The 385,110-nt window shown below is 45.9% G+C and carries 371 protein-coding genes, 13 tRNA genes and 9 riboswitches (1 of these 393 only partly in view); of the genes, 273 read left to right on the forward strand and 111 right to left on the reverse strand.

What is annotated here, in order from left to right; all coding sequences use genetic code 11:
• The 3 genes from AC5W14_RS04320 to AC5W14_RS04330 all read left to right on the forward strand — a co-directional run.
• Nucleotides 1–215: the 3' end of a DUF5996 family protein gene (locus AC5W14_RS04320; protein ID WP_496193752.1), read on the forward strand. 685 nt of this gene lie to the left of the window's left edge; 215 of the gene's 900 nt are visible here — the last part of the coding sequence; the start codon falls outside the window, past its left edge; the stop codon is at nt 213–215.
• A gap of 151 nt (nt 216–366) precedes the next feature.
• A complete protein-coding gene (locus AC5W14_RS04325) occupies nt 367–666 on the forward strand; it encodes a PTS sugar transporter subunit IIB (protein ID WP_496193753.1) in 300 nt (99 codons plus the stop codon).
• Nucleotides 667–975 (forward strand): PTS sugar transporter subunit IIA, encoded by a 309-nt coding sequence (locus AC5W14_RS04330; RefSeq protein WP_496193754.1) that lies wholly within the window; start codon nt 667–669, stop codon nt 973–975.
• 83 nt (nt 976–1,058) lie between these two features.
• Here AC5W14_RS04330 and AC5W14_RS04335 read toward each other — a convergent pair whose 3' ends face one another.
• Nucleotides 1,059–1,448, reverse strand: coding sequence for a tautomerase family protein (locus tag AC5W14_RS04335; protein ID WP_496193755.1), 390 nt, complete (start codon nt 1,446–1,448; stop codon nt 1,059–1,061).
• A gap of 25 nt (nt 1,449–1,473) precedes the next feature.
• Nucleotides 1,474–2,235, reverse strand: coding sequence for a DeoR/GlpR family DNA-binding transcription regulator (locus AC5W14_RS04340; protein ID WP_496193756.1), 762 nt, complete (start codon nt 2,233–2,235; stop codon nt 1,474–1,476).
• Between the two features lie 204 nt (nt 2,236–2,439).
• Between AC5W14_RS04340 and AC5W14_RS04345 the strand changes: the two genes are divergently transcribed.
• The 9 genes from AC5W14_RS04345 to AC5W14_RS04385 are packed head-to-tail and all read left to right on the forward strand — an operon-like array spanning nt 2,440 to nt 13,048.
• Nucleotides 2,440–3,906, forward strand: coding sequence for a CoA-acylating methylmalonate-semialdehyde dehydrogenase (locus tag AC5W14_RS04345; RefSeq protein WP_496193757.1), 1,467 nt, complete (start codon nt 2,440–2,442; stop codon nt 3,904–3,906).
• Nucleotides 3,906–4,724 carry a 5-deoxy-glucuronate isomerase gene (iolB, locus tag AC5W14_RS04350; RefSeq protein WP_496193758.1) on the forward strand — a complete coding sequence of 273 codons (819 nt, stop codon included), beginning with the start codon at nt 3,906–3,908 and terminating at the stop codon, nt 4,722–4,724. The genes AC5W14_RS04345 and iolB overlap by 1 nt, the downstream gene beginning before the upstream one ends.
• Before the next feature lie 2 nt (nt 4,725–4,726).
• Nucleotides 4,727–5,677 (forward strand): 5-dehydro-2-deoxygluconokinase, encoded by a 951-nt coding sequence (iolC, locus tag AC5W14_RS04355; RefSeq protein WP_496193759.1) that lies wholly within the window; start codon nt 4,727–4,729, stop codon nt 5,675–5,677.
• A 15-nt stretch (nt 5,678–5,692) separates the two neighbouring features.
• A complete protein-coding gene (iolD, locus tag AC5W14_RS04360; protein ID WP_496193760.1) occupies nt 5,693–7,612 on the forward strand; it encodes a 3D-(3,5/4)-trihydroxycyclohexane-1,2-dione acylhydrolase (decyclizing) in 1,920 nt (639 codons plus the stop codon).
• A gap of 17 nt (nt 7,613–7,629) precedes the next feature.
• Entirely contained in the window at nt 7,630–8,643 is a 1,014-nt protein-coding gene (locus tag AC5W14_RS04365) for a Gfo/Idh/MocA family oxidoreductase (RefSeq protein WP_496193761.1), read from the forward strand.
• Between the two features lie 14 nt (nt 8,644–8,657).
• Nucleotides 8,658–9,545: a myo-inosose-2 dehydratase gene (gene iolE, locus AC5W14_RS04370; RefSeq protein WP_496193762.1), complete on the forward strand. Its 888-nt coding sequence runs from the start codon at nt 8,658–8,660 to the stop codon at nt 9,543–9,545.
• 15 nt (nt 9,546–9,560) lie between these two features.
• Complete coding sequence (locus AC5W14_RS04375) at nt 9,561–11,153, forward strand: solute:sodium symporter family transporter (RefSeq protein ID WP_496193763.1); 1,593 nt, start codon at nt 9,561–9,563, stop codon at nt 11,151–11,153.
• 18 nt (nt 11,154–11,171) lie between these two features.
• On the forward strand, nt 11,172–12,188 hold the full coding sequence (gene iolG / locus AC5W14_RS04380; protein ID WP_496193764.1) for an inositol 2-dehydrogenase: 1,017 nt from the start codon (nt 11,172–11,174) through the stop codon (nt 12,186–12,188).
• A gap of 2 nt (nt 12,189–12,190) precedes the next feature.
• Entirely contained in the window at nt 12,191–13,048 is an 858-nt protein-coding gene (locus AC5W14_RS04385) for a class II fructose-bisphosphate aldolase (protein ID WP_496193765.1), read from the forward strand.
• A 66-nt stretch (nt 13,049–13,114) separates the two neighbouring features.
• Here AC5W14_RS04385 and AC5W14_RS04390 read toward each other — a convergent pair whose 3' ends face one another.
• Entirely contained in the window at nt 13,115–13,504 is a 390-nt protein-coding gene (locus AC5W14_RS04390) for a tautomerase family protein (RefSeq protein ID WP_496193766.1), read from the reverse strand.
• A gap of 264 nt (nt 13,505–13,768) precedes the next feature.
• Between AC5W14_RS04390 and AC5W14_RS04395 the strand changes: the two genes are divergently transcribed.
• From AC5W14_RS04395 to AC5W14_RS04425, 7 genes are all read left to right on the forward strand, one after another.
• Nucleotides 13,769–15,115: an aminotransferase gene (locus AC5W14_RS04395; RefSeq protein WP_496193767.1), complete on the forward strand. Its 1,347-nt coding sequence runs from the start codon at nt 13,769–13,771 to the stop codon at nt 15,113–15,115.
• Between the two features lie 227 nt (nt 15,116–15,342).
• Nucleotides 15,343–16,233 carry a nitrilase-related carbon-nitrogen hydrolase gene (locus tag AC5W14_RS04400; protein WP_496193768.1) on the forward strand — a complete coding sequence of 297 codons (891 nt, stop codon included), beginning with the start codon at nt 15,343–15,345 and terminating at the stop codon, nt 16,231–16,233.
• Nucleotides 16,234–16,252: 19 nt separating this feature from the next.
• Nucleotides 16,253–17,629: an NAD(P)-dependent oxidoreductase gene (locus AC5W14_RS04405; RefSeq protein WP_496193769.1), complete on the forward strand. Its 1,377-nt coding sequence runs from the start codon at nt 16,253–16,255 to the stop codon at nt 17,627–17,629.
• A 27-nt stretch (nt 17,630–17,656) separates the two neighbouring features.
• Nucleotides 17,657–18,931, forward strand: a complete 1,275-nt coding sequence (preA, locus tag AC5W14_RS04410) for an NAD-dependent dihydropyrimidine dehydrogenase subunit PreA (RefSeq protein WP_496193770.1) — start codon at nt 17,657–17,659, stop codon at nt 18,929–18,931.
• Nucleotides 18,932–18,946: 15 nt separating this feature from the next.
• Nucleotides 18,947–20,365 (forward strand): dihydropyrimidinase, encoded by a 1,419-nt coding sequence (gene hydA, locus AC5W14_RS04415; protein ID WP_496193771.1) that lies wholly within the window; start codon nt 18,947–18,949, stop codon nt 20,363–20,365.
• A 45-nt stretch (nt 20,366–20,410) separates the two neighbouring features.
• Nucleotides 20,411–21,880: an NCS1 family transporter gene (locus tag AC5W14_RS04420; protein ID WP_496193772.1), complete on the forward strand. Its 1,470-nt coding sequence runs from the start codon at nt 20,411–20,413 to the stop codon at nt 21,878–21,880.
• 15 nt (nt 21,881–21,895) lie between these two features.
• Nucleotides 21,896–22,114, forward strand: coding sequence for a hypothetical protein (locus tag AC5W14_RS04425; protein ID WP_496193773.1), 219 nt, complete (start codon nt 21,896–21,898; stop codon nt 22,112–22,114).
• Nucleotides 22,115–22,164: 50 nt separating this feature from the next.
• On the opposite strand, the gene AC5W14_RS04430 is transcribed toward AC5W14_RS04425, so the two are convergent.
• Nucleotides 22,165–23,775, reverse strand: a complete 1,611-nt coding sequence (locus tag AC5W14_RS04430) for a PucR family transcriptional regulator (protein ID WP_496193774.1) — start codon at nt 23,773–23,775, stop codon at nt 22,165–22,167.
• Nucleotides 23,776–24,049: 274 nt separating this feature from the next.
• Here AC5W14_RS04430 and AC5W14_RS04435 point away from each other — a divergent pair, with 274 nt between their 5' ends.
• The gene (locus tag AC5W14_RS04435; protein WP_496059983.1) at nt 24,050–25,129 is read left to right on the forward strand and encodes an amidohydrolase family protein; all 1,080 of its coding nucleotides are present in this window, start codon (nt 24,050–24,052) and stop codon (nt 25,127–25,129) included.
• Entirely contained in the window at nt 25,129–25,512 is a 384-nt protein-coding gene (locus tag AC5W14_RS04440) for a Rieske (2Fe-2S) protein (protein WP_496193775.1), read from the forward strand. The genes AC5W14_RS04435 and AC5W14_RS04440 overlap by 1 nt, the downstream gene beginning before the upstream one ends.
• A 369-nt stretch (nt 25,513–25,881) precedes the next feature.
• Here AC5W14_RS04440 and AC5W14_RS04445 read toward each other — a convergent pair whose 3' ends face one another.
• A complete protein-coding gene (locus tag AC5W14_RS04445) occupies nt 25,882–27,570 on the reverse strand; it encodes a methyl-accepting chemotaxis protein (protein ID WP_496193776.1) in 1,689 nt (562 codons plus the stop codon).
• 588 nt (nt 27,571–28,158) lie between these two features.
• Here AC5W14_RS04445 and AC5W14_RS04450 point away from each other — a divergent pair.
• From AC5W14_RS04450 to AC5W14_RS04505, 12 genes are all read left to right on the forward strand, one after another.
• Complete coding sequence (locus tag AC5W14_RS04450) at nt 28,159–29,361, forward strand: CynX/NimT family MFS transporter (protein ID WP_496059973.1); 1,203 nt, start codon at nt 28,159–28,161, stop codon at nt 29,359–29,361.
• An 88-nt stretch (nt 29,362–29,449) separates the two neighbouring features.
• A complete protein-coding gene (locus AC5W14_RS04455; protein ID WP_496193777.1) occupies nt 29,450–30,487 on the forward strand; it encodes a LytTR family transcriptional regulator DNA-binding domain-containing protein in 1,038 nt (345 codons plus the stop codon).
• A gap of 134 nt (nt 30,488–30,621) precedes the next feature.
• Nucleotides 30,622–31,470 (forward strand): ABC transporter ATP-binding protein, encoded by an 849-nt coding sequence (locus tag AC5W14_RS04460; RefSeq protein ID WP_496059971.1) that lies wholly within the window; start codon nt 30,622–30,624, stop codon nt 31,468–31,470.
• A complete protein-coding gene (locus AC5W14_RS04465; RefSeq protein ID WP_496193778.1) occupies nt 31,467–32,177 on the forward strand; it encodes an ABC transporter permease in 711 nt (236 codons plus the stop codon). Before AC5W14_RS04460 ends, AC5W14_RS04465 begins: the two co-directional genes overlap by 4 nt.
• A gap of 159 nt (nt 32,178–32,336) precedes the next feature.
• Complete coding sequence (locus AC5W14_RS04470; RefSeq protein ID WP_496193779.1) at nt 32,337–33,227, forward strand: cation diffusion facilitator family transporter; 891 nt, start codon at nt 32,337–32,339, stop codon at nt 33,225–33,227.
• A gap of 147 nt (nt 33,228–33,374) precedes the next feature.
• Entirely contained in the window at nt 33,375–34,031 is a 657-nt protein-coding gene (locus tag AC5W14_RS04475) for a carboxymuconolactone decarboxylase family protein (RefSeq protein ID WP_496193780.1), read from the forward strand.
• A 401-nt stretch (nt 34,032–34,432) separates the two neighbouring features.
• Nucleotides 34,433–34,852, forward strand: coding sequence for an Asp23/Gls24 family envelope stress response protein (locus tag AC5W14_RS04480; RefSeq protein ID WP_496059967.1), 420 nt, complete (start codon nt 34,433–34,435; stop codon nt 34,850–34,852).
• A 23-nt stretch (nt 34,853–34,875) separates the two neighbouring features.
• Nucleotides 34,876–35,157 (forward strand): AbrB/MazE/SpoVT family DNA-binding domain-containing protein, encoded by a 282-nt coding sequence (locus AC5W14_RS04485; protein WP_496059966.1) that lies wholly within the window; start codon nt 34,876–34,878, stop codon nt 35,155–35,157.
• Between the two features lie 80 nt (nt 35,158–35,237).
• Nucleotides 35,238–35,645 (forward strand): ion channel, encoded by a 408-nt coding sequence (locus tag AC5W14_RS04490; RefSeq protein WP_496059965.1) that lies wholly within the window; start codon nt 35,238–35,240, stop codon nt 35,643–35,645.
• Nucleotides 35,646–35,714: 69 nt separating this feature from the next.
• Nucleotides 35,715–36,467, forward strand: a complete 753-nt coding sequence (locus tag AC5W14_RS04495) for a (S)-benzoin forming benzil reductase (protein ID WP_496193781.1) — start codon at nt 35,715–35,717, stop codon at nt 36,465–36,467.
• A 116-nt stretch (nt 36,468–36,583) separates the two neighbouring features.
• Nucleotides 36,584–37,111: a hypothetical protein gene (locus tag AC5W14_RS04500; RefSeq protein ID WP_496059963.1), complete on the forward strand. Its 528-nt coding sequence runs from the start codon at nt 36,584–36,586 to the stop codon at nt 37,109–37,111.
• 124 nt (nt 37,112–37,235) lie between these two features.
• Nucleotides 37,236–38,087 (forward strand): alpha/beta hydrolase, encoded by an 852-nt coding sequence (locus tag AC5W14_RS04505; RefSeq protein WP_496193782.1) that lies wholly within the window; start codon nt 37,236–37,238, stop codon nt 38,085–38,087.
• Nucleotides 38,088–38,130: 43 nt separating this feature from the next.
• On the opposite strand, the gene AC5W14_RS04510 is transcribed toward AC5W14_RS04505, so the two are convergent.
• Nucleotides 38,131–38,700, reverse strand: coding sequence for a hypothetical protein (locus AC5W14_RS04510; RefSeq protein WP_496193783.1), 570 nt, complete (start codon nt 38,698–38,700; stop codon nt 38,131–38,133).
• Between the two features lie 121 nt (nt 38,701–38,821).
• On the opposite strand from AC5W14_RS04510, the gene dsdA reads away from it, so the two are divergent.
• The 3 genes from dsdA to AC5W14_RS04525 all read left to right on the forward strand — a co-directional run bounded on the left by dsdA (nt 38,822) and on the right by AC5W14_RS04525 (nt 42,385).
• Nucleotides 38,822–40,129: a D-serine ammonia-lyase gene (gene dsdA, locus AC5W14_RS04515; protein ID WP_496193784.1), complete on the forward strand. Its 1,308-nt coding sequence runs from the start codon at nt 38,822–38,824 to the stop codon at nt 40,127–40,129.
• A complete protein-coding gene (locus AC5W14_RS04520; RefSeq protein WP_496193785.1) occupies nt 40,116–41,942 on the forward strand; it encodes a putative bifunctional diguanylate cyclase/phosphodiesterase in 1,827 nt (608 codons plus the stop codon). The genes dsdA and AC5W14_RS04520 overlap by 14 nt, the downstream gene beginning before the upstream one ends.
• A 98-nt stretch (nt 41,943–42,040) precedes the next feature.
• Nucleotides 42,041–42,385, forward strand: a complete 345-nt coding sequence (locus AC5W14_RS04525) for an AbrB/MazE/SpoVT family DNA-binding domain-containing protein (RefSeq protein ID WP_496193786.1) — start codon at nt 42,041–42,043, stop codon at nt 42,383–42,385.
• A gap of 133 nt (nt 42,386–42,518) precedes the next feature.
• On the opposite strand, the gene AC5W14_RS04530 is transcribed toward AC5W14_RS04525, so the two are convergent.
• Complete coding sequence (locus AC5W14_RS04530) at nt 42,519–44,501, reverse strand: methyl-accepting chemotaxis protein (RefSeq protein ID WP_496059957.1); 1,983 nt, start codon at nt 44,499–44,501, stop codon at nt 42,519–42,521.
• A gap of 208 nt (nt 44,502–44,709) precedes the next feature.
• On the opposite strand from AC5W14_RS04530, the gene AC5W14_RS04535 reads away from it, so the two are divergent.
• From AC5W14_RS04535 to AC5W14_RS04545, 3 genes are all read left to right on the forward strand, one after another.
• Nucleotides 44,710–45,294 (forward strand): GNAT family N-acetyltransferase, encoded by a 585-nt coding sequence (locus AC5W14_RS04535; protein ID WP_496059956.1) that lies wholly within the window; start codon nt 44,710–44,712, stop codon nt 45,292–45,294.
• Between the two features lie 68 nt (nt 45,295–45,362).
• On the forward strand, nt 45,363–46,280 hold the full coding sequence (locus AC5W14_RS04540) for a sulfotransferase domain-containing protein (RefSeq protein ID WP_496059955.1): 918 nt from the start codon (nt 45,363–45,365) through the stop codon (nt 46,278–46,280).
• A 110-nt stretch (nt 46,281–46,390) separates the two neighbouring features.
• On the forward strand, nt 46,391–47,242 hold the full coding sequence (locus AC5W14_RS04545; protein WP_496059954.1) for a GAF domain-containing protein: 852 nt from the start codon (nt 46,391–46,393) through the stop codon (nt 47,240–47,242).
• 63 nt (nt 47,243–47,305) lie between these two features.
• Here the strand turns inward: AC5W14_RS04545 and AC5W14_RS04550 are convergent, their stop codons facing one another.
• The 7 genes from AC5W14_RS04550 to uvsE all read right to left on the reverse strand — a co-directional run bounded on the left by AC5W14_RS04550 (nt 47,306) and on the right by uvsE (nt 55,127).
• The gene (locus tag AC5W14_RS04550) at nt 47,306–47,932 is read right to left on the reverse strand and encodes a Fic/DOC family protein (RefSeq protein ID WP_496193787.1); all 627 of its coding nucleotides are present in this window, start codon (nt 47,930–47,932) and stop codon (nt 47,306–47,308) included.
• Nucleotides 47,933–47,935: 3 nt separating this feature from the next.
• On the reverse strand, nt 47,936–48,100 hold the full coding sequence (locus AC5W14_RS04555; protein WP_170146882.1) for an antitoxin VbhA family protein: 165 nt from the start codon (nt 48,098–48,100) through the stop codon (nt 47,936–47,938).
• A 176-nt stretch (nt 48,101–48,276) separates the two neighbouring features.
• Nucleotides 48,277–49,065 (reverse strand): PhzF family phenazine biosynthesis protein, encoded by a 789-nt coding sequence (locus tag AC5W14_RS04560; RefSeq protein WP_496193788.1) that lies wholly within the window; start codon nt 49,063–49,065, stop codon nt 48,277–48,279.
• A gap of 25 nt (nt 49,066–49,090) precedes the next feature.
• Complete coding sequence (locus tag AC5W14_RS04565) at nt 49,091–50,485, reverse strand: YfcC family protein (protein ID WP_496193789.1); 1,395 nt, start codon at nt 50,483–50,485, stop codon at nt 49,091–49,093.
• Between the two features lie 117 nt (nt 50,486–50,602).
• Entirely contained in the window at nt 50,603–53,608 is a 3,006-nt protein-coding gene (locus AC5W14_RS04570; RefSeq protein ID WP_496193790.1) for an MMPL family transporter, read from the reverse strand.
• A gap of 25 nt (nt 53,609–53,633) precedes the next feature.
• A complete protein-coding gene (locus tag AC5W14_RS04575; protein WP_496193791.1) occupies nt 53,634–54,071 on the reverse strand; it encodes a MarR family winged helix-turn-helix transcriptional regulator in 438 nt (145 codons plus the stop codon).
• Between the two features lie 99 nt (nt 54,072–54,170).
• Nucleotides 54,171–55,127, reverse strand: a complete 957-nt coding sequence (gene uvsE, locus AC5W14_RS04580) for a UV DNA damage repair endonuclease UvsE (RefSeq protein ID WP_496059948.1) — start codon at nt 55,125–55,127, stop codon at nt 54,171–54,173.
• Nucleotides 55,128–55,282: 155 nt separating this feature from the next.
• On the opposite strand from uvsE, the gene AC5W14_RS04585 reads away from it, so the two are divergent.
• The 3 genes from AC5W14_RS04585 (at nt 55,283) to AC5W14_RS04595 (ending at nt 58,947) form a co-directional block, all read left to right on the forward strand.
• On the forward strand, nt 55,283–56,065 hold the full coding sequence (locus tag AC5W14_RS04585) for an SGNH/GDSL hydrolase family protein (protein ID WP_496059947.1): 783 nt from the start codon (nt 55,283–55,285) through the stop codon (nt 56,063–56,065).
• Nucleotides 56,066–56,123: 58 nt separating this feature from the next.
• The gene (locus AC5W14_RS04590; protein ID WP_496193792.1) at nt 56,124–56,882 is read left to right on the forward strand and encodes an IclR family transcriptional regulator; all 759 of its coding nucleotides are present in this window, start codon (nt 56,124–56,126) and stop codon (nt 56,880–56,882) included.
• Between the two features lie 286 nt (nt 56,883–57,168).
• Nucleotides 57,169–58,947 (forward strand): L-lactate permease, encoded by a 1,779-nt coding sequence (locus AC5W14_RS04595; protein WP_496193793.1) that lies wholly within the window; start codon nt 57,169–57,171, stop codon nt 58,945–58,947.
• A 52-nt stretch (nt 58,948–58,999) separates the two neighbouring features.
• Here AC5W14_RS04595 and AC5W14_RS04600 read toward each other — a convergent pair whose 3' ends face one another.
• Nucleotides 59,000–59,215, reverse strand: coding sequence for a hypothetical protein (locus AC5W14_RS04600; RefSeq protein WP_496059944.1), 216 nt, complete (start codon nt 59,213–59,215; stop codon nt 59,000–59,002).
• A gap of 156 nt (nt 59,216–59,371) precedes the next feature.
• Here AC5W14_RS04600 and AC5W14_RS04605 point away from each other — a divergent pair.
• Nucleotides 59,372–59,446, forward strand: a tRNA-Arg gene (locus AC5W14_RS04605).
• Between the two features lie 161 nt (nt 59,447–59,607).
• Here the strand turns inward: AC5W14_RS04605 and AC5W14_RS04610 are convergent.
• The 3 genes from AC5W14_RS04610 to AC5W14_RS04620 form a co-directional block, all read right to left on the reverse strand.
• A complete protein-coding gene (locus tag AC5W14_RS04610) occupies nt 59,608–59,769 on the reverse strand; it encodes a hypothetical protein (RefSeq protein WP_496059943.1) in 162 nt (53 codons plus the stop codon).
• Nucleotides 59,770–59,964: 195 nt separating this feature from the next.
• Complete coding sequence (locus AC5W14_RS04615) at nt 59,965–60,792, reverse strand: ABC transporter permease (protein ID WP_496193794.1); 828 nt, start codon at nt 60,790–60,792, stop codon at nt 59,965–59,967.
• A gap of 17 nt (nt 60,793–60,809) precedes the next feature.
• On the reverse strand, nt 60,810–61,751 hold the full coding sequence (locus AC5W14_RS04620; RefSeq protein ID WP_496193795.1) for an ATP-binding cassette domain-containing protein: 942 nt from the start codon (nt 61,749–61,751) through the stop codon (nt 60,810–60,812).
• A 120-nt stretch (nt 61,752–61,871) separates the two neighbouring features.
• Here AC5W14_RS04620 and AC5W14_RS04625 point away from each other — a divergent pair, with 120 nt between their 5' ends.
• The 5 genes from AC5W14_RS04625 (at nt 61,872) to AC5W14_RS04645 (ending at nt 66,914) form a co-directional block, all read left to right on the forward strand.
• A complete protein-coding gene (locus AC5W14_RS04625; protein WP_496059940.1) occupies nt 61,872–62,321 on the forward strand; it encodes a MarR family winged helix-turn-helix transcriptional regulator in 450 nt (149 codons plus the stop codon).
• Between the two features lies 1 nt (nt 62,322).
• A complete protein-coding gene (locus tag AC5W14_RS04630; RefSeq protein WP_496193796.1) occupies nt 62,323–64,362 on the forward strand; it encodes a molybdopterin-containing oxidoreductase family protein in 2,040 nt (679 codons plus the stop codon).
• Between the two features lie 72 nt (nt 64,363–64,434).
• The gene (locus AC5W14_RS04635) at nt 64,435–64,914 is read left to right on the forward strand and encodes a GNAT family N-acetyltransferase (protein ID WP_496193797.1); all 480 of its coding nucleotides are present in this window, start codon (nt 64,435–64,437) and stop codon (nt 64,912–64,914) included.
• A 130-nt stretch (nt 64,915–65,044) separates the two neighbouring features.
• Nucleotides 65,045–65,968 (forward strand): aldo/keto reductase, encoded by a 924-nt coding sequence (locus AC5W14_RS04640; protein ID WP_496193798.1) that lies wholly within the window; start codon nt 65,045–65,047, stop codon nt 65,966–65,968.
• Between the two features lie 124 nt (nt 65,969–66,092).
• Nucleotides 66,093–66,914 carry a carotenoid biosynthesis protein gene (locus AC5W14_RS04645; protein ID WP_496193799.1) on the forward strand — a complete coding sequence of 274 codons (822 nt, stop codon included), beginning with the start codon at nt 66,093–66,095 and terminating at the stop codon, nt 66,912–66,914.
• Between the two features lie 56 nt (nt 66,915–66,970).
• Here AC5W14_RS04645 and AC5W14_RS04650 read toward each other — a convergent pair whose 3' ends face one another.
• The gene (locus AC5W14_RS04650; RefSeq protein ID WP_496059935.1) at nt 66,971–67,165 is read right to left on the reverse strand and encodes a hypothetical protein; all 195 of its coding nucleotides are present in this window, start codon (nt 67,163–67,165) and stop codon (nt 66,971–66,973) included.
• A gap of 6 nt (nt 67,166–67,171) precedes the next feature.
• The gene (locus AC5W14_RS04655) at nt 67,172–67,402 is read right to left on the reverse strand and encodes a hypothetical protein (protein ID WP_496193800.1); all 231 of its coding nucleotides are present in this window, start codon (nt 67,400–67,402) and stop codon (nt 67,172–67,174) included.
• 93 nt (nt 67,403–67,495) lie between these two features.
• Here AC5W14_RS04655 and AC5W14_RS04660 point away from each other — a divergent pair, with 93 nt between their 5' ends.
• Together AC5W14_RS04660 and AC5W14_RS04665 are read left to right on the forward strand one after the other, a co-directional pair.
• Entirely contained in the window at nt 67,496–67,681 is a 186-nt protein-coding gene (locus tag AC5W14_RS04660; RefSeq protein ID WP_496059934.1) for a hypothetical protein, read from the forward strand.
• 18 nt (nt 67,682–67,699) lie between these two features.
• Nucleotides 67,700–70,459, forward strand: a complete 2,760-nt coding sequence (locus tag AC5W14_RS04665; RefSeq protein WP_496193801.1) for a glycosyl hydrolase family 18 protein — start codon at nt 67,700–67,702, stop codon at nt 70,457–70,459.
• Between the two features lie 45 nt (nt 70,460–70,504).
• Here the strand turns inward: AC5W14_RS04665 and AC5W14_RS04670 are convergent, their stop codons facing one another.
• Genes AC5W14_RS04670 through pgaC form a run of 3 tightly spaced genes read right to left on the reverse strand, consistent with a single transcriptional unit; the run spans nt 70,505 to nt 73,073 of the window.
• Nucleotides 70,505–71,377: a polysaccharide deacetylase family protein gene (locus tag AC5W14_RS04670; protein WP_496059932.1), complete on the reverse strand. Its 873-nt coding sequence runs from the start codon at nt 71,375–71,377 to the stop codon at nt 70,505–70,507.
• A 14-nt stretch (nt 71,378–71,391) separates the two neighbouring features.
• Nucleotides 71,392–71,856, reverse strand: a complete 465-nt coding sequence (pgaD, locus tag AC5W14_RS04675) for a poly-beta-1,6-N-acetyl-D-glucosamine biosynthesis protein PgaD (protein ID WP_496193802.1) — start codon at nt 71,854–71,856, stop codon at nt 71,392–71,394.
• A complete protein-coding gene (pgaC, locus tag AC5W14_RS04680) occupies nt 71,814–73,073 on the reverse strand; it encodes a poly-beta-1,6-N-acetyl-D-glucosamine synthase (RefSeq protein ID WP_496059930.1) in 1,260 nt (419 codons plus the stop codon). The genes pgaD and pgaC overlap by 43 nt, the downstream gene beginning before the upstream one ends.
• Nucleotides 73,074–73,360: 287 nt before the next feature.
• Here pgaC and AC5W14_RS04685 point away from each other — a divergent pair, with 287 nt between their 5' ends.
• The 3 genes from AC5W14_RS04685 to AC5W14_RS04695 all read left to right on the forward strand — a co-directional run bounded on the left by AC5W14_RS04685 (nt 73,361) and on the right by AC5W14_RS04695 (nt 75,394).
• Nucleotides 73,361–74,185 (forward strand): aldo/keto reductase, encoded by an 825-nt coding sequence (locus tag AC5W14_RS04685; RefSeq protein WP_496059929.1) that lies wholly within the window; start codon nt 73,361–73,363, stop codon nt 74,183–74,185.
• Nucleotides 74,186–74,286: 101 nt separating this feature from the next.
• Complete coding sequence (locus AC5W14_RS04690; RefSeq protein WP_496059928.1) at nt 74,287–74,700, forward strand: Rrf2 family transcriptional regulator; 414 nt, start codon at nt 74,287–74,289, stop codon at nt 74,698–74,700.
• A 61-nt stretch (nt 74,701–74,761) separates the two neighbouring features.
• Complete coding sequence (locus AC5W14_RS04695; RefSeq protein WP_496059927.1) at nt 74,762–75,394, forward strand: NAD(P)-dependent oxidoreductase; 633 nt, start codon at nt 74,762–74,764, stop codon at nt 75,392–75,394.
• A gap of 19 nt (nt 75,395–75,413) precedes the next feature.
• Here AC5W14_RS04695 and AC5W14_RS04700 read toward each other — a convergent pair whose 3' ends face one another.
• Nucleotides 75,414–76,289: an SDR family oxidoreductase gene (locus AC5W14_RS04700; RefSeq protein WP_496059926.1), complete on the reverse strand. Its 876-nt coding sequence runs from the start codon at nt 76,287–76,289 to the stop codon at nt 75,414–75,416.
• A 138-nt stretch (nt 76,290–76,427) separates the two neighbouring features.
• Nucleotides 76,428–77,897: a DUF7309 domain-containing protein gene (locus AC5W14_RS04705; RefSeq protein ID WP_496059925.1), complete on the reverse strand. Its 1,470-nt coding sequence runs from the start codon at nt 77,895–77,897 to the stop codon at nt 76,428–76,430.
• A 103-nt stretch (nt 77,898–78,000) separates the two neighbouring features.
• Here AC5W14_RS04705 and AC5W14_RS04710 point away from each other — a divergent pair, with 103 nt between their 5' ends.
• A complete protein-coding gene (locus AC5W14_RS04710) occupies nt 78,001–78,834 on the forward strand; it encodes an AAC(3) family N-acetyltransferase (protein WP_496059924.1) in 834 nt (277 codons plus the stop codon).
• Between the two features lies 1 nt (nt 78,835).
• Entirely contained in the window at nt 78,836–79,573 is a 738-nt protein-coding gene (locus AC5W14_RS04715; protein WP_496193803.1) for an alpha/beta fold hydrolase, read from the forward strand.
• Here AC5W14_RS04715 and AC5W14_RS04720 read toward each other — a convergent pair.
• On the reverse strand, nt 79,561–80,454 hold the full coding sequence (locus AC5W14_RS04720; RefSeq protein ID WP_496059922.1) for a LysR family transcriptional regulator: 894 nt from the start codon (nt 80,452–80,454) through the stop codon (nt 79,561–79,563). The genes AC5W14_RS04715 and AC5W14_RS04720 overlap by 13 nt on opposite strands.
• A gap of 186 nt (nt 80,455–80,640) precedes the next feature.
• Here AC5W14_RS04720 and AC5W14_RS04725 point away from each other — a divergent pair, with 186 nt between their 5' ends.
• The 6 genes from AC5W14_RS04725 to AC5W14_RS04750 all read left to right on the forward strand — a co-directional run bounded on the left by AC5W14_RS04725 (nt 80,641) and on the right by AC5W14_RS04750 (nt 88,604).
• Nucleotides 80,641–82,821 carry a malate synthase G gene (locus AC5W14_RS04725; RefSeq protein ID WP_496193804.1) on the forward strand — a complete coding sequence of 727 codons (2,181 nt, stop codon included), beginning with the start codon at nt 80,641–80,643 and terminating at the stop codon, nt 82,819–82,821.
• 136 nt (nt 82,822–82,957) lie between these two features.
• Nucleotides 82,958–83,677, forward strand: a complete 720-nt coding sequence (locus tag AC5W14_RS04730) for a FadR/GntR family transcriptional regulator (RefSeq protein ID WP_496193805.1) — start codon at nt 82,958–82,960, stop codon at nt 83,675–83,677.
• A 1-nt stretch (nt 83,678) separates the two neighbouring features.
• Nucleotides 83,679–84,974, forward strand: coding sequence for an FAD-binding oxidoreductase (locus AC5W14_RS04735; protein ID WP_496059919.1), 1,296 nt, complete (start codon nt 83,679–83,681; stop codon nt 84,972–84,974).
• 1 nt (nt 84,975) lies between these two features.
• Nucleotides 84,976–86,358, forward strand: a complete 1,383-nt coding sequence (locus AC5W14_RS04740; protein ID WP_496059918.1) for a (Fe-S)-binding protein — start codon at nt 84,976–84,978, stop codon at nt 86,356–86,358.
• 5 nt (nt 86,359–86,363) lie between these two features.
• Nucleotides 86,364–87,818, forward strand: coding sequence for an FAD-linked oxidase C-terminal domain-containing protein (locus AC5W14_RS04745; RefSeq protein WP_496059917.1), 1,455 nt, complete (start codon nt 86,364–86,366; stop codon nt 87,816–87,818).
• Between the two features lie 30 nt (nt 87,819–87,848).
• A complete protein-coding gene (locus tag AC5W14_RS04750) occupies nt 87,849–88,604 on the forward strand; it encodes a fumarylacetoacetate hydrolase family protein (protein ID WP_496193806.1) in 756 nt (251 codons plus the stop codon).
• Between the two features lie 37 nt (nt 88,605–88,641).
• On the opposite strand, the gene AC5W14_RS04755 is transcribed toward AC5W14_RS04750, so the two are convergent.
• The 6 genes from AC5W14_RS04755 to AC5W14_RS04780 form a co-directional block, all read right to left on the reverse strand.
• Complete coding sequence (locus AC5W14_RS04755) at nt 88,642–89,247, reverse strand: hypothetical protein (RefSeq protein WP_496059915.1); 606 nt, start codon at nt 89,245–89,247, stop codon at nt 88,642–88,644.
• Between the two features lie 63 nt (nt 89,248–89,310).
• Nucleotides 89,311–90,507, reverse strand: coding sequence for an NO-inducible flavohemoprotein (gene hmpA, locus AC5W14_RS04760; RefSeq protein WP_496193807.1), 1,197 nt, complete (start codon nt 90,505–90,507; stop codon nt 89,311–89,313).
• 145 nt (nt 90,508–90,652) lie between these two features.
• Nucleotides 90,653–92,386, reverse strand: coding sequence for an allophanate hydrolase (locus AC5W14_RS04765; RefSeq protein WP_496193808.1), 1,734 nt, complete (start codon nt 92,384–92,386; stop codon nt 90,653–90,655).
• The gene (gene uca / locus AC5W14_RS04770; RefSeq protein ID WP_496193809.1) at nt 92,386–96,003 is read right to left on the reverse strand and encodes an urea carboxylase; all 3,618 of its coding nucleotides are present in this window, start codon (nt 96,001–96,003) and stop codon (nt 92,386–92,388) included. Before uca ends, AC5W14_RS04765 begins: the two co-directional genes overlap by 1 nt.
• 29 nt (nt 96,004–96,032) lie before the next feature.
• A complete protein-coding gene (locus tag AC5W14_RS04775; RefSeq protein WP_496059911.1) occupies nt 96,033–96,686 on the reverse strand; it encodes an urea amidolyase associated protein UAAP2 in 654 nt (217 codons plus the stop codon).
• Between the two features lie 38 nt (nt 96,687–96,724).
• Nucleotides 96,725–97,471 (reverse strand): urea amidolyase associated protein UAAP1, encoded by a 747-nt coding sequence (locus AC5W14_RS04780; protein WP_496193940.1) that lies wholly within the window; start codon nt 97,469–97,471, stop codon nt 96,725–96,727.
• Nucleotides 97,472–97,550: 79 nt separating this feature from the next.
• A riboswitch (guanidine-I (ykkC/yxkD leader) is annotated at nt 97,551–97,676 on the reverse strand.
• Nucleotides 97,677–98,054: 378 nt separating this feature from the next.
• On the opposite strand from AC5W14_RS04780, the gene AC5W14_RS04785 reads away from it, so the two are divergent.
• Nucleotides 98,055–99,395, forward strand: coding sequence for an APC family permease (locus tag AC5W14_RS04785; protein WP_496193810.1), 1,341 nt, complete (start codon nt 98,055–98,057; stop codon nt 99,393–99,395).
• A 132-nt stretch (nt 99,396–99,527) separates the two neighbouring features.
• Entirely contained in the window at nt 99,528–100,514 is a 987-nt protein-coding gene (locus AC5W14_RS04790) for a DUF4003 family protein (RefSeq protein WP_496193811.1), read from the forward strand.
• A 61-nt stretch (nt 100,515–100,575) separates the two neighbouring features.
• On the opposite strand, the gene AC5W14_RS04795 is transcribed toward AC5W14_RS04790, so the two are convergent.
• Nucleotides 100,576–101,232, reverse strand: a complete 657-nt coding sequence (locus tag AC5W14_RS04795; RefSeq protein ID WP_496059907.1) for a histidine kinase — start codon at nt 101,230–101,232, stop codon at nt 100,576–100,578.
• A 255-nt stretch (nt 101,233–101,487) separates the two neighbouring features.
• On the opposite strand from AC5W14_RS04795, the gene AC5W14_RS04800 reads away from it, so the two are divergent.
• From AC5W14_RS04800 to AC5W14_RS04840, 9 genes are all read left to right on the forward strand, one after another.
• A complete protein-coding gene (locus tag AC5W14_RS04800) occupies nt 101,488–103,893 on the forward strand; it encodes a Na+/H+ antiporter subunit A (RefSeq protein WP_496059906.1) in 2,406 nt (801 codons plus the stop codon).
• Nucleotides 103,877–104,320, forward strand: a complete 444-nt coding sequence (locus AC5W14_RS04805; RefSeq protein ID WP_496193812.1) for a Na(+)/H(+) antiporter subunit B — start codon at nt 103,877–103,879, stop codon at nt 104,318–104,320. Before AC5W14_RS04800 ends, AC5W14_RS04805 begins: the two co-directional genes overlap by 17 nt.
• Nucleotides 104,320–104,658, forward strand: coding sequence for a Na(+)/H(+) antiporter subunit C (locus AC5W14_RS04810; RefSeq protein WP_496059904.1), 339 nt, complete (start codon nt 104,320–104,322; stop codon nt 104,656–104,658). Before AC5W14_RS04805 ends, AC5W14_RS04810 begins: the two co-directional genes overlap by 1 nt.
• On the forward strand, nt 104,651–106,138 hold the full coding sequence (locus AC5W14_RS04815; RefSeq protein WP_496193813.1) for a Na+/H+ antiporter subunit D: 1,488 nt from the start codon (nt 104,651–104,653) through the stop codon (nt 106,136–106,138). The genes AC5W14_RS04810 and AC5W14_RS04815 overlap by 8 nt, the downstream gene beginning before the upstream one ends.
• Nucleotides 106,139–106,159: 21 nt before the next feature.
• Entirely contained in the window at nt 106,160–106,642 is a 483-nt protein-coding gene (locus AC5W14_RS04820) for a Na+/H+ antiporter subunit E (protein WP_496059902.1), read from the forward strand.
• A complete protein-coding gene (locus AC5W14_RS04825; protein WP_496060095.1) occupies nt 106,642–106,926 on the forward strand; it encodes a Na(+)/H(+) antiporter subunit F1 in 285 nt (94 codons plus the stop codon). The genes AC5W14_RS04820 and AC5W14_RS04825 overlap by 1 nt, the downstream gene beginning before the upstream one ends.
• A complete protein-coding gene (locus AC5W14_RS04830; protein ID WP_496059901.1) occupies nt 106,904–107,272 on the forward strand; it encodes a Na+/H+ antiporter subunit G in 369 nt (122 codons plus the stop codon). Before AC5W14_RS04825 ends, AC5W14_RS04830 begins: the two co-directional genes overlap by 23 nt.
• A 73-nt stretch (nt 107,273–107,345) precedes the next feature.
• Complete coding sequence (locus AC5W14_RS04835) at nt 107,346–107,765, forward strand: VOC family protein (RefSeq protein WP_496059900.1); 420 nt, start codon at nt 107,346–107,348, stop codon at nt 107,763–107,765.
• A gap of 142 nt (nt 107,766–107,907) precedes the next feature.
• Nucleotides 107,908–109,245, forward strand: coding sequence for an SNIPE associated domain-containing protein (locus AC5W14_RS04840; protein WP_496193814.1), 1,338 nt, complete (start codon nt 107,908–107,910; stop codon nt 109,243–109,245).
• A gap of 38 nt (nt 109,246–109,283) precedes the next feature.
• Here AC5W14_RS04840 and AC5W14_RS04845 read toward each other — a convergent pair whose 3' ends face one another.
• A complete protein-coding gene (locus AC5W14_RS04845) occupies nt 109,284–109,568 on the reverse strand; it encodes a hypothetical protein (protein WP_496193815.1) in 285 nt (94 codons plus the stop codon).
• Nucleotides 109,569–109,859: 291 nt separating this feature from the next.
• Here AC5W14_RS04845 and AC5W14_RS04850 point away from each other — a divergent pair, with 291 nt between their 5' ends.
• The 17 genes from AC5W14_RS04850 (at nt 109,860) to AC5W14_RS04930 (ending at nt 127,656) form a co-directional block, all read left to right on the forward strand.
• Nucleotides 109,860–110,534, forward strand: a complete 675-nt coding sequence (locus AC5W14_RS04850) for a futalosine hydrolase (RefSeq protein WP_496059897.1) — start codon at nt 109,860–109,862, stop codon at nt 110,532–110,534.
• Nucleotides 110,531–111,361, forward strand: coding sequence for a 1,4-dihydroxy-6-naphtoate synthase (locus tag AC5W14_RS04855; protein WP_496193816.1), 831 nt, complete (start codon nt 110,531–110,533; stop codon nt 111,359–111,361). The genes AC5W14_RS04850 and AC5W14_RS04855 overlap by 4 nt, the downstream gene beginning before the upstream one ends.
• A 126-nt stretch (nt 111,362–111,487) precedes the next feature.
• Complete coding sequence (locus AC5W14_RS04860; RefSeq protein ID WP_496193817.1) at nt 111,488–112,195, forward strand: winged helix-turn-helix domain-containing protein; 708 nt, start codon at nt 111,488–111,490, stop codon at nt 112,193–112,195.
• Nucleotides 112,185–113,582 (forward strand): sensor histidine kinase, encoded by a 1,398-nt coding sequence (locus AC5W14_RS04865; RefSeq protein ID WP_496193818.1) that lies wholly within the window; start codon nt 112,185–112,187, stop codon nt 113,580–113,582. The genes AC5W14_RS04860 and AC5W14_RS04865 overlap by 11 nt, the downstream gene beginning before the upstream one ends.
• Before the next feature lie 407 nt (nt 113,583–113,989).
• Nucleotides 113,990–114,877 carry a peptidylprolyl isomerase gene (locus AC5W14_RS04870; RefSeq protein WP_496193819.1) on the forward strand — a complete coding sequence of 296 codons (888 nt, stop codon included), beginning with the start codon at nt 113,990–113,992 and terminating at the stop codon, nt 114,875–114,877.
• A 65-nt stretch (nt 114,878–114,942) separates the two neighbouring features.
• The gene (locus AC5W14_RS04875; protein ID WP_496193820.1) at nt 114,943–115,392 is read left to right on the forward strand and encodes a GTP pyrophosphokinase; all 450 of its coding nucleotides are present in this window, start codon (nt 114,943–114,945) and stop codon (nt 115,390–115,392) included.
• A 118-nt stretch (nt 115,393–115,510) separates the two neighbouring features.
• Nucleotides 115,511–116,725: a S1C family serine protease gene (locus AC5W14_RS04880; RefSeq protein WP_496193821.1), complete on the forward strand. Its 1,215-nt coding sequence runs from the start codon at nt 115,511–115,513 to the stop codon at nt 116,723–116,725.
• A gap of 145 nt (nt 116,726–116,870) precedes the next feature.
• Nucleotides 116,871–117,713: an STAS domain-containing protein gene (locus tag AC5W14_RS04885; protein WP_496193822.1), complete on the forward strand. Its 843-nt coding sequence runs from the start codon at nt 116,871–116,873 to the stop codon at nt 117,711–117,713.
• Nucleotides 117,714–118,021: 308 nt separating this feature from the next.
• Nucleotides 118,022–119,530, forward strand: a complete 1,509-nt coding sequence (locus AC5W14_RS04890) for a UDP-N-acetylmuramoyl-L-alanyl-D-glutamate--2,6-diaminopimelate ligase (RefSeq protein WP_496193823.1) — start codon at nt 118,022–118,024, stop codon at nt 119,528–119,530.
• A 16-nt stretch (nt 119,531–119,546) separates the two neighbouring features.
• Nucleotides 119,547–119,804 carry a DUF4190 domain-containing protein gene (locus AC5W14_RS04895; RefSeq protein ID WP_496059888.1) on the forward strand — a complete coding sequence of 86 codons (258 nt, stop codon included), beginning with the start codon at nt 119,547–119,549 and terminating at the stop codon, nt 119,802–119,804.
• Between the two features lie 75 nt (nt 119,805–119,879).
• Entirely contained in the window at nt 119,880–121,001 is a 1,122-nt protein-coding gene (locus AC5W14_RS04900; protein ID WP_496059887.1) for an NADH:flavin oxidoreductase, read from the forward strand.
• Between the two features lie 172 nt (nt 121,002–121,173).
• The gene (locus tag AC5W14_RS04905) at nt 121,174–122,229 is read left to right on the forward strand and encodes a hypothetical protein (RefSeq protein ID WP_496059886.1); all 1,056 of its coding nucleotides are present in this window, start codon (nt 121,174–121,176) and stop codon (nt 122,227–122,229) included.
• A gap of 128 nt (nt 122,230–122,357) precedes the next feature.
• Entirely contained in the window at nt 122,358–123,218 is an 861-nt protein-coding gene (locus tag AC5W14_RS04910) for an alpha/beta fold hydrolase (RefSeq protein ID WP_496059885.1), read from the forward strand.
• Between the two features lie 231 nt (nt 123,219–123,449).
• Complete coding sequence (locus AC5W14_RS04915) at nt 123,450–124,400, forward strand: glycosyltransferase family 2 protein (protein ID WP_496059884.1); 951 nt, start codon at nt 123,450–123,452, stop codon at nt 124,398–124,400.
• Nucleotides 124,397–124,771 (forward strand): GtrA family protein, encoded by a 375-nt coding sequence (locus AC5W14_RS04920; RefSeq protein ID WP_496059883.1) that lies wholly within the window; start codon nt 124,397–124,399, stop codon nt 124,769–124,771. The genes AC5W14_RS04915 and AC5W14_RS04920 overlap by 4 nt, the downstream gene beginning before the upstream one ends.
• Nucleotides 124,772–124,783: 12 nt before the next feature.
• A complete protein-coding gene (locus AC5W14_RS04925; RefSeq protein WP_496059882.1) occupies nt 124,784–127,411 on the forward strand; it encodes a YfhO family protein in 2,628 nt (875 codons plus the stop codon).
• A 71-nt stretch (nt 127,412–127,482) separates the two neighbouring features.
• Entirely contained in the window at nt 127,483–127,656 is a 174-nt protein-coding gene (locus AC5W14_RS04930; RefSeq protein ID WP_496059881.1) for a hypothetical protein, read from the forward strand.
• Between the two features lie 19 nt (nt 127,657–127,675).
• Here the strand turns inward: AC5W14_RS04930 and AC5W14_RS04935 are convergent, their stop codons facing one another.
• The gene (locus AC5W14_RS04935; protein ID WP_496059880.1) at nt 127,676–128,242 is read right to left on the reverse strand and encodes a M15 family metallopeptidase; all 567 of its coding nucleotides are present in this window, start codon (nt 128,240–128,242) and stop codon (nt 127,676–127,678) included.
• A 128-nt stretch (nt 128,243–128,370) separates the two neighbouring features.
• Here AC5W14_RS04935 and AC5W14_RS04940 point away from each other — a divergent pair, with 128 nt between their 5' ends.
• Together AC5W14_RS04940 and AC5W14_RS04945 are read left to right on the forward strand one after the other, a co-directional pair.
• On the forward strand, nt 128,371–129,180 hold the full coding sequence (locus AC5W14_RS04940; protein WP_496059879.1) for a histidinol-phosphatase: 810 nt from the start codon (nt 128,371–128,373) through the stop codon (nt 129,178–129,180).
• Nucleotides 129,181–129,289: 109 nt separating this feature from the next.
• The gene (locus tag AC5W14_RS04945; RefSeq protein WP_496059878.1) at nt 129,290–130,174 is read left to right on the forward strand and encodes an NAD(P)-dependent oxidoreductase; all 885 of its coding nucleotides are present in this window, start codon (nt 129,290–129,292) and stop codon (nt 130,172–130,174) included.
• 75 nt (nt 130,175–130,249) lie between these two features.
• Here AC5W14_RS04945 and AC5W14_RS04950 read toward each other — a convergent pair whose 3' ends face one another.
• Nucleotides 130,250–130,444 (reverse strand): hypothetical protein, encoded by a 195-nt coding sequence (locus tag AC5W14_RS04950; protein WP_496059877.1) that lies wholly within the window; start codon nt 130,442–130,444, stop codon nt 130,250–130,252.
• 69 nt (nt 130,445–130,513) lie between these two features.
• On the opposite strand from AC5W14_RS04950, the gene AC5W14_RS04955 reads away from it, so the two are divergent.
• Nucleotides 130,514–131,614: an SDR family oxidoreductase gene (locus AC5W14_RS04955; RefSeq protein WP_496059876.1), complete on the forward strand. Its 1,101-nt coding sequence runs from the start codon at nt 130,514–130,516 to the stop codon at nt 131,612–131,614.
• Here the strand turns inward: AC5W14_RS04955 and AC5W14_RS04960 are convergent.
• On the reverse strand, nt 131,611–132,192 hold the full coding sequence (locus AC5W14_RS04960) for an LOG family protein (RefSeq protein ID WP_496059875.1): 582 nt from the start codon (nt 132,190–132,192) through the stop codon (nt 131,611–131,613). The genes AC5W14_RS04955 and AC5W14_RS04960 overlap by 4 nt on opposite strands.
• Nucleotides 132,193–132,348: 156 nt before the next feature.
• Nucleotides 132,349–134,775: an EAL domain-containing protein gene (locus AC5W14_RS04965; RefSeq protein ID WP_496059874.1), complete on the reverse strand. Its 2,427-nt coding sequence runs from the start codon at nt 134,773–134,775 to the stop codon at nt 132,349–132,351.
• Between the two features lie 234 nt (nt 134,776–135,009).
• Here AC5W14_RS04965 and AC5W14_RS04970 point away from each other — a divergent pair, with 234 nt between their 5' ends.
• The 4 genes from AC5W14_RS04970 to AC5W14_RS04985 all read left to right on the forward strand — a co-directional run bounded on the left by AC5W14_RS04970 (nt 135,010) and on the right by AC5W14_RS04985 (nt 139,884).
• Nucleotides 135,010–135,702, forward strand: a complete 693-nt coding sequence (locus tag AC5W14_RS04970; protein ID WP_496059873.1) for a YqjF family protein — start codon at nt 135,010–135,012, stop codon at nt 135,700–135,702.
• A 223-nt stretch (nt 135,703–135,925) separates the two neighbouring features.
• Nucleotides 135,926–137,161: a Zn-dependent hydrolase gene (locus AC5W14_RS04975; protein ID WP_496059872.1), complete on the forward strand. Its 1,236-nt coding sequence runs from the start codon at nt 135,926–135,928 to the stop codon at nt 137,159–137,161.
• 14 nt (nt 137,162–137,175) lie between these two features.
• A complete protein-coding gene (locus tag AC5W14_RS04980; RefSeq protein ID WP_496193824.1) occupies nt 137,176–138,411 on the forward strand; it encodes a pyridoxal-phosphate-dependent aminotransferase family protein in 1,236 nt (411 codons plus the stop codon).
• A 21-nt stretch (nt 138,412–138,432) separates the two neighbouring features.
• On the forward strand, nt 138,433–139,884 hold the full coding sequence (locus AC5W14_RS04985) for a YfcC family protein (RefSeq protein ID WP_496059870.1): 1,452 nt from the start codon (nt 138,433–138,435) through the stop codon (nt 139,882–139,884).
• 53 nt (nt 139,885–139,937) lie between these two features.
• On the opposite strand, the gene AC5W14_RS04990 is transcribed toward AC5W14_RS04985, so the two are convergent.
• The gene (locus tag AC5W14_RS04990) at nt 139,938–140,744 is read right to left on the reverse strand and encodes an alpha/beta fold hydrolase (RefSeq protein ID WP_496059869.1); all 807 of its coding nucleotides are present in this window, start codon (nt 140,742–140,744) and stop codon (nt 139,938–139,940) included.
• Nucleotides 140,745–140,927: 183 nt separating this feature from the next.
• On the opposite strand from AC5W14_RS04990, the gene AC5W14_RS04995 reads away from it, so the two are divergent.
• On the forward strand, nt 140,928–141,863 hold the full coding sequence (locus AC5W14_RS04995; RefSeq protein WP_496059868.1) for a S8 family peptidase: 936 nt from the start codon (nt 140,928–140,930) through the stop codon (nt 141,861–141,863).
• A 54-nt stretch (nt 141,864–141,917) separates the two neighbouring features.
• On the opposite strand, the gene AC5W14_RS05000 is transcribed toward AC5W14_RS04995, so the two are convergent.
• Nucleotides 141,918–143,462, reverse strand: a complete 1,545-nt coding sequence (locus AC5W14_RS05000; protein ID WP_496059867.1) for an FAD-dependent oxidoreductase — start codon at nt 143,460–143,462, stop codon at nt 141,918–141,920.
• Nucleotides 143,463–143,636: 174 nt separating this feature from the next.
• Here AC5W14_RS05000 and AC5W14_RS05005 point away from each other — a divergent pair, with 174 nt between their 5' ends.
• Nucleotides 143,637–145,634: a penicillin-binding transpeptidase domain-containing protein gene (locus AC5W14_RS05005; RefSeq protein WP_496059866.1), complete on the forward strand. Its 1,998-nt coding sequence runs from the start codon at nt 143,637–143,639 to the stop codon at nt 145,632–145,634.
• Nucleotides 145,635–145,732: 98 nt separating this feature from the next.
• On the opposite strand, the gene AC5W14_RS05010 is transcribed toward AC5W14_RS05005, so the two are convergent.
• The 3 genes from AC5W14_RS05010 to AC5W14_RS05020 form a co-directional block, all read right to left on the reverse strand.
• On the reverse strand, nt 145,733–145,930 hold the full coding sequence (locus AC5W14_RS05010) for a YwbE family protein (RefSeq protein WP_496059865.1): 198 nt from the start codon (nt 145,928–145,930) through the stop codon (nt 145,733–145,735).
• A gap of 81 nt (nt 145,931–146,011) precedes the next feature.
• Nucleotides 146,012–147,199 carry an MFS transporter gene (locus AC5W14_RS05015; RefSeq protein WP_496059864.1) on the reverse strand — a complete coding sequence of 396 codons (1,188 nt, stop codon included), beginning with the start codon at nt 147,197–147,199 and terminating at the stop codon, nt 146,012–146,014.
• Between the two features lie 5 nt (nt 147,200–147,204).
• Entirely contained in the window at nt 147,205–147,573 is a 369-nt protein-coding gene (locus tag AC5W14_RS05020; RefSeq protein WP_496059863.1) for a MarR family winged helix-turn-helix transcriptional regulator, read from the reverse strand.
• 240 nt (nt 147,574–147,813) lie between these two features.
• Between AC5W14_RS05020 and AC5W14_RS05025 the strand changes: the two genes are divergently transcribed.
• The 3 genes from AC5W14_RS05025 (at nt 147,814) to AC5W14_RS05035 (ending at nt 150,802) form a co-directional block, all read left to right on the forward strand.
• Complete coding sequence (locus tag AC5W14_RS05025) at nt 147,814–148,740, forward strand: manganese-dependent inorganic pyrophosphatase (protein WP_496059862.1); 927 nt, start codon at nt 147,814–147,816, stop codon at nt 148,738–148,740.
• Between the two features lie 89 nt (nt 148,741–148,829).
• Nucleotides 148,830–149,498: an MOSC domain-containing protein gene (locus AC5W14_RS05030; protein ID WP_496193825.1), complete on the forward strand. Its 669-nt coding sequence runs from the start codon at nt 148,830–148,832 to the stop codon at nt 149,496–149,498.
• Entirely contained in the window at nt 149,495–150,802 is a 1,308-nt protein-coding gene (locus AC5W14_RS05035) for a hypothetical protein (protein ID WP_496193826.1), read from the forward strand. Before AC5W14_RS05030 ends, AC5W14_RS05035 begins: the two co-directional genes overlap by 4 nt.
• A 19-nt stretch (nt 150,803–150,821) precedes the next feature.
• On the opposite strand, the gene moaC is transcribed toward AC5W14_RS05035, so the two are convergent.
• From moaC to AC5W14_RS05050, 3 genes are read right to left on the reverse strand one after another with little or no spacing between them, the layout of a single operon-like run.
• On the reverse strand, nt 150,822–151,310 hold the full coding sequence (gene moaC, locus AC5W14_RS05040) for a cyclic pyranopterin monophosphate synthase MoaC (RefSeq protein ID WP_496059859.1): 489 nt from the start codon (nt 151,308–151,310) through the stop codon (nt 150,822–150,824).
• Entirely contained in the window at nt 151,303–151,923 is a 621-nt protein-coding gene (locus tag AC5W14_RS05045; RefSeq protein ID WP_496193827.1) for a molybdenum cofactor guanylyltransferase, read from the reverse strand. Before AC5W14_RS05045 ends, moaC begins: the two co-directional genes overlap by 8 nt.
• Nucleotides 151,920–152,411, reverse strand: a complete 492-nt coding sequence (locus AC5W14_RS05050) for a MogA/MoaB family molybdenum cofactor biosynthesis protein (RefSeq protein ID WP_496059857.1) — start codon at nt 152,409–152,411, stop codon at nt 151,920–151,922. The genes AC5W14_RS05045 and AC5W14_RS05050 overlap by 4 nt, the downstream gene beginning before the upstream one ends.
• A 354-nt stretch (nt 152,412–152,765) precedes the next feature.
• Here AC5W14_RS05050 and moaA point away from each other — a divergent pair, with 354 nt between their 5' ends.
• The 7 genes from moaA to AC5W14_RS05085 are packed head-to-tail and all read left to right on the forward strand — an operon-like array spanning nt 152,766 to nt 159,119.
• Nucleotides 152,766–153,785, forward strand: a complete 1,020-nt coding sequence (moaA, locus tag AC5W14_RS05055; protein WP_496059856.1) for a GTP 3',8-cyclase MoaA — start codon at nt 152,766–152,768, stop codon at nt 153,783–153,785.
• Nucleotides 153,786–153,791: 6 nt separating this feature from the next.
• A complete protein-coding gene (locus AC5W14_RS05060) occupies nt 153,792–154,811 on the forward strand; it encodes a ThiF family adenylyltransferase (protein WP_496193828.1) in 1,020 nt (339 codons plus the stop codon).
• A gap of 12 nt (nt 154,812–154,823) precedes the next feature.
• On the forward strand, nt 154,824–156,104 hold the full coding sequence (locus tag AC5W14_RS05065) for a molybdopterin molybdotransferase MoeA (protein ID WP_496193829.1): 1,281 nt from the start codon (nt 154,824–154,826) through the stop codon (nt 156,102–156,104).
• Nucleotides 156,068–156,586: a molybdopterin-guanine dinucleotide biosynthesis protein B gene (mobB, locus tag AC5W14_RS05070; protein WP_496193830.1), complete on the forward strand. Its 519-nt coding sequence runs from the start codon at nt 156,068–156,070 to the stop codon at nt 156,584–156,586. Before AC5W14_RS05065 ends, mobB begins: the two co-directional genes overlap by 37 nt.
• A complete protein-coding gene (locus tag AC5W14_RS05075) occupies nt 156,583–157,053 on the forward strand; it encodes a molybdenum cofactor biosynthesis protein MoaE (RefSeq protein ID WP_496193831.1) in 471 nt (156 codons plus the stop codon). Before mobB ends, AC5W14_RS05075 begins: the two co-directional genes overlap by 4 nt.
• Before the next feature lie 2 nt (nt 157,054–157,055).
• Nucleotides 157,056–157,289 (forward strand): molybdopterin converting factor subunit 1, encoded by a 234-nt coding sequence (gene moaD / locus AC5W14_RS05080; RefSeq protein ID WP_496059851.1) that lies wholly within the window; start codon nt 157,056–157,058, stop codon nt 157,287–157,289.
• Between the two features lie 36 nt (nt 157,290–157,325).
• Nucleotides 157,326–159,119 carry a S9 family peptidase gene (locus tag AC5W14_RS05085; protein ID WP_496193832.1) on the forward strand — a complete coding sequence of 598 codons (1,794 nt, stop codon included), beginning with the start codon at nt 157,326–157,328 and terminating at the stop codon, nt 159,117–159,119.
• A gap of 57 nt (nt 159,120–159,176) precedes the next feature.
• Here the strand turns inward: AC5W14_RS05085 and modA are convergent, their stop codons facing one another.
• The 3 genes from modA to fdhD form a co-directional block, all read right to left on the reverse strand.
• A complete protein-coding gene (gene modA, locus AC5W14_RS05090) occupies nt 159,177–159,938 on the reverse strand; it encodes a molybdate ABC transporter substrate-binding protein (RefSeq protein ID WP_496059849.1) in 762 nt (253 codons plus the stop codon).
• Nucleotides 159,939–160,051: 113 nt separating this feature from the next.
• The gene (locus tag AC5W14_RS05095) at nt 160,052–160,279 is read right to left on the reverse strand and encodes a hypothetical protein (RefSeq protein WP_496059848.1); all 228 of its coding nucleotides are present in this window, start codon (nt 160,277–160,279) and stop codon (nt 160,052–160,054) included.
• Nucleotides 160,280–160,295: 16 nt separating this feature from the next.
• The gene (fdhD, locus tag AC5W14_RS05100) at nt 160,296–161,099 is read right to left on the reverse strand and encodes a formate dehydrogenase accessory sulfurtransferase FdhD (protein WP_496059847.1); all 804 of its coding nucleotides are present in this window, start codon (nt 161,097–161,099) and stop codon (nt 160,296–160,298) included.
• A gap of 385 nt (nt 161,100–161,484) precedes the next feature.
• Between fdhD and AC5W14_RS05105 the strand changes: the two genes are divergently transcribed.
• The 3 genes from AC5W14_RS05105 (at nt 161,485) to AC5W14_RS05115 (ending at nt 165,678) form a co-directional block, all read left to right on the forward strand.
• Entirely contained in the window at nt 161,485–162,735 is a 1,251-nt protein-coding gene (locus tag AC5W14_RS05105) for an L-lactate MFS transporter (protein ID WP_496059846.1), read from the forward strand.
• A 60-nt stretch (nt 162,736–162,795) separates the two neighbouring features.
• Nucleotides 162,796–163,158 carry a Na-translocating system protein MpsC family protein gene (locus AC5W14_RS05110; RefSeq protein ID WP_496059845.1) on the forward strand — a complete coding sequence of 121 codons (363 nt, stop codon included), beginning with the start codon at nt 162,796–162,798 and terminating at the stop codon, nt 163,156–163,158.
• Between the two features lie 171 nt (nt 163,159–163,329).
• Complete coding sequence (locus tag AC5W14_RS05115) at nt 163,330–165,678, forward strand: FdhF/YdeP family oxidoreductase (RefSeq protein WP_496059844.1); 2,349 nt, start codon at nt 163,330–163,332, stop codon at nt 165,676–165,678.
• 64 nt (nt 165,679–165,742) lie between these two features.
• Here the strand turns inward: AC5W14_RS05115 and AC5W14_RS05120 are convergent, their stop codons facing one another.
• Nucleotides 165,743–166,666 (reverse strand): AEC family transporter, encoded by a 924-nt coding sequence (locus AC5W14_RS05120; protein WP_496193833.1) that lies wholly within the window; start codon nt 166,664–166,666, stop codon nt 165,743–165,745.
• Nucleotides 166,667–166,829: 163 nt separating this feature from the next.
• On the opposite strand from AC5W14_RS05120, the gene AC5W14_RS05125 reads away from it, so the two are divergent.
• From AC5W14_RS05125 to AC5W14_RS05135, 3 genes are all read left to right on the forward strand, one after another.
• The gene (locus AC5W14_RS05125) at nt 166,830–167,273 is read left to right on the forward strand and encodes a MarR family winged helix-turn-helix transcriptional regulator (RefSeq protein WP_496059842.1); all 444 of its coding nucleotides are present in this window, start codon (nt 166,830–166,832) and stop codon (nt 167,271–167,273) included.
• Between the two features lie 147 nt (nt 167,274–167,420).
• Nucleotides 167,421–168,038, forward strand: coding sequence for an NAD(P)H:quinone oxidoreductase (wrbA, locus tag AC5W14_RS05130; RefSeq protein WP_496060094.1), 618 nt, complete (start codon nt 167,421–167,423; stop codon nt 168,036–168,038).
• A gap of 162 nt (nt 168,039–168,200) precedes the next feature.
• Entirely contained in the window at nt 168,201–168,932 is a 732-nt protein-coding gene (locus AC5W14_RS05135; RefSeq protein WP_496193834.1) for a sulfite exporter TauE/SafE family protein, read from the forward strand.
• Nucleotides 168,933–168,978: 46 nt separating this feature from the next.
• On the opposite strand, the gene AC5W14_RS05140 is transcribed toward AC5W14_RS05135, so the two are convergent.
• Both AC5W14_RS05140 and AC5W14_RS05145 read right to left on the reverse strand, forming a co-directional pair.
• Nucleotides 168,979–169,341 (reverse strand): DoxX family protein, encoded by a 363-nt coding sequence (locus AC5W14_RS05140; protein ID WP_496059840.1) that lies wholly within the window; start codon nt 169,339–169,341, stop codon nt 168,979–168,981.
• Nucleotides 169,342–169,364: 23 nt separating this feature from the next.
• On the reverse strand, nt 169,365–170,030 hold the full coding sequence (locus AC5W14_RS05145) for a universal stress protein (RefSeq protein WP_496059839.1): 666 nt from the start codon (nt 170,028–170,030) through the stop codon (nt 169,365–169,367).
• Between the two features lie 167 nt (nt 170,031–170,197).
• Between AC5W14_RS05145 and AC5W14_RS05150 the strand changes: the two genes are divergently transcribed.
• The 13 genes from AC5W14_RS05150 to AC5W14_RS05210 all read left to right on the forward strand — a co-directional run bounded on the left by AC5W14_RS05150 (nt 170,198) and on the right by AC5W14_RS05210 (nt 186,257).
• The gene (locus AC5W14_RS05150) at nt 170,198–170,359 is read left to right on the forward strand and encodes a hypothetical protein (protein ID WP_170146875.1); all 162 of its coding nucleotides are present in this window, start codon (nt 170,198–170,200) and stop codon (nt 170,357–170,359) included.
• A gap of 492 nt (nt 170,360–170,851) precedes the next feature.
• A complete protein-coding gene (gene fdhA / locus AC5W14_RS05155) occupies nt 170,852–172,063 on the forward strand; it encodes a formaldehyde dehydrogenase, glutathione-independent (protein ID WP_496059838.1) in 1,212 nt (403 codons plus the stop codon).
• A gap of 206 nt (nt 172,064–172,269) precedes the next feature.
• A riboswitch (cobalamin riboswitch) is annotated at nt 172,270–172,465 on the forward strand.
• 170 nt (nt 172,466–172,635) lie between these two features.
• Nucleotides 172,636–174,912 (forward strand): 5-methyltetrahydropteroyltriglutamate--homocysteine S-methyltransferase, encoded by a 2,277-nt coding sequence (gene metE, locus AC5W14_RS05160; RefSeq protein ID WP_496193835.1) that lies wholly within the window; start codon nt 172,636–172,638, stop codon nt 174,910–174,912.
• A 12-nt stretch (nt 174,913–174,924) separates the two neighbouring features.
• Entirely contained in the window at nt 174,925–177,186 is a 2,262-nt protein-coding gene (locus AC5W14_RS05165; protein ID WP_496059836.1) for a ribonucleoside-diphosphate reductase subunit alpha, read from the forward strand.
• A gap of 27 nt (nt 177,187–177,213) precedes the next feature.
• On the forward strand, nt 177,214–178,251 hold the full coding sequence (locus AC5W14_RS05170; RefSeq protein WP_496193836.1) for a ribonucleotide-diphosphate reductase subunit beta: 1,038 nt from the start codon (nt 177,214–177,216) through the stop codon (nt 178,249–178,251).
• Between the two features lie 102 nt (nt 178,252–178,353).
• Nucleotides 178,354–179,325, forward strand: a complete 972-nt coding sequence (locus tag AC5W14_RS05175) for a Gfo/Idh/MocA family protein (protein ID WP_496193837.1) — start codon at nt 178,354–178,356, stop codon at nt 179,323–179,325.
• Between the two features lie 153 nt (nt 179,326–179,478).
• Nucleotides 179,479–180,252 (forward strand): hypothetical protein, encoded by a 774-nt coding sequence (locus AC5W14_RS05180; protein ID WP_496193838.1) that lies wholly within the window; start codon nt 179,479–179,481, stop codon nt 180,250–180,252.
• Between the two features lie 3 nt (nt 180,253–180,255).
• Nucleotides 180,256–180,630, forward strand: a complete 375-nt coding sequence (locus AC5W14_RS05185; protein WP_496193839.1) for a GntR family transcriptional regulator — start codon at nt 180,256–180,258, stop codon at nt 180,628–180,630.
• The gene (locus AC5W14_RS05190; RefSeq protein WP_496193840.1) at nt 180,623–181,336 is read left to right on the forward strand and encodes an ABC transporter ATP-binding protein; all 714 of its coding nucleotides are present in this window, start codon (nt 180,623–180,625) and stop codon (nt 181,334–181,336) included. The genes AC5W14_RS05185 and AC5W14_RS05190 overlap by 8 nt, the downstream gene beginning before the upstream one ends.
• Nucleotides 181,329–182,255: an ABC transporter ATP-binding protein gene (locus AC5W14_RS05195; RefSeq protein WP_496059833.1), complete on the forward strand. Its 927-nt coding sequence runs from the start codon at nt 181,329–181,331 to the stop codon at nt 182,253–182,255. Before AC5W14_RS05190 ends, AC5W14_RS05195 begins: the two co-directional genes overlap by 8 nt.
• On the forward strand, nt 182,248–183,186 hold the full coding sequence (locus tag AC5W14_RS05200) for an ABC transporter permease (protein ID WP_496193841.1): 939 nt from the start codon (nt 182,248–182,250) through the stop codon (nt 183,184–183,186). The genes AC5W14_RS05195 and AC5W14_RS05200 overlap by 8 nt, the downstream gene beginning before the upstream one ends.
• A gap of 94 nt (nt 183,187–183,280) precedes the next feature.
• Nucleotides 183,281–184,645 carry a magnesium transporter gene (gene mgtE, locus AC5W14_RS05205; protein WP_496193842.1) on the forward strand — a complete coding sequence of 455 codons (1,365 nt, stop codon included), beginning with the start codon at nt 183,281–183,283 and terminating at the stop codon, nt 184,643–184,645.
• A 142-nt stretch (nt 184,646–184,787) separates the two neighbouring features.
• Nucleotides 184,788–186,257, forward strand: a complete 1,470-nt coding sequence (locus tag AC5W14_RS05210; protein WP_496059830.1) for an MDR family MFS transporter — start codon at nt 184,788–184,790, stop codon at nt 186,255–186,257.
• Between the two features lie 299 nt (nt 186,258–186,556).
• Here AC5W14_RS05210 and AC5W14_RS05215 read toward each other — a convergent pair whose 3' ends face one another.
• On the reverse strand, nt 186,557–188,329 hold the full coding sequence (locus tag AC5W14_RS05215; protein ID WP_496193843.1) for an SLC13 family permease: 1,773 nt from the start codon (nt 188,327–188,329) through the stop codon (nt 186,557–186,559).
• Between the two features lie 167 nt (nt 188,330–188,496).
• Here AC5W14_RS05215 and AC5W14_RS05220 point away from each other — a divergent pair, with 167 nt between their 5' ends.
• A complete protein-coding gene (locus AC5W14_RS05220) occupies nt 188,497–189,063 on the forward strand; it encodes an NAD(P)/FAD-dependent oxidoreductase (RefSeq protein WP_496193941.1) in 567 nt (188 codons plus the stop codon).
• A 46-nt stretch (nt 189,064–189,109) separates the two neighbouring features.
• Here AC5W14_RS05220 and AC5W14_RS05225 read toward each other — a convergent pair whose 3' ends face one another.
• From AC5W14_RS05225 to AC5W14_RS05235, 3 genes are all read right to left on the reverse strand, one after another.
• The gene (locus AC5W14_RS05225) at nt 189,110–189,511 is read right to left on the reverse strand and encodes an Asp23/Gls24 family envelope stress response protein (protein WP_496059827.1); all 402 of its coding nucleotides are present in this window, start codon (nt 189,509–189,511) and stop codon (nt 189,110–189,112) included.
• A 35-nt stretch (nt 189,512–189,546) separates the two neighbouring features.
• A complete protein-coding gene (gene amaP / locus AC5W14_RS05230) occupies nt 189,547–190,116 on the reverse strand; it encodes an alkaline shock response membrane anchor protein AmaP (protein WP_496059826.1) in 570 nt (189 codons plus the stop codon).
• A 133-nt stretch (nt 190,117–190,249) separates the two neighbouring features.
• Nucleotides 190,250–191,674 carry an alanine/glycine:cation symporter family protein gene (locus AC5W14_RS05235; protein WP_496060093.1) on the reverse strand — a complete coding sequence of 475 codons (1,425 nt, stop codon included), beginning with the start codon at nt 191,672–191,674 and terminating at the stop codon, nt 190,250–190,252.
• Between the two features lie 880 nt (nt 191,675–192,554).
• On the opposite strand from AC5W14_RS05235, the gene AC5W14_RS05240 reads away from it, so the two are divergent.
• From AC5W14_RS05240 to AC5W14_RS05260, 5 genes are all read left to right on the forward strand, one after another.
• Complete coding sequence (locus AC5W14_RS05240; protein WP_496193844.1) at nt 192,555–195,359, forward strand: bifunctional diguanylate cyclase/phosphodiesterase; 2,805 nt, start codon at nt 192,555–192,557, stop codon at nt 195,357–195,359.
• On the forward strand, nt 195,356–196,978 hold the full coding sequence (locus tag AC5W14_RS05245; RefSeq protein WP_496059824.1) for a thiamine pyrophosphate-binding protein: 1,623 nt from the start codon (nt 195,356–195,358) through the stop codon (nt 196,976–196,978). The genes AC5W14_RS05240 and AC5W14_RS05245 overlap by 4 nt, the downstream gene beginning before the upstream one ends.
• A 113-nt stretch (nt 196,979–197,091) precedes the next feature.
• On the forward strand, nt 197,092–197,451 hold the full coding sequence (locus AC5W14_RS05250; protein ID WP_496059823.1) for a winged helix-turn-helix transcriptional regulator: 360 nt from the start codon (nt 197,092–197,094) through the stop codon (nt 197,449–197,451).
• Nucleotides 197,452–197,570: 119 nt separating this feature from the next.
• Nucleotides 197,571–198,407: an SDR family NAD(P)-dependent oxidoreductase gene (locus AC5W14_RS05255; RefSeq protein WP_496059822.1), complete on the forward strand. Its 837-nt coding sequence runs from the start codon at nt 197,571–197,573 to the stop codon at nt 198,405–198,407.
• Between the two features lie 84 nt (nt 198,408–198,491).
• The gene (locus AC5W14_RS05260) at nt 198,492–199,181 is read left to right on the forward strand and encodes a YqcI/YcgG family protein (RefSeq protein ID WP_496193942.1); all 690 of its coding nucleotides are present in this window, start codon (nt 198,492–198,494) and stop codon (nt 199,179–199,181) included.
• A 28-nt stretch (nt 199,182–199,209) separates the two neighbouring features.
• Here the strand turns inward: AC5W14_RS05260 and AC5W14_RS05265 are convergent, their stop codons facing one another.
• Entirely contained in the window at nt 199,210–199,854 is a 645-nt protein-coding gene (locus AC5W14_RS05265; RefSeq protein ID WP_496193845.1) for a uracil-DNA glycosylase, read from the reverse strand.
• 33 nt (nt 199,855–199,887) lie between these two features.
• The gene (locus AC5W14_RS05270) at nt 199,888–200,514 is read right to left on the reverse strand and encodes a uracil-DNA glycosylase (RefSeq protein ID WP_496193846.1); all 627 of its coding nucleotides are present in this window, start codon (nt 200,512–200,514) and stop codon (nt 199,888–199,890) included.
• Between the two features lie 98 nt (nt 200,515–200,612).
• Between AC5W14_RS05270 and AC5W14_RS05275 the strand changes: the two genes are divergently transcribed.
• Nucleotides 200,613–201,383, forward strand: coding sequence for a TSUP family transporter (locus AC5W14_RS05275; RefSeq protein WP_496193847.1), 771 nt, complete (start codon nt 200,613–200,615; stop codon nt 201,381–201,383).
• A 36-nt stretch (nt 201,384–201,419) separates the two neighbouring features.
• Here the strand turns inward: AC5W14_RS05275 and AC5W14_RS05280 are convergent, their stop codons facing one another.
• Entirely contained in the window at nt 201,420–202,586 is a 1,167-nt protein-coding gene (locus AC5W14_RS05280) for a M20 family metallopeptidase (RefSeq protein WP_496193848.1), read from the reverse strand.
• A 205-nt stretch (nt 202,587–202,791) separates the two neighbouring features.
• Between AC5W14_RS05280 and AC5W14_RS05285 the strand changes: the two genes are divergently transcribed.
• Nucleotides 202,792–205,062 (forward strand): UvrD-helicase domain-containing protein, encoded by a 2,271-nt coding sequence (locus tag AC5W14_RS05285; RefSeq protein ID WP_496193849.1) that lies wholly within the window; start codon nt 202,792–202,794, stop codon nt 205,060–205,062.
• A 161-nt stretch (nt 205,063–205,223) separates the two neighbouring features.
• Here the strand turns inward: AC5W14_RS05285 and AC5W14_RS05290 are convergent, their stop codons facing one another.
• Together AC5W14_RS05290 and corA are read right to left on the reverse strand one after the other, a co-directional pair.
• Nucleotides 205,224–206,936 carry a pyruvate oxidase gene (locus AC5W14_RS05290; RefSeq protein ID WP_496059816.1) on the reverse strand — a complete coding sequence of 571 codons (1,713 nt, stop codon included), beginning with the start codon at nt 206,934–206,936 and terminating at the stop codon, nt 205,224–205,226.
• An 87-nt stretch (nt 206,937–207,023) separates the two neighbouring features.
• A complete protein-coding gene (corA, locus tag AC5W14_RS05295; protein WP_496193850.1) occupies nt 207,024–207,983 on the reverse strand; it encodes a magnesium/cobalt transporter CorA in 960 nt (319 codons plus the stop codon).
• A 123-nt stretch (nt 207,984–208,106) separates the two neighbouring features.
• A riboswitch (TPP riboswitch) is annotated at nt 208,107–208,209 on the forward strand.
• Between the two features lie 84 nt (nt 208,210–208,293).
• Here corA and AC5W14_RS05300 point away from each other — a divergent pair.
• Both AC5W14_RS05300 and tenA read left to right on the forward strand, forming a co-directional pair.
• Entirely contained in the window at nt 208,294–209,574 is a 1,281-nt protein-coding gene (locus tag AC5W14_RS05300; protein WP_496059814.1) for an acetylornithine deacetylase, read from the forward strand.
• 2 nt (nt 209,575–209,576) lie between these two features.
• A complete protein-coding gene (gene tenA / locus AC5W14_RS05305) occupies nt 209,577–210,245 on the forward strand; it encodes a thiaminase II (protein WP_496059813.1) in 669 nt (222 codons plus the stop codon).
• Nucleotides 210,246–210,287: 42 nt separating this feature from the next.
• Here the strand turns inward: tenA and egtD are convergent, their stop codons facing one another.
• Nucleotides 210,288–211,256: an L-histidine N(alpha)-methyltransferase gene (egtD, locus tag AC5W14_RS05310; protein ID WP_496193851.1), complete on the reverse strand. Its 969-nt coding sequence runs from the start codon at nt 211,254–211,256 to the stop codon at nt 210,288–210,290.
• Nucleotides 211,257–212,504 (reverse strand): ergothioneine biosynthesis protein EgtB, encoded by a 1,248-nt coding sequence (gene egtB / locus AC5W14_RS05315; protein WP_496193943.1) that lies wholly within the window; start codon nt 212,502–212,504, stop codon nt 211,257–211,259.
• A 147-nt stretch (nt 212,505–212,651) separates the two neighbouring features.
• Between egtB and AC5W14_RS05320 the strand changes: the two genes are divergently transcribed.
• Together AC5W14_RS05320 and AC5W14_RS05325 are read left to right on the forward strand one after the other, a co-directional pair.
• A complete protein-coding gene (locus AC5W14_RS05320; RefSeq protein ID WP_496059811.1) occupies nt 212,652–213,560 on the forward strand; it encodes an alpha/beta hydrolase in 909 nt (302 codons plus the stop codon).
• A gap of 13 nt (nt 213,561–213,573) precedes the next feature.
• On the forward strand, nt 213,574–214,032 hold the full coding sequence (locus AC5W14_RS05325; protein ID WP_496059810.1) for a flavin reductase family protein: 459 nt from the start codon (nt 213,574–213,576) through the stop codon (nt 214,030–214,032).
• Nucleotides 214,033–214,106: 74 nt separating this feature from the next.
• Here the strand turns inward: AC5W14_RS05325 and AC5W14_RS05330 are convergent, their stop codons facing one another.
• The 4 genes from AC5W14_RS05330 to AC5W14_RS05345 form a co-directional block, all read right to left on the reverse strand.
• On the reverse strand, nt 214,107–214,976 hold the full coding sequence (locus tag AC5W14_RS05330) for a DMT family transporter (protein WP_496060090.1): 870 nt from the start codon (nt 214,974–214,976) through the stop codon (nt 214,107–214,109).
• Nucleotides 214,977–215,059: 83 nt separating this feature from the next.
• Entirely contained in the window at nt 215,060–216,550 is a 1,491-nt protein-coding gene (locus tag AC5W14_RS05335) for a potassium/proton antiporter (RefSeq protein ID WP_496193852.1), read from the reverse strand.
• A 79-nt stretch (nt 216,551–216,629) separates the two neighbouring features.
• Nucleotides 216,630–217,517 (reverse strand): amidase, encoded by an 888-nt coding sequence (locus tag AC5W14_RS05340; protein ID WP_496059808.1) that lies wholly within the window; start codon nt 217,515–217,517, stop codon nt 216,630–216,632.
• Nucleotides 217,518–217,758: 241 nt separating this feature from the next.
• Nucleotides 217,759–218,736 (reverse strand): zinc-binding dehydrogenase, encoded by a 978-nt coding sequence (locus AC5W14_RS05345; protein ID WP_496059807.1) that lies wholly within the window; start codon nt 218,734–218,736, stop codon nt 217,759–217,761.
• A 182-nt stretch (nt 218,737–218,918) separates the two neighbouring features.
• Between AC5W14_RS05345 and htpX the strand changes: the two genes are divergently transcribed.
• The 8 genes from htpX (at nt 218,919) to qoxD (ending at nt 226,969) form a co-directional block, all read left to right on the forward strand.
• Nucleotides 218,919–219,818: a protease HtpX gene (gene htpX / locus AC5W14_RS05350; protein ID WP_496059806.1), complete on the forward strand. Its 900-nt coding sequence runs from the start codon at nt 218,919–218,921 to the stop codon at nt 219,816–219,818.
• 128 nt (nt 219,819–219,946) lie between these two features.
• The gene (locus AC5W14_RS05355) at nt 219,947–220,492 is read left to right on the forward strand and encodes a copper resistance CopC family protein (protein WP_496059805.1); all 546 of its coding nucleotides are present in this window, start codon (nt 219,947–219,949) and stop codon (nt 220,490–220,492) included.
• A complete protein-coding gene (locus AC5W14_RS05360) occupies nt 220,493–221,620 on the forward strand; it encodes a copper resistance D family protein (RefSeq protein ID WP_496193853.1) in 1,128 nt (375 codons plus the stop codon).
• A 117-nt stretch (nt 221,621–221,737) separates the two neighbouring features.
• Complete coding sequence (rarD, locus tag AC5W14_RS05365; protein WP_496059803.1) at nt 221,738–222,661, forward strand: EamA family transporter RarD; 924 nt, start codon at nt 221,738–221,740, stop codon at nt 222,659–222,661.
• A 418-nt stretch (nt 222,662–223,079) separates the two neighbouring features.
• On the forward strand, nt 223,080–224,012 hold the full coding sequence (gene qoxA, locus AC5W14_RS05370) for a cytochrome aa3 quinol oxidase subunit II (RefSeq protein WP_496059802.1): 933 nt from the start codon (nt 223,080–223,082) through the stop codon (nt 224,010–224,012).
• Nucleotides 224,013–224,042: 30 nt separating this feature from the next.
• The gene (gene qoxB, locus AC5W14_RS05375) at nt 224,043–226,007 is read left to right on the forward strand and encodes a cytochrome aa3 quinol oxidase subunit I (RefSeq protein WP_496193854.1); all 1,965 of its coding nucleotides are present in this window, start codon (nt 224,043–224,045) and stop codon (nt 226,005–226,007) included.
• Nucleotides 226,007–226,615 (forward strand): cytochrome aa3 quinol oxidase subunit III, encoded by a 609-nt coding sequence (gene qoxC / locus AC5W14_RS05380; RefSeq protein WP_496059801.1) that lies wholly within the window; start codon nt 226,007–226,009, stop codon nt 226,613–226,615. Before qoxB ends, qoxC begins: the two co-directional genes overlap by 1 nt.
• On the forward strand, nt 226,616–226,969 hold the full coding sequence (gene qoxD / locus AC5W14_RS05385; RefSeq protein WP_496059800.1) for a cytochrome aa3 quinol oxidase subunit IV: 354 nt from the start codon (nt 226,616–226,618) through the stop codon (nt 226,967–226,969).
• A gap of 126 nt (nt 226,970–227,095) precedes the next feature.
• Here the strand turns inward: qoxD and AC5W14_RS05390 are convergent, their stop codons facing one another.
• Together AC5W14_RS05390 and AC5W14_RS05395 are read right to left on the reverse strand one after the other, a co-directional pair.
• Nucleotides 227,096–227,398, reverse strand: a complete 303-nt coding sequence (locus AC5W14_RS05390; RefSeq protein ID WP_496059799.1) for a spore morphogenesis/germination protein YwcE — start codon at nt 227,396–227,398, stop codon at nt 227,096–227,098.
• Nucleotides 227,399–227,561: 163 nt separating this feature from the next.
• Nucleotides 227,562–228,362, reverse strand: a complete 801-nt coding sequence (locus AC5W14_RS05395; protein ID WP_496193855.1) for an SDR family NAD(P)-dependent oxidoreductase — start codon at nt 228,360–228,362, stop codon at nt 227,562–227,564.
• 126 nt (nt 228,363–228,488) lie between these two features.
• On the opposite strand from AC5W14_RS05395, the gene AC5W14_RS05400 reads away from it, so the two are divergent.
• Nucleotides 228,489–229,112 (forward strand): flavodoxin family protein, encoded by a 624-nt coding sequence (locus AC5W14_RS05400; protein WP_496193856.1) that lies wholly within the window; start codon nt 228,489–228,491, stop codon nt 229,110–229,112.
• Between the two features lie 193 nt (nt 229,113–229,305).
• On the opposite strand, the gene AC5W14_RS05405 is transcribed toward AC5W14_RS05400, so the two are convergent.
• Nucleotides 229,306–230,739 carry an SLC13 family permease gene (locus AC5W14_RS05405; RefSeq protein ID WP_496059796.1) on the reverse strand — a complete coding sequence of 478 codons (1,434 nt, stop codon included), beginning with the start codon at nt 230,737–230,739 and terminating at the stop codon, nt 229,306–229,308.
• A gap of 144 nt (nt 230,740–230,883) precedes the next feature.
• On the opposite strand from AC5W14_RS05405, the gene AC5W14_RS05410 reads away from it, so the two are divergent.
• Nucleotides 230,884–231,504: a protein kinase domain-containing protein gene (locus tag AC5W14_RS05410; RefSeq protein WP_496059795.1), complete on the forward strand. Its 621-nt coding sequence runs from the start codon at nt 230,884–230,886 to the stop codon at nt 231,502–231,504.
• Nucleotides 231,505–231,546: 42 nt separating this feature from the next.
• Here AC5W14_RS05410 and rpsN read toward each other — a convergent pair whose 3' ends face one another.
• Nucleotides 231,547–231,816: a 30S ribosomal protein S14 gene (gene rpsN / locus AC5W14_RS05415; protein WP_496059794.1), complete on the reverse strand. Its 270-nt coding sequence runs from the start codon at nt 231,814–231,816 to the stop codon at nt 231,547–231,549.
• A gap of 148 nt (nt 231,817–231,964) precedes the next feature.
• On the opposite strand from rpsN, the gene AC5W14_RS05420 reads away from it, so the two are divergent.
• Together AC5W14_RS05420 and AC5W14_RS05425 are read left to right on the forward strand one after the other, a co-directional pair.
• Complete coding sequence (locus AC5W14_RS05420; protein ID WP_496193857.1) at nt 231,965–232,402, forward strand: cupin domain-containing protein; 438 nt, start codon at nt 231,965–231,967, stop codon at nt 232,400–232,402.
• 51 nt (nt 232,403–232,453) lie between these two features.
• The gene (locus AC5W14_RS05425) at nt 232,454–232,726 is read left to right on the forward strand and encodes a GNAT family N-acetyltransferase (RefSeq protein ID WP_496059792.1); all 273 of its coding nucleotides are present in this window, start codon (nt 232,454–232,456) and stop codon (nt 232,724–232,726) included.
• 63 nt (nt 232,727–232,789) lie between these two features.
• On the opposite strand, the gene AC5W14_RS05430 is transcribed toward AC5W14_RS05425, so the two are convergent.
• From AC5W14_RS05430 to AC5W14_RS05440, 3 genes are read right to left on the reverse strand one after another with little or no spacing between them, the layout of a single operon-like run.
• Entirely contained in the window at nt 232,790–233,395 is a 606-nt protein-coding gene (locus AC5W14_RS05430; protein ID WP_496059791.1) for an alpha/beta hydrolase, read from the reverse strand.
• Between the two features lie 47 nt (nt 233,396–233,442).
• On the reverse strand, nt 233,443–234,420 hold the full coding sequence (locus AC5W14_RS05435) for a ring-cleaving dioxygenase (protein ID WP_496193858.1): 978 nt from the start codon (nt 234,418–234,420) through the stop codon (nt 233,443–233,445).
• Nucleotides 234,417–234,881: a MarR family winged helix-turn-helix transcriptional regulator gene (locus tag AC5W14_RS05440; protein WP_496059789.1), complete on the reverse strand. Its 465-nt coding sequence runs from the start codon at nt 234,879–234,881 to the stop codon at nt 234,417–234,419. The genes AC5W14_RS05435 and AC5W14_RS05440 overlap by 4 nt, the downstream gene beginning before the upstream one ends.
• Nucleotides 234,882–235,019: 138 nt before the next feature.
• Between AC5W14_RS05440 and AC5W14_RS05445 the strand changes: the two genes are divergently transcribed.
• From AC5W14_RS05445 to nasC, 4 genes are all read left to right on the forward strand, one after another.
• Entirely contained in the window at nt 235,020–235,505 is a 486-nt protein-coding gene (locus AC5W14_RS05445) for a YusW family protein (protein ID WP_496193859.1), read from the forward strand.
• Between the two features lie 98 nt (nt 235,506–235,603).
• Nucleotides 235,604–236,506, forward strand: coding sequence for a DMT family transporter (locus AC5W14_RS05450; protein WP_496059787.1), 903 nt, complete (start codon nt 235,604–235,606; stop codon nt 236,504–236,506).
• A 110-nt stretch (nt 236,507–236,616) separates the two neighbouring features.
• The gene (locus AC5W14_RS05455; RefSeq protein WP_496193860.1) at nt 236,617–238,977 is read left to right on the forward strand and encodes an FAD-dependent oxidoreductase; all 2,361 of its coding nucleotides are present in this window, start codon (nt 236,617–236,619) and stop codon (nt 238,975–238,977) included.
• A complete protein-coding gene (nasC, locus tag AC5W14_RS05460; protein ID WP_496059785.1) occupies nt 238,965–241,109 on the forward strand; it encodes an assimilatory nitrate reductase catalytic subunit NasC in 2,145 nt (714 codons plus the stop codon). The genes AC5W14_RS05455 and nasC overlap by 13 nt, the downstream gene beginning before the upstream one ends.
• A gap of 84 nt (nt 241,110–241,193) precedes the next feature.
• Here the strand turns inward: nasC and AC5W14_RS05465 are convergent, their stop codons facing one another.
• From AC5W14_RS05465 to AC5W14_RS05475, 3 genes are all read right to left on the reverse strand, one after another.
• Nucleotides 241,194–242,345 carry an acyl-CoA dehydrogenase family protein gene (locus tag AC5W14_RS05465; RefSeq protein ID WP_496193861.1) on the reverse strand — a complete coding sequence of 384 codons (1,152 nt, stop codon included), beginning with the start codon at nt 242,343–242,345 and terminating at the stop codon, nt 241,194–241,196.
• Between the two features lie 140 nt (nt 242,346–242,485).
• Nucleotides 242,486–243,112, reverse strand: a complete 627-nt coding sequence (locus tag AC5W14_RS05470; protein ID WP_496060088.1) for a class I SAM-dependent methyltransferase — start codon at nt 243,110–243,112, stop codon at nt 242,486–242,488.
• A 131-nt stretch (nt 243,113–243,243) separates the two neighbouring features.
• On the reverse strand, nt 243,244–243,861 hold the full coding sequence (locus tag AC5W14_RS05475; RefSeq protein ID WP_496059783.1) for a PepSY domain-containing protein: 618 nt from the start codon (nt 243,859–243,861) through the stop codon (nt 243,244–243,246).
• A 102-nt stretch (nt 243,862–243,963) separates the two neighbouring features.
• On the opposite strand from AC5W14_RS05475, the gene AC5W14_RS05480 reads away from it, so the two are divergent.
• A complete protein-coding gene (locus tag AC5W14_RS05480; protein ID WP_496193862.1) occupies nt 243,964–244,440 on the forward strand; it encodes a GNAT family N-acetyltransferase in 477 nt (158 codons plus the stop codon).
• 86 nt (nt 244,441–244,526) lie between these two features.
• Here AC5W14_RS05480 and AC5W14_RS05485 read toward each other — a convergent pair whose 3' ends face one another.
• The 3 genes from AC5W14_RS05485 to AC5W14_RS05495 form a co-directional block, all read right to left on the reverse strand.
• Nucleotides 244,527–244,745, reverse strand: a complete 219-nt coding sequence (locus tag AC5W14_RS05485) for a hypothetical protein (protein ID WP_496193863.1) — start codon at nt 244,743–244,745, stop codon at nt 244,527–244,529.
• 623 nt (nt 244,746–245,368) lie between these two features.
• Nucleotides 245,369–245,566, reverse strand: coding sequence for a hypothetical protein (locus AC5W14_RS05490; protein ID WP_120192796.1), 198 nt, complete (start codon nt 245,564–245,566; stop codon nt 245,369–245,371).
• Nucleotides 245,567–245,673: 107 nt separating this feature from the next.
• Nucleotides 245,674–247,125, reverse strand: a complete 1,452-nt coding sequence (locus AC5W14_RS05495; RefSeq protein ID WP_496193864.1) for an aldehyde dehydrogenase family protein — start codon at nt 247,123–247,125, stop codon at nt 245,674–245,676.
• 195 nt (nt 247,126–247,320) lie between these two features.
• Here AC5W14_RS05495 and AC5W14_RS05500 point away from each other — a divergent pair, with 195 nt between their 5' ends.
• On the forward strand, nt 247,321–248,259 hold the full coding sequence (locus AC5W14_RS05500) for a DMT family transporter (protein ID WP_496193865.1): 939 nt from the start codon (nt 247,321–247,323) through the stop codon (nt 248,257–248,259).
• Between the two features lie 88 nt (nt 248,260–248,347).
• Entirely contained in the window at nt 248,348–248,986 is a 639-nt protein-coding gene (locus AC5W14_RS05505) for an SDR family oxidoreductase (RefSeq protein WP_496059778.1), read from the forward strand.
• Between the two features lie 110 nt (nt 248,987–249,096).
• On the opposite strand, the gene AC5W14_RS05510 is transcribed toward AC5W14_RS05505, so the two are convergent.
• Nucleotides 249,097–249,519: a pyridoxamine 5'-phosphate oxidase family protein gene (locus tag AC5W14_RS05510; protein ID WP_496059777.1), complete on the reverse strand. Its 423-nt coding sequence runs from the start codon at nt 249,517–249,519 to the stop codon at nt 249,097–249,099.
• A 206-nt stretch (nt 249,520–249,725) separates the two neighbouring features.
• Between AC5W14_RS05510 and AC5W14_RS05515 the strand changes: the two genes are divergently transcribed.
• The 3 genes from AC5W14_RS05515 (at nt 249,726) to AC5W14_RS05525 (ending at nt 254,616) form a co-directional block, all read left to right on the forward strand.
• Nucleotides 249,726–250,631 (forward strand): manganese catalase family protein, encoded by a 906-nt coding sequence (locus tag AC5W14_RS05515; RefSeq protein ID WP_120192791.1) that lies wholly within the window; start codon nt 249,726–249,728, stop codon nt 250,629–250,631.
• Nucleotides 250,632–250,753: 122 nt separating this feature from the next.
• Nucleotides 250,754–252,907, forward strand: a complete 2,154-nt coding sequence (locus AC5W14_RS05520; protein WP_496193866.1) for a hypothetical protein — start codon at nt 250,754–250,756, stop codon at nt 252,905–252,907.
• A 242-nt stretch (nt 252,908–253,149) separates the two neighbouring features.
• Complete coding sequence (locus AC5W14_RS05525) at nt 253,150–254,616, forward strand: catalase (RefSeq protein ID WP_496059775.1); 1,467 nt, start codon at nt 253,150–253,152, stop codon at nt 254,614–254,616.
• A gap of 96 nt (nt 254,617–254,712) precedes the next feature.
• Here AC5W14_RS05525 and AC5W14_RS05530 read toward each other — a convergent pair whose 3' ends face one another.
• The gene (locus AC5W14_RS05530; protein ID WP_496193867.1) at nt 254,713–256,671 is read right to left on the reverse strand and encodes a serine hydrolase domain-containing protein; all 1,959 of its coding nucleotides are present in this window, start codon (nt 256,669–256,671) and stop codon (nt 254,713–254,715) included.
• A gap of 430 nt (nt 256,672–257,101) precedes the next feature.
• Between AC5W14_RS05530 and AC5W14_RS05535 the strand changes: the two genes are divergently transcribed.
• From AC5W14_RS05535 to AC5W14_RS05545, 3 genes are all read left to right on the forward strand, one after another.
• Nucleotides 257,102–257,305 (forward strand): hypothetical protein, encoded by a 204-nt coding sequence (locus AC5W14_RS05535; RefSeq protein ID WP_496059773.1) that lies wholly within the window; start codon nt 257,102–257,104, stop codon nt 257,303–257,305.
• Between the two features lie 70 nt (nt 257,306–257,375).
• On the forward strand, nt 257,376–257,618 hold the full coding sequence (locus tag AC5W14_RS05540; protein WP_120192787.1) for a DUF2584 family protein: 243 nt from the start codon (nt 257,376–257,378) through the stop codon (nt 257,616–257,618).
• A gap of 18 nt (nt 257,619–257,636) precedes the next feature.
• A complete protein-coding gene (locus AC5W14_RS05545) occupies nt 257,637–258,011 on the forward strand; it encodes a PH domain-containing protein (protein ID WP_496059772.1) in 375 nt (124 codons plus the stop codon).
• Nucleotides 258,012–258,258: 247 nt separating this feature from the next.
• On the opposite strand, the gene AC5W14_RS05550 is transcribed toward AC5W14_RS05545, so the two are convergent.
• Nucleotides 258,259–259,065, reverse strand: a complete 807-nt coding sequence (locus tag AC5W14_RS05550) for a 2OG-Fe dioxygenase family protein (RefSeq protein WP_496193868.1) — start codon at nt 259,063–259,065, stop codon at nt 258,259–258,261.
• 250 nt (nt 259,066–259,315) lie between these two features.
• Between AC5W14_RS05550 and AC5W14_RS05555 the strand changes: the two genes are divergently transcribed.
• The 6 genes from AC5W14_RS05555 (at nt 259,316) to AC5W14_RS05580 (ending at nt 264,330) form a co-directional block, all read left to right on the forward strand.
• Nucleotides 259,316–260,425 (forward strand): NADH:flavin oxidoreductase, encoded by a 1,110-nt coding sequence (locus tag AC5W14_RS05555; protein WP_496059770.1) that lies wholly within the window; start codon nt 259,316–259,318, stop codon nt 260,423–260,425.
• 173 nt (nt 260,426–260,598) lie between these two features.
• Nucleotides 260,599–262,764 (forward strand): type IA DNA topoisomerase, encoded by a 2,166-nt coding sequence (locus AC5W14_RS05560; RefSeq protein WP_496193869.1) that lies wholly within the window; start codon nt 260,599–260,601, stop codon nt 262,762–262,764.
• A 55-nt stretch (nt 262,765–262,819) separates the two neighbouring features.
• A complete protein-coding gene (locus AC5W14_RS05565) occupies nt 262,820–263,053 on the forward strand; it encodes a hypothetical protein (protein ID WP_496059768.1) in 234 nt (77 codons plus the stop codon).
• Between the two features lie 30 nt (nt 263,054–263,083).
• A riboswitch (guanidine-I (ykkC/yxkD leader) is annotated at nt 263,084–263,186 on the forward strand.
• A 57-nt stretch (nt 263,187–263,243) separates the two neighbouring features.
• Nucleotides 263,244–263,579, forward strand: a complete 336-nt coding sequence (locus tag AC5W14_RS05570; protein ID WP_496059767.1) for a DMT family transporter — start codon at nt 263,244–263,246, stop codon at nt 263,577–263,579.
• On the forward strand, nt 263,579–263,896 hold the full coding sequence (locus AC5W14_RS05575) for a DMT family transporter (protein WP_496059766.1): 318 nt from the start codon (nt 263,579–263,581) through the stop codon (nt 263,894–263,896). The genes AC5W14_RS05570 and AC5W14_RS05575 overlap by 1 nt, the downstream gene beginning before the upstream one ends.
• A 107-nt stretch (nt 263,897–264,003) precedes the next feature.
• Nucleotides 264,004–264,330 carry a DUF1516 family protein gene (locus tag AC5W14_RS05580; RefSeq protein WP_496059765.1) on the forward strand — a complete coding sequence of 109 codons (327 nt, stop codon included), beginning with the start codon at nt 264,004–264,006 and terminating at the stop codon, nt 264,328–264,330.
• A gap of 361 nt (nt 264,331–264,691) precedes the next feature.
• Here the strand turns inward: AC5W14_RS05580 and AC5W14_RS05585 are convergent, their stop codons facing one another.
• Together AC5W14_RS05585 and thiW are read right to left on the reverse strand one after the other, a co-directional pair.
• Nucleotides 264,692–266,005, reverse strand: coding sequence for an NCS2 family permease (locus AC5W14_RS05585; protein ID WP_496193870.1), 1,314 nt, complete (start codon nt 266,003–266,005; stop codon nt 264,692–264,694).
• Nucleotides 266,006–266,093: 88 nt separating this feature from the next.
• Entirely contained in the window at nt 266,094–266,588 is a 495-nt protein-coding gene (gene thiW, locus AC5W14_RS05590) for an energy coupling factor transporter S component ThiW (RefSeq protein WP_496059763.1), read from the reverse strand.
• 147 nt (nt 266,589–266,735) lie between these two features.
• On the opposite strand from thiW, the gene AC5W14_RS05595 reads away from it, so the two are divergent.
• The 4 genes from AC5W14_RS05595 (at nt 266,736) to AC5W14_RS05610 (ending at nt 270,224) form a co-directional block, all read left to right on the forward strand.
• On the forward strand, nt 266,736–267,284 hold the full coding sequence (locus AC5W14_RS05595; RefSeq protein WP_496193871.1) for a tyrosine-type recombinase/integrase: 549 nt from the start codon (nt 266,736–266,738) through the stop codon (nt 267,282–267,284).
• Between the two features lie 15 nt (nt 267,285–267,299).
• On the forward strand, nt 267,300–268,784 hold the full coding sequence (locus AC5W14_RS05600) for a potassium/proton antiporter (RefSeq protein ID WP_496193872.1): 1,485 nt from the start codon (nt 267,300–267,302) through the stop codon (nt 268,782–268,784).
• Nucleotides 268,785–268,856: 72 nt separating this feature from the next.
• Nucleotides 268,857–269,756 (forward strand): AEC family transporter, encoded by a 900-nt coding sequence (locus AC5W14_RS05605; RefSeq protein ID WP_496193873.1) that lies wholly within the window; start codon nt 268,857–268,859, stop codon nt 269,754–269,756.
• Between the two features lie 69 nt (nt 269,757–269,825).
• Nucleotides 269,826–270,224: a FixH family protein gene (locus AC5W14_RS05610; protein ID WP_496193874.1), complete on the forward strand. Its 399-nt coding sequence runs from the start codon at nt 269,826–269,828 to the stop codon at nt 270,222–270,224.
• A gap of 68 nt (nt 270,225–270,292) precedes the next feature.
• On the opposite strand, the gene AC5W14_RS05615 is transcribed toward AC5W14_RS05610, so the two are convergent.
• Complete coding sequence (locus tag AC5W14_RS05615; RefSeq protein WP_496059758.1) at nt 270,293–270,505, reverse strand: 2-hydroxymuconate tautomerase family protein; 213 nt, start codon at nt 270,503–270,505, stop codon at nt 270,293–270,295.
• A gap of 133 nt (nt 270,506–270,638) precedes the next feature.
• A riboswitch (TPP riboswitch) is annotated at nt 270,639–270,746 on the forward strand.
• Between the two features lie 52 nt (nt 270,747–270,798).
• On the opposite strand from AC5W14_RS05615, the gene AC5W14_RS05620 reads away from it, so the two are divergent.
• The 9 genes from AC5W14_RS05620 to AC5W14_RS05660 all read left to right on the forward strand — a co-directional run bounded on the left by AC5W14_RS05620 (nt 270,799) and on the right by AC5W14_RS05660 (nt 278,049).
• Nucleotides 270,799–271,407 (forward strand): thiamine phosphate synthase, encoded by a 609-nt coding sequence (locus tag AC5W14_RS05620; RefSeq protein ID WP_496193875.1) that lies wholly within the window; start codon nt 270,799–270,801, stop codon nt 271,405–271,407.
• Nucleotides 271,404–272,546, forward strand: coding sequence for a glycine oxidase ThiO (thiO, locus tag AC5W14_RS05625; RefSeq protein ID WP_496059756.1), 1,143 nt, complete (start codon nt 271,404–271,406; stop codon nt 272,544–272,546). Before AC5W14_RS05620 ends, thiO begins: the two co-directional genes overlap by 4 nt.
• On the forward strand, nt 272,530–272,733 hold the full coding sequence (gene thiS / locus AC5W14_RS05630) for a sulfur carrier protein ThiS (RefSeq protein WP_496059755.1): 204 nt from the start codon (nt 272,530–272,532) through the stop codon (nt 272,731–272,733). Before thiO ends, thiS begins: the two co-directional genes overlap by 17 nt.
• 3 nt (nt 272,734–272,736) lie before the next feature.
• A complete protein-coding gene (locus AC5W14_RS05635; protein ID WP_496059754.1) occupies nt 272,737–273,504 on the forward strand; it encodes a thiazole synthase in 768 nt (255 codons plus the stop codon).
• Complete coding sequence (locus tag AC5W14_RS05640) at nt 273,501–274,517, forward strand: ThiF family adenylyltransferase (protein WP_496059753.1); 1,017 nt, start codon at nt 273,501–273,503, stop codon at nt 274,515–274,517. Before AC5W14_RS05635 ends, AC5W14_RS05640 begins: the two co-directional genes overlap by 4 nt.
• Nucleotides 274,518–274,575: 58 nt before the next feature.
• A complete protein-coding gene (locus tag AC5W14_RS05645) occupies nt 274,576–274,920 on the forward strand; it encodes a YflT domain-containing protein (RefSeq protein ID WP_496059752.1) in 345 nt (114 codons plus the stop codon).
• 318 nt (nt 274,921–275,238) lie between these two features.
• A complete protein-coding gene (locus AC5W14_RS05650; RefSeq protein ID WP_496059751.1) occupies nt 275,239–276,387 on the forward strand; it encodes an NAD-dependent epimerase/dehydratase family protein in 1,149 nt (382 codons plus the stop codon).
• 21 nt (nt 276,388–276,408) lie between these two features.
• Nucleotides 276,409–277,557: a glycosyltransferase family 4 protein gene (locus AC5W14_RS05655; protein WP_496193876.1), complete on the forward strand. Its 1,149-nt coding sequence runs from the start codon at nt 276,409–276,411 to the stop codon at nt 277,555–277,557.
• Nucleotides 277,558–277,596: 39 nt separating this feature from the next.
• Nucleotides 277,597–278,049 carry a GtrA family protein gene (locus AC5W14_RS05660; RefSeq protein WP_496193877.1) on the forward strand — a complete coding sequence of 151 codons (453 nt, stop codon included), beginning with the start codon at nt 277,597–277,599 and terminating at the stop codon, nt 278,047–278,049.
• A 55-nt stretch (nt 278,050–278,104) separates the two neighbouring features.
• On the opposite strand, the gene AC5W14_RS05665 is transcribed toward AC5W14_RS05660, so the two are convergent.
• Genes AC5W14_RS05665 through AC5W14_RS05675 form a run of 3 tightly spaced genes read right to left on the reverse strand, consistent with a single transcriptional unit; the run spans nt 278,105 to nt 281,087 of the window.
• Nucleotides 278,105–278,992, reverse strand: coding sequence for a metal ABC transporter permease (locus tag AC5W14_RS05665; protein WP_496059748.1), 888 nt, complete (start codon nt 278,990–278,992; stop codon nt 278,105–278,107).
• 20 nt (nt 278,993–279,012) lie between these two features.
• Nucleotides 279,013–280,326: a metal ABC transporter permease gene (locus AC5W14_RS05670; protein WP_496193878.1), complete on the reverse strand. Its 1,314-nt coding sequence runs from the start codon at nt 280,324–280,326 to the stop codon at nt 279,013–279,015.
• Between the two features lie 17 nt (nt 280,327–280,343).
• A complete protein-coding gene (locus tag AC5W14_RS05675) occupies nt 280,344–281,087 on the reverse strand; it encodes a metal ABC transporter ATP-binding protein (protein ID WP_496193879.1) in 744 nt (247 codons plus the stop codon).
• 200 nt (nt 281,088–281,287) lie between these two features.
• Here AC5W14_RS05675 and AC5W14_RS05680 point away from each other — a divergent pair, with 200 nt between their 5' ends.
• Both AC5W14_RS05680 and AC5W14_RS05685 read left to right on the forward strand, forming a co-directional pair.
• A complete protein-coding gene (locus tag AC5W14_RS05680) occupies nt 281,288–281,761 on the forward strand; it encodes a hypothetical protein (RefSeq protein ID WP_496193880.1) in 474 nt (157 codons plus the stop codon).
• A 132-nt stretch (nt 281,762–281,893) separates the two neighbouring features.
• The gene (locus tag AC5W14_RS05685) at nt 281,894–283,036 is read left to right on the forward strand and encodes a glycerate kinase (protein WP_496059744.1); all 1,143 of its coding nucleotides are present in this window, start codon (nt 281,894–281,896) and stop codon (nt 283,034–283,036) included.
• 73 nt (nt 283,037–283,109) lie between these two features.
• Here AC5W14_RS05685 and cls read toward each other — a convergent pair whose 3' ends face one another.
• A complete protein-coding gene (gene cls / locus AC5W14_RS05690; protein ID WP_496059743.1) occupies nt 283,110–284,573 on the reverse strand; it encodes a cardiolipin synthase in 1,464 nt (487 codons plus the stop codon).
• Between the two features lie 195 nt (nt 284,574–284,768).
• Here cls and coaW point away from each other — a divergent pair, with 195 nt between their 5' ends.
• The 10 genes from coaW to AC5W14_RS05740 all read left to right on the forward strand — a co-directional run bounded on the left by coaW (nt 284,769) and on the right by AC5W14_RS05740 (nt 297,040).
• On the forward strand, nt 284,769–285,614 hold the full coding sequence (coaW, locus tag AC5W14_RS05695; protein WP_496059742.1) for a type II pantothenate kinase: 846 nt from the start codon (nt 284,769–284,771) through the stop codon (nt 285,612–285,614).
• A gap of 24 nt (nt 285,615–285,638) precedes the next feature.
• Complete coding sequence (locus AC5W14_RS05700) at nt 285,639–286,091, forward strand: MarR family winged helix-turn-helix transcriptional regulator (protein WP_496059741.1); 453 nt, start codon at nt 285,639–285,641, stop codon at nt 286,089–286,091.
• A gap of 352 nt (nt 286,092–286,443) precedes the next feature.
• Nucleotides 286,444–289,581: an efflux RND transporter permease subunit gene (locus AC5W14_RS05705; RefSeq protein ID WP_496193881.1), complete on the forward strand. Its 3,138-nt coding sequence runs from the start codon at nt 286,444–286,446 to the stop codon at nt 289,579–289,581.
• 38 nt (nt 289,582–289,619) lie between these two features.
• A riboswitch (TPP riboswitch) is annotated at nt 289,620–289,719 on the forward strand.
• 99 nt (nt 289,720–289,818) lie between these two features.
• The gene (gene thiD / locus AC5W14_RS05710) at nt 289,819–290,631 is read left to right on the forward strand and encodes a bifunctional hydroxymethylpyrimidine kinase/phosphomethylpyrimidine kinase (RefSeq protein WP_496193882.1); all 813 of its coding nucleotides are present in this window, start codon (nt 289,819–289,821) and stop codon (nt 290,629–290,631) included.
• A 25-nt stretch (nt 290,632–290,656) separates the two neighbouring features.
• Nucleotides 290,657–291,490, forward strand: coding sequence for a hydroxyethylthiazole kinase (gene thiM / locus AC5W14_RS05715; protein WP_496060087.1), 834 nt, complete (start codon nt 290,657–290,659; stop codon nt 291,488–291,490).
• On the forward strand, nt 291,483–292,118 hold the full coding sequence (gene thiE / locus AC5W14_RS05720; RefSeq protein WP_496193883.1) for a thiamine phosphate synthase: 636 nt from the start codon (nt 291,483–291,485) through the stop codon (nt 292,116–292,118). Before thiM ends, thiE begins: the two co-directional genes overlap by 8 nt.
• A 165-nt stretch (nt 292,119–292,283) precedes the next feature.
• Nucleotides 292,284–293,420: a uroporphyrinogen-III C-methyltransferase gene (gene cobA / locus AC5W14_RS05725; RefSeq protein ID WP_496193884.1), complete on the forward strand. Its 1,137-nt coding sequence runs from the start codon at nt 292,284–292,286 to the stop codon at nt 293,418–293,420.
• Nucleotides 293,421–293,449: 29 nt separating this feature from the next.
• On the forward strand, nt 293,450–295,888 hold the full coding sequence (nirB, locus tag AC5W14_RS05730) for a nitrite reductase large subunit NirB (RefSeq protein WP_496059736.1): 2,439 nt from the start codon (nt 293,450–293,452) through the stop codon (nt 295,886–295,888).
• An 18-nt stretch (nt 295,889–295,906) separates the two neighbouring features.
• Entirely contained in the window at nt 295,907–296,230 is a 324-nt protein-coding gene (nirD, locus tag AC5W14_RS05735; RefSeq protein WP_496059735.1) for a nitrite reductase small subunit NirD, read from the forward strand.
• A 93-nt stretch (nt 296,231–296,323) separates the two neighbouring features.
• Nucleotides 296,324–297,040, forward strand: coding sequence for a DUF3270 family protein (locus AC5W14_RS05740; protein WP_496059734.1), 717 nt, complete (start codon nt 296,324–296,326; stop codon nt 297,038–297,040).
• A gap of 2 nt (nt 297,041–297,042) precedes the next feature.
• Here the strand turns inward: AC5W14_RS05740 and thiT are convergent, their stop codons facing one another.
• Nucleotides 297,043–297,597, reverse strand: a complete 555-nt coding sequence (gene thiT, locus AC5W14_RS05745) for an energy-coupled thiamine transporter ThiT (protein ID WP_496059733.1) — start codon at nt 297,595–297,597, stop codon at nt 297,043–297,045.
• A gap of 52 nt (nt 297,598–297,649) precedes the next feature.
• Nucleotides 297,650–297,749: riboswitch (TPP riboswitch) on the reverse strand.
• A gap of 116 nt (nt 297,750–297,865) precedes the next feature.
• Between thiT and AC5W14_RS05750 the strand changes: the two genes are divergently transcribed.
• The 10 genes from AC5W14_RS05750 (at nt 297,866) to AC5W14_RS05795 (ending at nt 308,814) form a co-directional block, all read left to right on the forward strand.
• Nucleotides 297,866–298,321, forward strand: a complete 456-nt coding sequence (locus AC5W14_RS05750; RefSeq protein WP_496059732.1) for a hypothetical protein — start codon at nt 297,866–297,868, stop codon at nt 298,319–298,321.
• 117 nt (nt 298,322–298,438) lie between these two features.
• Nucleotides 298,439–300,184 carry a carbon starvation CstA family protein gene (locus AC5W14_RS05755; protein ID WP_496193944.1) on the forward strand — a complete coding sequence of 582 codons (1,746 nt, stop codon included), beginning with the start codon at nt 298,439–298,441 and terminating at the stop codon, nt 300,182–300,184.
• 15 nt (nt 300,185–300,199) lie between these two features.
• Nucleotides 300,200–300,463 carry a cory-CC-star protein gene (locus AC5W14_RS05760; protein ID WP_496059730.1) on the forward strand — a complete coding sequence of 88 codons (264 nt, stop codon included), beginning with the start codon at nt 300,200–300,202 and terminating at the stop codon, nt 300,461–300,463.
• Nucleotides 300,464–300,494: 31 nt separating this feature from the next.
• The gene (locus AC5W14_RS05765; RefSeq protein ID WP_496193885.1) at nt 300,495–301,433 is read left to right on the forward strand and encodes an ArsA family ATPase; all 939 of its coding nucleotides are present in this window, start codon (nt 300,495–300,497) and stop codon (nt 301,431–301,433) included.
• 110 nt (nt 301,434–301,543) lie between these two features.
• The gene (locus AC5W14_RS05770) at nt 301,544–302,539 is read left to right on the forward strand and encodes an aldo/keto reductase (RefSeq protein WP_496193886.1); all 996 of its coding nucleotides are present in this window, start codon (nt 301,544–301,546) and stop codon (nt 302,537–302,539) included.
• Nucleotides 302,540–302,760: 221 nt separating this feature from the next.
• Nucleotides 302,761–304,545, forward strand: coding sequence for a PTS mannitol transporter subunit IIBC (locus AC5W14_RS05775; protein WP_496059727.1), 1,785 nt, complete (start codon nt 302,761–302,763; stop codon nt 304,543–304,545).
• A gap of 23 nt (nt 304,546–304,568) precedes the next feature.
• A complete protein-coding gene (locus AC5W14_RS05780) occupies nt 304,569–306,668 on the forward strand; it encodes a BglG family transcription antiterminator (RefSeq protein ID WP_496193887.1) in 2,100 nt (699 codons plus the stop codon).
• A gap of 17 nt (nt 306,669–306,685) precedes the next feature.
• Complete coding sequence (locus tag AC5W14_RS05785) at nt 306,686–307,123, forward strand: PTS mannitol transporter subunit IIA (RefSeq protein ID WP_496059725.1); 438 nt, start codon at nt 306,686–306,688, stop codon at nt 307,121–307,123.
• The gene (locus tag AC5W14_RS05790; RefSeq protein ID WP_496193888.1) at nt 307,124–308,260 is read left to right on the forward strand and encodes a mannitol-1-phosphate 5-dehydrogenase; all 1,137 of its coding nucleotides are present in this window, start codon (nt 307,124–307,126) and stop codon (nt 308,258–308,260) included. It abuts the gene before it with no gap.
• A gap of 77 nt (nt 308,261–308,337) precedes the next feature.
• A complete protein-coding gene (locus AC5W14_RS05795; RefSeq protein WP_496059723.1) occupies nt 308,338–308,814 on the forward strand; it encodes a hypothetical protein in 477 nt (158 codons plus the stop codon).
• A 32-nt stretch (nt 308,815–308,846) separates the two neighbouring features.
• On the opposite strand, the gene AC5W14_RS05800 is transcribed toward AC5W14_RS05795, so the two are convergent.
• Nucleotides 308,847–312,086 (reverse strand): SNF2 helicase associated domain-containing protein, encoded by a 3,240-nt coding sequence (locus AC5W14_RS05800; protein WP_496193889.1) that lies wholly within the window; start codon nt 312,084–312,086, stop codon nt 308,847–308,849.
• Nucleotides 312,087–312,277: 191 nt separating this feature from the next.
• Here AC5W14_RS05800 and AC5W14_RS05805 point away from each other — a divergent pair, with 191 nt between their 5' ends.
• On the forward strand, nt 312,278–312,907 hold the full coding sequence (locus AC5W14_RS05805; protein WP_496193890.1) for an HD domain-containing protein: 630 nt from the start codon (nt 312,278–312,280) through the stop codon (nt 312,905–312,907).
• Nucleotides 312,908–312,945: 38 nt separating this feature from the next.
• Here the strand turns inward: AC5W14_RS05805 and AC5W14_RS05810 are convergent, their stop codons facing one another.
• Nucleotides 312,946–313,575: an HAD family hydrolase gene (locus tag AC5W14_RS05810; protein ID WP_496193891.1), complete on the reverse strand. Its 630-nt coding sequence runs from the start codon at nt 313,573–313,575 to the stop codon at nt 312,946–312,948.
• Nucleotides 313,576–313,807: 232 nt separating this feature from the next.
• Here AC5W14_RS05810 and AC5W14_RS05815 point away from each other — a divergent pair, with 232 nt between their 5' ends.
• On the forward strand, nt 313,808–315,274 hold the full coding sequence (locus tag AC5W14_RS05815) for a SulP family inorganic anion transporter (protein ID WP_496059719.1): 1,467 nt from the start codon (nt 313,808–313,810) through the stop codon (nt 315,272–315,274).
• Nucleotides 315,275–315,397: 123 nt separating this feature from the next.
• A complete protein-coding gene (locus AC5W14_RS05820) occupies nt 315,398–315,817 on the forward strand; it encodes a universal stress protein (protein WP_496193892.1) in 420 nt (139 codons plus the stop codon).
• Between the two features lie 49 nt (nt 315,818–315,866).
• Here AC5W14_RS05820 and AC5W14_RS05825 read toward each other — a convergent pair whose 3' ends face one another.
• Nucleotides 315,867–317,435: a high affinity choline transporter 1 gene (locus AC5W14_RS05825; RefSeq protein WP_496060086.1), complete on the reverse strand. Its 1,569-nt coding sequence runs from the start codon at nt 317,433–317,435 to the stop codon at nt 315,867–315,869.
• 156 nt (nt 317,436–317,591) lie between these two features.
• Complete coding sequence (gene cudC, locus AC5W14_RS05830; RefSeq protein WP_496193893.1) at nt 317,592–318,155, reverse strand: choline uptake/conversion transcriptional regulator CudC; 564 nt, start codon at nt 318,153–318,155, stop codon at nt 317,592–317,594.
• Nucleotides 318,156–318,441: 286 nt separating this feature from the next.
• Here cudC and betB point away from each other — a divergent pair, with 286 nt between their 5' ends.
• Both betB and gbsB read left to right on the forward strand, forming a co-directional pair.
• Nucleotides 318,442–319,899, forward strand: coding sequence for a betaine-aldehyde dehydrogenase (gene betB, locus AC5W14_RS05835; RefSeq protein WP_496193945.1), 1,458 nt, complete (start codon nt 318,442–318,444; stop codon nt 319,897–319,899).
• 100 nt (nt 319,900–319,999) lie between these two features.
• Nucleotides 320,000–321,208, forward strand: a complete 1,209-nt coding sequence (gbsB, locus tag AC5W14_RS05840) for a choline dehydrogenase (protein WP_496059716.1) — start codon at nt 320,000–320,002, stop codon at nt 321,206–321,208.
• A gap of 63 nt (nt 321,209–321,271) precedes the next feature.
• On the opposite strand, the gene AC5W14_RS05845 is transcribed toward gbsB, so the two are convergent.
• From AC5W14_RS05845 to AC5W14_RS05885, 9 genes are all read right to left on the reverse strand, one after another.
• Nucleotides 321,272–322,828 (reverse strand): Na+/H+ antiporter NhaC family protein, encoded by a 1,557-nt coding sequence (locus AC5W14_RS05845; RefSeq protein WP_496193894.1) that lies wholly within the window; start codon nt 322,826–322,828, stop codon nt 321,272–321,274.
• Nucleotides 322,829–322,984: 156 nt separating this feature from the next.
• Nucleotides 322,985–323,158: riboswitch (Lysine riboswitch) on the reverse strand.
• Nucleotides 323,159–323,279: 121 nt separating this feature from the next.
• The gene (locus AC5W14_RS05850) at nt 323,280–324,167 is read right to left on the reverse strand and encodes a Cof-type HAD-IIB family hydrolase (protein ID WP_496193895.1); all 888 of its coding nucleotides are present in this window, start codon (nt 324,165–324,167) and stop codon (nt 323,280–323,282) included.
• Nucleotides 324,168–324,327: 160 nt separating this feature from the next.
• Entirely contained in the window at nt 324,328–325,020 is a 693-nt protein-coding gene (locus AC5W14_RS05855) for an Asp23/Gls24 family envelope stress response protein (RefSeq protein WP_496059713.1), read from the reverse strand.
• A 48-nt stretch (nt 325,021–325,068) separates the two neighbouring features.
• Nucleotides 325,069–325,335: a DUF2273 domain-containing protein gene (locus tag AC5W14_RS05860; RefSeq protein ID WP_496059712.1), complete on the reverse strand. Its 267-nt coding sequence runs from the start codon at nt 325,333–325,335 to the stop codon at nt 325,069–325,071.
• A 30-nt stretch (nt 325,336–325,365) separates the two neighbouring features.
• Nucleotides 325,366–325,947, reverse strand: a complete 582-nt coding sequence (gene amaP, locus AC5W14_RS05865) for an alkaline shock response membrane anchor protein AmaP (RefSeq protein ID WP_496059711.1) — start codon at nt 325,945–325,947, stop codon at nt 325,366–325,368.
• 53 nt (nt 325,948–326,000) lie between these two features.
• Nucleotides 326,001–326,453: an Asp23/Gls24 family envelope stress response protein gene (locus tag AC5W14_RS05870; protein WP_496059710.1), complete on the reverse strand. Its 453-nt coding sequence runs from the start codon at nt 326,451–326,453 to the stop codon at nt 326,001–326,003.
• A gap of 32 nt (nt 326,454–326,485) precedes the next feature.
• Nucleotides 326,486–327,052 carry an alkaline shock response membrane anchor protein AmaP gene (gene amaP / locus AC5W14_RS05875; RefSeq protein WP_496059709.1) on the reverse strand — a complete coding sequence of 189 codons (567 nt, stop codon included), beginning with the start codon at nt 327,050–327,052 and terminating at the stop codon, nt 326,486–326,488.
• A gap of 30 nt (nt 327,053–327,082) precedes the next feature.
• Nucleotides 327,083–327,649 (reverse strand): alkaline shock response membrane anchor protein AmaP, encoded by a 567-nt coding sequence (amaP, locus tag AC5W14_RS05880; RefSeq protein WP_496059708.1) that lies wholly within the window; start codon nt 327,647–327,649, stop codon nt 327,083–327,085.
• A gap of 21 nt (nt 327,650–327,670) precedes the next feature.
• On the reverse strand, nt 327,671–327,895 hold the full coding sequence (locus AC5W14_RS05885; RefSeq protein ID WP_496193896.1) for a DUF2273 domain-containing protein: 225 nt from the start codon (nt 327,893–327,895) through the stop codon (nt 327,671–327,673).
• Nucleotides 327,896–328,163: 268 nt separating this feature from the next.
• Between AC5W14_RS05885 and AC5W14_RS05890 the strand changes: the two genes are divergently transcribed.
• The 14 genes from AC5W14_RS05890 (at nt 328,164) to AC5W14_RS05955 (ending at nt 341,619) form a co-directional block, all read left to right on the forward strand.
• Nucleotides 328,164–328,592, forward strand: a complete 429-nt coding sequence (locus AC5W14_RS05890) for an Asp23/Gls24 family envelope stress response protein (protein ID WP_496193897.1) — start codon at nt 328,164–328,166, stop codon at nt 328,590–328,592.
• Between the two features lie 114 nt (nt 328,593–328,706).
• Nucleotides 328,707–328,808, forward strand: a riboswitch (purine riboswitch).
• Nucleotides 328,809–328,887: 79 nt separating this feature from the next.
• Complete coding sequence (locus AC5W14_RS05895; RefSeq protein WP_496059705.1) at nt 328,888–330,159, forward strand: NCS2 family permease; 1,272 nt, start codon at nt 328,888–328,890, stop codon at nt 330,157–330,159.
• Nucleotides 330,160–330,199: 40 nt separating this feature from the next.
• Nucleotides 330,200–331,378, forward strand: coding sequence for an ABC transporter permease (locus AC5W14_RS05900; RefSeq protein WP_496193898.1), 1,179 nt, complete (start codon nt 330,200–330,202; stop codon nt 331,376–331,378).
• A 143-nt stretch (nt 331,379–331,521) separates the two neighbouring features.
• On the forward strand, nt 331,522–332,088 hold the full coding sequence (locus AC5W14_RS05905; protein ID WP_496193899.1) for an RNA polymerase sigma factor: 567 nt from the start codon (nt 331,522–331,524) through the stop codon (nt 332,086–332,088).
• Nucleotides 332,081–332,857 carry an anti-sigma factor domain-containing protein gene (locus AC5W14_RS05910; RefSeq protein ID WP_496193900.1) on the forward strand — a complete coding sequence of 259 codons (777 nt, stop codon included), beginning with the start codon at nt 332,081–332,083 and terminating at the stop codon, nt 332,855–332,857. The genes AC5W14_RS05905 and AC5W14_RS05910 overlap by 8 nt, the downstream gene beginning before the upstream one ends.
• Nucleotides 332,858–333,006: 149 nt before the next feature.
• The gene (locus tag AC5W14_RS05915) at nt 333,007–334,245 is read left to right on the forward strand and encodes an ABC transporter substrate-binding protein (protein WP_496193901.1); all 1,239 of its coding nucleotides are present in this window, start codon (nt 333,007–333,009) and stop codon (nt 334,243–334,245) included.
• Nucleotides 334,226–335,092 carry an ABC transporter permease gene (locus tag AC5W14_RS05920; protein ID WP_496193902.1) on the forward strand — a complete coding sequence of 289 codons (867 nt, stop codon included), beginning with the start codon at nt 334,226–334,228 and terminating at the stop codon, nt 335,090–335,092. Before AC5W14_RS05915 ends, AC5W14_RS05920 begins: the two co-directional genes overlap by 20 nt.
• 1 nt (nt 335,093) lies before the next feature.
• Entirely contained in the window at nt 335,094–335,879 is a 786-nt protein-coding gene (locus tag AC5W14_RS05925) for an ABC transporter permease (RefSeq protein WP_496193903.1), read from the forward strand.
• Nucleotides 335,880–335,892: 13 nt separating this feature from the next.
• Complete coding sequence (locus AC5W14_RS05930) at nt 335,893–336,885, forward strand: ABC transporter ATP-binding protein (RefSeq protein WP_496193904.1); 993 nt, start codon at nt 335,893–335,895, stop codon at nt 336,883–336,885.
• Nucleotides 336,882–337,556 (forward strand): TVP38/TMEM64 family protein, encoded by a 675-nt coding sequence (locus tag AC5W14_RS05935; protein ID WP_496193905.1) that lies wholly within the window; start codon nt 336,882–336,884, stop codon nt 337,554–337,556. Before AC5W14_RS05930 ends, AC5W14_RS05935 begins: the two co-directional genes overlap by 4 nt.
• Entirely contained in the window at nt 337,556–338,149 is a 594-nt protein-coding gene (locus tag AC5W14_RS05940; RefSeq protein WP_496193906.1) for a CDP-alcohol phosphatidyltransferase family protein, read from the forward strand. Before AC5W14_RS05935 ends, AC5W14_RS05940 begins: the two co-directional genes overlap by 1 nt.
• Complete coding sequence (locus AC5W14_RS05945) at nt 338,146–339,573, forward strand: dihydrolipoyl dehydrogenase family protein (protein ID WP_496193907.1); 1,428 nt, start codon at nt 338,146–338,148, stop codon at nt 339,571–339,573. The genes AC5W14_RS05940 and AC5W14_RS05945 overlap by 4 nt, the downstream gene beginning before the upstream one ends.
• Nucleotides 339,574–339,592: 19 nt before the next feature.
• The gene (locus tag AC5W14_RS05950) at nt 339,593–340,681 is read left to right on the forward strand and encodes an NAD(P)/FAD-dependent oxidoreductase (RefSeq protein ID WP_496193908.1); all 1,089 of its coding nucleotides are present in this window, start codon (nt 339,593–339,595) and stop codon (nt 340,679–340,681) included.
• A gap of 89 nt (nt 340,682–340,770) precedes the next feature.
• Nucleotides 340,771–341,619: an SDR family oxidoreductase gene (locus AC5W14_RS05955; protein ID WP_496059693.1), complete on the forward strand. Its 849-nt coding sequence runs from the start codon at nt 340,771–340,773 to the stop codon at nt 341,617–341,619.
• A 42-nt stretch (nt 341,620–341,661) separates the two neighbouring features.
• Here AC5W14_RS05955 and AC5W14_RS05960 read toward each other — a convergent pair whose 3' ends face one another.
• The gene (locus tag AC5W14_RS05960) at nt 341,662–342,618 is read right to left on the reverse strand and encodes an alpha/beta fold hydrolase (protein WP_496193909.1); all 957 of its coding nucleotides are present in this window, start codon (nt 342,616–342,618) and stop codon (nt 341,662–341,664) included.
• 249 nt (nt 342,619–342,867) lie between these two features.
• Here AC5W14_RS05960 and AC5W14_RS05965 point away from each other — a divergent pair, with 249 nt between their 5' ends.
• The 4 genes from AC5W14_RS05965 to AC5W14_RS05980 all read left to right on the forward strand — a co-directional run bounded on the left by AC5W14_RS05965 (nt 342,868) and on the right by AC5W14_RS05980 (nt 347,894).
• On the forward strand, nt 342,868–343,245 hold the full coding sequence (locus tag AC5W14_RS05965; RefSeq protein WP_496059691.1) for a VOC family protein: 378 nt from the start codon (nt 342,868–342,870) through the stop codon (nt 343,243–343,245).
• Nucleotides 343,246–343,883: 638 nt separating this feature from the next.
• Nucleotides 343,884–344,936: an ABC transporter ATP-binding protein gene (locus AC5W14_RS05970; RefSeq protein WP_496193910.1), complete on the forward strand. Its 1,053-nt coding sequence runs from the start codon at nt 343,884–343,886 to the stop codon at nt 344,934–344,936.
• Nucleotides 344,937–345,108: 172 nt separating this feature from the next.
• A complete protein-coding gene (locus AC5W14_RS05975) occupies nt 345,109–346,185 on the forward strand; it encodes an extracellular solute-binding protein (RefSeq protein ID WP_496193911.1) in 1,077 nt (358 codons plus the stop codon).
• 29 nt (nt 346,186–346,214) lie between these two features.
• The gene (locus tag AC5W14_RS05980) at nt 346,215–347,894 is read left to right on the forward strand and encodes an ABC transporter permease (RefSeq protein WP_496059688.1); all 1,680 of its coding nucleotides are present in this window, start codon (nt 346,215–346,217) and stop codon (nt 347,892–347,894) included.
• Between the two features lie 291 nt (nt 347,895–348,185).
• Here the strand turns inward: AC5W14_RS05980 and AC5W14_RS05985 are convergent, their stop codons facing one another.
• Nucleotides 348,186–349,778: a peptide chain release factor 3 gene (locus AC5W14_RS05985; protein WP_496059687.1), complete on the reverse strand. Its 1,593-nt coding sequence runs from the start codon at nt 349,776–349,778 to the stop codon at nt 348,186–348,188.
• A gap of 285 nt (nt 349,779–350,063) precedes the next feature.
• Here AC5W14_RS05985 and AC5W14_RS05990 point away from each other — a divergent pair, with 285 nt between their 5' ends.
• Both AC5W14_RS05990 and AC5W14_RS05995 read left to right on the forward strand, forming a co-directional pair.
• Nucleotides 350,064–350,780 (forward strand): CAP domain-containing protein, encoded by a 717-nt coding sequence (locus AC5W14_RS05990; RefSeq protein WP_496059686.1) that lies wholly within the window; start codon nt 350,064–350,066, stop codon nt 350,778–350,780.
• Nucleotides 350,781–350,908: 128 nt separating this feature from the next.
• Entirely contained in the window at nt 350,909–351,520 is a 612-nt protein-coding gene (locus AC5W14_RS05995; RefSeq protein WP_496059685.1) for a nitroreductase family protein, read from the forward strand.
• A 54-nt stretch (nt 351,521–351,574) separates the two neighbouring features.
• Here the strand turns inward: AC5W14_RS05995 and trhA are convergent, their stop codons facing one another.
• On the reverse strand, nt 351,575–352,216 hold the full coding sequence (gene trhA, locus AC5W14_RS06000) for a PAQR family membrane homeostasis protein TrhA (protein ID WP_496193912.1): 642 nt from the start codon (nt 352,214–352,216) through the stop codon (nt 351,575–351,577).
• A gap of 113 nt (nt 352,217–352,329) precedes the next feature.
• Nucleotides 352,330–353,175: a GerMN domain-containing protein gene (locus tag AC5W14_RS06005; RefSeq protein WP_496193913.1), complete on the reverse strand. Its 846-nt coding sequence runs from the start codon at nt 353,173–353,175 to the stop codon at nt 352,330–352,332.
• A 181-nt stretch (nt 353,176–353,356) separates the two neighbouring features.
• Here AC5W14_RS06005 and AC5W14_RS06010 point away from each other — a divergent pair, with 181 nt between their 5' ends.
• The 3 genes from AC5W14_RS06010 to AC5W14_RS06020 all read left to right on the forward strand — a co-directional run bounded on the left by AC5W14_RS06010 (nt 353,357) and on the right by AC5W14_RS06020 (nt 355,910).
• Nucleotides 353,357–353,500 (forward strand): BH0509 family protein, encoded by a 144-nt coding sequence (locus AC5W14_RS06010; protein ID WP_252311167.1) that lies wholly within the window; start codon nt 353,357–353,359, stop codon nt 353,498–353,500.
• Nucleotides 353,501–353,973: 473 nt separating this feature from the next.
• Nucleotides 353,974–354,513: an RNA polymerase sigma factor SigX gene (locus AC5W14_RS06015; RefSeq protein ID WP_496059682.1), complete on the forward strand. Its 540-nt coding sequence runs from the start codon at nt 353,974–353,976 to the stop codon at nt 354,511–354,513.
• Nucleotides 354,510–355,910 carry an RsiX family anti-sigma factor gene (locus AC5W14_RS06020; protein ID WP_496193914.1) on the forward strand — a complete coding sequence of 467 codons (1,401 nt, stop codon included), beginning with the start codon at nt 354,510–354,512 and terminating at the stop codon, nt 355,908–355,910. Before AC5W14_RS06015 ends, AC5W14_RS06020 begins: the two co-directional genes overlap by 4 nt.
• 42 nt (nt 355,911–355,952) lie before the next feature.
• On the opposite strand, the gene AC5W14_RS06025 is transcribed toward AC5W14_RS06020, so the two are convergent.
• Nucleotides 355,953–356,747, reverse strand: coding sequence for a rhomboid family intramembrane serine protease (locus AC5W14_RS06025; protein ID WP_496193915.1), 795 nt, complete (start codon nt 356,745–356,747; stop codon nt 355,953–355,955).
• Nucleotides 356,748–356,872: 125 nt separating this feature from the next.
• On the opposite strand from AC5W14_RS06025, the gene acpS reads away from it, so the two are divergent.
• From acpS to AC5W14_RS06185, 32 genes are all read left to right on the forward strand, one after another.
• Nucleotides 356,873–357,235, forward strand: coding sequence for a holo-ACP synthase (gene acpS / locus AC5W14_RS06030; RefSeq protein WP_496193916.1), 363 nt, complete (start codon nt 356,873–356,875; stop codon nt 357,233–357,235).
• Nucleotides 357,236–357,247: 12 nt separating this feature from the next.
• The gene (locus AC5W14_RS06035; RefSeq protein WP_496193917.1) at nt 357,248–358,789 is read left to right on the forward strand and encodes an NAD(P)H-hydrate dehydratase; all 1,542 of its coding nucleotides are present in this window, start codon (nt 357,248–357,250) and stop codon (nt 358,787–358,789) included.
• Between the two features lie 2 nt (nt 358,790–358,791).
• Complete coding sequence (gene alr, locus AC5W14_RS06040) at nt 358,792–359,937, forward strand: alanine racemase (RefSeq protein WP_496193918.1); 1,146 nt, start codon at nt 358,792–358,794, stop codon at nt 359,935–359,937.
• 183 nt (nt 359,938–360,120) lie between these two features.
• A complete protein-coding gene (locus tag AC5W14_RS06045) occupies nt 360,121–360,402 on the forward strand; it encodes an antitoxin (protein ID WP_252311160.1) in 282 nt (93 codons plus the stop codon).
• Nucleotides 360,403–360,875: 473 nt separating this feature from the next.
• A complete protein-coding gene (locus tag AC5W14_RS06050; protein ID WP_496059676.1) occupies nt 360,876–361,697 on the forward strand; it encodes an STAS domain-containing protein in 822 nt (273 codons plus the stop codon).
• 55 nt (nt 361,698–361,752) lie between these two features.
• Complete coding sequence (locus AC5W14_RS06055; RefSeq protein ID WP_120192689.1) at nt 361,753–362,109, forward strand: STAS domain-containing protein; 357 nt, start codon at nt 361,753–361,755, stop codon at nt 362,107–362,109.
• 2 nt (nt 362,110–362,111) lie between these two features.
• Nucleotides 362,112–362,525, forward strand: a complete 414-nt coding sequence (locus tag AC5W14_RS06060; RefSeq protein WP_120192687.1) for an anti-sigma regulatory factor — start codon at nt 362,112–362,114, stop codon at nt 362,523–362,525.
• A gap of 15 nt (nt 362,526–362,540) precedes the next feature.
• Entirely contained in the window at nt 362,541–363,554 is a 1,014-nt protein-coding gene (locus AC5W14_RS06065) for a PP2C family protein-serine/threonine phosphatase (protein ID WP_496059675.1), read from the forward strand.
• A 109-nt stretch (nt 363,555–363,663) separates the two neighbouring features.
• Complete coding sequence (locus AC5W14_RS06070) at nt 363,664–363,996, forward strand: STAS domain-containing protein (RefSeq protein ID WP_496059674.1); 333 nt, start codon at nt 363,664–363,666, stop codon at nt 363,994–363,996.
• Nucleotides 363,996–364,496 (forward strand): anti-sigma B factor RsbW, encoded by a 501-nt coding sequence (gene rsbW / locus AC5W14_RS06075; protein ID WP_496059673.1) that lies wholly within the window; start codon nt 363,996–363,998, stop codon nt 364,494–364,496. Before AC5W14_RS06070 ends, rsbW begins: the two co-directional genes overlap by 1 nt.
• Entirely contained in the window at nt 364,441–365,253 is an 813-nt protein-coding gene (sigB, locus tag AC5W14_RS06080; RefSeq protein ID WP_496059672.1) for an RNA polymerase sigma factor SigB, read from the forward strand. Before rsbW ends, sigB begins: the two co-directional genes overlap by 56 nt.
• Nucleotides 365,253–365,861 (forward strand): PP2C family serine/threonine-protein phosphatase, encoded by a 609-nt coding sequence (locus AC5W14_RS06085; protein WP_496059671.1) that lies wholly within the window; start codon nt 365,253–365,255, stop codon nt 365,859–365,861. The genes sigB and AC5W14_RS06085 overlap by 1 nt, the downstream gene beginning before the upstream one ends.
• A gap of 134 nt (nt 365,862–365,995) precedes the next feature.
• A complete protein-coding gene (locus tag AC5W14_RS06090; protein WP_496059670.1) occupies nt 365,996–368,161 on the forward strand; it encodes a Tex family protein in 2,166 nt (721 codons plus the stop codon).
• A gap of 55 nt (nt 368,162–368,216) precedes the next feature.
• Nucleotides 368,217–368,663, forward strand: a complete 447-nt coding sequence (locus tag AC5W14_RS06095) for a SprT family protein (protein ID WP_496193919.1) — start codon at nt 368,217–368,219, stop codon at nt 368,661–368,663.
• Between the two features lie 172 nt (nt 368,664–368,835).
• Nucleotides 368,836–368,910: transfer RNA gene (locus AC5W14_RS06100), tRNA-Asn, on the forward strand.
• Nucleotides 368,911–368,912: 2 nt separating this feature from the next.
• Nucleotides 368,913–369,004, forward strand: a tRNA-Ser gene (locus AC5W14_RS06105).
• Nucleotides 369,005–369,010: 6 nt separating this feature from the next.
• Nucleotides 369,011–369,085 (forward strand) — tRNA-Glu (locus AC5W14_RS06110).
• Nucleotides 369,086–369,090: 5 nt separating this feature from the next.
• Nucleotides 369,091–369,166, forward strand: a tRNA-Val gene (locus AC5W14_RS06115).
• Between the two features lie 20 nt (nt 369,167–369,186).
• Nucleotides 369,187–369,263 (forward strand) — tRNA-Asp (locus AC5W14_RS06120).
• A 76-nt stretch (nt 369,264–369,339) separates the two neighbouring features.
• Nucleotides 369,340–369,414: transfer RNA gene (locus AC5W14_RS06125), tRNA-Gln, on the forward strand.
• Nucleotides 369,415–369,638: 224 nt separating this feature from the next.
• Nucleotides 369,639–370,601, forward strand: a complete 963-nt coding sequence (locus AC5W14_RS06130) for a tyrosine-type recombinase/integrase (RefSeq protein ID WP_496193920.1) — start codon at nt 369,639–369,641, stop codon at nt 370,599–370,601.
• A 144-nt stretch (nt 370,602–370,745) separates the two neighbouring features.
• Nucleotides 370,746–371,528 (forward strand): helix-turn-helix domain-containing protein, encoded by a 783-nt coding sequence (locus AC5W14_RS06135; protein ID WP_496193921.1) that lies wholly within the window; start codon nt 370,746–370,748, stop codon nt 371,526–371,528.
• A 623-nt stretch (nt 371,529–372,151) separates the two neighbouring features.
• Complete coding sequence (locus AC5W14_RS06140) at nt 372,152–372,319, forward strand: hypothetical protein (RefSeq protein WP_496193922.1); 168 nt, start codon at nt 372,152–372,154, stop codon at nt 372,317–372,319.
• A 2,233-nt stretch (nt 372,320–374,552) separates the two neighbouring features.
• Nucleotides 374,553–374,873 carry a helix-turn-helix domain-containing protein gene (locus AC5W14_RS06145; protein WP_496193923.1) on the forward strand — a complete coding sequence of 107 codons (321 nt, stop codon included), beginning with the start codon at nt 374,553–374,555 and terminating at the stop codon, nt 374,871–374,873.
• Between the two features lie 293 nt (nt 374,874–375,166).
• The gene (locus AC5W14_RS06150; RefSeq protein WP_496193924.1) at nt 375,167–375,307 is read left to right on the forward strand and encodes a hypothetical protein; all 141 of its coding nucleotides are present in this window, start codon (nt 375,167–375,169) and stop codon (nt 375,305–375,307) included.
• A 124-nt stretch (nt 375,308–375,431) separates the two neighbouring features.
• The gene (locus tag AC5W14_RS06155) at nt 375,432–375,605 is read left to right on the forward strand and encodes a hypothetical protein (protein WP_496193925.1); all 174 of its coding nucleotides are present in this window, start codon (nt 375,432–375,434) and stop codon (nt 375,603–375,605) included.
• 33 nt (nt 375,606–375,638) lie between these two features.
• A complete protein-coding gene (locus AC5W14_RS06160) occupies nt 375,639–376,376 on the forward strand; it encodes a hypothetical protein (protein ID WP_496193926.1) in 738 nt (245 codons plus the stop codon).
• A gap of 7 nt (nt 376,377–376,383) precedes the next feature.
• Nucleotides 376,384–376,644: a hypothetical protein gene (locus tag AC5W14_RS06165; RefSeq protein ID WP_496193927.1), complete on the forward strand. Its 261-nt coding sequence runs from the start codon at nt 376,384–376,386 to the stop codon at nt 376,642–376,644.
• A 16-nt stretch (nt 376,645–376,660) separates the two neighbouring features.
• Entirely contained in the window at nt 376,661–377,035 is a 375-nt protein-coding gene (locus AC5W14_RS06170; protein WP_496193928.1) for a hypothetical protein, read from the forward strand.
• Between the two features lie 29 nt (nt 377,036–377,064).
• Nucleotides 377,065–377,427 (forward strand): hypothetical protein, encoded by a 363-nt coding sequence (locus AC5W14_RS06175; RefSeq protein ID WP_496193929.1) that lies wholly within the window; start codon nt 377,065–377,067, stop codon nt 377,425–377,427.
• A gap of 86 nt (nt 377,428–377,513) precedes the next feature.
• Nucleotides 377,514–377,795 (forward strand): hypothetical protein, encoded by a 282-nt coding sequence (locus AC5W14_RS06180; RefSeq protein ID WP_496193930.1) that lies wholly within the window; start codon nt 377,514–377,516, stop codon nt 377,793–377,795.
• Between the two features lie 90 nt (nt 377,796–377,885).
• Nucleotides 377,886–381,587 (forward strand): phage tail tape measure protein, encoded by a 3,702-nt coding sequence (locus AC5W14_RS06185; RefSeq protein ID WP_496193931.1) that lies wholly within the window; start codon nt 377,886–377,888, stop codon nt 381,585–381,587.
• 165 nt (nt 381,588–381,752) lie between these two features.
• Here the strand turns inward: AC5W14_RS06185 and AC5W14_RS06190 are convergent, their stop codons facing one another.
• Nucleotides 381,753–381,965: a helix-turn-helix domain-containing protein gene (locus AC5W14_RS06190; protein ID WP_496193932.1), complete on the reverse strand. Its 213-nt coding sequence runs from the start codon at nt 381,963–381,965 to the stop codon at nt 381,753–381,755.
• Nucleotides 381,966–382,100: 135 nt separating this feature from the next.
• Here AC5W14_RS06190 and AC5W14_RS06195 point away from each other — a divergent pair, with 135 nt between their 5' ends.
• On the forward strand, nt 382,101–382,487 hold the full coding sequence (locus AC5W14_RS06195) for a hypothetical protein (RefSeq protein ID WP_496193933.1): 387 nt from the start codon (nt 382,101–382,103) through the stop codon (nt 382,485–382,487).
• 61 nt (nt 382,488–382,548) lie between these two features.
• Here the strand turns inward: AC5W14_RS06195 and AC5W14_RS06200 are convergent, their stop codons facing one another.
• Nucleotides 382,549–383,088, reverse strand: a complete 540-nt coding sequence (locus AC5W14_RS06200) for a hypothetical protein (protein ID WP_496193934.1) — start codon at nt 383,086–383,088, stop codon at nt 382,549–382,551.
• Between the two features lie 360 nt (nt 383,089–383,448).
• On the opposite strand from AC5W14_RS06200, the gene AC5W14_RS06205 reads away from it, so the two are divergent.
• The 7 genes from AC5W14_RS06205 (at nt 383,449) to AC5W14_RS06235 (ending at nt 384,915) form a co-directional block, all read left to right on the forward strand.
• Nucleotides 383,449–383,952 (forward strand): hypothetical protein, encoded by a 504-nt coding sequence (locus tag AC5W14_RS06205; RefSeq protein ID WP_496193935.1) that lies wholly within the window; start codon nt 383,449–383,451, stop codon nt 383,950–383,952.
• A gap of 237 nt (nt 383,953–384,189) precedes the next feature.
• A tRNA-Leu gene (locus AC5W14_RS06210) sits at nt 384,190–384,275 on the forward strand.
• A gap of 33 nt (nt 384,276–384,308) precedes the next feature.
• Nucleotides 384,309–384,396 (forward strand) — tRNA-Leu (locus AC5W14_RS06215).
• A 15-nt stretch (nt 384,397–384,411) separates the two neighbouring features.
• Nucleotides 384,412–384,488 (forward strand) — tRNA-Arg (locus AC5W14_RS06220).
• Between the two features lie 107 nt (nt 384,489–384,595).
• Nucleotides 384,596–384,672, forward strand: a tRNA-Pro gene (locus AC5W14_RS06225).
• Between the two features lie 5 nt (nt 384,673–384,677).
• Nucleotides 384,678–384,751: transfer RNA gene (locus tag AC5W14_RS06230), tRNA-Gly, on the forward strand.
• Nucleotides 384,752–384,838: 87 nt separating this feature from the next.
• Nucleotides 384,839–384,915 (forward strand) — tRNA-Ile (locus tag AC5W14_RS06235).
• The last annotated feature ends 195 nt before the right edge of the window (nt 384,916–385,110 follow it).

Below are 385,110 nucleotides of genomic sequence, written 5' to 3' on the forward strand. Positions count from 1 at the left end.
AAGAGCTTAAAGATGACTCGCTGGAACCAGAACAAGCTTATTACGATAAAGAACTGAGCGAATTCTTTCTGAAACTGGATACGGAAAAACCTGCCAGTGAGCCGATTCAGCGCTTTTTCCATACGACATTTGATATTTTAACAGAGGAACTCGGCTGGAAGGGCTGTGACTATTACAGAAAACCGTTGTTAATGAAAAAGCAGCCAACCATTTAACAGCACAACAAAAAGACGCCCTGAAAATTATCCAACAGCTTTCTCTCTACTGTTTGTAGCTATAAACATTCATAAAACTTGTGCTTTCATATGAAATATGATAAACAAGAATAATGATTAAAATGTGAATTAAAAATGGGGGTAATCATTGATGAAAAAAGTGCTAGTAGTATGTGAAGCTGGAATAACAACGAGTTTGCTTGTAAAAAAATTAAAAGAACAAGCAGAAGAAAGTAAAATAGAGGTAGATATTCATTCTAAGAGTACTTTGGAGGGTATTGATACTGCAAAAAAAGAGGCAATAGATGTTATTTTGCTAGGACCGCAGGTTCATCGTGAAGAAAATGCATATGGTGAAGTCAGTGAAGCAGTGATCAAAAGAATATCTGTAAAAGACTATAATACGATGAATGCTTATAGTGTATTTGATCAGATTAAAGAGGCTCTGTAGTTGGATATTGAAGTCTTTATGCCACTTATTACTGAAGCGGCACAGGCAAAGCAGGCGGCTTACGAAGGGCTTGCTTTTGCTAAAAAGCATGAGAAAGAATCTTATGAGAAGAAAATGGAGGAGGCTAAGCAGCATCTGCTGGCCGCTCATCGAAAACAGACAGACCTTCTTACAAAAAACGCACGTGAATCGGAGACAGCAATAACAATTTACCTTATTCACGCAATGGACCATGTAACAAATGCGGGCATGATTTTTGAACTAACGCAGGAGTTAGCTGAATTGAATATGAAAGTTAATCCTTCTTAAATTAAGTTAGGTAAGTAAGGCAGCACTAATGATTTAACTAAATGAAACAGGCCACGGGGATATATACCCATGGCCTGTTTTTTCTATAATTCCCCAGTAAGAAACTGCGCTCTTCCTTTTCCGAAGCTCCAATCGGAATCTTCATTGACTGAAACAGAAACCATCACGTCTGATGCAGAAATATTACACTTTTTTTGAATTGCCCCTGACAGATTTTTATAGAATGCAGTAATTTGATTTTCGGGCCGTTTTCTCGTGAACATATGCACTAGTATGAATTTATTTGTTCTTTCCATTCCAAGCCCAGTATCATGAGCAATCATTTCATAAGGTTTTAATTGTTGTACAAGTTGATAGCGGTCCTGCTCTGGTACTTTAAATGTATCTACCATCACTCGGTGAGCAGTATCCAATAAGAGGGTAATTTCGTCTTCATTTCGTCCTTCGTACATGTAAAATTTTAATAATGGCATATTTTTAACCCTCTCTTAATTGATATTAAACCATAACCAAATCAACTAGGTGTTCTTTTTTCAACAAATCGGCTTGCTTAATGGAAAGTTGGCTGTCAGTAACAATTGTATGCAATTGATTAAGATGAGCATAAGTGAATAATGAACTTTTACCAAATTTAGTGGAATCGATTAGTAAATAAATTTCATCTGCGCGACTGCAGACAATTCGTTTAATTCGATTTTCCAACAATGAAGAGTTAGATGCTCCATTAGCCATTGAAAAAGCAGTGGCAGACATAAAAGCTTTTGAAATATTATATTTGCTGATTGTTTCATCATCTGTTACGCCAATAAACGATTTTGTAGCACGGTCGTACGTTTCTCCAATAATTATAAGCTGGATATTTGGATACTTTACAGCCTTATTGATCACTTCCAAACTATTCGTAATTAGTGTGAATTCGATTGATGAAGGCAGTTTATCGAGAATAAAATGAGTTGTAGTCCCAGAATCAATATAAACAATATCATTTTCTTCAATACAAGTCGTGCAGTGATGACCTATTTTTCTTTTTTCAGTGAGGGAGCTGATTGTTCGTTCTTCATAGGCGGTTGTTGCTGATTTTGATTTATTATAGATCACTCCGCCGTATACTTTTCGAATAACACTGGCTTCCGTTAACTCATTGATATCTCTGCGGATCGTATTTAAAGAGACGTCAAATATATCCTTGAGTTCATCGAGAGAAGCTTCCTGTTTTTTTTCTAAGTATTCCTCAATTTGATGAATGCGTTTAGCTTTCACAATTCCCACCTCCTTATTTAATATAAATGGCTAAGTGTGATGATTATATTGTATCATAATATAGCGCATACAAAAAAGTAATATGATAAAGTTTATCAAGAAATAACCAAAATATAATTAACACTTGATTATTTTTTTAGGAAAAAGTAGAATAAACTCATAACTTAACAAATATTGTGAAAACGATTACGAGGAGGAACAATGATGGCTAAAAAAATGAAAAATTACATCAATGGATCGTGGGTAGAAAGTAAAAGCAGTGAAACAATAGAGGTGTATAACCCAGCTACAAAAGAAATAATTGCAGAGGTGCCCCTCTCTACTAAAGAGGATCTCAACCAAGCTGCTTCTGCTGCTCAAGCAGCATTTGAAGACTGGCAGGCTACAGCTGTTCCAAAGAGGGCTCGCATTATGTTTAAATTTCAACAATTACTTATGGATAACAAACAGGAGCTTGCAGAAATAATCACTATAGAAAATGGGAAAAGTTTAAATGAAGCGCTTGGAGAAGTGCAGCGCGGCATTGAAAATGTGGAATTTGCTGCAGGTGCACCAAGCTTAATGATGGGGGATTCTTTAGCTTCTATCGCCACAGATATTGAAGGGACCAACTATCGTTATCCAGTTGGTGTTGTAGGCGGAATCACACCATTTAACTTTCCTATGATGGTGCCTTGCTGGATGTTCCCGATGGCTATTGCAGTTGGAAACACTTTTGTAATGAAACCTTCTGAAAAGACTCCGCTGCTTATTGAAAAGCTTGTAGAGCTTCTAGAAGATTCCGGCCTTCCGAACGGCGTCTTCAATGTTGTAAATGGTGCACACGATGTTGTAAACGGTATCTTAGAAAACGAAAATATTAAAGCAGTTTCATTTGTAGGATCAAAGCCTGTTGGAGAATATGTATTTAAAAAAGGAACCGACAACTTAAAACGAGTGCAGGCATTGACTGGAGCTAAAAACCACACGATTGTATTAAACGATGCCAATCTGAATCTAACTGTAAAAGAAGTAATCAGTGCAGCGTTTGGTTCAGCAGGTGAACGGTGTATGGCTGCGGCAGTTATTGCTGTAGAAGAAGGAATATACGACCGTTTCATTGAGAAACTAAAGTTGGAAGCAGAATCTATTCAAATGGGTAACGGACTTGATGACGGAGTCTTTTTGGGACCCGTTATACGAGAAGAAAATAAACAAAAAACGATTGAATATATTGAAACTGGTGAAAAAGAAGGCGCTTCTCTTACATTAGACGGCCGGGAGAGAGCTTCCGATGAAGGCTATTTTGTTGGTCCGACTATTTTTGAAAACGTTACGACATCCATGACTATTTGGAAAGATGAAATATTCGCACCAGTGCTTTCTATTATGAAAGTGAAAGATCTGAAAGATGGGATTCGTAAAGCAAACCAATCTGAATTTGCCAATGGAGCATGTTTATTCACAGATAGTGCATCAAGTATCCGATATTTCCGGGAGCACATCGATGCAGGAATGCTTGGCATTAATCTTGGTGTCCCAGCACCAATGGCCATTTTCCCATTTTCTGGTTGGAAATCATCGTTTTTTGGCTCTCTTCATGCGAATGGAAAAGATGGAGTAGAATTCTACACTCGTAAAAAAGTAGTAACGCAACGCCACCCTAAACCTGAATTTAAGGAGGAGTCATAATGACCGATCTTCTTTATAAAAAGCGGGAAGTGAAGCTTTCAGAAGGAGTAACTTTACTGCAGGATTTAAATAAATCAGCTACAGGTCTTCAGTACGTAGAATTTAAAGTTATAGAAATTGAAGAAGGTGCTGATTTTGAAGAAAAGCTTCAAGATAAAGAACTTTGTGCCGTTATTTTAACTGGAAAAGTAGATATAAATGTAAACGAACATTTCTTCGGTGAACTCGGTACAAGAGATTCTGTATTTGAAAAAAAACCAACAGATAGTGTATATGTGCCTTCAAGTGCAAGTTTTGCAGTTAAAGCATTGAAAACTTCCCGAATAGCTCTTTGTTACTCTAATTCATCCAAAGTGCTGGAGCCAAAGGTAATTCGTGCAGAAGATAATGATGTTGAAATGCGGGGAAAGTACGCTAACCAGCGACTTGTGCATAATATTCTCCCGGATTACGTGGATATACCGGAAAATTTGCTCGTAGTCGAAGTTTATACAGATAGTGGAAATTTCTCCAGCTATCCGCCGCATAAGCATGACGAGGATAATCTTCCTACAGAATCTCTGCTTGAAGAAACATACTACCACGAAGTGAATCCGCAGCAGGGATTTGTATTTCAGCGTGTGTATACAGATGATAGGTCGCTTGATAAAACAATGGCAGTAGAGCATCAGGACTGTGTATCTGTGCCAAAAGGTTACCACCCAGTAGGGGTACCAGATGGGTATGATCTTTATTATTTAAACGTTATGGCAGGACCAGTAAGGAAATGGAAATTCCACAATGATAAAGATCATGAGTGGATTATAGAGAGGGACTGATTATGACTAAATTTGATTTGATTACATTTGGACGGGCAGCAGTGGATTTGAATGCAGTAGAATACAATCGCCCTATGGAAGAAACGATGACTTTTAAAAAATATGTAGGCGGCTCGCCGGCTAATGTTGCCATTGGTTCCTCCAAGCTGGGGTTAAAAGTAGGAATGATAACAAAAATTTCTGACGATCAGCACGGGAATTTTGTAGAAAACTACATGAAAAACGCTGGAGTAGACACTTCTATGTTCAGTAGAGACAAAGAAGGACGAAAAATAGGACTTACATTTACCGAAATTAAAAGCCCGGAAGAATGCAGTATTCTCATGTATAGAGAAGAAGTGGCTGATCTTTATTTGAGTCCTGAAGATGTAGATGAAAACTACCTTTCACAAACAGAAACATTACTAGTTTCCGGGACTTCTCTAAGCCAATCCCCTACCAGGGAAGCAGCGTTCAAAGCTGTTGATATTGCAAAGAAACATGGTATAGAAATAATGTTTGAATTAGATTATCGTCCTTATACATGGAAGTCAGCTGAAGAAACGTCAATTTATATGACTATGATGGCTAGACAGGCAGATATTGTTATAGGAACAAGAGACGAATTCAATATGATGGAAAATAAAGAAAGTAAATCTGATGAAGAATCGGTTAAAGCTTTATTTGATTATTCACCTCATCTTGTTGTAGTGAAGCATGGAGTAAAAGGTTCTCGTGCTTTTACGGAAGACGGAAAAGTGGTTGAAGGCACTATCTATAAAACTCAAGTACTAAAAACATTTGGGGCTGGAGATTCATTTGCATCAGGTTTCATCTATGCGTTGAAGAAAAATAAAGGTATTAAAGAAGCGCTGCAGCACGGTAGCGCAGCAGCTTCAATTGTAGTTTCTAAGCACAGTTCGTCGGAAGCGATGCCAACTGTCGAAGAGATTGAAAACTTAATGAATCAGTAAGGGAGGGTGTAATTCATGACAGAAACAGTAAGGTTGACTACTGCTCAAGCTCTTATCAAATTTTTAGAAAACCAATATGTGAAATTCGATGATGAAGAAATTCCGTTTGTAGAAGGGATCTTTAATATCTTCGGACATGGAAACGTACTTGGAATAGGTCAGGCACTTCAAGAAACGAGGGGACGTCTGAAAGTTTATCAAGGTAAAAGTGAGCAGGGAATGGCACACGCTGCAACAGCATTTGCTAAAGAGAAAAAACGCAGGCAAATTTATGCAGTCACGAGTTCAGTAGGACCAGGTTCAGCTAACTTAGTAACTGCCAGTGCTACAGCCCTTGCCAACAATATACCTGTTTTGTTCCTGCCAGGAGATACGTTTGCAACGCGCCAGCCAGATCCAGTACTTCAGCAGATTGAACAATATCACAGCTATAAGATCACTACAAACGATGCACTGCAGCCTGTTTCCCGCTATTGGGACAGAATTGAACGCCCTGAACAGTTGATGACAGCCCTTATTCGAGCATTTGAAGTACTGACCAATCCAGAGACGGCCGGTCCTGTAACACTTTCTATTTCTCAAGATGTGCAAGGAGAAGTATATGATTTTGAGGCCTCATTTTTTGAGAAGCGAGTCCATTATGTAGATAGAGCAGTGCCTTCACAGGAATCGTTAAATAGAGCTGTTGAAACAATAAAAAAAGCAAAAAAACCGCTCCTTGTTATAGGAGGAGGAGTAAAGTACTCAGATGCTGGACAGGCAGTTGCCGCTTTTGCTGAAAAACACGAAATAGCACTTGTAGAGACACAGGCAGGGAAATCTGCAGTCTCAGGTACTCATCCTTATAATCTCGGGGGACTGGGAGTCACAGGAACATTAGCTGCTAATAAAGCAGCTAAGCAGGCTGATGTAGTGATAGGTGTTGGAACACGTTACACCGATTTTACTTCATCCTCTAAAACAGCGTTTAATTACGCCGAAACGTCTTTCGTAAATATTAATGTCAGCCGAATGCAGACTTATAAAATGGATGCTTATTCACTAACTGGTGATGCTAGAGCAACAATTGAACTAGTTACAGAAAAATTGGGGAATTATCAAAGCGGTTATTCTTCATCTATAGATGCTTTGAAAAAAGAATGGATTCAAGAAAGAAATCGCCTTGGAGCAGTTGTAGTGGATTTCGATGATGATAATTACAAGCCTGAAATTCAAGATGGGTTTGAAAAGGCACGGTTGAAAGACTATGCTTCTGTGCTGGAAACTAATTATGCCCAGACTGCAGCATTGATAAAAGTGAACGATACAATTGGAAAAACAAGTCGTGTAATCACGTCAGCTGGTTCATTACCCGGAGACATGCAGAGATTATGGGAGGCGGAAGTGCCGGATACGTACCATGTAGAATATGGATACTCAGCGATGGGGTATGAAATTGCCGGAGCGTTAGGAGTGAAACTTGCTCAACCAGATCATGAAGTTTACAGCATGGTAGGGGATGGAAGCTTTTTGATGCTTCACACTGAACTGGTTACAGCAAGACAATATGATAAAAAAATCAATATTGTGCTTTTTGATAATTCAGGATATGGCTGCATCAATAATCTTCAGATGGGTCATGGAAGCTCTAGTTTTTGTACAGAGTTTACAAAAGAAGATAACAGTATCCTAACGGTAGATTATGCAAAAGTAGCAGAAGGATATGGACTTGATACGTTTACAGCTTCAAATCACAAAGAGCTGGAAAAATCCCTTAAACAGGCAGAACAAAGTACCAATTCTACACTTATTCACGTAAAGGTCTTACCCAAAACAATGACAGATGGTTATGAAAGTTTCTGGAATGTAGGAATTTCTGAGCGTTCTTCTAATGATCAAGTTCAAAAACGGGCCGAAGATATTGTAAAAACTCGTGCAGAGGCAAGGCAATATTAGGATAAAGAGGGATAAGTATGAAAACTATTCGTATCGGAGTTGCTGGTCTTGGAAGACTCGGATTGATTCATATTCATAATATCTATCATATGAAACACGTAGAGTTGACCGCTGTATCCAACCTGGATGCGGCGGTAAACAAAAAAATACAGCACAAATATAATATACCTTATGCTTACACAAATTATAACGATATGATTCTCAACAAAGATCTCGATGCCGTATGTATTGTTACTCCTTCCGGATTTCATACAGAACACATAAAAAAGGCCCTCGATCATAATTTGCATGTTTTCTGTGAAAAACCAATTGGGCTGGATGTAGAAGATATTAAAAACACGATAACCGAAATTGAGAAATCACCTAACGTTTTTCACTTAGGGTTTATGCGCAGGTATGATCCTGAATATATGTATGTTAAAGAAATGATTGAAAGCGGAGAGCTGGGAGATATTTCTTTTATTAGGTCTTATGGACTTGATCCCATATCTCAGTTAAATTCATTCGTTTCTTTTGCAAAAAAGAGTCCAAGCGGAGGGTTATTTTTGGATATGAGTGTACATGACATTGATATTATCCGTTGGTTTACCCAAAGCGAAATCAAGCGTGTGTGGGCATCAGGAAACAATAAAGCGGCTCCTGAATTAAACGAACTTGGAGAAGTTGAATTTGGAACAGCGATGATGGAACTAAGTAATAATACTACTGCGTTTATAGTCGCTGGAAGAACGGCAAATCATGGTTATCACGTTGAGACGGAGGTAATCGGAACAAAAGGAATGGTAAGAATTGCTGCCACCCCCGATAAAAACAAAGTAATGCTGTTTAACGAATATGGTGTTGTAAGACCTACATCACAACATTTTCCCGAGCGATTCAAAGAAGCATATATCAAAGAAATCGAAGAATTTATAAGTTGTATTCGTGAAGAAAGACAACCTGAAGTTTCTGCTTGGGATGGTTTGCGCAGTACAGAAGTTGCAATTGCCTGCCAGACCTCGTATGAAGAAAAGCGTCTTATTGAACTATAAAATAGAAAGGTGGTTTGATAGACATGCAAAATATTAAATTAGGTTATGCTCCTATCGCATGGACAAATGATGATATGCCCGAATTAGGAGCAGAAAACACATTTGAACAATGCATCAGCGAGATGGCTCTTGCAGGGTATGAAGGAACAGAGGTCGGAAACAAATACCCTAAAAATCCCGACGTACTTAAGCGGTATTTAGAACTAAGAGATCTTGAGGTAGTTAGTGCCTGGTTCAGCTCCTTTTTAACAACAGCTTCATATGAAGAAGTAGAAGAAGATTTTGTGAAACACCGGGATTTTCTTTATGCGCTGGGAGCTAAAGTGATTGTTGTGTCAGAACAGGGACATAGTATTCAAAAAGAGTCTGTACCACTCTTTACCAATAAACCTGTTTTTAACGATGAACAATGGAACCGCTTAACTACAGGACTTGAAAAACTTGGAAGTTCAGCTGGTGAAAAAGGTATGAAACTTGTTTATCATCATCATATGGGTACTGGGGTTCAAACTACAGAAGAAATTAATCGTCTTATGGAAGAGACGGATCCCGCTAAAGTAAGTCTTCTTTTCGATACGGGGCACTTAGTATTTTCAGGGGAAGATCCATTGTATATCTTAAAGAAATTTGCTCACAGAATTCACCACGTACATTTTAAAGACATTCGTAAAGATGTCGCAAAGAAAATAGCTGAAGAAGAAGATAGTTTTTTAACGGCCGTACGGAAAGGTGCGTTCACTGTTCCAGGTGATGGAATGATTGACTTTAAGCCGATTCTCACTTATTTAATTGAGAATAGCTATAGTGGATGGATTGTAGTAGAAGCCGAGCAGGATCCTTCTATTCACAATGCGTTTGAATATGCTAAAAAAGCTAGAAAGTATATTGATAGCATCAATTAAAAGGAGGTTATGAAAATGAACATGTTTGCAATCATAAGCTTTGCCGTAATTATTGTTACAATCTATTTCTATGCTTATTATCGGAGTCGCAAAGTTGATAAAAAGGATACCGAGGGCTATTTTCTCGGGGGGAGATCGTTAGTATGGACAACAATGGGTATGTCCATAGTAATGACTAATTTGTCGACAGAGCACTTAGTCGGTCAGAATGGCCAGAGTTATGCAGCGGGAATGGAGGTCATGGCTTGGGAAGTAACGGCAGCTATTGCAATTGTTCTATTCGCCTGGGTCTTTTTGCCTCGTTATCTAAAGTATGGTATTAACACGATATCGGATTTTATAGAAGTTCGATATGATACGGCAACAAAACGAATAGTCTCTATACTATTTATGTTTACATACACAGTCAGCTTTATGCCTGTCGTGTTGTATTCCGGGGCACTGATTTTTAATGACATTTTCAATATAGATACAATACTCGGAGTTAATTCTATGACTGCTGTAGTAATTATTGCAGGCATCATTGGATCAGTTGGTGTATTTTATTTATTTGCCGGTGGTTTGTCACTTATTGCTCATAGTGATTTCGTGTACGGTATAGGCTTTGCTATTGCAGGTCTTACTGTTGCTGTACTTGGTTTCATTGCACTAGGTAACAATAGTTTCATCAATGGAGTAGATGTTGTTTTAACTAATTCTTCAGAACGGCTAAATGCATGGGGAGATCTTGACTCTGCAATTGTTCCTTGGCCCGCGCTTTTCTTAGGAATGTTATTTAATAACTTATACTTCTGGTGCACAAACCAGATGATTGTCCAAAAATCTCTAGCTGCAAAGAGTCTAAAAGAAGCACAAAAGGGTACGATGTTCGTTGGAGTATTTAAGATCTTTGGTATCTTTTTCTTGGTGGTTCCGGGTATCATCGCTTATAACATGTTTGGTGGAGACATGCAGATGGATCTAGCTTACCCAGCCCTTGTAAGCGCTGTCCTTCCAGAATGGGCGTTAGGAATATTTGGTGCAATTGTATTCGGTGCTATCATGAGTTCTTTTGTTGGAGCTTTGAATGCCACTGTTACACTTTTCAGCTTAGATTTTTATAAGCCTATCATTAACAAACAAGCTACGAACAGACAAATTGCGAGAATGGGACGGATTCTCACAGTGGTAGTTGGTGTGATTGTTATTATTATAGCGCCACTTATTTCACTGTTCCCTCAAGGTTTATTTGCTGTAATTCAAGAGTTTAATGGACTTTACAATATGCCGCTTTTAGCCATTATTCTTGTCGGATTCTTTTCAAAGAAAACTTCTGCACTTGGAGCGAAAATAACTTTTATTTTCCATGTTGTTATATACAGTTTTTCAAGTCTTGTACTTACAGACATTCACTATTTGTATGTATGGAGCGTTCTGTTCATTTTAGATCTGCTTATTCTTTATACGTTCAGTAGATTAAAACCAGACCGTCACGATTTTGAATTTGAAAAATATCAAAGCAAGGTAGATCTTACACCTTGGAAATATTCTAAATTAGTTGGTACAGTGTTGCTGCTTCTTGTGGTTACAATGTATGTAATCTTTTCTCCATTAGTATTGGCTGGATAAAAATTAGGAGGATTTTATATGGACAAATTAACAGTAGGAATTGTCGGGGCAGGACGTATTGGGAAACTTCACATCGATAATTTAAAGAAAAATCCAAGAGTATGTCTAAAGCGGGTGGCAGATCCTTTTGCTGATAATCTGCAGGAGTGGTTTGAGACTAGTGGGGTAGAAGAAATGAGCCCGGACTATGAAGATATTTTTAAGGACAGTGAAATAGATGCGGTGTTTATTTGTTCGCCCACGAGCACTCATGCAGAATTAATTAAGCGGTCGGCTGCAGAAGGAAAACATATATTCTGTGAGAAGCCTATTAGCTTTGATGATCAAGAAACAGTAAAAGCATTTGAAGATATAAAGCAGGCAGGCGTTAAGTGTCAAATTGGTTTTAACCGGCGGTTTGATAAAAACTTTCTAGGATTAAAAGAACGGGTGATCAACGGAAACATTGGAGATCTTCATATTTTGAAGATCACCTCGCGTGATCCAAATCCACCTCATGCAGATTATATTGAATTATCAGGTGGTATGTTTATGGATATGACTATTCATGATTTCGACATGGCCCGTTATCTTGCAGGATCAGAAGTTGTTGAGGTGTTTGCATCAACAGCTAATCTAGTCGATCCTCTTATTGGGGAAAAGAACGACATTGATACTGCTATAATAACACTGAAGTTTGAAAACGGGGCGTTGGGTGTTATCGACAACAGTCGAGAAGCAGTATATGGATATGATCAGAGAATTGAAGTTTTTGGAAATAAAGGAGCTCTTGTAGCAGATAATGAAACATCTACCAATATCAAATATTATCATTCACAGACGGTGGAGTTAGATCTACCCTTGCCGTTTTTCCTTGAACGCTATAATGATTCTTTTACTTTGGAAACGGAATTATTTGTAGAAAGCATATTAGATGGTAAAGATACACCAGTCGTTTTCAGAGATGGATTGATGGCTCAACGAATAGCTCAGGCGGCTAAGGAGTCTTCTTTGCAAGGAAGACCTATAAAAGTTCAGACAGAAGAGCGGTGGTAAGAATGACTCGAATGCTTGAACATGCGATGAGAAATCAATTTGCCGTGCCTCAATTTAATATGAACGGTCTCTCTTGGCTGCGTGCGGTTTTAAAAACTGCTGAAGAAAACCATGCTCCTGTTATCATAGGTACCACAGATAAAATTGCAGATCAGCTCGGAGGTTTCCGATTGCTGGTTCAGAGTTTTCGAATTATGAAAGAAGAACTGAATATTAGTGTGCCGGCTATTTTGCACTTAGATCATGGTCAATCAGTAGCTCGTTGTCTAGAAGCGGTAGATGCTGGATATGATTCCGTAATGTATGATGGATCTAAATTTTCTATTGAAGAAAATATTATAAACACAAAAAAAGTTGTGGAATATGCTCATACAAGAAATGTGTCTGTGGAAGCGGAAGTAGGAAGTGTGGGAGGAACTGAGGATGGGGTTTATAGTGATATGCTCTATGCAGATCTGGAAGAATGCGCCCGTCTTGTGAAAGAATCAGGTGCGGATAGTCTAGCTCCTGCACTCGGCTCTGTACACGGGAAATACCGTGGAGAACCTAATCTTGGTTTTCGTGAAATGGAAGAATTAAGGAAGAGCATTCATGTTCCATTTGTTCTCCATGGAGCTTCCGGAATTTCTGATTCTGATCTTAAAAAAGCGATCGCACTCGGCCATTGTAAAATTAACTACAATACAGAGTTGAATATTGCATGGTCTGAAGCAGTTCGCAGCCTGCTTGTAAAAGATCAGCAGATTTTTGCACCGATGGAGATTTTACGCCCAGGTGAGAAGGCTATTGAGCAAGTAGTGGAAGTTATTTTGAAGCGAACAGGGGCAGCAGGTATGGCTGCAGTCGATATGAAAAGTTGAAGTTATACTGTATTGAAAAACGATCTAACAACAAAAAGACGCCTCCGCGGGCGTCTTTTTTTATTGTTACAGTTTTCCCGTTAGGAACTGGGCTTCTCCCATGCCAAAGCTCCAATCGGCATCGCCGTTTGAAACAATAGAAATCATTATATCTTCTTTGGAAATACCGCACTGTTCATGCAGTTCTTTGACGAGATGATGGTAAAGCGCTTTTTTCTGTTCTTCTGTGCGCTGCTTGCTCGTTACGCTGATCAACACGACATCTTTGCTGCGCGTAAACCCGAGTCCGGTGTCTTCAAGGATCATTTCCTCCGGTGCGTGCTGATGGACGATTTGATAACGGTCTTTTTCCGGAACTGCAAAAGCATCAACCATTCCACGGTGTGCGGCATCAAGCAGTGTTTTCAAGCTTTCTTTGCTTCTTCCTTCTAATACATCAAATCTCATAAGCGGCATAATAATTCCTCCAATCGTATAAAATATGTTTCCAATAGAAGCGTTCAGCTCTTTATTGTATAGATCCTCCTGCGTACTGACAAGTTATCATGTAAGCAAATGTATCAGGATATTCTAATGCTGCCTTTTCTTTATTATACATTTTACTTTCTGTTAAGTAGAGAAGGAATTTCCTGCACATAATGTGTCGTGAATATTCTGACAAATAGGTGCTATCATTAACACAAAATAAAGGAGGCGGAGATAATCGAACAAATAAGGCAGGTGCAGAAAGAAAAGCAGGAACTGCTGGAGAAAGACCGGCAGTATTTATGGCATCATATATCACCGCACAATGAAAACCCTGTTATTTTTGAAAAAGGGCAGGGGAGCTGGATTACAGATATCGATGGAAATGAGTATATTGATGCGATGTCCGGGCTCTGGTGTGTCAACGTTGGCCATGGCAGAGAAACGATAGCCGAAGCAGCCATGACGCAGATGAAAAAACTAGGGTATGTACCGCTCTCGAATTCCCATGCGCCGGCTGCCAATCTGGCTGCGGTATTAAACAGCTGGCTCATTGAAGATTACCGTTTCTTTTTTTCGAATTCCGGATCCGATGCAAACGAGGTAGCCTTTAAAATGGCGAGACAGTATCATCAGCAGAAAGGCACCTATGGCAAATACAAAATTCTTTCCCGGTACCGCGCATACCATGGCAATTCGATGGGGGCGATGGGAGCAACCGGACAGGCGTCGAGAAAGTTAAAGTATGAACCGGCAGGGGAAGGCTTCAAGCATGTACCGCCTCCTTACTGCTACCGCTGCCCGTTTGGAAAAGAGCCTGACAGCTGTTCGCTTGAATGCGCATCTGCTATTGAAAACATGATTGAATGGGAAGGCGAAGCGTCTGTCGCCGCGGTGATTGTCGAGCCCGTTATTACAGGAGGCGGAATGATTGTGCCGCCGGAAGGGTATCTGCCGGAGCTACGCGCTATCTGCGACAGGTATGATGTACTGCTCATTGTAGACGAAGTAATCTGTGGATTCGGGCGCTCGGGAGAGCCATTCGGCCACCGGAATTATGGGGTGGTGCCTGATATGGTAACGATGGCTAAAGGAATTACGAGCGCCTACGCCCCGCTTTCTGCCACGGCCGTTCGTAAAGAAATGTATGAAGTATTCAAACAAGGAGAGGCGATGAGCCATTTTCGACATGTGAATACATTCGGCGGTAATCCTGTCTCCTGTGCGGTCGCGCTGGAAAACTTGGCTATTATAGTAGAAGAAAAGCTGGTAGAGGCGGCGAGCGACATGGGAGCTTTTCTGGCAGAAGAGCTGAATGCGTTATGGGAATTTCCGATAGTTGGTGATATTCGAAGTTTTGGCCTGATGGCAGGCGTTGAACTGGTGGAAGACCGCGAATCTAAATCGCCTCTTCCACTTGATAAAATGAATCAGCTGCTGGCATTCTGCCGGCAGAAAGGCGTGATTGCCGGGAAAAATGGAGATACGGTTCCCGGATACCAAAATGTGCTTACTTTTGCTCCTCCCTTCATTATTACCAAAGACGAAATCCGGCAGATTCTCGAGGTAGTTAAAGAGGCGTTGACCGAGGTAACAGTATAGAAACCAATCACCTTCTCTTGAAAGAGGAGGTGTTTTTTTATTAATAAAATGAATTTTCAGAAATTTTAGGGAAAGAAATCTGACAGTAGAAAGGCTTGATACAGTAGATGATTTAACAAAATGTTAAATCGAAGGCGCAATTCTGCCACATCCTGTTAATGCTAATCAGCTTTTCAATCTTTAATATTAGCGTCAATCATCATTACATTTTACGAGGAGGAAGAAAAATGAGTGATCAAGTACGTGTCGGGCTGATTCAGGCTTCAAATGATGTAGATGGGGCAGAGCCGGTCGCCCTTCATAAAGAAAAAGCGATTGAAAAACATATTCGGATGATTGAAGAAGCAGCCGAAAAAGGTGTACAGATTGTTTGCCTGCAGGAAATATTTTATGGGCCGTATTTTTGTTCGGAACAAAATTCCAAATGGTATGAAGCAGCTGAAAAGGTGCCGGACGGACCGACAACCAGGCAGTTTCAAGAGCTGGCCAAAAAATACAGCATGGTCATTGTCCTCCCTATATACGAGGTGGAAGGCATTGCGACCTATTACAATACTGCGGCAGTTATTGATGCAGACGGATCTTATTTAGGAAAATACCGAAAAAATCATATTCCCCACGTCGGGGTCGGCGATAACGGCTATGGCTTCTGGGAAAAGTTTTACTTCAAACCGGGCAATATGGGCTATCCCGTGTTTGATACGGCCTATGCCAAAATCGGCGTGTACATCTGCTATGACCGCCACTTTCCGGAAGGGGCAAGGCTGCTTGGCCTGAATGGCGCAGAGATTGTGTTTAATCCTTCTGCTACGGTAGCCGGTTTGTCCGAATATCTATGGAAGCTGGAGCAGCCGGCCCACGCGGTCGCAAACGGCTATTTTCTGGCCGCCATTAACCGGGTGGGGACGGAAGGACCCTGGAACATGGGCGAATTTTACGGACAGTCCTACATTGTAGATCCGCGCGGCCGGTTTACGGCAATGGCAAGCCGGGACGAAGATGAAGTGCTTGTAGGAGACGTAGACAGAAAAATGATCCGCGAAGTCCGTGATACCTGGCAGTTTTATCGGGACCGCCGCCCGGAAACATACGACGAAATGATCCAGCAGATTCCATAATTTGAAGGAGGAAGATGTAATGGCTACGAACCAAACAGAATCATGGATTTCAGTGGAGGATATCAAAGCAAACTTTGCTGAAGCCCACCCGGCTTTAAAGCAGAAAGATGTGGTGGATGAAGCGAACCGCTGTTTATACTGTTATGATGCGCCCTGTATTACCGCCTGTCCCACCGATATAGACATCCCGGCATTTATTAAGAAAATTGCCTCCGGGAATATGAAGGGCTCGGCGGTAACCATCATGGATGCCAATCCGTCGGGCGCGAGCTGTGCCCGGGTATGTCCGACCGAAGAGCTCTGCGAAGGGGCCTGTGTACTTAATCATGCGTCTACTCCAATAATGATCGGCGACCTGCAGCGCTATGCCACCGACTGGGCCATAAAAAATGAACAGGTTCTTTTTAAAAAGGGAGAAGACACCAAGCAGCATATTGCGATTGTCGGCAGTGGACCAGCCGGACTCTCCGCGGCAAGGGAATTGGCACGCTTCGGGCACCGGGTAACCATTTACGAAGCGTCAGCTGAAGCAGGCGGTTTAAACACGTACGGCATTGTCTCGTTCCGGTTACCGAAAGAGATTCCCGCCTGGGAAGTCAAACAGGTGAAAGACCTGGGTGTTGAAATCAAAACAAATACTGTCGTTGGAAAAGATATAAGCGCGGCTGAACTTATTGAACAGCACCATGCTGTCATTATTGCCGCCGGTATGGGCAAGGTCCCAACGCTTGGTATTGATGGAGAAGAACTAAAAGGGGTCCGGGATGCCATTGAATTCGTAAAAATGACAAAGTCCGGCAAATGGGAGGAAAATCTCAGCGGAAAAAAAGTGGCCGTCATTGGAGCAGGAAACACAGCAGTTGATGCGGCGACCTGTTCGGTCCGGCTCGGCGCAGAGAACGTGAAAATGGTTTACCGCCGAACGGAAAAAGAGATGACTGCCTATGCGTTTGAGTATGAATTTGCCAAGCAGGACGGCATCGAGTTCAAATGGCTCTCAGCCCCGGCAAAAATAGAAGGCAACAGCAGCGGTGAAGTCACCGGCCTGCTCGTTAATAAAATGAAGCTGGAAGCCGCTGGAGAAGACGGACGCCAAAAAGTAAAAGCGATCGAAGGCGCTGTAGAAACGTTGGATGTAGATTTAGTAATAAAAGCCATCGGCCAGGAGCGGCTGAATCCGATCATTGAAGCGTTTGAAGTGACGCATTCCGACGGTGTGATTCAAATAGATGAGACGACGTACGCCACGTCGAAAAACGGCGTTTACGCGATCGGAGACATTATTTTTGGAAAAGGCCAGGGGGAAGCAATGGTTGTCTCGGCCGCCCAACAGGGAAAGAAAGCCGCCTGGGCGATTCATTCAGAGCTGACGGAAAACGCCGTCCATTCTGCCTAATACGAAACGACAAAGGAGAGATTTGATATGGCAAACCTCGAAACATCGCTTGCAGGCATCCGCTCTTCCAATCCATTCTGGCTTGCTTCGGCCCCGCCGACGAACAGCGGGTACCAGGTGCAGCGGGCATTTGAAGCCGGGTGGGGAGGGGCAGTCTGGAAAACCCTTGGCGATCCGATTCTCAATGTATCTTCCCGTTTTGCTGCCACCTCGTTTAACGGCCAGGCTGTAGCGGGATTCAACAATATTGAATTAATTACCGACCGGCCGCTGGAAGTAAACCTGCGGGAAATTGAAGAAACCAAAATCAAATACCCTAATCATGCGATCATCGCTTCTCTGATGGTGGAACCGAACCAGGAAAAGTGGCATGAGATTGTCAAAATGGTGGAAGCCGTTGGAGTCGACGGACTGGAGCTGAACTTCGGCTGTCCGCACGGTATGGCAGAGCGCGGGATGGGTGCTGCATCCGGACAGGTGCCTGAGCTAGTAAAACAGCAGACTGCCTGGGTAAAAGAAGTGGCGCAGACGCCGGTTATTGTGAAATTGACCCCAAATATCACGGATATAACCTTTACCGCCAAAGCAGCCGTAGAAGGCGGGGCGGACGCCGTCAGTATGATTAATACGATCAACAGCCTGGCCGGGGTGGACCTGGACAGCTGGAATACGGTCCCCCATGTCGCCGGTAAAGGCGCCCACGGCGGGTACTGCGGCCCTGCCGTAAAGCCGATTGCGCTGAATATGGTAGCTGAATGTGCAAGGCGGCCTGATATTAATGTGCCTATTTCCGGTATGGGAGGAGTATCCTCCTGGAAAGAAGCCGCGGAGTTCATGCTGATGGGTGCTTCCAACGTGCAGGTATGTACGGCGGCTATGCATCACGGCTTCCGCATTGTAGAGGATATGATCGACGGACTGAACAATTACCTGGATGAAAAGCAGATAGGCAGCACAGCCGAACTTGTCGGCCAAACGGTGCCGAAGTACTCTGACTGGGGCGAGCTGGACCTGAATTACCGGGTCGTGGCACAGATTGACACAGAAACCTGTATTAACTGCAATAAATGCCATATTGCCTGTGAAGATACGTCGCACCAGTGCATTGATATGTTGAAAGACGAGCAGGGAAATGATTTTCTCCGTGTACGAGAAGATGATTGTGTCGGCTGTAATCTCTGTTCTATCGTCTGCCCTGTAGATGGGGCAATTGAAATGGTGGAAGCACCGCGTAAAACCGGCGAAGAGCCGATGACATGGAATGAAAGGCAGTCACTGGTTTCCATGATGGGAGCTAAATAGAAGGGAGCGGGATGGATGAATACAACGATCATTAAAAACGGAACCATTGTAACGGCAAGTGAAGCCTATGAGGCGGATATTTTGATTAAAGGGGAAACCATTGCCCAGATCGGGCGTGATTTTCCGGAAGAAGGAGCCGATGTGATTGATGCGTCCGGCCGTTATGTGTTTCCGGGAGGAATTGATCCGCATACCCACCTGGAAATGCCGTTTGGCGGCACCGTCACAAGGGATGATTTCGAAACAGGGACGATTGCGGCCGCCCATGGCGGCACAACTACGGTTATTGATTTCTGCCTGACAGGTAAGGACAAGCCGCTGGAAGAGTCTATTCAAGAGTGGCACGCCAAATCCAAAGACAAGGCAGTCGTGGACTACAGCTTTCATTTAATGATCGGGGAAATGAACGAAACCGTTCTGAAACAGCTGCCGGGCATTATAGAAGAGCATGGCATTACTTCCTTTAAAGTATTTATGGCTTATAAAAATGTGTTTCAGGCAGATGATGAAACGCTGTTCGAAACGCTGCTGGCTGCGAAAGATCTAGGGGCTCTTGTCATGGTGCACGCAGAGAATGGCGATGTGATTCACTACTTAACAGAAAAGGCGTTGGCAGAAGGGAAAACCGAGCCAATCTATCATGCATTGACAAGGCCGCCGGAAATCGAAGGAGAAGCTACGGGAAGAGCTGCCCAGCTGACGGCGCTCGCCGATTCCCAGCTTTACGTTGTTCACGTGAGCTGTCAGGAGGCGGTGGAAAAAATAGCGGAGGCCAGAAGAAAGGGCGCCGCGGTGTTTGGCGAAACATGTCCGCAGTATCTGGCACTCGATCAGACGTACATGGAAAAACCGAACTTTGAAGGAGCCAAGTATGTCTGGTCACCGCCGCTCCGCGACAAGAAAAACCAGGAGCAGCTTTGGAAAGCAATACAGAGTGGAGATCTTCAGACGATCGGATCCGATCAGTGTTCTTTCGACTTTCACGGCCAAAAAGATCTAGGCATAGACGATTTTACGAAAATACCGAATGGAGGGCCGATGATCGAAGACAGGTTCAGCATTATTTATTCAGAAGGAGTGGCCAAAGGCCGGATTTCCCTGCAGAAATTTGTAGAAATCACTTCTGCGAGAGCCGCCCAGCTGTTCGGCCTGTCTCCTCAAAAAGGAGCGGTCGCTGTAGGAAGTGATGCAGATCTTGTGATTTTTAATCCGGGCGTAACGAGAACGATCAGCGTGGACACCCACCATATGGCGGTTGATTATAACGCTTTTGAAGGTATGGAAGTGCAGGGAGAAGTGGAAACAGTTCTCGTGCGCGGCAAAGCAGTTGTCAGAAATAAAGAAACCGTCGGAAAGCCGGGGAGCGGCCGGTACATGAAACGTAAGACTTTCCAAAGCCTGACCGCTCCAGCAAAAGCAGAAACCATTATTTAATCAACCAGAGAGAAGCTGGATAAAAATATGTAGGAGGATACATGAATGAGCCAAAAAGACCGTTATCTGAAATCGCCTGACCTGCTGCCGGTATCCCATGCCGGCAAAAAGATCAGTACCTTTGGTTTTGCTGTGATGTGGGTCGGAATGGCCGTGGTGCTTGCTGCTTTTGCAATCGGCGGCGATGGTGTCTTGTCGCTTCCTCTTGGCTGGGTGGTACTGGCTTCTCTGCTTGGCTCTCTTGCTATCGGCATATTTATTACGATTGTAGGAGATATTGGAATTGAACACGGGTTATCCTTCCCCGTTTATATGCGGGCGCCGTTTGGAACGGTCGGCACGCACATTCCTTCGTTAACACGTGGAATTACCGCTTCCATCTGGTTTGGTATTAATACCTTTTTTGGTGCTACCGCGATTAACGGCATATTAAATATTATGATGGGATTTGATAACTGGCTTCTCTGCTACGCCTTATTTGCAACCGCCCAGTTGATTAACACGGCGATAGGCATTAAAGCCGTCGAGCGATTTGCAGATCTGGCTGCGCCGATTATCATTATTATTTCGATCTGGATGTATTATGTGCTTACTTCTACCGCTTCAGCAGGCGGCACGGACGTGTGGAACAGCGTGGAAGCGCCGGTATCCGGAACAACAGCAGTCAATGCGTTTTTGATCGTTCTGTTTGCCAACATGGGCTTCTGGGCTACGCTGGCAGCGGATATTCCCTCGATCTCCAGGTTTATTAAAGCTCCTAAGTATGAAAGAAACTGGTGGAAACGAAACAAAGGAACGCTCGTTGGAAGCGTGATTTCCCTGCCGCTCGTTCAGACATTCATGGTATTAATCGGGGGTGTCTGCTATATTGCCCTTGGCAACTTCGATCCGGTGGTGGCCCTGCAGGAAACAGCTACAGGTGTAGCGCTGGCGGTACTGCTGTTGATGATCGTCTTTGCCCAGTGGTCGACTAATACGTCAGCGAACGTGATTCCGGCCGCAACAATTTTTTCCAATACCGGAGGCCCCAAGGTTCCCTTTTATGTAGGTGTGTTTCTCGCAGGCCTTGTCGGAACCATTGTTCAGCCCTGGCTCTTGTTTGAGATTCTCGTTCCCTTTCTCTTAGTAGTTGGCGGAATATTATCAGCTATTGTCGGCATACTGATTGTTGATTATTATATATTACGAAAAAGACGTGTGAACGTGCCTGATCTATACCGTCATGATGGGCAGTACCGCTATTTCAAAGGCATTAATGCAGCCGGGTTTATTTCCTGGATAATCGGCGGTGTCAGTGCTTACTTATTGATGGACTATTCCTTTTTAATCGGTTTTGCGGTTGGAGGGGGAAGTTACTATGTATTAGGTAAATTCTGGTGGTTTCCTAAGTACAAGCAGGCTGAAATAGAAGATCCAAGTGATGAAAAGTATTTGGGTATTACAGTCGGACGCGATTGGACGATAAAGGAAGGTGAAGCAGCCAAACGTGAAGTAGCGAGTACTGAATTTAAATAATGGAGGCGGACATCAATGCGGGAGCATGCAGAATTTTTACTGGAGAAAGAAAAAATCGATGCCCTGATAAAGAAAGGCTACACGATAACTGCGGTACAGGAAAATCTGGAAGGCGCGTTCGTGCAGTTTTCCAATGGGGAGCAACAGGCCCATCTGCATATAGAAAGCGCAGATGCGAGAAAATATTTTTCCTTTCTGTTAAAAAAGCAGAAAGAAGAAGCCGCTTCTACCTAAACGAACCCAGCCGACATCAATCGGCTGGGTTTTCTCTTCTACCTATACATTTACGTGGTACCCGTCTGATATTCATAGGCATGCAGCGCAAGCTCGACGGATAGGCGCTTTGGGGACGAAAACAGGTCTTCACCCATCAGCTCGCTGATTTTATCAAGTCGGTGGTATAGCGTCTGGCGGACCACATAAAGCTCCCGCGCTGCGTCCTGTTTGGAGCCGAAGCACTGCAGGTATACTTTTAACGTCTGGAGCAGCTGACCCTGCCTGTCTGTGTCAAAGCGGAGCAGCTCTCCCAAATGTTCCTCAATAAAGTCATCCAGGTCTCCTTCTTCCTCCATTTTAAGAACCGTACGGAAGAGATGCAGGTTTTCATAAAAAGGCAGAGGAAGGGAAGGAACACGGCTTTTTACTTTTTCTGTTTCCTTGGCAGTCAGGTAGCTTATCGGTACATCCCCTTCGGCTTTTACTGTTTTTCCGAATACCAGGTGTTCAAAGAAAGGGAATGCGCCTCTTTGGTCCTCTTTTAATAACGATTGATAGCCGGCATACAAACGTTCCCGAAAAACGGAAGCCTGAAGATTTCCCGGATAAAGCAGAATAAACACATACGCGTGCGGCATGGACGTAGCTAAAAGGGTGACGCCTTTTTCTTCAAATACAGACCGCGCCAGCATCGATTTTTGAATAAACAGTCCTTCTCTGTTTTTATGGGAAGGAAGGAGATGGCTTTTGGAAATCAGCGCGACAGCCATAGAGCGGAAGGCTCCTTTTTGCAGCTGCTGGAGTTCGCTGTGAACCTCCTCCTGATTGTTTTCGTTATTTATCCAGTCATGCATCCAGCGTTCTTCCTGCTGCCTGCGCCGCTCTTCCATGTAGGTGGTCCTCATTACTTCCTGGGCAATGGCAGTGGCACAGCGGTCAAACGCCAATTCATCGAATTCACTGAAAGCATGGCCTTCTTTATAAGCGATCAGGTCGGCAAAATAATGAGTCAGAACCATAATGGGGCGCGACGTATGGAGGTTTCCTCGGTGCCACGTTTTATGCTCCACCCATTCTTTCACCCGCTTTTCCTGTTCTGTTAAAGAAAGCGCCGGGTAGAAATAACTTTCTCCCTGAATAGGGAGGTAACAGACACTTATCTTTGTCCGGCGGTGAAACTCATACAAAATTTCTTCAATTCCTTTGCCATCGAGGAGAATTTGATTAAAAGAAGAAGAAAGGTCTTCGAGTTCTTTAACCATCTGGTAGTGCTGGTGGATAAATAAACTGTGGAGATCCTGGGTAATATCAATATAGCGGACTTTTTCATGAAACAGGATAAGCGGAAAATGATGTTGTTTGGCATATTCGATCATCGAAGCAGGAAGGGAATGCGTATAGGTGCCAAGTTCGATACAGAGTCCGGAAACATTGTTGTTAATAAGCTGCTTCAGAAATGACAGGGAGAGTTCTTCATTTTCATACCAGCCGACTCCGGTCGTCAGCACGAGTTCGTTTCCGTTTAACAATTCGTCCAGCCGGGTGACTTCAATGATATGGACCCAGGTAACTGTCCGGTTAAGGGAAGTCTCATCTCCTATAACTACAGCTTTTTGAAAGTATGGACGCTCGAGGATATGGCGGATGGTCGTATGAATTACAGGGGTATGGACCGGCACAAGCTCACCTCCATCAAAATGGACAATATGTAAAATAGATCTATTGCTTTCATTGTATAGAAGGTAATATGTTTTACATTAAGTTTGGCAGGTTCTTTTACATAAATTATGGAAAAAAGCAGCAGATATGATAAACAGTCGCTTACGCTCACTGAGGTCCACTGAACGTCACTCCTGCACCTCACCTGTTCTAAAGCATGTTAATGCAATTTGTTATGAAAGATAAATGAATGATACTCTTAGTATATAAACGTATACTAAGAGGAGGATTTATTTGAAAGAATTTGATGAGAAAACCTGTAAGCTGATTGACGCGGATATTCATGAAAAAGTAACCTATGCAGATTTGCTGCCTTACCTGGCACAGCCCTGGAAGCGCTATATTTCCGATGCGAACTGGGTGCAGGAAAAGCACATGCCCTACACCCAGCCGGCGGTGGCAGGGGTGAATCGTGCCGATGCGATGCTTCCGGACGGACGGGATGCAGGATCTGATCTTCCCTTTATGAGGGAGCAGCTTTTGGATGCCTGCGGCCATGATATCGGTATTTTAACAGGCGCATTGGATCCCTCTCCTTCTTCTATGCATGGCTGGTATGAAATGGCTGCTGCACTGGCCACAGCTTATAATGACTGGCAGATAGAGCACTGGCTTGAAAAAGATGACCGTCTGTACGGCTCCGTGCATATTGCAGCCCAGGATCCGAAGACGGCAGTGGAAGAAATTGAACGTATCGGCAGTCATCCCAAAATGCTGCAGGTGCTTCTGCCGATTGATGATATCGCCTGGGGAGACCCTATGTATCACCCAATCTATGAAGCGGCGGAAAAGCACGACCTGATGATTGGCATGCATCACAATGAGCCGCCCGTCCAATTTGGCAAATGGCCCCGATATTTCATCGAATGGCACACGCTTATTCCTACCTCTCACATGGTTCAGGTAACCAATATGATTTTAAACGGCGTGTTCGAGAAATACCCAAAGCTGAAAGTAATGATGATTGAAGGCGGGTTTACCTATGTGCCGTTTTTGATGAAAAAATTGGACCAGCAGTACAAAGATCTCCGTCATGAGGTGCCGTGGGTAACCAAAATGCCGAGCGAAACGATCAAAAATCATTTCTGCTTCACGACTCAGCCCCTGGAAGAAATGACAAAGCGGGAGTGGAACAATCTGGTCGAGCAGATGGGAACCGACGATATTATTGTGTTTTCCACCGACTACCCCCACTGGGATTACGATTCTCCTGATCATGCACTGCCTAAAGGACTGAGTGAGGAGGTCCGCCATAAAATAATGGTGGAAAATGCTCTTCGTTTTTATCCGAAGCTGAAGAGGAGGGAGACGTAATGGAAGAAAAGGTATGTACGATCCAGGACCTGAAATCGGAGGGAATGATCGAACGGACATTTTCCGGAAAATCGATTATTATCTGCCGATCGGGGGGAGGAATCTATGCATTCCTTAACCGTTGTCCTCATCAAGGAGCTCTTTTGTCGAAAGGGAAAATTGGAGGCTCTCCTGTGGAAACCAAAAACCTTGGTGAGTACTGTTTTCAGCGGGAAGGAGAAATTCTGCGCTGTCCTTGGCACGGAAGAGAATTTGATATTACAAACGGAGGAAATACGCTCACTCCCGACCGCAGCAAGCTGAAAGAATTTACGATTAAGCTTGAGGGAGAAGATGTAATCGTTTCTACAGAAAAAAAGAAAGCAAAAACAGCTCAGGCTTAGATCTGGAAAAGTTAGGAAAGCACTGGAGAAATCCGGTGCTCAGGCTTTCGGAAAATATAATAAATAAGTAAATTTATATAAAATGCTGAACAGGAGCGCCTTCCGTAGACTTAGCCATAAGCTAAGAGGGAGAGAACGGCATCTTTAGCTTCACCTATGGCTGTTCAGCAGGAGTAGCCCTTGCCTTTTCTTATATTTCCAACAGAGTTTTAAAAAATTCGAGACCATTTATAGATATACAAGGGAAATAGTTTCTCGACAATCTGAAAAAGCACCGGAATTTCTCCGGTGCTTTTTGCTATAGAGAAGTACTCCTTTTGATGCTTGAAACATGTTAGTGTAAAGCGGCTTATGCTTTTAAGATCTTCTTTATACTTTAAACTTTCCTGCAAGGGCTTGAAGATCATCAGCCAGTGTAGAGAGACTTCCAGCGGAGGATGAAATCTCTTCAACCGAAGCCAACTGCTCCTCTGAAGATGCTGCTACGTTATGAGAACTGCTTGCGGCCTCTTTCGAAATATTTGATAGCTCCAGGATAGAAGAGGAAACCTGTTCGGTTCCAACAGAAATCTGATGTGTGGTTGCCGATACTTCTTGAATTTGTCCAGTTACTTGCTGTACAGATTCCAGGATGGTTGCAAAGGCTTTTCCAGCTTGATTAACAACTTGAATGCCCAGCTCAACTTCAGCGGTGCCTTTGTTCATAAAAGTTACGGCGTGAGAAGTATTGGTTTGAATCTCCTGAATTAATGTAGTGATTTCCGAAGCAGAGTTCTTGGATTCTTCCGCCAGCTTTCGAACTTCATTAGCAACAACAGCGAATCCATTACCGTGCTCTCCTGCTCTTGCCGCTTCTATCGCAGCGTTTAAAGCTAATAAGTTTGTTTGATCAGCTATTCCCGTAATAACATCAAGAATCTGGCCAATTCGGCTGGATAGTTTTTCAAGTTCCGTAACCTTTGCTTCTGCATCGCTGACTGACTTTTGGATATTTGTCATTTGTTCTACCGATTTTGTAATTGATTCGTTTCCTTCCAATGCGTTTTGGGAAGTGAGAGCAGAAGATTCAGACACCATGGCCGTTGAGTCAGCTACGCGTTGAATGTCTAGAGCCATTTCCTGCATGGCCTCAGAGCTCTCTTCTGTGCCTTGTACCTGTTTTTCTGTTCCTGCCGCAATTTCCTGAATAGAAATGGTGACTTCATTGATAGCCTGTGAATTTTGTTCAGAACTTGCAAACAGCTGCTCTGATGCAGATGCAAGCTCAACTGTGTTTGTTTGTACTTTTTTAATAATACTTTGAATGTTATCAATCATGTTATTAAAAGATTGGGCCAGCGTTCCAAGCTCGTCCTTACTTTTAATATACAATCGGGCAGTAAGATCTCCTTCATTTTGTGAAAGTTCATCTAATTGATTGACAACTTTTTGCAAAGGAACTGTAATGTTACGTGATGTAAGTAAAGCAATAAATATACCAACGAGGATAGCTATTGTAACGGCAATAATCCCTATCATAGAACTGTTTTGAATAGCTGCTTTATCGGCCTCTGTAACTTCTGCAATAATACTGGATTGGAGCTCATAAAATTCATCCAAATTGCTGCTGAATATATCTCTAACTTCACTATAGCTTCCGGAATATACGTCAACGGATGCTGTAGGATTCGTGTCCGCTAGAGAAATAATTTCTGTCTCTAAATCAATAAGTTCCTGATTGTATTGATCTAACTCGTTAAAAATTTCAACGGCACGTTCGTTATTTATAAGTCCTTGCACTGTTTGAATATTTTCTTCAATCGAGGTGGCTGTCTCGTTATAAGTTTCCAGTGCTTCCTCATCATCAGGGTTTATCATAAGGCTTTTGACAGAGTCTGTTAAGAGCAGATCTTGATACTGAATTTCTTGTGAAAGCGATAATTTTTGAACTTCTATCTCTACTAAATTATCGTAAGAGTCTGCAACATTTTGAAGAGAGTAGAATAGAAAAGAGAAAGCAATAATAGCAATAAATAAAACAATTCCAAAACTCAGTAATAACTTTTTCTTGATGCTCATTCATCCATGCTCCTTTTTTATGTAATGACGATGATATTTTTATATCGGTAAATAAAGGAATTTATTAATATTTAAATCATGGATTATGGTTTTGATAAAAGATATTAGTGATATACAAGAATGTTGGAAATAGATAGCTGTTATTCCTTTTTCTCGTTTTTAGGTTTGTGACCTTGCGTTTGGAGGTGCTCCTCTTCCTTATTACAAGACGTATGATCTCTTGCTTCAAAGCACTTGAGGCAATCGCAGTATTGGTACCAGTAAGGAACCCTTCCAGCCAGGCATGGTGTGTATTCTATTCATCGATTGTTATAAAAATTTTATGGCGTTCTCGGGTAGATGACAATTTAAATAATATTTGCATGCTAAATAAGTTCTCTTATCGTACAATAAGCGTAGGAGTCTTACCCCGTTGCATGTGTTGATTTTATCATTCACTATGTTCGATAGCTGGGGGAGGTACTCTTTTTTTATGCTTGTAAATATTTGGTGAAATAAGACCAGGAATAATGAAATGTCTTTATAAGCGAGAATGTATATTTGTAATAAAATAGAGCTCAGTTTTATGAGAAAAAAGCGGGGAACCTCATGTCATTAGAAACGATGCAGGAAAAAGACCAGAATAAAAAATACCACATGCTTCTTATTATAGGAATTATCCTAATTGCTTTTAATCTCCGCGCAGCGATTACGTCGGTGGGACCGGTACTGGGCTTTATTCGGGAAGATCTCGGCGTAGACCACAGCTCGGTCGGTGTATTGACTACTATGGTGCTGCTTACGTTTGCAGGAGTGTCGGCGATTGCATACAGATTTGGAAACAGAGTGGGCCATCAGAGAGCCTTATTTTTAGGCCTGATTGTCCTGGTGGCCGGTATTCTTATCCGAACAGTTCCTAATTTATGGTTTTTGTATGCCGGAAGCGTGGCGGTGGGAGCAGGCATCGCCGTATGCAATGTGCTGCTGCCCGGCGTCATTAAATGGTCATTCCCAACAAAAATGGGGCTGATGACAAGTATTTATACGACGTGCATGGCTATATCGGCCGCTTTTGCTTCCGGACTGTCAGCCCCCATTGCTGAGCAGTCGGGAACAGGATGGCAGGGCGCGCTTCTTTTATGGACACTTCCGGCATTAGCCGGCATTATTTTATGGGCGTTTATTTTAAATGGAGAAAAGAAAAAAGCACCGCCCGTAAAGGAAGCCGGGCGAACGGCGCTTATTTGGAAATCGCCCCTTGCCTGGCAGGTAACATTATTTATGGGATTTCAATCCATCGGTTTTTACGTCATGATCACATGGCTTCCGGACATTCTGGTGGAAACCGGCGGCGTGGCATTAACAAGTGCCGGCTGGATGGTGGCAATGATGCAGGCGGCAAGCCTCCCTGCGTCTTTCGTGACACCGATTTTAGCAGAACGCTTTCGCCATCAAATTGGGATCATCATTGCGATAGGTCTTACCGCATTAACGGGGCTGACGCTGCTGCTTACGGCTTCATCTTTTCCTATGCTTATTGCAGCAGTTCTATGTATCGGCCTGGTACAGGGGGCAAGCATCAGTCTGGCGCTGGCATTGTTTGGCCTGCGTGCAAAAACGGCAGGTAAAGCGGCCGAGCTCTCAGGCATGGGTCAGTCGGTCGGATACTTATTGGCCGCATTTGGACCGCTGGTGGTAGGCGTACTGTACGACTGGACGGCTACGTGGAGTGCGGGCCTGATTTTCTTAATGGTTATCGCGGTCTGCCAAATGACAGCAGGAATTGGTGCCGGCCGGAATAAATACGTTTAAAAAAATGACCGGATAGAAATGTTTTTTACAAACGACTTTAATCAATCATGGTGAGGCTGCGGTTAAATAAAAAACAGGGGATGTTTTTATGGCGGTATTAAAAATTGAAGCTTTGGAAAAACAGAATGAAGACACGGTTATTTTTCCGGCGTTCGGACTGGAAGTTTCCCACGGTCAGGCAGTGGCTGTCCATTCGAGTACAAACATACGAAACATTCTCCTGCGCATGCTGAATGGAGATATGACGGGGTCGAGTGGAGACATTCATGTCCTGAATAAACCCATTTCCACGTTTGCGAAGCCGGATTATACATGTATGGGCGTTTCTTATCTGGACGACGGGCTGTATCCAAGGCTTACAGTAAAAGATGTCTTTACATTTTACCGGAGCCTTTACAACTCCAGCAGAAGCATCCCGGACGTTCTTCATATGCTGCAGCTCGAAACGAAGCATAAAGTCCGGATACAACACCTTTCCTATTCAGAACAGCGCCGTGTGCAGGCAGGGCGCCTGCTTTTTCAGAATCCTGCTCTGTTTGTATTTGAAGAAGCAGACCAAAATGTAGATATGGAAACAAAGCGTATTTTTATCAAGCTTATTCAGGAGTTAAAACAAATGGGAAAAAGTATCCTGCTGCTTACAAGCAATATGGAAAGTGCCATTACAATGGCTGATCATGTGTACAGGCTCGATGAAACAGGATTTCGTTCTATTGAAATGGAACAAGAAGATGTGCCGGAAGCTTTGGAAGACGAGGCTTCTATTGAAGAAATAAAGCCGGTGGTTCAGTTTGATAAGATTCCCACAAAAATTGATGACAAGATTATTTTATTTGACCCTACCGAGATAGATTTTGTGGAAACATCAGCCGGTCAGGTGCTCATTCATATAAAAGGAGAAGGATTTCCCGGCGTTTTCACACTAACCGAACTGGAAAGCAGGCTTCAGCCTTTCGGTTTTTTCCGCTGCCACCGCTCCTATATCGTGAACCTGCAGAAAGTAAGAGAAGTGATTACATGGACCCGAAACAGCTATACGCTTATTTTAGAGGATAACAATAAAACAGAAATCCCTCTGTCTAAAACAAAAATGGCGGAATTAAAAGCGATGATCGGCATGAAATAGTGCTTCATTCACCCCGCCATCTGCTCCATTCGCCTACCGGCTGACGCTGTTTATCGTAAATAAAAGGCGGGGCACCGGCGTTTCTTTTATTCTGAAATCAGCAGCAGAACAGCTGACATCCAGGAGGGATAATGATGGAGTACAGTATTGAAGTGAATAATGTGTCCAAAGTTTTCAGCAATTATGAAGCGCTGAAGAACCTTGATTTTAAGGTAGCCACCGGAGAGATCTTTGGTTTTCTAGGTCCGAGCGGAGCTGGAAAAACAACAACGATTAAAATGCTGACCAACCAGATCAGACCGACGGATGGAGAAGCATTAGTATTAGGCCGGTCCATGACCAAAAGCTGGAAAGATGATTTTCAGCAGCGGATGGGTGTGCTGACCGATAACAGTGCTTTGTATGAAAGACTGAGCGTTTATGAAAATCTAAAGCTGTACTGCGATCTGTATAATCTATCGTACCGCCGTATTGAAGAAGTACTTGAAATGGTGAATCTTGAAGAAACGGGAAATAAAGCGGTTGGAAAGCTTTCGAAAGGCATGACCCAGCGTGCGATGCTGGCCCGGGCCTTTCTACATGCCCCGGATCTTTTGTTTTTGGATGAACCCACCTCTGCTCTTGATCCCGCCAATGCAGCACACATCTACCGCAGCCTGCGGGAACTGAACAAAAAGGGAACGACGATCTTTTTAACGACGCACAATATGCACGAAGCGGAAATACTTTGTGATCGGGTGGCCTTTCTGGATCATGGAAAAATTCAGCTGTTGGATGCCCCGCAGAAACTGCGGCGCCGGTTTGCTGATAATACGATGACGGTAGAGTTAACGACCGGCAAAAAGATTACGATAGACAACATTCCGGAGAACGCCAAAGCCATGTACACCTACATGGCAGACGAGCGAATTGCTTCGATACACACAAACGAACCAACCTTGGGAGACATTTTTGTCAAACTGACTGGGAGGGAGCTAGTATGACACTGGCATTGAGACGTATGTATGCTATTTTTCAGAAAGATATGAAAGACGTATCGAAAAATATGTATATTTCCACTACCGCATTAACTCCTCTTATTCTGGCAGTTTTTTACGGACGAATGGATAATATCCCAATAGACATGTATTACTTCATTATTAACTTTACGTTTGCGATTGTAGCTGTTTTCGTTCAGGCTGCTATCATTGCAGAAGAAAAAGAAAAAAATACGCTCAGAGGACTAATGCTTTCCCCGGCTTCTGTGGGAGAAATACTCATAGGGAAAAGTCTGCTGACGATAGCTTTTACAGGAATTACGCTGGCGCTGAGCATCTTTCTGGTCGGTTATGAAATTCCTAATGTACCTGTGATTGTTACAGCTTTGTGTATTTCCGTTCTGTTTTATACAGCACTGGGAACACTGCTGGGTCTTCTGACAAAAACGGTAATGGAAGCCTCGGTGGCCTTGCTGCCGATCATGTTTGTCTTTGGATTTACCCCCTTAATTGATGCCATTATTAATCAGTATTCCGCTTTCTCCTTTTTGGAATATATGCCTAATATGCAGCTTGTTGAGCTGGCTGCCCGGATGGAAGCAGGAGGCGGATTCACGGAAGCGTGGCAGCCCCTTTTAATTATTACGGCTTGGTTTGCAGCAGCTCTTGCTGCCGCCTGGGTAGTTTATACAAAAAGAATGACAGATAACTAGAACACCACCGGTGCAGAGAAATACTGCATCGGTTTTTTGGCTGAATGAAACATTGTTAGCAGCTTGATACTAAGTAAGCAGGAAGACAAAACGTTGCTGTATCCCCACCATGACTCCGCTTGATAAAATAATAAAGAGCAGTCAAACGGAGGCGTAGTCATGAAGAATGAAGAAAAATATAAAAAAATAAAAATGGGTGAACGAGGCGCCATGCTCAGTATAGCAGCTTATCTTTTTTTAGCTTCTCTTAAGCTGTTTGTGGGCGATGCAGCAAACTCGGAAGCATTAACAGCGGACGGGTGGAACAACGTAACCGATATAGCAGCTTCGGCTGCCATTTTAGTGGGCTTAATGATCTCCCGAAAGCCGGCCGACAGCAATCATCCTTACGGCCACTGGAAATCAGAATCGATTGCTTCGCTTATCGCTTCTTTTATTATGATGGCAGTAGGAATCCAGGTGTTATCCGGTGCGGTAAGGTCTGTGCTGGCTGGAGAGCACGTGACACCGGAATGGACAGCAGCAGCTACCGGAATTTTTTGTGCTGCCTTTATGTACGGCATCTACCGGTTTAACCGCCGCCTCGGAGAAAGGATAGACAGCCAGGCCGTTAAGGCGGCAGCAAAAGATAATTTAACCGATGTGTGGGTCAGTGTCGGTGCGGTTATGGGGATTATAGGGGCCCGGTTCTATCTTCCGTGGCTGGATTCGGTGGCAGCGATTGCGGTGGGGTTATTAATCTGCAAAACAGCATGGGGAATATTTAGAGAAACGTCTCATTATCTGACGGACGGATTCAGCGAAGAAAAACTCACTTCCTATAAAGAAGCCGCCTTTCTTATCCAGGGAGTGTCGGAGGTGAGCGATATTCGGGCAAGAAAATACGGCAATAATACGGTTGTAGATATTGTGCTCAGCGTTCCATCGGATTTCAGCATTGAACGGGCCCATGATATTTCTACACAAGTGGAAGATATGCTGGTGCAGCAATTTGATGTTTATGACGTTCATGTCCACGTAGAGCCGGCCAGAAAGGTCAGGCCGAAATAAAGCCGGATCAAGCCGTAAATTTGTCTTTTTTGTATGGTAATAAGCTCTTTTTTTCTCGGGAACAGGCATGCCGCACCACCTCTGCGGTCTGGCACGGATTTTGCAAAAGAGAAGGGTGCAGTCAATAAGAAAAAAAGAGGTGGAATCATGGAAGAAGGAATCTTATACCAGAAACAGCATTTTACCCGTCTGCAGGAATTTGCCTCTCTAGCTCCGGAAGCATTCCGTACTTTTGTTGCTTTCGATCAGCAGGTGATGGAGAGCGGATCGATCGATCTTAAACTAAAGGAGCTGGCTGCAATCGCGGTCGCCCATACGACGGGCTGCCCGTATTGTATTGAACTGCACGTAGAAAACGCTAAAGCAGCAGGAGCCACGAAAGCAGAAATGGGAGAGGCAGTGCTTACAGCAGCGGCGTTGAAAGCCGGATCCGCCCTGGCTCATGGGGTCAACGCCCTAAATGCTTATGATGAAAAGGAAAACAATACGCTTTATAAACAATCATATTTTGACAGACTGTCTGAATTCTCCAAGCTGGTTCCGGAGGCGTTTCAAGCCTTTGCAGCGTTTGATGCAGAAGCAGTAAAAGAGGGAGCGCTTTCGGTTAAAGAAAAAGAGCTGATTGCGGTCGCAGTCGCCCATACGACCGGCTGTCCCTATTGCATAGAAGTGCATACAAAAGCAGCAAAAGCTGCCGAAGCGTCATTGGAAGAGACGGCGGAAATTATTATGGTGGCTTCAGCATTAAAAGCCGGCTCTGCGCTGGCTCACGGTGTAAATGCTCTAAATGCTTATGATGCATAATCAAAAAACAGGCTTCCCTTTAAAGGGGGAGCTTTTTTCACCCTTTAGAAGGTGGAATATTCTGAATTATTTCTTTTTATACAATTGAATATGTTATATACTAAGCGTAAGAAATAGAAAGAAAGAATATGTGTCCAATGAGTGGCTTTTGTGTCCTCTCATGCTTGTAAGTGAATGTAAATGAGAGCATACAGGAGAAAATGTAAGTTTGATCTAATTGAAAGAGGTGCCGGAGGGCAGTGATTTTTATAGGTTCTTATATACCCCAAAGGCGGATTGGTCTTTCGTGAGGGCATTTGTTACATTGAAACTCTAAGAAAGGAGGGGAAATACGGAATAACTTATCTTTTGTTTTACGTTTAAACAGTACTGGAAAATTTAATAGCAAAGGGTGGATCCTTATGGCTGAAGCAAATGCAAGTCAGCGTGACCTGCACATTGAAAACAGAGTTATAGAAAAAATAGCAGCTCTTACTTTGAATACTATTCCGGAAATTCTATCGATGGACGGTGGAGCGGGTAGTAATTTAACAGAGCGTCTTGGCCGAAAAGACCTAACAAAAGGCCTTACAGCAGAAGTAGGCAGAAAGCAGGCTGCAATTGATGTAAGTGTTGTGATTAAATATGGATCCAGTGTTCCAAAAGCATATGATGAAGCGAAACAAAAGATAAAAGAAAATCTTGCCCAAATGACAGGGCTTGAGCTGGTAGAATTTACAATGTTTGTTTCAGATATTGATTCCGAAGGAGAAGATAAGCTCGGTTTCGAAAAAACAGAAACAGAAACAGGGGCAGCTACGGAACAAAGGGTACTGGAATAGAAAATTAAAGGTGGAAGTAATTAATGAAATCAACAGGTATCATTCGTAAAGTAGACGAATTAGGAAGAGTCGTGCTTCCAAGAGAATTAAGACGCTCTCTCGACATTGAACAGAGAGACCCCCTGGAAATTTATGTGGACGGCGAAAAAATCATTCTGCAGAAATATAAAGCAAATCACGCCTGCATCGTAACAGGAGATGTCGATGATGACAATCTCTCGCTTGCTAATGGACAAATTGTATTGAGTCCCGAGGGAGCAGAGGAAATACTGGAAGCTCTTAAAGAGTACACAGGAAAGAAATAAGAAATACGCATATAATAATAAAAAGGTTTTCTCCCTCTTTCCCAAGGGAAGTAAGGTAGAGGAGAGAGGGAGATAGCCTTATGATTTCAACAATATTGATTGGGATGACCATTCTGTTTGTTATTGCAAACCTATATTACTTTTTTACGAATAAAACACATAAAAAAAGCGGTTTTGACTCAGCTTTATTTTACAAGCTGTTTTTTGTTTTGGTCGCTGTAACATTCGGCTTTGCGCTGTTGTATTACTTATTGTCTTTTAATGAGGTTATACTGGTCATCAATGATCCAACCGATGCCATTGCGGATACAGGCTTTCTAAACTGTCTTTACTTCAGCGGGGTGACAATATTGTCGGTCGGGTACGGTGATCTCGTGCCCGTAGGCTCAGCCCGTTTTTTTGCGTTAATTCAAGCAAGTATTGGCGTGCTTCTGCCTTCCGCGTATTTCGTAAAAGCCTTGGGAAGTAATGAAGAAGACTCAGAATGATGCAGTATGATTTGACAGAAAGCCTATACTTTAATGTAGAGGCTTTTTTTTATAAAGGAGGAACATATCATGAAATATATTATTATTACCGGAGCTTCCAAAGGCATTGGACGGGCGGCAGCGCTGCAGTTTGCAAAAAAAGAAACGCATCTATTTTTGTCGGCCCGGTCAAGCCTGGAAGAACTGGTTCCGCTGATTGAAAAGCGGGGAGCTTCGGTTTCTGTTTTTCAGGCGGATTTATCGGTGAGCGGAGAAGCCGATAAGATGATGGAGGCAGCCAAAGAAGAGATGAAGCAGAATACGCTGGACGAAGCTGTTCTCATTAATAATGCCGGCATGGTTGATCCGGTCGGCCCCGCCTCTTCTTACAAAAGTGAAGATGTATCAAGGCATATGGAGCTTAACCTGTCTGCGCCGATCGTATGTGCCGCTCATTTTATGAAAAGCCTGGAGAAAAGCAGCATTCCCAAAACTGTTATAAACATTTCTTCCGGAGCCGCCCATTCCGCTATTTTCGGATGGAGTGCCTACAGCAGTTCCAAAGCAGGACTGGAGCAGTTTACCAAAACGGCTGCAATGGAGCAGCAGGACGCCCCTCACCCTGTGTTTATCTATGCATTTTCTCCGGGAATCGTAGATACTCCGATGCAGGAATCGATTCGGTCAGTCAGCAAAGACAATTTCCGTGATTTGGAACAATTTAAGTCTTATAAAAAAGAAGGAATGCTGCTTCCACCGGAAAAAGTGGCAGAGGCTCTTGAACAGGTTCTACAACAACGGCCCGCCGGCGGAAGCTCATTATCGGTAGAATCCTACATTTGAAAAGGTCCGCCGGGGCTGTCTCCGGCGGACCTTTCACCTGAGACATGAAACCTCGTACCTTTGTTTTTATCCTCATTTAGAAAGGGTATATGAAAAGAAAGCAGAAGGAGGAAGCAATGCGGAAGTATGTATTTAAAGACAGCGGTTTTTTATCCAACCTTACAGCGATTACAGTAGAAAACAATCTGGGAGAAGAAGTTGGCTCGATCTATCAGGAAGATCGCCGCGGCTATATAGACAAAGAAGGATTCACGTATAAAAATACAGAGGGACGAATGCATTATCTGGGCAGAAAATCGTCACGCTTTCCTAAAATATCTATAGAATATGGACTGGCAGGAGAAACACGTACATATTATTTAAAAAGCAAAGCCGCCGGCTCCCTATTGTATTTCCGTGTAGAAGGAAAAATCGACAAACAGCCGGTTGTTTTAGAAGAAAATTGGAAAGAAGGCCTGAATCTTTCCATGAAAGGCCGAAAGCTGGCTTCTGTGTACCCGGGAGCCACTTTTTTTAAAGTGACCTATGAGGTGAGTGAAGAAGTGGAAGAAAATACATCTATATTTGCGCTGATTATTTTAATGTATTTCATGCATAAACTATACCAAAAAGAAAACAACATGCTGGAGGAGATTTTTCAATAAAGAGAGGGTGTGAAGTCCCGTGAAACGTTTATGGGCGGCGGGGTTGGTAACAGGAGGAGGCTTTCTTCTCGGAGGCGCAGGATTGTATATGCACAGTTATGCCCTTTCAAGGAGAAACAGAACGATGTTAAAGCAGACAGAAGGAAAGTCCTCCGCTGCTGTAGAAGAAATGAATGAGCAGTCACGGCGGGACTATGAATGGGCGTTAAGCCTTCATCCTGAATCGCTGGAGGTTACTTCCTATGACGGACTTCAGCTTAGAGGGATTTTTCTCCGGGCAGAAAAGCCGACCCGCCGGACGGTCATATTGGCACATGGGTACAGAGCGGAAGTTGGACTTCGCGATATGGCTTCTCTGGCTAAGATGTATCATGAAGAATTTGGTTTTCACGTGCTCTGCCCTGACAACAGGGCCCATGGAGCAAGTGAAGGAAACACAATTGGATTTGGCTGGACAGATCGAAAAGACTACCTCGAGTGGATCAATTTAGTAATGCAAAGAGAGAAGCAGGCGGAAATTATACTACACGGTGTATCTATGGGAGGAGCCATCGTTCTTGCGGTGAGCGGTGAATCTCTGCCTGATCAGGTGAAAGGCATTGTTTCAGACTGCGCCTTCACCTCCATGCATGATCAGCTCGCCCATCAGCTTAAACAGGCTTTCGGCCTGCCGCCCTTTCCTTTAATGCCTGCTGCAAGCCTTATTAATAAATGGTATGCTGGACACTTCTTTAAACAAGCTTCTGCTTTAAAACAGGTGAAAAAAGCTGCGGTTCCTATTCTATATATTCACGGAAAAGAGGACTTCTATGTACCAACAGACATGGTATATAAGCTTTACGAACAAACACGAGCGGCCAAGCGGCTGTATGTAGTGGAAGGAGCCGGGCACGGCCAGGCCTTCAGCCAAAATAAACAGGCATATCAAAAACAGATTGAAGACTTTCTGCAAGAACAATTAAACAAAAACACATAAAAAAAGCAGCCTGTTAAAAGGCTGCTTTATCCCATATAATGTATTAAACGGGACGATTTGTCACATGGTGATCTGTGTCATCATCATTTGAAGATTGATTAGACGTATTTTGATTGGAAGAGTCATCGGACGTGCTTTGGCTTGAAGAATCTGTGCCGGAAGTGTTTGTTTCAGAAGAACCGGATGTGCTTGACGTGTTGTCTCCGCTCAATTCTGATTTTGCTTCTTTCACTTTTTCTCCTACGTCTTTGATATCCTGCTCGGTGTTTTTGGCAGAAGAGATAATATCCTGAGAATCATCTTTTACTTTTTGAGCCTGCTCTCCAAGCTCTGATCCTCTTTCATCCAGTATTTCCTGGATTTTGGTTACAGCTTCTTTTACGATCGTAATCGTATTCTGGGTGCGGTTTTTAATACGCTCCTTGCTGCCTTCCGGATCTTCTTTATACTCCTGAACCATTTTGTTTCCTGATTCTTTGAGCTTGGAAGAGCTCGTTTTCACTTTTTCTCTTGAAGCAGAATTCGTTAGGACGAATGCTACGCCGCTTAGGGCACCAAGAGCAATACCAAGGCCGATCTTGCTGCCGGCTTTTGTGTTTGTTTGCTTTGCCATTGTTAGTCTCCTTTTAAATAATAGTTATTTTAAATGCTGGTCTCTATTAAATAGCTTTACCCGTCCTTTAATAAATGTAATCATTTGTTTCATAAAATGCAAAAAAGAATAGAGGGGTATTATGGATATTCAACAGTGGATAGAAAAGTTTCCTGTACTGCAGCGGGCCGCGGCAGCAAAGGAAATGATGTGGCTTAATCCTTCTTTTTCTCCCGTTCATTCTGTACATACAGCTGTTATGAAAGAAAATATTGCTGAAGAAGCGGGGGAAAGGCTGCAGCGGTTCAAACCGTGGATGCAGGAAGTGTTCTCCCTTGAAGATCCATACCGTTCACCGTTGACAGAGGTAAAGAACCTGCAGCAGGAGCTGCAGGTTCAGGGCAGGCTGTTTATCAAACAGGATAGTGAGCTTCCGGTGGCTGGATCCATAAAAGCACGCGGCGGTTTTCATGAAGTGTTTGCCTGGGCGGAAGAGCTTGCTTTGCAGCACGGTTTACTAACAGGACACATGGATGATTACCGCAAATTAAATACACCGGAAGCAAAAGCCTTGTTTTCGTCTTATACGATAGCAGTAGGCTCAACCGGGAATTTAGGGATGAGTATAGGCATAATGGGAGCCGCACTTGGCTTTAAATCCAACGTACATATGTCAAAAGATGCTAAAGCGTGGAAAAAAGACAGGCTGAGAAACAGTGGGGTCCAGGTTTTGGAATATGCGGATGATTACAGCAGGGCGGTAGAAGAAGGCCGTCGGCAGTGCCGGCAGGAACAGAAATGCCATTTCGTTGACGATGAACGATCCACGCTTCTTTTTGCAGGATACACGACAGCGGCAGCGGAGCTTGCGCAGCAGCTGCAGGAAGCCGGGCTTTATCCAAGTGAAGAATATCCTCTATTTGTATACCTGCCCTGCGGTGTTGGCGGAGGACCTGCCGGGGTTGCCTTTGGATTAAAACGCTTGTTTGGTGAGCATGTACACTGTTTTTTTGCAGAACCAACCCATTCTCCGGCAATGCTCATTGGACTTATTACAGGAGAGCATGACCGAATATGCGTCCAGGATCTGGGGCTCGATAATCAAACGGAAGCGGACGGTCTGGCTGTGGGACGTCCTTCTGCCCTTGCTTCTGAAGTCATGGCGCCTTTATTGAGCGGGGCCTATACGATAGCAGACAGCCGGTTATATGAGTATCTGGTCCTCTTAATGAATACGGAGCAGATTTACTTAGAGCCTTCTGCTCTCGCCGGCATGGCAGGACCGGAAAAGGCCTCCGCCTCCGGCTATATGCAGGCATATGGAGTGGATCCGGAAACGGTAACTCATATCATCTGGGGGACTGGAGGCGGCCTCGTGCCGGAAAGTGTGAGAAAAGAAGGTTATACTAAAGGGAAAAGCCGGAAGGAGTCCGGGAATGAATCGAATTGAACCCTATTTGGAACGAAAAGAAGCATTTCTTCGAAGCCATACAAAAACGTTAGGGCAGATTATATGCACGGCTCTAATTACAGGAGCTATTTCATTTGCAGCGGTGGATTATTATTTTTCCGATATGCCTTATTCTATTTTAATAGGGTTGGGGATTATTGTTCTGGCTTTGATTGTTTTGTGGGTAACCCAAAGCAGCCTTTCTCCTAAAACCCAGACCTATACCATTTCTCTTTTGGCTTTGATCGTTCCTTTGCTGAACCTGCGTTACGCTGTAGTGGGGGGACAGACGATTTGGGCATTAATATTTGTTTTTATTATATTTTCCTTATTCTCGTTATCGAGGCTTCCTCTTATTTCCGCTGGTATTACCGGTTTATTCACGCTCTTTATGCTCTGGTGGCACCTTCCGGAAGCTACCCTTTATCTACAGATGTCCGATCACATTGCCAGAATTTCGTTAATAATGATTGCCCTGCTGATTGCTTTTTGGATCAATACGTTGTCTATCAGTAAAGAACGTATGATGCTTGCCTACACAGAGGAAATAGAAAATGCTTCTTTAACAGACAACATTTTGCAGATGCCCAACCGCCGGGCATTCGAACACAAGCTGGAAGAGTGGAAGGGTGAGCCGCATTTTCACATCTGGGTCATTAATATTGACCGATTTCAGGTTATTAATGAAATTGCCGGCTATCAGACGGGTGATAACGTGCTGCGCCAGATAAAAGAACGAATAGCCGCTGTTCTTCCACAAGAAGCTTACTTTGCAAGAGGTCAACAGGATGATTTTCTTATTTATTTACCTGAACCCCTCCGGCAGAAGCATGAGGGGCTGGAAGAGAGGCTGCTTCAAGCTGTTCATGAACCAATTCAATACAACAATCAACAGTTTCTGCTGAAGGCAAGTGTAGGAATGGCTCCTTCGGCCCAAGTGGGAACAGATACAGCTTATGTGATAAACAGCGCTGAATATGCCATGAGAGAAGCAAAGCAAAAAGGAGGTGGACAAGCAGTAGTCTGCACCGAAAAACTGTCGGAAGAATCGGAGTACCGGATGTTCATCACAAATCGAATGACACCGGGAGCACTTAGTAATGAATTCAGCCTGCTGTTTCAGCCGCAATGTGAAACAGATTCAGGGGAAATTACTGGAGTAGAGGCTTTAGTGCGCTGGGAGGAACCAGAGAAAGGGTTTATATCTCCTGATACTTTTATACCGATTGCAGAAAAAAGCGGCTTTATCCATCCACTTGGCGAATGGGTGATTAGGGAAGCCTGCAGACAAACGATAGAATGGGCTGCCGCGGGCCGGATGAAAGTGGCAGTTAACATTTCTCCGCAGCAGCTTACTCACACCGGTTTTGCAGAAAAGGTTCTCGCTGTTTTGAATGAAACAGGGTTTCCACCGGATTCACTGGAGCTGGAAATTACAGAACATGTCCTGGCGCTTCATATGGAAGAAGCAAAAATGCAGCTGCAGCTTTTGCGGTTAAACGGCGTTCGTATTGCGATTGATGACTTTGGAACTGGATATTCGTCTTTGTATGTCCTGCAGAGTTTTCCGCTCGATAAAATTAAAATTCCAAGAGAATTTATTCAGGCCATTCACATGAGTTCCAGAAAACAGCACATCGTTCAGTTCATCGTCCGTATGGCCAACGATTTAAAGATGGATGTGCTCGCGGAAGGAATCGAAGAAGAAGAAGAGTTTGATTTTTTAAAAAAAGCCGGCTGTGGTCAGGTTCAGGGTTATTATCATTACCCTCCGCTAAATAAATCCCAATTAATTCAGGAACTCACAAGGTAAACAGCAGCCTTTATGCACTAATGGAGGTCAAAGGGTCAATTATGATAAACTAGCTGTAAGAAGAAGCCGCAGAATGGCGATAGAGAGGAACAGATAGCATGGAAGAAAAAAGAAAAGAGCGGAAAATAAAACGAATTGCAGTCTCATCCAAAAGACAGATGAGTATTCCGAAAGAATTTTTTGAGGCGTTGGATATAGAAGAAGAAGTAATGATTGAAAACATCGAAAACAAAAAGCTGGTTATTACTCCTTACCGGGAGCAGTTCGAAGATGTATCGGAAGAAATATTAGAGCAGTTGATCGCAGAAGGATTTCAAGGAGAGCAGTTGATAGAGGAATTTAAATACCGGAAGTCCTCTCTGCACGTTACTCCAAAAGACAAAAAAACGGAACCTGATGAAGAGGGGCCGTTGATGCCTGAGCTTTTTCCGGAGGGCAAATAAGATGAAATCTATGCTCCTATTCGAAATGATTGTTTCGTCAGGAGTATTTATTTTGTGTTTTTGTTGAGTTACCGTAAAAAAAAGAAACCCAAATGATCCGTAAAAGAACGGCACTTGAATTTCTTTTCACCAGTTAGATGTTAAATGAATTGACTAAATCTTTAAGTTCAGCAGACATACGGTTCAGCGACTGAGCCGCTGAATTAATTTCTTCCATAGAAGCCAGCTGTTCTTCCGTTGATGCAGCTACTTCCTCGGAGGAAGCTGCATTTTCCTGGGCGATAGTGGAGATGTCTTCTGCAGAAGCCGTCACGCCGCTGATGCGGTCTGTGATTTGTTTGGCTGTTGAAGAGACGTCCTGGATTTTCGGCGCAATCTGCTCCATGCTCTGCAGAATTTCCTGGAACTGATTGGATGTCTCTTTGGTTACGACAAGGCCCTGCTCGGCATTAACCGAGACCGCACCCATCTGCTGGACAGACTGTTCTGTATCCTGCTGGATGCTCGTAATCAGTGTGCCAATCTGCTTGGCGGATTCAGAAGATTGCTCAGCAAGCTTTCGAACTTCATCGGCAACTACAGCAAAGCCTTTGCCCTGTTCACCGGCCCGGGCCGCTTCAATAGCAGCATTTAAAGCAAGCAGGTTGGTCTGGCTGGAAATACCGCTGATTACTTCAAGAATATTGCCTATTTCTTTGGAGCGTTCTGCCAAAGATTGAATGACTGTATTGGAGCTGGATACGGATTGATGAATGAATTCCATCTGCTCCAGGTTATGTTTCACATGCTTTTCGCCTTCTTTGGCACGATCAGAGGCCGCGGAGGTTAGTTCCGAAACCAGAGACGAACGTTCAGCAATGGTCTGTACGCCCAAGAACACCTTTTCTATTTCCCCGTTCGTCTGCTCGATCTTGACAGTCTGGTTTTCTGCACCGCTGGCGACCTGTTCGGTAGCAGAAGCGACTTCTCTGGTAGCTGCGGCAGTTTGGTCAGAGCTTGCAAGAAGCTGCTCGGAAGAAGAACTCATCTGGTCAATGGAGTTGTTAAGCTTCGTAATTACCGTTCGAAGCGATTCTGCCATTTTATTAAAGCTGGTACCAAGCTGGCCGATTTCATCAGTAGAAGTAATGTCCACGGATTCGGTTAAATCGCCTTCACTGATGCGTTCCGCACTGCTGGAAAGGCGGCGGAGCGGCTGAATAATGGAGCGGACAATGAAAAATACAAGGAGTGAACCAATTAAAATAGAAATTCCGATAACAACAGCCATTTCCTTTAGAATACCGGAGGCGGCGTTTGTTACTTCGTATTCATACATCGTGGCCCCAATTTTCCAACCAGTGGACGCATTTGTTTCAAAATCCATTACTTTATCTTCCCCATCAATTTCATACGTGAAGACAGCTTCTTCAGCGTCACCCATGCCTGAAGACACACTGTCCTGAAGCGGCGTGCCGGGTTCGGCATCCGGATTATAGAGATAGTTACCCTGCGTATCGCTGATAATCATGTACCCATTCTCGCCAATAGTATTACTGTCGGCAAAGCTCATGAGAGCTGTCAGGTCGTAGTCAATGCCTGCTACACCGGAGCCGTCCTCCATCATTTTTGCAATGGTAACAGTTAAGTTACCGGTTACGGCATCAATATACGGTTCTGTGACAACCGCTTCATCAGGGGATGCCTCTGCAAGGGTGTACCAGTCTCTCGTTGTTGGATCATAATCGTCTGGAAGTTCCGCCTCCGGAGCCATCACCATATCGCCTTCAGCAGATCCGGTGTAAATAGACAATACGTCAGCATTTTGTGCAATGTATGCATTCAGCTTTTCCATTGCTGGATCGCTGTCTTCAAAGGCCTCTTCGTTTATATCTGACGCAAAGAACGTAATATCGTCTTTTTTAGAAGCGATTTCTCTTTCCACCTGCTCATTCAACAGCAAGGCGCTGTTGTCCATATTCTCGACTAATTGGTTACGAACTTCTGCTTTTGCAGAATTATAGGACAAAGATCCTATAATAAGACCGGGAACGATTAATATTAATAAAAAAGAAAGAAACAGTTTATTGCGTAATGATAAGTTTTTTGAAGTTTTTTTCCGTGTTTTTTTTCTCATGATATTCTCCTTTAATAGTGTGTTATATCCTGTTATATCGGTATTAAATAGAAAATATGAATGGAAATAATAAATAAAATAAAGATGCGAGATATTCTTACAGGAAAAGTACTGTATGGCGGAAAATTAATGTTAGGATAAAATACCTATTAGTTCAAAAGAAAAGAAGCAGATGAGACGCTGAATTAAAAGAGAGGGGGTAGGTATAATGAGTTTGAAAAAAGGGTACTTCCAGGAACAGCCTCTGTTCTATCTGCGTGCGTTAACAGAAAATGATGCAGCCGACGTATGGGACTACTTATCCCGGCAGGAAGTTGTCCAGCACTATGGAATGGATCCACTTCGCAATCTTAAGGAAGCGGTAGAAGAGATTCAGTGGTATCATGATATAGAATCCGATGGAACGGGGTGCCGGTTCGGCATTGCGCTGCAGCATAACGACAGAGTAATTGGAAGCTGCGGCTTTCATAATTGGCATCAAAAAAGCGGCCGCGCAGAAACGGCTATGGAACTTCATCCCGCATTTTGGGAACGCCATATCATGACTCATGCAATGCATGTTATATTGGAGTATGGATTTCGTGAGATGAATTTGGAAATAATCACAGCGCAGGTCAAAATAGAAAATATTTCTTCTCAGCGTTTAATGGAAAAGCTGTATTTTCAGCGGACAGAAATAGTAAAAGATGGCGTATATTCTTATTATTTGTCAAAGAAGGACTGGCAGAAGAGAAAAGACGAGGATCGGCGTTTTTCTATTTGGAAAAAAAAGCCGGAAGCTTTTATCACTTAAAACAGCCCGGAGGTTTCAAAGATGGCTGAGAAAGCCGGACAATTATTATTTACACAGGGGTTAAAATCATGAAAAAAGTATACATACATGTAGGTTTTCATAAAACGGCAACGACTTTTCTGCAGCGCCGTATTTATCCGAAGATGCAGAAGGTCACTCATATTAAAAATAAGCACATTAGTGAAACACTTTACGATATCCGCCTGAAATCTTTAACAGATGGCAACATCGAACTGATCCGGGGTCGTTTTGATAAATGGGATGAGGGCATCCCGCTGTTGATTTCATACGAGGGGCTCTCAGGCAGTCCGTTCTCCCAGAAACGGTCCAAGCAGCAGCAGTCGATACTAAAGGATTTAAGACGTGTATTTCCGGCGGACGCTTATGAAGTACGCATTATTATTGGAATTCGTGAGCAGGTAAAGCTGGTTACATCTTTATATCTTCAGTATATTCATCAAGGAGGAACGCAAAAGCCGGAAGCCTATTTTAAAGAGATGCAGGAATTTGGCGTGCTTGATCATTTTTATTATGACCGCTACCTGGAAATGGTAGAAGACATTTTTGGCAAAGACAGCTATTACTGTATGGTGTATGAAACATTTAATGAGGATATCAACAAGGGGCTTCTGGAACTGCTCGAATACATGGGGGAAGCTGCGGTACCTAATTATTCCAACACCCAGGTAAATCGAAGCTTTGGTGCAGCACAGGCCAAAATAGGAAGACGCCTGAATTATCTGTTTAAAACCAACCTGAACCCTAGTGGGAAAATTCCTATCCGTCGTTTGCCTATTGTGGGTAAAGTCTCCCCGAGACGGGTTCTCCAAAGCAAAGCAAGCTTCAAGCTTCACTACAAGCGCTATCAGCTGCCGGAAAGCCTCCATAAAATGCTTAAAGAAAAGTATGTAGACAGCAACAAGCGTTTGAAAGAAAAATATCAGGTGCAGCTTCCGGGAAATTATGATCCTTCTTCCCGTACGTAATGGGCTGAGAGGTTATGTATTACAAATTATACTAATTATAGTAAAATAGATGAAGTAAATAATGTATAGTTATCCCAATAAACAGAAAGGTACCTCTTATGCTATTAAATATGGAATCAAAGCAGCCTGCACCGATTCTTCAAACATTTGAAGAAGCAACAGCCAATATTTTGCAGTTAATGAGTGAATTTATAGATATCAACACGTTATTTATCGCTAAAAATGACGGCAGCCACAATGAGATGGTGAAAGTGCTGAATGTGGATTCGCCGCTTCTTATAGAAGGAGATATTTCTCCTTTTAAGGAAACTTTCTGTTATTTAAGTGTGCAGCGGGGCTCCGATGTTTTTGTGATCGAAGATTTGAATGCTCATGAGTCCACAAAACAGCTGGAAGTCACAAAGCAGCTGGGTGGAGGTTCTTTCATCGGCGTCCCTGTGTATTACGGGGACGGGGAAAATTACGGTACCATCTGCGGTATTGATACGAAACAGTTTGAGTTCACAGATAAGCACAGGGAATTGTTTAAAGCAATGGCTGCCCTGTTGACACATGTTATTGAAATTGAAAGAGCCCATGAGCAGGTTTTAAGTCTTTCTGCGCCGCTTGTGCCCATTACAAAAGGGGTGGCGGTCCTGCCTATTATCGGCGATGTGAATGAAAAACGGGCAGACAGCATTATTCATACCGCTTTGACAAAAAGCCAGGAATACAAGCTCGATTATCTTATTATTGATCTTTCGGGTATTTTGAACATAAATAATGAAGTGGGAGCCTACCTGCTGAAAATTATCAAAATTCTTGATCTGATTGGCGTTGAGCCTATATTAACAGGAATCCGTCCGGACCTTGCGATTAAAGCCATCGCGATGGATGTAAAGAAGGATCTCAAGGAGACGATAGTAGTAGGAACACTTGAACAGGCCCTGCATAACATCGGTTTTTATTTAGCCAAAAAATAAGAAAACAACAGCCGCTTTCATATAAGCGGCTGTTGTTTATATTGTAAAAAAGAGAGCAGCTTGTCAGCTGTCTTCTTCGTCGTCATAGCGTACTCTTTCTTTTAAAGCGATATCCACGGTATCGTTTTTAATAATAGCCAACAGCGCTTCTTTTGCCATCGTGTAATCGTCGACTACACTTGCTTCGAACAGTTTTTCGCGGCGTTCATCAATATAGTCCATTTCAAATCCATGATACAAAGCGAGCTGGCGGATGAATTCACGCTGGGTCCGGCCGTTTCCCTCCCGGAAGGGGTGAATATAATTCAGGTCAGTGTAAATCACAGCTGCCGCTTCAGAGAACGCTTCTTTCGTCTTAAATCCCCGTGCATTAAGCTTAAGCAGGCGTTTTTCCAGATCACTCAGCCCGATATGAAGAAAAGACGTGGCCAGGAAATTGGTAGAGCCTTTTTGAATCTGTACGGTTCGCCATTCGCCGGCCCACTCGTATAGATCCTGAAAAATATGATAGTGGACGGCTTGAATATGCTCCCGATTAAAGGAACCGGAAACCCGCCTGCTGTTATAAAGCTCTACCATTCGCTTAAGTGTAAAATATTTTTCTGCCTGCTCAAGTTCTTCTTTATTTTGTATGTGCAGCTTGTTCCTGAGAACGTTAGTGCCGGGATACATATATGTTTGTTTTGTCATCGGTTAAGCTTTCTTTTCTTTGATCATCTGCAGGATTTCTTCCCGGGAAATATGCCCTCTGCAGAAATCTTCGGCGATTTTCATTTCATGAGCAGAATAAGTGAATCCTTCCATTTCCATGGAGGCAAGAGCATTATCAAATGCCTTATTTTTCTCGACGACTGACATGGAAAACCTCCCGAAATTCAGTGTATATGCTGACTCTATTGTACCATAAAATCCCGGTTAACAGGGGTTTTCCGGAAGAGGAGAGCATATAAAAGAGTTTTAAGTGAAAGCGGAAAATAGTCAAATAGTTCCGTAGAAAAAGCCTTCTCTGCTTTAAACAGAGAAAGCTTTTTTAATTAGGAAAAGAGTGTGCTTTCTAATACAGTAACGGCCGAACCGCCGATCAGACATCGGTCTTTTTTTATAGAAACGAATAAGTCGCCTCCGCGTCTGGACGCCTGTCTGGCTGAAAAAGAGGATTGATGCAGGCGCTTTTCCCAGAAAGGAGCCAGACCGCAGTGGGCGGAGCCGGTGACAGGATCCTCTTCTATGCCGAGCGCGGGATAAAAACAGCGGGAAACAAAATCGCATTCCTGCCGGCTGCCTTTGGCTGTTAAAATAACGCCGCGTGTATCCAGTTCCAGAAACCGCCGGATATCGGGTTCCGCCTGAAGAACGGTTTCTTCATCGGTCGTTTCCACGATATATTCCAGTCTGTTTTTTTCTATACTTACAATAGGAACGGCCAAACTTTCGGCCAAAGTCTCGGGAACCGGGCAGGCAGAAGGGGTTTCTACCGGAAAATCAAGGATAATCCGGCCCTCGTTGTAAGTGGCAGACAGCCGTCCGCTTTTCGTTTGGAAATGCAGTGTCTCCTCAGCAGGAACCGAAGCCTTCTCCCATAAAATATGAGCAGAGGCGAGCGTGGCATGTCCGCACAAATCAACTTCCGACGAAGGGGTGAACCAACGGAGCTGATAATAGAAGGGCTTCTCTTTAACGAGAAAAGCGGTTTCTGATAAGTTCATTTTCATAGCAATATTCTGCATCCAGGCTTCTTCGGCCGGCTGCTCAAGCAGACAGACAGCTGCCGGATTCCCGGAAAAAGGTTTGTCTGTAAAAGCATCTACTGTATATATTTTCATGTGTCCTCCTTGTTTTGCGGAAAAGTTAAAAAGGTCCCCATCCGATCAGAACGCCGACGGTTAACGTGATCACTGCTATACCGGCCCAAATACAAAATAGAGGAAAAACCCATCGTGCCCATGTGGTCCAGGGAACGCCTGCTACGGCCAGGCTTGCCATTAAGATGCCCGAAGTAGGGAAGATAATGTTAGTCAGGCCGTCTCCAAATTGAAAGGCTTGTACAGCCACCTGGCGGGTCACGCCAATCATATCTGCAAGAGGCACAAGCATTGGCATAGCAATCATAGCCTGGCCGCTTCCGGAATTCACGAGAAAATTGAGCACCCCGTTCGCACCGAACATACCAAGCGCCGCAAGAACAGGTGGCAGGTTCTCCAACGGTACAGCGAGGCCGTACACGATCGTATCAAGCACGGTACCTTCTTCAAGCATAACGATAATAGCACGTGCCAGTCCGACGACAAGAGCACCGTAGGCAAGCTTCTGGACCCCCTGTAAAAAGGTGATGGCAATCGTATTATAGTGCATGCCAGCGATAATACCGCAGCTCAGCCCGAGAAAGACGAAAAATGCAGCCATATGGTCAATTGTCCAGCCAAGTTGAATTGAACCATAGACAAAGAAAATAAGGGCCGCTCCGATAAAGAAGAGCATCGCTTTATGACGACGTGTGAAGGGAGCTTCCAGCCCTTCCGTTTCTTCTTCTTCGTATACATTCATTAAACTTTTGGAAGGGTCCTTAAGAATTCGTTTCGTGTACCGCCATATGTAGAAAATAGTCACAGATAAAATCAATACAAAAACAATGATGCGAAGCAGCAAGCCGGAAAACAGCGGCAGGTCGGCAATGTCCTGGGCAATGCCAAGCGTATACGGGTTAATAAAACCTACATTAAATCCGGCGAAATTAGCGCCGAACGTAATAGCAACGGCAACGATAGGGTCAAGCTTTAATGTACGTGCAATAATAACGCCGATTACGACAAAAGCGATGACGGCGTTTGCTACCGCGCCCACCGCTCCTCCGAGCGCAAAAATCGTACAAATAGAAGCAATCATCCAGAATTCTTTTCCCTGGGTGAGAGAAAACGCACGGTTGATTCCTCCGCGCAGAGCGCCGGAGCGTTCAATGATTTCAAAAGCACCACCGGTGAAGAGTACCATGAAAATAATGTCAGCTGATTCGACCATTCCCATCTGTATCGCATAGAAAAAGTCCATAATACCTACACTTCCGGCTTCGCTGAAAGAAAAAGTTCCCGGTATGACCCGCTCGACGCCATCGACGGTTTCCCGTTCAAAGGAACCGGAAGGAAGCAGGTAGGTTAAAAGAAAAGCAAACAGCAGCACGCCAAATAAGATCACATATGTATCAGGCATTTCCCATCTTTTTTTAGGGTGGTGTGCTGGTTCATTCATAATAGACCTCCTCTGTATTCAGAATATAACAACAGAGTATATAGGAAAAAACAGAAGATGACAATGGACATATAAAAACCCCCGGCCTTCTATAAAGAAAGACCGGGGTACAGCTGTTTATTCTTTTTTCGACTTAAGCTTTTTCGGTTCTTCCAGGCTGATAATCGCAGTGACGAGAAGAGGAAGTATAATCAAACCGAACAGCAGAAGCCCTGTAACAACACCGGTACCAACCTGCATCAGGGTTAAGACGCCGGATGGAATCATCGCTCCGAACGTACCGCACAAAATAATAACAGCTGTAATAATAACAGTTCCCATTTTAATCATTGCCTGCATCATGCCTTCACGGACGCCAAGACCGGCTTCTTCCTGATACCTGTCAAAAAGAAAGATAGAGTAATCTACGCCGAGGGCAATAAGCATAATGAAAGTAAAAAAGTGAACGGGCCACATAATGCCCGGGTAGCCAAGGGCGTTGACGAATATCATTTCTGTAATCCCCATTGACGTATAGTAAGTGAGCAGGAGAGCTCCAAGTATAACAATTGGTTTAAATAAAGAGCGCAGTAAAATGGTAAGCACCACAAACAGTCCAATTAGAATAATCGTAATGGTGTGGGTAAAGTCTGCGCTTGAAATTTCCTCCAGATCCGCATTGGAGCTTGAAACGCCGCTGTAGGAAATAGAGGCATCCTCAAATGGTGTCCCCTGCACCTGCTGACTGACCAGCTGCTTAATTTCTTCAGCTGCTTCAATAGCTTCCAGTGAGTAAGGGTCATCAGTAAGGCTGACACTCAAGGTCATGCCTTCCTCGGAATCAAAAATATAGGTGTCGAGGGACTCCTGAAAATCATCGTTATCGAGGAATTCTTCCGGTACGAACACGCCGGTTCCTCTAACATAAGACGCTTCAGAGATATCCTGTGTGAACGCCTCGGCTTCTTCGAGCCCGGTATTCACTTCGCCGAGTCCGCTATTGGCCTGCGCTATGCCGTCCTGAAGCTGCTCGATCCCGGAAACCAATCCACCGGATCCTTCTTCGAGTGTACCGGCTCCTTCCTCAAGTTCTGCTGTGCCGTCTGCGAGCTGTTCATTTGCAGCTGTAACCTCTTCCAGGCCGGCTTGAATTTCGCCTAACGCCGCAGAGAGTTCACCGGCTCCTGCCGTTAGTTCATTGATTCCGTCACTTAACGCATCCAGCTGTCCGGAAGCCTGTTCCTGCTGGGCGGTAAGCTGTTCATTTCCTTCAGAAAGTCCGGCTTCCACTTCAGCCAGTGCAGCCTGAAGCACAGCTGTCTGTTCAGCGACAGCGCTAATTTCTTCCGGCGATTGAGCCTGCTCGAGCTGGTCTGGTATGGCAGCAAGCTGCTCATTGATCTCGTTTAAGGCTGCTACCGGTTCATCGAGGGAGCCGCCGGCTGCTTCCCGGCCTTCCGGAAGTCCGGCTTCAATGCTTTCCAGTCCGGCTTCGAGTTCTTCTGCCCCGGACTGCACGTCGCCGAGGCTGGCTGTAATTTCATTCAAGCCGCTGTTTACTTCGGTAAAGCCTGCGTCGAGTTCGGACAGGCCGCTTTCAAGTTCGCCGAGTCCGGCTTCTATGTCCGAAGCACCTGAGCTCGTTTCATCAAAGCCGCTGTCTGCGTCAGTCAGGCCTTCTTCAATATCGGAGAGGCCGTCACGGGCTTCCCGAAGTCCTTCCGATACGGTTACCATCTGGGTATCAACATACAGCTCATCAATAATAGAGCCGGCCGGACGCGTCACGCTCCGAACCTCTGAGACGTCATCGGATTCCGCAATCGCGGCAGATAACGCTTCTGTGTAGGCCATCGTTTCTTCATTGATCAGGTTGTCTTCTCCATCAATAATAATTTCAAGAGGCAGTGCCTGGCCTTCCCCAAAGGCGTCCGCAATCACTTCAAGTCCGTCCAGCGACTGTGTACCGCCGCTGATTTCGTCTGTATTATTATAAGAAGTATTGTTGTCATACGTTAAAATAAAGGGAAGCGTAATCGCCGCTACAATGAGCAGCGAAAGCACGGGCCGGAAAATAGAGAGTCTGCCAAGCTGCTTCCAGAGCTTGTTATGGCTGTGGGAGGCCGGTTTTTTAGATGGCCAGAACAGTTTTTCTTTTAAAACTGCCATGAAAAAGGGAAGCAGCAGATAAAGAACAAGTACTAATATAAAGACACCGATCGCTACACTGACGGTAGCCTGGTACATGGCAAATTCAGCAAATCCTAAAGCTGCAAAGCCGACAAAAACCGCGAGCCCGCTGAAAAACAACGTCTTTCCGGCAGTTTTGTATGTGTGGATAATCGCTTCATGTGTGTCCTTACCAGATGCCAGCTCTTCACGGTACCGGCTGAGAAGCAGAATACAATAGTCGGTTCCTATACCAAACAGCACGGCAACGAGAAATACCTGTGTATAGGTTGTTACCGGAAAACCAAACCACTCTCCTAAAAATCCAACAACTGACTGACTTAATAGAAAAGCAATGGCAACAGAGAACAGCGGAATAAGCGGGGCCACAAGCGACCGGAAAACAAGCACGAGCAGCGTTAGAATAAGCAGCACGGTAATAACTTCCGTGCGTTCAAGACCCTCCTGCGTCTGTTCGTCTATTTCATGACTGATAATAGAGTTGCCGGTGATGTAGGAATTGGTTCCTGCAGGAGTAGTCAGCTCCTCTATATCATCAGAAGCAGCGATGGACTCATCGCTTCCTCCATCAATGCCGATCGGAATAAGTACGACATTTTCGTCTTCAGAAACGAGCTGTTCCCGTGTGTTTTCACTTTCCAAAGGATCAGTTACGCTGCTGATGTGCGCCACCAGCTCCTCGTTTTGAATATCTGCAATGTACTGGGCCAGCTCTTCTTCCTGCTGCCCGGTTATGGCCTCTTCCCATTCAAGGACGATACTGATGGTTTCGCCGCTTTCTCCCTGGGCCTCCAGCACATCGCCTGCAATCTGAGAACTCATGTCAGAAGGAAGCTGGAACCCATCCTGTTCTCCAGCGATGTCCGTTAAACTCGGTGATATAAAGACAGATACCACTGTAATAACGAGTAAAAGAGAGGCAATAAGCCATCTGAATTTTAATATAGTACGCATGGATAGACCCCTTTTAGATAGTAGATTAGTTTTTTTGGAAAATATCTTTTACTTTTTCGAAAGTAGCAATAAGCTGGTCGAGCTCTTCGTCTTTAATGTCACCGAGCAGGTGACTTAAGTATTCATCTACCTGCGTGGATATTTCAACGTAGGCTTCTGTTCCCTGCTCCGTCAGCTTAACGTGCTTGACGCGCTGGTCTTTGTCTTCTTGAATCAATACAATATCGCCCCGGTCGCTCAGCTTTTTCAAGCGGTTGGAGATGGCACTTTTATGGATGCCAAGCATCGACTGCAGTTCTTTTGACGTTAACGAATGATGGGTATGAAGAAGTTCGAGCACTTTCATCTGCTCAATGGAAAATTCCCCCTGGATTTCATAATTAATGTGCTCGTATACTTTATTTTTTCCGTAGACCATGACATCACTGAATAATTCGGTTGCCCGCTGAAGCTTTTGGTTCATAGTAGTATACCCCCTAAACTAAAAGAAGTTTACCCCATAAACTTCTTTTAGTCAATAAAAAGGCCACCCTTTTATAAGGTGGCTCAAGGCTTGCTGTTTTCAGAGCTTAAGAGTGGCAGCAGCGATCCGCTTGACCCCTCTGACTGCAGATAGATCCTCTGCCAGCTGGAGGGCAGCCCGGTCTTTTGCTTTGGCTTCGACCATAAAATCGACGGACGTATTTAATTTCCGGAGCTCTTTCATCATTGGGTCGAGAAACGTCGAATCCACGTAATCCGCATGACTGCGGAATTCTTTTTCCGTTTTCGGAGAAGAGGCATGAATTTTGGGAGGGAGGCCGGTCCTGTCCCAGGTGTTGAAAAAGCGTGGAAGAAGCGTGCTCAATTTTTCATCATCGCTGTGATTGGCAGCAAAGTGATGGTAATCAAACATTAGAGGAATGCCTTCTTTCTCGCAGATATCAAGTACTTCGGATGTGGTATACGTTTTATCGTCGTTTTCAAGCGTCATCTGCTTTTTGATAGGCAAGGGAAGGCTTTTAATATTTTCATGAAACCGTTCAACGGCGGCTTTTTTATTTCCATATGCTCCGCCAACGTGAAGGTTAATGTAGGTGTCTTTTTCTATTCCCATCGCTTTGGTCATTTCATAGTGATATTCCATGTCTTTTACAGCGTTTTCCGTTACTTCCGGTTTATCGCTTGTAAACAGTGTAAATTGATTGGGATGAAAGCTCGGACGGATGTCGTGTTTTTTTACAAGGGTGCCAATTTCTTTATACAGATCTTTGAACGGTGTGATGTAATCCCAGGCTGCCTCTTTATGGGTGGCAAGAGGCACAAGCGAAGAGGAAAAACGATACAGCTTGATTTCCTGAGCTGCGTTATAATGAAGCATACGGATGGTATTTGTTAAATTTTTTTCGACAGCCTGATGCAGTTTATCTTTTCTTTCAGCAGGGGACCAGGCTTTCCAACGGGAAAGTGTCACGGTGCTTGCGGGGGTCGCCTCCCACAGATGAAGCGCCTGCGAGACATAACCAATACGAATAATCATCGTAAAAACTCCTTTAAGGATTATAGTGGAAATATTTTCATGAATGTAATAGCATGTACCAATAGCGTAATGAACACAGTATTTCCTCTATTCCCTATCAGGGGAAAAGATAACAGCGCAGGAAAGAACACAGAAAAAATAAAGGAGTAACGATAGTGTTAAAAAAAAGATGGATAGCTTTAACAGCCCTGCTGCTGCTTGCCGCAGGGGCATATTCCCTCTACCATCTGGTCTACAAAGGCGATCCGGAAGAGCAGAGACAGCAGGAAGACCAGCTTGCAGAAGAAGAAACCCAAAGAGGGGATTATATGGATTATTTTGAACAACAGGCACAGGAAAATGGAGAACTGCGGGTCGCTGTAATCGGCAGCAGTGTGGCCAGAGGAATGGGGGCAAGTTCCGCTGCAACCAGCTGGGCCGGGCTGCTGAAAAGCGATCTGGAATCAAGAGAAGAACTGCAGGAAACGACAATTACATTTGGTAATTTTGGAATGAACGGGTACAAAGCGAAAGACCTGCTTGAAGAAGGTGTAGTAGACAATATGATTCAGGCCAGACCGGATTTTATTGTATTTGAAACAAGTGTGATTAACAGTTACCGGCAGGGGGAAGCTCTCGATACAACGATCGATTCCATTGATACCTTAATGAAACAACTGGAAACAGAGCTGCCGGATGCAGAGATTGTTGTTATGTCTCCCAACCCGCTCGAAACATCCTCAGCTAATATTAGAGGCAATACATATTTAGATTATTTAACAGAGACACAGGATTATATTATAGAAAATAACTGGAATTATGTAGACAGCTATACAGAAATAGAAGCGCAGCGGCAGGAGCAAGGGTATAACATTGAAGACATTCTTGAAGACGGAATTCATCCAAATGATACAGGGTACAGCATGTGGTATGACGTGCTGAAAAGGTATTTATTTTAAAACCGAAAGCTTATGCTATACTAAACCCAAAACGCTGCCATAAGAGGAGGCTCTTCCCATGGTTAAGTCGGTGGACCGCGCACTACGAATGATATCTATCATCAGCAGATATAAAGAAGGGATAGGGGTAACCGGCTTAGCAGAGGAGGTGGAAGTTACGAAGAGTGCGGCTTTCAAAATCCTTACTACTCTGGTGGAGCACGGTTATGTAGAACAGGACAGAACGACGAAAAAATACAAGCTGGGCTACAAATACCTGGAGCTGAGTTCTCTTCTTCTGGACTCAATGGATATCCGTACGCAGGCCCGTCCATTTCTTCAGGAACTGGAAGAAGAGACAAATGAAGTGATTCACCTTGTGGTGATGGACCAAGGGCAGATGGTATATATCGACAAGCTGGAAGGGTACGAAACCCTCCGTATGCATTCAAAAGTAGGGAGGCGGGCTCCGGCTCATTGTACCAGTGTGGGGAAAATGATTCTGGCCCATTTGTCTTCTGAAGAAGTGGATCATGTGCTGCAGGTGCAGGGAATGGCTCCGCACACGTCCTACACTATTACTGATAAAGCAGCGCTGTTAAGAGAACTGGAAACAGTCAGAAACAGGGGGTACGCAGTGGAAGAGCAGGAAAATGAGCTCGGTATTACGTGCATTGCAGCGCCGGTGTTTGATAATAAAAAACGGATTACAGGGGCAGTCAGTATTTCCGGCCCTTCCATCCGAATGTCTAAAGAACGTATTCAAAAAGTCAGCCCGCTCCTAATAGAAGTAACGAATCGAATTTCTTCAAGATTGGGATATATTAAAGCGATATAGGACTTGTCGGGATGCTTTAGGTTCCCGGCTTTTTTAGTTTATATATATATACAATTTGTAAGCGCTTAAATTTGTATACTCATCCATATCTATTTGTCGGGGAGAATATTACGATAAAAAAAGAAGTAGAGTATGACAGAATTTACAGAAAATAGAGAAAAATGTTGATTGTAATAAAAGCGCTTTCATTGTATGCTTTTATTATAAAAAGAAACGCAGTTTCTTATTGAGAAACAATGCACTATATACTATTTTTTATAAAAATGATTACGAAGGGGGAAACACTATGAACACAGGTTTATTAGCATTACTGTCGCTGCTTCCTATTTTAGTTGTAGGAATATTTCTTGTCGGGTTAAGGTGGCCGGCAAGTAAAGCGATGCCGCTGTCTTTACTTGTAGCAGTGCTGCTTGCATTATTTGTCTGGGGGGTACCGGGAAATGTAGTTGCCGCTGCTTCTCTAAACGGTCTCATTACAGCCGGAACGTTGTTGTTTATTATTTTTGGAGCCATTCTTCTATTAAACACCCTTCAGGAAAGCGGAGCGATGCGGACGATCCGCCAGGGCTTTACTGATATTTCGCCGGACCGCCGTGTTCAGGTTATTATCATTGCCTGGCTGTTTGGCTCATTTATTGAAGGGTCAGCAGGGTTTGGAACGCCGGCGGCAGTGGCAGTTCCGCTTCTGGTAGGACTTGGATTTCCAGCGATGGCAGCCGTTGTTGCCGGAATGATCATCCAAAGTACGCCGGTTTCCTTTGGAGCAGCAGGAACGCCGATGCTTGTGGGCGTACAGACAGGGCTTTCCGCAGACGCCTCCATCACATCTAACTTTCTTGCCCTTACTACGGAAATTGCCGGACAGGTAGCCATTCTTCATGCGATTGCCGGATTGTTCATTCCGCTGTTTGTAGTGGCAGTCATGACCAGATTTTTCGGGAAAAACAAATCATTTGCCGAAGGTATTAAAATATGGAAATTTGCGTTATTTGCTTCTCTGGCAATGACTGTTCCCTACGTTATCGTAGCGAATGTGCTTGGTCCTGAATTTCCGTCTATGATTGGCGGACTTGTCGGTCTTTTGATTGTTATTACAGCTTCCAAAAAAGGATTTCTTATGCCAAAAGGTGATGACATCTGGGATTTCGACGAAAAATCCAAATGGGATCCGGAATGGACTGGAAGTATTGAAATTAAGGATATTGGTCATAAAAGTGGCAGCATGAGCATGGTAAAAGCCTGGACGCCATATGTATTAATTGGATTATTCCTGGTTTTATCCAGACAGGCGTTTCTGCCGTTTCAAGGAATGCTTCAGTCGTTAACGCTGGAGTATCCAAGTATATTTGGATCTGACATAACAGCAAGCTTTCAACCTTTATACTCACCGGGCTTCACGTTTATCGTTGTATCGGTGATTACATTTTTCATTCATGGCATGAACACCCAGGCTTACGCAAGGGCGTGGGCGCAGTCAGGAAAAACGATGCTGGCCGCTTCTGTAGCTCTCATTTTTACAGTCCCTATGGTGCAGGTCTTCCTGAACTCTTCGGGAGGCACCGCCGGATATGATGAAATGCCGGTTGTACTGGCAAACAGCGTTGCTTCGCTTACCGGAGAATTATGGCCGATCTTTGCAACCTTTGTAGGGGGACTTGGGGCATTTATTGCTGGGAGTAATACGGTAAGTAATATGATGTTCTCCTTATTCCAATACAATGTAGGTACGCAGATTGGTGTTAATCCAAACTGGGTGGTTGCACTGCAGGCTGTCGGCGGGGCAGCCGGAAACATGATCTGTGTGCATAACGTAGTAGCCGCGTGTGCGGTAGTAGGACTGGTCGGTAAAGAAGGATTAATTATCCGGAAAACACTGCTTCCTTTCTTCTACTATGCGCTGATTGCAGGTTCGATCGGCTACTCTATAGTATGGGTCGGAGAAAAAGGATTCTTTAATCTCGGTACCATCATTGCAGCGGCTATTGTATTCTTCGTTATTTACATTATCGCGACCAACAACAAAAGATTAAAGAACGACATTCAAAACAGAAAAGCTGTATCATAAAACAAAGAAGCAGCCGTACTCTCCATGTGAAAGGGGAGTACGGCTGCTTTGTTTATTTTCTTCGGTTTTTCGTGAAATACGTGACGTATATATATTTGATGACGAAAAAGAAAACAAGAAAGAAGAAGATAAATACAAGCGTATTCAAAAACCAGTTTACGTTCAAATCCACAATGTAATGCAGGAACAGGTTTGTTAATAGAGCGGATGCAAAGGCAACAAAAAACGTACTGTTCATTAAACTATCGTATCCCCGGGATTTATTCAACTCCGTCACGCTCCTTTATATGAAAGAATACTACTCTATACCCTATAAACAGAATGCGATAACCACCGTCCGTTTATTTTAGAAATTGAACATATGTTCGGTTTACAGTTATTTCAAAATAGCGCATAATCATAAAGGCAATACAGAAGCAGTTATGCCCTAGTAGCTCAGAGGAAGAGCAACAGCCTCCTAAGCTGTAGGTCACAGGTTCGAATCCTGTCTAGGGCGCCATTTTTTACAAGCAATTTAACAATTATCGCAATAGAAAAGAATAAAGCACGGATGCTTATAAAAAATAAGCTCCGTGCTTTTTGGTGAGGAAATAAATATTGCTGCTCTAAACTAGTTAAAGAGGGAATTTATTATATATTTACAATATAGTAAAGTGTTCATCAATCTTCTTCAGTAATCTCTACTTCTACCTCTTCAGGTTCATCTTCTGCAGGGTTTGGCATGTCTTCCGGCAGGTTCTCCTCCGGCAGAGCATCATCTCCACAGGCTGCTATCACAAGAAAACATAAGATGAAGAAACTGTGAACAGTCATTTTTTTCATAAAAAATACCTCCTGGTATATAATTACTGTATTTTTTATGCGCTGCTTGTATATTAATTGTATCATTATTCATATGGGCAATAAAAATGTTCACCTAAGGATAAAAAAAGCGGGCCTTTCATCTTTTTTGGGTGAGGTCCGCTTTTACAGTAATGAAGATATATTATCTATTTATACGAGAAATAGGGCAGGGTATCAGGCATTGGCACGTCTAAAGCTTAACGTAGCTAATAGAATAAGAATGACGGTAAAAACAAAAATAAATGCGATCTCCATCGCAACGGTAAGCGTGGTTCCGAACAGCTGAAGGTTGAGGCCCATCGCTTCCCGAATCATAGGGGAGAGGCTCTCCACATCTATCATTATTTTCTTCATCACATCGACACCGTAAGTAACCGGGTTGAGTTTGACGACGACGTCCATCCAGGCGGGCATATTGTTAATAGGAAACAGCGCACCTGATAAAAAGATCATCGGCATAACAAGAATCTGAACAATGAGCTGAAAGCCCTGAGTGGAACGCAGAAAGCTTGCAATCAATAATCCAAATGAAGACAGAGCGCAGGCGAGCAGAAACATAAATGGTATCACAAGCAGCAGGGAAGTGAGGCTGTAATCAATCCCAAGAAACGGGATGAGAAGAAAAAGCATGATTCCCTGAAAAGTAGCAATCGTAGAAGCGCTTAATACTTTTCCGATTGCAATGCTTACTCTTGAAATTGGAGAAACGAGTATTTCCTTCATATAGCCGAAGTTCTTGTCTTCAATAATAGATAATGAAGAAAAAATCGAAGTCATCAAAAGAGTCATCGAAACAATCCCCGGAAACACAAACTGCAGGTAATGAAAATCATCTCCGGCATCGGGCATACTACTTCCAATCAAGCTCTCCATCGTGCCGCTCATGCCTCCGCCAAAAATAAGCAGAAATAAAATGGGCATCGAAAAGGAGCCGATCAAACGGGCACGATCCCTGAAAAAACGGGTGATATCTCTAATCCATATTGCAAAAATACCTTCCATAGCTTTATGCCTCCCTTCTACTGTTTGTCAGGTTCCGTGCTGCCGATATTCCGTCCGGTAAAAGAAAGAAATACGTCATTTAATGTTGGCTTTCTAATGTTCAGCCGGGTTAAAGGTACATCCAGATTTTTAATGAATTCGGAAATAAAAGCATCACTGCTTGCTACTTTTAAATAGATCATATCTTCTTTTGTGGTTACTTCCGCTTCAGGAGCTTTTGCCTGAATTTCAAGAAGTGCTTTTTCATTGTCCTGGGTGGAAAGCTCAATAATGTCACCGCCCAGCGTGTTCTTTAAGTTTTCCGGAGAGTCCATTGCAATAATTCTGCCATGATCCATAATAGCGATCCGGTCGCTGATTTCCGCTTCATCCAGGTAGTGGGTGGTTAGAAACATCGTGATGCCTTCTTTTTCTTTTAAGCGGAGAATATATTCCCAGATATGGGCTCTTGTCTGTGGATCAAGGCCGACTGTCGGCTCATCGAGAAACAGCACTTTCGGATAGTGAAGCAGGCCGCGGGCGATTTCGAGGCGCCTTTTCATTCCACCGGAGAACGTTTCCACTCTGTTTTCTTTTTCTTCCACGAGGTCCACGATCATCAGCACTTCTTGAATCCGTTCTTTTCTCTTGGCACGGGGCACGTTATAAAACCGGCAGTGAAGCATCAGGTTTTCCTTTGCCGTCAGCTTCTCGTCAAGCGTATTCTCCTGAAAAATAATGCCGATGCTTTTTCGGACATCACGGCGGTCTTTATTCCCGTCAAAGCCGTTAATAGTAATGCTTCCACTTGTCGGGGCAAGCATCGTGCAGATCATGTTGATGGTGGTACTTTTCCCGGCTCCGTTCGGTCCGAGGAAACCAAAAATTTCTCCTTCCTTGACGTCGAAATCAATGCTATCAACGGCTTTTTTGTGTTTATATGTTTTGATGAGCTGACGAACTTCGATAATATTATTCATTCTGCCACCTGCTTCTGTTATAATTAGTTATGATATCATAACTAATTATTCCTCTTTTACGAAGGGAAGTCAATTGATCTATACAGAAAAAGACAGGAAAGATAAAATAGAGGTGCGACGATGACACTAACAAAAGAACAGCAGGCAGCAGATCGGCTGCTTGCCGTATTTCCGCTTATTAAAAGAAAGCTAATGCCCCCTATGCAGACCCTCCACTTCGACGGCCTGCATCATACGCATTTTATTATCCTGCGCATGCTTCAGGAAAAGCACAACATACGGCCGACTGATCTTGCGAAAGAAATGGGCATTCAAAAATCAAATATAACGCCGTTGTTAAATAAGATTCTTGAACACAAGCTGGCGGAAAAGCGCAGAGATGAGAAAGACAAGCGGGTCATGTATGTAAATCTGACAGAAGAAGGAGAACGTTTCCTGTTAGAACAGCATGGCTTATTTCATGAAAGTGTGGCAGGGAAACTGCAGTCTCTGGAAGCCGGCGACCTTGATAAATTGTCTGCCGCCGTTCATTCTCTTGAAGAAATATTACTGAAAATAGAGGAGGAGTAGCATGGAACAAGTGAAGCAGGATGGTATATATAAGTCGGTTTGTCCGCTTGACTGTCCGGATCAGTGCGGGCTGCTGATTCATAAAAAAGAAGGTCGTATTGAAAAAATAGCAGGCGATCCCGATCATCCGGTAACAAAAGGAGCGATCTGCAACAAAGTTCGTCATATGACAGAACGGCTGTATGATGACAAGCGCCTGACTCACCCTTTGAGGCGGACCGGTAAAAAAGGAGACGGCACCTTTGAACGTATTACCTGGAAAGAAGCAATAGAGGAAATAACAACGCGCTGGAACCAGCTGATAGAAACGGAAGGGCCGCAGAGCATTCTGCCGTACAGCTTTTACGGAAATATGGGAAACCTCAGCGCGGAAGGAATGGGGCATCGCTTTTTTCATTACCTGGGCGCCAGCCGCCTCGAGCGGACGATTTGTTCCACTGCCGGCGGCGTCGGCTATAACTATACGATGGGATCGAGCATAGGGACCGATCCGGAAGACACAGAGGAAGCGAAATTAATTATCTTTTGGGGGATTAATGCGGTCAGCACAAACATGCACCAGATTACCCTGGCTCAAAGGGCAAGAAAAAAAGGCGCCAAAGTAGTCGTCATTGACGTTCATAAAAACCAGACCGGCCGTTTTGCCGACTGGTTCATTCCTATAAAGCCCGGTACAGATGCGGCCCTGGCTTTAGGGATGATGCATATTTTATTTGCAGAAGAGCTTGTAGACCGTGATTTCCTGGAAAAGTATACGGTCGGCTGTGACAAGTTGGAACAGGAAGCGGCCTCCTACACTCCCGGAGTGGTGGCAGCTATTACCGGGGTCAGCATCGACGATTTATATGAGCTGGCGCGGATGTACGGCAAGGTGGAGCCGGCGTTTATCCGCATCGGCAACGGCATTCAGCACCATGACAATGGCGGTATGTGCGTCCGTACGATTGCCTGTCTGCCGGCACTGACCGGCCAGTGGTTGAAAAAAGGAGGCGGAGCCATTAAAGGCAACAGCGCCGTTCTTGCTTTTAATACAACCGCCATGCAGCGCCCGGATCTACTGGCGGATAAACGAACGCGCACTATTAACATGAACCAGATTGGTGAAGCGCTGGCAACAAAAACAGAGTCCCCGGTCCGGTCGATGTACGTGTATAACAGCAATCCGGCGCTTGTGGCACCGGACACTAATAAAGTGCATCAAGGGTTGGCGCGCGAGGATTTATTTCTGGTTGTCCACGATATGTTTGCAACGGAAACTGCCCGCTACGCCGATATTGTGCTCCCAGCGGCCTCCAGCTTTGAAAGTACTGATTTTTATACCTCGTACTGGCATCATTACGTCCAGATGCAGCAGCCGGTAATAGACGCTTACGGGGAAAGCAAAAATAATGCCGAAGTCTTCCGTCTGCTGGCCGAAGCAATGGCATTTGATGAGCCGGCTTTGTATGAAGATGATGAAGAGATGATTGCCCAGGCTTTCAGAAACACTGGAAATGACAGCGCGGCGCATGTTACACTGGGAAACTTGAAACAGGATCACTATATAAAAGCACAGCGCTCCGAAGCCTGGCTGGAACGTCTTGCTACGCCGAGTGGAAAAATTGAATTGTTTTCAGAGAAAATGGAGAAAGCCGGGCTTCCCGGGGTGCCGACATATCAGCCGCTTCCTGATGAAGAAGGGGATTTTCTGTTTATTCCGGCGCCCAATCACCATTTTCTGAATTCTACTTTTGCCCATAATGCGAAGCACACCAAACTTGAAAAACAACCTAAAGCATTTCTGAATGATAAGGACGCGGAATCTCTGGGAATTAAGGATGGGGATATGGTGCGCCTGTATAACCCGCGGGGGGAGTGCTGTTTTCCGGCATCGGTTGGAGATGCAGTTCTTTCCGGCGTAGTTGTCACGCAGGGGCTTTGGGCAGAAGCACCAGGTACGGCAAGGCGCGTGAATGACTTGACGCCGGACAGGCTGGCAGACATGGGCGGCGGAGCAACGTTCTTTTCCGGACGCATTCATGTAGAAAAAGCGGAAGTGTGATAAAATAATGGTTACTCAGAAGGCCTTCTTCGCTGGAGAAGGCTTTCGCGAACGGACAAGGAGCACGGATATATGATTATTCCATTAGATTTGGAAGACGCTGATACCGCACAGTGTATTTTGGAACTGCAGCGTACGGCCTATCGGATTGAAGCAGATATGATGGAAACAGATGATATTCCCCCTATGCGCGACAATGAGTCCGCTCTCAGAACGTGCGGGGAATCTTTTTATGGCTATGAACGGGACGGTATCGTGATTGGACTGGTCTCCTACCAGCTGAAAGATGGTATGCTTGAACTCTGTCGTCTGGTCGTGTCCCCTTCATATTTTAGAAGAGGCATCGGCAGGCAGCTCGTCCATTTTGTACTCCGCCAGCCTTCCTGGGACCTTGCTACAGTATGTACCGGAAGTGTGAATGAACCCGCACTCTCGCTTTATAAAAGCACCGGTTTTCAGGAGGCCGAGGAACTCGAAGTGTCTCCCGGGATCATCCTGACACGTCTGGAGCAGGCAAAAGAAGGCTCCGCGTGCATAAAGAAAACGTCTTAATGAAAGAAACAACACACGCCGCAGCAGGGCGTGTTTTTTTCTAATGCATACAGCAGGAAAAGTGTGGATACATGCTTTTATGGGAAGATATAATAGAAAAGACTTTCAGCACAGAAAGGAAGCGAATAATATGAAGTACCGGAGATTAGGAAAAACAAATTTAGATGTATCTGTTATTGGTCTGGGAACGTGGCAGTTTGGGGGAGAATGGGGCGTCGATTACAAACAGAAAGAAGTAGATGCCATCTTCGCCAAAGCGGAGGAAACCGGCATCAACTTTATTGATACGGCAGAATGCTATGGAGATCACTTATCTGAGAAATTCATAGGAGCAGCCATTGAAAATAACAGGGAGCGCTGGGTGCTCGCCACGAAGTTTGGTCATAAGTTTCATGATTTGTATGAGCGTACCCGCCATTATGATGCAGAAGAGGTGCAAAAGCAGCTGGAGGATTCCCTGAAAGCCCTGCGCACCGATTATATTGATATTTATCAGTTTCATTCCGGCGTGGATGAAGAATTTGATAATGACGCGTTGTGGACGATGCTTGATAAGCAGGTGGAAGCCGGCAAGATAGGGCATATCGGCCTGTCCATCAGCAAGAATGATAATACGTATCAGACAAAGCATGCCACACACGTTGGAGCCAAAAGCATGCAGATTGTATATAACCGTCTCGACCGGACACCGGAAGAGGAAGTATTTGCCCTCTGCGAAGAGCAGGATCTTGGCGTCATGGCCCGCGTTCCTATGGCAAGCGGTTATTTAAGCGGCAAGTATAAGCCCGGCGCGGTCTTTGCCGACAACGATGTCCGTCACCGGCACGACAAAGAAGAGACACGCCGGAAGCTGGAAATGGTAGAAACACTGTATAATACGGAAGTACCGGAAGGTGTTCCCATGTCTCAGTGGGCTTTGGCATGGTGCCTGAAGCACCCGGCTGTTTCCACCGTAATTCCCGGCTGTAAAAATCCGGAGCAGGTAGAAGCGAACGCAAAAGCTGCAGACTTGGATATTGTTACTGACAATCATCCGCAGGCTGTTTCAAAGTAAACGAAAAAGGTCCCGGCTGATGCAGGGATCTTTTCTTTTGTCTCAAACGGCGCTTTGCTTTTCTTCTAACGGGGGCTTCTGTATATTAGAGAAAGTACAATACATAGGTAAAGCGGGGTATTAGATGAGAAATACTGCTTGGGATCACTGGTTGTTTCGTTTTTTTCTAGTTTGGTACAGTATTGGTGTCGTTCTTCTGCTGCTTGATCTTGTGCCGTCCTGGCTGGAATGGGCCAACGCTGTTTATTTATGGGGAGCCGGACTGATCGGTGCTGTTTACCTGGCGAGAACCTACGGAACGGCGCTTGGTACTGTACTGGCAGTGATTATTTTCTTCTTTTCAATGACGCTGGAAGGGATCGGCGTCCAGTATAACTTGTTTTTCGGAAGCTACGAGTACAATTCTGATTTTGGAATTATGATTCTTGGCGTGCCGCTTACAATTGGTGCCGCCTGGGTGGCGATTGTAGCGACATCGCACAACATCGTAAAGTATATATACTGGCTGCTTCCAACAGCAAGCAGGTGGCGCCGGGCGCCGGGGTTTATTTTTCTGGGAGGTTTACTGGTAGTCGGCATTGATTTTGTACTCGATCCGGTTAACTACAAGCTCCAGGAATATTGGCTGTGGAATGAAGGAGGCTGGTATTATGATATTCCTTTTTCTAATTTCCAGGGCTGGTTTATTATTGGCATCCTCATGCATGCGCTTTTGTTCTTCGTCCTGCGCAATCATGCCGGCTTTAAGCTGAATCGTTCCGCCTACTGGGAACCGAGGGCTGCTGTTGTTTATGTCTTGATGACGGCGATGTTTACAATTCTTGCTGCGGCTGGAGGGCTGTGGCTTGCAGCAGCGATCGGCCTGCTGTTAATTGGCGTATGCACCGTTATTATCATTCAAGGGCATAAGCTGTCGCAGAGACGGCGCTTAAGCCGTGTCCGGTGATCAAGCTGTGAAACAAACAAGCAAAGCAGACGGGAGCCTGCTTTGCTTGTTTTTAATCAGCGTTGTTTTTTGTCGATCCAGCGCCTGTTCCAGCCATCCACCTTTTTTTTGGCAGGATAGATGGTGACAGCAAGCACTGCGAGAATAACAAAGGCTGCGATAGGCTGGCTTCCGAGCAGGAAAACAACGACGGCAAGAGCAGCCAGGAAATAAATAAATCCCAGAATTACGTATATAATGAAAGAATCCATTTATTTTCACCTCTTTTGCTGGGATTTTGAATTGCTGCGCTTTTTATAGAGCGCTGTGAAAACAGGAAGCATGGAAAATAAAAAAAGAACAAGAGCCCCGCCTGTCAACAGCAGAAGCAAATCTCTGGAAAGCAGCGAAAAAAGAGCCTGTTCATATGGATCGAGTAATAAATACGTTCCGGTCAGACACATTAAAAGAATGAAAGAAAGCAGAGGGAAAAGCAGCATCCGTAACATGGGTATTCCTTCTTTCCCAGTATGAATACCAATATTTTACCATTAATCGTGTATAAATACGTAACAGAAGTGGAGAAGAAAAGGAGGAAAAAAATGAAGCATAGTAAATTTAAGATCTTTCTCGTAGTCATCTGGATTCTGCTCGGCGTGTGGAATCTTGGGCTCGGGGCGGCTGTTTATTTTTTCACCGGCAATATTCTTTGGACACTTGCTCATGTTATGGCCGGAATTATGTTTTTAGCCGTCAGCGTATGGGTAAAAAAGAAGAATACGATATAAAAAGAAAGAAGGCCCGCCATGAACAGATATCCGGTTATTTTATGCTATCACGGCGTGACAGAGGATAAAAGCGAAACGGATGAGCTGGTTTCCTATATTGGTGATATAAAAGAACAAGTAAACATGCTGCGGGACAAAGGCTATATATTTATCCACCCTTCAGAGTTTGCAGCATGGTACGAGGGACGCCCCGCCGGCCCTCCACCGGCTGTCATTCATTTTGATGACGCTCTGAAAAGCATGGACCCGGCCGCGCAGTGGCTCATACAAGAAAAGATTCCCTTTGGTGTTGCGGTTATTGCTTCAAGACAGCGAAAGCGCGTACCGGAAGAAGGGTACTTATCGTGGGCTCAGCTCGCAGCCTATGTGCAGAGCGGCTGGACTGAACTGCTGCATCATACGTATGATGCCCATCATTATGTATTAAATAAAGAAGAGGGGACAGCCGCAGGGGTGCCTTTTCTGGAAGGACCGCCGTGGATGGAAGACGGAATTGTGATTTGGGAAGAAGAGGCAGAAACGCCGAAAGTATATGAACGAAGGCTGGTGGAAGACTCATTGGCCTTTCCTCTGTTCGGCACGGATTTGGAAGCGAACCGGCCCATTGAATCCTCCATTACCTTTCAACCGGTGGAAACTGCGGATGTTCAGGACCTTACCCTATTTGCCTGCGGGCATGTCGGAAAGCCTTACGAGGCAGAGGTGGAGATACGGATAAATGAAACATCCGTATTTAAGGGCCCTCTTTCACCGGATTGGACGGAAAATGACTGGACGGTGTTTTCTTTTAATGAAAACATAAAAGTAAAGCACGGAGAAGAGACGACCGTCCGCTTTATTACCAGTAGTCAAGGCACCGGTATGTTTCGTGCGCATGCGAGGCTCAATACCAAACAAAACAGCACCGCCTTTAGTACGGACGTGTCCGCGGACTTCACAGCCGGTAATCCCTGGCCGGTAAAACTGTTAGGGATACTCGGCAGCGGCAAAGGTTCGCCGATGAACGACCGGAATTATCAGCAGCTGATCCGGGAAGATATGCAGCGTTGGACTTCTGCAGTGGAAACGTACCTGGACGCAGAGTGGATTTGGCATGAAGGAGAAATAGAACAAAAGCATCCGATCGAAAAAGGCACAGCCGGCACAGATTCGGCTGGAGACACAATACAGGCTGTTTTTTCCTACAAAGCCCCGGCTGATTTCACAGGGGAGCTCCTACAATTCAACTGGGGCCGCCCGGAAGGCTCCTGGTATCCATTCAGAATGAACGTTACTATCCAGGAATTAGAGAACGGAACCCGCATGGAAGCCGCTTCTTATGTTCCCGGATGGGAAGAAGAGGAAGTGGCAATAAAACCATACAGGTTTCAGAAAGGAAGAACCTATATAGTAACGCTGGAAACAAAAGGGCTTCCTGCCGAAAAAGAGGGTTTTCTAACAGTAAGACAGGATACAAGCCCTTTTGTTTTTATGGAAGCGGCGGTACGAAACAAACAGCGGAAGGCGGATGGTTTTTGTTTTCCGTTTGGTGCCTACTATCCTCAATGGAAGGAAGCGGGAACCGCAGTACACCCTGTAATCCGGGAGGTTCTCGAAGAAGAAAACCTGCAGACGGGGTGGAGTGTTTATCCGGAACGCATTCGTCCCGAGGCAGAACCAGCCGAACCGGGACTGCGGCATGACCGCTATGCCCTTCCGAGGTTTATGGTATACGGAGATGAAGACAACGCGTCGATTCTCCGGCAGCTGGATGTTTACACGGGCGGCCTTTTCCATCAGAAATCGGAGCGGAAGCAAAAGCCCCCGAGGCAGATATCCATTGAATACGATGCAGCCGGAACGGCGGTGCTGCGGCGCCACTCTTTTGCGTATGCTGCTTTTGATACGTATTACTTTGAACATGACGGACACATTGAGCCGGGCCGCATAAATGACAAAGATAAGCAGGCGGCGAAAGACCATGGAGCGGCTGTATTGCTTGTGTTTTCCAATTTCAGCTTTGAACTGGATGAACCGGATGGAGCTGTGGCTCACAGCGTTCTTCAAAATAGATCTACTTATATTACTCAAATTGCAGAAATCTGCGAACAAGGCAGCTGGGACGGAGTCACCATTAATCTGGAGTGGGTGTATCCCGGGGACCGGGAGGCGATGAATGAGTTTATATCCGAATTAGCCTCCGTTCTTCATCGGAAGGAGAGGCTGCTGCATCAAACGGTTCCGGCTGTAACCGGTACTTCCTATGATTTGGAGGAATGGACCGGCTGGGCGGATTATCGATTTCTGGCGGAACGCGTAGATGCTTTGAAAATCATGTCCTACACGGAGGGGGTGGACGATGAGCCTCCTCAGCCCCACGCCCCGGATGCGTTTCATCAGAAGGTGTATGATTACGTGGACCAATCGATCAGAAAAAAAGATCGAGAAAAAATTCTGGTCGGTGTGAATGCGTTTGGCCGCATATGGACAAAGCAGGAGGACGGCTCCTTTCAAGGCAGGTATGTGACTACCCATGAAGCGGTTGCAGAAGCGGTTCTTCATAAAGCGTATATTAAAGAATACAAAGACGGGGAATGCTTCTGGGAAACAGAAGAGGCGGCCTGCTATTTTTCGTCGCCTCTTACGATAGAAAGGGCCGAGCGGACGGCACGGTCCCGGGGATATGGGGGTATCGGCATATGGAAAGCCGATGACGGGGACGTGCTGGATTATTTTCATATAAACAAAACCACTGACAAAAAGAAAAAGCCTTTTTATAAAAAGTGGCTTCCATGGTAAACAAAAAAAGAGAAGGCAGCGTAGCTGCTTTCTCTTTTTGTATCGTTATGATGCTTCTGGGTTGTTCTCTTCCAGATACGGCACAATATTTTCTTCGTAAAATGGAGTACTCAGTAGAATACGGTTTGTCCAATGCGGGTCTTCATCAGCCATAATTACCCGGGGGGCAAGGATATGAGTGCCTTCCATGCCTTGTTCCCTGGAAATATCTGCAAGCTCCTCAGAGCCTGCTCCGAACGGATAAGCGAACTCGGTTACTTCAATATCGAGTTCAGATTCAAGCACGTCTACACTTTTGGCAAGGTCTTCCGCAAACATATCATGATTTTCTTCATTTAGGAAAATAGCTTTGTCTTGATTTTCCTCAGCGAGCTTATGAAGATCATGGGTATGCGAGCCGATTGTGGCCAGTCCGCTGTCGCGGAGGGTTCTGAGGTCTCCCCAGTCCGCAAGCGGCTGGCTTTCAAAATCGTATTCGCCGACCTGGCCGGAAATAACAAATACAGTAAAAGGTATATCCCGTTCTTCGAGTATAGGAAGAGCTTCGTCTACAATACTTTTATCTGCATCGTCAAAAGAAATCCATACGCAGTTGGGAGGAAACTCCCCCTGCTCCTGATACTCACGAAGTTCATCCGGAGTAACAAAAGTGGCATTCTCTTCGATCATCTTATCGAGCTGATCTTCGAAGTCGTCAGAGTAAACCGTATACGTTGTCAGTTCATCAGAATTGGTCATCGTTTCGACGCCTTTAGTAAAAGCGTTGCTGTCTTTTATCCGGTGATAGTTCAGACCAAGACACCCGTCGTTGTTCAACGGTTCCTCAAGCTGGTGAATTTTTTCGCTTTCAGCCTGGTAATGGGGAATAAGAAATGCAGCCATTCCTCCTATAACCGCAATAACCAGAAGTATGCTCATTCCTTTTTTCAATCTCATGACCGCTTCCTCTCTTTAAGAATTTCCGTTACCGGACTTTTGGTAAAGGTGACATAGCGTGAACTTTTTAGTTTTTCTATATCCTCTTTAGACATAAGCTCCAGATCTGCCATGTCTTTTACTGTAGATGTTTTTGGATAGCTTCTTCTTCGTAAAGAGCCGAAACGGTGGTAATTGTATTTTCTCCAGATCAACAGCAAAGCGACCATCACGGCAAATGCAGCAAGCGTACTCAGCATGAATACCCGTATTTCGCCATTCGTTATTTTAAAAGTAATTTTTAACAATCGCGAATAGGGATCGTTAATATACAAGGCGGCGCTGATAAAGAACCAGGCGACCATAGCACTGTAAGCCCACAGCACCAGAGTCAAAATAATAGAGACAAAAGATGCCAGGTAAGACTGGCGGGACTGTATTATGAATCGGTTTTGCGCTGGCCACGATCGGGGCTGTTCCATGTAGCATATCCTCCTTTAAGACGGGACTTAATTGTTTTCGGCATAGCGGCTACAACAACAAATGCGTTAATAAACCAGTAGAAAATAGGGTACCAGGCAGCCCAGAAGTAATAACGTTTAATCTGGTCATACTGAGAGTCGATTCGTATCGAAACAAACAGTTGAATCAAGCATAAAAGCACGAGAGCAAATGATGTAAAGGTCAGCCAGATAAGCAGATCCTGCGGTGAGTTGGAAAACATAATCAAATAGAAGGTGACAGTTACCCACGCAAAGGACCAGACTGTGCTGATACACTGCTCGATATAAATCGGCCAAAGTCTGCGGTGTTTCCAGCTGAACATTAAGTACCAGTAACGGAACATTACTTCCTGGCCGCCCTGGGCCCAACGGACGCGCTGATTCCATATTCCCTTAACGGTTTCCGGAACAAGCATCCAGCACAAAGCACGCGGCTCAAAACGGATATCCCAGAAATTAGCCTGAAGTTTCCAGGAGACCGCAATGTCTTCTGTAATCATGTCGCGGTCCCACAGCTTTACGTCAATGAGTGCTTTTTTACGAAAGGCTACCACAACACCGGAAACGGTCATGATTTTTCCGATAACACGCTGTGTTCTTTTAATGGAGCCGATAATAGAAGCATATTCTACAAGCTGCATACGACTGAGTAGCGTATCACGGTTACGGATTCTCGGGTTTCCTGTAACGGCACCGACTCTTTCTCCTTTATGAAAGAAGTGACGGACAAGGTGGTGAATTGCATAAGGATCCAAAATGGCATCACTGTCTACACAGACAAGGTATTCTGCGTTGGAAGCATGAGCCGCCATATGGAGGGCGTTTGCTTTTCCTTTATTTTCAAGGCAGTCAATTACTCTTAAATTCGGATAATGTTCAACAAGGTCATGAAGGGCATCGCTTGTATGATCACTGCTTCCATCATTAACCGCGATAATATCAAAAGACGGATATGGAAGTTCGTGAAGAAGGCGTATCGTTTCCCTTATAGTTTCTTCTTCGTTGTAACAGGGTACTAAGATATTAACATGAGGCCAATCAATTTCATTTAAATCGAGCGGCTCTCTGCGCTCCCTGTACCAGGCAAAAATTAAGGCTCCGGCTATCCAGAATAGCGACAGTAAAAAAGGAGCAAGGAACACAAACGGGGACGACCATTGTATAAACTGATTAGATGATTCAAACCAAGCGGGCATTCGCAATCTCCTGTTCTTTAAAAAATTATTTATGAAACTCTATAACGAACGTAACGATAGTATAGACTCGTTCTTTATAAAACACAACAGGGTATTGTGTTTTTTCTGGGAAAGTATTTACATTTTCCTTTCATCACAGTGTGTACAACGATATATTTTATTTATATTAATTTCTTATAACGAACAAATTTCGTAAAAAAACCCTGGTAAGCAAGGAACAAGCACCTTTGAAAAAGGAATGGTATAATTATTTCTGGATTCGAAATATCAATTGAAGGAGCGATACTATGCAGCACGTAACATTGAATAATGGATTGAGCATGCCCCAGCTTGGGTTTGGAGTATGGCAGGTTGAGGACAATGAAGCAGCATCCGCAGTAGAAAAAGCGATTCAGACAGGCTACCGCTCCATTGATACAGCAATGATTTATAAAAACGAAAATGGCGTAGGCCGGGGAATTAAAAACAGCGGTATTAATCGTGAGGATTTATTTATAACAACAAAAGTATGGAACGCTGATCAAGGTTACGATAATACGATTCGTGCTTTTGACGAGAGTCTGGAAAGATTGGGTATGGATTACGTTGACCTTTATTTGATCCACTGGCCGACACCGGAATTTGATAATTATGTCGATACGTATAAAGCAATGGAAAAGCTGTATAACGATGGAAAAGTAAAGGCAATCGGCGTTTGTAATTTTGATGTGGATCATCTGCAGCGTCTGTTGGATGAGTGTGACGTTAAGCCGGTGCTCAATCAGATTGAATGCCATCCATACCTTGCCCAGAAAGAAGTAAAGGAATTCTGTGCCAAACATGATATTTTTGTGGAAGCGTGGAGCCCATTAATGCAGGGTGGAGATGTTTTGGAAGATGAGGCTGTGCAGAGTATCGCACAAAAGCACAGCAAAACGCCGGCACAGGTTGTTCTGCGCTGGCACCTGGAGAACAATTCTATTGTCATTCCTAAATCCGTTACCCCATCCCGGATTGAAGAGAACTTTGATGTGTTTGACTTCGAGCTGACTTCAGAAGAAATGCAGAAATTAAACGAATTGGACCGCGGGGAAAGAAAAGGACCGCTTCCAAGTGAAATGAATACACGATAATCATTGAAAGGCGCCTTCCCGGCGCTTTTTTTTTATGAAATAACAAAACGATTGACAATACATTATATTGTAACTATAATGGTTACAATGGTGGTGAAGAAATGATTAATACTCGATTCTCAGTAGCTGTCCATATTTTGGCTCTATCTGCTACGGTGCCGAGAGAGCAGCTGACATCTGAATATATTGCCGGAAGCGTAAATACGAATCCGGTCGTTATTCGCAGAATAGGAAGCATGCTGAAAAAAGCAGGGCTCCTTGAATCACAGGCGGGCATCCGCGGTTTCGCGCTGGCTGGACAACCGGAAGCAATCACGCTTTTGGATATTTATCAGGCGGTGCAGAAAGAAGAAGAGGCATTGTTTGCGATACATCCAAGTCCTAACCCGAACTGTCCGGTGGGAAAAAACATTCAAGGTGCTCTCGATACAGCTTTTCACAGCGCCCAGCAGGCAATGGAAAAGGAATTGGCCGGTTTAACGCTGAAAAATATTATGAATGATCTCTTTTCTTAAGAAAGAGATTTTTTTTACCACCGTAATGTAACAAAAATAGTTACAAACAGGAGGATGACAGATGAATATTGGAATTATTGGAGCAACGGGTAAAGCAGGGAAATTTATTACAAAAGAAGCATTGAACAGAGGACATAAAGTAACGGCAATGGTTCGGGATGCATCCAAAGTCGATACGGCCGATGTATCTGTAGTGGAGAAAAATATATTTGACCTTACAGGAGAAGACCTGGCACCTTATCAAGTAGTAGTTAACGCGTTTGGTTCCTTTGAAAGAGAACCTTATGTAAGGGCGGGGGAAGTGCTGATCCCGGCACTGCAGGCAGTCGATACTAAGATGCTCGTTGTAGGAGGAGCAGGAAGCTTGTACGTTGATAAAGATAAAACGACCCGGCTTATTGATACGCCGGAGTTCCCGGATGCTTATAAACCGATGGCCGGCGGCATGGGAGAGCTGTTGACGCATCTTGAAAAAGCAGAAAATATCACCTGGACGTTTTTGAGCCCCTCTGCCATGTTTGATGCAGATGGTGTGAAAACTGGTTCTTACGAAAAAGGGAAGGATCACCTGCTTGTAAACAAAAAAGGGGACAGCTATATCAGCTATCCCGATTACGCAGCAGCTGTACTCGATGAAATAGAACATCCGCAGCACGTTAACGAACGCTTTACCGTTGTAGGGGAAGCAGAATAATTCCCCGCCCCCCTGGGGGCTAATACATATGTTTAATGGTTTTGTAGTAATTGCCCCAATGCGGCTTTCTTCCATCAATGTCTTTAAAGCCGTATTCTTCGGACAGCCCCCAGCTGGAAAGGTGGCGGCCCGTTTTCGAAAAAACCTTTGGATCAGCGGCAAGCGAAGCTATCGCGCGTCCGACGAAAAACGGCGTCTCCGACTGGGAAAAATGCGAATCCTGAACAGCCGCATCCTGCCAGTTGCTTTCACTAACCCCAAAGTGATCCAGCATTTCCTCGGAGCGGAGAAAGCCCGGCGTGATCGAAACAGCAGCTATATTATAAGGGCTCAGCTCCTCGGACATCGAAGTAACGAGATTAATAATAGAAGATTTGGCTAGTGTATAGTAGAGATTGCCGCGGTAGCTGTAATCGGTGCCGTCCGTTATTTCCACGATCAGACCGCTTCGTTTTTTGATCATCAGCCGAGCGGCATAATAGCTTGTAATCATATGACTGTGAACAGCACGTTCCTGCATCATCAGGCCGTTGGAAAGGTTGTGCTTCCAGAAGGGAGTGTTCCATTCCGTCCATTTTTCTCCGCCCCAAATATCATTAACGACGAGATCGAGCCGGCCCTGCTGCTCGCGGTCTATTCGTTCAAATAAAGCTTCCACTTCGGAAACAACCGTATGATCCGTTCGTACCGGAATACCCTCACCGCCGTAAGCAGTCACCATTTCTGCGGTGTCGTCAATCGTTTCCGGTCTGTTCAAGTCAGATGGAGCGCCCCGGGTGCTTCGTCCAGTACAATAGACCGTTGCCCCGGCTTCCCCGAGCATGACTGCGATTCCCCGGCCGGCTCCGCGGGTGGCACCGGCAACAAGCGCAATTTTGCCTTCTAAAGCTTTCATTTTCTGCCGCCTCCTTTTTTATAAAGTCTGGGTACTAAAAAGAGAAAAGCGCAGTAATGACATTTATATACTATAACTATCCCGCTTTATAAATAAAAAAACAAGGCTCAGATATAAAAATCTGCCTTGTTTTTTTTATTATTTGGACTGGGCCATCTGCTTCATCAATTTCTCCATTGGAGGGAGTTTGGATGTTAAATACACTTCGACTCCAATTTGTTTAGCGACAGGCATGAGTATGTCACAGATTTCCGGATCAGCGGCTAAAATCTGGGAAGGGCGTCCTTTTAAATGGTTAAAAATAATGTTTACTAGTTTATTCTGCAGGTACGCTGCTCTTTTTAAGAATGGAAATTCTTTATGGTCAATCATTTTTTCGTTATTTGCGTTAAACCAGATAGAGCTTTCTACAAGCAGTGGACGCTCTTCTTCTTCGCTTTGAAGAGCATTGGGAAGTGTAAAAACACCGAGCGCAAGTTTTGTTTTAATCTGCGGCTGCTTCTGGAGGCGGGTCATTGTCCACTGGTCTACTTTCAACCCTCCGGTATAGCGGAGAGGCTCGTCTGAAGACGTAAAAGGAAGCTCGGTGTCGACCCATTCGCTGCCTGTATATAGACGGGCCCGGCGCTGTCTTTTAGACGTTTCTTCGAGGAAGTTCTCGTCGTTTCGAACGTGATCATCAATGACAGCGGCCTGTTCAAGCACTTTCGCCATAAATACGGCTTCCGAAGAAGTTAAAAACCACGGATAGTAACCCGGCAGCATGCTGCGGATAACGGGCCATTGCTGTCCTTCGCCAAAGGAAGCACCAGCTTCTTCAATAATGCGGGCATCGTCTGTTTCCAGGTCTTCTTGTCTGTCAAACGTTAGAATGATGCACTTTTGATGTAGTGCCTGGTAATTATTTCCGTGAAGAAGGCTGTAAAGAGCGTCTTTGCCTTCTTCTCCATGATAGACGGCAATCCCGTGCACGCTGGTGTTTCCTTTCAGGATGCTGCAGTAAGCTGTTTCGTCCGTCTGTTCATCCCGGACAATAAAGATTTCCTGGTCTTCGATCCGCTCCCATGGAGCGAGGCGATGAAATGTTTTTGCTTGTTCGAAGAGGTTTTTCCATTCGGATGCAGTTGCCTGCTCAGCCGAAGGAATACCTGGTACAGCAATGTTTTTGCTGCTGCCGGACGTCACGCCTTGGTTGGATGCTGCCTGCAGGGAGGCAAATGCTTCATTCAAGCGGTGTTTTTCTTTTGTTTCATTGAACTCTTCGCCGTGCTGTTCTAAAGGCTTTGTTACTTTAATGCAGAGCGGGTATGTTTTTTTTGAATCTGCATCCACGATTTTTTCAAGTTGAACGAGGTAGCCGGCTGCGCTGTCTGCGTCTGATTCGTAAAGCGCCTGGTCTTTTTCTTCTTTCAGAACAGAAGCCAGGGAAGCTTCGTGATCAAGCGGCGTATTTTCTATAGAAAAAGTATAAGAAGCTTTCTCTTCAAGCAGAAAGCTGGTCGCTATAATAGAATGAACATCGGCAAGTGGTGTTTGGCCGTCAAGCTGAACACGTCTCCAGACAGGAGGCTTGCTCTGCTTTAGTTGCAGTTTTAATTGATAAATCATAAAAAGAACCTCCATTTTGTTAATATCTATACTTTCTGGTCTTTCTCACGGTAAAATAAAAGACACACAGCATTAAAAATACCACAACCACCGGAGGTTCACAATGACTGAAAAGATAGATACGAAAAAAAGGCTCCAAACGAGAGAGTCTCTTATAGAAGATATGCGCTCCATTGGAATAGAAGAAGGGATGACGCTGATCGTCCATTCTTCTCTTTCCTCCATTGGATGGGTGAGCGGAGGTGCTGTGAACGTCATACTGGCACTGATGGATACGGTAACCGAAGAGGGCACCATTGTGATGCCGACCCAGACCCCGATGCTGTCTGATCCGTACGAATGGAATGATCCTCCCGTCCCGGAAGAATGGCATGCCCGCCTGAAAGCGGATATGCCGGGATATCATCCGGCTTATTCTCCTTCATCCGGTATGGGGACCATTCCTGAAACCTTCCGTACCTTTCAAAATGTCAGAAGAAGCAGTCACCCGGCGGTTTCTTTTGCTGCCTGGGGGAAAAACAAAGACGTTCTAATGGAAGGCCACCCCCATGATTTTGCTCTTGGAGAAAACAGCCCCCTCGGAAAGTTATACAAAGCAGGTGCGTATGTGCTTCTGCTGGGAGTGGAATTTGACAGCAACACAAGTTTTCATCTGGCTGAATACCGGATTACCTACCAGGATAAGATAAAAACAAGTCACCCGGTCATTGAAAATGGAGAAACCATTTGGAAAGCCCGGGAAGATATTGAATTCAGGGAAGAGTTATTTGTGGAGCTGGGAGCAGATTTTGAAAAAGAAGAGGACGTAGGGTTTGGCAAAATCGGCTCTGCCCATATCAGGCTTTTTAAAATGGAGGACTGCGTCAATTATGCGGTTCGCTGGTTTAAGCAGAAGGATAAAAAAACAAACAAAAAACAACAGAAAAGAAGGCAGTAGGATGAACAAAAAACTGTTTTCACGAAAGCGTCTGCTTATTGGAGCTGTTGTTATAATGACAGCTGCAGCCGTCGCATTGTTTGTATACCTGCGGCCCTATCCACCGGATGCTGCAGCCAGGGAAAGTATGACAGAATGGGCTGCCTTGGAAGAAGATAGCTGGATTGTATTTCAGGCAGAACAGGAACAGGGTCCTTCGGTTATTTTTTATCCGGGAGGTCTTGTGGAGGAACAGGCTTATGCTCCGCTGGCTCAGGGACTGGCGGAAGAAGGATTCACAACATACATTATGAAAATGCCTTTCAATCTGGCCGTGATGGCCCCAAACCGGGCAGATGGTGTCCTCGAGGAGAATTCGGACAAAGCATTTGTTATTGGCGGCCACTCTTTAGGAGGCTCTATGGCATCAAGGTATGCAGCTGAAAACGAAACGGCAGTGCAGGGCGTCTTTTTTCTTGCTTCGTATCCGGATGAAGGCGGCCGGCTCGATCAAACCGGCCTTCCCGTTTTAAGCATCACCGCCGAACAGGACGGCGTACTTAATCAGGGAAATTACCATGAAGCGGCGGCTTATCTGCCGGACACTACTGAGTCCGCGAACCTGGCAGGCGGCAATCATGCCGGGTTTGGAAGCTACGGGCCGCAGAGAGGTGACGGTGAAGCCTCTATTTCTTCAGCGGAGCAGACGAGCCAAACAGTGGATATCATGCAAAGCTGGCTGACCGGTCAAGTCGAGTGAACCAGATGATTTTGGGACATAGAAATGAATTCCCGAACGGCAAATGCCAGGTACTTATCTCTTTTCCAGATCATGCCGAGCTCGAGGTGTAAATTGGAGTCATGCAGAGGAATGGCAGCAATCTGTTTTTGGTGAATATCCCGGCAGATTCTGCTTGGGAGAAGCGCTACGCCAAGCGTTGCTTCGACCATGTCGACCATAAAATCTTTCTGCGAGCTCTCACAGACAATATTGGGGGAGAAGCTGTACTGTTCACACTCTTCAATAATCCGATCATACAAAGAGAAGTCGTTTCGGTATAAAATAAAGCGTTCGTCTGCGAGTTCCTCTATAGCAACAGAAGCACGGCCTTCGAATTTATGGCCGATAGGAACAATCAGCATTAAAGGATCTTTCAGCAGCTTTTCCATCTCGAAATTTTTCTGTTCGACCGGCAGGTTGCAGATCAGGCCGATATCAAGGGTTCCTTCATCCACCCCCTGTTTGATGGACTTCGTGCCGACCTCGGTCAGGAGAAGATCAATGGAAGGATGGGCTTCCTTATAACGGCTGACGAGCTGCGAAAAAAAAGCAGCCCCAATAATAGGCGGAATTCCGATGCGGATTTCGCCTTTTTTTAATTCAATAATGTCGCTTAATTCTTCGTTCATATTGTCAAAGGCTTCCAGTACTTTTTTGGCATTCACCAGTACTGCCTTTCCGGCATCGGTTAATTCGAGTTTTTTAGAATAGCGGTAAAATAAGGGCACGCCTATTTCTTCTTCAATATGCTTGATAGCTTTGCTTAGAGAAGGCTGGGAGATGTGGAGAGAAGCAGATGCTTTTGTGAAATTAAGCTGCCTGGCAACTTCCGAAAAATATTTCAAATGTTGAATATCCATGTTGTTCTCTCCTTTTAGAAATCGCTTTCTTTCTATTATAACGTGTATTCAATTCTTTTCTATAGCCAAAAGGCATAACACGTATTCCAGATAAGTATTTTTACAAAACAGCGCTTTCATATACAATGAATATAATCAGAAAATAAAATATATTATCGAATAAATTCCTGAAGGAGGAATGTATATATGCAAAATTACCAGAAAATCGGACGACTCCAGGTGGCTTCTGAATTATATGAATTCGTTAACAACGAGGCACTTCCCGAAAGTGGATTGAACCAGGATACGTTTTGGAAAGGCTTCGATGAACTTCTTCATGATTTAATTCCGGAAAATAAAAAGCTTTTGGAAACAAGAGAAGAGCTTCAGAAAAAAATTGACCACTGGCATAAAGAAAACGGCCGGGGGGATTTTGGAAGATACAAATCATTTCTTGAATCAATCGGCTATTTAGAGCCGGAAACAGATGATTTTAAGATCAGCACAAGCAATGTGGATGAAGAAATCACCAAACAGGCAGGACCGCAGTTAGTGGTACCGGCCGACAATAAACGATATGCGGCAAACGCAGCAAACGCTCGCTGGGGAAGCCTGTACGACGCTTTATACGGTACCGACGTGATCAGCGATGAAGACGGAGCTGAAGCCGGATCAGACTACAATCCAAAGCGTGGGGCCAAAGTAGTGGAGTACGCAAAGTCGTTTCTCGATAAAACCGTGCCGCTTAAAGGCGCTTCCCACACAGATGCTGTGCAGTACAGCATTTCAGGAAAGAGCCTGAACGTAAAACTGGAAAACGGAGATACCGTGCCGCTTGAAGACGAAAGCCAGCTTCAGGGCTACCAGGGTTCTGCCGATGAGCCGACTTCGATTCTCCTTAAGCATAATAACCTGCATGCAGATATTCAAATTGACCGCAGTCATCCGATCGGCAAAACCGATGGGGCCGGCGTAAAAGACGTTGTGCTGGAATCTGCGACGACAACGATCATCGACTGCGAAGACTCAGTAGCTGCCGTAGATGCAGAAGACAAGACAAACGTGTACAGCAATATTTTAGGCCTGATGAAAGGTACGCTTACCGCTGAATTTAATAAAGGCGGAAAGACGATGACGAGAAAGCTGAATGCAGACCGGGAATACACGTCTCTGCACGGTGGGAAAATGAGTCTGCACGGCAGAGCACTTTTATTCATGAGAAACGTAGGACATCTCATGACAACAGATGCAATTCTGGATGAAAATGGAAATGAAGTACCGGAAGGCATTATGGACGGCGTAATCACAAGCCTTGCCGCCAAGCATGACGTTCTCGGTACCGGCGAACTGCACAATTCAAGAGAAGGATCCGTTTATATCGTTAAGCCGAAAATGCACGGTTCCAAGGAAGTGGCATTTGCCAATAAATTGTTCGAACGCATTGAAGATCTGCTTGAATTAAAGCGCAATACGTTAAAGATCGGCGTCATGGACGAAGAACGCCGCACGACCATTAACCTGAAAAACTGCATCAAAGAAGTAAAAGAAAGAGTTGTCTTCATCAATACAGGCTTCCTCGACAGAACGGGCGATGAAATTCATACATCAATGGAATGCGGGCCAATGATCCGCAAAAGCGAAATGAAATCGTCCATCTGGCTTGGCAGCTATGAAAAATCAAACGTTGATGTAGGACTGGGTGCAGGCCTTAAAGGCAGAGCACAGATTGGAAAAGGAATGTGGGCGATGCCTTCGCTGATGGCATTGATGCTTGAACAAAAAAGCGGACAGCTTAAAGCAGGCGCGAACACAGCCTGGGTTCCTTCACCGACAGCTGCTACCCTGCATGCTCTTCACTACCATGAGGTAAATGTGCACGACGTGCAGGAAGAGCTTGCCGGACGAAATGAAGATCATAAAGATAACATTCTTACTATTCCAGTTGATAAACAGGCCGCCTGGAACAGAACAGAGATCCAGGAAGAACTTGATAATAATGCCCAGGGACTTTTAGGTTACGTTGTACGCTGGGTAGAACACGGTGTTGGCTGCTCGACGGTGCCGGATATTAACAACGTCGGCTTAATGGAAGACAGAGCGACCCTCCGTATTTCCAGCCAGCATATGACAAACTGGCTGCACCAGGGCATATGCACGAGAGAGCAGATTGAAGAAACGCTGCTCCGCATGGCCAAAGTAGTGGATGAGCAGAATGCCGATGATGCGGAGTACAGAAATATGAGTGATGATCCGGATCAATCGATCGCTTTCCAGGCTGCCCGTGATCTTGTGTTTAAAGGAACGGAACAGCCAAGCGGTTACACGGAGCCAATTCTGCACAGAAGACGCCGTGAAGTGAAAGAAGCGCTTGTAAGCGGAAGAAAATAACAAATAAAAAGGATCACGTGGTTAGTGATCCTTTTTTTACACGATCTATAGAAAGCCGGTACCTGCATCGTAAGGATCGGCTTTTCTTTTCAACATAGGTTGTCTGATATGTGATAACAAAGAAAGGAGACTGATTATGGAGGTGGAAAAAGTTCCCGCTGTCCACATTTCGGAACACGTTGCGGCCGAACTCGAAACCCAGATTCAAACCGGCACGTTCGAAGCCCACGAAAAACTGCCGTCCGTCCGAGAGCTGTGTGTCCTGTTTGAAACAGGAAGGTCCGCTGTACGTGATGCCATTTCGACTTTAAAAGGAAAAGGGCTTGTCTATGTGAAAAAAGGAGAAGGTACTTTTGTTTCTCCTTTTGATGCAGCAAAACTGTTTCGTTCCGGTGTTCTTCTTCCAGACCAGCAGGCAATTCAAGAGCTGTTTCAAGTAAGAAAAATGCTGGAAACGGAAATGGTGCAAGAGGCAGCGAGCTACCGGACGCCCAGGCAGGCAGACGAAGTAGCCGAAGCTGCAAAAGCGATGGAAGCAGCACTTGGTCCGGACAGCTGGGAGCTGGATTACGCCTTCCATCAATCAATCGCCAAAGCCGCAGGTAACACGATTCTTGTGCAGCTGATGGAATTTCTATCGTCCACGACAAAAAAAGCGATGATTGATTTTCATCTGTATTTGGCAGCTGATCCGGCTTCCTCTCAAAAAATTATTGCTCAGCACGCTGACATTGTCCGCTGCATTCAAGAAGCGGATCCGGAAAGTGCGCGTCAGGCGATGGTAAAGCATTTGTCGTACGTCGAACAGAAGATGCAGGAAAGTATTCTATGGGAAGATAAGGAAAGGAGTGTTTGATATGGAACTTGAAGAAGTGGTATCCCCCCAGCAGATAACAAAAACAGAGCAGGCCCACGCACTTGGTAATGGGGGCGATCATACCGTATATCCCGAAACAGAAGAAGAAATTGCCCGGATTCTAACCTATGCAAGTGAAAACCAGAAAAGTGTATCGATAATAGGCGGAGGCACCAAGCGGGGATTCGGCGGCACAAAAGACAATGACGATATTCTGCTTTCCCTTGAAAAATTTGCCGGCGTAATTGAGCATGTTCCCGGTGATATGACGGTTACAGTGAAGCCCGGGACAGTGATGAAAGACATTCAGGAGTTTTTGGCAGGCCATAACCAAATGATCTCGCTTGACCCGGAATGGCCGGAATATTCGACGATCGGGGGCATTGTGGCAAGCAACAACAGCGGCCCGAAACGGTTAAAGTACGGCTCTGCCAGAGACCATGTGATCGGAATGCGGGTCGTTTATCCGGATGGAAGGATTACCCGTACCGGCGGAAAAGTCGTTAAAAACGTCGCCGGCTACGACATGAACAAGCTGTTTGTCGGCTCCATGGGAACGCTCGGTGTGATTTCAGAGATTACGCTGAAGCTTCGTCCGCTTCCGAAACAGGAAAAGCTCGTACTGCTCTCCTTTTCTAAAGACCAGTGGGAAAAGCTTCGTCCGTTTACGGTAGGTTTTCTGGATTCCACGCTGGAACCTGTCTCGCTGGAACTGATGAATCCTGCTTTATCGAAAAAATTAGCCGGTATAGAAAGCTACACGCTCGCAGTTGCCTTTGAAGACGTTGAAAAAGCGGTCGCGTTTCAGGAGAACTGGCTGGCGGAAAACAAACCGGCAGAAATGAGCATGACTGTCATGGAAAAAGACGAAGCTGCTTCTTTTTGGAAGCGCTTCACGGAGTTATCACCTAAAGAGCCATCGTCCACTTCTGACATTAAAGCGTCTGTAAAGACAGGAAGTAAAAATATGGACGTGTTTCATTTAATGGTGGAAACCGATCGTCTGCATCAGGAGAGCGGAGCTTCCGTTTATGCGCACGGCGGACTCGGTCATGGTGTGGCAAAGATGTATATAGAAGGTCCGGAAAGTAGTGTCACGACAGCAATTAAGAGTATTCGGGAGAAGGCAGAAGCATTAGGCGGGTATGCTGTCATTACCCATCTTCCGCTTGCTGTACGCCGTCAGATCAGCGTATGGGGAAATCAGCCGTCCTATTTCTTTTTACTAAGCGGTATAAAAAAACAAGCAGACCCTGAGAAAGTATTGAACACGGGTCGATTTGTCGGAGGGATATAAAATGAGTATGGCAAAAGATTACACAATGGAAAAGCAGCCGGCCTGTTCGACAAAAAGCTTAAGCAACTATTTCCCGGAAGACCATCCCGATCCAGCCAAATGGGATGACTGTGTTCACTGCGGCATGTGTCTCGAAGCATGTCCCACCTATTTAGAAACCGGTCAGGAGCAGCACTCCCCAAGAGGGCGCGTGCATTTAATTCACGCCGTTGCTGAAGGGGAAATCAAGATGGATCAGTCGTTCTCGGACGCTGTCTTTACCTGTCTGGACTGCCGGGCCTGCGTTACCGCCTGTCCGGCGGACGTGGAAGTCGGCGGGCTGATTGAAGAAGCCCGGGGTCAGATCCGCCGGGCGGAGCCGCTCACCGGCTGGAAGAAAGCCTTCAGTTCCACCATTTTGGAAAAGCTGTTTCCACACACGAACCGCTTAAATAAAGTCGGCGGCCTGCTCCGCTTTTATCAGGGCAGCGGCCTTCAGTCCCTCACACGGAAATCCGGGGCGATGAACCTGATGCCTGATCATCTTTCCGGCATGGAAGCCATTATGCCTAACGTCGGTCATCCTGTTCGTGAGAAATACAAAAACATGCCGGTTATTCCTGCGAAGGGCGACGAAGTCAAAGGCAGAGTAGCCTTTATGACAGGTTGTATCATGGACGTCATGTTCAGCGATATTAATGACGCGACCATCGATGTTCTGACGCATAACGGCAGCGAAGTAGTCATACCGAAAAATCAGACCTGCTGCGGAGCGCTTCATGTGCATGCAGGCGATCGGGATTCCGGGCGCAAGCTGGCGAAGCAGAATATTGAAGCATTCAGCGATTCCGATACGGTTGTAATTAATTCAGCAGGGTGCGGATGCGCGCTGCAGGAATACCCGGAACTATTTAAAGACGAGCCGGCCTGGAAAGAAAAAGCTGAAGAATTTTCCGAAAAAATTCAGGATATTTCAAAGTACTTGTACGATACAGGGTATGAGAAACCGCAGACTGAAATGAAAACAAGAATTACCTATCATGATGCCTGCCACCTTGCCCATGGGCAGGGAGTAAGAGATGAACCCCGTCAAATCCTACGGGACATTCCAGGGGTGGACGTGGTAGAGATGCCAAATGCCGATACGTGCTGTGGAAGCGCCGGCGTGTACAACCTGACAAATCCTGATATGGCCAATGCCGTCCTGGATCGGAAAATGGAAAATATACCGGAAAATCTGGAAATGATCTCGATGGGGAACCCAGGCTGTATGCTGCAGATGGCGATGGGCGTACAGAAATACGGCAGAAGCGAGCGTATTGTCCACACCATTCAACTGCTGGACTGGGCTTATAAAAAACAAAAAGAAGAACAGCGGCAGTTACAAACTTCTGGAAAGGGGTAAATGGCATGCAGTTAATGAGAAGAAAAAAGAAAATCAGTGCAAACCAGGACCATCATATTGAAGCATTCTTTAAGATAGTCGGAGAAAAAGAAGTGCTGTTTGAAGATGTCGACATGCTTTCCTATAACTGCGATGGCTTCACGATTCATCAACATTCGCCGAAGGCCGTCGTGTTTCCAAAAAACACAAGGGAAGTAGCGGAACTTGTTAAATATTGTTCTCAAAACGACCTGCCTTTTCTGGCCCGTGGTGCCGGAACAGGGCTGAGCGGAGGTGCAACACCGCTCAATAAGGAAGTAATCATCAGCCTTGTGAAAATGAAAGGGCTGCTGAGTGTCGATTATGAAAATCGAAAAGCAGTCGTGCAGCCGGGCTATGTGAATCTGCACTTAACCAATTCCATTTCCAGTAAAGGCTATTACTACGCGCCGGATCCATCCAGTCAGTATGTATGTACAATTGGAGGGAACGTAGCAGAGAATGCCGGCGGCGCCCACTGTTTAAAGTACGGTGTTACAACCAACCATATTCTCGGCCTTGAAGTAGTCATGCCAAACGGAGACATTATTTCGATTGGGGAAGACGGCGTGCCCGACTCCCCCGGGTATGACCTGCTCGGCCTTCTTACCGGCTCGGAAGGGACGCTTGGTGTCGTCACAGAAATCACAGTTCGTATTTTAAAGAATCCTGAAATGAAGCAGACGGTGCTGGCTTACTTCGACCAGGTGGAAGACGGCAGTCGTGCCGTATCAGACATCATTTCCGCAGGCATTGTGCCGGCGGCATTGGAAATGATGGACCAGACGGCGATAGAAGGGGTGGAAGAGGGATCGTTCCCTGTCGGACATCCCCGGGATATTGCAGCGCTGCTGTTAATTGAAGTAGATGGAATTGCTGCTGGTATTGACGAGCAGATTGAAGAAATTCTTGCCGTCTGCCGGAACAATCACGTCAAAGAAGTGAAAGTGGCGGAAGACGACGCGGAACGCGGCAGATGGTGGGCCAACCGTAAGACCGGGTTTGGAGCGATGGGAGCCATTTCCCCTGACTATCTGGTCCAGGATGGTGTTATTCCAAGAAGCCGGCTGCCGGAAGTGCTGGAACAGATCAATGATATCAGCCGGAAGTACGAACTGCGTATTGCCAACATCTTTCACGCAGGGGACGGCAATCTTCATCCGCTGATTCTGTTTGATTCCAGAAATCCAGGAGAAACCCAGAAAGCGGTAGACGCCGGATCAGCTTGTTTGAAAGCCTGCTCTGACGCGGGTGGATCAATAACGGGAGAACATGGAGTAGGCATTGAGAAGATTGAAGAAATGCGGTTTATCTTTTCGGATGAAGAGATCGAAGCACAAACGAGAATCCGGGAAGTATTCAATCCGGGCAATTTATTGAACCAGGGCAAGCTCTTTCCGATGCCCGGCCGCTGCCTGGAAGTAAAAAAAGCTGTACAGTAACAGAACCCTAATAAATGGAGGCAGAATACGATGAAACTATGCAGATATGAATACCAGTCGAATCACTATTATGGAGAATGGACCGAAGAAGGACTTAAGCCGTTTAAAGGGGATCTGTTTTCAGGAAGAGAAGCAACCGGAGAAACACACGGGCATGCAGATGTTACCCTGCTGGCCCCTGTAGAGCCGGAGAAAATTATCGGCATTGGAGCCAATTATGTAGGAGACAAAAAAGATCTGCCGGATACACAGCCGGAGATTCCGGTCTTCTTTTACAAGCCGGCCTCCTCATTGATTGGTTCAGGAGCGGAAGTCCGCATTCCGGAAGGCGTGGATGAGATTAAGTTTGAATCTGAACTGGCTGTAGTCATTGGAAAGCGAACGAAAAACATCGAAGAAGATGAGGTGCTCGACAGCATTCTCGGCTATACGGTAGGAAACGACGTGACGGCCCCGCAGTTTTTCCATGAAGCCGGGCACTGGACCGTGGGTAAATCATTTGATACGTTTACACCGCTCGGACCGGCGATTCAGACGAATTTAGATCCGCTCAATGTGTACGTGAAAGCATTTGTGAATGGAGAAGAAAAACAAAACAGCAAATCCGATCTGATGATCGTTTCCCTAAAGCGGATGGTGTCTTATCTTTCCAAAGTGATGACGCTTGAGCCGGGTGACGTGATTTTAACAGGAAGCCCGCTTGGCGCAGAATTTGTGAAAAAAGGCGATAAGGTGGAATGTACGATTGATGAAATAGGCACACTGGAAAATACGTTTACGAAATAGTAAAAAGCCGCTCCTTTTAGAGGGAGCGGCTTTTTTATCATCGTTTTCTGGTGTTTCTTGAACGCATACGGGAGTGGTCATCACGTTCCCGTTCATCTTTGTCCCGGTTTCGCATTGTTTCTTCCTGGGCCTGTGTCCGGCCCTCCTGGTCTTCCTGCTTTTCTTTTGAATAATCCGAGCGCTGACCGTGCCAGATCAAATCAAAAATAGCCCGGCCGTTCGAGGGCTGGCCGTCGGGAAGGTAAACGGGAAGAGCGTCAAACAGTACAAAATAGAATACATAAAACAAGAACTGGTTCCAAAATCCCCAGTCCGGGAGGATTCCTCCTATAATCAAGCTGTTGATGGTAACAGCTACTATAATATTGCTCAGCATAGGAGAAGCATAAATCAAACCGTGCCAGAATTTTTTATCCGGGTTGATTTCATCGTATTCAAACCAGCTGTACATGAAGAAATAGCGGCGGACTTCAATCGTTTCGGTTCGGAACAGCACGGGACCGCTTCCTACCGTCAGTTTCTTATTGGTAGCGCCGAGCAGGCTCACGACTAAATAGTAGCCGGACTCCCGGATGATGGAAACGACAGGAAGGATCACAAGGGCGGAAAGCAGCAAATAAAAGAAATCAATTAATGTAAACACAAACAGTACAACTCTCTTTCCTTCTTCATTCTATGCATTATCTTAACATAAGAAGGATGGAGATTAAGAAACAGGGACGAAGTTTTCGGTAAAAATGTCATGCCGGCCCATTTCATGAAGACAGGAGACAGCCGCTTCCACAAAAGCAGGAGGTCCGCAGATGTAGCAGCGGGTATCTTCCTGCGGCAGGGCGGATTGAAGTGTTTCCGGCGTAAGCGTCGTTTCCGTTCCGAAGTGAGCAGAAGACGGGTGGTCTGCTTCGGGAGCTGTATACAAAGTCAGCGCCTGGGAAACGGGAAGTTTTTGGACGGCACTGCTGATTTCCTGTTGAAAAGGATGACGGCTGTGGTTTTTGGCAGCATAAATAAACGTAACAGGAGCTCTGTAGGAATCAGGCAGGGACTTTATCATACTGACAAGCGGTGTCAAGCCGGAACCTGCGCTGATGAAGGCAATAGGTTTGTGATCGTCCGTCTGAAGCACAAAGGAGCCATATGGAGCAGACAGCTCGATATGCTGTCCAGCCGCTGTCTGTTCATGCAGATAGGAAGAAACGATCCCATCTTCTTCATGCTTGACCGTAATTCTATAGCAGCCGGTTCCGGGAGCGTCAGACAGGCTGTAGGAGCGTACATGTATGTATTCTTCTCCGGGGATGTAACAGCGCAGACTGACGTACTGGCCGGGCAGGAAAGAAGGCACGGGGGAGGCGTCGGCAGGCTGAAGGTAAAATGACTTCATTCTGCTGCTTTCCTGTACAATATCGACCACCGTAAAGTCTTTATAACCTGTCCATTCTTTAGGTTCTTCGGCTTTTGTTTCGTATAATTTCTGTTCGGCCTGAATAAAAATAGCAGCGACGGTATCGTAGGTTTCAGTCCATGCGTTTAAAATATCGGGTGTGGCATTTTCCTGAAGCACGTCTTCCATCGCTTTGATTAAATAATGGCCGACGATTGGATAATGTTCCGGCTTCACGCCGACGCTGGCATGTTTTTGGGCTGTCTTTTCCACAAAGGGCTCCAGTACTTCAAGACGGTCTACGTAAGAGGCAGCGGCATGCAGAGCCTGCGCCAAAGCTTTTGGCTGGGCGCCGGTTGCCTGATTGGTATGATTAAACATGTTCAGCAGCTCCGGATGGGCTTCAAACAGCATAGCGTAAAACTTTGTCGTAATGGCTTCTCCATGCACAGCCAAAACCGGGGCGGTGCTTTTTACAATATCAATCGTGCGGGTGGAAAGTGTTCCTTGAGTCGTCATAAAATGCCTCCTTTTAATATGTATCTATAATACATATTAAAACAGTTCCTTATGTAAAACACAACGTCTCAAAGAAAACGTACGATTTTCGACAAACATAAGAAAAGCCTGCCGGTCTGTTTCACGTGAAACAACCGGCAGGCTTTTAAAGAGATATAGAACTGCTCTGATAGGCTTTCCAGCCCCCAAAGGAGGTGATATCTTTTCCATACTCAGCGACATCTGCCTCGCAGATGAAGCCGGGGGTGAAGGTTCCATCTTCCAATTCTACTTTGCCGATTCCAAGCGGGGAGGGAATGCCCGCTGTAAATGAGCCCAGCTGATCAAGTGGCATTCTCCATAACTCCAGTGCAATGGGAGAGCCTCCCTTTTCGGAACGAATCATGCCGGGCTTAGCCGGGGATCCCGGTACTTCAACCAGCTTGTAGCTGGAAGCGGACATTGTCTCTTTTACAAAATACGCTTCGTGGGAGATCATCTGTTTTTCAAGCGGAAATCCTCTCATATGCAGGCCGCACACAGCAACCATTACTTCCGGCCGGCTGCTGCAGCGCTGTATTTCTCTCGAGGCGCCAACCAGAAGAGAGTCATTATCCTGACTGGAAAATACCGTGATGCCGAACGGAAGGCTGTGATCTGCAAAAGGCTGGGGAAGGGAAACAGCACATAACTCAAGCAGATTGCAGTGGTTGGTATAGCGTCCCATGTCACTGTTCGTCTGAATAGGATTTTCCCTTACGTCGTTTCGGCTCCAGGTTCCGCCGGCGGTAGGCAGGATAAGTACGTTGTTTTGCAGCAGAGCCTCTGCTTTTCTCGTATAGGCCTTAAGCTGATGCCTGGCTTGAAACAACGCAGCAGCAGTGTAATCAGGATTCGTGCCGGAACGGAGTACTTTTTCGGTAACAGGCAGGAGAGCCCCGGGATGGGAGTCTGCAAATCCGCCCAGTTCCGCCCAGCGCTCTGCCACGAGCGGTCCGTCATATAAAACAGCGGCGGCATCTTCCATAAATGCTGTAGATACATACTTGATCGGAAGACCGGATTGTTCCAGTGCGGCCACCGTGCGCGTCCATGCCTGGCGGTATTTTTCGGCAAAGGGCCCGAAAAACGCCGGTTCTTTATCCGGGAGCAGGTAAGACTGCGGCTTTGTTTCTGATAAAGCAGGGGTGGACCGCGACCATGAATCTGTTTCATCGAATCCGCGAATAACCGAGTCTACGAGAGAGGCGTCTTCTATCGTATTCGTGAATACGGTTAGACAGTCGATGCTTGCACAGGCCGGCACGATGCCGCTCACAGGCCAGGCACCTAAGCTTGATTTCCATCCGACTAAATTATTTAAGGCGGCAGGCACCCGTCCGGATCCGGCCGTATCTGTTCCTAAAGAAAAGAGAGTTTGTCCTGCTGCGACAGAGACAGCCGAGCCGGAACTTGATCCACCGCTGATTAAATCAGGATCCCAGGCATTTTTTGTCTCCCCATAAGGACTTCGTGTGCCGACCAGTCCGGTTGCAAACTGATCGAGGTTCGTTTTCCCGACAGGGATTGCTCCTGCTTCGATCAAGCGGGCAGCGGCTGTGGCATGCTTTTCAGGTATATAGCTGTAGGCATCGCATCCGGCAGTTGTCGGAACACCGGCTAGATCAATATTGTCTTTTAAAGCAAAGGGTACTCCCCATAAAGGGGCTTCTTCTATCGGAAGCTCCTTGAGTCTGTCCAAATAAGGCTGAATAAAGGAAAGGGAAGGGGGAGTAATCCAAATGTGATAGGATTCCTCCTCGCCGGCCTGGCTTATCAGCTGATCAATTAGAGATTCCGGAGCTATTTGTCCGGACGTATAGGCTTTTCTTAAGGCAGCAATAGATTGATAAGCATGCATTAAACAGAAACCTCCTTTTTTTCGGTGATCCCTAAAATAGTTTGTCCAGGATGGACTTCATCTCCCGGCTTGATCGACAGGCCGGTCACATATCCATCACAGGGAGCTTCGATGATAAATTCCATTTTCATGCTTTCTTCTATAATAAGCGTTTCCCCCTGCTTTACTTCGGATCCGTCCTCGACTAATACTTTCCATACACTGCCGGGAATGGAGCAGGTGACAGGGGACGTCCCTTCCGGCAGTCCTTCAGCGGGCTGCTCGGTCTTTACATCCTGTTCAGACACGTATTCTGCCAGGCCCTGTTCCTTCCAGCGCTGTCGTTCTTCCTGGAAGGCTTTCTGCTGATGCTGTTTAAATTGAACAGCACCGGATTCTACAGTTTGTAAGTCTTCTATATACTCTTTAAGAGAAAACGTTGTTTCGGTAATATCTGCTTCAAACCGGCCGCGCAGGAAGTCCTCCCGAAGTTCGAGCAGTTCATCGGCGCTGACCGGGTAATATTGAATCTGATCAAAAAAGCGGAGCAGCCATGGCTTGCCGGGTTCAAAGCTTTTTGTTTCGCGGAATTTGTTCCACATTTGAATGGTGCGGCCGACAAACTGATAGCCGCCCGGCCCTTCCATCCCGTAAACGCACATATAGGCTCCGCCGATGCCCACGGCATTTTCAGGTGTCCACGTACGAGCCGGGTTATACTTTGTCGTTACGAGCCGGTGCCTTGGGTCCGTTGGGGTGGCCACTGGTGCTCCAAGATAAACGTCCCCGAGCCCCATCACGAGATAGTTGGCATCAAACACGACGTCTTTTACGCTGTTAATGCTGTCGAGACCGTTGATTCTGCGGATAAATTCCAGATTATCGGGACACCATGGTGCATCCGGCCGGACATTCTGCTGGTACCGCTCGGTGGCAAGCTGGGTGGACGGATCATCCCAGGAAAGCGGAAGTTTCACAATCCGCGATGGGATTGTAATATCTTCTAAAGCGGGAAGCTGCTTATCGAGTTCCAGCACTTTTTCACAAACCTGCTGGACATTATTTTCCAGTGGATTGATGCGGATCTGCAGAGAACGAATTCCCGGCGTCAGGTCCATGATAGGAAAATCCTCTTCCTGGCGGATTGCTTCCATCAGCACCTGCACCTGAAAACGAAGCAGCAGATCGAGCTCCATTTCCCCGTATTCGACGAGTACATTCTCATCCCCGCTGCAGCGGACCGTTATTGGAAAGCGTCTGCCTGAAGTTTCACGGGCAAGAATAGGGTAATTCGGATCAAACGAATGTTTATCAAAAGATAGTACAGGTAAAGTATGGGAAGATTCTTCTTGAAGCGTCTTCAAATAGGCTTCCTGTTCCAGGCGGAGGGTCTCTGCCTGATCAAGGGTTAACAGCTGAAAGCGGATTGTATCTCCGGCATGAAGCTGGCCGATTTTCCAAAATTCTGCCGAGGCTGTTGTGACAGGACAGACAAATCCGCCGAGGCTCGGGCCATCCGGGCCGAGGAGAATAGGCATATCTCCTGTAAGATCCAGTGTCCCTACCGCGTAAGCATTATCATGAATGTTGGAAGGGTGCAGTCCCGCTTCGCCGCCATCTTCTCTTGCCCATAACGGTGCAGGGCCGATCAGCCGGACCCCGGTTCTGGAGCTGTTAAAGTGTACCTCCCACTCGGTGTCTTCAAGCTGCTTTAAGTAGGCTGGAAGCAGGAATTCCTCCGTGCAGTGTGGTCCGGGAACGACTCCGATTGTCCACTCTTTTTGAATAGCCGGTTTTTCTGAGGCTGCTAAAGGTTCGCTGACAGCAGGAAGAGTATTTCCGTTTACACGCAGCACGTCTCCTGCACGGAGAGCTCTGCCGCCGTGGCCGCCAAATCCGCCCAGTGTGAACGTGGATGCACTGTCCAGCGTCTGCGGCATGTCAAACCCGCCTGAAATAAGCAGGTACGTACGCATGCCTGTTTCGGCCTGGCCGAAGGAGAGGACCTGTCCTTTTTCCGCAAAAGTCGGATGGTACAGGCTGATCTCTTTTCCGTCGAGTACCGGCTGCATATCGGCACCTGTTATACAAAACCACATAGCTTCACGAAAGCGATAGGACCCGCCTTGTAACGTCAGCTCCAGACCGCTTGCTTTTTCATCGTTCTGCAAAAGCTGGTTGCCGATTCGAAAGGAGAGAGGATCCATCGGACCGCAGGGAGGAACGCCTACATCCCAATGGCCGACCCGTCCCGGCCAGTCCTGGACCGTTGTCTGAATGCCGCCGTCTATTACTTCGAGTGCCATCTCGGAAGGAGAAAAGCTGTTTAACAGCTGGGTATGAACTTCTCCCTGCTGAAAAGCAGGCTCCTGCAGAAGGCTTTTTATATAGAGAAGATTGGTTGTTACGCCGTACATTTTGGTTTCAGCCAGCGCGGCGCTGAGCTGTTGAATCGCGCTGTTCCGGTCTTTGGAATGAACGATAACTTTCGCAAGCATTGGGTCATAGAGCGTAGTGACTTGAAGACCGTCGCGTACCCAGCATTCGTTACGGGCGAGAGAAGACAGCTCAACCCGGTCGATCTGACCGACGCTCGGACGGAAATCATGAAAGCTGTCTTCGGCATAGACACGCGCCTGTATGCTGTGGCCCTGAATCGTAATAGGAGGAAAGGCAGGAAGTTCGCGAGCGGCTTCGAGAATCATCCACTCCACTAAATCAACGCCGGTTACTTCCTCTGTCACACCATGTTCTACCTGGAGTCTGGTGTTCATTTCAAGAAAATAAAATGCTTCCGAATCAGGGTCATACAGAAATTCAACGGTGCCGGCATTCTGATAGCCTGTAGCAGATGCCAAACGTTCAGCAGAAGCAGCCATTTCTTTTCTAACCTTCTCTGAAAGCAGGGGAGCCGGAGATTCTTCGACTACTTTTTGGTTCCTGCGCTGAATGGAGCAGTCTCTTTCTCCGAGAGAAACGACGTCTCCTTTCCAGCTTCCGAAAATCTGTACTTCAATATGGCGGGCAGAAGAGATGTATTTCTCCAGAAACAAGCCGCCGTCGTTAAAGTTATTTTCCGCCAGGTGGGTTACGGCATCAAAAGAAGAAAGCAGGCTGTCTTTGTCGCGGCAGATTCTCATGCCAATACCGCCTCCGCCGGCGGTGCTTTTCAGCATAACAGGATAGCCGATGTCAGCGGCTGCAGCGACCGCTTCTTCTGCATGCTCCAGCAGGTTCGTGCCGGGAAGAAGAGGAACGTCTGCGTTGGCAGCGGCTTCTCTGGCAGAATGTTTTAGGCCAAACAGTTCCATCTGCCCGGGAGTAGGTCCGATGAAAGTAATTCCTTTCTCCTGGCAGGTTCGGGCAAACTGAGCATTTTCACTTAAAAATCCGTAACCCGGATGAATTGCATCGGCGCCTGTATCAAGAGCAGCCTGAAGAATGGTTTCCGGATGCAGGTAGCTCTCCTGGGCGTTTCCTTCTCCAATAAAAACTGCTTCATCGGCCTGGTCCACGTGAAGGCTGTCCTGGTCGGCTTTTGTATAGATAGCGACGGAAGGAATCCCCATTTTTTTCAATGTCCGTTCGATTCGTACCGCGATCGCGCCGCGGTTGGCAATGAGTACTTTTGTAAACATAACGCAGTCTCCTTTCTTCTATTGATGAATTAGTTATTCCAGATGGTTACTTCAATCGGGGTGGGGTTGTAATCGTTGCACGGATTATTAAGCTGCGGACAGTTGCTGATTAGTACAGTTGTGTTAGTTTCTGCCTGCATTTCCACGTAATAGCCGGGGGCTGAGACGCCATCTTCAAAGGTAAGGCCGCCTTCCGGCGTAATAGGAACGTTCATAAAGAAGTTAATGTTCGGAGCCAGGTCTTGTTTGGAAAAGTGACTGCCCCGTTTCGATAATTCGTACATAAATGTATCGCGGCAGTTATGCATCGCTTTTTTCTCATGGGCATAGCGGACCGTGTTGCTTTCTGCAGAGCAGGCTCCTCCTACAGTGTCATGCCTGCCGACCGAATCAGCGGTAATCGTGAGAAGCGGCCGGCCGGATTTTGCCCGGAGAACCGAGCCGGTAGTAAGGTAGATATTTTTCTGGGCGGTGACCGTTTCAATCGCACTATAGCTGTCTTCCGGATTTAAGGCGTCATAAAAGAGGGTGTCTGCCGCCTGGTTGCCTTCAAGGTCTGTAATTCTGAAAACCTGCCCGGGTTCTAAATCGTACATCCAGCCTTTTCCGGCTGGAATCGTCCGCGTATAAACGGCATCTTCTATTTTTCGGTGGCTGGTTGTTACTTCTTTTGCTTGTGTCACTATCGATCATCCTTCCCAGATAATTGAATTTTCCAAATTTATTTAGTGGAAACAGGAGCAGCAATAAAACCTTCAGCAAGCAGGTGCGCTTCCCATGTGTTTTCATATGCACGACGGTTTTCTTCGCATAAGTTTAAACAAATATCATTTTCGGCTACCGGCTCAGCAGCACCCGCTTCAAGCTTTACAGGGACCGAAGGGTAGACGGTGGACGTATCAAGCGGGTGGGGCGTATTTGATAAGACGATAAGCAGGTCCATTTCGGTCCGGAACGTAACGGCTTGGCCGGCCCCGGCATTTTCTTGATGAAATACCATGCCGCCTCCATCCTCGACGGCTGTTTTTGAAAAAACATTCAAGACAGGAACCGTATCCCGCATCGTCAGACCATTGCGGAACAGCTCCATGGAAAAATTCTCTTCTCCGCTGCGATAACGATCGTTCCGCTCGGATTGATAGGTTGTTTTTCCAAATTGGGCATCCGTCCAATCGGTTTTAGAAAAGCCGCCAAAAGGATCATGCCACCCAGTGTCATCCTCGATAATACCGGCCATTGCTCTGCCGTTGTCGCTCATCAACACATGTCCTTTCGTTAAATGGGAGGTGTGCTGAGCTTTCAGCGTATCCGGCATATTGTAGCGTTCTGTCCGATCATGAGCGTTGAATAGAAGCATAGATACATTAGCGGTGCTTTCTGAAGCGGTTAAGCGGAACAGGCTGCCTTTTTTAACAACCCCCGACCATTTTTCCCCGGCTTCCAGTGACTTCGTCCAATAATTATTCATCATTGTTTCCTCCTTTAAGATTCATAAGCCTTATTCAGCAGGTGGCTGAAAGGTAATAAAAAAAGCCTGAGAGAATTTAATCTCCCAGGCTTTTGTCCGTCCGTGTAAGCCGCAGCCCGTGTGATCCGGCTGTGCCCGCTTTCTCTCGGACCAGCCCTGCCAGCAGTGAAGCGAAGCTGACAGCGGAACCCTAGAAAGCATTTGTCGCCCCTCAATGCCTTAGGCAAGGAGGCCTTTATGTTATTTTTGAGGATCGCTATGTGTGCGGTGTATATAAAAAGTGTAGTAGAGGCTGTTTGGAAAGACAACGCTTATGTGAGGTTATATAACATACTTTTTAGAATAGTTATCTCAGACACTCGAGTCCGATTATTTTTGCCTGGAGCCTGTAGAAAAATGAAAGCCCCCAGCTAAAATAGGTTGATAGATTTTCTGCCAGGGTTGTTGATTAAAACAAAAAGACTCCAGAGAATGAACATCATCAAGTACAACCAGCCCGGCCGGCTGATGTTTTAGTTAAGGGAAATGATATATTGGAATAATTTAATCGATGGAAATGATCCCAACAGAAAGAAGGAAAACAATGGCTGAAAGAGCTGAGTTGAAACGTACATTAACATTATGGCAGGTTGTTTTTATGGGTCTGGCCTGGAACACACCGATGATTTATTTTTCCGTATTTGGAGTAGCTTTTGAAGGGTCTTCGGGATTTTTAACTCCGGCCTACATTTTTGCAGTTGTTGCGGTTATATTTACTGGAACGAGCTATGCTATTATGGCTAAAAAAATTCCTATCTCCGGTTCTGCCTACACTTTTGCCAAAAAAGCAATTCATCCTAATGCCGGTTTTTTAGTAGGGTGGCTGCTTTTGTTTAATTACTTATTCGCTCCTATTATTGCCTGTATCACCTTTGGTGTTTTCCTGAATGCACAGTTTCCGGGAATTCCGGCTCCGGTTTGGATTATAGGCTTAATTGTGCTGCTGGCAGCGATTGCGGTAATGGGCATCAACTCTTCTGCTAACTTGAGCGGATTGTTCGTTATTATGCAGATCGTGTTTATTATTGCCTTTTGTATTATTCTTATCCGCGGCCTGTGGACAGGGGAAGGAGCGGGGGGGCTGTTCTCGATTCAGCCTTTTGCCGGGGATCTGACGGTTCCAATTATGCTCGCAGGAGCCTCCGTCGTTATCTTCTCTTTTCTCGGCTTTGATACGATTACTACACTGTCCGAAGAGACAGTGGACCCTCAGAAAACGATTCCAAGAGCGATTTTTATTATGATCGGCATTATCAGCGTGCTTCATATCAGCAGTTCGTATTTGATCCAGCTCGCCCAGCCCGCGTTTTCGTTCGTGAACATAGATTCCGCGGCGATGGAGCTCATGGCGCTTATTGGAGGCAGCGCATTAAATGCTATCTTTATGACCGTTTTAATCGCAGCTATTTTCACGCAGGGGCTGGCCTCGATTACTGCCGTTTCCAGACTGCTTTACGTCATGGGAAGAGACGGCATCCTGCCTGAAAAATTATTCGGATACATTCATCCACGATTTAAAACGCCGGTGTTCAACATTGCCCTTGCTTCGGTGCTGTCCATTCTCGCTTTATTTATCAGTGTGGATGCGGCGCTTCGTTTCGTTAACTTTGGAGCCCTTACTGCCTTCTTCTTTGTGAATATATCCGTTATTGCCCTGGCTATCCGCCAGAAAGAAACAACGAGCCTGTACCAGCGTGTGTTCTATATTGGAGTGCCTGGTATAGGAGCCTTTATTATGCTCTGGCTTTTGTTTCTTCTCGATACGCCGACGATTGTTGGAGGACTGGTCTGGGTAGGGGTGGGGCTCATTTATATGCTTTATCTGACCAAAACATTTACAAAGCCGCTTCCCGGCACTGCCAAGCAGCCCGTTATATTAAAATAATAAAAAGGCCTCTTCTACTGGGAAGGGGCCTTCTTTCTGCCGGCGTTTAATCGAGGGAGGTACTGTTTAGGTTTGTAAAGCAGTATAATGGTACATGAGATAGAGACAGAGATGCGGAAAGGGTGACATCGCATGGAGAACAACTTAATGAACAAGCTGGAAACCTATGAAAAGTACTATACCATTCTAAAAAAAGAACTAAAGTGGCAGGTAGTGGATGCAAGAGTACTTATGCTGATTTCTTCCATGTACGTTGTACGGAAAAAAGAACTCGACGTCGATCGGTTTAAAGAAATTGCGGAGTACATGAAAAAGAAAAAAGGCGTTTTCAGTGCTTTAAACGGCGCCCAGGTTTATGTAGGAGCGGCTACGCTCGACATTCGCTTTGACGATCCTGAAGACAAGTATCATGAATGGATGGAAGTCTATGATCAATTAGTGGCCGGTTCTTTTCAAAGAGGAAGCTTTACGTATATTTCCGCTCTTCTGGTGATCGATTTGAAAAAAGAAGCAGACAGCAGAATGGATCTGATAAAAAGATCCAAGCGTGTATTTGACTTAATGAAAAAAGACCATATGTTTTTAACGTCCAGCTCGGATTATCCGATTGCGGTGCTTCTGGCTGCGTCGCCGGTAGAAGAAGGACCGCTGATGGTGAAAATTGAAGAGCTGTACCGGAATTTGAATGACAAAGGTTTTAAAAAATCCAATGAACTGCAGATGCTGAGCCATATTCTGGCCCTGCGTGATAACGAAGACACCGATATTCTCGTAAAACATGCCATAGATGTAGTCGTTACCCTGGAAGCCCAGGAAAAGAAGGTGCGGCCGGTTCATTATCCGGAAGTGGGAATTATGGCATTGGCCGAAGAAAAAGAAATGCTCGCTGATTTTATTGTGAGAATTGAAAAAACACTGAATGACTCCAAAGAATTTAAATGGCATAAAAAAATGAACTTTACGATTGCCGTGCAGCTTTCGGTCAGTGAGTACGCAGAAGAAGCTTCTATTATAGAAACGACTGTCCAGACTTCGCTGGAAAGTATTCTGCAGGCCCAGCAGGCAGCCATGACAGGCGCCATGGTTGGTGCGGTCGCTTCTGGTTCCACCAACAGCTGAAGGTTTTTCCGCCTGAAGTAAAAAAAGACGAAACGCCGCAGCGTTTCGTCTTTTCTTTTTCCTATACTTCGAGCTTTTCTCTTTCCGTTACATAGTCTTCCGTTACATGAATTTCCAGCATTTCGCCGTCTTTCATAAACTTAAAGGTGCCGTTATTAAAGTCGGTACCGGTTTCTTTAAAGAAAATGCCTTCGTACTGCGCGTCGTTTGTATGGTTAAAGCTGATCTTATATTGATCTCCATCTCTTACAAGGTAAGCGTGGCAGCCTTTTTCATAATCTCCGTCATGATCTCTAAGTTCTCTGGAAACAGAAATGATATGGAGGTCGATAAACGGAAGCTCTTTTAAAAGAATATTAACAAAAGATCCTTTCGTGATTTCTTCCCAGCGGCTTTTGGCGGTCTGGCCGATAATAATCTGGGTGATGCCTTTTTCTCTGGCGACTTCTCCGATCACTTTAACGACAGGGCGTTTTTCGTTGTCTTTCAGAATAAACTCGGTTGCCCCGTACTCTTCTGCAAGCTTCTTCCAGCTTTCGATATACTGGCTCTTTTCGTGGTCCAGGTTATCGGCGGGAGCAGGGTCAATTGATACTATATATAAAGGACAGTCAAGACGGGAAGCTATTTTGCATCCTCTGCGTATTAACTTGGCGCCATTTGGCCCATAGTAAACACAGACTAGAATACTTTCATCCATTGTACCTTTACCGGTCATGATCCTTCACCTCGTGTAAATAAATTCTTGATTATTGGTAAAGCTCTTCCATAGGCTACTCCTCGCCGTGAGTTTTGTCAATTAATAATTAGAGGTTTTTTGGAAGCGCTCTCTTTTAAATTATATCATGATCCGAAGAAAGTTTATGTGATTATTATGTGCGAAACAGCCGGGCTTTCTTTATACTAATATATAGGAAGAAAAAAACTGAAAAATGATGGATTCTGTTGTATCCAGTGAGTAGGAGGTTACATTTTGTCCTGGCTCCATTCCGTTGTACTTTTACCCTTTTTATATGCCCTTATGATTCCTTTCCTTTACCGATATGTTTCCCGTATTCATACCGGCTGGTTTGTCCTGCCGCTGCCCCTTATTATTTTTATTGTGCTCGGAAGCTGGCTGGTAGATATCAGTGAAGGAGAGTCGATGCTCTATACGCTCTCCTGGATTCCCTCTTATGGTATTAATTTATCGTTTTATGTAGATGGACTAAGTCTGGTGTTTGGTTTTTTAATTAGTGGAATCGGCGCCCTGGTTGTTTTATATTCTATCTTTTATTTATCAAAAACGAGAGAACTGTTACATAACTTTTACGTGTATATGCTTTTGTTTATGGGAGCCATGCTCGGCGTTGTATTTTCTGACAATCTGATTGGCTTTTATTTATTCTGGGAGCTGACGAGCATTTCGTCTTTTCTTCTGATCGCCTTTTGGTACCAGCGGAAAAAATCCCGGAACGGCGCGCAGAAAGCGATGCTGATTACCGTAAGCGGCGGGTTTTCAATGCTGGTGGGTATTATCATGCTTCATTCCATGGCCGGTACATACAGTATCCGCGGTATTATCAGCCAGACCGGAGAGCTGCAGGATCATTCTATGTTTCTGCCGGCGATGATTTTTGTTTTGATCGGCGCATTTGCAAAATCCGCTCAGTTTCCTTTTCATATCTGGCTTCCGGATGCCATGGAAGCCCCCACACCTATCAGTGCGTATCTGCATTCGGCCACCATGGTAAAAGCCGGGATCTACGCCATCGCCCGCTTTACTCCGTTTTTTGGAGGAACCGGGGAATGGTTTTGGATTATTACATCGGTCGGACTGATTACCTTGTTCTGGGGCGCCATTAATGCAATGAAACAAACCGACTTAAAGGCGCTTCTCGCTTTTTCTACAATTAGTCAGCTGGGCTTAATTACATCGCTTCTCGGAATAGGCTCGCTTGCTTTAGCGGTCCAGGAGGAAGCACAAGCTGCTTTGTATACCACAGCAGTGCTGGCGGCAGTCTTTCATTTAGTAAATCACTCTACGTTTAAAGGCTGTTTATTTATGGTGATTGGCATTATTGACCATGAAACCGGGACAAGGGATACGAGAAAATTAGGCGGGTTAATGAGCCTGATGCCCATCTCGTTTACTCTTACACTGATCGGAAGCCTGGCCATGGCCGGATTACCACCGTTTAACGGGTTTTTGAGCAAAGAGCTGTTTTTTACGAGTTCTCTTTCCCTTGGGGAAGCTGGTGTGTTTTCAGCAGGAGGGGCTGGTCTGCTGATTCCGGCTGTTGCCTGGGTGGCAAGTATTTTCACTTTTGTTTACAGTATGATTCTTATTTTTCATACGTTCCGGGGGAAATACCGTCCGCGGCGTCTTGAAAAAAAACCAAAAGAAGCACCTCTTGGGATGTTGATTTCTCCTGCGGTGCTGGCAGCATTCGTCATTGGTATTTTCTTTGCACCAAACGTGCTGGTTCATTACGTACTTGAACCAATGGTGGCTTCCGTTCTGCCTGGAAATGCCGGCGACTTTTCTATCCATATTGAAGCCTGGCACGGATTTAATACCGAACTTTTCATGACCTTTGGCGTGATCGCGCTTGGAAGTATCTTATTTTGGACCTGGAACAAGTGGAAGGGTGTGTTTACTTTGTTCCCGCAGGTCTACACGCTCAATAATGCGTATGCTTCCGGCATTGTAAAAGCCGAACAAAAAGCGTATTCATTTACAAATCTTTATATGAGCGGTTTAACAAGAGACTATATTCAATATATTTTGGGAATACTTATTCTGCTTATCGGAGGAATGCTGCTGTTCTCAGACAGTATTTCCTTTCAACAGGTAGATGTATCAACGGTGGAAGTGTATGAAATGCTGCTGGCTGCAGGGCTTGTTGCAGGCGCTCTCACAGTCATGCTCGCTTCCAAAAGGCTGACGGCCATTATCGCTGTTGGGGCAGTAGGGTACTTGGTGGCCCTGTTTTTTGTCATCTTCCGCGCGCCGGATCTGGCTTTGACTCAGCTTGTAGTGGAAACAGTCTCCGTTGCTTTGTACCTTCTCTGCCTGCGGTTTCTCCCGGAATTCCGCTTCCGGGAAACGGCAAGAAGCGTACAGATTCCAAACTTAATTATTTCACTCGGTGTGGGTGTACTCATCACTTGTTTCACATTAGCTGCACAGGGAAATAAACTGTTTCCTTCTGTTTCGGTTTATTTCGAGGATTCATACGAATTGGCCGGCTCGAGCAATATGGTGAATGCTATTCTGGCTGATTTCCGCGGGTTTGATACACTGCTCGAAATTATGGTTCTCTGTATTGCCGGATTGGGCGTATATTCCTTAATCAGCCTCCGGATGATGGAAAAGGGGGATGACGGTGAAAATTAATGATGTCATTCTGCAGACCGTTACAAAGATAGTAACGTTCATTATCCTTACTTTTGCAATTTATTTGTTTTTTGCCGGACATCATAATCCGGGCGGCGGTTTTATCGGCGGGCTGGTTATTTCATCGGCTTTGATTTTAATGCTGCTGGCGTTTGATATAGATACCGTTACTCAAACGCTTCCGATTAATTATAAAGTGATTACCGGACTTGGCGTGCTCGTGTCTTTGTTAACAGGAATGGCTTCTTTTGTATTCAATGTGCCTTTTCTAAGCCAGACGCATCTGCAGTTTTATATGCCGATTGTCAACGAAGAGATAGATATTGCTACGACTATTATATTTGAAATAGGAGTGGCTATGGCGGTCGTCGGCACGACGATGACTGTGATTGTAAGCATCAGCCGCAACAAAGGGGATGAGGAATAATGGAGACTGTGATGGCCTTTGTTATTGGAATGTTTTTCAGCATCGGCACGTACTTAATACTAACGAAAAGCCTGCTCCGCATCATTTTAGGAACATCTATTATTGGGCACGGAGCACTCCTGCTGCTGCTGACTATGGGAGGATTAAAACAGGGCGAAGCTCCACTGCTTGGAATAGAGGCGGCCGCTTACGCGGACCCGCTGCCGCAGGCATTGATACTTACAGCCATTGTTATTAACTTCGGAACGACCGCCTTCTTTTTAGTGCTTGCCTACCGGGCCTATCAAGAGTTTAAGTCCGACGACATGAAGAAACTGCGGGGGACAGAGCATGAATAATATAGTGGTTCTGCCTATTGTCATTCCTTTTCTAACAGGGGCTCTGCTCGTTTTGTTTCCTAAACATGTAATGATTCAGCGGCTGTTGAGTGTCCTCTCGTTTCTGGCTGTGTTGGGAACAGCGGTTCATCTGCTGCGCCAGGTCGGAGGGGAAGGCATACAAATTCTCAACCTCGGAGGCTGGGAAGCACCTTTTGGTATTGTGCTTGTAGCGGATACTTTTTCTTTGCTGCTTGTCATCACCTCCGCCATTGTGGCTTTGGGATGCCTGATTTACTCCTTTCAGTCGATTGAATGGGAGAGAGAACGTTTTTATTACTATGCCTTTATTCAATTTCTTATTACCGGTGTTAACGGTTCTTTTTTAACAGGAGACATCTTTAATTTGTTCGTATTTTTCGAGGTGATGCTGCTCGCCTCTTATGTGCTTTTGTCCCTCGGCGGCTTAAAAAAGCAGCTTCGGGCAGGTATTATGTATGTATTGATTAATATTGTTTCTTCTATGCTGTTTATCGTAGCAATTGCCTACTTATATGCGGTCACAGGAACGTTGAATATGGCACATCTCTCTGTGCGTGTAGCCGAGGCGGGGCAGCCTGATCTGCTTACCGCGATCGCGCTGCTGTTTTTAGTCATCTTTGCGGTGAAATCGGCACTGCTGTTTTTTTACTGGCTGCCCGAATCCTACAGCGCCCCGCCTGTCGCTGTTTCTGCTCTGTTTGCCGGATTGTTGACGAAAGTAGGGGTGTACGCCATTTTTCGCATGTTTACTTTGATTTTTTACCACGAACCCGGCATTACGCATAACGTTATCGCCTGGATGGCGGGCCTGACAATGATACTTGGAAGCATTGGGGCTGTGGCGTACGGTAATATCCAAAAGGTACTGGCTTACAACATTGTCATTGCGATTGGGTTTATTGCGGTGGGCATCGCCGTGTTTCAGGAAGCGGCACTCACCGGTGCTATTTACTATTTAATTCATGACATGATCGTAAAAACCCTGCTCTTTCTGCTTGGAGGCGCGATGGTCGGGCTTGTTGGGACCTACCAGTTAAAAGAAATGAGCGGGATGATTCGAAACCATCCGTACTTGGGCTGGATGTTTTTCATTGCTTCTTTTGCTTTAGTGGGAGTGCCGCCGCTCAGCGGATTTTTTGGCAAGCTGCTTGTGCTGCAGGGAACGCTGGAAACCCAGTTTTATGTACTGGGGGCCATTGGGCTGCTTTCCAGCCTGGCCGTATTGTATTCCACCATGAAGATTTTCATGAATGGATTCTGGGGAGAAAACCAGCTGAGCAAGGAGGATGAAAAAACCTCCACGCATGGGCTGCTGCTTCCCTGCACTCTGCTTATATGCGTGAGCCTGTTTCTGGGAATTGGAGTCGAATGGGTGAATCCGTACATTGCAGAAGCGGCTTCTGACTTAATGAACCCCGCCTTTTATATCGAAGCAGTGCTTGGTTCTGCTTACTCGTAATGGAAAAGGAGAGGATAGAAAATGCCGGCGCAAATACTGCTTAATATTTTGATTGCTGTTCTGTGGGCATCCTTTCAAGATGAAGAAGGCATTTATGTAACCACATTAATGACAGGCTATGCGATCGGGCTGGCGCTTATTTTCTCATTCCGCCGCTTTTTTCCAAAGGAATTTTATATGTGGAAGCTCTGGAGCATTATCAAGCTGCTGTTTATTTTTATAAGAGAGCTTATTTCGTCAAGCATTCTTGTTATTCGTCAGATCCTGCGGCCGCGCCTGAACATAACACCGGGCATTTTTAAGATGGAAACAGAACTTTCCACCGACTGGGAAATTACCTTTCTTGCGATGCTGCTGATGCTGACACCGGGTTCAGTAGTAATGGAAGTGTCGGCTGAAGGCAATGTGCTTTATATACATGCAATGGACATACCGGAATCGCAGAATAGAGTCATAGCGACCAAAAATTCGTTTGAGCAGGCTATTATGGAGGTGACCCGTTGATGTTTGATATTGCGATGACTGTCAGCCTTGTATTTTTGTCCGTATCCATTCTTGTCGGCCTGTACCGTGTCATTATCGGCCCTTCCATGCCGGATCGGGTGATTGCGCTTGATGCGATCGGTATTAATTTAATTGCAGTGGTCGCTGTACTCTCCGTTACTTTTCGAACGAGTGCCTATTTGGAAATTATTCTGCTGATGGGGATTATTGCCTTTATCGGAACCGTCGCCTTTTCCAAATACATTGAAAGGGGGATTATCATTGAGTCCAGACGCGGTGATTGAAACAATTGTAGCCCTTCTTCTGCTTATTGGAACCACGCTTGCTCTGCTCAGTGCGATCGGTATTCTCCGCCTCCCTGACGTGTATACCCGGTCCCACGCCGGCACGAAGAGTGCCACGTTAGGCGTATTGTGTACGCTGCTCGGCACTTTCATTTTTTTCGCTGGCATGGAGAACTTTGTCAGCGTCCGTTTGATATTAGGAATTTTTTTCGTGTTTTTAACAGCTCCGGTAGCCGGTCATCTTATGTGCCGGGCCGCTTACCGTTCCGGTGTGCCGATGTCGAGCCGAAGCGTCCGGGATGAATTGAAAGAGGTTCTCCCCGTAGAAAAAGAAGAACAGCGTTGAACGGCGAAAGGAATCAGGCCGCCGGCGTAGAATAAATACTATAATAAATAAAACACAGAAAGCGGGGACTGAAATGAGTATGCAGGCAGAACGGATTTTTGTTAACCTTCCAGTAAAAGACTTACAGAAATCGATCGACTTTTTCTCGGGAATCGGGTTTGAATTTAATCCTCAATTTACAGATGAAAATGCCACGTGCATGATAATCAGTGAAACGATTTTTGCTATGCTTTTGACAGAACCTTTTTTTCAAACGTTTACGAAAAAAGAGATCACCGACACCTCCCGGAGCATAGAGGCTATAACAGCTCTGCAGGTGGACAGCAGGGATAAGGTGGATGAAATCATCCGCAGCGCGGTCCAGGCCGGCGGAACATCCCCGCAGGATCCGGCAGAGCAGGGATTTATGTATGGAGCGAGTTTTGAAGACCTGGACGGCCACCTATGGGAAGTAATGTATATGGATGAAAGCGCAGCTGATCCAGAAGGCTGAAACGGGGAAGGTGCTGCCGGATTCTGCAGCATCTTTTTTTATGTTCTGCCCGGAAAAGAAACCATCGTTCGTTTCTTCCGCTTGCTCTGGTACTGTGATAAGCTAGAAAACAGTTACGTATTTTTTTGAAAAGAGGGATCATATGGGAAGCTACGATACGCTTCTAACAATTTTTACAAAAGAAGTGAAACGGGAAAACGAACGTCTCACTGCCAGCTGTTACGGATGGTGCCGTTCTGAACTTTCAGGGCCTCAGGAATTTCCAGGCGCTTTTATCGTCACGAACGAACGAGCTATGTTTTTAAATAAAAAGTATAAGCCGGAAGAGTCTATCACATTTGATTACAAAGAAATAAAAAATATAAAGCTGCTGGATGAGCGGAAGTTTGGATTTGAATCCGGGGCTTACAGCATTACGCTTAGAGATATTAAACAGGCGAAAGCCGGTGACGTAGCAGCGGAGCTTTCCAATCAGCTTCAGCAATTTCAGGCAGAAGCAGAAGAAACCGAACTTGAAGAAAAAGAAGACCTGCAGACGCAGGTTCCGTTTGCGTATGTACCATTTACGTATCAAGATCAATGGTGGTATTCCACCTGGTTTATTACGGTGTTGGGTATTCTCGCTGTTCCTACGCTTTTTCTAAGCGGTGTAGCTGCTATTATTTTAGCGAATGTGCAGAAAAATAAACGATTGACGATTACCCACCATTATCAGGAGATGAATAAAGAGTTAAACAAGCGGTTCCAAGAAAAAGTGCTTCAGCTTGAAAATGAATTCTCCGACAAAAGAAAGCTGTACGAACACGATATGGCGCAGCGGACTGGAGAAATGGCTGCGCTGGACAGAACGATTGAATCGAAAAACCAGGAAATGACTAAGCTGTGGGATCAGCAGAATTCTTTTGGGGCCCAGATGGAATCGCTGCAGAAATCAAAGCGTCATCTGGAAGAAGAACATGAGCAGCTCGGCATGAAAGTCATGGAGCTTGCCGAAACAGCAAGTATCACGGAAGGCTACCGGAAGCTGAAAGAAGAAGTGAATCTTCAGGACGTTCATGCGTTTGAACGAGCCTTTGATTTTAAAGAAGCGGATGAGTACCGCACTCTTTACCACAGCTGGAAAAAACAGCAGCGTGATATGATTACGGAAGACCGTGCTGTACTGATCCATGAAGGCGCCTTTGACGCTTCAGAGGAAGAAGAAGTACCGGCTTCCCACGTGAATATGAAAAAAATGATGCTGCGTGCGTTTAACGAAGAATGTGAGCTTACAATTACCACCCTGGTGGAAGGTCAGTTTGAAACAGCGACTAAACGTATTCATAAAGCATTTGACCAGATTAATATGCTGGCTCTGCCTTTTGGTATGGAAATTACGATGGAGTATTTGGATGCAAAAATTGCTGAGTTAAACGTCTGCTATGAAATGCTGGCAGCGACCGGGGAAAAAGATATTTTATTAAAGGAAAAAGCAAAATAAGCAGACACGGCCCCGCGGCCGTGTCTGCTTATTTTTTTTCAGATAGGTTCGTCCAGTCGCTGCAGGGAAGGCGGCTCCTCTTTGTTTCCAAGCACGAGAAAGGTTGCTTCTTCTCCGGGGGCCAGGTCACAGGTGAATACGTCCGAGCCGCCGGATTCTTTTTTTACCTGTAGGTGGTGCACCCCAGGTTCTACTGTGTAAGACAGCTTCTGATTTCGTTTGATTCGTCCGGTTTCCTTTTCATCAATCAGTAATTGAAATCCACGCAGAACCGCGTAACGTTCTTTTCGGCGGACAAATGTAACAGTTGAGGATGCTTTCATTTGCTTACCCCCTTCGTATGGATGGATAGAAAAAAGGTTTTTTCTATCGTATCACATTCTGCATGCCCCATAGTCATTATTTGGAAAGACTTTCTGCTGAAATTGTTGAAAAAGAACGAAGAAAGTAACGGCACCGCTATATTTGTTGAGAGCAGCATGATATTCTATTCGTACCATTTATACTGTTATATTTCTTGTTCATTCTGGCAGTCCTACTAGCCAATCTATTCTACTATGCATTACACTGAATATAATCGTACGAATGGTGTGAATGGAAAAGGAGATAGGATGATGAATTTCCCTATAAATAAAGACAGAGATTACCATATTCTTGTCGTTACGTCTGTTTCGGCTGAAAAAGACGCTGTTCTCAGAGGTCTCAATGCGTCAAGCAGCTTTGATGTAGTGACAGCAGGAGTCGGCGCGGCCGCGGCGGCGGCCGCTACAGCCGCCGCTTTGGTCCGAACCCGCTACGATCTTGTTGTAAGTGCAGGCATTGGCGGAGGATTTGAGGGACACGCGGAAGTAGGTTCCCTCGTCATTGCTAATGAAATTATCGCAGCTGATCTGGGAGCGGAAACAGAAACGGGTTTTCAGACGATTAAGGAAATAGGCATGGGGCCGGATCGCGTGCTCGTGGATGAAGGGAAAATAGAGATTGTGAAGCGTGCGCTTCGTTCTTCAGGTCTTGTGATCAACATCGGGCCTGTGCTGACACTGTCTACCGTCACCGGGACAGCCCATACAGCAGAAAGGCTGTCCCGGCAGGTTCCGGGAGCAGCAGCAGAAGCGATGGAAGGATTTGGTGTCGCTACAGCTGCAGAAATGTTTGGCGTGGATTCGATGGAAATTCGGGCTATATCCAACGTTGTGGGTCCGCGTGACCGCTCGGCCTGGCGAATCAATGAGGCGCTTGAGACACTTGAAGCTGCCAGTTCTATATTATCGGAGGTGCTGATTGAATGAATATAGCTTATTCTCCATGCCCTAATGATACATTCGTGTTTCATGCCTTGGCGCATGGCTTAATAGAAGGAGCCCCCGACCTGGAGGTTCAATACGCAGATATTGATATTACCAATACATTAGCAGCCAAAGGAGAAGGCCCGGAAGTAATGAAAATTTCCTTTGCGGCACTTCCTTACGTACTGGACGACTATGCGCTGATTCCCTGCGGTGGCGCACTCGGACGAGGATGCGGACCGCTGATTCTGTCAGCAGACGGGAAAAAACCGGAAGAACTGGGAGGCAAAATTGTAGCGGTGCCAAGCGAACGCTCTACAGCGTATATGCTTTTCCGTTTTTGGGCCAAGCAGATGATGCCGGACAGCCTGCCTGTCATTAAGGTGATGCCGTTTGACGATATTATGCCGGCTGTACAGGAAGGACGTGTGGACGCAGGCCTGGTGATTCACGAAGCGCGGTTTACTTATCAGAACTATAATCTGCATATGATGGAAGACTTGGGAGACTGGTGGGAAAAAGACACCGGCCTTCCTATCCCGCTTGGTGCTATTATTGCGAAACGTTCGCTTGATACAGACAAAATAACGGAATGGGTACGGGCTTCGGTTGATTATGCCTGGAAGCATCCAGAGTCATCAAAGGACTATGTGATGGAGCATGCCCAGGAAATGTCTACAGACGTAGCCGAATCGCATATTGATTTATATGTGAATGAATTTACACGTGACCTTGGAGAAGACGGTTTTGCCGCGGTGGAATCTCTACTGACTCGTGCAGCAGCGGAAGATATTGTTCCTGCTTTTGATCTTTCCAAATTAAGAAAATAACTGCTGATATGCAGGGACAGCCGGATTTTTCGGCTGTCTTTTTCTATGTCCCGGCTTATTTTTCCGGGCAGGCTTGTGGTATTATGCTTATACCTTTACAAATACAGATAATGGATGGTGCCTCCGATGAAAATTTTAGTCGTTGAAGATAATGCAAGCGTTCGTTCCATGCTGGATATGTTTTTTTCCAAAGAAGGGATTACAGGAACCTTTGCAGAAGACGGCCTGAAGGGATACGAGCTGTATAAGCAGGGAGAATGGGACCTGCTTATTCTGGACTGGATGCTTCCCGGTATGGACGGCGTGACGCTCTGCCGGAAGATCAGACAGGAAAAGGGCAGTGTGCCGATTATTATGCTTACGGCTAAAGACAGTGAATCCGAGCAGGTGATCGGCTTTGAAATGGGTGCCGATGATTATGTCACAAAGCCGTTCAGCCCGCTTGCCCTGATGGCACGGATACGAGCGGTTACAAGACGAACAGCGGGTGTGACGGAAGAAGCGGAAGATGATCATATTATTACGTCGCGTTATTTTAAAATAAATGACCGTACGAGAGAAGTATTCTATAAAGAGACGCCGGTGCTGCATTTAACCCCAAAAGAATTTGATCTGCTGCATTTTTTAATAAAAAACCCAAGGCAAGTGTTTACGAGAGAGCAGCTGCTCGAGCAGGTGTGGGGCTATCAGTTTTACGGGGATGAGCGCACGGTGGATGTGCATATTAAAAGGCTGCGCAAGAAAATTGAGAGCGAAGAACACACGATTTTCCATACCATCTGGGGCGTAGGCTATAAATTTGAAGAAACGGAAGCTGTGTCTCATGAAGATTAGGTATATGTACCAGCTGTTGGCAAGTCATCTGGGCGTGTCGATTCTGGCACTTCTGCTTCTCGGTCTGCTGTTTGTCAATTTCGTGGAGGAATTTGTGTATCAGGATAAAGTAGATGAACTGACGGCCTACGGAGAAGATATTTTAACAGATCTGGACAGCGGCGTCAGTCCGGCATCCCTCTCGCCATATAGTGAAGTGCTGCGCGTGCAGAACATTAATTTCAGCGTGTTTGATAATGAAGGAAGGGTGCTTTATCCGGAAGCGGGCAGCTTTCCCAACCCCCAGTTGACGGATGAGGAGTGGTCCCGTATTCAAAATGGGGAGCTCGTCGAAGAAACGCGTGATGCAGGACGCTTTGACCAGACGGTCTCCCTTGTCGTGCTGCCTTTTTTTGAAAATGGAGATTTCTCCGGCGGCGTGCTGCTCGTCTCCCCTATCAGCAGCTCTGCAGAAATCATCGCCCAGATCAATCAGTACCTGCTTTACACAGCGCTGATTGCGCTCGTAGGGGCGCTGCTTCTCAGCTACCTGCTGTCCAGGTTTCATGTCAATCGGATCCAGCGGCTTCGAAACGCTACGTCTTCTATTGCGGAAGGGAATTATGATGTAGACGTTCCTTCGTCTGATTTTGATGAAATTGGAGAACTTGCCAGTGATTTTCAGGAAATGGCCGCTGATTTAAAGCGTTCCAACGCTGAAATAGAAAGCCTGGAAAACCGGCGCCGCCAGTTTATTGCCGACGTTTCGCATGAAATGAGAACGCCGCTTACGACAATTAAAGGAGTGATCGGCGGACTGGAAAGCGGCATGATTGAAGAAAGACAGAAAGAAAAAGGGCTGCGTTTGATCAATGAAGAAACAAAACGGCTGATCCGGCTCGTAAATGAAAACCTGGATTATGAGAGAATTCGTTCGAACCAGCTGGTGCTGCAGAAAGAGGCGGTGCAGCTCGAAGAAGTATTCGAAATTATTAAGGAGCATTTAATCCCTCAGGCTGAAGAAAAGCAGAATCAGATTATTATTGAAGCAGATCCTCATGTCACGGTGTCTGCTGATTACGACAGGCTCACCCAAATTTTGATGAACATTACAAAAAACAGCATTCAATTTACAGAAAAAGGTACGGTGTGGCTCCGTGCCCGGGAAGAAGAATCGGAAACGGTACTGGAGATTGAAGATACCGGAGAGGGCATTGATCCGGAAAAAATTAAAACAATCTGGCGCCGTTTCTATAAAGCGGATATCTCAAGAGCCAACGTAACATTTGGGGAGTTCGGGCTCGGCCTCTCCATTGTGAAGCGTCTCGTGGAGCTTCATGAAGGAACAATTGAAGTAAAAAGTGAAAAAGGGAGAGGAACGACCTTTACCGTCCGTTTTCCTAAGTAAAGCCTAAAAAACCGCAGGGGAAGTCTCCTGCGGTTTTTTAGGCTGTTGAAAAAGACGATAAAGACGTATTTTTATACAAAAACCTGTACAGGGGTGCTTTCCGCAGGCCATGCCTCAGCTAAAGAGGAAAAGAACGACCTCTTTATCTTCACCTATGGCTGTTCTGCAGGAGTCACCCCTGTGTATTTTTCTTTTCACCTTTTCAACAAAGTGTTAAAAGAATTCGAGATCGTGTATAGATATACAAGGTGAAATAGTTTCTCGACAACCTGTAAAAACCGCAGGGGAAGTCTCCTGCGGTTTTTTAAAGTTTCTTTGTTCTTTCATAGTCTGTTCATAGTTTATTCATAATTCCCGATTATGCTGGAAGAGTAACCAGAACAGACAAAAAGAAAGAGGCGTTCAATATGTTTAAAAAAGGAAAAAAGAGATATTTTATTGGGCTGGTTATTGCAGCGGCTGTAATAGGGCTTTTAATTACAGGGTTCAGCCGCAGCGATGCGGTAGCTGAAGTCGGCGATGAGACGATTACAAAAGATGAGCTGTACGATGAAATGGCTGCCTCTTCCGGAGAAGCAGCGCTGGATACGATCATTACAGAAAAAGTAGTTGACGCCGAAGCCAAAAAAGCTGAAGTGAAGGTCACGCAGAAAGAAATTGATGAAGAAAAAGCAACGCTGGAAGAGTCCTACGGCGGAGCAGAAGGACTGGAATCGGCTGTATCCCAGAGCGGCCTTAAGATGGAAGATCTGGAAGAACAGATAAAGACGACGTTGAAAGTCGAAAAGCTGATGGAAGCAGATATTTCCGTCTCAGATGAAGAAATTGAAACATACTATGAAGAAAACAAAGACTCGCTCGGCGAGCCGGCGCAGGTAGAAGCCGGCCATATCCTGACAGAAGACAAAGAAACAGCGGAAGAAGTAAAAGCAAAGCTTGATGAAGGAGACGAGTTTGCAGAGCTGGCCAAAGAATATTCGACCGACACGGCTTCGGCTGAAAATGACGGGGAACTGGGATTTTTCGGCAAGGGAGAAATGGCGGAAGCATTTGAGGAAGCTGCCTTTGCCATGAAGAAAGATGAAATAAGTGAGCCGGTGGAAACGGAATACGGCTTCCATATCATCCACGTCACCGATAAAAAAGAAGCAGAGGAACCGACTCTTGAAGACAGCAGAGCGGAGATCAAAGAAACAATGAAAGACCAGAAGCTTGATACAAATTACACGACCTGGCTGGAAGAAACAAAGAAAAAATACGATATAAAAAATTCCTTAGCAGATGAGCAGGAATAAAGATGCAGACCAAGGCAAACAGCTGGGAGATCTGCTTAATGAAAAGGCGATTCGCCCTCTGTGAGATGGAAACGCGACTGCACATTCTAAACGAAGAATTTACAGTGCTGCACGAGCATAATCCAATTGATCATATGGTGTCGAGAATCAAATCACAACAGGCCATTGAAGAAAAGCTTACACGAAAAGGATTTCCGGTCACGGAGGCGATGGCGGAAAACCATATTCGGGATATAGCCGGACTGCGTATTGTCTGCTCGTTTACAGATGATGTCTACCATATCAGCCGTCTTATTGAAGATCAGGCAGACCTTCTTCTTATGCAGAAAAAGGATTATATCGAAAATCCGAAGCCAAACGGCTACCAGAGCCTACACTTAATAGTGGAAGTACCGGTAAACCGTACAACTACCAGCAGATCCGGACGATGGCAATGGATGTATGGGCCAGCCTCGAACACAAGATGTACTATAAGTTCCGCCATGATGTGCCCAAGTACCTGCAGGAAAACCTAAAAGAGTCTGCCCGGACCTTGTATGAGCTTGATGAAAAAATGAATACCCTAAAAAAAGAAATCAATATGTTTCACGCGCTGCCATCGATTCGAATATAAAACAAAAGGAGGCATGACCAATGGGATACTATAAAGAAAAAACAGAAGGTACGTCGGACAAAAAAACAAAAAGAGGCTACTTTTTATCAAGTCTCTCCGGGCTGGTGGCCGGAGCGGTTATTATGATGGCTGCAGGCCCGCAGATAAGCGGAACGGATGGAAGCGGGAGTGGAGCTGATGCACAGACAAGCGGACAGACTGCTGCAGAAACGGTTTCTTACGATGTGAATTCGGATGTGACCGAGGCTGTGGATAAAACGAGCGATGCCATTGTAGGGGTGACTAATCTTCAGGCTGCCGCAGCTCAAAACGGTTTATACGAAGAGAGCACGAACGCCGCCGAAGAGACGGAACAGGAAGCAGGAACAGGATCAGGGGTTATTTATAAAAAAGACAGTGGAGAAGCTTACGTGGTGACCAACAACCACGTGGTCGAAGGCGCTGATCAGGTGGAAATTACGCTCGCAGACGGAACCAAAAAAGAAGCAGAAGTACTGGGGGAAGATGTCTGGACCGATCTGGCTGTGCTTAAAGTAGATGGAAGTGGTGTTGATACGGTGGCAGAATTTGGAGATTCGTCCGTACTGAAATCCGGGGAACCTGTCATTGCTATTGGCAATCCGCTTGGAGAACAGTTTTCCGGATCGGTTACAACAGGTGTAGTCTCCGGAACAGAGCGTTCCATCCCAATCGATGTAAATGAAGACGGCACCGCAGATTGGCAGTCAGAAGTCATTCAGACCGATGCAGCTATTAATCCAGGTAACAGCGGAGGGGCTTTGATCAACTCCCAGGGGCAGGTAATCGGAATTAATTCCATGAAGATTGCCCAGGAAGCGACGGAAGGAATCGGCCTGGCCATTCCAATCAACAGCGCCCAGCCAATTATTAATGACCTCGAATCAAACGGAGAAGTGAAACGCCCTGCGTTAGGCGTAGCGCTGCTTGATTTAACCTCCCTCCCCCAGCAGTACCAGCAGCTTAATCTTCCGGAAAACAGGACTACAGGAGCCGTGGTGCAGTCGGTGGAGCCTGGTTCTGCTGCAGAATCAGCTGGAATTGAAGAACTTGATGTGATCATGGGTGTGGATGACGAAGAAGTAGCCAGTATGTCAGAGCTCCGCCAGTACGTATATACGAATAAAAATATCGGGGATAACTTAAACGTAACGGTCATTAGAGAAGGAAAAGAAAAACAGCTGACGCTGACCCTGGACAGAGGAGAGCAGCTCTAATAGAGAAAGGACAAATGACGTTAATGTCATTTGTCCTTTATTATTGGACTATATGACTGCCGGCACTTATGTAATGCATATAATTTATGATAAGCTGGTACAATGAAAATTACGTAACAGAAAAAGTAATGCGAGGTAGGTATACGTGAAGGAAAAAACAGCTAAAAATTACGACCAGCTTCTGCACGATTATTTATTATCCCATTCCAGTCAGTTAAGCGAAGAATGGTATGATTCGATAGATGATAGTGATCCCTCATCCATTTACGCCTCTAATGATCCGGAAACAACAAAAAAACTAAAAGAAATGAATACTACATTCATTCAGCAGTTTGTTGAAATATTTAATACGGAAGAAGAAGAATTTTATGAGGAATTTGAAAAGAAGTTTGCAGATACAGTAAAAGAAGAGGAATATGTCAATACACCGCTTATTACACTGCAAAGAGAATTCTCACGCTACCGGGACATGGTGCTGGGATATATTAAATCCTTTGTTAAAAGCCATCACGGGGAAGTCTCCCAGGATGAACTTCTCGCCTGGAATGAAAAAGTGACCAAAGCTTTTGATTTTACGATACAAATGTTCATGCGTGAAGCGATTCAAAAAACAGATCAGCAGCTAAAAGAGCAGGAAGACGTCATTAATGAACTCAGCTCCCCGGTTATTGTTCTGAAAAAGCATCAGGCGCTTCTGCCGCTGATCGGCAATATTGATGCAGCCAGAAGTGAGATTATTGCAGAAAAGACGCTGGAAGAATGCCGGCAGAAAGATATTGAGCATTTATTTATCGACCTGTCCGGTGTGCTCAGCATAGATCAGTTTGTTGCACAGAAAGTGATGGATTTGTCTCACGCTTTAAAGCTGATCGGTATTGAAACGATTCTTTCCGGGATGCGTCCGGAAATTGCCCAGAAATCGGTAAACCTGGGGATCTCATTTAAAGAGGTCCGGGTCGTAACGAATTTGAATGACGCGTTATTTTAGAAATAGAGGGCAGAAAGAAACAGCTGTCTCTATCGATAGGTAAAAAGGCTGCGCCCCTGGACGCAGCCTTTTTTAGATTGTCGAGACATTATTCTATTATATAATCTTTTTAATAAAGAGAATTATTTTACTTATTATGCCAAATAAAACAAAGGCTGTTAATGATAATGGGTGTAAGTTGAAAAAAATGTGTCCGGCGGGGTACACTTTACTCGATCTTATTACTTGCCTGTATTTTCCTGCAGGGGGAAAAAGGAAAAACAGGCTCTTGTATAAATGGCGAATAAAGATAGAGAGCAGGCCAATGAATGTATATACAGTTCCCCGGAAACCATATATTCGATTACATCAAGGTGTTCGGCAAAGAAGACGGCGAGGTTACTTCTATAGTATTTGATTCCCGGAAGTCCCAGAAAGGCGCTGTTTTTTTCTGCATGAAAGGGTTTAACGAAAACGGAGAAACCTTTATTGAGGAAGCGCTAAACAAAGGGTGCACAGTGGTTGTAAGTCAGAACGGGCAACGAATGAAAGATTTAAGTATACGCTATCCCGATCTTACATTTATCGAAGTATTGAATACGAGAACAGCGGCAGCCCAATTTTCCGCCGCATTTTATAACAACAGTTACCGTTCTTTATTCTTAATGGGAGTAACAGGCACGAACGGAAAAACGACAGTGGCCTCTTATATACGCTCGATCTTTAATGCGCTGGGGAAACCTGCCGGAATGATTGGCACGAACGGCATCTGGTCTTCCAGGGAAAAGCTGGCGTTTCGGGGGAGTACCCCGACGACTCCGGAGGCTCCTGATCTGCACCGGATCTTCTCTGAATATGTAAAACAGGGAGAAGAGGCGGCTGTGATGGAAGTGTCTTCTATTGCGCTTGATCAAAAAAGGGTGGAGGGACTTCTATTTGATGTCGCCGTGCATACGAATTTGTCGCCGGAACATATGGAATACCACAAAACGTTTGAAAACTACCGGGAGGCTAAGCTGAAATTATTTAAACAGGCTGATAAAGCCGTAGTGAACGCAGACGATGTATTAGGGGCGGAAATTCTTTCTGTGTTTCCGGGCAGCGTATTAACGTACAGCCTCGACCGGGAAGTGCCGGCAGATATACATGCATATGCCCTTACGCCATCTGATGCGGGAACGAGTGCAATAATAGAAATGAACGGAAAAACTCATAACGTTTTTCTGCCGGTGTTTGGAGAATACAATGCAGCCAACGTACTCGCTGCGGTCTGTACAGCGCTGCACGGCGGATATGCGCTAAACCGTGTACTGGAAGCAGCGGAAAAAATAGAACCGGTGGAGGGCAGGTTTCAAGTAGTATGGGGGAAGCAAAAGCAGAAAATCATTATAGACTATGCCCATACGCCAACGGCAATGGATCAGCTTTTAAAGGAAGCGGAAAAGCAGAACGGTCGGCGGATTATATTAATGCTGATGGGAATAGGAATACGTGATTTTTCCAAAATGCCCCGAATGGCAGAAACAGCTGAGGGTAGAGCGGAGCATATTGTCGTTTCTGTAGATCATCCGGGTGAGCATGAGCCACAGGTGATCATAGACAAAGTGCTTTCCGGGTTTAAACATCCTGATGATCCTTCCATTCATACCGCCCCCACTAGAAAAGAAGCCGTTCAGAAAGCATTGTCTCTTTCAGAAGAAGGGGATATAGTTTTGTTGACGAGCGGTTGTATAAATGGGGCGCAGATTGTAAAAGGACAGTCCATTCCCCATTCAGATGAACAGGTGATTGAAGACTATTTTGCAGAGAGCGGCTGTAATCAGCAGTACTCTATATAAAAGGAGACAGCAGCATATGGCACAAGAAGCAGAAGTAAACAGAGACGCTATTGTAGCAATGGTATTTGGCATTTTATCTTTATTTGCACCGGTTATTGGTATTATTTTTGGGGTGATGGCCATTATCTTTGGGAAAAACGCCCGGAAAAAAATAAAAGCAGCCCAGGAAAAAGGCATGGCGATGGCTGTTACAGGAATTGTGTCCGGTATCGGCGGCATTTTATTTTCCCTTTATCTCATTACGTTTATGATTGTTCTCGTCGTTCAGGCATAAAGAAATGTTTATAAATAGATCTGTATAGGGTATAGCGATTACCATAACTAACTATAAATAAGCAGGGTGATAAAAATGGACAAGTTTGATAACAATTTATTTAAACAGGGAAATATAAGCAATCACATTTTTAAGAATCGTTACATGGTCGGTCCCATGACGAGAGTCAGTTCGGAAGCAGACGGTACGCCCAACGATCGGGTGCACCAGTATTACGTTCGTTATGCGAAAGGCGGATTTTCCGCAGTGATAACAGAAGGAACTTATCCGGATACAGCGTACAGCCAGGGCTATGAAAATCAGGCAGGCATTGCCACGGAAAAGCACAGAGATGCCTGGAAGCCTATCGTAGAGGATATAAAAAGAAACGGTTCAAAAGCGATTGTTCAGCTTATGCATGCAGGAGCGCAGTCGCAGGGCAGCTACTATAAGGACGAAACGATTGCGCCGTCTCCTTACGATCCGAATGCAGAAAAAGTCGGTGCCTACGGCGGAGAAGGAATGTTTCAGCAGGCACGCGAAATGACGCAGGCAGACATTGATGAAGCAAAGCGCGGATTTGTCCAGGCTTCTATTTATGCCGCAGAAGCCGGATTTGACGGCATCGAACTTCATGGGGCAAACGGCTATCTGCTGGATCAATTTTTGTCAGAAGGTATAAATAAGCGCACCGATAAGTATGGCGGCAGTGTAGAAAAGCGACTGACTTTCCTGCTGGAACTTATTAAAGAAGTAAGAGAAGCGATTGGAGATGATATGGTGCTTGGTATCCGTATCTCCCAAATCAAAGTAGTCAATCCAAACCATAAATGGTCGGGTGGAGAAAAAGAAGCCGAAACTATTTTCGGGATAATCGGCCGGTCTGAAGTGGACTACATTCACATTTCCGATGACGATGCAGCCGAATCCGGTTTTGGCGAAGGAACAATGACTATGGCAGCAGCGGCAAAAGCCTTCGGCGGCGTTCCTGTTATTACAGCAGGGAATCTGGCAGATCCAGATAAGGCGGCCGGCATGATTGACCGGGGAGAATGTGACTATGTGGCCGTTGCAAGAGCTGCTCTCGCCAATCCGGATGCTCCTAACCGGATTCAAAAAGGAAAGTCTCTTGATGACTTTAACCCTGATGAAATTATGAGTCCAAAAGCATATGTGAAAGACACCGAGCTTTCCAGAGAAATGATTCCAAACGAATAAAGTAAGGCTTCCGCTGCGGCGGAAGCTTTTTTTATAGTGAAAAGGCAGGATGGCTTATTTACACGGGGAAAGAAAGAAAATAAAATACAGAGGTGCAGCAAAGCATGTTGCATGCAGGGGATTTAAGGGTATAAAAGAAAAGAATACTAAGAGAGAACAAGGCGGGAGAGAAATGATAAGAAAGAAAAAAGCTGCGGCTTTTACCGGTGGGATGCTAAGCATTATTATGCTGCCGTTTATTATAATGTTTTCTATTAACGCAATAGTCGATCCGCTTTGGTTTTTTAATCATGAAAACCGGCTGAATGAAGTCCAGGAAGATTTTGACGAAAGACAGCAGAAAATCAATCGTGTGGCTTTTGCCGGGGAAGAATTTGATACTCTGCTTATTGGCAGCAGCCGTGTCACCTATATAAATCAGCAGGAGTTCGGGGATGAGGATGTATTCAATATGTCCTCCGGGCATATGAGCCATAAGGAATACGGCCCCTATCTGGAATATGTGGAAGAGAAAAGAGGAGAGCCGCTCGACAAAGTGTATATAGGGTTTGATTTTTTTGCGACGTCTGAGAATAAGGGAGTAACCGATCCGGCACCATTTATAGAAAACGCGCAGGACCGGCTGTATCCTCTAAAAGCTTATTTATCAAGAGATATGCTGGAACAATCTTTTAAAAACGCATCAGCCTCTTTAAATGACGAACCTTTTCATCGGAGCTATGACCGCAGTAATGCAGGGACGACAGAAAAGCTGGGATTGGAAGAAACACAGGAACGAATTGAAGAAAAAGATCAGGATTTTGAAGACGTAACGTATGATGAACAAACATATTCCTATGATGAAAATTTCAAGGAGGAAATGCAGCAGCTGCGGGAGGCGCATCCGGATACAGAATTCACAGCGTTTACCACACCGGTGACGGAAGACTTGTTTCGCACGATGCAGCAGGAGGGACGAGAAGAAGACTACGAACAGTGGCTTCATGACATCACCGATGTATTCGGGGAAGTAGAACATTTTATGTATGTGAATTCTGTGACGGGAAATCCTGATTATTTCTATGATGCCCATCATTATTACCAGACGCTCGGTGATTTAATGGCACATCGTATGGCCGGCGTAGAGAACGATGAGCTTCCCGATGATTTCGGTATTCGTTTTAACGAGGATAACATTGATGAGCAGATCAGCTCTTTAAAGCAGAACGACTGGGAGCTGCAAAACTAAAAGGAATAGAACATGGTTTCATAAGCGCAGGAAAAGGCCCTTCCGGCAGAGGGAACTCCAATTGCAAGTTTACGCCTTTAACCAGAGGGAATATAAAAGAAATAACCAGCAAAAGGGAGGCTGACATTATGGCAGATATCACTTTTGAATATATAGAAACAAATGGCATACTTCTTCATACAGCGACGGCAGGCCCTGACGATGGCGAATTGGTCGTTCTGCTCCATGGATTCCCGGAATTCTGGTATGGGTGGAAACATCAAATAAACATGCTGGCAGAGCTTGGCTATAGAGTGATTGCCCCGGATCAGAGAGGGTACAATCTAAGCGATAAACCTTCGGGCGTGGAAAATTATACATTAAATAAACTGCGGGACGATATTATCGGCTTGATCAAGCATCATAATCAAAATAAAGCAATTATTATCGGGCACGACTGGGGCGGTGCTGTCGGGTGGCATTTAGCCGCGACACGTCCTGAATATGTAGAAAAGCTTATTCCTATTAATATCCCGCATCCGGCCGTTATGCCAAGAGTGCTTGCTACAGAACCACAGCAGTGGATTAAAAGCTCTTACATGCTTTTTTTCCAAATGGCAGAAGCACCGGAGAAAGCGCTTCGCGCCAACGACTTTCTAGCAATGAAAAAAGCACTGCTTAAAACCAGCCGGCCGGACGTGTTCTCGCCTGAGGATATAAAAAAATATAAAGAAGCGTGGAGTCAGCCGTGGGCATTGACGACGATGCTTAACTGGTACCGGTCTCTTTCCAAGTCTACAAAATTGCAGGGGACAGATAACAATGTACCTGTGCCCGTACAGATTATCTGGGGTGCCGATGATACGTTTTTATCCAAAAATCTCCCGAAGGAAAGTCTTAAACTGTGCCTGGATGGAAAATTTGTTCTTGTGGAAGAAGCGACACACTGGGTTCATCATGAACAACCTGAAATTGTAAATAGAGTGATTAAGGATTTTCTGGCAGAGTAGCATAACAGCTGACCGGCTGAAGCCGGCCGGCTTTCTTTATGCAGGAAGCAGAGAATTACATAATTTCACATAGCTTTTCCATGGCTCTTTTGAAACTAAACGAGCCGTCTTCTGGTATATTATATTATCGGTATGATTCTTTTATGCCGGTCGATCCAGGCATGATTGTAAGAAAGCAGAAACGAAGTTCAAGAAGATAAAAAAGAGATAAATGTAATTGGAGGAGCAGCTATGAGCGGTTTGCAGCCAACCGTTTCCTTTATTATACCTGCGTATAATGAAGCGGAAAACGTACCGTTAATTCATGAAGAGTTACGGAAAGAATTTGAATCACTGAACTATCAATACGAAATTGTTTATATAGATGATGGAAGCAGTGATAATACGCTGCAGGTATTGCAGGAGCTGGCCGCTGCTTTTGAAGAGGTGTGCTACATCTCCTTTACGAGAAACTTTGGTAAAGAAGCAGCGTTAATTGCCGGTCTGGAGCATGCTAAAGGAGAAGCCGTCATTATTATTGATGCCGATCTGCAGCATCCGGTGTCACTGATTCCGGATATGCTTAAAGGATATGAAGAAGGATATGACCAGGTCATTGCCCAGCGCAATAGAACAGGCGATTCTAAAGTACGTACCGGTCTTTCCAATCTTTATTATTTATTAATGAATAAGCTGGTGGATGTAGACTTAAAAAATGGCATTGGCGATTTCCGGTTGTTAAGCCGCCGCGCGGTGGATTCCATGCTGGAACTAAAAGAAGGCAATCGTTTTTCCAAAGGTCTGTTTTCGTGGATTGGGTACGACCAGAAGATTATCCACTATGAAAACGTGCAGCGCCAGCAGGGGGAAACAAAATGGTCCATGTCGAACCTGGTCAACTATGGAATCGATGGAATGATTTCCTTTAATCATAAACCGCTGCGCATCTGTTTGTATGTGGGCTTGTTTATCCTGATGCTCTCACTCGTGTATATTACGATTATGTTTGTACAGGTTTTCCGGCAGGGCGTCAGCGTGCCGGGATATTTCACGACGATCTCAGCCGTATTGTTTCTGGGAGGGCTGCATTTATTCAGCCTAGGCGTAATAGGCGAATATATTGGCCGTATTTACTATGAAGCCAAGCAGCGGCCGCACTATCTTGTCCAGGAGACAAATACTACGAGGAGAAATAAGAAATGAAGCGGTTTAACACGGAATTCACTCGTTTTGTACTTGTCGGCGGCATGAATACATTTAATTATTATGTTGTATTTTTAGTCTGCCACAATCTTTTGTCTTTACATTATATGGTGTCACACATTCTTGGTTTTCTTGTCAGCTTGGTAATTTCCTTTTTTCTCAATACGTATTTCACGTACCGGGTTAAGCCGACACTGTCGAAATTTCTGCAGTTTCCGATTACTCAATTTGTCAATGTAGCTGTGTCTTCGACGCTTGTATTTGTTTTTGTGGAATGGCTTCAGCTGAACAGTAACGCAGCCCCGCTGTTCGCTGTGATTTTCACTATCCCTATTACATTTATTGTTACTGGAAAAATACTAAAAAAATAACGGTGGGCCTCTATGACTAACAAAAGAAAAATCATTATTCTTATTGCCGCGGCCTTTGCCGCTGCATTCTTCTCCCATTTTTTCTTCCTAAGAGAATGGTGGAACGACAGCTACATGCTTGGACCAAATGACGGTCTGAATCAAATAGCACCTTTTAAGGCGCTGTTGTATAACGAATACACAAGCGGAAATTTCTTTTATTCCTTTTCCTTTGGAATGGGAGCAGGAATATACAGTCAGCTCGGCTATTACTACTCTACCAATTTGGTATACCTTTTTTCGGCAGCCGTTGTTTTTGTACTTGATACGATAGGAATCATTGATTCGCCGGATGCGCTGTTCTGGGCCCAGGCGAACGTATGGATAAGCGTTATACGGGTCACCGTCATTATTCTGATCACGACGGCGGTCTTCCGCTACATGAGAATCCAGACAGTCCCAGCTTTTGTGGGGGCTTCTTTATATGCAATCAGCGCTATTTACTTCCGCCACGTGGTTTTTTGGGAATTTTTTGCGGATGCCCTATTATGGGTTCCGCTTCTCGTTTTAGGAGTAGAAAAAATCATCCGGGAAAAGCAGCCGGCCTGGTTTGTGGTGGCTGTTGCGCTGACGGTCTTCTCTAACTTCTACTTTGCCTATATTAATCTTATTTTTATTGGTATTTATATTCTGGCCAGATGGCTGATCCGGCTTGAAAAGAAAGAAGCACCGCTTAAAAAGCAGTTTAAGCACTACACGCTCGGCGGACTGCTCGGTTTTGGTATGGGATCCCCGGGCTTTATTCCGGCGGCTTATGGGTATCTTAACAACCATCGGCCGCCTTATGAAGACAGCATAGCGCTATTTGATTTTTCCGACAACATTTTATTTACAAGTTTGACACTGCTGCTGCCTACTGTTTTTTTACTTTTTGTATGGATAGGAGCGTTTTATAAAAATAAACTGTTTCTGTTATTTACGTCGATTAGTCTGCTGCTGATCATCCTGCACTTCAGCCCGCTTGCCGGCAGTTTATTTAACGGCTTTTCCGCACCAAGAAACCGTTTTGAGTACCTTGCTGGCTTCACAATAGGCGGCATGACCGCAGTTGGCCTGCAGCTGCTGACTAAAGTGAAAAAAAGCCGTCTGCTGACGGCAGGCATTTTGGCTATGGTGATGTATGCATTCATGTATGTAACAGGGGATGTAGCAGATAATGATACGAACCAGGGTATGTTGGTACTTATTCAGGCTGCAGTCATAGCGGTAGTATTTGTGCTGTTTGGCTGGTTCCGCAATCCGGTTCTTGGCTACACGCTGCTCGCGGTTATTATGATCGGCAACATTCTCGTGCTGAACAACCATCAGCGCATTGAATTTCACGAAGGCAATAATGTAGATCAGGTGACCCGTGAATATATGCTGAGCGGAGACTATATGAATGAAGAACAGATTGAACTGATTGACCGTCTCCAGGCCCGGGATGAAACGACGATGCCCCGGCTTGACTGGAGAGGGGAAGACGAAAGAAACAATATTCCTTTTATTCAAGGTTTTCACGGGACAAGTGCGTATTCCAGTATCCAGAATCAGACTATGTTGTTTTTGTATTATGAAGACCTGGAAATTGATATGGAAAGTGAAAGCGTCAGCCGTTATTCCGGTTTTGGGGACCGGGCGAATTTATACAGCGAGCTTCGCGGAAAGTATGTAATGCATGCGAAAGAGGAAGAAGATGAAGTCGTGCCGTATGGTTTTGAAGAATACATGGAAAGCGACAACTATGTAATCTATGAAAATACGAACATTCTGCCTTTTGTGCAGACGTCGAGTACGATTTATGATAGGGAAGAAGCATTAAACCGTTCAATTCCCGAACGCGAACAGGCCATGCTCTCAGGTATTGTACTGGAAAATCCGGATGAGTCTGCCGAGGTTCCCAACAACAGCCCTGATATTCTGGAACAAGCAGAAGTCGTGCCGGTTAACGGCGAGTACAATGAGGGGCAGCTGACTGTCACAGAAGAAGAAGGCGGTCTGGATATTGTACTTGGAGAAGAATCGGAGGCATGGGAAGATCTCTATGTATCCTTTTATCTGGAGCAAAACGATCACGCGGCCCCTGGTTACCCGCTCGATGTGAATGAGTTTCAGACAGACCGTAAATCGCATACTTCTTTATACCGGACGGATGTAAATGACATTACGATCCGTGTAGAGAGTGCAGATACTGTTTCCATCCGCATGCCGGAAGGAAGCTATACGCTGGAAAACCTCGGACTGGCCGGCGAAACCTATGAAACGCTTGAACAGGCTGTATCTTCTGAAACCCATGAAGATGAAGAGGTTACCATAGATGGAAATCGTATGGAGCTTGCATTTGATAATACAGAAAATCACACGCATCTGACGCTTCCGGTTCCTCATGAGCTGGGATGGAATGTTAAAGTGAACGGAGAAACCCGGGACGTGCTAGAGTCAAATTTTGCTTTTCTTGGTACAGAAATTGAACCCGGTGAAAATACCATTGAATTTGTTTATTACCCGCCGTTTTTCCGAATCTGCTTTATCGTGTCCCTTGCTGCTTTTATTATTACAGCGTTTTGGGGAATCTATAAATGGAAACAAAAACAGAACAGTAAAGAACCTTTCCGCTATTGAGTGGAAAGGTTTTTGTCTGTTCCCAAAAGAGAGTATACTGGATGGAGGACGCACAAATAGGAGGGAATTCCATGTGGAAAAATGCCCAGCATATGGCGTGGTTTATTGCGGGACTTGTTGTAATATTGAGCATCTTCCGTCCGGGCTACGTCAATTATTTATGGATGGTTCTCATCGTTGTGATTGCTCTGGTCATTCAAGTGCTCTACTGGTACAAAGAAGGACGGTATGAAGAGAACACTTAGTCAAAAAAACGGAGAGGTATTACAAAGCGTCTTCCGCCCGCTGCAGATCGCTGATATTCCAGCCGTAGCTCTGCTGAAAGTGCGGATAGTCCGTGAAGCCCTGCCAGTCTCCCCCCCATTCCAGCCCAAGGTCTTTTCCTATCTCTCCGACTTCCTTATAGTCTGCAGTGCCGCTGTCGTTTCCATCCCTCTCTATATCCCAGTGAACTTCTCCATTTTCATCAAGTACAGCAAAGTCAAAGGCAAGACCATAATTATGATAGGATTCTCCTCCGCGGGCCCCTGTTACTATCTGACCGGGTTCGGTTCGGCCCTGCGCATACAGCGCCTCCTGCTCTTCTTCGGTACGGTACTCCTCTGTAATAACGATATCTATTCCTCTTGCTCCTGCCCGGCGTATTACGCGGTCTCTTTTTTCTTCCACACTCGGGTGCAGTCCATTTAATTCTATAATCTCTTCAGCTGAGACTTCAGGTTGAAAAGGATTTTCCGTCATTTCCATCAGGTCAGTGTTATCAACAAAGAACAGCACAGCTAATATGAAGACACCTGTCCACATAATAGTTAAGCCAAAACTCCATTTCACTCTACATAAATCCTTTCCTTATAAACTTCCTTGAATATATAATGATTTTTCCTTTTCTGTCAACAAAAGCAATAGTCGCTGGGAACAGAGGCCGGATATCTGCTAAACTACATACAGGAGGGGATATTATGAATAAGTTTGATATGCATACTCATCACTATCGCTGTGGACATGCGAAAGGAACGATGGAGGATTATATTAAAGCGGCAGTGGATTCGGGTCTTCAGGTTATTGGCATCTCCGATCATTCTCCTTATTTTGCCGAAAAAACAGACCACCCTTATCCACACATAACAATGGCAGCAAGCGAATTTGAAGGGTACATACAGGAAATAGAAGCATTGAAACAAAAATACAAAGGCCGGATTGACGTGCTGGCAGGGGTGGAATCAGATTACTTCCCGAAAGCAGCCTCCACGTATAAGCATGCATATGCTAAATACGAGCTTGATTACATTATCGGCTCCGTTCATTTCGTTGAAGACAGGAACATTTTTGATAAGGACCGTTGGAAGGACATGACAGACGAAGAGATGCTCCGTGTGAAAAATAAATATTATCATTTGATTCAGCAGTCCGCGCGGAGCGGCATGTTTGATATTCTAGGACATATTGACGCGCTGAAAGGGTATTTCCCTTATATCGCAGAGCTGTACACTCCGGAAATAGAGCAGACGCTGAAGGTGATTGCAGAAACAGAAACAGCGATTGAAGTGAATACCTCCGGGAAAATGAAATACTGCGGAGGATGGTATCCTTCTGCAGGTATATTGGAAATGGCCTGTCATTACGGTGTGCCGGTAACATTTGGATCTGACAGCCACGTGCCGGAGCGCGTAGGCGATGAATGGGAAGAAGTCCGGCAGGTGCTCAAGGAGACAGGCTTTAAAGAGTGGCGCTACTATAAAGAAAGAAAACCGGTGATCCAGCCGTTGTAAGAGATATTAAAGCCTTCTCTGTCTTTTTTAGAAAGAAGGGTTTTAAGACTCCCGCATGGAAGGGTATACAAAACTAGAATACATAATTAACGAAAAGGTGGCTGAATCTATGGAAAAGCGTACATTGCAGACAATCGGCTTTGTTGGTTTAGGGGTAATGGGAAAAAGCATGGCAGCGAATTTAATGAAAGCAGGCTATACGCTGCTCGTATTCACCCGGACAAAAGAAAAAGCAGAAGACCTGATTAAAGAAGGCGCTTCATGGATTCCAACCGTCAAAGAACTGGCGGAGCAGGCAGATGTTGTCATTACCATGGTCGGCTATCCTTCAGACGTAGAAGAAATTTACTTTGGAGAAAAAGGAATTCTGGCAGGAGCCGGCCCGGGGAGCTACGTTATTGATATGACAACATCCAAACCAAAACTTGCCCGGACTATCTATGACCAGGCAAAAGAGAAAAATATCCACGCTGTCGATGCACCTGTATCAGGTGGAGACATCGGTGCCAAGGGAGGCACGCTTGCTATTATGGCGGGCGGAGATAAAGAAGCATTTGACGCACTGACAGACGTATTTGAAGCGATGGGATCAAATATCAAATGGCAGGGCGAAGCAGGGGCAGGCCAGCATACGAAAATGAGCAATCAGATCGTCATCGCGTCCACGATGATGGGCGTGGCCGAAGCCATGGTCTATGCTAAAGCAGCCGGCCTCAATCAAGAAGAGGTTCTCGAAAGTATCGGCACCGGCGCCGCTTCCAGCTGGTCTTTAACAAACCTTGCTCCAAGAATGATAAAAGGAGATAATGCTCCGGGATTTTATGTAAAACACTTTATTAAAGATATGGGAATTGCTATTGAATCAGCAGAAGAGCTCGGCATTGAAACACCCGGCCTGCGTACCTCTAAAAAAGTATATGAAGCGATGGCAGAAGCAGGCGAAGAAGACAGCGGCACCCAGGCTGTTTATAAATACCTGCTGGGACGGTCATAAAAAGTCCGTACAAAAACGCAAAAAAAAGAAGCTTCTTCTAATGAGTCCTAGAAAGAAGCTTCTTTTATTTCACAATTACTCGTGTACGTCATAACCGAGCGAATTCGCTACTGTTTTGCGTTCAGCAGGAATAACTAGAAATGTTACCCCGTTATCATTAGAAACGATAATATGATTCGGCTTAGCTGCCGCCTCTGCTTCTTCTAAAGATTTGAACGCTTCTTCTGTTGTTGCTTCCATCTTTTGAGCTGTTGTTTCTTCATTTGCCATTGTGTCATCCCTCCTCTTTAAAATGTGTACCCGTTTTTAACGAAAATAAAAAGGAAAAGGAGAAATTCCGTGAAAAATTCTTATTTTATTACAGGTTTTCCCGGTTTTGTAGCAGGAGCGCTGCTTCGTGAGCTGCTTAAAGAAAAACCGGATACCGAGTCGATTTATCTTCTCGTACATCCGGACAAGCTGGAAGAGGCAGAAGAGAAAGCAAATGAGACAGCAAAAGCACGGGAATTTCCACGTACCCGCATTCAGGTTATTCCCGGTGATATTACAAAATCCGGTTTAAACATAGATTCTGCGTATGAAAAACAGATAAAAGAACAGGTGACCTACGTCTTTCACCTGGCGGCAGTATACGATCTGGCGGTCTCTTACCATTATGCCTATTCGGTCAATGTAACAGGCACACGAATGGTGAATGACTGGGTAAAACAGCTGCCGCATCTAAAACGCTATACGTATTTCAGCACTGCTTACATAGCGGGAAAGCGACAAGGGAAGATTTTTGAATCCCAGCTTAATGAACAGCAGTACTTTAAAAATAATTACGAACAAACGAAGTTTCAAGGGGAATTTCTTGTAGAAAAAATGCTGCGGGGAACCGTCCCGGTGACGATTATACGCCCTGGTATTATTATGGGGGATTCTGTAACGGGAGAAACGGATAAGTTCGATGGGTTTTATTATTTAATTAAAGCGATGCGGAACCAAACACAGGCTGCGTTTCGAGGGTATACGGGAAGCGGGGAAGCAGAAGGAAACTTTGTGCCGATTGATTACGTCATCCGGGCTTCGCTTTATCTGGCGCATGAAGCCATAGGAGAAAATCATACGTATCACCTGACGGATCCAAATCCTTATAAAATGAAAGAAATTCAGCGTATGCTTGCTCTTGAAATACATGGCACCGAACCAAAGCGTAAAGTCCCGATAAGTCTTCTTCGTATGCTGTTGTCTACAGGAGCCTTACGCAGAAAGCTGGGCATTCCCAAAGAAACGCTGGACTACTTTGAATACAAAGCATCATTTGATACGAGAAGAGCCAGGCAGGACCTGGAAGGATCAGGGATTGAATGCACAGACTTAAAAGAAAGAATCGCCCCGGCTGTTCAATACTTCGAACAGCATCAGGACGATCCTTCCAAATTTCCATTTCTTCGTTAAGTTTGAGAGCTGTCAATAATAGGAGCGGCATGAGGCGGCTCGTAAGAGCGCATGCCGGCGAGCAGCGCTGCTGCGTCGTTATTATATATCAGCATGGAGCGTTGGCTTTCTTCGAGAAAGCCTTCTTTCTGCATGTGTGCAAATAAGCTTAAAAAATGATCATAGTAATGATTAACATTCAGCAGGGCAACAGGTTTTCTATGTGCTCCGAGCTGGGCCCATGTGAACACTTCTGCTAGTTCCTCCAGCGTGCCGGGGCCACCCGGAAGAGCAATAAATCCGTCAGCAAGTTCTTCCATTTTTGCTTTCCTTTCGTGCATGGATTTTACAATAAAAAGTTCGCTCAATCCTTGATGGGAAAGCTCTCTCTGCTCAAGCATCTGCGGGATAACGCCAATGACGTTTCCGCCTTCCTGAAGCGCACTGTCCGCCAGGGCACCCATCGTTCCAACGGAGGCACCACCGTATATAATGTCGATGCCTTCCCTGGCCAGCAGTGACCCAAGGGCCGAAGCGGCTTCTTTATATTGCGGGCTGTTTCCCATTTTTGAACCGCAGAATACGGCAATTCGTTTCATTGGAAAAACTCCTTCTTTTTATTTAAACGTTTCATTTACTTTATTTGTTCTGCCAAAGCTTAGTTTTATCATAAGCTTATTGCCGCTGCCGTGACAAGTCCGGATAATGGGAAAAAACGGCCCCCGATTACTTCTGGAGGCCGGACGGATAGGGATTTAAGAAGAGATGGAGCCGTTTGACTTGTTTGCAAAATAGTTGGCTTCAATTTCCATGGGAGAAAGCGGTTTGCTGAAGTAAAAACCTTGAATATCCGAACAGTGATGATCTTCGAGGTAGGAAACCTGTTCGGCTGTTTCCGCCCCTTCTGCCGTTATGGAAAGGTTAAGGTGACGTCCCATCGCAATAATGGCACTGGTGATTTTTTCTGTTCGGTCGTCGGAGTGAATGTCTTTAATAAATGAGCGGTCGATTTTTAACCGCTGAATAGGAAATTCTTTTAAATAAGCAAGCGAACTGTGCCCCGTCCCGAAGTCGTCTATAGATAAAGACACACCCAAATCCCTGAATTTATTCAAAATGCCGATGGAGCGGTCCATATGATCCATCGTCATGCTTTCTGTCACTTCAAGCTCAAGCAGAGAAGGGGAAAGGTCATAGCGGTGCAGCACGGCAGCTACATAATCAACAATGTCGTCGGATTGAAACTGTTTGGGCGAGAGATTAACAGAAACCTGGATAGGAGAGCCTGCCTGTTCCCACTTTTTCGCCTGACGACAGGCCATATCGAGAATAACTTCTCCTAAAGGAATAATCAAACCGGTTTCCTCGGAAAGTGGAATAAACTCGCCCGGGCTTTTGATTTCTCCTGATTTTGTCCTCCAGCGGACCAGTGCTTCTACACCGACAATGGCACGATCAATACAGCTGATCTGCGGCTGATAGGCTAGAAAAAATTCATTGTTTGTAATACCGTGTTTTAATTCCTGCTCCTGCCTGAGCATGGTTTCCGTTTTTAAAGAAAGGCTGGCGTGGTAATACGCATAGGTGCTTTTACTTCTTGATTTCGCTGCGTACATTGCTATATCTGCATGCTTCATTAATTCATCTGAAGTTTCTCCATCTTCCGGTGCTACGGCAATGCCGATGCTGAGGGACATATACAGGTTATGGCCGAGAACCTGGATGGGCTGCTCGAATGCTCTAATAATGGATTCTGCTACTTCGGTCGGATAATTATCATGCTCTATTATAGGCAGCAGAATGGTGAATTCATCTCCGCCGAGCCGGGCGAGGACAGCCCTGTCATCTATACACTCCTGCAGCCGCAATGCAGCACCTTTCAAGAGCAGGTCTCCTACAGAATGACCGAGCGAGTCATTAATCATCTTGAATCGATTGAGGTCGAGAAAATATAAAACGGTTTTTTCAGTAGATACAGCCAGCGTTTGTTCAATCTTATTAACAAAATAGCGGCGGTTCGGCAGGCCGGTCAGCTGATCAGTGTAAGCAATCGCATGGATTTCTTCTTCAGCCTCCACCTGGGCGGTAATATCCCTGACTATCCCGTGAATGCCTTCAAGTTCACTGCCCAAATACATTGGGATTAACGTGGTGTTTAAATGAACGGGATGGTCTTTAGATTGAATAATAGAGTCAAAACTGGAAGGTTTTTCTTCTGAAACTACTTTTCGGAACTGATAAGACAGATGATCCATTTCTTCTCCGGAAAATACTGAGGACAGGTTAACATTTTTCCATTTGTGCTCGGGGATACCGATCAGCCGGGAACCGGATTTATTCATCTTCGTAAACCTGCCGTTAAGATCGGTCGTAAAGATAGCATCAATACTGTGGTCAAGCAGTGACTGATAGCGGTGTTCATTATCAGAAAGCATGACCGTCTGGGAAGCGAGGCGTTTATCTGTAAAAGCACCAACTACAAAAAAGCACTGAATCATTACAATAAAGGCGCTCACAATGATAGCAGTCGTCGTTAAGTCAATGCCGCCGGAATGATCGTGGTTCATGTCTCCTGTAAAGGATGCAGCATTCATTCCAATATAATGCATGCCGCTGATCGCAATGCCCATCAATACCGCACTGACTAATTTATATAAAAATAATGTAAAGGAAGCATCCCTCATGGCCAGCTCATAAAACATCTTCAAAGCAGTCATGGAAGCAAGAACAGCAACCAGAATAGATAAAGCGACAAGAACATAATCGTATGAAATCGTAAAGCCTTCTATTGCGGCCATTCCAATATAATGCATGGCAGAAATGGAAGCTCCCATAAACAAGCCAGCCAGGACGAGCCGTCGGTTATTCAGCCTGGATTTCAGGTTAATCGTAAAAAAGGCAATATGGGACCCAATGTAGGCCGCAGCAAAAGAAAGTATCATCATCCATTGGTTGTACACCATGGGCATATCCATTTCGAACGCCACCATGCCGACAAAATGCATAGACCAAATGCCAAGGCTCATTACAAAAGAACCTATATATAGCCAAATTCTGCGCTTCCAGCCGTTTGAATGAATCACACGTGAAGTTAAATCCAAGGCGGAGTAGGCTGCAAAAGAAGCGATAAAAACAGATAAAAGGACAATCCAGTAGTTATATGATCCGGTAAATGCTTCCATAATCCCCTCCGTTAACAAGTAAGCATAGTTGTTTTCTCATTATATCGTCAATATTTGGAAATTTTTAAATATTAATTAGGTAAAAAGTATCAATACTAAAGATATAATATTTTTATAATACTGCTCGTGAACGGCAACTGCAAGCAATTTGCGTAAATTAAAAGCAAGATCCTGTCTACAAGCTGCTTTTCCTTTTATACTTATAGGACCAAAAGGAAATGAGGAGCTGATCCTATGGAACCAAGGCTGTTAAAAATGAGGTGGGAGAAGGCTCTATTTGCGCATTGGGACTGGGATCCCATCGAAGTGGAGGCTCGTCTTCCCAAAGGGCTGCAGCTCGATACATTTAACGGAAGGGCTTATTTGGGAGTAGTGCCTTTTCTAATGGAAAATATTCGGCCGGCTGTAATGCCGGACGGGACCGGGCTTGCTTTTCCCGAGCTGAACCTGCGCACTTATGTCACTTTGAATGAAAAAAAGGGTGTTTATTTTTTTAATTTGGATGCTTCATCAGCACTGGGCGTCTACCTTGCAAAGAAGTTATTCGCGATCCCTTATTACCAGGCAGATTTTTCTGTGTCCTCCACGCCGGAGTGGATACAGTTTGCCCATAAGCGAAGGAATACGTACACAAGATTTGACGCCGTGTACAAAGGAGATGGAGAGATCTTTTACGCGGAGAAGGGAAGCCTGGAACATTGGTTAACAGAACGATATATTTTTTACACGAGCAGAGGCAGAAGCGGCTTATTTGAGGGCCGGATTGCCCATACACCCTGGCCGTTGGAGAAAGGAAGCTGGAAAGCATCGCAAAATGACTTGTTTCAGGCCAACCACTTCGCTGAACCAGTATCCCATCCTCACCTTCTGTACAGCAGCGGCATTGATGTAACGGCTTCCCGGTTAATAAAACTCAGCAAAAAATAAGCGTCCATCAGCGGACGCTTATTTTTTTGTCATATTATCTGCCATAAGGCCGTTTAAGAGAAAACGATACTTTCGCCTTTGTGACATATACGAAAAAGTATATTTGATTTTTACTGGTCTGAATAACCAATAGAATATAATTTTTTTGGACAAGGTAAACAATGATTGTCTGAAAAATTCGACTTATACTTACGTCAACTAATACAAGACGGGAGTGAAGGCGATGCTGGCTGTATGCCAAGTAGATGAAAAACAGCTCTGGGATGGACTAATGGCCTTCCGGCAGATCGGGCGGGATAACAAAGGCGGCATTACAAGACTGGCCCTCTTACCTGAAGACATGGAAGCAAGACGCCGGTTGATCGAATACATGAAAGAAGCCGGCCTGGATGTCCGGGTTGATAATGTAGGCAATATTATTGGAAGAATGGAAGGAAGTATTCCTGGTGCTCCCGCGGTTATTGCGGGCTCCCATATTGATACGGTCATAAATGGCGGTCCCTTTGACGGGACCCTTGGTGTAATAGGCGCTGTTGAAGCGGTGAGAGCGTTAATGAAAGCGGAAATTCCTATAACCCATCCCATAGAAGTAGTTTCTTTTCAAGACGAGGAAGGCGTTCGTTTCGGGGCCGGCTATACCGGCAGCAGAGGAATGTTTGGAAAAATAAGCGACGACACATTGAAGCTTAAAGATGATCAGGGCATGACGTATAGAGAGGCCTATGAGCAGGCAGGCTTTGATCCTGCTGAGTTTCATAAAGCTGTCCGGGCTCCGGAAACGGTCAAAGCATATATAGAAATGCACATCGAACAAAGCAGGCAGCTGGAAGAGCAGCAGCTTTCCGTAGGCGTGGTAAAAGACATCCAGGGGCCGCTGTGGCTTCAGGTGAAAGTAAAAGGAATGGCCGATCATGCAGGAGCTACACCGATGAATATCCGCTCGGATGCGGCCCTGGCGATGGCTGAAGTGATGCTGGAGGTGGAACAGGCTGCTGTAGACGAAGGCGGAGTTGGTACAGTAGGAAAGCTAAAAGTATATCCAGACGGAATTAACATTATTCCGGGAGAAGCGGCCTTTTCCATTGACTTCCGTCATACAGATACAGCCAAAAGAGAGCGAATGCTCTCCCGCGTGAAACAGTGCTTTCAGGCACAGGAGATAAAGCGGAATGTACACATAGAACACCACATAACCAAGCAGGTGGAGCCGGCTTCCTGCTCCGAAGAGATTAGAAAAATGATCGCAGACAGCTGCGTTTCCGCGGGTCTTCCAGTATATGAAATGAACTGCGGTGCCGGCCACGATGCATTACTCCTTGGGGAGCATGTCCCATTTGGAATGATTTTTGTCCGCTCCAGACAGGGGATCAGCCATCATCCGGATGAATGGAGCGATAAGGCGGACTGTATTAACGGCGCGAATGTACTTCTGGAAACCATTCGCAGGCTGGCAGAATAAGAGGAGGAACTACCATGATGCAAGGATTACACATACCACAGCGCACCATCATGACACCGGGACCTGTTGAGGTTCATCCACGGGTAAGGCAGGCGATGTCCAACCGTATGCTGGGCCAGTTTGACCCGGCTTTTACGTCGATTATGGATGAGACGATGGAGCGGCTGCGTCAGGCCTTCCAAACGAAAAATAAATGGGCGTTTCCGGTGGATGGGACGTCAAGAGCAGGTATTGAAGCAGTCATGTGCAGCCTGATTGAACCGGGGGATAAAGTATTGATTCCGATCTTTGGACGGTTTGGCTATTTGATGGCAGAAATCGCCGAGCGGTGCGGGGCCGAGGTATTCCGCATGCATGCCGAATGGGGCACGGTATTTGATCCGGACGATGTTATTGCAGAAATAAAAAAGGTGGATCCTAAAATAGTCGGTATGATTCATGGCGACACGTCCACTGGACGCGTGCAGCCGCTTGAAGCGATTGGAAAAGCGTGCCGCTCCCAGGATGTACTGCTTGTGGTAGATGCCGTAGCGACTGTAACGGGCATGGATGTAAAAACGGATGACTGGTGTATTGATGCAGTTATCGGCGGTACACAAAAATGCCTTTCCGTGCCTTCCGGGCTTGCTCCGCTGACATATAACGACCGGGTGGAAAAGGTAATAGCCGAGCGGAAAAACATCGAGCAGGGGCTTGTACAAAAGGAAAAAACCCCCAATCCAAGAAGGATCCACAGCAATTATTTTGACCTGACGCAGCTTCAGGACTATTGGAGCGAAAGCAGGCTGAACCACCATACGGAAGCGACACATATGATATACGGGCTTCACGAAGGGCTGCAGGTAGTGCTGGAAGAAGGACTCAAAGAGCGCTTCAGCAGGCACCGTTACCATGAGCAGGCGCTGACAGCCGGGCTGGAAGCTATGGGACTTACCTTGTTTGGGGACCCGGCAGCGAAGCTTACGACCGTAACGTGTATTACTATTCCTGAAGGAATAGACGGAGACGAGGTCAGGGATTTTCTGCTGCAGCAGTTTGGCATTGAAATTGCTTCATCTTTCGGTCCGCTGCAGGGGAAAATATGGCGGATCGGTACGATGGGCTACAGCTGCCGGCAGGAAAATGTTCTGCAGGTTCTGATGGGACTGGAGGCTTCTCTTATTTATGCAGGCGCCGCTGTTCACAAAGGCGAAGCCGCCCGGGCAGCACTGGACATTTATACAAAACAAAAACAGCCGTTATTGGCTTAAAATCAAGGAGGATTTATTCATATGCAGTCAGCTAAAAAGCCGGGACCCTCTTCTGAAAAAAACATAGAAACTTCTGATTCTCCGAAAAAAGGAAGCCGGTTCTCCTTTCCGCATATATACGTGATTCTTATTTTGTTTATCGCTATTATGAGTTTAGCTTCTTATATTGTTCCCGCGGGGGAGTATGAAAGAATAGAAGGTCCGGGCGGTCGGGAAATGATAAACGCAGAAGAGTTTTCCTATATTGATGCCGCACCTATCGGCATTATGGATTTTCTGACTGCAATCCCGCAGGGGCTGATTGATGCAGCGCCGGTCGTCTTTTTTACCTTCATGATTGGAGGCGCGTTCTATGTTTTTAAAGAAACCGGCCTGATCCAATTTGGTGTGCAGTACTTAACGACCACATTCCAGCACAGGAAAAAATTAATTATTCCTATTCTGATGGTGGTATTTTCCATGATTGCGGCGTTTGTCGGAACGCCCGAATTAAGCCTGGTGTATATACCGATTCTTATTCCGCTGATGATTAAACTGGGGTACGATAAAATGATGGCAGCCGGTGTGGCACTCATTGCCACGTCGGGAGGTTTTCTGGGCGCTATTACCAATCCGGGAACGGTCGGCCTTTCCCACCAAATTGCGGATCTGCCGATGTATTCCGGAGCAGCTTACCGCTTCCTCGTTCTTTCCTTTATTATTCTGGCCGGCGTGTTGTTTCTGCTCCGGTATGCAAGAAAATTAGAGAAAAATCCGGAAATAGCTGCGGCAGAAGCAGAAGAGTTCTGGAAACACAATGACGTGCAGGAAGAAAAGATATTTATGAATACAAGACAAAAAATTGCCGGCATTACCGCCCTGCTGATGTTTGCAGGGATGGTCTTTGCAGTGCTTCAATTTCAATGGGATTTTGTGGCGCTCGCCGGGTACTTCCTGGCAATGGGGATTATTGTTGGAATTATTGCCGGTATGTCCGGTAATGAAATCAGCGACAGTTTCAACAACGGATTCAGGGAAGTGCTGATGGGGGCAATGATTATTGGGATCGCCCGTGGTGTAGCGGTCGTGATGGAAGAAAGCCAGATTATCGACACCATTATTTTTGCACTGGCTTCCGTGGTCAGCACGATGCCGTCTTCGGTAACCGTACTTGGTATGCTTGGCACGCAGGGATTATTTAATTTCTTTGTTCCATCCGGAAGCGGCCAGGCGCTGATTACGATGCCTATTATGATCCCGCTTGCCGATATTGTCGGCACGACCCGGCAGACAGCAATCCTTGCCTTCCAGCTTGGAGATGGGATTTCCAATATTATTTTTCCTACGTCAGGATACTTCATGGCTGTTCTCGCTACCGCAGGCATTTCCTGGTGGAAATGGGCAAAATTTATTATGCCGCTTATCATCGCCTGGTTTTTAATAGGCGCGGTGTTTCTGCTGATCGCCCATGGTATTGAATGGGGACCTTTCTAGAAAACAAAAAAACGCTTCTCTTCCTTTATCGGAGAGAAGCGTTTTTAATTCTTTTATTTACTGAAAAAGGAAAGAAGCTCCTGGTTGAATTTTTCTTTCTCTTCAAAAAAGAGACCATGGCCGCTGTTTTCAAAAGGTACTAAAGTAAAATCGCTGATACTCTTTTCAAGTTCCAGGGAGAAATCAAAGGGGCATATCTTATCTTTACGGCCGTGCAGGCTTAAAGTTGGCACGTTAATGGACGAAAGGTCCCCGCGCACATCTTCATCGCGGAGCGACTCGGCAGAGTGGATCGTGCCATAGGAGGAAGCTTCCATGCCGAGGCTGTGGAAATGATGGGCGTAGGCATCGGATATTTCGCCGGCGAAAAACATTTTGCCGAATTCTTCGAGCATAACCGGCCGGTCTGATTTTAAGTTATTGATTATGTCATCCACTCCCGATTTCTCGAGTCCGTGCGGATAATCATCACGCTGGGTAAACACTGGAGCCGCCGGAGCCATGAGTACAAGCTTGGACACTTTGTGGCTGTTGTGTCTTGCCATATAACGAATGGCGATCGGGCCGCCCATGCTGAAACCGCCCAGAATTACGTCTTCGAGTCCAAGCGCATCGATAACTTTTTTTACATCATCTGCTTTTGTGTTGTAATCATAAGAAGCCCAGGGCTTATCGGATTTACCATAACCGCGCAGGTCAATTCCGATAAAGCGGTAGCCTTTCTTTGGCAGTTCGTTCATTTGGTATTCAAACATCTTGTGATTAACAGGCCACCCATGAATAAAAACGACCGGCTGTCCTTCTCCGAGGTCTTCCACAAACAGCTGTACATTCTTTTCTACATCTACATAGTGTCCCATTTACAAAACTCCTTTATATAAAGTGTGAATCATCATCCCGTTTATTAGTGCTTACTTACTCATAGTACCCGGCTGACCTGGGCATAAAACACTATATTCGTGATCAGGTTGTTGAATACGTCTGAATCTCCCTTTAGATAGTATACCGGCGCAGGCAGGCTGGTTCACAGAGGAGGATATTATATGAAAAACGTTCATTTAATCCCGTTTAAGCACGAACAGCACGTTCACGTATCATCGACCATTCCAACGGGCATAGACCTCGTAGAAGCTCCGGTGTTGTGGAGTGAAGCAGATCAGGGGAGCGGCAATGTGATTGCGGTTATCGATACAGGCTGCCAGACGCATCCTGATTTAAGAAACCGTATTATCGGAGGCCGGAATTTCACAGATGATTTCAGAGGAGATTCGGAAAACTACACGGATAACAACGGGCATGGAACGCATGTGGCAGGAACCATCGCAGCATCGGAAAATGGCGGAGGCATCGTCGGCGCTGCCCCGAAAGCCGATCTTCTTGTGTTGAAAGCTTTAAAAGGAAATGGCAGCGGACAGATGGACTGGATTGTCCGGGCTATAGATTACGCGAGAACGTGGAGAGGAACCGGAGGACAGAAAGTACGGATTATTTCTATGTCCCTGGGCGGGCCGGAAAGCATTCCTGCGTTACATCAGGCTGTAAGAAATGCCGTCAATGCCGGTATTTCTGTCGTCTGCGCGGCTGGAAATGAAGGGGATGGAAATATCGATACAGACGAATTTGCATACCCGGGAGCCTACAACGAAGTTATTCAGGTAGGAGCCGTAACGTTTCGTAAACAGCTGTCTGATTTTACAAATACAAATGATGAAATTGATTTAGTGGCGCCGGGCGTCAACATCCTATCCACCTATCTGAATGGAGGCTACGCCAGGCTGTCCGGTACGTCGATGGCAGCGCCTCACGTCGCCGGCGGACTCGCTTTATTGAATAATATTGCCGAAAACGGGTTTGAACGTCCGATTACGGAACCGGAGCTTTATGCCCAGCTTATCCGCCGCACGCTTCCTGTTGGATATCCGATGACCGCAGAAGGTAACGGCTTTATGGCTCTGGGTCTTGTGAAAAATCTTGGCTGAAAAAAGCGCCACAGATATAAAACAGCCGCAGAGCTTATGCTCTGCGGCTGTTTGTTAGTTATTATCCAGTTTTTTCAAAGGAGTGACCGCAGGTCCTTCCAATATGCTGCCATCATAAGAAAAGCGTGAACCGTGGCACGGACAGTCCCACGACCGTTCTGCATTGTTCCATTCCACGTCACAGCCCATATGCGTACAGGTTGTTGATACCATGTGGGTCTGACCGTTCTCGTCTTTATAGGCCCCGATTTTTTTCCCTTTTTGGGTAACCAGTGCGCCTTCATCATTTTCCAATTCCTCAAGCTTTCGATCTTTGCGGTGAAGCTTGCCGGCTATAAGTTCTTTTCCTACGTCCATATTCTCTTTGAAAAAGGACAGTGCATCCGCTTTTTTGAGCTTTGTGCGCCTTGGGTCAAACAGATCCGCAAACCGGTTTTCTTTTTCCTGGACGAGGTCACTAAGCAGCAGGGCGGCTGCGACGCCGTTGCTCATGCCCCATTTGGCATAGCCTGTCGCAACAAATATATTTGGCTTTCCGGTGACCGCCGGGCCGATGTAAGGCACCTTATCGAGTGTAATAAGATCCTGCGCCGACCAGCGGTACGGAATAGAAGTAATGCCGAAATGCTTTTCTCCATAATCCCGGAGACGCTCATAGTTATTAAAGGTATTTTCTTTATTCTTTCCGGCCGTATGGCCTTCTCCGCCAAGAATCATCAGGTCGCTTCCGTCAGCTGATTTGGCGTAACGAAGCGACTTTCCCGGGGAATCCACGCTGAGGTACATTCCTTTAGGAGGTTTCTTTTCCGTCGTAACGGCGAGTGTATAAGACCGCTCGGCATGAAGCCTGGAGAAATAAAGGCCTTCTTCATCATTAAAAGGAAAATGTGAGCTTACAATAACGTGTCTGCTCTGGATCGTACAACCATCAGTGGTTTCAATAGAAGGATTTTTAGAACTCTTTACTTTGGCAGCTCTCGTCTGTTCAAAGATTCGGCCCCCGTTTGCTTCAATGGAGGGAATCAGGCCGGCGAAAAATTTAACGGGGTGAAACTGGGCCTGGTTTCTGATAACTAAAGCTGCTTCCACCGAATAAGGCAGTTCTACTTCATTCAACGCCTCTCCACCATTAATGCCAATATCCTGGTATGCTTTTAATTCTTTTTCAAACTTGGAGACACTTTTGTTTTCTGTCGTGTATGCATAGGCATTCTCTGTCGTCAGATCGCAGTCAATGTCCAGTTCTTCCGCTGTTTTTCTGATGAATGTTAAAGCTTCTTCATTGGCTTCATAGTAAAGGCGTGCTTTTTCCAAACCAAAATTGGTAATCAGGTCATCGTACATAACCCCATGCTGAGAAGAAATTTTAGCCGTCGTGTAGCCGGTCGTGCCATCAAGAATCCGGCCTGCTTCGATCAGGGCCACCTTTACTCCCTGCTTAGACAATAAGTAAGCAGCAGTTAACCCGGTCGTGCCGGCTCCGACGATCGTAACGTCGGCTTCAAAATCTTCTGTAAGGGCGGGGAATTCAGGAAGTCCCTGAATATCGCGCCAAAGTGATTTAGGGTAACGGGGAACGTGATGTGATGAGTCTGTCAAATAAATCCCTCCCGAATTTCGTATTAGGAAACTGTACCCGATATAGACTCCCCTCACTCCATTTTCTGGACAAAAAGAAAAATAGGCAAAAGGAGAAAGCACGGGAAATGGAAGGAATTTGAAAGTGATTATGCTATAATCGAGGCACATTTACTTAGAAAATGAGGGTCCTATATGAAAAAACTAGCGGGAATCATCGGTCTCAGTCTGCTGCTTTCAGCCTGCAGCAATAACTCAACAGCAGAAGACGCAATGCAGACATATACGGAACATTGGAACGAGCAGGAATATGCAGAAATGTATACGATGCTGTCCTCCGAAGCGCAGGAAGCCGTGACGGAAGAAGAATTTACGGCCCAGCATAGAGAGGTGTACGAAACGGCCGGCGTACCGAACCCTGGTATCACGCTGCCGGAGTATTCTGAAGAACAGCAGGAGCAATTCGAAGAAGAGGCGGAACCGTCCCTTCCATACCAAGCAGCGATAGAAACAAATACAGGCACGGTAGAGTTCGAAGAGGAAGCATCCTGGCAGCAGGAAGAGACAGAAGGAAACGAAGAGTGGAAAGTAAACTGGGAGCCCTCCTTTATCTTCCCCGGACTGCAGGGTGGGGAAAGAGTAAGAGAGGAGACAATAGAGCCGGTAAGAGGAGAAATTCTGGATAGAAACGATAACAGCCTTGCCGTAAATATGTCTATTGACCAGGTGGGCATTGTTCCGGGAGAAACAGAAAACGAAGAAGCTGCCGCAGAAGAGCTTGCCGCTCTTCTCGAGATGGAGGAATCTGATATTACAGAAGCTCTGGCGGAAGAATGGGTCTCGGAAGAATCGTTTGTGCCAATTAAAAAACTGACTCCGGAAGAGTCCGAATCGCTGGATGAAATCGAAGAGGTCGAAGGGGTGCAGTCCACAGAAACGACAAGTCGTTACTACCCGCTTGAGGAACAGGCTGCCCATTTAACAGGGTATATTGGAACAATTACCGAAGAAGAACTTGAAGAACGCGGAGAAGGGTACAGCGAAGGCACAACCCTTGGTAAAGCAGGGGCAGAGTATATTTATGAAGAGCGTCTGCGCGGGACGCCGGGCCGGGCTCTTGTTACGACGGAAGGGAGTGAAAGGATCGCTGAACAGGAGGCAGAAGACGGAGAAAATGTTCATTTGTCTATTGATACAGCCGTTCAGGAAAATCTGTTCAGTGAACTGGACGGCGAGTCCGGTACTGCGGCAGCCCTTGATCCAAAAACGGGAGAAACCCTTGGTCTGGTAAGCACGCCTTCGTATAATCCAAATAATTATCTATTCGGCTGGCCGGAAGGTGAATACGCAGAACTAAGCGAAGATGAAGGACGTCCTTTTTCAGCTAAATTCAACAGCCTTTATGCGCCGGGATCTACTATTAAGCCAATAACGGGCGCAGTAGGCATGAACCAGGGCAGTCTCGATCCCGAAGAAGAAAAAACAATTACCGGTGAGCAGTGGCAGCCGGACAGCAGCTGGGGAGGCTATTCGATTACGCGGGTTTCCGACAGGCTTGATCAGGTCAGCCTGGAAGATGCTTTGATTACATCGGATAATATCTTTTTTGCCCAAACAGCACTGGAAACAGGAGAAGAAGCTTTTGCAGAGGGACTGCGGAACTTTGGATTTGATGAAGAGTTTCCTTACGATTTCCCCGTGCAGCCGTCTGCCATATCCAACGAAGGGTTGAGCTCGGACATCCTGCTTGCGGATACCGGTTATGGACAGGGGCAGATGTTGATGTCCCCGCTGCATTTAGCAGTATCCTACACCCCATTTTTAAATGAAGGAGATATGCTGGCTCCACAGCTCGAACGACAGGAAGAAGAATCCGAAGTCTGGAAAGAAAATATCCTTCCGGAAGAAGGAGCAGACGTGATTACGGAAGGACTGCGGGGTATTGTCGAAGATGAGAATGGATCCGCCTACGAACCGGTACGCGAAGACCTTACTCTCTCAGGGAAAACCGGCACGGCTGAATTCAAAACCGAGCAGGGAGAAGATGGAACAGAAAACGGCTGGTTTGTCGCTTACGATTATGAGCAGGAAGACTTATTGATTTCTATGATGATTGAAAATGTAGAAGATGAAGGCGGAAGCGGTTACGTGGTGGAAAAAGTAAAAAACGTCTTTGACGAACGAGAAGAATAATCTGTCTCCTATAAAAGAAGACCGGCTGCTTATTTTAGCAGCCGGTCTTTAAAGTATAGAGAAAGCCTTTCTTTTTTTAGGTCCATCTGTAGAACTGTTTATTGAATAATGTTTTTAACCCGGCCGACACTTCCATCTTCAAGGCGCACTTTAATGCCGTGCGGATGCTGAGGAGACTTGGTTAAAATATCTTTGACAATGCCGTTTGTTGTCTTACCGGTCCGCTGATCCTGCTTCAAAACGATATCAACCTCTACACCGGGGGTAATATCTTTTCTAGATTGTCCATTTGCCATTTGTATTCCTGCTTTCTATAATATGCTTCTTCTTATTGTACGGCAGTCGGGCTCTTTTGATAAGAGCAAACAAAAAAGAGTCTAGTGGACAGACTGCACGCGAAGCATGTTTCGATACAGGAGCATATAAATGCCAAGTGTCGCGAGGACAAGCGTTCCGCATATTATATATACGAAGGAATACGTCATCAGTGAAGCAATGGTTCCAAGGACAAAGGAGCCCACGGCAATTCCTGAATCAAACAGCATGAAAAAAGTGGCAGTGGCATGGCTTGTCCGCCCGGGAGGCGAAGCCTGAATGGCCATCGTCTGCAGGCTCGGCAGAATCGAGCCGTAGCCGAGGCCGATCAGGCCGCCGGCGATAAGCAGCACAGCTGTTGTCGTAACGGTGCTGAGCAGAAACAACCCTGCAGAAAACACAAGCAGGGATGGAATAATAACGTAAGCGGGGCCCGCCCGGTCAAACAGTCTTCCTGTAAACGGCCGGGACAAAAGCATAACAGCTGCAAAACAAACGAAGAACAAATTAACCGCATGAAACAGGTTAATGGACTCCGCATAAACGGAAATAAAAGAAATAACACTAGCGTAGGAAAACGCGGCTAAAAATCCAATGCTGGATGGCAGAACCGCTCGTTTTTCAACAAGGTCATGGACAGTCAGCTGTTTAAATACAGGCTGCCGCGAAGGTGTTTCTACCGGAAGGCGGATAAGAAACGTTAATAGAAATCCGAGAATGGAAACCGCCGCCAGTCCGCCGAATAAAACAGAATATGGCACAAAACGAACGGCGGTCAGCGCAATAAACGGCCCGGCGACGACCGCTAAGTTCATGGACATAATAAAATAGCCCAGGCCTTCACCTTTTCTGGCAGCAGGCACAAGGTCCGCTGCTGCAGCCAATAAAACCGTTGTAGCAATACTGAACCAGATGCCGTGAAAGAAACGAAGGGCCAGCAGAAACACAAGCTCATGAGCAAGCAGATACAAAAGCATGGAAAAGGCAAATAAAAGAACGCTCAGCACCAGCATTTTTTTCTTGCCGAAGCTTTCGATAATGCGGCCGGCAAAAGCTCTCGTAATAATGGCGGAAACTAAAAATATAGTCGTCGCGAGGCCGGCCTGTCCCTCTGTGCCGCCTAGTTCCTGTAGAACAAAAATAGGCAGGATCGTCAGCAGGGCATAGAACGCGAGAAATATAAAAAAATTATTAATCAGGGCAATCCAGAAAGGCTTTGTCCAGATTTTTTCTGAAGCGGTGGAGGACACAGGAGTTACCTTCTTTCTTCAGCATATTCGATTTTTTCCAGCAGCACAGCAAGCTGCTGCTTTTCGTCAGCAGACAGCCGGCAGAGCATGTTTCTTTCATGGCGTCTGACACTTGCATCTACGGCTGGGAAACATGCCAGGGTTTTCTCTGTCAGACTGACGACGCGTTCGCGCTTATCAATGCCGGATTGACGCTTTATATGACCGCTTTCTTCGAGCTTTAGAAGCGTACGGGTGATAGTGGGGGATTCCACGTGCAGGTATTCTGCCATTTCTTTCTGCGTCATGCTTCCATTTTTCTTCAGGCAGTAGAGAAGACTCCACTGAGAGCTGAACAGGGAATGTTCCTGAAGCTCATAGTTAATGGATTTCATGGAGAGGCGGACTTTCTGGTGCAGCAGTGTAAAAATATCGCGGTCGAGCGTAATAATAACCCCATCCTTCCATATAGTTACTTAGGTAATTAATTATTTAATCGAGTATAGCTTAAAAAGGGGCGGAAAGCAAAAATAGATTCCCTGGATAAAAATTGGTCCCGACTGCATTATTCGTAAAGGGTTTATGATAAAATACAAGAGTGAAAACAGCCAAAATACATACAAGGGAGAGATAGAATGAGTAAATTGCTAGTATTCGGCCATAAGAGCCCCGATACAGATACGATATGTTCAGCGATCGCACATGCTGCCTTAAAAAACAAAACAGGAGACGAGGCAGAAGCGGTAAGACTGGGTGAAATAAATGGAGAAACACAATATGCCCTGGATTATTTCAAGGTGGAAGCACCGCGCCTCGTGGAGTCGGTTTCCAATGAAACAGACCGCGTCAGCCTGGTAGACCATAACGAATCGCAGCAAAGCGTGGATGACCTGGCGGAAGTCAGCATTAAAGAAGTCATTGACCACCACCGGATTGCCAATTTCCAAACGTCCGAACCGCTTTATTATCGCGCCGAGCCGGTAGGGTGCACTGCTACTATTTTGAACAAAATGTACAAAGAGTATGGCGTGGAGATCGATAAGAACACAGCCGGCTTGATGCTGTCTGCTATTATTTCTGATTCCCTGCTTTTTAAATCACCGACATGCACACACGAAGATGTAGCTGCGGCTGAAGAGCTCGCTGCTATTGCAGGTGTTGATACGGACAGCTACGGCCTGGAAATGCTTAAAGCCGGAGCCGACATCAGCGGCAAAACAGAAGAAGAATTAATTTCTCTGGATGCTAAAGAATTCTCTATGGGAAGTGCAAAAGTCCAAATTGCCCAGGTGAATGCCATCGATCCAAGCGAAGTACTTGAGCGTCAGGCAGAAATTGAAAAAGTAATGAACGAGGCTGTCCAGAAGAATGGACTTGATCTGTTTGTCTTTGTCGTTACCGACATTTTAAACAGTGACTCTACTGCTGTAGCAGTAGGCAGCAAGACTGAAGCTGTAGAAAAAGCATTTAACGTCACGCTTTCCAACAACAAAGCAGTATTAGAGGGAGTAGTCTCACGCAAAAAGCAGATTGTTCCTGTTCTGACGGATGCGCTGAAATAAAATCAAAGCTGTCCGGATCTTTTTCCGGACAGGCTTTTTTTTAAGCTGAAAATGGTTTGGCATGCAGCACCAGGAGGAGGAGAGTGGTTGTGGAATCAAATATTGTATCGTTAAATGTTGGCGAAGCAGTGAACATTTCTTCAAAAAAGGACAGGCAGATTCTTTCCGGGATTAACAAACAAAGTGTAGGCGGGAAAACTGTTTTTCTTTCCGTCACCGGTCTTTCAGGAGATGTCCAGGCTGACCTGAAAAGTCACGGCGGCCCCGATAAAGCGGTATGTGTGTATCCAGTAGAGCATTATGAGCATTGGAAAAGCCACCACGGTATGGATATGAAAGAAGGGGCTTTTGGAGAAAACCTGCTTATCCGCGGCATGCCTGAAACAGAGGTCTGCATTGGGGATATTTATGAATGGGGAGATGCTGTTGTACAAGTAAGCCAGCCGAGACAGCCATGCTATAAGCTCGCCGAAAAGCACGGCATTCCGAGCCTTCCCTTATTTGTAAGAGAAAATGGCTTCTCCGGTTATTATTTTAGAGTGCTGAAAGAAGGAATGGTTTCCGCGGGAAGCCCATTAAAGAAGCAGGAAAGCGGTTCGGGCTTCTCGATTGCTGAAATTAATACGCTGACATACCAGCCGATTAATGATCATAAACCCATTCTTACGCTTCTTCACAGCCCGCTTCTTGCAGAAAGCTGGAAGAAAACGCTGCGGAAAAAATACGGGATTACAGAAACGGCAGGCGGAGATAGATGAAAAGAAAGTGGAGTTTTATTGCGATGGCAGGAAGCGCCGTTCTGCTTGCCTGCCTGCTTTTGCTGTTTTTTCTCTGGGATAATGACCCGTATGACTATCACAGCGGAGTAAACAGCGATCTGGATTTATCAAAAAACGATGAGCAGTTTGCTTTTTCTTATTTTCAGCAGGGGGAACGTTCCATTTATACTCTCCCGGTAAGCGGAGGGACCCCGGAACCGATTCCCAACGGAACGGGAGAAGATCAGCATCAGCCTTCCTTTAACGAAGACGGAACCGAACTTCTCTATTTATCAGACAGCGCCGAAGGGATAAGCTATTTAAATAAAATTAATCTGCTTACCCGGGAAACGGCCGAGTTAACATCAGAAAACTTACATATAAGAGATGCCATTTTCTCATTGGATGATGAAAAAGTGTATTTTATTGGGATCGAAACAGAAGATTGGTTCTCCGAAGATATGGAAGCGGCCGGCGGATTTGATGTATATGAAATGGACAGCAGCGGGGGAGAGCCGGTCAAGCTTACCGAAGAAGACAGCTATGTTATGAGCGCCCTTTCCCTCGCTGACGATGGTTCAGCCCTGTTTTACAGCGCAACGGGGGATGAAGGGGAAATAGTGAAAACTCATTCACTCGAGGATTCCAATTCCTACGAGACGTTGATCAACAGGCTGCCCTCAGGCGTCTATTCGCCAACGCTTTCCCCGGACGGAGAGGCATTTGCCTATACGACAGCATCCGACCGGGCAGAAGGAGATATGTACCAGTATGAACTTTTTGTTCTTAATATTGAAAATGGGGGAAGCGAACGCCTTACGGAAGGATCGATGAACGTCGATTCTCCGGTGTTTTTTCACGACTCTAATTATATTGCCTACATGGAACAGCAGAACTGGCCGGAAGATCCGCCGGTCTTTCAATTAAAGAGCATGGAGCTCGAATCGTCGGAAGCTCATGAGATTCCGATGCACACGTCAGATATTGATGGAACAGCGTTTCATCCTGCCCAGCTTCTGGATGCGATGCTTGATCCAAATGTGTTTGGAACGCTTTATACTATTCTGCTCGCAAGTGCCGTAGTGTTTACCGGCCTGGGCGGTGGAAATGTGTATCTGCCTCCCCTTATTGGCACGGTCATTTCCGCGCTGAGTGCGGCAGCGGCTTTTTATATGGTGGATGCGAGACCCTGGCTCATGATAGCCCCCGTGTCATTTAGCATTGGTATAGCAATCTGCACAGCTGCAGGATTTGCTGCTGCATTTATTTGGAAAAAAAGTACAGCAAAAAAAGAAGCCGCTTAGGGCTTCTTTTTTTGTATTGTCATCTTTCAGCGGCCTGGTAATCTCCACTTTTCCCGCCGGTTTTCCGGAGAAGCTTTGTTTCTTTAATTATCATGCCTTTATCGACCGCCTTGCACATGTCGTAAAAAGTAAGGGCCGCCGTGGTGGCAGCGGTAAGTGCTTCCATTTCCACGCCTGTGTTGCCTTTGCATTTCACTGTAGCCAGAATGTGCAGCTCCCATCCATCTTCCACCTGGTGATAAGCAAACGTAAGATCTGTCCCCTGCAGGGCAATCGGATGGCACATCGGAATAAGATCGGATGTTTTTTTGGCTCCCATAATGCCGGCCAGCTGGGCGGTATGAAGAGGATCGCCTTTTTTCAACTGCTGCTTTTCAATGGCTTCATACAGTTCATCGCTTAAATGAACGATACTTTGGGCTGTGGCGGTCCGGCTGGTTTCGTGTTTTTCGGAAATGTCGACCATGCGGGCGCGCCCTGATTCGTTGTAATGTGTAAATTCATTCATTGTTTTTACTGCTCCTTTTATTTAGGCCTGTCTTTTGTGGCGGGCGTTTCCAGTCCTCGGGGCGGTTAATATTAACAAAATCCTGTTGGTCCTCGGGATATTCTGCGTACAGGACGCTGACTTCACCAAGGAGGGCTTTCATGCTGCTGTTTTCCTGGCCGGCCTTATCCGCTGCGGCCAGGCAGGAGGAATGATACAACCCGTGCAGCGGCTGGATCCGGCCGCCGGACACTGGAATAACTGCCTGTTTATTTGTGGAGGCTTCTGCCTTTTTAAGCAAAGAAGCAACAAATTTTGAGGTGACAAACGGGATATCGGCAGCTAAAAGAAACAACCAGCTCTCCGGCTCCACATGACGGAGGGCCTCTTTCAGCCCAAAAAGGGGTCCGGAAAACGGATCCGGTTCTATAATGATCGAAGCCAGGCGGCTGTCGAATCGGTCGGCGAGCTCCTCATTTGTAATAATATATCTGTCGTCAATGCCGGCTTCTTTAAAAGCGTCAAGGCTGTATTGGTAGAGCGGCTTCCCGTTGTGAAGCTCAAACATTTTCGGCAGGCCGTACCGGGAAGAACGTCCCCCGGCAAGTACAGCTCCGGCTGCGGCAATGCTCATTTGGTTAATTCTCCGATCAAATGGGGAAGAGAAGGAATAATCAGCTTTTCCATGCCCAGCTGGACGGCATTGCTCGAACCCGGCAGTGCAAACACAGCGGTGCTGCCAATACTGCCGCCGATCGCCCGGCTGAACAATGCTTTAGCGCCGATTTCTTCATAGCTGAGCGTTCGGAACAGCTCTCCGTATCCATGCAGCTCTTTATCGAGCAGAGAGGCGACGGCTTCATATGTTACATCTTTCGGAGATACACCGGTGCCTCCATTCATAATAACCGCCTGAACCATGGGATCCTCCGCCCATTCCTTAAGCTGCTGCTCAATAAGCTGGCGGTCATCTTTGATAATGCGGTAGGCCTGAACGTGAAATCCGGCTTCTTCAAGAAAAGAATGAATCAGTTTTCCGCTTTTATCTTCTGCTTTTCCTCGTGTATCGGACATCGTCAGAACGGCTGCCCTTAAAGAACGTACGTCGTTTTCGTGGTGCATTCTTTTAATTCTCCTCTCCATATGTGTTAGAATAAGTCTCTAAAGAAGGTGCAGGCTGTTTTCTGTTTATTATTCTATCAGCTTTTTTCCGAATAAAGATACTAAAACAAATGACGGTGCTGTTTTTTCTCATCGATCGAACCTAATCCAGACAGCTTTATATCCTGCCGGACTTGATCGAACAGGATACAATACAGCTAACGAATGCATACAGGGTTGGAAGCCTTTTCAACGACTGGAAATTCATATATACCCTCCTCAGATGTTTCAGCTGTGGAGGAAACACATGCCGGCCTTTCTCTAATAAACCAGCGGCGGGCCGGATTTTTTTATCTATTCGCAGGGGGGATTAAGATGTTAAAGCAAAGCCCGACGCTTGACCAATACAAAAGGCCTCTGCAGGACCTGCGCATTTCAATTATGGACCGCTGTAATTTTAGATGCTCGTACTGCATGCCAAAAGAAATCTTCGGGGATGATTATGTTTTTATGCCGGAAGAGGAATTGCTGTCTTTTTCAGAAATTACGATGCTGGCAGAAGAATTTGCTGCACTCGGCGTAAAAAAATTAAGACTGACAGGCGGCGAGCCGCTGCTTAGAAAGAATGTACCCGAGCTGATAGAACGGCTTGTAAAAATAGAAGGAATTGAAGATATTGCTCTTACAACAAACGGCGTCCATTTAGTGAAGCAGGCTAAAGCATTAAAAGAGGCCGGCCTGATGCGGATTAATCTCAGTCTGGACGCGATCGATCCACAGGTGTTCCAGGAAATGAACGGCCGGAAAGTGAAGCCGGATATTGTCCTGAAAGGGATGCAGGCCGCGATGGATGCAGGACTGCATGTGAAAGTTAATATGGTCGTTCGAAAAGGGGTCAATGACCAGGAAGTAATCCCAATGGCCAAATACTGCAAAGATATTGGCGTGACGCTCCGATTTATTGAATTTATGGATGTCGGCCAGACGAACGGATGGGACTTCTCACAGGTGGTCACAAAAAAAGAGCTGCTGGAAATGGTATCCACGATTGCACCGCTGCAGCCGCTTGAGCGTGAGTACCTCGGCGAAGTCGCCAACCGCTACGGATATGAAGGGTCCAACGTGGAGGTAGGTTTTATCTCTTCTGTATCGGATGCTTTTTGCGGAACATGTACGAGAGCGAGAATTTCTGCAGACGGTAAACTCTTTACCTGTCTGTTCGCCGAAACCGGCACTGATCTAAAAACGCTTGTTCGAAGCGGGGCTTCCCCGGCTGAAGTCAGACAGTTTATTGAACAGGTATGGCATGGCAGGACGGATCGTTATTCAGAGGAACGGACCGAAGAAACGGTGAAAAACCGTAAAAAAATCGAGATGTCCTATATCGGAGGATAGAACAGAATGAATGATAGATACTCAAGGCAGATACTCTTTCCGGGCATCGGAACAGACGGGCAGGCTGATCTGCAGAAAAAGCACGCGCTTATACTCGGCGCAGGTGCACTTGGCAGCGCTGCTGCCGAAACGCTTGTACGCGCAGGAGTTGGAGAATTAACGATTATCGATAGAGATTATGTGGAATGGAGCAACCTTCCAAGACAGCAGCTGTATGGAGAAAAAGAAGCAGAAGCCAAAATGCCGAAAGCCATCGCAGCCAAAGAGCGCCTGCTGGCAATTCGCAGCGACGCGGTGATTCACAGCTTAGTGATGGATGCGACCGCTGAAAAGCTCGAAGACATTGCCCCGGGGTTGGATATTATTATCGATGGATCGGATAACTTTGATATTCGGTTTATTTTAAATGATCTTTCCCAGAAATACGGGATTCCCTGGGTATTCGGCGCCTGTGCCGGGAGTTACGGCATGAGCTTTACGATTCTACCGGGGCACACGCCCTGCCTGCAGTGTATTCTGCCGGCCATTCCGGCGTTCAGCGTAACGTGTGAAACAGACGGGGTCATTGCCCCGGCGGTGCAGATGACATCCGCGTATCAGACCGCTGAAGCCCTGAAGATTCTTTCCGGACGAACAGAGGCGGTGCAGACAAAGCTGACGTTGTTTGACGTCTGGAAAAACCAGCATCATGCCATTCAAGTAGGAAAAACGAAAAAAGAAACGTGTCCTTCCTGCGGCACTTCACCGACGTACGCGCATTTAGCCGGCGCAGATGATACGAAAATGGCGGTGCTCTGCGGAAGGGATACGGTACAGATTCGTCCCGAAACCACCCGTTCATACGATTTTACGTATTTGGAAACCAAGCTCGGCCGGCATGGCCGGGTCCAGAAAAACCCTTACCTGCTGTCCTGCGTGCTTCCGGACTATCGTCTGGTCGTATTCCGGGACGGCCGGGTACTCGTGCACGGCACAAAGAAAGTAGAACAGGCCAAAGCAATTTATGAAAAATACTTTTTATCGTAAGGAAGATGCCGAATGGTAGAAAAAAGAAAACCGATGCCCGTAGAAGATGCGGTACGATCCGTCATGAAACAGACACTGGTTTCTGAAACGGAGATGCTTCCGCTCGCAGAAGCCCACGGACGTATTCTGGCGGAAGATTTAACAGCTGATCACGATGTGCCCCCTTTTAACAAATCCCCATATGACGGATTTGCCGTGCGGTCAGAAGATACAGCAGGAGCCGGAAGAGACCATCCTGTTACGTTAACTGTAGCTGGTGAAATCGGTGCGGGATCAGTATTTTCACGGCCGGTCGAAAAAGGAGAAACGGTCCGAATCATGACCGGTGCCCAAATTCCCGACGGCTGTGACGCGGTTGTCATGCTGGAGCTCGTAAACGAAATAAATTCTACCGCGATAGAACTGAAACGGGAGATTAAGCATAATGACAATATTTCTTTTCAGGGAGAAGATGCCAAAAAAGGCACAGCACTCGTGAAAAAAGGTACATTTATCAATCCTGGTATTTCAGCGCTGCTGGCCACCTTCGGCTTTGCCCAAGTGCCGGCAGCGAAAAAACCCCGGATCGGCATTATTGCTACAGGCAGTGAACTGCTCGAAGCTGGAGAACCGCTTGAACCAGGGAAAATCCGAAACAGCAATGCATACATGGCGATTGCCCAGGTGGAAAGAGCCGGCGGTGAAGCAGTGTATTTCGGGAAGTTTAACGATGACTTTGATGACTGTCTGAAAGCGACCACTGAGGCCCTGCAGGATGTGGATGCTTTAATTACAACAGGTGGTGTATCTGTCGGAGACTACGATTACATGCCGGCTATTTTCGAAAGTCTGGGAGCGGAAGTATTGTTTAATAAAGTAGCAATGCGTCCGGGAAGTGTGACAACAGTCGCGACAACAGGCAGTAAAGTACTGTTTGGTCTGTCCGGAAATCCTTCCGCCTGCTACGTTGGATTCGAACTGTTTGTCCGCCCACTAATGAGAACAGCGATGAAAAGCAGCCGGCCGCACTTGAAAAGACAGTCCGCCTTTTTAGCGATGGACTTTCCAAAAGCAAACCCGTTTACCCGTTTCGTGCGCGCGTCTTCGTATGTAGAAGAAGGAAAAGTGTACGTGAAGCCGGCGGGGCTTGATAAATCAGGATCGGTCACGTCAATTGCCGGAGCGGATGTATTTATTGTTCTGCCCGGGGGCACGAGAGGCTATGAAAAAGGAATGAAAGTAGATACCCTTCTGCTTGAAGATACAGAGGGAAGTGAATGGCCGTGGAGCAGCATCGTCCCGTCTTACAGATAACCGGTTTTCAAAACAGCGGCAAAACGACACTTGCCGAAAAACTGATCCGTGCTTTTGCAGATATGGGATGGAGTACGGGAACAATTAAACATCACGGGCACGGCGGCACGCCGGACATCCCGGAAGATAAAGACAGTGGAAAGCACCTGGCAGCAGGTGCTTCTGCTGCATTTGTAGAGGGAGGCGGCATGCTTCATATCCAATCACCGAGTGCCGGATGGTCCCTTGAGCGCTTAATTGATGCCCAGGCTTTGTTCGATCCGAAGATTGTACTCGTGGAAGGCTATAAGAAAGCCCCTTACCCGAAAGTCGTTATGATCCGCACAAAAGCAGATATGAATCTGCTGAAAGACAGTGAACAGGTGCTTTGTTTCATTTCCTGGGACAAAAACCTGACAGACAAAGAGATTCCAGTGTTTTCTATAGAGGAAAGCCCGCAGTATATGGAATTTATTATAAATCAAATGAGGGACGCTTTATGACAGAGGACACGTTATTTTCGATTTCGAACCGGCCGCTTGACCCGGCAGAACTTATAAAAAAGGTAGAACACCGCAACTGCGGAGCGATTACGACTTTTATAGGCACGGTCCGGGAAATGACGCACGGAAAAAAAACGCTGCGGCTGGAATACCAGGCGTACGAAAAGATGGCCGTAAAAAAGCTGGAAGAGATCGGCAGTGAAATTGAAGAAAGGTGGCCGGGGGCTATTACAGCGATCACCCACCGCACCGGAATGCTTGATATTTCGGATATTGCTGTCGTCATTGCCGTTTCTTCACCGCATCGGAAAGCCGCTTACGAAGCAAACGAATATGCGATTGAGCGCATTAAAGAAATCGTGCCGATTTGGAAGAAGGAATATTGGGAAGATGGAACGAAATGGATAGGAGACCAATTGGAGAACACTCCTTATGAAAAAGGTTTCCCTGACAAAGGAGAGAAATAAAAATGATTAAAGTGTTGTTTTTTGCCCGCCTTCAGGACGAAGCCGGGACAGAAGCGCTGGAAGCCCCAAAAGCAGGTCTGACAGTTCAGGAAATAAAAACATGGCTGAAAGAAGAGTACCAGCTTGTCTCTTTGGATCAGGCGATGGCAGCGGTAAATGAAGAATTTGCCGAAAATGAGGATACGCTTTCTGATGGGGATACGATTGCTTTTATTCCACCGGTAAGCGGCGGATAAGACAAAAAATACGGAAAAAAAGGGCGGGGAAGCTATATGATATCGTTTCATAAACCGAAAGCCGAACAGTTTTTCCAGACAACAATCATTCAGCAATTTGCTGTAAATACAGAAGAATCCCAGCTCATGTTCAGTTCCAACATGAACGGAGCATTTAATATCTGGGGAATGGACCTGCCTCATACGTTTCCCTACCCGCTTACGTTCATTAACCAAAGCTGCCACGGCATTCATTATGCAGAAAACTCCGATTTTGCCGTCGTGAGCTTTGATGAAGACGGAGATGAAAACAGCCGGCTGTACGCCATGCCGCCGGAGGGAGGACAGCTCGTCCCGCTTCGTACCGCGGAAGGAGAAAGACATTTCTTCGGCTCTCTATCTGACGACGGAAAGCGCCTGTATTATACAACGACGAGAGACAATGCGACTTTTTTGAATACGTACTGTTATGACCTGGAAAACGATACGGAAAAGCAGGTGATCGAAGGAAGCGGCGGCGCCACCTATTTTGCGGCACGCAGCCCGGAAGAGCAGACGATTGCGTTTATCCGCCATTTTGCCAATACATATGTTTTGGGCTATCTGTTTAAAGGAGACAAAGAAGTCCAGCTCACGCCGGAAAGCGGGGAGCAGCACACGGTGTCGGATATCGTGTTTACAAGCGAGCAGGACATCTACCTGCTCACCAACTGCGGAGAAGACTTTACCTACCTGGCTCATTTTGATGTGGCACACGAACAGTTTACAAAGCTTCTGGATGCGCCGGAAGGGGAATTTTCGAGCCTTCATTTTGATGAAGATAGAAAAAAGCTGTATTTGTCTGCTTCCCTCGGCGTAGAAGACCGGCTGTATGTGTATGAACTGAAGAAAAAAACACTGGATAAAATAAAAACGCCGGTGGATGTAATAGAGCAGATTACGATAGGGAAAAGCGGATCGGTCTATTTGATGGGCCGCCGTGCCGTTGAGCCGTTTAATATTTTTAAGCTGGCTGACGGAACACCGGACTGGGAGCGGCTGACTTCTTTTAAAGTGCCCGGCATTGCAGAAGAAAGTCTCGTAGACCCGGACGTCATCCGTTATCCTTCCTACGACGGACTGGAAATAGAAGCACTGTATTTTAAAGCAAAGCCGGACGTGGATAACGGGTATTTGATCCATTGGCCGCACGGAGGGCCGCAGGCATCTGAGCGGAAGATGTTCCGGGCGCTGTTCCAGCTTCTTTTGAATCGGGGTTACAGCATTGTTGCTCCTAACTTCCGGGGTTCCACAGGCTACGGCCTGTCTTTCATGAAAATGGTGGAAGGTGACTGGGGATATGGACCGAGGCTTGATAATGTAAAAGCAATGGATTACATGATTGAACAGGGATATGCAGACAAAGATAAGATTCTATTGATGGGCGGCAGCTACGGCGGCTACATGGCCCTGCTGCTGCACGGCCGACACGCGGACTATTATCAGGCCGTTGTAGATATTTTCGGAGTATCCAACTTGTTCAGCTTTGTGGAATCGGTGCCGGAACACTGGAAGCCGGTTATGAAACAGTGGGTCGGCGACCCGGAAACAGATAAAGCGAAGTTTACGGAAGATACGCCAATTACGTACCTGGATTCAATGACCAAGCCGATGCTCGTGATCCAGGGAGCAAATGATCCACGAGTCGTGAAGGCAGAATCGGACCAGATCGTAGAAGCGTTGAAAGAGAAAGGGTCCGCTGTAGAATATATCGTACTGGAAGATGAAGGCCACGGCTTTTCAAAAAAAGAAAACGAAATCAATGTATACAAAAGTGTACTCGCCTTTTTTGAAAAATATACGAAAAATTAAACTGGTGTTCTCTGCCTGAAATAAAAAAACAGCTGCCCGGAAAAAGGGCGGCTGTTTTTATTCGGGCTGCAGAAAACCGTAGGAATCAAATACTTCTTCTGCTTCCGGACCGGTAAGATAATCAAACGCCTCGCGGGCATTTTCATTTTCTGCACCGTCTGTGGTAAGTGCAATAGGATACTCAATCGGAGAGTGAAGGTCGGGGTCCACTGCCGTTACGATATCCACCTGGTCAGTGGAGGGAGCATCTGTTGCATAGACAAAGCCGGTTTCCGTTTCGCCGCTTGCCACAAAGAGTACCGCTTCTTTCACATTGCGCGATTGAACAATTTTGTGGACGATTTCATCATAAACACCAAGAGATTCCATCATTTCCTGGGTATAGATTCCTGCGGCAGTATCGGTTGGCGTGCCGGCGGCCAGTTTATCAACCGCATCCGTCGTTAAATCATCGAGCCCTTCCAGTTTTTCAGGCTCTCCGGCGTTTTCAATCATGACCAGCTCATTGGCGAGCACGATTTCTCTGGAATCCTGATCGATCAGCTGCTCGTCTTCAAGTGCATCCATCGAAACATTTGATGCGCTGAAGAAAATGTCCGCGTCCGCACCGTCCGCTATTTCGCCTTGAAGAATGCCGGAGCCTTCAAAAATGAATGTAACATCGGCGCCAAGAGCCGTTTCAAGCTCTTCTTCCATGGACTCAAGCGAGTCCTGAAGGCTTGTGGCGGCATAAATATTTATCGTATCTTCTTCAGCGGCGGGAGTGCACGCAGCAAAAAGAGGAAGCAGGGGAAGGAATACAAAGAGTGTACGTTTCATAAAAAAGCAACCTTTCTTCTTCAAGATCAATTTATGTTCTTCTTTCTAGTGTAATCGAAATGATACCCGGCGGGAAAAGAAAAACCTTCCATTTTGTGAATGGAAGGCGAACATTATACAGCCAGGTTGATAATAGCTTCGTTTCGCTCCGATTGTTCCTCGGGAGCTGCAAGATCATACTTTTTTAAAAGATGAAACAGTTCATTGAGTCGTTCCTGGGAAAGCTCTTCATGCAGCAGCGCATCTGCTTTTTGGGAAACCTCTTCCGGCATAAAGCCGCGCTGACTGTTCAGCTTTTCTTTTACCTGTTTCGGGGTGTGGTCAATACTGCAGGAACTCATGGAAAAACCTCCTTGTTTATGGATGGATACGTTCCGGGTGGGAATAAATATTAAAAGACTGCCCCCTAATAAAGCCTACGGCTGTAATGTTCAAGTCTTCAGCCAGTTCAATCGCCAGATTGGTCGGAGCTGATTTGGAAAGCACGACACCGACACCGATTTTGGCAGCCTTTGTCAGTACTTCTGAAGATAGGCGTCCGCTGAAAACAAGTACTTTGTCGCGGACGGGAATTTGGTTCTGCAGGCAGTAGCCGTACAATTTATCAAGAGCATTATGGCGTCCGATGTCAGTCCGGCTTACGATAAGCTCTTCCGGCGTACCGATAGCCGCATTGTGCACCCCGCCGGTGCCTTTAAATAAAGTACTTTCCTCCTGCATCGTTTTCATCAGACGGATGCACTGCGAAGCGGATAGAGTAACGGCGGATACCGCTGTTTTGGTTGTTTTGACATCGCTTTGAAAGTAGAACTGACGGCTTTTGCCGCAGCAGGAACCAATGACCCGCTTGGAGTACTGCGCGGGCTGCATCGTTTTGCCGCTTACGAGCTGCACGTAGGCAAATCCTTTGCTTTCATCAATCTCGAGCGAAGCAATCTCTTTATAAAACATGATTACGCCTTCGGAAGCAAGAAAACCAATCACCATTTCTTCAAAATGGGTGGGGGTGCAGACCATCGTAGCAAATTCTTCCCCATTTACATAAATCGTGAGCGGAAATTCGGTGACGATGCTGTCTTCTATTTCAGAAAAAGCCTCCTGGTTATAGCGGACGATCGTCCGCGTCAGGCTCATTTTATCTGCTGACTGTTCGATAGCCATGGGCATACCTCTTTTCGTAGGAGCTGTATCTTAATGAAAACACATTCATGAAAAGGAAACAACTATTCCGCCGGCCGTAAATTTCTCTTGTGCTTTCAGCAGAAACAAGATATGATTTATACGAAGTTCATGCACGTGAAGCGATAAAATTCCGAGGCAGCGATCCTGTTATCGGTTTTATTTGCAGCACATTTGTAAGCGATTACCTTTGGTGGAAAAGTAGCGCATACCTGCTTAATACTAAACGTCGTCCGACTTTTTTAAGGGATACTTGTATCCTTTTGGAGAGCTGGCGGCGTTTTTTCTGTTTTAAAGCAATGATTCCACCGCTATTAGTACCGTACGCCGGTTTTATACTATGAAATAAAAGAAAGAGGAGAAAAAAATGGGAAAAACAAAAAACCGCTGGCTCATCGCTCTTGCTGCTGTAGGCATACATATTTCAATAGGGTCAGTTTATGCCTGGAGTGTATTCACAAATCCTTTAATGGAGCAGTATGGCTGGGACTTAAGTGCAGTATCGATCACATTTAGTATAGCAATCTTGTTCCTTGGGCTCTCTGCCGCATTCATGGGACACTTTGTAGAAAAGCACGGTCCCCGTAGATCCGGTCTGGTGGCAGCATCGTTTTTTGGAGCAGGCATGATTGGCTCCGGTATTGCTGTATCGATTGAATCACTGGCTCTGCTTTATGTTACATATGGCGTTCTTGGAGGAATTGGACTTGGGGTTGGATACATTACGCCGGTTTCCACACTCGTGAAATGGTTCCCGGACCGACGCGGTCTGGCCACTGGACTCGCTATTATGGGCTTTGGTTTTGCAGCGATGATTGCAAGCCCGATTATGGCGAATTTAATTGAAAATGTCAGCATTTCCGGCACCTTTTTTATTCTTGGAAGTGTTTATTTTATTGTCATGATTTTATCTGCTCTTTATTTAGAGCGTCCGCCGGCGGGTTATATGCCGGAATACCAGCAGGGTGGTTCCGGTCGGGTTACGACTGATTTATCGCAGCTCACAGCGAATGAAGCAGTGAAAACAAGACGATTCTGGTTTTTGTGGATCATGTTATTTATTAATGTAACCTGTGGTATTGCCATTTTAGCAGTAGCATCTCCGATGGCCCAGGAAATTGCCGGACTCTCTGCAGCAGCGGCGGCAACAATGGTTGGCATCATGGGATTTTTCAATGGGGCAGGACGGATTGCCTGGGCGACGATTTCCGATTATATGGGACGTCCGAACGTGTATACGGCCTTCTTCGCCATTCAAATTGTTACCTTTTTCGCTCTGCCAAGTATTACAGCAGCGATTTTATTTCAGGCCGTACTGTTTTTAATTATTACTTGTTACGGTGGAGGGTTTGCTTCGATCCCGGCTTATATCGGCGACTTGTTTGGAACCAAACAGCTCGGCGCGATTCACGGCTATATTTTAACAGCCTGGGCCGCAGCAGGACTTGTCGGTCCTAACCTGGCTGCCTGGGTCAGAGAAACCACATCAAGCTATGCAGCGACCTTATATATTTTCGGAGGGATGTTTGTCATAGCGCTGATCGTTTCCCTCGTGATCCGCATTGATATTAATAAGCTCAAAAAAGAGAATGCGGTCAAAGCAAAAGCTGCGAGTTGACATTTCGATTAAATCCTTATAGGATTCTACGTAGCTGAACAAAAAAGGATTGGCATAGCAATGCATAAATATGAAGCAGAATTTAGTAATCTCGTCCGTTCGTTCCGCAAGAAACATATGGGCAAAGGACCAAGCATGATCAAGACTACGTTTTGTAAAAACTGGGCGATATGCGAAATGGAAGGCAATTTGTCTCCGATCGAAAAATTTATTTCCAGTTCAGACGAAGGCCGGCACATGCTCCGGGAAGCCAGAACCGAAATGGTCAAGGAAATATACCGGAAGACGCCTCCCGTCGAAATGGAAGAGTTTCTGCAGTGTAAATTTGTAGAGCTTTTCGTCGATATTGATATTGAACGAGACTTTGGCATGTCGATTTTCGTATTTGATGAGAATATCGAAGAAAAATTTTTAAAAGCATAACAAAAATCAGGTTAGGCACTTGGCAGCGTTCCTGTTAAAGACTCAACCACCGTATATCTCTTCCTTAGGGAGAGGTACGGTGGTTTTTTGTTTTAACGGAAAAACTGCCTGTACGATTAAAGGAAAGCGCTCTCCCAACATGCATTTATTACATATGAAGAGGTGGAAGAAATGGGAAAAACAAAACATACAGGACCAGTAAAATTGGATAAAAAAGTAACGCCAAGTCTTTGGGCGGGATTAACGCCTATGGGACTCGGCAAGGTGAAGCCCCATCATATCCGCGACACGATGAAAGTAGCATGGGACAATAAAGACAATGCCGCCTACGCCTATCGTATTCTGACAAAGGGAGTCTGCGACGGCTGTGCGCTCGGCGTATCCGGTCTTTATGACCAGACGCTTTCCGGACCGCACCTTTGTACGACAAGACTAAATGTGCTCCGTCTGAATACGGCACCGGCCATGAAAACAGACATTTTGGAAGATGTGGACCAGATGCGGGAGCTCGACAGCACCCAGCTTCGAAAACTCGGCCGGATTCCGTTTCCGCTTTCCCGTAAAAAAGGGGAGAAAAAATTCACCCGTATCAGCTGGGATACAGCGCTGGATCGTATCGCAGACAAAGCAAAAGAAATTGACCCCAAGCAGATGGCGTTTTACTTAACGGCCCGGGGCATAACGAATGAAGTGTATTATACGGCCGCGAAAATGGCACGGTTTATCGGCACAAATAATATAGACAACGCCTCGCGCATCTGCCACTCTCCAAGTAAAACGGCGCTGAAGCGTTCGCTTGGGATCGGCGCATCCAGCTGCAACTACAAAGACTGGATCGGCTCAGACGTTCTTGTCTTCTGGGGCAGTGTAGCCGCAAACAACCAGCCCGTTTCGACGAAATACATGTACGCTGCCAAAAAAGCAGGCACGAAAATTATTATGATTAACCCATACCGGGAGCCGGCTATGGAAAAATACTGGATTCCCTCTATCCCGGAAAGCGCCGTATTTGGCACGCAGATTGTAGATGACGTATACCAGGTTAATATCGGCGGGGATATCGCCTTTATGAACGGCGTGATGAAGCATTGGTTTGCGATGGAAGAAAAGCAGCCCGGTTCCGCCATTGACCATGCTTATGTGAACGAACATGCGAATGGTTTTGCGGAACTAAAGGCTCACATGCAGACACAGAGCTGGGCAGAGCTGGAGGTTTCTTCCGGCCTGTCGCAGGAACGAATTGCTGAATTTGCCGAGCTGCTCGCGCATTCCAAATCAGGTATCTTTATTTGGAGCATGGGCCTGACGCAGCATCGCTTTGCGACCGACAACATCTCCCAGGTAGCCAATCTGGCTATGCTCCGAGGCTTTATTGGACGCGAAAACTGTGGAGTGATGCCGATCCGCGGTCACAGCGGAGTGCAGGGATCCGGAGAAATGGGGGCAGATCCATTTGTGCTTCCGGGAGGAGATTTCACGGAGAGCAATGCAGCAAGACTGGAAGAGTTGTGGGGGTTTGATATTCCGAGATGGCAGGGGGACACGATCGGCCAGTCACTTGAGAATGCAGTACTTCCGGACGATCATGAGCGAAAGCTGAAACTGTTCTTTACGAGCGGCGGCAACTTTCTGGAAACGATGCCGGACCCGGATGCGATCGAAAATATTCTAAGCAGCGTAGAGCTCCGCGTGCATCAGGACATCATTTTTAATACGTCCACGTTAGTCGATGCCCAGGAGGAAGTCATTGTTCTTCCCGCTATGACAAGATACGAGCAGCCCGGTGGAGGCACGTCCACAAGCACGGAGAGAATGGTGTACTTCAGTCCGGAAATTGAAGGACCGCGCATTGAAGAGGCACGCTCAGAGTGGGAGATATACGTAGATCTGGCAGCGCGGATCCGTCCGGAGACGAGCGAAAAGATGAATTTCCAGGAAGCACATGAAATACGTGCGGAAATTGCGAAAGCCAACCCAAATTATGATGGGATCCAGCATTTGAAAGAGCAGGGAGACGTATTCCAGTGGGGCGGTGCCTGGCTCTGCGAAGGCGGTATATGCCCGACGCCGGATGGAAAAGGAACGCTGTTTGCCATTGATATTCCCGAGAACCGCCGGACGGAAGGAAACTTCTATGTGACGTCCCGACGGGGAAAGCAGTTTAATTCGATGATTTACAGCAGCAAGGATGCCTTTAATGGCGCGGACCGGTATGCAATTATTATGAATGAGGAAGACGCCGCTGTGTTAAATATTAAAGAAGGCGAAGCGGTCGTCACCTACAATAAATTTGGTACCTACCAGGGCACGGCAAAGTTTGAGGACATTGCGAAAAGCAACATTGCCGTCTACTGGCCGGAAGGGAACGTACTGCTTGATAAACGGGCGTACGAAGAGTATGCGCAGATTCCGGAATACAATATCGGCGCGGTCGTGGAAAAAGCGGAAACGTTCCATGCCCAGAAAGATCAGCGCTATGTAGAAAAACGGGTCGAAGAATTGGAAATGACTACAGAATAGGAAAAGAAGATAAATATGCGTCGTTTAAAAGCCCCGGAGCTTCCGGTGGCTTTTTTTATACTGTTTAAAAAAGAAGTTCGGACAGATAGACAACGATAGTTACCGTGACACTGCTGAGCATTGTAGAGATAAGAACGCCCTGAGCCGCATAGTCCGGATAATTATCGTATTCAAGTGCAAACAATGCGCTGTTCCGCGACATAGGGAAGGAGCTCGCAATAAATAAAGCCTGGGCGACGGTTCCTTCGATGCCAAGAAGCATGATAATACAAAAAGCGACGATCGGAGCAAAAATAAGACGCCCGAAAATAGCGGTAAAGAACAGAAAGGAAAAATGTTTCAGCGCTGGATAGGCGACCTGGGCTCCCAATGTAATTAAAGCAACTGCAAGAAAGCCGTCCGCAAGGTTTTGAAGTGGAATCCACAGAAAGTCGGGAATAGGAATAGAAAAGCCGTAAAAGATAAATCCGAGAAATAAAGCGTAAATGATCGGGGTTTTAAAAAGTTCTTTAATCATCCCGGCACCCGGACCGTTCGTTGAAGCGGAGTTCATCATGCCATATGTATAGGTAAGAATATTCTGGAACATCATCACAATAATCTGAATGGACGAACCGATGGGATTGGCCTGAAAGACGAGCTGGCTTACCGGAATACCGAAGTTGCCGGAGTTGTTGAGAACCACACTGTTTTTGAATGTGGCGGCAAGTTTTGGGTCCATCCCTGTGCTTTTAGCAAACAACGCAGTCAATACAGCGAGAACAAGAAACTGCAAAAATAAAAAGCCGCCTATTTCTAAAAGCAGGCCGGCTTCCATTTCATTTTCGTAAATATTCGTAAAAATGATGGTTGGCAGAAATAAATAAGTGAGAAGCTTGGAAAGCGTACTCAGCTGAAATTGAAAAATGCGGTGCAGCAGTGCTCCTGCAAACAATAAAATAAATACAGGCAGAATAATCTGCAGTAATATATTGAAAAGAAGTCCCATTTCATCCCACTCCAGCTAAACTTTTCCTTCAGTGTACCGAAATACAAAGAGAAATGCACTATTTATTAACAAAGAAAAAGTTGCATGAATCTGTAATGTATGGTAAATTATCTTTAATTCAAGATAATTGAATTCGAGACATAAACAAAAGGATATGAGTCTTATGACAGACAAACAGGTAGAAACTTCTGCTGCGCTGAAGTCTTTGATCGTTTTATCAAGAGCCCAGCATGCGGTGGAAGAAGAAGTGAGAAAAGACATTCAGTCCCACGGGTTAACACCTACGGAATTTGGTGTGCTTGAACTTCTTTACCATAAAGGCAGACAGCCTATCCAGCATATCGGAAAACGGATTCTGCTGACGAGCGGAAGCATGACCTACGTTATTGATAAGCTGGAGAAAAAAGAACTGCTGCACAGAGTCCGGTGTCCAAAAGACCGCCGGATCGTTTATGCTGAGATAACAGATAAAGGCTATCAGCAGATAGAACAGATCTTCCCGGCCCACGAACAGAAGATTACAGAAATATTCAGCGTACTGAGCCCGGAAGAAAAAGAACAGTTTATTGCCCTCTTAAAAAGAGTGGGACTGTCCCTTCAAAAATAGAGACATTTTACTTTTATAGGAGGTGAGTATTTCTTCAACACAGACTGCATAATCTGTTGATAACAGTGATAGTACAAATTCAGGCAAGGTGGAGAAAAAAACATGGGTCTATTTGATATTTTTAATTCGAAAGGAAGCGATGATACAATGGCAGACACAAAAATTGCAGTAATTTATTATAGTTCAACTGGTACAAACCACCAGATGGCTAAGTGGGCAGTTGAAGGAGCAGAAGCAGCAGGAGCAGAAGTAAAGCTTCTAAGAATAGAAGAAACAGCACCGGCAGCAGCACTTGATTCCAACCCGGCCTGGAGAGAGCACTACGAAGCAACAAAAGACATTCAGGCAGCTTCTACAGAAGACCTGGAATGGGCAGACGGCATTATCTTCAGTATGCCAACTCGTTTTGGTAACCTTCCGGCACAGCTGAAGCAGTATATTGATATGACCGGCGGCCTTTGGGCTCAGGGGAAACTTGTTAATAAAGTAGTAAGCGGCATGAGTTCTGCGAGCAACCCGCACGGCGGACAGGAAGCAACTATCCTTGCTCTTTATACTTCCATGATGCACTGGGGTGCAATCATTGCATCGCCGGGCTACTCTGATCCAATTACGTTTACTACCGGCGGTAACCCATACGGAACCAGCGCAACGGTAGGACAGGATGGAAATATCGTAGAAAACATTGAAGAAGCTGTAAAACACCAGGCGAGACGTACAGTGGAAATTACTTCAGGTGTAAAACAAGCCCAGCCAGTATCATAATATAAACAAAAAGAAGCAGCAGCCTGATATGGGCTCTGCTTCTTTTTTTATGTCGAAAAACCCTCTTATGCGCGGCTTTGGGACTCGAAAAAAAGGAGAAAAAGGTGTAACATAACGGGCGGAAGAACTATTGACGCAGTGAAGACAGAGGAGAGACGAAAAATGATGGAACTACTGCTTATTATGGTTATTCTGTTTGCAGGCAGCTTTATTCAGGGAATCAGCGGATTTGGATTCGGATTGTTTGCCATGGCGCTGCTGCCTTTTATATTCACAGTAAAGGAAAGCTCACTGCTGGTGATTGCCCTGGCTCTTGTCACGTCCGTAACTATTATGCTGAGATTTAGAAAGCACATTGATTACAAAAGCCTGGTTTACATATTGAGTGCGGCGGCAGCCGGCAGAATCGGGGCTTTTTTTATTTTGGATACATTTGGCGAAGAGGAAATAATGAAACGGATTTTGGGGGCCGTCCTGATAATGATGGTCATTTATATTTTTATGAAAAAGAAAACAGAGGATCCGGCACTGGCGGAGAAAAAATGGCTTCCTCTTACCCTCGGTTTTTTCGGAGGAATTGTAGGAGGTGTATTTGCAGTAGGAGGACCCTTTTTTGTATTTTATTTTCTGCTTCTCTTAAAAGATAAATATGCCTACACGGCGACGCTGCAGGCGACATTTGTGATAACAAGCCTGTTGACAGTGACCATCCATTTATTTAACGGCGATTTAGGCGGTACATTTATATGGTACTTCCTCGCAGGTGCTGTAAGTGTCATTGCCGGCTCGAATTTAGGGATGCATTACTTCAGCCATCTGTCTTCAGAAAGAATCAAACTGTGGGCCGGCATTTTAATTGCCCTTGCCGGGATAAATCTTATCCTGTTTAATTAAAGAAAGCCTGTCTCCCATTAGGAGGCAGGCTTTTTCTATGAGAGACTTATTTTGTATGGGAAGAGAGCTTCCAGGCCGATGTAATCAGCGGCCATTGCAGAAGGACCCGGATCCACAAAAGAAGCGGCTTCGGCTTCCCGCCTTTTTTCAGGGGCATGTTTGTTGCGGCCATATACAGGTTAGCTGGAAACACGAGCACCATTAATATGGACACTGCTTTTCCCGTCCAGGCGGTCCCTTTATTAATCAGCAGCAGCATGCCAAGGACCACTTCGGCTGCACCGGAAATGTAGACGGCGGCCATTCGTACTCTGCCGAGAAATGGAATCATTTTCGAAAAAAAGCCGGGGCGCTTGAAATGAGCCGCACCGGCTGCAGTAAGAATAAAACCAAATAATAGTCGGGCCATAAGGAAATTCTCCTTTCGCTGTGTTACTCTTTTGGAAAAATTTTCTCACGGACCGTGCCATGAATTACGCGGCCGATAACAATTTCCTTGCCGTGGAACGTTTTGAACAAACCGCTCTCAAAATCAGTATGCATATCTTTAAAGAAAATGCCTTCGATACATCCTTCCGGACAGTTTCCTAAATGAAGGGTATATGTCTCATTTTCTTTTGTAAGGTAGGCACGAACGCCTTTCTGATAATCACCGAAAGAAGGTGGGAGCTCGCGCTGTACAGACACAATATGAATATCAACGAAATCAATGCGCTTTAGGATTTCTGTAGCAATAGCTCCTTTTGTCAATTCCTGCCATTTGCTTCGGGCGCTTTTACCGATAACAATCTGGGTAATTTCCCGTTCTTTGGCTACATCTACGATAACTTCAGCTACTTTTCTGCCATTGGCCGGTTCAATCGTGAAATCAGCTTGGTACTGATCAGACAGACGCTGCCATTCTTCATGATTCTGCTGGTTCTCCAGGTAGTCTTCGTCTTCTCTGGAATTCTCGACAGTGATGACATGGAGAGGGGCATTAAAGGACTTGGCAATAGTTGATCCTCTGCGGATCAGCCGCTCTGCATCCGGCGGAAAAAAAACACAGACAAGAATGCTTTCGTCTCCTGGTTGATACGCTTCGTTAGTGTTCTTCATTAGTCGTCTCTCCTTATGGGACATTCGTCCGCTTTATATTTATAGTAACGTAAATTCTCCAAAAAGCATAAAAAAATCTGTTTTCCTGTACATATTCTACAAATAGGGAGATTAAATTTATACATGAAGGGTATATTATAGTATCAACATATAAAGGAGGGTATAATATGTTAAGTAAAATCGTACTCATTATAGGTTATGTTTTAGCAATAGCAGGTGTAATAAATCTTATTACTTCTCTTTTTGGAGCAGGAACAGGCATTTTGGGAGTAGGTATCGGTGGTTTAATCGTAGGCCTTATTCTAATCTTTTTGGCTAAACGAATATGACCCTGCACTAATACTATTATCTTAAGGCTCTTTGTACCGTTTGGTGCAAAGAGTTTTTTATTATGTTTTTTTAGTATATTAATATATCAAATAACTATATTTATATAGAATGTATAATTTTTCAAGTTCCAAAGGGCCTTTATTAAATTAACAAACATCCATCTAAAAGTCTATTCTTCTTAAAAGATTGCCAATACTTATTTTATATGGAAAAATATAAAAAAACCTTGTATAAATGGTCGCTTAAAAACGGAAAATCAATTACAATAATGATAGCGCTTTATTTTAGACCAGTGTAAATAGTCTGAATTTTTAATATATTAAAAGGAATGATTCCGTTTTACCGTATATTGAGAGGGGGGATGCTTCCTAAAACATTTTCAGCTGAATCTTCATTTTTCTATCTCCCGTCCTGAAGGTCACGGTTTGAACTCAACTACATGTGATAAGAAACTCCTGGAAAGCATAATCGAAAAGAAGGGATGGATTCATATGAACAAAGCAGTTGTTTACCGCGGAAAAGGAAAAGTAGAAATTGAGGATATCGGCTACCCTGACCTGATTCTAAAAGATGGGCCCGGCGTTCCTAAATCAAACGTAGGAAGAAAATGTGAGCATGGAGTCATCCTGAAAGTAGTAACGACCAATATATGTGGAAGCGACCAGCATATGGTCAGAGGCCGTACAACAGCACCGGAAGGGCTGGCGCTCGGCCACGAAATAACCGGTGAGGTTGTGGAAGTAGGCAGAGATGTGGAATTTATTAAAAAAGGCGACCTCTGCTCTGTGCCGTTTAACATTGCGTGCGGAAGGTGCCAGATGTGCAAAGAGCAGAATACGCATGTCTGCCTAAATGTAAATCCGGAACGTCCCGGCGGTGCCTATGGGTATGTAGACATGGGCGGCTGGGTCGGCGGCCAGTCGGAGTACGTCATGGTTCCTTATGCGGACTTCCAGCTGTTGAAATTTCCAGATAAAGACCTGGCAATGGAAAAAATAATGGACCTTACGATGCTGTCGGACATTTTCCCAACCGGTTATCACGGGGTTTATTCAGCGGGAGTACGCACAGGGTCTACTGTATATATCGCAGGCGCCGGCCCTGTAGGACTGGCAGCGGCTCACTCCGCACAGCTTCTCGGAGCTTCTACGGTAATTGTAGGAGACTTAAACGAAGAGCGGCTTGAGCAGGCGAGAAGTTTTGGATGTGAAACCGTTAACCTGCGGAAGCATGATAATCTCGGGGAACAGATCGATCAGATTGTCGGTGAGCCGGTTGTAGACTGCGCAGTGGATGCTGTTGGTTTTGAAGCTTCCGGTCACGGAGAAAACGCCGGAGAACAGCCTGCGATCGTATTGAATACGATTATGGACGTCACAAGAGTGGCAGGCAGACTGGGAATTCCCGGCTTATATGTAACTGAAGATCCAGGTGCCGCAGATGACGATTCAAAGGTTGGCTCCCTAAAAGTGAGAATTGGTCTTGGGTGGGCAAAGGCCCATACGTTTGTCACCGGACAAACACCGGCTATGCAATATCACCGCGATTTAATGAAAGCCATTTTGTCCGGGAAAGCTGATATTGCAAAAGCGGTTAATGCTACTTTGATCAGCCTGGATGAAGCTCCCCACGGCTATCAGGATTTTGATAAAGGCGCCGCAAAGAAATTTGTTATTGATCCTCATGGATCCGTCAAACAATAACGAAACATTACAAAAGCAGCAGGTCCTTCCTGCTGCTTTTTGCTGCCAAAAACTAAGTAATTATATCGGGATACTTAATACTAAATATGGACGAATAAATTTATTTTCATTCAATATATGCTATATTTTCGCCTTTTTACAGAAAGTTGAAGCAAACATGCCTTGACATGCTGCTCAGAAAAAAGATATAGTTTGTCTACAACAAAACCATATTAGTGGAAATAGGTGCTCTGATTGTCAATATCAGACTGAAAAGGGAAGACCGGTGTAAAGCCGGCGCGGTCCCGCCACTGTAACAGAAGAGTCACAGTTATTATGTCACTGGGGAGCAGATGCCCCCGGGAAGGCCGGCTGTGATGATGACACTGGAGCCAGGAGACCTGCCTATTTTACCAACACCGATTTTTACCTACGGGAGATAGGACGGGTGTTCCTGAGCGTACCATATACGAGCCAGGAGTATTTCTGCATGCACTCTCCCTTAGTGCACAGTGGAAATACTCTTTTTTTTATGAAATGGACGGATTCGGAACGGATCAGGACTAGTAAAAAAAAGGGAGGATATTTTACAAATGAGCACATGGACAACAAGCAGCCTCGGCTATCCGAGACTTGGAGAGAACAGAGAATGGAAAAAAGCACTGGAATCATTTTGGAAAAAGAACATAACGCACGATGAGTGGAAAGCGGAAATGAAAAGACTTCGCCTGGAATCTCTTGTTAAACAGCAGCAAAGAGGAATCGACTGGATTCCCGTAAATGATTTTACTTACTATGACCAGATGCTTGATATGTCGGTTATGTTTAATATTGTTCCGGAAAGGTTCGGGACGTTCAGCGATGAAATACCCGACAGTGCCTACTTCGCTATGGCGAGAGGGTCAGAATATGCTCAGGCTTCTGAAATGACCAAATGGTTTAACACAAACTATCACTACATTGTCCCTGAAATGGAACATGCCGTGCCCCGCCTGACAAAAAATATGCCGCTTGAAGCGTACCGGCAGGCAAAGCAGGAGCTTGGAATAGAAGGAAAGCCGGTTATAATTGGTCCTGTTACTTTTTTGAAGCTGGCGAAAGGATATGAGGAGAAAAATTTTGGGGAACTGCTTGATCAGCTTCTTCCTTTATATGTTCGGGTCCTGCAGGAGCTGAAGCAGGAAGGCGTGCAATGGGTCCAGATAGATGAGCCTTCGCTCGTAGCTTCTTTTCCTAAAAAGGATATTGTCCACCTGGAGAAAGCCTATCGTCTTTTTGCAGAAGAAGTACCGGGAATTTCTCTTATGCTGCAGACGTATTTCGAAGGTGTGGATCATTACGAAGAGATCACTTCCCTTCCCGTTGCCGGCATAGGACTTGATTTTGTCTATGGGAAAGAAAAGAATACGGAGTCTCTCCGTGTCCATGGGTTTCCTGAAGATAAAGTAGTCGGTGCCGGCATTATTGATGGAAGAAATATTTGGAAAAGCGACGGGGTAAAAAAGAGTGTCGATCTTCAAACGATACAAAACGCTGTATCGGAAGACCGGATTTGGATTCAGCCGTCCTGCAGTCTTCAGCATGTTCCGGTTACCGTTCAGAATGAAACGAAGCTTAATCCTGTACTGCAGGAAGCTCTTTCCTTTGCTGATGAAAAGCTGGAAGAAATCAAAAATTTACGGACTGCATTAAAAGAAGGAAACACTGAGCTTCTTCAGAAAAGCCATCGTGCAGTTCAAGCGCTCGCAGAATCAGAATGGAGAACAAAAGCGCTTGAACCTGTTAAAGAAAGCACACCTTCTTCAAGAACGGCAGCCTTCAGCGAACGCCGCACCGTTCAGCAGGAAAAATGGAAGCTTCCCCTGTTCCCTACGACGACAATCGGCAGCTTCCCGCAGACGAAGGAAGTCCGGGTAGCCAGGCAGAATGTGAAAAAAGGAACGATCTCAAAAGCAGAATACGATGCATTTATTAATGAAAAGATTAAAGAATGGGTGGACATTCAAAAAGATATTGATCTGGATGTTTACGTACACGGAGAATTTGAGCGCAACGACATGGTTGAATTCTTCGGGGAAAAACTGGCTGGCTTTGCATTTACAGCGAACGGCTGGGTGCAGTCCTACGGATCCCGCTGCGTCAAGCCTCCTGTTATTTTTGGAGATGTAGAGTGGACAGAGCCGATGACCGTAAAAGAATCCGAGTACGCCCAGTCCCTGACGGACAAGCCGATGAAAGGCATGCTTACCGGACCGGTTACTATCCTGCAATGGTCTTTCGTTCGTGATGATATGGAAGAGCGCGACGTGACAAACCAGATCGCCGCAGCATTGAGCAAAGAAGTGGAAGCATTGGAGAAAGCCGGGATTGAAATGATTCAAGTGGATGAGCCGGCTATCCGGGAAGGGCTGCCGCTGAAGCACAGCGAGCATGAGCATTACCTGGACTGGGCCGTCCGTGCCTTCCGCCTGGCGACATCCAACGTAAAGAACACGACACAAATTCATACGCATATGTGCTACAGCGAATTCCAGGACATGATCGAATCGATACGCGCTATGGATGCGGATGTTATCTCCATCGAAACATCGAGAAGTCACGGCGAACTTATCGAAGCATTTGAGACAGCCGTTTATGATAAAGGAATCGGTCTGGGTGTTTATGATATTCACAGCCCAAGAGTGCCAGGCCCCGAGGAAATGCTGCAGATGATTGACCGCGCCCTGCAGGTCCTGCCGCCGTCCCTGTTCTGGATCAACCCGGACTGCGGATTGAAAACAAGGGATATCCCGGAAACCGTAGATGCATTAAAGAATATGACAGAAGCCGCCCGCCTCGTCCGGGAAAGATGGACGCAGGAAGTGAACTAAGGAGAGTGTAGAATGACAGTAATATTTAAAGATAACGGCAGCCGCACCCTGGCTTTTGAAAAGCAAAGACTCGAAGCCTATATAGACGAAGTAACAGACGGATTTCCAGATTTGGATAAAGAAGAATACAAAGAAGCCGTTGTTTCCAATGTATCCTATAAAGACAGCTATTCAGCCGATCAGATTACCCAGCTCCTTACGCTGCAGGCTTCAGAGAGAATTGACAGAAACGGTCCGCAGTGGACGTATGTCGCAGCACGGATTTATTTGAGAAAGCTGTATAAAGAAGCTGCCAAAAACAGGGCGTACGATGCCGAAGACAAATACGGTTCGCTGTACGGCCTGTTAAAGACACTTGGAAGCAAAGGGGTGTACGACAGTACGCTTTTACGCGATTATTCCAAAGAAGAAATCATCGAACTCGAGCAGGCGATCAAGCCGGAGCGGGATGAGCTGTTCACGTATGTCGGTGTGCTGACCCTTGCCCATAAGTATCTGGCGAGCGACAAAAGCAAAAATGTCTATGAGCTGCCGCAGGAGCGATTTATGGTGATTGCGATGAAGCTGATGATCGAAGAACCTCAGGAAAATCGTCTTCATATGGTAAAAGAGGCTTACTGGGCGCTGTCTAATCTTTATATGACTGTTGCTACACCAACCTTGGCGAATGCAGGAAAAAATGTCGGCCAGCTGAGTTCCTGCTTTATTGATACAGTAGATGACAGCCTGCGCAGTATTTTTGATTCCAATACAGATGTTGCCAACCTTTCCAAAAATGGCGGAGGCGTAGGCATATATTTCGGCAAGCTGCGAAGTCGTGGTTCTGACATTAAAGGATACAAAGGAGTAGCAGGCGGTATTATGGGCTGGATGAAGCAGCTCAATAATACAGCTGTTTCTGTAGATCAGCTCGGCCAGCGCCAGGGCGCATTCGCTGTTTACCTGGACGTATGGCATAAAGATATTCTCGAGTTTCTGGACGTAAAGCTCAACACTGGAGACGAGCGGATGCGCACCCATGATATTTTCACAGGAGTGTGTCTGCCTGACCTGTTTATGGAGAAAGTAGAGAGCCGCGAAGATTGGTACTTGTTTGACCCCCATGAAGTAGAAAAGGTTATGGGCTGGTCTCTAGAAGATTTTTATGATGAAAAAGAAGGCAGAGGATCGTTTCGGGAAAAGTATCAGCAGTGCATGGACCATCCCGGTATTTCAAAAGAACGAATCCCTGCGATTGAGATTATGAAACGCGTGATGAAATCCCAGCTGCAGACCGGAACACCTTATATGTTTTACCGTGACACGGTAAACCGGGAAAACCCCAACAAGCACGAAGGCATGATCTACAGCTCGAATCTCTGCACAGAAATTATGCAGAACATGAGCGCCACGGTTATTAAAGAAGAGAAGCTGACGCCGGAAGGCACGATTATTACGGAAAAAACACCGGGAGATATGGTCGTCTGCAATCTCTCTTCCATTTCTCTTGCCAGAGCAGTTACAGAAGGGGTGCTTGAGCGTCTGATTCCAGTTCAGGTCCGCATGCTCGACAATGTCATTGACTTAAATCATATTGAAGTGCTGCAGGCGCAGCTGACAAACAAGCGTTACAGAGGCATTGGCCTTGGCACGTTCGGATGGCACCATCTGCTGGCATTAAAAGGCATCCGCTGGGAATCAGAAACAGCCGTAGCCTATGCAGATGAACTATACGAGAAAATCAGCTATTTAACGCTCGAAGCGAGCTGCCGTATTGCAGAAGAAAAAGGCGCCTATCCATTATTTGAAGGAAGCGAATGGGAAAGCGGTGCTTACCTGGAACGGAAATATGATTCAAAAGAATGGGACGAGCTGCGTACACGCATCCAGAAAAATGGTATCCGCAACGGCTACCTTATGGCGGTAGCACCCAATGCAACGACCTCACTTATTGCAGGATCCACCGCCAGTATTGACCCTATTTACCGCCAGGAATACGTGGAGGAGAAAAAAGGCTACCGGTCCCCGGCTACCGCTCCTGATATCAGTTCCAAGACGATCTGGTATTATAAGTCTGCGTTTAACATTGATCAGTCATGGAGTATCCGCCAAAATGCCGCCCGCCAGAAGCATATTGATCAGGCGGTCAGTTTTAACCTGTATATCCCCCGGGACATTAAAGCAAAAGAGTTTCTGGATATGCACCTTCAGGCATGGTCAGCAGGACTTAAAACCACGTATTACACACGTTCCACTTCAACGGTAATAGAGGACTGCGAAAGCTGCTCCAGCTAAGAGAAAAGAAAAGAGGAGGCATAAAAAATGGCTACTTTACAAAAACGCAAGCTGTATGACACGACAGCTCCAAATAAATCAACCGGTATTATCAACGGCGAAAGCTCGAATATACTAAACTGGGATCAGACTGCGCGCAAGTGGGCCTACCCTATGTATAAAAATATGCTCCGCAACTTCTGGATTCCAGATGAAGTCAGCTTAATTAACGACCGCAACCAGTATAAGCAGCTGAGCGGTGATGAGCGGGAAGCCTTTAATAAAATCATCGGACTGCTGGCTTTTCTGGACAGCGTACAGACGGATTTTTCCTCCAAAGTGTCCGAGTACCTGACCGATTCCAGTCTGTCGGCCCTTATGTCCGTATTGGCTTTTCAGGAAGTAGTCCACAATGAGTCGTATACGTACGTTCTATCGAGCGTAACAGACGGCAATACGCAGGAAAAAGTGTTCGAATACTGGAAAACCGATGAAGTATTGTTGGAACGCAACAAGTTTATTGCAGATGGATATACCGATTTTACGGAGAATCCCACCCAGGAAAACTTCGTCCGCGCGATTGTATATGACGTTATTCTGGAAGGGTTGTTTTTCTACTCCGGTTTTGCTTTCTTCTACAACCTGGCCCGAAACGAGAAGATGCTCGGAACCTCTAAAATGATTAATTTCATAAATCGGGATGAACAGATTCACGTTAATCTGTTTGTCCACATCTTAAAAGAGACCCTGCAGGAAAACCCTGAGCTGAATACTGACGAGTTTGCCGACTTTGTAAAAGAAACCTTTATTGAAGCGGCAGAACTTGAAATCAAATGGGGAAACTATGTAATCGGCAATAAGATAGACGGAATCAATGCCAATGAATTGGAAAGCTATATTAAATTTATGGCGAACAAGCGGATTAAAGAGCTTGGATTTGATGCAGTATTTGAAGGGTACAATAAAAATCCGATGCGCTGGGTTTCAGTTTATAATGATAATACGACCGGAAAAGCCGATTTCTTTGAAACGACGGTGACGGACTACAATTTAGTAGATTCAGATAATGATTTCGATTCTCTTTAATCAAAACAAAAGCTCTTTCCCATGCCGGGAAGGGGCTTTTTGAGGTTAAATAAAATCTTTCGTGTACTCATGCTATGATAGAAAAAAAGAGGAGTGAGACCGGTGAAAATAGCAACAATTGGAACGAACTGGATTACAGAAGCGTTTATTGAAGCGGGAACAGAAGTGGAAGGTTTTGAGCTGACAGCTGTTTTTTCAAGAGACAGGAAAAAAGCAGAGGCGTTTGCTTCCAAAAATGGAGCAGCCCGGGCGTATGACAGCCTGGAAGCGATGCTTGCTGACCCGGAGGTGGAGGCTGTCTATATTGCGAGCCCCAACCGGTATCACGCCGAGCAGGCGCTGGCGGCAATGGAAAAGGGAAAGCATGTTATCTGCGAAAAACCATTATGCTCCAACGAAAAAGAAGCAGAAGCCCTTATACAAAAAGCAGAACAAAAGCAGGTCGTGTTAATGGAAGGCATTAAAAACATGTATACGCCTGCTTTTAAAGAAATGACGAGCCACCTGGAAAAAGCAGGCCCGATCCGGCGCGTCTACCTGCAGTACTGCCAGTATTCAAGCCGGTACGATGCCTATAAGGAAGGAACTATTCTGAATGCATTTAAGCCGGAGCTTTCCAACGGAGCGAGTATGGATCTGGGTGTGTATCTTTTTCATCCGGCAGTAGCCTGGTTTGGCCCTCCCTCGCGTATCATGGCTATGGGACACAAACTCGAAACAGGAGTGGACGGACAGGCGTGCGTTCTTATGCAGTACGATGGATTTGAAGTTATTATTTCGTATTCGAAAATCATGGGATCGTCGCTTGCCAGTGAGATTCAGGGAGAAGACGGTGTGCTGCGGATAGATAATGTAAATACACCGGAAGAAGTCGCTTTTCTGCCGCGCGGCGGAGAAGAAGAAAAGCTGTCGATGCCTTCCGGGCGACAGGCGATGAGCTATGAGATAGAAGAATTTATGAAGCTGATCACTTCAGGCGGCAAACGGCAGGTGACGCTGCAGCAGTCCCGGGACGTATTGGCTGTGATAGATGAAGTAAGGCAGCAGCTCGGTGTTGTGTACGACGCAGATTGAAAATAACTTTTCATTTCTTTACAATATATTATATGTAATTTATTACCATAATGAAAAAACACTTCTGTTATTTCGGGGTGTTTTTTTGTTGTTGACACTTTTATTGTACGGGTGTACTATGTAACTAGTTCACTAATACAAAGGAGATAAATAATGAAAAGCTGGATAGGATTATGGAAAAAAGAAATGCGTTTAATGAAGCCTATTTTCATAGCGGGTCTGCTTTTGATAGCTCTTTTACTGAGTCTGACTCTGATCATCCCATTGGTACGCGGGGCAGACCCCTTTAATGCTTCTGCCCTTTTATTAGGAGCTGGAGTTTTTGCACAGTTTTTATATATTCCTGTTTTTTTTATTATCAGCTTTTACAGGGAAAACAGGCATCTGGAATTATGGCTTCATACACCACAGAGTATTATGAAGCTTTTATCAGCTAAAATAGCAAGCGCGGTAATATACGGAGCCGTCACATTACTGGTAAATGGAATATTATTTTTAGTGTTTTTTCTGCTGGCAGCCCATGAACAGGTTGTTTTTCCTTCTACGGGTGAACTGCTTACAGCATGCATGCTGGGCGCTTTGACCATACTGTTCTTTTCTTTAATGATTGATATGTTTGTTGTGTTGTTTTACAGTCTGTATTTACTTATCAAGCCCTATACAGGGAATTGGCCGGCGATTTTTATTGTTTTTGTATTAGTTGGTGCCGGAAGCTGGCTTTACACGGAGCTGTCAAATTCAGCTGTTTACGAAACGTTGACAGAATGGGGAGAAATTTCCGTGCGTTTTCAAACAGGAGTACTCGGAGAAATCACTGCCCAGGCTCCTTACAGCTTTTATGCAGGGACCTTTGTATATGGAATCTTTGAAGCTTTGCTTGTGCTGGTTATTGCTTCGTTTCTGCTTGAAAAAAGAGTGGAGGTGTAGAGCATGCCAGCATCCTTTGATGCATCAAAACCCATTTACAGACAATTAGCCACGCAGATTTACTGGAGAATATTAAGAGAAGAATGGAAGCCGGGGGAAAAGCTTCCATCAGTAAGAGATACTGCCGTTCAATTTGGAGTGAATCCAAATACCGTCTCCAGAACATACAATGAAATGGAAAGAGACGGTGTCGTGGAAACAAAAAGAGGGCAGGGAACGTTTGTAACGGAAGATAAAGAAGTGCTTCTTCAGCTCCGCGAGAATTTAAAACAGGAGCAGATCAGCCAGTTTACAAAAGAAATGAAGGAGATGGGCTTTTCAACAGAAGACATTCTTTCAGGAGTGGAGCGCTACTTAAAGGAGGAAGAAAATGATTGAAATGCAGGAAGTATGCAAAAGCTACCGCCGGAAAAAGGCGGCTGATCATATTAACTTTTCTCTTCCGGAAGGTTCGGGCATTGTTGGTATCGTTGGAGCAAATGGGAGCGGCAAATCGACGCTTCTGAAGATGCTTGCCGGCCTGGTCAGACCCGATAAGGGAAGTATTCGGTTGAACGGCGGAAAAGTATCCCGCCGAAGCGCTTCCAATATAGCTTATCTATCAGAAATGGAGAGTTATTACTCCTTTTATACAGTTAAAGAAATGATCGACTTTTATGCTACGCAGTTTTCGGATTTTAATAGAGAAAAAGCGGCTGACATGATGACCTTTATGAATATTGAAGAAGCAAGCCGGATTAAATCTCTCTCAAAAGGAAGCAGAGGCCGGGTTAAAATAATGCTCGTTCTTTCCAGAGAAGCTTCTGTCATTTTAATGGATGAGCCCCTTTCCGGCCTTGACCCTATGGTGAAAGAATCTATTATCAAAGGGCTGATTTCCTACATTGACGTAGAAAAACAAACCGTTCTGCTGACCACACATGAACTTGGCGAAATCGAACCACTGCTTGATCAGGTCATGTTGATGAAAGATGGGAAGATACTGGCCTGGGAGTATACGGAAGATATACGGTACAAGCACGGGTTTAGTACAGTAGAGTGGATGAAATCATATTATGAGATTAAGGAGGCGGCTTATGAGTGAAAATCCAATTGTAAAAATCGAAGGGCTGACGAAGACGTTGGGCCGTACCAATGTAGTAGATGATATTTCCGTAGATATTTACGGGGGAGAAGTATTTGGTTTTCTGGGTCCGAACGGGGCCGGGAAAACAACGACGATCCGGATGATGCTTGGCTTAATGAAAGCCTCCAAAGGAGACGTCCAAATTAACGGTTTCAGTGTACAAAAGCAATTTGTCCAGGCGATGGAGCACGTCGGCGGAATTGTCGAAAATCCGGAAATGTACGGCTATATGAGTGGATATCAAAACCTTGTTCATTACGCCCGGATGAACGGCATTACCTCCAAAGGAAGAATCGATCAGGTTCTGGACATTGTAGGTATGCGGGAATCGAGCGGCCAGAAAGTAAGGCGCTACTCCCTTGGTATGAGACAGCGTCTCGGGCTCGCCCAGGCCCTGCTGCATAAGCCGAAGCTTCTTATACTGGATGAACCGACAAATGGACTGGATCCCGCGGGAATACGCGAGATGAGGCGTCACCTGCGTTATCTGGCAGAACAAGAAGGAATGGCTGTATTTGTATCCAGCCATCTGCTCTCAGAAATGGAGCTGATGTGTGACCGTATTGGCATTATTCAAAAGGGTAAGCTGATTGATGTGCAGAACGTTCATGACTTTGTCGGAGGGATAGAAGAAAAAACGCTTCATCTCACAGTGGATCCGGTACGGGAAGCCCAGAAAATCCTGAAGGCCCACTTTCCTAAACAAACGATGATTACCAAAGGAAAAACCATTCAGCTGCAGACCGCACCGGACAAAGTGCCTGAACTGATTACAGAGCTTGCCGGAGCGGGTATTAATATTTACGAAGCTGCGTTAAACGGCGGGACGCTGGAGGATAAATTCTTAAAGGTGACTGGAGGGGAAGGCGTTGTCTAAGTTTACTGATTTAGTAAAAAATGAACTCATGAAGCTTTTTAATAGAACAGGAACCTGGGTGATGGCAGGCATTTTAGCCGCTGTTGTCATCGGCGCCGCGCTCATAACGCTTTTGAACGTTGATCCGCCGGCAGATAATTGGAGAGCGGAACTAGAACAGCAGGTGGAAGCCGACCGGGAAATTCTTGCTGAAAATCCTGAGGCAGTTCAATTCGAGGAAAATATTATATTAAACACATATCGGCTCGATAATGATATTCCCCCTATTAATGATGCGACTCAGTGGGGATTTGTTGACTTTGTTTCTATCTTAACGATGTTTGTAACACTGTTTACTGTTATTGCAGCGGCATCCAGTGTGGCCGGGGAGTTTTCCAATGGGACAATTAAACTGCTGCTGATCCGACCGGTTAAACGATGGATGATTCTGCTGTCAAAGCTTGTCGTCAGTTTAATGTACGCGGCGGGACTGCTGGCGCTGCTTTTTGTTACGGCCTACCTTTCAGGTGGAATCTTTTTTGGTTTCCAGTCCCTGCAGTTAACGACGCTGTATCTGGATAATGGAAATGTAGTGGAACAGAGCATGGCGGCAAGTGTTTGGACAGGTTATGGCCTGGCAATGGTGAACCTGGTTATGATGACTATTTTTGCTTTTATGATTGCAGCCGTTTTCCGCAACAGCTCAATTGCGATAGGACTGACCATTTTTCTCATGTTTGCCGGCACGAACGTTGTGGCATTCCTGAGCCAGTATAACTGGGCAAAATATATTTTGTTTGCAAACACAGACCTGCGTATGTATTTTGGAACAGGGGCACCGCTTATAGAAGGAATGACCCTGCCATTTTCAGTTGCTGTTCTTATCATATACTTTGTAGTTTTTTCCTTTATTACGTTTTTTGTTTTTTCCAAACGCGATGTGGCAGCTTAGATAGAGCTTCCGGTTTTGAAAAATATGGCGGACGGGGCTTTCCATGCTTCTTTTATAGGTATAAACTAAGGGAAGCACGAGGAGGTGGGCATACGTGGATTACAATAACAACACTCCAGTAGAAATAAACGTCCTGGAAATTAGAAATCTATTAAAAGAAGGCAGCATAGAGAAATTCCGCGAGCCCTTTCTGGACCTTCACCCGAACGATCAGATGCAGGTATTGTTCGAATTGGAAAAAGAGGAACGAAAGCAGCTGTATGCCTATCTGGAAGCAGAAGAGCTTGCAGCTGTATTTCAGCTGATGGAATATGAAGATCAGTTTTTTACTTCCATAGAAATGGATGATGAACGCCTAGCTGCAGTATTAAACGAAATGTATGCTGATGATGTAGCTGAATTTATAGGGAAAATTCCTCATGCAGACCGAAAAGAAGCTCTTTTGGAAATGATGGATCAGACAGAAGCCCGCGAAGTTCGGGAGATTATGTCCTACCCGGAAAAAACAGCTGGTGCTGTGATGACAAAAGAGTTTCTGGAAATATTTGCAGATCAGCGGATTGACGGAGTAATGGCTTACCTCCGAAAAGCTGGAAACGAAGCAGAATCAGTGTACTATCTTTATGTTGTGGGAGCGGACGGTGAGCTCGTCGGGGTTGTTTCTCTCCGTGATATTATTGTCAGTGATGCCGATCGCATCGTTAAAGACGTGATGAACACGCAGGTTATTTCGGTCGACGAGTACCTGGACCAGGAAGAGGCAGCCCAGATTATTAAGGACTATGATCTGCTGGCAGCCCCTGTTGTAACAAAGGATAATAAACTTGTCGGCATCATTACATTTGATGATGCAATGGACGTTCTTGAAGAAGAAGTAACAGAAGATATTGAAGAAATATCTGCTTCCAAAGGATCGACAGACCTCAGCTTGAATCCGTTTCAGGCAGCAGCTAAACGAGCGCCCTGGATTGTACTGCTGATGTTTCTGGGATTAATTACAGCGAACTTGATTAATCAATATGAAGAAACGCTGGAAGCGATTGTGGTGCTGTCTGTGTTTATCCCTTTAATCATGGGAGCGGCGGGAAACGCCGGCACGCAGTCACTAGCCGTGGTCGTACGGAACCTGGCCACAGGAGCCCTGGAAAAAAAGGGATTGTTTCTAATGCTGCGCAGAGAGCTTGGCACCGGAATATTAATGGGGGCCGCCTGTTCAGTAGTTCTACTGGGCCTGGTCACCTTATTATACGGAAATATTGTGCTGGCTTTTATTGTAGCAATCTCCCTGCTGTTGTCACTCAGCGCGGCAGCATTGATTGGCGCAGTGTTCCCGATTATTATTAATAAGCTGAAAATTGATCCTGCCGTTGCCTCCGGGCCTTTTATTACAACAATGAACGATATTGTCGGGCTGAGTATTTACTTTTCCATTGCTACGGCCCTGCTTGAGTATTTATAAAAAACCTTCCGAAAACCGGAAGGTTTTTTTATTTTTTACAAATTTGAAAGCTTTTTCTGTTGAGAAAAAGCTGGATATAGGATAAGCTGTTCTATGCTTTAAAAAAATAGATAGCTAGGTAAATAGTATAAGAGGTGAAAGCATGGACGCGGCAGCAGGAACGACAAAATCTAAAGCAGTAGATACAAGTGGAATTAAAAGAGCCCCTATTATGATTTCCTTAATCATAGGTGCTTTCATTGCTATTTTAAATGAAACGCTCTTAAATGTGGCGTACACCGATTTAATGGCTCAGCTTCAAGTTACAGCGGCTACAGTTCAGTGGCTTTCGACAGGGTTTATGCTTGTGGTTGGTATTCTGGTACCTGTTTCAGCCCTGCTGATTCAATGGTTTACGACGAGACAGATGTTTCTCGGAGCCATGGCGTTATTTACAGCCGGGACACTGCTAAGCGGCCTGGCCCCGAACTTCCCCGTTCTTTTGGTGGGAAGAATTATTCAGGCAGGAGGCACCGGCCTGCTGCTTCCCGTATTAATGAATACTATTCTTGTGCTGTATCCGCCTGAAAAACGCGGAGGCGCCATGGGAATGATGGGTCTTGTTATTATGTTTGCTCCGGCCATCGGGCCCACGTTATCCGGCGTTATCGTAGAGTCGCTTAACTGGCGCTGGCTGTTCTTTTTAATCATTCCTTTCGCTTTGTTTTCCATTATCTTTGGGATGATTTATTTAAGAAACGTATCAGACATTACTAAGCCGAAAGTAGACGTTATTTCTATTGTGTTATCAACCATTGGTTTTGGCGGATTGGTATTTGGATTTAGTAATGCCGGGGAAGGAGACGGGGGATGGACTGATCCGGGAGTATATTTAACGATTATTGCCGGATTTACATCCCTTGGTTTATTCGTCTGGCGGCAGCTTCGTCTAAAAGAGCCGATGCTTGATATGAGAGCATTTAAATCACCGATGTTTTCATTAACAACCGTCCTGCTTATTATTATGATGATGACCATGTTTTCTACGATGATTATCCTGCCGCTCTTTCTCCAGGGAGGCCTTGCTTTAACGGCTTTTGCAGCCGGACTGGCTCTTCTTCCGGGAGGTCTGCTGAATGGAGCGATGTCCCCAATTGCGGGGAGACTGTTCGACAGATATGGACCGAGAGTCTTAGTGATTCCCGGTACGGCCCTGCTCGTTGTGACAATGTGGTTTTTCACCAACGTAACGACAGAGACCGCCACCTGGCAGTTTGTTACGTTTCATTCGATGCTGATGCTGGGCATTTCCCTGGTGATGATGCCGGGTCAGACAAATGGATTGAATCAGCTGCCGCGTAAATACTATCCGCACGGAACGGCTATTCTTAATACGCTTCAGCAGGTAGCAGGAGCGATTGGGGTAGCGCTGTTTATCGGGATTATGACTGCAGCTGAAACCGGATATCTGCAAAGTGCAGTTGATCCGGAATCAGCTGCTGCGCAGCAGGAAGCACTCACATCCGGTGTGCAGGGAGCCTTTACGGTCGGCCTGATCTTCGCGATTATAGCGTTCGTCTTATCTTTATTTATGAAACGAACCACGGCTCCAATTGAAATTGATGAAAAATAAGTAAAGCAGCTCTCCTCACAGAGAGCTGCTTTCAGGCTGTTGAAAAAGACGATAAATACGTATTTTTATACAAAATCCTGTACAGGGGTGCTTTCCGCAGGCCATGCCTCAGCTAAAGAGGAAAATAACGCCCTCTTTATCTTCACCGATGGCTGTTCTGCAGGAGTCACCCCTGTATATTTTTCTTCTCCTCTTTTCAACAAAGTATTAAAAGAATTCAAGATCGTGTATAAATATACAAGGTGAAATAGTTTCTCGACAAACTGTAAAGCAGCTCTCCTCACAGAGAGCTGCTTTTTTTATACCCACAGCAGGTGAACCATTGTTACGGTAACAATCATATACATAATAGTGAGCGGCAGGCCGACTTTAATATAATCCGTAAATTTATAGCCGCCGGGGCCGTATACAATTAAGTTGGTCTGATAGCCGATAGGGGTGATAAAGCTTGCAGAAGCCGCAATGGCAATCGTAACGAAGAGCCCCATTGGATCGATGCCGACCTGGCCGGCTGACGCGAAAGCGATCGGAAACATAAGCACAGCGGCCGCATTATTCGTAATAACTTCAGTGAATATATTTGTAAGAATGTAGACAGCTGCAATCGTACCGATAATACCAACGCCGGCCGTCCAGGAGACGAGATAGGTGGCAATAAATTCAGCGGCCCCTGTCTGCTGGAGGGCGGCTCCAATACCGATAGAGCAGGCAATAAGAATCAGTACGTTAAAGTGCACATAATTTTTTGCCCCTTCCAGCGTGATGGTTCTCGTTAATATCAGCACGATAACCGCCAGCATGGCAGACATAAACATCGACAGCACGTTTGTAGAAGCCAGAAGAATCATGCCGATGAGAGTGAACAAGGCAATGAGTGACTTTTTTTGAGGAACCAGTTCCTGCTGTGCTGTAGTATTCATGAAATAAAACAGCTTGGATTCTTTATGCTTTTCCGCAAATTCGCGGTCACTCAGCAAAAGCAGTGTGTCCCCGGGCTTTAATACGATATCGCCTACTTTGTTCTGGATACGCGCCTGGGCACGATGAACAGCGACTACGCCGGCCTGGAAACGGGACCGGAACTGATTTTCCTTTAGTGTAGAATAAGCGAGCGGAGACTGGGATGGAATTACGACTTCATTCAGCACTGCCCGGCCGTTGCTCAGTTCATCAAGCTCTATATCCGTGCCGGTTTCCACACGAAGGCCTTTTACCTGATGAAGCTCAACAATCGTGGATAAAAGCCCGGTGAAAATCAAACGGTCTTTTTCTTTTAGTTGATAATAGGAGGGCACCGGCGCAATTCGTTCGGTCCCGCTGATTACTTCAATTAAGTACAGCCCTTTTAAATTGCGGAGGCCGGCTTCTTCAATCGTTTTCCCGATTAAAGGAGAGGCTGCAGTGATACGGCTCTGGGCCAGATATTCTTTAGCGTGCTCCGTGAAAGACTCTTCTGAGCTTTTTCTTACCGGAAGAAGTTTATAGCCTACCGTGCTTAAATAAAGAATACCGATTATGCAGGCCGGGAGGCTGACAGCAGTCAGCTGAAACATAGAAAACCCTGCCATGTCCTGATCAAGCATCAGACCGTGGATAATTAAGTTGGTGGAGGTACCGATTAATGTAAGCGTGCCACCAAAAATAGCAGCATACGACAAAGGTATAAGAAACTTGGATGGAGCGACATTGTGCTTTTTGCACCAATCCTTAATTACAGGAGTGAACATGACAACGATAGGCGTGTTATTAAGAAAAGCAGATAAACTGGAGACCGGAAGCATCATACGCGGTATCATAGCGCTGGATCCTTCTTTTTTACCCAATGCACGGTAAACAAGCTGGTTCAATACACCGCTCTGCTGAACCGCGCCTGCAACTATAAACAAAAGGCCGACAGTAAGCATCCCTTCGTTGGAAAATCCGACGAGGGCATCAGCAGGAGCCAAAATGCCGGTAAACATGAGAAAAGCCAGGGCACAGAAGACAATAAAATCAGGCCGGGCTACTTCTTTCATTAAACAAATAAGCATAATAATAATCGTGCAGACAACAATGACAGCTTCCAGACTCATGGTGCAATCCTCTTTTCCAATAATTAATGCCTAGTAAATGAATAGGTTTTATTGGATTATATAAGATTTTACAGATGCTGTCTATTCTTATTTGAAAAGAAAGCCGTCTGGTTTACATGAGCAGGAATTCGGAAATAGAAGATAAACAGAGAAAAGGGGAGATATCTATGTATGATATTATCGTGATTGGAGCCGGGCCGGCCGGTTCAAGTGCAGCAATATTCGCTGCCAAAGCCGGAAAACATACGTTAGTAATTGATAACGAACAGAGCATGACGAAAGCCGCATGGGTGGAAAATCATTACGGCATCCCGGAGACTGCGGGACCGGACCTGCTGGAAACAGGGAAAAAACAGGCGGAAAAACACGGGGCAGAGCGTGTTACAGCAACGGTAATTAAAATGGAAAAGCTGGAAAATGGTCGAATAAAAATATATTTGGAAGACGGAGATTATGAAGCAGAACATGTTTTGTTAACAACTGGAAACAATCCCCAGCTGCCGGAAGCGGCAGGTATTGAAATGGAAGAAGGCCGGGAGCCCCGCATTAAGAAAATTGTAAAAACAGATGCGGCCGGCCGGACGTCAATGGAGCATGTATGGGCAGCGGGGACGATTGCCGGAGCAAGTGTGCATACGATCATTACTTCCGGTGATGGGGCCCGGACCGCTGTTAATATCATCAGCGAAATGAACGGAGAACGTTATGTAGACCACGATGTACTGAGAAAATAATAAAAAGCATGCAGAGCTGTTGTTCAGCCTGCATGCTTTTATTTAGTTAAGCAATCGATTCTTCCCGGGGGTGTTTTTCAATGTTTTCAACAAAAAGCTTTACGCTTGTAACAGTAAGGGCTGTCATAGGCTGAAGTGCTTCTGTCACTGCTGCTTTTACACGTTGATGAAGAGATTGAAGATTTTCTCCGTAGCGTGCCGTAACGGTTAATTCAATAGAAAGAGATTGGCCATCTATAAAAGCCTGGACGCCTTTCCGGGGATTGTCGCTGCCAAGTCTTTCTGTCATACGGTCGGCGACATTTCCGCTCATTTCAACAATGCCCTGTACATTCCTGGTAACAGAAGCGGCTGTTTTTTCGATAGCTTCCCGGTTATATTCAGCCGGGGTTATGTTTGCTTCTGCACCTTCCGGATGAATTCGTCCCTGGTGGGGGTTGTGTTCCATAGTATCACCTCATTTTCCTGCCCTGCCGGGCTTACTTATTGTACTTTTTGTTTGGAGCGCTGAGAAGGAGCTTCTGCGCCTTCTACTTTAAGGTTCAGGCTTTTAATGGTTACTTCCGCATAATTTTCGACATCATGACGGATGGATTCCTCTACTTCCTGTGATAAGTAGGATTCGTCTGCCCGGTCATTGGCCCTTACGGTTACATTAAGTGTAACGACATTTTCTCCAGCACGGGAGCAGGACACATCTACATGCCTTACACCAGGCTTTGTAGCAGCGCTTTTATGAGCGATATCTTCTACAGTTTCCATAGGCACCTGGATACTGCCGTGAGAAGAAGTTGTGTTAATGTACTTAACTTTCTTTGGTTTTTTCTTTGGCTTGAGGGCTGGGATAAGAAATAGTAAGCATATAAGTGCCCATGCACACACAATAATTAATCCAATCCACCAGCTCTGTGACATATAAGAAGCTTGAAGAAAGTAGGTTTCTACGGCCTGCAGGGCGGGCTGCCATTGGAAGAGTCCTGCAATAACAAGTCCTGCCAGGGCTAAGTTCAATAATACAAATAGAAATAATAAAAAGCGTAAAAGAATAGTCATCGTTTGTTCCTCCTTTCTCATTAACGCAGTGTATTGCTTACTAGATACCCGAAATACAAAGGTTGTAACCCATATGAAAAGTATCGTTTTTTATAATAAAAGCCGGCAGGGACTGTCCTGCCGGCTTTTATGCTTATTCTTTTGTATCGTCTTCTTTATCCCAGGCTTCTACATTCTTTAAACCTGGAATCGTATTTTTGTAAAAAATAGGATCCTGTCCTGATTTTTTCTGACGTCTATAGTCATTTAATGCAGCCACTGCCGTTTTGGTAAGCAGTGTAATTGCTATAAGGTTCACTACAGCCATCGTACCCATAAACACGTCAGCCAGGTTCCAGATCAAGTCCAGCGAAAGCATGGATCCGATAAGCACCATAGCTAGAAAAGCGATACGGAAAATCTGTACATACAATCGGTTTTCCGTAATGAATTCAATGTTTGCTTCCCCGTAGTAATAGTTACCAAGCAGGGAACTGAAAGCAAAGAAGAAAATAGCGAGAGAAACGAAAGTCTGGGCCCAGGCTCCAAAGTGCGAGTCAAAGGCCATCTGTGTCAGTTGGATGCCTTCCATTTCCCCAACAGTATGAACATCGGCAAGAATGATAACAAAAGCTGTCGCACTACAGATGATAAGGGTATCTGTAAACACGCCAAGTGCCTGGACAAGCCCCTGTTTAACCGGGTGGGTGACATAAGCTGTAGCTGCCGCGTTTGGCGCACTACCCATACCAGCTTCGTTGGAGAATAACCCGCGCTGAATCCCATTCATTAAGGCAGCAGCAACCCCGCCCCCTACAACTTCCTGAAGTCCGAATGCATTTCCGACAATAAGCGCAATGACTCCAGGAAGTTCTGTAATATTCATGAACATTATAATAAGAGCGGCAAATATGTAAAGAAGGGCAAAGACAGGAACAATAATTTCAGCTACAACAGCAATCCGGCGGATACCACCAAAGACTACAATACCGATAAGGAAGGCGATCCCAATACCGATAAAGAGCGGATCAATATTATAAGAACCGCTGAAGGCAGCAGCAATTGTGTTCGACTGAACGGCGTTAAAGATCAGCCCGAAACAAAGCGTAATCAATATGGCGAAAAGAACGCCCATCCACCTGGCACCAAGAGCTTTTTCCATATAATAAGCAGGGCCGCCGCGGAATCCGTCTTTATCTTTTACTTTATAGATCTGTGCCAGCGTGCTTTCCACAAATCCGGTAGCAGCACCAAGCAGGGCAATAATCCACATCCAGAATATAGCACCCGGACCGCCGACGGTGATAGCAATAGCAACACCGGCCAGGTTCCCGGTACCAACTCTTGCCGCTGTACTGATAGCAAAAGCCTGAAACGGAGTAGTCCCTTTTCTTTCTTTGAATCCCTGATGATTTGTGCCTTTAAACAGCTGAGTTACCATTTCTCCAAGTAATGAGAATTGAACAAAGCCTGTTCGGATAGTAAAGAAAACTCCGAGAATCAACAGCATTGCAATAAGTACGTAGGTCCAAAGCAGGTCGTTTGTAAAGGTCACTGCTTCTCCCAAAGGGGTGTCCATTGTAAACCAATTTGCCATGGTAGGCCTCCTTTTAAAAGATATGTTTGTATAAGGTCATAATACATAATATCATACAATTTTCGCTTATCATGTATAGAATATAATAGAAGAAAAAAACATTTATTCAAGAGAACGGAGAGAGTATACAGCAACTGCATATATATTCAAATATTCCTGCAGATGTGACAGTTCAAGCGATCATAGTTTAACAATATTACCTAATACTATTTTTGTATCCGCTTTAATACACTGTATAAGTATATAATATCGTGGTACGGGTTTAATCAGCTATTATTCTGATAGTTAGTTAATGAATATTTTTGTATTTATATACATACATATAAATATTTTTTGATTTAATTTTTCTTTTAAAATCTTTTCGACTACTATTTTTGTAATTCGGGCACGACATCGGCAAGGGTGGCGTTGTTCTATATAGTGAAAGTGATGGCAGCAAGACTCTGTTCAATGTTTGTAGAAGTGATCTGTCATAGACACCCCGAAATATAAACTGCTGAAGCCACTATTCAATGCCGGTAACCATTTTTTCTAAATAGTCCTATACTAAACTTTTAAAATATGCTTACGGAAATGGTATAATAGGCGATATTAGGGATATAATGGATAATGATAATACACTCACGACGAACAAAAAATTGAAAATTCGTTTAACTTTCCTCTTTTTCAGGAAAAGTATAAAAGGACGGAGCAAGTAACAGCCAGTTGAAAATCTGTCCATTACAATCTCTTTGCAAAAGAAAAACGTGCCCAATCATAAAAATAGATATATTATGTATAATGAGTCATTTTCTTCGAAACGTACATATATATAACAGATCATCTGGCTGTACATATTCATTTAAAAAGGGGGGAGATAGACATGAAACAGCAGGACCGATATACCAGACTGGCAGAAGTAACCCGGCTTATTAATTCAAGGCTGGAGCTAAAAGACATGCTGAATCATGTAGTAGAGGCTATTTCTGAAGAAGTGGTCCTCTGTGATTCAGTCGGTATCTATCTTCCTCAGGAAGACGGCACCTATAAAGGATTTGCCGGGAAGCCCGAATTTATTAATGGCAGAACTCTGGATATGCATGTAATAGATCCGGAAACAGACATGCTGGCCCAGCAGATTATTGAAACAAAAAAAACAATTTATATTCCGAGCATTACTACAGACGAAAGACCGGATGCAGACGCGGTGGATGACTTTAAAATCCGCTCGCTGCTTGCTTCTCCTATCGTTTTTGATAACGAGATTTACGGACTGGTTTTTCTGTTTAATTACAACATGCCAATGGAATTGACTCAGCAGGAAATTGAAGCAGTCGAGGCCTACATTAATATGACGGCAGTGGCCATCCGGAACGCCAATGAATTAAAGCGGAAAGAATCGCTGATCGCGGAAAATGAATTAATACTGGATGTGACGAAAGCTTTATCGATGAATCAATCCGTCGAGGAAGCGATTGAAACCTGCTTTTCCTACCTGGAAAAAGTGCTGTACAACAAAAACGCCGGCATGCACTTTATCGAGGCTTCCATGAGCCGGTATATTAAACCGCGGAGCTTGAATCACAAAAGCGAATGGTCTGAAAAAGCCTGGAAAGACGCGCATCAAAAAGTAAACTTAACCCACAGCGAAGATCAGCTGTTTCAATACGTAGTAGAGAATAGACGGTCTGTGTATTTGTATGATGCCACAGAAGACCCTAGAACACATAAAGAGGCGATCAAAGAATTTAATATCCGCAGCCTGCTCATGCTTCCGCTTATTTCCATTGGTGATGTACTCGGAGTGGTGGCAGTTCCGCAGTTTATGGGAGCGGAGCCTTATTTTACAGAAACTCAGCAGGCAAAAGCCCGATCAATTGTAGATGCCGTTGCCCCTGTCCTTTCCACGCTGATCTATATGGATAAACAGGAATTGATCATTCAGGACCGGACGTCCGCTCTGCTGAAAAAGAATGAAGAACAGGCAGAGAATGTAAAAGAACTGGAGCGTCTAAGTAAAGAGAAGGCAATGATCCTCGATGCAGCAGGGGAAGGTATATTTGGTATTGATACAAAAGGGTATGTGACATTCTGCAATCCTGCAGCGCTTAATATGCTCGGTTATCAGGAGGACACGTTTGTGGAAACGCGGCACATTCACGACGTATTCTCCACCCCTATTATGGAAAGCAACCCGGAGAGCAGCGTTTTTCATCAAGAACCTAAGCTCTCCGCTGAATTTTTTAAACGAGAGGACGGCACGCTGTTTCCGGGAGAATATGTGCTCTCCCCGATCCTGGACATGAATGAGATAAAAGGCTATGTTATTACGCTTCGGGATGTTACCCAGCGAAAGGAAATGGAACAGAAAATCAGGTACCATGCCTACTATGACAGCCTTACCGGGCTTGCAAACCGGGTGCTTTTTAAGGACCGTGTCCAGCAGGCACTTGGTTATGCGGAAGATAACAAAGAGAAGCTGGCAATTTTATTTTTGGATGTGGACCGCTTTAAAAATGTGAACGACTCAATGGGACACGAACACGGGGATCTTTTGTTAAAGCAGGTGGCCTACAGGCTCCGGGAGGTAATGGGGACCTCTGATACGCTGTCGCGGCAGGGAGGGGACGAATTTACGGTTCTTCTTCTCGGGAAAAATAATATTAAAGACGTCCAGTCTAAAGCCAACTCTATTGTTGAAGCGTTTCAGAACCCGATTACTATTAATGAAGTCGATCATTTTATTACGGTCAGTATGGGAATCAGTCTCTACCCATTTGACAGCGATAATGTAGAAGGACTTCTAAAGCATGCGGATACAGCGATGTATCGCTGCAAAGAAGCCGGCGGAAACCAGTTTCAGTTCTATCACCCTGAAATGGAAACCGAAATGATGGAGCGGATGAAGCTGGAAACGGCTTTATTCAAAGCATTGGAATATGAAGAAATGGATCTTCACTACCAGCCGCAGTTCAATATGGAAACTAAAGAGCTGGTCGGTATTGAAGCATTGATTAGATGGGACCATCCTTCGTATGGCAGACTGAGTCCGGATTTGTTTATTTCGCTTGCGGAGGAAACCGGCCTCATTATTCCGATTGGCGAATGGGTGCTGCGTAAAGCCTGCAGACAAATGCAGGCCTGGATGAAAGCCGGAATGAAACCGGTTACGATTGCAGTGAACATTTCGCCGCGCCACTTCAGTCATGCTTCCTTTATTGAAAACGTTCAGGTGATCCTGGCAGAAGAAAAAATTGATCCGGGACAGGTGGAGCTCGAACTTACAGAAAATCTATTAATGCATAATAACGACAAAAACGCCGAAAAGATGGAAGTACTCCGCAGCATGGGAGTAGATCTGGCGATTGATGACTTTGGAACAGGATACTCTTCTCTCCGCTATTTAAAAGATTTTCCCGTCAGCTTGTTAAAAATAGACCGTTCCTTTATTGACAGCATGAACAAGGATGCAAAAAGCGCGGCCATTACCAAGTCGATTATTACGATGGCCCATAACCTTGAATTAAAAGTAATGGCTGAAGGAATTGAAACAGAGGAGCAGGTAGAAGCTCTGCTTGAACAAAACTGTATTTACGGTCAGGGCTATTTATTTTCCAGGCCCATGGCAGCAGAAGGCATATTCAACACGTACGGCCCAGTCGAAATAAAAAGGGGATCAGGCGAATGAAAACAGCACGCCACTTAGTGGAATATTTAAAATCTGGAGGAATTGAATATATTTTCGGCATTCCTGCCGGGTCGGTCAACGCTTTCTTCGACGAGTTATACGAAGAACCTGGAATGGAGCCTGTTATTACAAAACATGAAGGAGCAGCAGGCTATATGGCATGTGCGTACGCTAAATATTCCCAGTCTTTGAGTGTGTGTGTTGGAAGCAGCGGCCCGGGAGCCACAAACTTTATTACCGGAGCAGCCAACGCGATGAGAGAACAGCTGCCGGTGCTGTTTCTGACGGGAGCTGTGCCGGTAGCTTCCAGGGGGTTAAACGCCTCCCAGGAATTAAATGTATCAGATGCGTATGAAAGCCTGACAAAATACAGCGTGACGATTCCAACGGCAGAAGCATTTATGCCGGAAATTGAAAAAGCGGCGGCTATCGCTTTAGAAGGCATACCGGGACCGGTTCATGTGGCTCTTCCTATCGATCTGCAGCTCACTTCCGTAGAGCAGGGGGCATTGGCTCCTTTTCCTTCACTGGAGAGGTCCGAGCCGGATATGGAGCATGTTCAGGAAGCGGCAGCGCAGCTTAATAGTTGTAAAAAAGGTATCATCTTCGCAGGTCAGGGTATCCGCCAGTCTGCTGACGAGGTGGAGGCTTTAGCAGAAAAACTTCAGTGGCCTATTGTAACAAGTCCGCAGGCGAAAGGCATTATCGCTGATTCCCATCCAGCAATGAAGGGGATTTTTGGATTTGCCGGAATGGAAGAGGCGTCTGAGATAATGAATGATGCGGGCTATGAGACGATTCTGGTGCTCGGTTCCAGCCTGGGCGAAACAGCGACCAACAATTGGAATCCCTGCATATCAACCGATCGTTATGTTATCCAAGTGGATCATGACGTCAGTGTATTCGACCGCAAGTATCCGGTCGATCTTCGCGTTGAGAGCGATCTTGCTTTATTTCTCCATCAACTGCTGCCTTTGCTGGAAGCGAAGCCGATGCTTCAGGAATACGAGGAGAAGCCGGCTCAAAAGCCGCATGTATTTAATACCCAGACGGTTCTTCATGAGATTCAGTCCCTTCTTCCGGCTGATACAAGGTATATAGTGGATATAGGAGAATTTATGGCCTATGTGGTCCATCATATGAAAGTGCTGGAGAAAGATACCTTTGATATAAATGTACACTTTGGAGCGATGGGAAGTGCTATTGGAGGGGCTATTGGCGCAAAAATAGCACAGCCCGAAAAGCCAAGCGCCTGCATTACCGGGGACGGCTGCTTCTTTATGCATGGAATGGAAATACTTACAGCAAAAGAGTACAATCTGCCTGTTGTGTTTATTGTTATCAATAACGCCCGGCTTGGCATGGTCCATCACGGCCACAATCTTCAATATAAGCGTGTGCATAAACGCTTCAGCCAGAAGCCCGTTTCCATTAAAGCGATGGTGGAAGCAATGGGGATTCCTGCATTTAAGGCATCAAGCCTCGAAGAACTTGATCAGCTGAAACAGGAACAGCTTTTTGACGCAGATGGTCCATCCCTGCTGGAAATTGAACTAGTCGATGACCAGGTACCGCCTATGGGAGACCGGGTAAAGTTTTTATCGTCTTTCGGTAAATAAGCAATAAAAATACGTATTTTTTTCTAATTTAGAAAATAGACTACTTTGAACCCTTACAGTTGACATTTGCGTTGTGATATAATATAGAAAACGCAAAGAAGTGAGGAATTATCATGGCTCAATCAGATAAATGCACAACCGATAAATGCATGATCACGAACGCGATGGACCTGCTCGGCAAAAAATGGGTCGTTCTTGTCATGTATAAGCTGCTTAATGGGCCGCGCCGCTTTACGGAGCTGGAGGCAGACATGGCAATCAGTGGAAGATTACTATCCGAACGCTTAAAGGATCTGGAAGCTGCCAATATGGTAACCCGCAGGATCTATCCGGAAATTCCACCCCGCGTGGAATATGAATTAACGGAGAAAGGCAGAGGCATTGAACCGGTTATTCAAGAAATTTATGCCTGGGCCGAAAAGTGGGAAGCCGCTGATATGGAACACAATAAACACCTGGTAGATCATAAATAAACGTTCTGTGGAGACACTTTCTCCACGGGACTTTTTTTATGGAGAAAAGAGGGTTCGCTTGTAAATAGAAAAATACGGGTATAGGTGGAAAATGGAATGTAACAGAAAGGGCGTATAAGATGAAAAACATCGTAATTACTGGAGCAACAAGCGGAATTGGCCGAGAGACCGCCCGTATTCTGGCAGGACAGCAGCACCGCGTAACCATTATTGGTCGCAGCAAAGAAAGAGGGACATCCACAGTAGAAGCATTAAAGCGGGAAACATCAAACCCGGACATTTTCTTTTATCAGGCCGATCTTTCTCTAATGGAGGACATTGAGGCTGTGGCAGCCAGATTAGGAGAGGAACTTACGGTTATAGACGCATTGATTAATAATGCAGGTGCTCTTTTTGAAAAAAGGACGGTAACAAAAGAACAGTTCGAGGAAACGTTTGCTTTAAACTATTTAGGCGTGTTTCTGCTTACCTATAAATTACTGCCGCTCATGAAAAAAAGCACGGAGGCTCGTATCGTTAACGTATCTTCCGTCGGTCATAAATTTGCACGGTTTGAACTGGATAATCTGCAGGGAGAGAAAAAATATGGAGCGATGAAAAGCTATGCGGGGGCTAAATTGTATTTGAATATGTTTACATATGACTTAGCAGACCGGCTCGAATCCGAAAACATTCAAGTGAACGCGATGCATCCCGGCAATATTTCAAGCGGTTTTGCCCTGAATAACAAAGGACCTTACCGATTGCTTCACTACTTTACGAAATATGCAGGGAATTCGTTAAAAAATGGCGCCCAATTGGAAGCCGACCTGGCGGTTTCTGAAAGCTATAGGGAAATGACGGGTAAATACTTTACGCCAAAAGGAGAAGAAGCATCGTCTGCTGCTTCTTATAATAAAGAAAATCAGAAAACGCTCCGGAAGATATCTGAATCGATGCTCTCCTCTTATTTGTGACGTTTGACTTCTGACCTTTGGGGTATGGAATAGCAATACGCTATAAGGAGGAATCTATTGAAAACATTACTCACAAAGCAGGACATGGAAGAGGGCACAGATCTTCCCGAGTGGCTTCTGCAGGAATACCGCACATTCCACGATACCGTAACCGATGCTTCATTCCCGTGTTATTTTGGAATGAGAGCAGAAAATAAAGGTGAACTACGGTATGCCTATATAGAGCATAAGGATTGGTCGGCCCTGCCGAAGGCGGTGGGAGAATTTCTGGAGTTGTTCCAGGAGCCGCCTTTCACGAGACATGGCTTGTTTGTATTCGTGGAGCCGGAAGTTACGGAGGGCACGATGGATCAGTATAGAAGCCAGTTCTGGAACATTTTACAGTTTCTTCATGAAGAAGATACACAAAGCTGGCCGGCTGATAAACCAAGGGACCCGGAGCATTATTTATGGGATTTTCATTTTCATAAAGAACCTATTTTTGTATTTGGCAATGCTCCGGCCTACAAACAAAGAAAAACCCGTGACCTTGGGCGGAGCCTCGTGCTGGGATTTCAGCCACGCAAAATATTTGAAGGTCTGGAAGGAACAGAAAAAGGCGGCATTATGTCGCGTGAAAAAGTAAGAGAACGTGTAGAAAAATGGGATAACCTGCCTAAGCATCCGGATATCAGTCATTTTGGCGATCCGGAGCATAATGAATGGAAACAATTTTTTATAGGCGACGATGCAGAACCGATAAAAGGAAAATGTCCCTTTCATTACGGCAAATAGAAAGAAAGCAGGGAGCTTTCCTGCTTTTTTATTTTGGCCTTCCGATTGTTTTTTGGTTTAGATGGTCCCGCAAAGTATTTAGATGTTCGTACATAAAAGTTTCAAGAGAACGGTTATATAAAAGAGCGGCCGGATGATAAATAGGAAATAAATAATGTTCCCTGCGGGACCACTGGTAGTCGTAGCTGTCCGGTGAAGTGAGCTCCAGTATGCTTCGCTTTTGAAGAATACCGGTGACAGAGGACATCTTTGGATTTTCCCCAGTAAGGCGGCGGTACGCGATTTTTCCCATTGGAACAAGAACTTTGGGCTGAAACGTCTGAATTTCGTAATCGAGTACGGGGGCATGGGCCGCTGCTTCTTTTAAAGTCGGCGTCCGATTGTATTTCTTATTTGGATTGCCGGCAGCGTTTCCCCATTTGTAGGGGCGGCTTCGCACGGCACTTGTAATATAGACCTCTTCCCGGGACAGTTCAAGGTAATTGAGAAATAAGTTAAACTCTCTGCCGGCCCGGCCGGTAAAGGGAATACCATTATGAAACTCGGTTTCGCCGGGAGCTTCCCCGATAAACATAAGCTCCGGGTTTAAAGGGCCGGTTCCCGATACAAATCCTTCACACGGATAAGGGGCCAGTCGTTTCTTGGCAGCGTCTATTAATTCTTCAGGGAGCATGAGCACACATCCTTTACAATAAATGGAGAGCGGTTAAAGCATACCGGCGGTCAGCGCTTTTTTCAAGTTATCCAAATGGGCATAAATAGTCTGATCCAGAGAACGATTATATAGGGAAGCGGCCGGGTGGTACAGGGGGAAAATGAAATACTCTTTTTCCGACCAGACATAGCTGCCGGATTCTTTCGAATACTGTCGGATGGGAGAACGGATAACGCGGCCTGCCGTTTCCGATACAGCATAGTTTTTGCCGAGCAGCCGCCAGTAAGGTGTTTTTCCCATTGGCAGCAGGACGGATGGACTGGCACTGCTGATTTCGTAATCAAGGAGCGGCGCATGGGCCAGAATCTCTCTTTTGGAAGGAGTTCGGTTATACTTGCGGTCTTTCCCGTTTTTTTCTTTTACTGTATAGGACCTGCTTTTTATAGTGCGGGTCACGTAAACGTCTTCGAGCGGATAACCAAGGTACTCAATATATTGAAGAAATTGTTTTCCAGCCCGCCCTCCGAAGGGGTCTCCTTTATATATTTCTGTCTCGCCGGGAGCTTCCCCAATGAAAAAAAGCTCAGGACTGACAGGGTTTTCCCCATCCAGAAATCCCTCGCATCGATAGGGAGCCATCCGTTCTTTGGCTTCGGCGACAAGTTTTTTCGGCAGCATAAAGAAAAAATCTCCTTTCCAATAGAAATGACATGCCGTTTTCTGTATAGTATAGAAGGTTAGTAAATGGGAATAAATGAAGAGCAGGAGTTTTACATATGGAAGATATATCACTCTACGTCATGTTGTTTTTAATTATAGCAGGATTTCTGGCAGCTTTTATTGATTCCGTAGTCGGAGGGGGCGGAATGATTTCCACTCCGGCGCTGCTGGCGTCGGGACTGCCGCCTTCTACAGCACTGGGGACGAACAAATTGGCAAGTACGATGGGTTCGTTTACGAGCATGATCTCTTTTATGCGAAACGGGCAGATCAACAAGCGGCTCGTCTGGATTTTGTTTCCGCTCTCCTTTGGAGGTTCTGTGTTTGGTGTGTTCATTGTCCAGCTGCTGCCTCCGGACGTGCTGGAGCCGATTATTTTAGTGCTTCTTATTATAGTAACCATTTATACGATTTTAAAACGCGATTGGGGAATGGCTTCGACATTTAAAGGGATATCCATGTCGCTGCTTATATTTGCCGGCACCGCAGCGTTTGTTATCGGATTCTACGACGGGTTCCTGGGAGCAGGAACCGGTTCATTTCTCTTATTTGCGTTTCTCATGATGGGGTTTAACTTCGTAGAAGCGGCAGGTAATGCGAAAGTACTGAATTTCGGAAGCAATATTGCAGCTCTTATTACATTTATCAGCTTTGATTCGGTTCATTTTATTTATGGAATTACGATGGGGATTGCGATGGTGGCGGGTGCATACATGGGGGTGAATTTCGCTATTAAACAAGGCGCTGCCTACGTGAAGCTCCTGTTTGTCGTCGTCACTGTTCTGTTAATTGCGGTTAATATTTGGGAGTATATGACGGCATCTTAAAACGACCCCCTCACCACTGGTGAGGGGGTCGTTGTGTCAGTTTTGCTGCCTGTTAAATTCTTCTTTTACTTTCTGAAGCAGGAACGGCTGGTCGAGCAGATCCAATGCGGTCATGGCCATCGCCTGCGCTCCTGTAAGCATATCGTCAAACCCGCGCCGGCTTCGTGCCGCCTGTTCAAAGCCAGGGGTATGGCATGCGTAATCTTCATCTGTAATCTGGATGTACGGATGAATAGATGGAACGACGTGGCTGACGTTCCCCATATCTAGTGATCCCCCTCCGTCTTTTTGCTCCCGGACAGCTGAAGCATCTACACCGGCTTCAACTAAACGAGAGGTGAAAGCGGAGGATAGGGTTTCGTTGGTTGTCATATCGTCATAAGAGAACTCGTAGTTGGATATCTCAAGTGATGTTCCCGCCGCAAGAGAAGCCCCGCGTGCGCAATTTTTCACCTTTTCGGTAATCTTATCAAGATCGCGTCTTCTGCCGGCCCTTACATAGAAGCGTGCTTCAGCATAGCCCGGTACAATATTGGCCGCTTGTCCGCCTTCAGTAATTATGCCGTGAATACGGACGTCGGAAGGCACATGCTGACGCATGGCATTAATGCTGTTGAATGTTTGAATCACTGCGTCAAGGGCGTTAATCCCCTTTTCCGGAGAAGCCGCCGCATGGCTGGATTTCCCTTGAAAAGCGAACTGAACAGCGTCCATAGCAAGAGACGTCCCGCTTTTTTCGTAATGGCTGTACGGGTGAATCATCATAGCAGCATCTAAGTGGTCAAAAATACCGTTCTCAGAAAAAGGTACCTTGGCTCCCCGGGTTTCTTCAGCAGGGGTGCCGTATACATAAAGAGATCCCGATTTGTCATCCATGGCCTTGCTTGCGGCAACAGCGGCGGCCGCTGCCATCGTGCCGATTAAATTATGACCACAGGCGTGTCCGAGTCCCGGCAGGGCATCATATTCAGCCATAAACGCAATATGAGGACCGGGAGTCCTGCCATGGTAAACTGCTTCAAATGATGTAGGAATGCCATCAATGCCGGTCGTAACATCGAATCCGTGCCTCTGCAGAAGCTCTGCCAAAGCAGCCGATGCTTTGAACTCTTCATGACCCAACTCCGGATGGCTTCCTATGTAGTCGCTTATTTTGAAAAAATCGTCTTTCCATTTTTTCAAAGTGTGTGTAACGTGTTCCATTCTATGCGGCCTCCTTTCTGTTAGTCTAGCATAGGAAAAGAAAGATCCGCACATAGAAAGAAATAAAGATATTTCCGCGGAAGTACTGCCGGACATGGAACATGAAGGATCCCTCCTGCAGTAATGCCTGCCGGTATCCGGTAAACGTGGTAGAATGAAGAGTAGCATAATGATATGTCGCATACTACGTAAAATTGGTGATAGCATGGAAAATACATCGTTTGAAAAAACACCGTTTGGAATCGTCAGTCCCGTCGTTCCTGAAGCAGACCTGGCCCGGGAAGAATCGGGTACAGGACAGGCAGACAGCGGAGAAGCGGATTACTTTTATTTCCAGGCACTTGAAGAAAAAGGAATTGCTCTTAATCAGGCGCAGATGAAAGCTGTGCGGCATGGGGAGGGGCCTTTTCTGGCTCTCGCCGGGGCCGGTTCCGGCAAAACGTCGGTTCTTGTCTGCCGAACCGGCTATCTGCTCGCTGTCCGGAAAATACCGGCTGCTCAAATTCTGCTCGTAACCTTTACGAAGAAAGCTGCCGAAGAGATGAAAGAACGAATTGCTGCGCTGCCCGGTATCTCTGCACAGGCGGTCCGACAGCTTCAGATTCGAACGTTTCATTCTTTTTTCCTGCAGCTGCTCCGCGGGCAGGGGTACGATCAGAAAATGATGACAAGCGAGCGGTTTAAGCATATTATCATTAAGAAAAAGTTGAAAGAAGCAGGATTTGATGGAAAGTACCAGCCGGAAACCCTGCTGTCACTATATTCTGCTTATCGGATGAACAATCTTTCCCTCGCAGAAATGCCGGCCAAAACCCCAATGGAAATTGAACAGAAAGGGGTTTTTCGCAGGTACGAAGCCTGGAAAAAAGAAGAACATCAGCTGGATTTTGATGATATTCTCTGTCATGCCTACGAACTGCTCTGTGAATCAGAAACCCTGCTTAAAAAGCTGCAGGAACGATTTCAATATATTATGGTAGATGAATTTCAGGATACCAACCCGCTGCAGTACGAAATGATGAAGATGCTGTCTGCTTCGCATAAAAATTTATTTGTAGCAGGCGATGATGATCAGACGATTTATTCCTTTAATGGAGCGCAAAGTGAAATTATCCTGGAATTTGATAAGGAATTTCCAACAGCAGAAATCGCCACACTAGATATTAATTACCGGTCAACGTCGCCTATTACAGGATTGGGAAATGAAGTTATCCGCCATAATACGAACCGACGGGAAAAGACGCTCAAGTCTACAGCTTTATCCCAAACATATCCGCTTTATTTCCGGGCGGAAACGACAGATGAAGAAGCGAAGCTGGCCGCGGCTGATATTCTTCATAAAGTGCAGAATGGCAGCCGTTCTTTTGCCGATTTTGCCATCCTTCACCGAACTGCCAGTGTGAGCCGCGCTATGTTTGAGCAGCTGACGCTCCATCAGATTCCTTTCTTGTCTTTTACGACAGTGGATCAGATGTTTTATAATCAGTGGCCGATCAAAGCGGTGATGGATCATCTGCGGCTTGCTTTAAATCCATATTATAACGATGCGCTGCCTGAAGTGCTGCCGACGTTATTTATTAACAGGGAAAAAGGAATGCTTCACATCAAACGGTTGGAAGCTGTCGGAGAACAGGCGGAGCCGCTGGAGCTGCTTGAGTCTCTCGGCGGGCTGCGAACTTTTCAGGTGAGCAAGCTGCAGGAGAGAGAGCGTCTGCTCAAACAGCTGAAACCGATGAAGCCAAAGCAGGCAATAAAGAAAATGCGTGAAGCATTTTATGACGCATACCTGGAAGCCAATGAAGCCCAGGCGGAAACGATGCATAAAGAAGGCGTGAAAGAAACGCTCGATGAATTGGAATCGTCCGCCGGCCGTTTTGATTCGGTTCTGGCTTTTGTATCCTTTGTGGATGATATGGTGGAAATGTATAAAGGCATGCAGAAAAAAACACAGGCCGCCAAAACAGATGCAGTGTCCCTGATGACAATTCACCGGGCAAAAGGACTGGAATTTCCAGTAGTATATTTAATCGGCGCATCGGAAACGATCCTGCCGCACAGCACGGCGGTTAAATCTGCCGGATGTGGAGATTTTATAAAGAAAAGCAATGAAAGTGAAGAAAAAGCAATTGAGGAGGAACGACGCTTAGCTTATGTCGCTATTACAAGGGCAAAAGAAGAGCTCTATATCGGTTCCCCCGCCCAATATCGTGGAAAAGCAGTGGAAGTATCCCGATTTTTTTTAGAGGCTTTCCCACATGCAACCCAAAAAAGGAGACAACCCATGGAACAGCAGCCGGAAGAAAGAAAAATAGTAAAAGCATGGTTATGCACAAACGACGATTGTATCGTATGGGTGAAAATTCAAACCCAGGAAGACGATACGCTTCAGGAAAAAACATGCCCTATCTGTAAATCAAAAATGGAAAAAGGCGAAAAAGAAGTGATTATCGCGCAAAGAAGAAACAACAGAAGGTAATTAGAAAAGGATAAGAGTTCTGATAAGCTGTGGAGATTTCTGGAAGGTTCGCGCAGGAAGCCCAGCTTCCGATGCCGTAACCTGAAGAAACGGAAGCGGACACATCCGTTAAGCCCCAGGGGCTTTTAAGGATAGTCAAAAAGAAAAAGCCTAAAGCGGGATCAAAGCCGCTTTAGGCCTTTTTTGATAGGTGGAATCGTAGTGGACCCTTTGGAAAACATGCTTTTGATCATATACTGGCCATATTGAATGCCCTGGTGATAGGACACTTTGCCGGGAAGCGGCGGAATATGTTCGACATGAGCATCAATTACAACCGGGACTTCACTGGTGGATGCCTGCTTCAACGCATGTCTGAGCTCTTCCCGCGAATCAGCGGTGTAACCGATGCCGCCGCAGGCACGGGCAAACGCGGCGTAGTCGATGTCACTGATATCTGTTGCTGCAGGCTGGTTGCCCATCGCCTGTTGTTCAAATTCAATCATTGAAAGTTTTTCATTATTAAATACAACCATAATAAGAGGTAGTTTATATTTTACAGCAGTCACAAAATCCTGCATTCCCATCGAAAAACCGCCGTCTCCGACAATACCGATCACCTGTCGTTCCGGAAAAGCAAGCTTGGCGGCAATCGCTCCGGGCAGGGAGCAGCCCATCGTCGCCAGCCAGGACGAGACAACTATTTTTTGCTTTTTCAGACGGAGGTAGCGGGCGGTCCAAACCGTAATACTGCCGACATCAAGGGAAATAATAGCATCTTCTTCCAGAATGTTCTGTATTTCAGCAATCGCCTGCTGGGGCTGCAGGAGCTTTGTTTCTTTATCGATGTCCTGCTGGAGTTCTTCATTCCAGCTTTTCCGTTTTTTAATATAGCTTTGCAGAAAATCATCCTCTTTTTCTTCCAGGCCATTCGTGAACCAGGGGAGGATGGCGCGCAAGTCTCCAATGAGGCCGACCCGGGACGGATAATATTTGCCAATGACAGAAGGATCGATATCAATCTGGACGGCAGGCGTGTCCTCCGGGAGAAATTCACGGTAGGGAAATGCAGTTCCGAGCAGAAGCAGCAGGTCGGCTTCCTGAATAGCTTCATAGGATGGCTTTGTACCGAGCTGTCCGAGCTGGCCCATATTCTGCGGATGATCATCCGGAATCATGCCTTTAGCCGGAAGGGAGACGATGATAGGGGCTTTGATTTTTTCGGCGAAAGCCAATACTTCTTCGGCCGCGCCTTCCGCGCCTTTCCCAACCAGGATTGCGGGTTTTTTCGATTCGTGCATGTATGCTACTGCTTCTTTAAGGTCTTTTTCTTCCGGACGGATTACAGGAGAAGCGTATACCGGAGACGTCAGACCTTCTTTTGATTTAACCTTCTGACCGAATAAGTCATCCGGTACAATAAGAACGGCGGGGCCTTTTTGCGCGTAAGCCGTACGAATGGCCTGATTAAGCATATCCGGAAGTTGTTCGGCTGTTTGGACGCGTCGGTTGTATACGGCTACGTCTTCAAACATCGCTTCAAGCTTTAGTTCCTGAAAGTGATCGGTACCAACCATTGTGCTGCTGATCTGTCCAACAATAGCGAGAACCGGGACTTTATCTTTTTTTGCGTCATACAGTCCGTTCTGCAGATGGACGGCTCCGGGACCGGCAATGGATAAACAGACACCGATCTGGTGAGTAAGCTTGGCATGTGCCGAGGCCGCAAGTGCTCCTGTTTCTTCGTGTCGTATTTGAATGAAACGAATGTTTTCCTGTTTCCGAAGCTCTTCCATCAATTCATTGATAGAATCGCCGGGCATACCAAAAATCCGTTCTACCTTCCACGTGTGTAATAGGTCGATCACCTGTTTACCAGCTGTTTGTTCAAGCATTGGAACATCCCCCCGTTTCATAGTAGTGTATAGGATAAACAATTCCCTGTTCCCGAACTCTTAAACAATCCTTTGAGAGGTCCAATGTTACTTAAAAATGTTAAACCAGCCTTTCCATTTAAACAAAAGCAGCAGGACAGCGGCCATGCCGGCCATTGCCGCAAGCGTGATAAAGTAGCCGTTATCTGCTGTCAGCTCCGGCATGTTCGTAAAGTTCATCCCATACAATCCGGCAATAAAGGTAAGCGGAATAAAAATAGTGGAAACAATAGTCAAAGTCATCATAATTTCGTTCATTCGATTGGAGTTAATTGTCTGGTAATTGTCCCGCATATCAGAAGTCATCTCATGGTTGGATTGAATAAGCTCAGTCTGTTTTAATAAATGATCATACACATCCCGGTAGTACGCTTTATGCTCGGTGATAAGCTCAAGACGAAGGTCGAGCATCCGATAAAGCAGATCCCGCATCGGAACGATAGTCCGGCGCAGCTGCAGCAGGTCCCCGCGGATATCAAATACCTCATCAATTAAAGCACCGTACGTTTTGTCCGTATCTTTTTCTTCAATTTCGTTCAGGCGGTCTTCCATTTGATAAAGAGGCGGAAAATACGCATCGACTATTTTATCAATAACAGAATACACAATATAAGTCGCGCCATTTTCACGGACATCAGCCGAGGTCCGGGCCTGTTTCCAAACGGCATCTATTTCCGGAGAGGCGCTCAAGTGAAAAGTTACGACAAAGTTACGGCCGGAAAAAATGTCTACTTCTTTTTTAGCAAAGGTATCCTTCTGAAGCGAATGGATAACAAAAAACTCAAACTCTTCATAGTGGTCGTATTTAGGTCGCTGCATAGAATGAAAGCAGTCTTCCACAGCCAGTGGGTGAAAGGCGAAGTCTTTTTCCAGGCGGGAGGCTTCCTGCTCTGAAGGGTCCCTGAAATCGGCCCAGAACCATTTAATCGTGTGATCTGCAAGCAGTACAGCGATATCTTCATTTTCTTTCCATTCATTATGTATCGTAACAGCCATCGTGCGAATCATGGGTGTGCTCCTCTCTGCATCTCAGCCAACGTATACTAATAGCCTATTTGCCAGAAGATCAAACATACAGTTGTATGAAAACGCAATCTGTGATTTACTGGAAGACATAAATGAATAATCATGCGTCACTTCTAGGGGAGCTGTATAAGCTGAGAAAAGGAGAAATCCTTGACCCTTATTACCTGATCTGGTTCATACCGGCGGAGGGAAGAAGCGGAAGACGGTTTCGTTGTCTTTGCTTCTTCTTTCGGGAAGAAGCTTTTTTGTATGTTGTATACGGATCAGCCATTTGATGGGGGAGGCAGAGACAATGACAGAATTATCCGGACTGTTAGCACATATGGAAGAAAAACAGGAAGATCTTATTGAACTGGTAAAAACATTGATTTCTTATGAAACCCCGGCGCCGCCGGCAAGAAATACAGCAGGCATCCAAGCTTTTATTGCCTCATATTTAAAAGAAATGAACTATGAGGTCGACACCTGGGACGTTTATCCGGGTGATCCGAATGTGGTGGCGAAGAAAAAAGGAACCGATGCAGCCAACTACCACAGTCTTATTTTAAATGGCCATGTAGATACAGCAGAAGTGGAAGGATCGGAGTGGAAGACAGACCCTTACCAGGCAGAAATAAAAAATGGCTGGATTCAGGGACGCGGGGCAGCGGATATGAAAGGCGGACTGGCAGGAGCTTTATTTGTGCTCCGCATGTTCCATGAACAGGGGATAGAGCTGCCTGGTGACCTGACGCTGCAATCGGTTATCGGGGAAGAGGTAGGAGAGGCAGGAACGCTTGCTTGCTGCAGACGCGGCTATGAGGCCGACTATGCGCTCGTTGTAGATACAAGTGATCTTCATATCCAGGGCCAGGGCGGTGTCATTACCGGATGGATTACGATCAAAAGCCCGGAAACCTTTCATGATGCGATGAGGCGGAATATGATCCATGCCGGAGGCGCGGTCAAGGGAGCCAGTGCGATTGAAAAAATGATGGTGATTATTCAAGGTCTGCAGACGCTGGAAAGGCAGTGGGCGGTAGAAAAAAGTTATCCGGGTGTTCCGGCTGGAGCCAATACCATCAATCCGGCCGTCATTGAAGGCGGAAGGCACGCGGCTTTTGTTGCAGATGAATGCCGGCTTTGGGTGACGGTTCATTTTTATCCGGATGAAACGCATGAATCGGCAGCCGCAGAAGTAGAAGAACATATACGAAATGTCGCTTTCGGAGATCCCTGGCTGAAACGTCATTCTCCCGTGTTTGAATGGGGCGGCACCTCGATGATTGAAGACCGGGGAGAAATCTTCCCGTCGCTTTCGGTGGATGAAGAGCACCAGGGAACAACAATGCTCGCAAAAGCGCTGGAGAAAATATCGGGAGAAAAAGCGGTCCTTGATGTTTCTCCCACCGTAACCGATGGAGGATGGCTTGGTGATGCCGGTATCCCGACAGCTATCTTTGGCCCGGGCACGCTTGCCAATGCCCACGCGGTGAACGAAAAGCTTTCTGTAGATCAGCTGCTTACATTTACGAGAACGCTTGCCGTTTATGTATACGAATGGCTGCATTCAGAAAAAAATAAGGAGGAATAGGTATGTCATTCAGCCATATGCTTCAGCAAAAGCTGCAGCCAATCTGGACTAAAAACCACAGCCATCCATTTGTTACCGGGATGGGAGATGGCACGTTGGACAAAGAAGCATTTCGTTATTTTATGATTCAGGACTATTTATATTTAAAAGAGTATGCCCGACTGTTTGCGATGGGAACGATGAAAGCCCGGACATTGAAGACGATGGGGGAGTTTGCGGATCTGCTGCAGTCTACGCTGAATGAAGAAATGCAGCTGCACCGGGAGTACAGTGCCAAGCTGGATATTAGAGAAGAAGAACTGGAGCAGGCAGAAGCAGCCCCGGTGACGTTAGCTTATACAAGGTATATGCTGCATGAAGGGCAAAGCGGCGGACTGGCTGAACTAACAGCAGCACTGCTGCCGTGTATGTGGAGTTACGCAGAAATCGGCCGGGATTTAAGCCGCATTCCCGGAGCTTCGGAGCACGAACTGTACGGGGAATGGATACGAATGTACAGCGATCCCGGTTTTCAGGAACTTGCTGAGTGGTGTATCGCTTTGTTGGATGAACTGGCAGAAGGAAAGCCGCAGCATGAACTTGATAAACTGGAAGAGATCTTTTTAACGACCACAAAATTCGAATATTTATTCTGGGATATGGCTTATCATCATAAAACCTGGCCGCTGTAACAGAAAAAGAGAAAGCACCCGCTGTGCTTTCTCTTTACTTATCTATGGCCTTTTTAACAAAAACACGCCAAACCATTCGTTTTCATCGGTCCAAAAAGTTTCAACGTTTAAATGAGCTTGTTCGGCAAGAGTCATAAATTCGGAAACAGAAAATTTATGTGAGTTTTCCGTATGAATGGTTTCACCCTTGGAGAAGTGAAATGTGTGCCCTTCCAAGGAGATGAGCTGCTCTTTACTGCTTTGGAGGTGCATTTCGATTCGTCCGTTTTCCTCAGAGTAAAAAGCATGATGCGTAAAGTCAGCAGCATTGATGCCTGCATTCATTTCTTTGTTCATACGCTCCAGAATATTTAAGTTGAAGGCAGCCGTAATACCTTTGGCATCATTGTAGGCTTTATGAAGAAGGGAAGTATCTTTCTTTAGATCTACGCCAATCAAGATCTGTCCACCGGCCGCCAGTTCGATTCCGAGCGACTGCAGAAAAGCGGAGGCTTCTTTCTTTTGAAAGTTACCGATAGTAGAACCGAGAAAACAGATCGTTTTATTCGTTTCCGGATCCTCATTCAGAAAGTCCAACGTGCTTGTGTAATCTGCACAGATACCGGTCACTTTCAAAGCCGGATAATGCTTCAGCACGTGTTCTGCCGTGTCCTGAAGGGCGCTGATTGATATATCGACCGGCTTATAGGCCGCAGGTTCGTCCAGAAAAGGGAGCACCTGGTTCATTTTTTCAAAGCTTCCGCTGCCCAATTCAATAATATGGGCCCGTCCGCCTATCGCTTCAGCAATATCAGGACCAAAATCATGCAGAATGTCCATTTCTGTCCGGCTTACATAATATTCCGGAAGCTTTGTAATAGCATTGAACAATTCACTTCCTGTTTTATCGTAAAAATGCTTAGCCGGAAGGGTTTTATGCGTTTGCCCAAGCCCGGCAATTACATCATCTTTAAAAGAGGACACCTCAGGCTGCAGATCGACTAACGTATAAGAAAGGTTTGTGTTTTTCATTTATTCATCCCTGGCGAGACGAATACCGCTGAACTGCCAGCGTTTTTCAGGTGGAAAGAAGTTCCGGTACGTAGAGCGGATGTGAGACTGAGGCGTAGCGCAGGAACCCCCGCGCAGTACCATCTGATTACTCATAAATTTAGCATTGTATTCTCCGAGTGCGCCTTCCAGTGGCCGGTTATTTGGATAAGGAGAGTAGGGACTTCTTGTCCATTCCCATACGTTGCCATACACCTGCTCCGGTTTGTGTACCGGAGCCGGATGATAGGTTTCTGCTTCCACAAAGTGGCCCTCTGTCGCATAATCACGGAAAGCATGCTCCCATTCCTGTTCTGTAGGCAGCCGGAATCCGGCCCAGCGGGAAAAAGCGTCTGCTTCATAATAGCTGATATGGGTCACGGGTTCTTCCGGGTTCACTTTCTTTAACCCCTGCAGCGAATAGGCATACCATTCTCCGTCGTGCTTTTCCCAGTAGAGAGGAGCCGCCCACTGCTCCTGCTTAACAATACCCCACCCTTCAGACAGCCAGTAGCCGGCTTCTGCATAGCCGCCGTCTTCTATAAATTGCATGTATTCTCTGTTGGTTACAGGTACAGTAGCGATCGAAAAAGGATGGATCCAGTATTTGTGTACAGGCCGCTCATTATCAAAAGAAAAATGAACGTTATTAGTTCCTATTTCGGCAAGTCCTTCCTCAAACGTGAGCCATTCCCTTGCGGCTGCAGCCGTTTCTTCTGTTCGTTCCGGAAAGACAGCAGGATTTGTCGGATTAATAGAGAAGTTATATTTAGTATCGGTAATAAGCAGTTCCTGATGCTGCTGTTCGTGCTGGAGACCTACTTCCATGAGATCGGCAATCTCTTCTGTTAAAGGAGTATTTTGTAAAAAGCTTTCCACTTTCTCTTCTACGTATTCACGATAAGCGAGAGTTTCTGCTACTGTCGGCCTGGAGATCAAACCGCGCTGGGATTTAGGAAATATTTTTCCCTGCGTTTCGTAATAAGAATTATAGAGAGCGTTGGAGTCTTTAGAAAACTCTACATAATTCTCAGCATGATTTTTCAAAATAAACTGTTCAAAGAACCAGGTTGTATGGGCTAAGTGCCATTTTGCCGGACTTACATCGGGAGAGGCCTGCATCATATAATCCTCTGTTTCCAGAGGGGCGGTAATGTGAAGCGTTTGTTTCCGGATTGTCCGAAAATCGGTCAGAAGCTTTTCAACAGTGGATGAAGTAGTGTGTGCGATGGGAAAAACCTCCTAAAAAAATTTTACTTATCTCATACCTTCTTTTTGCCTGAACCAAACCTGTAGAAAGCCAAGCACAATAGAATGTTAGAATTCACTATAGAGGGGGTACATAATGATATATGACAAATTATATGGAGCGGTAAAATGATAAATACCTGGAAGGCAAAAGTAGTTAGAAAAAAAGCATCTTTTAAAAAGCGCCCATCCACGATAAATATTCAAGCGGTAGCTTCTGTTGAAAAACGGTTAATCTCTACGACAGGGCGCATGACTCCTGTAACCTTTTATTATCCAGTAACATCCGGAGCGGCCACACTTCCCATTTACATAAACCTTCACGGAGGAGGATTTGTGCAGGGGCAGCCTTCCCAGGATGATCCGTACTGCAGATATATAGCCAATGAGGCTTCCTGTCTTGTAGTGAATATCGATTATGCCAAAGCGCCGGAGTCCCCATTTCCAGCAGCTTTAGAAGAAAGCTATGAAGTTATCAAATGGGTGATTGATCACGCCGATAGTCTTCGCGCGGACAAAGAACGGCTGGCTGTCGGCGGCCAGAGCGCAGGCGGCAATCTGGCAGCAGCGCTCACTTTGCTGGCAGCTATCAGAAAAGAATTTTCGTTCTCTAAACAGGTTCTGAATTATCCAGTGGTGGATCTGGCAACACCGGCTGAAGAAAAACCTGTGCTGGATGAAAACCGTGTGATTCCGGCTAAAGAGTTGACTTTTTATAATAACTGCTATGTAGTAGATAAGGAAAGTGCTAAAAATCCCCTTGCTTCGCCTATTATGGCAGAGAGTATGAAAGGGGTACCGCCGGCTCTGGTTATTACGGCGGAATATGATTCTCTTGCAGAGGAGGCCGAACTGTACGCAGCCAAGCTGACCAAGCATGGAATTGAAACAGAGCACAGACGGTTTGACGGATGTGAGCATGCGTTTACCCATGATGGTCCCAACAAGCAGGCAGAAGAAGCATGGGAGCTTATTGCACGTTCATTAAAATCATCCCTGCATACCAATCAAGCTGCAGCATCAGTTACTACTAAATAAGGAGTGAAGAAAAATGGACGATCGCTTATTTAAATCCGCCATGGGGAAATTTGCCTCCGGCGTGACCGTGGTTACAACAGAGACAGAAGAAATACATGGTATGACAGCCAATGCATTTATGTCCGTATCTCTTGATCCGAAGCTTGTCGTCGTTTCCGTATCCAAAAACGCGACCTGCCATGAAAAAATTAAAGAAGCCGGGACATTTGCGGTAAGTATTCTTTCACAGGAACAGGAAAAGTATTCCATGTACTTTGCAAGACAGCTCAAAGAAGATATCGACGTGTCATTTGAGCGGTTCGAAGGACAGCCTGTTATTGAAGATTCGTTAGCCAACCTGGCCTGCAGAGTGCATTCGACCCATGAAACAGGGGACCATACGTTGTTTGTAGGGGAAGTCATTAATCTAAAAGTACAAGACGGGGACCCGCTCTTGTACTTTGAAGGAAAATACAATAAATTTGCTGAATAACTGAACATAGTTTTTTAAAAGTTGTGTTCATGTTTAAGAGGGACCCGGAGAAAAATCTCCGGGTCCCTCTTTTTTTAGTTGGATGTTTTTACACTTACGACAGTGACGGTAACGAGAATAAGCGCCATTCCAAGCAGTTGAATGATGGTTAAATGATCGCCGAGCAGCAAGACACCGAACAGCGAGGCCGTGACCGGCTCGACCATCGCAACCATTGAAGCATTTGCAGGTGTTGTCCGGCGGATTCCAATCACATATATAATAAAAGAAATGCCCGCTCCGACGATTCCTAAAAGAAGAAACCAGCCTGTATCATTTGATGTCAATACAGCAGCGGCTTCATTCATGTCTGCAAACAGAAACAGGATAAGACAAAAGATAAAAAAAGCGATGGTTAACGTAGCCTGAGGCTTTCCAAGAGCGGAAGCGTTTTTAAATCCGAAGATAAACAGAGCGTAAGAAAGACCGGATGCGAGGCCGGCTGTTACTCCCAGAGCACTCACGGTGAGTGACCCCATGTTATAAGCTCCGGTAAGAAGAATAATTCCTATAAGCACTCCGGCAATGCTCGCCCATTTCATCCAGGTGGAACGCTCCATGCCCAGCATAAAAGAAATGAGAAGAACAAATATTGGTGCTGTATACATTAAAGTGACCGCAATAGCGATACTGGAAGCCTGGATACTTACGAAATAAAAGGTGAAATTTCCGGCCACTCCGACTCCTGCAAGCAGAGCCCATATGTAAAAAGAAGTAGACCGGTTCCAATTTTCCTTAAAGCGGAAAAGAACCCAGGTAAAAAAGCAGATAAAGCCAATAATGCCCCGGTAAAGGGAAATGATAATAGGGTCCCAGCCCCTGCTCATCAGAATGTCAGCAATACCTCCGGTAATGCCCCAGAATACGGCAGCCAGCATAACCAATCCAACGCCGGCGTATTTCATATTCATAATATGACCTCCTATAAAAAGTGGACTTCAATCATTCCATAGTTAACAGGATGAATGAAGTCGCAGTCTGCCTATTGTTACGAAAAACGTTTCTTTTCTTTTTTTCCCTCAAGCATTTGTTTAAGGTCGTGTTTTTTTCTGGTGGCTACGAGAATAAACAGCGTATCCCCCGGCTCGATCTCAATATTAGCGTCTGTATTAAGAAGTTCTCCATCACGGACTAATGCATTGACAGCAGATTCTTCCGGTATATTAAGGCTGTTTACATGCTGGCCGATAATGGCAGAATGTCTGGAGGCCTGATATTCAATAAGCTTAGCATCTGTTTTTCCTATATTAACAAGCTCCCAGGAAGAATGTTCGTCCCTGCTGTCAGGGGCAGTAACTTTCAGCTTGTTGGACAAGGGAGCAATGGTTGACCCTTGAATGAGAGCTGAAGTAAGCACGATAAAAAAGACCGTATTAAAAATAATCGAATCATTATCTACGCCCGCTACGATTGGAAATGTGGCCAGAATAATAGGTACTGCGCCACGCAGTCCGGCCCAGGATAAAAACAGCCGGTCATTCAGGGAAAATCCGCTGCCGAGCGTAGAAAGAAAAACGGCTGCGGGTCTTGCGATAAACATAATAAAAAAGGAAAGCAGTACACCTGTCCATATGACGCCCCACGAGAAAATATCTTCCGGGGTGGCCAGTGCTCCCAGTACAATAAACATGACGATCTGTGCCATCCAGGCAAACCCTTCGTGAAAAGTGGTGATGGAATGGCGGTAGGTCAATTCCGAATTGCCGATTACAAGAGCAGCAACATACACAGCTAGAAAACCGCTGGCGAGCGCAAATTGAGCCGAACTATAGATGATGAACGCAAATGAAATGGCAAAGATAGGATAAAGGCCGCCGGCATCCATGTTAATTTTGTTAACAGCATAAGAACCAACCTTGCCTAAGGCCAGGCCGATTGCGACGCCGCCGATCATCTGCCATAAAAAACTTCCGGCCATCAGCGTATAGCTTGGGTCCGGAGACATGAGCAGTTCTATAGCTGCCAGGGTAAGAAAAACGGCCATGGGATCATTGGCCCCGGCTTCGCCTTCCATAGAGGCACTGAGACTGGGCTTAATATTTTTTCCTTTTAATGTAGCAAACACGGCGGCTGCATCAGTAGAGCCCACCAGTGCTCCGAGAAGAAAGGCTTCTATCATGGTAAGGTCCAGCAAAACGTAAGCAAAACCTGCCAGAAGAAGCGAAGTCAGCAGCACCGTGAGCGTGGATAATGAAAGAGCGGTGCCGGCAACAGGCCGGATAACCGACCACTTTGTCTGGATCCCGCCTTCGAATAATATAATAACAAGCGCAAGGATCCCGATGGTCTGCACATGCTCCACGTTCCCTAAAGGAAGGATATTCAATCCGCCGGATCCCATCAGCATGCCGATAGCGATAAATAATATTAGAGAGGGAACGCCAAGCCGGCTGGAAAATTTGGACACGAGAACTCCGCAGGCGAGCAGAAGTCCTACAAGGAGCAGAATATAATCACTTAATAAATAATCACTCAGCACAACAAGGCCTCCTTTTTTAAAAAACAAAATAAAAAAATGCCCGATTACAGGCATTTTTGTAAGATACTGTCCTTTTGTATTATGGTTTCATATCAATCCACGAATACGTATGGTGCATGGAAAAGCCGTTAAAGCTCCGGTACCCGCTGTAGGCGGTCCGTACCTTTTCCAATTCTGCCTGCATATATGTTTCGCCTTCCTCATAAAATGTAGTAAACGATTCAGATGATCCAAGATTCATCGTTTCTACTCCTACGGTTACAGGCGTTGCATATACATTCCCCCATTTCATCTCGTTTGAAACCAGCGTAATGATACCGTTGGGGCCATCTGCTTTGTCACGGTAAGCCATAATATTAACACCGTCAGCCTGTTTGATGATCCATTCCGCCAGGTTGCCTTTTCCGATTTTGCTGCTGTAGGTTATTTCATCGAACCAGAAAGGCATATCCACAAAAAGAGGGAGTCCCATATCGTTAGCGGCTTTTGTACTGTTAATCAGCAGTGTTTGGTAATTCAGGACGCTTTTGGCATGATTTGTGTTCCAGCTCGAATGAAGATAAGGCTCGACATCAAGGTGCAGAGCTGCAAATTTTTCTGAAGGAGCGGCGCTGTTCTGATAGGTTTTCAGCCAGGGGATGACTGGCGGCTGTGTTTTGCCGCTGTAACGCGTTCCCCAGTCGGAGGCGCCGTCGAGTGCATGAACTGCGATACCGCGCTCCCCGGCACGTTGTATGAAGCTGCGGTAGGAAGAAGACGGGATGGTCCGGTCAATCTGCAGATAAACCGTCTCTGCTTCCTTTGATTCAAGAAAAGTAAGAATGCGGTCCGGTTCAGAGAGCATTTTATTTGTGTCCCAAAGCCAGGTGGATAAATAATTGCTGTTTGCGTTCACATGCTGCTGAGGCGTAATGGCCACAATAATCACCGCCAGTATAATAGTTAAAATAGAAAAAAGTCGCTTCATTCGTTGTTCCTCCGTTTATATGTAATGTGTGGGATAGTCTGGAATTCAGTCAAAAAGAAAAGGGGGCATGGTGAGAACTGGTAATGCTTTTATCTTGTTTTATATAGTAGATATCGGTCTTATTTTGATAGTTATAAGTGAAATGCTGTATTATTTTTATATGTATAATGAAAAGTTAAAACAGCTGGCTTCATCAAAGAAAAAAGCAGAAAACCGCTGAGGGTTTTTCTGCTTTCGTTTCTTATAAGGCGGCTATAATTTTACCGCGGACATGGCCGTCTTTTATACGGTGAAGTGCAGAAACGACTTCTTCCAAAGAAACAACTTCCTGAGGAAGAGGCTTAATCTTTCCTTGAGAGGCAAGTGCTCCGAGCTCTCTGGCCATACGACCGAGGTCGGCACGCTGCTCGAGGTCGTCGGAACGATAAACAAAACCAAGTGCAATTTCGTGGAAGGAAGGAGCCAGTGTTTTTGGTGTGTATTGTGTAAAATCGGGCAGGGAAGCGATGCAGACGAGGTGGCCATTAAACGCCAGGTAATCAATCGCTTCGGTAGCTGTCTTTTCACCAATGGTGTCCAGTACGATATCCACGCCGCGTCCATCTGTATATTTGTGAATCGCTTCGGTTACATTCTCAGTCCGGTAATCGATCGTTTTGTGTGCTCCCAGGCCGGTTACGTACTCATTGTTCTCCGGAGAACAAGTGGTAATAATGTGGAGGCCTGCAAGCGAAGCCAGCTGAATGGCATAGCCGCCTACGCCGCCTGCCCCTGCCTGGATAAGGATGGTCTGTCCATTTTGCACCGCTACTTTTCGATACAGGGATTGGTAGGCTGTCAAAGCGGCTGTCGGAAGAGAAGCAGCTTCTTCATGGCTCCACCCCGACGGTAGCGGAGCGATTACATCAGCAGAAACGGTAACATATTCGGCAAATGCGCCGTTTGCGGTCATGCTGATGTGTCCGTAGACTTCGTCTCCTTCTTTCCAATCCGATAAACCGGGATGCACTTTATCTATAATGCCGGATACATCAAGACCCGGCACGTGGGGAAGCTCCCATTCGGGAAGGGCGTTTTCCGATAATTTATAATCCACCGGGTTTACACCGGCCGCTTTTACTTTGATCCGTACTTCTTTTTCCTGTGGTTCCGGTAAAGGAAGATCGGTGATTTCCAAGTTATCGATACTTCCAGGTTTAGTCAGGGCTAAAGCTTTCATTAGAGTGTCCTCCTTTATTTGGTGAAGCTGCTGCACGTGCTGTGAATAGACGTATACTTATCTACATTCCTTTTTTTAAGAAGAATAAACGAAACAAAGGCAAAGAAAGTGAAACAAATAATTCAGTAGCCTCGTAAAATAGAAGCAGGTATGATGAAAGAGAGAAAAAAGGAGTGGAAACAATGGGAAGAAGAATTATGCTGTTAGTACTTACTAATATTTTAGTTATAACAACGATTACTATCGTTATAGGCATCCTGGGCTTATTCGGTATTAATATCGGAGGCATGACAAGCCCGGACGGCAGCATGAACTTTGGTGCGCTGCTGCTGTTTAGTGCGGCATTTGGTTTTGGGGGCGCCTTAATATCCTTAGCGATGTCACGCTGGATGGCCAAAAAAACAATGGGTGTAAAAGTAATCAAGCCGGACCAGCCTCAATCACAGGCTGAAAAGCAGGTGCTTGATACTGTTCATACGATGGCAAGAAATGCAGGGCTTACTCACATGCCGGAGGTTGGTATTTACAACTCCAAGGAAGTGAATGCTTTTGCCACAGGCCCTACTAAAAAACGTTCTCTGGTAGCTGTATCCAGCGGACTGCTTCAGACGATGGATAAAACGGCTGTTGAAGGTGTTATTGCCCATGAAGTGGCTCACGTTGCCAACGGTGATATGGTCACCATGACGCTTTTACAGGGGGTAGTAAACACATTCGTGATTTTCTTTGCCCGTATTGTGGCCACTGTTGTATCCAACTTTGTAAAAGACAGTACACTGCGGATGTTCGTACGCTTCGGAGCCATTATCGTGTTTCAGATTTTATTTTCCATCCTGGGAAGCATTGTTGTTATGGCTTTCTCCAGGTACCGGGAATATCACGCAGACCGCGGCGGAGCCGATTTGGCAGGGCGGGACAAAATGACCCACGCCCTGCAGTCCTTAAAGCAGTACTCCGAGCGGATTGATGACAGTCACGGATCAGTGCAGACGCTGAAAATTAATGGCAAGACTTCGATGGCGATGCTTTTTTCTTCTCATCCGCCTCTTGAAGAAAGAATTAGAAGACTGCAGGAAAGATAAACTAAAACGAGCTCGCTTTACCGTGGGCTCGTTTTTTACTGCATTCATTTAAAAGTCTTTATTTATTCACAGCCATTTCGACCCGTTTCTGTTATAAAGAAAGAGAGACTAATTTAAGGAGAGATTGCATGAAATATATAGGAACAGCCTTTGCGGCTTTTGCTTTGTTATGGTTTCCGGCTTCAGCTGAGGCCCATACGTACATGGAAGAATCAACACCGGAAGATGGAGAAACAATCGAAGAAGATATGAACGAAGTCCATGTTACTTTCGATTCTCCCATACAGGATTACAACATAGCTGATCTTTATGATGAAGAAGGCGAACCAGTTTTAGGGGATGTCACGCATGAACCGATAGATGAGGTTGTGTTTACTGCGGACGATCCGCTCCCAAACGGTGACTACACGTTTGAATTTGAAATCATCAGTGAAGACGGCCACCTTATAGAAGATACTATTGCCTTTACGGTTAATCAGGAAGAAGATGCCGCTGCCGCTCAGGAAGAACAGGAAAATGCAGAAGAAGCTGCTCCGGAAGCGGAAGAAACAGATACTGCCGGTGCAGCAGAGGAAGAAGAAGGAAATGGTAATACACTCATACTGGCAGGCACTGTGATCCTTCTTGTCCTTGTAGCCGGTGCTTTATTCTTTCTTATCAGGAGAAAAAAATAAGTGCTTATTGCGATCAGCAACGGGCTTTTATATGCTGCACTTGGAATTCTGATGGGGACCGCTCTGCTGAATATGATTCCAAAAACGAACCGTCCGGAGCTGCACGTACCATTTCCGCTCGTGCTGGGAAGCGCTCTGCTGCTTCCTGTCTTATCGTTTCCTTCGCTGCTGGACATTGCCCGCTCTATATCAGCGGGGCGTGACCGTCTGCTCTCCGAAGCTCTGGAGATGGTTGTGTTTTCGTTCCAAATTGGAACTGCGTGGATATCATTAACGATAGCTTCCATAGCGCTTGCAGTATTGATTGCGTTATTTTACAGAAAAGCAGAGGCGCATTGGAGTATTTACCTGGCCTCTATGGCTATTTTAGCAGCCATTATAGGCTTTCAGGCCAGTGTGGGGCATGCAGCTTCAGCGAGCAGTCTAATCGGATTTACTACCCATACGATGCATTACCTGGCAGTCAGTGTGTGGATCGGAACACTGTTTATCGTCAGCTGGTTTTCCAAAAGCTATGTAAATTGGGAAGGGTTTTTGGAATGGTTTACGCTTATTGCAGTTGGGTGTGTTGTGCTGCTTACGATGTCCGGTCTGATTATGTCCCAGCTTATTACGGAGTCAATTACCGGCTCCTGGGTGCTTAGCTACGGTCAGGCGCTTTTGTTAAAACATCTGCTGTTTGCGGTTATTTTGCTTTTTGCCGTTTTTAATGCGTTTTTCATTAGAGGACGCTTAAAGAAGGATGCTTCGTTCAGCCCGAGACCCTGGCTTAGGGCCGAAAGTGCTGTGGCGTTAAGCATACTTGCTGTAACAGGATTTATGACTGAGCAGGAAACCCCGCAGCGAATTGAAAGGCTGCTGCGTTCGGAAGGTCCGTCCCCGCTCTATGCGCTGTTATTTGACAGCGGTCCAGCCGGTCCGTCCACTCCTGTCTTTTCTTTTCACGGTCCCGGTTTTGTATTGATTTTAATCGGTGTCCTGTTTGCCTGGCTGGCGTATTATTCCATCAAAAAAGAAATGTCCGCCTGGGTTGTTTTTGGTATCTCGTTCTTTTTTACCATCAGTATGTTTTTGGGACTGATCAGTATGATCGGTCTGGAAGCGACAGCTGCTGCCGGCATGTTTTAAAAAACAGGACTTTATAGGTGACGCATCTATTCTTTCGGTTTCCGAAAAAATAGATGCGTCATTTTCTATTTTGCGATAGGCTTGTAGAGTAGAAAAAGGGACGGGAGAGAAAAAAAGATGAGAGAAAATCAACAGGCAGCGGGGGTGGCTTTTGCCGGACTGGCCTATGTGCTTTGGGGATTTCTGCCCCTGTACTGGAAAATGCTCGGCGGTGTTCCGGCAGGTGAGGTGCTTGCCCACCGAATTGTCTGGTCCCTGATTTTCATGGGAGCTGTTCTGCTGGTGCTAAAAAAGATCCAGCCGGTCGGAAGTGAAATCATTCGTGTATTAAAAAATAAAAAATCAGCGGCAGCCATAACAGCAGCGGCCGTTTTAATAAGCATTAACTGGTTTCTGTTTATTTTTGCGGTGAACAGTGACAGGGTTATTGAAGCGAGCCTTGGCTACTATATCAATCCGTTGTTCAATGTTGTACTTGCTACCGTCTTTTTAAAAGAAAGACTGACCAGGGCAGAGGGACTGGCTTTTTTTCTGGCAGTCGGAGGTGTCATCACGCTGACGTTTTACTATGGTTATTTCCCATGGGCGGCGATTGGCCTGGCACTGAGCTTTGGGCTTTATGGACTGATTAAAAAAACAACCCCGCTCAGTGCGTGGGCCGGATTAACAGTCGAAACAATGATTATGGTGCCTTTTGCACTGCTGTTTCTATTTGCCGTGCAGGGAAATACAGGCAGCGTATTTCGTTTTTCGTGGGAAGACCATGCCCTGCTGATTGGAGCCGGAGCTGCTACAGCAGTGCCTTTGCTTTTATTTGCTGCAAGCAGCAAGCGTATTTCCTTTTCGCTCATTGGATTTCTGCAGTATTTTGCGCCCACGATTATGCTCCTGCTGGGTGTATTTCTGTTTAATGAGCCATTCAGCCTGCAGCAGCTGGCAGCTTTTATTATTGTCTGGATTGGTTTAATTATCTTCACGGTTTCCAGATCCAGAACCTCTTGGAAAGCAAGAAAATGGAGAACGTTTGAAAAGCCGGAATGAATCGTGAACATTTTATGTTTTTCCTGCTGAAACAGAGGGTGAGACTTTACTTTTTCTGCAAGTCGTAGCACAATACTAACGGTAGGTATTTATGTGAACCAATAATACGGCTGTTCAGATAAAAGGGGGCAGTAAAGCAGACAGCAGGAGCATGACGGCATAACTAATTGTATAAATAATGCTTTTTCATACCAAATGAAAAAAAGCATAAAAAATTCAACAAAGCGGATATACTCTTACATATTAGAAACCGTGAATTTTTTATGTCGATTTTGTGTTGAATTTGAAACACAAAATTGAGGTTTGTATGACAGTCTTTGAAAAGTGAACAAAAGAAAGCATAAATTTGCTACCATGGACAGAGCAGAATGTAATTCTGGCAGGGTATTACTATTACTAGGAAGGAGTGTTGGGTAAGGTGGGAAAATTTATAAGCCGGGCAAAGCGGACGCTGATGCTGCCTGCATTTGCTCTTGTTATATTCTTAAGCGGCTGTGCGGATTTAGTCGTTCTTGATCCACAGGGGCCGGTAGCAGAGAGTCAAGCAGAACTTATCACATTTTCTATCATTATGATGCTGGGAATCGTAGCTGTTGTATTCGTACTTTTCACATATATGCTTGTGAAGTTCAGATATCGTCCTGAAAAGGAAGGCAACGACAATTATGATCCAACTCATCACGGCAACAACAAGCTTGAAGTAATTTGGACGGTTATTCCTCTTATTATTGTAACGGTACTGTCTATCCCTACCGTAACAACGATTTATGAATTGGAGGAGCCGCCGGAAGTATCTGCGGACACTGAGCCGTTGGTTGTTCATGCAACAACTTCAAACTTTAAGTGGTTTTTCAGTTATCCTGAAGAAAATATCGAAACGGTTAACTATTTACACATACCAACAGACAGGGCTATCGAATTCAGGCTTTCTTCAGCCGATTCCATGACGGCTCTCTGGATTCCTGCATTGGGCGGACAGAAGTATAACATGGCCGGTATGGAAAACACATTGTATCTGCAGGCTGATAACGAAGGCGAGTATGCAGGACGCAATGCCAACTTCAATGGATCCGGTTTCTCCGGTCACACGTTTGAAGTTATCGCACAAAACGAAGACGATTATAATGCGTGGGTTGCCGAAACGCAGGAGTCAGCTCCTGAGCTTACAGAAGATGAGTATATAGCTATGCTTACGCCTGGGCTGAGTGAAAACAATGAATTTTCATCAACGCATTTAGATTTTGTCGATCATGGAACAAATGAGGGCCGTGATTACATTATTGATCACCATGGTGGAGAGCTCGGAGAGAAGCTTTACCTTCAAGGCGGTCGTGACATATGGGAAGATTAGCACGTTTTAATAGAAAGCAGGTGAGATAATTTGGAGGCGTTTATAGACTTTTTGTTTGGTGAATTTATCGTAACAGGAGATCCGCTTATATATGGCGCAATGGTCTCTATTGCGCTTGGTTCTATAACGGTTGTAGCTGTACTCACCTACTTCAAGGCATGGGGATGGCTCTGGAGAGAGTATATAACTTCTGTTGATCATAAAAAGATAGGTATTATGTATATCATCGCAGCAATTGTCATGTTTGTCCGCGGCGGTATCGATGCAATGATGATGCGGGTACAGACCTCGCTGCCGGGAATGACCTTCCTGGATTCACAGCATTACAATGAAATTTTTACAACACACGGAACAATCATGATTATCTTCATGGCCATGCCGTTTCTAATTGGCTTAATGAACTTTGCCATACCGCTTCAAATCGGAGCGCGTGACGTAGCATTTCCGTTCTTTAACAACTTGAGCTTCTGGTCCTTTGCTTTTGGACTTGCTCTCTTTAATATTTCCTTTATTATCGGGGGATCGCCGGACGCAGGTTGGACAAACTACGCTCCGATGGCCGGGGCCGAATTAAACCCCGGACCGGCAATCAACTATTATCTTCTGGGACTCCAGCTCTCCGGTATTGGTACGCTGGGAACCGGCATTAACTTTATTGTTACAATTCTGAAGATGAGGGCTCCGGGAATTACGATGATGAGGCTGCCAATTTTTACATGGTCGACGCTTATTACATCTCTTATCATTGTATTTGCTTTCCCAATTCTTACTGTAGCACTTGCTTTAATGACGCTCGACCGAATATTCGACGCCAAACTCTTTACGCTTGCCGGCGAAGGGATGCCGATGATGTGGGCAAACCTTTTCTGGCTTTGGGGACACCCGGAAGTATATATCGTTATTCTCCCGGCGTTTGGTATTTTCTCAGAAGTTATTTCTACTTTTGCAAGAAAACAGCTGTTTGGTTACAAAGCGATGGTTTACGCAATGGTTATTATCGCACTCTTAAGCTTCCTCGTATGGGTTCACCATTTCTTTACAATGGGTGCCGGCGGCGGAGTAAACTCCTTCTTCTCGATTACGACAATGCTTATTGCCGTACCGACCGGGGTTAAGATATTCAACTGGCTCGGCACGATGTATCGAGGCAGGATAACGTTTGAAACACCGATGCTGTGGGCGCTTGCATTTATTCCCAACTTCGTTATCGGCGGGGTAACAGGGGTAATGCTTGCAATGGCCGCAGCCGACTACCAGTATCACAATACGTACTTCCTCGTAGCTCACTTTCATTATGTGCTTATCGCGGGTACTGTATTTGGATGTTTCTCCGGTTTAATCTTCTGGTATCCAAAAATGTTTGGACACAAGCTTAACGAAAAACTTGGAAAAATATTCTTCTGGTTGTTTATGATTGGCTTTAACGTTTGTTTCCTTCCAATGTACTTCCTTGGATTCGCAGGAATGCCAAGACGGACATATACGATTGAACCCGAATGGATGCCGCTCAGCTTAACAGCCACAGCGGGCGCCTTTATGATGGCAGCCGGATTTGCTGTATTTGTTTACAGCATCTACTACAGCTTCCGTTATGCCGAGCGTGAAACAAAAGGCGACTCATGGGGAGAAGGAAGAACACTGGACTGGGCTACTGCTACACCAATTCCATTCTATAACTTCGCTACTCTTCCTGAGTTTGACAGTAAAGACGCATATGTAGGAATGAAAGATAAAGGCGAAACGACCTATGACAAATCAAAAGTGGAAGAAATACACATGCCAAGCAACTCCGGCCTTCCATTCTTCATGATGTTCGGCCTGTTTATCGCAAGTTTCGGCCTTGTATGGGAATGGTTCTGGATGGCAATTCCAGGTTTGATTTTTACCCTTGTTATTATGGGTATCCGCTCGTTTGATTACAATGAAGGGTTCCATGTCTCTACAAAAGAAATACACGAAATAGAGCAGGCAGCCAGAGGGGAGGATAGCAAATAATGAGTGCACATACGGAAGCAACAACAGGACCAATGGAATACCGCACACAAGAAGGACGTATGAATATCCTTGGTTTTTGGATATTTCTAGGCGCAGAGATTGCATTATTTGCTACCATTTTCGCCACCTATGCTGTTATGATAGGCAGGACGGCGGATGCTCCGCCTCCCCACGAACTGTTTGAACTGCCTATTACTTTGTTAATGACGTTTCTTCTTTTAACAAGTAGTTTTACCTGCGGAATCGCCATCAATGAAATGCGCCGGGGATCGAAGAACGGCCTTCTCATCTGGATGGGATTGACGCTTGTATTAGGTCTTGGATTCCTCGGACTGGAAATTTATGAGTTTAATCACCTGGTACATGAAGGTGCATCGATCAGCTCAGCAGCATACTGGTCTGCATTCTTTACTCTGACCGGTACACACGGGCTTCACGTGACGCTTGGCCTCGGCTGGGGTGTCCTCTTATTAATCCAGCTCTACCAAAGAGGTATTACGCCGCGGACAGCAAGTAAATTCTTTATATTCGGCTTGTATTGGCACTTCTTAGATGTTGTGTGGATATTCGTATATACAGTCGTTTATTTATTAGGGATGGTGGCTTAAATGAGTTCACATAGTGAATCGCGTTTCCCTATAAAACATTTAATTGGATACCTTGCCTCGATTGTGCTTACCGGCGCAGCGGCTTGGATTGCTCTTGGCACAGGACTTCCAATGGGATGGATCGTTACTGGTATTATGGCACTTGCCATTATCCAGGCAGGCATTCAGCTGTTTATGTTTATGCATATTACCGAAACAGACAGCGGAGGCATTCAGCTTGGTAATATGATTTACGCTTTTGGTATTGCAGGTATTATTGTTTTAGGCTCGATCTGGGTTATGTCGTTTGGTTATCACGACCACGGCACAGATGGCGGCGGTTCAGAAACAGAAGAACACAATGGCGATCATTAAATAGTAAAAGGAAGCTTATCGACAGCGATAAGCTTCCTTTTTTTGTTCTATTCTTGAAGATTGTATAAACAAAGCCGGAAATACTGCCAATACAGACAGTAAACCGGCTTTTACTATGTCGAAGTTTTATTTAGAGTTGTTGTTTACCTCAGAGCGGAGAAAAGGGACGCGGCGTGAGCGCTCCAGCTGCTTGAAATAGCTGATCATAATATAGATAATGGCTACGTTCGTGATAAGCAGGCTGCCGTAGAATGCAATAATGGAAGTCGGTGCATTAAGCACAGTAATTGGTGTGAAATGACTTAGAAAATAGTCCCACATGCCTAAAGCAAGAGCTGACTGAAGAACAACGAGAAACCATTTTTTGCGGCGGGCAAAGAAAAATGGGACAAGTGTGGCAAAAACCATAAATACGAGCAATACATCCATTACAAGCACCTCTTTTTATAATTTTCAGATTAGTAAGCGTTTTCATATTTTCTATAAATTTAGTATACCAAATTATTCACAGAAATGACATAAAAAAAAGAAATAGTTTGAACTTTTTTTGAACAAACTATTTCGTATGTTGACATAACCGGTGAACGAGTGCTCAGCGGAGCACACTGCCTCCGGATATTTTCACTGATTCACCAACTATATTATAGGCGGCATTTGTCAATAAGAAGGCAATCGTATTTGCTACATCCTTCGAACGAGTGAGGGAACCGGATGGAATGCCGGCTTTAGCTATTTCCAGCTGTTCTTCGTAGCTTCGGCCTTCCCGCCTGCCTTTATTGGCGATAGCAGTCTCACCCATTTCGGTATCAACATAGCCTGGACAGACTGCGTTCACTCTAATGCCATAAGGGATTGCTTCGAGCGCCATGGAATGGGTAAATCCAATAAGCGCAAACTTGGAACCAGCATAAGCAGTGTTGCCGGTTGTTCCCCGGAGTCCGGATAAAGAAGAAACGTTTACGATCGCTCCCCGGCCAAGCGTTTTCATGCCTTCATATACGAGCTGGCTCAATAGTACAGCCGAGGTAAAATTAATATGCATGATGGATTCCATCTCTTCCTGCTTTAACTGCTCGACCGTGCTTCCTCCTATAATACCTGCTGAGTTCACAAGCAGGCTGATCGTTCCATTTTCCGCAGCCGCCTTTGCTGCTAAAGAAGCTCTTTCCTCACTGCTGCCGATGTCTGCAGGAATTACTGCTACAGAAGCGTCCGGATGGGTTTGTTTAATTTGCTGCTGCAATGCTTCCAGCTTTTCCTGCCGGCGTCCGGTAATTGTAACGGCTGCTCCCATTTTGGCAAGCGTAATAGCCGTGTCGTATCCAATGCCGCCGGTAGCACCGGTAATTAGGGCATGTTCTCCTTGTAAAGCATCTGCTGCATAAATAGTCATTGATTATCTCTCCCCTTCTCAGCTGTTTTTAATCAGTACCCTTCACGAAAAAAACAAAACAGCTCTGCATATTTCTTCCAGGATAAGGGTACATGTCAATTACTCAGAAAAAAAAGGCGGGATAATATGGCAGCACTTAAAGCACTGGTATTAAATGGGTCATTGAAAAAAAGCGGTGACGAAGAATCCAATACGGAAGCTTTAACAAACGAAGTGCTGAAACTGTTGGAAAAAGAAGGAGTTTCCACAGAGACGGTAAGGCTTGCTGATTATCACATTCCTTATGGTATTAGTGAGGATCTGGGAGAAGGAGACGACTGGCCGGCTGTTTTTGAAAAAGTAAAACAGGCAGATATCCTGATTATCGGCACACCTCTTTGGATAGGGGAGAAAAGCAGTATCACGACGCTTGCCATGGAAAGGCTGTATGGCGGAACCGGTGTGACAAATGAAAAAGGTCAGTCCGTTTATTACAATAAAGTAGGCGGCGTTGTTATTACCGGCAACGAAGACGGTGCCAAACATGCAGCTGCCTCGGTGCTGTACGGGCTTTCCCATATCGGCTTTACCGTGCCGCCCAACGTAGACTGCTACTGGGTGGGAGAAGCCGGGCCCGGTCCATCGTTTATTGAAGCCGACGGCATGAGTAATGAGTTTACGAAAGGCCACGTAACGATGCTTGCCTATAACCTGCTTCATATGGCGCGCATTTTACAAGAACATCCTATTCCTGCAGAAGGCAATGTATAAAAAAGAAACATGCGCGTAAATGCGCATGTTTCTTCAGGCTGTTGAAAAAGACAAAATATAGGTATTTTTATACAAAACCTTTACAGGGGTGCTTTCCGCAGGCCATGCCTCAGCTAAAGAGGGGAAAACGCCTCTTTATCTTCTCCTATGGCTGTTTTGCAGGAGTCACCCCTGTTTATTTTTCTTCTTTTTTTTAAAAGCTTAAAACAACAGGCTGCCAGAAATAAACGAAAGCCACAATGACAATAATCGAAATAATATTGAGCCAGAAACCGGCCTTAATCATGTCGTCAATGGTGATGAAATCCGAGCTGAACACGGCCGCGTTCGGCGGTGTGGAAATAGGCAGCATAAACGCACAAGAGGAGGAAAGCGCCACGATGGCCATGATTCCGTACGGCTCTACGCCGATACCAAGTGCAAGTCCGATGCTGACCGGAATCAACATGTTGGAAACCGCTGTGTTGGACATAATTTCCGTCATAAACAGCACCATCGCTGCCAGGACAACGAGAATGAGCAGATACGGAAGCACCTGCAGGCCGCCCAGGATATCGCCGAACCATTCGGTTAAGTTGGACTCGTCAAAGGCAGCCGCAAGCGATAAACCGCCGCCGAACAGGAGAAGAAGTCCCCATGGCAGCCGTTTCATATCTTCCCATACCATAATCCCGCCGCGCTTTCCTTTATAGCGGCTTGGGATAAGAAACAGGGAGACTGCCGCCATCATCGATATGGTTGTATCGGTCAGGTCAAGAAAGGGGATGAATCCTCCGAAAATCCAGAGAAAAGCGGTCATCGAAAAGATGATTAGAATCACTTTTTCCTGATAACTCATCGGCCCAAGCTCTTTCAGCTGATCCTGGGCGAAGTTCTCAGAAATACTGCCTGTATTCGGCACAGAGAATTTAATTTTTGTCATATAAAAGTACAACGTAATCATCATAATGACGGTAATCGGAAACCCGAAAATAAACCAGTCAAAAAAGGTAATCGTCTGGTCGAGCTGCTGGTTGGCGATTCCGACAAACACGGCGTTTGGAACGGAACCGATAAGCGTTGCCAGGCCGCCGATGGAAGCTGCATACGCGACGGTTAAAAGCAGGCCTTTCGCAAAGGACTTCAAGTCTTTTTCGTTAAAGAATTCTTTGTCTTTTGCTTCTGTAATTAATGCCAGCGCGATGGGAAGCATCATGAGTGCAGTGGCGGCATTGGAGATCCACATTGATAGAAACGCCGTGGCAATCCCGACACCCAGTACAATCCGGCTGCTGGTTGTTCCTAAAAGCAGAAGAATAAACATGGCAATGCGCTTATGTAAATCCCATTTTTCAATGGCAAGCGCAATGGTAAACCCGCCCATATACATAAACACAATCGGATCGGCGTAGGCCATGGTTGCGGTGCTTTCTTCTGCTCCTCCCGTAAGCGGTAACAAAAATATCGGCATTAAGGACGTTGCGGGAATAGGCATGGCTTCTGTAATCCACCATGTGGCTACCCAGGCGGTGACAGCAAGCACGGCACGCGGTGCATCTTCAAGACCGGTCAGGGCCGGAAAAAAATAAATGAGGGCAAAAAATAACGGGCCCAGAATGATCCCAATTCGATGGCGGTTCCAAGACATGCTCTTCACATCCTTTCAGATTATACTTATGATAGTACCCGACTCTTTTTTATTTGTCATTATCATTCAAAAGAAAGCGATAAAAAGATAGAAAGAAAAAATCGTGATATAATAAGACACACGACAAAAGGAGGATTGAGCATTGTGAAAACATACCTTGCTCTTGCAGAAAGCGTCCGAATGATAAACAAAGGGACGCACTCGATCCTTATTGATTACGACGACACATTGGAATTTATCGGAAAAGGAAGAAGCGCTTATGTTTTTAAAATAAAAGGAACAGAAGTAGTATTGAAAATGTTTTTTCCGGACTTTGCAGCGGTAGCTAAAGAAGAAGCCCTCATCTATCAGGCTCTTGGAGGACTGGAGTATTATCCAAATTTGTATGAGGCAGGGGAGAATTATCTGGTTATCGACTATGTGAAAGGAAGTACACTTTTTCAATGCCTGCAAAGAGGCATGCCGATAACGGAAAACTATTTGAAAGAAGTCGACCGGGCTCTGCAGTTCGCCAGAGACAGAGGTCTAAATCCGTCGGACATTCACCTGCGTAATATTCTTATCACCGATACAGGAGATATTAAAATTATTGACGTGGCCCGCTACCGCCAGCAGAAAGACTGCACACAGTGGGATGACTTAAAAAATGCTTTTTATGTATATTATACGAGAAAGTATTTTCCTAAGAAAATGCCGCTCGTTTTGTTAAATACCGTGGCTGCTTTATATAAACGAAAAATGCTTCCCCATTATGGAGGGCATTAATAAACACTGGATCTGCAAAGGCAGTCCAGTGTTTTTTTATTTTTACCAGCTTGATTTTTTTACCCCGGGAATCTGTCCCTTATGAGCCAGGTCCCGGAAGGCGATTCGGGACATATTGAACTTTCTCATGTATCCCCGTGGACGACCGGTCACCCCGCAGCGGCTGTTGGAACGGGTAGGGGAAGAGTCTCTTGGCAGCCGGCGGAGCGCTTCCAGGTCCCCTGTTTCTTTTAGTTTCCGACGGATATCAGCATATTTTATAATGAGTGCTTCCCGCTTTTGCTGTTTGACGACTTTTGATTTTTTAGCCATTTTTTTCTCTCCTTTATAAAACGTAATGATTACGATTTATAAAATATATCATGCCTTTTTCTCCTTTGCAAGGATGCGGCTTGATTTATTTTTTTATGAAAGCGTTATATACTGCAGGAGAAACAGAAAATTTAGAGGAGGGTCCAGCATGCCAGAAAAAAAGCAGGGCACAAATTATACGGCAGCATATCCAGGGAAGTGGGAGGATCTGAAGGACTATAAAATTGAAGGCAGAGTCAAAACGAGGGGCAAGCTGTTCTTAAATGAACTGCTCGGCCTCACAAGCATGGAAGCCTCCCTGAGTTCTTTTCCACCGCATACATCTATTCCGTTTCATCATAAGCACATAGAGAACGAAGAGCTTTATATTTTCGTGAAAGGAAGCGGGCAGTTTCAGGTGGATGATGAGATATTTGATATCGAAGAAGGAACGGTTGTCCGTGTAGCACCAGAGGGAGCCCGGACGCTTCGCAACCATTCCGATGAAGTGCTGTATTATATCTGTGTCCAGGCCAAAGACCATACATTGAATCAAAAAACAAATGACGACGGTGTTCTTGTAGAAAAGCCGGTCGAATGGGAGTAATGTTTTAATTTCTCCGGAAAAGGTAAAAAGAAAACAAAGGAGAGATACGACATGGATGTAAAAAAAGGAAACAATGAATTTTACGTAGAAGACCAGCAGGGAACCAAGGCTGCCGGGATTACTTATTTTGAACAAAAAGATGGCGAAATAGTGATTGAACACACGGAAGTAGCGGAAGATTTAAGAGGACAGAATATTGGCTACCAGCTTGTCCAGCACGTAGTGGAAAAGGCCCGGGCGGAAAATAAGAAAATTATTTCCCAATGCTCCTATGCAGAAAAGCAGCTGAAGGATAATGATGAATTTCACGATGTAATAGCATAAAATCAAGCTGTTGATTCGTAAATAAAACCCCGGAGACTAAAGTGTCTCCGGGGTTTCATTTTATTAAAAGGTCTTTTTATACCAGGCTTTGGCGGCTTCGACTTCTTCGAGAGTCAGCTGATGACCGGCCTGGCTCCAGTATTCTTCTACTGCAGCTCCCGAATCGGAAAGGGTTCGGCTGAGCTCTTTAGTTTCTTCCGGTGTGCAGATCGGGTCGTTTTCTCCGGCTCCTATAAAAACAGGCGTGCCGTTTAAATCAGGAAGCTCTATGCCGCGTCTTGGCACCATTGGATGATGAAGAGATGCGCCTTTAAGAGAATCTTTATAGTGATAAAGAAGGCTGGCCGCGATATTGGCGCCGTTGGAGTAGCCTACGGCAATCACATTGCTGCGGTCAAATTCATATTTCTCCGCGCTTTCATTAATAAAGTCGTTTAGTTCTCCGGTGCGGAATACTAAATCTTCTTCATCAAATACGCCTTCTGCCAGGCGGCGGAAAAAGCGGGGCATGCCATTTTCGGATACATTTCCGCGGACGCTCAGGATAGAAGCCTGGTCATCGATCAGTTTGGCCAGCTCAAGCAGGTCTTCTTCTGTGCCGCCTGTACCGTGAAGCAAAAGGAGTACCGGGGCGTTTTTTTTACTGGACTGCTTAAAAATATGTTTCATATAGTATTCCACCTTTGTATTGTAATTATTCTTTCGGGCAGCGCGTGTTACGTTTCCGGTGTATAATCGAGCGGCTTTATTTTTGCTTCAATTTCTGCACGTTTAGGCTCAAGATATGGTGGAAGCGCAAGCGTTTCACCAAGGTGGTCAATGTCCTCATCACCTTCAAATCCGGGGCCATCCGTAGCAATTTCAAATAATATACCATTTGGTTCCCTGAAGTATAAAGAACGGAAGTAAAAGCGTTCCACGAAACCGGAATTAGGAAGCCCGGCATCGGTCACATGCTGAATCCATTTTTCCAGCTCCTCTTTGTCTTCTACACGAAAAGCAACGTGGTGTACGCCGCCGCGTCCCTGTCTTTCAAAAGGAAGATCAGGTCGCGGTTCCAGATGAATTTCCGCTCCGCTTCCGCCTTCTCCCGTTTCAAATACTTCAATATCCGGCTGACCTTCCACTTCTGCAGCGTAGCTTCCTTTGCGGCGGAATCCCATCACGTCTGTAAGAATGCCAGCTGTCGGTGCCGGATTTTTCACCGTTAATCGAATCGGGCCGAGTCCTGTCACACCATGCTCCACCGGTACAGGGGCACGGTCCCATGGGACGCCCCCGGGTACACCTGTATTGTTCTCATCGGAAACAAGAAACAGGCGCTGGCCTTCAGGATCCTGAAACGCAAGCGTGCGGCGTCCGGCACGTTCGACGATGTCGTCATGGCCGACGCCCATTTTGTCAAAACGGGCTTTCCAGAAATCAAGCGCTTTGTCGTCTGCAACACGCAGGGACGTACCGGAAATACTGCTCGCTCCGGGCTGGTTTGGAGCGGCCATCGGAATTTCAAAAAAGGTAAGCTCTGTACCGGGATTTCCTTTTTCATCTCCGTAAAAAAGGTGGTAAACGGAAGTATCATCCTGGTTTACCGTTTTTTTAACAAGGCGGAGCCCCATTACTTTTGTGTAAAAATCGAGATTGTGTTTTGCGTTTGCTGTCAGGGCAGAGAGGTGATGAATACCTTTAATGTTCATTGGTTTTCCTCCTTATGGGAAACAGGGTTTTTTTGGATTTTTTTTAATAGATGCAACAGCTGCTGCTGTTCTTGTTCGGAAAGAACCTGAAACTGCATAGCCTGAAATTGTTCCTGGTCGGGCACGCTCCGCTTATAAAGGGCGTTTCCTGCCTGCGTAAGAGTAATGGTTTTTGTACGCCACTTCTGCTCACGCTGAATGTATCCCATATCCTCCATTTTCCGGAGCATATGCGTGATGTTTCCTTTGGTTACAAAAAGCTTTTCTGCCAGCTCCTGCTGCGAAAGGGGCTGGTGGGCTCCCACCTGGGCAAGAACATCAAACTGGGAGGTTGTCAGCCCATAACTTTTTAAATAAGTATTGGAGCGGTACACGCTTTCGTTGTAAAAGCGGGAAAGTCGAAACCAGAGGAGCAGGCCCAGCTGTTTCTGTTTTTTTGTTAATTTTTTCTGTATGCTCATTTATGGGCTCCCCCTTCTTTACCCTTATCAGTTTAATATTAAACTGATGAAAAAGCAAACATTTTGTTTTCTATTGTACGTTTGCTGCAAATCCCTGCAGGGAACGAGTGGATAGATGATAAAGGGAGGTATATTATTATGAAAAAATTCAGTTTGGCGGCATTTTCATCAGTAAGCGCTCTTCTATTGGCTGCCTGTGGCGGCACAGAGGAAGATACAGAAGCTCCGGGGGACGATCAGAACGAAGAAACCCAGGAAGAAACTGCCCAGGATGACAACGGAGGCAGCTGGCATGAAGATCTTGAGATCGGTGAATACGATCTTGACGCAGACTACGGGGACGGTCAGTATGAAGTCGATTATGACTACAATGGCGGCAGCCCCGAGGCTGAAATAGAAGATTCCCGGGACGGGGAAAGTACGACAATAGAAGGTGAAGAAGCATTAAATGAACTTGAAAATATTCTTCCTTCCATGAACGTTACCGCCGATTCCGCTGAAGGTGAACTGCTCGATGAATCAATGCAGGCCTTTGGGTTGGAAGAGGACTATGAAGACATCGATATAGATGTAGAATTTAAAAACGACGATGAGCTGGAAACAGAAGACGAACAGGACAATTAAGAAAAACAATCTGGCCATTCTAAAAAGAATGGCTTTTTTATTTGGCAGGCAGCCGCGGTCTGACGTACACTGAAAAGGCATAAAGGCGGTGGGTACATATGAAAGCATATATCTTTTTAATCATTACTGTTATTATTTTCACCGGCAATATACTGGTCGGTAAAGCATTGGAGGATATTCCGCCGTTTACCATCGCATTTCTCCGCGTGGGGATTGCACTGGCCGTCATTCTCCCCATTGGCTGGAAACAGGCGGTCCGTCACCGGGAAGTATTCCGGTCTGAGTGGAAGCCGCTTCTCGGCCTGGCTTTAACAGGAGTAGCTTTTTTTAATGCCTTTATTTATTTATCGTTAAAATATACAAGCGCATCCAATGTAGCGATTCTGGAGTCTTCTATTCCTGTTGTGACGATTGTGGCGAGTTTCTTTTTGTTTCGGGAACGGCTGAAGGGATACCAATGGGCGGGCGTTGTCCTTTCCCTGGGAGGAGCATTCTGGGTCATTACCAACGGGTCTGCTGAAGTGATCAGGAACCTGTCGTTTAACCAGGGGGATGTTATTATGCTGGCGGCAGTTGCTGCCTGGGTGATTTATTCGTTTCTCGTGAAAACGCATATGCACAAGTTTCCGGCCTACGGAAGCCTGCTCGTCATGCTTGCGGCGGCTGCCCTGATTCTGCTGCCTTTTGCTGCAGTCGAAACCATTCTTTATGGACCGCCTCCTATTGCCGGGTATCAGGATATTGCAGGAATTGTTTATTTAGGCATCTTTCCGTCTGTGATTGCACTGCTGCTCTGGAATCGTTCGATTGCAGAGATTGGTGCTTCCCAGTCATCGGTGTTTTTAAATCTGCTGCCTGTGTTTACGATGGCAGGCGCCTACATTTTTCTGGGAGACACGATCACCTGGACGCAGATAGGCGGAGCCGTAGTTGTTATATCCGGTGTTATCCTTACCACCCGGAAGTCAATTGGTTTTCGGCGCAGAAAGCATTATGAATAAAAGTCTGTGACATTTTCTGCCGTCCTTCTTGAAGGGCGGCCTTTCTTTTTAGACAATGAGAACATATGTATTTCATTTAAAAAGAAGCCAATACGGAATGGAGGCATGTTATGACTAAGGAAAAAGTGTTATTGATCGGCAATGGCATGGCGGGACTCCGTTTTGTAGAAGAATTACTCGAGGCCGCCCCGGAGTGTTTTGATATAACGATTATTGGTGAAGAAACAAGCCTTTCCTATAACCGGATGAAGCTGTCTTCCTATCTTCAGGGGGAAGCAAGCGGACCGGAATTATACACGCATCCGCTAAAGTGGTATGAAGACTACGATATCCGGCTGCTTATGGGAACGAAAGCAGTCTATGTGGATCAAGAACAACGGCTCGTTTATACAGAGGACGAAACAGAAGTTCCTTTTGACAAAGTGGTGCTTGCTACCGGCTCCAAATCATATATTCCGCCTGTTCAGGGATCCGGTAAAGACAACGTATTTGTGTTCCGGACGCTGAAGGACTGCGAAGCAATTCTGGAGCAGACAGATACTCTTCACAAAGTGGCGGTCATCGGCGGTGGACTGCTCGGACTGGAAGCAGCCCGGGGCCTGTTAAATAGAGGGCTTGAGGTGACCGTGGTTCATAGAGGACCTTATCTAATGAACCGGCAGCTCGATAAGATGGCAGCGGGCCTGCTGCGGACAGAATTGGAAAAGCAGGGTATGGATTTTTTATTTGAAACCGAAACAAAAGCGATAAATGGTGGAATGCAGGCAGAAGAACTGCTGTTTGAAGACGGCACGTCTCTTGCGGTGGATGCTGTTGTAATGGCAGCGGGAATACAGCCTGAAGTGAAGCTCGCGCAGGCAAGCGGGATCCCGGTCAATAAAGGGATTATAGTCAACGATTTGATGGAAACGGAGGCAGAAGGCGTTTATGCGCTCGGGGAATGTGCTGAACATCGGGGTACTACATACGGTCTTGTCGCTCCTTTGTATGAGCAGGCCCAAGTGCTTGCCGCTTCTATTTCCGGAAAAAAAGAAAACGACTATCCCGGATCAGCAGTGTACACCAGATTGAAAATCCCAGGCGTGGAAGTGTTTTCTGCCGGAAGTCTGGAAGAGGAAACGGACAGCCATATCCTGCAGCTGTTCGATGAAAAAGAAAACCAGTACCGTAAAATTATTATGAAAGAAGATATGGTACAAGGGGCTGTGCTCTATGGAGATACGAGCATGTCCGCTCCCCTGCAGCAGTGGATTAAAACCCGAAAGCCGCTGTCAGAAAAAGAAAAACACCAGCTGTTATCGATTAATGATTCGACAGAGAGCAGGATCAAAACGCTCTCCTCCCATGCGGCTGTCTGCCACTGCAATAATGTATCCAAAGGTGCCATCATCAAAGAAGTACAGAGCCGCGGGTTATGCACGTTAGAAGAAGTAAAGGCCTGTACCGGCGCTTCCTCATCTTGCGGCGGGTGCCGCCCGGCAGTCGAAGAGCTGCTGGACTATATGCAGAGCGAGGCGTTTAACGAGCAGGTTGAAAAAATACCTTTCTGCGAATGTACGGCAATGGAGGAAGAAGAAGTCGTCAGCATCCTGCAGGAAGATACGCCTTCCTCGTTGATAGAAGCCTATCGCACGCTGGACTGGAAAACAGATGGAGGATGCCTGACCTGCAAAGAGGCGCTTCCTTATTATTTATATATGATATCCCCTGTCACTTTTCCGGAAGAATCGAATAAGACTTCTTCCTATAGCAATGTGACAGAACGCTCCGATGGAAATCTGGCCATCCGGATTCCCGGAAAAGCTGGAGGGTTGTCGCCGGCAGAATGGCAGCAGGCCTTGGAAACAGCAGAAGCCTTAGGCGCAGGTTCTTTAAAACCACTACCGGACGGATCCATTGAACTCTCACCGGTATCACCTGATTTAGTAAAAAAGGCCGCGGAGAAGCTCGGTTTAAAAAGGAATCTGCTTCCAGGTATACCCTTCCCGGCTGTCCAGACAAGAAGCCTGGAGAAAGTCGAATGCGGCTGTACGAAAGAGCCGGAGGGGGAAATGGCGGAATGGCTCGAAAGAAGATTGGAACTGCTGCCATTTCCCGCGAAGCCATTTATCCGGATGTCCTCCTGCAGCCAAAACTGTGCGAACATTCAGAATGGACATGCCGGCCTGTTATATCAAAATGGAAAATGGGAGCTGTACGTTACTGTGCAGAAGAAAAGTCATATTCTTTTTTCTGTTTCCGATCAGAAAATGGTACTTCAGCTGCTTGAGTCTGTTCTCTTGTATTATCGTATTTCCGCAGGGTACTCGGAGACTTTGTCCGACTGGATGGAAAGAGTAACGATGGTTCATATTCGGGAAGTTCTTTTTCAAGAGGATAATACAGCGGTGCTTCTGGAGCAGAAAGAAGAAGAGCAGCAGCGGATCAAAACGCTGCTGGCACAACAAGGAGGACACGTATGTCAGAGCTGATGCTTAAATACTTTCGGGAAAAGCAGCAGAAAGTGGAAACAGAAAAAGTATATAATGCGCAATGCCCTTTCTGCAGCATGCAGTGCAAAAAACAGGTCATTGAACAAACGATCGTAACCAGAAAAAAATACCGCACCGTAGGCGTGGACAACCCTACAACAGGGGGCCGTCTCTGCGTGAAAGGCCTGAACGCATACCAGCATGCGTTTCATGAAGACAGGCTGCGCTATCCGATGCAGAAAATAAACGGGGCTTTTCAGCGGATCAGCTGGGAAGAGGCGATGCAGCTGATTAAAGATAAAGTCCCAGCTTTGCAGAAAGAATATGGAAAACATGCGATAGGTGTTTACGGGGGCGGTTCCCTCACTAATGAAACTTCGTATGTTCTCGGCAAGTTTGCGCGCCTGGCAGTCGGCACAAAATATATTGATTATAACGGCCGGTTTTGTATGTCGGCAGCCGCGTCCGCCGGGAATAAAGCCTTAGGTATCGATCGGGGGCTGACAAACCAGCTTGATGAAATTCCGGAATCAAAATGCATTATTCTGGCAGGAACCAATATTGCCGACTGCCAGCCGACTATTATGCCGTACTTTGAAGAAGCAAAACGAAACGGTGCTTACATTATCGTTATCGATCCCCGTGAAACGGCGACCGCGCAGATGGCTGACCTGCATTTAAAAGTAAAGCCGGGATGTGATAATGCTGCGGCCAATGCCATGCTCAAATGTATATACGAAGAAGGCAAAGCAGATATGGATTTTGTTGAGAAGCGGACGGAAGGCGCCGAAGAGCTGTTTACCCATTTACAAAGCATGACGATGGAAGATTGTGCCGAAGAATCCGGCCTTCCCCGGCAGGAACTGGAAAAAGCAGCGAGAGCGTTTGCGAATGCAGAGTCCGGGATGATTTTTACCGCCCGAGGAATCGAACAGCAGATTGATGGCTACCTCGCTGTACGGAATTTCATCAATATGCTTCTGCTCACAGGGAAAATAGGCAAAAAAGGCAGTGGATACGGTGCTGTTACCGGGCAGGGCAACGGCCAAGGAGGAAGAGAGCATGGACAGAAAGCCGACCAGCTCCCGGGCTACCGGTCTATTGAAAACAAAGAGGACCGCCGGTATATAGCGGACATATGGGGCATAAAGGAGAAGGATCTACCCGGGAAAGGAGTATCCGCCTATGAAATGATGGAGCTGATTGGACAGGGAGAAATTAAAAGTCTATTTCTTATAGGGTCCAATCCGATCGTCTCCAACCCCCATGCAACGATGGTAAAAGAAGCCATTCAGTCACTGGATTTTTTCGTAGCAGTGGATATGTTTATCTCGGAAACAGCAGAATATGCTGACTTAATTCTGCCAGCCGCCTCATATATGGAAAATGCAGGCACACTGACGAACCTGGAAGGACGGGTTACCCTGCGGGAAGCAGATAAAAAAGCTCCCGGGGAAAGCAGAAACGACTGGGAGATTTTATCGATGATCGCCGGAGCTCTCGGACACGGCACCCAATTTCCGTATCAATCGGCAGAAGAAATTTTTGACGAACTGCGCCTGGCTTCAAAAGGGGGAACTGCGGATTATTTCGGAATCACGTACGAGCGGATCCGTAAAGAAGAAGGCGTATTCTGGCCGTGCCGGAGTGAGACAGACCCGGGCACAAAGCGTCTTTTTGAAGACGAATTTGCAAGAGATGGCGGACGGGCCGAACTGCTTGCAGTGCCTTTGAAAAACGAACATCCAAAAGAAGAAGTCAGCCAAAACTTTCCTTTATATTTAACAACAGGAAGAGTCATGGCCCATTATTTGACCGGAGTGCAGACACGAAAAAGCAGCAATTTGAATGCAAGACTGTTTGAATCATTCATTGAAATTCATCCGATGACAGCGGAGCGCTATGCTATTGCAGAGAACACGCTTGTTAACATCGAGTCCCCGCGTGGAAAAATCACCGTTAGAAGCAGACTCTCTGAGAGTATTAGAGAGGACACGGTGTTTGTGCCTTTTCACTGGGCGGAAAACCAGAACGTCAACATGCTCGTGGAAGGGCGTCTTGATCCGGTATGCCGGATGCCGGGCTTCAAACGGTCGGCGGTCCGGGTATCTTCGTATCAAGAGCAGCAGTAAAAAGCCGGACCCAGAGGAGGGTCCGGCTTTTTAGGTTGTTGAGAATTTGTTTTATTTAGTATACCTGATCTTTTTACTTCTTTATCAAAGACGGTTAAGTGCCTCTTTTGCAAGCATCGTAATCGTCATGTCATCCATCGGGGGGTTATGAAGTCCGGCCCGGACATCGCGGTAATAACGCTGCAGCGGGTTGGAAGCCGATAAGCTTCTTGCTCCTTCAATCCGCATCGCTAGATCAACAATAGCAACAGCTTCATTGACGACGCTTCGTTTAACTGTGCCAAGCTCGGGTTTCATGTTTTCCCGCTGCGCGGCGGAAGATTCATCCCATTGCCGGGCCACGCTGTGCAGGAAATGCCGGCTTTGGATAAGCTTCGCTTCCATTTGGCCGATCTTTTCCTGCACGGCAGGTATATCAGAGATCGTTCCCTCCATCGTATTGGGCGAATAGTTTTTGGCAAAAGCCGTAGCGTGGTCTGCTGCCGCCTGAGCAATACCTAAATAACAGGCAGGAATATGCAGCAGCCACCCGGCTGCTTTTTTGTTTCCTGGATTCAGGAAGGTTACCAGATGATCTTCCGGCACCCAAACCTGATCCAGCACTAGATCGTGGCTGCCTGTCCCGCGCATCGCAATGGAATCCCAGGTTTCGTCAATGGAAACTCCGGGAGTGCTGCGGGGCACCAGGAAGTTAGCCGTACGATCCTCTTCAGCCAGGCCGGCGCTCACGACAAAATAGTCCAGGACAGGAGCCAGCGTAGTAAACGTTTTCCGGCCGGTAAGGACCCATCCATCTCCGGAACGGGAAGCTTCCGTAAGCGGTTTCCCGCCCCGCGTCGGGCTTCCGGTAGCCGCTTCTGTTGCCGTATTGTTTAATAAAGCCTGGTCTGACGTGATGGCATCACACACCTTTTTGAAAATAGATTCAGGCCACGGGCGTGTTTCAGTCAGGTCTTTGATGATTCCTACGTGCCAGCCGATGGAAAGGGCGGTGGATCCATCCGCCTGTGCAATGATTTCCTGGGACTGGATGAACTCCAGCAGGGAAATTTCCATGCCGCCATATTCTATAGGGGCTGTTACGGAAGGGTATTGGATATGTTTTAAATCCTCAATGTTTTGATGGGGAAAAACAGCCTCTTCATTATGGCTCCACGCCCTTTCTGAAAAGGGAGCCGTCGTTTCTTTCAACAGTTGAAGCCTGCTGTCTTTAGTTGTTTTCTGCAGAACGCTCATTTTCTTCACTCCTTTTCCATACTCTTTATTTTAACGCAGCCTGCACCTTCCGCCCAGAAATGTGCTTTTTTAGATTTATCTACACGAAACATAAAAAAGCTTCTGTCTGTTCAGACAGAAGTTTCTCAGCTGGACCTTATTTATTTTTTGCATACCGCAATGCCTAAAGGGTAGTGGACATCTTCCCGACGGGGACGCTCAATGGCAACGCCAAGCTGATAGAAGAGCTGCGCCGTCTGCCACTGCCATTTGGAATCAGTAATCAGCCCAGCCCATTCCTGTTCTGTCAGCTGATGAAAGTGAAACGATTCATTCGAAGGCAGTCCTCTGCCCCGGCCGAAAGGAGTTGATATGATTAAAGTGCCTCCTGGTTTTAAAAGGTGATAAAGCCGCTCCAGACACAAATAGTCATCAGGTACGTGTTCAATCGTTTCAAAGGAAATAATCGTATCAAAAGTACCGATTCGATCGGACAGTGCCGGATCAAGAAGATCTCCCTGTTCAAAGGAAAGCAGTGGATGGTAATACTGCTTTTCAGCATATTCGACCGTTTTCGGATCTATATCTATTCCCAACGAGGAGTGGATATAGTTTTTTCGGGTTTTCGTGACCATGTGTGTGCCGTATCCTGTCCCGCAGGCAATATCAAGCACCTTTCCTGAAGCATAAGGACAGGCAAATGAATAGCGTGCCAAATGTTCCAGCAGCATACGGTTGGAAGCATTCATCTGCTTGGGGATAATACGTTCCCCGGTATCTTCTAACATACTCACTCACCGCTGTCTGTTTGTTTCTATTAAGCATAACGAATACAGTATCGTTTGAACAGTCTGGCGATTGTCAATAATAATACGGACTGCTTTCATGGAGATAGAAAACGTAATGAGTTTAGAACGTATTAATCATAAGATATAACGATAATCTCACCGGTACGCGCATCCACGTCTACATCGACTTCCCCCTGGGAAGATTCGATTTCAAGTTCATACAGCATTCTGCCATCATCGTCATCAAGCTCAATATCAGTAACCGAACCGCCGCCTACTTCTTCGAGTGCAATGGATTTGGCATCGTCCATGCTTATAGGAAGCTGGTTTGACGAAGATCCTGTCTCGCGGGAAGACTCCTGTTCTTCTTCAGGAAGAGGTGCATCCGGCGTTTCTTCTTCGGCAGCCGGTTCAGATTCTGTATCTCCGGCGTTGTCTTCGCTGGACGCGGATTCTTCAGAACCTGCATCTGTTATTTCAGAAAGCTGGACGACTTCCCCGGAATCGGCATTAAGCTTCAGTCGGTAATCTTTGTTATCTCCGTCAATTTCCAGCGTATATATCTGCTCTCCGCTCTCGTTGTTCAGTTCAATGACAGTTACTTCGCCGGGGTACCGGCTTGCAGCCAGTTCTTTTGCTTCCTCTGAATTAATGGAAGGGTCGTCGGCAGAGGCGGAAAACATCTGTATGCCGACGGCGACTGCCCCGATAGCAATAACGCAGAGGGTAATGATGATTAATTTTTTCATCTTTGCCCGCTCCTTTTCTTTTCTTATATACTATAGTATAGAGCACATAAATGAAGAGATCATGATAAAAAAATGAGAATTTGATGAGAGGACGTAAAGCAGATGATAGAAATAAAAAAAGCCGGCACGGAACAGGCCGGCATGATCAAAAAAATTATGCAGGACGCATTTGAAGAATATAATCGTTTTGATCCGCCTTCCGGGGCTATGAAAGAAACGGAGGAGTCTATTTCACTTTCTCTTGCGGGAGGAAAAGAGTGGGCGGCTGTGCTGTATAAAAATGACAGCCCATTAGGAATGGTCCGGGTAAAGGAAGAAGAAACCCGTTTATATTTTATGCGGCTCTCTGTTCTGCCTGAAGCGAGAGGACGAGGGTATGGAAAAGCGTTAATTGACTGGGTGGAGAAGGAAGCAGAAAAAGCAGGAAAGTCGGAAGTATACTGCAAGGTAAGATGCACTACAGAAGATAATATCAGGCGTTATGAAAAGCTTGGTTATGAGGTGTACCATAAGCTGACAGTAACAAAGCTCGGCACGCCGTTTGATATTGTTGCCATGTCTAAACCAATTGCTATGTAAAAAAGTCAAGCTGCCTTTCTCCCGATAAGTATGGAAGAAAGGCAGCCTGAAATGATATTTTATCTTTGTCTTATCAGAAAGATAGTTTAAACATGTTTAAACATGTTGCGGAAGGTAGTATACATAATGCAGCAAGTAGATGTGAAAGCAACAATCTTTACGAAAAACAGCTGTGGACGAAGGGTTCTTGCGTAAGAAATACCGGTCCAAAGACCAATAGAAAATAAACATAATTTTAATATGCCAAAATCTACAAGCGTATAGGAGCGGGTGGAGTCTTGCAGGCGCTTTATAAATCGCTGCATGGCGGTCCTCCTTCTAAAATATATTTTGTGAATGATTAAAGATAGTGATGTTTAACTCCAGCAAAGACTGAAAAACGAGCTTGTCCGCGGAATGTGCAATTCTGCTAAAATAAATAACCATTTCATTATTCTAAAAAAACTTATCGGATATGTTATGGAAAAGAAGCAAAGTGAGGTGCATTGTAAAAAATGCTTAATTTGCTTGGTGGGATGAAGGATGGGATCTCTAATAGAGTAATGTAGGCAACTAATTTCAAGGTAGAAGGAAAGACTCTCTATTAAAAAAGGTATGTCTAGACTATTCGTGAGGATAAAAGATAAGCCATCCATGCTGAATGGCAATACAAAAATCAATGTATTTAAATGAAATTTTGAAATAATATATCGCAGGGGTTATTAATTACCATTATACTCTCAAAAGAGGGATTGACAACCATACAAATAACAATTTTATAGAAAAGCAGCTTCTGTGAAAGGATTTTTTATTTACGGTCCGAAGAATTTTCATTAAGAGAAGAAAGAGTCCAAAAAAACAGGCTGCCTTTCTCCCGGTAAGTATGGAAGAAAGACAGCCTGTAAAACTGGATCAGTTTAGAAAGATTTTCTTTTCTATGGTCAGTTGATTAAGCGGAACGCTGTACTTCATTTTTAAGCAGGATAACACGCGGATGCGGAAATTCTTCCTCTTCGCCTGCAAATGGGTAACCGGAAAATTCTACACATACCGTACGGTCGTATTCAGCAATGACACGGCATTCTTTTCCTTGATAGTACAAGACTTCGCCTTTTTCAAATAGCGGCTCTTCTTTTTCTTTTTCCATGTCGTTCGCCTCCTTTGTCTATTGTAAATGTAACGAAAAAACGGCTTGGAAGCAAGCCGTTTTCTCTGGAAGATGTGCAATCGTTCAAAATAAACCGGGCTGTTATTTTAAAATGGGAATTTGCGGTAGCCGGACTGCACGCCGATGGTTTTCACTGTTGTAAACTTGTCGATTACCCATTCTCCGCCGAAACGGCCGAGACCGGAGTCTTTTTCGCCTCCGAATGCTACATGGGCTTCATCATTAACTGATTGATCGTTAATGTGGATCATGCCTGTTTCAATTTGTTTTGCTACCTGAATACCGCGGAAGCGGTCTTTAGTAAAGACAGATCCACTCAGGCCGTAAGGGGAGGCGTTGGCCATATCTATAGCTTCCTGTTCAGAGCTCACTTTCAAAATCGGTGCCACAGGGCCGAATATTTCATTTACAGCGATAGGCATATCGTTGGTTACGCCTGTCAGCACGATCGGCTCGAGCAGGTTGCCGTCCGCCTTGCCGTCAAGAGCGATGCGGGCTCCTTGTTTCACGCTCTCATCAAGGTCTTTTTGGATGCGTTCCATTTGATCTTTATTAATAAGCGGGCCAACTACCGTTTTTTTATCAGATGGGTCACCGGCCTGCAGGGATTTTGTTTTGGCCACAAACTTCTCAGCAAATTCATCGTGAATGCTGTCATGAACAATAATGCGGTTCAATGCCATGCATATCTGTCCCTGGTGCAGAAATTTGCCAAAGGCTACCGCTTCTACAGCCTGGTCGACGTCTGCATCTTCAAGAACAAGCATCACATTGTTTCCGCCGAGTTCAAGCGCCGTTTCTTTTAAGTGTTTCCCGGCAAGTTCTGCGATGTGGCTTCCTACCTCGGTTGAACCGGTGAAGGAAATGACTTTCGGTACCGGGTGCGTAACAAAGCTGTCCCCGATTTCCGATCCGCGGCCTACGAGCACATTGACCGTACCTTTAGGAAATCCCGCTTTTTCGAAAACGTGGGCGAGCATTAAGCCGGATGTAACGGGAGTATCGGAAGCCGGCTTTATCACTACCGTGTTGCCGGTAGCAAGCGCAGGGGCGATTGATCTCATAGACAGGTGGAACGGGAAGTTCCAAGGGCCGATAACGCCGACGACTCCTTTTGGCATACGGTATACATAATTTTCTTTTCCAGGATTATTGGAAGGAAGAATCTTTCCATCCATTCTTGTAGGGAATGACGCAGATTCCCGGACAATGCCGAGCGCTGCATGAAACTCAGCTTCTGCTTTGGCAGCGGTGCTTCCTGCTTCTTTTACAAGCCATTCTTTAATAAATTCTTTTTCATCCTGAAGCGTGTCTGCAAGCTGGTACAAATAAGCCTGACGCTGGGCGGGAACGAGAGCCGCCCATTCTTTCTGGGCATCAGCAGCTGCATGGTAGGCTGCATCGAGATCCTGTTCATTTGCAGAAGTAATCGTGCCAAGGGCTTCCTGCGTAAATGGATTTATATTTTCTATTGTTTTGGAACTGGAACCTTCTGTCCAGCTGCCATTAATATACTGCTTCGTAAATGATTGTGTCACTTTCTATTCCTCCTGTAAGTTATTAATTGTAACTAATAAGTAGTATACCCAACCTGCTGACTATGGTAAACCTAAAAGCATTGAAGGTCAAATATAGTCAAAACTATTCTGCTAAAATAATGAAATAGTATAGGCAAAAGACAGGTTCAGTGAGAAGATGGGTGCAGTTCACAACAGCGAAGGCAGGGATGGTGTATGGAAAAGGGCAGAGCTTACGCGATGACGATTGCCGGTGCCTCCCTCTGGGGAATGACCGGTTTATTTGTACAGAAATTATATACGTTTGGTTTTACGCCGCTTGAAGTAGTGACAGTGCGTATGGCATTATCTGCTTTTCTATTATTCGCAGTGCTTCTGGCCGTCCGTTCCTATCAGCTGCACATTTATTTCCGCGACATTCCTCATTTTATCGGCTTGGGCGTCGTCAGCATTGCTTTGTTCAACTGGTGCTACTTCACCGTAATGGACCAGGCGTCGCTTTCTATTGCCGTCGTTCTTCTATATACAAGCCCTGTGTTTGTGGCGCTCATGTCCCGTTTTATTTTTAAAGAACTGCTGACAAAAAATAAACTGATTGCTATCTGCTTTACGCTGGCAGGCTGTGCATTTGTAGCAGGCCTTCTGCCCGGAGGCTCCACTGCAGTCGAGCCGGGTATTCTGCTGCTGGGCCTTGCTTCTGGTTTTTTCTGCGGTATTTACAGCGTGATCGGAAAATTTGTCAGCCAGAAATACAGTTCGATTACGATTACGGCGTATTCCATGCTCTGCGGAAGTGTCGTGCTTCTTCCAATAAGCGGCCTGCACAGCAGGCTTCACCTTTTCCGGGATTGGGAAGTTTGGGGGTGGGCGCTCGGCAGTGTCCTCGTTTCAACCATTTTGGCTTATACATTATATACTGCCGGACTAAAGTATATCGAAGCTGGGAAAGCGGCGATTCTCTCTACGGTCGAACCTATTGTCGCCATTCTTGTAGGTGTTCTCGTTTTCCGGGACGTACTGACCGGCTGGCAGCTGCTTGGGATTGTGCTTGTCCTTTCCTCGGTGCTGCTTGCTATATTTTCAAAAAGAAAAAAATTTACAGAAACTTCAACAGCCAGTGCCGCGAAGTTTACGCCTGCCTCTTATAAAAAGTAAGTGATGGACGTTTAAGGTTTTACAAAAAGGGAACAGTTTATATTGTATACAACAATTGGAAGAAAAAAACCAAGGAGGCACCCATACAATGAATATTTTAGTAGCAGGCGCAAATGGCCATACAGGAAGACTATTAGTAGAAAAACTCGGAAAAACAAATGAACATGATGTATTCGCCATGATCAGAAAGCCGGAACAGGCAGATGAGCTTAAGAGTCTTGGAGCAAAAGACGCTGTTATTTCTGATTTGGAAGGCGATGTATCAGATGCACCGAAAGGCATGGACGTTGTAATTTTTGCAGCAGGGTCCGGTTCTAAAACCGGCCCGGAAAAAACAGTATCAGTAGATGAAGAAGGAAACAATAAACTTGTGGATGCTTCTAAAGCCCACGGCGTGAAGCATTATATTATTCTAAGCGCAATCGGCGTGGAAAATCCAGGCGGCAAGATTAAGCATTACGCCGAAGCAAAGAAAAATGCAGATGAGCATTTAAAAGCAAGCGGCCTGACGTACACGGTTGTAAGACCTGGTGGTTTGACGTTTGATAAAGGAACCGGCATGGTTGAAGCAAAAGAAAAGCTCGAAGATCCGGGCAGCCGCGATATTTCAAGAGAAGACGTAGCAGACGTAATGATCGCTTCTATTACAGAAGAAAACGCGAAAAATAAAACATTTGAGCTTCTCTCAGGGAACGATACGATTGAAGACGCACTAAAAGCACTGTAAAGTAACAGTAAAGCCGGCCTCCGTAAGGAGCCGGCTTTTTTTGGATAGTAAAATAAATACCTGCAGAGAAACAAAAAAAGCGAACCCGGATGGGTCCGCTTTTTTCTATATTAAAGGTCTAAATCCAAAGGAGGGTTGTTTTCGCTGTTCATCAAACGGATGTGATCGGGCTTAATCTCAAGTACTACATATTCAGGATCGTTCGGGCCGTCCAGCCATTTACCCATACGCTCATTCCAAAGCTTTTCTTTCAGGTTCTGGTCATCACGGATCGTAACCTGTCCGGAAATTTCCACAAATTCATCATTTAATCCTTCACCCTGATACCCGAGAAGGATGTGCACGTTAGGGTTTTCTGCTACCTCTTCAGCTTTATGCGTTTCTTTATTCGTTGGCGTATAAAGCGTCAGGTTCTCATTAAAAAACGTCATATAGCGCGAGTGGGGCCTGCTGCCTTTAACGGTAGCAAGTGTGCCTACTTTGTTTGCATCGATTACTTCTACAATTTTTTCTTTAAGCTGCTGCTGATTCATAATATATACGCTCCTTTTTTCTATTGTTTCACACTGAAGTCTATTCCTGATTCTTACTTTGTTTAAACAAATAATTTGCACAAGTCTTTTATGGAAAAGAGATTAAATAATTAATAAATTGGGAATTTTCTGTTTTCGAAATGGGAATTCAGGGAAAGAGAAAAGAGTCCAGGAATATAAAATTTCAGGATCGAAGGAGGAGTAATATGTTTAAAAGAGTAGATAGGCTCCAAATTGAACTCCCACGCCCGACTAACCCAGACCCGGAAGCAGCGACGACCGTACAGGAACTCATGGGTGGACGTTTCGGTGAAATGTCGACACTCAATAACTATATGTACCAATCTTTTAATTTTCGCAGCAAGAAGAAGCTGAGACCTTTTTATGAACTCGTAGCAAGTATTACAGCCGAGGAATTTGGCCACGTGGAACTTGTCGCAAATACTATAAACCTGTGTATCGACGGATCTGTCGGCAACGGCAGCACAAATCCGGATGATACACCGCTCGAGCCTGTACTGCCGCTCGGCAATAAAGCCAACTTCATCATGGGCGGCCAAAACGCCCTGCCGATGGATTCAGGCGGTAAGCCCTGGTCCGGTGATAATGTATTTTCGAGCGGCACGCTTGTCACAGACCTTCTCCATAACTTCTATCTGGAATGCGGCGCCCGTACTCACAAGATGCGCGTGTATGAAATGACAGATAATGAAACGGCCAGAGAGCTGTGCGGTTACCTATTGGTAAGAGGAGGCGTACACGTTGTAGCGTATGCCAAGGCGCTTGAGAAAGCGACAGGCGTCGATATGACGAAAATGCTCCCTGTACCAAATCTTGATAACTCCAAATTCGACCACGCCAAGAAATTTGAAGACCAGGGTCTTCATAGAAAGCTTTACCGCTTCAGTGACGATGATTATAAGCTTCTTGATCGTATCTGGGAAGGGCCTACTCCAGTCGGGCCTCCGGGTGAACTGGAAGTAGTTGACGGTATTCCGGAAGGCGCGGAAATACCGGATCTGGAAAATATCCCGGAGGAATTTGCCCCGGGATTTGACGAACAGAGCTTCAGAGAATTATCCGAGCGCTTAAAGTATGACGCTGGATTGTAAGAAACAGCTGCACACAGGCTTCCCTATACGGGAGGCCTTTTTTGTTTTTAAAAAAATGTATGATTTCCAATTTAAGGAGAAAAATAGTACTATAGATGCAGGTGAAAGGAAGGGGATTTAACATGAAAAAACCTTGGATATGGATGATCCTGGGAGGATTAGGGTTGGCCGCAGGAGTCTATTTTTTGTTTTTTAATACATACCAGCCAGCGGTGCTGGAAGAAGATGGGGTGGAGTATAACTCCCGTATCGAAGGAGAACATTTTGAAGTGTGGGACGGGGAATCGTGGCAGGAAAAGAACATTCACGGCGTTAATCTAGGAATGGGGAAACCCGGTGCTTTCCCGGGAGAGGCGGCGATATCCAAACAGGAATACAAAGACTGGCTGGAAGACATAGCAGAAATGAACGCCAACACGATTAGAGTCTATACGATTCACCCGCCGGCATTTTACGAGGCGTTAAAAGAACATAATGAACGAACAGAAAATCCAATCTACATATTTCACGGGGCCTGGGTAAATGAAGAGCCCCTTGAAGAAACCCTTGATGCGTTTGACGAAGACAACACGGAGGATTTTCAGCAGGAAATAAGAGATATCGTGGATGTTGTGCACGGCAGTGCTTCTATCGAAGAAGAACCGGGGCATGCTCATGGAGAATATTCAGCTGATATTTCTCCTTATATTATAGGATGGATTATCGGTATCGAGTGGTATCCATTTATGGTGGATGAGACGAATAAAAAACACGAAGATATCGGTGAATACGAAGGTGAGCTCATTTATACAAAAAATGCAGAGCCGTTTGAACATTGGCTTGCAGAACAGATGGACACAATGGCGGTGTATGAAAAAGAGGAATACAACTGGACGAGGCCGATCAGTTTTACGAACTGGGTAAGCACCGATCACCTGGACCAACCGGCGGAGCCGATGGAACAGGAAAACTTGGCTTCTGTGAATCCAAACCATATCAAGTTACAAGGATCTGCCGAGCTGGCCGGGCAGTTTGCTTCTTATCATGTGTATCCTTATTATCCTGAATTTTTAAATCTGGAAGAAGATTATACTGAATTTATAGATCACCGCGGCGAAGCGAATAACTACGCCGGTTATTTAAAAGATTTACATGAAGCAAATGATCTTCCGGTACTGATTGCGGAATTCGGCATTCCTGCTTCCAGAGGAAAAACGCATGAAAACCCATTCGGCTTTAATCAGGGATTTATATCTGAGCAGCAGCAGGGGGAAATGCTTTCGAGCCTGTATGAAGATATTGAAGAAGAAGGCATGCTGGGAGGACTGGTTTTCACCTGGCAGGATGAATGGTTTAAACGGACGTGGAACACGATGGAATATGATAATCCTGACAGGCGTCCTTACTGGTCCAATGCCCAGACGAATGAGCAGCAGTTTGGACTGATGAGTTTTGACCGGGACAAAATAAAAGTGGACGGCTCCTTTGATGACTGGGGAGACAGCGATCCATTATATGAGACAGAAACGGAAGCTCTCTGGATGGATCACGACGAGAAGTTTGTCTATTTCCGTATAGACCGGCAGGGAGATGAAACTCCCGTCATTGCACTGGATGTGAACCCAAACCAGGGCAATCAGGAGGCAGAACAAATAGAAGACGTAAGCTTTGAAGAAGGCATTGATTTTTTAATTGAACTGCCTGACAAAGAAAATGCCCGCATTACGGTGGATGCTTATTATGACGTCTTTCATTTAGACTACCGGGAGGATATCGATGAAGAGGAAGCGGATGCCGGGAGCGGGGTCTTTCATCCAATGAGGCTCGCGTTAAACCGGGAGCTGGAAAGGCCGGACACAGGAGAAGTTCTTCCATTCAGCTATTATGAAACGGGAAAGCTCCGTCATGGAAACGCCAATCCGGAAAGTGAGTCATATGATTCTCTGGCAGATTATATGATTGATGAAGAAACAGGATCAATTGAAATGCGGATTCCCTGGCAGCTTTTAAACATCACAGCTCCGGGAATGAAAGAAATCATGGGCGATATTCAGCAGAAGGAAGGCTTAACTGCACGGGAGACAACGGAGGGTATCAAAGCGGCCCTCCTGCTGGGGGAAAAGCAGAATGATACGTATGCCATCAGCAGAACGCTTCCGGCTCTGGACAACGATACATTGCCCGCCGGCAGCATGGAGCAGTACACCTGGGAAGAGTGGGATCTGCCTGAATATGAGCCGCGAAAGAAAGAATCTTATTACATTCTGCAGGAAACGTTTGCGGAAGCGGAAAAATAACCAGCTGCGCATTAGCTTCACTGGACGAATTCAAAAAATAACATGAAAAAGCATAAAAAATAACAAATAAGGGTATAAGAAGTATCTACAAGAATTTTAGCGATAATCATAACAAGAAAAGAGACATTATTAGATTACAATTAGTACAAAGTATTGGAATTTTTTACATGAAATAAGTTAAAATACGGAGTAGGTTATTTTTTAACCGATAATGCATTCAAGAAATGGGAGGATTTTTTATTATGGCTGATCACAAAAAACTAACGACGAATCAAGGAGTCCCGATTGGCGACAATCAGAACTCCCGCACGGCTGGAAGCCGTGGCCCTACACTACTCGAAGACTACCAGCTGGTAGAAAAACTAGCCCATTTTGACAGAGAAAGAATTCCTGAACGCGTCGTACACGCCAGAGGAGCAGGCGCACACGGTGTGTTTAAAGTGAAAAACAGCATGAAGCGCTATACAAAAGCAGATTTTCTTCAGGAAGGTAAAGAAACGCCGGTGTTTACTCGTTTTTCTACGGTTATTCATGGCGGCCATTCTCCGGAAACGCTCCGTGACCCACGTGGATTTTCAGTGAAGTTCTATACCGAAGAGGGAAACTATGACTTCGTAGGAAACAACCTTCCGATATTCTTTGTTCGTGATGCGATTAAGTTTCCGGACATGATCCATGCGTTAAAGCCGGACCCGAAAACAAACAAACAAGATCCGGATCGTTACTGGGATTTTATGTCCTTAACCCCTGAATCGACAAATATGATGCTTCATTTATTCACAGATGAAGGAATCCCGGCAAGTTTCCGCAACATCCGTGGATCGAGCGTTCACGCATTTAAATGGATTAATGAATACGGCAATACCGTCTATGTGAAAAAGCGCTGGGTGCCGAAAGAAGGCATTAAAAACCTTTCAGCTGATCAGGCTACAGAAGTTCAGTCTACGGAATTCCAGCATGCAACTGATGACTTGTACAATGCTATTGAAGAAGGCAATTTCCCGGAATGGGATCTGTATGTACAAATTCTTGATCCCGCGGACATGGACAATTTTGATTTTGATCCGCTTGACGCGACAAAAGACTGGCTTGAAGAAGATCTTCCGTATATTCATGTAGGAACGATGACGTTAAATCAAAATGTAGATAACTACTTTGCAGAAACAGAGCAGGTCAGCTTCAACCCGGGCGTTCTAGTACCGGGAATTCAGGCTTCCGAAGACAAAATGCTGCAGGGCCGTATTTTTTCTTACTCTGATACGCAGCGTTATCGTGTAGGAGCAAACTACCTTGATCTTCCAATCAACTGTCCATTTGCCCAGAAAAACAACAACACTCGTGATGGTGCGATGCCGTTTGCTCAGCAGACGAGCCGTATCAATTACGAGCCGAACCGTTATGAAGAAGAACCGGCAGAAGATCCAGCCTATATTGATGCCGAACAGCCGCTTCCAGGTGACAGTGCCGGCCGTAAGAAAATCGAGAAAGCGGACGACTTTGGACAGGCGGGCCGTATTTACAGAAACTACGATCAGGCAACCAAAGATGCTTTATTAAGAAACTTAACCGATGATCTTGGTACTGTAGCGGAGGAAACCGTTCTTCGTATGGTATGCAACTTCTACCGTGCTGATACAGATCTCGGACAGAAGCTAGCGGATAATTTGAATGTAGATATTTCTCCATATGTAGGCCACTTGAATAAGTAAGTCTGCAAAAGCACCGCGCCTGCGGTGCTTTTTTTATTTGTGCAGACAAAGTTTTTCCTATAATCTCTGCAGTTTTTTACAGGAATACGTTGCTGTTTAGAGTACCTGCCAGAAATAAAAGATCCAGGCAAGTATTAATCCAGCTCCAGTAAACAGCGTATAGTGAATTCTGCCTGGCAGGCGCCAATAGGATTTCCCCCAGGCTAAAATGGCGAATACAGCAGTCGCAAGGGCAAATAAGACGATCGCATAGGAAACGGCGGTTTCCAGCAGCTGCGCCCACTGGGGAGGAGGCGAATAAGCGGATACTGGCAGCCCATAAACCGGATCAAGTGCACTTTCCATAAGAAACTGGATAAGGAAAATGACAGTGAATGCGCCGAGCACTATCGCTGTTCTTTTGGCCCATACGGCACCCGGATGTTTAGCAGGCACCGCTTTCCTGCGTAGTTTGAACATCGCCGCCTTGATAGTCCAGTATGCGAAGCTGCCGATAATGAAAATAACTGAGGTACTTAAAGCGGCAACGGTGACAGCGAACGTTTCATACCATGCGGCTTTTGAGTAGCTCACCGGTCCGTTCGACAGCAGCATTGTTTTTTCAAAAGGATCGGTGGAGAAAATGATCGTCCGGAAATCCTCACCGTAGCTCTGCGTATTGTTTTCTTTTAAAATGTGATACTCCCCGGTCTCAACTTCTGTGAACTGGTTCGTTTCACCACTGTGAGACACAGATAAAAATCCGTCTTCATTAATATCTACACGGACGACCCCGGCGAAAATACTTAACAGCTTATCGGCTGTCGTAAAAGCGCGGCGGTTCTGATGGTATTCCCCGGTATACTCTTCTGCTCTTTCTGCCATACCTGCAGGAGTTTCGGCATCAGCAGCTGTTTCTTCGCCGGGGAAATACCGGTCCATAAACTGATGGGGAATGTCTATGTTAGCGAGATAAGAGCCGCCGCTGTGGGAAATGAAAAATCCTACGTCTTCCTCCGGCACGAGATACATCCCTGTGTTGAAAAGCATGGTTCCTCCCGGATGATGAACCACGTCCCGCCCGTTGATTGCTGTTTTAATAAATCCGTGGGCGGTGTTTTCCAGATGAGGATGGACCGTAAACGGCTCCGAAAACATTTCATCGACCGTTTCCTCAGCTAAAATCCTTTCCTCATCAAGCTCTCCGTTCTGCAGATAAGCGAGCATAAACCGGGCCATGTCCGAGGCGCTGCTGCTCATGCTGCCGGCAGGCTCCGGCATAGATTCAAACTCTCCTTCCTGAAACTCTCCATCCACGTACCGGTAAGCTCCGGACATATTCTCCGCGATATCCGCCGGCAGCGGCTGGCGGAAGGAACTGTTCTCCATACCGAGCGGGGCATAAATGTTTTCTTCCACATACTCGGCAAAAGGCATACCGGAAACGACTTCCACAATATAACCGGCGAGGGCGGCACCGTAATTCGAGTAGGCCGGCACTTCACCGGGAGGGAAGACTCTGGCCGGTCTTTCTTCCCGGATATAACGGTTCAGGGGAAGCAAATCGTCTTCTGAAAGGGCAAATAAGCCGGTCAGATGATCTTCAAAACCTGGTGTATGGGACATAAGATGTCTTAACGTAATCGGCTCGAGCTCTGTTTGATTCTGCCCATACTCCTGGTGGGGCGGGATCTCAAAGTCCAAGTACTCATTTATATCTGTATCGAGGTCCAACGCTCCCTCTTCGACAAGCTGCATGACGGCAGTCCACGTAAACAGCTTGGAGGTGGAGCCGATCCGAAATAACGTCGTCTCCGGATTGACAGCCGTTTCCTGTTCTATGTCCGCCTGCCCATATCCCTTTGCTAAAACAACCTCACCGTCTGCCACTACAGAAAGAGTGAGGTTCGCTATGTCCCACTCCTCCATCTGTTCTGCCACTATGTCATCCAAAAACGGCTCCAGGTCAGCTCTATCGAGAGTATGCGACGAAGCTTCAATTGGCTGAAGGTTGATCCCAGACAGAAAAACAAAGCATACAAGTAAGCAGATCCATAGCTTCCTCAATATGATCACTCCTTTGTTTTGCTTGACTGCAGTGTCTTTGTACCAATCGTTACAAGCGGTAAATGCGCATAAGGGGCAGGGATTAATAGAGAGGATTTGTACTTTTCTTCAACTCAATTTTGGTCTCTTTTTTACATTATATTTCCAATGTTTTTAGATGGAAACCATTATTTTTTCGGAATGTAAATTTTTGAAGGTTTATCTGATTTCTTTAGAACCTGGCGCAGAGGAAAGAGTTTTAAATGATAAGCACTGCACAAGACTGCCGGGTGTGGAAACGTGAAAAGCACCGAGCCTGCGGTGCTTTTTTATTTGTGCAGGCAAGAAAGGGATTGTGTTTTTTGGCGGAACTATGTGAAGATAATAGAGACAACTAGTTATGAAAAGGGGGAAAGGCGGTCCGGCAGGTACACGCTGACACGGGATGCCGCTGTTTATCATGAAACAAGTTATATCGATGTTTAATGCATGGGACTGGCTTTTTTTTGGCGTTGCTGCATATATTCTAATTACGATGGATTATGGCAACCTTACATCTTTTAATATTATGATGCTCACCTTGATTGCTATTTCACTGACGCTTACGATATCCACCAAGTGGGCGCTCTGGAAAAATGAACGAAAAGAAGGGGCATCTAAATAAACTGCCTTTTTTAAAACGGCAAAATGGATGAAAAAATGTAATAGAGCACGATCAAAGGAGAAGAATAGATATGGGATTTAAGATGGAAATGAACTGGGAAATTATCACACATAAACAGGCCGAACGTTTGGATGAACGGAAATTTGAGTTGATCAAAGACGGCTATCAAATGTATCCTATGGATACAGCGCTGCCGATTCATACGTATGAGGACAAGGAAGCTTTCGGCAAGGCGGTCATTGTAAAAGTAGAATGGGGAAGCGGCAGAACGACCATGTATTACGAACTGGTGTCGCTGACTTCTGTGAATTAATGAAAGAGGAGGGCGATCATGGGACTATTTGATTCTTTAATGGGAAATGCATCAGAAACCGATGTATTGAAAGTAGAGCGTGAGCTTAGCGACTGGCTGATCAAAGGAGAGCAGGTCGAATACGCCTTCAAGCTCTACCGTGATATGATTATTTTCACGAACCGCCGGCTGATTCTGCTCGACAAGCAGGGCGTGACCGGCAAGAAAACGGAATACCATACCGTACCGTATAAAAGCATTTCCCACTACAGTGTGGAGACAGCTGGTACGTTTGAATTCGACAGTGATTTGAAAGTATGGATAAAAGGACGCGCGGAACCAGTTGAAAAAAGCTTTAGAAAAGACGACAATATATTTAAAGTACAGCTCGTGCTGAGCTATTATGTATTATAAAAAAACAGTAGAAGTGTATGTATATTCCAAAAAATGATATCGGCGGGCGCGTTCGACAGGCCATGCCTCAGCTAAAGAGGAAAAGGCCGGCCTCTTTAGCTTCACCTATGGCTGGTCTGTTCGAGTCGCCGCCTGATTATTTCTAAGCTGCCTTTCTTTAAAAAGGAATATCCCTATGTACATATACTGAATGATACGTTTTTCGATAATATAAACAAAAAACTGCCCATTCAGGCAGTTTTTTTGTTTATACAAATATCATCTGGTCCGTCAGGCCTTTCATGCTGCTCGTCTGTTCCGAATCTGAGACAACCGTTGGCTGAAAGTCAATGAGAATAGCCGATCGTTCTCCGGGGACATCTTTTTCTCCTTTTTCCACGGTACCTACATAATGCGTAACGAGTGGGTCATAGACGCCGTAGGACTCAAGAGGGTTTTCCAGATAAAAGGAAGCGGTTAATTCGTCAGGGCGAAGATCAACAGGCATTCTGCCGCGGTGGGCCGGCACGGAAATAGCGTTCATGGCGCCTTTCACATTATGGCGGCGGATTAAATGGGCAAAGGTAAACGGCTCGCCGTCCTGATGCAGATTGTTGGGGGAGGATACGGCGATTTCGCCGGGTTCATTGACACAGAGCTTCACGAAATGAATGCCGGCGTGAACCGGCATCAGCGCATCTTCTTTCATCCAGAACGTCTGCTGGAAATCAAAACGGATGATATCCTCGAGCAGTTTATTCTGCATCATGTTGTCAGGAAGCGCGGGAAAGCGCCTGTATTCATCAGTATACTCCGGGTTAAAGCTGCCCTGAAAGTATTCGTAGTAGGCTTTGTCTTCTATGACCGTTTTTGGAAGCCACTCTATCCGGTGCGATCCCGGCATAATGACGGCGCGGGCATACCGGCGGAAACGGTTTAACTGCGGAGCGTATTCATCCTGTGGCAGTCCGTCAAAAACGGAAGTGATAGCTTCCAGGTCCTGTGTATAATTTTTTTTTGCTTTTAATTCATCTAATGTATAGTATTCAAAGCCATTTTCTTTTAAGCGGCTCATAATATTCCATCCTCCATACCTTGGTTTAACGATATAATCACGGTTTTTAGTCTATCACGTTTCGCCTTTTTCGATAAGCTGGAAGCTTCATTTTCAGAAAGAAACCATAAAAACGCCTCAGCCTGGAGCAGTGCATGCAGATTGGTGTACTTCTAAAAAACAGAAGCGTACAATACAACCTGTGCATAAGCAGGATTGGTTATTTTTGACCTGCGTGGATTTTTAAATAGAAAGGATCGTGGCACTTCATATGAGCAGTCAACTGACAGAATCAAAATCAATAAACGCTCTATTCCAGCCCTGGAGCATAAAAGATCTTCACATGAAAAACCGGACCGTAATGGCTCCGATGACGAGAAACTTTTCCCCGGGAGGCGTTCCTGATGAAAATGTTGTATCCTATTACCGCCGCCGTGCGGAGAGCGAGGTAGGACTGATCGTAACAGAGGGAACCGGAATCAGCCACCCAGCCAGCCTGGATAATGAAAATATTCCCCGTTTTTACGGAGAAGATGCACTGAACGGATGGAAAAAGGTTGTAGAAGCCGTACATGAAGCAGGCGGCAGAATTGTGCCGCAGCTATGGCATGTAGGAATGACGAGACCGCTGGATGACAGCAGTAAATCTGTACCTCCGGTAGGACCTTCCGGCTTAAACCTTCACGGAGAAAAGGTCGTGGACCCGCTTTCTGAAGATGAAATGGAACTAATTATTCAGGCTTATGCAGAAGCAGCTAAGGCGGCTAAAGATATCGGATTTGATGGTATTGAAATCCACGGAGCCCATGGTTACCTGATTGACCAGTTTTTCTGGGACGTAACGAATAAAAGAACGGATGAGTACGGAGGCAATACTGTAGAACGCACCCGTTTTGCTGCAGACGTAATCAAAGCCTGCCGTAAAGCAGTAGGAGAAGACTTTCCTATTATCTTTCGTTTTTCCCAGTGGAAAATGACGGATTTTGAAGCGAAGCTGGCACAGACGCCGGACGAGCTTCGTGAATTTCTGGCGCCGCTCACCGAAGCAGGCGTGGATGTGTACCATTGCTCCACAAGAAGATTCTGGGAGCCGGAATTTGAAGGTTCTTCTTTAAATCTTGCCGGCTGGACGAAAGAATTGACAGGCCTTCCGGTTATTACAGTCGGATCCATTGGCTTGAATGATGCCTTTACAGAAAGAACACAGGCGGAAATGACAAGTATTGATCAGCTTGTGGAACGGCTTGAAGAAAACGAGTTTGATCTTGTAGCTATTGGACGGCCGCTTTTATCAGATCCGGCCTGGGTCCAAAAAGTGAAAGAAAACAACGCAGATGCGATTGTTCCGTTTTCCAAAAACGCGCTTAAAGAACTGTATTAATAAAATAAACAAAAAGCCCGCTGTATCCGTAATGGAGACAGCGGGCTTTCCTTATGAAAAGTGGATATCTTTACAAACCTGCTTTGCAGTCCGTGTCTGTGCGTCGTATAATGTAAAGAACATTTGTTCCGCATCCAGCAAGGATATTTTAACATAAAGGGGTAGACATACTCATGCCAGTAATATTAGCAGAAAAACCGAGTCAGGCCAAAGCCTATGCTGAAGCATTTCCGAAAGGCGGCAAAGGGGAAGGGTATATAAATATAGGGGCATGTGAGCAGTTTCCTGAAGGAGCTGTGCTTACATGGGGCGTAGGCCACCTCGTCGAACTCAAATCCCCGGCGGAGTATGAGCAGGCCTGGAAACGCTGGAGTCTCGTACAGCTTCCGATGATTCCAGAACGGTTTGAATGGAAGACTGCTGCCAAAACGAGAAAACAGTTTCACATTGTGCGTAAGTTTCTGCAGGCGGCGGATGAAATTATTATTGCCACCGACTGCGACCGCGAAGGAGAAAATATCGCCCGCAGCATTATTGAAAAAGCAGGCGCTTCCCATAAGCCGTCCAAACGCCTGTGGATTAACAGCCTGGAAAAGAATGAAGTCATTAAAGGATTCCAGCAGCTCCGTGCCGGGGATGCGTATATGGCTCTTTATCAGGAAGCTCAGGCGCGGCAGGTATCGGATTGGATGGTTGGGATGAACGCAAGCCGCCTTTATACGCTGCTGCTTCAAAGGAAGGGCATTAAATCCGTATTCAGTGTCGGCCGTGTCCAAACGCCAACGCTGAAATTGATTTATGACAGGCATATGGAAATCCAACGGTTTAAGCCGGAGCCTTATTTTGACGTAGAAGGAACGTTTAAAGCACCAACCGGAACGTATAAAGGCAAAGCGAAAATCCGTCACAAAAAGGCAGCAGATGCAGAAGCTCTGCTTAAAAAGCACGATATTGGAAAAAAGGAGATGGGCGAAGTCTCAGAAGTGAAGGTAAGCCGTAAAAAAATCAAGCCGCCGCTGCTTCATTCCTTATCAAGCCTGCAGACGACGATGAATAAAAAATATAAGCTCAGCCCATCCCGTACGCTTGAAATTGCCCAGTCTCTCTACGATCAGCCGTTAAAGCTGATCACTTACCCGCGGACGGATTCCCATCATATTACGAACAATGAGTTCGCCTACATTAAAAGCAATTTATCCAAATACCAGGCGACAGCCGGAAAAGTATTTGAACCGGCGACCGACTATCCGGGCCGGCGGTTTGTAGACGGCAGTAAAGTAAAAGAGCACTATGCGATTATCCCAACTAAAAAAATACCGACTGAAGCGGCTCTTCAAAAGCTGACGGCAGACCAGCGGAAAGTCTATATGGAAATTGTCCAGAGCGCGATTGCTATGTTTCATCATGACTATGAATATGATGAAACGACCGTGACGACGAATGTAAAAGACCTGCTGTTTTTCAGCAAAGGCAAGGTAGAGCGGGTCAAAGGGTGGAAGGAATGCTTTTCGGCAAAAACGGCTTCTGCTAAAAAAGATCCAAACGCTCCACCCGTTCTTCCTCCTTTGGAAAAAGGTATGGGAGTGGATGCAGCCATCTCCATTGAAGAAGGAACGACTAAGCCGCCTTCGCCCTACACAGAAGGCCAGCTGATCAATATGATGAAGACGTGCGGAAAATGGATTGAAGAAGATGAAGAAGCAAAAACGGCGCTCCAGGAAGTAGAAGGACTCGGCACAGAAGCGACCCGCAGCGGTATTATTAAAACATTGATCCGCCAGGAATATATCAGCGTGCAGAAAAATATCGTGCACGTAACCCGTAAAGGTGAACTGTTGTGTGAAGCCGTAGAAGGAACACTTCTTTCCAAGCCGGAGATGACCGCTAAATGGGAATTGTTTTTGAGAAAAATCGGAGAAGGCGAGGCGCAGAAAGAGGCGTTTATCGAACAAACGTCGGCATTTACAAGAGACCTGGTGGAAAAAGTACCGCAGGCAGTAGATGCTCTTACCGTGTCGGAAGCTGACAAAGAAGAGGGCAAAGGAAAAAAAGCAGCCAAGTCCGAACCTATTGTGCTCTGTCCCACCTGTAAAGAAGGTTACATTATGAACCGGCGCAATTTTTATGGATGCACGAATTATTCAAATGGCTGCAAGCAGACGTTTCCAAAAACCCTGCTGCGCAAAACGATTTCTTCGGCCCAGATTAAAAAACTCTGCCAGTCCGGAGAAACAAACCTGATTAAAGGATTTAAAGGGAAAACCCCATTTGATGCAAAGCTGAAGCTGAACGAAGGCAAGGTGGAATTTGTCTTTCCTTCCAAAGCAGATAAGTCGTGAAACGGGGCTTCCTCTTCCGCTTATAGTAAAATGAAGAGGAAGAGGAGGGATGAACATGGGATTTGTTATCGCATCTGTTCTGGTGGGAGCATTTATTTACGGCCTGTTTTATACGATCCGAAAAGGAAGCCTGCCTTCCTCTTCCAATGATTTTACTCCTTATGATGATATTACGATGGGCCGCAAGCGTACGGTCAATGATCATATCCAGGTAACCGAAGAAGATACAAGGCACCGGCCGGCTTATACAGAGAGTCTGCCGGATGATAGAAAAAAGAAAGACACTTGATTTTGAAGAATTTGTAAGCTATACTGACATCAAATTGTTTTCTAGGGTTCCGCGGCGTCGTGCCGGACTGGTCCAAGAGAAAACACAGCATGTATAAAGCATGCTGGCACGGAGGGAAAAAAGCCCGGGAGATCTTCTAAAGAGAAGATAGCGCCTGGGCTTTTTGTATGCGCGGATAAGGAGGTTTCCTGTGAATAAAGATTGGATCAAAATTGTGGTGGCCGCCTTATTTGAAATAGGCTGGGTCATTGGATTAAAGCATGCCTCCGGTTTTGGAGAGTGGAGCGCAACTATTTTGGCTATTGCAGCAAGCTTTTATCTGCTTGTAACGGGCAGCCGGTATCTTCCTGTCGGAACGGCGTATGCTGTATTTGTCGGGCTTGGGACAACCGGAACAGTTCTTGCGGAAATTCTGTTATTCGGAGAGCCTTTTTTATGGAGCAAAATGCTTTTCATTCTGCTTCTCCTTCTTGGAGTGATTGGATTGAAACTGGTGACAGATGAGAAGAAGGAGGCGAAAGCGTAATGGCATGGGTGTCTCTTATTTTTGCCGGCCTTTTTGAAATGGTTGGGGTAACGATGATTAATAAACTTCATCACGATCGGTCCATGCTGGCTTTTCTCGGTATTATCGGAGGATTTGGTATCAGCTTTGTGCTGCTCAGTTTTTCGATGCAGACCCTTCCGATGGGTACGGCCTATGCCGTCTGGACAGGAATTGGCGCCGCCGGTGGAGCTTTAATGGGCATGCTGTTTTATAGGGAATCGGCGGATTGGAAGCGGATTGTATGCATTGGTCTTATTATTGCGTCAGCTGTTGGATTAAAGCTGGTGCAGGGATAAATTCACATGATTTCCCGGCTGCCTGTTGCACAGGAGCCGCCGCTTCTTTATATTGAAGAGAGCGCGGTGCGTGGCAAACCGCAAATCTGTACCAAAGGAGTGAAGACATGTTATATATCCTTTATCAGGCTCACGCAGGAGCATGGGCATTTTTGTTCATTTTCTTCCTGTTAAGCTATTTTCTGCCTAAACAGAAAATTACGATGATGATCCAGCGTTTGTTCGTTGTGATTATGCTGGTTTCTGGAATAGGTATGGTTATCGGCTATGGTTTTCCTTTAATCTACATTTTTAAAGGGATTCTTGCGATTGCCTTGATTGCCGTAATGGAAATCCTGGTAGGACGCAGAAAGCGCAAGCAGTCTCAGGGTGTATTTTGGATTGCCTGTATTCTGTTATCTGCTGCCGTTCTTATTATGGGATTTATGTATTAATTCAAAAGAAAGCAGGCCGGAAAATAATCCGGCCTGCTTTTTTATTATTTGAAAATTATTTGGGAGAGTACGCTCTCTGCGAAAGCTCCAGAAGCTGAGGAATAAAGCGGCAACTCTCCCTTTTCTATTTGTCCAGCTGCGGTCTCCACCTGCTTGGTATTCTTCAAGTCTGACAGCGGAAGCGGGCTTCCTTGCAGCCTTTCCAGAATACAGCGCAGGTTACAGGAGACCTCGCTTTTCGCTCTTGTCCAGATCGAGTCGCCTATTCCTCGAGCATTCTTCCCTTTCGTCAGCGGAATGCAGGCATTCCTTGCGAAAGCTCCAGAAGCTGAGGAATAAAGCGGCAACTCTCCCTTTTCTTCTAATGCGGGAGGTAGATTAGCTGTAGTATAAATAATACAGCAAAGATATAAACGAGCGGGTGCACGGTTTTTCCTTTTCCACGTACGAGCTTTAGCAGCGGGTGGGAAATGAAACCAAAAGCAATGCCTGTCGCGATGCTTGAAGTGAGCGGCATGCTCAGTATAACGAGAAAGGCTGGGAAAGCTTCGTCAAACTCGTTCCATTTAATATTCGCAACACTTCCGAGCATCAGGCTGCCGACGATAATCAGTACAGGTGATGTAATTGCCGGAATGCCGGATACTGCATTTACGACAGGAGCGAGAAACATTGTCAGGATGAATAAAAAGGCGACCGCTATTGTGGTAAGACCGGTTCGTCCACCCGCTGCGACACCGGAAGACGACTCAATATAGGCACTGGTAGGGCTTGTTCCGAAAATAGAACCGACTGTTTTGGCAACAGCGTCGGAAAGAAGTGCCTGGCGCACACGCGGCATTTTATTGTTTTTCATCAAGCCTGCCTGTTCCGCGACGCCGATCATCGTTCCGGTTGTATCGAAAATAGTGACCAGCAGAAAGGAAAAGACGACGGCATACAAGCCGTAGCCAATGACATTAGCAAATGCATCCACAGGAGAACCGAAAATAAACCATTCCGGACTCGGCGGAGCGGCTGCCACGCCGCTTTCAAAAGATAAAGCCCCTGTAAAGTAAGCAATAATGCCGGTAACAACCATCCCGATAAATAATGCACTGTTGATTCGAAGGGCCATCAGCGTAATCATGACCGCCAGACCGGTAAGCGTAAGCAGGACAGGCGGCGATTGTAGGTCGCCCAGAGCCACGAGGTTTTCCGGGTGGGCTACGATAATACCGCTCATGCGAAAGCCGATAAAGGCAATAAATAAGCCGATGCCAGCCGTGATACCATATTTTAAATTAGAAGGAATCGCTTCGATTAGCTTTTCACGAAAGGGCGTCAGCGATAGGATAATGAAAATAACCCCCGAGACAAAAACCGCACCGAACGCTACTTCGTATCCGATCTGATCGTTGTTTCCTACAACAGAATAGGCGAAATAGGCATTAAGACCCATACCGGGTGCTACTGCAATAGGATAGTTGGCAAAGACAGCCATCCAGAGGGTGCCGACGACTGTGGCGATAATGGTGGCCATGAAAACAGCGTCAAACGGAACGCCGGCATCTGCCAGAATCACCGGGTTTACAACAACGATGTAAGCCATCGTCAGAAAAGTAGTAATACCTGCCAGAAGTTCGGTTCTTATATTAGTATTGTGCTCACTGAGCTTGAACCATCGATTAAGCATAAAAAAACCACCTTATATACGAAATATGTAACGTGCCCTGTTATATATTATTCGTATATGAGGTGATTTGCAAGAAGAGAATACCTTCTTATTTTTGAAACTGCTCCAGCACTTTCCGACGCTCAAATGCACGAAGAAGCAGATAGGCAAGAGCTCCTCCGACCAAAGCGCTCAGAATAAATGAAGGAACAAAGGCAAATAGGGCCGTTGCTTCGCCAAACACCAACCGGGCGAGCGGATATGTCAGCAGGGCGCCGATAAGACCGGTGCCGATTACTTCCGCTCCGGCTGTGAATGAAAGCTTCTTCGTTCTCTGGTAGACGATACCGGCAAGCAGAGCCCCGATCATGCTGCCCGGGAAGGCAAAGATCGAACCGGTGCCGAAAATATTCCGGAGAAAAGAAGTGCCGAACGCCTGGGCAAGAGCGTACCAGGGACCGAGAAGCACCGCACTGATAACATTAATAAAGTGCTGGACCGGGAAAATCCGTGCAAATCCGATTGGTATAGAAACAAATGGGCTGGTAACCGTTCCAACCGCAATTAAAACAGCGGTATATGTAAGTTTTTTTGTTTTGTTCATAACGGACCTCCTTTGTTTTTATTTTACCTTTTTTTCGTTGGAAAATAGAAGCCGGGACCGATTTTTTTATCTTTTTAAAAAATTGTGGTAAAGTATAAGTAACATAATAATGATTCAGATAATGGTTATGACACATAAAAGAGGTGAATGATGGAATTTGTTAAGCCGATCGTTGACATTGAAACTATTCAGGTTCTGAAAGCAGCTTTAAAAAAACACTCGGCCCGGGACTACCTGCTTTTCGTTTTTGCGATTAATACCGGCCTTCGCATAAGCGAAATGCTGAAAATTGAAGTAAGCGATATGCTGGAAAACGACACAACGCCCGTGCGCTTTCTTCGTATTGGCCGGGAAGACATTTTTATTAATGATACTATTCACGAAGCACTGCATTATTATTTTTCAAAAGCAGATGCCGGCAGACTTACATATCTGTTTCAGTCTTCCCGTCTGGAAAAGCCGATTACAAGGCAGCAGGCATACCGTATCCTGACCCAGGCTGCAATAGAAGCCGGGGTGGATAGAACGATCGGCCCGCATACCCTGCGGAAAACATTCGGCTACCACGCGTATCAAAAAGGAATTGCGGTTTCGCTTATTCAAAAACGATTTCATCATGCAAGTCCTGCTGAAACGAGAAAATATATAGGCATCGAAAAAAATGAAGTAATACCCAAAGTGGATGTCAATCTATAACGAAGGAGGCCATCTATGATTTCAGCAAGCTTTAGTACAGACAGCTTTATTCTGCTTGGGGCGCTTCTTCTTATTATTGGAGTAGTCGTTACCAAGTTCTCTTCTAAACTCGGGATGCCCTCCCTGATTTTATTTATTCTGGTCGGTATGATAATGGGAAGCGATGGGCTGGGCATCATTTTCTTTGACAATGTCGAATATGCCCAGCTGATCGGGATTATTGCGCTCGTTATTATACTATTTGAAGGGGGCTCGCAGACAGAGTGGCCCACGATCAAAAAAGTTCTCGGGCCCTCTTTGTCCCTTGCAACATTTGGTGTAATCCTTACTTCAGCTATCGTCGGGGTAGCTGCAAAGCTGATAGTTGATCTTTCCTGGACAGAGGCTTTTCTGCTCGGTTCCATCGTTGGGTCAACTGACGCCGCTGCTGTTTTTGCCGCTTTAAAAGAACGAAATATTAAAACGAAAATAGGAGCTACGCTTGAAGCGGAATCGGGAACGAATGATCCGATGGCTGTGTTTTTAACAGTCGCTTTCATAGAATTGGTTATCCTCGATGAGCCAAGCTATTTACTTCTCTTCGGCTCTTTTTTCTGGCAGATGGGGCTGGGGCTTGTTATGGGTCTGGCTTTAGGGAAAATCGCTTCACTTTCGATTAACCGGATTAATCTGGATTCAAGTGGACTTTACCCAATTTTCGCCATTTCTTTTGCCCTGCTTACTTACGGCCTGGCCGCATTTGCCGGGGCCAGCGGACTTCTCGCAGTATATGTAGCCGCTTTAATAGTTGGTAATTCCGAATTGACCTATCGTCATTCTATTTTTCGATTTAATGAAGGATTGGCCTGGATGGCCCAGATTACGATGTTTATTATCCTGGGCCTTCTTGCCTTTCCGGAACAGCTATTAAGTCCTTCTGTCGCTATTGCCGGACTGGTGCTGTCTGCTACGCTGATGCTCGTAGCAAGACCAGCCGCTACATTTCTTTCTACTATAGGCACCTCTTATAGTTTTAAGGAAAAAATATTCATATCCTGGGCGGGTCTGCGCGGTGCGGTACCGATCGTACTCGCTACATTCCCAATTGTAGCAGGCGTGGAGTCGGGTGAGGTTTTGTTTAATATTGTATTCTTTATTGTACTGACCTCCGCCTTGATTCAAGGGTCGAGTATTTCTTATTTAGCCAAAAAACTGGGGCTTTCCGGTCCTAAAAAAGAAGTCCCTTATCATTCGATTGAGCTGATATCGATTGGGAAAGCCAATGCTGAAATTATTGAATTCCAGACGGACCGGAATACACCAATTTTAGGGAAAAGTCTGCAGGAAATTAACTTTCCGGATAGTGTTCTGATCAGTGCGATCGTCCGGAATGAAGATCTGGTTACTCCTTACGGAGAGACGGTTATCGAAGAAGAGGACTTTCTTTATATTCTTGTGTCGCGTTCCGAGAAAAAGCAGCTGAAACAGATGTTGAAAGGAAAGCCGAATCGATCAAAATAAAATATGATAAACTAATAAAGCGGAACCTGCTCAGGTTCCGCTTTGCTTGTTATTCTCAGAAAGGAGGAGCATATGGGCGTTTTAATCAGCACGCTTATTCCGATTGGACTTATTTTTCTTTCCGGTTTTCTACTTCAGAAAAAACAGCTGCTCGATGTACGATCTGTCTCGGGTGTGGCTTTATACATACTAACGCCGGCTCTCGTGTTCCGGACCTTTTACACAACAGAGCCTGATTATGATGTGTTTCTCATTGTTTTATTTGCCGTCATCTTTCTTATGGTGATGCTTTTGTTAAATAAACTGCTGTCCTTTGTATTCCGCTGGGATGCTCCGACGGAAAGCGGCATGACCCTGTCTACTTCGTTTATGAATGCAGGGAACTACGGCGCCCCGCTGATACTGTTTGCTTTTGGAGAAGAGGCGTTTGCCTATGCCGTTATTTTTATGGTCATCCAATCTTTTTTTATGAGTACGGTAGGGGTATACATCGCTAACCGCAGTAACATGACAGGAACGGATGCGTTCCGGGTTGTATTGAAAATGCCTGCGTTTTTTGCCCTGCTGTTGGGCATATTGTTTCAATGGCTTCATATCACGATTCCATCCACCTACTTTGACAGCATCAGCATGCTCGGAGAGGCCTCTATTCCTGTCGTCATGGTTGTGCTTGGCATGCAGCTTGCTAAAATTTCCCTGGCATCTCTTGAATGGAAGCTGATCGGTGTTGGAACAGCCGTAAGACTCGTTCTTTCACCGGTGATTGCCTATGGGTTAACGCAGCTGCTGCAGACCAATGACCTCTTGAGTACTGTACTGATTGTAGCAGTGGCTATGCCTACTGCAGCAACGATAGCAATGATATCTGTAGAGTTTCATTCCAGTCCTGACCTGGTTTCAAGTATTACGCTGCTGACAACTATTCTAAGCGTTCCATCGCTGTGGGTATTGTTGTTAATAATTGGCGCGTAGAGGTAACATAGAAAGTGCACTCAAGATATAATAAATCGTGAAGAACGACAAGAGAAGGGAGTAGGTTGTATGAAAAAATGGGGAATAGGAGCTGGAGCTGCTGGGCTTCTTTTGTTAAGTGCCTGCGGCGGTTTCGACGAATCGGAAGCCGGGAATAGTCCGCCCAGCAGTGAACCGATTGAAGTAGCCATACATACCAGTGAAACAGCTGAGGCCGGTGAAGCGGCTTTAATTGAAGCTCACGTAGAGCAGGAGGGAGAAGCGGTGGAGGACGCAAACGAAGTGCTGTTTGAAATATGGAAAGAAGGCGAACAGGAAACGGGAGAGCAGCTGGAAGGCGGACACAGCAGTGACGGAGAATATACGCTGGACTACACGTTTGAAGAAAGCGGAACGTACTTCATAACAGCCCATGTCACCGCCCGCAATATGCACAGCATGCCGACAGAGGAAATAGAAGTAGAATAAAAAAAGAGGAAGGCAGTATTTGCCTTCCCCTCAGGCCAGACTATAGTGAAAAGATGGGCTGCATCAAATTAAAGCGTGTCTTTTTTACGGATTTCCGATACCGATTTAGCACCGATGCCCCAGTTATCGGTCTCTACTTCATCAATAACAACGACAGTTGTCTGAGGGTTTTTTCCGAGAACATCCTGCAGCAGTTTTGTGGCGCCTTCGATAAGCTGTTCTTTTTGCTCCGGAGTCGCGGGCTTATGTTCTTTTGTAATTTTAATATTTACAAATGGCATGATGCATCTCTCCTTTATATTAACGTATGCTTTCAGTATAAAGGTTTTTCCTTATTTATACAGTATTTAGTTTTTGTTAATTGACAATTCAAACAATGATAGCTTACGATGAATACTATAGTTAATTTAATAGTTTTACCACTAGGGGTGCCCTTTAAAAGGGCTGAGATTGAAGTAATACTTCGGGACTCTTTGAACCTGATCTGGATATACCAGCGGAGGGAAGTGGCTTGTCCTGCTTTTTTCCGCAGAAACCAACAGCCGCTTTCCCTCATGGGAAGGCGGCTTTTTTCATGGGCACACATCGGAAAGAACTGCATGCTGTATCAACGGGCAGGCAGACATTGGAAGAATGGATGCACATTTCTAAAAAAATCAAAGAATGGACGGATTGTTTTCATATACGTGAACCTCTCTGGTCTCTCAGGGAGCTGGAGACTGCTGTTGCATTTCTGCAGGAAGAAGGGGTGGCGGCCCAGCAGATCCGGCTGAATGTACCGGGAGAAAAAAGGCAGCATTTCAGGGATATCGGTTTTCATCTCAAAGAATCGGTGGAGCAGAAGCCACAGCAGAGCCTTGCTGCAGGCTGGTCTGTTCACAGTCTGGAAACGGCCCGCCAAAAAGAACAGGCCGGCGCTGACTATTTGTTTTTCGGTCATGTGTTTCCTACCGATAGTAAGTTGGGACTGGAACCACGCGGCCTGAAGCAGCTTGCGGCTATTGCAGAAGCGACCGCACTGCCGGTGATCGCGATCGGCGGCGTTACCCCGGAACGAGTGAAGGACTGCATCCGCTCCGGTGCTTCCGGTATTGCAGTGCTGTCAGGCCTGTATGAAGCAGAAGAGCCAAAGCAGCGGGCGCATGCTTACTATACGAAGCTTAACGAGGAGGGAAGAACATGACATCCTATCATACCGTAGTGATCGGCGGCGGAATCAACGGCTGTTCCACCGCCTTTCATTTAGCGGAAAAAGGGAAACGGGTGCTCCTTTTGGAACGGAGCACAATTGGCAGTGAAGCTTCCAGCGCCGCTGCCGGTATGCTCGGAGCCCAGGTGGAGATTAACAGTCAGGGCTCTTTTTTCGACTTTGCAAGAGCGAGTCGGTCTATGTACGACGAATTAGTCCCTAAACTTGAATCGTATTCAGGCATTCAGGTGGATTATATAAAAAACGGTATGCTGAAAACCGCACACTCGGACGAAGAAACCGCCCATCTTCATAATGTGCTCGCCTTTCAGCAGAAGGCCGGCGAACAAGTCAGCTGGCTGACCCGTGAGGAGCTGCAGACAAAAGAACCGAACCTGGCAGACGAATCCATACAGGGTGCTCTGTATATGCCGAAAGACGGCCAGGTTATGGCGCCGTATCTTACGAAAGCCTATGCCGGAAGCGCCGCCCATTTAGGAGCGGAAATAATGGAACACACTCCGGTGTCTTCCATTAAGCAGAAGGCGGGAGGATATGAAGTGATCACGGGCCGGGAAACGATAGAATCGGAGCATGTAGTCATGGCAGGGGGCGCATGGACGGACCTTCTGGATGGTGACATTGGCCTCATGCCGCCAATGATTCCTGTTAAAGGAGATATTTTATCTGTCCGCCCCACAAAGCAGCTTATTGTGTCTACTGTTCATGCCCCGGATGTGTACCTTGTGCCAAAGAAAAATGGAACAGTAATTATTGGGGCAACCGAACACCCGGGATCTATGGAGACCCAGGTGTATGCGGGCTCTGTGCATGACCTGCTGAAAAGCGCATTTGCGTTAGTGCCGGGTCTTGCCGAAGCAGAGTTCAAACAGGCGTGGAGCGGAATCAGACCGCAGTCCGCAGACGGTCTTCCTTATCTCGGTTCTATTAATAATCAAGGCCTTTGGATAGCTGCAGGGCATTACCGGAATGGGATTCTGCTTTCGGCAGGAACAGGAAACTGGCTTGCCCGTTCCATCTGTGGAGAAACGGTCAATACGGAATGGGAGCAGGCATTCTCTCCCTATCGAAAACGAACAAAGGAAGGTGTTTCCAGTGAAGCTAACCATTAACGGAGAAGAACAGCAGATTCCGGATACAGTCGAATCCGTCGAGCAGCTGCTTGCTCATTTTAACGTCGGACACAAAAAGTCTGTCGTAGAAAAGAATGGAGAAATTTTAACCAAGCCGGATCAGAAAAAATCAGCGTTGAAAGAAAATGACCGGCTGGAAATTGTTCACTTTGTAGGAGGAGGATGAAAGATGTTAACTATTGGAGAGTTTTCTTTTGAATCACGATTGTTTTTGGGAACAGGTAAATACAAAACCGCAGAAGTACAAAAGCAGGCGGTGGCAGCTTCAGAGACGGAGGTGCTGACGTTTGCCGTAAGGCGGATGAATATATTTGACAGCACCCAGCCGGATCCTTTCGAAGATATGGATCTCAACGGGTACAGACTGCTCCCGAATACGGCCGGAGCCAAAACGGCTGAAGAAGCCGTACGTATTGCAAGAATGGCTGATGCAGCCGGGATGTGTGACATGATTAAAGTAGAAGTGATCGGCTGTGATAAAACCCTGCTGCCGGACCCGGTGGAGACGCTGAAAGCTTCTGAACAGCTTCTAAATGAAGGCTTTACCGTGTTAACGTATACGTCGGATGACGTAGTACTGGCAAGGAAACTGCAGGAACTTGGCATTCACGCTATAATGCCCGGAGCTTCACCTATCGGCACAGGACTGGGTATCGTAAATCCCTACAACCTGGCCCACATTATTGAACAGGCTGTTGTGCCGGTTATTGTAGATGCGGGTATCGGCAGTCCAAAAGATGCCTCTTATGCAATGGAGCTTGGAGCGGATGGGGTGCTCTTAAATACAGCAGTGGCCGGTGCCGATTATCCGGTGAAGATGGCAGAAGCAATGAAACTGGCGGTTCAGGCAGGAAGGCTTGGCCATGAAGCCGGTCGAACAGAGAAGAAGTTTTATGCTCAGGCCAGCAGTCCGTCCGAAGGAATGAGCCAGCTGTGACAAGCGGCCGTTATTCCCGCCAGGAGCTGTTCGCTCCGATTGGAAAAAAAGGGCAGCAGGCCTTTGGGGAAAAGCACGCCGTTATTATTGGGGCGGGCGCTTTAGGAAGCAGTATGGCAGAAACCCTGGTCAGAGCGGGGGTCGGAGCGGTTTCGATTGTGGACCGGGACTATGTGGAACACAGCAATTTAAACCGCCAGCAGCTCTACACCGAACGGGATGCAGACAGGTCAACGCCGAAAGCCGCTGCAGCGGAAGCACGGCTGCGTGACATTAACAGGCAAACGGATGTGAGAGCTGTAATAGGGGAAGTAGATCCCGCTCTGTTGGAGTCGTTTCTTCCTGCAGACGTTATTATCGATGCTCTTGATAATTTTGAAACACGCATGATGGTCAACGACTTTGCCTGTAGGCATGATATTCCTTTTATTTACGGCGCCTGTGTAGGAAGCTATGGTCTCACGTACACGATTATACCCGGCGATACGCCCTGCCTGCACTGTCTGATGGAAGACATTCCGATGGATGGAGAGACGTGTGACACGGCAGGCATCATTGCCCCGGCCGTTCAGATGGTCAGCAGCCACCAGGCAGTGGAAGCGTTGAAATTACTGAGTGGAAATGAAAAGGATCTGCGGCGTACCCTTCTGTCTTTTGATGTTTGGGAAAATCAACACCGGACGATGAACCTGGATAAATTAAAAAAGCCGGACTGTGCTTCCTGCGGACAAGAAGCCTCTTATCCTTATCTGCAATGGGAAGCCAAGTCCTCCCTGGAAACTCTCTGCGGCCGGGATGCGGTGCAGGTCCGGCCGGCTAAGGCAGTGAAAGCGTCATTAGAGCACCTGAAAGAGCAGCATGAAAGTATTGTCCGGAAATCCAATCCCCACCTGCTTGTACTGGAGTGGGAAGAAAAAAGAATCGTCCTGTTTGCAGATGGACGTGCCATTATTCACGGGGAATCCGATAAGGTAAAAGCACGGAAAATATATCATCAGATCGTCGGTGGGTAAAAGAAAGTTTTAAAATTTCTATTTCAGGGAACACTTTTCTAGAAGGGAGAGATAAACTATGGAACCATTTTATAAAGAGTATTTAAACGACGATGAGGCTGTAACAGCAGTCGACAGACTAAAAACACAAGGGGTTAATGAGGATAATATTTACATTATTACTCATGATAAAGAAAGAACAAACCGACTGGCAGATGAAGCAGATGCCAATACAGCAGGTGCTAAGGAACAGGGCATCGGCGAAAACATCAAAAACGTATTCCGTAAACAGGGAGACGAGCTTCGCGCGAAATTCCAGGAGCTTGGCTATACAGAAGCAAAAGCGGAAGAATTAGAGGACAAGCTTGACGACGGAAAAATTATTCTCGTTGTAAAAGATGCGCCGGCTAATTTAAGCCTATAACCAAAAAGAACGGGGTGCCTTTTTTAGAGGCATCCCTTTTTTCTGGGAAATATAGGACAGCAGTATGTAAAAGAATGGTATAACCCCGCATAAAACTATAAGTTACATAAATAAACAGCAAATAAAATAGCGGCTTTAAAGCAAATGTTGTATAGTATACTATGGACAGTCTGTGCACTTTTTATACGTATAGTTTCGTAAAAAAAAGGGTATAAAGAGGTACACTATGTGGTTTTTAAATAGAAAGAGTAAAAAAAGACAAAACGAGATGGTTCCGTACGGATAGGACGGAACATATGACCTGGAGGTAGAAATACAGTGAAAATTATTATTGCAGGCGGCGACGGATTCTGCGGATGGCCGACAGCCCTTTATCTTTCCAAAAAAGGACACGATGTATCAATTGTAGATAATCTAATGAGAAGAAAATGGGACGAAGAGCTGCACTCGAATTCCATTACCCCTCTTGCCACGCTCGAAGAAAGAGTAGCAAAGTGGAAAGAACTTACAGGAAAAGAAATCCGTACATACGAAGGAGACTTAAATCATTATGATTTTCTTCGTGAGGTGTTAAAGCAGGAGCAGCCGGACGCTTTTGTTCATTTTGCAGAGCAGCGTTCTGCACCTTATTCCATGATTGACCGCGAACATGCTGTGTTTACTCAGACAAACAATGTAGTAGGAACGCTCAACGTTCTTTACGGCATTAAAGAAATCGTGCCGGAGTGCCACTTAATTAAGCTTGGAACCATGGGAGAATACGGTACCCCTAATATTGAAATTGAAGAAGGCTATATTGAAATTGAGCATAAGGGCAGAAAAGACGTCCTGCCGTTTCCAAAGCAGCCCAATTCTTTTTACCATTTATCAAAAGTGCATGACAGCCATAACATTATGTTTGCCTGCAAAACATGGGGCATCCGTGCAACCGATTTAAACCAGGGTATTGTATACGGTCTGGATACAGAAGAGACAGCTATGGATCCTGCGCTTGTAAATCGTCTTGATTATGACGGCGTATTTGGAACCGCTTTGAACCGCTTTATTATCCAGTCTGCCATCGGTCATGATTTGACGGTTTACGGCAAAGGACAGCAGATCAGAGGGTTCCTGAATATCCGTGATACCGTCCGCTGTATTGAAATTGCTGCAGAAAACCCGGCAGACAATGGAGAATTCCGCGTGTTTAACCAGTTTACAGAAGAATTTTCTATTACTGAATTAGCGGAAATGGTGCAGCGTGTGGCTAAAGAAGAAGGTATTGACGTCGAAGTCGGCAAATACGACAACCCTAGAATTGAGGCAGAAGAGCATTTTTACCGTGCGGTAAATACAAATCTTCTTGATCTTGGTCTTGAACCGTTCATGCTGACTGATGACGTTATCCGTGAAATCCTTAACGCTGCGCTGACGCATAAAGACCGTGTGGTAAAAGAAAATGTTCTTCCAAACGTAACCTGGAAATAATAAAAACGGAGTGTGTTCCTGTTGAAAATAGCTATAATAACTGAAACATTTCTGCCGTCCACAGATGGTATTGTTACCCGGCTGACAGCCTGCATCACCTGGCTGCTTGACCAGGGTCATGAAGTGCGGATTTACGCGCCGGACCTTGGTGTGTACGAATATAAAGGGGCTAAAGTGATTGGGCTTTCTCATATTACCTTTCCTTTTTATCGTTCCAAGCAGTTTGCCGTGCCGCACCCGGTCGTAAAAAAACATCTGAAAGAATTTAATCCGGACGTAGTTCATGTAGTGAACCCGGCGGTTGTAGGATACGCAGGCATTAAATATGCCAGGCAGCTCAAACTGCCGCTTGTAGCTTCCTATCACACGAATCTGGCACAGTATATGGATTATTACAAACTCGGCAGGTTGAAATGGCTGATGTGGTGGCATTTTCGCAGGATGCATAATCAAGCGGACATTAATTTATGTACGTCTCAGACGGTTAAAGATGAGCTGATGAGCCGCAGGTTTGAACGTATGCATGTATGGAAGCGCGGGGTGGACACGGAGCAGTTTTCTCCGGACAAGTACAGCGAATCAATGCGCCGTCGCCTCACAGGCGGCAAACCGGAAAAGACACTGCTCCTTTATGTAGGAAGACTGGCGGCAGAAAAAGAAATTGAAAAAATACGCCACGTTCTGGAAGAATCGGATACATTTGTTCTGGCCATTGTCGGCGATGGGCCGCACCGCCAGGTTCTTGAAAACCACTTTAAAGGCACCAACACAGTGTTCACCGGGTTTATGCATGGAGAAGAGCTTGCAGAGACGTTTGCTACATCGGATGTGTTCGTGTTTCCTTCCACTACGGAAACGCTTGGCCTGGTTATTATGGAAGCCATGGCTTCCGGGCTGCCGCTTGTGGCTGCCCAGAGCGGGCCGACGAGAGAACAGCTGGAAGATGAGAAAACCGGACTTTTATATGAACCTGATGTCGAAGGAGACTTTACGAAGACCGTTCTTCGTTTTGAAGATGAGCTTCTTCGAAAAAAGATGGCCGATCAGGCCCATCAGGATGTTCAGAGCTACAGTTGGAACCAGGTAGCTGAACAAATTGAGGCTATTTATGAACAGGCTGTTTCCGGGAAAGAACCTGCCGAAAGCAAAGAAGAGCTTTCCGGTTCCTAACAGGTACGAGCTGCATCCAGATTGAACAGAGGGATACCTATGGAAAAAAAGAAAAAAAGAAAAGGACTATTTCAGTACGCACAGTTTAGTGCGATTGGCGTATCCAATGCCGCTGTAGATATTGGCACACTCAATCTGCTTCTTTATTTTTTTCCAACGGATGAACGGGTTATGCTGACTACCTATAATACGATATCCTACTGCCTGGCTGTAGCGAACAGCTATATCTGGAACGTTCTGATTACCTTCAGGCATTCTGCAAAAGGCAGCAATAAACAGAGAATGGCCTTTGTTTTGCAGGGGCTGGTAAGTCTTGGAGTGAATAACCTTGTGTTTATCGGCGGCAATACTCTGTTTCAGGCTCTTGGTGTTCCCGGCTGGCTCCGCTACAACTTAGCAAAAGGGGTAGCAATGTTTCTTTCCTTTACAGCGAGCTTCTTTATGATCAAGTATTTTGTATTTAAAGAACCACATCCGCACAAAGAAAAATAATACGATTCGATAAAACGAAAAAGCTGCGGCCATTGGCTGCAGCTTTTTTCTATATTCAGGAAGAGACGGGGGCCGCTGTTTTTTTTCGTTTTCTCCCCCGTAAAAGCACACCGTGGGAAGGAGAAAAGAGGAAAGCAAGCAGAAACAGTACACCCGTGGTACTTGCGATGCAGCCGGCAATCGATACGTTAAAATACTTTGCCGTATAATAACCGATCACCGCAGATGCTACACCTGTTAAAGCACTCACGATCATCATCCGGCTTAGTTTTTCCGTAAGCAGATAAGCAGTGGCAGGCGGCACAATGAAGAGGGCTACTACGAGAATAGCACCGACCGCATCAAAAGAGGCAACAGCTGTAATCGACACCATCGTCATAAGAAGATAGTGGATCAATGTGACCGGAATGCCTAAAGCCGCAGCAAGCGCAGGATCAAAGGAAGTGATTTTAAATTCTTTATACAGCAGCAGAAGCAAAGCAAGGTCGATAATAAATACAATTAAAATGACCCAGAATGCCTGCGGCCCGAGCGGAATGCCATTCCATTCTACCGTATGAAATGGAGCAAAGCTGATATCTCCCATCAAGACATGATCCACGTCCAAATGAACGTCTCTTGCATACAAAGATACTAGAATGACGCCGACAGAAAATAAAGCGGTAAACACAACACCAATAGCAGCATCCGTAGGAACGCCGGCATTATCAAGCACTTGAATAAAATAAGTCGTTGCCAGTCCTACTACGGCGGCGCCGATAAGCATAAGCGGGCCTTCAAGCGTCTGGGACACGAGAAAGGCGCCTACAATACCCAGCAGGACCGTATGGCTGATCGCATCAGCTACCATAGCTATCCGGCGCAGCACAAGAAAGGTGCCGACAATACCGCAGGTAGCAGCAACAAGCGAGCTGATCGCTAAAATCCATATTTCGTACATCAAAGCGTGCTCCTCCTTTTATATTAGGTACGATCGGCGTACTCAATCGATGTCTGCTTAATCGCCAGTGAAACCGGAACTTTTTTCTCCGCGGCAAGCAGAGTGTGGATGCGCTCGTTCAACAGATATTCCCGCGGTGCCCGGCCGTTTCCGTTTTCTGCGGCCTCGTTCCAGGAGCCAAGTTCAGCTTCATGAGTGATATGAATATCCTGAAGCCGGCGGAGCAGCGAAGAGTCATAGGCACAGGCCAGGCCTGTGCCGGTCAATAGATACTGCTCTCCTGTCCGGGTGAGCAGCCCTTCTTTCTGCAGGGCCTGAATGGTTTTTTCGAGTCCATCCTTTGGAAGATGTGTCTGTTCCTCAAGCTCCTCCCTGGAAAACAGGGCGCTGTGCTGTCCGGCAGCGTAGCGGTTTTCCAGCTGTTCATACATCGTATCGAGAAGAAAGTTGTTTAATACCACCTGGTTATGTTTTCTATTTTCCACCATCCGGAATAAAATACCTCTCTGCGGGGCAAATAGAAAGGAGATCAAAAAGAAGGCGGTGGCAGCTACAACAATAACCGGACCGGTCGGAAGTCCGCTTATTGAAGAGCTTAACAAAGCTCCAAGTGCTCCCGATAAGCCTCCGATAAGGCCGGAAAGAATGGCCATCACGCCAAGGCGGTCGGTCCAGTACCGGGCCGTAATGGCTGGTGTGATTAATAAAGCCACCATAAGAATCACACCCACTGTCTGGATGCCGGTAATAACCACGAGCACCACCATCGAACTGAGAAGGGCATTCAAAAAACGGATAGGCAGTCCAATACCACCGGCAAAGAGTGGATCAAAAATAAGAAGTTTCAGTTCTTTAAAAAATAGAAAAGAAAGAAGCAGCAGCACCACAGCACTTCCAATTAAAATCTGCACATCTGCGCCGACAAGAGAAGCCGCCTGGCCGAAAATAAACTCATCGAGGCCGCTGCTCTGGCTGTAGCTGCCATTGGTAATCATCGTTAAAAGCACAATGCCAAATCCAAAAAAGACAGAGAGCACAATACCGATGGCCGCATCCTGTTTTATTTTACTTTGTGAATGTATAGCCCGAATCGCATACACAGCCATCAGTCCGGTAAGGGCAGCTCCTCCCATTAAAGCGAGTGTTTCCCGTCCAAATACTAAGAAGCCGAGACAAATGCCGGGTAGTGCTGCGTGAGCCATTGCATCGCCTACGAGGCTTTCCTTCCGGAGAAGAACAAAGCTTCCGACAACGCCGCTCGCAAGCCCAAGCAGGGCCGCGCCGGCCATTACCCATTGGAGATTAGGGCTGGATAAAAATTGCAGCCATTCCTGCATGAGGCGGGCCTCCTTTCTTATATAGTAAGATTTTCCTGCTGAATAAAAGCCAAACGGCCTCCGTATGTCTTCTGCAGCAGCTCCGAGCTGAATATCTGATCCACCGGGCCGTAAGCAATTAAACGCTGGTTCAATAAAATGACCCAGTCAAAATATTCGGTTACCGTCTGAAGGTCATGGTGCACAACGATAACGGTTTTTCCCTTTTCCTTTAATTCTTTTAACAGGCCGATAATCGCCCGCTCCGTCGTGGCATCCACGCCGGCAAACGGTTCATCCATAAAGTACACCTGCGCATCCTGTATCAGCGCTCTTGCCAGAAAAACACGCTGCTGCTGACCTCCGGAAAGCTGGCTGATCTGCCTGTTCGCATAATCTTTCATACCTACGCGCTCAAGCGCATCTTCAGCTAATGCCTTATCTTTTTTAGAAGGGCGCTTCAGCCAGCCAATCTGTCCGTAACGGCCCATCATCACAACATCAAGCGCGTTAGTGGGAAAGTCCCAGTCTACGTTGCCGCGCTGGGGCACGTAGCCTATATTTTTCTTTTGGGAGCGCACGCTGCTGCCTAGTATTTCAACATTGCCGCTTGATTTAGGAATTAATTCAAGAATGGCTTTCAACAGGGTTGATTTACCGGCGCCGTTCGGCCCGACAATTCCAATCAAATGCCCCTGGGGAAGCGTAAAGCTTACGTTTCGAAGCACAGGATCTTTACGGTAAGCTGCTGTTATATTTTCTACGCGCACAGCATCAGCCATGATAACGCCTCCTTATATAGTGAATAGTTTAACATTTTGTCTAGAGACATAAAGTTGCCTTAGGGAAAGAATAGACTAAAAATACTGTCCCGTCAAATGAAAGAAGTCCATAGTGGCGAAGCGGTTGATAATGTGAGAAAATAAAGAAGTACACTGTGCATCCTATTAAGAAAAACAGAAATTCTAAAAGGAGGAAGGGTATGAGTCAAAAAAAGCCAATTCATCTATACTTGTCCCGATATAAGGAACATTTAGCATATTTACGGGAAACTGGCCAGGAAACACTCAGCTGGAAAGAAATAAGAGATGAGGATTTACCCGCTTTTTTAACGATTACCGACTCCGATATAGAATGGCAGACTGATATGCTCGTAAGAGATTACGCCGAAGATGGCAATTGGAAAAGCGGCGATATGCTTCATATGAACATTACACTCAAAGATGGAACGAAATATTCCATTCACGGATATTATATAGAAGAAAAACAGGATTGGTTTCCAAACGAAAACCCGGTTATTCACAAAAGCAGTACCTGTGGATTCTGTCAGTCCATCATAGGATTTGGAAAAGATAAAGAGCTGAAGCAGGAATTCTGCATGCTGCCGCTGCCGGAGAAGAAATATTTATTTGAAGAAGTGCTCAAGCGGCATAAAGCAGAACTGTACAAAGTATAAAAACAGCCAATCATGTGAACCGGAGCATGATTGGTTTTTTGTATACAAAGCTAATGACGGCGGGATTGTTACCGGTTACAATAAGAAAGAAGTCCGCAGTATGGAAACTGGCCAACTTAGGAGGCATTACATATGAAAATAGTCATCGCACCCGATTCGTTTAAAGAAAGCATGACAGCACTAGAAGCTGCAGAAAGCATGAAAAAAGGCTGGAAAGATATATTTGGAGAAGAAGCCATTATTGATGTGATACCGATGGCAGATGGAGGAGAAGGTACGACGACTTCTCTGGCGGAAGCGCTGGAAGCATCCATGCATCAAGTAGAGGTTACGTCTCCGAACCAGCAGAAAGTAACAGCGGAATATGCCGTGTCAAAAGACGGCAGGACGGCTGTATTGGAAATGGCGGAAGCATCCGGCATTGGCCTGGTGGACAAGCAGGAAAGAAATCCACTGACCGCAAGCTCTTACGGAACCGGGGAACTGATTCAGGATGCGCTCGGAAAAGGCGTACAGAAAATCATCATCGGCATTGGCGGAAGCGCTACAAATGATGGAGGCGCAGGGATGATTCAGGCGCTTGGCGGCCGGCTTTTAAATAGTGAAGGAAAAGCTGTTGGGGCGGGAGGCGCTGCACTGGCTGACCTGCATTCGATTGATCTATCTGAATTGGACGAACGGCTGCGCCACGTAGAAATTGCCGCTGCCTGCGATGTGAAAAACCCGTTGATCGGAGAAAACGGAGCCAGCGCCGTATACGGTCCTCAAAAAGGAGCGACCCCGGAAATGGTAACAGAGCTGGATGACGCCCTTGGTACTTTTGCAGATGTGATGAAACGGGATCTCGGTGTAGATATTGCGCAAAAAGAAGGGGCGGGAGCTGCCGGAGGCATGGGAGCCGGACTGATAGGATGCCTCGGAGCTGCTCTGGAATCGGGAATAGATATTGTATTAAAGGAAACCAATTTTTATGAACGGGTAAAGGGTGCGGATTTGATTGTGACGGGAGAAGGCAAGATGGACAGTCAGACGGTATACGGAAAAACGCCCGTAGGTGTGGCAAAAGCAGCGCATTCGGTTAATGAAAGAGCTGTCGTGCTTGCTGTCTGCGGTCAGCTGGGAGAAGGATACGAAGCCGTATACGACCATGGAATTACTGCAGCTTTCAGCATGGTACCGGGTCCGCTGGATCTCAGCGACGCTTTGGAAAACGGTCCCGAATATGCGGAGAAAATCTCAAGAAGCCTCGCTCTTATGTGGAAATCGTCCATTTAAGCGGTCCGGACACAGGGATTTTCTTTTCAGGCGCTTAAAAAGCCGCCCCTGCAAAGGGGCGGCTTTAATGTGTTTATAAAATAGGAGAAAGCAGGTGGGCAATAGATTCTTTGAAACGAATCCAGAGCGACCGCTCTTTGTAATGGTCCAGAGTAAAACGTGTGGACTGCTTCATATCGTCTTCGAAAATCAGGGCCATCCGCTGGCTGAACGGATGATGATAAATAAACGCATTTACTTCAAAATTCAGAGCAAAACTCCGGTTGTCAATATTTGCTGTACCGACCGAGCTGACTTTGCCATCTACAACAATCGTTTTGGCATGTATAAATCCATTGTCGTAAATGTACACTTCGGCACCTGCTTCAAGAATCGTACCGATATGAGAATAAGTCGCCCAGTACACAAACGGATGGTCCGGTTTGTTGGGAATCATAATACGTACATCTACGCCCGATAAAGCAGCGATCCGAAGAGCGTCCATCAGGCTCTGATCCGGAATGAAATATGGGGTTTGAATGTACACCGATTCTTTAGCCATTAAAATCATTTTAATGTAGCCGTTTTTAATCTGTTCCCATTGAGAATCTGGACCGCTGGAAACAATTTGTACCGCCGTGTTGCCGGCATGCGGATCCGCTGGAGGAAACAGCTTTTCCTGGTAATGAATGTCACGCTTATCCGGGCTTGCCTGATTCCAGTCGAGAATAAAGCGTGTCTGCAGAGCGTTCACGACATCGCCCACCATCCGTAAGTGGGTGTCACGCCAGTAGCCAAACTTGGGATCAAGTCCCAGGTATTCATCACCGACGTTGAATCCTCCGGTATAGCCGATTTTTCCATCAATAATTACAATCTTCCGGTGATTGCGGTAATTGAGCCGGAGGTTAATGAAGGGAATCCGGCGGGGGAAAAAGATGCTGACATCTCCGCCTGCCGCATAGAATTCCCGGAAAGACTTTTGGGAAATAGACCTGGAGCCCATTTCGTCATATAAAATCCGGACTTTTACGCCCTCTTCCGCTTTTTTGGTCAATGCTTTAATCAGCCGTGTACCGAGTTTGTCATCACGAAGGATGTAATATTGAAAGTGAATATGATCTTCGGCTCTTTCAATGTCTTTCATAAGTGCTTCGAATTTTTCTCCGCCGTCAATAAAGATGTCCACGTCATTTTCCTGCGTCAGCACCGAATCGTTGTTTACAAGCTGCATAAAAATAAGATCACGGTGTTCACGGACCGATGGATCAATAAAATGGAAACGTTCCTCGCGAAGAGCGGAAATCTGTGCTTTTATTAAATCTTCAATACCTATTTTCTTTATCTCTTCCCAGTCAAATAACCGGCGTCTTGTCAAATTCTGGCCGAAAATAAGATATAAAATAAATCCAAGAAATGGAATGAAAAAAAGCACCATCACCCAGGCCCAGGTCGAGGTGGCGTCCCGGCGCTCAAGAAAGATAATAATTGCTGCAAATACGATATTTAATAAAAACAAAATACTTAATATGATGGAAAAAACTTCCCCTATCGTCATGCAGTTGTGTCACCTCCGTATATCTCCTTCCACATTTTAGCATAAGATAAGGAAAGACAGATAAAGATAATCTCCGCGAATCAAGAATAATACCATGCAAAAACAGGATATACCACTTATAATGAGGTATACGAGAAAAAGATATAGAGCAGTTGTTTAACGACCGCCGGCGTACGGAGAGGAGAAGCTGGATACATGAGTGATCAGTATATAGGAATCGACGGAGGGGGCACTCTTTCCAAGATTGTGTATGCAAAAGGAAACGAATGGCAATATAAAAAAATTGCAACATCCAAATTTCACGAGCTGTACGAATGGTTCAAAGAAACATTTGATGATCCTTACGTTCAGGTAACGGGTGGAAAAGCAGGGGCTTTAATGAAGGAACTGCCTTTTCCGGCAAAGAAAATCAATGAGTTTGAAGCGACCTGTGAAGGGGTCAAGTGGCAGTTGGAAAGAAGCGGCTTGATTAATGAAACAGGGGCTCGTTTTATCGTAGCGAATGTAGGAACCGGCACGTCGATTCATGTGGTGGACCAGGATTCCTATGAGCGGATCGGCGGAAGCGGAATGGGTGGAGGCACGCTGCTCGGCCTGTCCTATCTGCTGACAGGAGAAGATGAGTTTGATAGAATTCTCACTCTTGGGGAGCAGGGGAACGGCAGGAAATTAAACGTAACGGTCGGTGACATCTATTCCCATGAGCCGCCTCCCATATCCGGGGACTTAACAGCAAGTAACTTCGGAGACCTTGCAGAAATGAAGCAGGGAATCCATAACAAAGAAGACTATATCGCGACCGTCGTAAGAATGATCGGTGAAACCATTACGACGATGAGTGTCCAGGCAGCCGACCGGATAGGGACAGATGCTGTTATTTATATAGGAACTACATTCTCCAATCATAATACGCTGCAGTCGATTATGACTCAGTACACAGAACTGCGCGGCAAAAAAGCATATTTTCTGGAAAATGGAGAATTCAGCGGAGCGATTGGGGCTCTGTTGAACAAAGGATTGAAAAAAGCTGTACTGCGATAACGCAGCAGCCAGGGGTGAGCAGCTATGGCATATGAAGAATACAAAGATCTACTGCACAGCACGATAAAATCACTTGAAAGCATTTCGAGAAACCTGCAGCCAAAGCTTCCGCTGCTTCAAAACCTGCAGCTGACCACAAGGCAGGAAGCGATGATGATGCGACTGGTACAAGATGAGAATGTGTCTATTTCAAATCTGGCGTACTACTTAAATATTTCAAAAAGCGCCGTCAGCCAGGCGCTGAACCGTCTTGAAAAAGAAGAACTTCTAATCCGGCTTGTTAATGAAGAAAACCGCCGGGAAATGATTATTAAGCTTGGACCTCAGGGAGAAAAACTGAAGGAAGAATTCCGGCTTTTTGAAGAGTCAATTATTCAGGATTATATCAGTCGATTAAAGAAAGAAGAAATTGAACAAATCGACCAGACATTAAAGAAGCTGGATACAATGATAAAAGAAAACGAAACCAAAGAATAAAACGGCCTCCAGAAAAGCCGTCCATGTTAAACATTCTGAGCAGCATACGCTGCTCTTTTTGCGTGAAAGAATCAATCAGATGAATTATTTGTGAAGTGGAGGAAGATTAATTGACTCTCTACTGCAGATGCTTTAGTTTATTAAATAGTTAAGTAACTTAATTGTTTAAAGTCTTACATACGATAGCTGTTTTATTTGCCGGCAGACTTCGGCAGGCAGAATAATAACATAAGAATCAGGAAATAATCTGCAAATACATTCAACGAAGACAACACCCGAAAGCATGCTGTTCATATGCGTCTGTCCGGAAGTCTGCGGTACCGGCAGGGATGAAAACATAAGAGGAGGAACGGTGAAGGTGAAAATTACCGATTTATCCATCCGAAGGCCGAAACTGACTATTGTAGGAATGATCCTGTTTATTTTACTCGGAGGGGTGTCCTTAACAAATCTCCCGCTTCAGCTTTTTCCGGAAATTGATCCCCCGGTCGCGGCCGTTGTAACAAGTTATCCCGGTGCGAGTCCGGAAGAAGTCGAAGAAAGCGTGACGATTCCGCTGGAAGAACAGTTATCAACGATGCCCGGCTTAAATAATATTACGTCTACCTCAGAAGAGGGGTCGGCGTTAATTCTTCTGGAATTTTCCTGGGATTCATCGATTGACGACGTGGAGCAGGATGTTATCAGCTCAATGGGGGATGCACCGCTTCCTGATGATGCGGCTGATCCCTCTTTCCTGAAATTTGACCCGTCGATGTTCGGTATGGCACAGATTGCTGTTACCTCTGATGACATGGCGGTTGTCGACTTTCAGGATGATTTAGCGTCTATCCGGACGGAGCTTGAACGGGTGGAAGGTGTCGCCAATGTGGATGAATCCGGCAGAGTAACCGAACGTTATGAAATTAACCTGGATCAGGCACAGCTGGAAGAATATCAAATCACCCAGGAAGATATCGTTAACGTGGTTCAGTCCAACAACGTGTCACTTCCCGGTGGAACGGTGGAATCAGGAGAAAGAACGCTTACGACAAGAGTGCTGAAAGAAATAGAAGCTCAGGAAGATCTGGAAGAGCTGTTTGTTACAGTTGATCCGGAAACAGGCGATGAGTTATTTTTAGCCGATGTTGCAGACATAAGCCTTTCTCCGGAAGAGCAGAACGCTATTACGAGAACAAATCAGCAGCCGGCAATGCAGCTTAATCTAATGAAGGAAACAGATGCCAATGCGGCTACGGTGTCCTCATCCTTTAATAGTGAGCTGGACACGCTGCTTGAAGAAGATCAATACAGCAGCCTGGAATTTACGACTTTTTACGATGAAGGAGATTACATCCAGCAGTCCATCAACAGTGTGACGACTGCTCTTATTACCGGCGGGGTGTTTGCCATGCTCGTGCTGTTTTTCTTTCTCCGCAATTTAAAGACCCCGCTCATCATCGGGGTGGCAATACCGTTTTCTGTTATCGTGACATTTGGTTTCTTATATTTTACAGATGTCGGGCTGAATTTAATGACTCTTGGTGGATTGGCGCTTGGCATTGGAATGCTCGTCGATAATGCAATTGTGGTTATTGAGAATATATACCGGCATTTATCGATGGGCAAGACACCAAAAAAGGCAGCTTCAGAAGGAACAAAAGAAGTAGGCGGCGCCATTACGGCTTCGACTTTAACGACTGTTTCTGTCTTTCTGCCGATTATTTTTGTATCAGGCATCGTTGGAAATATTTTTACGGAATTTGCACTGGCAGTATCCTTTAGTTTAATTGCTTCCTTGTTTGTGGCTGTTACCGTTGTGCCGATGATGGCAAGCCGCATTTTGAAAGCTCCTAAAGAGGATATTGAAGAAAAAAGGCAGAACTCCCGCTATATGAAACGTCTGGAAAGGGCCAGCAAATGGTCGTTGAAACACCGTTTTCTTACTCTGTTTATTACGCTGTTATTTCTTATCGCAGGCGGAGCGGGTCTTGCTGCAACAGGAGTTAACTTTCTTCCGGCAAGCGACCAGGGCTTTTTCTCCATTGATGTGGAGACAGATTACGGAACCAACCTGGAAACGACGACTGCTATTACAGAGGATATTGAAGCTATTTTGGATCAGGAGGGAGCAGTCGACAGCTATTTAACAATGATCGGTTCTTCCGGCGACGACGGTGCAGTAACAGGAGGACCATCGGGATCCAATGAGGCCCAGATCATGGTCACGATGGAACCAATGGAGGACCGGGAAGCGAGCACGATCGATTTTATTGAACAGATAGAAGACGACGTGGTCGACGTAGAACCGGATGCCGATATTTCTCTTTCGAGCCAGACTGCTATAGGCGGAGGAGAAGCGAATACGGTCGTCTTTACTATCAGCGACCAGAACGTGGATACATTAAATGAGTCGACCGAGTATATGATCTCGGAGCTGAGAGAAGCGGAAGATATTCGGGAAATAACCACCTCGGATGAAGATCTCGCACCAGAGATACAAATTGCTGTAGATGAAGAAAATGCGAGGGAAAACGGTCTGGCGGCCGCCCAGATCGCCGATAGTGTCGACAATGCTACCCGCGGCCAAACAGCCACTACGGTACAGACAGCAGATAATACGACCTATGATGTGATTGTTCAATATGAAACCGGAGAACTGGAGACAGCAGAGGATTTAGAAACGCTGCTGATCGCCAACCAGGAAGGAGACTACATTGAACTTGGCGAGGTAGCCGACATTGAAGAAGGCAGCGGCCCTGCCGTTATTAATCGTGATGATCAGCAGCGCAGCGTGGAAATTACGGCGGCCTACAGCTCGGATACGACATTAAATGAGGCGTCCAATTTAGTGACGGATATATATGAAAACGACAATATGGCGGACAGTACCTCTCTTGCCTATTCGGGAGAACAGGAGCTGCTGGACGATGCGCTCGACAGCATGATATTTGCCTTCCTTCTCGGACTGCTGTTCATTTATCTCGTAATGGCAGGACAATTTGAATCCTTTAAATATCCATTTATCGTTATGTTCAGCGTGCCGCTTGTGGTTATAGGAGTAAGCATTGCCCTGGCAGTTACGCAGACACCGCTCAGTGTGACCGTCTTTATCGGCCTCATTGTTCTTGCCGGTATTGTCGTCAACAATGCGATCGTGCTGGTGGACTATATCAATCAACAGAAAGAAAAGGGAATGGCTTCCAAAGAAGCTATTGTAGAATCTGTTAAACAGAGAACCCGCCCTATTCTGATGACAGCTGTAACAACAATTCTAGGGGTCGTTCCATTATCGCTTGGTATTGGTGAAGGCGCAGAGATTCAGCAGCCGATGGGTATTGCCGTGATCGGCGGCCTTGTCAGCAGCACTTTTCTGACGCTGTTTGTCATACCAGTTCTGTACAGCTTCCTGGATACGAATTTCCGGAAGGTGAGAAAAGAAGAAAAGAAAGCCGAAAAGGAGCAAAAGCGCGGTAAAAAGCGTCGGAAGCAGGAAGGCACAAATGAATAATTGACAATAAAGCTTCCTCTCCCGTAACATGAAATAAAGACAACCACTAGGGGCGCATATGCTGAGATAAGGAAATTCCTTTGTCCCTCTGAACCTGATCTGGGTAAAGCCAGCGTAGGAAAGTGGAGCGTGCGTTTTTATTTGGCTGTGATGGTCAGGAAAAGCCGCTCCTTTCAAGGGGCGGCTTTTTTGTGTGTAAATGAAAAAGACGTCCGGATGTGGTGAGTACAGATAAAAATGGAGGAACCAACAATGGGGGAAATACCAAAAGTACTATCCATAGCAGGAACAGATCCTACCGGAGGAGCTGGCATCCATGCCGACTTAAAAACATTCCAGGAGATCGGCGCTTACGGAATGGCCGTTATTACAAGCGTGGTGGCCCAGAATACGATGGGGGTAAAAGACGTCTGGCATATGGAGGACGAAACGATTCTGAAACAGCTGGAAGCCGTGCTTGAAGACATCAGGCCGCAGGCAGTGAAAACAGGTATGATCGCCCTGCCGTCTATGATTGAAAGTATCACAGACCGGCTGGAACGGGAAAACCTGCCAATTATTGTAGATCCGGTAATGGTGGCCACAAGTGGAGACTCGTTAATGGATAAAGAAACGAAAAAACTAATGGTCAACCGGCTGCTTCCTATAGCAGAAGTGGTGACGCCGAATATGGAAGAAGCCGAAAAGCTTACCGGAGTAAAAGTCTCTACCATAGAAGAGGCGGAAAAAGCGGCCCGGGTGCTGGTCGAGGAGATGGGGGCAGGAGCTGCGGTTGTAAAAGGCGGGCATGCGAAAGACACGGCAATTGATGTGTTATATTATAAGAAAGAATTTATCCATCTAACGGCGGATCGGTTTAATACGAAGCATACACACGGGACAGGATGCACGTTTTCTGCGGCAATTGCCGCCAATCGGGCGAAGGGTATTCCTGTTATCCAATCGTGTGAGCTGGCTAAAGAATTTATTACAAAGGCGATCAGCCATCCGCTCAACATCGGGCGCGGGAGCGGACCGGTGAATCATTGGGGCCGTTCGTTAGAGAAATGAATAACCCTGGAGGGAAAGAGACATGATGCATTCAGAAGGAAAAAAAGCATACAAATTGCTGCACGAAATGCGGACGGCAAAGCCTCTTGTTCATAACATTACAAACGTGGTGGTAGCGAACTTTACGGCGAATGGACTTTTAGCGGCAGGAGCATCGCCTGTAATGGCCAACGCAAAAGAAGAAGCGGCCGATATGGCGTCTGCCGCCGATGCGCTGGTGCTTAACATTGGAACGTTGAACCCACTGCAGGTGGAGTCCATGCTGCTTGCCGGCGCCGCAGCGAATAAAAAAGGAATTCCAGTCGTACTCGATCCGGTCGGAGCCGGTGCTACCGCTTATCGAACCGATACTGCCCGGCAGCTGCTCAAAGAAATAGACATTTCCCTTGTCCGCGGAAATGCAGGAGAAATTGCTGCTGTTGCAGGACTTGAAAGCAATACAAGAGGAGTAGATTCAGGTTCCTCCCATGTAAGTACAGCTGAAACGGCAGAACGTGCCTTTCACGTATTGAAGCTTCCTATTGTCGTAACGGGAGCGGTGGATGCAGTAACGGATGGAAAAGATATGTACCGCATTCACAACGGTCATTCGATGATGACTAAAGTGACCGGATCCGGCTGCCTGCTCAGCTCGCTGATCGGTTCTTTCCTGACCGTTACGGACGATGTGGCATATGGCGCAGCAGCGGCGCTGGGCTATTATGGAATAGCAGCGGAAAAAGCCGGCGGATTTGCGTCAATGAGAGGTCCGGGCACCTTTCAGTCAGAGCTGTTGAACGCATTGTATCACGTGGGAGATATGGATATCCGGCATCAGCTGACGCTTAAAAAAGAAGAGCTGAGAGGCACCTATGAATAAAGAAGCACTGCTGCTTTATTTCATTATGGGCAGTCAGGACACAGAGAAAAACCCGGTTGAAGTACTCAAACAGGCGATAGCAGGCGGCATTACCTGCTTTCAGTTCCGTGAAAAGGGGCCGGCTGCAAAAACGGCTTTACAAAAAGAAGAGCTCGCGCGCGAAATGCTTGCTGTCTGCCAAAGCCGCAGCGTTCCGTTTATTGTAAATGACGATGTGGAACTCGCTGTGAAGATAGGCGCGGACGGCGTTCATATCGGACAGGGGGACGAACCTGCTTCGGAAGTGAAAAAGAAACTCCCTCCGCATATGAGTATTGGTGTTTCTGCAAAAACGCTGGCAGAGGCTGAGCAGGCCACTCAGGACGAGGCCGATTATATCGGCACAGGTCCAATGTATGCAACCATATCTAAAGCAGACGCAGATGACCCGATCGGCCCGGAAGGCATTCAGGATTTACGTAAATTCGGCATTACGATTCCCATCGTTGGAATCGGTGGAATTACAGAAAAAAATGCACAACGCGTACTCAAAGCTGGAGCAGACGGTGTATCCCTGATTTCTGCTATCAGCAGGGCAGCGGAACCGGAAACAGCCGCACGCAGTCTTAGAAAGCTGCTTCATAAATAAGGTCAAGAGACCCCGCTTCTTTTAGGAGCGGGCTTTTTTTTGCTGCTTTTAATATGTATTTTTTATACACAATAAAATGTGTTAGATTATCTTTCGTCATTGCAGAAATTCCCAGCATCTTTCTATAGAATACATAATTATAAAGAAAAGCAGGAGTGAAAATAAATGAAACAAGGCATGGTTTATTTTGTAGGAGCCGGCCCGGGTGACCCGGAGCTGTTGACCATTAAAGGACTGAAGGCTCTTCAGCAGGCAGATGTGGTTGTATTTGACAGGCTGGTACACCCCGCCCTGCTTTTAGAGGCCGGTCCGGAAACGAAATTTATATACTGCGGAAAAAAACCATGCGAACATACACTGCGGCAGCAGGATATTCAAAAAGAACTGATGATCCAGGCAAAGAAGGGAAAAACAGTCGTCCGGCTCAAAGGCGGCGACCCAGGCATATTCGGCAGAGTCGGGGAAGAAGCACAAATGCTGCGGAGCCATAAAGTGGCCTATGAAATGATTCCGGGTGTAACGGCTGCCAACGCGGCTTCGCTGTATGCAGGGGTGCCTCTCACGCACCGCGATCATTCCAGGTCTCTGGCCATCGTTACAGGGCACAGCAAAAACAAATCAGGAAAGCCCGATGCAGATTGGGAAAGCCTGGCAAAAGGAATGGAAACGATCGTCTTTTATATGGGAATGAAAAACCTTCCATTTATCACTTCTGAATTGACCGGCCATGGAAAAAGCAAAAATACCCCAGTGCTCATTGTCGAATGGGGCACCTGCGGCCGGCAGAGGGAAGTAATCGGAACGCTTGCGGATATCGAGAAAAAAGCAGCCAAACAGCAGATGGAAAATCCTTCGATCATCATTGTAGGGGAAGTTGCTGCGCTGCACTATGATCTGCAGTGGATGGAGAAAGGCCCGCTGACCGGGCAGGGCTGTATTATTCATCATGCGACGCCGCTGACAGAGCGGATGAAAAACGAATGGGAAAAGCTTGGAGCGGAAGTATATGTTGGAAACAGCAGATGGGAAAACCGGGAAAGAACGGCTTTCAGACACTTGGGCATGGCAGGCCATGCCACTCATATTGTTGTACCGGATAAAGCGTCTGCTGTCGAATGCCTGGAGTATCTTCCAAACGATTTAATAAAAGATAAACTTACATTTTACTGCTGTTCGAACAGAGCTGCCGACCTGTTAAAGCAGGCCGGGGCGGCAAGAATAACCCGTCTCCCGGAAGCCGGAAGCTTCGAAAAATGGCTTCTGTTGTCTGCAGATAACCTTGGATTAGCTGAAATCGTCTAAGTAATATCACTTAAAGGAGTGTCTACAGCATGCGTAAAGAGAACATTGTACTAATAGGAAATGGAATGGCGGGTATTCGAACGATTGAAGAAATTTTAAAAACAGAACCGGACCGTTTTAACATTACTATTTTCGGCAAAGAGCCTTATCCAAACTACAATCGTATTCTGCTCTCTAAAGTGCTCCAGGGCGACAGCGATATCAGTGAAATTATTTTAAATGACTATGACTGGTATGAAGAAAAAAACATTACGCTTTATGCAGGAGATGAAGCAGAGGAAATTGACAAAAAGAAAAAAATCGTACGCAGTAAACAGGGACGTGAATGCCCGTACGACCATTTAATTATTGCGACAGGGTCCAATGCGTTCATGCTGCCTCTTCCGGGCGCCGATAAAGAAGGAGTTATCGCATTCCGCGATATTAAAGACACCGAAGAGATGATCAGCGCTTCCAAAAAGTACAAGAAAGCGGTCGTTATTGGAGGCGGCCTGCTTGGGCTCGAAGCGGCTCGAGGCCTGCTTAATTTGAATATGGAAACGGAAGTAGTCCATAACAACAGCTACTTAATGGAACGTCAGCTCGATGAGCCGGCTTCACGAATGCTCAAGAATGACTTGGAAGCACAGGGTATGCGATTTCATATGGCAAAAGACACAGAAAAGGTGCTCGGAAAAAAACGGGTGGAAGGACTGAAATTCAAAGACGGGTCCACGCTTGAGGCCGATCTGGTCGTCATGGCGGTCGGAATCCGCCCTAACGCAGTATTAGCCGGTGCCTCCGGCATTGACACCAACCGTGCCATCCTCGTTAACGATCATATGGAAACGAGTGTGAAAGACATATACGCTGTGGGGGAATGCGCCGAGCATAACGGCATTGCCTACGGTCTGGTCGCCCCTCTTTACGAACAGGGAAAAGTGCTCGCTGAACGAATCTGCATGAAAGCACGCACCGGTACCGGCTATCAAGGATCGCTTACTTATACACAGTTGAAAGTAGCGGGCGTAGATGTGTTTTCCGCAGGAACCTTTCAGGACGAAGAAGATACAAAAGCCATCCGGGTCCATGATGAATTTGAAGGCATCTACAAAAAAGTGGTGGTCCGCGACAACCGGGTAGTAGGAGCCGTGCTTTACGGGGAGACGTCGGATTCGCCGAGACTGCTGGAAATGATGAAGAAGAGCCAGGACATTACCGGCCTGGGGAAAACGATTATTCTGCCATCCGAACAGGAAGGCGGGGAGACGGAAAGCCTGACCGCTGCGATGGAGCCGTTTGAAACAATATGCGGCTGTAACGGTGTCTGTAAAGGCGATATTGTAGAAGCCATTCAAAAAGACGGACTAACCTCAGTGGAAGAAGTAAAGAAACATACCAATGCTGCCCGGTCATGTGGAGGATGCAAGCCTCTTGTAGCGGACCTGCTCGCCCATACACTTGGAGGTGAAGCAGGGGAAGGCCTGCAGGAAGAGCCGATGTGCGGCTGTACCGATCTGACGCATGAAGAAGTCGGGGAAGAGATCAGAACCAAACAGCTGACGCTGACAAGAGAAGTCATGAATGTGCTTCATTGGAAAACGTCAGAAGGCTGTTCCAAATGCCGTCCGGCAATCAATTACTATTTAGGTGTAGCCTATCCGAAGGAGTACGAAGATGATCCGTCATCGCGCTTTGTAAACGAGAGAATGCACGCCAACATTCAAAACGACGGCACGTATTCCGTTGTGCCGAGAATGTACGGCGGGGTAACCAACCCGGATCAGCTTCGGAAAATTGCAGAAGTAGCTGATAAGTACAGTGTTCCTCTGCTGAAATTAACAGGAGGGCAGCGGATCGATATGCTTGGTATTCCAAAGGCGGATCTGCCGTCGGTATGGGAGGATTTGAACATGCCTTCCGGCTACGCCTATGCGAAATCCCTTCGTACGGTGAAAACATGTGTAGGAGAGGACTTCTGCCGCTTCGGCACCCAGGATTCCATCGGCCTGGGTATCGCAATTGAGAAGAAATATGACCGGCTTAACACCCCTCATAAAGTAAAAATGGCAGTATCAGCCTGCCCAAGAAACTGTGCAGAATCCGGTATTAAAGATTTGGGGATTGTCGGAGTGGAAGGGGCCTGGGAGCTTTATGCAGGCGGAAACGGCGGCGTTGATTTAAAGGGCGGCGAACTGCTGACGAAAGTCAAAACGACCGAGGAAGTTATTGATACAATCAGTGCCTACCTGCAGTACTACCGTGAAAATGCCAGGTATTTAGAAAGAACTTCGCACTGGATTGGGCGTGTTGGACTGGATCATGTGAAATCTGTGGTTCTGGACGACAAAGAGGAACGCAAAGCACTGATTGCACGAATGGATACCGCCCTGGAAGCACTTCCGGAAGATCCGTGGAAAGCCATTACGAGCAATGAGAAAAAACGGGAAGAGCTGTTTGAACAGAAAAAAGTAGAAGTTCTTCAATAAATAATAAGGAGCGGGGCCATGGCTGAAATAACCGAAACAACCGCGGTATATGTAGCGGACGTAGAAGAATTTAAAAAAGGCATTCCGAAGGAAATCTTTGTTAATGGAGAATCCATCGCCTTTTTCAAAACAAACGCAGACAAAATCAGGGCTATTCGAAACAGCTGTCCACACAAAGGCGGCCCCCTTTCCCAGGGGATTGTCAGCGGAGACTATGTGTTCTGCCCGCTTCATGACTGGAAAATAAGCACAGCAGATGGAAAAGCCCAGGCGCCCGACGTAGGCTGCACGCATTCTTATCCGGTACAGGTGGAAGGAAGCAGTGTGTATATTCAAATTTAAAAACCGCTGACGATGGCAAATCCCTTATCTCAACTGATATAGTTGCGATAAGGGATTTTTTTGTCTATAAAATTCGGAAAGGAAAGAATAGCGATGACGTTTGATGTAGTGATGATAGGGCTGTTTTTTATTGCTGTACAGGTATTTGCCAATATATTTGTAAAAGGCCCAAGAATCCGAAGCTTTCGCTGGCTCTCTTTTTCGGGAGGCATTGCCGTGGCTTATATATTTGTCTATGTTCTGCCTGCGCTGCATGAAGAACAAGAAGCCTTCAGCGGCGAGCTTACGATGGAATCTGAGCTCTACATTCTGGGCCTGATAGGCCTGATGGTGTTTTATACGGTGTTTAAAACAGCCGATGCCCAGCAGAAAAAAGGAAAACGGGACGGGGATGCATTGTTTTTTTACATACAGGTTGGCTTTTTTACTCTATATAATATGCTGATCTCCTATATTGTGTTTGCTTCCGATGTAGAAACGGTGCAGGGCGTGTTCTATGCGATAGCGGTAGGTCTTCATTTTATGTCCGTATCACACGACTTATGGCGCGAAGATAAAGAGCGTTATGAAAAAGTGGCCCGTTACGTTCTGGCTGCGGGTATTCTCGGCGGATGGCTTGTCGGTCTGCTTGTGCCGTATTCTTCGATTGGGCTGGCGGTTGTTTTTGCGTTTATCTCAGGCGCGATGCTGATGAATGTATTAAATAAAGAACTGCCGAATGAAGAAAATGCGCACCTTCCTACATTTCTCATTTCTGCAGGAGGGTACGCAATTATCGCAACGCTGTTGAAATATTTCTTTCAATGGTAAATCTAAAGTGTCTTTGGAGCACGGAAGAAAGCCGGTGCATATTTAGCCAGCAGCACAATAATAACGATCGTAATGACCGCTTCCGGAATCAAATAGGACGCATTGTACACGGCTGAATACAAAACGACCGGCATGTCGCCTGCGTAGGCGCCAAACCAGATCACGCCGGATGCAAAGTGATCGATAAATCGCAGCAGGGTGGCAAACAAAACTCCGATCACGATAGAAGCATAAGGAACTCCGTTTGTGAACGACCGGGAGGTAATAAACAAACCGGCCGCACCGAGAACCGTGTAGGCAATCGGGTATTCCAGTATAAGCTGGACCGGATGAACAATAGTGGCCCCCGTAAAAAGCTGCAGAACGCCGACAATAAATCCGGTGAGCGCGCCTGCCTTCCAGCCGCGCCGGAAAGCAATAACAAAAATAGGAATCATAATCAGGGAGATGGAGCCTCCCATTGCCCATAAAGCGCCGAATTGGACATAGCTTAAAATAAGCGACAAGGCGGCCATGAGCGAGATTTCAATCATAATGACAAGTCTTTGGTGTTTCATATACTGCTCCTTTCCCAACTACAGAGACAGGAAAGACGAGGCTTCTATATAGATAGAGCTTTCGCCACTTCCCTACGCTGGCATCATCCAGTTCAGGTTCCAAGAGTTGAGGCTCTGCCTCTCTCAGTCCAATGACACCTCTAGTGGTTTATATTTGTTTCCTTTCTTATCATACGGTTTCTGCCGGCAAAATCAAGAGGGAAGCATAAATCTAAATAAAGAAGGGTAAGGAACAGAAGAAGAACGAGAGAAAGGCTGGAATAAACGAATGAACATACCAGGCAATTTACTTTTGGCCTATTTAAAAGGAAGCGGGTTGTCGACCACGGTAACGCTGCTGATGCTGATTTTTTATATAGTAAGCTTAGGAGAAATAAGTGATTTTGAACTGCTTGCCGCGGTGCTCGTTTTCCATACATACATAGGGTCGCTTGCCGGTATGTTTCTGCTTCGGTTTCTGCGTCCTTTGGAAAACGGGATTGTCTATCCTATTCTGGGCATTATTATTTTTGGCACGGTAGGGCTGCTTTACGGCCTGTTTATTATTTATACGTACAATCTCGAAGGCTATTTTATCGGTGTTACGATGGCTTCTTCGATTTCTTTTTTCTGCAGCCAGGTCGTTAAATCAAAAGGAGCCTCTTATTTGCTGGCGGCACTTGGTCCGCTGTTTCTGCTGCTTATTTTTCTGTCTGTGCAATTTATCGGAACACTCGGAAGCTGAAAAATGTGGGAATAGTTATTAACTATCGTAATTCTCTGACTTTTCTTATATACTTTTCTTACGGCGCTTAAATAAAGCGCTTTCTTTACGAAGGGAAAAGAGAAAAGGGGGAGTATGATGCCAGCTATCGTGTTAGCCATCATCGGTTTTACCGTATTTGCCCTGGGTTACCGGTATTATTCAAAATTTATTGCAGAACGGATTTACCGGCTTGATCCCAACTTCCGCACTCCGGCCCACGAATTCAGGGATGGAGTCGATTTCGTTCCGACCAATAAGTTTGTTCTATGGGGGCATCACTTTACGTCTGTAGCAGGCGCCGCGCCGATTGTAGGTCCGGCCATTGCTATTTACTGGGGCTGGCTTCCGGCATTCTTATGGGTGATTCTCGGAACGGTGTTTGCAGCCGGTGTACATGATTTTGGAACGCTTGTGCTGTCTGTCCGCAACAAAGGACAGTCGATTGGAACACTGGCGGAGAAAATTATCGGCCGCCGGGCCAAGCTGTTGTTTTTATTCATTATTCTCATTCTCGTATTAATGGTAAATGCCGTGTTCGCCTGGGTTATTGCCAACCTGTTTATTACCTTTCCGGCAAGTGTTATTTCTGTATTTATCCAAATTCCGCTTGCGATCTGGATTGGTTATACGATAAACCGCAAAGGAAAAAGCATGCTGCTTCCTTCTTTAATAGGACTGGCTGTCATGTACAGCGCCGCAATTGCAGCAAGCTATATTCCTGCGCTGCAGATTGATCTGGTACGCTACTTTGGGGGAGAAGGAAGCACCGTATTTGCCGGACTTGATGCCGTTTCCATGGCCTTTATGGTTTGGATTGCCGTATTAATGATTTACGTATACATAGCTTCCGTCCTTCCGGTATGGAAGCTGCTTCAGCCGAGAGATTTTATTAATTCCCATCAGCTGGTAGTCGGCCTGGCTATTTTGTATCTAGGCCTGTTCTTTACCTGGCCGGCAGCAGAAATGACAGCGCCGGTGACGCGGAGCGTTCTTGACGTGTCCTGGTTTCCACTGCTGTTTATTACGATAGCCTGTGGTGCCATTTCAGGCTTCCACGGTCTGGTTTCTTCGGGCACGACCTCAAAGCAGTTGAATAAAGAAACAGATGCCCGTTTTGTCGGCTACTTTGGCGCTGTAGGAGAAGGCGTTTTGGCTCTTATAACGATTCTTGCTGTAAGCACTTTTTTTGCTACACAGACGGATTTCTTAAATGCCTATGAAAGCTACAATGTAGCAAATGCGGATGGCCTGACGTACTTTATTGGCGGGGCCGGACAGCTTGCAGCCGGCATCGGCCTTCCGCCTGGAACAGCAGAAACGATTGTGGCGGTTATCGTCGTCAGTTTTGCGGCCACCACGCTTGATACGTCTGTACGCCTCATGCGCTACATTATTGCCGAGCTTGGCCAGGAATATAATGTCAAGCCGCTTACGAAGAAGCACGTAGCTACTTCTATTGCTGTCGGTGGCAGCATGGCACTCGTTCTTCTGCCTGGAGGCGATCGTGGATTTGGTTCCGGGGGCTACCTGCTCTGGCCTTTATTTGGCACATCGAACCAGCTGCTCGCCGGTATCAGCCTGTTATTAATCAGCATCTGGCTGCGCCGGAAAGGACGTAACTTCTTATTTACCTTCGTGCCAATGCTCTTCCTGCTGTTTATGACACTTTGGGCGATGATTAACCAGGTCGTGTTCCAATGGTCCGGAATAGGCGGCGGCGAAGCGCAGATCTTATTGTTTGTGATGGGATCGATTATTTTAGGATTTACAATATGGATTCTGCTTGAAGCAGTAATGCTGTTCCGCAGAGAACCACCGAACACCGAACCTGATCAGGATTAAAAGGAGGCGGGGAAGATGGGATTTCAGAAAACGGTCAAGCAGTGGCTGGCTTACTATGAAGAAGTGATCAGCCTGCCCCATCAGGCAGAGCGGAAAAGAGAGCTTCGGGATGAGGAAGACCTGTTTATGCTGCTCTGCTTTTCGGAGCTGCTCGGCCTTCCCAACCCGGTCTCGTACTATACGCTTGAACTGTATCCGGAGATGCTCGAAAATTTTCACGACTGGCATAAGCGAATGGGCATGGAAAAGTCGCCGCTTACCGGGATACGCTGTTGTTAATAAATGAATTCAACGATAAGAAGGGGACGGCATGAAAAGCTTATTTAAAAAAGAAATTCTGTTTTTCGGAGGAAAGGGTGGCGTAGGCAAATCCACCTCCGCTTCTGCTTTCGCCTTTGCTTCTGCAGAGGCGGGATACCGTACGCTGCTCGTTTCAACAGATCCGGCCCATAATTTGAGCGATCTGTTTGACCAGACAATCGGCGATGAAAAAACCGCATTGGCCGACAATCTGTGGGGAATGGAAATTGATCCCGAGAAAGAGGCCCGCCGCTATATTGAGCGGGTCAAGCAGAACCTTAAAGGCGTGGTCCGTTCCTCCATGGCTGATGAAGTAAACCGCCAAATTGATATGGCAGCCGTGTCCCCGGGGTCGGATGAATCCGCCCTATTCGACAGGCTGATTCATATTATTCTGGAAGAAAAGGAAACGGTGGATACGATCGTGTTTGATACTGCACCGACTGGGCATACGGTCCGGCTTCTTTCCCTGCCGGAGATGATGGAAGCCTGGATGGAAGGGATGCTCAAACGCAGAAGTAAAGTAAATGACAATTACTCGCAGTGGATGAATGACGGCGAACCGGTGGAAGATCCGATCTACCAGATTTTAATGGAACGAAAAGACCGGTTTTCCCGGGTACGCCGTATTTTAATGGATCCAAAGCGGACCGCCTGTGTATACGTGCTGGTGCCGGAAAAGCTGCCTATTGCTGAAACAAAACGGGCCCTGCAGCTGCTCGAGCAGGTGAATATGCCGGTGCCGGCCATTCTAATTAATAAGTGCATGCCTGAATCTGCTGGAAGCAGTTCGTTTATTCAAAAAAGGCGGGCGCAGGAAGCGGCTTATATTGAACAGATTAACAAAGCATTTCCACACCAGCAGAAAACATTTCTGCCGCTGCTGGAAGAAGATATTCATTCGATTGACGATATTAAGACGATGGCAAAAGCGATCGTTCCTGATTGAAAAGAGTGTGCCGGAGGGCATGCTCTTTTTTTTATGTGAAGGTTTGTTTAAGAGAAAGAAAAAACGGTAATGAGAATAGGATAATTGATTTATCCAGGAGGTCCTATAAAATGGAAACAATCAAAATTGCGAATACTGGAATAGAAGCTTCCCGCATCGGCCTTGGCACATGGGCTATAGGCGGTAAGATGTGGGGAGGGACCAATGAAAAAGATTCCATTCAAACGATCCACGCAGCTTTAGATAAAGGAATCACTCTTATTGATACAGCTCCTGCCTACGGACTTGGTGAATCTGAAGAACTGGTCGGCAAAGCCGTCGAACAGTATGGAGGCAGAAATAATATTGTGCTGTCGACCAAAGCAGGACTGAACTGGACGGAAGAGGGCGGCATGTATAGAGATGCGTCTGAAGCCCGTATCAAAAAAGAAGTAGAAGATTCACTCCGCCGTCTCCGCAGCGACTACATTGATGTGTACCATGTGCACTGGCCCGATCCGGAAGTGGACATTGAAGAAACCGCGACGGCTATGAAAAAGTTGTTCGAACAAGGGAAAATACGAGCGATCGGTCTCAGTAACTTTACACCGGAGCAGATAGATGCGTTTCAGAAAACGGTGCCGGTTCACGTGCTGCAGCCGCCTTATAACATTTTTGAAAGAGGAATCGAAGAAGATATTCTTCCTTACACCCGAAAACATGATATAACGAATCTGTCGTACGGAAGCCTCTGCCGCGGCCTGTTGAGCGGGAAAATGTCAACTGATCGTACGTTCAAAGGTGATGACCTGCGCAACAAGGATCCCAAGTTTCAGGAAGATACGCTGCCGAATTATATTGCCGCAGTAAATGAACTGGATCAGTATGTGCAGAACAAATATAACAAGCGCGTCATTCACCTTGCCATCCGCTGGGTGCTTGACCAGCCGGGCTCCGACATTGCCCTCTGGGGATCGAGAAGGCCGGACCAGCTTGATCCGGTAGAAGAAGCAATGGGATGGAAATTGGATGAAACCGACCATCAGGCAGTAAATGAAATCGTCGATAAGCATATTAAAGAACCGATCGGTCCGGAATTTATGGCACCCCCTGCTAAATCAGAATAAGCTGAAAAGATAAGCCTGTCTCCAATGGAGACAGGCTTATTAAATGTTGTCAACAATGCTCTTGTCGAATTAGTGTTTTCCTTTCGTTGTAGACGCCATGGTAACGCTTTATTATAAAGATACAGCAATGATAATTACTTATCATCAGAATTAATGCTGCTCATGAAGAAAGTAGTTAAATCATGACAGCATATCTTTTAATAAACAAGGAGGCGTTTACTATGAGTACAGCAGCTCAAGGAGAAGCACAGAGCAAAGGCAGCATCCGTGCGAAGGTGCAGCGGTTTGGCAGTTATTTAAGCGGCATGATTATGCCAAACATTGGGGCGTTTATTGCCTGGGGTCTTATTACAGCCCTTTTCATTGCGGATGGTCCGTTTCCGGTAGCAAACATTGCAGATAACGTAGTCGGCCCGATGCTGACCTACCTGCTTCCGCTTTTGATTGGTTATACCGGCGGGCGGATGGTTCACGGCGATATGCGCGGCGGGGTCGTCGGCGCGATTGCCACGATGGGGGTTATCGCAGGAGCAGAGATTCCAATGTTCCTCGGCGCCATGATGATGGGGCCGTTAGGCGGCTATGCCATTAAGAAATTTGACCAGGCGGTGGATGGAAAGATCAAGCAGGGCTTTGAAATGCTTGTCAACAACTTCTCTTCTGGTATTATCGGCGGTACTCTCGCTATTTTAGGACTTTATGCGATCGGCCCGCTTGTTACGGGACTTACCGGTGCTCTTGGAAGCGGCGTAGACTGGATTATCGGCCTTGGTCTGCTCCCGCTCGTCAGCATATTCATTGAGCCGGCGAAAGTATTGTTTTTAAATAACGCGATTAACCATGGTATTTTAAGCCCGCTTGCTTTAGAGCAGACAGCTCAGGAAGGGCAGTCGATACTGTTCCTTTTAGAAACCAACCCGGGACCGGGTATGGGAATTCTTTTAGCCTATATGGTCTTCGGTAAAGGCATGGCGCGCGGTTCAGCGGCCGGTGCTTCCATTATTCACTTCTTCGGAGGGATTCACGAAATTTACTTCCCATATGTGCTAATGAAGCCGATATTAATTCTCGCAGCAATTGGCGGCGGCATGGCCGGTATCTTTACTTTCCAGCTGTTCGGTGCAGGTCTTGGAGCTCCGCCTTCTCCGGGAAGCGTTATTGCCTACTTCCTATTGGCCAGCCCGAGCAACTACCTTGGTCTCGCAGCCGGTATTCTGGCAGCTACGACCGTATCGTTTGTGATCGCAGGATCGATCCTCCGCTTCTCCAAGCAGGAAGAAGAGGATTTAAGCGGTGCAGCAGCGAAGATGGAAAGCATGAAAGGCAAGAAAAGCCAGGCTGCTTCCCAGCTTGGAGGCAGCCAGCCGGTTGCATCTTCTGCTAAGAAAGCACAGGTAAGCAGCATTATCTTCGCCTGCGATGCCGGAATGGGATCAAGCGCGATGGGTGCTTCCGTCATGAAAGACAAAGTAAAAAAAGCCGGACTGGATATACACGTCACCAATTCAGCTATTAACCAGATTCCGGACAGCGCAGATATTATTATTACCCATAAAGACTTAACCGAGCGCGCCAAAGCAAAACGCCCGGATGCAGAGCATATTTCTGTTGAAAACTTCCTCGGCAGCCCGAAATACGATGAGTTAGTTGAAGATTTAAAGGGAAGAGAAGAGGGAGCAGAACAACAGGAAACACCGCTTTCTGAATTTGATCCGCAGAACGTCCAGAAAATTATCTTCGCCTGCGATGCCGGAATGGGGTCAAGCGCGATGGGTGCGTCTGTTCTAAAAGATAAAGTAAAAAAAGCCGGACTGGATATACACGTCACCAATTCAGCGATCAATCAGATTCCAGAAGATGCAGATATTATTATTACCCATAAAGACTTAACCGAGCGCGCCAAGGCAAAACGTCCGGATGCAGCACACATTTCCGTCGACAATTTTCTCGGCAGCCCGAAATATGATGAGCTTGTAGAAGGACTAAAGGAAAATAAAATCAGCTAAGCTTCACGAAAAGGGTGAACGATATGGACTATATTACAGCCCGTGAACGTGAACTCATGCAGTATCTGCTTTCCCAGAAAGGCATGGTGCCTATCTCTGAAGCGGCCCGGGAGCTTAATGTGAGCGCCCGGACCATTCACCGGGATCTGGAAGGCCTTGAAAAAAGAATAGAGCCGTATCATTTAATCTTAAGAAGACAGACAGGCAGAGGGATTGAAGTCATTGGCGAGGAGAGCAGCAGGCAGGAACTGCTGTCTCTTCTTCGCCATTCTGCTTTTTCCGACTACACGCCGGAAGAAAGAAAAACCCTTCTTCTCAGTGCGCTTCTGGAGACAAATGAGCCGGTCAAGCTTACTTCTCTGGCGGTTGAGCTTAACGTAACAACGGCTACAGTCAGCCACGATCTCGACAAAGCAGAGGAGTGGCTGTCTTTTTTCGATTTACAGCTGATTCGCAGAAGAGGGTACGGCGTAGAAGTGATTGGTACCGAGAAATCAAGAAGGCGTGCGATGAGCAGTTTAATGGTAGAAACTTTCGGAGAAAATGAGTTTTTTGAACTGATGCGGGAAACGATGAAGCAGAAGCCGTCCCAGGGAAGCGATATATCGAACCGGCTGCTTGGCATGGTGGAGAAGGAACGCTGGGCGCTCGTAGAAGGCGTGCTTCAGGACTTTAAAAGCGAGCTGCCCTATTCCTTTGCGGACAGTGCCTACATCGGCCTGGCCGTCCATTTAACGCTTGCGATGGAACGGATCATAAAAGGCGAAAACATTGAAATCAATGAAGCCTATTTTCAATCGCTCCAGGAAACGAAGGAGTTCGCTGTCGCGGAGCAGCTTATTTCGCGGCTGGAGCAGGTGTTTCAGCGGTCTATTCCGAAAGCGGAAATCGGCTACATTACGATGCATCTGCGCGGGGCAAAGCTTCGAAACGATCAGGAATATACGATCGATTTAGACAGCCTTCCTTCGGCGGTGCAGGCGAAATCCCTGATTCGGTTTGTAGAAGAAAAAGTCGGGAAAAACCTGACCGGTGATGAATCCCTCTTCCAGGGACTTGTCGCTCATCTGGAGCCCACGCTTTACCGGATTAAGGAACGTATGAAAATTCATAACCCCCTGTTAAAAGATATTAAAAGTGATTACCCGGAATTGTTTTCCTTAATTAAAGAAGCTGCTGACCATACTTTTTCCCGGTTCGAACTGCCGGACGCAGAAATCGGCTTTCTCGTTCTTCATTTCGGCTCGGCGATTGAAAGGGCAAATACGCTGGAACCTATGCATGCTTTAGTCGTCTGTTCGAGCGGCATTGGTTCTTCAAAAATGCTTGTCACCCGGCTGCAAAAAGAAATCCCCGAGCTGCAGAAGCTTAAAAATATTTCGTTGATGGATCTGGAAGATCAGACCAAAAGAGAGGGCTATGATGTTATTATTTCTACGTTAAGCCTGCCGGACAGCGTACTTCCGCATATCGTCGTCAATCCTTTTTTAACGGACAAAGATATTAGGAGTGTGCAGGCTTTTATTCGGGAACAGCATAAAGACAGTCTGCTGCAAAAAAGAAAGCCGGTATCGCCGGGAACGGCGGCCGCAGAAGAACCGATAGAAAAGCTGGTGCAGATCCAGGCTTACACGAACACGATAGTAACAATTTTAGGTGGACTGGAAGTAGAAGAAATTGCAGAACGCGGGGACCTTTCGACTCAGCTGGGGGCAATATGCCGCCGCGCTGCCCGGGACGGTATGATTCAAAATGCCGGAGCCGTGCGTGATAAACTGCTGGAACGTTATGCAATAGGCGGGGTCGCTATTCCCGACTCCGGACTTGCGCTGTTCCATGCCAGAAGTGTTCATGTCGCCCGGCCTTCCTTTACGATATGGGATCTGCCGGAGCCTAAAAATATCCAGGCGATGGATGGATCTGTAGAGACGACACACCGCATTCTGCTTCTGCTCGCACCTGAATATGGAGAACCGGAAATATACGAAGTACTCAGTGCCGTCAGTGAGCAGCTTATTGGAAGCAGGGAATCAATCGTCCGCTTCCGCACGGCGGATAAACAGCGGCTGTCCCGGCACATGGGATCTGCGTTTCATGAATGGCTTAAAGACAAACTACAATAAGACAGGAGACGATTATAATGAGCAGCCAAATACTAAAAGAAGAAAACGTCGTACTAGGAGCAGCATTAGGTTCAAAGGAAGAAGCAATCCGTACGACAGGAAACATTCTCGTCGATCAAGGGTATGTTGAAGCGGATTATATTAATTCCATGATGGAAAGAGAAGCCTTAACCTCGACATATATGGGAAATTACATTGCGATACCGCACGGCACGGAAGATTCCAAAAGTAAAATCAAATCCTCCGGATTGTCTATCGTACAGGTGCCGGATGGCGTCGATTACGGCGACGGAAATATTGTAAAAATATTTATCGGCATTGCTGGAAAAGGCGATGAGCATTTAGAGATTCTATCAAAAATTGCTCTTGTGTGCTCGGATGCCGATAACGTAGAGAAAATGATTCAGGCGACAACAAAACAAGAACTGCTTTCTCAATTCGAAGAGGTGAACTAAATGCTGGCCCTACAGATTGGTGCAGGAAATATTGGCAGAGGCTTTATTGGGCAGCTGTTGTCTGAAGCCGGATTTGAACTGTATTTTGCAGATGTGAATGAGGAATTAATCGCTAAGCTTCAGGAGCGCGGCGAATATACTGTAGAGCTGGCTGATGAAACGCATCAAACGAGCCGGGTGAGCGGCGTTCGTGCGGTGAACAGTATGAAAGAGAAGGAAGAACTGCTGCAGCTGATTGAGCGGGCAGACTTAATTACAACAGCTGTTGGACCGCCGATTTTAAAGCGGATTGCCCCGGATCTGGCCGAAGGGCTCAAAAGGCGGGCTGCCAAAGGGGCAGCGTCCAATGTGAATATCATTGCCTGCGAAAATATGGCAGAAGGAACAAGCCATCTTCAGGCAGCGATCTATGAACATCTGTCCAATGAGGAACAGTCAGAAATAGAGCAGTTTACCGGATTTGCCAATGCGGCCGTAGACCGTATTGTTCCAGAACAGACATCCGAAGATGGCCTTCATGTTGTAGTAGAGCCATTCTTTGAATGGGTCGTGGAGGAGCCGTCCCTAAAACCGGGCACGGAAAAAATACCCGGCGTAACATATGTTGATTCCCTCCCGCCTTATATCGAAAGAAAGCTGTTTACGGTTAACGCAGGACATGCAGCACTTGCCTACAACGGTGCTGCCGGCGGCTGTGAAACTATTAAAGAATCCTATGACAATGAAGCGGTGAGAAAAGCATATTTTGGTCTTCTTGATGAGACGTCTGATCTGCTCAGCCGTAAACACGGCTTTGATAAAGCAGAGCTGATGGCGTATCGCGGGAAAATTGATACGCGGTTCCGGAATCCTTATTTATCGGATTCAGTTAAACGTGTCGGACGTGGTCCGGTACGTAAGCTTGGAAAGCAGGAACGCCTCGTGCATCCCGCCCTCGGACTGCTCGACTACGGCGTGGAACCAGTGTACATTGCAGAAACGCTGCGTGCGCTTCTTACCTTTGAACATCCGGATGATGAAGAAGCACAGGAGCTGCAGGCACGAATCAAAGAGAACGGAAGAGAAGAAGCATTCTGCCATTACAGCGGCCTGGATGCCTCCCATCCGCTGACGAGACTCGTATTTGATCAGGCATAATAAGAATGGCCTCCCGGACAATAAGGGAGGCCATTTGTTATACTAAAAACAAGAAAGTAAAAAGGAGGCAGGTTATCGTGACAGACCCGTTCCACTATATCTCACGCTACCTTCCTGTCATAAAAAAAATACCTAAAGCAAATGTTCTGCAGATTGGAGCCTTATCTGAAGAGCAGACAGCGGCAACAGCAGAGGCTGTCCGCCAGGCAAGAGGCGTCTTTACGCTTGTCGAAGCAAGCTGGGAAAAAGCTGCAAAAAAATTGAAGCCACACCAGCTTATCTGCGTACCGAGTCTGGACAGACTGGAATGGAAGCCGGCTTCCCTGGATTGGGTGTTTCTGCTCGTCAATACCGCCTCCTACAAAGAAGCGGTGATGCTGGAAACCCTCGAACAGATCGAGCAGGCTGTAAGATCAAAACGATCGATCAGCTTTGTTCTCGAAACCGACGTTCCGGAGGAGTGGCAGGAGGCGCTTCGGCGTATCTTTATAAGCTGGCGGATTGTTGTAGATAAAAAGCAGGACGAGCGGCTGTTGTTTACCGCCCAGAAATAGTAGAAGCCGGCACTGTAGAGTGCCGGCTTTTTTTATAGGTCAAGAAGTTCACGGATATCGTCTTCCGATAAAGAAGAAAGGCTGCTTTCCCCGGTCTGTATAACCTGGTCAAACAGAGCTTTCTTTTTATCCTGAAGCGAAAGGATTTTCTCTTCAATGGTTCCCTGGGAAATCAGTTTCACGACCTGGACGACCCGTTTTTGTCCAATACGGTGGGCCCGGTCGGCGGCCTGGCTTTCGACGGCCGGATTCCACCAAAGGTCAAACAGTACAACAGTGTCGGCGCCTGTAAGGTTAAGTCCGGTGCCGCCCGCCTTTAACGAGATCAAAAAGGAATCGGCAGAGCCTTCATTAAACTGCTCGGTCAGGGTCATCCGCTGATCGGACGGCGTTTTCCCATCCAGGTAAAAATAGGAAAGGCCCGCTTCATCAAATGCTTTGGAAATAATAGAAAGCATGCTCGTAAACTGGGAAAATACCAGTACCCTGCGCCCATTTTCTTTGCTTTCTTTCATAAAGGCCATTAGTTCATCCAGTTTTCCGGAACTTCCTGTATAATTCTCAAGAAACATTCCGGGGTGGCAGCAGAGCTGGCGCAGCCGGGTCAGGTTGGCCAGAATGTTCATCCGGTTGGAGGACAATCCTTCTTTTAACTGCTGGCTCGTTTCTGCCTTAATGCGCTCCAGGTAAGCCATGTACGTTTCACGCTGCTGCTTGTTTAGTTCGCAGTAGAGCGAGCTTTCAATTTTATCGGGAAGCTCTTTCAATACTTCTTTTTTCGTGCGCCTCATAATAAATGGAGCTATCCGCTGCTTAATCTGGTCCGGGGACAGCTGCTTAAACTTGGATACTTCGGGAAAAAGTCCCGGCATGATAATCGCAAACATCGACCAGAGCTCTTCCAGCTTGTTCTCAATGGGTGTGCCGCTTAAAGCAAAAATACGGCCGGCATCCATACGTCTTACGGCGCGGAACGATTTGGACAGATGGTTTTTAATGTTTTGGGCTTCGTCAAGAATCAGGCCGTAGAACACACGGCCCCGGTACAGCTCTTCGTCCCGGCGCAGAAGCGGATAGGACGTAATCCATACATCGGCTTTTTCATACGTATCCCATTGTTTTTTCCGCTGCGGCTTGGTGCCGTGAATGACTTCGATTTTCAGCTCAGGCGTGAACCGCTGGGCTTCTTTTTCCCAGTTGTAGATTAAAGAAGACGGAGCCACGATTAAAAAGGGAGGCGCTTCAGGATTTTTCTGGCGTTCGGACAGAATATAGGTCAGCGTTTGAAGCGTTTTTCCAAGTCCCATATCGTCTGCTAAAATACCGCCGAATCCATAGGCAGTCAGCGCCTTCATCCATTGAAAACCGAGCTTCTGGTAGTCGCGCAGGTCGGCATGCAGCCTTTCCGGAAGCTCCACCTCAAATGATTGCGGGTCGCGGATGTGGCGGATCAGATCCTCCATCGTAGCTGAAGCGTTCCAGCCTGCGCTTTCCCGTGTTTTGTCATCCAGCAGCAGCGTTTTGTAGGAAGGCATGCGCATTTTTTTGTTTTCTGTGTTTTCTTCGGTCACAGGCGTGTCCTGAAGCAGATCCTGGAGGTTTTTCATCCAGCTGCTTGTCAAAGAAACGTAGCCGCCTTCCATTGTTTTGTAGTAACGCTTTTTTTCCTTTAATGCTTTCATCAGGTGAAATACATCTTCTTCGTTCAAGTCAGACGTTTCAAAGGAAATATCGAGCCAACCCATGGAAGGGTCAAGAGCGGCTTCGACCTGCAGGGTCTCCGGTGGAATAAAGGTGCTTTCCGCTGCCCGGCTCATAAACACGTCGGCCTGCTTTTTCAGCTCCGGGAGAATATCCAGAAAGAATAAAGCAATGTCTTCTTCCCGGGAAAGTATCAGCCGCTCCCCGTTCCAGTGAAAGCCTGCTTCTTCAATAAACTGAAGAATTTCTTTTTCCTGTTTCGTGTCGCGCACAAGAATGACCTTGTCTTCCGGGGTCTGCTGTTCGGTGACGGCATGAATGGAATAAGGACCGTAGGAAAACAACGGATCGGCGGTCAGGCCATTCTCCTTTTTGTCGAGATAGATTTTGGCCTGAAGCGGCTGCTCCTCGATAGAGGCACGGATCGATTCGGTCATTTCCAGCTTTTCGGTCTGCTCAAGCGGGGCCACAATCTGTTTGTATACCTGACCGACTTCTTCAGAAGACAGCGGAAGCCTTCCCTGCGGAGTATCCATCAGCATATGAAACAGCAGAACGATATCGCGGTCTGCGTCCGGGTCAATTTTATACAGACGGTCATTCCATATATAATAGGAAGTCAGGCTGATCCGTTTGGGCGGATAGGAAACTGCGGAATAGGAAATAATATAATCTCCATCGTTCTGCTGCATATCAAATGTGCCGGGAAACTCTTCTTTTACCATAAACGGCACCAGCTGGTTCCGGGTGGCCGATTGAATAAAAACCTGCCGGCAGACGGCAAGGCGTCCGAGCATCTGCTCTGCGGCAACGGGAGGTATCTGAATGGCGCGGGCAGATGTTTCAGAATAGCCGAAAGAAGCGGTACGGCCATCTTTCTGCCATTTTTGATTACGGACAATGTATTCAAGCATCTTCAGGGACTGCAGGTCTTCTTCTTTAAAATAATGATACGTTGGATCAAATGTAAAGTTTTTCGTAATAGGAAGCAGGGAACGCTGACGGATGGATGCAAACAGATCTTCCATATTTTTAACAACATAGAGTTTGTCTACGCCGATCCGCAGCTGGACGGAGAAATATTTTTCCTGGGAAAATGTATAATCGGAAAGAAACTGCAGGACGAATTCGGCGCGCATCGGTTCACCGACCGATTCGACCGTCGTCAGCCTTCCGGAAAAGTGATCCATAAAAAATTGGCGGAGGGAGGATGTAGCCTCTTTTTCACTTATCTGCTTTTTCTGTGCCGGGTCGGAAAAGAAAGAAGAAACTTCCGGTCTCTGCAGGCTGGCAAGCTCAATCATGACTGCAGCCATATGCTTGCAGACGTGCATGCCGTCACTTTGAGCCGGACAGGTGCAGGACCCGTCTTCCCATTCTCCGCTTTCGAGGAAAATGAGTTCAATCTTATACATCTCCTGTCCCAGCACGCTTGCTTTTACTTTGCTGATCGTGCCGTTCTGCTCGTGCTGAATGCCTTTTATATATCCTCGTTCATAATAATCAAGTCCTCTAGCGTAAACGGTTGGGCCGGCTAAACGCCGAATCTGTTTTTTAGGTATGTAAGGCAATGCCTCATCTCTCCTTTTATCACTGCTTAAACGTTTATTTTATCACATTTTCCTGAAAATCAAATGAAAGGAGAAGAGGAGTACGTCAATATCTGTAGAAATAAACAAAGACAGGGTCTCTTCTAGTAAGCTCTAAAAGGGTATAATGAAAGAAAGCAACGAGAAATTGGGGGAAACGGGGGACTATACTTATGAACGAACAGCAGAAAGCAGTCATCAACGAGGCAAAACAGGAAGCGGCCGCTTTTTTCAAGCACGCCGATCCAGCCCACGATTTCTGGCATACGGAGCGGGTCGCCAAGCAGGCGGTTGCGCTTGGAAAAGAAACAGAAGCCAATCTCTATATTGTAGAGTTGACGGCATGGCTTCACGACATTGCCGATAAAAAATTAAACAGTACAGAAGAAGAAGGGCTGAATAATGTTAAAAACTGGCTCGACAGCCATGGGGTAGAGCCCGACATTTCCGGGCACGTGATGGATATTATTGAAACGATGTCTTTTCGAAATGGGACAAATAAAGCAGAAATGCAAACAATAGAAGGCAAAGTTGTACAGGATGCCGACCGCCTTGATGCGATGGGAGCAATTGGTATTGCCCGGGCATTTGCCTATTCCGGAACGCATGGGAAGCCTCTGCATGAACCGGCTGCGGCGGATAGACGGGACAGGGATACCGCCATCCAGCACTTTTTTGATAAGCTGCTTCGGCTTAAAAGCCTGATGAACACAGAGCAGGCAAAGAAGCTGGCCCATCACCGCCAGCGTTTTATGGTCTCTTATCTTGAACAGTTCTACAGCGAATGGGAACAAAAGCTGTAAATAAAAAAACAGGCAGGGATACGCGTCCCTGCCTGTTTTTATTTGTTGTCATGAATGTACTGCAGAATAGCAACCGGTTCTTTAAAAAGCTGATCCGGCTGGGCATCTTCATGCGGAGTGGCGCTCCAGGCGGCGAGCCCAAAAGCGGTTTTCGCAGCGCGTGCGCTTTTTTCGTCCTGAAGGGTGTCGCCAATGTACATTGTCTCTTCAGCGGCAAGGTTTGATTTATCGAGGTAAGCGAGAATCGGGTCACCGGAAGGTTTATGGTTCTCTGTTTCTTCTGCGTATACGATGTCATCCACGTAGGTCTGCAGTTCAAATGGAGCCACTTTATCCTCGAATTCCTGCTTCGTTTTGGAGGTGACGATGCCGACATGAAAGCCCTGCTGCTTTAAGCCTTCCAGCACTTCAATCACTCCGGGAAAGACATGAATAAGGTTGCGGTTTTCCGACACATAAGCTGCCCATTTTTCCTGAATGGCTTCCTGCTTCTGGATACCAAGCTGAGTCAGCGCTTTGTCTCCGGGTGCATCAAGTGCATGAGTCAGATTGCGGTCTTCTATAACCTCGCCCGTTTCTTCTTCTATCGCACGGCGCAGAGATTTTAAAATCGTTTCTTCTGTATTTAATAGTGTTCCATCAATATCAAACAAAAATGCCTTATACATAGTATATCTCTCCTTATGAAAAGTAATCCATTGACTCTATTCCCGTAAACACGAATATTTAATCAAAACCGGAAACAATAGAGGTTGCAAAAATAAAGGAGTATGGTAAAATTTCTATGTTCCCAACGGGGCTGTTGTAAAGAGACAATGGCCAAGGCTTCATCCTTTAGTGATCGAATTACTCGGCAGATCACAGCACACAATACAAACGGAAAGAAGGTTTTTCGAGAAAGTGAACGTTCAAAAACTGAAAAAAGAATGGTTTGGAAACATAAGAGGAGATGTATTGGCCGGCATGGTCGTCGCACTCGCTCTTATTCCGGAAGCAATTGCCTTTTCCATTATTGCCGGTGTGGACCCGCAGGTAGGGCTGTATGCTTCCTTCTGCATCGCCGTCGTCATTGCATTTGTTGGAGGACGTCCGGGGATGATTTCGGCCGCGACCGGTGCAATGGCGCTGTTAATGGTGACCCTTGTAGCAAATCACGGCTTGGAATACCTGCTTGCAGCTACCGTGCTTACAGGAATTCTGCAGGTTATTTTTGGATTCAGCGGGCTGTCGCGTCTGATGAAATTTATTCCACGATCCGTTATGGTCGGATTCGTAAATTCCCTGGCTATTCTTATATTTATAGCGCAGATTGAGCATTTTGAAGGAGAATCATGGGTTATGTACGCGCTTGTAGCGCTTACGCTTTTAATTATCTATACATTTCCGCTTATTTCCAAGGCAATCCCCTCTACGATGATTGCCATTGTTTTAGTGAGTGCATTTACCATTTTTATGGGATTTAATGTCCGTGATGTTGGAGATATGGGAGCACTTCCAAGCACGCTGCCGATCTTTTTAATTCCGGATATTCCATTAAATTTCGAAACGCTTGCCATTATTTTCCCTTATGCTTTATCACTGACAGTAGTAGGTCTGCTTGAGTCGCTGCTGACAGCAAATATTGTAGATGATATGACCGATACAGACAGTAATAAAAATAAAGAGTCCAAAGGACAGGGCTATGCCAACGTAGTGACTGGATTTTTCGGCGGTATGGCAGGTTGTGCCATGATCGGCCAATCCGTCATTAACGTAAAATCCGGCGGAAATGGCCGCTTATCTTCATTAGTAGCCGGCGTGTTTTTAATGTTTCTTATTATTATTCTCGGAGGGCTGGTTGTCCAAATACCAATGGCTGCTCTTGCCGGTATCATGATTATGGTAGCCATCAGTACCTTTGACTGGGGCTCCATCCGCGCGATGCCGAAGATCCCAAAATCAGATACGATCGTTATGGTACTGACGGTTATTGTTGTCGTTTATACGCACAACCTTGCGATCGGCGTATTCGCCGGTGTTCTTCTCAGCATGGTATTTTTCGCCGCAAAAATATCGCGTGTGAAAATTACAGAAAAGAAAAGCAGCGACAATACGACAAAAACGTACCTTGTTCAGGCCCAGCTGTTCTTCGCTTCAGTGTCAGAGTTTACAAAAAGCTTCGACTATGAGAAAGATGCGGAAGAGGGCATCAAGCACGTAGATATCGATCTTTCCGAATCGCACGTCTGGGATGATTCTGCTGTAGAAGCATTGGATAAAGTCAAGAGCAAGTACAAGCAGAAAGATATTACAACGAGCTTTATCGGCGTCAATAAAGAAAGCTCCCGTTTAATCGAAAAGCTCGACGGCATGATTTCCGGCCATTAATGAGCAGGTTACTTCCCAACCGGAAAAGAGGGATTTCTTTTACTTTTTATCCCGGGAACAGATAGGAAGTAGAAGGAATTTCTTTCTTCTTTGTCGTATATATAAAGTAAGGGAGAGATGGCGATGTATAAAAAAGTATTGCTTGCAGCTGATGGTTCAGAGAATTCCGTGCGTGCTGCCGAACACGCAATGGCAATGGTAGAACACGAACAGGATTCCCATATGGACATCATTTTCGCAGTAGATGGAGACAAATCAAAAGCAGACGTATTGAAATACGGTGATTCCAACGTCATTAACAGCAAAAGAAAAGCAAAGCTTGCTCCTATTCAAACAAAGCTGAAAGAAAAAAACATTTCCTATGATATTCATATTAAACACGGCGATCCGGGACCGACCATTGTGAAGTTTGCTAATGAAGGTTCCTATCAATGCGTCGTTATCGGAAGCCGCGGTTTAAATCAAGTTCAGACGATGGTACTTGGAAGCGTCAGCCACAAAGTGGCCAAACGGGTTCAGTGTCCGGTACTGATCGTAAAATAAAGCATTAAAAAGACTCAGGCAGCTGCCTGAGTCTTTTTTAATTCAAATCTTACAATGCGTCATTGTTGTTTCGTTCGTGCGGCATTAAAAGCGGTTTTGGGCGGCAATTCTTTTTTGTGGCTTCGGATACAACAAAGATCATCACAAAAGCCGAAACCGCGGCCAGCGTCCGGAATGGAAACAGGACCAGGCCATCTTCTATCATCGGGTAGGGAAGAAAGTGCGGCAGTCCCATTGCGGGCTCGCCGCCGCCAAGCCTTAGAAACAAGGCTGTAGAGAAACCGGCAATGGAGCCGTACACATTGGCGTTCTTATAAAATAAAGCCATCGTCAGCTGGGGAAATAAGATGCAGTAGACTAAGTCTGATGCTAAATACCACAGTGTATAGACGCTGCCTACGTTTAACGCAATAATAGTAGCAGCCATCCCCATCAGCACGATGGAGCGTTTAATCACTTTTTTCAACTCGTCCTGGGAAGCTTTCGGACGAAACAACGGCCTGTATATATTCCAGGAAGCCATTGAAGACGCCGATAAAATGGAAGAATCCATCGACGACATCACAGCGGCCGCCAATGCGCCGAGACCGAGCGCTGCAACGAGTTCCGGTGTGAGAAAACGAAGCACGTGCGGCAGCACCATCGCCGCTGATTCAGGATCGGCTGCACCAAACGCGCTCCAATCTGCATTGTAGCCGATAATGCCAATCAATACAGCGGGAAGAGCTGCAAGCATGCAGATGAAACCGGCAAAGATGGAAAGCCACATCGCTGTTTTCTCGTCTTTGGCAGAAAGCACACGCTGAAAATACACCTGCCAGGCAATACCGCCGAAAATGAGAAGCAGTGCGTAATCCCACCAGTGCCAGTACCAGTTTCCCCAGTCCGGATGATTCCAGCCGTCCAGTGGAGGAAACAGGCTGGCATACGAGCCGAAGTCTGCCTGGTAGTTCGACCAGTTTGCGCCGAGACTGTCTGTGCTTCCAAAAGCAAAGGGAAGAATAAGAAACAGGCCGATAAGTAAAACGCCCATTTGAAACACATCGGTATAAGCAACAGCCCACATGCCGCCGAACACCGTATAAGCAACAGCGATTATCGCTGAAATAATAATTGAGGTCGTGAAATCAAGCCCGAGAATCGTTCCAAACGTCGTGCCGAGTGCAGTAAGGATAGCGCCGCTCCAGAACAGCTCACCGAGCAGGGCGGGGATGTAGAGAAGGCCGGCCATTTTCCTGCCGAAACGCTGTTCAAGCGGATCGATAATTGTCATAAATTCGTAGCGGCGCATTTTTCTGGCGTAGAAAATACCGCCGATAATCAGGCTGAGCGCGTAACCCCAGGGGGCCTGGGCCCAGACGAGGCCGTCCGCATATGTAGATTCGGCCGTTCCATTAATAAAGCCGCCGCCGACCCAGGTAGCCGACATCGTAAACATCGCTACACCGAGCGGCATGCTGCGGCGGGCTACCATCATATCATCGAGCGAGCCGGATTTTTTTGAGGCCATAAATGCCCCTATGTAATAGATAAGCGCGTAAAATAAAAGCATGGAAATAAACCCGCTCCAGACAATATCTGCATCTGTAAAAGCCACGTACACGACGACTCCCAGCATAAGCAGGATAAAGCCGAACGATTTGAGTAAATTCATCGTTGTATCTTTCATCTGTATGACTCCTTTTATTAGTCAGAATATTTTGAATATATTTTCGGGCACACGTATCCCTTTCCGCAGAACATCATTCTGCTCCGGATACATGCATGGAGATTTTTATTCGCTTTTGTCTGATTCTTCCAGTGGAATTAAATCAAAAATGGCGCCGCTCTGAATGGATTCCACAAGCCTGTCAAGCCAGCGGTAGTAGGCTTTGGATCGTTCGAGAAAGGAAGCAAGTTCCCGGGCTTCTTCTTTGATCTCTTCAGAATACTCCGGCGTTTCCAGGATGGCCTGCAGCTGCTTTTGTGCATCAGCAATAGCTTCCAGGTTGATCTTTACTTCGCGTTCCCAGTTTTTGCTGAAAAAGTTACTGAAGAAGTGAAAGAAATCTTTTTCTGCAATGTAGGTCTGCTTGCGTTTGCCTTTCCGGAACGTTTTTTTAACGATGTTAAATTCCTGCAGTTTTTTTACCCCGGTACTCATACTCGGTTTGCTCATACCGAGGCGCTCCCGCATCTCATCTAATGTCATATCTCCTTCGAGATACATCGTTCCATATAAAGTGCCGACGCTTCGGGTCACTCCGTACAAGTCCATTGTTTCTGCTATCGAATCGACTACAAGATCCTTTGCGTTTTCGAGCGACTCTCTAGCCTGTTCATCATGGGAGTTAGACATTAAACCCCTCCTCTGAATGTAATAAATTAAATTTGTTAAATATTTTCTTTACTTTTTTAATGATAACGCAATAACGAAGATTGTCAAAGGTTTAATAAAAGCAGAGCCCCGGAAAATGGTGCCGCTGAAATTTCTATATATGGTAATAATAAAAAAACGCGAAAATTTTTTTGACAGATAATTTCCTACGTGTTAAATTTAAATTGTTCGAAACGTTAAATTTTTTTAAAACAAATTAAACAAATGAAAAAAATAGAAGGAGGCGTTTTACTTGTCCGATAAGAGAATGTATATCAACGGAGAATGGGTAGAAGCCAAATCAGGAAACACCCGCAGTATTTTAAATCCATTCAACCAGGAGACGATTGCAACGGCTGCTGAAGGCTCAAGGGAAGATTCCCAGGCGGCCGTTCAGGCAGCGCGCGAAGCGTTTGATAACGGTGAATGGGCCGGCACCCCGGCTGCAGAAAGAGGGCTTCTTATCCAGAAAATAGCTGACTTTATCAAGCGTGATAATGAAGAGATGGCTGAACTTGAAACGCTCGATACTGGAAAAACGATGGTAGAGAGCCGCGCAGATATGGATGATATTGCCGGTGTCTTCCAATATTTCGCAGGACTTGCCGACAAAAATGGGGGAGAAGTCATTGCTTCTCCTCTTCCGGATTCAGAAAGCCGTGTGGTTCGAGAGCCGGTCGGCGTCTGCGGACAGATTACCCCGTGGAATTATCCCCTGCTTCAGGCAGCCTGGAAAATTGCCCCGGCACTGGCTGCCGGAAACACGATTGTGGTAAAGCCAAGTGAAATTACGCCGCTTACCACTGTAAAAGTATTTGAATTAATGGAAGAAGCCGGTTTTCCAAAAGGCGTAGCCAATCTTGTGTTAGGTCCTGGTGCGACTGTCGGAGCTGAGCTTTCCGAAAGTGTTGACGTCGATTTGATCTCTTTTACTGGAGGCATCGACACAGGAAAGAAAATTATGCAGGCCGCAAGCGTGAACGTAAAGAAAATTGCGCTTGAGCTCGGTGGGAAAAACCCGAATATCGTTTTTGCCGACGCAGACTTTGATACAGCGGTCGACCAGGCAATGAATGCTGTATTTTTCCACGGCGGCCAGGTGTGTTCTGCCGGTTCCCGTCTTATTATAGAAGAAAGCATTCATGATGAGTTTGTAGAGGAACTTGTAAAACGCTCTAAAAACATTAAGCTTGGCAGCGGATTTGAAGAAAGCACCCAATCCGGTCCGCTTATTTCCAATGAACATCGTGCCAAGGTTGAGAAATATGTAGAAATTGGACAGGAAGAAGGAGCAAAGCTTGTTCTCGGCGGTTCCCGTCCAGAGCAGGAAGAACTGAAGAATGGTTCGTTCTACCTGCCGACTATCTTTACAGAATGTAAGGCGGACATGAGAATCGTTCAGGAAGAAGTTTTCGGTCCGGTTCTTACTATTGAAACATTCAAAACAGAGGAAGAAGCGGTAACGCTTGCCAACGATACCATCTATGGCCTGGCCGGTGCTGTCTTTACAAATGACATCGCCAAAGCTGAAAATATTGCAGCCAAGCTTCGCATGGGTACGGTATGGATTAACGATTTCCACCCATACTTTGCACAGGCGCCGTGGGGTGGATACAAGCAGTCTGGTTTCGGCCGCGAACTTGGACATATCGGCCTTGAGGAGTATACAGAAGTGAAGCACATTTTCCGCAACAAAAAGCCGGCAGCCGTTAACTGGTTCGCTTAATAATACTATCCGGTCCTCCGCACGGGGAACCGGGCGGAGATCCGGGGCTTTACCATACATGGAATATAAAAAAACAACGGTCCTATAGGAGGAATTGTATATGAGTTTGAATATGAAAGTAGAATCTATGTTAAGTTATCACACGTTTGAGCTGCCAACCGCCATTAAACACGGAATTGGCTCCATTAAACATATCGGCGAAGAAGTAAAAGCGTTAGGTGCTACAAAAGTGCTTCTTGCCACAGATCCCGGCATCTATAAAGCTGGCGTCGTAGACCCGGTCATTGAACATTTGAAAAAAGCCGGCGTGGAGGTTGTTCTTTTCGATAAAGTTGAGCCTAACCCTCCCGTGCGTCTTATTGCAGAAGGATCAAAAGTCTTTAAGGAAGAAGGATGCGACGGCCTTGTAGCAGTAGGGGGCGGAAGCTCTATGGATACAGCGAAGGCGATCGGTGTAGAAGCAGTACACGAAGGTTCAGTACTGGATTATGAAGCAGCAGACGGCAAAAAGCCGCTTGTTAACCGCATTCCGCCACTTACGACGATCCCGACAACAGCAGGAACCGGTTCTGAAGTAACACAGTGGGCAGTTATTACAGATGAAGAGCGTGAATTCAAGTTTAATACGGGCGGTCCATTAATCGCGGCCCATCTTACGATTCTTGATCCACAGCTTCACGTTTCTATGCCGCCGCACGTAACAGCAATGACGGGTATTGATGCCATTGCCCACGCGGTAGAGTGTTATACAATGAAATTTGCCCAGCCTGTTACAGATGCTGTAGCCTTAATGGCGATGGAATATGCGTCCAAATACATTCGTCGTGCTTATGCAGACGGCGCGGATCTGGAAGCCCGTTACGGCATGGCCCAGGCTGCTATGCTTGCCGGCCTTTCATACGGAAGCGAATCTGCAGGTGCAGCCCATGCAATGAGCCAGACGCTTGGCGGCATTATTCCTGTGGCCCACGGCCAGTGTGTAGCAACGATGATGGGACCTGTAATGGAGTACAACTGGAAAGGTGCTCCTGAGCGTTTTGCCCGTATGGCACAGGCTTTTGGCATTGACACAGTCGGCATGACAACAGAGGAAGCGGCTAAAGCTTCTGTGAAATGGATGTATGATCTTGCAGAAGATCTGGATATTCCAAATCTTGAAGAGCAGGGCGTTTCTTCTGATATGATTGATCGTCTTTCTAAAGAAGCAATGAAGGATCCTCAGACAGAAGGAAACCCAAGAGACCTTACTGAGCGCGACTACCAGTGGATCTACAAGCGCTGCTTTAACCAGGTACCAACGTCTATCTAATAGAATTTAATAACAAAGCCTGCGGATAATGATATCCGCAGGCTTTTTGTATTTTAAATTGTATTAAGCTGAGGCTGGAGCTGATTTGGACAAAAATACTTTTGTGAGATAGACAGCAGCTACAAGCAGTACGACAGCCGTTAAGAGACCGAGCCACATGTTTCCGGACAGGCCGAGAACAAGATAGCCTATGGAAGAAGCACCGGCTGCAATAAGAGCATAAGGAAGCTGTGTCACGACGTGATCGATATGATGGCTTCCTGCCCCGGTAGACGAAAGGATCGTCGTATCGGAAATAGGAGAACAGTGGTCTCCGAAAATAGAACCGGCCAGCACAGAGGCTAAGAAAGGCAGCATCATCGTAATATCAAGCGTTGCTGCAATTTCTCCGGCAATCGGAAGGAGAAGCGAAAATGTTCCCCAGGACGTTCCGGTCGAGAAAGCCATAAAACCGGCAACAATAAACAGCAGCAGAGGCAGCAGAAACAGCGGAATACTGCCATCAATTAAAGCAGCAAGGTATGCGCCTGTCTGCAGCTCGTCTATTACAGCTACAATAATCCAGGCAAGAATCAAAATATAAATTGCCGGCATCATTGCTCTAATACCTGCTGTGCCTGCTTTTCCGACCATAGAAGACTTTGGCTTTTTAGTAAGGGTAAGGATAAGAGCAACGGCTAATCCAATAAGGCCGCCGTATACAAGAGACGCGGACACATCCGTTTCGGCAAATACGCTTAACGCTGTCACGGTTTCCGCATTTTGAGCCCCAGTGATGATCATAAATACGATCGTTGCAGCTACAAGAACAACGATAGGAAGAACAAGGTCACGGACACGGCCGGTTAATTCATCAAGCTGTCCGCCCGTTTCGCCCGGCACGCCAAGCTTGGAGCTGTCAAACAGCACGCCGTCCTCAAGTGCGAGACGCTCATGTTTTTTCATTGGGCCGATATCTACTTTCCAGACAATCATCAGGAGAACGAGCAGAAGGGCCGTTATCGCATAGAAGTTCATCGGAATCATATACAAAAATGCCTGCAGGCCGCTGTATTGATTTACCTGATAGGACTCAAGGATGCCGGCGATAATCGTAATGATATAAGCACCCCAGCTGGAAAGCGGCACTATAACACAGACAGGAGCTGCGACAGAATCAACAATGTAGGCAAGTTTTGCTCTGGAAATGCCGTGGCGGTCAGTTAAAGGACGGCTCACCTGGCCAACTGTGAGGCTGTTGAAGTAATCGTCAATAAATATTAAGATACCAAACAAAAACGTGACGAGCTGCGCGCCGGTTCTGGTTTTTACACGGCGCAGAGCCCATTCTCCAAACGCTCTGCTGCCACCGGACAGGCTGATTAAGGCAGCCATGACTCCGAGAATAAGCAGAAAGAAAATAATATAAAGCTCCCACGTGTTAATGGCTCCATCCGTGTAGAAGAAACCGGTGAAAATAGACCATATGTACGAGAGTGACGCAAGGATAGACCAGTCATTAATGAGGAGGGCACCGATTAAAATACCCAGCCCAAGGGAGGGCAGAACCTTTCGTGTAATGATAATCATCGCCAGAGCCAGAAGGGGCGGCAAAAGCGACAGAGCAGATAATTCTTCCATTATGATTCCTCCAATTCGTCGTGAAGCTTACGTATGACAGCACATATCAAAAAGCCTGTATCCTTATTTTTATGGAAAGAAAGGGCCGGCCGCAGGCCATAAAAAAACTGCACGGAGACAGACTGTCACCATGCAGCGGACACCTCGGATCCGGTGAAAACAGGTAGCACTCCGCAGACCATGCTGCGGCAGTCCTGTATTTATTTAATACAGGCCCAACGTCCGGAAGATGACCTGTCCGGGCATTTCGGCGGAGAAACCTTTTTGTACAGGTTATCGGTGTCACCCTATCTGCACATACTCCTTTTCATCCGCGCCTCTACCTCATCCAGTGATGAGGCTTCTCTATTAAATTGGGTTTTCAGTCAATTTGTTTTTCGTTCATACTGCTTCATAATAATTTATCCAAAAATCATTATAACAATGGGGCCGCAGGGAAGCAAACCTTTTATCAGGTTAAGCTTCTGTTAGCCGGAGCGTTTAGTACAAATGTTTCAATAGCATGTGCCACGCCGCTTTCATTGTGATGCGTCGTTTCAAAATCGGCTGCTTTTTTTACTTCCGGTTCAGCATTTCCCATTGCGATACTGGTGGCTGCTTTTTCAAACATAGGCAGGTCGTTAAAATTGTCCCCGATCGCAAAGGTCTTGTCCATGGAAAGACCGGCATGCTCCGTTAAATGCATCAGGCCAATGCCTTTCTGGGTACTTGGGTGCATGATTTCCAGATTATCGCGGCCGGAAGAGGTGATGTGTATGCTTTCCTCGTCTTCCCAGCTGTTTCGGCATCCCTGCAGTTTATCGCCAAGCATGGATAAAATAAGGAATTTATAAACAGTAATTTGATTTTCTTCAATGAATGCCGGCTCAGGAAGCTCTTTCATCTTTGATTTCCGACGGTGGCCTTCTGCTACATTCCAAATCCGTTCATTGACTTCATCACCGTTATCAAGGCCTGCAGTGAAGGCATCCAGGTCACTGCGGAAATAGTCGCTGGACTGAGGAGGCGTATAAATACCTTTGTTTGTGTAGGCATGATAGTAAATCTGCTGTTCATCGAGCCAATGCATTAAAGCGACAGCATCTTCGCGGATCATATGAACTTCCCGGATGATGTTCTCTCCCCAGGAAACGATAGCGCCATTCAAAGAAATAATACCATCAGGCGTAACATTTACTTCGTTAAGAAGCCGCTGCACATCGGGCATGCCTCTCCCTGTAGCGATTACCACTTTATCTCCGTTTTCCTGAAGTTTTTCCAGGGCGGAAGCATTTTCTTTCGTAATGTAGCCTTCTTCGTGGAGAAGAGTGCCGTCCATATCAATTGCAATTGTTTTCATCTAGCTTCTCTCCATTCTTTCTATTTTCCTATATAATAAGGTCTTTGTTATCACATATACTTCCTTATTTTATCATAGTTCTCCGGTTATCGAATGAGAAATGAACCCGGTCGGAAAGCCGACAAAAAAAGCTGCCGGATCTCCGGCAGCTTTGAAATAGTTATTGAACACGCGGCGGTGCGGTGTTTTTTGGTGCTTCTTCCGGAGGAGCAAGTTTATCGTCTCCGGCTTTATCGATATCGTCGACCGTTAAATTAATTTCTACAATTTCCAGGCCGGTCATCCGCTCGATATCGTGAGCAACATGAGTCTGTACTTCTTCAAAAATCGCCGGAATGCTTTTATCATATTCTACAATAATATTTACATCGAGAGCGGCCTGGGTTTTTCCTACCTCGGCACTGACACCCTTTGTCAGGTTGCCGCTGCCCAGCCGGTCGGTAATACCTTCCACAACGCCGCCGCTCATTCCAACAATACCGTCAACACGCATTAATGCAACAGCCGCTATTTTCTTTACTACTTCCTCATCAATTAAAATAGAAGTGGAAGAGGGTGGGTTGTTTGGTGTGTTTGTTGAAATACTGCTCGTGGTTGTTGCAGGTACTGATACAGAAGTAGTCGAGCTGTTGTCTTTTGTTTCGGCAGGAAGGCTATCCTTTTTTTCAGAGGAAGAATCGCCTGATGTTTTCACCGGCGTCCGTCCTTCCATGTTTCTTGCCGGAGACCCGGGCCCCCCCATACGATCAGCTGACTCTTTTTGCTCCTCTGCCGGAGTTGCTTCCGGTTTGCTGCTTCTTCTTTGCGACTTATCGCTTCTTTTTCTGTTTGGTCCGTTTGGTCCGTTTTGCATCTTAACTGCCTCCTAAATAGTAATAGTGACTTTCGTTCGGCCGTTTGTTTATCTGCGTGCAGTTAAAAACTCCATTGTCTTCCGGGTGGCGACCTGAAAGTCTTTGTGGCCGTCCAGCTGTCTGCCGATAATATAGCCCACCGCTAAAAAGATGGCTACAACAAGTGCTTCACCGAATCCCCATAATAAGAAAATAACTCCTAGAAGCAGTGCCAATACTGTACATATAATTCGTCCTCTGTAGTCAATCCACTGCTTGGAAGAAGAGGCAGGCTGAGAAGCATTAGTCTGGTATTGTTCTTTTTCTTCGTTCATGATTTGTACACCACCTTATAGAATGTATAATTACTGCACTCTGGAAACTTTAGGCCCTTTAGGAATAGACTGGCTAGGCTCGAGGTTGTCTTTAATAATCACATCGAACGTTCTGACATCCATTTCCGTAATACGCTGCAGGTCAGCTTTTGCGGATTCCTGAATGTTTTCGGAAAGTGTCTGGATAGGGGCTTTACCATTTACTGTAATATAGGCCCGGACGTTCAGGGCGTTGTCGGACTCGATATGCTGAATTTGTACTTCAGAGCTGTCGAGGCCTTCATAGTTGTTAATGTTCCGATAGACAATATTTTTAATAGTATCTTTAGACACATCAACATGGCCTTCATCGTTTTTCCAGCGGATATCAGGCAGTCTATATTTCTTCGTATAGCGGAAAGCACCGAGAAATATGAGGACACTGAGAACAATCCACAGGACCGCCAACAACAGTACAATCCAGAAAGGTTCGGAGCCTGGAGACACGCCGAGGATGGAATTTTCTATCCAGGGAGCTGTCCCCCAGTTAAGCCATGTTCCGATGACCGTGTATAAAATAAACAAGTTGCCGGCGGCAAAAAGAAAGAGCGCGGCTCGAAATAATATGGACACGATTCTACACCTCATTTCTTGAGTTAATGAACGTACGGATGGAACAGCTGTATTTACTGCACGCGAGGTGTCGTATCACTGGTCTCCAGTTGATTTTGTTTACGGTCGCCGAGCTTGGCGTCATCTGCTGTATCAATATCATCTACATATAAGTTTAATTCAACCACTTCGAGGCCGGTCATCTTTTCGATAGCTGTTGTTACGTTATTGGTTACATTTCTATAGACTTCCGGAATACTTTTATCGTATTCGATAATAATATTCAAATCGATGGCTGCCTGTTTTTCTCCCACTTCGGTGCTGATTCCCTTGCGAAGGCTTTTGCGGCCGAACGCTTCTTTCAGGCCTTCCATCGGTCCGCCGCTCATAGCGAGAACGCCGTCCGTCTGAACAGCGGCAAGGCCGGTGATTTTCTGCACTACGTTATCATCAATTCTAAGTTTTCCGGGAATACGCTGCTTTGAATTATTTTCGTTGGAACGGGTGCTGTCCTGGTTTTGCTGCATAATTCATTTCTCCTCACATAGTGGAATTTGTATTACTGCACGCGTGCTTCTTCCATCGGCCCGGTGGAAATCTGATCAGAGATACTGATGTTAATATCGCTTACACGTACTTCCGTAATCTTTTCAATGCTTTCTTTTACGGAACGCTGCACATTTCTGGACAGCGTCTGCAGAGGAGCCTGGCCGTCTACCATAATATCAAGTTTCATATAAACAGATTCATCTGTTGGGGAATGGTAGCCGGTCATTTTGACGTCTGTTACGCCGGGCTCAGCCATCGCATTATGATAGGCGATTTTTTTGAATGTTTTCATTGATACACTGATTTTGCCCGTTGGCATAGTCATATCAATCCGCTCGCCGGAGCGTTTCTTTTTAAATTTAACCGCTGCGATCAGGGCGATAATACTAAATATCAGCCATACAACAGCTGTAATAAGTGCGATCATTCCCGGAGTGGATGAGAAATCAGCATTCACCGCAAAGCTTGTAATCCATTGGCCGGATGCAAGGCCGAATATGGCACCTATCGTAAGAACGGCGGCAGCTATATTAACAATGGCTAGAATAATGAGTAGTAATCGTAGGAAAAATGACAAAGTGTACCCTCCTTTCTCATAGAGCCCTGGTTATTGAACTCTTGCCTGCTGGCCCTGTTCTCCTGCAGTACGCTTGCTGAGCGATACATCTACACTGGAAACATCTACTTCTGCAATACGTTCTACATCTGTTTTTACTACTTCCTGTATATCGGAAGAAAGAGATTGAACAGGGGTTCTTTCATTTGGTGTTACTTTCAGGTGAAGTGCCACCTGGTTTTCCTGCTGTCTGGTGCACGTGACATGAACATCCGTAACACCCTGGCGCGTGATCGCGCTTCGGTACGCAATATTTTCTATAGTATGAAACGGAATATTCACTTTTCCGCTGGATAAAGAAGAACTGACAAATTTTTCTTTAGGCTTCTTTTTTGGTTTAAGGGCCGGCAGAAGAAATAATAAGCTTATAAGAGCCCAGGCTGCTGCTGCCGCTAATCCAATCCACCATTCCGGTGACATGTAGGATGCCTGCGTCCAGTAGGTTTCTATAACCTGGACGACCGGCTGCCACTGAAAGAAGCCGGCTATGAGAACACCTGCAAGCGCAAGGTTTAATACTACAAATATAAATAAGAAAAATCGTAATGCAACCGTCATGATTGCGCCTCCTTCTGCTGATTATCTTTTTTCAGTAAAATAACGCAGTGTTTTCTGCGTCCATACTTGAATATCCCGGTGTCCGTCCAACTGTCTTCCTACCAGGTACCCTACAGCAAAAATAATAGCTACAACGACAGCTTCTCCAAAGCCCCAGAACAAAAAGACAACAACAAGAAGCAATGCGATAATAATGCTTACGATTCTTCCTCTATAATCAAGAAGCTGCTTTTTATCTTCGTTCATATTTCTTCACCGCCTTTCATTGGTGGAATAGTTACTGCATTCCCCTTTTACCCATTTGTAAAAACATGTATTTGATTAATGGAAATAAATTTTATTGGAATATCTTTTGTTTTGATGGGGTTTTATCTTATTTAGGTCGAAATTAACCAAAAATTAGAGAGAACACGAAAAAAAATACAAATATTTTCAAAATAAATGTTAGGGATTCTTATTAACCGGGTATATCATCATAGACGTAACCTATAAAGAATAAAGGAGACTGAGTCCAATGGCTGAACAAACACCATTAAATGCAGCGGATCAAAACAAAAGAGACCTGACGTATAATACAGGTGTCATTGAAAAAATTGCCGCATTGTCTGTAGTAGAAATTCCAGGTATTTTGTCTATGAGTACAGGAGCAGTAGAAGGCCTGACGGAAAGACTGGGCAGAAAAGACCTTACAAAAGGCGTAACAGCTGAAGTAGGCGAAAAGCAGGCTGCCATTGATTTGAATGTGATCATCAAGTACGGATCAAACATTCCGAAAGTCTATGATGAAGTAAAAAGAAGAATCACAGAAAACGTCCGTCATATGACAGGGCTTGAAGTAGTGGAAGTACAGATGAACGTGGACGACATTGATTCAGAAGGTGAAGGCAAGCTTGGTTATGAAGATCAGGAAGTCCAGGATACGGTTGAAAAACGTGTAGAATAGAAAGCAGCATGTAAGCACCCTTCGAGGGTGCTTTTTTTATAGATTTTTTCCGTGCCCATCCAGAATAAAAGAAACCAGTTGCAATATACGGAAGGATTATATATAATAACCCTCGTACAAAACGGACGTCATACTCGTATAATCTGGACGATAAGGGTTCAGGGTTTCTACAGGAGAGCCACATTTCTCCAGGCTACGGGTCTTCTAGTTAAATAGAAGATCTGTAGCTTTTTTTGTGGAAAAAGCTGCAGGAGGCACGTCCGCCTGTAACTTTTGTTAGAAAATGGGGATACACATGAATCGATTATTTCATTTTAAGGAAAACCAGACGACGTTAAAGCAGGAGCTTCTCGCAGGCCTCACCTCCTATTTTACGATTGCTTATATTTTGATTATCAATCCGGCGATTCTTGCCGATGCCGGCATTCCATATGCGTATGCCCTTGCAGCGACGATCCTGGCAACGGCAGCCGGATGCTTTATGATCGGCGGCTGGGGAAATGCCCCAATGATTCTTACACCGGGAATGGGGATTAACGCATTTTTTACGTATACGATTGTGCAGGGCTTCGGACTTACCTGGCAGCAGGGGCTTGCTGCTGTTATTGCGGCAGGGCTGCTGTTTTTCATAGCGACCATTACACCGCTTGCCGGCATTATGGTCAGGGCAGTGCCGGATTCATTGAAAATAGGGATTACCGTCGGAGTAGGTATCTTTTTAACATTTATCGGACTGCAGAAGGGGCAGCTGATCACAGCGGACGCGGAAACGTTCGTAACGATGGGGGCGATTTCCTCTCCACAGGCTCTGCTGACGATTCTTGGCCTGGTCATTACAATGGCCTTGTTTGTCCGGAAAGTGAAAGGAAGTTTTTTGATCGGCATTGTCCTGACAACGGGTGTCGCGTTTTTGTTTGGATTGACCAATCCGCCGCAGGCAGATAGTATTCAGTTTACAGGCTACGGACAGATGCTCGGTGCCTCTGATTTCAGCGGGGTGTATCAGCTGTCTTTCTGGACAGCCGTCTTCTCTTTAATGATTATTTTGATGTTTGAGAGTATGGGTCTTCTTAATGGCATGCTTCCGGACAAAAGAAAATTCCCGAAATCGTATCAGGCCTCTGCCGCGTCTGCTTTTACAAGCGGCCTGTTTGGAACATCGCCTACTATTCCAACGGTGGAAAGTGCTTCCGGTATCGCGGAAGGGGGAAGAACCGGTCTTACAGCTATTACGGTCGGTGTCTTGTTTCTGGCTTCCGCTTTCTTTGCTCCTATGTTTACTGTTATTCCTGATGGGGCAGTGGCGCCGGTGCTGATTATTGTTGGCGGACTGATGGTACAGGAAATCCGCCATATTCGTTTCCAGGATATGTCGGAATGGCTTCCGGCGTATTTGATTATCGGGCTGATCCCGTTAACGTATTCGATAGCAGATGGGATTGCATTCGGATTTATTGCCTATCCGCTGCTGAAACTGGCACTGGGTGAACCACGCTCGGTTTCCCCTATTATGTACGTGATTTCTTCCTTGTTTTTCCTTCACTACGTATTGATGCTCGTAATTTAATTAAAGAAAAGAGGCTCCTTTCATGTTTTTACTACAATTAATGCAGAAACGGACAGAAGCCTACATGCAGGAACGCATGAAATATGGAGGGTACATGATGAGCGGCGGCCTGGTGGTTGCCGCTATTGCTGTCATTGTGATCAGTTTTTATTATTACGGTGCCTGGCTGCAAAGCGCTGAGCACGGACCGGTCTGGCAGGTGACTGCCGCCGCTTTATGGTCTGTGCTGCTGCTTCGCACGAAGCAGCGACTGCTCGTAAAGCCGGCGGATATGGTGTTTCTGCTGCCGGCTGAAAGCCGAATTGATGAACTGCTGGGGTGGGGGCGCCGTTTTTCCTTTATCCGAAAGGTACCGCTGCTTCTTTTGGCCCTGGTTTACACTGGAACCTATTATTACTCCGGCCCGCTGCAGGAAGAGCCGTTCGTTTTGTTTTACGGAATAGCCGCCGGTATAGCAGGACTTCATATACTGGGTACATATTTTCATTATTATACGCATACGCGGCTGGCTTTATTTATAGATAAGGCCGTGCCGGCCTCTTTAACAACAGCTGCCCTGCTGGGGCTCTTCTTTCATTGGTTCTGGTTATATGGATTGGTGATGGCTCTTTACGCCGTATTTGTTTATGATAGAAGACAGAGGCTGAAGGCGCTGCCATTTCAATGGCAGAAAGTGCAGGAAACGGAGCATGCTCTCAGTCTTCGTTTCTACAGAGCGGCTTCCCAGTTTGCAGAAGTTCCGTTTCTGCCGGAGAAAATACGATTCTGGAAAAAGGCAGACATTGCTGCAAAGGCTGTTTCATGGAAAAGGCCAATGCTTTACATAAGCATTCTTTCTTTTATTAGAAGAGGCAGTTATCTACAAAGCTGGGTTCTTTTTACGGGCATTGGTTCCGTGCTGCTGTTTTATTCTGAAAGCACCACAGCAAAAGTCATTGCAGCGACTGCCGTTGTTTACCTGTACGGCCGCCAGCTTTCCGCTTTTCCAAAGTTGTATGAATATTCGCTGCCTCTTGGAGTCTATCCTGTAGCAGCGAAGAGAAGAAAGCGGGAGCCGGCAGGAGCTGCGGCACTTGTTATGGCAGGGCATGCCGCCATTCTGACGGCCTTTGCCGGTGCAGGAGGAACGTTTTCCCAGGTTCTTTATACAGCATCCGCCGTTATGCTTGTGCTGATCCTTAATAAAAGCTGGTTCCTGCCTAAAGAAAAAAAGAAGTGAAGCGTTACCATTCATTCAGTAGACTTATTTTCTATGAGAAAAGCATCCAATCGGGGGTTTCCTGCGTATACTAAGCAAGTACAAAAAGCAGCCCCCTGATCGGATGGATTTATTTTTATGTTGAATGAAGAGGGGGACAGGAAATGCCGACATTAACAGATGCGGAATTGTACGAGAGAATTCAGGCGCAGGATAAAGAAGCGCTCGAGATACTCTACACCCGCTATGAACGCCTATTGTACTCGTTTTCTTATAATATGGTAAAAGATAAACAGGCTGCAGAAGAAGTAATGCAGGATGTATTCTTTAAGCTGTGGAGAGGTAAAGGGGCGGGGACCTATACAGAGTCCCGCGGTAAATTCTCGAGCTGGCTGTTGACGATCACGAGGAACGCCTCTATTGATCACCTCCGTAAGAAGAAAATGGAAATATACGAATGGGAGGAAAGAGACTCTGTCCATGAACAAATGCCTTCTGTAGAAGAGGAAATAGAAAGCAAAGAAGAGCGGACAGAGCTTCAGGCCGTTATTCATAAGCTGCCGGATGAACAGCAGCGGATGATATGTTTATTTTATTTTCAGGGCATGTCGCAGAGCCAGATTGCTGAAGCCTGCGGCATTCCGCTTGGAACGGTAAAAGGCAGGCTCCGGCTGGCGCTCAAAAAGCTAAAAGGCATGGTCGCTGTGGAGAGGGGGATCGAAATTGAATAACAAACATGATGCAATTCTTGACTATCTGAACAATCAGCTCTCTGACAGAGATAGAGAAGCATTTGAATATGAGCTGAAATACGATAAAGAATTAAGAGAAGAGCTGCAGGAATGGGAAGAATTAATGGAAGAACCTGCTTCGTTATTGCAACCGGTCGATCCTCCTGCAGGAATGAAAGAACGGGTGCTTGGCTCGGTATTGGAAGAAGGCAGGAAAGAATCCAGTGAGCCGAAAGCAGTGTATACAGGAAAAGCGAAAAGCAAACGCTATGGCCTGATCGGCGGCCTTCTTGCAGCCGCCCTGCTGTTATCGGTAGGCGCCAACGTGTTTGTAGCTACTCAGCTGCAGCAGGTAGCTTCGCAGAATGAAGAACTGGAAGAAGAGCTGACGTCGATGGAGACCGCGATGCAGGAACAGCAGGAAACCCAGACAGCGAGCCCGGTGGTTACAGCAAGCCTGGAGCCGGGTGAAGAAGCCGAAGGTACAGGAATCGCAACGCTTGCAGAATCCGGAGATCAGGCGGAGCTGCTCGTGCAGGCTCAAGAGCTGGCCGGTCTGGAAGGAGACGAAGTGTACCAGGTCTGGCTGATTGAAGGAGAGTCCCCAATACCGGCCGGATCCTTCACGACAGATGCGGAAGGCCGGGGCGGCTCGGTATTTTCTTTAACCGAAAGCGGACAAAATTGGGACGCAATTGCAGTTACAAGAGAACCGCAGCCGGATAATCAGCTGCCGGAGGGCGAAGTCGTTCTGCAGGCAGAAATTTAAGGACAATCATATAGTGCCGTCGGAAGATATCATGCTTCCGGCGGTTTTTTTAATACATACCAGAAAGTATCAACAAAGGAGGAGGGTCTTTATCTGTGATAATCGGAAATAAAACGTGTAAACTAAAGACAGCAGAGGAGGAGACACGAATGAGAAAAACAGCGGTATTAAGCATTTTTCTGGCGGGAACAGGTCTGCTGGCGGCCTGCAGCAATACCGAAGAAACAGAAGAAGCAGAAGCTTGGCTTGAGGAGGATTGGGAATCAATAAACGCGGAAGCAGACGGCTCGAACGTACGCATGTTTATGTGGGGAGGCGATGAAGGCTTAAATCAATATATGGATGAGTACGTGATCCCTGCCGTAGAGCAGGAGCACAGCATAGCATTGGAGCGGGTGCCGATTGATACGGAAGAAAGCCTGCAGCGGCTCCTTACCGAAAAAGAGGCAGGGGAGCAGGAGGGAACGATGGATATTCTGTGGCTGAACGGGGAAAATTTCCGGAGCGCCAAGGAAAATGAACTGCTTCTCGGATCATTTACGGAAAAACTGCCGCATTTTAATGAATACATAGAGGCAGACTCTCCGGAAACGACGCTTGATTTCGGGACACCGACTGATGGAATGGAATCCCCGCTCGGTAAGGTGCAGTTTACTTTTATGTATGATACAGAAAAAGTGGAACAGCCTCCCGCCACCTGGGAGGAACTCAGCCAATGGGTGGAAGAGAACCCGGGAGAATTTACGTATCCGGAGGCCACTGATTTTACAGGAAACGCTTTTTTAAGGCAGCTGATGTATGACCAGTATGAAAACGATCCGGCATTTGCATCGGAAGCCTTCGATGAGAAAATGCTCGAAGAAGATACCGGACCGATGTGGGACTATTTAAATGCGTGGGAAAGCAGCCTGTGGAGAGAAGGGCAGACGTATCCGGCAAGTGTGGAAGAGCTGGACCGGCTTTACAGCCGCGGTGAAGTCAGCATGACGATGGGGTATAACGAAGCGCGGGCGGAAAGCTTGATTCGGGACGGTACCTTTCCGGAAACCACTGATACGTTTATGCTCGAGAGCGGATCTATCGGCAATACGCATTTTCTCACCATGCCCTTTAATGCCGGAAATCCTAGTGGGGCGATGGTTGTAATGGATTTTCTGCTTTCTCCGGAAGCACAGATTGAAAAAATGAATCCTGATGGGTGGGGGGAGAGCTCCGTCCTCGATCCAGGACGTTTGACAGAAGAAGACCGCAGCGCAATGGAAGCTGTGGACAGAGGGGACAGCGTTCCTTCCCAGGAAGAGCTTGATGATGCCTACCTTCCGGAGCTGGATGCCGATTATGTAGGCTGGCTGGAAGAGAAATGGAACGATGAAGTTGTTCAGCCGTAAGAAAGCTGCAGCTCTCTGGCTTCTGCCGGTACTGCTGCTGCTTGTAGGTTCGGTGTGGTATGCCCTGCTGCAGGTACTGCTCGGAAGCCTGGAAGGAGAAGGAGGGCAATGGAGCCTGTCTGTTTATCAGACATTAGCGGATAACAGCCGCTTTTGGTCTTCCGCCTTTTTCAGTCTTTACGTGGCCGGCGTTTCTACGGTCATTTCGCTTGTGCTCGGCATCTTTATTGCGAGAGGGCTGTATCATTACCTGGAAGACCGGTACAGCCGGTTTCTTATTTGGATTCCGATGGTGTTTCCCCATTTTGTCGGAGCCTATCTCGTTATATTGATTTTTTCGCAGAGCGGCTGGCTTTCTACGGCCGCAGCCTCGATCGGATGGATTGATGCAATAGCTGATTTTCCTATACTGACAAATGACTCCAGGGGCATCGGATTGATTCTTACGTATGTGTGGAAGGAAATTCCGTTTGTTGTCCTCATGATGCTCCCGGTGTATCAGGAAATGAATAAAGAATTTGCCCATGCGGCGGCAGCTCTCGGAGCAGGCCCTTTACAGCGCTTTAAAGACATAGAGTGGGCGTTCTTAAAGCCAGGAACACTTGAGACAGGTCTGATTATTTTTTGTTTTGTGTTTGGCGCGTTTGAAGTGCCGTACCTCATTGGTGCGTCCTCTCCTGAAATGGGAGCTGTTCTTGCCTACGAATGGTTTTACAGCGGAGACTGGAGCAGGCGTCCGGAAGCGCTGGCTGCGATGACGCTTCTCACAGGAGCCATTCTGGCAGCCGCGGCGCTTGTTTTGTGGTATGTCCGCAAGCTGCGCAGTCGTTTAGGAGGCGGGGCATAATATGAAGCATAAAATAATAATAGGTGTATTTCTGCTTATATTCAGTATTCTGCCCCTGCTGCTTCTGCTCTTGCAGAGTATTGCCCCCGGATGGGGATGGGGGCAATTGTTTCCTTCCGCTGTATCGATGCAGGCGTGGCAGACAGCTTTCAGTGATCCGGCGTTAAGGCAGTCGATGGTAGTAACGGTCCTTATAACGCTGGTGGTCACGGCAGGAAATCTGCTTCTCGGTGTTCCGGCTGCAAAAATGCTTGCCTATCAGCATTTTAAAGGCAAGCTGTGGCTTGATAATCTGCTGTTTCTGCCGATTCTTATTCCAATGACGGCCGTTGCAATGGGCATTCATTTTACGTTTATCCGTGCCGGCCTTGCCGATACGTGGCCCGGCACCGCGCTCGTGCTGTTTATTCCAACTCTGCCTTATACGATCCGGGTCATCCGCGCCGGCTTTGAAAGGCTGGGACCGGAATCAGAAGAGCAGGCGAAATCGCTTGGCAGCAGTCCGCTGCAGGCTTTACTGTTTGTACAGCTTCCACAGATGATGCCAAGCCTGCGTTCGGCCGTTTTTTTAACAGTTGTCATTACAGCAGGCCAGTACATTCTGCCGGTTATTATCGGAGGGGGTACGGTGCCGATGCTGTCTCTTTTGTATTTTCCCTACTCCAATTCAGCAAATGAAGCGGTCGTAAGCGCGTTGTCTATTCTGTTTGCGCTGCTTCCCCTCGTAGTGATTCTACTGGCGGAAGCGGTACTGCGAATAGTGTTTGCTGCGGCCGAGCGAAGATAAGGCAGGTGATAATTTGACATATTTAGAGATTCGGTCTTTAACCAAACAGTATCAAAACGATGTCGTCCTCAATGAGATTGATATCGAGCTTGAACGGGGCGAAACAATGAGCATTCTCGGACGGTCCGGCACGGGGAAAACGACCCTGCTGCGGACCATTGCCGGGATTATAAAAGAAGACGCGGGAGATATTTTCATTAACGGGGAAAACGTCAAAGGAACGCCGGCGGAACGACGTCCGGTCGTCATGATGTTTCAAAAGCCGCTGTTGTTTCCACATATGAATGCAGCGGACAATACCGCTTACGGGTTAAAAGTAAAAAAAATGCCGGTGAAACAGCGAAGACAGGAAGCGGAGATTTTTTTGGAAAAGGTAGGCCTTGCCGGATTTGGGAATAAGTTTCCGGCGGAATGTTCGGGAGGCGAACAGCAGCGGATATCGCTTGCCCGGGCTTTAATCGTTAAGCCGAAGCTGCTGTTAATGGATGAACCATTTTCCCACCTCGATTCAGAACTCCGCCGCTCCATGAGGCTGTGGGTAAAGGAAGTCCTGAAAGAAGAAGGAGTGACGGCGCTGTTTGTGACGCATGACCGTGAGGAAGCCGAGCAGATGGGAGATAAAATGGCTGTCCTCGGCGAAGGGAAAATTCTGCAGTCCGGGCTGCCGGAAGAACTATACCGCCGGCCGGTCCATCCGATTGCTGCCTCCCTTGCGTCGGAAGGATTTTTCACAAAAGAAGGGGCATTCGTGCCGCTCGCTGCAGTAACTACTAAAAAAATCACAGAGCCGTCCCGGACGTTTCGGGCTGTCGTTCAGGAAGAAAGACAAGCCTACGGACTACAGTTTTACAATTATTATTTGGAGCAAGAAAAGGTCATTATCGCTTTGCGGAACGAATCCAACGCTGCGCGGCCTGGAGACCAGGTGGTTCTCTATGCTCCGGCGGAGTCCCTGCTTTTTTCAGAAAGTACGGCGACGCTTCGGGTAGAAGGTGAGAAAGCATGACCTATAAGAAAACGCTTCTGCTTGCGGGGGTGGCAGTTGTTGCCGCCGTTCTGGTCTGGCTGAATGTCCAGGTGTTTCAATTTCGTCCCGGCGATATTGAACAGGCGATCGATTCCTACGGATGGATGGCGCCTGTTGTATATATCGTCCTTTATACACTGCGCTCGCTCGTATTCTTCCCGGCGTCTGTCTTTTCGCTGGCCGGAGGACTTGCCTTTGGGCCGGTGGAAGGTGTTATCTACATTATGATCGGTGCAATGGGAGGGGCGATTCTTTCCTTTTATATTGCCCGGATGCTCGGTGGAAAAGTGATTGGCAGCAAGTGGAAAGGAAAAGCCGCTGTTTTTCAGACCCAGCTGAATGAAAATGGATTCCTGTATGCGCTCATTATGAGGCTGATTCCGGTGCTGAATTTTGATCTGGTCAGCTATATTTGCGGGCTGTCGACGATTCGTTTCCGAGCTTATGCGGCCGCTACGCTTATTGGTATTTTCCCCGGAGCGCTCGGATACAGCCTGCTTGGATCGGGACTTGTGAGCGGCGACTTTACACAGATTATTATAGCTGCCAGTGTATTCCTGGCGATTACCGCTTTTGTTTATTTATTAAAAAGGGTAAGAGTAGGAAGAGATATTATCAATAAAGCATCCATAGATGAGGACGATAGCTAATGCTTGATACGCATGCCAGAAAATATGTACAGCCTGTCATTGGACATGCAGCGGATTTCTTTCTCCGCAGGGGATTGTCCGCCAATCAGGTGACGGTGGCCTCTTTTATTATCGGCGTAGCGGCAGGGCCGCTTGTTTATTTGGGGTTTGGGCCCGCAGCCGTCCTGCTGCTGTGGATTTCCGGTTTTCTGGATGCCGTGGATGGATCGATGGCCCGCAAAACGAAGCCCTCTGCCTTTGGCACCGTAATGGACGTCACGTTTGACCGGCTTGTAGAGATCAGCGTACTGCTGGGGCTTGCTTTTTTATTCCCGGATTTAATGTGGCTGTTTCTGCTCCTGAGCGTGTCGATCATTTTTTCAATGACCGTGTTTTTAACGGTTGGTACCGTCTCGGAGCAAAAAGGAATAAAATCTTTTTACTATCAGGCAGGGCTCGCAGAGCGGACGGAAGGGTTTATCTTGTTTACGATCATGATCCTGTTTCCTTCGATTCTGCTTTATTCCACGATATTATTTCTATTTGTAGAAGTGTTTACAGGCATCCAGCGTTTAATGGAGGCTAAAAAAATATTAAAGGAGCCGGCAGAATGAAAACATACGATCTTATTATTATCGGAGGCGGATCCGGCGGCTTAACGGCCGCATCCGGTGCTGCCCAGTTCGGTGCTTCAGTAGCGTTGATTGAAAAAAAGAATAACCTCGGCGGGGACTGTCTTCACGCCGGCTGTGTGCCGTCCAAAGCATTTATTACGGCGGGAAAAGAAATTCATCAGGCAAGACAGGCCGCTTCCCGGCATAATCTGACACTCTCCGGTGAGGTCTCTCTCGCACAGGTAAATCGGAGAGTGCATGATGCGATAGACGATATTCAGGTAATGGACGATGTGTCCCGCTTTGAGGAAATGGGCGTGGATGTGTTTTTGAAAGAAGCTGTATTTACAGGCCCCCACACAGTAAAGCTTGGGGACGGCGAAGAAATTGAAGGAAAGCGGATCGTGATTGCCACTGGCTCAAAACCGGTTATTCCTCCGATCGATAACATAGAGGTGCTTCCATATTACACAAATGAAACGATCTTCGACGCCGAAGAACTTCCCGGGCACATCGTCTGCGTGGGAGGAGGCCCGGTTGGCGTAGAGCTCGCCCAGGTACTGGCCCGACTCGGTGCAAACGTGACCATCGTCGATAATGCGCCGCGGCTGTTTCCGAATGAAGAAGAAGAGATTGGCAGGCAGGTGCAGAATGCGCTGCTTGAAGAGCTTGACTTTATTCCGGATACACGGGTGGAGGCGCTGGAAAAAGACGACGCCTCCGGACATACGTACGCCGTCTTGTCCAACGGGGAGAAAGTAAAAGCGGACGCGCTGCTGATTGCGGCCGGCCGCAGGCCCAATACCGATTCGCTGCAGCTCGACAAAGCAGGAATTGACCCGGCAAAGGATGGCAGTATCCCCGTGAAACCAACGCTTCAGACTAAAGCGCCTCATATTTATGCAGTAGGAGACGTAACCGGAACGTATGCATTTACACATGCGGCCGGCCTGGAAGGGCAGATTGTCGTCACCAACGCGGTGTTCGGCCTGCGCCGGAAAGTGTCCTACAGCACGCTGCCGTGGGTTTTTTACACAGAGCCGGAGCTGTTCCGGCTTGGACTGACAGAGCAGCAGGCGAGGGATCAGTACGGAGAGAGCATCAATGTATATAAAGTAACTGGTGGAGAGGTGGACCGTTTTATTGCAGAGCGGGACAAAACGCCGCTTATGAAAATTATTACCGATAAGCGCGGCAGAATTTTAGGCGCGCATGCAGCTGGAAAAAATGCGTCCGACTGGATGCACGAAGTTGTAGCGGCAAAAGCCTGGAAGAAGCCGCTCCGCTCGTTTTCAAGTATTGTGTATCCGTACCCATCGCGCGGGGAAATTCTGAAAAAAGCAGCCGACATTTACTGGAGGGAAAAGCTTTTTGACAGCAGCGTAACAAAGCTGCTCAAGAAATACGTGCAGACGTTCCGGTAAGAGAAAGGAGGAAAGCGATATGCCCAAGCGCCTGATTCTAATCGGAGCCGGCCATGCCCATTTAACGATGATCCGCGACTGGAGCGCAGCAGACAAAAAAGAGATAGAATGGATTCTGCTGTCCCCGGGTCCGTACCATTACTACTCCGGCATGTTTTCCGGTTTAATGGAAGGACTCTACGAAAAAGAAGACATCCGCGTGGAGCTGGGTTCTTTCTGCCGCAGGCACGGAGGGTCTTTTCTGGAGGGGGCTGCAATAAAAGTGGATTATCATCAAAAGCAGGTGGAGACGGACCGGGGCGACACGCTGTTCTTTGATGCGGCCTCGATTAACATCGGAGCCAAAACCGCGGGTGTTTCTGCCGGCAGGGGATCCCATGTCCTTAAACCGGCGCTTGGGGTGCCGGACACGGTAGAACGAATGCGCTGTGCGGAACAGCCTGCGGTCATTGGAAGCGGGTACGGCGGAGTCGAAATGGCCCTCTCGCTCCAGGCCTGGCGGAAAAAGCACCGCAGGTCGGCCCATCCGGTGCGTTTGTTTTCCTCCGGCGGCATCATGCCGACCGAAACCAGGCGGATTCAGCAGGTGGTTCGGCAGATGCTTCACAAGCAGAAAGTGCAGATTATAGAAGAGGGGCGCGCCGAAGAAACAGAAGGAGCACTGAATACTGACAGCAGCCGGCACTCATTTGATGAAGCGCTCTGGCTGACAGGAAGTGCCGCTCACCCGGTGTTCCAGGCTTCTTTGCTTCCAACTGCAGAAGACGGTTCCCTGCGCGTGACTGCCGGGATGGAAGTGCCGGGACTGCCGGGATTGTTTGGAGCGGGGGACAGCGTCACGATCGACGCCTACCCGGACCTTCCTAAAAACGGCGTATACGCAATCCGGCAGGCGCCCGTGCTGAAAGAAAACATTACGGCTTTTTTCCAAGGGGGTCCAGGGCAGACATTTACGCCGCAGAGAAAATACATGGCTATTCTGTCCCTCGGTGGAAAGAAAGGCCTGCTCATAAGAGGAAAACGTCACATGAAAGGCTCTGCCGCCTGGCAGGTAAAAAATAAAATCGATAAAAAATTTATGGCATCTCTTCGCGTGGAGGAGATGTAATTTTTTGAGGTCACAGCTGAATGGCTGGTTGAAGTTTGGTATAAAACCGGGCATCTGCCAGCCTATTTTAATTTAAGAAAGGAGCGGTCATGAAAATTTTAGTTACCGGTTTTACGGGGAAGGTTGGCGGCGAAGTTGCTCAACAGCTTAAGGATAAAGATATTTCTATGATTTGCGGCGTTCGGCACCCTGAAAAAGCTAAAGAAACGTTTGGGGAGACATACGAGTTCGTACGTCTTGATTTTGCAGATCCACATACATTTGATAAAGCTCTTGAACAGGCAGATCGTATATTTTTAATGTACCCGCCTGGAAGTAACCTGGCATTTGATACTTTTATAGAAAAGGCAAAAAACAGCGGAATAAAGCACATTGCCTACTTATCACTTAAAGATGTGCAGTACCTGCCCTTTATACATCATTATAAAATGGAAAAGTTAATCAAAAAATCCGGCATTCCTTATACATTTGTACGGGCAGGTTATTTTATGCAGAACCTAAATGATTTTCTGCGTAAAGAAATCAAAGAAAGACAGCGTATTTTTGTCCCGGCAGGTAAAGGGAAAACGAGCTTTGTTGATACAAGAGACTTAGCTGAAATCTCAGCCGAAGCATTGATTTATCCTGAAAAACATAAAAACAAAAGCTACGAAATTACAGGCAGGGAGGCTCTCAGTTTTTATGAAACGGCAGAAATAATGACGGACATTCTAGGCATTACGATAGAATACACAAATCCTTCAGTGAAAGAATTTAAAGTATTTATGAAAAAAAGAGGGGAAAAAGAAGAGTTTATTAACGTTGTAGTAGGCATTCATATCCCGACAAAGCTGGGATTAGCAAAGGGAATTAAGGACGATTATGAGAAAATAACAGGTAAAAAGCCTGCAGATATGCGGACATATATTGAAGATTACAAAGATAACTGGATAGAGTAGATCAACGAGTTGAAAAGAGTTTTGCTCTATAGTCTTTTTGCTTTAATTCTCATGGTGCGTTCCATTTAAATCGAGCAGATGCTGGATGGCGTTGATGACTTCATCCGGATTATCCGTGTGAATGGTAGCATGTCCGGCATGTTCGACGGTGCGATGCTCTCCGCGGGGAACAGAAGCGGCTAAGGCCGAGTAAATGGTGTGTTTTGCCTCGTTAAAGGGAGCAATCATTCCGCGCAGAAAACCCGGGCTGGTGATGAGCTTCGTAAACGGATCGATTCCAGACACTGTACACACGATCACCGGGATATCAGGAAGCCTGCCTCCTTCGCGGATTTCAGTATAAAGTCCGCTTTTTATGTTTTTTCTTTCTGCCATCGTTTTTGGCAGTGTCTTCATATGATAATCGATCAGCGGTTTACGTAATGCCTCCGGCCATCCGGCAAGCATCTGCTCGTATATAAGGCGGAAGGATCGCTTGTATGTCAGGAGTGTTTGGAAAAGCACCAGGCCCTGCTGGGGAAGGTATCGTTTTTTGAAGCTTGGTGTACGGGTGAGAAAGTCTTCGTGCGGTGGTTCTATTAACAGCATTCCCGCTGTTTCTTCCGGGAAGCGCTGTGCGAACCGCTGGGCATAGATGCCGCCGAGTGAATGGCCGACGAACAGATAAGGGGCGGGTATCCGGGCGGAAATCAGTAGGTTCCGCAGTTCATCTGTGACTTCCCCGGCGCTGCGGGGGAGCTTAACCGGATCGCTCCAGCCCGTTCCCGCGCGGTCATAAATTACGGAAGTGGTCTGCTTCGCTATTTCCTGGTGAATGTTCAGATAGTCAAGACCTATCATGCCGGCAGCCGGTAAAAATACTACTGCCGGACTTCCTATTCCGGTATAATCGAGTGCCAACTGTCGTTCTTCCACGTTGTAAAAATGTCCAATGGGGGGATCGTTGACTAAGGATTTATCAAACCGGCGTTTCTTTGTATCATCCTTCATCGCTGCCATCTGACCTCCTTTTCACAAGGGTCTTATCTAGTAGGACCTGCCTCTATTTAAATGTACATTCATTATAATTTCATTTATTTTACAGATCAATTGTTTTTCAACTAAAACGCGCAGGTTTATGTTAATTTATTCCATGTTCAGGGAACAGGATACTATGCAGGAAGATTGTTCTTTATGCCCGGTGCGAACGGTAATCAGAACTTACGAGGGTGTCCTTGAATATAACCTTATATAAGGAGTTGAAAAGGGATGATTAATAAGGTCGGTCAAATCATGCTGTATGTGAATGATCAGGATGAAGCGGTAACGTTTTGGAAAGAAAAAGCGGGGTTTCATGTAATAGCGGAAGAAAATAAAAGCGGAATGAGATGGATTGAAATAGCCCCGGCTCCGGACGCCGAAACGAGTATCGTGCTGCACAATAAAGAGTTTGTGGCGGCTATGTCTCCCGGGGTAAACCTGGAGACACCTTCATTACTATTTTTTACAGACGCTTTTGATGAATTATATGCAGATCTCTCCAATAAGGATGTAAAAGTAGGGGAGGTTGTAAACATGCCCTCCGGCAGAGTATTTAACTTTGCTGATCATGAAGAAAACTACTTTGCCATTATGGAAAAGAAATAAGCCCTTATGAATAGAGGTTTCAGCTGGCAGACCTTGTCAGCTTTTTTATATTTTTCACTTTTGCAGAAGCTGTCAAAGAATTTTTGTCGCAGCAAAGTCGATTTGTACTGCCCCCAAGCAAGGGCTTTTTTTCTTTAAAGATATGTCAAAACGGTGTCATAAAGAGTGATCATACGATAAAATAATGTAAAACAAAGAAATAATAAGGAAATAGGAGAAAAATGAAGATAAAGATGTTTTATTACCGTTTTCATGAAGAATGTTTCCGTTTTCTTGAACCCGGGAGGGTTTTGTCAAAACCCTAAAATAAGGAGCATAATAAGGTTAAATCTTAAACGAAAGAAGGCGCATGAATTGAAAAACTTCTTTATGCACATGCTTGAAAACATGTACCAGGACTCTAAAACACAGGCAGACCGGATGCTCAGCGAGTACAATGAAGGCAGAGGCCTAAACGATCATTACTTCTTTAACTAAAAAATAGATAAAAGCTGTCACGGAGTCATTCCGTGGCAGCTTTTTTTGCTTTTCCTTTAGTTGACCAGTGGTTTTTTGCCGTGCTATACTTTACTAAATAATGAAAATCATTCTCAACTGCCGACGGCTGAACAGCGGAAGCAGACTCAGGAGGGCAAGCTGTGAGTTTTCTACATCTGAAAGACATTACAAAGTTTTATCATAGAAATGCGGAAACGCCTGCTGTACATAACGTTTCCCTTAATATTGAAAAAGGTGAAATAATTTCTCTTCTGGGGCCGAGCGGATGTGGAAAAACAACAACGCTTCGAATGATTGCCGGATTTGAACAGCCTTCTGAAGGTACCATTGAATTAGACGATAGAATGATTTCGGCTAAAGGAAAGACCATCGCTCCGGAAAAAAGAAATATCGGCATGGTGTTTCAGGACTATGCGCTGTTTCCTCACCTGACGATAAAAAAGAACGTCATGTTCGGATTGAATCAATGGAAAACACGCGAAAAAAGAAAACGTGCCGATGAGGTACTGGAGCTGGTCGGACTGGCTTCATATGGAAACCGGTACCCAAATGAGCTCTCCGGCGGGCAGCAGCAGCGGGTGGCATTAGCCCGGGCGCTTGCACCAAAGCCTAATTTGATTTTAATGGATGAACCATTTAGTAATCTCGATGCCGGCCTGCGCGAAAAAATGAGATATGATGTGACACGTATTCTGCGGGAAACCGGGACAACGGCAATCATTGTGACTCATGATCAGAAAGATGCCTTCGCCGTATCGGATCGAATTGTCGTTATGAACCAGGGGGAAGTCCAGCAGATTGCCTCTCCTAAAGAAATGTACCGCTGTCCGCGGAACTGCTTTGTGGCTCAATTTGTCGGCAAGACGAATTTAATGGCTGGAACGATGTGCCAGGATTTGAAGCATGTCGATACCCATATCGGAAAAGTATGCCTCCCTTCTCATTCGGAGGAAATGATAGAAAACGTAAAAATATCAATTCGTCCGGAAGGCTGCAGGCTTTCGGAAGAAGGCCGGTATAACGGGGTAGTAGAAACCGTAACCTACGGCGGTGAGTTTCAGGAACTTACTGTGCGTCTCAAAGGATCCACCGAGGAAGCAATGAGCATTTATGCGCCGGTGGAAACGGACATTGAGCCCGGCTCTATCGTTTCATTTGATATTACTCCGGAATTAGTAGCCCTGGTTGAATAATAGAAAAAAAGTACAAGCCTTCGTGCCCTGGTACGAGGCTTTTTTTGCAGGATTATCCAGAAATATGTTCACTTTTCGACATTTTTCAACAAACGATTGCCTTCTTTATTGTTATCGATTACACTAGTGATTGGGAATGATAATCACTTTCAATTAAATAGGGGGTATAAAAATGAACTTGTTTAAAAAATCATTAGTTTTAACTTCTGCAGCGTCACTGGCACTTGTTATGGCAGCATGCGGGCAGGAGGAGGAAACAGAAGAAGAATCAGGCAGCGGGGAAGGGTCTGTGGAAGAAGCAGATGGAGAATTGACTGTTTACACATCGAGGAACGAAGAGTTTGTCGGGCCTCTGCTTGATAAATTCACAGAAGATACAGGGGTTGAAGTGAATATGCTCGCTCTTGATGATAATGCAGTGAACCGTATTAAAGGAGAAGAGAACAACGTTCAGTCGGATATTTTTATTTCTAATGACGTCGGCGCGTTGGAACACCTTAGGCTGGAAGGCTTTCTTCAGGAAGCAGAACCGGAAAACATAGAAAGCATTGATGAAATATATCGGGCAGAAGACGGCTCGTGGTTTGCACTTTCCGCAAGAACCCGTGTGCTTATGTACAATAAAGATATGATTACAGAAGAAGAAATGCCTAAGCGGATCGAAGATCTGACGGACGAGGAATACGAAGGAGAGTTTGCGATTACCCGTGGAGGCAACGGGGGCATGATCGGCCATGTTTCCGCTCTCCGCCAGGAGTGGGGAGACGAAGCGACATCAGAATGGATTAATGGCGTGCAGGATAATGCAGCGGCCGTTCTTGATGGACACGGAGATATCCGCCGCGGCGTAGGCGCAGGAGAATTTTCTTTTGGTCTCGTTAACAACTACTACTACCATCAACAGCTGCAGGAACCGACCGATAACAATGTCGGAGTAATTTATCCAGACCAGGAGGAAGATGAAATGGGTGCGGTAGTTAACGCAGCCGGTGTCGGTCTGATTGAAGGGGCCCCTAATGAAGAGAATGCCCGCATATTTTTAGACTGGGTGCTGGAAGAAGAGAACCAGCAGGCGTTCTCCTATGATTCTTTAGAGGTTCCTATTAACCCGGATATTGAGCCAATTGAAGATGCAGCGAGTATTGATGACTACAAGACACATGATCTACCATTGCGCGATCTTGGTGAAGTGTGGGAAGATACTCGTGAGCTGATAGAAGATTCCGGACTCGATCTGGAAATTCGTTAAATGCGTCAAGCTGTATAGGAGCTGTCTTTATGAACAACAAAAAAGAAATGAAAAAGGAACATTCTGCCAAGGCTGAGAAGAATCATTTCTCAGCCTTTAAGTATAGAAAACAGCAGGGGGATCGCATGGGCTGGTGGATGACTGTATGGAACGGCAATCCGCCGGGCTTTTTCCTGTTTGGCATCTGTGCGCTGATTGCGCTGCTGATGGCAGTGCCGGTTGTATATGTAGTGCTGCAGTCCGCCGGGGCAGGTGCGGACAGCTGGGCCAGGCTGCTTGATACCAGGATACCTGAATTATTATGGAATACATTGTCCTTAACAGCGATGGTAACAGTGTTTGCTGTGCTGCTCGGCGTTTCCCTGGCCTGGATTGTAAACCGCACGGATCTGCCGGGGAAAAGGCACTGGCAGTGGATGCTTGCCCTGCCGCTTGTTATTCCTCCTTATGTAGGGGCGATGGCTTATATTATTGTATTTGGCCCGACCGGATGGGCGGCCGGCATCTGGCGCGATATGGAATTTCTGGCAGCAGACTATCCTTTGAATATGTATTCTTTTTGGGGCGTATTTTTTGTACTCACTATGTTTACATACCCGTATGTCTTTTTAATTGCGAGCGCATCTTTACGTAAAATGAACCGGAGTTACGAAGAGGTGGCGCGTTCTCAGGGGATGTCCACGGGCCAGGTTTTCTGGAAAGTAAACATGCCTTTCCTGCGGCCGGCCATAGGTGCCGGCGCTATTCTGATTGCCTTGTATGTGCTGTCTGACTTCGGGGCGATAGCGATGCTACGCTACACGACATTTACGGCGGCTATCTATTATCAGATGGGAAGTTTCGATAATATTTCCGCTACTGTACTGAGTGTCGTGCTGATTGCTCTTACGCTGGTGATTTTGTGGACGGAGTCTAAAACAAAAAGAAAACAGAAATACTACCAGACATCCAACAGCTATGCGGAGCCGGAAACGCTGCCGCTCGGGAAGTGGAAGCTGCTTTCCGTGCTGTATGTGTCGATCGTATTTTTTATCTCCGTGCTTCTGCCGGTAACTGTTCTTTTATACTGGTCGTATATAGGGGTGGGAGAAGGAGCTTTGGACAGCGATTTCTGGGAGTTTGCCTGGAACAGCTTCCGGGTGTCCGGGCTGGCAGCCCTGTTCTGCATGATCATGGCTGTCCCGCTCGTCTATTTAACGTCCCGCTACCCAAGTGTGTTCTCAACGACTATAGATAAACTGAGCTATTCGGGCTACGCGCTGCCCGGTGTTATTGTAGCACTTGGGCTGATTTTCTTATTTAATCAGTACATTCCATGGCTGTACAATACGATGTTTCTGGTCGCGGTCGCTTTTGTCGTGCGCTTTCTGCCACAGGCGATGCAGTCCAGTGCGGCGTCACTCAGCCTGATCTCCCCAAGAATTGACGAAGCGGCAAGAAGCCTCGGCCAGCCGCCGTGGAAGGTGATGATAAAGGTTATTCTACCGGCTATGCTGCCCGGCGTGCTCGCAGGCGGGGCACTCGTATTTGTAAGCTCCATCAAGGAGCTTCCGGCCACCCTTCTTCTCCGGCCTCCGGGTTTTGACACGCTGGCTGTAAGAATCTGGGTGGAAACAAGTGAAGCCATTTATCATCAGGCGGCTCCGGCGGCGCTGTTGATTATTCTTATCTCCATCGTTCCTCTGCGTTATTTATTAAAACGATACTAAAAAAAGCAGCCAATTTGGCTGCTTTTTCAGATTGTCGAGGAATCACTCCATCAAGTATATCTATACAGGATCTGAATTCTTTAGAACGTCTGTCAACAATGAAGCAAAAAACAGGGGGAGACTCCTGCAGAACAGCCATCGGCGAAGATAAAGAGGACGATTTTTTTCTCTTTAGCTGAGACATGGCCTGCGGAAAGCGACCCCGTACAGTTTTTTGTATAAAAATACGTGTTTTCTGCCTTTTTCAACAGCCTGAAAAAAAGCAGCCAAATTGGCTGCTTTTTGTTGTTTTTACCAGATCTTTTTCAAATATGAGTTCTCATAAAAGGAAAGAGACGGGTACTTATCTTTTGTCATGTTCATTTGAAATTCATTATCAAACAGGGCGACGATCCGGCCGTCCCGGTCTGTTACGAGCTGTTTTTGTTTCTGCTTGAACAGCTCCATATCTTTTTCCGGGCCGTCGATCCAGCGGGCAATCGAATACGGAAGGCGCTCCATTTTAATATCGGCATGGTACTCATTTTTCAGCCGGTATTCAAGTACTTCGAACTGAAGCACACCGATGACGCCGACAATCTGCAGTTCCGGAAAGCGCTTGTACGTATGGAACAGCTGAATGGCGCCTTCTTCGGAAAGCTGCTGGAGGCCTTTTTCGTATGATTTATGCTTCATGGCGTCTTTCACAGTAATAGCCGTGAAATGCTCCGGGGAAAAGTGCGGCATTTCATCAAAAGAAAACGAGGTTCTCTCAGCCAGCGTATCACCAATCCGGAACGTGCCGGGGTCAAACAGGCCGATAATATCACCGGCATAGGCTTCTTTGACAATATTGCGGTCCTGCGCGAGAAACTGCGTGGGCTGGGCCAGGCGCATGGATTTTTCAAGCCGTACGTGTCGTACGCTCATTCCCTGAGTATACTTGCCCGACGTAATCCGCAGAAAAGCAATTCGATCGCGGTGCTTTGGGTTCATGTTCGCCTGAATCTTAAAAACAAATCCGGAAAATTCCGCATCCATCGGTGATATCGGGCCGATGTCGCTGTCACGCGGCACAGGAGCCGGAGCAAGCTTTAGGAAATGCTCCAAATAGTTCTGTACGCCAAAGTTGGAAATCGCACTGCCAAAAAACACCGGCGTCAATTCTCCAGAAAGAATACGCTTCTCATCATAAGGATCCCCTGCTACATCCAGCAGTTCCATTTCTTCCTTGAACTGCTCCAGCAGAGAGGGGTCGATAAAGTCGATAAGAACCGGGTCACTCGGGCCCGATACATTTTTAACCTGAATGTTGGATGGGTTATCAGGATCAAACAGCTCGATCTTTTTATTAATCCGGTCATAGATCCCCTGAAAATCCCTTCCCATTCCAATCGGCCAGTTCATTGGATAAGAGCGGATGCCGAGAAGGTTCTCCATTTCTTCCATCAATTCAAATGGATCACGTCCCTGGCGGTCAAGCTTGTTAATAAACGTGAAAATAGGGATGCTGCGGAGCCGGCAGACTTTAAACAGCTTTTTCGTCTGGGCTTCCACCCCTTTGGCGGCATCGATCAACATGGTTGCAGAGTCGGCTGCGGTAAGTGTCCGGTAGGTATCTTCACTGAAATCTTCGTGTCCGGGCGTATCAAGAATATTTATATGATAATCACGGTACCTGAATTCCATTACTGAGCTTGTGACGGAAATTCCTCTTTGTTTTTCAATTTCCATCCAGTCACTTGTCGCGTGTTTCGTGTTCTTTTTCCCTTTAACCGATCCTGCCTCGCGGATCGCTCCTCCAAAATAAAGAAGCTTTTCGGTGAGGGTGGTTTTTCCCGCATCCGGGTGGGAAATAATAGCAAATGTTTTACGTGAAGCTATTTCGTCCTTCCAAGTACTCATGAATGCAATCCTTTCTTCTATCAAGATCTAACGAGCTGACTTAACTGTCCTTTCTCATCATATAGGATGAAATCAGCATACACAATAAAAATGAAGATACAATTTTAGGAAGATATCATGTATAATGGCAGGAAGGCGTTCTCATGTACAAAGAATGACCGGTTGTTTCATAACGATTTGAATGAGGAACATCAAAAATAAACTATTAGATCCTTAAATAGATAAAAAAATGTAACGTTTTTCCTGTTTCCTCGTCAAAGCATTGTGGGATACTATTTATAGGAGGTGGATCGTTTGAAAAAAGTTATTGGATCTTTAGCAGTACTTATGATTTTCCCGGTTGCCGTTTTTGCTCAATCTTCACAGACATATTCCGTCCAGCAGGGGGATACGCTGTTTGGTATAGCGGAAGAGCACGGTGTTTCGGTGGAAGAAGTCCTTTCAGAGAATCCAGGCATTGCAAATGAAAATGTCATTTCTGTAAATCAGAGCATTGCTATCCCTGACACAGACGAAGCAGCAGCTGAGGAAGCGACAGGTCAGTCCTCGGAAGCGGCACCAGCAGCAGAGGCTGCAGAAGCAGAGCCTGCATCTGACAGCGAAGTATCGGATTCAGAGGCTGCATTTGAGCAGGAAGTCATAAGACTGACAAATGTGGAAAGAGAACAGGCAGGCCTTCAGCCGCTTCAGAGCTATGGAGATTTAGCTGATGTTGCAAATACGAAGTCTGAGGATCTCCGCGACGCCGGTTACTTTGCTCACGAAAGCCCGAATTATGGAAGCCCGTTTGATATGATGAACACCTTTGGTATTTCCTACAGCGCGGCAGGTGAAAATATTGCTGCCGGCCAGGACAGTCCCGAAGCGGTTGTGAACGCGTGGATGAATTCAGAAGGACACCGTGAGAACATCATGAATGAAAACTTCACGCATATTGGTATTGGTTATGCAGAAGGCGGCGAGTACGGTACGTACTGGACGCAGATGTTTGTCACCAGATAAATAAACAGGCGAGAATCCTCCCGGGAACGGGAGGATTTTTTTGCATGCAGATATTTCGTATGATTTGCAACAAGAACTGCTTCATGAGACTATATGAATGGCAAAAAAACAAAGCGGGGTTGAGACAAATGACAACAATACAGTTAATGAAAGAACGCCAGTCCATTCGTGCATTCGATACAAAAGCCGATATGCCGGAACAGGATCTTCAGGATATCATTGAGGCAGCGGTGCAGGCTCCATCCTCCTGGAACCTGCAGCACTGGAAATTTCTTGCCGTTACATCCGATGAAAAGAAGCAGGAGCTGCTTCCGATTGCGTATAACCAGAAGCAGGTGGCAGAAAGCTCAGCGACTATTGCTGTTCTTGGAGATAAAGAAGCCAATATTCATGCGGACGCGGTTTACGCAGAAGCAGTAGAAGCGGGCAAAATGACAGAAGACATTAAAACACAGCTTGTGGCAAATATTCATGGAGCATACGAAAGAGAAGGCTTTGCGAAAGATGAAGCGTTGATCAACGCCTCCCTTGCTTCGATGCAGCTGATGCTGGCAGCAAAAGAAAAAGGATATGACACTGTTCCGATGGGCGGATTTGATAAAGCGGCTTTTGTAGAAGCATTCAATGTACCTGACCGCTATATACCGGTTATGCTCATTTCTGTCGGCAAAAAAACAGGAGAAGCGCGGAAATCCAAACGCTTCCCGGTAGAAGATGTGCTGATTAAAGACTCTTTTTAAATAATGAAATTCCCGCTTTCTTATTAAAGAAGGCGGGAATTTTTTAGTGTCAGGTCAGTTCATCAACGGCAGGACATACAGCAGGATTGCGAGAAAGTGGAGAAACGATGCAACAAGAACAAACACGTGCCAGATGCCATGGTGATATGGAATGCGGCGGCACACATAAAAAACAGATCCGGCCGTATAAAGAATACCGCCTGCGATTAACAGTGCAAGGCCGCCGGTTGGAAGGTTCTCGGAGAGCGGAACCCAGGCAAAAACAATAATCCAGCCCATACCAATGTAAAAGACAGTAGATAAGAACAAAAAGCGCTTCACAAAAAATATCTTAAAGACAACGCCCAGCGCAGCAATGCCCCAGACGATACCAAACAATGTCCAGCTTAAGGCTCCATCCAATGCGTGAAAAAGAAGAGGTGTATATGTACCTGCGATAAACAAATAAATGGCCGCGTGGTCGAATATTTCAAATAAGTCTTTTGCCTTTCCTTCTTTTACAAAATGAACAAGGGTGGAAGACATATACAAAAACAGCATCGTTGAACCGTAGATGCTGACGCTTACCACATGAGCCGGGGTTCCGGCATGAATAAGCAGAATAACAAGCGCCGCAATGCTGAACAGTACACCGATAGCATGAATAGAAGCATTAACGATTTCTTCTTTACGAGTAAATGTGTGAACATTGGCCATAGCGGGTAAAAACCCTTTCCTGCATGAATTTTCTTAAGTTTATCACACCACCGGCTGCACTGAAAAAAAGAACATCCCCGGCTCTTTTTTAGATCCGGGGATGTTGTACTTATTTAGTTGGCTTCAATAGGGCTGCCTGTTTCTACGTGGCCGAAAATACTTTCATTTACTTCCCCGTCAATAAGGATCTGGGTACTGCTGTAGCCAAACTGGCTCATGATAGAAGCAATCTGGTCCATAATGGCTGCATCTCCGCTTGAGCCGACATTGGATTCAACAAAAGCAGAAGAAAAGGATACAGTTGCCTGGGAGCCGGAGCCCTCTACCGATTGAACCGTTGTCTCAGGATTTACAGGGGAGAACATCTCTTCTGATTCCGGACCGGAAATCCATGCCTGGAGTGCAGCAGCGGGAAGATTTTCTTTAGAGTCAGCTGTAACACTGCGTTCTTCCGTTAATGTTTCCATGAGCTGAACATCAGAGAAGAACAGCGTAACGGTTTCCGTTATTTCGTCGGTTTCTTCCATTGTGTTTTCCTCCTCCGCAGAAGTGCTGGTTTCTTCTTCTGTTCTATTCTCAGAAGCCTGACCGGACTCTTCATTTTCAGAAGCGGGAGCTTCTGTTTCTTCTTCAGTTACATCCGATGATTCATCAGCAGAAGACTCGTTTCCGCCGCTTTCCGCCGATTCGGATTCGGCCGGCTCAGCAGACCCGCCGTTATCAGATTCAGCTCCTTCTGACGCAGCAGATTCTTCTTCGGTTGTTTCCGCTTCCTCCACCGATTCATTCTCTTCAGCAGACTCGGTTTCTTCTGACGCCGTTTCCTCCTGTGTTTCTTCCGTAGAATTGGCTTCATCTGCCGGAGCCTGCTCGGATTCGGAGCCGCTGCTCGTTCCGCAAGCCGAAAGTATCAGCACGAACAGGGTAGATGGAACTAGTAAGTATGTCATTTTCTTCATTATTACCTTCCTTCCTTCAACATAAGTATTTTGTATCAATACATAAGACGGTGTTATAGGAAAAGAGTTACGTTAAATAGAAAAATAAAAAAATTTCAAAAAAAGTGTTGACGATTAAATTTATACTGTTATATAATACATTTAACAAAACAAACTGTATTAAAACAGAGGAGGAAATGAAATGAAAAGAAGAGAGCGTCAAAACATGATCCAGTTTATTTCTAAAATCCGGGGCACAGAGGAAACGCAGTTTTTTCAAATGACGGACGAAGACGTTGAACACATCTACGACCAGACTTATTTCCAGCATGAAACAACGGAATAACGAAAAAGCTTATCTCTTCTTATAAGAGGTAAGCTTTTTTGCTGCGGGAAATGGGAAGAAAAAGGGGGTTCACTTTCAGGGAAATAAAAGTGGTATAATACAGTCATATAAGGCAGGTGTACAGGATGAAAAAATGGTCCAACCGAAAAATTTTATTTGTTATTCTAGCGCTTATTTTTTTGTATGCCGCTATTTATTGGAGTTACGTCTTCATCACTACCATCTGATACAGGAAAATAAATAACAGATAAACTCTAATGGCAGATGCTGATAGAGTTTTTATCATAAATCCGGCCGGGAAGCAGCTGTTACATAAAAATACATAGAATGAAGCAGTACATCTGTAGCCAGATGGGCGTTCCCGTGTCAGAATATAACAATGTAATCAAACTGTAATATAAATTAGGCGCTTTTTATGAAAAATGATGTAACACAATGAAACAACTAACGACTTAAGTATGGGAGTGTAAATCATGCAAGATGAATTTGAGCGGTTGTATGAAAGTTATCACCACTCTCTTTATCAATATCTTTTTTATCTGGTTCGAGACCGCGATGCAGCAGAAGAGCTGGTCCAGGAAGTATACATTAAAGTATTCCATTCCTTTGACTCCTTTGAAGGCAAAAGCAGCGAAAAAACATGGCTGTATTCTATTGCACGCCATGTCGGAATCGACTGGATTCGAAAGCAGAACCGCAAAAAGAGAAAATGGCTAGGCATGCTCGGCCCGCTTTCAAAAGAAGATATAAGAGACCCCGCTCCGCTGCCGGATGAAATTCTTACGGCAAAAGACGAGGTCCGGGAAATATATCAGTACATGGAGAACTGCACGTCCGATCAGCGACAGGTGCTTATGCTCCGGTATGTAGATTCTCTATCTATAAAAGAAACGGCAGATGTTTTGGGATGGTCGGAAAGCAAAGTAAAGACCACTCAGCACCGGGCAATCAAAAAGCTGCAGGATCTCATGGGCGGAAACGAAGAAGAGACTCAAAGGAGGGTAGAACCTTGAAGCAGCGGCAACACGATCAAAAATCAATTGAAGAAAAGCTTCGGCAGATGCCGGAAATCCGTGACACCCGAAGCAGACAGGAAATTTATTACAATGTCATGGCAAAGACAAAAGCAAAGAGCCCCCGGAATAATCGAAAAAAGTGGGTAGTGCCGGGAATTACAACGGTGTTTGCCATTTTGCTTTTAGCCCTTATTATTCCTAATATGATCCCGCAGTCCCAGCCGATGTCTTCAGATACAGAGCAAAGTGAAGAACGCACAGCGTCTGAAACAGAAGAAGCACAGGAGGAAGCTCCTGCGGAAGATGGAGAAAGTGAACCGCCATCTCCGGATGAATCGGCTTCAGACTCAGCTGCCACTGAAGAAAGTGAACAGGATGCTGCCGATGAGGCAGCGGAGGAAGAAGCACCGGAAGAAGAAATGACGGAAGAAGAAACACTGGAGGCGCTGGAAGCTCAGGAAACCGATGAACCGGCCCGTCTGGAAACATCAGAAGCGGCGGAAAGCCGCGATGAAAGTCCGGCAGTAGAAGAAGAGTGGATCGCAAATGACTATCTGCGTGCACTGCCTTCCAGTGAAGTAGAAGAGGGAACCGTTCCAGTAACGATTCCGCTCCAGGACGCGCAGTACGATATTACGGTTCCGGTCACCTTTTTAATTGAAGGGTCCCTGGACTCAGCTCCCGCTTTTTTTGAAGCGTTAAACCGCAATTATGCGGGTGAGGAGATCGGTCTTTCCGGTTCTGTTGTTCAAAATATTAGATGGAGCAGCGCAGAGGACGGATCGAGTGCCTGGCAGGCCGATTTTGGAGAATCTCAGCAGAGCTTAAGCAGTGCTCAGGGAGAAAGCTTTTTAAACAGCCTGGAAGAAAGCCTCCGCTACACGGATGTATCGGAAATTCAGTTTTCCGAAAATGAAGAACCGGGCGTCGAGTTCGGAAATTACGGACTGCTCGAGAATTATTTATTGCAGGGAGAGAACCGTGGATACTTCGCCTACTCCTCCGACCAGGATGTGACTCTTCTGGTCAGTGCTAAAGGGGCAGGTCAGCCGACAGCGAATGAGCAGGGGGAGTTATTCTCCTTTGAAGAAACGCTGCAGCAGATGGAAACCGACCCTGAAAACGAAGCGTTGGAATCACCAATGCCGGAGGGGCTTGATGTAGCCGCAGTCGAAGGGGAGGGCACCAATGCCACTGTGACGTTTACAGAATCCTCGGAGCTGCCGGAGAGCTGGAACAGCAACATTTTTACAGATGCTGTCCTGTTTGCCGCCTCGGACTTCGGGTATGAAACCGTCACATTCGAAAAAGAAAATTCCGAAAGCAATGCCGATTGGCTGCCGGAAGAATCTCTTGAGGTGCCGGCAGCACCAAACTTTGTCACATTTGAATAAAAAAAGTCTTTCTGTCCTTAAAGGATAGAAAGACTTTTTCGTTTAAAAGAGAAATTCTGCTGCTCTGGCCAGCAGGCCGATAACAATTAATGCAACAAACGCATAGCCAATCAAACGGGGCAGCCGCTGACCGATAGGGGGGCGGAATTTGCGGCGTCGTCCTTTCCAGCGGTTTGGATTGAACACCGGTTCTTCGGCCGGGGCTTTGGAATGCTGTACGCTGAAAAACGGCGTCGCGTTCCGCAAAAAGAAAGGCGCCAGCAGAAAGCCGGAAAAAAGTCCAAAAATGTGTGCGTATACGTTAATATTAGGAGACAGAAACGTCATAACGATACTGAACAACGTAAGAATAAGAATAAGCTGGGCGCTGGCCGCGTCGATCAGGTCTTTGCGTTTCCAGATTAAATACATGTAAATGCCGAATACACCAAAAACGGCGCCAGATGCTCCGAGGTGGGAATAATACACTCCCCCCAAATAGAAAGTCGCTACATTGGCGAGCAGGCCCATGAGCACGTAGACAAGAATAAATCTTGCTTTGCCAAGCATCTGCTCGAGCGGCGGAGCAAAAAGCACAAGGGCAAAGGAATTCAGGATGACGTGGGTCAGCCCCTGATGAAGAAATACAGGAGTAAACAGCCTCCACCATTCGCCCGCAGCGATGGCCGCATTAAAGCCGACGCCAAGCTGAAAGATCAGGTCTCCGAATGGAATCAACCCATTCGTCAGGGTAGTCAGGTTCATCCACGCAAATAAAATGATATGTATAATGACGAGAGAAAAAACGACAGGATAATTTTTTCTGAACGAATAAAATGATTCATTTCGAATAAACATAGAGCGCCCCTTTTAATATAATAATTTGATCTGCCGCGTGTCTGGCGAGCGGTATTTCTTTTTTGATTTTAGCACAAGTTATCTTTTGAAGGCGACCAGTGATACTCAAAGAGGAGAGAAACGTTATGATTCACGGAATCGGCATAGATATTATAGAATTAAAAAGAATAGAGCGGCTGCTGGATAAAAACGAGAAGTTTGCAGACCGCATTTTTACAGATAAAGAAAAAGAGGTATTCCGCCAGCTGACCGGACAACGGCGGGTGGAGTATGCAGCCGGCCGCTTTGCTGCGAAAGAAGCTTTTGTAAAAGCTGCCGGTACCGGCATTTCTGAAGCCTATGGGCTCCGGGATATCGAAGTACTCAACGAGCCGAACGGCCGTCCCGTGCTGTATGCAAAGGTAGAGGGCGTGCCGCAGGCGAAAATGCATGTGAGTATCTCCCACAGCAGGGAATGGGCAGCGGCCCAGGTTATTATAGAAGAGTAAGGATGTGGAAACATGAGAATTGTCACAGCAGATCAGATGCGCGAAGCCGACAGACTGGCGATAGAAGACATCGGGATGAAAGAAGAGCTTTTAATGGAAAATGCCGGCAGAGCAGCGGCCGCAAAGATCATGGAGCTGTATCCTAATATCCGGCGTGCGGCTGTTCTGGCGGGCAAGGGCAATAACGGCGGCGACGGCTATACTATAGCGAGAACGCTTGAAAACGTTGGAGTGCAGACAGACGTCTTTTCGATAAGTACCGACAGCCTGAAGGGGGCAGCTCTTTACCACCAGAAGCTGTACGAACAGTCGGGTTTTGCGGCGCAGGCGTTTGATGCTTTGGCTTTTCAGGCAGAGGCGTATGACATTCTTATTGACGCTATGCTTGGCACCGGCATTAAAGGGGAAGTGAAACCTCCTTTTGACAAGGCTGTACAAATGTTAGGTGAAACTGACACACCGATTATCTCCATAGATGTACCGTCCGGCGTTCCTTCCGGAGAAGAAGAGGTGCCTTCCTCCGCTGTAAAAGCGGACGTGACGATCATTCTGGAAAGTCCTAAACTGAGTGCTTATTTATTTCCGGCAAAAGACCACTACGGCCGGCAGGAGACGGTATCTATCGGAATGCCCCGTGCTGTATGGAAAAAAGCAGGCAGCGAAGCGGTAGAGTGGGGATTGGCCGAAACGGCCGCGTCGTTTCCTGAACGAAAAGAAAATGCGCACAAAGGCAGCCACGGCCGCGGTCTGTTGATCGGCGGATCAAGAAATATGGCCGGAGCTCCTGCGATTGCAGCCCTGGCAGCACTAGAAAGCGGCGCCGGCCTGTTAACAACGGCTGTGCCCGAATCGCTTATGTATACAACGGCCTCGCTGGTACCGGAAACGACCTTTTTAAGACTGCCGGAAAATGAGGGGGAACTGGCAGAAGCAAGCATTCGGGAGGATTTCGGGTTTGAACGCTATAATGCAGTAGCGATCGGGCCGGGACTGGGACGTTTGAATGAAGCAAAAGAAATCGTCAGACGGGCACTTGTGGAAACAACGGGGATATTAATACTCGATGCCGATGCCCTGTACTGGCTTCCGGAGCTGGAGCAGGAGCGGAAAGAAAGAACGGCACCACTTGTATTAACGCCGCACCCCGGAGAGATGGCCCGCATGGCCGGCACTACTCCGGGAGAGGTGAATAAGCGCCGTTTTTCTTTATCCAGGCAGTATGCCCGGGAAATGGAGTGTTTTCTTGTACTGAAAGGACCGAATACGATTTGTACAACCCCGGATGAAAAGCAGGCCGTATTGACAACCGGCAATGCCGGTCTTGCAAAAGGCGGTTCAGGGGACACGCTCACCGGCATCCTGCTCGGGCAGGTTATGCAGGGAGAAAACACCGGAGCCATGGTTAACAATGCCGTATTTCTGCACGGCCATGCAGCAGATCTGGCTGTTTGTCAGGAAGAAACAGATTACTCCCTGCGCGCATCCAAACTAGCGGCATATATTCCTAAAGCAATTAAAAGCGTGCAATTATTCCAAGACAGCAGGAGAAGATAAATATGGCCTTTCGAGAGCATTCTTATAGAGATACCTGGGTCGAAGTAGACCTCGGAAACATTACGAGCAACGTCGAGCAGGTATTAAAAAGCACGGGAAACCAGCTGGATGTGATGGCGGTTGTAAAAGCAGATGGGTACGGGCACGGAGCTGTACAGGCGGCAAAAGCCGCCATTCGTGGAGGGGCAGTGTTTTTAGGCACGGCGATTCTGGAAGAGGCACTGGAGCTCCGCGAGGCGGGACTTGATCTTCCTATTCTTGTGCTCGGCCGTACGAGGCCGGAAGATGCGGAGACGGCACGGCAGCACAATATCAGCCTTACCGTTTTTCAAAAAGAATGGCTCGAGGAGGCGTCAGCCGGCCTGAAGCCGGGACAGGCGCTGTCGATTCATTTAAAAACGGATACCGGCATGGGGCGGATCGGCCTGCGCAGCAATGCGGAAATAACCGATTTTCTGGAATCGTTAACTTCACTGCCTGCTTTTTATCTGGAGGGGATTTTCACGCATTTTGCTACTGCCGATGAGCAAGAGACCGCTTATTTTTATAAGCAACATGAACGGTTTAAAGAAATCGTGGAGCTTGCCGGCGGAATTGTGAAACTGCCTCCATATATCCACTGCGGGAACAGTGCAGCGGGAATGAGATTTCCGGACCGCTGCTTTTCGATGTTCCGGTTCGGCATTTCAATGTATGGGTTAACGCCCTCCCCTGATATTAATGAGGAGCTGCCTTTTCCTTTGCAGCCGGCTTTTTCGTTATACAGCCGGTTAGTGCAGGTCAAAAAAATCAGTCCCGGAGAAAGCATCAGCTACGGGGCGACTTACACGGCGGAAGCAGAAGAGTATATTGGAACGGTCCCGATCGGCTATGCGGATGGCTGGAACCGGCATCATTCCACAAATGGAGGCATTGTGCTCATCAACGGAGAAGAAGCGCCGATTGTCGGAAGGGTGTGTATGGACCAGATGATGGTGCGTCTCCCCGGACCGGCGGCGACAGGAACGAAGGTTACGCTGCTCGGAAAAGATCACGAAAAGGAAATCACCGTATTGGATGCAGCCCGGAGACTGGGAACCATTACCTATGAAATTCCCTGTATGATCAGCAAGCGCGTTCCGAGGAAATATATCAGCGGCAGGAGCTAAACTTTTGTAGGCGGGAGCCGATATAAACCATAATGAACATCAGGCCGAAACAGCTGTTTTCTCCGTCACAGCAGGAGTAGAGCGCACATGAAAAAAACGGTTTTGCAAACCGCTTCTACAAATGCTATTATATGAAGTAGGAAGTGAGCACAGTTGAGGTCTTACGCTGGAGGTGTGTGTGACATGTTTCAAAGGAACACCAAACAGATTAAGGTGAGTCTTCCGGAGTACCTTCTTAGTGAACTGGACGGCATTCTGGACCAGGGCAGGGAAAATCGGGATGATTTCATTCATCAAGCCACTGAGCTTTATTTGAGGGAATCTCAGCGCATTAAAGCTCGTGAATCGATGCAAAAAGGTTATGTAGAGATGGCGCAGATCAACCTGCACATTGCTTCAGAATCTTTCGTTGCAGAAGCGGAAGCCGAACATTCTATGGACACACGTTTAGTAAGCGGGGTATAAGCACTTATAATATTCTTTCACAATCTGTAAGACCTTAAACTTATCAATTTAATATTTTCATCGTCTGCATGCGGGAGTACCGGCTGTACATAAATAAATGTACAGCCGGTACTCCCGTTTTGTGCGGAGGCGGGCTTTAATTTGTTCTGCAAATCTGCTGCAAGGACTGGTATAATGAAAATTATACTCCATTATACGGCAATATATTTGCGGTTGTCGTACAGACGTGAAATAATAGCAGTACTTGTGATAAAAAACGAAGCGTATGTATAAAAGGTAAAAGCTTCATAAGAACGTATTCTACTATACCCGGTCACAAAAAGAATAATCATAATTATAGAAAAAGGAGAGCTTTCTCTTCCTCATCGATGAAAAAGCCAAGCGCTGTAAAAACAACAGCCTCCTTTCACATACCAGCAGACGGACTTGAAAAATAAATAAGAGCAATTAAAGTTCAAGTGGAGGAATTACTTATGCATGCAGCTGTTTTGGAAATGATTTATAATCAGCGGAACGAAATTAATGAAAACTGGTCGGAAAAAATGAATCAGGTGCGAAATGATGTATTTAAGGAAAAGGTACCCAAAACACTTTTTCAAAATACAAACGAAGAATTCGTTACCTTGATTTTTAATTCATTCGATGTAGAGCTGGAAGATGGACGCGCATTTTTACGCAGCTTTGCTGAAAAGCTTATTCGAATGGGATGGCCGTTAAGTTATTTTACCAAAGGAATGCAGACTTTCCGCCGGGTGGTGCTCGAGAGCATCAGCTCAGGGAGCGAGATTCCTTCCAAAAAAATGTACGAAACATTTTATGAAATTGAAGAGTGGGTCGACGAAATGGTCAATCAGCTCGTCGACGAATACTCCGGTTCCTGGGAAACGACGCTGCACCAGCAGCGTCTTGCTTTAAAGGAACTGTCCGCGCCGCTCATTCCGGTATTTGATAACATCAGCGTCATGCCGCTTATCGGCACCATTGATACGGAGCGTGCCAAGTTGATTATGGAGAATCTGCTTGACGGCATTATCGAACACCGCTCCCAGGTGGTTCTTATTGACATTACCGGAGTACCGGTCGTAGATACGATGGTGGCCCATCATATTATTCAGGCGTCAGAAGCCGTACGGCTCGTTGGGGCAGAGTGTATTCTTGTAGGCATCCGGCCTGAAATTGCCCAGACGATAGTCAACCTGGGAATTGACCTGGGGAAATTCCCAACGAAGAGCAGTCTCCGTAAAGGAATTGAAACGGGCATGGAGCTGACAAAGCGCCAGATCATTAATGTGTAGATTGAATAAAGAGTATCTATGTACGGCAGAGCAGTTATAGAATGGAGGGTCCGACGTGCGAATTCCAATATTGAAGCTTCAGCAGTATCTGCTTATATCGGTTCAAGTAGATTTAGATGACCAGACCGCCCTTCAATTTCAGGAGGATCTATTAAACAAGATTCACCAGGAAGGGTCTGCAGGGGTAGTTATTGACTTAACCTCAGTAGAAATGATTGATTCTTTTATAGCAAAAGTTCTAGGCGACGTCGTAGAAATGTCTAATCTTATGGGTGCCAGAGTAGTGATGACTGGAATTCAGCCGGCGGTTGCCATCACTTTAATAGATATGGGTATTATTTTGGACGACGTTCCTACCGCTCTAGACCTTGAACAAGGTTTGGAGAAACTTCAACAGGAACTGGAGGAATGAATATGAGTGTTCAATCCAGCGTTGAAGTGCATACAGAATGGGGCATTGTTTCGGCCAGGCAGGCCGGACGAAATCTTGCAAAAGAAATCGGATTTGGAAGTGTAGATCAGGCCCGTGTAACAACGGCGATATCTGAACTGGCAAGAAACATATACCTCTACGCGGAAAAAGGCGAAATTATTATAGAGACGATCGAACAGTATCACAGCAGCGGAGCTAAAAAAGGCATCAAAATCACCGCAAAAGACCGTGGTCCCGGAATCAAAAACATCCGCGAAGTAATGGAAGACGGATTTACAACGTCCGGCGGACTTGGAGCAGGACTGCCGGGTGTAAAAAGGTTAATGGATGATTTTGATATCGATTCTGTCGTTGGAGAAGGAACGGTTATAACGGCAGTTAAATGGCTCAGGTAAAGGAGGATTTAACACTTGGCTGATTCTTACAGTATCATGCAGGAACAATACCGGAAAATTCTTGTCACCTATTTGAAGGAAAAAAATGAACAGGGCTTGTATTATGCCCAGCAGTTCAGCAAAAAGGTGCTGGAAAATCAAATTTCACCTGAAGAAGTAGTGAGTCTTCATATAGAAGCAATTGAAGAATTGTTTCCTTACATGCCAGAAGGCGCAGTGGATTCATTTGAATTTCTGCTGGAGGTCATGATGGGGTACGGTCTCGCATACCGCGAGCACCAGAGCCTGAGGGATAAACAGCGGGAACTCGAAAACGAAATTAACGTGGCTGCAAGCATGCAGCAGACTTTTCTCCCTAAAGAGATTCCGTTTGTACAGGATCTTGATGTGGGCGTACTTAGTGTCCCTGCTTCGAAAATGAGCGGGGACTATTATCATTTTGTAAAAGATGAAAATGGATGCGTAGGCATGGCTATTGCCGATATTATCGGAAAAGGCGTCCCTGCGGCTCTTTGTATGTCCATGATTAAATATGCGATGGACAGTTATCCGGAACAGCGCCTGCAGCCGGGCGCTCTTCTGGAGAACTTAAACCGGGTGGTAGAACAAAACGTAGCGGCCAATATGTTTATTACAATGATGTACGGCTCCTACGACCCGCGTGTTCATCACTTTTATTATTCAGGCGCCGGACACGAACCCGGGTTTTATTATAACTATGCAGAAGACAGCTTTGATGAACTATCGGCAAAAGGCGTTGTTTTAGGAATCCGCAGAGACAGCAGCTTTCTGGAATACCATAAAAAAGTAGAGCCGGGCGATTTTATCGTTCTGTTATCCGACGGGGTAACCGAATGCAGAACCGATGACGGATTTATCGAGCGCGAAGAAATCACCAACCTGATCCGCGATTATAAACACCTTCCGGCCCAGGAGCTTGTGGAAAATGTATTCTATCAGCTCGAGAAGCTGCAGGGGTTCCAGCTGCGCGATGACTTTACGCTGATCATTATCCGCCGGGAGGTTTAATAGAAAATAAAAGCGGGAACTAATAAATGGATAAGATCATTCGATAAACCATTCATTTTATTACAATTATAGATATAATCGGCAAAAAGGAAACAGGAGGAAATATACTATGAATTTAGATATCAAAACCGAGCAGTCCATAGGAGAAACCGTCCTATATATAGAGGGGGAAGTAGATGCTTATACGGCCCCTCAGCTGAAAGAAGCTATTGAACCATTAACAGAAAAAGACGGAGAGTCCGTTACGGTAGATCTAACGAATGTAAGTTATATCGACAGCACAGGGCTTGGCGTCTTTGTCGGCGCTTTAAAGTCATCAGAAGCAAACAACAGCAGGCTTCGTCTTGTTGGACTTAATCAAAGAGTGATGAGACTTTTCTCCATTACAGGCCTGGACGAAGTGATTGACATCGAAGAGGGGAAAAAGGAGGGAACGCAATAATGACTGATCATGCAGATAATTTTGAAATGAAAGTTCCTGCCAAAGCGGAATATGTTGGCGTTGTCCGTCTCACAATCTCGGGGATTGCAAGCAGAGCAGGATACTCATACGATGATATTGAAGACATGAAAATTGCAGTAGCAGAAGCCTGTACAAATGTTGTGAATCATGCTTACGAAAAATCAGGGTATATGCTTCTTTCCTGTGTTATCCGCGAAGACCGCATCCAAATCATTGTGGCAGACCGGGGTGAAAGCACAGAGGTGAGCAACCTGCTTGAAAACATCGGACCTATCGACAGTTCCAAGCCTGTTTCAGAATTAAAGGAAGGCGGCCTGGGACTCTTCCTTATTGATACCTTGATGGATAAAGTAGAGATCAGCAATGAATCAGGTGTTGCGATCGTTATGACCAAGTTCCTTCATAGAGATGGGGTGGAGCAGCATGTCAACGGAATCCCGACCTCAGCAGACAAACAAGAACAGGGGCAGAAACAATAAAGACAATACCCATGTATATGAGTGGATTGAAGAATTTCAAACTAACCGCAACGAAGAAGTGCAGACAAAGCTTGTTCTTCATTATGAATCGCTTGTTCAGTCGCTTGCGAGAAAATTCTCCCGCGGCCAGGATCATGATGATGACCTCTACCAGGTAGGTATGATCGGTCTGCTTGCAGCACTGCGCAGGTTTGACCACTCATTTGACCGCAGCTTTGAATCATTTGCTGTCCCAACGATTGTCGGCGAGATCAAACGGTTTATCCGTGACAAAACGTGGAGCGTTCATGTACCGCGCCGCATAAAAGAACTTGGCCCAAGAATCAAAAAAGCAGTAGAAGAGCTGACGAGTGATCTCCAGCGTTCCCCACAGGTGGATGAAATCGCCGCTTATCTTGAAGTGTCAGTAGAAGAAGTACTGGAAACCATGGAAATGGGGAAAAGCTATCAGGCCCTGTCGGTGGACCGTTCTATTGAAGCGGATCAGGAAGGCAGTGCCGTTACACTTCTGGATCTTGTAGGGGCAACCGATGAAGGCTACGAAAAAACTGATCAGCAGCTCCTGCTTCAAAAAGCATTCACTGTTCTGACTGAGCGTGAGAAAGAAATTTTGAAATGTACGTATTTCGAAAATTTAAGTCAGAAAGAAACGGGAGAAAAGCTTGGAATTTCCCAAATGCATGTATCGCGGCTTCAGAGAAGAGCGCTTCAAAAACTGAGAGATTCCATTCGAACAGAGCCTTCGGAGTGTCTGTGATGATTGAGAGCAGAACGTATGACAAAGTGAAAACCGTTGTGTACCAAAAAGAAAAAGAAGGAAACCGCCTGTGCGGGGATTCTTTCATGATGATAGAAACAGAGGATTACTTTCTATGTGCAGTAGCTGACGGACTGGGGAGCGGAGAATATGCTTTTAAGTCTTCTGATATTGCGATGGAAATTCTCCGGAACCATCATGAGTGGACCGTTCCGGATCTGATGGATGAGTGCAATCGGCATTTGTGCGGAGAACGCGGAACGGTTATCACTATTCTTAAAGTATTATTTGATGAAAACAAAGTAGTATACGGCAATATTGGGAACATCGGCTCGTTTATAGCAGCAGATGACCAGAAAGCCCATCGTCCGCTTCCGGCACCCGGTTTTTTATCAGGCCGGAAATTCCATTATCGCCTGGAGCACTATTATTATAAAAAGAATCTGCACTTTATTCTACATTCCGATGGGATTTCCATAAGCCAGGAAGAGTATAATTGGATGATAGATCTTCGGTCTGCCGATGTATCCATGAGATATTTAGCAGAGAAGAGCCAGAAAACCAAGGATGACCGCACGGTATTAATAGGGTCATTATATGAATCTTGAGTCCTTCCTGCCAAACAGAAAGGCTCTTTTTTTTTTATCCGGAAACAAGGCCGGTTTGGGATAGCCGGGCCTTCATGTTATAGTAATGAGGCTGAAGAGATCTTACATATTGAACGAAAAGGAGTTTCTTATATATGACGAAACAAGACCAGCTTGTAACGAAACTTTCCACCTCCCTTTCCATGCAGGAAAAATGGGTGCGTAATATTATTGAACTGCTGGAAGAAGGAAATACAGTACCGTTTATTTCGAGATACCGGAAAGAACAGACAGGCAGCGCAGATGAAGTGCAGATTAAAAATGTTCAGGACGGCTGGGAATACACAAGACAGATGCAGCAAAGAAAAGAAGAAGTCTCCCGTCTGATTGAAGAACAGGATAAGCTGACGCCGGAACTTAGAAAATCTATTGAAGCCGCGGAAAAACTGCAGGAATTAGAAGATATTTACCGTCCGTACCGCCAGAAAAGAAAAACAAGGGCAACATCGGCAGCGGCCAGAGGCCTTGAGCCGTTAGCTTCTTATCTCTTTGCTCTGCCAAAAGAAGGCAGTCCGGAAGAAGAAGCAAAAAAGTATGTGTCCGAAGAGCAGGATGTAGAAAATGTCGAAGCCGCCCTGCAGGGAGCACGTGATATTATAGCGGAATGGGTGTCGGACAATCCATCTATCCGCAAAGAACTGCGCGAGCAGACGTTCCGCCACGGTCTGCTTTCCTCCAAGCTGAAAAAAGGAGCAGTCGACGAAGCCGGGACGTATGAAATGTACTATGAGTATCAGGAAGCAGTTCGTAAAGTACCGTCCCATCGTATTTTGGCGATGAACCGCGGGGAAAAAGATAAAGTGGTAAAAGTTTCTGTTTCGATAGAAGAGGAACGTGCGCTTCAGATGATAGAAAAGAAAATCGTGAAACGATACGGCTCACCGGCGCTTGAACATGTAAAAGCTGCCTATGAAGACGCATATAAGCGGCTGATTGCACCGTCTATCGAGCGGGAAATTCGCAATGAACTCACGGCAAAGGGTGAAGAACAGGCCATTCACATTTTTTCAGAGAATCTAAAGCAGCTATTGCTGCAGCCGCCGATGAAAGGCAAAGTAGTGCTTGGGCTGGATCCAGCCTACCGGACAGGCTGCAAAATCGCGGTTGTGGATGCGAACGGAAAGCTTCTTCACGTAGGGGTTATCTATCCCGTTCCGCCGGTCAATAAAGTAGAAGAATCTAGAAAAGTGCTGAAAGAGCTGCTTAACAAGTACAGCGTGGAAGTGATTGCGATCGGCAACGGAACGGCTTCCAGGGAAACGGAAGAGTTTGTAGCGGAAGCCATTACGGAATGGGATCATGATGCGGCCTACCTGATAGTTAACGAAGCAGGGGCGAGTATTTATTCAGCCTCGGAAGTGGGCAGAGAAGAATTCGGCGATCTTTCCGTGGAGCAGAGAAGCGGTGTGTCGATTGCAAGAAGACTTCAGGACCCGCTGGCAGAGCTCGTTAAAATTGATCCGAAATCAGTTGGAGTGGGCCAGTACCAGCATGATGTGACACAGTCAAAGCTGAACGATTCTCTTGCATTTGTTGTGGAAACGACGGTAAACAAAGTCGGGGTCAATGTAAACACGGCGTCCCCGAGCCTTTTAAAATATGTGTCCGGTCTCTCGAAAGCAGTAGCGGGCAATATCATTAAGTACAGAGAAGAGAATGGCAGCTTCACAAGCCGTGCGCAGCTCAAGAAGGTCCCAAGACTCGGGAGCAAGGCTTATGAACAGGCCGCCGGATTTATGCGTATTATCGATGGGAAAGAACCGCTCGATAAAACGGCGATTCACCCGGAAAGCTACAAAACCGCCAAAGCGCTGCTTGCCTCTATAGATGCATCGGCGGCCGAAGCGGGAAGCCCTGAGCTTATTGAGAAGCTCTCCGGACTTTCCATCAAAGAGTCCGCGGAAGCATTGGATGCCGGGGAGCCGACTATCCGGGATATTATCGAAGATTTAAAGCGGCCGCTCCGGGATCCCCGGGAAGACCTGCCCAAGCCTATTTTGAAAAAAGGCATTATGAGAATGGAAGATCTGGAAGAGGGGATGGAGCTTCAGGGAACCGTCCGCAATGTAGTAGACTTCGGGGCTTTTGTCGATATTGGTGTGAAGCAGGATGGACTGGTACACATATCAAAAATGGCCAAGCGATTTATTAAACACCCGATGGAAGCAGTCTCAGTTGGAGATATTATTCCGGTCTGGATAGACAGCGTGGATTCAAAAAAAGGAAGAATTGCCTTGACGATGATTGAACCAACCAAATAAACTGGAAAGAGCGCCTGGCTGCAGGCGCTCTTTTTTGATAGAAAGGCGGGAGCAGATGAACAACGAGGACCTGCAGAAGCTCGCAGAGGACATTTCCATTTCTCATTTTGACCGGCCGTTTCTTCATCGGTGTATATTTAACGGCAGGCTCCGCACAACCGGAGGCCGCTATATGCTGCAGAGCCATAACATCGAAATGAACCCAAAGCATTACCAGATACATGGGCGTGAGGAATTAATTTCAATCATAAAACATGAACTCTGCCACTATCATCTTCATATAGAAGGAAAAGGCTATCGGCACCGGGATGCAGATTTTAAAAAGCTTCTTGCAGAAACAGGGGGAGCCCGGCACTGCAGAGCAGTGGACGAAAAAGAGGAGGTATACAAGCACAAATACCGATGCATCAGGTGCGGAAGCCTCTTTTACAGGAAGCGGCGCATCGATACATCGAAGTATGTATGCGGCGGATGCAAAGGGAAATTAAAAAAAGTTCCCTAAATCGCTTGACCTTATTTTGTATGCTGTGGTACATTATAAAAGTCGCTTGAGAGCAACCGGCAAAAACGCTGGTAACTGCCTCTGTAAAGCCATTTAAAATAAATGAATATTCTATTGACATCATATGCGCTATCATGTAAACTACTGAATGTCGCATCAAAATAATGCACATTCCACAGTAGCTCAGTGGTAGAGCTATCGGCTGTTAACCGATCGGTCGCAGGTTCGAATCCTGCCTGTGGAGCCAATGGAGAAGTACCCAAGTGGCTATAAGGGGCTCCCCTGCTAAGGGAGTAGGTTGTGTAAACGGCGCGAGGGTTCGAATCCCTCCTTCTCCGCCATGATTCGGCCCGTTGGTCAAGTGGTTAAGACACCGCCCTTTCACGGCGGTATCACGGGTTCGAATCCCGTACGGGTCACCAATAATGGAGGATTAGCTCAGCTGGGAGAGCACCTGCCTTACAAGCAGGGGGTCGGCAGTTCGATCCTGTCATCCTCCACCATTCACTCTTTATCATTAAATGGTCCGGTAGTTCAGTTGGTTAGAATGCCTGCCTGTCACGCAGGAGGTCGCGGGTTCGAGTCCCGTCCGGACCGCCATTTAAATTATGTTCCTTTGAAAAAAATCAACTAATGTATTATAATGGCTAACTAGGAAGCATTACTTCCTTAATATTGGGCTATGGCCAAGCGGTAAGGCATCGGACTTTGACTCCGTGATGCGCTGGTTCGAATCCAGCTAGCCCAGCCACTTATTTGCGGGTGTGGCGGAATTGGCAGACGCGCTAGACTTAGGACAGTACAGCGTTATGTGATTCGTTATTAACCCTTTAATCTAGGCTTTGCGATAGTTTTTTACGACAGGCTAACGAGAATATTCGATGGCATATCGTTTACAGCCGCATAGCTAAATATACGTATACTATAACGGGACGTCCCTTTGCGATTAATTAATCGAGAGGGGCGTTTTTTGTTATGAACAAACGAACTGATAGACGTAGCCGCTTTATTGCGGACGATGACATTAAGAACCAATCCGCAATGTCACTGGAAAGTGCCGTCGCCCGTTTTATTGAAGACCGTCATATTATGAATTTGACCGCTTATACGATTAAATATTACAAAATGGAATTGAAAATGGTGCTACGCTATTTAGCGTTAGGAAATATACACGCGCTAGAAGGCGTTTCTAAGGCTCATATACGCACTTTAGTAATTCGGCACATGCAAGAGCAGGGGAATAAAGAAACGTCCATTAACGCAAGGTTACGAGCGCTCAGGGCGTTCTTTATCTATTGCGTACAGGAAGGGTATATCACTTCTAGCCCGATGGACGGTATTTCGCTATTAAAAACCACAAAGAATGCAGTCGAAGCCTTTGACATACAACAAGTCAGGGCTATTTTGTCTATGAACGATAAACGAACATTCGCCGGATTGCGGGATTATACGATGATACTGTTAATGATAGAAACAGGACTGCGGTTATCCGAAACAATCGGCATCGAATTGAACGACGTGAACATTAAGGACGGATACGTACGCATCAGGAACACGAAAAACCACGAAGAGAGAAACGTTCCCATTCAAACCGATGTACGCAAGGCATTGACGCATTACATTCGCACACGGGGCGAATTACCGCATCAGACGCTATTTGTCAGCGTGGACAATGGCGTAATGAGCCGGCGCGGCTTTCAAGACCGCTTAAAGATGTTAGGGCAAAAGGCGGGCATTAAAAACGTACGGTGCTCGCCCCACACACTACGGCATACCTTTGCGAAGCTTGCTGTACAGGGCGGCGCTAACTTATTCGAATTACAATATATTCTAGGTCATAAATCGCTCGACATGGTACGCATATATGTAAATCTATTTTCGACAGAAGTTGCAGACGGTCACAAGCGTTTTTCGCCAGTCAGCAAGTTAATGCGTTAATTTACACAAAAAAATAGCCGACCGCAAAAGCGACCGACTAAGATTAGTAGTGTTCTCTTAGTTTAGCGAAAAATAGCGTTAACGTCAACGCTTACTTAAGTATACTAAAAATACGGGTATTGCGCGCGGTTATATTCGAAGGGAATGAACCGCAATATGAACCATTTACATTATTTGCAGGAATATGCAACGTTTTCGACTGTTTCAGAACTGAATGAAGCTGTTCAGTCGCACCAGAAACGCTGTGAGGACGATTTATCTGGAAGTAGCCGCGCCGTACTGCGTTTAATCGCTCAGTACGCTGTTAAGCATCCAGGTTCTAGTATGTTAAAGGTCGATACCATTGCGACTATGTTAGATAAGTCGAAGCGAACAATTCAGCGCGCTTTATCGTTACTGGAAAAGCTGAATATAATTTCACGTATACCATTATTCCGTGCAAAACGCGGTGGCAATGGCGCAAATATTATTATTGTCATGGCGATTGACACCCCGGCAGATAACGCAGACAGCCGCGCCGGTAGCGATGAACACGTTAATTTCGATAATGAAGCTGTTCTAAAAGCGAATAATAAATATAAAACCACAAATGACACGATAATAAACGATTGCGAAGTATTACATGGCGCGATACCTGACGCAATTTACAATACCCTTGCGCCGTTATTTGACGTGGAAACCGTTTATAACTTAACGGGGGTTATTTACCGCGCAAAAGCCGACGTATCACGCAATATGACGATTGAACAGTACGCTGACGACTTCACCCAGCTAATAAAACGAGTGGTGCTGAAGTTTAAAACCGGTCAGGTATCGAACTTAGGCGGTTATTTATATAACAGTGTGCAACGGCTATGTGTTGAATTAAAACGAAAGGAAGTTTTGCGCGATAGGTACGATTGGTTGGCGATGGAAGACGTTGTTTGATATGTGCCGTGCGGGTTATTTTACGGTAAAAAATAAATATTTTATTTATTTTATGCGGTCGAAACCGTTGATAAATCAGGGTTTTATTAATAGCGATATGAAATTAAACGATAAAATACGCTATTTACGTATACAGAATATACATATCATTTGCGTATCCATGCTAAGCTTAACACAGCGAGCAGAGAGACAAAGACATAAGAGAATTTGAACTCGCACTTTAAAGAGATTTAAAGGGGTTTGAAGTTATGGTTTTTGAAATGATAATTTCAAAATATGGTTTGAATTTTGTTTCGGTCACAGGTATATGAAGAAAAAAGAAAGAGATATTGAATTCAATAAATTGAATCCAAGAATTTATAAATTAAAGAATAATAATTTAATTACTTAAAGAAACGCAATATATCAAATAAAAAGGTCAAAAAGCTTGCGGAAAGAACTTAAAAAGAGAAAAGTTCTTCAAGTACATACATACGCGACCCGCGCCGACATTTTCATAAATACATAACTACGAGCCGTTCCCGATACTGGGACGGTTCTTTTTTGCGTTTAATTTGTTACACCCGCTGTAATTATCGTTTTAAGGAATGAAGAACGATAACTTACCTTAGGGGGAATCGCAAATGTCATTATTTCAAATCGATAAAAAAGCACATCGCAGCAATATTCAAAATTCAACGAAAGCTATTCAACACCGGCACAATTCGTGTCACGACTGGGTTCCGGGCGAAGTTTCAACATATGTTATGACAAAAGAAGAAATGTACGCCGTTACAAACAGAAGCCGCTAACCTCCCGCAATTGACGGGGGGTTTTTTCTGCGTGAATTACGCAGGCACTTCAGGCCGTACAAGCTAGTATGCGCCTTAATATGGGACGCTATATTGCGGGTACATTAGGTAGGCGTACTAGGGAATGAAGGCACTGGTAAGCGTACGCAATCTAGTATGGTAATCGGTACGTAAATGCGTATGATACACGCAGGATAATCGGCAGGTGAATCGGTACATAAACGGTACAATAAATGCGTGTGGTTTACGTGGGTAAACGTGGGTAGAAACGGCAGGGGAATGCGTACGTAAATGTGGGTATAATATGGCAGGTAATCGGTACAATAAATGGGGGTAACCTTAGGGGGTAAAACAGGGGTAATTTGTACGGTGTTTATTCGTATACCCCTACGGGTATTTATCAAGAATACTGACTACGAATCAGTCGATGGATGATGTCGGTTATATACTGAACATATGGTTACGTGGTATTAGTACCAGGTGATAAGTTTATTATGACACAATGAACCGAACCGCGCGGCAATAGCAATCTATCGAATGACATCGATGTATCAATCGTTCAATGGGTAATGATATGTTGCGGTTGCTGTCGATATGATTGCGTTGGTTATCGAAGATGATGCGATGATAACAATTGATTGCGTTGATGTCGATGTTTATATGAATGATGGTCGCTCGCATTTATCGGCTGAGCGAATTCAGAGAGAAGCGTCGCAAAAACTTCGAGGGTCAACGAAACAATTGTCCACTGACGACGGAATTCGAATGCAATCGATAAAATTATATTTAACGAATCGTTGAATCGACTGGTACGACAAGGAACGGTGGGAAACGATAGTCGCGCTAGATTCTGAGTATAGCGAAGCGCAGTTGCCGTCGGCTGGACACGCTGACCCCCGCGGGGTGGTCGCTGGCTTCCCCCTCTGCCGGGTGAGCGCATCTTTCTCGCAAAATTTCATAACGCGAGGGTCATCGACGGGATAACGCGAGTTTAATAACATTGCGACCATGTAAACGAACGCAAGCGTCACATACGCGGCTAGGGACGATTCTTAGCAGCGGTTAAAATGCTGGCTGTATTGGTATTCTGAGTTACGTTAGATGCGGTGAGAACGAAGCAGGGATGGTGGCGCGCAATTGGTATCAATGCGATAATGTTTTCGCAATATGGCGAGGGGATTACGGGATTGTGGTTATCAGCCGCGGCGCTTGGTGAGTTGAACCGCGCCGGTTATTTTACGATAAAAATAAATATTTTATTATATTATCGCTTGTAAGCGTTGGTACATAAGGGTTCGTTGGTTGCGATGGAAATAAATTAAATACTGATTAATAGACGGGTTTTTTTTTAATTAGTATAATGAACTAAGGAAGAAGAAAACGAAAAAGAAACGCGAAACAAAGTTTTCGAACGAGCGAAGCGAAGTGAGAAGCAAGCAAAGCTTGCAGAATAAGCGATAAACAATAATCGTAAATAACGATTTAAGGACAGGTCTGTTCTGCTATGCGCAGAACTTTTTTAAATTCAAGAACTATTACTTTTAATAAAAATCAATTAAAAGTAAATAATAAAAGAAAAAGAAAGACATATTAATTAAAATAAAAACCAATTTTAATTAAACAACATATACTAAAAGAAAATATATAAATTTTAAAGACCACGCAAAAGTAATAAATAATATATATACATAAAGAGAGAAAAAAGAAAGAACAAATAAACATATGAGAGAGTCGCCGCGCCGGCATCAGCTATTTTGCGAAAAACACATACATAATCGAGTCGTCCCATTACGGGGCGGCTTTTTTTCGTTACATAAGAATAAGTTGCCGTTTTAAGGAATGGAATATGCGAAATGTCTGCGCTAACTGTTCGTTACCAATCATTTTTGCGAATAATTTTGCTAATTTTAAAAATAAATTTGTGAGCGAGACGCTTACTGCTGCAAGGGTTATTGGCTATTGATAAATTAACTAGGACTTTTGACACTGTAAAACGAATTGATTTGTCGCCTTTAAAGTAACAGCACAAAAAGTCCACACTACCGCACACGAAGCAAACACAACTCAGTTTTTTATAAAATATTGGAAACGCGTTATAAATAGCTGTGAATTTTATAAATGTAACATGTTTTTGACCCTTCAAAACAGCCTATTTTGAGCATATTTTACCCCTGTTTTTTGTATAGAAACGAGCATACAGACTGTACACAAGAAATCATAAGGAGCGATGACAATGAACGCTATTACAGCAAAGAAAAAGCTAAATAATACATTGACCGGCGCACAAATTCTCGTCTTACGAACCGAACTGGGTCTATCACAAGCCGAGTTCGCCCGGAAGATTGGTTGTTCAAAAAATATGATTAGCTACGTTGAGCGCAATCATCGGAACTTTTCAAAAGACATGTTCGACCAACTTAAAAAAAGATTAGAAATTAATAACGTTGATTTGTTCACCTTCTTCGACGAACGCGGCATGTTAACGTCTGACCAAAAGTTATATGTTGAACGCTATGAGTTATTTGAACTAAAAGATTCGACCGTAACGACATAAGCTATAAAATGCCGGCGCAATACCCGGCGTACTTACCGTTTACAGGGGCGGTAATAGGTTATCTAAACGATGACCGCGGCAAGGGGTTTAGACCACCTTCCCCTTGTTTACATAGACTCGAAATTTATACATAACTCGGTATTTTGCGAACACATACGCAAACTAGCGACCCTCTGCGCTATGACCGGGTTATTACATAAGCATCGAATTGGTTTCCTGCCAGACCGCTAAACCGATGCTTATTTTTATTTATACTATGCGAAATTAAAATATATATTTTCGAGGTGGTATACATGGAAACGACAAATTGGGTTTATGAATACGAAATTAACGATGATATGGAATTCGAATTGTCAGCGCTAACGGTCGAAGAATGGGCGGTTTTTGCGAAAACGATGGAAGGTGATTTTAATGCCGCGCCGGTTCAAAGCTGACGAAAACGAATATAAAGAGGGTACACGCCCATATGACTATTACAGCAAGTTTGTTGAAAAGTTTATCGAAAAGGAACCTGAATTCAGTCATTTATTGCGAAACCGTTCTAAGAAACCTGGCTTTATGTTATCGAATTACGAAGCCGCACGAATTAAAAAGCAGAACCGCACAGAACAGCTAGAACGGCTAGTGGAATTAACAAGCCGTCAGACGAATAAAGACAGTTTCAGAGCGAAAGCAACGATGTATAAAATCGAACAGTTAAAGAAACAGTTAGGTTACTTTGACCGAAAATAAAAATACGAGTTTACTCGGTGGAGGTTTTTAAAAATGGATATATATATAAACGAGTCAACAATTGCACAGGGAAATCGCTTCGAAGCGGGTCATATATACGATGTAGACGAAGAAGTCGTATCAGCTATCGGGGAAAAGGCAGAGAAAGTTAATGCGCCGCTATTGAAGAACATTGAGGGTCGCATAAATTCCGAAGTTCAGAACTACCGCGAACGTGTCGCCGCAATCAAAGCAGACGTGTATTTACCGTCAGATGAAGCAAGAACCGCGCGGATAGCAGAAGCACAGGCCGAACTGGACGCAAAGATTGCGACCCTTTCGGACGAGCATGCCACTGCTCTCGAAACGCTGACAGCGCAAACTGCCCGTGCCGCGGCTACAGCGCCGGCGTTAGATGCTGACAAGCGCTCACAGGTCGATGATTATATTGCGGGGATAGAAACGCGTTTAATGATGGCTTCAGGCGTTTATCACACGCAGCAAACACTAGATTTAATGGCGATGCAAGTATCATCAATGCCGGCAGAACAGCAAGCGTATCTATATTCGAACTTCTCTAAGATTGCGAAATCCGTTAGAAATATCGACGATAAGAATGTGAAAACGAAGCTAAACGATATATATAGTAGACTATCTTCCAGTGACGTTACGCGCCTTAAATACGAGCGTGAATTGCGGCACTTGCAAGTAATCAAGGAAGAACGGAATCCAACCGCCGTTTATCAGGTTCTAAAATCGACCCACCCGTCTTTTTCTAGGAAGGTGCGTTAATATGCGTATGTTCACAGAAACGGAAGTTAAAGAACTGTTAGAAAATCAAAAGCGTATGATGGTGGAATCAGAACATTCTCAGGAAAGCATGAATAAAATTATAGAAGACCGGCTCAATCGTCAGAAAAGGCGACACCAAAAAGAAATAGATGAATTGCGAGAGCAAATCCGCACAGAAGTTAAAGCTGAAATTGCCGGTGAATGCGTCGAATTAGCATTTTCGCGCTTAAAACAGGAGGTGTTCCCGAATGGAGATTACTTTCAATAAACTATTACGACTAGATTTGCAACATTTTGCGGAACCTGAACCGCCTACCGAACCACCCGCAACACCACCGGTTGAACCGCCTGTACAAGCGAAGCCGCCTAGAACCTTACAGGACGACGAACGGGTTGAATTGACGACGTTCAGAATTAATGAAGCCACGCAGAACGTACCTGACAACATTAAGGATGATGTGAAAAAGTTTATCGTAGAAAGCGGCGCACAGACGACAGAAGAAATCGCCGCCGCGGTAAAAGAGTCACAGCGCTTGTTTCTTTACACTGATAAACCCGCGTACGTTGACCCGTCGTTAAACAATCAGCCTTCATATACGCCGGCGGTCGATACAGAAGCTTTTGCTAAAAGTCTGTATGCGAAAGTACGTAAAAAATAAAAATTTTATACGAAGAGGTGGTCGTTAAAATGGTATCTATTGACGAAGCATATGTTTTATCAACTCAGGCGTTCTATGAGGTAGCTGTTTTACTGGGGAATGATAACCGCGATGCGGGCTTAATCGAAGATAAAATCAAAAAGTTAAGCCGGTTGCGATACAAAGTAGTCAGTGTGCCGGACTATAAGTTGGAAGAGTTAGTCGTCATTGACAAGGTGATGCAGGCTTTCGACCTGTTAATAGAATATCTGATAATCGAAGGGGAACGCCTAGCAGGTCAGCACATTAACCACTATTATCATAAAAAACTACTGGGCGAAGCGAACGAAGTCATCACGCAGGCTGAAATTAAACTGGTCGAATTCTATCGAGCCGAAGGGGAGCCGATATGAAAGACGTGGAATTCAAACAAAAGTTAACGCTATCGCGGCAAGTCTTCGGGGAAGGGCTAGTTGTAATAACGTCAACCCGGCGCACAGTGGACGACTTGAAGGTATTGCGCGCCGGACTTCGTGCCTTGAATCGAGAGTTGAAAGCAGGAAAGCCGGCGTCCAAAAACCAAAAGGAAGTAATCGATAACTTACTGCTATCAAACGAATACTTTATAAAATACGTTGACATGGACATTCGCAGGCTGAACGGGGAACTGCTTTCGGAACAGGTCATTTTGCGTCCACTGTTAAAAGCAAATGAATACAGTTTAGTTGCAGGCGAATTGATATCACAGAAGTTCCCGCAACATGAAGCGGTCGTCCTATAAACGGACGGCTGTTTTTATTATGTCTATTAGTTATAAAAAATAATTCAATCCACGGGGAAGGGAGCGATAAAACAGGAGCGTGTAAACGCAATGGCAGATATATCGTTTATTATCAAAGCGGTTGACCAATTTTCGGGAGTATTCGACAAACTTCAAAGTGACCAACAGAAAATCGGTGGAGGAATGCAAACAGCCGGAAAAGTAATGATGGGAGCCGGAGCAGGTATTGCGGCAGGTATCGGATACGCCGTAAAAACATCATCCGATTTCAGTACGTCGATGTCAAAAGTAGGCGCACTATCAGGCGCAACTGGCGGCGACTTTAATAAATTACGACAAAATGCTTTGGATTTAGGGCGAGACACGGCCTTCAGCGCAAAGGAAGCCGCGGATGGAATGGGCTACCTCGGCATGGCGGGATTCGATACAAACGAAATCATTGCCGCAATGCCGGGTGTTTTAAGTATGGCGGCGGCGGGCGGTACTGACCTAGCGTCTAGTGCGGATATAGCATCAAACGTATTAACCGGTTTCGGACTGGAAGCCGGACAAACCGCGAGGGTATCCGATGTATTAACGAAGGCATTTACGAACAGTAACGTTGACCTCGGTATGTTAGGCGAAACAATGAAGTATGTTGCGCCACTCGCAAAAGCGGGTGGTTTTTCTTTAGAAGAAATGGCGGCGGCTACGGGGTTACTTGGCGATGCCGGTATACAAGGAAGTCAGGCGGGTACAGCATTGCGAGCAATTTTACAGCGCATGGCTGCGCCAACTGGAGCCGCGGCAGATTTAATGAGCCAACTGGGAATTTCAACAGTAGATTCTAGCGGAAATATGCTGAGTTTGACTGATATTCTCGGACAAGTCGAACAGGCGACCGAAGGTATGGGGGATGCGCAGAAACTTGCGGCTATTAAAACGCTTGTCGGTGAGGAAGCCGCCAGTTCGTTCTTAGCTTTGCTCGATGCGGGTTCCGGCACTTTAGGTGATTTCACAGGGGAACTCGAAAACAGCGGCGGTACAGCCGAACAAATGGCGGCGCAGATGCGCGACAATCTAGGGGGCGCACTTGAAGAATTAGGTGGTTCAATCGAGACAGCCGCAATTGCGTTCGGTTCTGCCTTAGAGCCGGCGATTCGCAAGGTAACGGAAGTGCTGACCACTTTGGTAAACAGCTTTACTAACCTGAGTCCAAACGTTCAACGTGCAATCGCAATGGTCACAGCGTTCATAGCGGTGTTCTTATTAGTAGTTGGTGCGATTGTATTCGTAGCAGGAAGCTTTGCGATATTATCAGCCGCGGTCGGTATTGCAATGGCGCCGTTATTTGGAATGATTGCGATTGTAGCTTTAATTATCATTGCAATCGTCGCATTAGCAGTTGCGATTATATCAAACTGGGATTCAATCGTAGCCGCGACTCAGGCCGCATGGGGCGGCGGTATCGTTGGCTTCTTGCAAAACGTCTGGTCGGGACTTATTACGTTGGCTATTGCGACATTTACCGCATTGGTATCGTTCTTCTCTATGCTATGGACTAATGTTGCGACCGCCTTTACAACGGTCTGGACGGGTATACAGACGGTTCTTGCATTTTTATGGCAGGGTATCGTTGAAGCCGCGAAGACGATTTGGCAGGGCTTGGTTATGTTCTTCCAGACACTTTGGACGAACGTTAGTACAGCATTCTCGACAGCTTGGTCGTTTATAACAGCGCTCTTAATCGGAGCATGGAACGGAATAGTTGCGGCGGCACAAGCACAATTCGCTGTCTTAATAGCGTTTTTTGCGGGTCTTTGGACAGGCGTATCAGCCGCATTTTCGACTGCATGGTCATTTATAATAGCGCTATTAGTCGGAGCGTGGAACGGTATTGTTATCGCCGCACAAACAGTTTGGAATGCGCTTAAAACATTCTTCTCTACGCTTTGGGCGGGAGTATCTGCCGCATTCATGGCGGCGTGGAATGCGATTAGAAGTGCGCTGACCGCTGTTTGGCAGGGCATAGTTACGGTTGCGCAAACAGTTTGGAATTCGCTGAAGACGTTCTTTTCGACTTTATGGAGTGGGGTGAGCGCGGCGTTCAGTGCCGCATGGTCTGCTATAAGTTCGGCTTTAACCGCAATTTGGACTGGAATTGTAACTGCCGCCCGTACCGTTTGGACGGGATTAAAGACGTTCTTCGGAACGCTTTGGTCAGGTGTCAGTGCGACATTTTCGGCAGTTTGGAATTCGATAAGAGCCGCATTGGTTGCGATATGGACAGGTATCCGTACAGCCGCAATTGTCGCTTGGAATGGAATAAGGACTGCGGTCATCACAGCGGTAAACGGTTTACGTACAGGTCTGACGGCGGCTTTAAACGGTATTCGCACAGTTGCGACAACGGTTTGGACTGCGATACGTACCGCGGCAGTTACAGCCTGGAATTTCATCCGCACAGCCGTATTAACTGCGGTGAATGGTCTACGTACAGGCGTACAAGCGGCGCTATCGGGGCTACGGGCGTTCGTAACAACTGTTTGGAACGGTATTAGGAGTGCGGCTACAACCGCATGGTCGGCAATTAGAACCGCCGTTACAACGGCAGTAACTGCGATTCGTACCGCAATACAGACAGGCTTTCAAGCCGCGCGGTCAGTCGTGGTTTCGATAATGTCATCGATACGTTCCGCATTCACAACGGCATGGTCAGCAATCAGGTCAGCCGCAACAACGGCAATCTCAGCAATTCGTTCCGCAATATCATCAGGATTCAATGCGATTCGCTCGATTGTAACGTCGGTCATGTCTTCGATACGCTCAGCGTTTACCTCGGCTTGGTCAGCTATCAGGTCGGCGGCTACTAGCGCAATCAGCGGTATCAGGTCAGCCGTAACATCAGGCTTCAATGCGATACGTTCGACTGTGACATCTGTACTGAATGCGATACGTTCCACCTTCACAAGTTCGTGGAATGCGATAAGGTCGGCGGCAACGTCAGCTATTTCCGCAATCAGGTCGGCTATTACCTCCGGGTTCAACGCTATCAGGTCAACCGTAATGTCTGTACTCAATAACATTCGTTCGACGTTTATCTCAATTTGGAACTCTATACGCGCAGCAGTAACGTCCGCAATGTCTGCGGTACGCTCTGCGATATCGTCAGGTATGACTGCGGCGGCTAGTGCTGTACGTTCCGGGCTATCATCGATGATTAGCGCCGTACGTTCATTTGTCGGTCAGTTCGTTTCAGCCGGACGTGACTTAATTAGCGGACTGGTTCGAGGTATTAAATCAGCCGTTGGCGGAGCCGTTTCGACAGTTCGTTCCTCAATGGGTAAAGTAGTATCAGCCGCAAAAGCCGTATTCAAATCCAATTCACCTAGTAAAGTATTCATCGACTTAGGTGTCGATTCAATGCTAGGACTTGCGATTGGTATTAACAACATGGCGAAGAAAGCTGTAAAGTCGGCAGTCAATGCCGGTGAATCGGTAACAGCCGGTTTCAGCGACAACATGAATATCGACCCCGGCGCGGACATTTCGAACGCAATGAATAAAGGCGGTATGTTCAAGGCAAATGCGGCGGTGGGTGCGGCTAATGCGAATGCGAACGGAATAATGACATCGCAGTCTAGCGGCAATCGTTCAGCCGGCGCCACTAGTGAACCGCAAACGATTATTCATCAGCATATTCATCAGACGGTACTGGACGGAAAAGTTATCGGTGAATCGGTATATGAGACAGTCGATGGTTTAATCAAACGAAAAGAGACGCAAGATAAGCGCGCTCGCGGTGAATTATAGAAACAAAAATTCCCCTATCGATTAAATTCGGTAGGGGGCTTTTTTTATGTTCATTTTCGACTAATACATATGCGCTCACACGGCGCTAATAGCCCGTCTAAGAAGCGTTATATTCGGGGCTATAATGGTATTACCTAGTACGTTTATACGCGATAGCGTACTCAATTAATCGTTCGTATCTTCGAAGCTGAATAATTCATCCGGGTTACTTATTTCTAACGCGGCGGCAATATCCGCTAAAATCACCAAGTTAATATTTACAGGTTCGTTTGCGTATTTATGAATAGTGGGGTAACGAATGCCTGTGACTTTAGCTAATTTGTACAATGACATATTTTTTGATTCGCATACTTCTTTAATACGTAGCTTTATTTTCATATGAACGCCGCCTATCGAGTTAATAATTCAATCATAATGTATTCGCAATTGCGTATAAATAGGTAATTCGGCACTGTTTATATATACGCAAATGCGAATATACTATAGTTATAAAATTGAAAGGTGGCGTTTTAAATGAATAGTGTAAGGTATAACGAATTAGTTTTCGAACAGGTATGCGAGAATACCGGTAAGGCAGTCGATTATTTATTGGTGTATGGCGTAGAAGACTATGCACTTAGGAGCGAACTAGCCGGTATGTTAGGTGATATTTGCGCAATCTATGAAAAGGAAGCGGAAGTATCGGTTTACATTTGGAGCCGCGCTGATTTAATCGACGATTTATTGATGCAGACAGATGAAGAGAATGAGCGCTATTTTAATCAAGGAAATGAATCGACTAAGACGGCGTGGCTATTTAACGAAATCTATCAGTTAGGCGGGTTCTATCCGACTAAAAATGAAGAATACTTTATTGAAGTCAGCGAAAATGAAGGGTGTATTGCGTTGCTACCGGAATAATTAGTATGTAGGGGCAAAACATTCTTGTTATTACAACAGCGGAATGTTTGCGTTTGTAGTTTTATAAAGGGAATAAATCTTTAATAAACATGCAAAACTCCTTGACTTGTCCAACAAAATCTCTTGTGAGACTGCCACTACCTGCAATAACCTTACTGCCTTGGTCATCAACATGACAATAAACAGTAATGCGTGCCAATAACTTACGTTCATTAATGTCCTTTTGTTCTTTTAATTTCCTCAACTTTTTTAACCACCAATAGTACGATGATTCAAGTTTATTGGTTTTTGTAGGGGTCACTGTTTCCATTTGTGGAATAGTAGCCATTACGCTGTAATTAGGTACAAGGGAACGTTGCAGTGCAGCGAATGTTTCACGACGAATTCTTGCTTGCCTAGCTACCATAGCCATTAGTTCACGATGAGGTTGAGTGAGGGATTTGATTAATTCTGTATTAATCCCGGCGAATTGACTTTTAAAACGATTGATAGCTTCTATTTGTTGCGTTGCTAACTGCATATTAATGCCTTTTAATATTTTTGCTTGATTACTAGCTTGATTAATAGTCGCCATTTGATACTGATTCATTCCATATTCCATTGCGTTCACCCCCTCTCTACAAAGACCATTATACCCTACTGGTTTTCATCAAATCAATATATAGTATTTATATTTTATATGTTGACACTATATATAGTTTTTAAACTTCTTTTTATAAATTTGTCAACTTCATAAAAACATGAAAAACGAAGCAATCGACTATTATTTGACAGTATTCTGCTAATAATAGCGCTATTTGATTAAATCTATTTCTTGCGTAGTAAAACGAAGTTTGTATTCTCGAATCGAAATGAAACAGTATACTATTTTTAAAATACCATTGCGCATTTACTCGTTACAGGCAACCAGTTTATCGTTTTAAGGAGTGAACGAAGTAAATCAATACTGGAGGTGTCGATAATGAAACGGACAGCATTTTTTATAAGTACCTTAGTATTCGCTTTAGTTGGATGTCAGGAAACGACAGAACCCGTTGAAAAGGAAGTCTCTGCTATTCAGACAGAAACCGCCGTTCCCGATGAAAACGAATATCGCATAGTTGTCGGTGATTCATTAATCGACATCGGCGCGGAAATGGTCAACCATTCGCAAGCTATCGAACAGTTAGGTAGCGTACAGAATGACGAATCATACAACGAAGTACAGACATCTATATTCGAATTGCGTACAGCAGTTGCGGAAGCCGACCGCGCGGATTTAGAATCACCGGGCGCGGAGTTTGACGAAGTAGACGCAAGCTACGACGCAATAATCGACTTACTGATTCAGTACACAGACGAAGCACCGGCGGCATTTGACGAGTTTTATTTCGAAGGTAGCGAAGAACAGTTAAATGAAATATATCCGCTAGTTGAGGAAACGCAAACTGAAATGAATTTCATGAACGAAAACTTGCCGGAATAAATTAAAAAAAATTCAACTGGAAGTTATTCGACGTTACTATAGGAAGAAATGCGGTAGTACAATCGTTGAATAATATTCTTTTAAAAAAAATTCGAGAAAACTGTTTACAACGTTTCAGGGTACGTGCTATATTTATTTACGTTGTCGCAGAGAACGACAGCAATCGTCAGGCTAACAGAATATAGCGAAGGGCGTACGGATAGTATGCGGTAATAGCTTCGTAAAACCTGATTATTTGCGGGTGTGGCGGAATTGGCAGACGCGCTAGACTTAGGATCTAGTGTCTTTATGACGTGGGGGTTCAAGTCCCTTCACCCGCACCATTTTATTTACCTTATACTTAAAACAATGTTTGCGCGGTCGTGGCGGAATGGCAGACGCGCTAGGTTGAGGGCCTAGTGGGAGTTAAATCCCGTGGAGGTTCAAGTCCTCTCGACCGCACCATATAAATATTATCGGGCGCCCGTAGCTCAACTGGATAGAGTATCTGACTACGAATCAGAAGGTTAGAGGTTCGAGTCCTCTCGGGCGCACCATTTCTTTTAATAAATTTCATACGAATGATTATATACGCTTAAATGATAAATCTTGATTAAGATCAAAGCATAGAGTAATAACGATATGCTTTTATTTTTTTCGAAAACGGGAAGTAGCTCAGCTTGGTAGAGCACTTGGTTTGGGACCAAGGGGTCGCAGGTTCGAATCCTGTCTTCCCGACCATTTATGCGGGCGTAGTTTAGTGGTAAAACCTCAGCCTTCCAAGCTGATGATGTGGGTTCGATTCCCATCGCCCGCTCCATTATTTAATCTGATAATTTCATATTACAGGAACTGCTCTTTTTTTATGCCTGCAGTTAATGTAGAAACCATTCTCAGAATAAAGAATGGGCCTGTAGCTCAGCTGGTTAGAGCGCACGCCTGATAAGCGTGAGGTCGGTGGTTCGAGTCCACTCAGGCCCACCATATAATGCTTGACAAACTGTACTCATATTTGGTACATTAGAGATCTTCCCCACACAACAATTGGTGGAAGAGTGTCCTTTGAAAATGGAATGAAAACAACGCGCGAAATATCAAGTCGCGGCAGGCAAGGCCTGCTGCGCAATGTAAGACCAGCATGACCTAAGCATCAACTTTCATGGAGAGTTTGATCTTGGC

It is taken from the genome of Sinobaca sp. TMA16-18, from assembly GCF_059510535.1.

What these genes read in the sequence shown, in the direction of transcription:
- AC5W14_RS06160 (WP_496193926.1), top strand. Translation starts at nt 375,639, where the DNA reads ATGGATATATATATAAACGAGTCAACAATTGCACAGGGAAATCGCTTC.
- AC5W14_RS05225 (WP_496059827.1), bottom strand. Translation starts at nt 189,511, where the DNA reads ATGGAACACAACCCCCACCAGGGACGAATTCATCCGGAAGGTGCAGAA.
- AC5W14_RS05955 (WP_496059693.1), top strand. Translation starts at nt 340,771, where the DNA reads ATGAAAATTTTAGTTACCGGTTTTACGGGGAAGGTTGGCGGCGAAGTT.
- betB (WP_496193945.1), top strand. Translation starts at nt 318,442, where the DNA reads ATGTATATCAACGGAGAATGGGTAGAAGCCAAATCAGGAAACACCCGC.
- AC5W14_RS04970 (WP_496059873.1), top strand. Translation starts at nt 135,010, where the DNA reads ATGGAACCAAGGCTGTTAAAAATGAGGTGGGAGAAGGCTCTATTTGCG.
- AC5W14_RS05045 (WP_496193827.1), bottom strand. Translation starts at nt 151,923, where the DNA reads ATGAGCATTGCCGCAGCCGGAGCTGTACTTGCCGGGGGACGTTCTTCC.
- AC5W14_RS04825 (WP_496060095.1), top strand. Translation starts at nt 106,642, where the DNA reads ATGTTTGATATTGCGATGACTGTCAGCCTTGTATTTTTGTCCGTATCC.
- AC5W14_RS05500 (WP_496193865.1), top strand. Translation starts at nt 247,321, where the DNA reads ATGGAAAAGGGCAGAGCTTACGCGATGACGATTGCCGGTGCCTCCCTC.
- AC5W14_RS04900 (WP_496059887.1), top strand. Translation starts at nt 119,880, where the DNA reads ATGGACAAGTTTGATAACAATTTATTTAAACAGGGAAATATAAGCAAT.
- AC5W14_RS05450 (WP_496059787.1), top strand. Translation starts at nt 235,604, where the DNA reads ATGAAAGCATATATCTTTTTAATCATTACTGTTATTATTTTCACCGGC.
- uvsE (WP_496059948.1), bottom strand. Translation starts at nt 55,127, where the DNA reads ATGATTATTCGTATTGGTTATGTCTCGCAGGCGCTTCATCTGTGGGAG.
- AC5W14_RS05560 (WP_496193869.1), top strand. Translation starts at nt 260,599, where the DNA reads ATGCCAGTAATATTAGCAGAAAAACCGAGTCAGGCCAAAGCCTATGCT.
- AC5W14_RS04855 (WP_496193816.1), top strand. Translation starts at nt 110,531, where the DNA reads ATGAATATAGCTTATTCTCCATGCCCTAATGATACATTCGTGTTTCAT.
- AC5W14_RS04500 (WP_496059963.1), top strand. Translation starts at nt 36,584, where the DNA reads ATGCGGAAGTATGTATTTAAAGACAGCGGTTTTTTATCCAACCTTACA.
- AC5W14_RS05185 (WP_496193839.1), top strand. Translation starts at nt 180,256, where the DNA reads ATGCCAGCATCCTTTGATGCATCAAAACCCATTTACAGACAATTAGCC.
- AC5W14_RS04845 (WP_496193815.1), bottom strand. Translation starts at nt 109,568, where the DNA reads ATGAAAGCATCCTCAACTGTTACATTTGTCCGCCGAAAAGAACGTTAC.
- AC5W14_RS05355 (WP_496059805.1), top strand. Translation starts at nt 219,947, where the DNA reads ATGAAATATATAGGAACAGCCTTTGCGGCTTTTGCTTTGTTATGGTTT.
- AC5W14_RS04790 (WP_496193811.1), top strand. Translation starts at nt 99,528, where the DNA reads ATGGAGAACAACTTAATGAACAAGCTGGAAACCTATGAAAAGTACTAT.
- AC5W14_RS04895 (WP_496059888.1), top strand. Translation starts at nt 119,547, where the DNA reads ATGGCACAAGAAGCAGAAGTAAACAGAGACGCTATTGTAGCAATGGTA.
- metE (WP_496193835.1), top strand. Translation starts at nt 172,636, where the DNA reads ATGAGCACATGGACAACAAGCAGCCTCGGCTATCCGAGACTTGGAGAG.
- AC5W14_RS05290 (WP_496059816.1), bottom strand. Translation starts at nt 206,936, where the DNA reads ATGCTTGAACAAACAGCTGGTAAACAGGTGATCGACCTATTACACACG.
- AC5W14_RS05105 (WP_496059846.1), top strand. Translation starts at nt 161,485, where the DNA reads ATGGGAAAAACAAAAAACCGCTGGCTCATCGCTCTTGCTGCTGTAGGC.
- AC5W14_RS05670 (WP_496193878.1), bottom strand. Translation starts at nt 280,326, where the DNA reads ATGCAGGAATGGCTGCAATTTTTATCCAGCCCTAATCTCCAATGGGTA.
- AC5W14_RS04555 (WP_170146882.1), bottom strand. Translation starts at nt 48,100, where the DNA reads ATGTCAGTCGTCGAGAAAAATAAGGCATTTGATAATGCTCTTGCCTCC.
- AC5W14_RS04480 (WP_496059967.1), top strand. Translation starts at nt 34,433, where the DNA reads ATGGCTGAAGCAAATGCAAGTCAGCGTGACCTGCACATTGAAAACAGA.
- AC5W14_RS05545 (WP_496059772.1), top strand. Translation starts at nt 257,637, where the DNA reads ATGGGACTATTTGATTCTTTAATGGGAAATGCATCAGAAACCGATGTA.
- rarD (WP_496059803.1), top strand. Translation starts at nt 221,738, where the DNA reads ATGAGAGAAAATCAACAGGCAGCGGGGGTGGCTTTTGCCGGACTGGCC.
- AC5W14_RS05770 (WP_496193886.1), top strand. Translation starts at nt 301,544, where the DNA reads ATGGAAACAATCAAAATTGCGAATACTGGAATAGAAGCTTCCCGCATC.
- fdhD (WP_496059847.1), bottom strand. Translation starts at nt 161,099, where the DNA reads ATGGCTATCGAACAGTCAGCAGATAAAATGAGCCTGACGCGGACGATC.
- AC5W14_RS04530 (WP_496059957.1), bottom strand. Translation starts at nt 44,501, where the DNA reads ATGAGAAAAAAAACACGGAAAAAAACTTCAAAAAACTTATCATTACGC.
- AC5W14_RS04560 (WP_496193788.1), bottom strand. Translation starts at nt 49,065, where the DNA reads ATGAAAATATATACAGTAGATGCTTTTACAGACAAACCTTTTTCCGGG.
- AC5W14_RS05555 (WP_496059770.1), top strand. Translation starts at nt 259,316, where the DNA reads ATGAGCAGTCAACTGACAGAATCAAAATCAATAAACGCTCTATTCCAG.
- AC5W14_RS04445 (WP_496193776.1), bottom strand. Translation starts at nt 27,570, where the DNA reads ATGAGCATCAAGAAAAAGTTATTACTGAGTTTTGGAATTGTTTTATTT.
- AC5W14_RS05580 (WP_496059765.1), top strand. Translation starts at nt 264,004, where the DNA reads ATGTTATATATCCTTTATCAGGCTCACGCAGGAGCATGGGCATTTTTG.
- AC5W14_RS04440 (WP_496193775.1), top strand. Translation starts at nt 25,129, where the DNA reads ATGGAAGAAAAGGTATGTACGATCCAGGACCTGAAATCGGAGGGAATG.
- AC5W14_RS05810 (WP_496193891.1), bottom strand. Translation starts at nt 313,575, where the DNA reads ATGTATAAGGCATTTTTGTTTGATATTGATGGAACACTATTAAATACA.
- AC5W14_RS04975 (WP_496059872.1), top strand. Translation starts at nt 135,926, where the DNA reads ATGCTGGCTGTATGCCAAGTAGATGAAAAACAGCTCTGGGATGGACTA.
- thiT (WP_496059733.1), bottom strand. Translation starts at nt 297,597, where the DNA reads ATGAAACACCAAAGACTTGTCATTATGATTGAAATCTCGCTCATGGCC.
- AC5W14_RS04535 (WP_496059956.1), top strand. Translation starts at nt 44,710, where the DNA reads ATGAGTTTGAAAAAAGGGTACTTCCAGGAACAGCCTCTGTTCTATCTG.
- AC5W14_RS04335 (WP_496193755.1), bottom strand. Translation starts at nt 1,448, where the DNA reads ATGCCATTATTAAAATTTTACATGTACGAAGGACGAAATGAAGACGAA.
- AC5W14_RS05575 (WP_496059766.1), top strand. Translation starts at nt 263,579, where the DNA reads ATGGCATGGGTGTCTCTTATTTTTGCCGGCCTTTTTGAAATGGTTGGG.
- AC5W14_RS04925 (WP_496059882.1), top strand. Translation starts at nt 124,784, where the DNA reads ATGACTAACAAAAGAAAAATCATTATTCTTATTGCCGCGGCCTTTGCC.
- AC5W14_RS04540 (WP_496059955.1), top strand. Translation starts at nt 45,363, where the DNA reads ATGAAAAAAGTATACATACATGTAGGTTTTCATAAAACGGCAACGACT.
- AC5W14_RS04655 (WP_496193800.1), bottom strand. Translation starts at nt 67,402, where the DNA reads ATGTTACGGATGCTGCTTTTCCCTCTGCTTTCTTTCATTCTTTTAATG.
- AC5W14_RS05820 (WP_496193892.1), top strand. Translation starts at nt 315,398, where the DNA reads ATGTATAAAAAAGTATTGCTTGCAGCTGATGGTTCAGAGAATTCCGTG.
- AC5W14_RS04685 (WP_496059929.1), top strand. Translation starts at nt 73,361, where the DNA reads ATGCAGCACGTAACATTGAATAATGGATTGAGCATGCCCCAGCTTGGG.
- AC5W14_RS06205 (WP_496193935.1), top strand. Translation starts at nt 383,449, where the DNA reads ATGAAACGGACAGCATTTTTTATAAGTACCTTAGTATTCGCTTTAGTT.
- AC5W14_RS04740 (WP_496059918.1), top strand. Translation starts at nt 84,976, where the DNA reads ATGAGTATGGCAAAAGATTACACAATGGAAAAGCAGCCGGCCTGTTCG.
- AC5W14_RS06130 (WP_496193920.1), top strand. Translation starts at nt 369,639, where the DNA reads ATGAACAAACGAACTGATAGACGTAGCCGCTTTATTGCGGACGATGAC.
- AC5W14_RS05850 (WP_496193895.1), bottom strand. Translation starts at nt 324,167, where the DNA reads ATGAAAACAATTGCAATTGATATGGACGGCACTCTTCTCCACGAAGAA.
- AC5W14_RS05890 (WP_496193897.1), top strand. Translation starts at nt 328,164, where the DNA reads ATGGCTGAACAAACACCATTAAATGCAGCGGATCAAAACAAAAGAGAC.
- AC5W14_RS04950 (WP_496059877.1), bottom strand. Translation starts at nt 130,444, where the DNA reads ATGGCAAATGAAGAAACAACAGCTCAAAAGATGGAAGCAACAACAGAA.
- fdhA (WP_496059838.1), top strand. Translation starts at nt 170,852, where the DNA reads ATGAACAAAGCAGTTGTTTACCGCGGAAAAGGAAAAGTAGAAATTGAG.
- pgaD (WP_496193802.1), bottom strand. Translation starts at nt 71,856, where the DNA reads ATGGAACAGCCCCGATCGTGGCCAGCGCAAAACCGATTCATAATACAG.
- iolC (WP_496193759.1), top strand. Translation starts at nt 4,727, where the DNA reads ATGACTAAATTTGATTTGATTACATTTGGACGGGCAGCAGTGGATTTG.
- alr (WP_496193918.1), top strand. Translation starts at nt 358,792, where the DNA reads ATGGCCTTTCGAGAGCATTCTTATAGAGATACCTGGGTCGAAGTAGAC.
- AC5W14_RS05470 (WP_496060088.1), bottom strand. Translation starts at nt 243,112, where the DNA reads ATGTTAGAAGATACCGGGGAACGTATTATCCCCAAGCAGATGAATGCT.
- AC5W14_RS05845 (WP_496193894.1), bottom strand. Translation starts at nt 322,828, where the DNA reads ATGGAAGAATTATCTGCTCTGTCGCTTTTGCCGCCCCTTCTGGCTCTG.
- AC5W14_RS05855 (WP_496059713.1), bottom strand. Translation starts at nt 325,020, where the DNA reads ATGCAAAACGGACCAAACGGACCAAACAGAAAAAGAAGCGATAAGTCG.
- AC5W14_RS04715 (WP_496193803.1), top strand. Translation starts at nt 78,836, where the DNA reads ATGAACAAAAAACTGTTTTCACGAAAGCGTCTGCTTATTGGAGCTGTT.
- qoxD (WP_496059800.1), top strand. Translation starts at nt 226,616, where the DNA reads ATGAGTTCACATAGTGAATCGCGTTTCCCTATAAAACATTTAATTGGA.
- AC5W14_RS04470 (WP_496193779.1), top strand. Translation starts at nt 32,337, where the DNA reads ATGAAGAATGAAGAAAAATATAAAAAAATAAAAATGGGTGAACGAGGC.
- AC5W14_RS05270 (WP_496193846.1), bottom strand. Translation starts at nt 200,514, where the DNA reads ATGCTGCCGAAAAAACTTGTCGCCGAAGCCAAAGAACGGATGGCTCCC.
- AC5W14_RS04570 (WP_496193790.1), bottom strand. Translation starts at nt 53,608, where the DNA reads ATGCGTACTATATTAAAATTCAGATGGCTTATTGCCTCTCTTTTACTC.
- AC5W14_RS04700 (WP_496059926.1), bottom strand. Translation starts at nt 76,289, where the DNA reads ATGAAAGCTTTAGAAGGCAAAATTGCGCTTGTTGCCGGTGCCACCCGC.
- moaA (WP_496059856.1), top strand. Translation starts at nt 152,766, where the DNA reads ATGTTAAAGCAAAGCCCGACGCTTGACCAATACAAAAGGCCTCTGCAG.
- AC5W14_RS04720 (WP_496059922.1), bottom strand. Translation starts at nt 80,454, where the DNA reads ATGGATATTCAACATTTGAAATATTTTTCGGAAGTTGCCAGGCAGCTT.
- AC5W14_RS05085 (WP_496193832.1), top strand. Translation starts at nt 157,326, where the DNA reads ATGATATCGTTTCATAAACCGAAAGCCGAACAGTTTTTCCAGACAACA.
- AC5W14_RS05145 (WP_496059839.1), bottom strand. Translation starts at nt 170,030, where the DNA reads ATGAAGAACACTAACGAAGCGTATCAACCAGGAGACGAAAGCATTCTT.
- AC5W14_RS05060 (WP_496193828.1), top strand. Translation starts at nt 153,792, where the DNA reads ATGAATGATAGATACTCAAGGCAGATACTCTTTCCGGGCATCGGAACA.
- hydA (WP_496193771.1), top strand. Translation starts at nt 18,947, where the DNA reads ATGAATACAACGATCATTAAAAACGGAACCATTGTAACGGCAAGTGAA.
- AC5W14_RS05510 (WP_496059777.1), bottom strand. Translation starts at nt 249,519, where the DNA reads ATGAATCAGCAGCAGCTTAAAGAAAAAATTGTAGAAGTAATCGATGCA.
- AC5W14_RS04910 (WP_496059885.1), top strand. Translation starts at nt 122,358, where the DNA reads ATGGCAGATATCACTTTTGAATATATAGAAACAAATGGCATACTTCTT.
- AC5W14_RS05595 (WP_496193871.1), top strand. Translation starts at nt 266,736, where the DNA reads ATGATGGAATTTGTTAAGCCGATCGTTGACATTGAAACTATTCAGGTT.
- AC5W14_RS05915 (WP_496193901.1), top strand. Translation starts at nt 333,007, where the DNA reads ATGAGAAAAACAGCGGTATTAAGCATTTTTCTGGCGGGAACAGGTCTG.
- AC5W14_RS05515 (WP_120192791.1), top strand. Translation starts at nt 249,726, where the DNA reads ATGTTTAAAAGAGTAGATAGGCTCCAAATTGAACTCCCACGCCCGACT.
- pgaC (WP_496059930.1), bottom strand. Translation starts at nt 73,073, where the DNA reads ATGCCCGCTTGGTTTGAATCATCTAATCAGTTTATACAATGGTCGTCC.
- AC5W14_RS04670 (WP_496059932.1), bottom strand. Translation starts at nt 71,377, where the DNA reads ATGAGCATACTTCTGGTTATTGCGGTTATAGGAGGAATGGCTGCATTT.
- AC5W14_RS04750 (WP_496193806.1), top strand. Translation starts at nt 87,849, where the DNA reads ATGAAACTATGCAGATATGAATACCAGTCGAATCACTATTATGGAGAA.
- sigB (WP_496059672.1), top strand. Translation starts at nt 364,441, where the DNA reads ATGTCAACGGAATCCCGACCTCAGCAGACAAACAAGAACAGGGGCAGA.
- AC5W14_RS06035 (WP_496193917.1), top strand. Translation starts at nt 357,248, where the DNA reads ATGAGAATTGTCACAGCAGATCAGATGCGCGAAGCCGACAGACTGGCG.
- AC5W14_RS05190 (WP_496193840.1), top strand. Translation starts at nt 180,623, where the DNA reads ATGATTGAAATGCAGGAAGTATGCAAAAGCTACCGCCGGAAAAAGGCG.
- AC5W14_RS06015 (WP_496059682.1), top strand. Translation starts at nt 353,974, where the DNA reads ATGCAAGATGAATTTGAGCGGTTGTATGAAAGTTATCACCACTCTCTT.
- cobA (WP_496193884.1), top strand. Translation starts at nt 292,284, where the DNA reads ATGAAACAAGGCATGGTTTATTTTGTAGGAGCCGGCCCGGGTGACCCG.
- AC5W14_RS05870 (WP_496059710.1), bottom strand. Translation starts at nt 326,453, where the DNA reads ATGCAGCAAAACCAGGACAGCACCCGTTCCAACGAAAATAATTCAAAG.
- AC5W14_RS04940 (WP_496059879.1), top strand. Translation starts at nt 128,371, where the DNA reads ATGAATAAGTTTGATATGCATACTCATCACTATCGCTGTGGACATGCG.
- AC5W14_RS05805 (WP_496193890.1), top strand. Translation starts at nt 312,278, where the DNA reads ATGAACGAACAGCAGAAAGCAGTCATCAACGAGGCAAAACAGGAAGCG.
- AC5W14_RS04510 (WP_496193783.1), bottom strand. Translation starts at nt 38,700, where the DNA reads ATGGCAAAGCAAACAAACACAAAAGCCGGCAGCAAGATCGGCCTTGGT.
- AC5W14_RS05925 (WP_496193903.1), top strand. Translation starts at nt 335,094, where the DNA reads ATGAAGCATAAAATAATAATAGGTGTATTTCTGCTTATATTCAGTATT.
- AC5W14_RS05275 (WP_496193847.1), top strand. Translation starts at nt 200,613, where the DNA reads ATGGAAGATATATCACTCTACGTCATGTTGTTTTTAATTATAGCAGGA.
- AC5W14_RS05600 (WP_496193872.1), top strand. Translation starts at nt 267,300, where the DNA reads ATGATTTCAGCAAGCTTTAGTACAGACAGCTTTATTCTGCTTGGGGCG.
- AC5W14_RS05320 (WP_496059811.1), top strand. Translation starts at nt 212,652, where the DNA reads ATGATAAATACCTGGAAGGCAAAAGTAGTTAGAAAAAAAGCATCTTTT.
- AC5W14_RS05235 (WP_496060093.1), bottom strand. Translation starts at nt 191,674, where the DNA reads ATGGACACCCCTTTGGGAGAAGCAGTGACCTTTACAAACGACCTGCTT.
- thiE (WP_496193883.1), top strand. Translation starts at nt 291,483, where the DNA reads ATGAATAAAGAAGCACTGCTGCTTTATTTCATTATGGGCAGTCAGGAC.
- AC5W14_RS04490 (WP_496059965.1), top strand. Translation starts at nt 35,238, where the DNA reads ATGATTTCAACAATATTGATTGGGATGACCATTCTGTTTGTTATTGCA.
- AC5W14_RS04495 (WP_496193781.1), top strand. Translation starts at nt 35,715, where the DNA reads ATGAAATATATTATTATTACCGGAGCTTCCAAAGGCATTGGACGGGCG.
- AC5W14_RS05920 (WP_496193902.1), top strand. Translation starts at nt 334,226, where the DNA reads ATGAAGTTGTTCAGCCGTAAGAAAGCTGCAGCTCTCTGGCTTCTGCCG.
- AC5W14_RS06185 (WP_496193931.1), top strand. Translation starts at nt 377,886, where the DNA reads ATGGCAGATATATCGTTTATTATCAAAGCGGTTGACCAATTTTCGGGA.
- AC5W14_RS04450 (WP_496059973.1), top strand. Translation starts at nt 28,159, where the DNA reads ATGTCATTAGAAACGATGCAGGAAAAAGACCAGAATAAAAAATACCAC.
- AC5W14_RS05065 (WP_496193829.1), top strand. Translation starts at nt 154,824, where the DNA reads ATGGTAGAAAAAAGAAAACCGATGCCCGTAGAAGATGCGGTACGATCC.
- AC5W14_RS05215 (WP_496193843.1), bottom strand. Translation starts at nt 188,329, where the DNA reads ATGAGTCTGGAAGCTGTCATTGTTGTCTGCACGATTATTATTATGCTT.
- AC5W14_RS05345 (WP_496059807.1), bottom strand. Translation starts at nt 218,736, where the DNA reads ATGAAAGCTTTAGCCCTGACTAAACCTGGAAGTATCGATAACTTGGAA.
- AC5W14_RS06190 (WP_496193932.1), bottom strand. Translation starts at nt 381,965, where the DNA reads ATGAAAATAAAGCTACGTATTAAAGAAGTATGCGAATCAAAAAATATG.
- AC5W14_RS04835 (WP_496059900.1), top strand. Translation starts at nt 107,346, where the DNA reads ATGAGTATGCAGGCAGAACGGATTTTTGTTAACCTTCCAGTAAAAGAC.
- AC5W14_RS05115 (WP_496059844.1), top strand. Translation starts at nt 163,330, where the DNA reads ATGGGAAAAACAAAACATACAGGACCAGTAAAATTGGATAAAAAAGTA.
- AC5W14_RS05615 (WP_496059758.1), bottom strand. Translation starts at nt 270,505, where the DNA reads ATGCCATTTGTAAATATTAAAATTACAAAAGAACATAAGCCCGCGACT.
- AC5W14_RS06155 (WP_496193925.1), top strand. Translation starts at nt 375,432, where the DNA reads ATGTTATCGAATTACGAAGCCGCACGAATTAAAAAGCAGAACCGCACA.
- AC5W14_RS06195 (WP_496193933.1), top strand. Translation starts at nt 382,101, where the DNA reads ATGAATAGTGTAAGGTATAACGAATTAGTTTTCGAACAGGTATGCGAG.
- AC5W14_RS05465 (WP_496193861.1), bottom strand. Translation starts at nt 242,345, where the DNA reads ATGAGCGTTCTGCAGAAAACAACTAAAGACAGCAGGCTTCAACTGTTG.
- AC5W14_RS05780 (WP_496193887.1), top strand. Translation starts at nt 304,569, where the DNA reads ATGGACTATATTACAGCCCGTGAACGTGAACTCATGCAGTATCTGCTT.
- AC5W14_RS06070 (WP_496059674.1), top strand. Translation starts at nt 363,664, where the DNA reads ATGAATTTAGATATCAAAACCGAGCAGTCCATAGGAGAAACCGTCCTA.
- qoxC (WP_496059801.1), top strand. Translation starts at nt 226,007, where the DNA reads ATGAGTGCACATACGGAAGCAACAACAGGACCAATGGAATACCGCACA.
- AC5W14_RS04780 (WP_496193940.1), bottom strand. Translation starts at nt 97,471, where the DNA reads ATGAATAATTATTGGACGAAGTCACTGGAAGCCGGGGAAAAATGGTCG.
- AC5W14_RS06140 (WP_496193922.1), top strand. Translation starts at nt 372,152, where the DNA reads ATGTCATTATTTCAAATCGATAAAAAAGCACATCGCAGCAATATTCAA.
- AC5W14_RS04505 (WP_496193782.1), top strand. Translation starts at nt 37,236, where the DNA reads ATGTTAAAGCAGACAGAAGGAAAGTCCTCCGCTGCTGTAGAAGAAATG.
- nirD (WP_496059735.1), top strand. Translation starts at nt 295,907, where the DNA reads ATGGCTGAAATAACCGAAACAACCGCGGTATATGTAGCGGACGTAGAA.
- AC5W14_RS05400 (WP_496193856.1), top strand. Translation starts at nt 228,489, where the DNA reads ATGGCAGCACTTAAAGCACTGGTATTAAATGGGTCATTGAAAAAAAGC.
- AC5W14_RS05790 (WP_496193888.1), top strand. Translation starts at nt 307,124, where the DNA reads ATGCTGGCCCTACAGATTGGTGCAGGAAATATTGGCAGAGGCTTTATT.
- AC5W14_RS04725 (WP_496193804.1), top strand. Translation starts at nt 80,641, where the DNA reads ATGCAAAATTACCAGAAAATCGGACGACTCCAGGTGGCTTCTGAATTA.
- AC5W14_RS05620 (WP_496193875.1), top strand. Translation starts at nt 270,799, where the DNA reads ATGGGCACACATCGGAAAGAACTGCATGCTGTATCAACGGGCAGGCAG.
- AC5W14_RS04810 (WP_496059904.1), top strand. Translation starts at nt 104,320, where the DNA reads ATGGAGACTGTGATGGCCTTTGTTATTGGAATGTTTTTCAGCATCGGC.
- rpsN (WP_496059794.1), bottom strand. Translation starts at nt 231,816, where the DNA reads ATGGCTAAAAAATCAAAAGTCGTCAAACAGCAAAAGCGGGAAGCACTC.
- AC5W14_RS05300 (WP_496059814.1), top strand. Translation starts at nt 208,294, where the DNA reads ATGACAGAATTATCCGGACTGTTAGCACATATGGAAGAAAAACAGGAA.
- AC5W14_RS05425 (WP_496059792.1), top strand. Translation starts at nt 232,454, where the DNA reads ATGGATGTAAAAAAAGGAAACAATGAATTTTACGTAGAAGACCAGCAG.
- AC5W14_RS05485 (WP_496193863.1), bottom strand. Translation starts at nt 244,745, where the DNA reads ATGCAGCGATTTATAAAGCGCCTGCAAGACTCCACCCGCTCCTATACG.
- AC5W14_RS04520 (WP_496193785.1), top strand. Translation starts at nt 40,116, where the DNA reads ATGAATCGAATTGAACCCTATTTGGAACGAAAAGAAGCATTTCTTCGA.
- AC5W14_RS04595 (WP_496193793.1), top strand. Translation starts at nt 57,169, where the DNA reads ATGAACACAGGTTTATTAGCATTACTGTCGCTGCTTCCTATTTTAGTT.
- AC5W14_RS05685 (WP_496059744.1), top strand. Translation starts at nt 281,894, where the DNA reads ATGAAAATAGTCATCGCACCCGATTCGTTTAAAGAAAGCATGACAGCA.
- AC5W14_RS04390 (WP_496193766.1), bottom strand. Translation starts at nt 13,504, where the DNA reads ATGCCGCTTATGAGATTTGATGTATTAGAAGGAAGAAGCAAAGAAAGC.
- moaD (WP_496059851.1), top strand. Translation starts at nt 157,056, where the DNA reads ATGATTAAAGTGTTGTTTTTTGCCCGCCTTCAGGACGAAGCCGGGACA.
- AC5W14_RS06095 (WP_496193919.1), top strand. Translation starts at nt 368,217, where the DNA reads ATGAACAACGAGGACCTGCAGAAGCTCGCAGAGGACATTTCCATTTCT.
- AC5W14_RS05995 (WP_496059685.1), top strand. Translation starts at nt 350,909, where the DNA reads ATGACAACAATACAGTTAATGAAAGAACGCCAGTCCATTCGTGCATTC.
- tenA (WP_496059813.1), top strand. Translation starts at nt 209,577, where the DNA reads ATGTCATTCAGCCATATGCTTCAGCAAAAGCTGCAGCCAATCTGGACT.
- AC5W14_RS06090 (WP_496059670.1), top strand. Translation starts at nt 365,996, where the DNA reads ATGACGAAACAAGACCAGCTTGTAACGAAACTTTCCACCTCCCTTTCC.
- AC5W14_RS04630 (WP_496193796.1), top strand. Translation starts at nt 62,323, where the DNA reads ATGGAACAAGTGAAGCAGGATGGTATATATAAGTCGGTTTGTCCGCTT.
- AC5W14_RS04475 (WP_496193780.1), top strand. Translation starts at nt 33,375, where the DNA reads ATGGAAGAAGGAATCTTATACCAGAAACAGCATTTTACCCGTCTGCAG.
- AC5W14_RS05760 (WP_496059730.1), top strand. Translation starts at nt 300,200, where the DNA reads ATGGGATTTCAGAAAACGGTCAAGCAGTGGCTGGCTTACTATGAAGAA.
- AC5W14_RS04990 (WP_496059869.1), bottom strand. Translation starts at nt 140,744, where the DNA reads ATGGGACACTATGTAGATGTAGAAAAGAATGTACAGCTGTTTGTGGAA.
- AC5W14_RS06145 (WP_496193923.1), top strand. Translation starts at nt 374,553, where the DNA reads ATGAACGCTATTACAGCAAAGAAAAAGCTAAATAATACATTGACCGGC.
- AC5W14_RS05980 (WP_496059688.1), top strand. Translation starts at nt 346,215, where the DNA reads ATGAACAACAAAAAAGAAATGAAAAAGGAACATTCTGCCAAGGCTGAG.
- AC5W14_RS05525 (WP_496059775.1), top strand. Translation starts at nt 253,150, where the DNA reads ATGGCTGATCACAAAAAACTAACGACGAATCAAGGAGTCCCGATTGGC.
- AC5W14_RS04640 (WP_496193798.1), top strand. Translation starts at nt 65,045, where the DNA reads ATGAAGTACCGGAGATTAGGAAAAACAAATTTAGATGTATCTGTTATT.
- AC5W14_RS05210 (WP_496059830.1), top strand. Translation starts at nt 184,788, where the DNA reads ATGGACGCGGCAGCAGGAACGACAAAATCTAAAGCAGTAGATACAAGT.
- AC5W14_RS06050 (WP_496059676.1), top strand. Translation starts at nt 360,876, where the DNA reads ATGCATGCAGCTGTTTTGGAAATGATTTATAATCAGCGGAACGAAATT.
- AC5W14_RS05340 (WP_496059808.1), bottom strand. Translation starts at nt 217,517, where the DNA reads ATGAAGCGACTTTTTTCTATTTTAACTATTATACTGGCGGTGATTATT.
- AC5W14_RS05740 (WP_496059734.1), top strand. Translation starts at nt 296,324, where the DNA reads ATGACGTTTGATGTAGTGATGATAGGGCTGTTTTTTATTGCTGTACAG.
- mobB (WP_496193830.1), top strand. Translation starts at nt 156,068, where the DNA reads ATGGCCGTGGAGCAGCATCGTCCCGTCTTACAGATAACCGGTTTTCAA.
- AC5W14_RS04710 (WP_496059924.1), top strand. Translation starts at nt 78,001, where the DNA reads ATGACTGAAAAGATAGATACGAAAAAAAGGCTCCAAACGAGAGAGTCT.
- AC5W14_RS04690 (WP_496059928.1), top strand. Translation starts at nt 74,287, where the DNA reads ATGATTAATACTCGATTCTCAGTAGCTGTCCATATTTTGGCTCTATCT.
- AC5W14_RS04860 (WP_496193817.1), top strand. Translation starts at nt 111,488, where the DNA reads ATGAAAATTTTAGTCGTTGAAGATAATGCAAGCGTTCGTTCCATGCTG.
- AC5W14_RS05075 (WP_496193831.1), top strand. Translation starts at nt 156,583, where the DNA reads ATGACAGAGGACACGTTATTTTCGATTTCGAACCGGCCGCTTGACCCG.
- AC5W14_RS05395 (WP_496193855.1), bottom strand. Translation starts at nt 228,362, where the DNA reads ATGACTATTTATGCAGCAGATGCTTTACAAGGAGAACATGCCCTAATT.
- AC5W14_RS06025 (WP_496193915.1), bottom strand. Translation starts at nt 356,747, where the DNA reads ATGTTTATTCGAAATGAATCATTTTATTCGTTCAGAAAAAATTATCCT.
- AC5W14_RS05265 (WP_496193845.1), bottom strand. Translation starts at nt 199,854, where the DNA reads ATGCTCCCTGAAGAATTAATAGACGCTGCCAAGAAACGACTGGCCCCT.
- AC5W14_RS05240 (WP_496193844.1), top strand. Translation starts at nt 192,555, where the DNA reads ATGAAACAGCAGGACCGATATACCAGACTGGCAGAAGTAACCCGGCTT.
- AC5W14_RS05135 (WP_496193834.1), top strand. Translation starts at nt 168,201, where the DNA reads ATGATGGAACTACTGCTTATTATGGTTATTCTGTTTGCAGGCAGCTTT.
- AC5W14_RS05645 (WP_496059752.1), top strand. Translation starts at nt 274,576, where the DNA reads ATGGAACCATTTTATAAAGAGTATTTAAACGACGATGAGGCTGTAACA.
- AC5W14_RS04525 (WP_496193786.1), top strand. Translation starts at nt 42,041, where the DNA reads ATGGAAGAAAAAAGAAAAGAGCGGAAAATAAAACGAATTGCAGTCTCA.
- AC5W14_RS05520 (WP_496193866.1), top strand. Translation starts at nt 250,754, where the DNA reads ATGAAAAAACCTTGGATATGGATGATCCTGGGAGGATTAGGGTTGGCC.
- AC5W14_RS04965 (WP_496059874.1), bottom strand. Translation starts at nt 134,775, where the DNA reads ATGGAAGCATTTACCGGATCATATAACTACTGGATTGTCCTTTTATCT.
- moaC (WP_496059859.1), bottom strand. Translation starts at nt 151,310, where the DNA reads ATGAATGAATTTACACATTACAACGAATCAGGGCGCGCCCGCATGGTC.
- AC5W14_RS04730 (WP_496193805.1), top strand. Translation starts at nt 82,958, where the DNA reads ATGGAGGTGGAAAAAGTTCCCGCTGTCCACATTTCGGAACACGTTGCG.
- hmpA (WP_496193807.1), bottom strand. Translation starts at nt 90,507, where the DNA reads ATGACGACTCAAGGAACACTTTCCACCCGCACGATTGATATTGTAAAA.
- AC5W14_RS04460 (WP_496059971.1), top strand. Translation starts at nt 30,622, where the DNA reads ATGGAGTACAGTATTGAAGTGAATAATGTGTCCAAAGTTTTCAGCAAT.
- AC5W14_RS04665 (WP_496193801.1), top strand. Translation starts at nt 67,700, where the DNA reads ATGAACAGATATCCGGTTATTTTATGCTATCACGGCGTGACAGAGGAT.
- AC5W14_RS04890 (WP_496193823.1), top strand. Translation starts at nt 118,022, where the DNA reads ATGTATATACAGTTCCCCGGAAACCATATATTCGATTACATCAAGGTG.
- AC5W14_RS05960 (WP_496193909.1), bottom strand. Translation starts at nt 342,618, where the DNA reads ATGGCAGCGATGAAGGATGATACAAAGAAACGCCGGTTTGATAAATCC.
- AC5W14_RS04620 (WP_496193795.1), bottom strand. Translation starts at nt 61,751, where the DNA reads ATGAATAATATTATCGAAGTTCGTCAGCTCATCAAAACATATAAACAC.
- AC5W14_RS04980 (WP_496193824.1), top strand. Translation starts at nt 137,176, where the DNA reads ATGATGCAAGGATTACACATACCACAGCGCACCATCATGACACCGGGA.
- AC5W14_RS05095 (WP_496059848.1), bottom strand. Translation starts at nt 160,279, where the DNA reads ATGAGTTCCTGCAGTATTGACCACACCCCGAAACAGGTAAAAGAAAAG.
- AC5W14_RS06005 (WP_496193913.1), bottom strand. Translation starts at nt 353,175, where the DNA reads ATGAAGAAAATGACATACTTACTAGTTCCATCTACCCTGTTCGTGCTG.
- AC5W14_RS05050 (WP_496059857.1), bottom strand. Translation starts at nt 152,411, where the DNA reads ATGCACCACGAAAACGACGTACGTTCTTTAAGGGCAGCCGTTCTGACG.
- AC5W14_RS05825 (WP_496060086.1), bottom strand. Translation starts at nt 317,435, where the DNA reads ATGCTGGGAGTCGTCGTGTACGTGGCTTTTACAGATGCAGATATTGTC.
- AC5W14_RS04610 (WP_496059943.1), bottom strand. Translation starts at nt 59,769, where the DNA reads ATGAAAAAAATGACTGTTCACAGTTTCTTCATCTTATGTTTTCTTGTG.
- AC5W14_RS04325 (WP_496193753.1), top strand. Translation starts at nt 367, where the DNA reads ATGAAAAAAGTGCTAGTAGTATGTGAAGCTGGAATAACAACGAGTTTG.
- AC5W14_RS05285 (WP_496193849.1), top strand. Translation starts at nt 202,792, where the DNA reads ATGGAAAATACATCGTTTGAAAAAACACCGTTTGGAATCGTCAGTCCC.
- AC5W14_RS04815 (WP_496193813.1), top strand. Translation starts at nt 104,651, where the DNA reads ATGAATAATATAGTGGTTCTGCCTATTGTCATTCCTTTTCTAACAGGG.
- AC5W14_RS05660 (WP_496193877.1), top strand. Translation starts at nt 277,597, where the DNA reads ATGGAAAAAAAGAAAAAAAGAAAAGGACTATTTCAGTACGCACAGTTT.
- AC5W14_RS05945 (WP_496193907.1), top strand. Translation starts at nt 338,146, where the DNA reads ATGAAAACATACGATCTTATTATTATCGGAGGCGGATCCGGCGGCTTA.
- cls (WP_496059743.1), bottom strand. Translation starts at nt 284,573, where the DNA reads ATGACGATAGGGGAAGTTTTTTCCATCATATTAAGTATTTTGTTTTTA.
- AC5W14_RS06175 (WP_496193929.1), top strand. Translation starts at nt 377,065, where the DNA reads ATGGTATCTATTGACGAAGCATATGTTTTATCAACTCAGGCGTTCTAT.
- AC5W14_RS05585 (WP_496193870.1), bottom strand. Translation starts at nt 266,005, where the DNA reads ATGCTTAATCGATGGTTCAAGCTCAGTGAGCACAATACTAATATAAGA.
- AC5W14_RS05860 (WP_496059712.1), bottom strand. Translation starts at nt 325,335, where the DNA reads ATGAACGAAGAAAAAGAACAATACCAGACTAATGCTTCTCAGCCTGCC.
- AC5W14_RS05195 (WP_496059833.1), top strand. Translation starts at nt 181,329, where the DNA reads ATGAGTGAAAATCCAATTGTAAAAATCGAAGGGCTGACGAAGACGTTG.
- AC5W14_RS06200 (WP_496193934.1), bottom strand. Translation starts at nt 383,088, where the DNA reads ATGGAATATGGAATGAATCAGTATCAAATGGCGACTATTAATCAAGCT.
- AC5W14_RS05010 (WP_496059865.1), bottom strand. Translation starts at nt 145,930, where the DNA reads ATGGCAAATGGACAATCTAGAAAAGATATTACCCCCGGTGTAGAGGTT.
- AC5W14_RS05455 (WP_496193860.1), top strand. Translation starts at nt 236,617, where the DNA reads ATGACTAAGGAAAAAGTGTTATTGATCGGCAATGGCATGGCGGGACTC.
- AC5W14_RS05675 (WP_496193879.1), bottom strand. Translation starts at nt 281,087, where the DNA reads ATGGCTGATGCTGTGCGCGTAGAAAATATAACAGCAGCTTACCGTAAA.
- nirB (WP_496059736.1), top strand. Translation starts at nt 293,450, where the DNA reads ATGCGTAAAGAGAACATTGTACTAATAGGAAATGGAATGGCGGGTATT.
- trhA (WP_496193912.1), bottom strand. Translation starts at nt 352,216, where the DNA reads ATGGCCAATGTTCACACATTTACTCGTAAAGAAGAAATCGTTAATGCT.
- AC5W14_RS05775 (WP_496059727.1), top strand. Translation starts at nt 302,761, where the DNA reads ATGAGTACAGCAGCTCAAGGAGAAGCACAGAGCAAAGGCAGCATCCGT.
- AC5W14_RS05405 (WP_496059796.1), bottom strand. Translation starts at nt 230,739, where the DNA reads ATGTCTTGGAACCGCCATCGAATTGGGATCATTCTGGGCCCGTTATTT.
- AC5W14_RS05170 (WP_496193836.1), top strand. Translation starts at nt 177,214, where the DNA reads ATGGCTACTTTACAAAAACGCAAGCTGTATGACACGACAGCTCCAAAT.
- AC5W14_RS05565 (WP_496059768.1), top strand. Translation starts at nt 262,820, where the DNA reads ATGGGATTTGTTATCGCATCTGTTCTGGTGGGAGCATTTATTTACGGC.
- AC5W14_RS04420 (WP_496193772.1), top strand. Translation starts at nt 20,411, where the DNA reads ATGAGCCAAAAAGACCGTTATCTGAAATCGCCTGACCTGCTGCCGGTA.
- AC5W14_RS06010 (WP_252311167.1), top strand. Translation starts at nt 353,357, where the DNA reads ATGAAAAGAAGAGAGCGTCAAAACATGATCCAGTTTATTTCTAAAATC.
- AC5W14_RS05505 (WP_496059778.1), top strand. Translation starts at nt 248,348, where the DNA reads ATGAATATTTTAGTAGCAGGCGCAAATGGCCATACAGGAAGACTATTA.
- htpX (WP_496059806.1), top strand. Translation starts at nt 218,919, where the DNA reads ATGGGAAGAAGAATTATGCTGTTAGTACTTACTAATATTTTAGTTATA.
- AC5W14_RS05440 (WP_496059789.1), bottom strand. Translation starts at nt 234,881, where the DNA reads ATGAGCATACAGAAAAAATTAACAAAAAAACAGAAACAGCTGGGCCTG.
- modA (WP_496059849.1), bottom strand. Translation starts at nt 159,938, where the DNA reads ATGAAACGTACACTCTTTGTATTCCTTCCCCTGCTTCCTCTTTTTGCT.
- AC5W14_RS06060 (WP_120192687.1), top strand. Translation starts at nt 362,112, where the DNA reads ATGAGTGTTCAATCCAGCGTTGAAGTGCATACAGAATGGGGCATTGTT.
- AC5W14_RS04405 (WP_496193769.1), top strand. Translation starts at nt 16,253, where the DNA reads ATGGCTACGAACCAAACAGAATCATGGATTTCAGTGGAGGATATCAAA.
- uca (WP_496193809.1), bottom strand. Translation starts at nt 96,003, where the DNA reads ATGTTTACAAAAGTACTCATTGCCAACCGCGGCGCGATCGCGGTACGA.
- AC5W14_RS05475 (WP_496059783.1), bottom strand. Translation starts at nt 243,861, where the DNA reads ATGAAAAAATTAATCATCATTACCCTCTGCGTTATTGCTATCGGGGCA.
- AC5W14_RS04915 (WP_496059884.1), top strand. Translation starts at nt 123,450, where the DNA reads ATGAGCGGTTTGCAGCCAACCGTTTCCTTTATTATACCTGCGTATAAT.
- AC5W14_RS04465 (WP_496193778.1), top strand. Translation starts at nt 31,467, where the DNA reads ATGACACTGGCATTGAGACGTATGTATGCTATTTTTCAGAAAGATATG.
- AC5W14_RS04400 (WP_496193768.1), top strand. Translation starts at nt 15,343, where the DNA reads ATGAGTGATCAAGTACGTGTCGGGCTGATTCAGGCTTCAAATGATGTA.
- AC5W14_RS05420 (WP_496193857.1), top strand. Translation starts at nt 231,965, where the DNA reads ATGCCAGAAAAAAAGCAGGGCACAAATTATACGGCAGCATATCCAGGG.
- AC5W14_RS05325 (WP_496059810.1), top strand. Translation starts at nt 213,574, where the DNA reads ATGGACGATCGCTTATTTAAATCCGCCATGGGGAAATTTGCCTCCGGC.
- AC5W14_RS05480 (WP_496193862.1), top strand. Translation starts at nt 243,964, where the DNA reads ATGATAGAAATAAAAAAAGCCGGCACGGAACAGGCCGGCATGATCAAA.
- AC5W14_RS04635 (WP_496193797.1), top strand. Translation starts at nt 64,435, where the DNA reads ATGATTATTCCATTAGATTTGGAAGACGCTGATACCGCACAGTGTATT.
- AC5W14_RS04365 (WP_496193761.1), top strand. Translation starts at nt 7,630, where the DNA reads ATGAAAACTATTCGTATCGGAGTTGCTGGTCTTGGAAGACTCGGATTG.
- AC5W14_RS05150 (WP_170146875.1), top strand. Translation starts at nt 170,198, where the DNA reads ATGTTAAGTAAAATCGTACTCATTATAGGTTATGTTTTAGCAATAGCA.
- AC5W14_RS05025 (WP_496059862.1), top strand. Translation starts at nt 147,814, where the DNA reads ATGAGTAAATTGCTAGTATTCGGCCATAAGAGCCCCGATACAGATACG.
- AC5W14_RS06085 (WP_496059671.1), top strand. Translation starts at nt 365,253, where the DNA reads ATGATTGAGAGCAGAACGTATGACAAAGTGAAAACCGTTGTGTACCAA.
- AC5W14_RS04880 (WP_496193821.1), top strand. Translation starts at nt 115,511, where the DNA reads ATGGGATACTATAAAGAAAAAACAGAAGGTACGTCGGACAAAAAAACA.
- AC5W14_RS05750 (WP_496059732.1), top strand. Translation starts at nt 297,866, where the DNA reads ATGAACATACCAGGCAATTTACTTTTGGCCTATTTAAAAGGAAGCGGG.
- AC5W14_RS04425 (WP_496193773.1), top strand. Translation starts at nt 21,896, where the DNA reads ATGCGGGAGCATGCAGAATTTTTACTGGAGAAAGAAAAAATCGATGCC.
- acpS (WP_496193916.1), top strand. Translation starts at nt 356,873, where the DNA reads ATGATTCACGGAATCGGCATAGATATTATAGAATTAAAAAGAATAGAG.
- thiD (WP_496193882.1), top strand. Translation starts at nt 289,819, where the DNA reads ATGGAGGAACCAACAATGGGGGAAATACCAAAAGTACTATCCATAGCA.
- AC5W14_RS05035 (WP_496193826.1), top strand. Translation starts at nt 149,495, where the DNA reads ATGAAAAGAAAGTGGAGTTTTATTGCGATGGCAGGAAGCGCCGTTCTG.
- AC5W14_RS05680 (WP_496193880.1), top strand. Translation starts at nt 281,288, where the DNA reads ATGAGTCAAAAAAAGCCAATTCATCTATACTTGTCCCGATATAAGGAA.
- AC5W14_RS04820 (WP_496059902.1), top strand. Translation starts at nt 106,160, where the DNA reads ATGCCGGCGCAAATACTGCTTAATATTTTGATTGCTGTTCTGTGGGCA.
- AC5W14_RS06045 (WP_252311160.1), top strand. Translation starts at nt 360,121, where the DNA reads ATGTTTCAAAGGAACACCAAACAGATTAAGGTGAGTCTTCCGGAGTAC.
- AC5W14_RS04930 (WP_496059881.1), top strand. Translation starts at nt 127,483, where the DNA reads ATGTGGAAAAATGCCCAGCATATGGCGTGGTTTATTGCGGGACTTGTT.
- AC5W14_RS06150 (WP_496193924.1), top strand. Translation starts at nt 375,167, where the DNA reads ATGGAAACGACAAATTGGGTTTATGAATACGAAATTAACGATGATATG.
- AC5W14_RS05885 (WP_496193896.1), bottom strand. Translation starts at nt 327,895, where the DNA reads ATGAACGAAGATAAAAAGCAGCTTCTTGATTATAGAGGAAGAATCGTA.
- AC5W14_RS04805 (WP_496193812.1), top strand. Translation starts at nt 103,877, where the DNA reads ATGACGGTGAAAATTAATGATGTCATTCTGCAGACCGTTACAAAGATA.
- AC5W14_RS05965 (WP_496059691.1), top strand. Translation starts at nt 342,868, where the DNA reads ATGATTAATAAGGTCGGTCAAATCATGCTGTATGTGAATGATCAGGAT.
- AC5W14_RS05905 (WP_496193899.1), top strand. Translation starts at nt 331,522, where the DNA reads ATGCCGACATTAACAGATGCGGAATTGTACGAGAGAATTCAGGCGCAG.
- AC5W14_RS04455 (WP_496193777.1), top strand. Translation starts at nt 29,450, where the DNA reads ATGGCGGTATTAAAAATTGAAGCTTTGGAAAAACAGAATGAAGACACG.
- AC5W14_RS05220 (WP_496193941.1), top strand. Translation starts at nt 188,497, where the DNA reads ATGTATGATATTATCGTGATTGGAGCCGGGCCGGCCGGTTCAAGTGCA.
- AC5W14_RS04625 (WP_496059940.1), top strand. Translation starts at nt 61,872, where the DNA reads ATGACACTAACAAAAGAACAGCAGGCAGCAGATCGGCTGCTTGCCGTA.
- AC5W14_RS04850 (WP_496059897.1), top strand. Translation starts at nt 109,860, where the DNA reads ATGAATTTCCCTATAAATAAAGACAGAGATTACCATATTCTTGTCGTT.
- amaP (WP_496059826.1), bottom strand. Translation starts at nt 190,116, where the DNA reads ATGACTATTCTTTTACGCTTTTTATTATTTCTATTTGTATTATTGAAC.
- AC5W14_RS05540 (WP_120192787.1), top strand. Translation starts at nt 257,376, where the DNA reads ATGGGATTTAAGATGGAAATGAACTGGGAAATTATCACACATAAACAG.
- gbsB (WP_496059716.1), top strand. Translation starts at nt 320,000, where the DNA reads ATGAGTTTGAATATGAAAGTAGAATCTATGTTAAGTTATCACACGTTT.
- AC5W14_RS05255 (WP_496059822.1), top strand. Translation starts at nt 197,571, where the DNA reads ATGAAAAACATCGTAATTACTGGAGCAACAAGCGGAATTGGCCGAGAG.
- AC5W14_RS05280 (WP_496193848.1), bottom strand. Translation starts at nt 202,586, where the DNA reads ATGGAACACGTTACACACACTTTGAAAAAATGGAAAGACGATTTTTTC.
- AC5W14_RS05985 (WP_496059687.1), bottom strand. Translation starts at nt 349,778, where the DNA reads ATGAGTACTTGGAAGGACGAAATAGCTTCACGTAAAACATTTGCTATT.
- AC5W14_RS05935 (WP_496193905.1), top strand. Translation starts at nt 336,882, where the DNA reads ATGACCTATAAGAAAACGCTTCTGCTTGCGGGGGTGGCAGTTGTTGCC.
- AC5W14_RS04735 (WP_496059919.1), top strand. Translation starts at nt 83,679, where the DNA reads ATGGAACTTGAAGAAGTGGTATCCCCCCAGCAGATAACAAAAACAGAG.
- AC5W14_RS04785 (WP_496193810.1), top strand. Translation starts at nt 98,055, where the DNA reads ATGGCTGAAAGAGCTGAGTTGAAACGTACATTAACATTATGGCAGGTT.
- iolB (WP_496193758.1), top strand. Translation starts at nt 3,906, where the DNA reads ATGACCGATCTTCTTTATAAAAAGCGGGAAGTGAAGCTTTCAGAAGGA.
- AC5W14_RS04745 (WP_496059917.1), top strand. Translation starts at nt 86,364, where the DNA reads ATGCAGTTAATGAGAAGAAAAAAGAAAATCAGTGCAAACCAGGACCAT.
- AC5W14_RS05765 (WP_496193885.1), top strand. Translation starts at nt 300,495, where the DNA reads ATGAAAAGCTTATTTAAAAAAGAAATTCTGTTTTTCGGAGGAAAGGGT.
- AC5W14_RS05950 (WP_496193908.1), top strand. Translation starts at nt 339,593, where the DNA reads ATGCCCAAGCGCCTGATTCTAATCGGAGCCGGCCATGCCCATTTAACG.
- AC5W14_RS05250 (WP_496059823.1), top strand. Translation starts at nt 197,092, where the DNA reads ATGGCTCAATCAGATAAATGCACAACCGATAAATGCATGATCACGAAC.
- AC5W14_RS04660 (WP_496059934.1), top strand. Translation starts at nt 67,496, where the DNA reads ATGAAGCATAGTAAATTTAAGATCTTTCTCGTAGTCATCTGGATTCTG.
- AC5W14_RS05940 (WP_496193906.1), top strand. Translation starts at nt 337,556, where the DNA reads ATGCTTGATACGCATGCCAGAAAATATGTACAGCCTGTCATTGGACAT.
- cudC (WP_496193893.1), bottom strand. Translation starts at nt 318,155, where the DNA reads ATGTCTAACTCCCATGATGAACAGGCTAGAGAGTCGCTCGAAAACGCA.
- AC5W14_RS04695 (WP_496059927.1), top strand. Translation starts at nt 74,762, where the DNA reads ATGAATATTGGAATTATTGGAGCAACGGGTAAAGCAGGGAAATTTATT.
- AC5W14_RS05390 (WP_496059799.1), bottom strand. Translation starts at nt 227,398, where the DNA reads ATGGATGTATTGCTCGTATTTATGGTTTTTGCCACACTTGTCCCATTT.
- thiO (WP_496059756.1), top strand. Translation starts at nt 271,404, where the DNA reads ATGACATCCTATCATACCGTAGTGATCGGCGGCGGAATCAACGGCTGT.
- AC5W14_RS05110 (WP_496059845.1), top strand. Translation starts at nt 162,796, where the DNA reads ATGCATAAATATGAAGCAGAATTTAGTAATCTCGTCCGTTCGTTCCGC.
- AC5W14_RS05700 (WP_496059741.1), top strand. Translation starts at nt 285,639, where the DNA reads ATGGCATATGAAGAATACAAAGATCTACTGCACAGCACGATAAAATCA.
- thiM (WP_496060087.1), top strand. Translation starts at nt 290,657, where the DNA reads ATGCATTCAGAAGGAAAAAAAGCATACAAATTGCTGCACGAAATGCGG.
- rsbW (WP_496059673.1), top strand. Translation starts at nt 363,996, where the DNA reads ATGACTGATCATGCAGATAATTTTGAAATGAAAGTTCCTGCCAAAGCG.
- AC5W14_RS05605 (WP_496193873.1), top strand. Translation starts at nt 268,857, where the DNA reads ATGGGCGTTTTAATCAGCACGCTTATTCCGATTGGACTTATTTTTCTT.
- AC5W14_RS04650 (WP_496059935.1), bottom strand. Translation starts at nt 67,165, where the DNA reads ATGGATTCTTTCATTATATACGTAATTCTGGGATTTATTTATTTCCTG.
- AC5W14_RS04385 (WP_496193765.1), top strand. Translation starts at nt 12,191, where the DNA reads ATGACTCGAATGCTTGAACATGCGATGAGAAATCAATTTGCCGTGCCT.
- AC5W14_RS06165 (WP_496193927.1), top strand. Translation starts at nt 376,384, where the DNA reads ATGTTCACAGAAACGGAAGTTAAAGAACTGTTAGAAAATCAAAAGCGT.
- AC5W14_RS04840 (WP_496193814.1), top strand. Translation starts at nt 107,908, where the DNA reads ATGGGAAGCTACGATACGCTTCTAACAATTTTTACAAAAGAAGTGAAA.
- AC5W14_RS05020 (WP_496059863.1), bottom strand. Translation starts at nt 147,573, where the DNA reads ATGAAATCCATTAACTATGAGCTTCAGGAACATTCCCTGTTCAGCTCT.
- AC5W14_RS05785 (WP_496059725.1), top strand. Translation starts at nt 306,686, where the DNA reads ATGAGCAGCCAAATACTAAAAGAAGAAAACGTCGTACTAGGAGCAGCA.
- AC5W14_RS05900 (WP_496193898.1), top strand. Translation starts at nt 330,200, where the DNA reads ATGCAGAAACGGACAGAAGCCTACATGCAGGAACGCATGAAATATGGA.
- egtD (WP_496193851.1), bottom strand. Translation starts at nt 211,256, where the DNA reads ATGAAAAACACAAACCTTTCTTATACGTTAGTCGATCTGCAGCCTGAG.
- AC5W14_RS04875 (WP_496193820.1), top strand. Translation starts at nt 114,943, where the DNA reads ATGGAAACGCGACTGCACATTCTAAACGAAGAATTTACAGTGCTGCAC.
- AC5W14_RS04945 (WP_496059878.1), top strand. Translation starts at nt 129,290, where the DNA reads ATGGAAAAGCGTACATTGCAGACAATCGGCTTTGTTGGTTTAGGGGTA.
- AC5W14_RS05260 (WP_496193942.1), top strand. Translation starts at nt 198,492, where the DNA reads ATGGAAGAGGGCACAGATCTTCCCGAGTGGCTTCTGCAGGAATACCGC.
- AC5W14_RS05430 (WP_496059791.1), bottom strand. Translation starts at nt 233,395, where the DNA reads ATGAAACATATTTTTAAGCAGTCCAGTAAAAAAAACGCCCCGGTACTC.
- AC5W14_RS04870 (WP_496193819.1), top strand. Translation starts at nt 113,990, where the DNA reads ATGTTTAAAAAAGGAAAAAAGAGATATTTTATTGGGCTGGTTATTGCA.
- AC5W14_RS05445 (WP_496193859.1), top strand. Translation starts at nt 235,020, where the DNA reads ATGAAAAAATTCAGTTTGGCGGCATTTTCATCAGTAAGCGCTCTTCTA.
- dsdA (WP_496193784.1), top strand. Translation starts at nt 38,822, where the DNA reads ATGGATATTCAACAGTGGATAGAAAAGTTTCCTGTACTGCAGCGGGCC.
- AC5W14_RS05610 (WP_496193874.1), top strand. Translation starts at nt 269,826, where the DNA reads ATGAAAAAATGGGGAATAGGAGCTGGAGCTGCTGGGCTTCTTTTGTTA.
- AC5W14_RS04590 (WP_496193792.1), top strand. Translation starts at nt 56,124, where the DNA reads ATGGTTAAGTCGGTGGACCGCGCACTACGAATGATATCTATCATCAGC.
- iolD (WP_496193760.1), top strand. Translation starts at nt 5,693, where the DNA reads ATGACAGAAACAGTAAGGTTGACTACTGCTCAAGCTCTTATCAAATTT.
- wrbA (WP_496060094.1), top strand. Translation starts at nt 167,421, where the DNA reads ATGGCAGACACAAAAATTGCAGTAATTTATTATAGTTCAACTGGTACA.
- AC5W14_RS04905 (WP_496059886.1), top strand. Translation starts at nt 121,174, where the DNA reads ATGATAAGAAAGAAAAAAGCTGCGGCTTTTACCGGTGGGATGCTAAGC.
- AC5W14_RS04865 (WP_496193818.1), top strand. Translation starts at nt 112,185, where the DNA reads ATGAAGATTAGGTATATGTACCAGCTGTTGGCAAGTCATCTGGGCGTG.
- AC5W14_RS05635 (WP_496059754.1), top strand. Translation starts at nt 272,737, where the DNA reads ATGTTAACTATTGGAGAGTTTTCTTTTGAATCACGATTGTTTTTGGGA.
- iolG (WP_496193764.1), top strand. Translation starts at nt 11,172, where the DNA reads ATGGACAAATTAACAGTAGGAATTGTCGGGGCAGGACGTATTGGGAAA.
- AC5W14_RS06135 (WP_496193921.1), top strand. Translation starts at nt 370,746, where the DNA reads ATGAACCGCAATATGAACCATTTACATTATTTGCAGGAATATGCAACG.
- AC5W14_RS04765 (WP_496193808.1), bottom strand. Translation starts at nt 92,386, where the DNA reads ATGCATGCTTATCAATCTATTGCTGCCTTAAGAAAAGCCTATACGTCC.
- AC5W14_RS05005 (WP_496059866.1), top strand. Translation starts at nt 143,637, where the DNA reads ATGAAAAAACTAGCGGGAATCATCGGTCTCAGTCTGCTGCTTTCAGCC.
- AC5W14_RS05535 (WP_496059773.1), top strand. Translation starts at nt 257,102, where the DNA reads ATGAAACAAGTTATATCGATGTTTAATGCATGGGACTGGCTTTTTTTT.
- amaP (WP_496059708.1), bottom strand. Translation starts at nt 327,649, where the DNA reads ATGACGGTTGCATTACGATTTTTCTTATTTATATTTGTAGTATTAAAC.
- AC5W14_RS04920 (WP_496059883.1), top strand. Translation starts at nt 124,397, where the DNA reads ATGAAGCGGTTTAACACGGAATTCACTCGTTTTGTACTTGTCGGCGGC.
- AC5W14_RS05165 (WP_496059836.1), top strand. Translation starts at nt 174,925, where the DNA reads ATGACAGTAATATTTAAAGATAACGGCAGCCGCACCCTGGCTTTTGAA.
- corA (WP_496193850.1), bottom strand. Translation starts at nt 207,983, where the DNA reads ATGATTCGCACGATGGCTGTTACGATACATAATGAATGGAAAGAAAAT.
- AC5W14_RS05755 (WP_496193944.1), top strand. Translation starts at nt 298,439, where the DNA reads ATGCCAGCTATCGTGTTAGCCATCATCGGTTTTACCGTATTTGCCCTG.
- thiW (WP_496059763.1), bottom strand. Translation starts at nt 266,588, where the DNA reads ATGAACAAAACAAAAAAACTTACATATACCGCTGTTTTAATTGCGGTT.
- AC5W14_RS05180 (WP_496193838.1), top strand. Translation starts at nt 179,479, where the DNA reads ATGAAAAGCTGGATAGGATTATGGAAAAAAGAAATGCGTTTAATGAAG.
- AC5W14_RS04645 (WP_496193799.1), top strand. Translation starts at nt 66,093, where the DNA reads ATGAGAAATACTGCTTGGGATCACTGGTTGTTTCGTTTTTTTCTAGTT.
- AC5W14_RS05120 (WP_496193833.1), bottom strand. Translation starts at nt 166,666, where the DNA reads ATGGGACTTCTTTTCAATATATTACTGCAGATTATTCTGCCTGTATTT.
- AC5W14_RS04985 (WP_496059870.1), top strand. Translation starts at nt 138,433, where the DNA reads ATGCAGTCAGCTAAAAAGCCGGGACCCTCTTCTGAAAAAAACATAGAA.
- AC5W14_RS04485 (WP_496059966.1), top strand. Translation starts at nt 34,876, where the DNA reads ATGAAATCAACAGGTATCATTCGTAAAGTAGACGAATTAGGAAGAGTC.
- AC5W14_RS04795 (WP_496059907.1), bottom strand. Translation starts at nt 101,232, where the DNA reads ATGACCGGTAAAGGTACAATGGATGAAAGTATTCTAGTCTGTGTTTAC.
- AC5W14_RS05125 (WP_496059842.1), top strand. Translation starts at nt 166,830, where the DNA reads ATGACAGACAAACAGGTAGAAACTTCTGCTGCGCTGAAGTCTTTGATC.
- AC5W14_RS04345 (WP_496193757.1), top strand. Translation starts at nt 2,440, where the DNA reads ATGGCTAAAAAAATGAAAAATTACATCAATGGATCGTGGGTAGAAAGT.
- coaW (WP_496059742.1), top strand. Translation starts at nt 284,769, where the DNA reads ATGAGTGATCAGTATATAGGAATCGACGGAGGGGGCACTCTTTCCAAG.
- AC5W14_RS04550 (WP_496193787.1), bottom strand. Translation starts at nt 47,932, where the DNA reads ATGACAAAACAAACATATATGTATCCCGGCACTAACGTTCTCAGGAAC.
- AC5W14_RS04375 (WP_496193763.1), top strand. Translation starts at nt 9,561, where the DNA reads ATGAACATGTTTGCAATCATAAGCTTTGCCGTAATTATTGTTACAATC.
- AC5W14_RS05330 (WP_496060090.1), bottom strand. Translation starts at nt 214,976, where the DNA reads ATGAAATACGCCGGCGTTGGATTGGTTATGCTGGCTGCCGTATTCTGG.
- preA (WP_496193770.1), top strand. Translation starts at nt 17,657, where the DNA reads ATGGCAAACCTCGAAACATCGCTTGCAGGCATCCGCTCTTCCAATCCA.
- AC5W14_RS04995 (WP_496059868.1), top strand. Translation starts at nt 140,928, where the DNA reads ATGAAAAACGTTCATTTAATCCCGTTTAAGCACGAACAGCACGTTCAC.
- AC5W14_RS04575 (WP_496193791.1), bottom strand. Translation starts at nt 54,071, where the DNA reads ATGAACCAAAAGCTTCAGCGGGCAACCGAATTATTCAGTGATGTCATG.
- AC5W14_RS05550 (WP_496193868.1), bottom strand. Translation starts at nt 259,065, where the DNA reads ATGAGCCGCTTAAAAGAAAATGGCTTTGAATACTATACATTAGATGAA.
- nasC (WP_496059785.1), top strand. Translation starts at nt 238,965, where the DNA reads ATGTCAGAGCTGATGCTTAAATACTTTCGGGAAAAGCAGCAGAAAGTG.
- AC5W14_RS05245 (WP_496059824.1), top strand. Translation starts at nt 195,356, where the DNA reads ATGAAAACAGCACGCCACTTAGTGGAATATTTAAAATCTGGAGGAATT.
- AC5W14_RS05895 (WP_496059705.1), top strand. Translation starts at nt 328,888, where the DNA reads ATGAATCGATTATTTCATTTTAAGGAAAACCAGACGACGTTAAAGCAG.
- AC5W14_RS05435 (WP_496193858.1), bottom strand. Translation starts at nt 234,420, where the DNA reads ATGAACATTAAAGGTATTCATCACCTCTCTGCCCTGACAGCAAACGCA.
- AC5W14_RS04960 (WP_496059875.1), bottom strand. Translation starts at nt 132,192, where the DNA reads ATGAAACGAATTGCCGTATTCTGCGGTTCAAAAATGGGAAACAGCCCG.
- AC5W14_RS04705 (WP_496059925.1), bottom strand. Translation starts at nt 77,897, where the DNA reads ATGATTTATCAATTAAAACTGCAACTAAAGCAGAGCAAGCCTCCTGTC.
- AC5W14_RS05140 (WP_496059840.1), bottom strand. Translation starts at nt 169,341, where the DNA reads ATGGCCCGACTATTATTTGGTTTTATTCTTACTGCAGCCGGTGCGGCT.
- AC5W14_RS04565 (WP_496193789.1), bottom strand. Translation starts at nt 50,485, where the DNA reads ATGAATGAACCAGCACACCACCCTAAAAAAAGATGGGAAATGCCTGAT.
- AC5W14_RS04545 (WP_496059954.1), top strand. Translation starts at nt 46,391, where the DNA reads ATGGAATCAAAGCAGCCTGCACCGATTCTTCAAACATTTGAAGAAGCA.
- AC5W14_RS05975 (WP_496193911.1), top strand. Translation starts at nt 345,109, where the DNA reads ATGAACTTGTTTAAAAAATCATTAGTTTTAACTTCTGCAGCGTCACTG.
- AC5W14_RS04615 (WP_496193794.1), bottom strand. Translation starts at nt 60,792, where the DNA reads ATGGAAGGTATTTTTGCAATATGGATTAGAGATATCACCCGTTTTTTC.
- AC5W14_RS05490 (WP_120192796.1), bottom strand. Translation starts at nt 245,566, where the DNA reads ATGGAAAAAGAAAAAGAAGAGCCGCTATTTGAAAAAGGCGAAGTCTTG.